The organism is Brevibacterium sp. CBA3109 (assembly GCF_040256645.1).
Lineage (GTDB): Bacteria > Actinomycetota > Actinomycetes > Actinomycetales > Brevibacteriaceae > Brevibacterium > Brevibacterium koreense.
In genome coordinates this window covers 2,579,002-3,040,374 of sequence record NZ_CP158281.1, presented here as the reverse complement: position 1 = coordinate 3,040,374, position 461,373 = coordinate 2,579,002, and the positions used below count along the sequence as shown (strand labels likewise).

Annotated in this window: 426 protein-coding genes, 2 tRNA genes, 1 other RNA gene, 9 pseudogenes, 1 riboswitch and 4 other annotated features (2 of these 443 cut by a window edge); of the genes and pseudogenes, 240 read left to right on the top strand and 198 right to left on the bottom strand. The window is 62.5% G+C overall.

Translation table 11 applies throughout. The annotated features are described in order from the left end of the window. Positions 1-279, top strand: partial view of a LacI family DNA-binding transcriptional regulator gene (locus AAFP32_RS13955; protein WP_350269627.1) — the 3' portion only. The gene continues 795 nt to the left of window position 1, outside the view; 279 of the gene's 1,074 nt are visible here — the last part of the coding sequence; the start codon falls outside the window, past its left edge; the stop codon is at positions 277-279. A 21-nt stretch (positions 280-300) separates the two neighbouring features. Here AAFP32_RS13955 and AAFP32_RS13950 read toward each other — a convergent pair whose 3' ends face one another. Next, positions 301-1,239 carry a trehalose-phosphatase gene (locus AAFP32_RS13950; RefSeq protein WP_350269626.1) on the bottom strand — a complete coding sequence of 313 codons (939 nt, stop codon included), beginning with the start codon at positions 1,237-1,239 and terminating at the stop codon, positions 301-303. Then, positions 1,236-2,798, bottom strand: coding sequence for a trehalose-6-phosphate synthase (locus AAFP32_RS13945; RefSeq protein ID WP_350269625.1), 1,563 nt, complete (start codon positions 2,796-2,798; stop codon positions 1,236-1,238). The genes AAFP32_RS13950 and AAFP32_RS13945 overlap by 4 nt, the downstream gene beginning before the upstream one ends. A gap of 65 nt (positions 2,799-2,863) precedes the next feature. On the opposite strand from AAFP32_RS13945, the gene AAFP32_RS13940 reads away from it, so the two are divergent. The 3 genes from AAFP32_RS13940 (at position 2,864) to AAFP32_RS13930 (ending at position 6,005) form a co-directional block, all read left to right on the top strand. Then, positions 2,864-4,837 carry a serine/threonine-protein kinase gene (locus AAFP32_RS13940; RefSeq protein ID WP_350271504.1) on the top strand — a complete coding sequence of 658 codons (1,974 nt, stop codon included), beginning with the start codon at positions 2,864-2,866 and terminating at the stop codon, positions 4,835-4,837. A 134-nt stretch (positions 4,838-4,971) separates the two neighbouring features. Next, complete coding sequence (locus tag AAFP32_RS13935; RefSeq protein WP_350269624.1) at positions 4,972-5,832, top strand: thioredoxin domain-containing protein; 861 nt, start codon at positions 4,972-4,974, stop codon at positions 5,830-5,832. Between the two features lie 100 nt (positions 5,833-5,932). Further along, positions 5,933-6,005 (top strand) — tRNA-Thr (locus AAFP32_RS13930). Positions 6,006-6,073: 68 nt separating this feature from the next. Here AAFP32_RS13930 and AAFP32_RS13925 read toward each other — a convergent pair. The 5 genes from AAFP32_RS13925 to AAFP32_RS13905 form a co-directional block, all read right to left on the bottom strand. Continuing rightward, on the bottom strand, positions 6,074-6,667 hold the full coding sequence (locus AAFP32_RS13925; protein ID WP_350269623.1) for a hypothetical protein: 594 nt from the start codon (positions 6,665-6,667) through the stop codon (positions 6,074-6,076). Between the two features lie 209 nt (positions 6,668-6,876). Then, positions 6,877-7,188, bottom strand: a complete 312-nt coding sequence (locus AAFP32_RS13920) for a hypothetical protein (RefSeq protein WP_350269622.1) — start codon at positions 7,186-7,188, stop codon at positions 6,877-6,879. 58 nt (positions 7,189-7,246) lie between these two features. Beyond that, entirely contained in the window at positions 7,247-8,488 is a 1,242-nt protein-coding gene (locus AAFP32_RS13915; RefSeq protein ID WP_350269621.1) for an MFS transporter, read from the bottom strand. A gap of 36 nt (positions 8,489-8,524) precedes the next feature. Next, entirely contained in the window at positions 8,525-9,676 is a 1,152-nt protein-coding gene (locus tag AAFP32_RS13910) for a HAMP domain-containing sensor histidine kinase (RefSeq protein ID WP_350269620.1), read from the bottom strand. After that, on the bottom strand, positions 9,676-10,425 hold the full coding sequence (locus AAFP32_RS13905; protein ID WP_350269619.1) for a response regulator transcription factor: 750 nt from the start codon (positions 10,423-10,425) through the stop codon (positions 9,676-9,678). Before AAFP32_RS13905 ends, AAFP32_RS13910 begins: the two co-directional genes overlap by 1 nt. Positions 10,426-10,575: 150 nt before the next feature. Between AAFP32_RS13905 and AAFP32_RS13900 the strand changes: the two are divergent. The 6 genes and pseudogenes from AAFP32_RS13900 to AAFP32_RS13875 form a co-directional block, all read left to right on the top strand. Continuing rightward, positions 10,576-10,827 (top strand): annotated as a pseudogene (locus AAFP32_RS13900) (low temperature requirement protein A); the annotation flags it as partial. Positions 10,828-11,173: 346 nt separating this feature from the next. Next, positions 11,174-12,304, top strand: a complete 1,131-nt coding sequence (locus AAFP32_RS13895; RefSeq protein ID WP_350269618.1) for a M4 family metallopeptidase — start codon at positions 11,174-11,176, stop codon at positions 12,302-12,304. Then, positions 12,301-12,699 carry a hypothetical protein gene (locus AAFP32_RS13890; RefSeq protein WP_350269617.1) on the top strand — a complete coding sequence of 133 codons (399 nt, stop codon included), beginning with the start codon at positions 12,301-12,303 and terminating at the stop codon, positions 12,697-12,699. The genes AAFP32_RS13895 and AAFP32_RS13890 overlap by 4 nt, the downstream gene beginning before the upstream one ends. Positions 12,700-12,783: 84 nt before the next feature. Further along, complete coding sequence (locus tag AAFP32_RS13885) at positions 12,784-13,704, top strand: tryptophan 2,3-dioxygenase (RefSeq protein WP_350269616.1); 921 nt, start codon at positions 12,784-12,786, stop codon at positions 13,702-13,704. Further along, positions 13,689-13,853 (top strand): annotated as a pseudogene (locus tag AAFP32_RS13880) (hypothetical protein); the annotation flags it as partial. The gene AAFP32_RS13885 and the pseudogene AAFP32_RS13880, both read left to right, overlap by 16 nt. Positions 13,854-13,865: 12 nt before the next feature. Then, complete coding sequence (locus AAFP32_RS13875) at positions 13,866-14,627, top strand: PaaX family transcriptional regulator C-terminal domain-containing protein (RefSeq protein ID WP_350269615.1); 762 nt, start codon at positions 13,866-13,868, stop codon at positions 14,625-14,627. Positions 14,628-14,676: 49 nt separating this feature from the next. Here AAFP32_RS13875 and AAFP32_RS13870 read toward each other — a convergent pair whose 3' ends face one another. Both AAFP32_RS13870 and AAFP32_RS13865 read right to left on the bottom strand, forming a co-directional pair. Continuing rightward, complete coding sequence (locus AAFP32_RS13870; RefSeq protein ID WP_350269614.1) at positions 14,677-15,504, bottom strand: alpha/beta hydrolase; 828 nt, start codon at positions 15,502-15,504, stop codon at positions 14,677-14,679. Beyond that, positions 15,501-16,295, bottom strand: coding sequence for an SGNH/GDSL hydrolase family protein (locus AAFP32_RS13865; RefSeq protein WP_350269613.1), 795 nt, complete (start codon positions 16,293-16,295; stop codon positions 15,501-15,503). Before AAFP32_RS13865 ends, AAFP32_RS13870 begins: the two co-directional genes overlap by 4 nt. 178 nt (positions 16,296-16,473) lie before the next feature. Here AAFP32_RS13865 and AAFP32_RS13860 point away from each other — a divergent pair, with 178 nt between their 5' ends. Both AAFP32_RS13860 and AAFP32_RS13855 read left to right on the top strand, forming a co-directional pair. Beyond that, positions 16,474-17,754, top strand: a complete 1,281-nt coding sequence (locus tag AAFP32_RS13860; protein ID WP_350269612.1) for an amidohydrolase — start codon at positions 16,474-16,476, stop codon at positions 17,752-17,754. After that, positions 17,751-19,493: a threonine/serine exporter family protein gene (locus AAFP32_RS13855; protein ID WP_350269611.1), complete on the top strand. Its 1,743-nt coding sequence runs from the start codon at positions 17,751-17,753 to the stop codon at positions 19,491-19,493. Before AAFP32_RS13860 ends, AAFP32_RS13855 begins: the two co-directional genes overlap by 4 nt. Positions 19,494-19,505: 12 nt before the next feature. On the opposite strand, the gene AAFP32_RS13850 is transcribed toward AAFP32_RS13855, so the two are convergent. Next, positions 19,506-20,207, bottom strand: a complete 702-nt coding sequence (locus AAFP32_RS13850; protein WP_350269610.1) for a uracil-DNA glycosylase — start codon at positions 20,205-20,207, stop codon at positions 19,506-19,508. A 243-nt stretch (positions 20,208-20,450) separates the two neighbouring features. On the opposite strand from AAFP32_RS13850, the gene AAFP32_RS13845 reads away from it, so the two are divergent. The 6 genes from AAFP32_RS13845 (at position 20,451) to AAFP32_RS13820 (ending at position 26,563) form a co-directional block, all read left to right on the top strand. Then, the gene (locus AAFP32_RS13845; protein ID WP_350269609.1) at positions 20,451-21,917 is read left to right on the top strand and encodes an aldehyde dehydrogenase family protein; all 1,467 of its coding nucleotides are present in this window, start codon (positions 20,451-20,453) and stop codon (positions 21,915-21,917) included. 270 nt (positions 21,918-22,187) lie between these two features. Beyond that, the gene (locus AAFP32_RS13840) at positions 22,188-22,454 is read left to right on the top strand and encodes a DUF3263 domain-containing protein (protein WP_009881872.1); all 267 of its coding nucleotides are present in this window, start codon (positions 22,188-22,190) and stop codon (positions 22,452-22,454) included. Positions 22,455-22,456: 2 nt separating this feature from the next. Further along, positions 22,457-23,092, top strand: a complete 636-nt coding sequence (locus tag AAFP32_RS13835; protein ID WP_350269608.1) for a LytR C-terminal domain-containing protein — start codon at positions 22,457-22,459, stop codon at positions 23,090-23,092. Positions 23,093-23,440: 348 nt separating this feature from the next. Beyond that, a complete protein-coding gene (locus AAFP32_RS13830) occupies positions 23,441-23,644 on the top strand; it encodes a cold-shock protein (protein ID WP_009881874.1) in 204 nt (67 codons plus the stop codon). Positions 23,645-24,447: 803 nt separating this feature from the next. After that, on the top strand, positions 24,448-26,085 hold the full coding sequence (gene groL, locus AAFP32_RS13825) for a chaperonin GroEL (protein WP_350269607.1): 1,638 nt from the start codon (positions 24,448-24,450) through the stop codon (positions 26,083-26,085). Between the two features lie 166 nt (positions 26,086-26,251). Continuing rightward, positions 26,252-26,563, top strand: a complete 312-nt coding sequence (locus AAFP32_RS13820; RefSeq protein WP_350269606.1) for a hypothetical protein — start codon at positions 26,252-26,254, stop codon at positions 26,561-26,563. A gap of 17 nt (positions 26,564-26,580) precedes the next feature. Here AAFP32_RS13820 and AAFP32_RS13815 read toward each other — a convergent pair whose 3' ends face one another. Beyond that, positions 26,581-27,369, bottom strand: coding sequence for a DUF1707 SHOCT-like domain-containing protein (locus tag AAFP32_RS13815; RefSeq protein WP_350269605.1), 789 nt, complete (start codon positions 27,367-27,369; stop codon positions 26,581-26,583). A gap of 53 nt (positions 27,370-27,422) precedes the next feature. Between AAFP32_RS13815 and AAFP32_RS13810 the strand changes: the two genes are divergently transcribed. The 3 genes from AAFP32_RS13810 to AAFP32_RS13800 all read left to right on the top strand — a co-directional run bounded on the left by AAFP32_RS13810 (position 27,423) and on the right by AAFP32_RS13800 (position 29,392). Continuing rightward, positions 27,423-28,172, top strand: coding sequence for a sulfite exporter TauE/SafE family protein (locus tag AAFP32_RS13810; RefSeq protein ID WP_350269604.1), 750 nt, complete (start codon positions 27,423-27,425; stop codon positions 28,170-28,172). Positions 28,173-28,352: 180 nt separating this feature from the next. Then, positions 28,353-29,180: a hypothetical protein gene (locus AAFP32_RS13805; protein ID WP_350269603.1), complete on the top strand. Its 828-nt coding sequence runs from the start codon at positions 28,353-28,355 to the stop codon at positions 29,178-29,180. Further along, a complete protein-coding gene (locus AAFP32_RS13800) occupies positions 29,180-29,392 on the top strand; it encodes an RNA-binding S4 domain-containing protein (RefSeq protein WP_101620103.1) in 213 nt (70 codons plus the stop codon). The genes AAFP32_RS13805 and AAFP32_RS13800 overlap by 1 nt, the downstream gene beginning before the upstream one ends. A gap of 228 nt (positions 29,393-29,620) precedes the next feature. Here the strand turns inward: AAFP32_RS13800 and pspAB are convergent, their stop codons facing one another. The 9 genes from pspAB to AAFP32_RS13755 form a co-directional block, all read right to left on the bottom strand. Continuing rightward, positions 29,621-30,220, bottom strand: a complete 600-nt coding sequence (gene pspAB / locus AAFP32_RS13795; protein ID WP_350269602.1) for a PspA-associated protein PspAB — start codon at positions 30,218-30,220, stop codon at positions 29,621-29,623. A gap of 51 nt (positions 30,221-30,271) precedes the next feature. Then, on the bottom strand, positions 30,272-31,183 hold the full coding sequence (gene htpX / locus AAFP32_RS13790; RefSeq protein WP_350269601.1) for a zinc metalloprotease HtpX: 912 nt from the start codon (positions 31,181-31,183) through the stop codon (positions 30,272-30,274). Between the two features lie 87 nt (positions 31,184-31,270). After that, positions 31,271-31,555: a PspA-associated protein PspAA gene (gene pspAA / locus AAFP32_RS13785; protein ID WP_350269600.1), complete on the bottom strand. Its 285-nt coding sequence runs from the start codon at positions 31,553-31,555 to the stop codon at positions 31,271-31,273. Beyond that, positions 31,552-32,298: a PspA/IM30 family protein gene (locus tag AAFP32_RS13780; protein WP_350269599.1), complete on the bottom strand. Its 747-nt coding sequence runs from the start codon at positions 32,296-32,298 to the stop codon at positions 31,552-31,554. Before AAFP32_RS13780 ends, pspAA begins: the two co-directional genes overlap by 4 nt. Positions 32,299-32,499: 201 nt before the next feature. Continuing rightward, positions 32,500-32,787 (bottom strand): WXG100 family type VII secretion target, encoded by a 288-nt coding sequence (locus AAFP32_RS13775; RefSeq protein WP_101620108.1) that lies wholly within the window; start codon positions 32,785-32,787, stop codon positions 32,500-32,502. A 181-nt stretch (positions 32,788-32,968) separates the two neighbouring features. After that, entirely contained in the window at positions 32,969-34,516 is a 1,548-nt protein-coding gene (locus AAFP32_RS13770; RefSeq protein ID WP_350269598.1) for a S1C family serine protease, read from the bottom strand. 365 nt (positions 34,517-34,881) lie between these two features. Beyond that, a complete protein-coding gene (locus tag AAFP32_RS13765; protein WP_350269597.1) occupies positions 34,882-36,750 on the bottom strand; it encodes a HAMP domain-containing sensor histidine kinase in 1,869 nt (622 codons plus the stop codon). Positions 36,751-36,780: 30 nt separating this feature from the next. Then, positions 36,781-37,536, bottom strand: a complete 756-nt coding sequence (locus AAFP32_RS13760) for a response regulator transcription factor (protein ID WP_350269596.1) — start codon at positions 37,534-37,536, stop codon at positions 36,781-36,783. 266 nt (positions 37,537-37,802) lie between these two features. Next, a complete protein-coding gene (locus tag AAFP32_RS13755) occupies positions 37,803-38,390 on the bottom strand; it encodes a CGNR zinc finger domain-containing protein (protein WP_350269595.1) in 588 nt (195 codons plus the stop codon). 314 nt (positions 38,391-38,704) lie between these two features. Here AAFP32_RS13755 and AAFP32_RS13750 point away from each other — a divergent pair, with 314 nt between their 5' ends. Then, positions 38,705-39,664: a DMT family transporter gene (locus AAFP32_RS13750; RefSeq protein ID WP_350269594.1), complete on the top strand. Its 960-nt coding sequence runs from the start codon at positions 38,705-38,707 to the stop codon at positions 39,662-39,664. 141 nt (positions 39,665-39,805) lie between these two features. Here AAFP32_RS13750 and AAFP32_RS13745 read toward each other — a convergent pair whose 3' ends face one another. Both AAFP32_RS13745 and AAFP32_RS13740 read right to left on the bottom strand, forming a co-directional pair. Next, positions 39,806-41,440 carry a DNA repair helicase XPB gene (locus tag AAFP32_RS13745; RefSeq protein ID WP_350269593.1) on the bottom strand — a complete coding sequence of 545 codons (1,635 nt, stop codon included), beginning with the start codon at positions 41,438-41,440 and terminating at the stop codon, positions 39,806-39,808. A gap of 58 nt (positions 41,441-41,498) precedes the next feature. Beyond that, positions 41,499-43,586 carry a helicase-associated domain-containing protein gene (locus AAFP32_RS13740; protein WP_350269592.1) on the bottom strand — a complete coding sequence of 696 codons (2,088 nt, stop codon included), beginning with the start codon at positions 43,584-43,586 and terminating at the stop codon, positions 41,499-41,501. A 72-nt stretch (positions 43,587-43,658) separates the two neighbouring features. On the opposite strand from AAFP32_RS13740, the gene AAFP32_RS13735 reads away from it, so the two are divergent. The 5 genes from AAFP32_RS13735 (at position 43,659) to AAFP32_RS13715 (ending at position 47,494) form a co-directional block, all read left to right on the top strand. Further along, positions 43,659-43,889, top strand: coding sequence for a hypothetical protein (locus AAFP32_RS13735; RefSeq protein ID WP_101620114.1), 231 nt, complete (start codon positions 43,659-43,661; stop codon positions 43,887-43,889). Between the two features lie 415 nt (positions 43,890-44,304). Then, positions 44,305-44,685, top strand: coding sequence for a cold-shock protein (locus tag AAFP32_RS13730; protein WP_101620232.1), 381 nt, complete (start codon positions 44,305-44,307; stop codon positions 44,683-44,685). After that, positions 44,685-45,635, top strand: coding sequence for a DUF3027 domain-containing protein (locus AAFP32_RS13725; protein ID WP_350269591.1), 951 nt, complete (start codon positions 44,685-44,687; stop codon positions 45,633-45,635). Before AAFP32_RS13730 ends, AAFP32_RS13725 begins: the two co-directional genes overlap by 1 nt. 8 nt (positions 45,636-45,643) lie before the next feature. After that, positions 45,644-46,903 carry an MFS transporter gene (locus AAFP32_RS13720; RefSeq protein WP_350269590.1) on the top strand — a complete coding sequence of 420 codons (1,260 nt, stop codon included), beginning with the start codon at positions 45,644-45,646 and terminating at the stop codon, positions 46,901-46,903. Positions 46,904-46,996: 93 nt separating this feature from the next. Continuing rightward, positions 46,997-47,494 carry a DUF456 domain-containing protein gene (locus AAFP32_RS13715; RefSeq protein ID WP_350269589.1) on the top strand — a complete coding sequence of 166 codons (498 nt, stop codon included), beginning with the start codon at positions 46,997-46,999 and terminating at the stop codon, positions 47,492-47,494. A gap of 234 nt (positions 47,495-47,728) precedes the next feature. Here AAFP32_RS13715 and serC read toward each other — a convergent pair whose 3' ends face one another. After that, positions 47,729-48,886: a phosphoserine transaminase gene (gene serC / locus AAFP32_RS13710; RefSeq protein WP_350269588.1), complete on the bottom strand. Its 1,158-nt coding sequence runs from the start codon at positions 48,884-48,886 to the stop codon at positions 47,729-47,731. Between the two features lie 175 nt (positions 48,887-49,061). Here serC and pdxH point away from each other — a divergent pair, with 175 nt between their 5' ends. The 6 genes from pdxH to AAFP32_RS13680 all read left to right on the top strand — a co-directional run bounded on the left by pdxH (position 49,062) and on the right by AAFP32_RS13680 (position 55,490). Continuing rightward, complete coding sequence (pdxH, locus tag AAFP32_RS13705) at positions 49,062-49,733, top strand: pyridoxamine 5'-phosphate oxidase (RefSeq protein ID WP_350269587.1); 672 nt, start codon at positions 49,062-49,064, stop codon at positions 49,731-49,733. 318 nt (positions 49,734-50,051) lie between these two features. Next, entirely contained in the window at positions 50,052-50,738 is a 687-nt protein-coding gene (locus tag AAFP32_RS13700) for a metal-dependent transcriptional regulator (RefSeq protein ID WP_350269586.1), read from the top strand. Positions 50,739-50,825: 87 nt separating this feature from the next. Further along, positions 50,826-52,007, top strand: a complete 1,182-nt coding sequence (locus tag AAFP32_RS13695) for an IS30 family transposase (protein ID WP_350269423.1) — start codon at positions 50,826-50,828, stop codon at positions 52,005-52,007. A gap of 424 nt (positions 52,008-52,431) precedes the next feature. Next, positions 52,432-53,307 carry a C40 family peptidase gene (locus tag AAFP32_RS13690; protein WP_350269585.1) on the top strand — a complete coding sequence of 292 codons (876 nt, stop codon included), beginning with the start codon at positions 52,432-52,434 and terminating at the stop codon, positions 53,305-53,307. A gap of 475 nt (positions 53,308-53,782) precedes the next feature. Then, positions 53,783-54,283 (top strand): HNH endonuclease, encoded by a 501-nt coding sequence (locus tag AAFP32_RS13685; protein WP_350269584.1) that lies wholly within the window; start codon positions 53,783-53,785, stop codon positions 54,281-54,283. 142 nt (positions 54,284-54,425) lie between these two features. Next, entirely contained in the window at positions 54,426-55,490 is a 1,065-nt protein-coding gene (locus AAFP32_RS13680) for a universal stress protein (protein ID WP_350269583.1), read from the top strand. Positions 55,491-55,623: 133 nt separating this feature from the next. Here the strand turns inward: AAFP32_RS13680 and AAFP32_RS13675 are convergent. Continuing rightward, positions 55,624-55,696, bottom strand: a tRNA-Arg gene (locus AAFP32_RS13675). A 107-nt stretch (positions 55,697-55,803) separates the two neighbouring features. Between AAFP32_RS13675 and AAFP32_RS13670 the strand changes: the two genes are divergently transcribed. Both AAFP32_RS13670 and AAFP32_RS13665 read left to right on the top strand, forming a co-directional pair. Beyond that, positions 55,804-60,708 carry a DUF4011 domain-containing protein gene (locus AAFP32_RS13670; protein ID WP_350269582.1) on the top strand — a complete coding sequence of 1,635 codons (4,905 nt, stop codon included), beginning with the start codon at positions 55,804-55,806 and terminating at the stop codon, positions 60,706-60,708. Then, the gene (locus AAFP32_RS13665; RefSeq protein WP_101620124.1) at positions 60,701-60,940 is read left to right on the top strand and encodes a hypothetical protein; all 240 of its coding nucleotides are present in this window, start codon (positions 60,701-60,703) and stop codon (positions 60,938-60,940) included. Before AAFP32_RS13670 ends, AAFP32_RS13665 begins: the two co-directional genes overlap by 8 nt. Positions 60,941-61,088: 148 nt before the next feature. Here AAFP32_RS13665 and mscL read toward each other — a convergent pair whose 3' ends face one another. The 4 genes from mscL to AAFP32_RS13645 form a co-directional block, all read right to left on the bottom strand. Further along, the gene (mscL, locus tag AAFP32_RS13660) at positions 61,089-61,565 is read right to left on the bottom strand and encodes a large conductance mechanosensitive channel protein MscL (RefSeq protein ID WP_350269581.1); all 477 of its coding nucleotides are present in this window, start codon (positions 61,563-61,565) and stop codon (positions 61,089-61,091) included. Between the two features lie 205 nt (positions 61,566-61,770). After that, the gene (locus AAFP32_RS13655; RefSeq protein WP_350269580.1) at positions 61,771-62,400 is read right to left on the bottom strand and encodes an SAF domain-containing protein; all 630 of its coding nucleotides are present in this window, start codon (positions 62,398-62,400) and stop codon (positions 61,771-61,773) included. A 243-nt stretch (positions 62,401-62,643) separates the two neighbouring features. Next, positions 62,644-62,994: an FmdB family zinc ribbon protein gene (locus tag AAFP32_RS13650; RefSeq protein WP_101620127.1), complete on the bottom strand. Its 351-nt coding sequence runs from the start codon at positions 62,992-62,994 to the stop codon at positions 62,644-62,646. 204 nt (positions 62,995-63,198) lie between these two features. Further along, positions 63,199-63,858 (bottom strand): 5-formyltetrahydrofolate cyclo-ligase, encoded by a 660-nt coding sequence (locus AAFP32_RS13645; protein ID WP_350269579.1) that lies wholly within the window; start codon positions 63,856-63,858, stop codon positions 63,199-63,201. A 41-nt stretch (positions 63,859-63,899) separates the two neighbouring features. Between AAFP32_RS13645 and galU the strand changes: the two genes are divergently transcribed. From galU to AAFP32_RS13630, 3 genes are all read left to right on the top strand, one after another. Then, a complete protein-coding gene (galU, locus tag AAFP32_RS13640) occupies positions 63,900-64,802 on the top strand; it encodes a UTP--glucose-1-phosphate uridylyltransferase GalU (RefSeq protein ID WP_350269578.1) in 903 nt (300 codons plus the stop codon). Positions 64,803-64,866: 64 nt separating this feature from the next. Next, positions 64,867-65,463: a GNAT family protein gene (locus AAFP32_RS13635; RefSeq protein WP_350269577.1), complete on the top strand. Its 597-nt coding sequence runs from the start codon at positions 64,867-64,869 to the stop codon at positions 65,461-65,463. A 73-nt stretch (positions 65,464-65,536) separates the two neighbouring features. Continuing rightward, positions 65,537-67,438 (top strand): hypothetical protein, encoded by a 1,902-nt coding sequence (locus AAFP32_RS13630; protein ID WP_350269576.1) that lies wholly within the window; start codon positions 65,537-65,539, stop codon positions 67,436-67,438. 39 nt (positions 67,439-67,477) lie between these two features. On the opposite strand, the gene AAFP32_RS13625 is transcribed toward AAFP32_RS13630, so the two are convergent. The 4 genes from AAFP32_RS13625 to AAFP32_RS13610 form a co-directional block, all read right to left on the bottom strand. After that, the gene (locus AAFP32_RS13625) at positions 67,478-67,990 is read right to left on the bottom strand and encodes a putative immunity protein (RefSeq protein ID WP_350269575.1); all 513 of its coding nucleotides are present in this window, start codon (positions 67,988-67,990) and stop codon (positions 67,478-67,480) included. Beyond that, positions 67,987-68,613 (bottom strand): putative immunity protein, encoded by a 627-nt coding sequence (locus AAFP32_RS13620; RefSeq protein WP_350271503.1) that lies wholly within the window; start codon positions 68,611-68,613, stop codon positions 67,987-67,989. Before AAFP32_RS13620 ends, AAFP32_RS13625 begins: the two co-directional genes overlap by 4 nt. 128 nt (positions 68,614-68,741) lie before the next feature. Beyond that, a complete protein-coding gene (locus AAFP32_RS13615; RefSeq protein ID WP_350269574.1) occupies positions 68,742-70,199 on the bottom strand; it encodes an NAD-dependent succinate-semialdehyde dehydrogenase in 1,458 nt (485 codons plus the stop codon). 259 nt (positions 70,200-70,458) lie between these two features. Continuing rightward, the gene (locus tag AAFP32_RS13610; RefSeq protein WP_350269573.1) at positions 70,459-70,785 is read right to left on the bottom strand and encodes a GNAT family N-acetyltransferase; all 327 of its coding nucleotides are present in this window, start codon (positions 70,783-70,785) and stop codon (positions 70,459-70,461) included. Positions 70,786-70,954: 169 nt separating this feature from the next. Here AAFP32_RS13610 and AAFP32_RS13605 point away from each other — a divergent pair, with 169 nt between their 5' ends. After that, on the top strand, positions 70,955-71,542 hold the full coding sequence (locus tag AAFP32_RS13605; RefSeq protein ID WP_350269572.1) for a GNAT family N-acetyltransferase: 588 nt from the start codon (positions 70,955-70,957) through the stop codon (positions 71,540-71,542). Positions 71,543-71,656: 114 nt separating this feature from the next. Here AAFP32_RS13605 and AAFP32_RS13600 read toward each other — a convergent pair whose 3' ends face one another. The 3 genes from AAFP32_RS13600 to AAFP32_RS13590 form a co-directional block, all read right to left on the bottom strand. After that, entirely contained in the window at positions 71,657-72,400 is a 744-nt protein-coding gene (locus tag AAFP32_RS13600; RefSeq protein ID WP_350269571.1) for an SLC13 family permease, read from the bottom strand. Between the two features lie 77 nt (positions 72,401-72,477). Beyond that, positions 72,478-73,839 (bottom strand): FAD-dependent oxidoreductase, encoded by a 1,362-nt coding sequence (locus AAFP32_RS13595; RefSeq protein WP_350269570.1) that lies wholly within the window; start codon positions 73,837-73,839, stop codon positions 72,478-72,480. Positions 73,840-73,962: 123 nt separating this feature from the next. Next, positions 73,963-75,033, bottom strand: a complete 1,071-nt coding sequence (locus AAFP32_RS13590) for a YeiH family protein (protein ID WP_350269569.1) — start codon at positions 75,031-75,033, stop codon at positions 73,963-73,965. A gap of 141 nt (positions 75,034-75,174) precedes the next feature. On the opposite strand from AAFP32_RS13590, the gene AAFP32_RS13585 reads away from it, so the two are divergent. From AAFP32_RS13585 to AAFP32_RS13565, 5 genes are all read left to right on the top strand, one after another. Then, entirely contained in the window at positions 75,175-76,332 is a 1,158-nt protein-coding gene (locus AAFP32_RS13585) for a PLP-dependent aspartate aminotransferase family protein (RefSeq protein WP_350269568.1), read from the top strand. Beyond that, positions 76,332-76,901 carry a GNAT family N-acetyltransferase gene (locus tag AAFP32_RS13580; RefSeq protein ID WP_350269567.1) on the top strand — a complete coding sequence of 190 codons (570 nt, stop codon included), beginning with the start codon at positions 76,332-76,334 and terminating at the stop codon, positions 76,899-76,901. Before AAFP32_RS13585 ends, AAFP32_RS13580 begins: the two co-directional genes overlap by 1 nt. A 130-nt stretch (positions 76,902-77,031) precedes the next feature. Then, entirely contained in the window at positions 77,032-78,030 is a 999-nt protein-coding gene (locus AAFP32_RS13575) for a cytochrome c oxidase assembly protein (protein ID WP_350269566.1), read from the top strand. A gap of 147 nt (positions 78,031-78,177) precedes the next feature. Beyond that, the gene (locus AAFP32_RS13570; protein ID WP_350269565.1) at positions 78,178-78,936 is read left to right on the top strand and encodes an enoyl-CoA hydratase; all 759 of its coding nucleotides are present in this window, start codon (positions 78,178-78,180) and stop codon (positions 78,934-78,936) included. A gap of 252 nt (positions 78,937-79,188) precedes the next feature. Beyond that, complete coding sequence (locus tag AAFP32_RS13565) at positions 79,189-80,820, top strand: long-chain-fatty-acid--CoA ligase (protein WP_350269564.1); 1,632 nt, start codon at positions 79,189-79,191, stop codon at positions 80,818-80,820. 189 nt (positions 80,821-81,009) lie between these two features. Here the strand turns inward: AAFP32_RS13565 and AAFP32_RS13560 are convergent, their stop codons facing one another. Both AAFP32_RS13560 and AAFP32_RS13555 read right to left on the bottom strand, forming a co-directional pair. Continuing rightward, positions 81,010-81,399 carry a VOC family protein gene (locus AAFP32_RS13560; RefSeq protein ID WP_350269563.1) on the bottom strand — a complete coding sequence of 130 codons (390 nt, stop codon included), beginning with the start codon at positions 81,397-81,399 and terminating at the stop codon, positions 81,010-81,012. A 117-nt stretch (positions 81,400-81,516) separates the two neighbouring features. Then, positions 81,517-82,353, bottom strand: coding sequence for a hypothetical protein (locus AAFP32_RS13555; protein ID WP_233430434.1), 837 nt, complete (start codon positions 82,351-82,353; stop codon positions 81,517-81,519). Positions 82,354-82,497: 144 nt separating this feature from the next. Here AAFP32_RS13555 and AAFP32_RS13550 point away from each other — a divergent pair, with 144 nt between their 5' ends. Continuing rightward, positions 82,498-83,433: a 3-hydroxyacyl-CoA dehydrogenase NAD-binding domain-containing protein gene (locus AAFP32_RS13550; RefSeq protein ID WP_350269562.1), complete on the top strand. Its 936-nt coding sequence runs from the start codon at positions 82,498-82,500 to the stop codon at positions 83,431-83,433. Positions 83,434-83,466: 33 nt separating this feature from the next. On the opposite strand, the gene AAFP32_RS13545 is transcribed toward AAFP32_RS13550, so the two are convergent. Next, the gene (locus AAFP32_RS13545; protein WP_350269561.1) at positions 83,467-83,820 is read right to left on the bottom strand and encodes a nuclear transport factor 2 family protein; all 354 of its coding nucleotides are present in this window, start codon (positions 83,818-83,820) and stop codon (positions 83,467-83,469) included. 177 nt (positions 83,821-83,997) lie between these two features. On the opposite strand from AAFP32_RS13545, the gene AAFP32_RS13540 reads away from it, so the two are divergent. The 3 genes from AAFP32_RS13540 (at position 83,998) to betT (ending at position 89,179) form a co-directional block, all read left to right on the top strand. Next, positions 83,998-85,377 (top strand): NAD-dependent succinate-semialdehyde dehydrogenase, encoded by a 1,380-nt coding sequence (locus tag AAFP32_RS13540; RefSeq protein WP_350269560.1) that lies wholly within the window; start codon positions 83,998-84,000, stop codon positions 85,375-85,377. Between the two features lie 115 nt (positions 85,378-85,492). Next, complete coding sequence (locus AAFP32_RS13535) at positions 85,493-86,872, top strand: short-chain fatty acid transporter (RefSeq protein WP_350269559.1); 1,380 nt, start codon at positions 85,493-85,495, stop codon at positions 86,870-86,872. Positions 86,873-87,109: 237 nt separating this feature from the next. Then, positions 87,110-89,179: a choline BCCT transporter BetT gene (betT, locus tag AAFP32_RS13530; RefSeq protein ID WP_350269558.1), complete on the top strand. Its 2,070-nt coding sequence runs from the start codon at positions 87,110-87,112 to the stop codon at positions 89,177-89,179. Positions 89,180-89,300: 121 nt separating this feature from the next. Here betT and AAFP32_RS13525 read toward each other — a convergent pair whose 3' ends face one another. Next, a complete protein-coding gene (locus AAFP32_RS13525; protein WP_350269557.1) occupies positions 89,301-90,185 on the bottom strand; it encodes an aspartate dehydrogenase domain-containing protein in 885 nt (294 codons plus the stop codon). A gap of 104 nt (positions 90,186-90,289) precedes the next feature. Between AAFP32_RS13525 and AAFP32_RS13520 the strand changes: the two genes are divergently transcribed. Then, the gene (locus AAFP32_RS13520; protein WP_420883400.1) at positions 90,290-90,940 is read left to right on the top strand and encodes a DNA-3-methyladenine glycosylase I; all 651 of its coding nucleotides are present in this window, start codon (positions 90,290-90,292) and stop codon (positions 90,938-90,940) included. A 17-nt stretch (positions 90,941-90,957) separates the two neighbouring features. Beyond that, positions 90,958-91,401 (top strand): NUDIX domain-containing protein, encoded by a 444-nt coding sequence (locus tag AAFP32_RS13515; RefSeq protein WP_350269555.1) that lies wholly within the window; start codon positions 90,958-90,960, stop codon positions 91,399-91,401. Positions 91,402-91,716: 315 nt separating this feature from the next. On the opposite strand, the gene AAFP32_RS13510 is transcribed toward AAFP32_RS13515, so the two are convergent. Both AAFP32_RS13510 and AAFP32_RS13505 read right to left on the bottom strand, forming a co-directional pair. Beyond that, a complete protein-coding gene (locus AAFP32_RS13510) occupies positions 91,717-92,445 on the bottom strand; it encodes a TrkA family potassium uptake protein (RefSeq protein WP_350269554.1) in 729 nt (242 codons plus the stop codon). A gap of 87 nt (positions 92,446-92,532) precedes the next feature. Next, a complete protein-coding gene (locus AAFP32_RS13505) occupies positions 92,533-93,867 on the bottom strand; it encodes a TrkH family potassium uptake protein (protein WP_350269553.1) in 1,335 nt (444 codons plus the stop codon). A gap of 242 nt (positions 93,868-94,109) precedes the next feature. Between AAFP32_RS13505 and AAFP32_RS13500 the strand changes: the two genes are divergently transcribed. Further along, positions 94,110-95,051: a YihY/virulence factor BrkB family protein gene (locus tag AAFP32_RS13500; protein ID WP_233430435.1), complete on the top strand. Its 942-nt coding sequence runs from the start codon at positions 94,110-94,112 to the stop codon at positions 95,049-95,051. 47 nt (positions 95,052-95,098) lie between these two features. Then, on the top strand, positions 95,099-96,304 hold the full coding sequence (locus tag AAFP32_RS13495) for an MFS transporter (protein WP_101643063.1): 1,206 nt from the start codon (positions 95,099-95,101) through the stop codon (positions 96,302-96,304). Between the two features lie 161 nt (positions 96,305-96,465). Here AAFP32_RS13495 and AAFP32_RS13490 read toward each other — a convergent pair whose 3' ends face one another. Further along, the gene (locus AAFP32_RS13490) at positions 96,466-97,893 is read right to left on the bottom strand and encodes an MDR family MFS transporter (RefSeq protein WP_101643061.1); all 1,428 of its coding nucleotides are present in this window, start codon (positions 97,891-97,893) and stop codon (positions 96,466-96,468) included. A gap of 198 nt (positions 97,894-98,091) precedes the next feature. Then, a complete protein-coding gene (locus AAFP32_RS13485) occupies positions 98,092-98,220 on the bottom strand; it encodes a hypothetical protein (protein WP_350269552.1) in 129 nt (42 codons plus the stop codon). Between the two features lie 156 nt (positions 98,221-98,376). Here AAFP32_RS13485 and AAFP32_RS13480 point away from each other — a divergent pair, with 156 nt between their 5' ends. Then, positions 98,377-98,727, top strand: a complete 351-nt coding sequence (locus AAFP32_RS13480; RefSeq protein WP_350269551.1) for a hypothetical protein — start codon at positions 98,377-98,379, stop codon at positions 98,725-98,727. A gap of 36 nt (positions 98,728-98,763) precedes the next feature. Here the strand turns inward: AAFP32_RS13480 and AAFP32_RS13475 are convergent, their stop codons facing one another. From AAFP32_RS13475 to AAFP32_RS13460, 4 genes are all read right to left on the bottom strand, one after another. Next, positions 98,764-99,771: an aldo/keto reductase family protein gene (locus AAFP32_RS13475; RefSeq protein ID WP_350269550.1), complete on the bottom strand. Its 1,008-nt coding sequence runs from the start codon at positions 99,769-99,771 to the stop codon at positions 98,764-98,766. A gap of 101 nt (positions 99,772-99,872) precedes the next feature. Further along, on the bottom strand, positions 99,873-100,568 hold the full coding sequence (locus AAFP32_RS13470) for a GntR family transcriptional regulator (RefSeq protein ID WP_350269549.1): 696 nt from the start codon (positions 100,566-100,568) through the stop codon (positions 99,873-99,875). A gap of 48 nt (positions 100,569-100,616) precedes the next feature. After that, the gene (locus AAFP32_RS13465) at positions 100,617-101,912 is read right to left on the bottom strand and encodes an MFS transporter (protein ID WP_350269548.1); all 1,296 of its coding nucleotides are present in this window, start codon (positions 101,910-101,912) and stop codon (positions 100,617-100,619) included. Positions 101,913-101,983: 71 nt separating this feature from the next. Then, on the bottom strand, positions 101,984-102,115 hold the full coding sequence (locus AAFP32_RS13460; RefSeq protein ID WP_350269547.1) for a hypothetical protein: 132 nt from the start codon (positions 102,113-102,115) through the stop codon (positions 101,984-101,986). Positions 102,116-102,165: 50 nt separating this feature from the next. Between AAFP32_RS13460 and AAFP32_RS13455 the strand changes: the two genes are divergently transcribed. Both AAFP32_RS13455 and AAFP32_RS13450 read left to right on the top strand, forming a co-directional pair. Next, on the top strand, positions 102,166-102,732 hold the full coding sequence (locus tag AAFP32_RS13455; RefSeq protein ID WP_350269546.1) for a sulfite exporter TauE/SafE family protein: 567 nt from the start codon (positions 102,166-102,168) through the stop codon (positions 102,730-102,732). After that, positions 102,729-102,995, top strand: coding sequence for a hypothetical protein (locus tag AAFP32_RS13450; protein WP_350269545.1), 267 nt, complete (start codon positions 102,729-102,731; stop codon positions 102,993-102,995). The genes AAFP32_RS13455 and AAFP32_RS13450 overlap by 4 nt, the downstream gene beginning before the upstream one ends. A gap of 231 nt (positions 102,996-103,226) precedes the next feature. Here the strand turns inward: AAFP32_RS13450 and AAFP32_RS13445 are convergent, their stop codons facing one another. Continuing rightward, complete coding sequence (locus AAFP32_RS13445) at positions 103,227-103,934, bottom strand: hypothetical protein (RefSeq protein ID WP_350269544.1); 708 nt, start codon at positions 103,932-103,934, stop codon at positions 103,227-103,229. A gap of 170 nt (positions 103,935-104,104) precedes the next feature. Between AAFP32_RS13445 and AAFP32_RS13440 the strand changes: the two genes are divergently transcribed. Beyond that, positions 104,105-105,199: a GmrSD restriction endonuclease domain-containing protein gene (locus AAFP32_RS13440; RefSeq protein ID WP_350269543.1), complete on the top strand. Its 1,095-nt coding sequence runs from the start codon at positions 104,105-104,107 to the stop codon at positions 105,197-105,199. Between the two features lie 119 nt (positions 105,200-105,318). Then, positions 105,319-106,437: an HNH endonuclease family protein gene (locus AAFP32_RS13435; RefSeq protein WP_350269542.1), complete on the top strand. Its 1,119-nt coding sequence runs from the start codon at positions 105,319-105,321 to the stop codon at positions 106,435-106,437. A gap of 141 nt (positions 106,438-106,578) precedes the next feature. Here AAFP32_RS13435 and AAFP32_RS13430 read toward each other — a convergent pair whose 3' ends face one another. The 4 genes from AAFP32_RS13430 to AAFP32_RS13415 all read right to left on the bottom strand — a co-directional run bounded on the left by AAFP32_RS13430 (position 106,579) and on the right by AAFP32_RS13415 (position 111,070). Further along, positions 106,579-107,778: a calcium:proton antiporter gene (locus AAFP32_RS13430; protein ID WP_350269541.1), complete on the bottom strand. Its 1,200-nt coding sequence runs from the start codon at positions 107,776-107,778 to the stop codon at positions 106,579-106,581. A 152-nt stretch (positions 107,779-107,930) separates the two neighbouring features. Next, positions 107,931-108,482, bottom strand: a complete 552-nt coding sequence (locus tag AAFP32_RS13425; RefSeq protein ID WP_350269540.1) for a hypothetical protein — start codon at positions 108,480-108,482, stop codon at positions 107,931-107,933. 472 nt (positions 108,483-108,954) lie between these two features. Continuing rightward, on the bottom strand, positions 108,955-110,562 hold the full coding sequence (gene mdlC / locus AAFP32_RS13420) for a benzoylformate decarboxylase (protein ID WP_350269539.1): 1,608 nt from the start codon (positions 110,560-110,562) through the stop codon (positions 108,955-108,957). Between the two features lie 157 nt (positions 110,563-110,719). Further along, positions 110,720-111,070, bottom strand: coding sequence for a metalloregulator ArsR/SmtB family transcription factor (locus AAFP32_RS13415; RefSeq protein ID WP_350269538.1), 351 nt, complete (start codon positions 111,068-111,070; stop codon positions 110,720-110,722). Between the two features lie 120 nt (positions 111,071-111,190). On the opposite strand from AAFP32_RS13415, the gene arsB reads away from it, so the two are divergent. From arsB to AAFP32_RS13400, 3 genes are read left to right on the top strand one after another with little or no spacing between them, the layout of a single operon-like run. After that, positions 111,191-112,306, top strand: coding sequence for an ACR3 family arsenite efflux transporter (arsB, locus tag AAFP32_RS13410; protein WP_350269537.1), 1,116 nt, complete (start codon positions 111,191-111,193; stop codon positions 112,304-112,306). Next, positions 112,303-112,758, top strand: a complete 456-nt coding sequence (locus tag AAFP32_RS13405; protein WP_350269536.1) for an arsenate reductase ArsC — start codon at positions 112,303-112,305, stop codon at positions 112,756-112,758. The genes arsB and AAFP32_RS13405 overlap by 4 nt, the downstream gene beginning before the upstream one ends. Continuing rightward, positions 112,755-114,185 carry a flavoprotein gene (locus tag AAFP32_RS13400; protein ID WP_350269535.1) on the top strand — a complete coding sequence of 477 codons (1,431 nt, stop codon included), beginning with the start codon at positions 112,755-112,757 and terminating at the stop codon, positions 114,183-114,185. The genes AAFP32_RS13405 and AAFP32_RS13400 overlap by 4 nt, the downstream gene beginning before the upstream one ends. Before the next feature lie 7 nt (positions 114,186-114,192). Here AAFP32_RS13400 and AAFP32_RS13395 read toward each other — a convergent pair whose 3' ends face one another. After that, positions 114,193-114,831 (bottom strand): isochorismatase family protein, encoded by a 639-nt coding sequence (locus AAFP32_RS13395; RefSeq protein WP_350269534.1) that lies wholly within the window; start codon positions 114,829-114,831, stop codon positions 114,193-114,195. Positions 114,832-114,984: 153 nt separating this feature from the next. Between AAFP32_RS13395 and AAFP32_RS13390 the strand changes: the two genes are divergently transcribed. Then, positions 114,985-115,941, top strand: coding sequence for a GlxA family transcriptional regulator (locus AAFP32_RS13390; RefSeq protein ID WP_350269533.1), 957 nt, complete (start codon positions 114,985-114,987; stop codon positions 115,939-115,941). On the opposite strand, the gene AAFP32_RS13385 is transcribed toward AAFP32_RS13390, so the two are convergent. Beyond that, the gene (locus AAFP32_RS13385) at positions 115,889-116,125 is read right to left on the bottom strand and encodes a DoxX family protein (RefSeq protein WP_350271502.1); all 237 of its coding nucleotides are present in this window, start codon (positions 116,123-116,125) and stop codon (positions 115,889-115,891) included. The genes AAFP32_RS13390 and AAFP32_RS13385 overlap by 53 nt on opposite strands. A 199-nt stretch (positions 116,126-116,324) precedes the next feature. On the opposite strand from AAFP32_RS13385, the gene AAFP32_RS13380 reads away from it, so the two are divergent. Together AAFP32_RS13380 and AAFP32_RS13375 are read left to right on the top strand one after the other, a co-directional pair. Beyond that, a complete protein-coding gene (locus AAFP32_RS13380) occupies positions 116,325-116,873 on the top strand; it encodes a hypothetical protein (RefSeq protein ID WP_350269532.1) in 549 nt (182 codons plus the stop codon). Continuing rightward, positions 116,771-117,704: pseudogene (locus tag AAFP32_RS13375) on the top strand (nucleotidyl transferase AbiEii/AbiGii toxin family protein). The gene AAFP32_RS13380 and the pseudogene AAFP32_RS13375 overlap by 103 nt, the downstream one beginning before the upstream one ends. Positions 117,705-117,867: 163 nt before the next feature. Here the strand turns inward: AAFP32_RS13375 and AAFP32_RS13370 are convergent. The 3 genes from AAFP32_RS13370 to AAFP32_RS13360 all read right to left on the bottom strand — a co-directional run bounded on the left by AAFP32_RS13370 (position 117,868) and on the right by AAFP32_RS13360 (position 120,146). Further along, positions 117,868-118,434 carry an NADPH-dependent FMN reductase gene (locus AAFP32_RS13370; RefSeq protein WP_350269531.1) on the bottom strand — a complete coding sequence of 189 codons (567 nt, stop codon included), beginning with the start codon at positions 118,432-118,434 and terminating at the stop codon, positions 117,868-117,870. Then, entirely contained in the window at positions 118,431-119,603 is a 1,173-nt protein-coding gene (locus AAFP32_RS13365; RefSeq protein ID WP_350269530.1) for an LLM class flavin-dependent oxidoreductase, read from the bottom strand. Before AAFP32_RS13365 ends, AAFP32_RS13370 begins: the two co-directional genes overlap by 4 nt. Positions 119,604-119,696: 93 nt before the next feature. Then, positions 119,697-120,146: a MarR family winged helix-turn-helix transcriptional regulator gene (locus AAFP32_RS13360; protein WP_350269529.1), complete on the bottom strand. Its 450-nt coding sequence runs from the start codon at positions 120,144-120,146 to the stop codon at positions 119,697-119,699. A gap of 139 nt (positions 120,147-120,285) precedes the next feature. Here AAFP32_RS13360 and AAFP32_RS13355 point away from each other — a divergent pair, with 139 nt between their 5' ends. The 4 genes from AAFP32_RS13355 (at position 120,286) to AAFP32_RS13340 (ending at position 124,324) form a co-directional block, all read left to right on the top strand. After that, entirely contained in the window at positions 120,286-120,855 is a 570-nt protein-coding gene (locus tag AAFP32_RS13355; protein WP_350269528.1) for a MogA/MoaB family molybdenum cofactor biosynthesis protein, read from the top strand. 5 nt (positions 120,856-120,860) lie between these two features. Further along, positions 120,861-121,742 carry a formate dehydrogenase accessory sulfurtransferase FdhD gene (gene fdhD / locus AAFP32_RS13350; RefSeq protein ID WP_350269527.1) on the top strand — a complete coding sequence of 294 codons (882 nt, stop codon included), beginning with the start codon at positions 120,861-120,863 and terminating at the stop codon, positions 121,740-121,742. A 109-nt stretch (positions 121,743-121,851) separates the two neighbouring features. Then, on the top strand, positions 121,852-122,886 hold the full coding sequence (locus AAFP32_RS13345; protein WP_350269526.1) for an aminotransferase class V-fold PLP-dependent enzyme: 1,035 nt from the start codon (positions 121,852-121,854) through the stop codon (positions 122,884-122,886). Between the two features lie 166 nt (positions 122,887-123,052). Continuing rightward, complete coding sequence (locus AAFP32_RS13340) at positions 123,053-124,324, top strand: MFS transporter (protein ID WP_350269525.1); 1,272 nt, start codon at positions 123,053-123,055, stop codon at positions 124,322-124,324. 36 nt (positions 124,325-124,360) lie between these two features. Here AAFP32_RS13340 and AAFP32_RS13335 read toward each other — a convergent pair whose 3' ends face one another. The 5 genes from AAFP32_RS13335 to AAFP32_RS13315 all read right to left on the bottom strand — a co-directional run bounded on the left by AAFP32_RS13335 (position 124,361) and on the right by AAFP32_RS13315 (position 129,163). After that, a complete protein-coding gene (locus tag AAFP32_RS13335; RefSeq protein ID WP_350269524.1) occupies positions 124,361-125,518 on the bottom strand; it encodes a PQQ-binding-like beta-propeller repeat protein in 1,158 nt (385 codons plus the stop codon). Then, entirely contained in the window at positions 125,518-126,408 is an 891-nt protein-coding gene (locus AAFP32_RS13330) for a cytochrome c biogenesis CcdA family protein (RefSeq protein WP_350269523.1), read from the bottom strand. The genes AAFP32_RS13335 and AAFP32_RS13330 overlap by 1 nt, the downstream gene beginning before the upstream one ends. Then, positions 126,408-127,151, bottom strand: coding sequence for a DsbA family protein (locus tag AAFP32_RS13325; protein ID WP_350269522.1), 744 nt, complete (start codon positions 127,149-127,151; stop codon positions 126,408-126,410). The genes AAFP32_RS13330 and AAFP32_RS13325 overlap by 1 nt, the downstream gene beginning before the upstream one ends. Positions 127,152-127,219: 68 nt before the next feature. Then, positions 127,220-128,413 (bottom strand): hypothetical protein, encoded by a 1,194-nt coding sequence (locus AAFP32_RS13320; RefSeq protein WP_350269521.1) that lies wholly within the window; start codon positions 128,411-128,413, stop codon positions 127,220-127,222. 6 nt (positions 128,414-128,419) lie between these two features. After that, complete coding sequence (locus AAFP32_RS13315; RefSeq protein ID WP_350269520.1) at positions 128,420-129,163, bottom strand: DsbA family protein; 744 nt, start codon at positions 129,161-129,163, stop codon at positions 128,420-128,422. A 144-nt stretch (positions 129,164-129,307) separates the two neighbouring features. On the opposite strand from AAFP32_RS13315, the gene AAFP32_RS13310 reads away from it, so the two are divergent. The 4 genes from AAFP32_RS13310 to AAFP32_RS13295 all read left to right on the top strand — a co-directional run bounded on the left by AAFP32_RS13310 (position 129,308) and on the right by AAFP32_RS13295 (position 134,342). After that, positions 129,308-129,871 (top strand): hypothetical protein, encoded by a 564-nt coding sequence (locus AAFP32_RS13310; RefSeq protein WP_350269519.1) that lies wholly within the window; start codon positions 129,308-129,310, stop codon positions 129,869-129,871. Positions 129,872-129,876: 5 nt separating this feature from the next. Then, positions 129,877-130,266 carry a BlaI/MecI/CopY family transcriptional regulator gene (locus AAFP32_RS13305; protein WP_350269518.1) on the top strand — a complete coding sequence of 130 codons (390 nt, stop codon included), beginning with the start codon at positions 129,877-129,879 and terminating at the stop codon, positions 130,264-130,266. Continuing rightward, entirely contained in the window at positions 130,263-131,249 is a 987-nt protein-coding gene (locus AAFP32_RS13300) for a M56 family metallopeptidase (RefSeq protein WP_350269517.1), read from the top strand. Before AAFP32_RS13305 ends, AAFP32_RS13300 begins: the two co-directional genes overlap by 4 nt. Positions 131,250-132,185: 936 nt before the next feature. Further along, positions 132,186-134,342: an MMPL family transporter gene (locus AAFP32_RS13295; RefSeq protein WP_350269516.1), complete on the top strand. Its 2,157-nt coding sequence runs from the start codon at positions 132,186-132,188 to the stop codon at positions 134,340-134,342. An 83-nt stretch (positions 134,343-134,425) separates the two neighbouring features. Here AAFP32_RS13295 and AAFP32_RS13290 read toward each other — a convergent pair whose 3' ends face one another. The 4 genes from AAFP32_RS13290 to AAFP32_RS13275 form a co-directional block, all read right to left on the bottom strand. Then, positions 134,426-134,965, bottom strand: coding sequence for a MarR family winged helix-turn-helix transcriptional regulator (locus tag AAFP32_RS13290; protein ID WP_350269515.1), 540 nt, complete (start codon positions 134,963-134,965; stop codon positions 134,426-134,428). A gap of 196 nt (positions 134,966-135,161) precedes the next feature. Then, on the bottom strand, positions 135,162-135,971 hold the full coding sequence (locus AAFP32_RS13285; protein WP_350269514.1) for an ABC transporter permease: 810 nt from the start codon (positions 135,969-135,971) through the stop codon (positions 135,162-135,164). Positions 135,972-136,131: 160 nt separating this feature from the next. Beyond that, the gene (locus AAFP32_RS13280) at positions 136,132-136,836 is read right to left on the bottom strand and encodes an ATP-binding cassette domain-containing protein (RefSeq protein WP_350269513.1); all 705 of its coding nucleotides are present in this window, start codon (positions 136,834-136,836) and stop codon (positions 136,132-136,134) included. 644 nt (positions 136,837-137,480) lie between these two features. Further along, a complete protein-coding gene (locus tag AAFP32_RS13275) occupies positions 137,481-137,954 on the bottom strand; it encodes a DUF2505 family protein (protein ID WP_350269512.1) in 474 nt (157 codons plus the stop codon). Positions 137,955-138,088: 134 nt separating this feature from the next. Here AAFP32_RS13275 and AAFP32_RS13270 point away from each other — a divergent pair, with 134 nt between their 5' ends. The 5 genes from AAFP32_RS13270 to AAFP32_RS13250 all read left to right on the top strand — a co-directional run bounded on the left by AAFP32_RS13270 (position 138,089) and on the right by AAFP32_RS13250 (position 144,310). After that, the gene (locus AAFP32_RS13270) at positions 138,089-139,582 is read left to right on the top strand and encodes a DUF2867 domain-containing protein (protein WP_350269511.1); all 1,494 of its coding nucleotides are present in this window, start codon (positions 138,089-138,091) and stop codon (positions 139,580-139,582) included. Positions 139,583-139,645: 63 nt separating this feature from the next. Further along, the gene (locus AAFP32_RS13265; protein WP_101620186.1) at positions 139,646-140,005 is read left to right on the top strand and encodes a hypothetical protein; all 360 of its coding nucleotides are present in this window, start codon (positions 139,646-139,648) and stop codon (positions 140,003-140,005) included. A gap of 154 nt (positions 140,006-140,159) precedes the next feature. After that, complete coding sequence (locus tag AAFP32_RS13260) at positions 140,160-141,665, top strand: SDR family oxidoreductase (protein WP_350269510.1); 1,506 nt, start codon at positions 140,160-140,162, stop codon at positions 141,663-141,665. A gap of 162 nt (positions 141,666-141,827) precedes the next feature. Continuing rightward, positions 141,828-142,727 (top strand): phytoene/squalene synthase family protein, encoded by a 900-nt coding sequence (locus AAFP32_RS13255; protein ID WP_350269509.1) that lies wholly within the window; start codon positions 141,828-141,830, stop codon positions 142,725-142,727. Continuing rightward, positions 142,724-144,310: a phytoene desaturase gene (locus AAFP32_RS13250; RefSeq protein ID WP_350269508.1), complete on the top strand. Its 1,587-nt coding sequence runs from the start codon at positions 142,724-142,726 to the stop codon at positions 144,308-144,310. Before AAFP32_RS13255 ends, AAFP32_RS13250 begins: the two co-directional genes overlap by 4 nt. A 26-nt stretch (positions 144,311-144,336) precedes the next feature. On the opposite strand, the gene AAFP32_RS13245 is transcribed toward AAFP32_RS13250, so the two are convergent. The 9 genes from AAFP32_RS13245 to idi form a co-directional block, all read right to left on the bottom strand. Further along, a complete protein-coding gene (locus tag AAFP32_RS13245) occupies positions 144,337-145,149 on the bottom strand; it encodes an SDR family oxidoreductase (RefSeq protein ID WP_125240769.1) in 813 nt (270 codons plus the stop codon). 66 nt (positions 145,150-145,215) lie between these two features. After that, on the bottom strand, positions 145,216-146,679 hold the full coding sequence (locus AAFP32_RS13240) for a cryptochrome/photolyase family protein (protein WP_125188180.1): 1,464 nt from the start codon (positions 146,677-146,679) through the stop codon (positions 145,216-145,218). Beyond that, positions 146,679-147,197 (bottom strand): TspO/MBR family protein, encoded by a 519-nt coding sequence (locus tag AAFP32_RS13235; RefSeq protein ID WP_350269507.1) that lies wholly within the window; start codon positions 147,195-147,197, stop codon positions 146,679-146,681. Before AAFP32_RS13235 ends, AAFP32_RS13240 begins: the two co-directional genes overlap by 1 nt. A gap of 46 nt (positions 147,198-147,243) precedes the next feature. Further along, positions 147,244-148,797 (bottom strand): FAD-dependent oxidoreductase, encoded by a 1,554-nt coding sequence (locus AAFP32_RS13230; RefSeq protein WP_350269506.1) that lies wholly within the window; start codon positions 148,795-148,797, stop codon positions 147,244-147,246. Further along, the gene (locus tag AAFP32_RS13225) at positions 148,794-149,117 is read right to left on the bottom strand and encodes a lycopene cyclase domain-containing protein (RefSeq protein ID WP_101642998.1); all 324 of its coding nucleotides are present in this window, start codon (positions 149,115-149,117) and stop codon (positions 148,794-148,796) included. Before AAFP32_RS13225 ends, AAFP32_RS13230 begins: the two co-directional genes overlap by 4 nt. After that, a complete protein-coding gene (locus AAFP32_RS13220) occupies positions 149,107-149,454 on the bottom strand; it encodes a lycopene cyclase domain-containing protein (RefSeq protein WP_101642996.1) in 348 nt (115 codons plus the stop codon). The genes AAFP32_RS13225 and AAFP32_RS13220 overlap by 11 nt, the downstream gene beginning before the upstream one ends. Next, positions 149,451-150,743, bottom strand: a complete 1,293-nt coding sequence (locus AAFP32_RS13215) for a cytochrome P450 (RefSeq protein ID WP_241212347.1) — start codon at positions 150,741-150,743, stop codon at positions 149,451-149,453. The genes AAFP32_RS13220 and AAFP32_RS13215 overlap by 4 nt, the downstream gene beginning before the upstream one ends. Beyond that, positions 150,740-151,804, bottom strand: a complete 1,065-nt coding sequence (locus tag AAFP32_RS13210; RefSeq protein ID WP_350269505.1) for a polyprenyl synthetase family protein — start codon at positions 151,802-151,804, stop codon at positions 150,740-150,742. Before AAFP32_RS13210 ends, AAFP32_RS13215 begins: the two co-directional genes overlap by 4 nt. Continuing rightward, positions 151,797-152,339, bottom strand: a complete 543-nt coding sequence (gene idi, locus AAFP32_RS13205; RefSeq protein WP_101620197.1) for an isopentenyl-diphosphate Delta-isomerase — start codon at positions 152,337-152,339, stop codon at positions 151,797-151,799. The genes AAFP32_RS13210 and idi overlap by 8 nt, the downstream gene beginning before the upstream one ends. Positions 152,340-152,532: 193 nt before the next feature. Between idi and AAFP32_RS13200 the strand changes: the two genes are divergently transcribed. Together AAFP32_RS13200 and AAFP32_RS13195 are read left to right on the top strand one after the other, a co-directional pair. Then, a complete protein-coding gene (locus AAFP32_RS13200; protein ID WP_350269504.1) occupies positions 152,533-153,030 on the top strand; it encodes a MarR family winged helix-turn-helix transcriptional regulator in 498 nt (165 codons plus the stop codon). Between the two features lie 197 nt (positions 153,031-153,227). Further along, positions 153,228-154,514, top strand: a complete 1,287-nt coding sequence (locus tag AAFP32_RS13195) for a dicarboxylate/amino acid:cation symporter (RefSeq protein ID WP_350269503.1) — start codon at positions 153,228-153,230, stop codon at positions 154,512-154,514. Between the two features lie 205 nt (positions 154,515-154,719). Here the strand turns inward: AAFP32_RS13195 and AAFP32_RS13190 are convergent, their stop codons facing one another. Continuing rightward, positions 154,720-155,574 (bottom strand): Ku protein, encoded by an 855-nt coding sequence (locus tag AAFP32_RS13190; RefSeq protein ID WP_350269502.1) that lies wholly within the window; start codon positions 155,572-155,574, stop codon positions 154,720-154,722. Between the two features lie 178 nt (positions 155,575-155,752). Here AAFP32_RS13190 and AAFP32_RS13185 point away from each other — a divergent pair, with 178 nt between their 5' ends. The 3 genes from AAFP32_RS13185 to AAFP32_RS13175 all read left to right on the top strand — a co-directional run bounded on the left by AAFP32_RS13185 (position 155,753) and on the right by AAFP32_RS13175 (position 159,803). Beyond that, positions 155,753-158,275 carry an ATP-dependent DNA ligase gene (locus AAFP32_RS13185; protein WP_350269501.1) on the top strand — a complete coding sequence of 841 codons (2,523 nt, stop codon included), beginning with the start codon at positions 155,753-155,755 and terminating at the stop codon, positions 158,273-158,275. A gap of 211 nt (positions 158,276-158,486) precedes the next feature. After that, positions 158,487-158,756: a hypothetical protein gene (locus AAFP32_RS13180; RefSeq protein ID WP_350269500.1), complete on the top strand. Its 270-nt coding sequence runs from the start codon at positions 158,487-158,489 to the stop codon at positions 158,754-158,756. A 213-nt stretch (positions 158,757-158,969) separates the two neighbouring features. Further along, positions 158,970-159,803, top strand: a complete 834-nt coding sequence (locus AAFP32_RS13175; RefSeq protein WP_350269499.1) for a formate/nitrite transporter family protein — start codon at positions 158,970-158,972, stop codon at positions 159,801-159,803. Between the two features lie 263 nt (positions 159,804-160,066). Here AAFP32_RS13175 and AAFP32_RS13170 read toward each other — a convergent pair whose 3' ends face one another. The 8 genes from AAFP32_RS13170 to AAFP32_RS13140 all read right to left on the bottom strand — a co-directional run bounded on the left by AAFP32_RS13170 (position 160,067) and on the right by AAFP32_RS13140 (position 164,239). Continuing rightward, on the bottom strand, positions 160,067-160,210 hold the full coding sequence (locus AAFP32_RS13170) for a GPGG-motif small membrane protein (protein ID WP_350269498.1): 144 nt from the start codon (positions 160,208-160,210) through the stop codon (positions 160,067-160,069). Between the two features lie 206 nt (positions 160,211-160,416). Beyond that, entirely contained in the window at positions 160,417-160,488 is a 72-nt protein-coding gene (locus tag AAFP32_RS16700) for a hypothetical protein (RefSeq protein ID WP_420883399.1), read from the bottom strand. Between the two features lie 33 nt (positions 160,489-160,521). Then, a complete protein-coding gene (locus tag AAFP32_RS13165; protein WP_350269497.1) occupies positions 160,522-161,319 on the bottom strand; it encodes an MFS transporter in 798 nt (265 codons plus the stop codon). Between the two features lie 2 nt (positions 161,320-161,321). Further along, positions 161,322-161,429 (bottom strand): hypothetical protein, encoded by a 108-nt coding sequence (locus AAFP32_RS13160; RefSeq protein WP_350271501.1) that lies wholly within the window; start codon positions 161,427-161,429, stop codon positions 161,322-161,324. 429 nt (positions 161,430-161,858) lie between these two features. Beyond that, positions 161,859-163,202, bottom strand: coding sequence for a trehalose-6-phosphate synthase (locus AAFP32_RS13155; RefSeq protein WP_350269496.1), 1,344 nt, complete (start codon positions 163,200-163,202; stop codon positions 161,859-161,861). Between the two features lie 143 nt (positions 163,203-163,345). Next, positions 163,346-163,543 carry a CsbD family protein gene (locus AAFP32_RS13150; RefSeq protein ID WP_125240760.1) on the bottom strand — a complete coding sequence of 66 codons (198 nt, stop codon included), beginning with the start codon at positions 163,541-163,543 and terminating at the stop codon, positions 163,346-163,348. Between the two features lie 63 nt (positions 163,544-163,606). Next, a complete protein-coding gene (locus tag AAFP32_RS13145) occupies positions 163,607-163,879 on the bottom strand; it encodes a GlsB/YeaQ/YmgE family stress response membrane protein (protein ID WP_350269495.1) in 273 nt (90 codons plus the stop codon). A 48-nt stretch (positions 163,880-163,927) separates the two neighbouring features. Beyond that, positions 163,928-164,239: a general stress protein gene (locus AAFP32_RS13140; protein ID WP_350269494.1), complete on the bottom strand. Its 312-nt coding sequence runs from the start codon at positions 164,237-164,239 to the stop codon at positions 163,928-163,930. 444 nt (positions 164,240-164,683) lie between these two features. Between AAFP32_RS13140 and AAFP32_RS13135 the strand changes: the two genes are divergently transcribed. The 9 genes and pseudogenes from AAFP32_RS13135 to AAFP32_RS13095 all read left to right on the top strand — a co-directional run bounded on the left by AAFP32_RS13135 (position 164,684) and on the right by AAFP32_RS13095 (position 172,134). After that, positions 164,684-165,181 carry a TetR/AcrR family transcriptional regulator C-terminal domain-containing protein gene (locus tag AAFP32_RS13135; RefSeq protein WP_350269493.1) on the top strand — a complete coding sequence of 166 codons (498 nt, stop codon included), beginning with the start codon at positions 164,684-164,686 and terminating at the stop codon, positions 165,179-165,181. Between the two features lie 48 nt (positions 165,182-165,229). Next, the gene (locus AAFP32_RS13130) at positions 165,230-166,318 is read left to right on the top strand and encodes a hypothetical protein (RefSeq protein WP_350269492.1); all 1,089 of its coding nucleotides are present in this window, start codon (positions 165,230-165,232) and stop codon (positions 166,316-166,318) included. Between the two features lie 65 nt (positions 166,319-166,383). Then, positions 166,384-167,442 carry a hypothetical protein gene (locus tag AAFP32_RS13125; protein WP_350269491.1) on the top strand — a complete coding sequence of 353 codons (1,059 nt, stop codon included), beginning with the start codon at positions 166,384-166,386 and terminating at the stop codon, positions 167,440-167,442. Next, entirely contained in the window at positions 167,387-168,850 is a 1,464-nt protein-coding gene (locus tag AAFP32_RS13120; RefSeq protein ID WP_350271500.1) for a PIG-L family deacetylase, read from the top strand. Before AAFP32_RS13125 ends, AAFP32_RS13120 begins: the two co-directional genes overlap by 56 nt. After that, positions 168,847-169,557: a glycosyltransferase gene (locus AAFP32_RS13115; protein WP_125240756.1), complete on the top strand. Its 711-nt coding sequence runs from the start codon at positions 168,847-168,849 to the stop codon at positions 169,555-169,557. The genes AAFP32_RS13120 and AAFP32_RS13115 overlap by 4 nt, the downstream gene beginning before the upstream one ends. Positions 169,558-169,586: 29 nt before the next feature. Next, positions 169,587-169,932: pseudogene (locus AAFP32_RS13110) on the top strand (transposase); the annotation flags it as partial. A 225-nt stretch (positions 169,933-170,157) separates the two neighbouring features. Further along, the gene (locus tag AAFP32_RS13105; protein WP_350269490.1) at positions 170,158-170,574 is read left to right on the top strand and encodes a ChaB family protein; all 417 of its coding nucleotides are present in this window, start codon (positions 170,158-170,160) and stop codon (positions 170,572-170,574) included. Positions 170,575-170,602: 28 nt separating this feature from the next. After that, positions 170,603-170,791, top strand: coding sequence for a hypothetical protein (locus AAFP32_RS13100; RefSeq protein ID WP_350269489.1), 189 nt, complete (start codon positions 170,603-170,605; stop codon positions 170,789-170,791). 62 nt (positions 170,792-170,853) lie between these two features. Beyond that, a complete protein-coding gene (locus AAFP32_RS13095; RefSeq protein WP_350269488.1) occupies positions 170,854-172,134 on the top strand; it encodes an NAD(P)/FAD-dependent oxidoreductase in 1,281 nt (426 codons plus the stop codon). A gap of 53 nt (positions 172,135-172,187) precedes the next feature. Here AAFP32_RS13095 and AAFP32_RS13090 read toward each other — a convergent pair whose 3' ends face one another. From AAFP32_RS13090 to AAFP32_RS13070, 5 genes are all read right to left on the bottom strand, one after another. Further along, entirely contained in the window at positions 172,188-173,174 is a 987-nt protein-coding gene (locus AAFP32_RS13090; RefSeq protein WP_350269487.1) for a malate dehydrogenase, read from the bottom strand. Then, positions 173,171-173,779, bottom strand: a complete 609-nt coding sequence (locus AAFP32_RS13085; RefSeq protein WP_350269486.1) for an HdeD family acid-resistance protein — start codon at positions 173,777-173,779, stop codon at positions 173,171-173,173. The genes AAFP32_RS13090 and AAFP32_RS13085 overlap by 4 nt, the downstream gene beginning before the upstream one ends. 84 nt (positions 173,780-173,863) lie before the next feature. Continuing rightward, a complete protein-coding gene (locus AAFP32_RS13080) occupies positions 173,864-174,964 on the bottom strand; it encodes a hypothetical protein (protein ID WP_350269485.1) in 1,101 nt (366 codons plus the stop codon). A gap of 199 nt (positions 174,965-175,163) precedes the next feature. Next, entirely contained in the window at positions 175,164-175,925 is a 762-nt protein-coding gene (locus tag AAFP32_RS13075) for a glycerophosphodiester phosphodiesterase (protein WP_350269484.1), read from the bottom strand. A gap of 411 nt (positions 175,926-176,336) precedes the next feature. Next, positions 176,337-177,455 (bottom strand): magnesium and cobalt transport protein CorA, encoded by a 1,119-nt coding sequence (locus AAFP32_RS13070; protein WP_350269483.1) that lies wholly within the window; start codon positions 177,453-177,455, stop codon positions 176,337-176,339. Positions 177,456-177,612: 157 nt separating this feature from the next. Here AAFP32_RS13070 and AAFP32_RS13065 point away from each other — a divergent pair, with 157 nt between their 5' ends. The 7 genes from AAFP32_RS13065 (at position 177,613) to AAFP32_RS13035 (ending at position 188,273) form a co-directional block, all read left to right on the top strand. After that, entirely contained in the window at positions 177,613-178,881 is a 1,269-nt protein-coding gene (locus tag AAFP32_RS13065) for a CDP-glycerol glycerophosphotransferase family protein (protein WP_350269482.1), read from the top strand. Positions 178,882-179,001: 120 nt separating this feature from the next. Further along, positions 179,002-179,391: a glycerol-3-phosphate cytidylyltransferase gene (gene tagD, locus AAFP32_RS13060; RefSeq protein WP_125240745.1), complete on the top strand. Its 390-nt coding sequence runs from the start codon at positions 179,002-179,004 to the stop codon at positions 179,389-179,391. Positions 179,392-179,509: 118 nt separating this feature from the next. Beyond that, complete coding sequence (locus AAFP32_RS13055; RefSeq protein WP_350269481.1) at positions 179,510-180,340, top strand: CDP-alcohol phosphatidyltransferase family protein; 831 nt, start codon at positions 179,510-179,512, stop codon at positions 180,338-180,340. Then, entirely contained in the window at positions 180,337-181,260 is a 924-nt protein-coding gene (locus AAFP32_RS13050) for a glycosyltransferase family 2 protein (RefSeq protein ID WP_350269480.1), read from the top strand. The genes AAFP32_RS13055 and AAFP32_RS13050 overlap by 4 nt, the downstream gene beginning before the upstream one ends. Positions 181,261-181,527: 267 nt before the next feature. After that, on the top strand, positions 181,528-183,552 hold the full coding sequence (locus AAFP32_RS13045; protein ID WP_350269479.1) for an acyltransferase family protein: 2,025 nt from the start codon (positions 181,528-181,530) through the stop codon (positions 183,550-183,552). A 111-nt stretch (positions 183,553-183,663) separates the two neighbouring features. Beyond that, positions 183,664-186,324, top strand: coding sequence for a hypothetical protein (locus AAFP32_RS13040; protein ID WP_350269478.1), 2,661 nt, complete (start codon positions 183,664-183,666; stop codon positions 186,322-186,324). A 53-nt stretch (positions 186,325-186,377) separates the two neighbouring features. Further along, positions 186,378-188,273, top strand: a complete 1,896-nt coding sequence (locus AAFP32_RS13035; protein WP_350269477.1) for a glycosyltransferase — start codon at positions 186,378-186,380, stop codon at positions 188,271-188,273. Positions 188,274-188,288: 15 nt separating this feature from the next. Here the strand turns inward: AAFP32_RS13035 and AAFP32_RS13030 are convergent, their stop codons facing one another. From AAFP32_RS13030 to AAFP32_RS13010, 5 genes are all read right to left on the bottom strand, one after another. Further along, complete coding sequence (locus AAFP32_RS13030; RefSeq protein WP_350269476.1) at positions 188,289-189,569, bottom strand: CDP-glycerol glycerophosphotransferase family protein; 1,281 nt, start codon at positions 189,567-189,569, stop codon at positions 188,289-188,291. A 334-nt stretch (positions 189,570-189,903) separates the two neighbouring features. Next, positions 189,904-191,745: a glycosyltransferase gene (locus AAFP32_RS13025; RefSeq protein ID WP_350269475.1), complete on the bottom strand. Its 1,842-nt coding sequence runs from the start codon at positions 191,743-191,745 to the stop codon at positions 189,904-189,906. Positions 191,746-191,765: 20 nt separating this feature from the next. Beyond that, entirely contained in the window at positions 191,766-195,188 is a 3,423-nt protein-coding gene (locus tag AAFP32_RS13020; protein WP_350269474.1) for a CDP-glycerol glycerophosphotransferase family protein, read from the bottom strand. Positions 195,189-195,874: 686 nt separating this feature from the next. Continuing rightward, entirely contained in the window at positions 195,875-196,744 is an 870-nt protein-coding gene (locus AAFP32_RS13015) for an IS3 family transposase (protein ID WP_101598918.1), read from the bottom strand. Then, positions 196,706-196,834: a sequence feature (AL1L pseudoknot), on the bottom strand. (Overlaps the previous gene by 39 nt.) Further along, positions 196,795-197,106, bottom strand: a complete 312-nt coding sequence (locus AAFP32_RS13010) for a transposase (RefSeq protein ID WP_350269473.1) — start codon at positions 197,104-197,106, stop codon at positions 196,795-196,797. It overlaps the preceding feature by 40 nt. Positions 197,107-197,168: 62 nt before the next feature. Between AAFP32_RS13010 and AAFP32_RS13005 the strand changes: the two genes are divergently transcribed. Then, entirely contained in the window at positions 197,169-198,194 is a 1,026-nt protein-coding gene (locus AAFP32_RS13005; RefSeq protein WP_350269472.1) for a polysaccharide pyruvyl transferase family protein, read from the top strand. A gap of 23 nt (positions 198,195-198,217) precedes the next feature. Here the strand turns inward: AAFP32_RS13005 and AAFP32_RS13000 are convergent, their stop codons facing one another. After that, positions 198,218-199,408 (bottom strand): stealth family protein, encoded by a 1,191-nt coding sequence (locus tag AAFP32_RS13000; RefSeq protein ID WP_350269471.1) that lies wholly within the window; start codon positions 199,406-199,408, stop codon positions 198,218-198,220. Positions 199,409-200,570: 1,162 nt separating this feature from the next. Between AAFP32_RS13000 and AAFP32_RS12995 the strand changes: the two genes are divergently transcribed. The 6 genes from AAFP32_RS12995 to AAFP32_RS12970 all read left to right on the top strand — a co-directional run bounded on the left by AAFP32_RS12995 (position 200,571) and on the right by AAFP32_RS12970 (position 207,772). Beyond that, entirely contained in the window at positions 200,571-201,176 is a 606-nt protein-coding gene (locus tag AAFP32_RS12995) for a TetR/AcrR family transcriptional regulator (protein WP_350269470.1), read from the top strand. Next, complete coding sequence (locus AAFP32_RS12990; RefSeq protein ID WP_350269469.1) at positions 201,173-202,714, top strand: ABC transporter substrate-binding protein; 1,542 nt, start codon at positions 201,173-201,175, stop codon at positions 202,712-202,714. Before AAFP32_RS12995 ends, AAFP32_RS12990 begins: the two co-directional genes overlap by 4 nt. Position 202,715: 1 nt before the next feature. After that, a complete protein-coding gene (locus AAFP32_RS12985) occupies positions 202,716-203,669 on the top strand; it encodes an ABC transporter permease (RefSeq protein ID WP_350269468.1) in 954 nt (317 codons plus the stop codon). Next, entirely contained in the window at positions 203,666-204,583 is a 918-nt protein-coding gene (locus tag AAFP32_RS12980) for an ABC transporter permease (protein ID WP_206430636.1), read from the top strand. The genes AAFP32_RS12985 and AAFP32_RS12980 overlap by 4 nt, the downstream gene beginning before the upstream one ends. Further along, positions 204,583-206,349 carry an ABC transporter ATP-binding protein gene (locus tag AAFP32_RS12975; protein WP_350269467.1) on the top strand — a complete coding sequence of 589 codons (1,767 nt, stop codon included), beginning with the start codon at positions 204,583-204,585 and terminating at the stop codon, positions 206,347-206,349. The genes AAFP32_RS12980 and AAFP32_RS12975 overlap by 1 nt, the downstream gene beginning before the upstream one ends. Positions 206,350-206,494: 145 nt before the next feature. After that, entirely contained in the window at positions 206,495-207,772 is a 1,278-nt protein-coding gene (locus AAFP32_RS12970) for a C45 family peptidase (RefSeq protein WP_350269466.1), read from the top strand. An 84-nt stretch (positions 207,773-207,856) separates the two neighbouring features. Here the strand turns inward: AAFP32_RS12970 and AAFP32_RS12965 are convergent, their stop codons facing one another. Further along, positions 207,857-209,803: a DEAD/DEAH box helicase gene (locus AAFP32_RS12965; protein ID WP_350269465.1), complete on the bottom strand. Its 1,947-nt coding sequence runs from the start codon at positions 209,801-209,803 to the stop codon at positions 207,857-207,859. A 195-nt stretch (positions 209,804-209,998) separates the two neighbouring features. Between AAFP32_RS12965 and madL the strand changes: the two genes are divergently transcribed. The 4 genes from madL to AAFP32_RS12945 all read left to right on the top strand — a co-directional run bounded on the left by madL (position 209,999) and on the right by AAFP32_RS12945 (position 213,171). After that, positions 209,999-210,394 carry a malonate transporter subunit MadL gene (madL, locus tag AAFP32_RS12960; protein WP_101643644.1) on the top strand — a complete coding sequence of 132 codons (396 nt, stop codon included), beginning with the start codon at positions 209,999-210,001 and terminating at the stop codon, positions 210,392-210,394. Beyond that, a complete protein-coding gene (gene madM, locus AAFP32_RS12955; RefSeq protein ID WP_350269464.1) occupies positions 210,394-211,155 on the top strand; it encodes a malonate transporter subunit MadM in 762 nt (253 codons plus the stop codon). The genes madL and madM overlap by 1 nt, the downstream gene beginning before the upstream one ends. Positions 211,156-211,239: 84 nt before the next feature. Next, positions 211,240-212,457, top strand: a complete 1,218-nt coding sequence (locus AAFP32_RS12950; RefSeq protein WP_350269463.1) for a serine hydrolase domain-containing protein — start codon at positions 211,240-211,242, stop codon at positions 212,455-212,457. Positions 212,458-212,481: 24 nt separating this feature from the next. Then, positions 212,482-213,171, top strand: a complete 690-nt coding sequence (locus tag AAFP32_RS12945) for a peptidyl-tRNA hydrolase (RefSeq protein WP_350269462.1) — start codon at positions 212,482-212,484, stop codon at positions 213,169-213,171. 9 nt (positions 213,172-213,180) lie between these two features. On the opposite strand, the gene AAFP32_RS12940 is transcribed toward AAFP32_RS12945, so the two are convergent. Next, positions 213,181-213,357 (bottom strand): hypothetical protein, encoded by a 177-nt coding sequence (locus tag AAFP32_RS12940; protein ID WP_350269461.1) that lies wholly within the window; start codon positions 213,355-213,357, stop codon positions 213,181-213,183. 175 nt (positions 213,358-213,532) lie between these two features. Between AAFP32_RS12940 and AAFP32_RS12935 the strand changes: the two genes are divergently transcribed. Then, entirely contained in the window at positions 213,533-214,198 is a 666-nt protein-coding gene (locus AAFP32_RS12935; protein ID WP_350269460.1) for a hypothetical protein, read from the top strand. A 42-nt stretch (positions 214,199-214,240) separates the two neighbouring features. Here AAFP32_RS12935 and AAFP32_RS12930 read toward each other — a convergent pair whose 3' ends face one another. Then, positions 214,241-214,783, bottom strand: a complete 543-nt coding sequence (locus AAFP32_RS12930) for an STM3941 family protein (RefSeq protein WP_350269459.1) — start codon at positions 214,781-214,783, stop codon at positions 214,241-214,243. 114 nt (positions 214,784-214,897) lie between these two features. Between AAFP32_RS12930 and AAFP32_RS12925 the strand changes: the two genes are divergently transcribed. The 5 genes from AAFP32_RS12925 to AAFP32_RS12905 all read left to right on the top strand — a co-directional run bounded on the left by AAFP32_RS12925 (position 214,898) and on the right by AAFP32_RS12905 (position 222,390). Next, positions 214,898-216,430 (top strand): dGTP triphosphohydrolase, encoded by a 1,533-nt coding sequence (locus AAFP32_RS12925; RefSeq protein WP_350269458.1) that lies wholly within the window; start codon positions 214,898-214,900, stop codon positions 216,428-216,430. Between the two features lie 137 nt (positions 216,431-216,567). Further along, on the top strand, positions 216,568-217,773 hold the full coding sequence (gene lhgO, locus AAFP32_RS12920) for an L-2-hydroxyglutarate oxidase (protein WP_420883373.1): 1,206 nt from the start codon (positions 216,568-216,570) through the stop codon (positions 217,771-217,773). Between the two features lie 247 nt (positions 217,774-218,020). Then, on the top strand, positions 218,021-219,061 hold the full coding sequence (locus tag AAFP32_RS12915; protein WP_350269456.1) for a Vms1/Ankzf1 family peptidyl-tRNA hydrolase: 1,041 nt from the start codon (positions 218,021-218,023) through the stop codon (positions 219,059-219,061). Positions 219,062-219,476: 415 nt separating this feature from the next. Then, positions 219,477-220,466, top strand: a complete 990-nt coding sequence (gene galE, locus AAFP32_RS12910; protein ID WP_350269455.1) for a UDP-glucose 4-epimerase GalE — start codon at positions 219,477-219,479, stop codon at positions 220,464-220,466. A 133-nt stretch (positions 220,467-220,599) separates the two neighbouring features. Continuing rightward, a complete protein-coding gene (locus tag AAFP32_RS12905) occupies positions 220,600-222,390 on the top strand; it encodes a formate--tetrahydrofolate ligase (protein ID WP_350269454.1) in 1,791 nt (596 codons plus the stop codon). Positions 222,391-222,453: 63 nt separating this feature from the next. Here the strand turns inward: AAFP32_RS12905 and AAFP32_RS12900 are convergent, their stop codons facing one another. The 5 genes from AAFP32_RS12900 to AAFP32_RS12880 form a co-directional block, all read right to left on the bottom strand. Next, positions 222,454-223,017, bottom strand: coding sequence for an antibiotic biosynthesis monooxygenase (locus AAFP32_RS12900; protein WP_069600737.1), 564 nt, complete (start codon positions 223,015-223,017; stop codon positions 222,454-222,456). A gap of 82 nt (positions 223,018-223,099) precedes the next feature. After that, positions 223,100-223,873 (bottom strand): NAD(P)-binding domain-containing protein, encoded by a 774-nt coding sequence (locus AAFP32_RS12895; protein WP_125240731.1) that lies wholly within the window; start codon positions 223,871-223,873, stop codon positions 223,100-223,102. Positions 223,874-224,081: 208 nt separating this feature from the next. Next, complete coding sequence (locus AAFP32_RS12890) at positions 224,082-224,918, bottom strand: MetQ/NlpA family ABC transporter substrate-binding protein (RefSeq protein WP_101620865.1); 837 nt, start codon at positions 224,916-224,918, stop codon at positions 224,082-224,084. 91 nt (positions 224,919-225,009) lie between these two features. After that, complete coding sequence (locus tag AAFP32_RS12885) at positions 225,010-225,684, bottom strand: methionine ABC transporter permease (protein ID WP_069600734.1); 675 nt, start codon at positions 225,682-225,684, stop codon at positions 225,010-225,012. Beyond that, positions 225,684-226,652 (bottom strand): methionine ABC transporter ATP-binding protein, encoded by a 969-nt coding sequence (locus tag AAFP32_RS12880; protein WP_350269453.1) that lies wholly within the window; start codon positions 226,650-226,652, stop codon positions 225,684-225,686. The genes AAFP32_RS12885 and AAFP32_RS12880 overlap by 1 nt, the downstream gene beginning before the upstream one ends. A 469-nt stretch (positions 226,653-227,121) precedes the next feature. On the opposite strand from AAFP32_RS12880, the gene AAFP32_RS12875 reads away from it, so the two are divergent. Together AAFP32_RS12875 and AAFP32_RS12870 are read left to right on the top strand one after the other, a co-directional pair. Next, complete coding sequence (locus AAFP32_RS12875) at positions 227,122-228,312, top strand: hypothetical protein (RefSeq protein WP_350269452.1); 1,191 nt, start codon at positions 227,122-227,124, stop codon at positions 228,310-228,312. Positions 228,313-228,394: 82 nt separating this feature from the next. Then, the gene (locus AAFP32_RS12870; protein ID WP_083248804.1) at positions 228,395-228,907 is read left to right on the top strand and encodes a GtrA family protein; all 513 of its coding nucleotides are present in this window, start codon (positions 228,395-228,397) and stop codon (positions 228,905-228,907) included. Positions 228,908-228,934: 27 nt separating this feature from the next. On the opposite strand, the gene AAFP32_RS12865 is transcribed toward AAFP32_RS12870, so the two are convergent. Genes AAFP32_RS12865 through AAFP32_RS12850 form a run of 4 tightly spaced genes read right to left on the bottom strand, consistent with a single transcriptional unit; the run spans position 228,935 to position 233,655 of the window. Beyond that, entirely contained in the window at positions 228,935-230,197 is a 1,263-nt protein-coding gene (locus AAFP32_RS12865) for a DUF6716 putative glycosyltransferase (RefSeq protein WP_350269451.1), read from the bottom strand. Then, positions 230,184-231,179 carry a hypothetical protein gene (locus AAFP32_RS12860; RefSeq protein WP_350269450.1) on the bottom strand — a complete coding sequence of 332 codons (996 nt, stop codon included), beginning with the start codon at positions 231,177-231,179 and terminating at the stop codon, positions 230,184-230,186. The genes AAFP32_RS12865 and AAFP32_RS12860 overlap by 14 nt, the downstream gene beginning before the upstream one ends. Next, positions 231,179-232,684 (bottom strand): polysialyltransferase family glycosyltransferase, encoded by a 1,506-nt coding sequence (locus AAFP32_RS12855; protein WP_350269449.1) that lies wholly within the window; start codon positions 232,682-232,684, stop codon positions 231,179-231,181. Before AAFP32_RS12855 ends, AAFP32_RS12860 begins: the two co-directional genes overlap by 1 nt. Then, positions 232,684-233,655, bottom strand: coding sequence for a glycosyltransferase family 2 protein (locus tag AAFP32_RS12850; protein ID WP_350269448.1), 972 nt, complete (start codon positions 233,653-233,655; stop codon positions 232,684-232,686). Before AAFP32_RS12850 ends, AAFP32_RS12855 begins: the two co-directional genes overlap by 1 nt. Before the next feature lie 204 nt (positions 233,656-233,859). On the opposite strand from AAFP32_RS12850, the gene AAFP32_RS12845 reads away from it, so the two are divergent. Beyond that, complete coding sequence (locus AAFP32_RS12845) at positions 233,860-235,668, top strand: hypothetical protein (protein WP_350269447.1); 1,809 nt, start codon at positions 233,860-233,862, stop codon at positions 235,666-235,668. Between the two features lie 485 nt (positions 235,669-236,153). On the opposite strand, the gene AAFP32_RS12840 is transcribed toward AAFP32_RS12845, so the two are convergent. The 3 genes from AAFP32_RS12840 to AAFP32_RS12830 form a co-directional block, all read right to left on the bottom strand. After that, positions 236,154-237,041: an N-acetylneuraminate synthase family protein gene (locus AAFP32_RS12840; RefSeq protein WP_350269446.1), complete on the bottom strand. Its 888-nt coding sequence runs from the start codon at positions 237,039-237,041 to the stop codon at positions 236,154-236,156. Then, on the bottom strand, positions 237,038-238,357 hold the full coding sequence (locus tag AAFP32_RS12835; RefSeq protein ID WP_420883398.1) for a cytidylyltransferase domain-containing protein: 1,320 nt from the start codon (positions 238,355-238,357) through the stop codon (positions 237,038-237,040). Before AAFP32_RS12835 ends, AAFP32_RS12840 begins: the two co-directional genes overlap by 4 nt. A gap of 238 nt (positions 238,358-238,595) precedes the next feature. Continuing rightward, positions 238,596-240,467: a dolichyl-phosphate-mannose--protein mannosyltransferase gene (locus AAFP32_RS12830; RefSeq protein ID WP_350269444.1), complete on the bottom strand. Its 1,872-nt coding sequence runs from the start codon at positions 240,465-240,467 to the stop codon at positions 238,596-238,598. A 169-nt stretch (positions 240,468-240,636) separates the two neighbouring features. Here AAFP32_RS12830 and AAFP32_RS12825 point away from each other — a divergent pair, with 169 nt between their 5' ends. The 8 genes from AAFP32_RS12825 (at position 240,637) to AAFP32_RS12790 (ending at position 246,620) form a co-directional block, all read left to right on the top strand. Continuing rightward, entirely contained in the window at positions 240,637-241,254 is a 618-nt protein-coding gene (locus tag AAFP32_RS12825) for a DUF4190 domain-containing protein (RefSeq protein ID WP_350269443.1), read from the top strand. A gap of 204 nt (positions 241,255-241,458) precedes the next feature. After that, on the top strand, positions 241,459-241,887 hold the full coding sequence (locus tag AAFP32_RS12820; protein ID WP_350269442.1) for a DUF4190 domain-containing protein: 429 nt from the start codon (positions 241,459-241,461) through the stop codon (positions 241,885-241,887). Between the two features lie 88 nt (positions 241,888-241,975). Continuing rightward, the gene (locus tag AAFP32_RS12815) at positions 241,976-242,446 is read left to right on the top strand and encodes a DUF4190 domain-containing protein (RefSeq protein ID WP_350269441.1); all 471 of its coding nucleotides are present in this window, start codon (positions 241,976-241,978) and stop codon (positions 242,444-242,446) included. Next, the gene (gene rsmI / locus AAFP32_RS12810) at positions 242,446-243,372 is read left to right on the top strand and encodes a 16S rRNA (cytidine(1402)-2'-O)-methyltransferase (protein ID WP_350269440.1); all 927 of its coding nucleotides are present in this window, start codon (positions 242,446-242,448) and stop codon (positions 243,370-243,372) included. Before AAFP32_RS12815 ends, rsmI begins: the two co-directional genes overlap by 1 nt. Positions 243,373-244,159: 787 nt before the next feature. After that, on the top strand, positions 244,160-244,804 hold the full coding sequence (locus AAFP32_RS12805) for a hypothetical protein (protein WP_350269439.1): 645 nt from the start codon (positions 244,160-244,162) through the stop codon (positions 244,802-244,804). 595 nt (positions 244,805-245,399) lie between these two features. Next, the gene (locus AAFP32_RS12800; protein WP_350269438.1) at positions 245,400-245,978 is read left to right on the top strand and encodes a hypothetical protein; all 579 of its coding nucleotides are present in this window, start codon (positions 245,400-245,402) and stop codon (positions 245,976-245,978) included. Positions 245,979-245,987: 9 nt separating this feature from the next. Continuing rightward, on the top strand, positions 245,988-246,266 hold the full coding sequence (locus tag AAFP32_RS12795; protein ID WP_350269437.1) for a hypothetical protein: 279 nt from the start codon (positions 245,988-245,990) through the stop codon (positions 246,264-246,266). A 123-nt stretch (positions 246,267-246,389) separates the two neighbouring features. Then, positions 246,390-246,620 (top strand): hypothetical protein, encoded by a 231-nt coding sequence (locus AAFP32_RS12790; RefSeq protein WP_350269436.1) that lies wholly within the window; start codon positions 246,390-246,392, stop codon positions 246,618-246,620. A gap of 128 nt (positions 246,621-246,748) precedes the next feature. Here AAFP32_RS12790 and AAFP32_RS12785 read toward each other — a convergent pair. Continuing rightward, positions 246,749-248,133 (bottom strand): IS3 family transposase gene (locus tag AAFP32_RS12785; RefSeq protein WP_350269435.1). Its coding sequence is split into 2 segments (ribosomal slippage): positions 246,749-247,815 and positions 247,815-248,133, totalling 1,386 coding nucleotides; the frame shifts between segments, so codons are not numbered across the junction. Between the two features lie 140 nt (positions 248,134-248,273). Between AAFP32_RS12785 and AAFP32_RS12780 the strand changes: the two genes are divergently transcribed. From AAFP32_RS12780 to AAFP32_RS12770, 3 genes are all read left to right on the top strand, one after another. Continuing rightward, on the top strand, positions 248,274-248,525 hold the full coding sequence (locus tag AAFP32_RS12780) for a hypothetical protein (RefSeq protein ID WP_350269434.1): 252 nt from the start codon (positions 248,274-248,276) through the stop codon (positions 248,523-248,525). A gap of 65 nt (positions 248,526-248,590) precedes the next feature. Continuing rightward, positions 248,591-249,079: a hypothetical protein gene (locus AAFP32_RS12775; protein ID WP_350269433.1), complete on the top strand. Its 489-nt coding sequence runs from the start codon at positions 248,591-248,593 to the stop codon at positions 249,077-249,079. Positions 249,080-249,105: 26 nt separating this feature from the next. Continuing rightward, positions 249,106-249,420 carry a hypothetical protein gene (locus AAFP32_RS12770; RefSeq protein WP_350269432.1) on the top strand — a complete coding sequence of 105 codons (315 nt, stop codon included), beginning with the start codon at positions 249,106-249,108 and terminating at the stop codon, positions 249,418-249,420. A 77-nt stretch (positions 249,421-249,497) separates the two neighbouring features. Here AAFP32_RS12770 and AAFP32_RS12765 read toward each other — a convergent pair whose 3' ends face one another. From AAFP32_RS12765 to AAFP32_RS12740, 6 genes are all read right to left on the bottom strand, one after another. Beyond that, entirely contained in the window at positions 249,498-249,734 is a 237-nt protein-coding gene (locus tag AAFP32_RS12765) for a hypothetical protein (protein WP_350269430.1), read from the bottom strand. Positions 249,735-249,822: 88 nt separating this feature from the next. Beyond that, positions 249,823-250,059 (bottom strand): hypothetical protein, encoded by a 237-nt coding sequence (locus tag AAFP32_RS12760; RefSeq protein ID WP_350269428.1) that lies wholly within the window; start codon positions 250,057-250,059, stop codon positions 249,823-249,825. A gap of 3 nt (positions 250,060-250,062) precedes the next feature. Further along, positions 250,063-250,572, bottom strand: coding sequence for a hypothetical protein (locus AAFP32_RS12755; RefSeq protein ID WP_350269427.1), 510 nt, complete (start codon positions 250,570-250,572; stop codon positions 250,063-250,065). 177 nt (positions 250,573-250,749) lie between these two features. Next, entirely contained in the window at positions 250,750-251,619 is an 870-nt protein-coding gene (locus tag AAFP32_RS12750; RefSeq protein WP_350269426.1) for an IS3 family transposase, read from the bottom strand. Beyond that, positions 251,581-251,709: a sequence feature (AL1L pseudoknot), on the bottom strand. Its footprint overlaps the gene before it by 39 nt. Continuing rightward, entirely contained in the window at positions 251,670-251,837 is a 168-nt protein-coding gene (locus AAFP32_RS12745; RefSeq protein ID WP_350269425.1) for a hypothetical protein, read from the bottom strand. It overlaps the preceding feature by 40 nt. A 194-nt stretch (positions 251,838-252,031) precedes the next feature. Further along, positions 252,032-252,325 carry a hypothetical protein gene (locus AAFP32_RS12740; RefSeq protein WP_350269424.1) on the bottom strand — a complete coding sequence of 98 codons (294 nt, stop codon included), beginning with the start codon at positions 252,323-252,325 and terminating at the stop codon, positions 252,032-252,034. A 131-nt stretch (positions 252,326-252,456) separates the two neighbouring features. On the opposite strand from AAFP32_RS12740, the gene AAFP32_RS12735 reads away from it, so the two are divergent. Beyond that, a complete protein-coding gene (locus tag AAFP32_RS12735) occupies positions 252,457-253,638 on the top strand; it encodes an IS30 family transposase (protein WP_350269423.1) in 1,182 nt (393 codons plus the stop codon). Here the strand turns inward: AAFP32_RS12735 and AAFP32_RS12730 are convergent. Then, complete coding sequence (locus AAFP32_RS12730) at positions 253,539-253,919, bottom strand: transposase (protein ID WP_350269422.1); 381 nt, start codon at positions 253,917-253,919, stop codon at positions 253,539-253,541. The genes AAFP32_RS12735 and AAFP32_RS12730 overlap by 100 nt on opposite strands. A gap of 108 nt (positions 253,920-254,027) precedes the next feature. On the opposite strand from AAFP32_RS12730, the gene metG reads away from it, so the two are divergent. The 5 genes from metG to groL (AAFP32_RS12705) all read left to right on the top strand — a co-directional run bounded on the left by metG (position 254,028) and on the right by groL (AAFP32_RS12705) (position 260,504). Next, a complete protein-coding gene (gene metG, locus AAFP32_RS12725) occupies positions 254,028-255,743 on the top strand; it encodes a methionine--tRNA ligase (RefSeq protein ID WP_350269421.1) in 1,716 nt (571 codons plus the stop codon). Next, the gene (locus AAFP32_RS12720; RefSeq protein ID WP_350269420.1) at positions 255,743-256,663 is read left to right on the top strand and encodes a TatD family hydrolase; all 921 of its coding nucleotides are present in this window, start codon (positions 255,743-255,745) and stop codon (positions 256,661-256,663) included. The genes metG and AAFP32_RS12720 overlap by 1 nt, the downstream gene beginning before the upstream one ends. A 340-nt stretch (positions 256,664-257,003) precedes the next feature. After that, the gene (locus tag AAFP32_RS12715; RefSeq protein ID WP_350271499.1) at positions 257,004-258,185 is read left to right on the top strand and encodes a ubiquitin-like domain-containing protein; all 1,182 of its coding nucleotides are present in this window, start codon (positions 257,004-257,006) and stop codon (positions 258,183-258,185) included. Positions 258,186-258,584: 399 nt separating this feature from the next. Then, positions 258,585-258,878, top strand: coding sequence for a co-chaperone GroES (gene groES, locus AAFP32_RS12710; RefSeq protein WP_009883265.1), 294 nt, complete (start codon positions 258,585-258,587; stop codon positions 258,876-258,878). Between the two features lie 36 nt (positions 258,879-258,914). Further along, positions 258,915-260,504: a chaperonin GroEL gene (gene groL, locus AAFP32_RS12705; RefSeq protein ID WP_350269419.1), complete on the top strand. Its 1,590-nt coding sequence runs from the start codon at positions 258,915-258,917 to the stop codon at positions 260,502-260,504. A 173-nt stretch (positions 260,505-260,677) separates the two neighbouring features. Here groL (AAFP32_RS12705) and AAFP32_RS12700 read toward each other — a convergent pair whose 3' ends face one another. The 4 genes from AAFP32_RS12700 to AAFP32_RS12685 form a co-directional block, all read right to left on the bottom strand. Further along, complete coding sequence (locus AAFP32_RS12700) at positions 260,678-263,224, bottom strand: PEP/pyruvate-binding domain-containing protein (RefSeq protein WP_350269418.1); 2,547 nt, start codon at positions 263,222-263,224, stop codon at positions 260,678-260,680. 32 nt (positions 263,225-263,256) lie between these two features. Then, a complete protein-coding gene (locus AAFP32_RS12695; protein WP_350269417.1) occupies positions 263,257-264,450 on the bottom strand; it encodes a hypothetical protein in 1,194 nt (397 codons plus the stop codon). Further along, positions 264,434-264,829 carry an SRPBCC family protein gene (locus AAFP32_RS12690; RefSeq protein ID WP_350269415.1) on the bottom strand — a complete coding sequence of 132 codons (396 nt, stop codon included), beginning with the start codon at positions 264,827-264,829 and terminating at the stop codon, positions 264,434-264,436. The genes AAFP32_RS12695 and AAFP32_RS12690 overlap by 17 nt, the downstream gene beginning before the upstream one ends. A gap of 109 nt (positions 264,830-264,938) precedes the next feature. Beyond that, on the bottom strand, positions 264,939-266,465 hold the full coding sequence (locus tag AAFP32_RS12685; RefSeq protein WP_350269414.1) for a class I adenylate-forming enzyme family protein: 1,527 nt from the start codon (positions 266,463-266,465) through the stop codon (positions 264,939-264,941). Between the two features lie 73 nt (positions 266,466-266,538). Between AAFP32_RS12685 and AAFP32_RS12680 the strand changes: the two genes are divergently transcribed. The 17 genes from AAFP32_RS12680 (at position 266,539) to AAFP32_RS12600 (ending at position 287,111) form a co-directional block, all read left to right on the top strand. Next, positions 266,539-267,162: a TetR/AcrR family transcriptional regulator gene (locus AAFP32_RS12680; protein ID WP_350269413.1), complete on the top strand. Its 624-nt coding sequence runs from the start codon at positions 266,539-266,541 to the stop codon at positions 267,160-267,162. Continuing rightward, entirely contained in the window at positions 267,159-268,835 is a 1,677-nt protein-coding gene (locus tag AAFP32_RS12675) for an acyl-CoA dehydrogenase family protein (RefSeq protein WP_350269412.1), read from the top strand. The genes AAFP32_RS12680 and AAFP32_RS12675 overlap by 4 nt, the downstream gene beginning before the upstream one ends. 380 nt (positions 268,836-269,215) lie before the next feature. Continuing rightward, positions 269,216-269,458, top strand: coding sequence for a hypothetical protein (locus AAFP32_RS12670; RefSeq protein ID WP_350269411.1), 243 nt, complete (start codon positions 269,216-269,218; stop codon positions 269,456-269,458). Between the two features lie 38 nt (positions 269,459-269,496). Next, positions 269,497-270,477 (top strand): pseudouridine synthase, encoded by a 981-nt coding sequence (locus AAFP32_RS12665; protein WP_350269410.1) that lies wholly within the window; start codon positions 269,497-269,499, stop codon positions 270,475-270,477. 89 nt (positions 270,478-270,566) lie between these two features. After that, a complete protein-coding gene (locus tag AAFP32_RS12660; protein WP_101620892.1) occupies positions 270,567-271,229 on the top strand; it encodes a GntR family transcriptional regulator in 663 nt (220 codons plus the stop codon). 166 nt (positions 271,230-271,395) lie between these two features. Then, on the top strand, positions 271,396-272,922 hold the full coding sequence (guaB, locus tag AAFP32_RS12655; RefSeq protein WP_350269409.1) for an IMP dehydrogenase: 1,527 nt from the start codon (positions 271,396-271,398) through the stop codon (positions 272,920-272,922). Positions 272,923-273,270: 348 nt separating this feature from the next. Continuing rightward, a complete protein-coding gene (locus AAFP32_RS12650; protein ID WP_350269408.1) occupies positions 273,271-274,902 on the top strand; it encodes a pyridoxal phosphate-dependent decarboxylase family protein in 1,632 nt (543 codons plus the stop codon). Next, positions 274,899-276,389, top strand: a complete 1,491-nt coding sequence (locus tag AAFP32_RS12645; protein WP_350269407.1) for a lysine N(6)-hydroxylase/L-ornithine N(5)-oxygenase family protein — start codon at positions 274,899-274,901, stop codon at positions 276,387-276,389. Before AAFP32_RS12650 ends, AAFP32_RS12645 begins: the two co-directional genes overlap by 4 nt. Then, on the top strand, positions 276,386-278,911 hold the full coding sequence (locus tag AAFP32_RS12640) for a GNAT family N-acetyltransferase (protein WP_350269406.1): 2,526 nt from the start codon (positions 276,386-276,388) through the stop codon (positions 278,909-278,911). The genes AAFP32_RS12645 and AAFP32_RS12640 overlap by 4 nt, the downstream gene beginning before the upstream one ends. Before the next feature lie 266 nt (positions 278,912-279,177). Continuing rightward, the gene (locus AAFP32_RS12635; protein ID WP_350269405.1) at positions 279,178-280,200 is read left to right on the top strand and encodes a LacI family DNA-binding transcriptional regulator; all 1,023 of its coding nucleotides are present in this window, start codon (positions 279,178-279,180) and stop codon (positions 280,198-280,200) included. A gap of 119 nt (positions 280,201-280,319) precedes the next feature. Beyond that, positions 280,320-281,414 (top strand): substrate-binding domain-containing protein, encoded by a 1,095-nt coding sequence (locus tag AAFP32_RS12630; RefSeq protein WP_350269404.1) that lies wholly within the window; start codon positions 280,320-280,322, stop codon positions 281,412-281,414. Between the two features lie 20 nt (positions 281,415-281,434). Further along, a complete protein-coding gene (locus tag AAFP32_RS12625) occupies positions 281,435-282,259 on the top strand; it encodes an ATP-binding cassette domain-containing protein (RefSeq protein WP_069600707.1) in 825 nt (274 codons plus the stop codon). Next, positions 282,256-283,467 (top strand): sugar ABC transporter permease, encoded by a 1,212-nt coding sequence (locus tag AAFP32_RS12620; RefSeq protein WP_009885003.1) that lies wholly within the window; start codon positions 282,256-282,258, stop codon positions 283,465-283,467. The genes AAFP32_RS12625 and AAFP32_RS12620 overlap by 4 nt, the downstream gene beginning before the upstream one ends. A 266-nt stretch (positions 283,468-283,733) precedes the next feature. Continuing rightward, positions 283,734-283,837, top strand: a riboswitch (TPP riboswitch). Next, the gene (gene thiM, locus AAFP32_RS12615; RefSeq protein ID WP_350269403.1) at positions 283,825-284,706 is read left to right on the top strand and encodes a hydroxyethylthiazole kinase; all 882 of its coding nucleotides are present in this window, start codon (positions 283,825-283,827) and stop codon (positions 284,704-284,706) included. It overlaps the preceding riboswitch by 13 nt. Beyond that, a complete protein-coding gene (gene thiE, locus AAFP32_RS12610; RefSeq protein WP_350269402.1) occupies positions 284,703-285,422 on the top strand; it encodes a thiamine phosphate synthase in 720 nt (239 codons plus the stop codon). The genes thiM and thiE overlap by 4 nt, the downstream gene beginning before the upstream one ends. After that, complete coding sequence (thiD, locus tag AAFP32_RS12605; RefSeq protein ID WP_096157395.1) at positions 285,419-286,285, top strand: bifunctional hydroxymethylpyrimidine kinase/phosphomethylpyrimidine kinase; 867 nt, start codon at positions 285,419-285,421, stop codon at positions 286,283-286,285. Before thiE ends, thiD begins: the two co-directional genes overlap by 4 nt. Before the next feature lie 94 nt (positions 286,286-286,379). Further along, complete coding sequence (locus tag AAFP32_RS12600) at positions 286,380-287,111, top strand: TenA family protein (protein WP_009884999.1); 732 nt, start codon at positions 286,380-286,382, stop codon at positions 287,109-287,111. Positions 287,112-287,114: 3 nt separating this feature from the next. On the opposite strand, the gene AAFP32_RS12595 is transcribed toward AAFP32_RS12600, so the two are convergent. Together AAFP32_RS12595 and AAFP32_RS12590 are read right to left on the bottom strand one after the other, a co-directional pair. Next, on the bottom strand, positions 287,115-287,303 hold the full coding sequence (locus AAFP32_RS12595) for a hypothetical protein (protein WP_350269401.1): 189 nt from the start codon (positions 287,301-287,303) through the stop codon (positions 287,115-287,117). A 57-nt stretch (positions 287,304-287,360) separates the two neighbouring features. Then, positions 287,361-287,453: a DUF1648 domain-containing protein gene (locus AAFP32_RS12590; protein ID WP_350271498.1), complete on the bottom strand. Its 93-nt coding sequence runs from the start codon at positions 287,451-287,453 to the stop codon at positions 287,361-287,363. Positions 287,454-288,258: 805 nt separating this feature from the next. On the opposite strand from AAFP32_RS12590, the gene AAFP32_RS12585 reads away from it, so the two are divergent. From AAFP32_RS12585 to AAFP32_RS12570, 4 genes are all read left to right on the top strand, one after another. Further along, the gene (locus AAFP32_RS12585; protein WP_350269400.1) at positions 288,259-289,857 is read left to right on the top strand and encodes a DUF222 domain-containing protein; all 1,599 of its coding nucleotides are present in this window, start codon (positions 288,259-288,261) and stop codon (positions 289,855-289,857) included. 35 nt (positions 289,858-289,892) lie between these two features. Beyond that, on the top strand, positions 289,893-290,204 hold the full coding sequence (locus tag AAFP32_RS12580) for a transposase (RefSeq protein WP_350269399.1): 312 nt from the start codon (positions 289,893-289,895) through the stop codon (positions 290,202-290,204). Then, positions 290,165-290,293 (top strand) — a sequence feature (AL1L pseudoknot). Its footprint overlaps the gene before it by 40 nt. Next, entirely contained in the window at positions 290,255-291,124 is an 870-nt protein-coding gene (locus AAFP32_RS12575) for an IS3 family transposase (RefSeq protein ID WP_101598918.1), read from the top strand. (Overlaps the previous feature by 39 nt.) Positions 291,125-291,218: 94 nt before the next feature. Further along, the gene (locus AAFP32_RS12570; RefSeq protein ID WP_350271497.1) at positions 291,219-291,440 is read left to right on the top strand and encodes a hypothetical protein; all 222 of its coding nucleotides are present in this window, start codon (positions 291,219-291,221) and stop codon (positions 291,438-291,440) included. Between the two features lie 49 nt (positions 291,441-291,489). On the opposite strand, the gene AAFP32_RS12565 is transcribed toward AAFP32_RS12570, so the two are convergent. From AAFP32_RS12565 to nadA, 4 genes are read right to left on the bottom strand one after another with little or no spacing between them, the layout of a single operon-like run. Next, positions 291,490-292,704: a cysteine desulfurase family protein gene (locus AAFP32_RS12565; RefSeq protein ID WP_350269398.1), complete on the bottom strand. Its 1,215-nt coding sequence runs from the start codon at positions 292,702-292,704 to the stop codon at positions 291,490-291,492. Position 292,705: 1 nt separating this feature from the next. Then, on the bottom strand, positions 292,706-293,629 hold the full coding sequence (nadC, locus tag AAFP32_RS12560; RefSeq protein ID WP_350269397.1) for a carboxylating nicotinate-nucleotide diphosphorylase: 924 nt from the start codon (positions 293,627-293,629) through the stop codon (positions 292,706-292,708). Beyond that, a complete protein-coding gene (gene nadB, locus AAFP32_RS12555) occupies positions 293,623-295,326 on the bottom strand; it encodes an L-aspartate oxidase (protein ID WP_350269396.1) in 1,704 nt (567 codons plus the stop codon). The genes nadC and nadB overlap by 7 nt, the downstream gene beginning before the upstream one ends. Positions 295,327-295,333: 7 nt before the next feature. After that, on the bottom strand, positions 295,334-296,617 hold the full coding sequence (gene nadA, locus AAFP32_RS12550) for a quinolinate synthase NadA (protein WP_350269395.1): 1,284 nt from the start codon (positions 296,615-296,617) through the stop codon (positions 295,334-295,336). 285 nt (positions 296,618-296,902) lie between these two features. On the opposite strand from nadA, the gene panB reads away from it, so the two are divergent. Further along, positions 296,903-297,841: a 3-methyl-2-oxobutanoate hydroxymethyltransferase gene (gene panB, locus AAFP32_RS12545; RefSeq protein ID WP_350269394.1), complete on the top strand. Its 939-nt coding sequence runs from the start codon at positions 296,903-296,905 to the stop codon at positions 297,839-297,841. Continuing rightward, a complete protein-coding gene (gene panC, locus AAFP32_RS12540) occupies positions 297,841-298,692 on the top strand; it encodes a pantoate--beta-alanine ligase (protein ID WP_350271496.1) in 852 nt (283 codons plus the stop codon). Before panB ends, panC begins: the two co-directional genes overlap by 1 nt. 361 nt (positions 298,693-299,053) lie before the next feature. Here panC and AAFP32_RS12535 read toward each other — a convergent pair whose 3' ends face one another. After that, a complete protein-coding gene (locus tag AAFP32_RS12535; protein WP_350269393.1) occupies positions 299,054-299,794 on the bottom strand; it encodes a LysE family translocator in 741 nt (246 codons plus the stop codon). Between the two features lie 226 nt (positions 299,795-300,020). Between AAFP32_RS12535 and AAFP32_RS12530 the strand changes: the two genes are divergently transcribed. From AAFP32_RS12530 to AAFP32_RS12495, 8 genes are all read left to right on the top strand, one after another. Continuing rightward, on the top strand, positions 300,021-300,923 hold the full coding sequence (locus tag AAFP32_RS12530) for a LysR family transcriptional regulator (RefSeq protein WP_350269392.1): 903 nt from the start codon (positions 300,021-300,023) through the stop codon (positions 300,921-300,923). An 83-nt stretch (positions 300,924-301,006) separates the two neighbouring features. Further along, positions 301,007-302,140: a GuaB3 family IMP dehydrogenase-related protein gene (locus tag AAFP32_RS12525; protein WP_350269391.1), complete on the top strand. Its 1,134-nt coding sequence runs from the start codon at positions 301,007-301,009 to the stop codon at positions 302,138-302,140. Next, positions 302,100-303,152 carry an SURF1 family protein gene (locus tag AAFP32_RS12520; RefSeq protein WP_350269390.1) on the top strand — a complete coding sequence of 351 codons (1,053 nt, stop codon included), beginning with the start codon at positions 302,100-302,102 and terminating at the stop codon, positions 303,150-303,152. Before AAFP32_RS12525 ends, AAFP32_RS12520 begins: the two co-directional genes overlap by 41 nt. A gap of 2 nt (positions 303,153-303,154) precedes the next feature. Beyond that, the gene (locus AAFP32_RS12515; protein ID WP_101620777.1) at positions 303,155-303,592 is read left to right on the top strand and encodes a DUF3817 domain-containing protein; all 438 of its coding nucleotides are present in this window, start codon (positions 303,155-303,157) and stop codon (positions 303,590-303,592) included. Positions 303,593-303,636: 44 nt separating this feature from the next. Then, complete coding sequence (guaA, locus tag AAFP32_RS12510) at positions 303,637-305,217, top strand: glutamine-hydrolyzing GMP synthase (RefSeq protein WP_350269389.1); 1,581 nt, start codon at positions 303,637-303,639, stop codon at positions 305,215-305,217. A 92-nt stretch (positions 305,218-305,309) separates the two neighbouring features. Continuing rightward, complete coding sequence (locus AAFP32_RS12505) at positions 305,310-306,014, top strand: biotin transporter BioY (protein WP_350269388.1); 705 nt, start codon at positions 305,310-305,312, stop codon at positions 306,012-306,014. Further along, positions 306,011-306,781, top strand: coding sequence for an ABC transporter ATP-binding protein (locus AAFP32_RS12500; RefSeq protein WP_350269387.1), 771 nt, complete (start codon positions 306,011-306,013; stop codon positions 306,779-306,781). Before AAFP32_RS12505 ends, AAFP32_RS12500 begins: the two co-directional genes overlap by 4 nt. Before the next feature lie 106 nt (positions 306,782-306,887). Further along, positions 306,888-307,430: an energy-coupling factor transporter transmembrane component T gene (locus AAFP32_RS12495; protein WP_350269386.1), complete on the top strand. Its 543-nt coding sequence runs from the start codon at positions 306,888-306,890 to the stop codon at positions 307,428-307,430. A 179-nt stretch (positions 307,431-307,609) separates the two neighbouring features. Here AAFP32_RS12495 and AAFP32_RS12490 read toward each other — a convergent pair whose 3' ends face one another. Next, positions 307,610-308,764, bottom strand: coding sequence for a glycosyltransferase family 1 protein (locus AAFP32_RS12490; RefSeq protein ID WP_350269385.1), 1,155 nt, complete (start codon positions 308,762-308,764; stop codon positions 307,610-307,612). Between the two features lie 270 nt (positions 308,765-309,034). Between AAFP32_RS12490 and AAFP32_RS12485 the strand changes: the two genes are divergently transcribed. The 3 genes from AAFP32_RS12485 to AAFP32_RS12475 all read left to right on the top strand — a co-directional run bounded on the left by AAFP32_RS12485 (position 309,035) and on the right by AAFP32_RS12475 (position 313,296). Continuing rightward, positions 309,035-309,673 carry a LemA family protein gene (locus tag AAFP32_RS12485; protein ID WP_350269384.1) on the top strand — a complete coding sequence of 213 codons (639 nt, stop codon included), beginning with the start codon at positions 309,035-309,037 and terminating at the stop codon, positions 309,671-309,673. Continuing rightward, positions 309,670-310,524 carry a tRNA pseudouridine(38-40) synthase TruA gene (truA, locus tag AAFP32_RS12480; protein ID WP_101620782.1) on the top strand — a complete coding sequence of 285 codons (855 nt, stop codon included), beginning with the start codon at positions 309,670-309,672 and terminating at the stop codon, positions 310,522-310,524. The genes AAFP32_RS12485 and truA overlap by 4 nt, the downstream gene beginning before the upstream one ends. A gap of 204 nt (positions 310,525-310,728) precedes the next feature. Next, a complete protein-coding gene (locus tag AAFP32_RS12475) occupies positions 310,729-313,296 on the top strand; it encodes a bifunctional UDP-sugar hydrolase/5'-nucleotidase (protein ID WP_350269383.1) in 2,568 nt (855 codons plus the stop codon). 57 nt (positions 313,297-313,353) lie between these two features. Here AAFP32_RS12475 and AAFP32_RS12470 read toward each other — a convergent pair whose 3' ends face one another. After that, positions 313,354-315,498 carry a hypothetical protein gene (locus AAFP32_RS12470; RefSeq protein WP_350269382.1) on the bottom strand — a complete coding sequence of 715 codons (2,145 nt, stop codon included), beginning with the start codon at positions 315,496-315,498 and terminating at the stop codon, positions 313,354-313,356. Next, positions 315,495-318,119 (bottom strand): hypothetical protein, encoded by a 2,625-nt coding sequence (locus AAFP32_RS12465; protein WP_350269381.1) that lies wholly within the window; start codon positions 318,117-318,119, stop codon positions 315,495-315,497. The genes AAFP32_RS12470 and AAFP32_RS12465 overlap by 4 nt, the downstream gene beginning before the upstream one ends. A gap of 265 nt (positions 318,120-318,384) precedes the next feature. On the opposite strand from AAFP32_RS12465, the gene rplM reads away from it, so the two are divergent. The 4 genes from rplM to AAFP32_RS12445 all read left to right on the top strand — a co-directional run bounded on the left by rplM (position 318,385) and on the right by AAFP32_RS12445 (position 322,412). Further along, a complete protein-coding gene (rplM, locus tag AAFP32_RS12460) occupies positions 318,385-318,828 on the top strand; it encodes a 50S ribosomal protein L13 (protein WP_009883872.1) in 444 nt (147 codons plus the stop codon). A gap of 34 nt (positions 318,829-318,862) precedes the next feature. Continuing rightward, the gene (gene rpsI, locus AAFP32_RS12455) at positions 318,863-319,378 is read left to right on the top strand and encodes a 30S ribosomal protein S9 (protein WP_101620785.1); all 516 of its coding nucleotides are present in this window, start codon (positions 318,863-318,865) and stop codon (positions 319,376-319,378) included. Between the two features lie 277 nt (positions 319,379-319,655). Beyond that, entirely contained in the window at positions 319,656-321,008 is a 1,353-nt protein-coding gene (glmM, locus tag AAFP32_RS12450) for a phosphoglucosamine mutase (protein WP_350269380.1), read from the top strand. A gap of 462 nt (positions 321,009-321,470) precedes the next feature. Then, positions 321,471-322,412 (top strand): hypothetical protein, encoded by a 942-nt coding sequence (locus AAFP32_RS12445; protein WP_350269379.1) that lies wholly within the window; start codon positions 321,471-321,473, stop codon positions 322,410-322,412. Positions 322,413-322,801: 389 nt separating this feature from the next. Here the strand turns inward: AAFP32_RS12445 and AAFP32_RS12440 are convergent, their stop codons facing one another. Both AAFP32_RS12440 and coaA read right to left on the bottom strand, forming a co-directional pair. Further along, positions 322,802-324,664, bottom strand: coding sequence for an ABC transporter ATP-binding protein (locus tag AAFP32_RS12440; RefSeq protein ID WP_350269378.1), 1,863 nt, complete (start codon positions 324,662-324,664; stop codon positions 322,802-322,804). A gap of 256 nt (positions 324,665-324,920) precedes the next feature. Then, positions 324,921-325,958, bottom strand: a complete 1,038-nt coding sequence (gene coaA / locus AAFP32_RS12435) for a type I pantothenate kinase (protein ID WP_101620789.1) — start codon at positions 325,956-325,958, stop codon at positions 324,921-324,923. Positions 325,959-326,069: 111 nt separating this feature from the next. On the opposite strand from coaA, the gene glmS reads away from it, so the two are divergent. From glmS to AAFP32_RS12420, 3 genes are all read left to right on the top strand, one after another. After that, positions 326,070-327,944, top strand: a complete 1,875-nt coding sequence (gene glmS / locus AAFP32_RS12430) for a glutamine--fructose-6-phosphate transaminase (isomerizing) (RefSeq protein WP_350269377.1) — start codon at positions 326,070-326,072, stop codon at positions 327,942-327,944. A 10-nt stretch (positions 327,945-327,954) separates the two neighbouring features. Beyond that, positions 327,955-328,377 (top strand): holo-ACP synthase, encoded by a 423-nt coding sequence (locus tag AAFP32_RS12425; protein WP_350269376.1) that lies wholly within the window; start codon positions 327,955-327,957, stop codon positions 328,375-328,377. Between the two features lie 366 nt (positions 328,378-328,743). After that, positions 328,744-328,872 (top strand): hypothetical protein, encoded by a 129-nt coding sequence (locus tag AAFP32_RS12420; protein WP_267892181.1) that lies wholly within the window; start codon positions 328,744-328,746, stop codon positions 328,870-328,872. Positions 328,873-328,972: 100 nt separating this feature from the next. On the opposite strand, the gene AAFP32_RS12415 is transcribed toward AAFP32_RS12420, so the two are convergent. The 4 genes from AAFP32_RS12415 to AAFP32_RS12400 form a co-directional block, all read right to left on the bottom strand. Then, the gene (locus AAFP32_RS12415; RefSeq protein ID WP_350269375.1) at positions 328,973-329,500 is read right to left on the bottom strand and encodes a WapI family immunity protein; all 528 of its coding nucleotides are present in this window, start codon (positions 329,498-329,500) and stop codon (positions 328,973-328,975) included. A gap of 85 nt (positions 329,501-329,585) precedes the next feature. Further along, positions 329,586-330,191 carry a GNAT family N-acetyltransferase gene (locus AAFP32_RS12410; RefSeq protein WP_350269374.1) on the bottom strand — a complete coding sequence of 202 codons (606 nt, stop codon included), beginning with the start codon at positions 330,189-330,191 and terminating at the stop codon, positions 329,586-329,588. Continuing rightward, entirely contained in the window at positions 330,172-330,840 is a 669-nt protein-coding gene (locus tag AAFP32_RS12405) for a DUF402 domain-containing protein (RefSeq protein WP_350269373.1), read from the bottom strand. Before AAFP32_RS12405 ends, AAFP32_RS12410 begins: the two co-directional genes overlap by 20 nt. Before the next feature lie 183 nt (positions 330,841-331,023). Beyond that, positions 331,024-331,728 carry an O-methyltransferase gene (locus AAFP32_RS12400; RefSeq protein WP_350269372.1) on the bottom strand — a complete coding sequence of 235 codons (705 nt, stop codon included), beginning with the start codon at positions 331,726-331,728 and terminating at the stop codon, positions 331,024-331,026. Positions 331,729-332,265: 537 nt separating this feature from the next. Here AAFP32_RS12400 and AAFP32_RS12395 point away from each other — a divergent pair. From AAFP32_RS12395 to AAFP32_RS12370, 6 genes are all read left to right on the top strand, one after another. Beyond that, complete coding sequence (locus AAFP32_RS12395) at positions 332,266-333,570, top strand: M20 family metallopeptidase (protein ID WP_350269371.1); 1,305 nt, start codon at positions 332,266-332,268, stop codon at positions 333,568-333,570. A 10-nt stretch (positions 333,571-333,580) separates the two neighbouring features. Further along, a complete protein-coding gene (locus tag AAFP32_RS12390; protein WP_350269370.1) occupies positions 333,581-335,176 on the top strand; it encodes an NAD(P)H-hydrate dehydratase in 1,596 nt (531 codons plus the stop codon). Positions 335,177-335,266: 90 nt separating this feature from the next. Then, entirely contained in the window at positions 335,267-336,484 is a 1,218-nt protein-coding gene (alr, locus tag AAFP32_RS12385; protein ID WP_350269369.1) for an alanine racemase, read from the top strand. After that, positions 336,484-337,128 (top strand): tRNA (adenosine(37)-N6)-threonylcarbamoyltransferase complex ATPase subunit type 1 TsaE, encoded by a 645-nt coding sequence (gene tsaE / locus AAFP32_RS12380; protein WP_350269368.1) that lies wholly within the window; start codon positions 336,484-336,486, stop codon positions 337,126-337,128. The genes alr and tsaE overlap by 1 nt, the downstream gene beginning before the upstream one ends. Further along, the gene (gene tsaB / locus AAFP32_RS12375; protein WP_350269367.1) at positions 337,125-337,853 is read left to right on the top strand and encodes a tRNA (adenosine(37)-N6)-threonylcarbamoyltransferase complex dimerization subunit type 1 TsaB; all 729 of its coding nucleotides are present in this window, start codon (positions 337,125-337,127) and stop codon (positions 337,851-337,853) included. Before tsaE ends, tsaB begins: the two co-directional genes overlap by 4 nt. A gap of 36 nt (positions 337,854-337,889) precedes the next feature. After that, on the top strand, positions 337,890-338,378 hold the full coding sequence (locus AAFP32_RS12370) for a GNAT family N-acetyltransferase (RefSeq protein WP_350269366.1): 489 nt from the start codon (positions 337,890-337,892) through the stop codon (positions 338,376-338,378). A 123-nt stretch (positions 338,379-338,501) separates the two neighbouring features. On the opposite strand, the gene AAFP32_RS12365 is transcribed toward AAFP32_RS12370, so the two are convergent. Both AAFP32_RS12365 and AAFP32_RS12360 read right to left on the bottom strand, forming a co-directional pair. Beyond that, on the bottom strand, positions 338,502-339,125 hold the full coding sequence (locus AAFP32_RS12365; protein ID WP_350269365.1) for a maleylpyruvate isomerase N-terminal domain-containing protein: 624 nt from the start codon (positions 339,123-339,125) through the stop codon (positions 338,502-338,504). 68 nt (positions 339,126-339,193) lie between these two features. Next, on the bottom strand, positions 339,194-339,856 hold the full coding sequence (locus tag AAFP32_RS12360; RefSeq protein WP_350269364.1) for a biliverdin-producing heme oxygenase: 663 nt from the start codon (positions 339,854-339,856) through the stop codon (positions 339,194-339,196). A gap of 143 nt (positions 339,857-339,999) precedes the next feature. On the opposite strand from AAFP32_RS12360, the gene AAFP32_RS12355 reads away from it, so the two are divergent. The 4 genes from AAFP32_RS12355 to AAFP32_RS12340 are packed head-to-tail and all read left to right on the top strand — an operon-like array spanning position 340,000 to position 343,136. Continuing rightward, entirely contained in the window at positions 340,000-340,947 is a 948-nt protein-coding gene (locus AAFP32_RS12355; protein WP_350269363.1) for an aldo/keto reductase, read from the top strand. Continuing rightward, positions 340,944-341,486 carry a hypothetical protein gene (locus AAFP32_RS12350; RefSeq protein WP_350269362.1) on the top strand — a complete coding sequence of 181 codons (543 nt, stop codon included), beginning with the start codon at positions 340,944-340,946 and terminating at the stop codon, positions 341,484-341,486. The genes AAFP32_RS12355 and AAFP32_RS12350 overlap by 4 nt, the downstream gene beginning before the upstream one ends. Continuing rightward, a complete protein-coding gene (tsaD, locus tag AAFP32_RS12345) occupies positions 341,483-342,562 on the top strand; it encodes a tRNA (adenosine(37)-N6)-threonylcarbamoyltransferase complex transferase subunit TsaD (RefSeq protein WP_350269361.1) in 1,080 nt (359 codons plus the stop codon). Before AAFP32_RS12350 ends, tsaD begins: the two co-directional genes overlap by 4 nt. Beyond that, positions 342,549-343,136 (top strand): NUDIX domain-containing protein, encoded by a 588-nt coding sequence (locus tag AAFP32_RS12340; protein ID WP_350269360.1) that lies wholly within the window; start codon positions 342,549-342,551, stop codon positions 343,134-343,136. Before tsaD ends, AAFP32_RS12340 begins: the two co-directional genes overlap by 14 nt. 184 nt (positions 343,137-343,320) lie before the next feature. On the opposite strand, the gene AAFP32_RS12335 is transcribed toward AAFP32_RS12340, so the two are convergent. Continuing rightward, positions 343,321-344,448, bottom strand: a complete 1,128-nt coding sequence (locus tag AAFP32_RS12335; RefSeq protein ID WP_350269359.1) for a glutamate--cysteine ligase — start codon at positions 344,446-344,448, stop codon at positions 343,321-343,323. Positions 344,449-344,510: 62 nt separating this feature from the next. Further along, complete coding sequence (locus tag AAFP32_RS12330; RefSeq protein ID WP_350269358.1) at positions 344,511-344,723, bottom strand: hypothetical protein; 213 nt, start codon at positions 344,721-344,723, stop codon at positions 344,511-344,513. 47 nt (positions 344,724-344,770) lie between these two features. Between AAFP32_RS12330 and AAFP32_RS12325 the strand changes: the two genes are divergently transcribed. Next, positions 344,771-346,411, top strand: a complete 1,641-nt coding sequence (locus AAFP32_RS12325; protein ID WP_350269357.1) for a glycoside hydrolase family 3 N-terminal domain-containing protein — start codon at positions 344,771-344,773, stop codon at positions 346,409-346,411. 79 nt (positions 346,412-346,490) lie between these two features. Here AAFP32_RS12325 and AAFP32_RS12320 read toward each other — a convergent pair whose 3' ends face one another. From AAFP32_RS12320 to AAFP32_RS12310, 3 genes are all read right to left on the bottom strand, one after another. Continuing rightward, entirely contained in the window at positions 346,491-347,399 is a 909-nt protein-coding gene (locus AAFP32_RS12320; RefSeq protein ID WP_350269356.1) for a C40 family peptidase, read from the bottom strand. 608 nt (positions 347,400-348,007) lie between these two features. Continuing rightward, entirely contained in the window at positions 348,008-348,844 is an 837-nt protein-coding gene (locus tag AAFP32_RS12315; protein WP_350269355.1) for a sulfurtransferase, read from the bottom strand. A 70-nt stretch (positions 348,845-348,914) separates the two neighbouring features. Next, positions 348,915-350,174, bottom strand: coding sequence for a class I SAM-dependent methyltransferase (locus AAFP32_RS12310; protein ID WP_350269354.1), 1,260 nt, complete (start codon positions 350,172-350,174; stop codon positions 348,915-348,917). 139 nt (positions 350,175-350,313) lie between these two features. Between AAFP32_RS12310 and rsmA the strand changes: the two genes are divergently transcribed. The 3 genes from rsmA to AAFP32_RS12295 all read left to right on the top strand — a co-directional run bounded on the left by rsmA (position 350,314) and on the right by AAFP32_RS12295 (position 353,512). Next, on the top strand, positions 350,314-351,279 hold the full coding sequence (gene rsmA / locus AAFP32_RS12305; RefSeq protein ID WP_350269353.1) for a 16S rRNA (adenine(1518)-N(6)/adenine(1519)-N(6))-dimethyltransferase RsmA: 966 nt from the start codon (positions 350,314-350,316) through the stop codon (positions 351,277-351,279). Next, on the top strand, positions 351,276-352,226 hold the full coding sequence (locus AAFP32_RS12300; RefSeq protein ID WP_350269352.1) for a 4-(cytidine 5'-diphospho)-2-C-methyl-D-erythritol kinase: 951 nt from the start codon (positions 351,276-351,278) through the stop codon (positions 352,224-352,226). The genes rsmA and AAFP32_RS12300 overlap by 4 nt, the downstream gene beginning before the upstream one ends. Before the next feature lie 143 nt (positions 352,227-352,369). Further along, on the top strand, positions 352,370-353,512 hold the full coding sequence (locus AAFP32_RS12295) for an alanine--glyoxylate aminotransferase family protein (RefSeq protein ID WP_350269351.1): 1,143 nt from the start codon (positions 352,370-352,372) through the stop codon (positions 353,510-353,512). A 418-nt stretch (positions 353,513-353,930) separates the two neighbouring features. Here AAFP32_RS12295 and AAFP32_RS12290 read toward each other — a convergent pair whose 3' ends face one another. The 4 genes from AAFP32_RS12290 to AAFP32_RS12275 all read right to left on the bottom strand — a co-directional run bounded on the left by AAFP32_RS12290 (position 353,931) and on the right by AAFP32_RS12275 (position 358,488). After that, the gene (locus tag AAFP32_RS12290; protein WP_350269350.1) at positions 353,931-354,980 is read right to left on the bottom strand and encodes a homocysteine S-methyltransferase family protein; all 1,050 of its coding nucleotides are present in this window, start codon (positions 354,978-354,980) and stop codon (positions 353,931-353,933) included. A 182-nt stretch (positions 354,981-355,162) separates the two neighbouring features. After that, complete coding sequence (locus tag AAFP32_RS12285; protein WP_350269349.1) at positions 355,163-356,194, bottom strand: acyltransferase family protein; 1,032 nt, start codon at positions 356,192-356,194, stop codon at positions 355,163-355,165. A 97-nt stretch (positions 356,195-356,291) separates the two neighbouring features. Further along, positions 356,292-356,636 carry a TraR/DksA family transcriptional regulator gene (locus tag AAFP32_RS12280; protein ID WP_350269348.1) on the bottom strand — a complete coding sequence of 115 codons (345 nt, stop codon included), beginning with the start codon at positions 356,634-356,636 and terminating at the stop codon, positions 356,292-356,294. A gap of 22 nt (positions 356,637-356,658) precedes the next feature. Beyond that, a complete protein-coding gene (locus AAFP32_RS12275) occupies positions 356,659-358,488 on the bottom strand; it encodes an ABC-F family ATP-binding cassette domain-containing protein (protein ID WP_350269347.1) in 1,830 nt (609 codons plus the stop codon). A gap of 328 nt (positions 358,489-358,816) precedes the next feature. On the opposite strand from AAFP32_RS12275, the gene AAFP32_RS12270 reads away from it, so the two are divergent. The 7 genes from AAFP32_RS12270 to deoC all read left to right on the top strand — a co-directional run bounded on the left by AAFP32_RS12270 (position 358,817) and on the right by deoC (position 366,729). Continuing rightward, positions 358,817-359,887: a BMP family ABC transporter substrate-binding protein gene (locus AAFP32_RS12270; RefSeq protein WP_350269346.1), complete on the top strand. Its 1,071-nt coding sequence runs from the start codon at positions 358,817-358,819 to the stop codon at positions 359,885-359,887. 74 nt (positions 359,888-359,961) lie between these two features. Beyond that, complete coding sequence (locus AAFP32_RS12265) at positions 359,962-361,563, top strand: ABC transporter ATP-binding protein (protein WP_350269345.1); 1,602 nt, start codon at positions 359,962-359,964, stop codon at positions 361,561-361,563. Further along, positions 361,560-362,792 (top strand): ABC transporter permease, encoded by a 1,233-nt coding sequence (locus AAFP32_RS12260; RefSeq protein ID WP_350269344.1) that lies wholly within the window; start codon positions 361,560-361,562, stop codon positions 362,790-362,792. Before AAFP32_RS12265 ends, AAFP32_RS12260 begins: the two co-directional genes overlap by 4 nt. A 1-nt stretch (position 362,793) precedes the next feature. Continuing rightward, positions 362,794-364,092, top strand: coding sequence for an ABC transporter permease (locus AAFP32_RS12255; RefSeq protein WP_350269343.1), 1,299 nt, complete (start codon positions 362,794-362,796; stop codon positions 364,090-364,092). Positions 364,093-364,171: 79 nt separating this feature from the next. Next, the gene (locus tag AAFP32_RS12250; protein ID WP_420883397.1) at positions 364,172-364,615 is read left to right on the top strand and encodes a cytidine deaminase; all 444 of its coding nucleotides are present in this window, start codon (positions 364,172-364,174) and stop codon (positions 364,613-364,615) included. Positions 364,616-364,715: 100 nt separating this feature from the next. Continuing rightward, on the top strand, positions 364,716-366,005 hold the full coding sequence (locus AAFP32_RS12245) for a thymidine phosphorylase (RefSeq protein ID WP_350269342.1): 1,290 nt from the start codon (positions 364,716-364,718) through the stop codon (positions 366,003-366,005). A 70-nt stretch (positions 366,006-366,075) separates the two neighbouring features. Next, positions 366,076-366,729: a deoxyribose-phosphate aldolase gene (deoC, locus tag AAFP32_RS12240; protein ID WP_101620829.1), complete on the top strand. Its 654-nt coding sequence runs from the start codon at positions 366,076-366,078 to the stop codon at positions 366,727-366,729. A gap of 93 nt (positions 366,730-366,822) precedes the next feature. Here the strand turns inward: deoC and AAFP32_RS12235 are convergent, their stop codons facing one another. Further along, a complete protein-coding gene (locus tag AAFP32_RS12235) occupies positions 366,823-368,655 on the bottom strand; it encodes a phospho-sugar mutase (RefSeq protein ID WP_350269341.1) in 1,833 nt (610 codons plus the stop codon). 144 nt (positions 368,656-368,799) lie between these two features. Further along, complete coding sequence (locus AAFP32_RS12230) at positions 368,800-369,609, bottom strand: purine-nucleoside phosphorylase (RefSeq protein WP_101620833.1); 810 nt, start codon at positions 369,607-369,609, stop codon at positions 368,800-368,802. A 46-nt stretch (positions 369,610-369,655) separates the two neighbouring features. On the opposite strand from AAFP32_RS12230, the gene AAFP32_RS12225 reads away from it, so the two are divergent. Beyond that, positions 369,656-370,657 carry a GNAT family N-acetyltransferase gene (locus AAFP32_RS12225; protein ID WP_350269340.1) on the top strand — a complete coding sequence of 334 codons (1,002 nt, stop codon included), beginning with the start codon at positions 369,656-369,658 and terminating at the stop codon, positions 370,655-370,657. Here the strand turns inward: AAFP32_RS12225 and AAFP32_RS12220 are convergent. Beyond that, positions 370,629-373,688, bottom strand: a complete 3,060-nt coding sequence (locus tag AAFP32_RS12220; protein WP_350269339.1) for an FtsK/SpoIIIE domain-containing protein — start codon at positions 373,686-373,688, stop codon at positions 370,629-370,631. The genes AAFP32_RS12225 and AAFP32_RS12220 overlap by 29 nt on opposite strands. A gap of 419 nt (positions 373,689-374,107) precedes the next feature. Between AAFP32_RS12220 and AAFP32_RS12215 the strand changes: the two genes are divergently transcribed. The 4 genes from AAFP32_RS12215 (at position 374,108) to AAFP32_RS12200 (ending at position 376,025) form a co-directional block, all read left to right on the top strand. Further along, on the top strand, positions 374,108-374,485 hold the full coding sequence (locus AAFP32_RS12215) for a hypothetical protein (protein ID WP_350269338.1): 378 nt from the start codon (positions 374,108-374,110) through the stop codon (positions 374,483-374,485). Further along, entirely contained in the window at positions 374,482-374,895 is a 414-nt protein-coding gene (locus tag AAFP32_RS12210; protein WP_350269337.1) for a hypothetical protein, read from the top strand. Before AAFP32_RS12215 ends, AAFP32_RS12210 begins: the two co-directional genes overlap by 4 nt. A gap of 202 nt (positions 374,896-375,097) precedes the next feature. Further along, positions 375,098-375,385, top strand: coding sequence for a hypothetical protein (locus AAFP32_RS12205; protein WP_350269336.1), 288 nt, complete (start codon positions 375,098-375,100; stop codon positions 375,383-375,385). A 40-nt stretch (positions 375,386-375,425) separates the two neighbouring features. Continuing rightward, on the top strand, positions 375,426-376,025 hold the full coding sequence (locus tag AAFP32_RS12200) for a hypothetical protein (RefSeq protein WP_350269335.1): 600 nt from the start codon (positions 375,426-375,428) through the stop codon (positions 376,023-376,025). Between the two features lie 28 nt (positions 376,026-376,053). On the opposite strand, the gene AAFP32_RS12195 is transcribed toward AAFP32_RS12200, so the two are convergent. The 4 genes from AAFP32_RS12195 to AAFP32_RS12180 all read right to left on the bottom strand — a co-directional run bounded on the left by AAFP32_RS12195 (position 376,054) and on the right by AAFP32_RS12180 (position 379,309). After that, positions 376,054-376,776: a hypothetical protein gene (locus AAFP32_RS12195; protein ID WP_350269334.1), complete on the bottom strand. Its 723-nt coding sequence runs from the start codon at positions 376,774-376,776 to the stop codon at positions 376,054-376,056. Positions 376,777-377,084: 308 nt separating this feature from the next. After that, a complete protein-coding gene (locus tag AAFP32_RS12190; protein ID WP_350269333.1) occupies positions 377,085-377,828 on the bottom strand; it encodes a nucleotide-binding protein in 744 nt (247 codons plus the stop codon). Positions 377,829-378,077: 249 nt separating this feature from the next. Further along, complete coding sequence (locus AAFP32_RS12185) at positions 378,078-378,947, bottom strand: IS3 family transposase (protein ID WP_350269332.1); 870 nt, start codon at positions 378,945-378,947, stop codon at positions 378,078-378,080. Beyond that, positions 378,909-379,037 (bottom strand) — a sequence feature (AL1L pseudoknot). Its footprint overlaps the gene before it by 39 nt. Beyond that, complete coding sequence (locus tag AAFP32_RS12180) at positions 378,998-379,309, bottom strand: transposase (RefSeq protein ID WP_350269331.1); 312 nt, start codon at positions 379,307-379,309, stop codon at positions 378,998-379,000. It overlaps the preceding feature by 40 nt. A gap of 66 nt (positions 379,310-379,375) precedes the next feature. Here AAFP32_RS12180 and AAFP32_RS12175 point away from each other — a divergent pair, with 66 nt between their 5' ends. Genes AAFP32_RS12175 through AAFP32_RS12165 form a run of 3 tightly spaced genes read left to right on the top strand, consistent with a single transcriptional unit; the run spans position 379,376 to position 380,336 of the window. Beyond that, positions 379,376-379,783, top strand: a complete 408-nt coding sequence (locus AAFP32_RS12175; protein ID WP_350269330.1) for a hypothetical protein — start codon at positions 379,376-379,378, stop codon at positions 379,781-379,783. A gap of 3 nt (positions 379,784-379,786) precedes the next feature. Further along, positions 379,787-380,140, top strand: coding sequence for a hypothetical protein (locus tag AAFP32_RS12170; protein WP_350269329.1), 354 nt, complete (start codon positions 379,787-379,789; stop codon positions 380,138-380,140). Position 380,141: 1 nt separating this feature from the next. Further along, positions 380,142-380,336, top strand: coding sequence for a hypothetical protein (locus tag AAFP32_RS12165; RefSeq protein ID WP_350269328.1), 195 nt, complete (start codon positions 380,142-380,144; stop codon positions 380,334-380,336). A gap of 64 nt (positions 380,337-380,400) precedes the next feature. Here the strand turns inward: AAFP32_RS12165 and AAFP32_RS12160 are convergent, their stop codons facing one another. Continuing rightward, positions 380,401-382,290, bottom strand: a complete 1,890-nt coding sequence (locus AAFP32_RS12160; RefSeq protein ID WP_350269327.1) for a glycosyltransferase — start codon at positions 382,288-382,290, stop codon at positions 380,401-380,403. 65 nt (positions 382,291-382,355) lie between these two features. On the opposite strand from AAFP32_RS12160, the gene AAFP32_RS12155 reads away from it, so the two are divergent. Next, the gene (locus AAFP32_RS12155) at positions 382,356-382,586 is read left to right on the top strand and encodes a hypothetical protein (protein WP_350269326.1); all 231 of its coding nucleotides are present in this window, start codon (positions 382,356-382,358) and stop codon (positions 382,584-382,586) included. Positions 382,587-382,624: 38 nt separating this feature from the next. On the opposite strand, the gene AAFP32_RS12150 is transcribed toward AAFP32_RS12155, so the two are convergent. From AAFP32_RS12150 to AAFP32_RS12125, 6 genes are all read right to left on the bottom strand, one after another. Then, complete coding sequence (locus AAFP32_RS12150) at positions 382,625-383,254, bottom strand: hypothetical protein (RefSeq protein WP_350269325.1); 630 nt, start codon at positions 383,252-383,254, stop codon at positions 382,625-382,627. Between the two features lie 227 nt (positions 383,255-383,481). After that, on the bottom strand, positions 383,482-383,640 hold the full coding sequence (locus AAFP32_RS12145; protein WP_350269324.1) for a hypothetical protein: 159 nt from the start codon (positions 383,638-383,640) through the stop codon (positions 383,482-383,484). An 84-nt stretch (positions 383,641-383,724) separates the two neighbouring features. Further along, entirely contained in the window at positions 383,725-384,582 is an 858-nt protein-coding gene (locus AAFP32_RS12140) for a type II secretion system F family protein (RefSeq protein WP_350269323.1), read from the bottom strand. Next, positions 384,527-385,624 (bottom strand): type II secretion system F family protein, encoded by a 1,098-nt coding sequence (locus tag AAFP32_RS12135; protein WP_350269322.1) that lies wholly within the window; start codon positions 385,622-385,624, stop codon positions 384,527-384,529. The genes AAFP32_RS12140 and AAFP32_RS12135 overlap by 56 nt, the downstream gene beginning before the upstream one ends. Continuing rightward, positions 385,621-386,844, bottom strand: a complete 1,224-nt coding sequence (locus AAFP32_RS12130; protein WP_350269321.1) for a CpaF family protein — start codon at positions 386,842-386,844, stop codon at positions 385,621-385,623. Before AAFP32_RS12130 ends, AAFP32_RS12135 begins: the two co-directional genes overlap by 4 nt. Positions 386,845-387,160: 316 nt before the next feature. Further along, a complete protein-coding gene (locus AAFP32_RS12125) occupies positions 387,161-387,958 on the bottom strand; it encodes a DUF2249 domain-containing protein (protein WP_350269320.1) in 798 nt (265 codons plus the stop codon). 52 nt (positions 387,959-388,010) lie between these two features. Between AAFP32_RS12125 and AAFP32_RS12120 the strand changes: the two genes are divergently transcribed. From AAFP32_RS12120 to ssrA, 10 genes are all read left to right on the top strand, one after another. Then, a complete protein-coding gene (locus tag AAFP32_RS12120; RefSeq protein WP_350269319.1) occupies positions 388,011-388,856 on the top strand; it encodes a helix-turn-helix transcriptional regulator in 846 nt (281 codons plus the stop codon). Next, entirely contained in the window at positions 388,853-390,019 is a 1,167-nt protein-coding gene (locus AAFP32_RS12115) for a hypothetical protein (RefSeq protein ID WP_350269318.1), read from the top strand. The genes AAFP32_RS12120 and AAFP32_RS12115 overlap by 4 nt, the downstream gene beginning before the upstream one ends. Further along, positions 390,016-392,784: a multicopper oxidase domain-containing protein gene (locus AAFP32_RS12110; protein ID WP_350269317.1), complete on the top strand. Its 2,769-nt coding sequence runs from the start codon at positions 390,016-390,018 to the stop codon at positions 392,782-392,784. The genes AAFP32_RS12115 and AAFP32_RS12110 overlap by 4 nt, the downstream gene beginning before the upstream one ends. A gap of 164 nt (positions 392,785-392,948) precedes the next feature. Further along, on the top strand, positions 392,949-394,175 hold the full coding sequence (locus tag AAFP32_RS12105) for a globin domain-containing protein (protein ID WP_350269316.1): 1,227 nt from the start codon (positions 392,949-392,951) through the stop codon (positions 394,173-394,175). A 161-nt stretch (positions 394,176-394,336) separates the two neighbouring features. Continuing rightward, positions 394,337-395,455 (top strand): peptide chain release factor 2, encoded by a 1,119-nt coding sequence (prfB, locus tag AAFP32_RS12100; protein ID WP_101641736.1) that lies wholly within the window; start codon positions 394,337-394,339, stop codon positions 395,453-395,455. A 225-nt stretch (positions 395,456-395,680) separates the two neighbouring features. Then, complete coding sequence (gene ftsE, locus AAFP32_RS12095; protein ID WP_096145929.1) at positions 395,681-396,370, top strand: cell division ATP-binding protein FtsE; 690 nt, start codon at positions 395,681-395,683, stop codon at positions 396,368-396,370. Then, entirely contained in the window at positions 396,367-397,281 is a 915-nt protein-coding gene (ftsX, locus tag AAFP32_RS12090) for a permease-like cell division protein FtsX (RefSeq protein ID WP_101620987.1), read from the top strand. The genes ftsE and ftsX overlap by 4 nt, the downstream gene beginning before the upstream one ends. A 22-nt stretch (positions 397,282-397,303) precedes the next feature. Continuing rightward, a complete protein-coding gene (locus AAFP32_RS12085) occupies positions 397,304-398,512 on the top strand; it encodes a peptidoglycan DD-metalloendopeptidase family protein (RefSeq protein WP_350269315.1) in 1,209 nt (402 codons plus the stop codon). A gap of 189 nt (positions 398,513-398,701) precedes the next feature. Further along, positions 398,702-399,172: an SsrA-binding protein SmpB gene (gene smpB / locus AAFP32_RS12080; protein ID WP_101573034.1), complete on the top strand. Its 471-nt coding sequence runs from the start codon at positions 398,702-398,704 to the stop codon at positions 399,170-399,172. A gap of 154 nt (positions 399,173-399,326) precedes the next feature. Continuing rightward, positions 399,327-399,703: a transfer-messenger RNA gene (gene ssrA / locus AAFP32_RS12075) on the top strand. Between the two features lie 96 nt (positions 399,704-399,799). Here the strand turns inward: ssrA and AAFP32_RS12070 are convergent. The 5 genes and pseudogenes from AAFP32_RS12070 to AAFP32_RS12050 form a co-directional block, all read right to left on the bottom strand. Beyond that, positions 399,800-400,879 carry a tyrosine-type recombinase/integrase gene (locus AAFP32_RS12070; RefSeq protein WP_350269314.1) on the bottom strand — a complete coding sequence of 360 codons (1,080 nt, stop codon included), beginning with the start codon at positions 400,877-400,879 and terminating at the stop codon, positions 399,800-399,802. Positions 400,880-400,882: 3 nt separating this feature from the next. Beyond that, positions 400,883-401,065, bottom strand: coding sequence for a hypothetical protein (locus AAFP32_RS12065; protein ID WP_350269313.1), 183 nt, complete (start codon positions 401,063-401,065; stop codon positions 400,883-400,885). 269 nt (positions 401,066-401,334) lie between these two features. Continuing rightward, positions 401,335-401,943, bottom strand: coding sequence for a hypothetical protein (locus tag AAFP32_RS12060; RefSeq protein WP_350269312.1), 609 nt, complete (start codon positions 401,941-401,943; stop codon positions 401,335-401,337). Between the two features lie 68 nt (positions 401,944-402,011). Further along, complete coding sequence (locus AAFP32_RS12055) at positions 402,012-402,464, bottom strand: hypothetical protein (RefSeq protein WP_350271519.1); 453 nt, start codon at positions 402,462-402,464, stop codon at positions 402,012-402,014. A gap of 24 nt (positions 402,465-402,488) precedes the next feature. After that, positions 402,489-402,602, bottom strand: a pseudogene (locus AAFP32_RS12050) (hypothetical protein); the annotation flags it as partial. A 175-nt stretch (positions 402,603-402,777) separates the two neighbouring features. On the opposite strand from AAFP32_RS12050, the gene AAFP32_RS12045 reads away from it, so the two are divergent. Genes AAFP32_RS12045 through AAFP32_RS12025 form a run of 5 tightly spaced genes read left to right on the top strand, consistent with a single transcriptional unit; the run spans position 402,778 to position 405,887 of the window. Next, positions 402,778-403,470: a hypothetical protein gene (locus tag AAFP32_RS12045; protein WP_350269311.1), complete on the top strand. Its 693-nt coding sequence runs from the start codon at positions 402,778-402,780 to the stop codon at positions 403,468-403,470. A gap of 49 nt (positions 403,471-403,519) precedes the next feature. Continuing rightward, positions 403,520-403,972, top strand: a complete 453-nt coding sequence (locus tag AAFP32_RS12040; RefSeq protein WP_350269310.1) for a hypothetical protein — start codon at positions 403,520-403,522, stop codon at positions 403,970-403,972. Continuing rightward, positions 403,962-404,312, top strand: a complete 351-nt coding sequence (locus AAFP32_RS12035; protein ID WP_350269309.1) for a hypothetical protein — start codon at positions 403,962-403,964, stop codon at positions 404,310-404,312. The genes AAFP32_RS12040 and AAFP32_RS12035 overlap by 11 nt, the downstream gene beginning before the upstream one ends. A 42-nt stretch (positions 404,313-404,354) precedes the next feature. After that, positions 404,355-405,380 (top strand): N-acetylmuramoyl-L-alanine amidase, encoded by a 1,026-nt coding sequence (locus AAFP32_RS12030; RefSeq protein WP_350269308.1) that lies wholly within the window; start codon positions 404,355-404,357, stop codon positions 405,378-405,380. A 12-nt stretch (positions 405,381-405,392) separates the two neighbouring features. After that, positions 405,393-405,887: a hypothetical protein gene (locus AAFP32_RS12025; protein WP_350269307.1), complete on the top strand. Its 495-nt coding sequence runs from the start codon at positions 405,393-405,395 to the stop codon at positions 405,885-405,887. Positions 405,888-405,947: 60 nt separating this feature from the next. Here AAFP32_RS12025 and AAFP32_RS12020 read toward each other — a convergent pair whose 3' ends face one another. The 3 genes from AAFP32_RS12020 to AAFP32_RS12010 all read right to left on the bottom strand — a co-directional run bounded on the left by AAFP32_RS12020 (position 405,948) and on the right by AAFP32_RS12010 (position 408,824). Beyond that, positions 405,948-407,771 (bottom strand): glycosyltransferase, encoded by a 1,824-nt coding sequence (locus AAFP32_RS12020; RefSeq protein ID WP_350269306.1) that lies wholly within the window; start codon positions 407,769-407,771, stop codon positions 405,948-405,950. A gap of 87 nt (positions 407,772-407,858) precedes the next feature. Further along, positions 407,859-408,299: a helix-turn-helix domain-containing protein gene (locus tag AAFP32_RS12015; RefSeq protein WP_350269305.1), complete on the bottom strand. Its 441-nt coding sequence runs from the start codon at positions 408,297-408,299 to the stop codon at positions 407,859-407,861. 90 nt (positions 408,300-408,389) lie between these two features. Continuing rightward, positions 408,390-408,824, bottom strand: a complete 435-nt coding sequence (locus tag AAFP32_RS12010) for a hypothetical protein (RefSeq protein WP_350269304.1) — start codon at positions 408,822-408,824, stop codon at positions 408,390-408,392. Between the two features lie 193 nt (positions 408,825-409,017). Between AAFP32_RS12010 and AAFP32_RS12005 the strand changes: the two genes are divergently transcribed. From AAFP32_RS12005 to AAFP32_RS11990, 4 genes are all read left to right on the top strand, one after another. Beyond that, positions 409,018-409,416 (top strand): hypothetical protein, encoded by a 399-nt coding sequence (locus AAFP32_RS12005; protein ID WP_350269303.1) that lies wholly within the window; start codon positions 409,018-409,020, stop codon positions 409,414-409,416. A 41-nt stretch (positions 409,417-409,457) separates the two neighbouring features. Then, positions 409,458-409,721 (top strand): hypothetical protein, encoded by a 264-nt coding sequence (locus AAFP32_RS12000; protein ID WP_350269302.1) that lies wholly within the window; start codon positions 409,458-409,460, stop codon positions 409,719-409,721. Positions 409,722-409,945: 224 nt separating this feature from the next. Then, positions 409,946-410,269: a type II toxin-antitoxin system RelE/ParE family toxin gene (locus AAFP32_RS11995; protein ID WP_350269301.1), complete on the top strand. Its 324-nt coding sequence runs from the start codon at positions 409,946-409,948 to the stop codon at positions 410,267-410,269. After that, positions 410,266-410,550 (top strand): helix-turn-helix domain-containing protein, encoded by a 285-nt coding sequence (locus AAFP32_RS11990; RefSeq protein ID WP_180957268.1) that lies wholly within the window; start codon positions 410,266-410,268, stop codon positions 410,548-410,550. Before AAFP32_RS11995 ends, AAFP32_RS11990 begins: the two co-directional genes overlap by 4 nt. 112 nt (positions 410,551-410,662) lie before the next feature. On the opposite strand, the gene AAFP32_RS11985 is transcribed toward AAFP32_RS11990, so the two are convergent. The 4 genes from AAFP32_RS11985 to speB form a co-directional block, all read right to left on the bottom strand. Next, a complete protein-coding gene (locus AAFP32_RS11985; protein WP_350269300.1) occupies positions 410,663-412,315 on the bottom strand; it encodes a thiamine pyrophosphate-binding protein in 1,653 nt (550 codons plus the stop codon). Between the two features lie 353 nt (positions 412,316-412,668). Continuing rightward, positions 412,669-414,207: a sodium:solute symporter gene (locus tag AAFP32_RS11980; RefSeq protein ID WP_350269299.1), complete on the bottom strand. Its 1,539-nt coding sequence runs from the start codon at positions 414,205-414,207 to the stop codon at positions 412,669-412,671. A gap of 49 nt (positions 414,208-414,256) precedes the next feature. Further along, a complete protein-coding gene (locus AAFP32_RS11975) occupies positions 414,257-415,978 on the bottom strand; it encodes a thiamine pyrophosphate-binding protein (protein WP_350269298.1) in 1,722 nt (573 codons plus the stop codon). A gap of 2 nt (positions 415,979-415,980) precedes the next feature. Then, positions 415,981-416,991: an agmatinase gene (gene speB / locus AAFP32_RS11970; RefSeq protein ID WP_350269297.1), complete on the bottom strand. Its 1,011-nt coding sequence runs from the start codon at positions 416,989-416,991 to the stop codon at positions 415,981-415,983. 135 nt (positions 416,992-417,126) lie between these two features. Here speB and AAFP32_RS11965 point away from each other — a divergent pair, with 135 nt between their 5' ends. Further along, complete coding sequence (locus tag AAFP32_RS11965; RefSeq protein ID WP_350269296.1) at positions 417,127-418,590, top strand: PucR family transcriptional regulator; 1,464 nt, start codon at positions 417,127-417,129, stop codon at positions 418,588-418,590. Positions 418,591-418,657: 67 nt separating this feature from the next. Here the strand turns inward: AAFP32_RS11965 and AAFP32_RS11960 are convergent, their stop codons facing one another. From AAFP32_RS11960 to AAFP32_RS11930, 7 genes are read right to left on the bottom strand one after another with little or no spacing between them, the layout of a single operon-like run. Next, complete coding sequence (locus tag AAFP32_RS11960; RefSeq protein WP_350269295.1) at positions 418,658-419,767, bottom strand: histidinol-phosphate transaminase; 1,110 nt, start codon at positions 419,765-419,767, stop codon at positions 418,658-418,660. Between the two features lie 23 nt (positions 419,768-419,790). Further along, positions 419,791-420,570: a hypothetical protein gene (locus AAFP32_RS11955; protein ID WP_350269294.1), complete on the bottom strand. Its 780-nt coding sequence runs from the start codon at positions 420,568-420,570 to the stop codon at positions 419,791-419,793. Then, entirely contained in the window at positions 420,567-421,667 is a 1,101-nt protein-coding gene (locus tag AAFP32_RS11950) for a vWA domain-containing protein (RefSeq protein WP_350269293.1), read from the bottom strand. Before AAFP32_RS11950 ends, AAFP32_RS11955 begins: the two co-directional genes overlap by 4 nt. Beyond that, on the bottom strand, positions 421,664-422,638 hold the full coding sequence (locus tag AAFP32_RS11945) for a vWA domain-containing protein (protein ID WP_350269292.1): 975 nt from the start codon (positions 422,636-422,638) through the stop codon (positions 421,664-421,666). The genes AAFP32_RS11950 and AAFP32_RS11945 overlap by 4 nt, the downstream gene beginning before the upstream one ends. After that, positions 422,629-423,081 (bottom strand): hypothetical protein, encoded by a 453-nt coding sequence (locus AAFP32_RS11940; RefSeq protein ID WP_350269291.1) that lies wholly within the window; start codon positions 423,079-423,081, stop codon positions 422,629-422,631. The genes AAFP32_RS11945 and AAFP32_RS11940 overlap by 10 nt, the downstream gene beginning before the upstream one ends. Beyond that, positions 423,068-423,952 (bottom strand): DUF58 domain-containing protein, encoded by an 885-nt coding sequence (locus AAFP32_RS11935; protein WP_101641753.1) that lies wholly within the window; start codon positions 423,950-423,952, stop codon positions 423,068-423,070. The genes AAFP32_RS11940 and AAFP32_RS11935 overlap by 14 nt, the downstream gene beginning before the upstream one ends. A 12-nt stretch (positions 423,953-423,964) precedes the next feature. Next, positions 423,965-424,960, bottom strand: a complete 996-nt coding sequence (locus AAFP32_RS11930; protein WP_101641755.1) for an AAA family ATPase — start codon at positions 424,958-424,960, stop codon at positions 423,965-423,967. A 568-nt stretch (positions 424,961-425,528) separates the two neighbouring features. Here AAFP32_RS11930 and nrdH point away from each other — a divergent pair. The 6 genes from nrdH to AAFP32_RS11900 all read left to right on the top strand — a co-directional run bounded on the left by nrdH (position 425,529) and on the right by AAFP32_RS11900 (position 431,374). Then, positions 425,529-425,777: a glutaredoxin-like protein NrdH gene (gene nrdH / locus AAFP32_RS11925; RefSeq protein ID WP_092106910.1), complete on the top strand. Its 249-nt coding sequence runs from the start codon at positions 425,529-425,531 to the stop codon at positions 425,775-425,777. Between the two features lies 1 nt (position 425,778). After that, entirely contained in the window at positions 425,779-426,192 is a 414-nt protein-coding gene (nrdI, locus tag AAFP32_RS11920) for a class Ib ribonucleoside-diphosphate reductase assembly flavoprotein NrdI (RefSeq protein ID WP_350269290.1), read from the top strand. 5 nt (positions 426,193-426,197) lie between these two features. Beyond that, a complete protein-coding gene (gene nrdE / locus AAFP32_RS11915) occupies positions 426,198-428,324 on the top strand; it encodes a class 1b ribonucleoside-diphosphate reductase subunit alpha (RefSeq protein WP_101621011.1) in 2,127 nt (708 codons plus the stop codon). 146 nt (positions 428,325-428,470) lie between these two features. Continuing rightward, positions 428,471-429,451 carry a class 1b ribonucleoside-diphosphate reductase subunit beta gene (nrdF, locus tag AAFP32_RS11910; RefSeq protein WP_101621004.1) on the top strand — a complete coding sequence of 327 codons (981 nt, stop codon included), beginning with the start codon at positions 428,471-428,473 and terminating at the stop codon, positions 429,449-429,451. A gap of 365 nt (positions 429,452-429,816) precedes the next feature. Beyond that, positions 429,817-431,133, top strand: coding sequence for a site-specific integrase (locus AAFP32_RS11905; protein ID WP_350269289.1), 1,317 nt, complete (start codon positions 429,817-429,819; stop codon positions 431,131-431,133). Next, positions 431,120-431,374: a helix-turn-helix domain-containing protein gene (locus tag AAFP32_RS11900; protein ID WP_308297939.1), complete on the top strand. Its 255-nt coding sequence runs from the start codon at positions 431,120-431,122 to the stop codon at positions 431,372-431,374. The genes AAFP32_RS11905 and AAFP32_RS11900 overlap by 14 nt, the downstream gene beginning before the upstream one ends. A gap of 56 nt (positions 431,375-431,430) precedes the next feature. Here AAFP32_RS11900 and AAFP32_RS11895 read toward each other — a convergent pair whose 3' ends face one another. Both AAFP32_RS11895 and AAFP32_RS11890 read right to left on the bottom strand, forming a co-directional pair. Beyond that, on the bottom strand, positions 431,431-431,781 hold the full coding sequence (locus tag AAFP32_RS11895) for a hypothetical protein (protein WP_009881985.1): 351 nt from the start codon (positions 431,779-431,781) through the stop codon (positions 431,431-431,433). Positions 431,782-431,791: 10 nt separating this feature from the next. Continuing rightward, positions 431,792-432,184, bottom strand: coding sequence for a sulfate permease (locus AAFP32_RS11890; RefSeq protein WP_350269288.1), 393 nt, complete (start codon positions 432,182-432,184; stop codon positions 431,792-431,794). A 231-nt stretch (positions 432,185-432,415) separates the two neighbouring features. On the opposite strand from AAFP32_RS11890, the gene AAFP32_RS11885 reads away from it, so the two are divergent. Beyond that, the gene (locus AAFP32_RS11885) at positions 432,416-433,150 is read left to right on the top strand and encodes a DUF6349 family protein (protein WP_009881987.1); all 735 of its coding nucleotides are present in this window, start codon (positions 432,416-432,418) and stop codon (positions 433,148-433,150) included. A 65-nt stretch (positions 433,151-433,215) separates the two neighbouring features. Here AAFP32_RS11885 and AAFP32_RS11880 read toward each other — a convergent pair whose 3' ends face one another. From AAFP32_RS11880 to AAFP32_RS11840, 9 genes and pseudogenes are all read right to left on the bottom strand, one after another. Next, positions 433,216-433,812 (bottom strand): hypothetical protein, encoded by a 597-nt coding sequence (locus AAFP32_RS11880; protein ID WP_009881988.1) that lies wholly within the window; start codon positions 433,810-433,812, stop codon positions 433,216-433,218. Positions 433,813-433,823: 11 nt separating this feature from the next. Further along, positions 433,824-434,288, bottom strand: a complete 465-nt coding sequence (locus AAFP32_RS11875; RefSeq protein WP_009881989.1) for a single-stranded DNA-binding protein — start codon at positions 434,286-434,288, stop codon at positions 433,824-433,826. 103 nt (positions 434,289-434,391) lie between these two features. Continuing rightward, positions 434,392-439,374 (bottom strand): helicase-related protein, encoded by a 4,983-nt coding sequence (locus AAFP32_RS11870; RefSeq protein ID WP_350269287.1) that lies wholly within the window; start codon positions 439,372-439,374, stop codon positions 434,392-434,394. 41 nt (positions 439,375-439,415) lie between these two features. Continuing rightward, positions 439,416-439,970 carry a hypothetical protein gene (locus tag AAFP32_RS11865; protein WP_009881992.1) on the bottom strand — a complete coding sequence of 185 codons (555 nt, stop codon included), beginning with the start codon at positions 439,968-439,970 and terminating at the stop codon, positions 439,416-439,418. Between the two features lie 231 nt (positions 439,971-440,201). Then, on the bottom strand, positions 440,202-441,986 hold the full coding sequence (locus AAFP32_RS11860; protein ID WP_350269286.1) for a type IV secretory system conjugative DNA transfer family protein: 1,785 nt from the start codon (positions 441,984-441,986) through the stop codon (positions 440,202-440,204). Further along, the gene (locus tag AAFP32_RS11855; RefSeq protein WP_029416642.1) at positions 441,983-442,561 is read right to left on the bottom strand and encodes a hypothetical protein; all 579 of its coding nucleotides are present in this window, start codon (positions 442,559-442,561) and stop codon (positions 441,983-441,985) included. The genes AAFP32_RS11860 and AAFP32_RS11855 overlap by 4 nt, the downstream gene beginning before the upstream one ends. Before the next feature lie 107 nt (positions 442,562-442,668). Then, positions 442,669-443,085: a hypothetical protein gene (locus AAFP32_RS11850; protein ID WP_350269285.1), complete on the bottom strand. Its 417-nt coding sequence runs from the start codon at positions 443,083-443,085 to the stop codon at positions 442,669-442,671. Positions 443,086-443,359: 274 nt separating this feature from the next. After that, positions 443,360-444,109: pseudogene (locus AAFP32_RS11845) on the bottom strand (class I SAM-dependent methyltransferase). Between the two features lie 8 nt (positions 444,110-444,117). Continuing rightward, positions 444,118-444,597: pseudogene (locus AAFP32_RS11840) on the bottom strand (IS3 family transposase); the annotation flags it as partial. 29 nt (positions 444,598-444,626) lie between these two features. Between AAFP32_RS11840 and AAFP32_RS11835 the strand changes: the two are divergent. From AAFP32_RS11835 to AAFP32_RS11805, 7 genes and pseudogenes are all read left to right on the top strand, one after another. Then, a pseudogene (locus AAFP32_RS11835) lies at positions 444,627-444,728 on the top strand (hypothetical protein); the annotation flags it as partial. Between the two features lie 300 nt (positions 444,729-445,028). Beyond that, complete coding sequence (locus tag AAFP32_RS11830; protein WP_420883396.1) at positions 445,029-446,207, top strand: IS30 family transposase; 1,179 nt, start codon at positions 445,029-445,031, stop codon at positions 446,205-446,207. Positions 446,208-446,244: 37 nt separating this feature from the next. Beyond that, positions 446,245-446,706 (top strand): annotated as a pseudogene (locus tag AAFP32_RS11825) (transposase); the annotation flags it as partial. A gap of 219 nt (positions 446,707-446,925) precedes the next feature. Then, positions 446,926-447,561, top strand: coding sequence for a hypothetical protein (locus AAFP32_RS11820; protein ID WP_009885258.1), 636 nt, complete (start codon positions 446,926-446,928; stop codon positions 447,559-447,561). A gap of 206 nt (positions 447,562-447,767) precedes the next feature. Further along, positions 447,768-451,340 carry a MobF family relaxase gene (gene mobF / locus AAFP32_RS11815; protein ID WP_350269284.1) on the top strand — a complete coding sequence of 1,191 codons (3,573 nt, stop codon included), beginning with the start codon at positions 447,768-447,770 and terminating at the stop codon, positions 451,338-451,340. A 121-nt stretch (positions 451,341-451,461) separates the two neighbouring features. After that, the gene (locus AAFP32_RS11810) at positions 451,462-451,758 is read left to right on the top strand and encodes a DUF6504 family protein (protein WP_009885256.1); all 297 of its coding nucleotides are present in this window, start codon (positions 451,462-451,464) and stop codon (positions 451,756-451,758) included. Positions 451,759-451,765: 7 nt separating this feature from the next. Next, on the top strand, positions 451,766-455,134 hold the full coding sequence (locus AAFP32_RS11805) for a DNA polymerase III subunit alpha (protein ID WP_350269283.1): 3,369 nt from the start codon (positions 451,766-451,768) through the stop codon (positions 455,132-455,134). A 217-nt stretch (positions 455,135-455,351) separates the two neighbouring features. Here AAFP32_RS11805 and AAFP32_RS11800 read toward each other — a convergent pair whose 3' ends face one another. Both AAFP32_RS11800 and lanKC read right to left on the bottom strand, forming a co-directional pair. After that, positions 455,352-455,429, bottom strand: coding sequence for a hypothetical protein (locus tag AAFP32_RS11800; protein ID WP_350271493.1), 78 nt, complete (start codon positions 455,427-455,429; stop codon positions 455,352-455,354). 63 nt (positions 455,430-455,492) lie between these two features. Next, entirely contained in the window at positions 455,493-458,096 is a 2,604-nt protein-coding gene (lanKC, locus tag AAFP32_RS11795) for a class III lanthionine synthetase LanKC (RefSeq protein ID WP_009885252.1), read from the bottom strand. A 162-nt stretch (positions 458,097-458,258) separates the two neighbouring features. On the opposite strand from lanKC, the gene AAFP32_RS11790 reads away from it, so the two are divergent. Continuing rightward, complete coding sequence (locus AAFP32_RS11790) at positions 458,259-459,173, top strand: AvrD family protein (RefSeq protein ID WP_009885251.1); 915 nt, start codon at positions 458,259-458,261, stop codon at positions 459,171-459,173. On the opposite strand, the gene AAFP32_RS11785 is transcribed toward AAFP32_RS11790, so the two are convergent. The 3 genes from AAFP32_RS11785 to AAFP32_RS11775 form a co-directional block, all read right to left on the bottom strand. Then, positions 459,161-459,841, bottom strand: coding sequence for a ScbR family autoregulator-binding transcription factor (locus tag AAFP32_RS11785; protein WP_009885250.1), 681 nt, complete (start codon positions 459,839-459,841; stop codon positions 459,161-459,163). The two genes, AAFP32_RS11790 and AAFP32_RS11785, sit on opposite strands and share 13 nt — an antisense overlap. A 14-nt stretch (positions 459,842-459,855) precedes the next feature. After that, positions 459,856-460,800 carry an NAD-dependent epimerase/dehydratase family protein gene (locus AAFP32_RS11780; RefSeq protein ID WP_009885249.1) on the bottom strand — a complete coding sequence of 315 codons (945 nt, stop codon included), beginning with the start codon at positions 460,798-460,800 and terminating at the stop codon, positions 459,856-459,858. Between the two features lie 73 nt (positions 460,801-460,873). Continuing rightward, positions 460,874-461,373, bottom strand: partial view of a prolyl oligopeptidase family serine peptidase gene (locus AAFP32_RS11775; RefSeq protein ID WP_350269282.1) — the 3' portion only. The gene runs 1,357 nt beyond the window's last position; 500 of the gene's 1,857 nt are visible here — the last part of the coding sequence; the start codon falls outside the window, past its right edge; its stop codon occupies positions 460,874-460,876.

The window sequence follows — 461,373 nt, the reverse complement described above, 5'->3', positions numbered from 1 at the left end:
GCGCCCGCGCTGTCGTTCGGCATTCTCGAAGCCGCAGCCCGGGCTCGCCTCGACGTGCCGCGTGACCTCTCCCTGCTCACGGTCGGTGATATGCCCGATGCCGATGTCATCGCTCCGCCCCTGTCGCAGGTCAGCTATGACTGGGAGGCGATCGCCGTCTCCGCGCTGGGCGAGGTGAGGGCGATGATGGCGAATCCTGTCGAGGCCGTGGCCATCGACTATTCGGTGACTCCGGACCTCGTCCTGCGGGCCAGCGCAGTGCCGCCCCAGCGACGCTGACAAAGGCGTCGCCTAGGCGCCTCAGGACTGTGGCGGCTGTGTGCGGCGTTCGTGCGTGATGCGTGTGAGGAGTTCTGCGACCGCACTGGGGTCCGTGATCCGCCACGGTGCGCGAGTCGGGGCCGGCCCGACCTTGATGCCCAGACCCATGGTCAGGTCTTCGAGTTCGGCGAAGGCATCCTCGTCGGTGACATCGTCGCCGAGGTAGAGGACGGCTGAAGGGGTCCCTGCTGCGATGAGAGCCCGCAGGCCATCGCCCTTCGTTGTCGTCTTGACTGCGAGTTCGGTGATGTCGTGGCCCTCGATGACGCGGATCCCGGGATGCTCGGCCTGCACGGCGATGACATGAGCGTGCAAGGCGGATGCGAATTCCGCGTCGAGGCCGCGCGTGTGCACCGTGCGTGAGAATGGCTTCCGCTCGACCCTGACCTCAGTGACCGAACCCGAGCCAGACTGCGAGCCCAGGCCTGATCCCGACGACAAGTCATGTTCGAAGGAGTCGATGTGGGCGTCGATCGCAGTGAGCATCTGCTGTTCCTCGGTACTGACCTCAGGCTGAGTCATCGTCACTGCGGGTGACGGAGACGATGCCGGCGATGACGCACCCAGGTCCACCTCGGCGCCGTGTGAACCCACCAGCCACACCCCCTCGGGTGGATCGGCCAGATGGCGCAGGGTTGCGATGTCCCGGCCGGAGACCAGAGCCACCCGGGTGTCGGGCAGGATGCTGAGATCAGCGATCGCGCGTTCGGACTTAGGGAGCATCCGGGACAGTTCGGGGTTGTCCTGCAGGGGTGAGAGCACACCGTCGAAGTCGAGGGCGATGAGGACCGAGTCCGCGTCCGTGACCTGCCTGAGGTCAACCTCGGCGGGCACCGAGAAGGCAGGATCCGACAGCGGTGTCGGTGTCGGTCCGGGGCAGGTCTGGGAAGGTGGACTGGCAGCCGGATCCGATGTCACTGATAGTCCTCACTGGGTGCAAGTGTGTCGACGGTGGAGGTGATGCGGTCGGACGCCGTCGTCGACCGGTCCGGGAGGTCGGCGGGACGATCGGGGATGATCGCCTCCGGATTGGTGTGGATGGCTTCGAGCTCGGCGAGGAATCTCTTCGACCAGATGCTCACGGTGTCCGTGGCGATCTTCTTGCGCATCTGCTTCATCCGGCGTGACCGCGTCTTCTGATCCATCTGCACGGCGTCGAGGATGCCGGCCTTGAGGTTGCCGATGTCGTGCGGGTTGACCATCACAGCACCCTTGAGCTGATCGGCGGCACCGGTGAATTCGGAGAGCACGAGGGCGCCGTCGTCGCGTCGTCGACACGCCACGTACTCCTTTGCGACGAGGTTCATTCCGTCGCGCAGGGCGGTCACCAGCATGACGTCGGCGGCGAGGAAGAATGCCGTCATCTCGTCTCGTGGATAGGAATGGTGGAGGTAGTGCACCGCGATGGACCCGACCTCGGCCTGCTCTCCGTTGATCCGACCGACGGCGAGCTCCACATCGTGGCGGATGATCTTGTACTGCTCAAGCCGTTCTCGCGACGGGGTCGCGATCTGGATCAGGACGACGTCTTCGATGTCGAGCTTCCCCTCGGCCAGCAGCTCCCCGAATGCCTTGAGCCGGTGCCGGATGCCCTTCGTGTAATCCATCCGGTCCACCCCGAGCATCACGACCTTCGGATTGCCGACCTCCTCGCGGATCTGCCGGGCGCGCTCGATGATCTTCGGATCACGTGCCAGCTCCTCAAGGTATGGGGTGTCGATGGAGATGGGGAACGCCTCGGCGCGCACAAGGTGGCCCGGCAGGAACTCGCCGGCAGGGACGTTGACCGTTGAACCCTTCGTCGTGAAATTGAGACGTCCGCGAACCGCACGTCGGAAGTTCGCAGCATCGGCCGGACGCTGGAATCCGATGAGATCAGCGCCGAGGAGGCCGCGGAGGATCTCGTCGCGCCAGGGCAGCTGGCCGAAGAGTTCGAACGGTGGGAAGGGGATGTGGTTGAAGAACCCGATCGCCAAGTCGGGACGCATCCGACGCACCAGCTGCGGGACCAGCTGGAGCTGATAGTCATGGACCCAGACGGTCGCACCCTCGGCGGCCACCTCGGCGACCTTGGCCGCGAATCGCTCATTGACACGCACATACGAGTCCCACCACGTGCGGTGGAACTCGGGCGGGACGATCACATCGTGATAGAGGGGCCACAGTGTTGCGTTGGAGAAACCTTCGTAGTACCTGAGGACATCCTCACTCGTGAGGGTGACGGGAACCAGATGCATCCCGTCGATCGTGAATGGGTCGAAATCGACGTCGGCCACCCCGGTCCAGCCGATCCACGCGCCCTCCTGTGACTTCATCACCGGAGCCACTGCAGTGACCAAACCCCCAGGTGAGGTACGCCATCCTTGGCTTCCCTCGGCAGGGTCCCGGTCCACTGGCAGTCTGTTCGCGACGACGACGAAATCGCTGTCGCCATACGCGGATGCTGAAGTGGTCTCGGCAGAGTTGACGGTGTCCATCTGCGCCTCCTCCTGAGTTTGTGCTTGGAATGAACTGTACCCGCTCGACTACGCTTGGACAGGTGATGGTTCAGGATCTGGGAGGCTACCGCCTCATCGAAGAGCTCGGCTCGGGCGGCATGGGTGTCGTCTATCTCGGTGTCGACGGCGGAAACAATCCTGTCGCGGTCAAGGTGCTGCACCCCCACATCGCCAATGACGAGACCGCTCGCCAACGGCTCGGGCGCGAGGTCAGGACACTGCGCCGGATCAAACATCCCAGAATCGCCGAGGTGCTCGACGCCGAACTCGAATCCGCCCAGCCCTTCATCATCACCGAGTTCGTCGACGGACAGACGCTGTCCGATGACGTGCGAGACAACGGCCCCTTCGCCGAGGACGAACTCGTCCACTTCGGCCATGCCCTCCTCGATGCCCTCAATGCTGTGCACGAGTCCGGTGTCATCCACCGGGACCTCAAACCCGCCAACGTCATGATCATGGACGGTGAACCGATGGTCATCGACTTCGGTATCGCACAGGTCGCCGACGAAGTGCGGGTGACTGCGACCGGCCTGGTGATGGGAACACCCGGGTACCTGTCGCCGGAGATCGCCGACGGCAAGACCTCGAGTGAGAAGACCGACTGGTGGGGATGGGCCGCGACCATGGCCTACGCCGCCACCGGCCGCAACCCCTACGGCTCAGGTCCTCTCGAAGCGGTGCTGGGGCGGGTGGCCATGGGCAAGTACGACCTCGACAATGCTCCCCGCAATTTTGTCCCCCTGCTCTCCGCCTGCCTCGACCCGAAACCCGAACGCAGGCCCAGCGGCCAGATGATCCTCGACGCCCTCGTCGACATCGAGTCCGGACGCGAGCCGCAGCTGGGGTCCGGACCGGCAGCCGGGAGCTCAAATCAGGCATCGCCGACGGGGACTGCGCGGATGCCGGCGGTCGACGGCGGTGGGCCAGGCTACGGCGCACCCGCGGCCTATGGCGGAGCCCCCGGCTACGACGCCTCAGGTTATGGTGCGACTGGGCACGGATCGCCGCGCGGAGGCTATCCCGGCTCGGTCCCGAACCCGAACGCGCCCGGAGGCGCAGACCCCGGTGGGACGAACCCGCAGGGATACTCACAACAGGGCTTCACCCCGCAAGGTCAGCGTCTGCAGGGGCAGCCCATGCAGGGCTATCCGCCGCAGGCACGATCTGGGGTTATGCCCGGTGCGCAGGGCCACCCGGCGCCGATGGACCCGGCGCCGATGAACCCGGGTGCGGCACCACCCGTGCTCAACCCCAACGGCAGCATCCAGGCTGCTCCGGGGTCAGCGATGGCCGGGACCAACCTCGGCGGGGCAGGGTATGGACACGGTGGACCACCAGCCGGTCAGGGCATCGTCCGGCCCGAGCTCGACGGCACCGGAGTCCAGCCGGGCCAGCCGGGATACGGCTGGGAGCCGATGACCTACCGGAGAATCCGGACCGGCGGATGGGTGGTGTTCGCCCTTATCCTGTTGGCCATCGCGATCATGCCGATGGGCCCCCTGGTGGTCACGCTCATTGCGTTCCTGTGGTCGATCTTGGCTCGAACCGGTACGCGATTGGACCGCAAGGCCCAGAAGCACCGGTTCGAACGCGGAACGGACAGTTCAGGATTCCTGCGCTCACTTGCCTCGGCGCCGGGTGCGATCCTGGCATCGGTGCTGACCTCGATCATGACATTCATCCTGCCGGCAATCGCGGGGGTCGCGATGCTCGTGCTGACCCGACTCGACATTTCGGGAATCGTGCCCAGCGGATATTCGGAGCAGTGGTCGGTGTGGGCCGCCGGTGCTGCCGGCGCCCTCGTGCTGTGGCTGGGGCCTGGTGCGGGCAGCCTGCGGTTCGGGTCACGGCTCATGGTCTCCGGGGCGACGCGCAACCAGCTGGGCAGACTCATAGCACTGTCCGCAATCGCGCTCCTCACCATCGTCGGGATCATGGTCATCCAGTCCGGGGCAGAGATGTCCTGGTGGCCACTGACAGCCAACCCCTTCTCATATCTTCCTGGCCCGGTGTAGTTGATCCTTGAATTTCACTGGGAATCGCAACACCACCTGTTTGGGTAGGGTGGGACGGTCGGGACTCGTATGTCGACCCGATTCCCCACGGTCCGAGGCCGGGCCGAGGTCAGACGATCGCAACGTGAGGAACAATGGCGAAGAACAACTCCGCTGACAACCGGCGGAACCAAGCACGTGAGAACGCGCGTCAGATCGCAGCGGCTCAGGACAAGAAGGAGAAGACCGCCAAGACGATCCTCTATGTGGGGATCGGCGTTGTCGTGGTCGTCGTGGCCGCAGTCGTCGGTGTTCTCATCTTCCAACAGAGCAAGCCGGGGATGACTCCGGCCAACTACGCAGCAGGTGGTGTCAGCCTCGCCAAAGACGCCGCAGTGGTGCAGCCGAAGCAGATGCCCGAGGGCGAAGAATCGGATCTGCCCACTCCCGCCGAGGCCGGCGCCAAGGACAATGCTGCGACTGTGACCGTCTACCTCGACTTCCAGTGTCCCGGTTGCAAGGCGTTTGAGGACGCCAACACTCCGACCTTGAAGAAGCTCGCTGACGAGGGGTCGATCGTACTCGAATACAAGCCGGTGTCGTTCCTTGACCGCATGTCCAGCGGCAACGAGTACTCCACCAGATCTGCCAACCTGGCCGCCTGCGTGATCGATTCTCAGCCCCAGCTGACCGAAGACATCTTCGCCGCGCTCTACGCTCAGCAGCCCGAAGAGCAGGGCAACGGACGCACCGATGAGGAACTGCTCAAGGTCGCCGAGGATGCGGGTGTCGACACCTCGAAGAAGCTCACTTCAGATCCCGAGCAGACCGTCAAGAGCTGCGTCACCGACCAGTCGTTCAAGGACTACGTCGAGAAGTCCTCACAGGACGCTCTTGACAACGGGGTGAAGGCCACCCCGTGGGTGCTCATCAACGGCGAGCACACCGAGAAGACCAGCGACCCGCAGGCTCTGGCGCTTGAGATTCTCAAGGCCACCGGCGAGGTCAAGGGCTGATCGATGCTGGATAGTTGAGTCTGCCTCGCGTCCGTTTTGTGGCCGCGATGGTGAATGGACTACTATCGTGTAGGCGCCAACGGCATCGTTGCGCCGCCACGCCTCCCTAGCTCAGTTGGTAGAGCACCGCTCTTGTAAAGCGAAGGTCATCGGTTCGAGTCCGATGGGGGGCTCACTGACGACAAGATCCCATCTTCGACAGATCATTGTGGAAGATAGGATCTTGTCGTGTGCGGACTCTTCAGATCAGGCCAGAGGTTTCCTCTTCGAGTTCATGGGTGTGTGAAACCATGAGTCCCAGAAGAGTCAGCACAGCACTCGCGATCACGGTGACGAAGAACGTCGACTGGTCGTTGATGGCATAGCCGTAATAGGTCATCCCCTGACCGTCGGCGGCTTGATTCTGCATCCATCCGGTCAGCCAGCCGCCGCTGAGTCCGCAGACGAGTGACGCCAGTCCGGAGATCGCAATCGTCAGAGGCCAGCGGTTCGACGCGATCGTGTTCGTGCCGGCCGACGCGATGAACGCGGCGTATCCGATGATGAGCGCAAGGAATCCTGCGATCGACAATACGACTCCGAGGCCGTAGACGATGACCGACCATGTCGGCATCGCGGAAGCATCGACGAGGGCCGTCAGGTTCGTGTCGGTGACATGCACCGATTCGGTCACCTGTTCAGGAGGTTCGCTATTCGTCAGGTTCATGGTCAGCTGCTGGTCCTTGAGGAGGGTGAGCAGTGGTCTGAAGATGTCGACGCCGGCCACGGCGACACCCGCGGCGAAGATCCCTCCTGTGAATGTGCTGATCTGCTTCTTCCGGTGTTCGGTGAGCATCGTGCTCCTTCTCGGTCAGTGCCGTCAATCGTCTTTGTCATATCGTTTATCGATGTATCGAAAAACGATTACATGCTGACGTTGTGAGCTGAGAGCGCGGAAGGAGTGACCCTGGTCACAGGTGGGGTCGACGGCGATCGCGGGTGTCGGGTCTGCCGGTCTGTGCCTGGTCTGACCGACACTGCTGACTCTGTGTGTCCGCTCCGGTTCTACCCGTCGACGCCGCGTTTGAATACGAGCATGAGAGCTCGCATGCTCAGGACGAATCCGCCGAAGGGCAGCACGAACCCGAAGAACGCGTAGAGGTGGATGCCCTCGGTCAGCAGCGGCCCCTGCTCGCTGGTGATGAGCATGATCGACCCCAGGACTGCTGCCCCGGCCAGCACGGCGACGATGAGCTGTTGGAACAGGCTGGTGAGGAACCGCCGGTCCGAGGTGTTCTCCAGCACCCGCATGTTCATTGAGAAACGACCCTGCTCGAGGTCCTCGGTGATCTTCGTGGACTTCAGCTTGCTGCGCATGAGTCCCAGGGCCGTCTGCGTACCCGGGTCATCACCAGCCTAGATGCTTCGTGCTGGATCAGTGCCGTCGTCTGCCGGGCAGGCCGATCTTTTGGGACCAGAGAATCACCCACAAGGCGCCGAGGATGGCGAACAGTCCCGGGAACAGGATTCCGAAGCGCAGTGAGGCGATCGTGATGACCAACGAGATCAGCCCCGGGCCGCCCAGTTTGCCGCCGTTGGAGAAGATCGCCCAGACACCTAAGAATCGGGCACGTCCTATCGCGGGTGAGAGATCGGCGCCGATCGTCATATTCACTCCGGCACCCAGCCCGTTTCCCACGGCCATGATCGCGGCGGCTGTGATCATTCCGGCCAAGTCCGGGCGCAGCACCATGACGAAGAAGCCGGAACCGAAGACCGTCAGGCACGTCGCGAGAGTCGTGGTGCGGCCGAGATGGTCCTTGATGTACGCGCCCAGGAACATGAAGAGGAGCTCGAGTCCCGCGCCGAAGGCGATGAGCAGGGAGATCGAGGACTCGTGCAGTCCGATCTCCACACCCCACAGCTGGATCACCACAGGCTGGGCCGACCTGGCCACGGTCAAAGCGATGATCGAGATCCCGACGAGGATCACGGCCTTCCATCTCACCTGGAGGCGTGGGCGTGATGGCTTCGGCGATGTCGGGCAGGCAGAGTCCCGATTCGTCGCACCAGCCCCACCCGTCCCACCAGCCCTGCGGTCCGAGTACCCGGGGATGCGGGCGATGGGCAGAGACATGACGACGACGGCGGCGACGGCGGAGATTCCGGCGAAGACGAAGACCGACCACAGGGGAAAGACGAGCATGAGCCCGGCACCGACGATCGGTCCCACGAGATTGCCCACCCTCTGGCTGCCGCCCAGCGCGGTCATCGCCTTCGCCAGGTCCTTCGGCGGCATCACCTCCGCGACAACAGCCTGACGGGCCAGGCTCCACACATCGGAGACCGGCGCGAAGAGCATGAGCGCCACCATGTAGAGAACGAGTGAGGCCGGCGTCTGCCAGACGAAGACCGTGACGATTGCTCCGAGGACAAGAACCGCGGTGATCGTGGCCACGAGCATCGCTCGAAAATCACCTAAGCGGTCGATGAGGATCCCCGCCGGTACCGTCGCGACGAGGGAGACTGCTCCCATGATGCCGACGACGGCGGCGGCGAAGGAGGTGCTGGAGCCCAGTGACAGCGCACCCAGGACCAGGACCGGGAGGATCGCGCCTAGGCCGACGGCGAAGAGGAGCGACGGCGCGAGGACCGGCCACAGAATGGGTTTGAGCACCCGGCCAGTCTAGATGTGGCTCAGGCCGGCCGACGCTCAAGCAGGGGAGGAGATCGCGGGCAGTCGAACCTCGAAGCACGCGCCCACCTCGGTGTTGGACACGTCGACGGTGCCCGAGTGCGCCTCGACGATTCCGCGGACGATCGCCAGCCCCAGGCCAGCGCCGCCGGTGATCACCTCCTCAGCGGGTGTGCGCGCCGGGGTGCCCCGCCAGCCGGTGACGAAGACCTCGGTCAGAGCCTCGGCCGGGATGCCGCCCCCGGTGTCGCTGAAGGTGAGTACGGCCTGCCCCTCTGGGCCCCGTCCCGTCTCGAGCACCACATCGGTGTTCCCAGGCGAGTGCTGAAGCGCATTCATGAGCAGATTCTCGACTGCCCGGGTCAGCTCCCGGGGATCACCGGCGACCACAACGTCGTTGAGCCCGCGCGCATGAACCCCGACCTTCTTCGCCTCGGCTACGGGGCGCAGATCGGCGACCGCATCGGAGACGAGATCGTAGAGGCTGACCTCGATGTTCTCAAGCTCCAGAGCTCCCGACTGGATCCGGGAGAGGGCGAAGAGATCGTCGACCATCTGAGACAGCCGATCCACCTGGAACCGGATCGTCTCGTAGTAGCGCTGCGGATCGTCGACCATGCCGTCTTCGAGTGCCTCGGCCATGGCCTTGAGCCCCGCCATCGGCGTGCGCAGGTCATGGGCGATCCAGGCGATGAGCTCGCGGCGTGAACGGTCGAGGGCGGATACCTCGTCACGGGAGTCGGCGAGCTTGGCGCTCGTGGCGACGAGTTCGGCCCGTAGGGAAGCGGTCTCCGACATGTCCTTCGGGCCGGTGATGCCACCGAGTCGATGGCCTTCGCCCACTTCTGCCATGAGGATCCGCAGGTCCTCGTACTCACGGGCGATGACTCGGCCGAGGAACCAGGTCACGGCCAGGGTCGAGAGCAGGGAGGCGAAGGCCACGGTGAGGAACACGTAGAGGTCGTGCTCGGACAGGTACATCGCAGCGGAGATCGCGATCATCCCGGTGAGCACGGATATCAGCGTCGTGGCGACGACGATCGACAGGCGCACAGTCAGCGACCGGCGTCGCGCCAGCCACAGTCCACCCACGCCGAGGAGGCCGACAGCGGCCGAACAGAGGCATGCGACGACGAAGATGCGCACCATTTCGGGCAGAGGAAGGAACATCAGCGTGTCCCTTCTTCCGTGGCGGGGAGGTCGCCGCTGCGCTCAACTTCGAAGCGGTAGCCGGCACCCCAGACAGTGGACAGGAATCGCGCATGCGAGGGATCGTCCTCGATCTTCGTCCGCAGTCTGCGCACGGTCACGGTGATCGTCGACAGGTCACCGACCTCCCACCCCCACACGGAGCGCAGGAGGGCCGCACGGTCGAAGACCTGACCCGGGTGTTTGAGGAAGAAGGCAAGCAGATCGAATTCGCGAGCGGTCAGATCCAGGGCGGTCCCGTAGCGGCTGACGCGGCGGGCCGAGGCGTCGAGGTGAAACGGGCCGAGGTCGAAGGGCGCCTCGGGGGTGGAATCGCTGACGGTGCGCCGCAGGATCGATTGCACTCGCAGCACCAGCTCCTTGGGGGAGAAGGGCTTCGTGAGGTAGTCGTCGGCGCCGGCTTCGAGGCCGTCGATGCGGTCCTCGGTCGCGGACGGTGCGGTGAGCATGAGCACGGGAACCGTTGTGAAGACCCGCAGCCGGCGGCACACCTCGACGCCATCGATGCCGGTCAGCTTCCGGTCGAGGACGACGAGATCAGGCACTGCCTCGGTCAGTGCTGCGAGAGCCCGGAACCCGTCGGTGACCTCATCGACGAGGAAACCGGCGGCTCGCAGATAGCTGCGGGCCACCTCCGCGACCGTGGGATCGTCTTCGACTAAGAGGAGGCGTCGGTCGGTGAGATCGGGGTCCACAGCGGGATGGGTCATGGCTTCAGTCTAGGAAGCCGCGTGCGGTTCTGATACCCCAGAGGGCCGATGGCCGGCGCCTAAACTGTCCTCAGCGAAAATCAGCCCCATGCGAAGGTGACCGAAATGAACAGTGCAGCGGCGCAGCGAAGCAGATTCCGACTGGTCCCGATGCGTCCCCGCGATCCTGGGGAGGAGGGACGCGCGGCGAGTTCGCTCGAGCTCTTCTTCGCGATCTGGTGGGCCTGGATGAACTTCACCTGGTTCGGCACGTCGTTTGACAATGACGACTGGCTCTACCGGGTGATGACGATCGTGCAGATGGGCGGCGTACTCGTTCTGGCTGCAGGGATCGGACCTGTCTTCGCCGAGGGCGACTTCACCGTCGCCGTTCTCGGCTACGTCCTCATGCGCATCGTCATCGCAGAGCTGAGCGTGAGGACTCCGTGGCACCCTCATCGTGGCCTCGCCCAAGGCAGGCCAGTCCATAGTCGCCGAGGCGGAGGCCCACTGATCCGTGCCACTGGCCGTGATCAGTGGGCAAGACCGATGAAGTGCTTCTGGTCCCAGGGCTTTCGCCTCGTCGAACCGCATCCGCAGTGGGTGAGCGAGTCACCTGAGCGCCGATGATTCGATTCGGCGTGGGCGATCATGCCGTTGCTCGGGCTTCATGCAAAGAGAACTCTGCAGGGAAGAGTGTGGAAGAGATTCCCTGCTGATTTCACGATGTTCCTGTTCGTTTCCCAGTTGAAGGTGGGACGCTGGTCACATGAGTACTCATCACGTCGTGCCGCCCTACCTTCTCGATGCTCTTGCCGAACGCGGAGGTGAGAGATTCCCTCGCGCTGCCCGGGCCGCACGCAGCTGCCGGAGGTCCGATGAATCGTCTCGCAACCTGCGGGCAGAGGGTCTGCGCTATACGCCGGTGGGCAAAGCCGAGGACGGTGCGGGTGAATCGGGCTCGCCGAGCACGAGACGCTCCGTGGGTGTCGACGCGAAGGCCGGAGTGAACCGCCTCATTCACGACGCACAGGGCACCGAGACCCTGCCGGGAGTCCTCGTTCGCAGTGAGGGTGAGGAGCCGGTGTCCGACGAGGCGGTCAATGAAGCCTATGACGGACTCGGGGCCTCCTACTCGCTCTTCGCCGAGGCCTTTGGGCGCAACTCGCTCGACGGCAATGGGATGCCGCTCATCGCCAGCGTCCACTACGGCCAGGACTACGACAACGCCTTCTTCGATGGGCGGCTGATGGTCTTCGGCGACGGCGACGACGAGGTCTTCACCGGGTTCACCGGATCGCTGTCGATCATCGGCCACGAACTCAGCCACGGCGTCATCAGCCACACCGCCGACCTCGAGTACTTCGGCCAGCCCGGGGCGCTCAACGAACACTGTGCCGACGTCTTCGGAGCCCTGACCGACCAGCACGATTCCGGGCAGGATGCCGGGGATGCCTCCTGGCTCATCGGTGCTGGCATCTTCACCTCCGAGGTCACCGGTAAGGCACTGCGGTCCATGCTCGCGCCCGGCACGGCATACGACGATGATGTGCTTGGCACGGACCCGCAGCCTGACCACATGGACCGCTTCGTCACCACGGAGTCGGACAACGGAGGGGTCCACCTCAACTCGGGAATCCCCAACCGTGCCTTCGCGCTCGCCGCCACCCGCCTCGGCGGACCGGCCTGGGAAACCGTGGGGCAGGTGTGGTTCGCCGTGCTGACCGGATCCGACATCACCACCGGCACCGATTTCGCAGGCTTCGCAGCACTGACCATTGCCGAGGCGGTCGCAGCCTTCGGCGAGGGATCCGACGTTCACGACGCCCTCGTCCAGAGCTGGGATGCGGTCGGAGTCACCCATGCCGCGGGCAGGGGAAACGTGGGGAGCAGCTGGTGAGTGACGAGAGCGCGACCGCCTCCGGCGACGGCGACACTGTATTCGGCCACCTCGTCGTCGAGCGCAGCGGTGGGATCGGCGGGCTGCTGCTCGTGTGGGATGTCGACATCGACTCGAGCGAGCACCGGGAGCAGATCGGGCCCACGGTCGCGCAGCTTCCGTGGCAGGGCGACTCCGCTGCCCAGGCGGCGGCCGCCGTCGGGGATGCGACCGGTGCAGGTACAGGTGCTGGAAGTGGGGTTGGCGTGGGTGCCGACCGCTATGTCTATGTCTTCGAGAGCCGCTTCGGTCTCGTGCGTTTCGGCGAGGCCGAGATGCCGAGGGAGTGGAAGCACCTCGTCGATCAGGTCCGTGAGATCACCGAGCCCGAGCACCGCAGGCCCGGAAGTCGCTGAGGCCGTGGGTGGGCCGCCTCGCGATCAGCGATGGATGTTGCATGACTTGTCCGCTCGGACATAAATTGCAATATAGTGACGGTCATGACTCATGATGACTCCACTGCAGGTAAGAACGAACGGGATCTCGAAGAGGGCATCCACACGGACCTGCGCTCGACGATGACCTATGGCTCCTATCTCAGCCTCGACCGTCTGCTGACGTCCCAGCACCCCGTCAGTGAACCGGTCCACCACGACGAACTGCTGTTCATCATTCAGCACCAGACCACGGAGCTGTGGTTCAAGCTCGTCATCCACGAACTCCTCGATGCCCGCAGCCTCATCGCCGATGACAGGCTCCAGCTGGCGCTCAAACGCATCGCCCGCGTCAAGCACATCCAGAAGACGCTGACCGAGCAATGGTCCGTCCTCGCGACGCTGACCCCGAGCGAATACGTCGGCTTCCGTGATGAGCTCGGCCGGTCATCGGGCTTCCAGTCCTGGCAGTATCGGGCCGTGGAGTTCCTGCTCGGCAACAAGAACGCCGGCATGCTGCAGGTCTTCGACGGTGAGCCCGAGGCTCGCGCGCAGCTCGAGACGTATCTGAATGAGCCCAGCGTGTACGACGAGTTCCTGCGTCTTCTTGCTCGCCGTGGACTCCCGGTTCCGCAGCGCCTGCTCGACCGAGATGTCAGCGTGGCGCACACGTTCGACGAAGAGCTCCTCGACACCTTCCGAATCATCTACGAGGATCCCGAAACGTACTGGCTGGAGTACGAGAGCTGCGAGGAGCTCGTCGATCTTGAGGAGAACTTCCAGTTCTGGCGCTACCGCCACATGCGCACGGTGCTGCGGATCATCGGCATGAAGCGGGGCACCGGCGGCTCGAGCGGCGTCGGATTCCTGCAGAAGGCCCTTGATCTCACGTTCTTCCCCGAACTCTTCGACATCCGAACCGGAATCGAGAATGGTCCGGGAACCGCGACTGGCAAGACCACAGCGGCCGGCTGTCCGGGGCTCTGAGTCCGATCGCCGAGCTCTCACCCCGGCCGGGCAACCCCGCCTCCCTGCTGCGGACCTTCGTCGGGCTCCACCTGCGCGAGCTGGGCGGATGGATCCGGGTCGCGGCTCTGCTCGAGCTCCTCGCCACCGCCGGAATCTCGAACTCCTCGACCCGCAGCGCCGTGTCGAGGCTCAAGGGCAAGGGGCTGCTCATCCCAGACAAGCGGGAAGTCCCGGGCAGCGATGCCGGGGTCGCCGGATATCGTTTGGATCCCGCGGCCGTGACTGACCTCGAACGCGGCGATCGGAGGATCTTCTCCTACCGTGGGCACAGGGATGACGAGCCCTGGTGTCTCGTGTCCTACTCCCTGCCCGAGGTGAACCGCTCCAAGCGAGTCCAGCTGCGCCGAGCGCTGACAGGGTTGGGCTTCGGTGCGATCATCGATGGACTGTGGATCGCTCCCGGGCATCTGCGCGCTGAGGTCGAGGACGTGCTGGAGACCCTCGCTGTCCGCAGCTGCGCGACCATCTTCATCACCCAGACACCACTGACCGCCGGGCCCTTCGCCCAGGCGGCCGCGACCTGGTGGGACCTGGAGAGACTCGCTGCCCGGCACAACGAATTCCTTGACCGGTACGAACAGTACGCGCCGAACGAGCAATTCGCGCCGAGCACGCTGAACACGCCGACCACGCTGAACACGCAGCGCTCACCACAGGCTGCGTCTTCACTGCAGTCGCCTGCCGACCCCAGCGAGGCATTCGTCCTGTGGCTGGCCTGCGTCGACGACTGGAAGGCGATCCCCTACGTTGATCCGGGCCTGCCCGCCAGCGCGCTGCCCGCGGACTGGCCCGGGATGAGGAGCGTCGAACTGTTCGCCGAGCTCCGCGCCAGATTCGCAGACCCTGCCCGTGCTTACGTCCGGGAGATCGCCGCCGTCTGATAGTCCGGCCCCTCGAGCCGCAGTCCAGCGTAGACCAGCTCTGCACTGATCAGCCCAGCAGTGCGTCGATCACAAACGGGAAGTAGGGCGAGTCGGGGTCGACGACATCGGCATGATCGGCGCCCTCGGCGATTGTCAGCTTCGCAGGGAAGGTCCGCGAGAAATTGATGTCGACCGTCTGGTCCCGATCGCCGTGAATCGTGCGCAGATCGACCCGCGCGGGAATGAGCAGCGCCCGCGACCGTGGATCCTCACGCAGGTACGGGGCGAGATCCTCGCTGGGAGCCGCGCCCATGTAGTCGAGGACCGCACTCTCGCCCAGGCCGTCCTCGACCTCGCGGAACAGGTCCGTGATCGGTGCCAAGGGGCGCAGTCGGAACTCGGGGCCGACCTCGCGAAGGTGGCTTGCCCAGGCCAGCACCAGGCACCCTCCAGCGGAATGCCCGGAGACGACGAGATTGTCTCTGGCCCGCGCATTCACGCCCCAGTCCGACAGCGACGCGGACGTGAAGCTGATGGCGGCGGTGACATCGTTGAGGCAGTTGGGCTGCCCGCCTGCCCGCCGGTACTCGACGAGCACGCACAGCACCCCCACCTCGGCGAGGGCAGCGGCCATGGGCCTGGCATGGGTGAGATCCGTGCGCTGCCGGAAGTAGCCGCCGTGGACGAGGACCACCACCGCCGAGGCGGTGACCGGGTCACCGTGGACCTCGAGGAACTGGTCGGGGTCAGTCCCGTACTCGTACCGAGAGAAGCGAGAGGCACAAGCACCCGACGTCCACGCCGACTCCGACAGGATCGGATCCAGTGCTGCACCGGCTGTGCTCAGGGCCGCGAAGCGCTCGCCCTCCCGTGTGGTGGCCTCGTCTTCACTCATTCGGGATTGCGCACCCGTGTCAGTTCGGGAAGCTTCGCATCGAGCTTATCTCCCGAGGACTGCCCGCGCAGGCGGCGACCGACCCAGGGCGCGAAGTGCTCGCGGGCCCATTTCGACTCCTCGCTGACCGCGTCACGGATCGGACGTGTCGGACGTGCCGGCATCGAAAAGCCCGTCACGGGCAAGGAGTGCCCGCTCTCCAGGGTCGCCAACGCCTGATCGGCGACGAGGGCGTGGCCCCGGGGAGAGAGGTGGATCCGGTCATCGGCCCACATGTCGTCGGCATAGAGCTGACGCAGGCCCCAGACATCGATCATGTGACATCCGTGACGCTGCGCGATCGACCACAGATGGGCGTTGTAGACGCCTACCCGCGGTCGCACAGCGCGGATCAGGGGAGAACTGATCTCCGTATCGAATCCGTTGCACATGAGCACCTCGATGCCGGCTTCACGGAAGGCGACGACGGCGCGTTCGAACTGATTGGCCAGGTCATCGATGTCGGCCATCGGGCGCAGACAGTCGTTGCCGCCGGCACAGAAACTGACCAAGTCGGGTTTGAGGGCCAATGCTTTGGGCACCTGCTCATCGATGATCCGATCGAGGAGTCGCCCGCGGATGGCAAGGTTCGCGTAGGTGAGTTCGGGACTGCCCACCGGGGAGTCGACGAGCTTGCCGGCAAGACGATCGGCCCATCCCACATACCGGTCCTCTTGGTTCGGATCATGGTCCATCAGTCCTTCACTGAACGAGTCGCCGATCGCGACATATGACGTGATGGTCTGGAGCATCGCAGGGTCCTTCTCTCATTGGTTCTCTGACTCCGAACTATACTGAACCGGCCTTGTCGGATTCATGTGGGACTGCAGCAGGGTCGGCAGGCCCTGCGTCGTGACCGGCGCTGATCGTCTGGCGTAGACTCGAATCGAGACGGATCTCATCCCTGAAGGCCACTGCAAGAGGAGCACAATGTATCGTTCGGTTCCGGTTCCAGAGATCATCGATTTCGCCATCACCAACGCACGGATTCTGCCCATTGCAGACGCCGACGGCAGACGCGCGGAACCAATCGAATCCGGCACGATCCTGGTGTCGAACGGATCGATCGCCTCGGTGGCGGCCGGGGGTGCCGACGCACAGAATCTGCCTGCCGGCACCGAGATCATTGACGCTGGGGGACGCTGGGTCCTGCCCGGATTCATCGAAGCCCACGGCCACCTCGGCGTCCATGAGGATGGTGAAGGCTGGTCGGGTGACGACACGAACGAGATGACGAACCCCAACGGTGCCGGTGTGCGTGCTCTCGACGGCATCGATCCGAGTGAAATCGGGTTCAAGGACGCGCTGCGTGGAGGCGTCACCTCGGCGCTGATCAAGCCCGGATCCGGCAATCCGATCGGCGGGCGCACCGCCTTCGTCAAAACCTGGGGTCGCATCGTCGACGAAATGCTCGTGACACAGGACCTGTCCGTGAAGTCCGCACTGGGGGAGAACCCGAAACGCGTCTACGGTGAGAAGAATGTCACCCCATCGACGCGCATGGGAACCGCGAAGATCCTTCGTGACGCCTTCGTCGATGCGCAGAACTACCAAGCGAAGCGGGCCCACGCCGAATCCGAAGGCACACCTTTCGAACGTGACCTCGTCAAAGAGACCTTGGCTGATGTCCTCGACGGAAAACTCGCCTTCGACCAGCATTGCCACCGTGCCGATGATATCGCCACGGCCATCCGCCTGTCCGAGGAATTCGGCTACCGCCTGGTCATCAACCACGGCACCGAGGGCCACAAGATCGCCGACTACATCGCCGACAAGGGCATCGACGTCATCCTCGGGCCGCTCATGACCAGTCGCTCGAAGGTCGAGCTGCGCGACCGCACCTTGGCGACCGCGGGTGCACTTGCCAAGGCCGGTGTGCGCATTGCCCTGACCACCGACCACCCCGTCATCCCGATCAACTTCCTCATCCACGAAGCCTCCCTGGCAGTCAAGGAGGGCCTCGATCCCGTCGTTGCGCTCGAGGCGCTGACCATCAACCCTGCCGCGATCTTCGGCCTCGACGACCGCCTGGGCTCACTTGCCCCGGGCCGCGACGCCGACCTCGTCCTCTGGTCAGGTGATCCGCTCGACCTGAACTCCCGCGCCGATCAGGTGTTCGTCTCCGGCCGCAAGGTCTACGATTTCGACGCCGAAGCAGGTTTCGCCGAGGTGGCGGACCCGTTCGGCCCTACCCTCATCAGTGAGCCGTGACGGACGAGAGCACAGAAGAGGCTCCCACCGCAGAGGTGCCGGTCGACGCCCAGTCGTCGACCGAGCCCGGACGCGGTGCGAACCAAGCGGAAGCCGGATCCCAGGCACTGCAGGAACTGCTTGAGCTCTCCCGTCAGCAGCGCCTGCAGGAGCTGCGCGAAGCACCGGTCGGGGAGCTGAAGCCCGACGAGGTCGCTCACTCCGGCGCGAAGTCACCGAAGACGACGGCAGCCAAGTCGAAGCCGAAAGCCGAAGCCCGGGGCGCCTCCCAGCGGATCGCCCAGCGGGTGGCCAGGCGCACCGTGGGTAAGCTCGTCTCCGGAACATCGGTCAACACCCAGCCGGTCCCCATCGTCACCGCACTCAAGGGCTCCCCCTACAAGGATCCGGTGCAGGCGAACGAACCGGGCGAGGACGAGGCCAGGATGGTCCTCGACTTCGCGGCCGACCTCGCTGCGATCATGATGCGTGCCGGCGCAGGGACCTCGGACATCGAGGTCTCCGTCATCGCGGCCTGCGCCGCCTTCGGGCTGACCACCGCGCAGGTGGATCTGACCTCGAACACCCTGACCGTGCACTACTCGACCTCCGATGGCCGCCTCATGACCGTCATGCGCGTCAACCGGGGCGAGTCCATCCACTTCGCGAAGCTGGGCTCCGTGCACAAGCTCGTCACGGAGCTGGTTGCTGGGAACATGGGCTTCAACGATGCTCGCAGCCGCCTCGACGCCATCAGGTCACAGCGACGTCCCTACCAGGAGTGGTTCGTCACAGGCGCGTGGGGGCTGATGGTCGGCAGCCTCGTCGTGCTGCTCGGTGGTGGAGTGGTCGCGACCGTCCTGGGCATCGGCATGTCGATCTTCATCAGCCAAGTCGGCAAGCTCATCGGCCGCACCACCCTGCCAGATTTCTTCACCACCACCTTGCAGGCCGCGATTGCGACAGTGGTGGCGATGGTTGCCGGCAACTTCGGGCTCATCACCTCACCACAGTATCTCGTGGCGGCCGGAATCGTCCTGCTGCTGCCCACTCAGTCGCTGTATTCGTCCGTCCAAGACGCGCTGACGAACTTCCCGCTCACCGCCGCTGGACGGATGGTGGGAGTGGTTCTTGCCCTGGCCGGCATCATTTCGGGACTGGCACTGGGCGTCGTGTTCGGAGAGGCGATCGGGCTCAGACCGATCGAGGTCCTCGTGCCCAAGACCGATGTGCATGTGATCGCGGCGATCCTGTCGATCGCTGCGGCTTCCCTCGTCGCCATGGCCGGCGCCGTGGGTATGCAGGCGACGCGGCGGTTCATCCTGCCCGCGGCCTTCGTCGGCCTTGCCTCCCATATCACGATGATGTCGCTGAGCATCCTCAACATCGACAACGTCCTCGCCAGTCTGCTGGCGGCCACCGTGGCAGGCTTCCTCTCACGCCCGTTGTCCCTGCGCCTGGGTGCGCCGGCCATCGTGCTCATGATTCCCGCGATATACACACTGCTGCAGGGACTGTCGATCTTCACTGCTGTGTATCAGATTGTCGCCGAATCGGCGACGACATCTTTCGCTGTGGGGCTCTCATCCCTGTTCTCAGCGATCCTCGCCAATGCCGCCCTGGCCGTTGGAGCCGTGCTCGGCAGCTATCTGGCCAGGCCGTTGAAGAACCTCAAAGCCGATGCTGTCGAGAAGACCGCCAAATCCGCGCGCTCGACCGAGTCGACGATGACCGTGGATGCGGTCGAGCCCCGCGACTGAGTCTTGGCACGCTCAGCCCTGGGGCGGGAGGCTCCAATCGATGGGCGCCATGCCCTTGTGCACAAGCAGATCGTTGGTGCGGGAGAACGGCTGGGATCCGAAGAAGCCTCTGCTGGCTGACAGCGGCGACGGGTGTGCGGACTCGATGATCGCGACCTCCGAGCGACCCGACCGCAGCATCGGGGCCAGATTCCTCGCCTCTCGGCCCCATAGGATCGCCACCAGCGGTTGATCCCGGTCGACCAGAGCGGCAATCGCCTGTTCCGTGATGGCCTCCCAGCCGCGCTTGCGGTGGGACGCGGGCTCGCCCGGGGCAACAGTGAGCACCCTATTGAGCAGCATGACGCCCTGCCTTGACCACGCCTGCAGATCACCATGGGCGGCAGGTTCGATGCCCAAGTCGGCGGCGAGCTCCTTGTAGATGTTCTTCAGTGACCGGGGAAGCGGACGCACCTCGGGATCGACGGCGAAGGACAGACCGATCGCATGCCCGGGGGTCGGATAGGGATCCTGTCCGACGATGACTACCTTCACCTCGGCGAGTGGCTCAGCAAAGGCACGGAACACCTTGTCTCCGCTGGGCAGATAACTTCGCCCAGCGGAGACCTCCTCCCGCAGGAAATCGCCCACGTCATGGATGCGATCGGCCTGGTCGGACAGTGCCGTGGCCCAGTCGGAGGACATGATCTTCGTCAGCTCGGCTGTGGACGTCATGCCCGCGATTCTACCGATGGGAAGCATCGTCTCCGATCCGTGACCGACCAGGTATGCGATCAGGCGTGCGGTCACGTGTCGGTCTCGGAGAGTGGCCTGGGCCGAGGTTCGGTGCCGATGTGCACATAACGCAGATGAGGTGTGCATCATCGCCTACCGTCCCGGCATTCTTTTCGGACCCAGACGGACGATATGCTTCTTCGAAGGAGTTCATCGCAGAACTGAGTAGGTGAAAGGATCACAATGTCGCAATTTCCCGAGGCCACGAACTGGAAGCTGTTCATCGGCGGAGAATGGGTCGAAGCCGCCGACGGTGACAGGAAAGACGTCATCACCCCCATCGATCGCAACGTTGTGATCGCCACTGTGGCCAATGGCAAGGAAGCGGACGCCGATCGAGCAGTCAAGGCCGCTCGCAAAGCGTTCCCCGAATGGGCTGCGCTTCCGTTCAAGGAACGCCAGAAGATGCTCATCCGCTGCGCGGACGCACTTGAAGCCGGTTCCGAGGAACTGGCCCAGCTGACCGCGATCGACACTGGCAACGCCATCCGGACACAGGCACGCCCGGAGACGATCATCCTGGCCGACTTGTTCCGTTACATGGGCGGAGTAGCCGGCGAGGTCAAGGGCAACACACTGCCTGCCGGTGACGGACAGCTGCAGTACACGAAGCGAATGCCACTTGGCGTCGTCGCGGGAATCCTGCCGTGGAACTCGCCGCTGATGATCGCCGCTTTCAAGACTCCGGCCGCACTGGCCGCCGGCAACACGATCGTCCTCAAATGCGCCGAGGATGCACCGCTGACAATTCTGAAGATGGCTGAACTGCTCGCCGACATTCTTCCGGCTGGCGTCCTCAACGTCGTCACAGGCAAGGGCTCGGTCATCGGTGAGGCCCTCAACGTCCACCCCGACGTCGATAAGGTCTCGTTCACCGGTTCGACGAATGTCGGCCGCCACGTCGCTGAACTGGCAGGCGGACGTCTCGCTCATGCTTCGATGGAACTCGGCGGCAAGAGCCCGAACATCGTCTTCCCCGACTCCAACGACGATGACACTCTCCAGCAGGTGCTGCTGTCGACCCGCTTCGCACGCCAGGGCCAGTCCTGCACGATGGGCTCACGCCTGTTCCTGCACGAGGACATCTACGATGACTTCCTGGGCAAGCTCGTCGACGCCGTGTCGAAGATGAAGGTCGGTGACCCTCGCAACGAAGACTCCGACATCGGCTGCATCATCAACGAGAAGCAGTTCAACCAGGTGTCTGACTACATCGAGATGGGCAAGTCGATGGACGGCGTTGAGATCGCCTACGACGGAACTGATTCACTTGAGGTCGGTGAACCCGGTTTCTACCACGCTCCCGTCATCTTCTCCAAGGCCAAGAACGAATGGCAGACGAGCCAGGAGGAGATCTTCGGCCCCGTCCTCTCGGTCATTCCCTGGAAGGACGTTGACGAGGTCATCGACATGGCCAATGACAGCGAATTCGGCCTCGCCGCATTCGTCTTCACGAAGAACGTCGATGCCGCACTGACCATGGCCAACCGGATCGAATCCGGCTGGGTCCAGGTCAACCAGGGCGGTGGCCAGCTGGCCGGGCAGTCCTACGGCGGCATGAAGACCTCAGGCTTCGGTCGTGAGGCCTCGCTGGAGGGCATGCTCGAAGGCTTCACCCAGATCAAGCAGGTCAACATCCGCATCCGCTGATCGGTTCTCGTTCGACAGCTCGTCCGTGTAGGACCGCCGGCCGGCACTCTCGACCCACTCCGCTGTGGGCGACTCACGCACCGTGGCTACTCAGCCGCCGTGGAGAGTCACCTGGGGCGGGGTGGGTTGTCTGGGTTTCGGTCGGTAGACGGTGCCGGAAGGGTGGCGACGGCGCGCTGGTAGAGGTCCGACGGCGCGCCGCGAATTTCAGTCCTGTCCTCCGGGCGATAATATAGAGGCAACGATTCTTCCCGAAGGAGCACAACGTCTATGCCGCAGAACCAAGGCGCCCCCGAACTGAGCGAGCTCGAGGTGTCCGTTTTGGAGTTCGAGCGGCGGTGGTGGAAGTACGGTGGAGCCAAGGATCATGCGATTCGTGAACGGTTCGACATGTCAGCCACCAGCTACTTCCAGATCCTCAATTCCCTGCTCGACAACCCTGCCGCTCTTGCCAGTGACCCTATGCTGGTCAAACGCTTACGTCGCATCCGCACTACGCGGCAGAGCGAACGTGCACAAGCCCGCGTCTCGAGGTAGATATGACTGACGAATTCGACGAAATCGAAGCTGGACGACGCAGCGGAGCCCATCGTCAGGACTCCTCGGCACAGTCGAATGTCGGTGCCATCGCACTGGTCATCATCCTCGCTCTGGTTGCCGTTCTGCTGGTGGTCGCGGCCATCAACATCATCACCTCGTCGATGAAGGACCCCGAGTCCAACGTCGCCGATTCTGCCTCCGACAAGACCGCCTCGGCGAGTCCATCGCCCAGTGAGAGTGAAGTCAGCGTCGCTGACTCCTCACTCAAGGTCGATGTTCTCAACGGTTCGGGAGTCTCCGGAGTCGCGAAGAAGTTCTCCGAAGCAGTGGAGGAAAAGGGCTGGGGCATCGGCCAGGTCGGTAACTATTCGACCGGGCTGACCGACTCCACCGTCTACTACTCTGATGAAGCGAACGCCTCGCAGGCGAAGCTGGTCGCCGATGCGCTCGGGATCGAGGCCACCGAAGCGTCGACGGACTTCGACGCCGACATCACTGTCGTCATCTGTTCCGACATCGCCGAGCGCGGACCCGAACCCAGCGGAGGTGGCGCAGATGAGGGCGGTTCAGGCGAAAATGGTTCAGCCGCGGACGGCGCAGATTCCGGCTCGGCCGGTGCCACCGACAACAACTGATGAGCCCAGTGCCGTACTCGCCAGCTGAGCACTTTTGGCGCGGCTGGCGAGGCAGCTGGTGAGACGCGTTTCCCACCAGAAGCTAACCCGCCGAATATGTCCATATAACGAATTGGTAACAGTGTTAAGCGGTCGAGGGACCTGTCCGGCGCTGGGGTAGAGTTGCATCAGCTAGGCAAGCACTGCCCTTGTGTTCTATTCGTGCTTCACCGAGATCATTCTCTAGAGGTCAATGAGAGAAATCGCGGGGTCGGTTGAGTTTTACTAGCTTCCGTTGTCCGCTCTGTGGCCAGACTGGTCGCAATCGGGTGATGGAATATCAATGACACTGCACTGTATGGAGAAGTAATGGCACAAGGTACCGTCAAGTGGTTCAACGCCGAAAAGGGCTATGGATTCATTACCCTGGAAGGCAACAACCAGGACGTGTTCGTTCACTGGAGCGCAATCCAGATGGACGGCTACCGCGCTCTCGAAGAGGGCCAGCAGGTTGAGTTCGAAGTTGGAGAAGGACAAAAGGGTCCTCAGGCGGAATCCGTCACCCTCCTCTGAGACTCACGTACGTAAAGTCTTTTGATCCGCTTCGGCGGGATGGCGGCAGAGGCCCGAATCCTTCCGAGCGGGGAAAGCGCCAAGCAGGCAACTGCTTGGCGCTTTTCAGTTTCATGGAGGCGCGTCTCAAGGAGCTGCGCGTCTCAAGGAGCTGCGCGTTTCAGCGTGCTGCGCATTTCAAGGAGAGGCGAGTCTCAAGGAGCTGCGGACCACGCCCCGCGAGGGGAGAATCAGGGGCTGCGAGCCAGAAGTCGGGTAAGGGACCGATCGAAGTTTCAGGGCTCGACTTGCAAGCGGGGCTTTGAAACGTAGGTAGAGCTGTAGACCATGGCCCGGTCGCGCGTATTTCGCGCACACGGCTCGCCTGCCGCGCGCAACCGGCTCGCACGCTGCACGCGCATGCCTCGCGCACATTTCGTTCACACGGCTCGCCCGCCGCGCGCGCCCGGCTCGCTCCCGCTTCGTTCACACGCCTCACGCCTCACACACACGTCTCGCTCCCGCGATGGGACACGTGCCTCATGCGTCCGCTCCGCGGAACCCGCTGGAGTTTCGCGCTGGGCCGAACCGCGCAATCACGGAGGAGACGGCCGATTCGACTGTCGCGAGCGGACTCAATATTTGCACTCGCATGGTGAGAGTGCTAAATCTAGTAGTGGTGAAAACCGTGGGTTTCTCATCAATCGTCTCGAGAGCGTGGTCCATGTGTGGAATGGAACATGCGGACACATTCTCTGCCGTCGCGGGCGTTGACGATTGCTCTGGAATCCCATTCCACTCCATCAGGGAGGATCTAAGCCACTATGGCAAAGATGATTGCATTCGACGAAGAAGCTCGTCGGGGACTCGAAGCAGGTCTCAACCAGCTTGCGGACGCGGTCAAGGTAACCCTTGGACCACGTGGCCGCAATGTCGTGCTCGAAAAGCAGTGGGGCGCACCCACCATCACCAACGATGGTGTCTCCATTGCCAAGGAGATCGAACTCGAGGAACCTTACGAGAAGATCGGCGCCGAGCTCGTCAAGGAAGTCGCCAAGAAGACGGACGACGTTGCCGGCGACGGCACCACCACCGCTACCGTTTTGGCTCAGGCACTCGTTCGCGAAGGCCTGCGCAATGTTGCAGCCGGAGCTGATCCGCTCAGCCTCAAGCGCGGCATCGAGAAGGCTGTTGAAGCCGTCACAGGTGTCCTGCTCGAGAACGCCATCGACATCGAGACCAAGGAACAGATCGCCGCTACTGCCGGTATCTCCGCTGGAGATCCTGCTATCGGTGAACTGATCGCCGAGGCCATCGACAAGGTCGGCAAGGAAGGCGTCGTCACCGTCGAGGAGTCCAACACATTCGGACTCGAACTCGAACTGACCGAGGGTATGCGCTTCGACAAGGGCTACATCTCCGGTTACTTCGTGACCGACACGGATCGCCAGGAAGCTGTCCTTGAGGATCCTTACATCCTCATCGTCAACTCCAAGATCTCGAACGTGAAGGATCTGCTGCCCGTCCTCGAGAAGGTGCAGCAGTCGAACAAGCCGCTGTTCATCATCGCCGAAGACGTTGAGGGCGAAGCCCTCGCCGTTCTCGTGTTGAACAAGATCCGTGGCACCTTCAAGTCTGTGGCCGTCAAGGCTCCTGGCTTCGGAGATCGCCGCAAGGCTCAGCTTGCCGACATCGCCATCCTCACCGGTGGTCAGGTCGTGTCCGAGGAAGTCGGGCTCAAGCTCGACAACGTGACCACCGAACTGCTGGGCACCGCCCGCAAGGTTGTCATCACCAAGGACGAGACCACCATCGTCGAGGGTGCCGGAGACGCCGAGGAGATCGCAGGTCGGGTCGCACAGATCCGTGCCGAGATCGAGAACTCGGACTCGGACTACGACCGTGAGAAGCTGCAGGAACGTCTGGCCAAGCTGGCCGGCGGCGTTGCAGTCATCAAGGCCGGTGCTGCGACCGAGGTCGAGCTCAAGGAAACCAAGCACCGCATCGAAGATGCAGTGCGCAACGCCAAGGCTGCTGTGGAAGAGGGAATCGTCGCCGGTGGCGGCGTCTCGCTCATCCAGGCGGGCAAGACTGCCTTCGCCACCCTCTCACTCGAGGGTGACGAAGCAACCGGTGCCAACATCGTCAAGGTTGCCATCGAAGCTCCGCTCAAGCAGATCGCCACCAACGCCGGCCTCGAAGCCGGTGTGGTTGCCGACAAGGTCGCCAACCTCGAACCCGGTTTCGGCCTCAACGCCGCAACCGGCGAGTACGAGGACCTGTTGGCTGCTGGCATCAACGATCCGGTCAAGGTGACTCGCTCTGCTCTGCAGAACGCAGCTTCGATCGCCGGTCTGTTCCTGACCACCGAGGCGGTTGTCGCCGACAAGCCTGAGAAGGCTGCCGCAGGTGCTGACGCAGCTGCTGCAGGCATGGACGGAATGGGCGGCATGGGCTTCTGATAAGCCTCTACCGCTCGACGAGCCGTGCCGGTGCCCGAAAGGGTGCCGGCACGGCTCTTTTCGACTCGGCGCTCCTCCCGTACCCTGGATGGCATGACGTTCACCGGCACAGAGTCCTGCGGAAACAGCCCCAAGAACATGTTCGTCGCCCGGTTCGAAGAGAACTTTGTTCAACCGAGATAAACAGGCCCTCGACGAGGTGATTGCTAAGGACTGCGTACTCCAGATCATTGGCAGCGGGGGAGTCGAGACCAGCACGGGGTGCGACGAGGTCGTCGACGCTCTGCTGAAAACCTCAGACGAGGATGCAGTGGCCGGCCATCTCGAGGCCGCCATCACCCACGGCAAAGCCGCAGCTGCCTGGGGCCAGTGGGAGAAATCGAGCGATGGCGAGGACATCCGATATTTCTCACATGCCTTCTGGTTCCGCACCAACAAAGCAGAGGAATTCGCTCAGATCCGAGTCTTCCAGCCCTGACGGTTCTGCGTTGCCTATCAGTCCCAGGGGTTTCTGCGCCGTCGACGGCGCTCTTGTCTCCGCCTGCGCATTTCATCGCGCGGAGAATCCAGGCCCGGTGCGAAGGGAGGAGCCAGCGGGTGTGGAGGCTGCAGCCCGTGGCCGAATGACTCCTCGTCGAACTCGTCGTCAGCCTCACCGTGCCAACTGTCGTTCTCGCGCTCCTCGAGCTGCCGCTTCGCCTCCGCATCACCCAGCTGCGCTCGCGCCCGTCGTGTGAGTTCCCGCTTTCGCGCACGAATGATCTCTTCCTTGCGCGCGATGCGGGAGAACGCACCGAAGAGCATTGGAATCATGATGAAGATCGGCCAGAAGAAGATCACGCCGCCGGAGGCGATCGACGTAAAAGCCCAGAACGCGAGAATGAAACCTGCCGGCCCCGCGATCAGCCCCAGCATCGACCGGCGGACGCGGTCCTTGTAGTACTTCTGTGCCGCGGCATCGATCTGGGCGGGGGTGATCGGAACTCGGTCTGCCTCCAGCCGCGCCAGTGCCTGGGCACGAGCGGAATCGGTGAGGTCTGCCGGTTCGACGTCGCCCGCCTCGGCGATGATGAGGTCCTGCACAAGTTCGGGGACCTCACCCAGGGTCTTCAGGTGATTGGCGATCTCGCCGCGTTCGTCGAATTCCTCCGCATCGATCTGTCCGAGTGCGTAGGCCTCGGACAGCACATCTGTCACGACGGCGCGATCGGCATCCGAGGCGCGCACTTGTCCATGAGCGCGGGGATCTGCGCTGAATCGTGACCAGAGCGGACGACTGTTCATGACTCTTACTGTAACCCCGCCCCCTAAGGGTGTGTTGAACTAGACTTGAGCAAATGGAACCCGTCGTCATGCTCATCCTGTTCGCGGTGTTCATCGGGGCAGTCTCACAGCGAGTCACCGGAATGGGATTCGGCCTGGTCAGTGGCCCGTTCCTCGTGCTTCTGCTCGATCCGTTCTCCGGCGTGGTGCTTGTCAACATCTGCGGAATCGCCGCCAGTGGCACCGTCTTCGTCCGAACGTGGCGAGAGGTCGAATGGGGTTCCTTCTGGAAGCTCTCGCTGGGTTCCGTGATCGGCACGATTCCCGGTGCCCTCCTCGCAGCAGCCCTCCCGGCGTCACCGCTGCAGATCGTCATCGGTCTGCTCATCATCGGCTCCCTCATCAGCTCCATGGTCATCGGCCGAATCGGCAAGACGGTGCCCGCGAACTTCGGAACGAAGTTCACGACCGGTCTCCTCTCGGGAACGATGTCGGCCGCTGCAGGTACGGGCGGGCCCGCCGTCAGCGCCTATGCCGTGCTGACGAAGTGGGAACAGCGGACGTTCGCTGCAACCCTGCAGCCGTTCCTCGTCGTCGGAACCACCTCGGCGGTGATCTTCAAAGCCGTGTTCGACAACGGTGCCTGGCCGCAGCTGGCAGCACCCACGTGGATCGGGATCGCGGCGGTCCTCGTCGCCGGGCTCGTCGGCGGAGACTGGCTGTCGAAGAAGATCGAATCTTCGACTGCTCGGATCGCTATGATCATCCTTGCTCTCGGCGGTGGAACCGCGACGCTCATCAAGGGCCTGAGCCACCTGAGCTGAACGCACTTCGTGACCCCTCGGGCTGAGGATTCGGGCATCTGCCGTGAGTGAGCTGGGCGTGCACGGGGAAAGCGGCTTTTGGGCTAGAGGACTGAGCCGACACAAGGGTTCGGTTCAGTCGCCTGTCAGACTCGTCCGGCATACTTATTGATGACTCGTTTTGCTGGGGAGGCATAGATCGTGGGAACAGTATTCCTGTTGATACTCGTGGTGCTCGGGGCCATTTTCTTCATCGGCCACCGCAAGGAGAAGCACCGTCAGAAGGAGCTTGCCGCCACCGAGCTACGGCAGGTGACGAAGACCGCTGAAGAGGACGTGACGTCCTTCGGCGAGGAGGTCGCCGAACTCGATATCCTCACCGCTGGAGTCGAACTCGACACCGGCGGTTCGCAGGATTACAAACAGGCATTGGACTCCTATGACATTGCCAAGGAGACGCTCGACAGTGTCGCCGAACCCTCCGACATCCGCAGTGTCACCGAGGCCCTCGAAGATGGTCGCTACTCCGCCAAGTGCGTGCGCGCCCGCGTTGACGGAAAGCCGCTTCCCGTGCGCCGCCCCCCATGCTTCTTCAACCCGCAGCACGGCCCCTCAGCCGAAGACATCGACTGGGCGCCTGCTGGTGGCCAGCTGCGCCCGGTTCCCGTCTGCGCTGCCGACGCCGAGCGCGTTGCAGTGGGTGCGGAACCGGCCGTCCGCAAGGTCGTGACCGGTGACGGCCACACCCGACGAGCCTATTGGGAAGCCGGACCTGCCTATGCCGAATACAACCGCGGATACTTCAATTCCTACGCCGGTTCGGGACTTCTGCCCGGTGTCCTCATGGGTTCGATGATGTTCGGCGGCATGGGCGGCGGCTGGGACGGCGCCCATGGCGACGACGGCGGCGGTGACGCCGGTGGTGGCGATGCTGGCGGCGACGGCGGCGGATTCTTCGGCGGCGGAGATGGTGGAGACGGCGGCGGCTTCTTCGGCGGCGATGGATTCGATCTTGGAGACCTGTTCTGATGGAGACGATTGAGATCCGCGGCGATTCGATCAAGCTCGGTCAGCTGCTCAAACTCCATGGTGTTGCCGAACACGGCGCGATGGCCAAAGACATGATCGCCGACGGCGAAGTCGTGGTCAATGGCGAGGTCGAGACCCGCCGAGGCGCCACGATTCGTCCAGGAGACACCGTCGAAGCCTTGGGTGAGGTCATCGAGGTCTCAGCCGAATAGGACTTGCGCTCTCGCGCTCTTGCGTCGAGCTGATCGCTGAACACTACACAGGCAGCGCGGACAGAACCAACGCAGACAATGCAAGAAGGGACGTCCCCGCGGGGACGTCCCTTCTTGCATGTTCCGGCTCAGCCGAGGTGGTTCGACCGGATCCTGAGGTTCAGCGGGTGTGGCTCAACGGGTGTGACGCCGCTTAACCAGATGGTGCCGAGAGGGCAGGGCCTGCGCTCAGGGCCGCTGATTGGCCTCAGGCGTGTCGTTGAGTCCGGGTGCGTCCCAGATAGCCGACCAGTTGGATGTGTCCTCTTCGAACGGAAGCTCGTTGGACAGTACGCCGCGCACCTGGATCTCAAGGGGATTGTCGCGCTGCTTCGGGCCCGACTGCGCGAATGGATAGAACGTGCCGCGCTTGTACTGATAGACCAGCGCCAGACGGCGCCCATCAGGGTTGGCAAAGTAGACGGTCGAGCACAGCAGCATGGTGTCGAATCCCTGGCTGACCAATGCCGAGTTCACCGCGTGCAGATTGGTCACGAGGTTGACCACCTCGGCGTCGGTGTCGGAGACCACCTGCCAGGTGTAACCGAACCCGTCGTTGCGCTGTGACACGTTCGCGGCCGGGTCCGAGCTGATGAGGGCAATGCTTTCGGATTCAGCGGTCTGGAACGCCGCCCCCTCGACTTGCCTGAATGCCACGGCTCCGACACCGGTGGGCTTGAAGCCTGTTGCAGCTTCGAGTGTGAGTGCGGCGGGAGGCAGTGCGAAGAGGTCGTCGAGGTTGGCCCGCTTCGGTTTGGAGCGGCCCAGCAGCGCGTCGAAGAAACCCATAAAACTCCTAGCGGATGTCGGTCAGTACGGTGGATGTCAGCAGGTCAGACGTCACTGCGGCTGTGAGAGCTGCCCGGAGATCCTCGCCAGCTGGGCCAGACGCTTGTCGAGCGAGGGATGAGTGGAGAAGAGCTGTCCGAGGGCCGCCTTGCCGCTGACGGCAGGAATGAGCGCCAGATGATTCGCCGAGGCGGAGGCGCGCAGGTCCTTCTCCGGGATTTTGCTCATGTCGCCGCTGAGCTTCGTCAGCGCAGAGGCCAACGTCGAGGGCGCGCCGGTGAGGATGGCTGCTGCTCTGTCTGCGGCGAGCTCACGGTAGCGCGAAAGGCTGCGGATGAGGAGGAAGGAGAGACCGTAGACGATGGCGCCGACGAGGAGGAACAGCAGCTGGATGGGAATGCCGCCGTTGTTGTTGTTCGACCGTCCGAAGCTCATGTAGTAGCCGGCGCGCATCATCAGAGCGGCCAGGACACCGGTGACTCCGGCGACGGTCATGACGGTGACGTCGCGGTGGGCGACGTGGGAGAGTTCATGGGCCAGCACGACCTCGACCTCATCACGGTCGAGTTTCTCGAGCAGGCCGCGTGTCACACACACGACCGAGCGCTCCGGCGAACGGCCGGTGGCGAAGGCGTTGGGAATGGCTGAGTTCGAGATCGCGACGCGCGGCTTGGCCGAATCGGCGAGCTGGCAGAGTCGATCGACCATCGTGTGCAGTTCCGAGGCCTCTTCGGGGGAGACTTCCCGTGCACCCATCGCCTTCATCGCGATCTTGTCGGAGAAGTACCACTGGAAGAAGAAAGCCCCCGCGCTGATGAGCACGGCGAAGATGACGCCGGAGATGCTTTGGCCGAAGATCCACCAGATGGCAAGAATGAGGATGACGTAGATGAGCCCATTGAGGAAGATCGTCCACCCCATGCGCATGGTGAGACCGTTGTCCTTGACGAAGCGATTCTTCATCGTGGTTCCTCTCTGGGAGTGGCAGGTCCGGCCCACAGCCTTGAGCCAAGGCGGTGGGCCGGAGTCATCGATTTCAAGCCATGTGGATCAGGCCGGGTCCGGAATGAAGCCTTCACCGGTGAGGAGCTCCGTGATCTCCTGCAGAGTCGCGTCGACGAACGGCACCACGACATCGCTTGACCCCAGGTAGTCATCTGAGACGGGCTTGCCGTGTCCGACGACATAGTCGTGGAGGGCGAGCAGAGCGTTCTTGGCGGCTTCTTCATTGCCGACGTCGACGGCGTCTTCGACCTGGTTGTCGTATTTCTGCAACAGGTTCTGGTCGACGTCGGCGATGTCGAACTGGCCCTCGCCCATGATGCGGATGATCATTGCTTGTCCTCGCCTTCAAGCGACTGCTGCTGCTTGCTCGACGACGCGGGCAGTGAGTCGCGCATTCGGTTGAGCTCCATTTCGACATCGTTTTCGCTTGAGAGCGCGTCCAGCTGGGAGCTGATGTCGTCCTTCGAGGAACCAGTGACATCTTCCAGAGCGCCCGAAGCGATGAGTTCGTCGACGGCGCCGGCACGTGCCTGGAGCGAAGCGGTCTTGTCCTCGGCGCGCTGGACTGCCATTCCGACGTCACCGAGCTCTTCGGAGATCCCCGAGAAGGCTTCGCCGATCTTCGACTGTGCTTCTGCGGCGTTGTATGTGGCCTTGATCGTCTCCTTCCGCGTGCGGAAGGCATCGACCTTGGCCTGCAGCCGCTGTGATGCCAGAGTGAGCTTCTGCTCTTCGGCCTGCAGCCCCTCGTGCTGGCCCTGCAGGTCAGTGATCTGCTGATCCAGACCTGACTTCCGGGTCAGTGCCTCACGGGCGAGGTCCTCGCGGCCCATTTCCATGGCCTTCTGGGCCTGACCGCTGAGCTTGCTCTGCTGCTGTTCGAGCTGAGTGATCTGCAGTTCGAGTCGCTTGCGGCTGGTGGCGACATCGGCAACACCGCGACGTACCTTCTGCAACAGCTCAAGCTGCTTCTGATATGAATAATCGAGCGTGTCATTGGGGTTCTCGGCTTTGTCCAGTGCCTTGTTGGCCTTGGCGCCAAAGATCGCCGCGATCCTTTGGAAGATGCTCATCCGTAGTAGACTCCTGCATTGGTCTTGACCCGACACTGCTGGCCGATCGTCTCCGAACCTGGAGAAACCTAGCCAGCACCGCCGCGAACTATCGCTATCAGCCTACTAACAAAGGCTGACAATTTGCCAGACGCGGACATAGAAGTCGAACAGATACCCCTGGTGAGATTCGGCAGGAACAACAGGCCGCTTGCTCAACGCTCACGGAGCGAAAAGCCGGGAGTTCGCGGCTTCAACTTCCGAGTACTGCGCGGCGGCCGTGTTGAGGGCCGCGTGGATCGAGTTCAGCGATTCGAACAGCTGCTTCTGTGCGCCTTCCCACTCATTGATGACCGTCTGGAAATTCTGTGCCGCACTTCCCTTCCAGCACTCCTGCAGGGCCAGAAGATTCCTCAGCATCGTGTTGGACTCTGCAACGAGGGTCCGGGAGGTGCCTGCTGTGGCGGCGGCTGCGGATGAGACGCGTTCGGCGTCGACTTCGAAACTCATGACTACTCCTAAAGGCGGGGCACCGGAGCTCGGGACGAGACACCGGGATGCATCCCAGCATCGCGTTTGGCTCGCGCCAGAAGAAGCTCACAAAAAGGGGGCGTGGACAGCGCTCGGCTGTCCACACCCCCTATACGCACGAGTGAGATCGTCATCCACAGTGATCTGCACTCAAGTCCTGCTACTTCAGCACGAGCGTTGTCTTCAACGTCTGCTCCTGGCCGCCGCGGACCACAGTGAAGTCAACGGGAGCGCTTGTCGACTGTGCACGGACGAGTGCACGCAGAGCGATCGCATTGTTCACCTTGGTGCCAGCCACGGACACGATGTCGTCGCCGTCCTTGAAGCCTGCCTTGTCTGCAGGCGACCCGGACTGCACCGACTGCACCTTGGCGCTGCCTCGGGTGGTGCCGCCGCTGTTGATCTGTCCGTCGGTGAGCGTGATCCCGAGGAACGGATGCAGTGCTTTGCCGTTGGCGATGAGCTGGTCGGCGATCATCACGGCTTGCGAGGCGGGGATGGCGAATCCGATGCCGATCGACCCCGACTGACCGCCCTCACCGGCCTGGCTCAACGAGGCCGCAGCGGAGTTCACGCCGATGAAGTTGCCATCGCCGTCCACGAGCGGACCACCGGAGTTGCCGGGGTTGATCGCCGCATCCGTCTGGATGGCGTTCGTGATCGTCATCTCCTTCTCCTGCGAGGATGCGTCCTGACCGATATTCTCTGTGGATACCGGACGGTCGAGGGCTGAGACGATGCCGGTGGTAACCGAGTCCGCGAGGCCGAGGGGGTTGCCCAATGCCATCACCGGATCTCCCACCTTCATCTTCTTCGAGTCACCGACGGGCAGAGGCTCGACACCGTCGGGAACCTGGTCAAGCTTGATGACAGCAATATCGGTCGACGGATCCCGGCCGACGATTTCGGCCTTCGTCGTTTCACCGCTCTTCATCGTCACCGAGATCTCACCGGAGGGTGTGTCCGCCGGGGCTACCACATGGTTGTTCGTGATGATGTGTCCCTGGTCGTCGTAGAGCGAGCCCGAGCCCAGCGCCTGTACCTGGCCATCGGTGCCGACCTGGATCGAGACGACGCTTTGGGACGTCTGTTTCGCGACCTCGGTCCAATCCGGGGTCTCAATGGTCTGTTCGGCGACCTTGCGGGGCTCTTCTCCACCGAGGGCGCTGACCGCATAGCTTCCGCCGAAGGCCGCACCTCCGCCCAGCAGAGCGGCGATCACAGCGATGGCGATAGTCGCTCCCCAGCCCGGTCCTCGCTTCTCTCGCCGAGGTGGGGCTTCGCCTCCGTACGGCCCTGACCACCCGGGCGCGCCAGGCGCACCTGGGCCTCCGGGCGCGGACTGGAATTCTGTGGAATTCGGTGTGGGGTAACCGCCCTGGTTCGGCTGATTGCCGAAGTGAGGGTAGGCGGCTGTGCCGGTGCCAGCACCTGCTGCGGTGCCGACACCTGCTGCAGTGCCGACACCTGCTGCAGCGCCAGCACCTGCAGCAGTCTGACCGGCTCCCTGAGAATACGCAGTGCCATAGGGGTTCGTGTCAGCAGGGGAGTTGGAGCCGGTCTGGGCTGCCCCGCTGGGTGTGTTGGGTCCGGCCTGCGGGCGACTATACCCAGGTTGTCCGGAGTGCCCAGGTTGTACAGATTGTCCAGGGTGTCCGGGGTGCCCTGTCGGCGGATCCACAGGGGGCTGAGCACGAGTCGGCTGCATCTGAGGAGGATTCTGGCCCTGGGGGCCGAAGCCGGTGTCCCGCCTCTGTCCCTGCCTCGGATCCTGTCCTTGCCACGGAGCCTGGTTCTGACTCTGACTCTGACCCTGCGATGGAGTGTTTGGGCGTGCCGGGGGTGCGACCGGCGGACTGACCCGAGCTGGACCATTCGAACCGTTCGGGAAAGTGCGTGGGACCTCTGCAGAACGCCGTGACCCGTCCGTGGGGTCCTGGGACCCTGCAGTCGAGTTGCGGGGGCTATCTGAGGATTCGCGTGAGCCATCGGTGGGGAACGTCCGGTGGTCCTGATCCCCGTGCCGTCCCCTGTTGTTGGAGTTGTTGCCCTGATTGTTAGGGTCGTTGCTGCTCATCGCTCGTCCTTTCGTGCGTCCGGAGCGCTGTCTTCAGTTTCTGAGATGGGCAGATCGATACGGAACGTTGCACCGCCGCCCGGTGTCTGGTGCACTGTGATCGCACCGTGGTGGTTCTCCACGATCGCCTTGACGATGGAGAGCCCGAGGCCAGACCCTCCGGTGTCGCGAGTCCTGGAGACGTCGAGGCGGTAGAACCGTTCGAAGATCCGGGGAACGACCTCGGGGTCGATCCCCTCGCCGTGGTCGCGAACCTCGAATCTGACTCGCCCGTTGGGGAATCCGCGCAGCGATTCGTCGACGGTGATGGACCCGGCTGCTGTCATTTCCGGCACGATCCCGGTGGGCGCCTGAGCGTCGTTCTGATCATTGCCGTTCGAGTCGCCTCGGCGGAAGATGCGGACGCCTCCGGTGACGAATCCGCGTTCGCGGGATTTGTCCTTCGCCGCAGTCTTGTTCGTTGTGGCCTTGTTCGCTCCGGTTTTTGCGCCGGTGTCCTGACCATTCGACGGCTCTGTTGGCTCCGCAGTCGCCTCGGTGCGGCCTCCGACGACGCCGACGGCGAACTCGATGGCTGTGTGCTCGGGAGTGTGCCGAACAGCGTTGCCAGCGAGGTTGACGATGACCTGGCGGATCTTCGACTCCGATCCTCGGATCATCGGTACGGGTTGCGCGTCCTCTCCATCGAGCCCGATGAAGCTGATGTCCCGGTCGGGGGCTTGAGCAGCTGCGTCTGCGGCGGCGTCGCGGGCGATCCGGTGGAGGTCGATGGGACCGATCTCGGCTGGTCGCTGTTCGTCGAGGCGGGCGAGGACGACGAGGTCGTCGACAAGGACGCCCATGCGTTTGGCTTCGGACTCCATGCGCTCCATTGCTGCGCCGATGTCATCTGATTTCGTGATCGCACCCTGTCGGTAGAGCTCGGCGTAGCCGCGAATGGTGACCAGCGGTGTGCGCAGTTCGTGTGAGGCGTCGGAGACGAACTGGCGGATGCGTTTCTCCGACCGCGTCTGTCCGTCGAAGGAATCCTCGATCCGCCCCAGCATCGTATTCAGTGCGCCAGACAGTCGACCGAGTTCGGTGTTGCGGGGGAATGTCGGCACCCTCTGGCTCAGGTCACCGGCGGCGATCCGTGAGGCGGTTTTTTCGATGTCGCGCAGCGGCCGGAACGTGTTGTTGATCGCCCAGTATCCGACGCCAGCGACCATGGCCAGTGCCAGCAGCCCGATTCCGATCATCGTATTGCGGGCGCGCTCGTTGATGTTGTCGATCTCGCGGTCGAAGGGCACCGCGATTGAGACGAGGACGTCCGTGTTCTGGACCTTCATCGCCCGTGCCCGCCATTTCGAGCTGGTGCCTGCGACAGTGAATGGCTCACCGGAGCGCTCGTAGACCTGGGATTCGTCGATCGTCGGCAGGATCGGGCGGTTCTCCGGCTCGGGAGCCACCGGGTCGCTGATCGGCTTGCCATTCGTGTCATAGAACTGGACATAGAAGCCCCCGGGCAGGAGGCCCTTGAGCTCGTCCCACGAGTGCGAATCGATGGTGGTGGGAGTTCCGGGTGAAGAATCCGCCTTGTCGCTGTCCTTGCCCGAGGCCGCTGACTGGTCCTTGCCCGACGGAGCCGACTGCAGCTGGGCAGGCTGGAACACATCCTGATAAGCCTGCTTGGCCAGGGTCTCCGAAGCATTGATGAGTCTCTCATCGGTGCGTTCGACGAGGCTGTCGCGGAGGTTCTCGAGCACCCAGGCACTCGTTCCGGACAGAACGAGCAGCATGAGCAGCATCATGATGGCCAGCAGCTTGGTGGTCAGCGACCATTCTTCCCAGAAGCCGGGTCGGGTGGGACGGGATTCTTTTGCCACGTGAGTAATCTAGCGCCTGAGCTTGTCCGACTACTTGGATTCCGGTGTGCGCAGCATGTAACCCACTCCGCGCTTGGTCTGAATCATCGGCGTCCACTCCATCTCGATGGGGTGTCCGGCGGCGTCTGCCTCCGGCGTGATATCGATCTTGCGGCGTAGGTAGGAGATGTAGGATTCGACGATTCCGGTGTCGCCGCCGAAGTCGTATTCCCAGACATGGTCGAGGATCTGCGACTTCGAGAGCACCCGGTTCGTGTTGAGCATGAGGTAGCGCAGCAGTTTGAACTCGGTGGGGGAGAGGTCGATGAGGATGCCCGAACGGCGCACCTCGTGGGTGTCGTCATCGAGTTCGAGATCGCCGGCCATGATGACGGCGTTCTCTTCGTCTTCGAGACTGCGGGTCCGACGCAGCACGGCGCGGATGCGGGCGACGACCTCTTCGAGGCTGAAGGGCTTCGTCACGTAGTCATCGCCGCCGACGGTGAGGCCGGTGATCTTGTCCGAGGTGTCATCGCGGGCGGTGAGGAACACGACCGGAGCGTTCATGCCGATCTGGCGGAGGCGACGTGTGACGGTGAAGCCGTCCATGTCCGGCAGCATGACGTCGAGGACGAGGAGGTCCGGGGCAGTCTGCTCGGCCAGACGAAGCGCTTCGGCTCCATTGGCGGCCGAGACGACGTCGAAGCCCGCGAAGCGCAGGCTGGTTGAGAGGAGTTCGCGGATATTGGGCTCATCATCGACAACGAGGAGTGTGGCTTCGATGTCGGTATCGTGTGCTGTAGTCATGCATCCAGTCTGAAGCTCGACTCTGATAGTTGCGTGATAGTTCCCTGAATGCGATTGTGATCTACCTCACCAAAAAACTCTCAGAAAAGTCCTGTGAGCGGTGAAGTGCCGCATGGACTCTCAGGAATCGCCTAACAATTTGAGGGATATTTGCGCTTCCACACAGTTCGTTCGCAGGTAGATCGTCCGCCGAGGTGGTCCTGTGATTCCTGAGGTGTGCGCTGCGCTGTACTGCGCTCGGTTCGGGCGGGTGGTTGCTCCGATAGTCAGGAGTCGGCCTGGCGCGCGCGGAATGCGGCCACGTGTGTGCGGTTCGCGCAATTGCCGGTATCACAGAAGCGCTTCGAGCGGTTGCGGCTGAAGTCAGCCAGGTAGGCGTCGCAGTCCTCTGCAGCGCAGCGTCCGAGTCGGTCGAGGTCTCCGCTGCGGATGAGATCGATGAGGACGAGTGCGACGTCGGCTGCTACGCGATCGGCGAGGCTGGCGCCCTGTCCCACGGCGTGCAGGTGCCAGTCCCAGTCTCCGTGCTTGACCAGCTGCGGCAGCGCTCCGGCCTCGCGCAGTGTGAGATTCACCGCTTTCACGACCCCTTCTTCCCTCGCTTCGGCCTCGTTCTCGGTCTGGGCGTCGACGCTGGCGTTGAGTGCGACGGCGAAGCGTTCGCGCAATTCCCGGGTCGATTCGACATCGGGCTTGGTAGCCTCCAGGGGGCCGGAGAAGTCGTGCCGGGCAGCAAATCCGTGGAGTCCGGCGGTTGTCGTCAGCTCATCTCCCGCCTCGGCAATGGTGCCGGAGGTATTGAGGAGATCCACGAGCATGGTGAGATTCGAGCGAATGTCATAGGCAAAAGTCATGGTGTGTGACATTCTGCCACATCACGTAAGGGGCAAAATGCATTTGACTCATTTCTGACGGTGGGAAATACTGACTGAAGTTGTCATTTCGCGTGCGAGGACTCGGCTGCATCTCGGGCCGAATCGCACCACGCAGACGCACCGCGCACTGAGCATCGCACAGACGCAACGTGCACCGCGCACCGCTCAGACGCAACGAGTACCGCGGCCATATCGAACCATCCACAGGTCTGTGGTTCACACCCACACACCACAACCACCTCGGCGAGGGCACGGGCCACCGTCGCATCCGCACACGTTTCAGGAGGTCAAGAATGAATCGCACCGTCATCATGGGGTTTCTGCTGACACTTGCCTCCGCATTCTTTTTCGCCGTCTCCGGACCAATCGCGAAGACGATGTATGAGATCGGGTGGACCCCCGGATCCGTCGTACTCATCCGCTTGGCGGGCTCGGCCGTTCTGCTGCTCATCCCCAGCTTCATCGCTCTGCGCGGGCGCTGGGACGAGGTGCGTCGGAACTGGAAGACCGTGCTCACCTACGGGCTGGTGTCGATGGCTGGCGTGCAGGGCTTCTACTTCGTTGCCGTCGAACACCTCACAGTGGCGGTGGCACTTCTGCTCGAGATGACGGCGCCGATGCTCATCGTGTTCTGGATCTGGGCACGCACTCGGACTCGGCCCGCCACGGTGACCTTCATCGGTGTGGTGGTCTCGATGATCGGGCTCGTGCTCATCCTCAACCTCCGCAATTCCGACATCAGCATCTTCGGTGTCGTCATGGCACTCGCCGCTGCCGTCTGCCTGGCCAGTTACTTCCTTGTCTCCGCGAAGGACTCCATCAACGTCCCACCGGTCGCACTGACCGGGCTGGGCATGGGGGTCGGGGCCTTGGCGATGTCGCTCATCGTGCTGACGGGAGTCATGCCTTCCGGCGCTGTCGCGGCCGACGTCGACTTCGGCGGTTACCAGGTCTCGTGGATTCTGCCCATGGCGATGATCGTCGTCTTCACCGTCGGTGCCTACATCACGGGCATTCTCGGACTGCGCTACATCGGGGCGACGGTCGGCTCCTTCGTCAACCTCGTCGAGGTCCCGTTCTCCGTCATCGTGGCCTGGCTCGTGCTGTTCGAGATGCCGGCACCCATCCAGCTCTTCGGTGGTGTGTTCATCCTCGGCGGCGTCGGCTTCATCAAATGGGGCGAGGCGCGTCTGGCCCGCCGGGTCGCCTCCCGCGAGGTCGTAGTCAGAGCCGAGGAGCTTGCCGAGGTCTGAGACACTCGGAACCACCAACGGCTTGGGCACCCCCTCGGGTGCTTCTCTTTGCCAGGCTGAGCAACCCTTAGCGAGGTTGCCCAGCGCCTGAAAGGTTGCCCAACTGAATTCCCGCCACCGTTCGGCGCCGTCAAGCAGTGGTCAGCGCACCTCGATGTCGTAGCTGTAGCCCTGCTCGGTGAGGAAGCGGCGGCGCTGGGCAGCGAAGTGCTCGTCGACGGTGTCTGCGGCAACGACCGTGTAGAACGTCGCGGAACCGGAGTCCTCCTTCGGCCGCAGGATCCGACCCAGACGCTGGGCCTCCTCTTGCCGGGAGCCGAAGGCGCCGGAGACCTGGATCGCCACCGAGGCGGCTGGCAGGTCGACGGAGAAGTTCGCGACCTTCGACACCACAAGTACGGGGATCTGACCGGAGCGGAAATCACGGAACAGCTCCTGGCGCTGCGATTCAGGTGTCTGCCCGGTCAGCACAGGAGCATTGAGGCCGGCACCGATCTCCTCGAGCTGATCGAGGTACTGCCCGATGACGAGGATCTGTGCAGTGGGGTGGTCGGCGACGAGCTGCCGCACGATCGGCAGCTTCGCATCCGAGGTGGCCGCGAGTCGGTACCGGTCCTCACCGTCGGCGCGGGCATAGGCTGTGCGGGTTCCGCCGTCGAGGCGGACCCGAATCTCGTGGCAGGACGCCGTGGCGATGTAGCCCATGCGTTCGAGTTCCTTCCACGGCACCTCGTATTGTTTGGGCCCGATGAGGGAGAACACTTCGTCCTCGCGCCCGTCCTCGCGGACCAAGGTGGCCGTGAGTCCGAGCCGCCGCCGGGCCTGCAGGCTAGCGGTCAGGCGGAAGATCGGCGCCGGCAGGAGGTGGACCTCGTCGTAGATGACAAGTCCCCAGTCCTTGGCGTCGAGGAGTTCCAAGTGCAGGTAGGAGCCCTTGCGGCGGGTGGTCAGCACCTGATAGGTGGCGATGGTGATCGGTCGGATCTCCTTCATCGACCCCGAGTACTCACCGACCTCGTCTTCGGTCAGCGAGGTGCGGGCAAGGATTTCGTCCTTCCACTGTCTGGCGGCAACGGAGTTCGTCACGAGGATCAGCGTCGTCGTCTGCACCCGCGACATCGTGGCCACTCCGACGATGGTCTTGCCCGCCCCGCAGGGCAGGACAACGACGCCGGACTCACCGCTCAAGGAGTGGTCGATCGCTTCCTTCTGATAGTCGCGCAGATGCCACTGTCCGCCATGGGCATCATCGGACAGAGCGATCTCGTGGGCCTCTCCGTCGACATAGCCGGCATGGTCGGAGACAGGATGACCCAGCTGCAGCAGCGCATGCTTGAGCTCACCGCGCTCCGAAGGATGGACGAGGACGGATTCGGCGTCGAGGGATTTGCCGAACTTGCCCACAAGGTCCGGCTGGCTGATGAGCGAGGCGAGCAGATCGGTGTCCGAGGAGGTCAGGGTCAGTCCGTGAATCGGATTGTCGACGAGGGTGAGGACTCCGAAGCGGTCCATGATGTCGACGATGTCGACGAGCAGTTCGTGGGGCACAGGATATTTCGCGAACTCGAGGAGGACGTCGACGACGGACTCCGCGTCATGTCCGCTGGCACGGGCATTCCACAGCCCCAATGGGGTGATCGTGTACGTGTGGATGTACTCCGGTGTTCGCGAGAGCTGCGCGAACGGCGCGATCGCCACGGCCGCTTCGACGGCCAGGGGGTGCCCCGATTCCAACAGCACAGTCCGATCGGACTGCACGATCAACGGACCGTTCATGTGTGTTCCTGCTTCTTTCCACGCCGAGGTGACTTCGAAGGGGACAACGTCTGTGTCCTCAGGATTGTTCCTCCACCACATCGACGCTGACGATGCGCGCGATCGACAGGGACGCCTCGGCGCCGGTGGTCTTGACCTTGCCGCGCACGCGCCCACCGTTGACGGTGGCCGGGAGCATGTCGATGAGGCGTTCCTTCCCGTGCGAGTCGGCGAGCGTGATCGTGACCTGCTGGCCTGCTCCGGCGGCTTCCCGGAGTCGATCCATGTGTCCCAGGGGCTCGTCCGTGCTCGTGGCTGGGGCCGCGCGGGCTCCGGGGGAGCGGAGGATGCGGATGTAGTCGTCGAGGTGGGCATCGTCGACCCGTGCGCGCTTGCGCAGATGCACCTCCGGCTCGGCCTGAGTGATGACCTTGCGTTTGCGCACCGGCCCGGACGGTGAGTGAAGCATGGCGTGGTGCTCGGCGGACTCGAGCAGGTGCATGGTGCGTTCGGGGCCCAGCTGACCGACCGCCACGGTCGGTGCCAGACGTTCCAGGCCGGCCGGCAGCATGGCCTGGTCGGAGAGGATGACGTCGAGGTCGACGGGATCGTCGACGACGAGGACGGCACGGGCACCGGCAACCTGCACACGGCGCAGCTTCGAGGCCGTGTTCTGCACGAGGAAGCTCAGCGTCGACGGCAGGGCTTCGGCGCTGATCTCAGCGAGCTGAGCCAAGGCGTCTTCGGCGTTGATGCCGGCCTGCATGCTCGCTTCGATCGTGGTGGCGTCGATGCGGTATACGGTGCCCTGCCCGCGCGCCTCGACGACGGCGAACCTGCGCAGGATGTGATGGACTCTGGGCTCGATGGGTCCGGTCGCCACCGCCGTGAGGTCGGATTGGATGAGCACGGTCTCGACCTCATCGACGAGTCCGAGCCGGACCGCGTCGACGACATCGGTGGGCACCTCGAGGCTTTCGAGGCTGAAGTTCACCGGTGCGATCGACGGATCGTGGGCGGCCTGGGCGCTCATCGCAGACCGCAGTCTCCTGGCGAGGAGGACGCCGAACCTGCTGGGCCCGAAGTGTCCGGAATTCTGCAGGGGGGTCGTCGCCAGGCCGAAAGCACCGGTGGTGTGCAGGATCGCTTCGGTCATCGCGAAATCGTGTGCCGGGATGAGGGGGTGGGTGGCAAGGACCTGCGCGTGAATCCATTCGGCGGAGCGCGAGGATCCGTGTCCGATGTCGTGCAGAATCTCCAGGATGGTGAAGCGCAGTAGAGGCATCGTCGGCTGCGACTGACTGAACCCCTTGAACAGGGACTTCTTCGGAGACGCGAGGACGGTGAGGCGTTCGTTGGCACTCGCCCCGGCTGCCAGCTGGGTGACGTCGAGGGGTTCGCGCAGCCAGGAGGTCATCAATGCCGCCCACAGCTGCGCCCTGTCGCCTTCGAGGACATCGGCTGCGTCGTCGCTGGCCGTCCATTGAGGATCCAATGGGTCGTCGAGCACGCCGATGAGGCGCAACGACTTCGCTGCCAGCAGCAGGGTGATCGTCTGTTGGAGTCCCAGGTCGATGGTCTTCCCGATCCGGGTGACGTCTCGTTTGGAGATGCCGCCGCTGGTCAGACGGGAGATCGGTGAGCTCGCCAGCTCATCGACGAGTCCACGCAGGGAGGAGATCACCTCTGCCACGGCGGCTCGTTCGCTGTTGTGGATGAGTGTCGTCGGGATCGCCTCGATACTCGAGTCGAGCTCGGACGCCGCCTGCCACGGATGTGCCCGGGCGGATTCGGCCGCCGAGGTGGGCAGCAGTGTGATGGCCTCCGACTGGATCCGCCAGGTGGTTTCAGACGAGGGCCAGGCCAGACCCAGGTCGCGCAGTCGGGGGAGGACCACCTCGGCGCGGGTGTTGTCGATATGACGATTCTCACCCACGTTGATGTCCGCCGAGGTGCGCGCGGACTTGGCCAAGTCGATGAAGACGTCGAGCTGGGCTGAGGTCAGTGCTTCGATACCCCGGGAGACGCCGATTCGCGAGGAAGCAGCCGCGGCCAGCGAAGGGATCGTCGGGGACTCGGGTTGGAGGAGATCGCGACGGGTCCGGACGAGGGACTCGAAGTCGGTATCGGAACTGTGGGACAGCCATTGGCTGAAGGTCATTGACATCGCTGTTCAGTTTAGCGTGAGGGTTACAATAGATGGGCAGAAGAGCTTTGGAGATCTCGGAAAGGACGAGCATTGTCAGCCCAGCGTGTCGACACCACCATCGTCGTCGTAGCCGTTGCCGCCGCCCTTGTCGGTGCAGTGGCGCTGATCGGCGTACTGAGCCAGGCCTGGATGGGCTACGCCCCCTCGCACCTGCTGACATACCTGCCGATGATCCTCCTCCCGATCGCATTCGCCTTGGTCGCGCTGGCCCTGGTCAGGGCAGCACTGAGACGCAGACAGACTGAGGTGGGCCAGAGCTGAAAGTCGGCCACGGTCGCTGTCATCGGCACACGCACTTCCACCGAGGCGATCGTCTCGCCGCGGTATGGTCGCGAAGTCAGCATCGGGCACACACTCACCAAGACAGCGTCGCGCCGAGGCCGGCCACAGCCAACGTCGGCACTCAGGGCGATTCGAGCGGCCATGATGTGGACGGCGCACCGTTCCGGCTGCAGCCCGGCCGCTGAGAAGGCACACGACCACACCGCCGAATCGAACCTCGGATCGGATTTCGGGCCGCGTCGATGCAGCCGGACGAAAGCGTCGGTGACCGAAACGATGGTCGCTGATCCTGAGGCCATGCACCACCGAGCATCACCGAGTACGAGCATCATCAAATACGAGCATCACCAGTTATCAGCATCACCAACTACGAGCATCACCAGGAAAGGACACCATGCCAACCGGACGCGTGAAATGGTTCGACGTCGATAAGGGCTTCGGCTTCGTCATCGCCGAGGACGGCTCTCAGGCCTTCCTCCACTCCTCAGTCCTGCCCGAGGACGCTGAAGTCACCAAGGGCACCCGCCTCGATTACGACGTGGTCGATTCCCGTCGCGGAGCCCAGGTCCTCAAGGCCAGGCTGCTCTCCGCCCCGGCCAAGATTGCGAAGGTTCGCAGACGTCCGGCCGAAGACATGGCAGTTATGGTTGAAGATGTCATCAAAGTACTCGATGACCTCAACAACGGACTGCAGCACGGCCGCTACCCCGACTCGTCCCACGGGAACAAGGTAGCCTCATTGCTGCGGGCAATTGCCGACGATTTGGAGTCCTGATGTCATCACTCTTCAGTGAATGGTTGGCCGGCCAGAGTGCCGAGCCGAGGAACGACCCTGCGCCCGCAGAGGCGGCGTCGGCTGCTGTGACACCGGTCGAGGCCCAGGCTGAGACACCGACCCAGGCTGAGACACCGGTCCAGGCTGAGTCGGCGGCGCCGGTGAAGCAGGCCAAGGCTTCGCGGGCGAACTCCGAGAAGGTCGTCCTCGACGCACAGCTGGCCGCAGCCATCGACACCGCGCGTTCAGCCATCGCCGAGGTTGCCGGCATTTCTGTGATCGGTGACCACCTGGGCACTCTGGCCGAGGGCACCCGCCTGGTCACCCACTACTTCGCGTGCACCGATCCGATCTACCGCGGTTGGCGCTGGGTCGCAGTCCTCGCTCGTGCTCCTCGGGCGAAGAAGGTCACGGTCTGCGAGACGGCACTGCTGCCCGGCCCCGATTCGCTCGTCGCACCGGAATGGGTTCCCTGGGATCAGCGTGTTGAACCCGGCGATCTGACTCCACGCGACACTCTGCCTAAGGTCGAGGACGATCCGAACCTGCAGCAGGGCTTCGAACAGGTCGAAGAGACCTCGGACGGCAACCTGGACGAGATCCCGAATTTTGAGTTCGGGCTCGGCCGCCGCCGGGTGCTCTCTCCCGAAGGCATCTCTTCGGCGGCCACCAGGTGGGCTGAATCGGAGACCGGTGCGGAAACGGATTTCGCGGCGAAGGCATCGGCCCACTGCTCCAGCTGCGGGTACCTCATGCCGCTGGCCGGATCGCTGCGGCAGAAGTTCGGGGTCTGCGCGAACGGCTGGTCTCCGGCCGACGGCAAGGTCGTCGCACTCGACTTCGGCTGCGGAGCCCACTCGGAGACCGACGTCAGCCGGCAGAGCACTGATCCTGCCGAGGCCGTCGTTGACGACTACTCCGCCGGCGAACTCGAGTTCCAGGAGGGCTGACCCAGTCGATGGCGCACACGTTCCGGTCACTGGCTGAACCGAACTACCGACATTGGTTCGCCGGTGCCCTGATCTCGAACACAGGAACGTGGATGCAGAGGACGGCCCAGGACTGGATCGTCCTCACTTACCTGACGAACAACAACGCTTCGGCGCTGGGCATCACCATGGCGCTGCAGATGGGCCCACAGCTCATCATGTTCCCCTTCGCGGGAGCGATCGCCGACAAGTTCTCCAAGCGCAAACTCCTCATGGTCACCCAAACACTGTTGGGTGCCGTGGGCCTGCTCCTGTTCGTGCTCGTCATCACCGACGTCATCGTCCTCTGGCACGTCTACATGACTGCGTTGGCCTTGGGCATCCTAGCCACCCTCGACAACCCCTCGCGGCAGGCCTTCGTCTCTGAGCTGGTCGGTGAGAAACTGCTTCCCAACGCGGTCAGCCTCAACTCCGCATCATTCAACGGTGCCCGCATGATCGGTCCCGCCGTCGCCGGAATCCTCACCGCACTCATCGGCGCCGGACCGGTGTTCCTGATCAGCGGGCTCGGGTTCGCTGCGACCCTGACGGTGCTCATCCGTTTGGATCAGACCCGGCTGCACCCCTCGGGGCGCCGGGGTACGGGCGGGATTCTGGGCGGATTCAAGTACCTGCGACGACGTCCCGATGTGGCGATCGTGCTGCTCGTCCTGTTCATCGTCGCGACCTTCGGATTCAACTTCAACATCTACACCGCCACCATGGCCAAGATCGAGTTCGGCAAGGATGCCAGCGGCTTCGGTCTGCTCAACTCCGTCATGGCGATCGGTTCAGTCACCGGGGCGCTGATCTCGGCGAAACGGGAGAAGCCGAGGCTGCGTTTCATCTTCGGCGCGGCAGGCGGATTCGGCCTCGCAGTCGGAACAGCATCTCTGATACCCAACTACTATGTCTTCGCGGCCTCGCTGATGCTGGTCGGCTTCGCGTCGCTGACGATGATGACCTCGGCCAATGCCTATGTGCAGACGACGACTCCCGCGCACTATCGGGGTCGGGTCATGGCGATCTACGCGGCCGTCGTCTTGGGCGGGACTCCCATCGGTGCCCCGCTGGCAGGGTGGGTCGCCGATATGTACGGACCGCGGATGGCGATGGGCGTCGGAGCCGCCTCGGGCATCATCGCCTTCGGTGTCGGTCTGGTGTGGATGATCGTGTCGAAGAACCTGCGCTTAAGCTATGACCCCAGATCTCGCATCCGCCTTCACCTGAGCTATCACGGTCGGCCCTGAGAACCGGGCCGGCAGTCGTCTGCCATCCTGAGCGCGGCGCGGAACCTGGTCGCCTAATATCAATAGACCCATGACCAACAGATCGGACAGACAGTGAACGCGGACATTCTCACCTCGGTGCTGGTCGGACTGGTGATCCTCATCGGCTGTCTCGGCATCATCCTGCCCGTGCTGCCGGGATCCATCCTCATCGCGGTGGCCGTGCTGGTGTGGGCGATCGTCATCGGGGGGCCGATGGCTTGGATCGTCTTCTCTATCGTCGCCGTCTTCGTCGCGGGTGGCATGAGCGCCTCCCTGGTGCTCACGGGCAGAAAGCTCAAGGCGATGGAAGTCCCCAACAAGTCTGTGCTGTTGGCCGGTGGCCTCGGCATCATCGGGTTCTTCGTGATTCCCGTCATCGGCCTGCCGATCGGCTTCATCGTCGGCCTCTACCTCGCCGAACACATGCGGCTGCACGAAGCCAAGGAAGCGTGGGACTCCAGCTGGGAATCACTCAAAGCGATCGGCCTCGGCACCGCCATCGAGTTCCTACTCGCCCTGCTGGCCGCGATCACCTTCGGCATCGGAACTCTCATCCACTTCCTCGGCTGAGGGCAAGCGAGCACTGAGGGTGCACCGAGGCTGAGGACAGGCGAGTGCTGAGGGCACGCGAGTGCTGAGGGCCGCATCACGCGCGCAGCACACGCACCGGTACTCGCACGTCCTCCTGTCGGCCGCTTCGCCTACAGACAGTAGTGCACCCCGCGCCGTCCGTTCCGAAAACAACCCCTGCAAAGGGTGGTTTCGGCACTGACGGTGCGGGGTGCTCGAATTGCTGAGGAGGCTTCAGGCCAGGGCGTCGATGACGAAGTCGATGCTCGCCAGCAGCGCTTTGACGTCGTCGGGATCGACGGAGACGAACGTTGCGATGCGCAGTTGGTTGCGGCCCAGCTTGCGGTAGGGCTCAACGTCGACGATGCCGTTGTTGCGCAGCACAGACGCGACGAGGGCCGCATCGACCGAATCGTCGAAGTCGATGGTGGTCACGACTGACGAGCGATCATCAGGGTTCTCGACGAAGGGATGAGCCACCTCGGTGGCATCGGCCCAGTCGTAGACGAAACCGGAGGTCTCACGAGTGCGGGCGGTGGCCCACTCGAGGCCGCCGTTGCCGTTGATCCATTCGATCTGCTCGGCCAGGAGGACCAAGGTCGTCACGGCAGGAGTGTTGTAGGTCTGGTCCTTGCGGGAGTTCTCGATCGCGGTCACAAGATCCAAGGACGCGGGGATCCAGCGTCCGGAATCCTTGATCTCCTGGGCGCGAGCAATGGCCTTCGGAGACATGATCGCCACCCACAGGCCGCCGTCGGAACCCATGTTCTTCTGCGGTGCGAAGTAGTAGACGTCGGTCGCGGTGATGTCGACAGGCAGACCACCGGCACCGGATGTGGCGTCGATGACGACGAGCGCGTCATCGTCGATGCCTTCGGGACGGGTGATCGTGGTTGCGACGCCGGTTGAGGTTTCGTTGTGCGGCCAGGCATAGACATCGGGTGCGCCATCAGAGTTTCCGGTCGCCTCGGCGAAGGATGCGGGGGAGGGGATGGCAGAGGTGCCGGGTTCGGCTGTGAGGATCAGGGAATCCTGCAGGTGTGGGGCCTCATCGGTGGCCTTCGCGAACTTCTGACCGAATTCACCGAAGGTTGCGTGTGCGGCCCGTTCACGCACGAGCCCGAAGGCGGCGACGTCCCAGAAGGCGGTGGATCCGCCGTTGCCCAGGACCACCTCGTAGCCGGAGGGCAGGTCGAAGAGTTCAGCCAGGCTGGTGCGGATGCGAGCGACCAGCTTCTTCACAGGCGCTTGGCGGTGGCTGGTGCCCAGCACATCGGAGGCGGCGGAGTTCAGCGCCTCGATCTGGGCTCTGCGGATGCGGGCCGGACCGGCTCCGAATCGTCCGTCGGCGGGTAGGAGTTCGTCTGGGATCGTTATCTTCGTGGCAGTCACGCTCGACATTCTACGACGCACCCGCCTGTACCCGATGACCGGCATCGTCATGTAGAGACATGTCAGGGTCGGATCGAGTCGTGTCTGGCAGTCACGCGGATGATTCCTCGCACCAGTGATTCCTCGCATCAGCGATGCGGTGACGCGTGCCACCGGCTCACCGTAGAGTGAGGGTATGAGTGAGCCAGTCGACCGATTGCCGCAGACACGGAAGTCCTACGAATCCCCGACCTTCGACCGTCCCGAGGTCTCGCCGCTCGCGCTGTTTCGACAGTGGTACGACGAAGCCGCGGCCCACGTCCGCGAGCCGAACGCGATGACGGTCTCGACCCTCGACGAATGGGGTCCGTCCTCGCGGATCGTCCTGCTCAAGGGCATCGACGAAACCGGGTTCATGTTCTTCACCGACTACGACTCCGCCAAGGGCCGTCAGCTGCGTGCCGACCCTCGGGTGGCCGTGAACTTTCCCTGGCAGGACATGGAACGTCAGGTCCGGATCAGGGGCCTCGCCGAGGTGGTTGCCCCCGAGGACTCGGACGCGTATTTCGCCGTCCGCCCCCATGGATCCCAGATCGCGGCCAGCGTGTCGAAGCAGTCCCAGCCCGTCAGTGGGCGGGAGCAGATGCAGACAGAATACGACGCCGCCCGGGCACAGTACGTGGACAAGGATGTGCCCCGCCCCGAACATTGGGGCGGATTCCGGGTCCGCGTCTTCGAGATCGAGTTCTGGCAGGGACAGAAGAACCGATTCCATGACCGATGGGAGTTCCGTCGTGCCGATGGCAGTCACGAGCCCGCGGATCTGTCGCAGGCAGCCGCGTGGAATCCGGTTCGTCTCTACCCCTGAATGCGGGCTCGTCCGAGTTCAGGACGCGGCGAAATATTCGTCTCACTTCAAGCGTTACGCGGGGCAGGCAGTGGCATGGTCAATGCACCGACTGCGGGAGTCGGGGAACATGAGCCGATGTTCAGGGCGAAATGGGTTGATCTGTGGCGCCCACGAACCCGGATGTGGCGCGTGGGAACTCTTCACTGCGCCCAGGGCGGTAGACGTCAGCGCTGGTTGAACGCACGTGATTGGCTGTACGCGGGATAGGATTGATGCTGAGAACGCCTGAAACGGTCGAATGGGCCTGAAGACGAAGAGTGGAGTGGCTGGTCTGAAGTGAACGACCTCATTGATACAACTGAGATGTACCTCAAGTCGATCATCGAGCTTGAGGAGCAGTCGATCGTGCCGTTGCGCGCTCGGATCGCTGAACGTTTGGATCACTCCGGTCCCACCGTTTCACAGACCGTGGCGCGGATGGAGCGTGACGGACTGCTGCACGTGAGCAACGACCGTCATCTGGAGCTGACAGCCGAGGGGCGTCGGATCGCCACCGAAGTGATGCGCAAGCACCGGCTGGCCGAACGGCTCCTCGCCGATGTCGTCGGACTCGAGTGGGAACTCGTCCACGACGAAGCCTGCCGGTGGGAACACGTGATGAGCGAGCAGGTCGAACGCAAACTCGTCACGCTGCTGCCCGAGACCGCTTCGGGCCCGTACGGTAACCCGATCCCCGGCCTTGACGTGATCGGTGGAAAACTGGCGGCAGGCACCGAAGTCGTCGATCTGGCGACCGCTGTGGCTCGCGACGGGGCGAAGGAGCTGCGGATCGCGTGGTTGGCAGAACCTCTGCAGGTCGACATCCATCTGCTGCAGCAGTTCCAGGTCGCCGGTGTCCTACCCGAGAGTGATGTCGAGATCTCCCGCAACGGTGAGTACATCACGGTCCAGGTCCCCGGTGCGCAGGACGTGCTCGATCTGCCGCTGGACACAGCCTCGCACGTATTCGCCTACAAGAAGTAAGCCTCGTCGAGAGGTGCGCCCCGTCAAGAAGTAAGCCTCCTTAGACTCAAACCGTGAGTGCAACACCCCGTCAGCCAGGAGGCGAACATGGCCAAGATTGGACGACCAGGCCTACCCGAAGAAGAACGCCGAAGAGTCTGGGAGCTGTGGAAGGACGGTCACTCTTTCAGCCACATTTCACGCAGCGTCAAAGTACCGCCGGGATCAGTATTCTCCATCCTGAAACCCCGCGGCGGAATCTACTACCCCACCCCTCGTCCGGGAACGGCATCATTGACGCTGGCCGAACGCGAGGAAATCTCCCGCGGCATCGCAGCCGGCACCTCCATTCGGAGGATCGCATTGGCTTTGGACCGGGCTCCATCGACCATCAGCCGCGAAATCACCCGCAACAAGGGGGTGAATTCCTACCGAGCCGTTGATGCCAATGACCGCGCGCAACGGCGAAGAGGCCGACCCCAGCGGTTGAAATTACAGAGGAATCCAGCCCTGTGTAACTACGTGTCCAAGCGGCTGAAGCACTGGTGGTCGCCCGAACAAATCGCCGGACGCCTTGACCGTGACTACCCCGAGAATCGGCGAATGCACATCAGCGCCGAAGCCATCTATCGCGGCGTCTACCTCAACTCAGGACGTAAAGCCCTGCCGCACAATATCCACCACAATCTGCGCCGTCACCGACCGATACGCCACGGCAAGCATTACACCACGCGCGGGCAGTGGCGGTCTCAGATCAAGAATGCGCGTTCCATCGACGACCGCCCCGAGGCAGCGAAAGACCGCAGCGAAATCGGCCACTGGGAAGGCGATCTCATCCTGGGGCCGAACACCACCCAGGTGGCGACCCTTGTCGACCGAGCCACCCGCGTTCTCGATCTCGTCGCCACGCCCGGTCGCGACGCTGCCTGCGTCAAAGACCAGCTCATCAACCGCCTCAACCATCACAATCAGGTCCGAAGACGAGTCAGGACACTGACGTGGGATCGAGGGATGGAGCTGGCCGAGCACGAGGCCATCAGCCAAAGCACGGGTGTCGAGGTGTTCTTCGCCGACCCGCGCAGCCCCTGGCAACGAGGAACGAACGAAAACACCAACGGGCTGACGCGACAATTCCTGCCGAAGAAGACCGACCTCGGGGCCTACGACCAATCAGCTCTCGACGTCATTGCTCATGAGCTCAACACCCGACCCCGAAAGTGTTTGAGCTTCCGAACACCGCTCGAGGCCCAGCACGACCTCACCACCCGAAAACCAGAGGTGTTGCCTTGACGATTTGAATCTAAGTCGTCAAAAGTAAGCCTCGTCAAAAGTACGCCTCGTCGGCAGAATCGCTGGCAAGACAGTTCGGTCACGACCGATGGTCTCGACCAGCATCGATTTGTTACAAATTGGTATTGAACACGGTCCAGGGAGTGGTAGATCACCCCCTGGACCGTGTTGTATAACGAGCAAATGTTACGAACATTTCGATAAATATAGGGGCCCTGACCTGCATGTTTATGGGAAACCTCCGGGGTGGCCCCCGCCGTTCGTGACAGAAACGTGACAATCGGTCACTGATTGGTTACAGTTGTGGAGGTCGTTCACGAAAGTGACGACTTTGCACCGAGAGCCGCACGCCACGCTCGATGTGAAATCTCTGAGGACCGGAAGTGGCGGTTGGGATTCTTCCAATAGGTGACGAGAGGAAAACGTGGCAATTAAGCAGCATGGCCGCCGCGCCGCTGAAGCCAAGGTCAAGACCCCATTGACCGAACTGACCGAAATCCTGAATGCCAACTCCGCCGTCTTCGGACGCCGTGCAGCCGTTGTTGCTGCCAGCGGTGGTCTGCTCACCGCAGCCGTTCTTCCGGCAGCAGGACAGGGAGCCGACGACAACGTCGCAGTCTCCGCCGAGTCAGAGGCTCAGACACAGGTTGAGTTCGAGAACCAGACGGCGACCGTCACTGCTGGCGACGAATCCAAGGACAAGGACAAGAAGCAGGACTCCTCCTTCAACGCCGACGTTCAGACCGTCACCGCCAAAGCTGCTCCGAAGCCTGCACCCAAGCCGGAACCCGTCGAGACCGCCGAAGACACTTCAGGCGACTCCGCCGGTTCCTCCGATTCCGCAACCGCCGGTTCCTCCGATTCCGCAACCGCCGGTTCCTCGGATTCCGGCGACAAGGGCAAGTCAGACAAGAGCGAGAGCAAAGACTCCGGGTCTGACAATGCCGGTTCGATCGACGGCTCCAAGGCTCAGCAGGTCATCGGCTGGGCTGCCAAGGGCGTCGGCACCCCGTACGTCTACGGTGGAACCTCGCAGGGCGGCTGGGACTGCTCCGGTTACACCTCCTGGGTCTACAGCAAGGTCGGCGTCAACCTGCCTCGCAGCTCGGGTGCACAGAAGGCCTCCGGCACGGTCGTCTCCCAGTCGGAAGCCAAGCCCGGTGACCTCATCTGGCACCCAGGCCACGTCGGCATCTACGCCGGTGGCGGACAGATGTACGATGCCGGCTCCCCAGGTTCAGGCACCTCGAAGCGCAGCTACAGCTGGATGGGCAACGTCACCTTCATCCGCGTTCTCTGATCCAGTTCACACGGAAACTCCCCGCCTGGCTCGACGGTCCTCGAGTCAGACGGGGAGTTTTTGTGTATCCGATTGCCTTAGGCGCACTCCTCCTGTTTGAAATGCCCACCACAGCAGATCGGGCTGGTGACTCGGTACTGCTTGGCTCGCAATCCCGCTGCGGGTGGGCAGGAAGTGATGCGGACCTCGCCGCAGGGTGAACGGCAACGAAAGAATCCGTGACGCGAGCGATATGAATTCGGTCACAGGAGAGAGTCGGCGTTACTCTTATTAGGATTGAGTTGGCGTAAGTGATGGGAAATCAGATGGGCCGCAGTCGGATAGTGCGAATAGCCGCTCCAGCTTCTGGCGCGGAGCACATATCTGTGTCTGCCCCTACTTTCAAGGCGTTGTGCTGCGGCACGGCGCCTTTTGCGTTTCCTGGGCCCGTGTCGATCGGACGGGGTCACACTCACACGAAGATGAGGGGCGGGATATGAAGACTCTCGTGCTGAATGCCGGGTATGAACCACTGTCGATCGTTCCGTTCACCAGGGCCGTGGTCCTGGTGCTCACGGGAAAGGCGACAGTCCTGGCCGCCGAGGATATTCCGGTGAGATCCGAACACCTGAACCTCGACCAACCTTCGGTCATTCTGCTCACACGCTATGTGCGGCCGCCACATGACCGCAGGGTCTCCCTCTCCCGGCGCGGCGTGCTGCGCCGGGACAACCATCGGTGTGCCTATTGTGCGAAACCTGCGACGACGGTCGATCATGTCGTTCCGCGCTCGCGTGGGGGACTCAACAGTTGGGAGAACCTCGTCGCCTGCTGCCGTGAGTGCAACAACCGCAAGGGCAACAGGTCGCTGGCCGAGATCGGGTGGACGCTCAGTGTTCAACCTCAGGAGCCGCGTCCCGGTCAATTTTGGATGCGCGGGATCGACAAACCGGTCGAGCAGTGGCGTCCGTTTCTGGAGCTGTCCAGAGCAGCCTGAAACGGACACCGCTCTTACTCCCTGTCGTGATGTCCATACTGTGGCCCACTTCGGATAACGATGTGACATAGGCTCAGGCCGCCGATCGATTCTGACTTAGGGTGGACACGAGAGAAGTTCGCTTCAAGATGAGGAGCTTGCGATGAGTGAGCAGGACCGAACCCGGAACGCCGATACATCACCCGCAGGGGAACCCGACGCCGTTATCGTAGGCATCGACGGTTCACCGCCCAGTCGCAATGCACTGGCGTGGGCAGTCCAGGAAGCCAGATCTCTGGGCAAGTCGATCCGTCTGGTCGGCGCCTACACGATCCCCAGCGTGGCTGCGGCCGCGATCGACGTCTCCTACGTTCCGATCGATGACACGTCGATCCGTGCGGCAGTGACGAATACACTCAAGGAAGCCGCGGCCGAGGTCAAGGCCGCTGGTGTGCCAGTCGAAGCCGTCATTGAAATCGGTGACGCAGCCGGTGTCCTCATCGACGAATCGAAGTCGGGAAGCCTGGCCGTTGTCGGCTCCCGCGGTCGAGGCGGATTCGCCGGGCGCCTGCTCGGTACCGTTTCCAGCGCCCTGCCAGCCCACTCCGCCTGCCCGACCGTCGTCGTTCCGGCCTCGTGGGAGTCCGACGTGGAGAAGACCGCGCACCCCACCTCCTCACGGCCCATTCGCCAGGACGGCATCGTCGTCGACGAGCCCGATCCGAATGTTGAGGCCATCGAGGGACTGCGCTTCGACGGCAAAGTTGTCGTCGGCGTCGACTCCCTCGGCGCCGAGTCCCCGGCACTGTGGAAGGCCGCTCGGCTGGCCGTGCGCCGGGGATCACCGCTGCACATCGTCGCCGTCATCACCACTACCGTCATCGGGCCGGAATGGCTGCCGAGCACCGCGGACCTCGAACGGCTGGTCAATGAGGGTGCCGATAAACTCGTCGTGGCTAAACAGCACCTGCAGGCCGAGTACCCGAACCTCGATGTCACCTGGACCCTGTTCGACGGCCAGCCTGCCGAGGTGCTCGTTCGTGCCTCTGACACCGCCGAGGTGCTTGTCATCGGCTCTCGCGGTCGTGGAGGCTTTGCCGGGTTGCTCCTTGGTTCGACCTCGCAGTCAGTGCTGCCGTACTCGCAGTGCCCGACCATGGTTGTGCGTGTCACCCGCGACCACAACAAACGTCGACACGAGGGCGAGGTTCCTGAGCCGGGGCTGTGAAGGCCGTGGCGAAGGAACTGTGATCACTCGATGATTCCTACTGGATCCCGCCTGCACGGCCACGAGCCGATGCAGGCGGGATCCGGCATCGCAAAGGTGAGCACGAGAACAAGCTGACGTGTGACTGCTTCTGCGCCCCCGGGCAGATTCGAACTGCCGGCACCCGCTTTAGGAGAGCGGTGCTCTATCCCCTGAGCTACGGGGGCGTTGTGGTCTTCTTCAACCACGACCACCCAGTGTAGCGTAGAAGAAACCTGGATGTTTCACGGTGTGCCAGCAACTATTAAGTGAAATTTCTCGTTAGGGTCGAATTGTGCCAGATTCCGTTGTTGACGATCAGTTCCCAGAACTCGACGATGTCTATGCCGAGTGGAAACAGCAGGCCGCCCAGCTGGGCGGCCGCGACACTATGCTCCATTTCCGGGATTCGCGTGATGGCAGCATCGATCTCTCTGGAGCCCACCCGTCTGGTTTAGCTCAGCTTCTGGCCGGTCGGGCCACCCGACTCTCCAGCCTGGTTCGTGACCACGAGGTCCTCGCTGACGCACGCCGCCGAGCGAGGTCGATCCGGTCGAAGGCCGAACAGCTCGACAATGAACGCGGAATTCAGACGGCGCACCTGGCGATCGGCTTCGCTTCGTGGACGGAAAAAGACTCAAAGTACAAGTTCAATGCCCCCGTCGTGATGCGCCATGTCACGCTCGTTCCCCGCGGCTCCCGTGTCGAGGACTTCGAGATCGTGCTGGGCGACGGGATCATGATCAACCCCGCCTTGGTCCAGCACCTGGCCGAGGTCTACGACCTCGACGTTCCCGTCGACGAATGGGTCGACGCCACGGGAGGCCCACACGGCTTCGACCCGGGGCCGGCCCTGGACCGCCTCCGCGATCTCGCGCAGCCAGTGCCCGGGCTGCGCATCAACCATCGTTTCGTAGTGTCGACGTTCGCGAACATCGCGAACCCGTTCACCACGGACTATCTGCCCACACAGCACCCGATCCTTCGCGCACTCGCCGGCGACGAAGACGTGCGAGGCGCGCTCGGCGGCCCGTCCTACGTTCCGACTCCGCAGCAGGAAGCGCGTCAGGACATCGCGCCGGATGCCGACAAACACCCGACCCCTGGCCCCGGCGCAGCCGATGGCGACGACGACTTCTCTCAACCGACTGTACCGATCACTGACGGCACTCTGCCCGAGGATGCGAAGGACCTGGCCGAAGGCTCAGCGGAATCCGCTTCAGCCACCACCGCATCGGCCCAGGCCTCCTCGGTTGACTCCACGTCCGCCGAGGCCACTTCGACCGATGCGGACAAGAAATCTGCGGCTGCCGACACCGCAGCCGAGAGCATCGCAGAGGAGGACTCCGCAGCGGGTGGTGCTGGGGGCGATGAGAGTGCACAGTCGAATCAGGACACCGATGAGACTGACGCAACTGACCCGAAGTCGACGGACCCGAAATCAACTGAGTCGAAGTCGGCGGACTCGAAGACATCAGGCTCAGCGCCGACGGTCGCTGCTGGCAAAGCAGAGGCGACGACGGGTGCTGCTGCCGGTGAGAAACCTGACGCCGAAGCGTCAGAGGCCGCAGCATCAGAGACCGCGGAAGTCCAGAGCACAGAATCCGAGGCGGACACGAACAGCTCTGCAGGTCCGGGCGCTGCCGAATCCGACAATGATGATGTCGTTCCGGCCGCACTCAAGGAACCCGTCACACCTCTCCCTGATCGCAAACCCCAGGAAGAGTTCCTCGTCATCGATGTCGACGGTGACCAGCAGGCCGTCGTCGACGCCGCAGTCTCCGGGCGCTCCGTCGTCGTTGACACCCCACCCGGGACCGGTGCCACCCAGGTCGCAGTCGCGGTGGCCACAACACTTGCCCACACAGGAAAAAGCGTTCTCTTCCTGGCCCAGACAGCGGACGCGCTCGACGATTTCTCCTCCCGCCTCGGCGAGGTCGGACTCTCAGAATTCGCGGTGGACACCCGCCAGGGCACCGGCGCGATCAGGGACCAGCTCGTCGGCCTCATCGGATCAGCTGAGAAGGCCGAACGCCCCGACCTGAGCGGGCTGCTCAACGAACTCAACGAACAGCGCGAGACACTGAGCGAACATGTCTCCTCACTGCATCGTCGGCGTGAGCCCTGGGACGTGTCCGTCTACGAGACGATGCAGCACCTGGCGGAACTGACCTCCGGCGAGAATTCTCCGCAGACCCCTGTCCGATTCGGTGAAGATCTCCTCGGCGCCAGCGATGACCGTCGCAACGGTCTGCGCGGAAAGCTCAGCGAGCTGGCATCATTGGGCGCCTTCACCCTCGATGTCGAGGACACCGTCTGGTTTGGCGCGGACCTGAAATCAGTCGAAGAAGCCGAAGCCGCACGAACCGTCGCCGAGCGTCTCGGGCGGACCATCCCTGACCTGGTCAAGGCCGTCGAGCCAGTTCTGTCCAAAGCCAAACTGAACCCCCGCCGCAACCTCGCTGACTGGTCACGTGCGATCAAGGTGCTGCTGCGGGTGCGCACGACCCTCGACAACTTCGCCCCCGACATCTACGATCACAGACTCGACGATCTCATCGCCGCGACCGGAACCGCAGAATACCGTTCCGAGGTCGGCGTCGAGATGGGCCTGCTCCAGCGCAAGCGCCAGAAGAAGTCTGCGAACGAGTTCCTGCGCCCCGGCGCCGATGTCAGCGACCTGCATTCGGCGCTGATCGATGTCCGGTCCCAGCGCATCGTGCTCCAAGACCTCGCCGGTCATGACGGTCGCCCGCAGATCCCTCGCGGCGTCGTCGAAGCCGATGAGATCCTGCAGGACGTTGAGGCCGACATTGCCAAGATCGCTCCCATTCTGGAGACCACCCCCGATGGCGGCGACCTGAGTTCAATGCTCATCGAAGAGCTGCAGGCACGAACCGAAGCCATGGGCCGTGACTCGGAGAACCTTGCCGAACTTCCGGAACGATCCCGAATTCAGCGCGAGCTGACGGACGAGGGCCTGTCTGATCTGCTCACTGACCTGCGCCGCCGCAAAGTCGACACCACGCTCGTCGGACAAGAGTTCGATCTGGCCTACTGGGCGTCCGTTCTGCAGAGGATGGCCAGCGAGGATCCGCAGGTGGGACGTCACGATGGTGCCGCATTGCACCAGGTGGCTGAAGGCTTCCGCGAGAACGACCGTGCCTTCGTCGCAGCAGGTGCGGGCCGCCTGCGGTACAACCATGCCCAGGCGTGGAAACGGGGAATCGACAACGACCCGATCTCCGCCGGAGTCATCAAACAGGAGATGCTCTCCCCGCACACCTCTGTGCAGACCATGTCGACACGGGCTCCCGAACTGCTGACGACTCTCGCACCGGTGTGGATGGCCAGCCCGTACTCAGTGCCCGAGCTCTTCTCCGCACTGCCGCTCTTCGACGCAGTGGTCATCGCCGATGCCGGCCGCCTTTCGGTCCCCGACGTGGTGCCTGCCATCACCCGGGCCCGGCAGGTCATCTCACTGGGCGATTCCAGACTGCTGGGACCACGTCCCTTCTCGATCGCGGTTGAGCGCTGGGGAATGGACGAGGGGAATCATCCGAGCTCAGTGCAAGAGCGCCTCGGCGAGTTCCTGCCTCGAATGGAACTGTCGAACTCCTACCGTCAGTCGCCGGTGGGTCTCATCGATTTGGCGAACCGGCACTTCTACGATTCCACGATCACAACGATGCCGACCGCGCACACCGGTGAGGGCACCGGCCTCGAGTTCTCCTACGTCGCAGACGGCAGGGGCCCGACGGACATCGGCACCGGTCGTGTCGAGAGCCCTGACGCCGAGGTCAAGCGGGTCGTCGAGCTCGTGCTCAAGCACGCCCGGAACCGTTCACGTGAGTCACTGGCCGTCGTCGCGCTGACCGCGCATCACGCACAGCGCGTTGCCACCGCGATTTCTCGGGCCATGAAGGATCTGCCCTATGTTGCGGCATTCTTCAGCGATTCGAGCAAGGAACCCTTCGTGGTCACCGATGCCGAACGAGTCCAGGGCATGTCCCGCGATGCAGTGATCTTCAGCTTCGGCTACGGGCGGACCGTCCACGGTCGCGTCATCCACGACTTCGGCGCGCTGTCCGGTCCCGATGGGGAGCGGATCCTTGCGGCCACGATGACCCGGGCGCGCAAACGCCTCACCGTGGTCTCAAGCATCGAAGCCGATGACTTCGATAAGAACAGACTCACCGGGGGAGCGGTTCTGCTCCCACGACTGCTCGACGAGGTGGCCGCCGGTGGCGTCAGACAGCCGGGGCCGCACGGCGAGATCTACGATCCGCTGTTCAACGACATCGCTGATCGTCTGCTGCAGCTCGGCGTGGTCGCTCATGAACATTACAACGGGATCGATCTGGCGGTGGCGAATTCGACCGAGGACGAGCACGGAATGATCATCGCCGTAGCCGGAGACGGACCGGAATACGCCTCCGTCCGCAGCCTGCGCCAGCGCGACCGCGTCGTGCCCGAACAGTTGGCCCGTCGCGGGTGGAAGTTCATGCGCATGTGGTCCACAGATGCCTTCGTCGATCCGCAATCGGAGTCCGAGAAGATCTTCGAGGCGTGGAAGTCCACGGTCGAGAAGATGAGTCCGCAGGCTGTCCTCAACGCGGCTCGTGCCGCCTCGGTCGTCGTGGGCCGGACCGGCAGCCGGCCCAAACTGGTGCCGGGTCTGCCCATGCACAAGTACTCGGACTCTGGCCTTGACGCAATGATCGACTGGGTCCAGTCCGATGCCGTCGTCCGTGGTGACGGTGAGATCAAGGATCTGCTGCGCACGGCTCTGGCTCAGAAAGGCAACTCCGGTCGCGGAGACTCCCAGCTGCAGGCGGCCGTGGATCGCTACCGTCAGCGGCATGCACAAGCCAAACGAGTCACCGGCGCCGAGGTGCTGGTTCCCCAATCGCATCAGCACAGTCCCATGGAGGAAGAGGTCGTTCCCACCTTCGACACTGGGAAGATCAGGGCCGACGAGCTGCGTCAGGCGGGTCTGATCGAGACCGCGAGCAATGACCAGGTGTCGAGCCCCGACGCGCAGGTTGTACCCGGCAGCACACAGGAGAATCCTCGTGGATTCTCCGAGTCCATCACTGGTGTGCAGGAGACTGCTGCCAGTGATGCTGGTGCTGAGGAGGAACGTCCGAGTGCAGCCGATGTCGAGCCGCGCACGGATGGCTTGCAACGAGATGAGTGATGAAACCCTCGGGGCACAATCGCCTGAGGACGAGCATGCACACGCCGCGGAACCTGCCGATCACTGCACTGAACGTGCACCTGAAGAGGAGCAGGAGACGAGCCAGCAGAAGAAGGCGCGACTCGAGGCGGCAGTGCGGAAGTATCGTGCCACGCTGCGCAATGAGGCCGAGACCGGCAACCCGGGCTTCAGCGCCGACTACTACCGGGCACAGAAGCCCCCGCACTGGTGACCTGGCCCGACGTCTCCCCTCTTTGAGGGGTGAGGAGCAACTGAGTCGGAACAAGACCAACTGAACCCGAGCACGACCGATCGAGCCTGACCATGACGATGGCCCGTCTCCCCAAGAGGGAAACGAGCCATCGTTGCCCTGGCACCAATCAGTGGCGCGGGGGCGTCGTCGGTTCGGTATCGTCAAACGGGCCGGCGGTGCCGGCAGGACCTTCGGCAGGACCACCGACGGTGGTGGCCGCCTGGGTGCGAAGGATTTCGCGGATGTCGCCGAGCAGATCCTCGGTGGTCGGAGGAACTTCTTCCTCCGGAGCTCCGCGCTTGCGCAGCTCGTTGAGCTTGTTCATCGGGACGATGATGATGAAGTAGACGATGGCGGCGACGATCAGGAAGTTGATCGCAGCAGTGATCACAGCGCCCAGGTCAATGGTCGTCTCTGGGACGTTCTCCTTGATCTGGAAGGACAGCGCAGGCCCGTCCGCGCCACCGACGGCAGCGATCAGCGGACTGATGATCTTATCGGAGAAGGCCGTCACGATTCCAGTGAAGGCGCCGCCGATGATCACCGCGGTTGCGAGTTCGACGACATTTCCTTGGAGAATGAAGTCTCTGAAGCCTTTAAGCATTAGAGGCACCCTTTCGGCGCATATGTCAACATCAATACGGTGTGAAACACTTCTATTACGACTATATGATACACACAGGTAACTCGACTTTGCGTCGAAGACATGCGAGCTATCTGCCGCGAAAAGACTTGGTTAGTCAGGGGCGAATCGGGGCAGTGAGGGCGGCCGGTGGTCATACGGGTCTCGGCAGCGGTTCAGCGTTGAATCAGCGCGGAAGGATGGCGAAGCTGATTGGCATCCCGGCGAATTCTGCGATCCTTTCGGCATCATCCGAGGACAATATCACCGAGACAAGCTGCCCTGTTTCAGCGGAAATGCCATCGCCTTTGTCGACCAGTCGGGCTATTGTCACTTCCTTCACGACGACATCAGAGCCCCCATCCGGGAGTGAGCTGAACAGGCGGATTCGCTGTCCTGGCTGCAGGAGTGCTGCCGAAGCATCGTCGGCCAAGCGCACTGGCATGAGCAGATCTGTACTGCCTTCCGGCAGCGCCTGCTGGTCGAGAACCGTCGACTGCGTCAGCGGTGAACCCCGAGACAATCCAGCCGAGGTTCGCTGGTGATCGGCGTCTGAGATTGAAGTGAAAGCCTTGTCCGGGACAAGCTGTGTCGGAAATTCGACAACCGTCAGGTCCTGAGATCGAAGTTCAGTTCCTGGAGGCAGATTCCTGTTGGCCACGACGATGGACGTTCCGCCCTGGTCCGGGGTGAGGATCCAGACCACGAGTGCACATGCACATGCGAAGCAGACAGCCGCGGCGATCCGCTGTGGTTTGACCCGTGAGGACTTCGACCAGGTTGACGCTCTGGCTCTGATGCGGTGCATGATTCCCATGTCTTGAGCCTGGTTGTGCGCAGATGCTCGGGGCAAGGGAGCAGGCAATGCCTGTGGACAGCCGTCATGTGTCCACAGGCCAATCGCCCATGAGTGTGCGGTCAGTCCACAGCTGCAGTGCGGGTCGATAACGAGTCTGGGTACAAGCGATGTCGTGCTGCAGGCACAAGCACTGTCGTGAAACCGGACGGCACATGCGTTGCATCGAGAGCCGGTCAAGGTGTCGGCACGATGGCGACGGAGTCAGCTGGCTGGGGTGCTGCTGGCTGCCGGGGTGCTCTTGGCCGGTGAGCTCGATGTCGATGAAGACGAATCCGAAGAGCTCGACGATTCCTTTGACGAGCTGGATGAGTTCGACGAACCAGACGAACTCGAGGAGTCGGCGTTTGCGGAAGAGGAGACTGTGCTCGAATTGCTCGCGCGAGAGTCGGTGGCGTAGAAGCCGGAACCCTTGAAACTGATTCCCACAGTGCCGAAGACCTTTTTCAGGCGTCCCTGGCATTCGGGGCAGACCGTGAGCGAGTCATCGCTGAAGTCTTGGTGGATATCAAAAGCATGACCACAGCTCTTGCAGGCGTAGGAGTAAACGGGCATTCGAGACCTTTCTTCGACGAGAAGATTATAGTCCACTGCGCTTGGCCGCGAGTAACGCTTGGGGTGAGCGGTTCAAACGGCCGTGTCTTGTCCACAGGGTCACGCGCGCGAGTGGGTTCCTGCGGCCCACAATCGAGCATCGGCGACACACAATCATAGGTGGACCCCATTCCAGTCGCTGCTGGAGCCGATCAGCGTCTCGGTTCAGACGAAGGAGTGAACACCGTCATCGGTCACGGCCCGGGAGATCTGCAGGTCCCAGGGTTCAACGGTGAGTCCTGAGAGCCCGATCTCGTTCGAGAAGCAGACTCCGTAGATCAGGCCAGTGTGGTCGTTGCCTGCCAGGGGCACCTCGCCCTGCGGGCCGAACGTGCGGTCGTAGAAACCTCCACCGTTGCCCAAGCGGGCACCCTGGGGCCCGAACCCGAGGGCGGGGACGAACGCAAGGGCAGGGGCCACCTCGGCGGACAGGAGGTCAGGGGCGGTGAGTGTGGGGGAGGGTTCACGAATTCCCCACTTTCCGCGAGGTTCGATGGTGGTCATGGATTCGGTGACGGCACCGAACATGAGGGCATGACCGACCTTGGTGACTACGGGAAGGTAGACGGTTCCGCCGTGGGCAAGGAACCGGTCGATGAACGAATCCATGTCGGGTTCGCCAGCCAGGGCGGCATAGGCGAGCACCGAACGGTCACTCAGGTCCAGGTCCGGCCACAGGCTTTCGACCACTCGCCAGGCAGACTCGGCGACCGACGACTTCGTCGCAGCGGTTGACGATTCAGGGTCCGTGGCAGTCCGAGTTGCACGTTCGGAACGTATGCGTGCACGCAATTGCGCCTTTGAAGTTTCTGCATCCACGCTCATCAGCCTAATCGGAGACGCCGTGATTGGTTAAGATGAACTGCATGAGTGATGAATCGCAGCGCACAGTGCGCAAGGCCGTGATCCCCGTGGCCGGTCTGGGTACCCGTTTCCTCCCCGCCACGAAGGCGACGCCCAAGGAGATGCTGCCTGTCGTCGACAAACCGGCCATCCAATACGTCGTCGAAGAGGCAGCCGATGCCGGACTCCAGGATGTTCTCATGATCACGGGTCGCAACAAGCGACCCCTGGAGGACCACTTCGACCGCGTCGACGGTCTCGAGGCCGCACTGGCGAAGAAGGGCGACACAGAGAAACTCGCCGCTGTTCGTCACGCATCCGAACTCGCCGACATCCACTACGTCCGCCAGGGTGACCCGAAGGGGCTGGGCCACGCCGTGCTCAAGGGCCGCCAGCATGTGGGCCAGGAACCGTTCGCGGTTCTGCTCGGTGACGATCTCATCGACGAACGCAGCCCGATCCTGCCGAAGATGATCGACGTTGCCGAGAAGACCGGCGGCAGCGTTGTCGCGCTCATGGAGGTCCCGCCCGAAGCGATCCACCTCTACGGGTGCGCCGCCGTTGAAGCCACCGACGATGACGAGGTCGTCAGGATCACCGGGCTGGTCGAGAAGCCCGAACAGGGCCAAGCCCCGTCGAATCTTGCGATCATCGGCCGCTACGTCCTCGCACCGGAGATCTTCGACGTCCTCGAGACCACGAAGCCGGGTCGCGGCGACGAAATCCAGCTCACCGACGCCCTCCAGACACTCGCCGAACAGGACGGCGGCAACGGCGTCTACGGAGTCGTGTTCAAGGGTGCCCGCTATGACACGGGCGACAAACTCGACTACCTCAAGGCTGTCGTGCAGATCGCCAGCGCTCGCGAGGACCTGGGAGCTGACCTCAACAGCTGGCTGAAGGATTACGTGGCAACGCTTCCCTGAACGTCGTTGGATCATCGCACCAGTGGGCATCATTGGGTGAGCACCCAAGAGCGGAGGCAGCCGTTTGTGGCCAGTCATCCTGACTGATCAGCAGTCCGACATCGTGCTGCGCCCGCTGCATCGACGCGACGAGGGTCAGTGGCGAGAAGTCCGCCGACACAACCGGAATTGGCTGCGTCCCTGGGACGCGACGCTGCCGATTCCCGGCCAGCAGCTGCCGGGCTTTCGGACCATGGTCCGCATGTACGACAAGCAGGCCAAGCGGGGACAGTCGGTGCCGCTGGCGATCGAGGTCGGCGGCGAATTCCGCGGCCAACTCACCGTTTCGAGCATCAGTTGGGGATCCATCCTCAGCGGACAGATCGGCTACTGGATCGATTCGCGAGTCGCCGGACGCGGCATCACCCCCATCGCCGTTGCCATGGCTGTCGACCACTGCCTCTTCGCCCTGGGGCTGCACCGCATCGAAATCAACATCCGACCCGAGAACACGGCCAGCCTGCGCGTGGTCGAGAAGCTCGGCCTCCGGGACGAGGGACTGCGCGAGAAATACATGCACATCGACGGGCGATGGTGTGACCACCGTACGTTCGCCCTGGTCGCCGAGGAGGTTCCACAGGGAATTCTCGCCGCGTACCGTCACAGCCTGAGAAAGCTGTGAACTTGGCATCTGTTTAACCGACACACCACATCCCTTCACGTCGTTGCCGATCCGGGCACTCTAGGGTTGCAGTGTGGACACCAGCATCATCGTCGTTATCGCCATCATCGTGGTCTTCGTCGTTGTCGTGCCCACAATGATCCGCAAATCAGCCACGGAGCTCTCCCGCGTCGAGGTCGACACCGTCCCGGATCGGGCGCAGGTCGTCGCCGCCGACCCCCAGATCCCCGGCCACGATCACACGGAACGCGCGAGAGTATTCCACTCCTCGGTCAGCATCGAAGCGACCGTTCCACGCCCCGACGTCGCAGCGATGACGGGCGCACCGAAGCTCAGCCTCTCCGCGCGTGCACCGGAGTTCGCCGTCATCGACGGACAGGTTGGCTCGAGTTCGACCACGGACACGAGCTCCACCATCACCGAGGCGAACGAACAGTACCAGCGCAGTTCCCTGCCTGTGGCCGTCGGTGAAACCCGCTCCACTTACCTCGACAGCCACAGCTCACACGAGGCAGCCGCCTCGGCGACGGTCGACAACGTTCGACTGCTGCATCCCGCAGTACACGCCGTGTTCAACCAGTCCCAGCGGGGTTCGAGCGGCCATGGCCCGAACGGACACGGCCTGAACGCCCAGGGTTCGTCGACAAGCCGAGATTCAGGCAGCACCAGCCACATCGGCGAGCACTCCGGGACGATTCCGATCCGCCCGGGAAGGGCTGCGCCACGATCGCCGCACAGTCGATCCAGCGAAGCCGTCACCACTGGCACAGCAGAGACAAGCAGACGAGGTACACAGATTCCCACCCCGACTTTCGGAGCCGATGAGGACCATTCGATGACTGAGAAAGCAACGACACTGCGCGAGTCGATGAAATCGCTGGGTGCGGTGACGCGAGGATTCGCACTGCTCTTCCTGGCCTCTGCCTTGGGCGTTCTGGTGACCGGCGTACTCGCGATGTTCTCGGTCGTCCATGTCGCTCTCACCGGAGTGTTCCTCGGACTCGCGGTCGTCTCCCTGGTCATCGTGCGCACACTCAACCTGCGCAAATATGAGATCAAGGCTCGCCTCCGGGAACTCGACGGCGGGATGGTGAAGACCAAGCGCACCGCGCCGAAGCAGAGAACGGCTGCGAAGCCAGCCGCGGCCTCGGTTCCTGCTGCCCCGACATCTGCTGCGTCGAAGGCCACGGAAGCCCAGCCCGGTGAGGCACGGTCGGCAGGATCGACGAAGGCTGCCCAGGCGCGTGCCGTCATGCAGCGCAATGTGAGCGCCAAGCAGACCAAAGAAGAGGCCGCCACGGGCGAAATTCCAATCGTGCGAATTCGCAATGAAGCCGCAGAAGGTCACACCACCCGTCAGGTGCTGCTCACCGGCCCGATCCCCATCATCGAAGAACCAGCGCCCGACGCAGCGGCAACAGACGCTAAGGCAACAGAGTCCACGGAGACAGACGCTGTGGAGAATGCGGCTGCAGCCGAGTCGGCATCCGCTATCCAGGCGGAGAGCTTCGCGGCGACCGCCGATTCGACCCTCGACGTGGGGTCGGCTTCCGAGACTGAGGCCGTGCCGCAGGCCGAGGCGGTTGCCGAGAGTGACTACGCACAGGACGCCGACGTCGTGGCGGCCGCGTCGAATGTCGATACCGCCAAGGTGAACGATCCGTTCATGCAGCGGCTGCAGGCGCGTGATGCCTGGTCACCGACGCCGCTGCCAGTCCCCAGCTATGTTGAGGCCCCACAGGTTGAGCACCCGATCCCCGAGTCGAAGGCGGCCGATGCGTCTTCCTACGAGACCGAGGCCCGCAGCCGCGAGGACATCGCAGCTCAGTTCGCCGCTGAACTCGGCTACCGCCCAGAACTCAGCGATTCGGCTCGTGAGGACAGCCCACTGGACCACGGTCGCAAGGCGATCCGGACCAACAAGGCTCCCGAGCTGGGCGCCATCGACGACGTTCTCGCTCGCCGCCGCGCCTGAAGCTCTAAGCTTTCAGGTCTTCGGAGCAGGTGAGCAGATTCAGTCGGTGTCGAAGAGGAACCAGCAGATGGAGTTGCGTCGCCTCTGATCCGCAAGGACGAGTTCAAGGACCGGCCCGGGCAGCTGGTCTCTCTGCCAGTCACGTTCGGTCCGTCCCGCCGCAGGATCCTCGGGATTCGCACTGCGGGCGGCTTTGATGGCATAGGCCGCCGCACCAAGATCGTGTTCGGCAACGTGCCCGACACAGGCCGCCTGTCCCGCCGAATAGGCCGCGAACCGAGCTGCACCTCGCAACGGGCGGGCAGCGGCCATAGCGTGTCCTCCGGCGGTGCGCGCCCGCATCATCTCCACGGTGCCTTCCGCCCAGGCACGTGTGGCAGCCACAGCATCATGGGCTCGTGTGTCCTCCGGAGTTTCGCGTTCGAAGAGGGGCAGGACATGCTCGGCGCAGTCGGCTGCCCACAGTGCAAGCAGTCGATGATCGTCATCTGTCAGTGTGCCGCCCCGTCGAATCGTCACCATTGCCGGGTCACGAACCTCGGGCAGAATCATGAGTGCTCCGTGAGGCGGGCGGCCTCAGCCACAGTGGTCGACTGGCTGCGAAACCAGTCATCGATTTCAGACATGAGAACGTTGATCCGATTGATGTGAGCACTGATCCGGCTCGGTGGTGCACCGATGCGCGGATAGCGTCGAAGGACATCGCTGAGTTGGGAAGTGGCATGCGACGCGAAGCCGTCAAGGAGGGTATCAAGGTCTGGATCCTCATCCGGGCTGCCGGTGAGTTCCATGACGCGAACGGCATGTGCGGGTGCGCGCACAATATGTTTGACCTGTATCGAATCGGCCAGAGGATGCAGGTACGCTGATGCGGCCGCATCTCCGGCTGCCATCGCAGCATGGAACGCAACCTCAGAGTCTGCCTCTCGCCCGGCGCGATGGGCGGCCGGAGCACTCACCCGCTGAGCCATGGATCGCGGCTCTCCGTGGACGAATGCGTGTGCGGCGATGAGAGCCTGACGGGGTCTGCCGTCCTCGGGGCACTGCATTTCGAAGTGAGGGAGAACCACCTCGGCGGCGGCAGAGGTGAACGCAACGACCGATCGGAGGTCCTCCATGCTCAATGAGAAGTCAGCCTGTCGAGGTTGACGGTACGTCTTTCGCTCGCGATCCATGCTCACGCTGTCTGATTGTAGCTGCGACGGTCGGAATTCCGGTCTGGGCAGGAACCTGCGCATAGAGAATGCGTATGCCATGCATGATCGCACGACATGCGCATTGTCTGTAGTCGAGTGGGGCGGGATCAGGCGCGGGGCAGTGCCACGTACTTGACCTCGAGGAACTCTTCGATACCCACGCTTCCGCCTTCGCGGCCGAGCCCGGATTTTTTCACACCGCCGAAGGGTGCTGCGGGGTTGGAGACCAGGCCGGTGTTGAGGCCGACCATGCCGACCTGCATCTTGTCGGCCAGGTTCAGCGCACGCTCGACGTTCTCACTGAACAGGTAGCCGGCCAGACCGAATTCGGTCTCATTGGCCAATGCGATGCCCTCTTCGTCGGTGTCGAAGGTGACGATGGGCGCGACGGGTCCGAAGATCTCGGTGGTGCGGATCTCGGAGTCCAGCGGCACATCGGTCATGACGGTCGGGGTGTAGAAGAAGCCCTTGCCCTCGATCTTCGACCCGCCGGTGAGGACCCTCGCGCCCTTGGACACGGCATCGTCGACGAGGCCGGCGACCTTGTCCAAGGAGTCCTGGTCGACCAGCGGTCCCACTTCGGTGCCTTCGTCGAGACCGTTGCCGACCTTCATCGAACCGATGCGTTCGGTCAGCTTCGCCGAGAACTCCTCAGCAACGGAGGAGTGGACGAACAGACGGTTCGCCGAGGTGCAGGCCTCGCCGCCGTTGCGCATCTTCGCCTGGACCGCACCGGTGACGGCCTTGTCGATGTCGGCGTCATCGCAGACGACGAACGGGGCGTTGCCACCCAGTTCCATCGAAGTCTTCATAACGTTGTCGGCGGCCTGCTTGAGCAGACCCACACCCACCTCGGTGGATCCGGTGAACGTGACCTTGCGAGCGATGCCGGATTCCATCCACGGGGTGACGACGCGGCGCGCGGAATCAGAAGTGACGACGTTGAGGACACCGGCGGGCAGGCCGGCCTCGACGAGCACGTCGACGAGCATGAGAGAGGTCAGCGGGGTCAGCTTCGCAGGCTTGAACACCATGGTGCAGCCGGCGGCGATGGCCGGGCCGATCTTGCGGGTGCCCATGGCCAGCGGGAAGTTCCATGGGGTGATGAGGATGCAGGGGCCGACCGGTTCGCGGGAGACCATGACGCGAGTCTTTCCGTCGGTTGATTGGGTGTATTCGCCGCCGACGCGCACAGCCTCCTCGGAGAACCAGCGGAAGAACTCGGCCCCATATGTGACCTCGCCCTTGGACTCGGCGAAGGGCTTGCCCATCTCCGCGGTCATGACCGCGGCGATGTCGTCGGCACGTTCGATGAGGAGTTCGAAGGCGCGGCGGAGGATCTCGGCACGTTCGCGCGGCGGGGTGGCCGCCCACGACTCCTGGGTGTCACCGGCGACCTTGATGGCCTCTTCAGCATCGGCTGCGGATCCGTCGGCGACCGTCGTGATGAGGTCACCGGTCGCGGGATTGGTGACGTCGATGGTCTTTCCACCCTCGGCATCACGCCACTGGCCATTGATGAACAGTCCGGTGTTGAGCTTGTCGATGATCGGCGTGATGTCCACGACAGATCCTCCCTTGGTTGTCGAAAAGGCGTGGCTGCGTCGTGGCCGAAAGACACGGTAGAGCGCAACAGTGAACAGTGTAGTGGTGAGGACCGGTGCGTGTGATGCGGATTTCGTTGGCTGAGGTTCGCTGGAATACGAGCTTCGAGGCATGGCCGACAGAGAGGGATGGATGAGGGCACTGCTCGTCACCAGGACTATGTGGTGCATCGTGATCCCGAGAACTCGGGGGCGGCTACATTCTCACGTTCGTGCCCGCTCAGGCACGCAGCTCTTCGAACTCGGGGTGCTTGCGGAAGAACTCCATGACATATGAACAGGTCGTACGGAACTTCAGATCCGCCTCGGCGCTGGTCTCGAGGGCGAAGCGCACCAAATGCGCCGCGAGCCCACGGCCACCGAACGCAGGGGAGACCTCCGTGTGGGTGAACGTGCGCACTGCGGCCTCGGAAGTGTCGTCCGGGCTGGCCTCGCGGTCGACGTAGTCGACGTGTCCGATGACCTTCTCGTCGTGGCTCACCGTGAAGCGCGATGCCGCGATGTCCTGGGTGAAGGTGTACGTCTCGTCCGAGATCTCGAGGTCCATGTACGCTCCTAAGGGCGAAGGTGTCGGTCATTGCCATGCCGCCATGTCAATGTGTCAGTCCTGATGCATGAAACTATAGTGGTGTTCGCCGCTAAGCGACTAGCCTGTTGAACAACCTGTTCTTTCGGCCGTTCCTGGCGACGGTCAGACATCCTCAAGGAGCCGACCTATGTCCTCTTACGCACCCGCCACCATGGTCGATGCTCACACGCTGATCCTGCACGAAGCAGGTTTCGAAGTCAGCGAACTCTGCCTCGACGACATCGACGACTATGTTGAGCTCGTCGCCTCCGCCTACCGTGGTGAGTTCTCAAAGCAGGGGTGGACGACCGAGGCGGATCTGCTCAGCGGCCAGCGACTTGATGCTGATATGGCCCGCGAGATGCTCGGCGAACCCGATTCGTCGATGATCTTGGTCAGGTCGGCCGAGGGCCAGGCAGTCGGCAGCGTCTACCTGCGGCAACCCGTCGACAACATTGCCTATCTCGGCGTGCTTGCGGTCTCTCCGGTGGGGCAGGGGCAGGGTGTGGGGTCGGCACTGATGAACCTCGCCGAGGCGTGGGTGGTCGAACGTTGGAGCGCCCACTCGCTGCAGATGAGCGTCATCAACAAACGGACCGAGCTCATTGCATACTACGGGCGCCGAGGCTACGAACGCACCGGAGAGGTCGAGCCCTTCCCCTATGGTGACGATCGTTTCGGTGTGCCGCTGGTCGACGACCTCGAGTTCGTCCTTCTGGTCAAGCCCCTGCGCTGAGGCTCAACTGCGAGCCGCCCTCGGCGAGGTGAAAATGGTGCTCAGCGAGATTCGCTGAGCACCATTTTCTGTCGCGCTCAGAGCAGCGGAGCTGCGTGGCTTCGTCGGGGTGCCTCAGAAGATCATGGCCGGGACGACGAGACCACCGACGAGCACGAGGGGTCCGATGATGACCATCGACATGCCGAACTTCACGAGGATGCTTGTGAGCCGCGCCTTGTGATCGCCTGGAGCCGTGGCCACGACCGTGGCGCCCAGTGTTGAGAACGGTGAGACGTCGATGACTGCTGAGCACACGCCGAGTGCCTCGATGAGCGGCGATCCGATCGCCTCGGCGCCCTCACCCAGGAGGTCCACGGCACCCATCGTCTGCAGCACGCCGACGAAGGTGATGATGCCGGCCACGAGCAGAACGGTCGACCAGTCGATCTTGGGCAGCGCGGCCCTGCCGGTCTGGGGATCGGCGAGCGAGAGGATCGCGCCGAACAGGAAGCACAGCAGCCCGATATCGGGTTCCTTGCCGAACGCGGCCAGGATGAGGACTGAGCCGATGAGGCTGACCATGAGGACGACGGTGAGGATCTGCACGAACGAGAAGGGACCTGATTCGGTGCTCGCCGAGGCGGATCCGCGGGAGATCGTCGAACCGGAGCCTTCGCCGGTGGCGAAGCAGATCGCCAAGCCCATCAACGCATAGTCGACTCCGTACTTGCGGGCCACCTGCATGCCCACCGGCATCATGACGAGACCGGCCAGAGGCGCACCCATGGAGGCAATGCCGGCTGCGCCGACGAGCATGAGCACGCCGATCTGCACACCGCGGATCGCACCGATCGCCAACAGAGCGATGAAGATCAACAACGGCAGGGGCGGCTAACGCAAAGCGAAGGGCCGGCATCTCCCGAATACCGGCGCTCGAGTGTGCTGTGCGCAGGTCAGCCCATGACGTTTCCGCTTGTTTGCGCCGGAGACCGCAGGCGGGAGAAGGTTCCCAGATTCAATTCCCCGCCTGTGTGCTCGAGCGCAACCCGGACGGGATCACCGTCGTGGTCATGGCCGTGCTCGACGGCGTCGATGAGTTCTGCCATGAGTTCGCCGACCATCGGCGCATTCTTGAATTGGTTGCCGCTCGTCCCGATCGCCTGATAGAAGCCATCTGTCTCGCAGCGATCATAGATGGGGGTCCAGTCGGTGGAGGCATCGTAGACGCCGACGACTCCGCGGGCCCTGTTCGGGATCGTGATGTCATTGAAGCGTTTGGCCGCTCGCAGTGCCTGCGTCTCGAACTGCTCGGGACGAACGCTCATCGATACGGTGTCTGGGTCCTTGACCCACTCCAACTCGTCGCACTCGGGTTCCGAACCTCCGATGAGCAGCTGGCCTCCCACCTCGGCGCGCATATAGGTGCCGATGCCGGCATCGAGGAGGGCGGGAATGGGAGAGCCGTCGCTGCGGATGACGATTGACTCCGCTGGCAGGGTATGGACCTCTTGGCGCAGGGGAGTCACCGAGATTCCGTGGTCGGATCCGACCTTCGCGAGCTCGTTGAGCCGCGATGACCAGGGCCCGGCCGCGTTCACCACGACCTCAGCATCGAGAACTCGACCGTCGGCGAGTTTGAGCGACCAGGCAGTGGCACCCTCGCCTGTGCTGCCGTCATCACCGGGCGAGCCGGCGATGCTGTGATCTGTATTGATGGTTCGGTGCTGCAGACTGATGACCTCGGCGTTGTAGAGGAACTGGGCATCATGTCGTTTGGCGGCGCGGGCGAAGTTCTCCGTAGCCAGTACAGGATCGGAGATGTACCCGCCGTCCGGTGTGTACAGCGCCGTCGCGGGCTCGTTGCTGTCTTCGAGGAACCCCGGATCATCGGGGCGCACGGGAGGGTAGTGGTTCGAGGTGTCGATGCCGGGCAGCTCACGGGCGAGGTCGGCCGCGTCCCAGTCGGTGTAGGGGATCGAGAGATCCTCGAAGTCTGTGCGGACGGTGGTCGGGAGCAGTCCGGGTACGTCGATGACGGCCATGCCGGTGCGAATGAAGTCCGCGACAGGCTCCGATTCCGGTGCCTGCACATAGTCCCGCAGGTTATCCCACAGGTGCTTCGACTCCCATGCCAGGGCGATTGAGTCCCGCAGAGAATAGGTGAAGCGAACGATCGCGCTGGTGGCTCCGGTCGAGCCCTGCGCCGGCCCGGACTTCTTGTCGACGACGGTGACCGCGTATCCGCGTTTGGCCAAAGAGAACGCGATTGACGCCCCCATCACACCGCTGCCGACGACTATCGCGCTCGCGCTCATTGCTGCACCCTTCGCCTGAATCATGGTTCGTCTTGGCAATCAGCGTAGCGAAGTTGGGCAGTTCGCAGAGGGCTCTTCCAGCATGTGCGCTCTCGGTTCGGCGTTCACTGCTTGGCTCGGCGCTCAGGTCAACAGGAGGGCACCGCCCAGTCCGATCACGGCAATGATGAGAGTCGTCGTCGCGGCCAGGCCGATCGGACCGGCGCCGAGGTCTCGCAGCGAACGCCATCGGACCCCGCGTCCCAGGGCGAACATCGCCATGGCCAGACACATGGTTTGGACCCAGCTCAGACCGGCGACCGCGACGTCCGGCAGCAGACCGAAGGTGCGCAAGCCCGCCATGAGGAGGAAGCCGAGGACGAAGAGGGGGACTATGGGCGGACGCTTTGCGGCGGGTTGGGTGGATGGTGCAGACGACCCAGACCCAGCACCCGACGAGGACTGCGGGGCTGCCTCGGCGGTCGGTGCCACCGATGCTTCCTCCCGACTTTCGTTGCGGCGCATCACCATGCTGAGCACGGCGACAGTCGGGGCGAGCATGATGACACGGGAGAGCTTGACGAGGACGGCGACCTGCAGAGCAGCGGGGCCGATGATGCCGCCGATCGCGACGACCTGCGCGACCTCGTGCGTGGACGCCCCGCCCCACATGCCTGCGGTGTCCTGAGCCAGCCCGAAGGCAAGACTCAGCGAGGGGATCACAGCGATCATCAGCGTGCCGAAGAGGACCACGAGACCAATCGCCGCGGCCACGTCCTCCTTCTTCGCCTTCAGCGTCGACTCGATCCCGGCGACTGCGGCGGCTCCGCAGATGCCGAACCCACAGCCGATGAGCAGAGCGAGATTCGACTCGACGCGGAACGGACGTGCCAGCAGCAGGCTGGAGATGACGCCTGTGGCGACGACGACTGCGGCGAGGACGAGGACCAGCCAGCCGAGTTCGAGGATGTCGCCGAGGACGACCTGCGCGCCGAGGGCGACAATGCCCAAACGCAGGAGTGGCTTAGCCGCGAAATCGAGGCCGGGCCGGAATGTCTGAGGCAGTTCGGGGAGCACGTTTCCGACGATGATTCCCAGGACGATCGCAATGAGGAGTGGGGAGAGGACGGGGGCTGCCATTGAGACGGGCCACGCGATCGCTGTGGCAGCTGCGGCGACTCCCAAACCGGGGAGGAGACGGACAATGCGTTTCATGAGTTCAGTCTGTCAAGCGGTCAGCGGATTCGGTAGTCGGCAGTGTTCGGCCGACCCGGATGGCGCTGCTGGAGCACATGGTGCGCGTGCAGGACTGAGACATCAGTGCGGAGTGGTCGGCACACGACATATATTGGGAAAATGACCTCACGAGAATCGTCCCACGCGCCAGAAACCGTTGTCGTCGAAGCGGGCCGTCCTCAACGCTCGAACGGTTCGTCGGTGAACCCTCCCATCGAACTGTCCTCGACCTTCGTCGGCAGCGGCGAGACCGATCACGGCGACTATGTCTACGGTCGGTTCTCGACTCCGGGGTGGACTCCGTTCGAAGAGGCACTGGCTGAACTCGAACATGCAGCGTTGCCCGGACTGGTCTTCGGCTCGGGACTGGCGGCGATCGCCGCGGCCCTCAGCCTGGTCCCGCGCGGGGGCACTCTGATCATGCCCCGACACAGCTACCAGGGATCATTGGAGGCCGCCGGTGAGGTTGCGCAACGCAGCGGATTCCGCCTCGCCACCGTCGACATCGTTGACACCGCAGTCGTCGTCGACGCACTCGATGACGTTGAAGCAGTCTCGGCGGTGCTGTGGATCGAATCTCCGACCAACCCGATGCTCGAAGTCGCAGACGTACCCGCACTCATCTCCGCGGCGCGGGATCGCGGCATTCTGACCGTCTTCGACAACACCTTTGCGACTCCACTCCTGCAGACGCCGCTCGATCTGGGCGCGGACGTCGTTGTCCACTCCGTCACCAAATACCTGGCCGGGCATTCAGACGTCGTCCTCGGCGCGGCGCTGACCAACAACGAAGAGCTGCACAAACGGCTTCATGACGAACGCTCACTGCGTGGAGCCATCGCTGGCCCCTTCGAAGTCTGGTTGGCGTTGCGAGGCCTGCGAACGCTGTCCGTGCGCATGGAACGAGCCCAGGCCAATGCCGCACTGATCGCCGAACGACTGAGTTCGCATCCCAACGTCACCGAAACCCGCTATCCGGGTCTGTCCGAGGACCCCGGGCATGAGCGTGCGGCAGCGCAGATGTCGGGATTCGGTGCGATGGTCGCCTTCTGCGTGGAGACCGCGCAACAGGCCACAGCCGTCGCCGAGGCGGTTCGGGTGTGGACCCCCGCCACCTCCCTGGGCGGAGTGGAGTCCCTCATCGAACGCCGGCGGCGCAACGCCTCGGAAGCGGAATCGGTCCCCGACGGATTTCTGCGTCTGAGCGTGGGCATCGAACACGCCGATGACCTGTGGAACGACCTCGACGCGGCCATCCGCGCTGCCCACAGCGCTTGATGACTGAGCAGTTCGTTCTTGACCGTCCGGGGCTTCAGCACCTGGACGAGCTGTTCGAGATCTACAGCGACCCCCGCGTGTGGACCCATTTTCCCAGCGGCCGGATGGTCAAGCGGGAAGAAGCCGGGGCGTTCCTGCTGACCCGCATCGCTGATTGGGAGATCGACGGGCTTGGGACATGGATCGTCCGCGAATCGGAGGATGGTCCGGTGTTGGGTACCTGCGGCTGCGGTGTGAGGCGCATGCCCATGGCCGATGAGTGGAACCCGGAGCGGATCGAGGCCTATTGGAATCTGGGCTACCGCTTCCGCCCCGAGGTCCAGGGCCGCGGCTATGCCAGCGAGATCTCTCGTCTGGCTGTTGCGCGGGCCCAGGAGCTCAAGCCCGAACTGCCTGTCATCGCCTACCTGCTCGAACACAATGTGGCCTCGCGGAAAGTGGCGGAGAAGATCGGCCTGAGCCTGCAGCATCGAGCCCTCGACGCCGGCAACCCCGATCCGCAGGCGATGCGCCTGGTCTTCGCCGATCGGACTCTGACCGAGAGTCAGCTGGCGGCCGCGCTGATCTGACCTGACCGCGCTGATCCCGGTGGCGCTGAGGAGGGTGGGGCTGAAGAGGGTGACGTGGCCGGGTATCAGGCGTACGGTGGTGACCGAAACGAATTTCTACGACGCGTAGAAACCGACCGGGGGAATGCTCATGCCTGAGCACGGAATGAGCGGGCTGATGTGGCACCCGACGCTCCCGCCGACGTTCATGCGAGTCATCGACTGGCACCCACAGCCGATCCCCATCATCGTCATTCTCGCTGTGCTCGGTCTGGTGCTGTATGTGTTCTGCGTGTGGCTGCTGCACCGCCGCGGGGTGTCATGGCCGGTGTCGCGTCTCATCTGGTGGACCCTGGGCATCGCGACCGTCGCCCTCGTCGACGGCACGGCCTTGAACGGCTATGGCATGGCGCTGTTCAGCATGCACATGATCCAGCACATGATTCTGTCGATGCTCAGCCCCATTCTGCTGGTCCTGGGGGCGCCGATCACGTTGATGCTGCGCGTTCTGCCGGCCGGTTCGAGCCGGTGGAATGTGCGGCGTGTGATTCTCTCGATCGTCCACAGTCCCTTCATGCGCGTGCTGACCAATCCGATCGTGACCACGGTGCTGTTCCTGATGAGCCTGTACGGGCTGTATTTCACACCTGCCTTCGATTGGCTGATGTCGACGATGTGGGGACACAACCTGATGTTCATCCACTTCGTGGCCATTGGGATGCTCTACTTCTGGAATATCTTCGGAGTCGACCCTTCGCCGAGAACAAGCAGCAAACGGCGAGTGCGCATTGACCCCACAGTCGTGCAGGTCTTCGAGATCGTGGCCACAGTCCCTTTCCACGCATTCTTCGGCATTGTGGTGATGATGTCGACGGCTTTGCTGACAAGCTTCTACCAAATGCCGATGTGGGGCACCGATCCGTTGAAGGACCAGTTCCTCGGAGGCGGTATCGCGTGGGCCTTCACGGAGATTCCGACCCTCATCATGCTCGGGGTTCTGGTGTTGAAGTGGCAGAGGTCGGATCAACGTCTCAGCCGCCGCCTGGATCGCCAGGCAGACAGGGACGGCGATGCCACACTGCAGGCCTACAACCGCTATTTGGCTTCGCTGTCCGACGCAGACCAGGACGACCGACGCCGCCGGGGGTAACCGCCGGATCCGGCACGACTGGTGGCATGCGAAATAAGAGCTGCTCGCTGAATCACTGACTCCGAGGCGTGTGACCCAGATCAACTTATCGTGCGTTAAGGTTGGGGTGAAAGATCAGTCATCCAGCGCCAACCAAAAGGAGTCGCCTTGACCTCGAATGTTCTCACCGACCTGCGAGATGGGGTCGTGACAGTCACGATCAACCGCCCCGAAAGCCTCAACGCGCTGACCAAGGAGACCATGGAGGCGGTCGCGGACGCCGTCGCCAAGGCGGCCACCACAGCCCGTGCAGTCATCATTACCGGCAATGACCGGTCCTTCAGCTCGGGTGCCGACCTGCAGGGATCTGTGCAAGAGGGAGGACTCGGCCTCGATCGCGCCAATGCCATCATCCGATCGATCATCGACCTGCCGATTCCGACCATCGCCGCGGTCTCCGGTCCGGCGGCCGGCATCGGCTGCTCGCTGGCCCTGGCCTGCGATTACACCGTGATGAGCGAAGAGTCATATCTGATGCTGGCCTTCACCAAGATCGGGCTCATGCCCGACGGCGGGGCAACGGCGCTCGTCGCAGCCTCGGCGGGTCGGCATCGAGCCATGAAGATGGCGCTGACGGCCCAGAAGGTCTGGGCGAAGGAAGCCCTCGAATGGGGTCTTGCCAGCGAGGTTACGCCGGCTGGCGAGCAGCTGAACAGGGCACAGGAGATCGCGGCGCAGTGGGCTCAAGGCGCACCGTTGGCCTTCGCCTCCTCGAAGGGAGCCATCAACGCGGCGACGCTGACTGAACTCGATGACGCATTCGACCGGGAGCTCAAGGGCCAGACGGCTCTGCGGGAAAGCAAAGACTTTACCGAAGGAGTCACAGCTTTCATAGAGAAGCGCGGACCGAACTTCTCCGGCGATTAGTCGACGGACGGCAGCCGACGGAGGGCAGTCGACGGACTGCAGCCGACGGGCCCGGAGCTCGGCGTTCGTACGTTTCTAATTGGTAACGCTGCGGCACAAGTTGTGAGCGGCATCACTTGACGGGATAGTCTGGCGATGAAAACGGTGCGGATGCCGACCTGCTCCGACTGCTCGACGTGACCTGCACCGTACAGCCCCGATAGCCGTGCAAACCCTCCACCCCAGCACGACCACAATGACCAAAGGAGTCTCATGCTTACAGGCATTCCATCCACACTTGGTGACAGCTATCAGCTCAACACCACCACCATGATCCGCCATGCCGCGACCTTCTTCGGCGAATCGGAGGTTGTCTACCGGCGGTCCGATGGATCGTGGGGTCGATCGAACTACGCCGACGAGTTCAAGCGCATGGCTCAGCTGGCCCACGGCCTGAGTGAGCTCGGCGTGGGCGCGGGGTCGATGGTCGGAGTCATCGACTGGAACTCCCGTCGCCACCTCGAGCTGTACTTCTCCGTCCCCGGCGTTGCCGCCACCATGCTCCAGCTCAACCTGCGTCTGGCCCCCGAGGACCTTGCCTACGTGGTCAGCCACTCGAAGTCCGACTGGATCTTCGTCGACGAGTCCCTCCTCCACGTCGCCGAGGCGCTGGCCCCGAAGCTCGATGTCAAGGGCTGGGTCGTCATGACCGACAAGCCCTCGTCTGAAATTGAGACGAGCCTCGAGAACGTCGTGTTCTATGAGGACCTCATTGCTGATAAGCCTGAGACCTACGACTGGCCGGTCGTGGATGAGAAGACCGCTGCCTACGCCGGCTACACGACCGGAACCACCGGGCGTCCCAAGGGTGTCTACTACTCCCACCGCTCGATCTATCTGCACACGATGGGCGGACTGGCCGCGCTGAATGCGACTTTCGACGACTGCGTCATGCCCATCACTCCGATGTTCCACGTACTCTCCTGGGGTTTCCCGCAGAACGCGGTGGCCGCGGGTGCGAAGCTCGTTCTGCCGGGCAAGTTCGCCGCTGAGGAGTTCGGAGCCATCGGTCGAGCCTTCATCGAGGAGAAGGTGACGTTGGCAAATGGTGCACCCGCGATCTTCTCCCCGATGCTGGAGATGATGAAGAATATGCCCGAGTCTCCGGACCTGCGCGGTGTGCGCCTGGTCTCAGGATCCTCCGAGCCGCCGTTGTCGATGATGCGCGGGTTCAAGGAGATCACCGGCGCCGAGGTGATCCATGGCTACGGTGCCACCGAAACCACCCCGCTGGCCACGACCAACTGGCGGATCAAGCCCGGAACGAACATGACCGATGAGGAGAAGTGGGACTTCAAGCGCTACCAGGGTCTGCCGATCATCGGCGTTGAACTCAAGATCGTCGACCCCGCCGGTGAGGAGATGCCCCACGACGGCAAATCGATGGGCGAGGTCGTCATGCGCGGTCCGTGGATCACCGAGTCATACTTCCAGCTGCCCGACAACGCGGACCGGTTCCTTGACGGCTGGTGGCGTTCAGGAGACGTCGGCGTCATCTATCCCAACGGCTATCTCAAACTCACCGACCGTCTCAAGGACGTCATCAAGTCCGGTGGCGAGTGGATCTCCTCGATCGACATGGAGAATGCGATGCTCGACAATCCGGACGTAAAGGAGGCCGCGGTCATCGGTGTTCCCGATGAGAAGTGGCAGGAGCGTCCCGTGGCCTACGTCGTGGCCAATGACGGCGCCGAGGTGACCCGTGAGTCCATCGCCGCGACGCTGGGTGAGCGCTTCGCCAAGTGGCAGCTGCCAGATGAAGTCATCGTCACTGATGAGATGCCGCGGACATCTGTCGGCAAGCTCGACAAGAAGATGTTGCGCAAGAACTGGGAAGAGAAGTAGTCGGCGACGACAGTCGTCAGACAGGTGCCCTCGGCCGAATTCCTCTCATAGAAGGAGCGGGCCGAGGGCACCGGTCGCTATGACTGCGCCCACGCGGTGACCTTCCACTGCATTTGGGTACGGAACGAAGGCCTTCGCCTATCGGCAATTTCCGGGCGGGATGCATCGCAGATGCGACAGACCTGCCGGTCAGATCTGGGCGTTGGACTGGGCAACCATGAGCAGGTTCCCATCGATGTCGGCGAAGGTGACGAAACAGAGGCTTCCGATGTCTTCGACGGAGGAGAGCTGCGCGACGTCCATTCGTTCCAGGTGCCGAACGGTCGCGTCCATATCCGCTGTCCAGAAGAAGAAGCGGGCCGGTCCTGAGGCGACGAAGGAGTGGTTTGCGTCGAGGCAGAGCCGCGGACCTGATTCTACGGCGATGTCGACAATCGTGTCTTCAGGGCCCAGGAGGCCGGGCGTGTGGTCGAAGCCCAACAGTTGGGCGTACCAGCTTACAGCGGCCTCCATGTCTCGGACAGGGATGAAGACCTGTCCGATGTCTCTTCTGATCGGGCTGGAGTTGGGGTCTGCCATAAATTCAGCCTATCTGAGCCGAATCAGTCCTGCTGCCCTCAGATTCCTCCGAGAAGCCGGGTCTCTGAGCCTGTCTTCGCCCTGAGACCGGGGCTCACCGACTGGTGTGTGCCGGTCTCAGGGGTGATGGAGTAAGTACGTCCCGCCCTTGAGGCATGTGTCGACGACCCAGCCGTCGCCGACGAGTCCGGTCAGCGAATCGCGCAGAGCCAGGCGCCAGCGACTCGCGAGTTCCGCATCCTGACCCCGCAGGGCCTCGATATCGGAGGGGATGTCGAGCGAGACGAGCGTCGCTTCCTTGGGCACCTCATTGACCAGCGGTTCACCGTGTTCATCGCTGCGCAGACACTTGAACGCGTCGTCGGCCTCGGCGAGGGCGGCAGGGGCAGGCTTGTCGAGCGACCACGACACGACCATGCGGTCGCTGGCCTGCCCGGCATTGACTCCGTCGCGCATCTGCCCGTAGAAGTCCTCGAGATATTCGACCATGCCCACACCCAGGCGCTGGAAGTTGAAGTAGGCATTCCGGGCGACCAGCGGATCGAAGGTCCAGGTCATCTCCGTGATGCCGAGGTTAAGGCACCACAGACGCTGGTGCAGCTTCATCGCCGATCCTGCTCCGCGGCCGATGACCTGATGCCGCACGCCGGCGATGTGCGAATGCATGAGCGTCCCCAGCGGCTGACCGAAGAACCCGATCGTCACGCCGATCATCTCGTCAGGCTCGTCGAGGCTGTAGGCGGCCGAGACATAGTTGCCGGCATGGGCGAAGGCGACGATGAGTCCGGGTTCGAGCACATTGGTGCCAGTCTCGTCGACGCTCCAGACTTCGTCGAGCAGGAGGGCTGCCTCGGCGGCTTCGGCGGCGGTGTGAATCTCACGCACCTCGATCCGAGCGGCGTCGGCGGCGGCCGCGTACTCATCCTCGGCCAGGGCGATGATCTCCGAGTCCACTATTGTCAATCCTTCGCGCGGTGTCATGGTGACATTGTGCCACCGAACTCCCCAGCTGAACGTGCTGAAACGTCTATATCTGAGGCGTCGGTGCAGTTGCAGCTGAAGGACATGAGCTTCTCGGTGCAGGTATAGCCTGGACGGATGAGCTTCTCAGTTGCTGTCATCGGAGCCGGAACGATCGGCCGATCCTTCGCTTGGCTGTTCGCACGTTCGGGCTATTCGGTCCAAGTCTTCGACCCCAGAGGCGATCTCGCCGAGGTGGTCGCCGGGTTGCAAGCCGATGTCAGTGCCGATGCTGCCGCCCACAACATGCTCGCCTCCGAGCTCGGATCCATCAGTCTCGCCGAATCCGTCGAAGCCGCAGTCGCCGAGGCATCCTTCGTGCAGGAATCGGGCCCGGAAGACCCCCAGGCCAAGCCGAAGCTGTTCGCTCAGATCGCCGCGGCCGCCCCGTCGGATGCGGTAATCGCGACCTCCTCGTCGACCATCCCCGCATCACTGATCGCACACCATCTGCCGGCGGAAGCCGCTGCCCGCGTCATCGTCGGTCATCCATTCAACCCGCCTCACCTGATGCCACTCGTCGAGGTGGTTCCGGCCCCGGCGACCAGTCCTGACACGGTCGAACGTGCCCTTGAGTTCTACCGCAGCTGCGGGCGCGAACCTGTTGCACTGAATCGGGAAGTTCGCGGATTCGTCGGCAACCGACTGCAGAACGCGCTGATGAAAGAGGCGATCTCGCTGGTGGCCAACGGTGTCATCTCAGCACCCGACCTCGACGCGGTGATGAAGAACTCCCTGGGGCTGCGGTGGTCTGCGGTCGGGCAGTTCGAGGCGATGCACCTCGGCGGGGGAGACGCGGGAATCCGCGGTTTCATGCACCACATAGGTGCGTCGTTCGCCGAGATCGGGGATCTGCCCCTGGACCTCAGCGACGCTGGAATGGCCGAAGTCTATTCTCAGGTGGAGGAGGCCTACGGTGAGACGCCGAGCCGGGCCGGCGCCGAGACCAGGGACCGGATCCAACGTTCGGTTCTCGAAGTGCGCGGCCAGGGCGGTGCGCACTCGGAGCAGTGACTCAGCAGCAGTTCAGGCCGACCAAGGGTCAGGTCAGACCGCGGCTTGGTAGAAGTAGGTGGTGCGTTCGGCGATGAGACCTTCCGTGTCGAAGAGGAAGAAGTCTGCGAAGCCAACGGAGGTTTCGGTGCCGTCCTTGAGCAGGCCGGTGAAGACCCCACGACTGGAGGCGCGGTCGCCGTCGACGAGGATCTCCGTCAGCGAGTGCGCACCCGATTCGATGACGCGCTCACCATGGTAGAAATCAGTGATCTGCTGCCCGACCATGGTCGGATATCCGGGCCGATCGTAGTGTCCATCGGCTGCGAACAGTGCCGAGGTTGCACCAGCGTTCCCAGCGTCGACGGTGGAGTAATAGCGCTTCACAAGTTCAGTCACACTGTTCATGGCAATACAGTAACAGCGATCACACTCGAGCTCGTGCTCAAGGGGTGGGACGAGGAATTGCCGCCGAGGTGATTGAGTCATAGCGTGGGGCATGGATCCATTCGTCGACCGGTACCCGACTCTCGGCTCCGCGTCGCTGGATCGAGGTCAACAACCCCAGCAGAAATGAGGCTCGAGATGTCAACCATGTATCGCGTGACCAACCCGGCAACCGGTGAGGTGGCCGAAGAATTCGCCACAGCCACCGACTCGGAGATCCTGGCCGCACTCGATCGCTCCGCGACCACGTTCACCGAATGGGGCCAGACGAGTGTGACCGATCGCGCCGCGATCCTCACTCGCGTCTCCGAGATCTACGCTCAGCGAGCAGAGGAGCTGGCAGAGGTCATCCAAGTGGAGATGGGCAAGGCAGTCCCCGAAGGCAAGGGTGAGGTCGGGCTGAGCTCTGCCATCTACCGCTACTTCGCCGACAACGCCGAAGCGTTCATGGCCGACGAGCCCGTGCGCGGACCCGAGGACGGCACCGCGAAGATCCGCCGCAAGCCGGTCGGATCACTGCTGGGCATCATGCCCTGGAACTTCCCGTACTACCAGGTGGCGCGCTTTGCGGCCCCCAACCTGGCACTGGGCAACACGATTCTGCTCAAGCACGCCCCGCAGTGCCCTCGCTCGGCTCAGATCATGGAGGAGATCTTCATCGAGGCAGGGCTGCCCGAAGGTGCCTATATCAACATCTACGCGAGCAATGAGCAGGTCGCCGACCTCATCCTGCCCGACCCACGCAATCACGGAGTGTCTCTGACCGGGTCAGAACGGGCGGGCTCGGCAGTGGCAGCCGAGGCCGGCAAGAACCTCAAGAAGGTCGTTCTCGAGCTCGGTGGATCAGATCCGTACATTCTTCTCGACACCCCCGATGTGGCCAAGAGTGCGGACACCTTCTTCAAGTCCCGCATGGGAAACACCGGCCAGGCCTGCAACTCGCCCAAGCGCATGATCGTCATGGACGATGTCTACGACGAGTTCCTGACCTCGATCACCGAGGCGGCCAAGAAGTTCACGCCAGAAGAGCCAGGTGCCGAGGGCTCACGTCTGTCTCCGCTGTCCTCGACCGCGGCGGCCGATCGCTTCATCGGGCAGGTCCAGGACACGGTCAAGGACGGTGCCACCCTGCTTGCCGGCGGCAAGCGTTATGACGGTGGCGGTGCCTATGTCGAGCCGGTCGTCCTCGCAGACGTGGAGAAGGGCATGCGCGGTTACTACGAGGAGCTCTTCGGCCCCGCCGTCATCGTCTACAAGGTCAGCAGCGAAGAAGAAGCCATCGAATTGGCCAATGACACCCCGTATGGTCTCGGTGCTGCTGTCTTCTCCAACGACCTGGAGCGGGCAGAGCGCGTTGGCTCGCAGATCGACTCCGGCATGGTCTTCCTCAATGTACCCGAGGGATCACGTGAGTACCTGCCCTTCGGCGGCGTCAAGCGCTCCGGCGTCGGCCGTGAACTGGGACCACTGGCGATGGACGAGTTCGTCAACAAGCAGATGGTGTTCACGAAGAACTGATTCACTCACCGGCTAAGACTCAGTCGCTGGCCTTCAGGGCGCTGTCCGCAGAAGCGGGCGGCGCCCTGATTGTATGCTGAAGCTATACACAGCAATTTCTCAGCAGGAGGATCTCATGTCGGCACAGAAGCCGTCGACCCAGGTCAATGCCGCAGCCTCAAAAGGGCTGATGCGTCCCATCAACCGTTTCCTCGAACAGTGGATCCCGTCGGCACTGACGTTCGCCATTGTTCTCACACTCATCGTCGCCGTCCTGGCATTCATCCTCACCGGTGCGAGCCCGGTCGACGTCGTCACCGGTTGGGGTGAGGGACTGGCTGGGCTCCTCGAATTCATGACGCAGATGAGCCTCATCCTGCTCCTCGGACATATCCTTGCCAACACGGGGCCGGTGCAGAAGCTCTTGTCCTGGTTGGCCAGAGTCCCCGGCAGCCCGGCCTTCGCCTATGTCTTCGTGTTCGTCGTCGCAGCGGTTGCCAGCCTCATCACCTGGGGACTCGGGCTCGTCGTCGGTGCCCTCCTGGCCCGCGAGATCGCTGTGCAGGCCCGCAGTCGCGGCCTCAAGGTTCACTTTCCGCTGCTCGTCGCAGCCGGCTACTCCGGTTTCGTCGTCTGGCACATGGGCTACTCCGGTTCAGGACCACTGACCGCGGCCACGCCCGATTCTTTCCTGGCCGAGTCCTTGGGCGGAAAGATCATCCCTGTCACCGAGACCATCTTCTCGACCTGGAACCTGCTCACCATCCTCGCCGTCATCATCGTCTGCGCTCTCATCTTCTTCCTCTTGGCGCCGAAGAAGGATGCTCCCGTCTACGAACTTCCCGAGTCGATCACCTCGGAGTCGAAAGATGCTATCGACGAGGAAGTCGTGACACCTGCCGACCGCATCGACGCCTCCCGGATCCTGACCTTCATCGTCGGCCTGGCGCTTGTGATCTACCTCGTCATCCACTTCGTCCAAGGCGGGGGTTTGACCCTTGACATCGTCAACTGGTCCTTCCTGGCGCTGATCTTCCTGCTGGTGAAGAACCCATTCGAGCTCATACATCTGACGAAGGCGGCAGCGTCCAACGTCGGTGAGATCCTGCTGCAGTTTCCTCTGTACGCCGGCATCTTGGGGATCATGAGCACCACCGGCCTCATCGCAGTGTTCTCTGATGCTCTCGTCTCGATTGCCAATCCGACCTCCTTCGGCGTCCTCGCTCTGCTCTCGGCCGGACTCGTCAACTTCTTCGTCCCCTCGGGTGGTGGGCAGTTCGCAGTGCAGGGCCCGATCATGCTCGATGCTGCCAACCAGCTGGGCGTCGATCCCTCGGTCGCGATCATGGCGGTCTCCTATGGTGATCAGTGGACAAACATGCTGCAGCCGTTCTGGGCGCTGCCGGTGCTGGCTATCGCGGGCCTGAAGATGCGTGACATCCTGGGCTACACCTCGGTGATCTTCATCGGTTCCGGAGTGGTCATGGCTGCCGCATTGCTGCTTGTGTGTCTATGAGGGCAGTCCGCCTCGATCCGCGAAGGAGCGATTTCTGCAGTCTTCGACGGCTTCGAGGGGCTCGCGAGATACTATCGCCGATTGCTCAGCCTCTATTCGACCTCTGACGCTTACGGTATGGTAGCCTCCATGGTTGGTCTCGACCGGTAAGACTGATCGGTCATACCCCGAGAGGCCGATGCGCAGGAACGAACAAGCTGAGGAGTATGCAATTCCGTCCGACGAAGGAGCGAGCAGATGACAGCCACAGATGACAGACAAGCAGAGAAGCCGAGTGGCGGTGTGAAGAAGGTGCTGCCGCCCGTGAATAAGCGGGTCTTCATCGCTGCAGCGATCGGTACCCTGGCCATCACGGTCTGGGCATTCTTCGCCCCGGAGAACGCTGAGGGAGTGCTCGGTGCCGTCGTCGGCTGGACCTCGGACTGGTTCGGATGGTTCTACGTCCTCCTCGTTGCCATTGTGCTTGTCTTCGTCATCTACCTCGCGGCGTCGAGGTACGGATCGACGAAACTGGGCCCCGAACACTCAAAGCCCGAGTATGGGCTTCTGGCTTGGGCATCGATGCTCTTCGCTGCCGGGATCAGCACCGATCTCATGTTCTTCGCAGTCGCCGAGCCTGTCACCCAGTACCTCGCACCACCGAGCACCCAGCCGGAGACCGTTGAAGCGGCACGGGAAGCAACCGTGTGGACTCTGTTCCACTACGGCCTCAGCGGATGGGGCCTCTACGCACTCATGGGAATCGCGCTGGCGTACTTCGCCTATCGGATGAACATGCCTCTGGCCATCCGTTCTGCGCTGGCTCCGATCTTCGGCAAACGCGTACACGGAACCTTAGGTGACTCGGTCGATTTCGCGGCGCTGCTGGGAACCATCTTCGGTGTCGCCACCTCGCTGGGAATCGGTGTGGTCATGGTCAACGTGGGCCTCAACTCCATCTTCGGCCTCCCGATCAATCCCACGTCCCAGATCGGCATCGTCTTGGTCGGAATCGCTGTGGCGACGCTGTCGGCGGTTTCCGGCGTCGACAAGGGCATCAAATTCCTATCGATCCTCAATGTGTTCTTCGCAATCGCGCTGAGTATTTGGGTGCTCATTGCCGGCAACACCCAGTTCCTTCTCAACGCTTTCGTCCTCAACATCAGCGATTTCGTGCGTCTGTTCCCGAACATGGTCGGCCAGACATTCGCCTTCGAGGACACCGGAACATGGATGACCGACTGGACTCTGTTCTTCTGGGCCTGGTGGATCGCCTGGGCGTCGTTCGTCGGCCTCTTCCTCGCCCGCATCTCGCGTGGCCGCACGATCCGCCAGTTCGTCCTCGGTACCCTCACGATTCCCTTCGTCTACATCTTCATGTGGATATCGATCTACGGGAACTCCGCGCTGGATCTCATCCGGAACGGCGACAAGGCGTTCGGCGAGGCGACGATGCTCAATCCCGAAGGCGGCTTCTACGAACTGCTGGCAAACTACCCGGCCTTCACCGTCGTGGCAGCGCTGGCGACGATCACCGCGCTGTTGTTCTACGTCACCTCGGCAGACTCGGCTGCGCTGGTCATGGCGAATCTGTCCTCACACCTTCCTACACCACAGGACGACGGTCGCGCCGGTCTGCGCATCTTCTGGGCTGTCGCCACTGGAGCCCTGACGATCGCTATGCTCATCGTCGGGGGGATCGGGGCATTGCAGAACGCCACTGTCATCATGGGTCTGCCATTCGCGTTCGTCGTCATTCTCGTCATGATCGGACTCTACAAAGCACTGCGAGTCGAAGCGCACCGAGTCGACAGCGTCGATCAGAGCCTGCCCGCATCATTGGCGCGACGCTCCCGTGCAGAGGCGGGGCAAGAGTCATGGCAGCATCAGCTCGGCCGTGTGCTCTCATTCCCCAGTGGAAACAAGGCACGCGACTTCGAGCGCGAGGTCCTCATCCCCACCCTGGAAGAGGTCGCCGTAGAGCTGGGCGAACGCGGTGTTTCCGCCCGTTGCGGTCGAACCGACTCGGAGGGACACTTCGTTCAGGACGGTGAACTCATCCAGCTCGAGGTCGACGGTCAGGGAGAATACCCCTTCCGCTACCAGATCTGGCCGCACAAGGTCAGTGTCCCTTCTTTCGGTGGGCATGTTCCGCGCGGGACCGAGGACTACTACCGGATGGAGGTCTACCTTGATGGAGGCACCGGACAGGGCTACGACATCATGGGCTATTCGAAGGAGCAGCTCATCGACGATGTCCTCGACAAGTATGGTCGCCATGTGGAGTTCCTGCAGCTGCAGGAGAACATCGCCCACAACGATGAGTGACGAGATCGAACTGATCGCCGGCGTGGTCTGATGCCTGTTCGCGTCTGACTTTCGCCTCGCAGAGTCCCTGGTCTGCCATGCTGAGCCCGGCGTCTGTCCCCGTTGGGGGCAGGTGCCGGGCTCAGTCTCGTCTGAGACTCGCCATGCATGTCCGCAGGGTCCGAGCGACCGATAGGGCGGTAAGACCACTGGTGGCCGGGTTCTCCGGGCTCGGCGTCGATGAGATTGAGAAGGCGAAGTCACCGGCCGGTCCGGTGGCGGTGATTTCATGGTGTGAGTCCTCTTGGCGAGGATCCGCACGGATCTCGACGCCTGTCCGGTGCAGGGCCGCTTCCATGAGTTCGTCGTCTGCGACCGCACCGAATCCGAGTCCACGCGTCGCCCACGCGAGCGCCACGGTGATGTTGACGTTGGCGGGGAACTTCACGATTGCCTCGGCGGGGGTGCCAGTGAAGATCGTCAGCGGACCTGTAGCCGGAGTCAGCTGATTCAGCCGGCGGATCTCCTCGGCGTTCATCCAAGGCTGCACAAGGCCGCGAGGAGCCTTCGCCGTGGTGATGGATACCTCGTCGAGTGCCTGTGCTTGAGTCGCAGCCTCGAGAACATCCAGTCCGCCGATTGCGCCATTCGTCACGTGGAGGTCACCTGGGCCTGCCAGGAGTGCCCGTCGGGTCGACCGATCCGCAAGGGCCCCGACGCTCGTGAGGACGAAGGGGATGCCGGCGGCCACAGCCGCCGGTCCAAAGCTCTTGGCAGCCGGACCCCCTGCACATTCGACGACGACGTCGGCCGTGAGCCCAGACCAGCGCGAGTCCTCGGGGGAGTCGACCTGGATGAGCTCGGCTCCCAGACCATGGTGCTCGGTGTGTTTGCTCAGGTCGCGGACCAGCGCTGTCATAGTCAGCCGACCAATCGAGATCTCCGGGCGCAACAGGCGAGCGACATGTCGACCGATCGCCCCGAACCCGATCATCAGCACTGATTGCACTTCACCGACTGGCCTCATGAGGTCAGGGTACACAGTGGCACGGACACGGTGATGTCAGTGCCGCAGAGTAGCGTTGCGGTGTGGATGACAGAGGCAGGGGAGAGGCGCAGGTGACAGAGGCAATGGGTGATGAAGGCAAGGCCGTCGACGGGGAGAAGGCCACTGACGGGGAGAAATTCGGCGAGGGGGCGATCGTGGGTGAAGATGGCCTGGCGCGCACGCCGTGGGCCTATGGCGACCCGCTTCTGCTCAGCTACTACGACACCGAATGGGGAATGCCCGTCCGGGACGAGTCCGGGATGTTCGAGCGTCTGAGCCTCGAAGGTTTTCAGGCTGGACTGTCGTGGTTGACGATTCTGAAGAAGCGCGAGCGTTTCCGTGAGGTCTTCAAAGGCTTCGACGCCGAAACGGTCGCCGGATTCGGTGAGCCCGAGATCGAATCCCTGCTCGATGATCCCGGAATCATTCGTCATCGGGGAAAGATCGAGGCCTGCATCGGCAACGCGAGAGCAACTCTGGCGATGCGCGAAGAGGGCGGAATCGGCGATTTCATCTGGAACTTCCGACCGGAGGCGACTCCGCGCCCGCGCACGCTCGGCGAGGCGCCCACGAAGTCTCCTGAATCGCTGGCGCTGTCGAAGGCGCTGAAGAAGAAGGGATTCCGGTTCGTCGGACCGACCACCATGTACGCGCTCATGGAAGCCGTCGGTATGGTTGATACCCACGTCCTCGGATCCCATCGCCGAGGTACGTCCGGAGTCTGGAACGACTGACCTGAGGAAAGGCTGGAATGAACGATATCCGAGTCAGCGCACTTGTCCTGCGCCACCCCGAGGAACCCCTCCTGCTCATGGTGCGCAAGGCAGGCACGACGTCGTTCATGCTCCCCGGGGGCAAGCCCGAAACCGGTGAGACCGCGGAGGCGACGATCATCAGGGAGATCAGCGAAGAACTTGGCCTCACACTCGATGCTGATCGGCTCTCGCCGTTGGGCACTTTCGCCGCAGATGCGGCCAATGAAGCCGACCACCGAGTGATCGGCGAGGTGTTCTGCTATGAGGGTCTGCCCGCTGAACTCAATGTCGAACGCATCAACCATCAGGCCGAGATCGCTGAAGCCGGGTGGTTTCCCTACGCTCCGATGCCAGCCGACACCTCGGAGCGTCAGTTTGCTCCACTGACCCGTTTGCAGGTCATTCCGGCCATGGAGGAGCGAGGTCTCCTCACCCGATGACTTTGCAGTAAGTTGTCCTGCTGCAAAATCACCGTTGATCTGACCTGCCGACCGACATGCGTTACAACGACAAGGTGTCGGCCCGCGCCTGCGGCGCACCCGTATGAGCACGGAATGTTGCGCTGGCGGAGGTTCACCGGGGTCAGAGGCGACGACCATCGCTGAGGATGTCGGTGTCCAGCCAGGCCGTCCTTGAGCCCCGGCAGAGTCGGATTGTCAGAAGAGCGTCTTGGAAGATGGCTATGGGATTGTGTGCACTGATGGAAGAGATCGACAGGACGGTGGCGACCCAGCGCTCATCTGGCGACGCGGTCTTCAGTCATCCTTGTCGATGGCGCTGAAGTCCTCGACATTGCGTGGTGTGCCGGCGATGAGCATCTCGTCATCGGCGTACAGCGTCACCTCCTGATCCGCGATGTCCCAGTGCCCGTCACCGTTACGCCGAAACGCCACGACTGTCACACCGTAGGTGCCGCGCAGATCGAAGGAGCTCAAAGGCGAGTCCGAGATACGCGTCGGCGGAGTCGTGCGGGCCAGAACGAAGTCCTCACTGATCGGCAGGAAGTCCGACATGTGTCCGCGGATCAGATGAGCCAGGCGACGGCCCATGTCGGTCTCCGGGCTGATCACATTCTCAATGCCGAGCTGATCGAGTATCTCCGCATGCGTCTGGCTGATCGCCTTGGCCCAGATGTGTCCGTTCCCGATCTTCAGGATCTTCGAGGCGGTGAGGATGCTCGCCTCGAGATCGCTGCCGATGGCAATCACCACTCGGCTGACCTCCTCGATGCCGAGCTGTCGCAGAACCGCCTCGTCGGTGGAGTCAGCCCGCGACACGAAGGCCAGCGTCTCCGAGTACTGGGCCACGACCGCATCATCGATATCGATGCCGATGACGTCGACGCCATGTGCAGCGAGTTCGGAGGCCAGCGACCCGCCGAAGCGTCCCAGGCCGATGACAGCGACTGCACCATGCCGCGCCAGCGGGCCGGGATCGCCCAGGAAGAACGCGGCTGGCCTCGCTCGCCAGGATTTCGTTGTCATATCAGTGTCCTTCCTCAATGCGTCGTGGATGCCGTTGCTGTGGAGATCCGGGGTGGTTGCGGCGGCGCAGTCTCGCCGAGTCAGTGCTCAGCCGATCAGCGGCCGTTCGACGGGCAGCTCGTAGCGAATGGTCCTGGCCCTCAGTGCCAGGGCCGAGGCGACCGTCACGGGGCCGAGGCGCCCGAGGATCATGGCAAGTATGAGTACACCCTGGCTCAGTCCGGGCAGCCCAGAGGTGATGCCGGTCGTCAAGCCCACGTTCGCGAAGGCAGAGATGACCTCGAAGAGTATCCGGTCCAGCCCGAGACCGGGGTTGTCGAGCATGATCAGCGACGTGGACAGGGCAACCATGCTCAGGGCGAGGACGATCACGGTCGTTGCCTGCCGATGCGCTGACTCGGCCACGCGGGCTCCGAACAGGTTTACTCTCGGTCCGCCGGTGACTTCGGCCCAGGTGATCGCCATCAGGACCATCACGGTCGTGATCTTCACACCGCCGGCAGTCCCCGCTGGACCACCGCCGACGAACATCAGGATGTCCATGCCGAACCAGGTCGCGGGATGCAGCTGCGAGATGTCGACGGAGTTGAAGCCCGCGGTCCGTGACGTCGTCGATTGGAACGCAGCGGTCTGCAGCTTGTCCCACCAATCAAGGTGGCCGAGTGTGCCGGGGTTGTTCCACTCAACGGCGGCGATGAATGCGGTGCCGCCGAGGAGCAGAACAGGCGCGACGACGAAGACGGCGCGAGTGGTCATGGACCATCGCAGAGGAGTTCTGTAGTGCCTGAAGAGTTCGATGAGCACCGGGTATCCCAGACCGCCCAGGATGATTCCCACAGCGATTGGTCCGCACACGAAGGGGTCCGTGGCGTAGGCCGTGAGACTGTCGTCCTTCAGTCCGAAGCCGGCGTTGTTGAAGGCGGAGACGGCGTGGAAGACCGCATCCCAGAGTGCATCGGCCGCAGGTTGCCCGTAGTAGAGCCAGAAACGCAGCAGCAGCGCCGAGGCGATCGCGAGTTCCGTGGCCACCGTGAGACCCAGGATCCGCAGCACCATCGGTTTGATACCGCCGATGTGGGAGCTCTTCGCCTCGGCCGCGACCGACTGCCGGAGGCGAAGCCCGACCTTGCCGGCCACGAGCATGGCCAGCAGGGTGGTGAGCAGAAGGATTCCGAGTCCACCGGCCTGGATCAGACCGAGAATCACGGCCTGGCCGAAGAATGTGAAATCGCCGCCGACGGAGAGGACTTCCAGCCCGGTCACGCTGATCGCCGAGGTGGAGGTGAAGAGCGCGGACAGAAGCGAGATTCCGCCGGGGGCCGTGGTGGCGGCTGGTGTCATCAGCAACCCTGTGCCGATGACCAACGCAGCTAGGTACGTCACGACCACTCGGTCGATGGCGCTGCGATGAGGGTTGTGCACGTTCGGGTACCTAGTCACGACTCGTCAGCACGGCTTCCGCTGTTGTCACCATGGATCCACAGTACAACTATCGGATCGCTTTCCAGCGGCACTGGCATGGGAGAACCCTGTGGCGGTGTCACCGGGCCAGACGAACCCCGTGAACGGTTACGATGTGCACGTACTGCACTATCCCCAGCAGCTCAGCAGCCCAGCAGCCCAGCAGCCCAGAGCAGCCGAGCAGACTATCCAGGAGAACAGTGATGGCAGAGAATATCCCCGCTCGCGCCGAACCACTCACCGACGTCGACGCGTCGTCGACCCGCGACCAAATGCTGGGCGAGCGTATGCGAGCTCCGGGACGGACGAAGCAGCGAGGCAAAGGGCGCATCCTGGCCAACACAATCCGTCACGTGGTCAATGACGAGGGGCTTGATCTGGCCGCGGGCCTGGCGTTCTACGCGCTTCTGTCGATGGCACCGGCAACCCTGGCCCTCGTGTCGATGCTCGGTGTGATCGGGGAGGCGAAGTCCACCACCGAGGCGGTCCTGGCTCTGGCCTCGGACCTGTCCTCCGAGGCATCCGAGGCGATTCGTCCGATCGTGACCGAGCTGGTGTCGACGCCGGCGGCTGGTCTCACGCTCATCGTCGGCGTCATCATCGCGATCTGGTCGTCGTCGAAGTACGTCGGTGCCTTCGGGCGGGCGGCGAACAGAGCCTATGCGGTGCAGGAGAGCCGACCCTTCTGGAAGCTCAAACCGATGATGCTGCTCATCACCCTGGTGCTGCTGCTCCTCATGGCGGCACTCGGTCTGCTGCTCGTGGTCTCCGGCCCCATCGCGGAGTCGCTCGGCCGTCTGGTCGGACTGGGGCCGGTGGCAGTGATGATCTGGAGTGTGGCCAGGTGGCCGGTGGTGATCGTCTTCGTCATGCTGATGATCGCCCTTCTCTACTTCGCGACCCCGAACGTGAAGAAGGCGAAGTTCCGCTGGTCGAGCATCGGAGCGTTCGTTGCGCTCATCATGCTGGTCATCGTCTCTTTGGGATTCGTCGTCTACATCAACAACTTCGACAACTACAACGCAGCCTATGGCGCTATCGGCGGTGTGATCGTCGGGTTCGTCTGGCTGTGGATGGTGAATCTGGCTCTCATCTTCGGTGCAGAGCTCGACGCTGAGATCGAAAGATCCCAGACTTCGGACTGAGATGGCAGGACTTCGGACTGGGCCGCTGAGTGTCGTAAGGTCACATCATGAGCTCCGATAGGTCCGAAACAACGACGTTCACGCCGGCGCTGCTGGGACTTGTGTGGACGGCGATGTTCGGATTCTCGGCGTTCTTCTTCAGCTATTCGACAATGGTCTCGATCGCCGCTGTCCACGGACTCTCCGCAGTCACTGGCGGATCGGTGCTGACGACCATGATGGTCGGCGTCATTGCAGCCCAGCCCTTCGCTCCATGGGTCGGCCAGGCGCTCGGGCTCAAGGGGGCTCTGTTCTTCGCCCTCGGGCTGCAGCTGTCGGGCCAGATCCTCGGTCTGGTTGTGCCTGCCCCGCTGCTTGGTCTTGTGCTGGCTGGGCTGTGTGGGGGAGTGGGCTTCGGGCTCTTCGTCGTGCTGGCCAATGCCGCTGTGCCGGCTACGACCTCCCCGGGCCGAATCGGCAAGGCGTTGGGGGTCTTTGGTGGGATCACCTCCTTGGCGGCCGCGGTCGGCGCGCCGCTTGGACTGTGGCTGGTCGGCACGGTTCCCGTGTGGACCTTCCGGACGATCGTGTGCGTCTCACTGCTCCTGGCAGTGCCGACCGTTGTGAAGTATCTTCCTGGGCGAGAGAGCATGCCTGAGCACGACCCCGCTGACGATTCGGGGGCTGTCGTCCGCACGGGTGGAACCGAACGCCGGTCCCGGGGCCGGACAGGCCGGACGATCGGAGAGGTGCTGAGCCTGATCGTCATGCTCTCTCCATTCCTCGTCGGCATGATCGTCTTCGGCCTCATTGTCGGGTTCGGGCCGGGCGAAGACGTCGCCGGTGCCGCACTGTTCATCGGCACGATGCAGGTCTCGGCCGTGATCGGCCGGTTCGTTGCCGGTGCCATCGCCGACCGTTTCTCGCCCTTCGCACTCAATCTTCTGGGCATCGTTCTGGCCGTCTCCGGATTGGTCGTCACTGTCGTCGTCGACGACGGACTGCTCTTCCTCGCGATGACGATCATCGGACTCGGGCTGGGCACGTTGCAGTCGGCGAGCCTGGTGATGGCCTTCTCCAACGTCAGCACACCGGCGAAGGCCAGCGTGGCCTGGAACATGAATTTCGATATCGGACTGGCCATCGCAGGAGTCCTCGGCGGACTCGGCTTCACCTATCTCGGCGACTCCGCAACATTCCTCGTCTGCGCCATTCTGCTGCTGTCAGCCGGAGTCTTCTCCTGGATGCTGCGAATCCTGCGGCGCTCGCGCTAGGCGCTGCGGCGCTTGCGATGAGTTCGTGGGCTGGTCTCGTCCAGTCCGGTCAGCACCCCACAGCTGCTAGACCTGTCCGTCACGATCATGGGGGTGTTTCTGAACGACGCGCTGAAGATGCGTCATCGGCCCGGAGGTCATGTGGCGGAGCGTGGTCAGGTTCAGCCAGGAGTGTTCTGTCCGTGCGAGTTCTTGATGAAGAAGGACCCGATGACACCGAATATGCCGATGACCGCGGCAACGAAGAAGGCGATGTTGGCGCCGTGGACCAGCCCTTCGACTCCGTAGACTTCGGGGTCGCGTGTTGTGGAGACCATGATGGTGACCAGGACAGCGGTACCCACCGAGGCAGCGATCTGCCGGAAGGTGTTGTTGAGTGCTGTGCCGTGGGGGATGAGGCGCTGCGGCAGCTGATTGAGTGCTGCCGTCGTGACTGGCATCATCACCATGGCCACACCGAACATGCGGATCGTATTGATGATCGCGAGGTAGTGGAACGTGGTGTCTGACTTCAATCCGGCGAACAGGAACGTGGTGACGGTGAGCAGAGTGAACCCGGCGACCGCGAGCCACCTGGCGCCGACGGCGTCGAAGATTCGCCCGGTGACCGGTGACATCAGTCCCATGACTGCCGCACCGGGCAGAAGCACGAGACCGGATTCCATGGCGGAGAAGTCATTCATGTTCTGCATGTAGAGCGGCAGGATCATCATGCCGCCGATCATGACGATGAACACGCACATGCCCAGGGCAGTGTTGAGGGTGAACATGCGGTAGCGGAGCACCCGGAACTCGAGCATCGGCTGCTCCAACCTGAGCTGGCGCGGTACGAAGATGGCCAGTGAGACCACGCCGACGACCAGCGGAATGAGGACCTCGAGACTCAGCCAGCCTGCATCGCCGGCGGTGCCGAAGCCGAAGAGCAGCCCGCCGAAGCCGAATGTCGAGAGGATGATCGAGAGAACGTCGAGCTTGGGGTAGGTGCGTTCGGTGACGTTCTTGAGGATGAAGTAGGCGAAGATGAAGTCGATGATCGCGATCGGCAGCATCATGTAGAAGAGGGTCTCCCACGGCAGATGATCGACGATCCAGCCGGAGAGGCTCGGGCCGATAGCCGGGGCGAAGGCGATGACGAGACCGAACGTGCCCATCGCAGTACCGCGCTTCTCCACCGGGAAGATCGCGAAGAGAATGGTCTGCATCAGCGGCATGATGATGCCGCCGCTCGACGCTTGGATCACTCGTCCCAGGAGAAGGACCGGATAGGTAGGTGCCAGCGCACAGACGAGTGTGCCGACGATGAAGAGCACCATCGCGGTGAGGAACAGCCCTCGCGTCGTGAACTTCTGGATCAGGAAGGCCGTGATCGGAATCATGATGCCGTTGACCAGCATGAAGCTCGTCGTCACCCACTGCGCAGCGCTCGCCGAGATGTCGAAGGACTGCATGAATGCGGGCAGTGCAGTATTGAGCAGAGTCTGGTTGAGGATGATGACGAAGGCACCGGAGACGAGGACCGCAAGAACCACATTCCGGTTGATCGGCTTGCCGTCGCCCGTTGTGTACTGCTCACTGTCCTCTTGTGTCACTGAAATGCCTTCTTTCTCCTCAACTTCTGCTCACACCGGCACAGTCGGCGGCAGTGCATATCCGTCAGTCCGCACTGTGTGTGGGCTCAACCGCGCCGTGCGAGTCTACTCTCCGTCGGATCGGACTCTAGGGTCAGGGTATCGGCAGAGGGCAAGACCGGGGTGTCAGGGAGAGGTCGCGGAGAGGATCGGTTGGCCTCAGTTGCCGGGTGAGACACGGATGTGGTTGCTGTCGGGGTCGGCGATGACGGTGACGCTCTCGTCCATCCACTCGGCAAAGAGGGTGTTCCCCGTCGAGGTGGCCGACAGCTGCAGTTGGCTGACCACATCGAAATCCTGGCTCCCGCCCGGGCTCGGGAGCTTGCACCTGAGCGGGCCGAGCACAGGGCTGGGATGCACCAATCGTAGTAACAGGGTAGGTTGCAGATGTCGAAAGGGTGAAGGGGGTGACCTTAGGCCGATGGGGCTCGTTCTGGGTTCGTGGTGCTGACTGGCTTCGACTATTCGCTGTTCTTCGCGTTGCCTGGTGCCCTGTTGGGCCTGGTCATCGGTCTACCGGCCGATGCCGTATTTCGTCTCTGCCTTCGCGCATTGTTCGGGCGAGTGAGCGCAACTGCCTTCTTCTTCGCCCTCGGTGCCGTCTCCGCACTTCTCGGATTCGTCGTCTTCGTCATGGTGGTCGGCGGACCATCATCGTATACCTATGACTCAGCGTCGAGTGTTGCAGCGACGCTTGCGGGTCCCGTCCTGGTGGCGGGAGTGTTGAGCGCTGTTGCGTCGTTGCGCATCGTCGAACCGGCCGAAGCCGTCACCGTGACCAGCCTCGGCGACTAGCAGCTGAAGCAACCAGCGGCCGAGGCACCTATCCGATCACACGACCCGGGTCGGTGGGGATTTCGTCTTCGACGGATCCGTTTCGGGCAGATCACCGAGGGCATCATCGATGCGGGCGAGCACCTCGGCGTCGAGCTTCACACCGGACGCGGCGACGTTCGACTCCACCTGCTCTGGGCGCGATGCCCCGACGAGCGCGGTGGCCACATTGTCGTTGGCAAGCACCCAGGCGATTGCGAGCTGGGCCATCGTCAGTCCGAGGTCTGCTGCGATCGGTTCGAGCTTGGCGACGGCGTTGAGCGTCTCATCGTCGAGATAGCGGCCGGTGATCATGTCCTTGCCGCCCTTCTCATCGGTGGCACGTGATCCGGCGGGGGCAGGCTGACCGGGCTTGTATTTGCCGGTGAGCACACCTTGGGCGATCGGGGACCACACGACCTGGGAGATCCCGAGCTCTTTGGAGGCCGGGACGACCTCGGATTCGATGACGCGCCAGAGCATGTTGTACTGGGGCTGGTTCGACACGAGCTGGATGCCCAGGTCGCGGGCCAGATAGTGCGCGGCACGCAGCTGATCGGCGTTCCATTCGCTGACTCCGATGTAGAGGGCCTTGCCGGCGCGGACGAGATCCGCGAACGCCTGCATGGTCTCTTCCAGTGGGGTCTCGTAGTCGTAGCGATGCGCCTGATAGAGGTCGACGTAGTCGGTGCCCAACCGGGACAGGGAGCCGTTGATCGACTCCATGATGTGTTTGCGGGACAGACCCGTGTCGTTGTGACCCTTGGGGCCGGTCGGGAAATAGACCTTGGTGAAGATCTCCAGGGATTCGCGCCGCTGTCCCTTGAGCGCATCGCCGAGGACCTGCTCGGCCACGGTGTTCGCGTACACGTCCGCGGTGTCGAAGGTCGAGATGCCGGCATCGAGAGCCGCATGAACGCACTTCGTCGCGGTCTCGTTCTCTACCTGGGAACCGTGCGTGAGCCAGTTTCCGTAGGTGATCTCCGAGATCTTCAGGCCGCTGTTTCCAAGATATCTGTGTTCCATGGACCCAGCCTACTCGCGTGGCTGTGCTTGGGAAGGGGAATCGGCGAATTGCGTGAAAAGACGATGATTGTGCATCCGGGCGCTCACGAGGTGATCGAGCCTTACCCCCGCCGGAGCAGCGTCGATTCGAATGCTGCCGATGCCCTCGCCGAGGTTGCTGTCGGCGGTGCGTTCTCCGCGAGGTGTCCGCGCAGGATGTCTGCGAATCCGGCGGAGTCGCCCGTGCGCAGGTGCTTGACCAGCAAGGCGTGCTCGGCGATGATCTCTTCGCACCGGTCGAGGAGCCGCTCACCCGAAGCGAAGAGGATGAAACGGTGCCGGTCGGAGAGCTGCGAATAGAGTTCCAGCATCACCTGGTTGTCGCCGGCCTCGACGAAGCCGCGATGGAACTCAAGCGTCAGGTCGATGAACCCGGCGACGTCTCCTGAATCGAAGGCCTCTCGCTGCGCCGCGATCGAGCGCTCGAGGGCGTCGGCCAGTTTCTGCCGCGGCGCATCCGGGGCCCGGTCGACCGCTGTCGTCTCCAACACGAAGCGGGCGTCGGCGAGTTCGGCGACGGTGCGCACATCGACTCCCTGGACGATGGCTCCTCGCTTGGGGTAGATGAGAATCCACCCCTCGTCCTGCAGGCGAGCAAGAGCCACCCGCACCGGTGTACGGCTGACCGCGAGATCGGCCGCCAGACCGGTTTCGCCCAGCATGGTTCCCGGTTGGTGGGTGCCGTTGAGGATCTGGGTGCGGATGAGCTGATAGGCGCGCTCGGCTGCGCTGGTGCTGCCGCTGCTGCTCGTCGCCACCGTCTTCTCCTCATCTGCCGTGCAGAAGGTGTCCTTCTGTTCTGATCTTCACCGTACTTGAGATGTCTCTGAAGTGCGCTCTGCTGAGCCGACCGGATCTCGTCGGCCAGGCCAGCGCATCAGGGGAACGGCTCGAATCGAGAATGCCAGGGCGATGAGGAGAACGATGGTGGCCATCATGTTGATCCACAGGAATCCTCCCGCCTCGAGCACGGTTCCGGCCATCGCTGCCATGAGGGCACCGCCGAGGTTCATCGCCGAGTCCGATGCACCCTGCAAGGTGACCTTCGCATGCTGTGGCACCGAGGCTGTCAGCAGTGCCGACCCGCCGATGAGGAACATCGACCAGCCCACACCAAGGAGGATGAGCGCCGTGCTCAACAGGACCATAGACGAGACTTCGGCCGCGGCATCGATGATGCCGAGGGTGATCGAGGTGGCGAAGACGATGACTCCACCGGCGATCACCGTTCCCGGCCCAAAACGATCGGCCATCCACCCGAACACGGGGGAGAGCGCGTACATGCCTGCGATGTGCACGCTGACGACGATGCCGATCGCGCCGAGGGAGAACGACTGATGGTCCATGTGCACAGGGGTCATGACCATGACGTTGGTCATCATCATCTGGCCGGCGATGATCGTGATCATCGCAAACAGCGGCACCGGGCGGGCCAGTGCGAAACGCAGTGCCGGAACCAGCTTCATCGTCGGTGGTTCGTCCCTCGGCTCGCTGGACTCAGCGGTCGCCTCGGCGGCACCTGGCTTGATCTTCCTGGTCAGCGTCGACGCGACCAGGGTCGCCAGGCCGAAGGCGGTCATCGAGATCAGGTAGGGCCCGGCCAGTTCGTTCATGCCCAGTGCCGCGCCGAGGTGTGCGCCCGGCGCCGTGAAGCTGGGCCCGAGGACGGAGCCGATCGTCGTCGCCCACACCACCAGTGACATGGCCCGCCCGGCATTTGCGGGATCGACGAGGTCGACCGCGGCATAGCGGGCCTGCAGGCCGGAGGCCGTCGCGGAGCCGCACATCATCATGCCCACCATGAACAGGGGCAGGAACTGGAGCGCAACGCCGAGGAGGACGACCGTCGCACCCAGGGCGCCGATGCCGAATCCCAGGGTCAGCGCGGTGCGTCGACCGGCCTTGCCCGCCAGCACTGCCAGGGGGTAGGCGATGAGACCTGCGCCGAGGATGACGCTCATCTGGGCGATGCCCGCCATCGAGGTCTTGCCCGTGATCTCTTCGGCCAGCAGACCGCCGACCGCGTAGCCGGATGCGATTCCGGCTCCGGACAGCAGCTGCGCGGTGATCAGTTTGGCCTGTGCGCGCGTGCGGGTCTTCATCGACGCCTTCCAAGGTCTGCGAAATATACCCACACAACGTATCTTGGATCCATCTTGGATACAAGATGGTCTCATGGTCGCCGAGGTGGGTCGTCATCGCTGCCGGCAATCGACTGAGCACCGAGGATAGGGACAAATGCGGACTTCTCAACGCCGTCGGCGACGATTCCGATGTTGAGGACCGGACGCTGGAGTGCGTTCATGCCGAGAACAAGGCTTGCCCGCCGAGGTGTCTGTGGGGTGAGATGGACAAGTGGAATTTCTGGGGTTGGTGCTCGTCGGCGTTCTGGTCGGACTGGCCACAGTGCTGTTCGGATTCGGCGGCGGCTTCGTCACCGTCCCGATCATCACCCTCGTCCACGCCGATCTCGGCAGTGACACGGCACGGGTGGCCGCAGCCACCTCGGCGCTGGTCATGCTCGTCAACGCCGTCGTCTCTACGGTCTCGACCAAGCGCGAAACACTGGCGCATCTCACCGGGAAATGGAGGCTGTTCATCGTCCTGGCGGCAGGTGGAGCCTTCGGCGCATTCTGCGCGAAATTCGCCCCCGAAGCGCTGCTGAAATGGGGGTTCGTCATCTACATCGCCGTGACCGCCATCGACCTGCTGGCCCGACCCGGATTCTTCCGCCGAGGTGGACCGAAGATCCGCTCAAGGGTCCCAAGCGGTGCTGCGGTCGGGGCCGATGACAATCTCAGAGATGTCGGTAGTGGCATCGCGGCCCTGTTCGGATTTCCCATCGGTGGCCTGGCGTCGTTCCTCGGCGTCGGCGGCAGCGTGATGACGGTGCCGATGATGCGCCGGTCCGGGCGACGATGACCGTGGCGACCACGCTGGCCAACCCGCTGACCTTGGTGATCATGCTCCCTGCGGTCCTTGTCACGATCACCACCCATGCTTCCATCGCGGTGCCGGGGATGGTGGGCTCGGTGGACCTGCGCTCGGCGCTCGCCCTGCTCATCGGTGCGATCCCACTGATCGTGCTGCTGCGTCGCCGCGTGCCCAGGATCCCGGAGATCATCCACGCGTGGGGTTACTTCATCCTGCTCATCACCGCCGGGGCCGTCGTCGCCCTGTCCTAAGGCGGGTGCCGCCCAGCGAACCCTGGCCGCGGCGCGGCGTCGAGGCCTGAGCTTGCGCCGGGGCGCGGCGCCGAAGCCTGAGCTTGCGCTGGGGCGCGGCGCCGAGGGGACCACTTATCATCGACGGGCTACTCTATACCCTGCTCCCGCGACGGTAAGTGGGCCGCTCGATGCTGCAGAGTCTGACCTACGTGATGAGACTGTCTGTCCTCAGGTGGCCGGCTCCGGGCTCTACCCGTTCCGGCGGCGATCGCGCAGCACGGTGGGCAAGCCGAAGTAGATGGGTGGCCGCGTGGCGACGTCCGGCGGGCGGGCAGAGTTTCCGCTGCCATCAGATCCTGCGCCACTAGACCCTGTGCCACCAGATCCTGTGTCATCAGACCCTGTGTCACTCGTATCGCTGAGCGCCCAGGCGCTCTCCCAGCTGATGAGTTCCCCGGCATGGCAGACGGGATCCCCGCCTCCATAGGGTGGTTCGGCCCATAGCCACAGGTTGACTCCGTATTCGATGAGGGTGAACTTCGCATCCCGGCCCCGGGCCGTGTTCTCCTTGACCAGTCCAGATCGTACCCGCGCCGAGGCGGTCTCGAGTTGCGTCCACCCGTCCTGTCGGTGAGGGAGGAAGATCCACGTCCCCGCGGGGACCTGTTCGGGCACAACCGCCTCGGCGGTGATGATCTCGATGAACTCATCTCCAGCACCGGAATCGGCCACTGTGAACGCGCCGTCACTGTCGAGGAGGTCGGGGAAGCAAGCCAGGGCCACCTCAGCGGTGGGGGAGACGATGAGGATATGGGCAGCCTCAGCGCGAAAGTCGTCGAGGCTCAAGCAGGTGAACGAGTCTGCGCGCATCGTGGCGAGTACCTGGAGCCAGTGACCGGGAACCGGGACCTCTGTGACCAGGCGCGAGGTCTGTGGTCGCTCGGAATCGTGTCGCATGACTGGCCATCCCTTCTGTCGCCGCTGATAACGAATTCGTCTCTATCTCCCCGCAAGTCCTGCTACGGGCACGATTCAGTCATATCATTTCCGTAGTGGATCGGGGGCCGGCAGCATTGCCGGTCACGGTCCACGACCACGTTCTCACCCTTGTTCACGACTGGACACCCATGCGCTTCTCCTCCTTCCTCAACCATGCCACGAATCGCCTGTGGGCAGGCGTGGTCTTCGCTCTCATCACGGTCCTCAGCCTCGCTCTGCTCTCCGCCTGCGCCGACGGTGGCGACGTCGAGGTCAGCGCCGATGATGCATCCTGGACCTTGGAATCAAGCCCACCGACTGCAGCGACGGCCGAATCCGAGGCCGAGACTGAGGCCACGACACCCAATGAGTCCAGCGAGGAGGAGGATATGTCAGAGGAGACCGAACAAGGCCGGGCCGGCGGATCGACTCCGGGCACAGCTCTGGCGATGCTGGACGAACTGGCGGTCAAGGGCCGGGCTCCGAAGACCGGCTACGACGCAGACCTCTTCTCATGGCGTTCGGACGCGGACCACAATGGCTGCGACACCCGCAACGACGTGCTGCGCCGCGACCTGCGCGGCATCACCCTCAAGGCGGGGTCGAAGGGCTGCGTCGTCATCGCCGGTGACCTCAGTGATCAGTACAAGGGTGAGACTTACGCCTTCGACCGGAGTCCGAACAACATCGACATCGACCACATCGTCGCCCGGTCCAACGCCTGGCAGACCGGTGCCGCGACGTTCGACGAGGACACTCTCAAAGATCTCGGCAACGACCCGCTCAACCTGTTGGCCGTGAGCTCGAGCCTCAACCGGCAGAAGGGCGATGGCGACGCCGCGACCTGGTTGCCACCGGCCAAGAGCTACCGATGCGAATACGTCTCCCGTCAGATCGCGATCAAGCACAAGTACGACCTGTGGGTGGTCAAGGCGGAGAAGACCGCGATGAAGCGAGTGCTCGGCGCGTGCAATGACCAGCCCGCGTTCACGAAGAATGTCGCCTGGCCGGACCCGGGCGAGGGCGACAACGTGACGACGGCGAAGGAGCAGCCGAGTTCGAAGAAGAAGACCAACTCCGGGTCGGGGCCGAAGTCGTCAGAGTCGGGGACGGGATCGTCCGGTTCCGTCTTCTACAAGAACTGCACCGCGGCCCGTGACGCCGGTGCTGCACCCGTTCGCCGAGGTGACCCGGGGTATGCGTCTCATCTCGACCGTGACGGCGATGGCGTCGGCTGCGAATAGTCGCCGAGGCGGCTGATCTCCCATGTTTGAGGGCCGTTTCATTTTCAACAGATAACGAATCGATGAACGAATGGGTGGAAGTGACCATTATTGGGACAACCTGCCCTAACATTTCAAGCGTGCCCATTTCGATGATCTCCGCAGTCGCTGCTCGCAGCACTCGAATTCGGGCAGTGTCCCTTCCTGTCATAATTGTCTTCACGTTGCTCTCCGGGTGCGCGGGCGGCAGCGTGACCCAGGTCGCCGGAAGCGAAGTCGCGTGGTCGACCGGCGGGGGAGGCTCCGCGGATTCCGACCCGGTGCCCTCACGACCTGCAGCCTCGGCAGCGCCTGCCTCCCGACCTCGACCGCACGATGCCCCGGAGGCGCCCGCGAATTCGGGCCCTGACGTCTCGGCACAGAACGAGGCGAAGCCTGCAGCCGACGGCGAAGACGGCAGCGATTCTTCACAGCGCAGCGTCAGCACCGCGGACCTGGGCGCGGCACGGTCGATGCTCGAAGAGCTTGCGGTCAAGGTCAAAGAGCACAGGACCGGTTACGACTCGGATCTCTTCGACTGGGCTTCAGATGTCGATGACAACGGCTGCGATACTCACAACGATGCGCTCAGGCGCGACCTCAAGGATCTTGAGATCGAGGCGGGGACGAATGGGTGTGTTGTTGCAGCCGGTGATCTCGACGACGACTACCTTGGTGAGTCGTCTGCCTTCGAGCGCGGATCCGCCAATCTCGGCATCGATCTCATCGTCTCCGGTTCCAACGCCCGGCAGACCGGAGCCTCGTCCATGTCCGTTGATGAACTTAAGGAGTTCGGCAACGACCCGCTCAATCTGCTGACAGTCAGCGCGAAAGTCATTCGGCAGAAGGGCAGTGGGGACGCAGCCGCCTGGCTGCCGCCGAACGAGGACTTCCACTGCGAATACGTATCCAGGCAGATCGCGGTCAAGCACAAGTACGGACTGTGGGTGGCCGCTGCTGAGAAGGATGGCATGGAGGCCGCGCTCGACACGTGTGCGGATCAGCCTGCCTTCACCAAGGCAGTGGCCTGGCCGGAACCGGGCGAGGGTGAGAGCGTGAAGGCCGAGTCCGCCTCGACTGAATCAGCTGCCGAGGACGTCCCTGCGGAGTCTTCGGAGAAGACCGCGGAGGCCCACTCAGCGGAGTCCGCAACGACTCCGGCTGACGGCGATGCAGATCGCTCGACCGCAGACTCGGCGACCACTGCACCGAAGGATTAGGCCGCGAACAGTCGCCGAGGCGGCCGCTGAGCGGGCTGCGGCCCCTGAGCCGAGCAGGTTGCAGACCATGCCGATCGGATTTCCACCCGAGCGTCGACGACGGGCGCACGGCCAGCTGCACATCGCCAGTTCCGGGCCGTGTCAGGAGAAGAGCGTGATCCCGAAGATCGCGAAGACGACGAGGTGGGCCGCACCGTGAACAGCAGTCACCCGCTTTGCTGCGAAGGTCGTCACCGACAGCAGCAGGGTGAGGGCGAACAGGAGCAGGTTCGCAGGGGATTCGGCGAGCACGATCGGCTGTTCGGTGAGCAACCCGATGAGCAGCACGGTCGGAATGGTCAGCCCCACAGTTGACACCTGCGCACCGTGGCACAGATTGCTCACTCGCTGGATCTCGCCCTGCCACGCCGCTCTCACCGAGGTGATCGTCTCCGGGAGGAAGACGATGAGCGCGATGACGACCCCGGATAGAGCCACAGGAGCGCCGAGGCGACCCAAGCCGTCATCGAGCAGCGACGCCATATCGTGGGAGAGCAGGACGATGGGCGTAACTGTGGCGATGAGAAGTGCCAGGCGAACAATGATCTCGGTGCGGTGGGTGGAGATGACCTCGCCGATGCTCTGCCTGGCAGGTTCGTCCTCGACGGCTGTGGTCGTTGCCTCACCCATCTCGGTGCCGGCCGTGGCCCCACCGCCTACCTCAGCGGGCTGCGTCAGTCGCGGATCGACCTCGTGGAAGTCGGCGGCCTGAGCACCCATCTGACGAAAAAGGAAGAAGATGTAGATGCCGATCGTGATGACGATGATCGGGATCTCCTGCCATTGTTCGTAGCTGCCGTTCGTGCCGATGAGTGCGGGCAGGGCGAAGGCGAGAGCGGCGAGGACGATGATGAGCGACAGATACGTCGAGACCCCCGTGCGGTTATGGGCGAGGCTGCCGTGTTTGAGCCCGGCCACCAGGAGGCACAGTCCGATGACGCCGCCCAGGATGATCATCGACACGGCCATAACCGAGTCTCGGGCGATGGTGGCATGCTCGCCGGGTCCCAGAAGGACTGCGGCGATGAGCACCACTTCGATGAGCACGATCGAGAGGGTGAGGACGAGGGAACCATAGGGATCGCCGAGGCGGCGGGCCAGGTGCTCGGCCTCGTGGACGACGCCGAAGGCACAGATGAGGATGACGCCGACGATGATGATCAGTGCGGTGACGAGAAGTGGGCCCGGAACAGGTGGAGCCAGCAGTGGGCCTACGAAAAGGAGCGCGACGAAGGCGCCCCAGCCGAGGATGAGGCGAAGGATGGCAGCAGGAGTGAGGATGTTGCGAATTGCTGCAGTCATGACGGGCGTTCCTATTCTTCGAGGCCGTCCTCATCGTGACTGAATGCGTTCGGGTCGTCCCGACCGTTTCTTGCCTGTGGTGCTCAGTTCCCAGGATATCGAGACTTCAGTGGCTAGAACAAACCTGGCAATTGCGATAGGTGCGAAAAACTTCACGGCATAGCGGCAAGGGTTTGCGAAGCTTTCGACGTGCGCAGAACATGAGCGTAAACATCTGGCGAGAGCAGTCGGAGGCAGTCCAGCATGTCCGCGTGAGTGGTCTCAGGGTCAATGGTTGGTGTAAAGAGTGGCTCGTGATGTGCGATTCGATTGCGCAGAGCATTCACTGCTGAGATCTGAGCGTCGATGATGCTACGGGATGTGCCGTGGGGAAAAGCCGTATGAAGATAAGGAACCCAGACGCTCTTCTCCATTGCTTTCGTCGTGAGCTGGCGCCAGAACCCAAATGTTAATTCGGCAATGACTTTCCCGGGGTCTGCATTCCCATATCCACATTTTCTGATCGCGTCATCAACATTCTTTCGTGTCCGAAAGTTGACGTCCGAGCCGCGCTTGATCCCATTGACAAGTTTCGTGCGCCAGATTGGCATCACAGCGGGGGATTCTGCGTGCAGTAACCAGTGCGGACTGTGTGGCCAAGCGGTGGAGATGGCTATGTCGTAGGCGTTGCGGAGTGCGACCTCGAAGTGCGCAATATCGTGCATGAGGTCCTGGCCGAGTTCGACGTTCCACTCGTATAGTGCCAGCGCTCGCGAGCGGTCGCCGTTGCATTCGTCAATGTATCGCTAGAAGCGCGCAGCTCCGAGCCAGGAGTCTATCCACTGGTCAGACATGAAAAAAGTATCTCAAAAAATCAGTGCCCCGGCGACATGGTCGAAACCAGCGGTCCACACGGGGCTTACGCCTCTGAGTATACTGCGCAGTGCATTCTCGCTGCAACTCCACGACGAGACTCAGATAAGCAGCCCGGATGCCACGCTCGGTGCCTCATATACTTTTGCCCGCGAAATGGTGGACCCTCGGAAGCTATGGGGAGTGAACTGTCGATGGCGTCGCTCACGCGATCCGCGCCCTGCTCGCACGAGAGTCGCGAACCTTGCTCCCTGGCCCCGCCTTCAGTCGGGTCCCACGGGCAGGACCCCTTACCTCGCAATCACGACACGACTTACGCCGCGATCACGAGACGATCGTGGCGTCGATGAGCACCGGGCCAGAGGCGTCGAGTGCCTCCCGATAGGCGGAGGCGAACTCGGCACGGTTCGACGTCTGCTTGGCGGGAACCCCGTAGCCGCGGGCCAGCGAGACGAAGTCGATGCCGCCCAGAGCCAGCCCGGGAACCTTGGGCACACCCATGTGCTGGGCAAAACCTGCCAGGGCGCCGTAGCCGGAGTTGTTGACGATGACGAACACCGTCCGCGTCTGCAGTTGAGCCGCCGTATACAGCGCGGTGATGCCGTAGTTCGCCGAGCCGTCACCGACGGTCGCCACGATCGTCTTCTCTGGTGCCCCGATTGCCATCCCGACGGCAACGGGAAGACCGAAGCCCAGACCACCTGAGGCCGGGAAGGCGTACATTCCGGGCCTGTCGATGGCGACTCGCTCGAGGTAGTCGAGATCCAAGGTGGTGGTCTCATTGACGTAGGACACCGAGTCATCGACGTGCTCGTTGAGCACCTCGAGAACTTCTCCGCCGGTCATTCCCTCCGCCGAGGTGGGGGCCGGGCTCATGATCCGGCAGCCGCGCTCGCCGCGACGCGTACCGCGATCGGTGATCTGTGCCGCAAGGGTCACAGCGGTGCTGGCGACATCGGTGATGACGGCCTTGCCGAACGGTGCCCGAGTGGCCTCGCGCGGGTCCTGGGTGATCTGGATGACCTCGGTGCCAGGGCTCAGATAGTTCGAGGGCTCCCAACGGTGATATCTGAACACGGCGGCCCCCAGCACCAGGACGACATCATGGTCGGCCAGTTGGTCACGCACGGACTGGATCCCGGGGACCAGGACTCCCTCGAAGTTCGGATGGGTCGTCGGGAAGGGACAGCGGGTGGGGGAGGGCGCAATATATACAGAGGCGTCGAGCTTCTCCGCCAGCGACGTCACTGCCTCCATGACGTTCGGATCTATGACAGCGGCAGCATCGACCTGGGGGCCAACGACGAGGGCGGGACGCTTCGCCCCATCAAGCGAGGCGAGCAGCTCCCGTTCAAGATCTGGATCGAGACCCCGCCCGGTCGAGACCGATCGTGCCGCCAGCAGGTCATCATCGGCGAGCGCCGGTTCGTCCCAATCGTCCAAGGGAACCGACACATAGACGGGCCCACTTGGCTGGGTGACTGCCTCGAAGGCGGCCTGGGACAGGGTCCGCGGGACGTCAGCGGCCGACAACGGCTCATGGGAGTACTTCACCAGCGGCATCGGCAGAGTGGCGGCATCCGCGCTGGCCAGCATGGTCTCCTGGCCGACCGTCCGGCGGACCTGTTGGCCGGCGAGGATGACCAGCGGAACGTGGCCGTAATGGGCGTTGGTCAGCGCCCCCATCCCGTTGCCGGACCCGGATGCCGCATGCAGGTTGACCAGAACCGGACGTCCTGTGACGCGTGAGAAACCTTCGGCCATGCCGACGACGACCTGTTCATGGAGGCCGAGGATGAAGCGGAAGTCATCGCCGAGTCCGGCGAGGAATGGCAGTTCGTTCGATCCGGGGTTGCCGAAGATCGTCGTCATTCCGTGGGCGCGGAAGACATCCAGGCTTGCCTGAAGGACAGTCGTGCCAGTCGTGGTCATTGACCTCTCTGCTTTCGTCCGGGGAGGGGTGAGTGCGATGACGCTCAGGACCGAAGCGATCCTATTTCGGAGCGTACCCCGGTCCGGTGCGGGTCGGCGAAGTCCTCCATCACCCGGGCGAAGACTGCAGGTCGGTCACAGCCTCATGCCGGCCGCCTCAGGCAGGGGAGAGGAACGCGGCGATGCGCTCCAGGGTCTGGTCCGCCAGCGAGTAGTAGGACCAGATGCCTCGCTTCTCCCGGTGGAGGACGCCTGCGTCGACGAGGATCTTCAGGTGGTGTGAGACCGTGGGCTGGCCCAGTCCGACCGGATCGATGAGGTCGCACGCGCAGGCTTCATTGCCCTCATGGGCGGCGACCAGGGAGACCAGGCGCAGACGCGTCGGGTCGGCGAGTGCCTTGAGTATCCGAGCGAAGTCCTGCGCCTGCCCCTGGTCCAGGGGTTCGCCAGTCAGTGTTGTGCAGCAGGTCGCCGAGGCGGGTGCGGGCAAAATCTGTTCAGTGGTCACTTCTCCATTATGCCCATACATTGACAGTTGTCGATATGTGATGCTTAGATTCATATCGATACCCATCGATGTTTATGGCCGGATGTCTCCAGCCATGAGCAGATTCGTCCCAGGAGCACGATGAGCACACCAGCGACCGCCACCACCAACGAGCCGGCCCAGGCCAAGCTGTCCACGCTCGACCGATTTCTGCCGGTGTGGATCATCGCAGCGATGATCATCGGGTTGTTGCTGGGCCGCCTCGTGCCAGGACTCGCAGTCGCTCTCGACTCGGTGAAGGTCGCCGATGTGTCATTGCCGATTGCTCTGGGGCTGCTGGTGATGATGTATCCGGTGCTGGCCAAGGTCCGCTACAACGAGACCGGGCGCGTGCTCGCCGATAAGAAGCTGATGATCACGTCTCTGCTCATCAACTGGCTGGCCGCCCCTGCCTTCATGTTCGCCCTCGCCTGGATCTTCCTCCCCGATCTCCCCGAGTATCGGACGGGACTGATCATCGTCGGCCTTGCTCGCTGCATTGCCATGGTCCTGATCTGGAACGATCTCGCCTGCGGTGACCGCGAGGCCGCTGCCGTCCTCGTTGCGATCAACTCTGTCTTCCAGGTCCTCGCCTTCGGTCTCCTCGGCTGGTTCTACCTGCAGTGGCTGCCGAACCTCCTCGGACTGCCGACGACGAGTGGCGAATTCTCCTTCTGGGCGATCACGCTGAGCGTCCTCGTCTTCCTCGGCATCCCTTTGTTGGCAGGTTTCCTTACTCGCACCATCGGTGAGAAGACCAAGGGGCGGACCTGGTACGAAGACCGGTTCCTGCCGAAGATCGGACCCTTTGCACTCTACGGGCTGCTGTTCACCATCGTCTTGCTCTTCGCACTCCAGGGCGATGAGATCACCTCGAATCCTTTGAACGTCGCCCGCATCGCCCTGCCGCTGCTCATCTACTTCATCGTCGTCTTCGCCGTCGGCATGATTGTGGGACGTGGGCTGAAGCTGGGATATGAGAAGACGACCACCCTGGCCTTCACCGCCGCCGGCAACAACTTCGAACTCGCGATCGCCGTGGCCATCGGCACCTACGGTGTTGCCTCCGGACAGGCCCTGGCCGGAGTTGTCGGCCCACTCATCGAGGTCCCCATCCTCGTCGCCCTCGTCTACGTGGCCCTGTGGTCACGACGCCGCTTCTTCCCCGAGTACGCCTGGCATCCGACGCATGCGAAACGACAGGAGCCGCAGACATGACAACAGTCGAACACAGGCCCACCGTCCTCTTCGTCTGCGTCCACAATGCCGGCCGCTCGCAGATGGCAGCCGGGTTCCTCCGTGAGCTCGGAGGTGGGAGAGTCGAGGTCCGCTCTGCCGGCAGCGCACCGGGGAACATGCTCAACCCCACCGCCGCCGAGGCGATGGCCGAGGTCGGTATCGACATCACCGACCAGCATCCGACGATTCTCACCCCGGACACGGTCGAGACCTCGGATGTGGTGATCACCATGGGCTGCGGCGATGCCTGCCCCATCTTCCCCGGCAAGCGCTACGAAGACTGGGCGCTTGAGGACCCCGCGGGGCAGGGCATTGATGCGGTGCGTGCCATCCGCGACGATATCCGCGCCCGCATCCACGAGCTGCTCACCAGTTTGTCCGTTGCCACCAATCCCAACGCCTCCACAACTTCCGCAGAGGATGCTTCATGACTGAGTCCACACCACTGTCCGAACTTCCGGTTGCCATCATCGGTGCCGGCCCGGTCGGTCTGGCTGCCGCCGCACACGTCATCGCTCGCGACATGGTACCGCTCGTCTTCGAATCAGGCACGACACCAGCTGCAGCTGTCAGCGCGTGGGGCCACATCGGTCTCTTCTCGCCGTGGAAGTACAACATCGACCACGCTGCACGAACGCTGCTCGAGCCGACAGGCTGGGTGGAACCCGAAGCAGACCACCTGCCCACCGGGGTCGAACTCGTCGCAGAGTATCTTGCCCCATTGGCTGCGACGCCGCAGCTGAGCAACGCGATTCACACGCAGACACGGGTCATCGCCGTCAGCCGCGTCGGCAAAGACCGCACGCGCACCCCAGGCCGCGGCGACACCCCATTCCTCGTCCGCACCCGGAACGAGCGCGGAGAGATTGAGGATCACTTCGTTCGTGCCGTCATCGACACCTCAGGCACCTGGGAGACCCCGAACCCGCTGGGTCAGGCAGGGCTGCCGGCCATCGGTGAACCCGCAGCCCGAGAGGCAGGGCTCGTGACCTCACCGTTGCCCGACGTCCTCGGCCGGGACCGGGCACAGTTCGCAGGCCGCCACACGCTTGTCGTGGGAGCCGGTCACTCGGCGGCCAACACTCTGCTGGCTTTGGGAGATCTGTGCGAGGCCGAACCGGGTACCCGCATCAGCTGGGCCATCCGCGGTTCCGATCCCGGAAGTGTCTACGGTGGTGGCGACCAGGACGGACTCCCAGCGCGCGGCGCACTCGGCACCCGACTGCGCCACCTCGTCGAGGCCGGACACATAGAGGTGCACACCTCGGTGACGATCACGAACGTCGCCATTACGAACGTGGCCAGCGCCACCCCGACCGGCACCTCGGCGACTCACACCACGAGCGAACTCACGGTCACTGGCACCACCCCCGCGGGGACAGTCTCCCTCGACGTTGACCGGGTTGTTCCGACCACAGGGTTCCGGCCCAACCTCAGCTTCCTCCGCGAAATCCGACTCGACCTCGATCCGATCGTCGAGGCGCCCACCGGACTGGGACCACTCATCGATCCGGAATACCACAGCTGCGGCACCGTCGAACCCCACGGAGCCCGCCTCCTGGCCCACCCGGAGACGGACTTCTACATCGCCGGCATGAAATCCTACGGTCGCGCACCCACGTTCCTCATGGCCACCGGCTACGAGCAGGTTCGCTCGATCGTCGCCGCCATCGCCGGCGACCAGGAAGCGGCCGACTCGGTCGAACTCGCGCTTCCCGAAACCGGAGTGTGCTCGGCCGACATCGGCTCATCGTGTGATGCGCCGTCGGTCGTCACGGTGACTGCCGACAGCGGGTGCTGTGCGCCTGCGCCCACGGATGAGGCCGAGAGCTGCTGCGAGCCAGCGCCCGCAGGCTGAGGACGGCTCAGTTCTGCCCAGCCTTCTGTGCACCGGTGACCGCGGAGCTGCCCAGGTCTCCCTTCGGCAGCGACTCCTGGGATGTCAGCGCCTGGGTCCAAGCGTCTGTCGAGGAGACTGCCGCCCAGTTCGAATGCAGAACGGCCATCAGTGTCGTGTGCACGGTCTTCGCATCGGCGAAGCCGGCATCGTTGGCGATGTTGATGGCACCGGTCGCATCGGAGAGGACCTCCGTGGTGAAGCCGAGAACCTCGGCGCCCGCCGCCGAGGCCAGGATGCAGTTATTGGTCATAAAGCCGACCAGCGTCACGGTGTCGACGTCCTTCTCGCGCAGCCATGCTTCCAGATCGGTGTCCGCGTAAACGGAACCGTACTCTTTGACGACTGACTTCCAGGGCTCTCTCCGGCGGCTTTCGACCTCGGGGTGGAGTGCGAATCCGGGCTGATCGGGGTTGAAGACGGGGGCGGCGGTGCCCATGGTGTGCTGGAAGACGGCGATCGGGATGTCGGCGGCGGCCGCAGCGTCGATGGCCGCAGTGATCTTCGGCAGTGACTGGTCATGGCTCGGGTACTGGATCTCCAGCGGGCCGTCGAAGTACTGCTGCTGCACATCGACGAGGACGAGGGCACGGCGGGCGGTAGTCATAGCGAATCTCCAAGGTGTCGTGAGTAAGCGTGCGGCGCGTGTCTGCGGCACATCTCCAGTCTGCGAGCTGCAGCTGGGCACTACCAGTAGCACAAATGCTCATCTACGATGGAATTACGCCAAACTGAATGACGCCAATCGGAGGAACCCGCCGTGCGCATCGCCATCTACGCTTTCACCGGCATCACCATGTTCCACCTGTCCGTTCCGCAGATGGTCTTCGATGAGGTCACCCGCCAGGGCCTCGCTGAGTGGGAAACCGTCCTGTTCGCCGACGACACCGACCCGCTCACGACGGCAGAGGGATATCAGATCACCGGAGTGAGCGGACCGGAAGCCGCAGCCGACGCCGAGGTGGTCGTTGTTCCGTCCTGGTACGACGATGGTCGCCCGGCTGACCGTCCTCTGCGCCGACTGCTCGTTGAGAGCCATGACCGGGGTGCGACCATCGCCGGACTCTGCCTGGGCACATTCCCCATCGCAGACTCGGGTCTGCTTGCCGACCGTAAGGCAGTGACGCACTGGCAGGGGTTCGCCCAGCTCACCCAGAGGCACCCGGATCTGGAGATCGACGATTCGGTCCTCTACATCGATCACGGCGATGTCATCACCTCCGCCGGCACCGCCTCGGCGCTGGATGCCTGTCTCCACATGGTGCGCACTCGGCTGGGGTCTGACGCTGCTAACCAGGTCGCCCGGTCTCTGGTGATCGCGCCCCACCGCGCTGGTGGCCAGGCACAGTACATTCAGCGCCCGCTGCCGGAGCGTGCCGAGGACGATCCGATCTCCGAAGTTCTCGATTGGGCTGTCAACCACCTCGACGAAACGCTGTCGGTCGAGCGTCTGGCTGCGGTCGCGCATATGAGTATGCGAACCTTCATCCGCACCTTTCGGTCCTCGACGGGGGCCACCCCTGCATCTTGGGTGCGCATGCGTCGCCTCGACGAGGCCAGGCGGTCATTGGAAACCACGGACAGTTCCATCGATCAGATCGCTGCCGACTGTGGCTTCGGCAGTGTGGTCACCCTGCGGCAGAACTTCGCCGCGGCCTTCAGGATCACACCATCGGAGTATCGACGCCGCTTCGAAGCGCAGCCTTCTTCCCCTTGAACCGGAACCGGTCGACGCTGAAGCGGCCCGGCCCCATGGCGGCCAACAGCAGTGCTCCGCCGATGAGTTCGATAAAGGTCGCGAACGGTGCCGCGATGTCCGGCAGCGGCACCCCCATCTGCGCGAAGCGCTGCGTGGTGCCCGAAACGGTCCACTTGTTGAACTTCTCCCAGCCGTGGGCGATGAAGATGGCACCGAGGGCGATCCGAACGATGACGGTGATGATGTCGCGGGCGCCACCACGGTCGGGGCCCCGAGCGGGACTCCGACCATCTACCGCGCCATCGGGTGCTGATGAATACTCCGGCAGGAGAATTACCTCGCGAAACGAAACGTAATCAGATAGTGTTATCTGTATACGAAACGTATCAGAGGGTGATCATGTGAAGGCTCTGAGGCCAAAGGCCGCAGCCGAGAAGCGGAGTGCACTGTACCGGGGACATGCAGACGGGCGTTGGGAACGCATCGGCCGAGGTGTCTATCTACCTGCTGATGCGCCCGCAATGGACTGGGATCAGATCGAAGCGGCCGCCCGAAGGCCTGAAGCCACCATCTGTTTGATTTCAGCACTAGCGCACTACGACCTGACCGATGAGATCCCGGATGCGTTGAGCGTCTCAATACCGCGCGGAATGCGTGCACCGGCTACTGAAGGCGCGATTCGCTGGCATCGATTCGATGCCACGACTTTCGATCTCGGGCGGGGCCAGATCTTGATTCAAGGTAGCTCGCAGCCTATCGGTTTATACAGCGCGGAACGAACGATTGTGGACTGCTTCCGTCTTCGATCCGTGGTCGGTTACGAAGTGGCTCGCGACGCCACCAAAGAATGGCTTGGCCGTGGTGGCAAACCCGCCGAGCTCATGAGCATTGCATCGTTGCTCCCACGAGCCAAAGCTCCGCTTCTACAAGCCCTGGAGGTACTCGCATGACTGGTAGCGATGTGTATCGTCAGCTTCAATCTGCGGCTCGATCGGTCTCGGCAAAACGAGGTGTTCTTGCGCCGACGGAGGCGTATTTGGTTCGACACGCGCTCGAATCATTTCTTGACCGACTGAACCGCACGCCCCATGCGCGCGACTTCGTGCTGAAGGGTGGGATTCTGCTCGGCGCGTACGGCGTGCGTCGACCGACGAAGGATGTTGATTCGAACGCAGTAGGTGCTGAAGTCTCGCCTGAATACCTTGTTGCCGTTGTTCGGGATGTTGCGGCGGTCGAATCTGATGATGGGGTCGAGTTTGACCTAGGCGCGCTCACGGTCCAGGAAATCCGCGATGGTGCCGAGTACCCAGGTATACGTCTCCGCGTGAAAGCCACAATCAGTCATTGGTGCGGGGCAGTTGCGTGGGACGTATCCACCGGCGACCCAATCGTGCCGGCGCCACGTGAAGTGAGAATCGACAGGATCCTCGGTGAGCCCATCACTCTCGCCGGAATCGACGGTTGCCGAGAAAGGCGTGACAATCCTCGAACGCGGGATTACGAGCACCCGGTGGAGGGATTTCGTCGACATTGTGGCGCTGGGCGGAACTGGACTCGATGTCGAGGCGCTGTTGGAGGCATCCCGTGCTGTAGCTGACTATCGGGGTATCGAACTGCAGGCGATCAAACCGCTACTTGAAGGTTACGGCGAAGTGGGCCAGGCGAAGTGGGCCGCTTGGCGACGTAAGGAAAAGCTTGAAGCCGTCTGCGAAGAAGATCTGGACGAGCAGATCATTCGAGTAGCGGCAATACTTGATCCGGTGTTCAGCCAAGGCGTGTGATGCGCAATATGAGTCAACTTCGCGGTTTTCGAATGAAGCATCGGCCAACGGCGTCTTGGTCCTGCCGAAATTGCGAGCCGCGAACACTTTGGAATAGTGAACCTGCTTAAGTTCGAGGCGAGGGAAGCTTCGAGCGGGGCGAACCGTCACCCCGCCTACGGGTTTAGAACCCGTAGGCGGCGTCCTTCGCTTCGCGGATCGAGGCGTAGGTCTGCGTGAGGATGAGGGTGTCCTCGACTAGCCTGTCGAGGCGGGCGATGACGTCGTTGTTGACGATCTGATTGCGCAGCAGGTCCTTCTCCTCGATGAACACATAGGGCTGCACGACCTGGGCCTTCATGTAGGTCAGGATCGGCTGGAGCTGCTGTTGGGGGATGAGGTAGTGCTTGGCTGAGCCTGCGGTCGCGACCATTGCCACGATCTTGTCGCGGAACGCATTGACTGGCAGCAGGTCGAAGATGTTCTTCAGCGCCGCCGGAATTGAGGCCTGGAAGATCGGAGTGCCGATGATGATCGCGTCGGCGTCCATGAGGGCACGGGTGACACGACCGGTGTCGCCGGTGTACTCGGTGAAATTGCGGCCGTCGCTGAAGACCATGTCGACCTCGGCGAGGTCGATGAGCGTGGCCTCGATGTCCGGGTCCTGGGCCATCACCGTCTGCGTGACGTGTTCCATGACGGTTCGAGTCTTCGTACCGACGTTCGAGCCGGAGATGGCGACGAGCTTCATCGAGCGACCTCCTCGGCGATGCGCTGATTCGAATGCTCGCTCAACGCGGTGTACTTCTTCACGGCCGGGATGATCTCGGAGCCGATGGTCTCGATCTGCTTCATCACCTGCTCATAGGGCATGCCGCCGAAGTCCATCTGTCCTAAGTAGCGCTGATGGCCGAAGACCTCGTGCTGATGAAGGATCTTCTCGACGATCTGCTGCGGGCTGCCGAGGTTGACGATGCTGTGGGGATCCACGGCCTGAGCGAAGAGCTGCTTGGGCATTCCCTGCCCATTCGTGTGCTTCATCCCTTCATTGATGTATGGGTAGAGCCCGCGCAGCGCCTCCTGCGAGGTTGCGGCGACGTGGAAGAAGCCTGCAGTTGCAATCGGCAGTGTTGCGGGATCGGTGCCCCGGTGTCGTGCCGCTTCACGGTAGGCGTCAACCGTTGGCTTGAACGACGAGGTGGTCCCACCCAGGTGCGCCATGACCATGGGCACCCCGGCCAAACCCGCCTTGATCGCACTCGTCGGGGCACCGCCCACAGCTCGCCAGATCGGAAGCGGGTCCTGTGCGGGGCGGGGCAACACCTCGGCGTCATTCAGCGGTGCACGGAACTGTCCTCTCCAAGTGACCTTCTGCTCCCGATTGATCCGGTTGAGCAGCTCGAACTTCTCCTCGAACAGCTCCTCGTAATCGCGCAGGTCATAGCCAAGCAGCTCGAACAGGCCGATCCGTGAGGCGCGGCCGGCGACGAGTTCGGCACGGCCTTCGGAGATGTGATCGATCGTGGAGAAGTTCTCGAACACCCGCACCGGGTCCGAGGTGCTCAGGATCGTCGAGGTGCTGCCGATGCGAATCGTGTTCGTCGCCTGGGCGATCGCACCGAGGATGACGGCGTGAGCCTGCGAGGCGAAGTACTCCTGGTGGCTTTCGCCGACGCTGAAGAAGTCGAAGCCGGCCTCCTCGGCTGCCTGCGCATAGCCGATGAACTCGCGGATGCGCTCGCCCGCGCCGACCCGAGAGCCATCGGCTGGGTTGGGCAGATGATCGCCGAGGCTGTACATCCCGAACTGCAGTCCCTGGCCGGGCGTGAACCCGTAGTGCTCCATCAAGTTCATGGGATCGGCCTGGCCGTCGGATTCGGTCGTGCTGCTCGGTTCGGGCAGGCCGGTGGATGTGCGCATGTTCTCTCCTCAGTCACGGGCTGTCGACGTGATGACGGCGACTCCGAAAAGTATCGTTTGCCATGTTAACTGATGGGGGTGAAGAAATATTCCCTAGGGCTTTTCTTCCTCTCCTCGGCGCTGGACGCTGTGGTTGTAGAGCTTCTTCATCAGCGCATGCAGCAGTTTTTTCTCATCCTCGTCGAGGGCTTCGTCGAAGAGCGCAGACTGGAACTCGAGCTGGGCCGGATAGGCCTTGTCGAGCTGCCGCCTGCCGGTGTCTGTCAGGGAAATGAACTTCGTCTTCCAGTCCTGCTCGCGTGAGATCAGGCCATCGCGTTCGAGGCGGGAGACCATGCGGGACACGCCTCCTCCGCTGACCGTCAACCCCTTCGCGAGATCAGACTGGGTGACCGGTTCGTAGGCGCGAATGTGGCTGAGCATTTCGAACTGGGCGATGGTGAGGTCGAAGCGGTGCAGGTGAGTGTTGGACATCTGGTTGCTGTTCTGGACGAAGCGCACCATGCGCAGCCAGATCAGCGTGCTCAGCGACAGATCCTCCATCGCGCCTCCTTTGACGGTTGCCATCGACATCGACGATTCGCGCTCTGTCGATTCACTGCATGATATTCACTCTACTGATCCTGCGGCAGCAATCGTTGCACAGGTGTGAGCGAGGGGCCCGGCGACGTACGATGGCATCGTGAGTACTGAAACGAACGTGACAACGGGCACCCAGGCGAGGCCCCAGGAGGGAGACCGGCTGGGCGCGGGACGGACTGCCGCAGTCATCATCGCCTCCACCTCGGCAGCCAGGGGAGAAGCGGCCGATACCACCGGTCCGATCCTCGTCGACTGGCTGCGCACGCGCGGCTATGAGACGCCTGAGGCCATCGTCGTCCGCGACGGTGAACCCGTCGGTCAAGCACTGCACTCCCTCCTCATCGACACCCCTGAGGGTGAACGCCCACGCATCATCGTCACCAGCGGCGGCACTGGCCTGGCCCCGGACGACCGCACTCCGGAATTCACGGCAGAGCTCCTCGAACGCCAGTCACCGGGACTCATCTACGCGATGTGGCGCAAGGGACTGGAGACGACGGCCTCGGCGGTGATGAGCCGCGGAGTCGCCGGCGTGCGCGGACGCAGCTTCGTCATCAACTTCCCCGGCTCGAAGGGCGGAGTCAAGGACGGAATCACGGTCATCGACGAACTCCTCGAACACATCCAGACCTCGATCGAGGACACCACAGACCACGGACCACGGGTCTGATCAGCATGGTCCAGCGCCGAGCCGTCCGGGCCCGAGTCCACAAATTCGACGCCACCGGTGAGATCTCCGCCGGCCCCGATTCGCTGGCGGGTGAGGAGCCGCTCGAGGTCCGTCTCAACGGTCAGCAGTTCTCCGTCACGATGCGCACCCCCGGCAACGACGTCGATCTCATCGCCGGCTATCTTCTGTCCGAGGCGGTCATCACCTCGATGGACGAGATCGACGAGATCGACTTCTCCGCCGGGCTCGCCCCCGACGGGTCGCGGAACTACAACGTCGCGGCTGTGCGACTACGACCAGGGACCTGGAGCGCAGAGGCGGCCCCCGCCCGATCCGTCTACACCTCGTCCTCGTGTGGGATCTGTGGAACCGCGGCGATCGACGCCGTGACGAAGACCTCCGCCTACCCTCTGATTCCGGCATCCTTCCCCGTCGACCTGGACGAAGAGTTCCGGTTCCCGCCGCTGCTCTCCGCTGCCCGGATCGGTGAACTCCCCGACCGGCTGCGCACCCAGCAGGACGTCTTCGACAAGACCGGGGGAGTCCACGCGGCAGCGCTCTTCGCAGTCGGCGATGACCCGAACGTCGAACCCGAGCTGCTCATCGGACGTGAAGACGTGGGCCGCCACAACGCCGTCGACAAGGTCATCGGCTGGGCCATGGCCAACAGGGGGCTGCCGCTGACCCGCACGGTCCTCCAAGTCTCGGCACGGGCTTCGTTCGAACTCGTGCAGAAGTCCGCGATGGCAGGCATCCCGATGATGTCGGCCGTCAGCGCACCCTCGGCGCTCGCCGTCGACCATGGCAAGAGCCTGGGTGTCAGCGTCATCGGCTTCAACCGCAGGGGCCGTTTCAACGCGTACTCCTACCCGGAGCGCATCGCCTAACAGCACCGACCCAGCAGTACCGACCCAGCAGCATCGACCCGCGAGGCTGATCGGTCTGCAGACCGGTCGCTCTGCTCCCACGTCCCACCTCGGTGCTAGATTCGGTGGAATGGGAATCGATGACGATCGCAGCGCGCACACCTCCGGACTCTCGCTTGCCCAGGCGCAGGCGGAATGGGACGTCGACCGCACCTTCCTCGACTCCTGCTCATACGGGCCACCTCCTCGGCGTGGGTGGGACACGATGCAAGCATCGTTCGAACAATGGCGACGCGGCAGCCGATCCTGGCAGACCTGGGCGGAATCCGTCCAGACCTCCCGCGAGCTCTTCGCGCAGTTGGTCGGTGCCGATGCGGACTGGGTGTCCACGGGGGCGGCCGTCTCCCAACTGCTCGCCCCGATCGCTGCGGCCCTTCCCGACGGCGCCGAGGTCCTCGTCCCCGACATCGAGTTCACCTCCGGGGTCTACCCGTTCGCCGTCCACGCGGACCGCGGGGTGCGCGTTCGCACCGCACCGCTGCACTCCCTCGCCGAGTCCATTGATGAGTCAACAGCACTCGTGTCGTTCTCGGCTGCCCAGTCGGCAACCGGGGAAGTGGCCGACATCCCGGCGATCACGGCACGTGCGCACGAGGTGGGAGCACTGACCGTCCTCGATGGCACGCAGGCCGCCGGGTGGCTGCCGCTGAATGCTGCCGAGGTCGATTTCCTCGCCGTCGCCGCCTACAAATGGCTGTGCGCTCCACGTGGCTCGGCCTTCCTCACGATGCGCCCTCTGACTTGTCGAGGCACTGGCGAGGCGCGCACGCAGCGGCAGGCCGAGTTCGCCGCGCGACTGAAACCACTCGCCGCAGGCTGGTTCGCGGGTGGGAGCGGAGCGAGTTTCGGCATGCCGATGCGCCTTGCTGACAGCGCCCGCGCCTTCGACATCTCCCCGGCCTGGCACAGCTGGGTGGGGACGGCGCCCGCGCTCCAGCTTCTCCTTGCCGTCGGTGTCGATCGGATCCATGGCCACGACGTGGCCTTGGCCAATGCCTTCCGTGCAGGGCTGGGGCTTGAAGCGTCGAACTCTGCGATTGTGTCGATCGGGTTTCTGATGCGGCTCCGTCACGACTCGAAGAGGCCGGGATCAGATTCTCCATGACCGATGGGCGGGCACGGTTCGGCTTCCACATCTACAACGACGAGGACGATGTCACGGCAACGCTCGAAGCACTGCACGGACTGACCTGAGCGAATCCAGGTCGGCAGGAGGAGGACACCACACGGTGGAGAGTGAGAGACGACGGCTGCAAGGCGAGGGCCACGGAATGGAGAATCGATCTCAGCGGGAGCCGGGACGCGGGCTGCTGAGCGTCCTCATCGGTGCCGTCGGTGCTGGGCCGCTGCTGCTCTACGGGCTGAGTGCGACGAGCGATCGGATCATCTCCGACCTCGGCATCTCTGAAGCACATTTCGGGCTGCTCGCCACCGTCTGCTTCGGGTGCGCCGCGATCGGCAATGCGACCTTGGGCCGTGTCGCCGACCGTCGGTCCGACCTGCTGCTGGTGATGGCGGTCTTCGGGCTCGCAGCTGCGAGTTTCGTGCTGGTGACGGTGCCGGCCGGGTTCGGGATGCTGCTCGTCGCCGCCAGCGTCGCCGGAGTCGCTCAGTCCTTCCCGAACGGTGTGACGAACCGGATTCTGCTCGAACGCGTTCCTGAATCGAAGCGGATCGGCTGGGTCGGCATCAAACAGTCCGGAGTCCAAGTCAGTCAGCTGGTCTCCAGTCTTGCCTTCCCAGTCCTCGCGGTGGCCATGGGGTGGAGGGGTGCGGCCCTGCTCATCACCATCATCCCGCTCGTCCTCATGGCGATGGCCTGGCATTCCCTGCGATCCACCCCGCTGCTGGTGTCTGCTGCCGTGTCGGATTCCGATAGCGTCGATGCAGGAACCGCTAGCGCCGAGGTGGCTGCTGGCACAGGTGTGCGACCTCTGCAAACCCCGAAAGCCGCAGGGCATCCGGGCATCGTGTGGGCATTGGCGGCGTTCGGTCTGCTCAACGGGATCGGCGTTCAGGCCACGAACGTCTACATGCCGCTCTTCGCCGTGCGTGAGCTGGACTTCTCGCTCGTTCTCGGCGGTGTCACTGCGGCCTTGGCCGGTGTCATCGGTGTGATCGCCCGTGTGAGCTGGGCGAGGCTGATGGCCCGTGGCGCCTCGGGGCTGCGGGTGCTGCTCGTTCTGGCACTCATCGCACTGGCCGGAGCGGCATTGTTCTTCGCTTCAGTTGTCAGCAGCTGGTCATGGCTGCTCTGGGTTGCGGTCGCGCTGCACGGAATCTCGGCACTCGGCGTCTCCGTGGTGCTCATGAGCGTCCTCATGCGATCGATCCCGCCTGCCTCAATGGCCTCAGCAAGCGGAATGGTCACGGCGGGCATGTTCGCCGGATTCGCTCTGGGGCCCTTGGGCATGGGCCTGCTCATCGGCTCAGACGGCGGGTTCGCTGCCGGGTGGATTGCTGTCGGAGTGGTGTATCTGCTGTGTGCCCTCTTGGCCGCCGTGCTCATCCGGATGACGCGCAGGCGGACGCGGGCCTCGTAGCGGTGGTGCTGCAGCCGCCTCTGAGGGCCGGGAGCCTCAGCGTTGCCCTTCCGCTGATTCCTCGACCACCCGATCCGTGGCCAGCAGGGTCCGGTCACCGGCGCGCAGAGTCCCCAGACCTTTCGAGGTGAAGGCATCTGGAACCGCTACGACACCCGAACCTTCTGCAGGGTAGCCTCGGGCGATGCTGCCGGTGGCTGCGTTGTGGACCCGCAGCGTCTCGCCCTCGCGCAGGTAGATGAGGCCGCCGACGGCGGCTTCCAAGACCACGGACTTCGGCAGAGACACGGGCAGTTCGTTCGTTCCTGCTGCGTCGATGACCGTCAGGCCCTGCGGGTCCCTGGTGATGATCATCTCCGAGTTCGCGTCTCGGGCGATCTCACTGGCGGAGTCATCGAGAATATCGCCCGATTCTGCATCGATGACGGGCCCGGAACCGTCCTTCGCATCGAGGTGGATCAGCCCTTCGGTCTGGTCAGGAAATGCGGTGAGCCCGTCGGCGTTCCAATCGTGGTCCGACAGCGGAATCTTCCAAGTGGTCTTTCCCTCATCTGACGCGGAGAGCGTGTCCTCGTCGACGCTGAGGATAGTTCCCTGGAACTCGCCGAGGACGCGGGAGGTCGAAGACTCCTCCGCAGTTTCACCGGTATCAGGATCGAGAGCCACCGCCTCGTCGCCGTCATCGGAGGAGAATACCGCCCCAGGTCCCTGCATCGGACCGGGCACCTCTGTCGGGCCCCACCGCTGTTCACCCGATTCGAGGTCATAGGCGCTGGCCGTCACCTCGGTAGTGCAGGTTTCATCGGAAGCCGAGTCGGTGAGCACCGCCAAGGGTTGCCCCTCGCTGTCGAGCGTCATAGTGAATCCCGTGCACCCGGTGGGCCGCTGAGCCTGCCACAGGGTGGTGCCGTTGCTGTCAACGGCGCTGAAGTCCAGACGTTCGTCACCGCTGCGCGCAGACAGGAAGACATCGCCGAGGTGCTTGACGTCGAGGTCCCAACCCGGTTCCACGAGCTCGAGGGGCTCCACGATCAGAGGCAGCTGCAGATCGGAGGCGTCGATGGCATCGAGTTCCGCGCTGGCCTGCTTCGGTTCGCGTTCCAAGTCGGGCGGCTCTTCAGTCGTCGTGCAGCCGAGGAGGGCCAGCGTTGTGCTCAGGCCAGCGGCCAGTGTCAGAATGCGTCTCCTGCCCATCAGTGCCTCGACTCGTTCCCGCTGCGTTCGTTCCCGCCGTGTTCGTTCTCACCGCGTTCGTTCCTGTTGCGGCGGCGTTCATGACGGAACCACAGGATGATCGCGATGACCGCCAACAGGCAGACGACGAGGATGTCGAGCGTGGTCGAGGTCCACGTTCCCGCCCATTCCTGAATCTGGGCAAGGGTGGACGTCGAGACCAGGGACGGTGCCGAGACAAGGCCGTTCGTCATCCAGAACACGATGCCGATGAGGACCATCAGCGCTCCGGTGATCATCGAGACGACGGGCAGCCTGCGACCGAACAGTGTGAGAGAGCCCCCGCGCATGAGCGCGCGGGCTCGCGGTCCCATCCGCGACCACAGGGCTGCGATGATGAACAGTGGAACGACCATGCCGGCTCCGTAGACCGCCAGCATCACGCCGCCGAGGAATACGCTGCCTTTCGTCGATGCCAGGGTGAGGACTGCGCCGAGGATCGGCCCGGAGCAGACACCGGCGATCCCGCTCGTGGCGCCGAGGAGGAACGTCTTCGTGCCTCCCGTCGCCATTGCGGACTTGGACCTCATGGCGTCGGCACCAGGCAGAACCCTTGCGGGGTCGAATCCGACACCGCAGAACTGGACGATGCCGAGGATGATGAGGATCACCGAGGCGACGAGGACGATCGTGCCGCGATAGGCGGTGAAGATCGCACCCAGGGTTCCTGCTCCCATGCCCAGGGGAATGAGGACGAGCAGCATGCCCACGTAGAAGATTCCACCGTGCAGGAGCAGTCGTGACCCGACCCCTACCGTGGAGCCGAAGAAGGCCGGCAGCAGCAGTGCCGCGCAGGGGCTGAGCAGTGCGAGGACTCCGCCGATGAAGGCGCTGAGCAATCCGATGTCCATCAGTTCTGCCCTTCCAGGTTCTGTTCGATGGCGTCGACGAAGACGCTGGTGGGTTGGGCGCCGACGTAGGGCTGTCCGTCGAGGATGAACGTCGGAGTCGAGAAGGCACCGAGTTCGGTGCCCATTGCTGCGTTCTCGTCGACAGCCTCGGCGGTCTTTGGTGAGTTCATGTCTGCCTCGAACTGATCCATGTCGAGTCCGATGTCGGCAGCCGCGGATGTCAGAGCTTCGGGGGAGAGGTCCTCCGGTGCGCGTGGTTTGCCCCCGGCGAACAGCTTCTCGTGGAACTCCCAGTGCTTGTCCTGCAGGGCGGCCGCATAGGCTGCCTTGGCCGCCTGTTCGGAGGCGCGGCCGAAGACGTTGACCTCACGCCATTCGATGCGCAGATCACCGGAGTCGACGTAGTCGAGCATCGTCGGCAGAGTGTCCTGAGACCAGGCCGCACAGTAGGGGCACTGGTAGTCGGAGAAGACGACGAGCGTGACTGGGGCATCCACCGGACCGTCGGCCAAGGGATCCTCATCGTCGCTGTCGAAGTCGCTGAGATCCTTCTGCTCGGGATCTTCGACCTCGGTGACGACGACATCCGGCTCTTGCTGCCCGCCGTCGGTGTTCCGAGCAGAGTCATCGTTCTGCCCGCGATCTACGAAGAGGATCATGAGCACGAGCGCCAGGGCCGCGGCGACGACCGTGAGGGGTATCCACCATCGGTATTGGGGCCTGACCGCTTCGTGTCTGGGCATATCACCACTCCTGAATTACTATGCAGCTTAGTAAAGTGTAGGTCATGGCACTCCCGTGGTGCCAACATTCAGCCCTGACTCGTGACCAGCAGCGGTGTCTGTGGGTCGCCGATGAGCGCGGCACCGGATTCGGAGATGAGGTGAGGTGCTCCGAGCCGGGCGATCGTCATGAGCAGGGGAGTCTCGCCCTCGATCGCACTTCCGTCGCGAGCGGATCTGGCTGTAGGCGAGGACTCTGCGTGATCGGAGTCGCGCCCGCTCTCGGAGTCGAAGGCGATGAGGCCTGCGCCCACGGCTGCGACCTCAGCGTTCTCGGGTAGGGGTGTGCTCCAACGTTGCGTCCCATCAGCGTCGAGTCCGCGCAGATGGGACCCGACCGAAACCAGGGTGTCACTCGATGAGTCGAACCAAGCCTCAGCGATCTCGGCATCGACGGTGGCCCCCGAGCGCAGGTCGATCAGGGTTCGCGCCTGACTCCCCGCCTCGCCCAGCAGCGCATGAGAGTCACCGATCAACTCCCAGGGAACCTCCCGGGCCTCGGATGCGGACATGCCGAAGTCCTCGGCTGCCCGGGTCCAGAGTCTGCGGCCATCGAGATCCTCCCCGAGGATGTCGCTGCCCTGACTGCGCACCAGGTGCTCACCGAACAGTGCGATCACCCGGGAGGACTCGCCCTCACCTTCGGCGGCGACCACGTCTCCGGTAGACGGGTCGAGTGCGGTGCGCGGGCCGCCGGTTCCGATGAAATCCTTCGGCGCTCCCGCGAAGACGAGGCCGTTGCCCAGTAGTGGCCCAGGCGTCTCCACGGGCCCCCACAGTGTCTCTCCGGTCGTGAGGTCATAGCCGCTCGCGGTGGGTGTCAGCGAGTCGCCGGTAGGGGAGTCCTGATCCATGAGGACTGCGATGGGGCCGTCGCGGGTGGTGGTGACAAGGTAGGTGGAACAGGCTCGCGGACGCTGCGTGGTCCACAGGATCTGACCCGTCGAATCGACGGCGCGATGGTCGAGGCTGCCATCGTTCTCGTGCATCGACAGGAAGATCCCGTCCTCCTCCTGCGCCGGCGCGTCCCAGCTGGGGTCGACGGTGGGTGCCGCCGCGGAATCGCTGTCCGGCTCACCAGAATCGACGCTTGGGGCCTGTTCTCCCACAGAGCTCGGCTCTGACGACGAGGAGTCCGAGCCGAGCCCAGAGCAGGCGCCCAGCCCAAGGGTGAGTGCGAGGCTGAGAGGCAGGACCGCCGAGGCGGCCGACCGTGGTCTCACGCGTGCTCAGCCTTGCGCCTCGGTGAGGGCGCCGTCGACGGCGCCGACGAATTCCTTGGTCGGCTGCGCACCCACGAGGGGTTTGCCGCCGATGACGAACGTCGGTGTGCTGGCCACGCCCAGAGACTGGCCTTCTTGGGCGATGGCCTCGAACTCATCGTGGGCCTGAACCGAATTCATGTCTGCCTTGAATTGTGCCGGATCGAGCCCGAGGCCCTTGGCCTCTGCCACCAGTGAGTCGTCGTCGAGTTCGGATGACGGGGGATGCTCGCCGCCGTCGAACATGGCGTTGTGGAACGCCCAGTACTTGCCCTGGAGGCCGGCGGCATAGGCTGCTCGGGCCGCCCTCTCGGACTCCTCACCGAAGATGGCGAGGTCGCGCATCTCGATCCGCAGATCACCTTTGTCCACATAGTCCATCATGGTCGGCAGCGTCTCCTCGTTCCAGGTCGCGCAGTAGGGGCACTGGTAGTCGGAGAACATCACCAGAGTCACCGGCGCATCGACATCGCCGAGCGCGCGACTGTCGTCTTCGACCCTGTGTTCGACGAAGGACAGATCGATCTCTTCGCCGCCGGACCCGGACTCGCCGCCGGATCCCGATTCGCTCTGCGAGTCAGAATGCTCGGCGTCGGCACTGTCGTCAGAGGGGCCTTGGTTGGCGATGATCACACCGATGAGTACCGCAGCGAGGATGATGACGGCTAGGGGCACAAGCCAGACCATGGGGCCGCGAGTGGAACGGAGCACGGGAGCCTCCTTGAAGAGGAGAGGGTGGGAAAGTCGGATCGGCATGCGCTCGAGGGAACGCACCATAGAACTTTACTATCTGGCATAGTATACTAACGCCCATAGTAGACACTCTGTCCGAAGCCGCGCAACGAAGGGACGCCCGTGCTGTTCTCCTATCCCGCCGAGGCGGTCCGGTCGCTTCGGATGTGGGGCATCCGCCGCATCGTCATCGCCATCGCGGCCGCCGGTGCTTGTGCGGTCATCATCGGATTGTCCACGGTGCTCATCCCCAACTCCTTCTTCTCCAGAGACATCTCTGCCGAGTGGTGGGACTACCCGGTCTGGATTCTCATGTCGATCCTCCTGGGCCTGCTCATCGCCACCTATGTCCGCGAGCCCGGCGCTGAGGTGAGGAGTTCGCGTGGGGTCAAGGGCGTTGCCGATGAGGCCGCCGAGGCGGTCGGCGCTGAGCGCTCCGATGACAGTTCCGAACGCCGCGGGGGTGCCTTCGGCACCGTGGGCGGGATGCTCGGGTGGTTCGCCGTGGGGTGTCCGGTGTGCAATAAGATCGCGCTCGCCGTGCTCGGTTACACTGGGGCTCTCACGTACTTCGCGCCGCTGCAGCCCGTGCTGGCGGTGTTCTCGGTCGTCCTGCTGCTGGTCGCAGTGGTCGTCCGTCTCAAGGGGCAGCTCTCCTGCCCGGTGCCCACTCGCGAAAGGATCTGACTGCCATGACTTCGGAGTCGGTCTCGACCGAGAATTCATCGCCGATCCGCCTCGGCGCTCTCGAACAGCAGGTCATGGACCTGTTGTGGGATGAGGGTGCGTTGACGGTCAGGCAGATCATCGAGGCATCGGATGCCGATCCCGCCTATACGACGATCGCGACGGTCCTGACCAATCTCGAACGCAAGCACCTGGTCCAACGCGAACGTCAGGGTCGATCGGTCTTCCATACCCCGAGCATCAGCCGCGAAGAGCATGCCGCCACCCTCATGCAGAAGGCACTGGTCAACGGGGGAGACCGGGCGGCCTCGATCCTGCACTTCGTCGAAGGCATCGGTGCCGCCGACGTCGAGCTCCTGCGCGGCTATCTCAACTCCAAGGATGGGCGCGGATGAGTCTGCTGCCCATCGGCGTGGGCGCGGCCGCACTGTTCGCCCTCGTCGCCTGGATCGGTCCCTTCCTCGTGCGGACGGCCGCGCCCGTTCTCATGCGAGCCCCGCGCCTCGCTGTGTTCGGGCTCCTGTCCGTGCCTCTGATGTGGTGGGCGGTCGTGGCAGCTTTGAGCCTGATGGCCGCCTCACTGTTCAAGGGCCCCGACGTGCTGCCGGTTCCCCTCGCCGAGGTCTGTCAGCGATGCCTGATCGCGGCCAGCCCGTTCCCTGGTCTCGCGCAGGTCGATACTCTGGTCCCGGTGGTCCTCTTCCTCCTCTTCCCCCTGATGCTCTCCCTCGTCTCTGCCGTCTGGGGGCTGTACCAGCAGGCTCGGCGCAGGAAGGCGAACTCTGCCGCTGCCCTGCGTCTGCGCCAGGACACGGCGGTCGCCGATATCGACGGTCGGTCCCTGAGCATCATCGACCGTCAGGCTCCCTTCGCCTTCTCCCTGCCACAGAAGTACGGCGGAGTGATCGTCTCCCAGGGGCTGTGGGCGAGCTTGGAGCAGAACGAACTCACTGCCGTACTCGAACATGAGAGGGCGCATGTCGACGAAGGGCATCATCGGATCATGGCGGTGGTCGACACATTCGTTCGACCGCTGTCGTTCATTCCGCTGTTCGCCGAAGTGGCAGCGTCCATTCCCCACTATCTCGAGATCGCTGCCGACGACCGTGCGCGCAAAACCGCCGGAACGCCCGCCTTGGCCAGCGCCCTGCTCAAGATCGGACAGACCTCGAGCGTGACCGATCGCCTCAGCGGGCCCTACGCACTCAACATCGCCGGACCTGACCGGATCCGCCAGCTTGTCTCACCGGCCAGCATGACGTCCGGGGTTCTGCCGGTCGTGGCACTGGCCAGTGTGCTCGCCGCTTTCGTGACCGTCTTCTCCTCGGTGTTCTACTCCTATGCCACGGTGCTGGTCACCGGCTGCGTCATGCCCTGACAGCGGTCTCCTTCGCTGGTGACCAGGCCGTCTCCATTCCGTGGTGCGCGAAGCCATCAAGCAGGGACACATCAGGCGCAAGTGTCGCGGCAGGCTGGAGACAGTCGCCCGATGAGACGAGGCGTGGACACTGCCCCGCCGCCCCACAGTAGAATCAGGAGTATGCGCAAACGTGTGTTCATCATAGTCTTGGCCGTCGTCGCCGTGCTCGGCCTGGTCGCCAGTATGCTCAGCGGCGCTCCCCAGTGAACGCTGTGGCCGCGTTCGCCTGACTGGGCACGACAGGCATTTTCAGCGAGGCGTGATCGCGGTCGCCGGAGTCGCCGCCGATTCGGTCGTCACCCGGTGAGAACCTCTGACAGCCTCAGTGAGGTGACAGGCAGCCGGTCGACGCAGTTGAGTGCTGCTGCATGAGAGGGGCGGCATGGGCTCTTGCACGCTTGTCCTTGACATCGAGTGGTCCTCGGATGTCGACGTACAGGCCGATCTGAAACGTCGGGTCGTTCGCATCGGGTGGGGGAGCACTGCGTCGGCAGTTGCTGGAACTGCCCGATGTTGATGGAGCCGATTTGGTTCACCAGATCCCCGAGATTGATGAGCGGACCGTCGATCTGTGAGCCGAAGGTGTCGGTTGAGGCGACCAGTGGTTCCTCGGTGGCAGAGGCCGCCCCGGGGCGGAGAGGAACCCGACGGTCGCTGTCGGTGCGGCGATTGTGGCTCCGACGATGGTTCGTGTGCAGCTCGCTTCAGACGTTCGTGTATGCCATGGGTTTTGAGACTGAGAGGTTTCAGGGCACTTCTGCTGCATCAACACAGAACCGATGTCAGAGTCATTGCCCCATTGGCCCAGAGCTCCGACCTGCTGCCGCTGCCGAGTGATTTCTCTATGATCGCAAGCCCTTGGCATTTAAGTTCACTAGGTGAAATACTAGCCAGATGAAAGAAACCCTCCAGTCTGCGCATCATCCCAGCCGGGTCGTGCGCATCCTTGTCCCTGCCGTGCTCATTCTCGTCTGGTTGACGGTTTTCGGGTTTGGTGGGATGAGCTTCGGATCGATTGACGAAGTCGCGAACGATGAGAGATCGTCTTTCTTGCCCTCGAGCGCAGAATCGACGAAGGTTCAGAATGAAATCGCGAAGTTCAACGGATCAGACGCAATCCCCGCGATCATCGTCGCCGAACGCTCAGGGGGACTCACCGACGCCGACCGGGATGGACTCGATCGTCTTGCTGATCGATCGACCGAGGTCATCCCTGGTGCGCAGTCCTCGCCGGTCATCCCTTCAGAGGACGAGGAGGCAGCGGAACTGATCGTTTCGATTCCCTCCGACGCCGAGATCGGCGATGTTGTCACCCAGTTAGAGGAAGAAGCCGGGCAGGAGCTCTCTGACCTCGATTTCTGGGTCAGTGGTCCCGCAGGTTTCACAGCCGATCTGCAGGAGGCCTTCGGCGGGATCGACGGAATCCTGCTCCTCGTCGCTCTCGGCGTCGTCTTCGTCATCCTCGTCATCGTCTACCGATCACCCCTGTTGCCGATTCTTGTGCTCATCAGCTCACTCACGGCTCTTTGCGCAGCGGTGCTCATCAATGTCGCCTTGGCTCGTGAAGGGATCGTGACACTCAATGGGCAGGTGCAAGGCATCCTCTTCATCCTGGTCATCGGTGCCGCCACCGACTATTCGCTGCTTTATATCGCCCGCTATCGAGAAGAGCTGCGGGAAAGTGCGACCCCTTTCCTCGCTGCCTGGAAGGCGGTGCGCGGTGTGCTCGAACCTATTCTGGCTTCGGGTGGAACCGTCATTGTGGGGCTCTTGTGCCTTCTCCTGTCCGACCTTGGATCCAACTCTGCACTGGGGCCGGTTGCGGCCGTGGGAATCGCTTGTGCCGTGCTCGCCACGTTGACTTTCCTCCCCGCGTTGCTCGCCGCTTTCGGGCGCGTGGCGTTCTGGCCGCGGGGACCCAAATACGGAACTGAACACCCGGCGCTCACCGGTCCGGATGCCACCGGGCTCTGGCCGAGGGTGGGTCGTTTCGTCGCCAAAGGACCCCGTCGAGTTGTCACTGGGGTCACCGTGGTCCTTGTCATCGGGTGCGCGGGCTTGGCATTCCTCGATGCCAATGGGGTTCCTCAGAGCGAATTTGTTCTCGGTGACAGTCAGGCGCGCGACGGCCAGGCGGTCATCGATCGTCACTTCTCTGGCGGCTCGGGTAATCCCGCCTATGTGCTTGCACCCAGTGACGAACGTCAGGAGGTCGCTGAGGCAATTTCGTCGACAGACGGTATCGACAACCTCGCTCTGGTCGCCCAGGACTCCTCGTCTGGCACGACGCCTATTGACGACAATGGCCAGGCAAGCACGAACTCGCGACCGGGCCCCCCGGCGGCAGAACCGACGGAAATCAGCGGCGAGATCATGTTCTCCCTGACGCTGTCCGCTCCTGCCGACTCACTCGAAGCAGAAGGCACCGTCGAGGATCTGCGGGACAATTTGTCCTCTACCCAGGCACTGGTTGGTGGCAGTACAGCTGTTGATCTCGATACGAACAATACGTCGTCACGAGACAGAGTGGTGATCATCCCCATCGTTCTTGTGGTCATCACCATCATGCTCGCCCTCTTACTGAGGTCCTTGGTCGCTCCAGTGGTGTTGTTGGCGACGACGGTTGTCAGTTTCGGCACGGCTTTGGGAGTCAGTGCTGTCATCTTCGAACTTATCGGACAGCCGCAATCAGATCCTTCGGTACCGCTCTATGCCTTCGTCTTCCTCGTGGCGTTGGGAATCGATTACAACATCTTCTTGATGACTCGGGTTCGCGAGGAAACCATCACGCACGGAACCAGGGAGGGCACTCTTCGGGGGCTGTCGGTGACTGGGGGAGTGATCACAAGTGCAGGAATCGTGCTCGCCGCGACCTTCATGGCCCTCCTCGTCCTTCCCATCCAGTTCCTCCTCCAGCTGTCGATCATCGTCTCCCTGGGTGTCCTCCTCGACGCCTTGATCGTGCGGACGCTGTTGGTGCCGGCCCTGTCGCTGTGGATCGGGGATCGTCTATGGTGGCCGTCTCGCCTGGCCAAACCCAGTAAGCACTGAGCAAAAGCACGACTGATCGGGCATGTCGATGAAGGGGCGGAGCAGTGGAAATTGATCCTCCCCTTCATCGCCGATGGTGCGGTTTAGTCTGATGCAGAGGAGGTGATGTCATCTCTGGTTTCACGCAGGAAACGGATGACCACTTCGCGTTCGGCGGATGTCAACCGGGCTGCGGCATGGAAGCGTCTGGACTGTTGGCGTCCAACATTTTCGATCGCCGCAGTATAGGTCCCAGGTGTGATGCTGATCGCTTGGGCTCGCCGGTCACTCGGATGAGGTGCTCGGGTGAGGTGCGCTCCGTGCTCCAGCCGATCGAGTAGTTTCGTGGTCGCAGAGGCAGAGATGCCCAGATGCTCGGCGATACCCCCGGGTGTGCCGATGGCATCTCGGTGCTTGCAGATGATGAGGTAATGGATTGCCTTCATGTCTGTGGCATTGAGTTTCATGTACCGTTGCGAGGCCTCTGACATCGCCTCTTCGGCTTCGCGCAACTGTCCGAAAGCGGACATGAGTTCCCCGATTTGAGCAACAGCTTCGGGTGACATGTTCGATCGGTCGATGAGCTTCTGCTGTGGGTCACTCGAGTCGACGTCGTAGACCGCCGACTTCTCGATGCTCGACACGCACACCTCGCTGTTGTCTCTTGCTTGTTTTATCGTCGGGCCGGGTGGGCTCGTCGTGGATCGCCTGTACCCAGTCTAGTCAATGGGATTGAGAGACACCGAGTGAATGGTGGGACGTGAACTCTGAGAGTTGAATTCAACGGCGAAGCCCCATGCGCCTACTTCTCCAACGGCCTGTCGGGCCATGGGCGGACGATCATGCTCGGGAGACACGGCCGCGTAGGGCGGAGAAGGCGAGAGTGAAACTCACCGTACCGACCCCGACGATGGCCACCAGGCCGGGCCAGATGTCGGCCCATATCCAGCCGTCGCTGAGCAGTGATCGAAGGGTGCTGAGCAGGTAGGTGATGGGGTTGTAGTCGGCGACGACGGACAACCAGCCGGAAAGTGCTTCCTGCGGCAAGAATGCGGTGGTCAGAAAGGCGAAGGGGAAGAAGAACAAGAACGAGGAGTTCACTGCCCCAGGGGTCCCGGTGCGCAGCGCAATCGCATAGGGGAATCCGGTGAAGGCAATTCCCCAGAGACCGGCAATGGCGATGAAGACGATGGCACCGGCGATGCCGGTGGTGAAGTCGACGCCAACTGCGAACCCCAATATCAGTACCGGCACGCAGAGCGCCATGACCAGCACCAGATCAGCGACCATCAGCCCCAGGAGGAGTGCCGACCTGCGCATCGGAGTCAGCAGTAGCCGATCGAAGTAACCGCTGCTGATATCGGTGACAAGTCCGCTGGCTCGAGAAACACCGGTGACGGCAAAGATGATGGCTACCGGCAGTTGGAAAGCCCGGAAGTCCTCCACTCCACTGGCCTCCGCCAGAGGTTCCAATGCACCGATGTTCACCGCGAAGAAGAAGACCGGGATGATCAATGCGGGAATGACCTCAGCCGGCCCGCGAGGGATCGACCGCAGAGCTCGAGTAGCCACGGAGAACAAGTCACGGACGAATCCCGCGCGGTGCGCCTCGGTATCGGCGCGGTCCATTGTGCTGGGCGTGGTTGTCATGTGGTTCTCGTCTCCGTTTGGCCGACTGTGCTTCCGGGGCCGATGTTGCTGTTATCTGATCTGCGGATGTGTTCACCGGTGACTGAAAGGAACACATCATCGAGTGAGGGCTGGCGCAGTGTCAGCTCTTGGACATCTGCGTTCGGGACGCTGGCCAAGGTCACTGCGACGGGGCTGATCGAACCGGGTTCGTCGGTGACGCTGGGGTCAGAGTAGTTCCACTGATATCGATGCGCTGGACATGCTCAAGCTTCTCCAATGCCGTCTGTGCATCGTTGACTGCGCTGCCGAGTTTCACGATGATGACATCGGAGCCGATGGTGCGCTTGAGTTCGGAGGGTGTGCCTTCGGCCACCAGTTTCCCCTTGTTGATGATGCCGATTCGCTCAGCCAGTTCGTCGGCTTCCTCCAAATACTGGGTAGTGAGAAAGACTGTCATGCCTAACTCGACATTCAGGCGACGCACCTCCTGCCACACCCGTGCTCGGCTGACTGGATCAAGGCCGGTCGTAGGTTCGTCCAAAAACAGCACTTCCGGATCATGAACCAGAGCCAGAGCCAGAGCCAGAGCAAGGTCGAGGCGACGTTTCATCCCGCCGGAATAGGTGCCGATCCGCTGCCCCAATGCATCACCGATATCAATCAGATCCGTCAATTCGGCGACTCTGGTTCGGGTAGCGACTGCAGACAGGCCGTAGAACCGGCCCTGCAAAGCGAGCATTTCGGTCCCGCTCTGTCTGTCGTCCAGGGCCGCGTCCTGCAATGCGACGCCGATGCGTAGCCGAACCTTGTCCGGTTCTCTGGCGACATCGTATCCGGCCACCTGAGCCTGACCCGCGGAAGGAGTGATCAGAGTGCACAGCACACGCGTCAGGGTCGTCTTCCCAGCCCGTTGGGTCCGAGGAATCCGTAGACTTCGCCGCGGGCCACCGACAGACTCACCCCGTCAACGGCAGTATTGGAGCCAAAGCTTCGAACGAGGCCGTCGGCAGAAATGGCCGTTTCCAATTCCTCCATGCGAGCCTCCCGTGCGTTATTTCACTCAACATAAAGTTCACCAGGTGAACAGTTATATACTCTAAACAATAGGAGTCTCAGCAAGGCATCACAAGACTTTGGGCCACAAAGATGAACTCGATGGTCTGCTTCAGCTTCTCGCCGCGGCTTCGGAGGATCTCTGCCGGGTCTTTGTGGAGCTGATGGAGCCCGCTCCGATGAGCAGGCTCCTGACGGCCGGACAGCTTCGCGACCTTCTCAATCTGTCCCCCTTGTCGGTCACTGGCCTCGTCGATCGGAAGCTTGTTGCCGGTTGCGTTCGGCGGGAAACGAATTCACGAGATCGCCGTCGGGTTCTGTCAATGGTAGAACCGGCGGCCGTACAGTCTTCCACGGGCTCAACGCATCGTCGAGGTGGTGGCCGAGGCTGCTGATGTGCGCGGGTTCAGTGAGCAAGAGTCCGCCGGCCTGGCCGAGGGCACTGCTGGGCGGGGTACCGATATGCGGACGAGACTAGGGGTCAGTAAGTCTGTCGAGGCTCGCGGCGATCATGTCCTCGATATGCGGGTGGGCCCCGGACTCGATCGCTCTGCCCACGAACGGCAGCGAACAGGCGGTCTCGATCACCGCCTGAATGTCAGTGAGGTCATCGTCCTGACGCAGCAGGGAGATCTCTACGTGGACGTCGAGAGGGACGCCGGGGATCTCTGCGTCGATATTCATACCCGCAGCCGCAGCGGTCTCTGCAACAGGGGCGGATCTGATGTGTTGGATGATTCTGGGATCAGCACCCAGAAACCTCTGTGCTGCAGGCGGCACTTGGTTGCCGGACAGAGGCATCGATGCGCTCAGGTTCAGCCCCTCGGCGCGGCCCGAGTGGATCGATACGGTCGCTCCGTCTGCACGCCACATCTGTTCATCGGCGAAGCGGTCGAGAATCTCTGCCGGCCACATCGCCGTTCGACGTTTCAGAGTGCCACGTTGCATGAAGGCAAGTATGTCATGGTGCAGTACCATCGGGACATGCCGACGGCCGCTGTCGATGTCAGCCGATCACCTCGGCCACCGGCCAGCTGCGCCCTCGGGCGGGCTCATTGGAGGCAGAGGCCTATACTCTCAGTATGAGCCAGGCAACGAAGCACCCACGCCGGGTTCTGGTTCTGGGCGCAACCGGGTATGTTGGTGGGCGCTTGGTCCCAAGACTCCTGCGGGCCGGTCATGCCGTCAGTGTTGCCGTGCGCTCGCCCGAGAAGCTCGCCGAGGTGCCATGGTCGACCGACGTAACGGTCTTCACAGTCGATCTCGACGATGGTGATGGTCTGGTCGAAGCGATGTCAGGTGTCGACGTCGTCTTCTACTTGGTTCATTCGATGAATTCTGGAATCGTCTTCGAGTCTCGTGAAACGCGCTCCGCCTCTCGTGTCGCTTCCGCTGCAGAATTCGCTCACGTCAATCGGATCATCTATCTCGGGGGACTCCACCCTGACTCTGGTGAACTCTCAGCACACATGCGCTCACGAGCGCATGTGGGGCAGATATTCATCGAGGCCCCCGTCGATGCGATCGTGCTCCAAGCCGGAATCATCATAGGGGCAGGATCGGCATCATTCGAGATGATTCGACATTTGGCAACAGAATTGCGCTGGATGCCGGCACCGAACTGGGTGTCGAATCGGGTTGAGCCTCTGGCAATCCGTGATGTCCTCTACTACCTGGTGTCAGCTGTTGAAGTCCCGGGTCGTGTGAATAGGTCCTTTGATATCGGATCAGGTGACGTTCTGACCTACGCAGAGGTCATGAAGTCCTACAGCCGAATCGCGGGTCTCAAGCCACGGCACGTGTTCAATCTGCCGATTCCTGCACCCACTCTGTCGGGGCTGTGGGTGGGGCTGGTCACTCCTCTGCCCTTCACGCTCACGCTGCCGCTTGTGCAGTCTTTGCAGGAAGACGCGGTTGCCGACGAACACGCCTTTGACTCCCTCATTCCCCCTCCTGCTGCCGGTCTCCTCACCTTTGAACAAGCAGTCGAACTGGCGCTCTTCCGGGCAGCGGAGGCGGAAGGAGCAGCCGGTGCGAACCGGGACGCTGACGCCGATGAACTGAGCGAAGCCGCTGATTTTCTGCCCAATGATCCGCACTGGGCGGGGAGTCAGCTGATCGAAGATGACCGCACCTTTGTCTTTCCCGATCTTCGTGCCCAGCAGCTGTGGACGATCGTTGCCAGCATCGGTGGCGAGCATCGGTGGAATTCACAGCCACCGGCATCAAAGCTGAGACGACTGCATGAGGGTATCTTCGGGAGTGCGGGTCCCAACAGTGGTCCTCGTTTTCTCAGTGGTGGGAGAGAAGCCGATCCCATCGCCGGTTGGACGATTGTGGAGACGGAGCCACCTTTTCGGCTGCTGCTGCGTGCAGAGATGGAAGTCGCGGGGGATATCTGGCTCGAATTCACCATGACAGACCAAGCAGACGGTTGCTCGTTTCGGCAGCGAGCCATGTTCAACCCGTCAGGGGTGCGAAGCCGAATCTACTGGGCAGCTGTTTCGCCGTTGCGCAGGAAGATCTTTCCCCATATGGCCCAGAATATCGCGAAGGCGGCGAGAAGATTCGCATGACCGGCAGCGAGCAATCCACGATCAGATTCACAATCACCTCGCCACAGGTGCATAATAGAACGTATGACCGAATACAGTCGACCGGAATGGCTCTCCCGCTATCAGGACTTCAAGTCGCTGTGCTCAGATGTCTGCGGTGAGTTCATTCGCTTCTACCTCACGACCGGCTGCGATCAGATCAGCTATACGCATTCGCAGAACACCGACGGGCTGCCGAGCTACTCATGTCGGCTCACGGCAGACGACGGCGCGGTGCTCCTACTTGCCCTCGACGACTGGCGGAACCGAATGGAGGACGTTCCCGGTCTGGTGCGCACTTGGCTGGGGGAGCATTCGGCTCTCAAGGGATGCAAACCCTCCAAGTCTCATTATCAAGGTGACGGATACTGGTTCGAGAAATGGCAGTTGGCGAACCCGTGGTGACGCATCCGCGTCTGATTGTCTCGCTGGACGCTCGTCTCGCCGGACACTCTGTCGACCTCAGTCGAGGAAGATTCGAGTTCAAGTCCCTATTGCCGCAGTGGGCTAGTCTTGCATCACTGAAGTTCCGAGTATGATGACTCCTAAGGATTTGCGCATGGCACAATCTCATCCCGAAACCATCGTTCCTTCCCCGCATCCTCGAACTGTGCTCGTGCTGGGGGCCACCGGTTACATCGGGGGACGGCTCGTCCCTCGACTGCTCCAGGCCGGTCACCGAGTCCGTGTTGCAGTGAGGTCACCACAGAAGCTCGAGCAAGTGCCGTGGGTGGATCAGGTCGATGTCCATCGCGTCGACCTCGACGATGGGCACGGCCTCGCCGAAGCCGCCACCGGAGTCGAAGTCATCCATCATCTCGTTCACTCGATGGGCTCCGGGCACGACTTCGAAAAGAAGGAAGCGGCGACAGCCCATCGGGTCGCCGAGGTGGCCGAGGCTGCCGGGGTTCGACGCATCGTCTACCTCGGCGGGCTCCATCCCGATAAGGCGGACCTGTCCATGCACATGCGTTCTCGGGCTCAGGTCGGGCGTATTCTCCTCGACTCGCCAGTGCCGACCATCGCGTTTCAAGCGGGCATCATCATCGGGTCGGGATCGGCTTCCTTTGAAATGGTTCGTCACCTCGCCATGACGCTGAGGCTGATGCCTGCACCGAATTGGGTCAACAACCGTGTCGAACCCCTGGCCGTGCGTGATGTCCTCTACTACCTTCTCAAGGCCGTCGACCTCGATGAAGACGTCAACCGCGCCTTCGACATCGGATCACACGATGTCCACAAATATGCCGACATCATGAAGAGATTCGGTGCAATCGCTGGCCTCAAACCCAGGCATGTCCTCGTCCTGCCATTGCCGGCTCCGACATTGTCAGGCATCTGGGTCGGTCTCGTCACCCCACTGCCATTCACGTTGACACTGCCGCTCGTCCAGTCGCTGCAGGAGAACGCTGTGACCAAGGACAGCGATATCGACGAGGTCATTCCCCCGCCCCCCGATGGCCTGCTCAGCTACGAACAGTCCGTGCGCCTGGCCCTCCAGCGCGAAGCCGAGGGTGCTGTCGACACGAATTGGGCTGCCGTGGCCGGCGGACTCGATCAGGCGGCGAAGCCCTTGCCCAATGATCCCGAATGGGCAGGAGAACGCGTTTACACCGATGACCGTACTCTGCGCTTTCCTGACCTGACTCCCGAGCAGCTCTGGCCGGTCGTCGAAGGCATTGGTGGGCAGCATGGCTGGTACTCGTGGCCGTTGGCGTGGCGGGTGCGAGGTGTGTGGGACAAGATCGTCGGCGGTGCCGGCCTCAACCGTGGACGGCGACTACCGGACCGTCTTCGAGTCGGCGACCCAGTTGACTGGTGGCGAGTCGAAGAGCTTGAACCGGGGCATCGACTGCTGCTGAGAGCAGAAATGCGGGTATCCGGAAGGGCATGGCTCGAATTCACCACCAGCAAGGCCGGCCGTGGCAGCGACTTGAGGCAAAGGGCGATCTTCATCCCCAAGGGCATCCGCGGCCAGCTGTACTGGGCATTTGTCTCGCCCTTCCACCGGTTCATCTTTCCAGCCATGGCGAAGAACATCGCTCGCGCGGCAGAAAAGCCCTGACCAATCAAGCTCGCAAGCTATTTCGTTAGCTAAGCTAGCAGTTATGTTCTTCACACACAGACGCTGCAGTGCCAGTGGTGTCAATGATGTCTCGACTCGCAGTGCCCACATTCGCCTCAACGCCGCCATGGCAGGACCCGTGACGGTCGGAGGTGCTGCGCGGTGAGCAGCTCACCTACCTACGACGTCTTCAGCCGTACGGCGCAACAGGCAGCCAAAGCCGTCATCTCGAACTATTCGACATCGTTCGGACTGGCTACCCGGCTGCTCGGACCTGCTCACCGTCATCACATCCGCAACATCTATGCTCTCGTCCGAATCGCCGATGAGATCGTTGACGGTCTTGCCTCCGATGCGGGCCTCGACACGGGCGAGCAGCATGAGATGCTGGAGAACTTCGTCGCCGCGACTCGCGCTGGACTCAGGCATGGCGTCAGCGACAACCTCATCATCCACGCCTTCGCTCAGACCGCGAACGCGACGGGGATCACCGTCGATCTCATCGAACCGTTCTTCGCCTCGATGAGAGCGGATCTGGAAACACCCAGTGAGCCTTTCGCCCCGGTCCGCGGGTTCGATCAGGACGAACACCGGGCCTACGTCTACGGCTCCGCCGAGGTTGTCGGTCTCATGTGCCTCAAGGTCTTCCTGTGTGGTCAATCCCGAACCCCGGCCCAGACCGAGAAGCTCGAATACGGTGCCCGTCAGCTTGGAGCCGCATTCCAGAACATCAACTTCCTCCGCGACTTAGCCGACGACAGTCTGCGACTTGGCCGCAGCTACCTCACCGCTGAAACCCGACTCACCCAGACCGAGAAAAGCGCATGGGTGACAACGATTCGCCAGCAGCTGACCAACGCCGACGACACGATCGCACTGCTGCCAAAAGATGCCAGAGCCGCGGTGAGAAGTGCTGCGGCGCTCTTCACCGCCCTCAACGACAAGATCGCAGACATCCCCGTCGACCGTCTCTATCGGGAGCGTGTGCGCATCCCCAACGCCCTCAAAGCTCAACTCACGGCGAAAGCGCTGCTGGCCACGGCAAAGGAGAACAGAGCATGACTGAGCGCATCGGCGTCATCGGTGGAGGTGCGGCAGGACTGGCCACGGCAGCACTGTTGGCACGTGAGGGCTACAGCGTCGATCTCTTTGAACAGAACTCAACTCTGGGCGGGCGGATCGGTTCGATCGAAGAAGACGGCTATCGATTCGACACAGGGCCATCGTGGTATCTGATGCCGGAGGTCTACGAACACTTCTTCAACCTTCTCGGTACGACGGCGGCCAACGAACTCGACCTGCGCACACTCGATCCTGCCTACACCGTGTTCAGTCCCGCTTCGCAGGCTCGGCGGGAGCAGTCGGTCATGATTCCTCACGGCACTGCCGAGGTCCTCGACACCTTCGAACGAATCGAACGCGGCAGCGGGGCCACCTTGGCCAAATATCTGGACTCGGCCAAGGCCACCAAAGACTTAGCGATCGACTACTTCCTGTACAACCCCTTCACCTCCCCGAAATCGATTCTCAGGGCAGAGCTGCTCACCGCGCTCCCCGCGCTGGCTCGGCTGTTGACCACCTCTCTGGAACGCCACGCCTCTCGATCGTTCCACCATCCGGTGCTGCGGCAGATCCTCCAGTACCCGGCCATCTTCCTTGGCACCGACCCGAGGAAAGCGCCGGCCCTCTATCACTTGATGAGTGCCCTCGACCTCAGCGACGGAGTGCTGTACCCGATGGGAGGGTTCAGAACCATCGTCGATGCTCTGACCCGACTTGTCGAGGAATCAGGGGTGCGAGTGCACACCGATTCCACCGTCACACACATATCCACCGTGTCAGAAAGTGGCCGCCGACGGTCTGCCAACAGCATCGCATGGGAGGATCAAGACGGTCGCGAACACGAGCACGACTGTGACATCGTCGTCTCCGCCGCTGACCTCCACCACACAGAGACACAGCTCTTGGACGAGGGTGATCGCAGCTACCCTGAGAGCTGGTGGCAGAAGGTGACAAGCGGGCCAGGCGCCGTCCTGGTCTTTCTCGGAGTCGAAGGCGAAGTCCCACAGCTTCCCCACCACTCACTGTTCTTCACCGAGGACTGGTCGACGAACTTCGACGACATCTTCGGGCCGCAGCAGAAGATCTCCTCTCCGGCGTCGGCATATGTGTGCAAACCCAGTCACACCGATCCGAACGTGGCACCCTTCGACTGCGAGAATCTCTTCATCCTCATCCCGGTGCCAGCAGATGCAGGACTCGGGGCGGGGGGAGACGACGGGCGGGGAGATCCGCGCATCGAGCGTGCAGCCGACCGGGCCATCGACCAGATCGCTGAATGGGCCGACATCCCCGATCTGAGAGATCGGATCAGTTTTCGCCGGACATTGGGGCCGACGGATTTCTCCAGCAACTACAATTCGTGGCTGGGAGGGATGCTCGGGCCAGCTCACACGTTGCGCCAGAGCGCAATGTTCCGGCAGCAGAATGCCTCCAAGAAGGTGGATGGACTCTACTACGCAGGTGCGACAACGGCGCCAGGGGTAGGTGTGCCGATGTGTCTGATCAGCGCTGAGCTGGTCCTCAAACACATTCGTGGGGATTCGAGTCCGGGACCGCTGCCTGTCGCCGACACACAGGGGTAAAGACCGACTGTCGGTCGGTGACCGGCTTATGCTCCGGTGCGCAGCTGATGAGAGTATCCCTCTCGGTACGTCGGAAATTCCAAGGACCCGAGGAACTCGTGGAATCGGGTGTTGTCGAGTCTCTTTCCCTCTGCAGGTTCCGCAGAGAGGTCTGGCGGAGGCGAGACGTTGAGCTCGGATGCCAGAAATTCGACGACCTCCCCCAGCTGCACGGGGCACGAGTCCACTGCGTGCATCAGCCGTGGAGCATCAGAGCTGAAGAGAAGAGCCTCGAGCGCCCGGACCAGATCAGCATGATGGATGCGGTTGGTCCACCGTCGGTAGTTCACGGGCCGACCCGAACGGACCCCCTCGATGAGTCGAGAATTCTCCCGCCCGTAGATGCCTGCTGCCCGAATGATCGACGCGGAAGCGAAAGTGTTCCTGATGAGATTCTCGGTCTCCCAGAGAGTCCGGGCGGGACTCGAGTCAGGGTGGGGTTGGGAGTCTTCATTCGCAACAGCACCCGGCGATGAACTCCCGAGGACTCGAGTCGAGGACAGGAGGATCACACGCTCAGGCGTGGATTCCAGGACACCGATCAGGCCCTGAACCCCGCGCAGATACGTCTGTTCATAACCGTCATCGGTGTACTCATCGGGGGTGAGAGTGATCACCACTGCATCGATGTCATCGATTTTGGCCGTGCCGGGACTGGTGAGATCGACTGCGAAGGGAGCGAACGAGGCGGGAAGTGATTCAGTGTGTCGCCGCAGTCCGATGACCTCATGGCCCTTGCGCACCAGATTCAGGCCCAAACGGGTTCCGAGATCTCCGCATCCTGCCAGTAGTACTCTCATGCTCGACCTGCCATCCTGTCGTCGTCGTCTGTGAGCCGGGGATCCTGTGTCGTGTGGTCCACCATGTCAGGACCCGCCGGAGTTGTCGCGGGTTGTGGACCTGTTCTTCATGTGGTCGTAGGCACTCAGGGCGGCCTGCCGTGATTGCCTGAGATCGACGAGGGGAGGCGGAGCTGCCTCTGAAGTGTAGGGAAGCCAGTCGTCGATGTAGGCGTCGTCGGGGTCGAAGCGTTCGCGTTGTCGCTCCGGGTTGAAGACTCGGAAATACGGCGCGGCATCGGCACCGCTTCCGGCGACCCACTGCCATGAGACTGGGTTGTTGGCTTCATCGGCGTCGACGAGGGTGTCCCAGAACCACTGCTCTCCGTGCCACCAGTGCTGAAGGAGGTTCTTGGTCAGGAAGCTTGCCGTGACCATGCGGATCCGGTTGTGCATCCACCCGGTCTGCCACAGCTGTGCCATTCCCGCATCGATGAGCGGGTACCCGGTGGTCCCTGATCTCCAGTGGGAGAGAGCATCGTCATCATCTTCGTAGGGAAAGTTCTGGAACTCGGGTCTGATCGGCGCAGAGTCGATCTGGGGATAGTGGTAGGTCAGGTGCCAGGAGAACTCTCGCCAGTAGAGCTGACGGATCCATGCCGCGCGGTCGTCCTGGGTGAGCGAGCTGGTCGTCCGAGCGGCCTGGAGCAGCTGTCGCGGGGACAGTTCTCCGTGCCGCAGCCTGGGCGAGAGCCGCGAGGTACTCGCCGCGTCAGAGGGCACATCCTTGCTGGTGGTGTAGCCGTCGATGCTCGCGGACAGGTCATCGAGCTGGTCTGCGGCGGCGCGCAGGCCCGGCGACCAGTGGCCGGCGATGGTGTCCTGCCACCACCGGGGGCCTGAGGCTGCGGCGGCTTCACCCGCTCCTGTCTCTGTGCCGTCGAGGAGCCCCAGCCCGTCGAGTTCCATCACCGCCGGGCACTCACGTGCCCTGCTGAGCAGTGTCTGGCTCAGCGGTGATTGCCCGTGCGGCTTCGGCAGCACGTCACCGACATCGCGTCCGGCAACGGCCTTCCAGAACGGGGTGAAGACCTTGTAGTGGTCACTGCTCTGAGGGGCAGCCGTCCACGGTTCGACGAGGAGGGACCCGGTGTGGGAATGGACCGCGAACCCCTGATCGCTCAGCACGGTCTTGATCTGGCCGTCGAGAGCCCGGGAAGCGGATGCGTAGCGGCGCGTCCAGCGAACAGCGGTGACGCCGAGGCTGCTGGCCAGCTGCACAATGATCGCTTCCGCCCGGCCCGCGGCGAAGAGCAGAGGAATGCCGAGGTCGGCGAGCTCCTCGTGGAGCACGGTCAGCGATTCGTGTGCCCACCACCGGCAAGCCCCGCCCAAGGGCCTGGGCCCCAGACCCTCCTCGTCGCGGGTCTCACGGATCCAGACGGCGATGACACGTCCATCGGCACGCGCCGCGGTGAGGGCCTCATGGTCGGCCACGCGCAGGTCGTCACGAAACCACACCAGAGTGAGGTCCTCACGGCTTGTGCTCATCAGCGACCTTCTGTCCGGGTGCAACTCAGAGATCGAGGCATCTCATCGGGATTGAGTCTGAGGATCTCTCCATTGAGGACAGTCGCGAACCCCACCCAGGCTGCATAGGGGGTGAGCATGAGCGCTGCAGTCTTGTCGACGGCAGCTGCCTTCCTCAGCAGCCTCAGCGTCGAGGCCTCTAGGATCAGGGAGTCGACCAGCGACGCATCCGGGCGACGGGCGGAGAAGAACAGCCAGCTCCATGCGACATTGACCGCCATGTTCGCGGCTAACTCACCCAGGTAGGCGCGGCGGTCCCGGCTGTCGGGCAGGCGTGTGAGCACCCGCCCGGAGGCGACCGCCGTCAACGTGTACAGGGTCGACCATGCGGGTCCGAAGACCCAGCCCGGGGGCTGCCACGCTGGTTTGGTGACATTTTTGTACCAGTCGGAGTCGACTTTCGTCCCGAATGACCCGATTCCTGCTGCTGCAGCGCACATGGCGGCCGGAAGGAGATAGCGTTTCCACGGAGCTTTCATGAGATCCTCTCGATGATTCGCAGTGATGGTCTTCGACGGGACATGGTCATCGACGACTCCTGATGCGCCCGAGCACTCCACGCCGAAGCAGGCCTCGAGTCGGTGGTGACCACAGGTCCGTCCCCTCGACCCTCCAGGTCGAGAGCAGGTGGTTGGCCGCCAGATAGCCGGTCGTGGCGGCGCGCTCCATCAAGGCCACAGGGGTGTTGCAGCGCACATAGTCTCCGGCGACCACCAGCCCGGGGATCGGGGTGGACGGCTCGGGCCTGTCCTCCCACGGGCGGGTGTCAGAGAGCCCGCAGTCCGCTTCGATGAGCAGCTCCTGGTCCACAATGGTCAGGGCTGCGGTCTCGGGGTAGACGTGATGCAGATCCGACAGCAGCCGCGCAACGATGTCCGCCCTCCCGCTCTCGGTCTCGTGTGATTCGCCTTCGAGGGCATAGGCGTGGAGTTCGAGGACCGAGCCGTGGTGGGATTCGGACCACGCTGTGGCTCCGGCCTCGAAGCGCTCAAGCACGGACACGTTGTCGAGGAGGTCGTACCCGCTTGTCCCCAGGAAGGCCGGTCGGTGGTCGGCCACGGGCGCACCGAGCCACAGTCGCAGCACTGCGAACGCGGGAGCGTTGGTCTGTGAGCCGATCGTCTCCATCCACCGTTGGGCCGCAGGCGCGCTGTCCACGAGCGAGTCATGGCTTGCGCTGAGCAGATCACGGGCCGCGGCGGGATCGACTGCGAGCACGACGGCATCACTTTCCAGGTTCGCTTCCCCTGTTGTGGTCGTCCATCCGGACTCGGTGGCTGCAATCGAGGTGACGGTCGTCCCGGTCTCGATCGTGACTCCCAGTGACCTGAGGTAGTCGCCCAGCGGAGCCCAGAGTGCTGTGTCGTAGTCATCGACAGGGACGTCGAAGAGCAGCCCTTCCGCTGAACCGGTGAAGTAGGTGTGGAACATGGCCACGAGCTCACCCGCAGAGAACTCTGTCGGGTCGGCGAAGAAGGAGCGGGCGAAGACTTCGAGCGCCAGATGGCGGGCTTCGTCGGGAAAGCGCAACCGGTCGAGGAAGTCGGCGGCAGATTCGCCGTCATAGTAGCTGTAGGTTGCGGGGAACTCGACGTCGATGAGTTCGACTGCGGCAGCGATATCGACGTCACGGAGTCCTCCGATCGGGAAGGTGGGGCTCTGCCAGACGAAACCGAGGAGATTGAACGGCGGGGTGCGGGGGATTGAGGCGAACGTGTCCATCGAGCCTCGGCGATGGATGAGTGGGTAGTCGTCGACGGGTCGCAGGCTCTCAAGGTCTGGGTCCGCCCGGCTGAGCAGGTCGCGCAGGTTGTAGTACTGCCGGAAGAAGGCGTGGAATCCTCGGCTCATGGTCCGTTCGTCGTCGACCGGCCAAGCGCCCACGCGGCCGCCGAGGTAGTCGTTCTTCTCGATGACCGTGACCTCGGCGCCGGCTTCGGCCAGGATCGCGGCTGCAGCCAGTCCGGCGATGCCGGCGCCGATGATGGTGACTCGTTTGGGGCGCAGCAGTCGCGGCCGTCCCTGCGGGCCCTGGATTCTCTCGGCGAAGCGATCTCTGGGCCGGTGTTTCGGTGTCATGGGGTGTCCTTGCGCGATCGGTTGAGTTGCCACTGCCACAGCATGAGCACGGATGTGATCATGGCGAACCCGAAACCGAAGTCTTCGATCGGGATGTCCCAGGGGAAACGCAGGTTCAGGAACTGCGACGGGTTGTACCTGACGATGGGGTCACTGAGTTTGGTCAGCCACCCATCGACCAGGCACTGGAAGGCCAGACAGATGGCCAGCGCGGCCCAGTACTGCGTCCGTCGGAAGATGCCGCTGCGGAAGACGAACACCTCGAGACCGATGACGACGATCATTCCGAGGATCGTCATGATTGTGTACTCAGGCATCATCTGCTGCGGCCTTTCTGCTCTTTTTGGCAAAGAACCTGAGCACGGTGCCCACTGCCTCGTAGCTGAGCAGGGCGCAGACCGGGATGACGATGAAGAAGACGAGCTCCTCCAGCGGCAGGTTGCCGAGGTGGATGCCGGTGACGAACTGCGGATTGTATGTCCAGTGGTCCCGGCCGATGGCGACGATGTCCCAGAGCGAGAAGACGATGACGACTGGGATGAGGGATCCGAGGAGGAGCTTCGGGCGACGATAGATCCGGGCGGAGAACAGCAGTTCGAGGGGAAGCGTGATCAGCAGACACGCGCCCATCAGCAGAAGGTATTCGAAGGAGCTCATATCGTCATTCTCATCGATGGGTGCGAATCGGCAGTCTGCAGCCGTGATCGGGTGGGTGAGGGATTCTGCCTGCTGACGCTCGCTGGCCGTGATGGGGCCATCAGGCTCAGGTCCAGGCCGCGCAGCCGGTAGCCTTCGATGACGTTGTCCCAGCTGATGGTGGGCTCTTTGAGGATGCGAGGTCGATGGGCAAGGAGCTTGTGCACCAGGGCATCGGTCTCGTAGAGAGCCAATGCCTGGCCGGGGCATTTGTGTGCTCCGTCGCTGAAGCTCATTCCTGCTGCAGGCGTTGCCCGGTTCAGGCCGCGACCGGGGCAGATCGTCTCCGGGTCCGGCCCCATCACCTGAGGGTCAGTATTGGTCTGCCGGACGCAGACGTCGATCAAGTCACCGTCGGAGATGGTGAACGAGCCGCTGTTGTCCGAGATGTCGATGTCGGCTTGGGCCCGACGGTAGAGATGGCCGACGACCGGGTCGAGTCGGATGATCTCCTCGAGTATCTCCAGCCTGGCCGGCAGTGCGGCCTCGACGTACTCGCGACCCAACTCGGCGTTCGTCAGCAGATGCCAACATGCCATGGTGATGAATTCGCGGGTGGTGACCATGCCCGCTGTGCCATAGGTGACGCATTCGACGAGGATGTCGGCGGTGCCGTAACCGGCCGTCAGCAGATGGGACAGGACGTCATTGCGTTCTCGTCTGCGGCGGGACCGAATCGCAGGCCGCACATCTGCACAGTAGAAGGAGACGATGGGAATGAGGCCGTTGATCGCCGCCTGCATCCATTGTCGGCGCGTACGTCCCATTGCCGGGGCGGCAAGGTCGACAGGGGGCTGTCTGAAGAACCCGACCAGACGTTTGGCCATGCCCTCGATGGAGGATTCGGTCAGACCCACCACCGTGGCTGTGACGTCGACCGAATAGTGCAGTGCCACCTCGTCAAGGCGGCATCTGCCGTCCATGACCGCGTTGTCAACGACCGCTTGAGCGCGGTCGTTGATGAAATCTCCATATTTTTCCGCGACCACAGAGGGGGCGAAGAACCGAGCGACTTCTCGGCGCTGGGCATCGTGATCTTCACCGTCAGAGATCAGGATCGGGTGATGGCGAAAGTAGCCTCGTGGAATCTTCTCGGCGGTGAATCCGGCTTGGGTGGTCTGATCGCGTGCGCGCAACACTGCCCTGGCCGCATCAAAGGAGCGGATTCTCCACATCTGTCCGTCATAGTCGACAGGTGGTCCGGTGTTCTCGTCATCTCTGATTGCTCTGCGCTTGGACAATGGCTTCATGCACTTCGGGAGTTGCACTCGGCGGTGAGCTGGGTGAGGTGATTGCTCAATGCTGTCGGCAGAGCAGCCTCGCGGATGAGTCGGTGCAGGTTCTCAATGCGTTGTGTGATCATCGACTCCACGAGCATGAGTGCGCCTGATTCCTCGATGACACTGCGCAGCCGATTACCGTCGGCAATGCTCAACATCGCGTCTCCGAAGAGGTGCCGGACCTCGGCCCAGGCCGGATCGGAGCGAGCAAACGTGACCAGAAGAGTCTCCTTGCCTTCACGGAGGTCGCTGAGATTGGACTTTCCCGTCTTTCGTTCGTCACCGAAGAGGCCGAGGACGTCGTCGCGCAGCTGGTAGATCACACCGATCTGCCTGGAGATGGCGGCCAGTTCGTCGATGAGGCTCCTGTCGGCTCCGGCCAGAACGGCGGCGATGAGCAGTGGTGCCTGAAACGAGTATACGGCGGTCTTCTGGTCGATCATGGCCAGAACATCATGTGATCTCGCTTCTTCGAGATGCATGCTCAGCCACACGTCTGCGTGTTCGCCGGCGGCGCTCTCGAACACCGTGTCGTCGAAGATGTCGAGGACGGCTCGGCGTTTGGTCTCGTCGACATCGAGTCGGGCGAGGAGGGAGTGGGCGAGTGTGATCATGAGGTCACCGGCGAGAATCGATGTTGTGTCTCCCCAGGCATCGGCCTCGCTGGCCACAGCCCCGCGAGCTATGGCCTCAGAGGCGAACTCTCCGGAGATGTTGGCCTCACCACGACGAATGGTGTCGTTGTCGATCACATCATCGTGGATGACCAGGGCGATGTGGAGCATCTGCATGGCGCAGGCCGCGTCAACGGCTGCTCGCTCGTCGGTGCCGCCCAGCGCGCGGTGTGCTTCGATGAGCAGTCGCGGGCGGATCATCTTTCCGCCCGTGGTCATGTGCGCCAGTGACTCCCAGAGCTGGGCGTATTGTGAGGAGAAGGCGCGAGAGCGCTTCTGCCCGTCTGCCAGGACCTGGGTGAGCCTGTCCTCGAATGAGAAGGCGATGTCATCGATGGGGTTGGCCGAGTCAGTCATCGTCTCCTGCTTCGACGATGTGGCCGGCGAGGTGCGGCGCCAGCTGGGGGAAGTGCTCGACCAGCCAGGGGCTGAATGCCCAGGGGGCCGCGTCGATCGCTGACCGCAGCTCTGAGGCGCTCGTCCACTGAGTCTGGGCCACCTCGGCGGGGTTCGGCGTCAAGTCCGATACGGCTCGGGCGATGAAGACAGGACAGTGCTCGTTCTCCTGGATTCCCGTAGCATCACGGGCAACGTAGCCGAAGTCGGCAATCGCGCAGGTGATGTCATCGACAGTCAGTCCGAGTTCGAAGCCGGCGCGACGACGGACCGCGTCTTCGAGGCTCTCACCGGGTCCGGGATGGCCGCAGAATGAGTTCGTCCAGACTCCCGGCCACGTCTTCTTCGTCAGCGCACGCCGGGTGACCAGGAGGCGACCGCGCTCGTCGACGACATGGCAAGAGAAGGCCAGGTGACGAGGGGTGGACTGACCATGGACGTCTGCCTTGCTCTGGACACCGATGGGATCTCCGAGGTGGTCGACGAGAACAACCATTTCCACTGTTGGAACTCACTTTCGTTAGCCAGGCGAGCGTTAAACCCAGCATAGCAACGCTATGCTGTTTTTTGTGGCGACCATCAAGACAGGAATCGCATCTGATTCAGATATCGAGCATGTTGTGAACGATTCGGAATTCTCTGAGCGTTCTCATCTGTCGCAGGCTGAGATCGATCAGTGTCAGAAGGTCATGGAGTCTTTGCGTCGATGGCGTGAGGCGGACCGTGCACTCTCCGAGGTCTCCCGCCGCTACATGCGGCTCAATGAAAGTGACATGCGCACGATTAGGATGCTCATCCGCGCCCAGCAAAGGGGTCGTGTCGTCACACCGAAGGACATTGCCCGCGAGGTCGGGATCTCCAGTGCCTCCACGACGAAGCTGGTCCGACGCCTCGAAGTCAACGGCCACCTGGTCCGCGTGGCGCACCCCAGCGACCGGCGCACAATATGCCTCGAGGTGACAGCGGCGACAGCCCGCGTTGCCCGTGAGACGATCGGTCGCCAGCACTCCCGCAGGTTCGATGCCGCCGCCGCACTTGACGGTGTCGAACGAGAGACCGTCATCCGGTTTCTCACGGCCCTGGCAGAGGCCGACTCGCCGCAGGGTTATCTGGCTGACGCAAGCGACTCAGCGAAGCAGGAGACCGTTGAGACGGAACAGGAGTCCGATACATGTGCGTTAGAGTGAGCGCCGACCAGTATCAGTGCGGGCCGCAATGCCACCATCTCCAGCTGCGAGGTGAGCACTCATCTTCGAAGGAGCATCGAATGGGCGTGACTGCAGAAGCGGCACCGACGTCCCTTTCGGTGCCGAGCGTTTCACGATTCTGCTGCGAAGCTGTGCGACACCTCGGTGCTGGAACTCCGAGTACGGAGCTTTAGAATATGTCACAGATCCTCAAGCGCATCTGGCACCGTTACCGGGATACATCACTCTTTGTGAAGATGACGATCGGCTTCGTCCTTGGGCTGATCGTTGCGCTGCTGTTCGGGCAGCAGGCGCAAGTGCTCTCACCAATTGGTGACATCCTGCTGAACCTCCTGCAGCTGGTCGTCATCCCCATCATCATGTTGACGCTGATCGACGCGGTCAACAGCACACAGTCGGGAAGGCTTGTCAGGGTCGCCTCCAAAACCTTCGTCTTCTATCTGGTGACCACCATTGCCGCCGTCGTCATCAGCTTGGCTCTCGCGCTCCTGGTGAACCCTGGGACTGGACTGCAAAGCTCCGAGAGCGGTGGCGAGACGCCCGACCCGCCGTCGTTCATCGACCAGCTCGTCGGAATATTTCCTGAGAACATCTTCCAGGCCTTGGCCGACGGCAATATTCTCGCGCTGATCTTCGTGTCAATGGTCGTTGGCCTCACGTTGGTGGGTATGCGCCGCTCCTCCGATTCGACGATCTCGGGCTTCGGAACTCTGCTGTACAAAATCGTGCTGGGCGGCAAGGAAATGACCTTCCGCATCCTCGGCGGAATACTCCAGTACGCGCCGGTCGGTGTCTTTGCTCTTGTTGCAAGCGATATCGGCAGCCAAGGTTTTGATGCACTTGCCGCGCTGGGAAAACTGACCGGGGTCGTCTATGCAGGCCTGGCTGCACAGATTCTCCTGATCTACATTCCCTTGCTGCTCATCTATCGAGTTCCGATCGGCGGTTTCTTCCGCACCGCCCGTGAGCCAATGCTCACTGCCTTCACCACTCAGAGCAGTTCGGGCACTATCCCGGTATCGCTGAAGGCGACGAAGAGTGCAGGCATCCTGGACGAGGTCGCGAGTTTCGTGGTCCCACTGGGAGCGACCATCAACATGGATGGTGCAGTCATCCGCCTGGGAGCTTCGGTGGTGCTGGCGGCCAATATCGTTGGACGCGACATGTCCATGCTTGAACTTGGTGTCATTGTCCTCACCGCCACATTTGTCTCAATCGGCACAGCGGGAGTTCCCGGCGCCGGACTCATCGGATTGACGATCCTGCTGAAGCAAGCTGGGTTGCCGATGGAAACTGTGGCCTTGGTTGCCGGCGTCGACGTGATACTGGGAATGGGAGCGACGGGGCTCAATATCACCGGCGACCTCGTCGGCACCCATCTGATCGACAAGAGCGAGAAGCGGTTCAGCCGGAAGCGAGCACTCTCGAAGACCGAGGACAGATCTACCTCGCAGTCTGACTGAACTTGGTGCCAAGGCGATGTTTTGCGGCTCCGGCGTGCCATCGCCGTTCAGGCTGCAGAGGCCCTCGGTCGGCTCCTCACTGCCTCTGCTGAGGTCAACCCGCTGCAGATTGATCTAGTTGCCGGAGTGAACTCGGCGAAGTAAGAAACCGGTGAGTCGAAGCCATAGGGTTGAGGCAGGATTCTCTCATGTTCTAGTGAGGGGGTCATCCAGTGTTCGTTTTCTTCGAGGTGGCCTTCTTGCCAGTCTTTTTCGCGGTCTTCTTCTTCGACGAGCGTGAGTGATCAACCGATTTCTGCAGTGCTTCCATCAGGTCGATGACATCACCGCTTGGCTCTTCCTCGTCTTCTTCGTCGCCGAAGGCTTTCGCCACGTCGAGGGTCTCGCCTGATTCGATCTTCGCATCGATGAGCTTGGCCAACTCTTGCTGGTAGTCGTCGGTGAATTCCTCAGGGGTGAAGTCCTCCGAGTAGGACTCGACGAGCTTGGCCGACATCTCCAGTTCCTTGTCGGAGATCTTTGCACGGGAGCTCACACCTTTGAAGTCCACGTCCCTGATCTCGTCGGCCCAGCGCAGCGTCTGGATCATCAGGACCTTTCCGCTGACTCGCAGAACAGCCAGTCGCGTGCGAGTGCGTAGAGTCAGTTTGACGATGGCAGTGCGGTCCGTGTCCTCGAGTGTCTTGCGCAGCAGCAGGTAGGCCTTGGGAGTCTTCGATGTGGGTTCGAGAAAATATGACTTCTCCAACATGATCGGGTCGATCTGATCATTTGGAACGAACTGCAGGACGTCAAGGTCATCATTCTCGCCCGCAGGCAGAGCCTCGAAGTCCTCGTCTGTGAGAATCACCCGATGGTCGCCATCATCATAGGCTTTGACGATGTCGTCATACTCGACGACTTTCCCGCATTCCTGACACCGATGCTGATTGCGGATGCGCCCGCCATCCTTCTCATGTACTTGGTGCATGCTGACGTCATGGTTCTCGGTGGCCGAGTACAGCTTCACCGGCACGTTGACGAGACCAAATGCAATCGATCCGGTCCAGATAGCTCTCATCCTCCCATTGAAGCCCAGTCCCGCAACCTTGGCTACCCCGTTACCTTTTAAGTAGCCCCGGAATCCGTCAGGATGGAAGGGGTCGCTGGCCGATGAAGTACGCCCGCCGAGGTTGTTCTCCCATTGCTCTCGTCCCCGACGCTGCAGACGAGTAGCGTGGGCACGACAGGAGGTGCCTATGTCACGCCATGAGCAGAAGGTCACCGTCGAGGGGCATCGGTTGACCCTGACCAACCTCGACAAGGTCTACTACCCCGAGTCGGGAACGACCAAGGGTGAGGTGCTTGACTACTTTGCTCGCATCAGCCCTCACCTGATCAGGCATTCCCGTGATCGCATCGCGACTCGCAAACGGTGGGTCGACGGCGTCGGCACTCCGAAGGACCCTGGGGACGTGTTCTTTGAGAAGGATCTGCCCGCCTCCGCCCCCTCCTGGATTCTCTCCCGGTCCATCCGTCACTCGACCGGTTCGAAAAGGTACCCCCTGCTGCAGGACCGGGCGACATTGACCTATCTCGCTCAGATTGCCTCACTAGAGCTGCACGTTCCGCAATGGCAGGTCGGTGCAGAATCGTTGGACCCCCGCACCATCGAATCGAGGACGCGGAAACCGGACCGGATGGTATTCGACCTAGATCCCGGTCCAGGACGCGAACTGTCCGACTGTGTTGAGGTCGCCCAGTTGGTGCGAGAGCTGCTCAGCGGAATGGGACTCGATGCCTACCCGGTGACCAGCGGCTCCAAGGGAATCCATCTCTACGCCCCTCTCGACGGATCGGCCACCTGTCAGCAGATCTCTGACGTCGCCCATGAGTTGGCGCGTAGCCTCGAATCCGACCATAAAAGGTTGATCGTCTCGGCGATGAAGAAGAAGCTGCGGGAGAACAAGGTGCTCATCGACTGGTCGCAGAACTCGGCGGCGAAGACAACTGTCGCGCCCTATTCGCTGCGGGGAAAGTTCACCCCGACCGTGGCCGCACCACGTACGTGGAAGGAATTCGAGGCACCTGCAGCCGTTGGACAGCTGAGATTCGAAGAAGTCCTCGACCGGATCGAGGACCTCGGGGATCTGCTCGAACCGTTGACAAAGTCCGCCGGTGACACTCGCACCGACAAATCGCTTGGTGAAACCAGCCCCGGTGATCCCGTGGAAGGAGCAGGCACCTCAGCCTCGGCGACAGTCCCTCGTGATCGATTGGACGTCTACCGATCCAAGCGCGATGCCAAACACACCTGCGAGCCGGTACCCGAGAGCCACGGGGCCAGCGGGAATGAGCTCTCATTCGTCATCCAAGAGCACCATGCCAGCTCCCTGCACTGGGACTTTCGACTCGAGCACGATGGTGTGCTGGTCTCCTGGGCGCTGCCGAAGGGACCGCCGACGGATCCGAAGAGTAACCATCTTGCTGTCCAGACCGAAGACCACCCACTGGAATACGCAAGCTTCGAAGGCACCATCCCGAAGGGCCAGTACGGTGCCGGTGAAGTCACGATTTGGGACTCTGGGACTTTTGAACTCGAGAAGTGGCGGGAAGGCAGAGAGATTATCGCAGTCCTCCACGGAGGTGACGACGGCGGCTTGGGCGGAGTTCGCCGATTCGCACTGTTCAACACCGGTGACCACGGACCGAACAAGGAACCCGAGAAGAACTGGATGATCCACCTGATTAAAGACTCGCCCGCTCCATCCGAGGCACCCGGCCCGGTGGTTCGTAGACCCGCAGATGTCGAAGCCACCCACATATCACCGATGCTGGCCAGCATCGGTGATCTCCCCTCGATTCGACGTGAGGCAGGGGAGTGGGCGTTCGAGATGAAGTGGGACGGAATCCGTGCGCTCGCCACCGTCCGGGCCGCGACTGAAACTTCTGAGGGAGAGGTGAGGTTGAGCAGTCGAAACGGCCACGATTTGGCCAACATCTACCCTGAACTTGCTGAACTCGCCACGTGCGTCGACGTCGACTGCATCCTGGACGGGGAGATCGTGGCTTTGGGCCCCGGCGGCCGTCCGGACTTCGGTCGACTCCAGCGCAGGATGGGTCTGAGCCACGACCGCGACATCGACCATGAGCGGGGCCGGACTCCGGTGCACGTGATGATCTTCGACGTGCTCAGTGCCGACGGCGATTCCCTGCTGAAGACCCCTTATCTGACACGACGTGAACAACTGACGAAAATGGTCGCCGAAGGTGAGTCCGTTCATGTGCCGATTGCCTTCGAGGGAAGCGTTGATGAGGCGATGGATGCCAGCCGAGAGCTCAAACTCGAAGGAGTCATGGCGAAGCGAACCGGCAGCACCTACCTGCCGGGCCGACGAACCCATACCTGGGTCAAGCTCAAAGATGTCTCGACTCGCGATGTGATCATCGTCGGCTGGCGCACCGGTCGAGGCGAGCGTTCCGAGACTTTTGCCTCCCTGTTGCTTGCCGCGCATGGCAAGGACGATCTGGTCTACCTGGGTCGCGTCGGTACCGGTTTCGATGAGACTCAGCTGCAAGCGCTGCGCAGCAAGCTCGATAGACTGGCCAGGAAGACAGCGCCGTTGGAGGTGCCTGCCGCTGAGTCACGTGATGCGAACTGGGTGCGACCCCGCCTCGTCGGTGAGGTCCGATTCGCCGCTTTCACTGATGCGGGGCGCCTGCGTCATCCGGTGTGGCGTGGACTGCGCGACGACGTGGATCCAGACGACGTCGTCGCGTGAGCTGAGGACTCAAGACCTCGCGGCGCCAACAGGAACGATGCTAGGTAGAGTTGCTCGGTCTTCCTGCTCGAAAGAACCTGCAACCGGCCCTGGACCCTGGCACTCTCATCAACGATTTTCGCCGGGTTGAGACTGTTCCGTTACGCTGTCATTGCCTTCGCCTGCTTCGGGAACTGGACTCCGGCGTCGGGGAGCCTGTCGAACGGTGTTTGTGGCCCTTCACACCTTCACAACCATCGAGCAGCTTGATTGCGTTGAACTCGGCAACGAGAAGAGGAACCTGCCAAACGGTGTAATAGGACAGGAGCATGGAGCTGAGGAAGAACTCGAGCGCATTGCCGCAAAGCATCGTGTTTCGATAGAGAAGGACCCGAAGGCTGCCTGGGCTGCAGCCGACGCCTCCTCGCCCGACAGCGAGCGCGACTTCCGCGGGGGAGATAGGAAGCAGGAACAGGACACCGCGTTGGAACCACCGGACTGAGCATGCGCTTTACAGGTAGCTGAGTCGTCAAGCGCAGATTTCAACCGGGTACATCGCCGTGACTGGTTGGCCTGATCGCTGGCTAGTCCGTCGTCGTTGTTCCTGCCAGTTGGCCGGACAATCTCTCTGCAACGGGTCGAGAATTTCTTGCCGCACGCATTACGATGGTGCTAGATCGCGACGACAGCCGCGGCAATTCGAGAGTGAACACCTATGAATGCCGACCAACGCCGACGACAACTGGGTGAAAGCAATGCCCCAGTCGAGGATGAAATTGCCGTATCTTATGATCGAATCGTCGCCGAAGGGGCAGGCCGTTTAGCTCGCTCGTGGACGATCATCTTAATCACCGGAACCTTCGGAGGATTCGAAGTCGCCACGGGGGTCATGGCCTATCTGGCGGTGATGCACGCCACGCAGAGCCATCTGCTGGCGGGAGTGGCATTTGGTATCGGCTTAGTGGCATTGCTGTTGGCCAAAAGCGAATTATTCACCGAAGGCTTCCTCGTACCTATTACTGCCTTCGCCGCAAAGCAGGCCAGCTTCGCAAGCCTGCTGAAACTCTGGTCGGGGACATTGGTGATGAACCTCGTGGGCGGATGGGTCTTCATGTGGCTGGTAGCCCGGGCCTTCCCCGAATTCCGTCCCGAACTCGAGACAGCGGCCCACCACTTTGTCGACGCCGGATTCGGATGGCAATCGATATGCCTGGCTATTCTGGGTGGTAGCACCATCACTTTGATGACTCGCATGCAGCACGGGACCCGATCGGATATGGCCAAAATCGTGGCCGCAGTCGCCGGTGGCTTCCTGCTGGCAGGGTTACAGATGTTCCATTCCATTCTTGACTCGTTGATCATCTTTGGTGCCATCCACGCGGGTGTTGCCGTCACTTACGGCGACTGGCTGGGGTGGTTTGGCTACACGGTGCTATTCAATATCCTCGGCGGCCTGCTGCTGGTGACCGCCTTACGCCTGCTGCGCAACAAGGATCTGATCGTCGAGAGTAGGCGCGGGGCCCCTAATGACCCCGATTCCCCGCGATAGACGTTGCGGAGGTGACACCATTCGAAGTCTTCCCGACTCTTCGCGGTCGGGCCCTCGTTGAGGAGCGTAAGTTGACCGAGACACCCCAGTCTCCTCGCAGCCAGCAAGGCTAAACATCCCATGCTGATGTGACTGGATTCTGCCCGTTGCTGTAGCTGACAAAGCAGAGGAAGACTCGAAACATTCTTGAACCACGCAGAGATAACGTACTGCGGCGCCCCAACCCAGAGTGGGTGAGGGCGCCGCAATAGAGTCTGAGCAGGTCAGGTGAAGATGCTCACCCCACCTGGGCCAACTAGGCAACCGACGACGATGAGGACAACTCCCCAGAGAATCTGCTTGCGTAAGATCGCGAAGATGCCCGAAATGACGAGCAGTGCTGCAATGATCCAGAGAATTATAGCCATAGTCTTACCTGTTCCTTATCATTTTCACTGTTGGTGTCACGCCCACAGAGTTGTGGCCCGGGGAGGGATCTGGTGATCCCTCAGCGCTGCGAAGCAGCCCGGGCAGAGAATCTACTCTACTCTAGACAGGATGTCATCACCCTTTTTCTTGGACATCAAAGAGTGTCGAATCTACCGACCAGTTGCGTATTGAGATTCTTCGATACTCAGCCGGCTTGGGAGTAGGCGTCCTCGATAGCCTGTGGGTTACGTCTACGGTCAGAGACTTCGTATCCCACTTCGCGAGCCCATCGCCTGCTGGCGTCGAGTGACTACCCATCCCGGCGAGGCCACTGGGACCGCGACTCTCTCAATGAGACATCGGACATCCAGTGGTCTCGTTGAAGAAATGGATTCCGACGAGCCCAGCCAATCCTCGCACCCATGAGGTAGACGGCTGGGGAGGGCTCGGAGTCGGTGGACTTGACGACGAAGGTGTTGATCGCGGCCGTGGTTTCACCGAAGATTGCGGTCGAAGCATCGTAGTCGATGGCAAATCCTAAGAAATGGACCTGGCTGCGAAAGATCGCCGGCAGAGTCGCCGAGACACACGATTGCATCATCACCTGCAACAAAGCGATGATCCCCAGACCCAGAAACTGTAGATCACGGGCCTCTGCCTGCATGAGCATGAAGGCAGGGACAGACAACACTGCGAAGCCGGTCGTCGAGGTGTAGAGGAACGGCTTGCGCTCGATCGTATCTGTCAACCAGCCCAAGGGGCTGACGACGATGATCATCGCCAGAAGCAGGGCGACGAGCATCAATTTGTTCTCGATCTGGGAATGGCCCAACGTTTCGGCAAAGTCTGTCGGCCAATAGGTGAGGGCCACGTGCTGACCGATATTGAGCAGGACGACAAGGGCAATGAGTATGACGATGTGCTTCTTGAACCCGGTGGACGGCTTCCCGAAAGGTTGACGATTCTTCTGCTGTTGTGTGGTCGCCTTGGAAAAGGCCTCTGGCTCATCGAGTTTCATCCGCAGCCATAGGGCAGCGCCTCCCAGCGGAAGTGTGAGGAGGAACGGCAGGCGCCACCGACCGGCATCCACTCCGTCCGTGCCCACCATGATTAGCAAGATGCGCAAACCAACGCCGCCGAGGCGGTACCTGTCAGGGTACCCATCTCGAGGAACGAGCCCCAGTAACCCCGACGTTTGTCTGGTGCCAATTCCGCCATATAGACGGCGGCACCACCATATTCGCCACCCGTGGAGAAGCCGTGGACCATGACACGCTGGCGGTCGACCTTGTCTCCCAGGGGGGCCGAGGACGAATCCGCCCACAGGTCGAAAGACGAAGAGCCGGGCGCGGAAAGCGAAGATGAGCGCGAGGACTCGGTTCGCCGGAGAAGAACGCGCGGGCGATATAGACGGGCACGTAGGATTAGACCCCGTAGTCGAACCATTCCACAGCATTGCCGAGGGCGGATCCTGAGATTGTTCGATTGAGGGTCAGCTTACCCTCTGGGGGCATCGACTTCAGGTCGATGCCATTCGGTGTAGGGATATCGTCCTGCGGTGTTGACCCATCACGATCGCGCCTATTGCTGCTCACTTGGTCACTCTTCACACAGATTTCCTGCAGTTCACGTCGCGCTGAGTTCTCGTCAGCAATCTGCTGGAGCCGTGGCTGGCTGCAGGTCGTCGAGAAAATCTCGTGCCCACTGGTGGACGTCATAATCCCCCACAGTGGCCGCCATCGTAGCGATGCGTGCTCGGGCGTCCTCCGGCCTTATGATTGCTGCCTGATGAATGGCGTGTTTGAGACCAGTGATGTCATGGGGGTTGACCAGCACGGCCTGACGAAGCTCATCGGCCGCGCCGGCGAACTCGGACAAAACCAGAGCGCCAGCACGTCCCTGGCGTGCGGTGACGAATTCTTTGGCCACGAGATTCATCCCGTCGCGCAGGGAAGTGACGAGGAGAACGTCAGCGGCCAGGTACAAGGCGATGGTGGAATCGGCGGAATAGGACCGGTGGAAATAGTGGACAACGCTGCGGTCTAAGGTGCCGAAGCGACCATTGATATGGCCGACCAATCGTTCGACTTCATCACGCAGATCCTGATACGCGTCGATCCCCTCACGCGAGGGAACCGCGATCTGGACGAAGCACGTTTCCTTGGGGTCGAGGAGCCCGTCTTCGAGGAGCTCCTCAAAAGCGTGGAGGCGATGGAGAATGCCCTTCGTGTAATCGAGACGGTCAACTCCGAGAATGAGCGTAGCGGGATCACCCAAATCACTCCGGAACCTTCGCGCCACCTCGTTGACTGCCTCGGATTCGGTGGCCCTAAGGACCTCGTCGACGTCAATCGATATCGGGTAGACGCCGATCTTGGTCCGTCTGTGTTCGCAGCTTGTGCCCAACAGTCTGAGGCAGGACTGTTGGAAGTTGGTGGCATCGGACTCACGTTGGAAACCGATGACATCGGCAGACAACAATCCATTCAGGATCGAATCTCGCCATGGCAACTGTGCAAATTGTTCGACCGGAGGAAACGGAATGTGATTGAAGAATCCGATCTGCACGTCGGGGCGTTGGGCGCGGATCATGTCGGGGACGAGCTGAAGATGGTAGTCATGAACCCACACCGTGGCTCCGTGGGCTGCGACGGCGATTACAGCCTCCGCGAACCTGGAGTTGACAGCGTAGTAGGCCTTCCACCACGGGCGGTGATATTGAGGTGCGACGATGAGATCATGGTAGAGGGGCCACAGTGTGGCGTTGGAGAACCCCTCGTAATATTGGTGGTGCTCGTCGTGGCTTAGAGCGACGGGGAATAGACTCATACCGTCGAATTCGAAAGGTTCGACGTCCTCATCGTGTATTCCGGCCCACCCTATCCAGGCTCCGCGGTGAGCCGAGACCACTGGTGCTAAGGCCGAGACGAGACCACCTGGGGAGGGCTCCCAACTGCCCTCGCGTCGATCAACGGGCAGACGATTGGCCATCACGATAAAGGAATGACGCCCGGGCTCTTCCATATTTGTTCCGCCTCCGTTGGCATTGGATCGTGAGGATCCCGCGATGCGGGCGAAGTAGATAGCAGGATGGGAGCAACGAAGACGTTGCTCCCATCCTCACGCGCGACTACTCAGTCGTCGGACGAATCCTTGACGGAGTCCTTGATGCCGTGGACGGTGTCTTTTACCTTGTCGCCGGCTTGTTTGCCTTCAGCTTGGACCTGATCGGCCTTGCCTTCGGCTTCTAGGCCCGTGTCTCCAGTGGCCTTACCGGCCACTGTCTTCGCTTTGCCCTTGAGCTCTTCGCCTTTGTGGGAATTTTCGTTCATTGTGCTTCCTTTCGATCTTGCAGCGCCGAATGACGCAGCTCGGACGCTGCTGCCAACTATCGGCTATGGTTTCGCGGTACGGTGACGGCCCGCCAGCAGTCCCCACGCAAAGAGGACGATGATGGATCCGCCGATGGCACACAGCCATGTCGAGGGCGAGAAGAATGATCCGACTTCTACGCCGAAGAGCAGTCCTCCCAGCCAGCCGCCAACAAGAGCACCGATGACGCCGAGGACCAACGTAGCGATCAAACCACCGCCCTGCCGGCCGGGCAGGATCGCTTTGGCGATAGCACCGGCTATCAGACCGAGTACCAGATAAGCAATAGAGCCCATGCAATTCTTCCTAGTCAGGTATCACGCTTAGCCACCGCTGGTCGCCCATTAGCTATTGATGAGGAGCAGGATTTTTCCGTGGTCGAGCTTCTCTTCGAGGTCGTTGGACTCACTGGGGGTGAAATCGAACTCTTCGAAAATCGCTCGGAGTTCGTCGCCCTTCTTGTCGTAGCGTGTCCCCACTAATTCGCTGAGGTCGTCGGGCTCATTCGCGTTGACTTCGTCTGCCACACGATCGGTGCGGTCATCGTCATGCGAGAGGACATAGAGTTTGTTCTTGGGTACCCCGTTCGATGCCTGGCGTTTCACCTCGGCCATGAGTTCGGTGTCGTCCTGAAATTCTTTGATTGCAGGTTTCATAACGCTCCTTTCGTGTTTACACTGTAATCACGCTAGCAGATTATCGTTTCCGCGTCGAGCATGCAATGTGGTACCTATTTTTTGTCGGCTTTCGACACGGGACTCTTGGTGATATTCTACATAATCATGGCATGTTTACAGGTTAAACTCTTTGGGGGGGGGGAACCCTTCGCTGTTAGACGTTAGAGGGGATAGACTGTGGGCATCTGTCCAGCTCTTGGGGGCGGGGGTAGTGGTACCGTCCTTATTTCGGTTGATTCGGTTGAGGAGGAATGTTTGGCTCGGCAGCGCCTTTCCAGAGACGACACTGTGCGTGCGGCTATTGCATTCGTCGACGCACACGGTCTCGAGTCACTCACCATGCGTCGCCTCGGCGACGCCCTCGAAGTAGAGGCAATGGCACTGTACCGACACGTCTCTGGGCGAGGAGATCTTCTCGAAGCCATGGTCACGGACCTCATCGCCGGGCTCTTCCAGAACGAACTCATGACCGAGACTCCGACATCGTGGGAAGACTATCTCCAACGTGTTGCCAACGCCACGCGCGACTTGGCCAGCGACCACCCGGAAATCTTCCCTCTAATTGCCACTCAACCCTCGGAAGCACCGTGGCTACGACCTCCACTGCGCAGCTTGCGGTGGGTCGAAGACTTCCTTTCCACACTGCAAGGATTCGGTTTCTCCGACATAGCCGCGGTCAGCGCTTACAAGGCCTTCACAAGCTTCCTCATCGGCGATTTGCTCCTGCACGTCCATTCCAATTCCTTCGACGCCATTATTGGAAGACAGGACGGCGATACCTCGGGCGAAAAATCAGCTCTGTCTGGCTATCCCACTGTCGACAGACTCAGTGCGCTTCTGAGCCAAGATCATCGACAGCGCGAGTTCGACGATGCCCTCGATGAGATCATCGAGCGAATCCGCACCACTTTAACCAACTAGCTAGACAACATGCCGGCGCCACCCACGAGACCAGAAAGACCGCTGCCTATGCTTGACACGACTTCGAAGGCGCTAAAGATCCTGCTCGTCGCCGATCCTGGACTGCCCAGCCGACGAGCTGCCTCCATCCACAAACGCCTCGAGAAGCTTCTTCAAGAGGCGTATGGGGTCACCACCACACTCCACACGGTGACCGACACTATTCGTCTGACCCCCGAGCGCGAATTGGCTCTCGACGCTGTGGACGATCTTCGCTCCGATTATCCCGACGTCAACGTCGTCCTCATCCTGACGGAGATTCCCCGGCACACCCAGGGGGATCCTCTGGTGGCAGAAGTTCATTCCGATCGCAATCTTGCAGTAGTCTCGTGCCCCACACTAGGTGTCTGGGCGACAAAACGCCGGATCATCAAGGTAATGATGAGTTCTGTCAACAAACTCATCCCCTGGGACCCCGACGAGTACACCCGACGATTCCTGCTCCGGTGGAGCAATTGGTCGAACAACGAAAACTCTGACCATCAGTCTCTCCATGCCCACACCGTCACAGGTGGCCCGCGACTGATTTTGGGAATGACGATGGCTAACGAGCCATGGCGCACGGCACCGAAGCTCTCTGGTGCGCTCGCGGCAGCCTCAGCCACAGGAGCGTTCGGCATCTTTTACAGCTCGATTTGGCAGATGTCGACCTATCTGTCAACACTTCGGTTACTGTCGATCGGCGCTGTCGCCATCATCGTCATGGTCTCCTGGTTACTCGTCAGCCACAAACTCTGGGACTCACCACGCAAAGAGAGACTTGCGACAGTTGTCATGTACTACAACCTCTCCACGGTGTTGACACTGCTCGTCAGTGTCGTCGCTCTCTACGCCATCCTGGTCGTCCTTATTCTCTTCGGCAGCCTCGTTGTGATCGATCCAGAATTCATGGGCCACCAGATTCAGCAAAAGGCCGCATTTGCCAACTATCTCGACATCGCGTGGCTCAGCGCAGCAATGGGAGTCGTCGCCGGTGGAATTGGCGCCAGCTTTGACTCTGACGTCGACGTCCAGCGGCTGACCCACGGTCAGAGAATGAGGCAAAGAGTCTACACTGACAACTCTGAAAAGTCCGAGGATGTCGACAAGACGAGCTAGCTGATGAGCACCTTTGCCCGCGACACTCGCAGTGGCTCAGACAGATACCCTCAGAAGGATGCACAATGATTGCACAATTCGACAGACCTCTAGCAGGCATCATCACATCGCCCCGAGAACCTTGGTATGCCGAAGCTGCCTTCCATGACGATCTCGCCAAGCTCGTCACGAGCAATGCGCCCACTGCTCAGAAGATCACCGGACTTGCCCGGTTTCTCCATCTGTCAGGACAATCAACGCAGACCGACCAATGGGAGGCGCTGGTCGAGATTGCGGCCATCGACGTCGCAGTGGCTCGCATGCTCGAACCGCACGTCGATGCGCTCGGCATTCTCGCTGAAGCTGGTCACGAATCACCCGATGCACACTCGACTTGGGGTGTATACGCGGCCGATGTTCCCGAATTCGCGGTCGCTGCCGACGATGAAGGCGGCCAGACTCTTCTCACTGGGGAGAAAGCATGGTGCTCGCTGGCCGCTGAGCTGACTCACGCAATCGTCATCGTCGAGGGCATCGACGGCAGTCGCGCATGTGCGGTGGATCTGACAAATTCGCGCGTGCAGGCACAGACAGTCTCATGGCCCAGTCTAGGACTCAAGGAGATTCCGAGCGGATCTGTGATGTTCGATCATGCGCCCGCCACAACCGTTGGTCCTCCGAACTGGTACCTCGACCGGCCGTCGTTCGCTTGGGGCGGTATCCGGGTCGCAGCATGTTGGTTCGGGGGAGCCGTGGGGATGGCAAGAAATGCCGCCCACCGCCATCTCAGAAGGCCGACCCCGTCTCCGATGGGTGAGCTTCAGCTCGGTCAGCTCGATGCTGAGATCTCCGCGGTCCGTGCAGTTATGGATCAGGCCGCCGCAGCGGCGGACGGAGAAGACGAATTCTCGCGCGCTGAAGCCTGGACATTGGCGCTGCGAGTTCGCAACATCGTATATCGCAGCGTCCAACGAGTTCAGCATCTGAGTAGGGAACTCGCCGGGCCCGCAGCTTTGACGGGCGACGCAGGCTTTGCCAAGGCCGATGCCGACCTCACCGTGTACCTGAGTCAACATCACGGGCTTCGTGATGAAGCAGCTCTGGGTGGGGACCTCTACAAGCAATCCCACGGCGATGAGCTTTAGCCATCGAGATCAGAGCACTGCCGAAGATGCGTGGATGCAGGCTGGTGCTCTGGACCTGCCGATCATTCCAGACGATGTCATCGCCAAGCATCGGCCCCTCATTGTTCTGGCCGCGCACCCTGACGACGAAGCTCTCGGTGCAGCGTCGCTGCTAGCCCGTGCAGGCGAGTGGAATTGCCAGGTGACTATCTTGCTTTTCACCGCGGGTGAGAACTCCCATCCGTACTCTCGCACACATTCTCGACTGCAACTGGGACAAAGTCGACTGCGGGAGTTCGAACTCGCGCTCGCCACATTGGGTGGTGAGCTGTCGAGTCGATTCCTCGCATTGCCTGACGGGGCTCTGCCCGAGTTCAGAGATCAGATCGTGGACGAAATCATGAGAGAGGTTGCCCGGTCTGCCGGACCTGTCACTCTCGTTGCGCCCTACAGTCAGGATGGGCATGGTGATCACGAGGCTGTGGGGTCGGCCGCCCTGGAAGCCGGGCGGAGAAGTCGCACAGTGGTGCTGGAATATCCGATCTGGTTCTGGCACTGGGCCGCTTCCACCGATCCTCGATGGCGCTCTTGGAGATTTCTCCCCGATCCGGTGTGCTTTGACAGACAGGCGTTATTCGCCTGCTATCAATCACAGATAGCTTCGTTATCCGATCGCCCTGGAGACGAGGCAGTTCTTGGCACATCGCACCTGAAGCATTTTGACCGTGGCGGAGACACTTTCGCGATTTCAGATTTTCGCCCAAGAACAGCAACGAAGGCAGATAAGTCTGCGTTCGAAGAACGCCGACATTTGTACGACGCGCACACAGCTTCTGCAGTGTTCGATGGAGTACATGAGGCCCGCGCGGACCCTTGGTCCGTGTGGAACTCCGAATACGAGCTTGCCAAGCGTGAGAATCTGCTCGGCCACCTTCCATCTCACTCATTCGATCATATCCTTGAGATCGGATGTTCGATCGGCGCATTGAGCCACGATCTCGCCGAGTGCAGCGCCAAAGTGACAGCTATTGATGCCAGTCGTGAAGCCTTGAAGAAGGCAGAGCGCCTGCGGCTGAGAGCCTCTGAGAAGATCGACTTTGTTTATGCCACTGTCCCCTTCGACTGGCCTGAAGGGCGCTTTGACTGTGTTGTACTGTCTGAGACCGGCTTCTACCTCACTCGTTCACAACTCCTACGCACAATGGAGAGGATCGATGAGACCACTTCTTCGCGATTCGTGCTCGTCCTCTGCCATTGGAAGGGGGAGATCAGCGACTGGCCTCTTGACGCCGATGAAGTCCACGACACTTGTCTCCGCTTCTGGCCTCGAAAGGAGCTTGAGTTTCATACCGACGCGGGCAGCTACCGGTTGGATATCGTGACTGTGGAGAAGAACATCGATCCGGACTCTGCGAGAGGTCTCGGGTGATCACGCATCTGGGTGTCATTATTCCAGCCCATAACGAAGAAGACGAGATCCTGGGATGTCTCGACTCAGTGTTGCAGTCGTTTGCTCATGTCCCCGAGGCGTCGGTACCCGGCGGCTTCCAGATTGTTGTCGTCGTCGATGCCTGTACTGACGCCACCTTGGGCCTCGTCCTGGAGTTCGCCAGGCATTGTCGACTGGCTAAGGTGCTGACCACGAGTTCAAATAGTGTCGGCAGCGCGCGAGATGTCGGGTGCAGCTATTTTATGCGTTCCGTTGGTGGAGTCAGCGGTGCTGACTTCGACACTGCCTGGGTCGCGTTCACAGACGCCGACAGTCGGGTGCCCCTGCATTGGATCTCCTCGCATCTTGAGGTTGCGGCTGAAGGAGTGGACTGTTTGGTAGGAACCGTTGCACCACGGCCCGAATCAGGATCCGCGGAACTGATCGCCAAATGGCATGCCAATCATGAACTAGGCGAGAACCATTCGTATGTGTTTGGGGCGAACCTTGGACTGCGCGGGTCCTGCCTCGCTGCCATAGGAGGGGTACCTCGGTTGACGTGCGGTGAGGACGCCGCAATTGTCGCTGCAGTTCGCACCGTCGGGGGACAGCTAAGACGCACCGATTCATGCAGGGTTTTGACCTCAGCGCGTCTGACCGGGCGCACCCAGGGAGGCTTCAGCGGTTACCTGCAACAACTGGCATGAAAATTTCACTTTGCTGGCGGCGGTTTCAAGCTGTTGTGGTCATTTCCCAGCGGCCGGCCGAGGCCGCTGACAGGGCTGTGCCTGGACATTGGGAGGGTGATCTCGAACCGTTCGGCCATCGGTACGCCCGTCGAGTGCAAGTCGCGCTCGACGCTGCTGGTGCACCTACCTAGGCTCGACGGGTAGGGACAGCAACCACAGATCAAGAACGGGCCGGCACTAGCCGGGTATGGGGCCCAAGCGATGGCGACAGCGTTGACGAAGTCGATGACGTGCCTGCCGCAGCAGTTGCGGAAGACGATCACGTGGGACCGGGGCAAGGAGCTATCAGACCATGCTCGTTTTGCGGTCGATACCGGCACGAAAGTGTTCTTCGTCGGTGGGACCCGAGTCGCCGGGCTCACTGACGCGGGGTGCCTACGCCATCCGGTGTGGCGTGGCTTGGGGGATGATACCGACCCCGGTGATGTGAGGGTGTGAGCTAGGTGCAACAACCTTGGCGGGGATCGAGTGAGACCGGTGCTGCTCCTGACATGGTGTGGTGATCTGCGTTACCGTCAAGATAACCGTGACTTCGACACTCGAGGAGAAGTGGTCAACATGCCGAAACTCAGCAGTTCGGGCAAGCCGAAGAAGTCGGAGCTCCCCGCGACTTTGAAACGGTCCAATGGGAAGGCGCAGCGAACCTTCGCCAAGGCCTATGACTCCGCGATGAGCGAATACAACGACGAAGAGCGCGCCCACCGGGTGGCCTATGACGCGCTGAAACACACCTTTGAGAAAGTCGGCGACCGGTGGGAGCCGAAGTCCTCCCCGGGGCCTTCCGATGCGCAGTCAGAGGGAGGGAAGAGCACCGCTCGCAGGACCGCGGGTGGCGTGGACGCCAACGCGACGAAGGACCACCTGTACAAGCAGGCGGCTCGGTTGCAGATTCCCGGACGTTCGTCGATGAACAAGAACGAACTCGTCGATGCCCTGGAGCGAGAAAGCAACCGGGTGACGAAGAAGAACGCCTGAGCACGAGTCAGATTCTGATTCCCGACCTGTGAAGAACGGTGACCCGAGCAGGGAGATTCCCGCGAGCTCTGTCAAGAAGTCTTTGAAGATGTCGCAGGATAGGGTCAGGGTGAAAGGGAGTATTCTGCACACGATCGAACTCGACTGTGACAGCGACAACGGGCCCGAAACGAGGGTCACCGTCAACGTAGAATCCAAGAAGATGGCCGTCGACTGACGACCACACCCTCGCCGAGGGGCGATCCCAGGGATCCCTCGACGACTGAAGATCGGAGAGTCATGGACACCGATGTCGTGGTGATCGGGGCCGGGCTGGCCGGCCTGCAGTGTGCCCGGCGCCTGCAGCGCAGCGGACTGACGGTGCAGGTGTTGGAGAAGAACGATGCAGTCGGCGGGCGCGTGCGCACCGATCGCATCGACGGGTTCCTCTGCGATCGAGGCTTCCAGGTGCTCAATCCCTCCTATCCAGCGGTACGCAAGTTCATCGACGTGGCTGCTCTGGGACTGCAGAGGTTCGGTGCCGGCGTCGTGGTTCGGAACTCTGAGGGTCTGATGAGCCTGACCCAGCCTCTGCGACGTCCCAGTGCCAATGTCACTGCCGTGCGCAACGGACTGTTAGATCTTCGTGATCTGCGCGCGCTTGCGCGGTGGTTGGGCCCGACCCTCCTGCGGGCAACATCGGCCTCACGAGCGACACGGGATACGACGCTGGCAGCATCTCTCGATGAGGCGGGCGCCACTGGTCGACTGCGACGCGAGGTGATTGACACGTTCCTGGCCGGAGTCCTCGCCGACAGCTCGGGACAGAGTTCAGCGAACTACACCCGGCTCTTAGTCCGATCGTTCGCCCTGGCGATTCCCGGTCTGCCGCAGGCAGGAATGGGCGCACTTCCCACGCAGATGGCTGCGAGCCTCGAGCAGCCCCCACAACTTGAGACTCCCGCGCAGAACCTGCAAGAGACCACCTCCGGCGTGGAAATCGACACCGATCACGGTCGACTGCTCGCACGGACTGCTGTCGTCGCCGTCGGACCCGAAAGCCTCAACGACTTCACCGAGGAGCAGAACCCCGCCACCCACGGACTAACGACGTGGTGGTTCAGCGCACCGGAACCGCCGCTGCGTGAGCCCTACCTGGTCGTGGATGCCTCGAAACCCGGCGGCGGTCCGGCAGGACCGGTGTGGAACACAGCAGTGATCTCGAACATTGCGCCATCGTATGCCCCCGCTAGTGGACACCTCATCGAAGCGACAACACTGTTGGATCGACCCGACGGACGAGCAGACGAGACCGCAGTGCGTCGTCACCTGGAGCAGATCTATGGAACCTCGACGAGTCGTTGGCAGGTGCTTGCCCACCACGTCATCGCCCACACCCTGCCCGCAACTCCACCGCCACTGGTCGACCGGTCTCCACAGCGGATCTCGGATCGTGTCTTCGTGTGCGGGGACCATCGTGACACCGGATCGATTCAGGGTGCGCTGGTGTCTGGGGATCGAGCCGCCCACGCGATCGTCGGGGTCCTCGGAAGTGCTGATCCACAGCCCGAGGACGCCTGAGGAGAAGGCCGATGCCGGTGCGGTCTCACCACTGTGAGGCCGCGGGCACGATCTCAGATCAGGCCGAGGCTGGTCACGGCCTCTCGCTCCTCGGCAAGCTCGGCGGTGGTGGCATCGATCATCCGGCGGCTGAAATCGTTGATCTCCAAGCCCTGAACGATCTCCCAATTTCCTCGTGTAGTTGTCACGGGGTAGGAGCAGACAAGCCCCTCGGGCACCCCGTAGGAGCCATCGGAGACGACGGCCATCGAGGCCCAATCGCCCTCGGGTGTGCCGTGCAGCCAGTCACGGGCGGCATCGACCGTTGCCGACGCGGCTGAGGCAGCTGAAGAGGAGCCTCGTGCTTCGATGATTGCGCCACCGCGCTGAGAAACTGTTGGGATCAGATCGTTCTCGATCCAGGCCTGGTCGTCGATGACCTCGGCGGCGTTCCTCCCGCCGATTTCGGCGTGATAGATGTCAGGATACTGCGTGGCCGAGTGGTTGCCCCAGATCGTCATCCTGGAGATGTCGCTGACCGAAACTTCGGCCTTCTTAGCAAGTTGCGCCAAGGCGCGGTTGTGGTCCAAGCGGGTCAGAGCGCTGAAGCGTTCGGCAGGGATGTCGGGGGCATTGCTCATGGCGATGAGCGCATTGGTGTTGGCCGGATTCCCGGTGACGCCGATGCGGACGTCGTCGGCGGCGACTTTGCCCAGCGCCTTGCCCTGGGCGGTGAAGATCGCTCCATTTGCTTCGAGGAGATCGCTGCGCTCCATTCCCTGAGACCTGGGCCGAGCGCCGATGAGGAGGGCGAGGTTGGCGCCGTCGAAGATGTGCTCGGCCTCATCGCCTATCTCGACCGAGTCGAGGGTGGGAAACGCACAGTCCTCAAGTTCCATGACGACCCCCTCGAGGGCGTCCAACGCAGGTGTGATTTCGAGAAGTCGCAGTTGGACCGGGGTTTCGGGGCCGAAGAGGGCACCGCTGGCGATGCGGAAGAGGAGACTGTAGCCGATCTGGCCGGCCGCGCCGGTCACTGCGACCTTGATGGGGGTGCTCATAGTTTGTGTTCCTTACCGTGGGTGATGGTCTTCTTCGTCTGCGAACGTGCCAGGAACGCCATGGTGATGAGGAGGATTCCGAGCACGATGGTGTAGACGGCAACGATCCACACCAGGGCGGCAAGAGCCGCTCCGGGATTGGTGAACAGAACAATGACCACGATGATTGCGAAGACGATGTCGAGGACGCCGAGCAGCTTCGACCAGCCTTGGAACGACTTGGAGGCAAGAGTGAGGATACCGCGGACGAGCATCCCGCCGGCCAGCATCCATAGAATGAATCCTCCGGTGATGACAGCAAACGACAGGGGTATGACGGCGATGACGAGTCCTGCGACGATGTAGGCGATGCCCGCGGCCAGCTCCCACCCCCATGCTTGATTCGTCTTACGCGCGTTCATCGCGTTGATGATCGTCAGCACACCATCGACAAGCAGCCATGCACCGACATAGATGCCTAATGCGATCGCCACGGCGGCAGGTGCTGCGAGGATGAGGATGCCGAAGAGGATGGCGAGGACACCGCGGAGAATGACGACCCAGAACACACCCTTGCCGAGGTTCGTCAGGAGAGATCGTGTGGCATCGGCGGGATTGGCAGACATTGGAACTCCTCACTTCGATGGGCATCCTCGAGGTACTCGTGCTCAATGAGCACAGGTTGTTCTCCGACGGGTCGTGTCAGTGAATCAGTACCTGAACGTTGCGATCACTTCGGCGCCCCCACCACCGAGTGTGCGCAGAGTGCCGGACGTTCGGATGGTGGCGAGAGCGGCGAGGTTGACCTGTCGGCGGGCATCTGAGGCAAGCAGCTGCTCTCCGTCGCGCGGCAGATAGAGTGTGTCGACGCGGCCCTGTTCGGCTGCGTGGGCGATCTCGCCGACGTCGACAGCACCCTTGCCGTTGTGGACCAGAGACAGCGCCCGCTCGCGTTCCGCGGACTCACGCGCGGCCTCGCTGTCGTGGAGGAGCTTCCAAGCGGCCGAGCGCAGATCATCCGGCTGTGAATGTTCAGGGCTTCCGGGGATGACCCGGTCGTGGATCACCGGGTAGGCGCTGGCCTTGCGGAAGATCGGCAGGTACTCCGCCACCGAGGCGAGCACCAGTGGTTGCGATCGAGCCGTGCCCAGCTCATCCCCGACAGCCTTGCCCACAGCACGAATGAACTTCTCAGTCAGCATGGTCTCGGTCTCACCGGTTCCGCCTTGGCCATAGTAGGCTGCCTCGCCACCGCCTGTGGCTCGAAACTGCAGTGATTGCTCGGGAAGGTCGCCGATGACCTCGTCGAAGGATCCGGGGATGGTCCCGAGCGGAAGCTCTTCGATGGAGTTGCGGGCCGCCTCGAACAGGCGCAGTGAGTTCTTGGCCAAGGCGAGGATGTAGCACCTGCCGCTGGTCTCCAGGACTGGGGCAAGTGGCAGAACGTCGAACTGCTCGTCGACAGTGACCGATTCGATGACGTCGATCGGGACCCTCACGGCCCGATGGTAGCCGGGTTCGACGAAGACGACGAGTCCTCGGCTCTGGAGCCGCCAGTAAGAGGAATCCGCTATCAGTTCGGCGATCGGGGCGAATGCTGATTCGGCAGCTGAGCTGCTCATCCCGAGTTCTTCGAATCGTGCCGTCGCATGCTTGACCTGATTCTTCAGGATCTTCGCGGATCTGTCGGCCTGTGTCCCGGTCACATCGGTGGGGACGTAAAGGCTGGCCTTCGGTCCGCTCGTATCTCCGCGTTCGAGTACGTCGGTGAAATCGAGGGAATCTACTGTTCCTTGGGGATTGGCAGTCATGAGCAGGACCTCCTAGGGCGGCTCTCGTGGCGTCCGTATCCGATTCTGATCCTACATGACCTGGACCACATTTGGTCTGCGCGCCCTCACATCCACTTCTTCACCTTGAACACGGTGTAGAGGACCACGGCCAGGCCCTCCACGTTGAACTCGTGCGCAAACTCTAATGCTTCGTCGACTGCTCGTGTCGAGTGGCCGGTTACTTCGTCCAGGGGTCATCGGTGAAAAATCCGCCGATGCCGTGGGGCAACTGGCGCCCGTCCTCCGCAGACGCCATCGTGTACGGGGCGACGTGCAAGCCCGCTTCGATGAGTGTGCGCAGGTCACTGTTGGGCAGTTTCGCGCTGGGGCCGACCCATTCGATGCCGGCACCGGCGATCTGCGCGGCGGACTCGGACGGCAGCATCGTGCCGAACAGGTAGAGCGAGGTGTAGCCGCGTTCGGCGATCGACTTCGCCGTTGCGAAGTCGAAAGACTGGACGATGAGCGAGTCTTCGAGCCCGCGTTCGTCGAATTCGTCGAGCACCTGATCGACCTCCGCCGAGGTGGCTTCTGGTTTGATCTCGGGCACCATGACGACTTTGCCGCCGAGTTCATCGAGTGCCTCGTTGAGGGTGACCGTCTCTGCTGTAGGCCCGCCGGTGGGATGTTTGATCTTCGCGGAGTCCCACTCCTCGAGGCTGAGGTCGCTGACCTCGCCGCTGACGCCGTCGAGCGTGCGATCAACGGTGTCGTCATGGATGAGCACAGGAGTGCCGTCGGCGAGGAACTGGATATCCATCTCGGGCAGGAACCCGTCCCTTGCTGAGGTGGTGAACCCTTCCATGGATTCCTCCGGGTAGACGTCGGCGCCGCCGCGGTGGGAGATTGTGACGGGAAGTTCGAGTTGGCTGACCCGATCAGGGGTCTCGGGGTAGGCCGGCCCGAGGGACGCCAGCGTGATTGCAGCGCCGATAAACACCAGGATCGTGAGTACTGCCGCGAGAATGATAGTGGTAGGACGTTGGAGTGAAGATCTCCGATTGAGTCTATTCACCCTCACAATGTATCGGCTGTGAACACATTTGTCTGGGATCGAAAGTGAACGTTAAGTTGACGACAGAGAAGGACTGACTTCAAGTCTGAAGTTGCGCTCGTCGGTCTGGCCTTTAGTGGCCTCCGACTGCGATAGCCAGCTCCGTGAACGACTTTTGGCTGAGCGGGCACTTCAGGAGAAAATTCCCGCGAATCTCAGTCACACTCTGACGGCCAGGTGGCTAACCTGAGCAGGAAGTCTCCGGCCACCTCGGCCTGGTCTCCGGCCGGAGAGCGGTTCAAGAGTTCTCGAATCAACTGCGCGAAGTCGAGCATCGTAAACCTCGTGATCAGCTGCTCACATCCACTTCTTTGCCTTGAACACGGTGTAGAGGACCACGCCGAGCCCCGCCATCAGCCCGAGGGCCATCGGGTAGCCAAGGGCCCAGTGCAGTTCGGGCATGTCATCGAAGTTCATTCCGTAGATCGCTCCGATGAGGGTGGGTGCGAAGAGGATTGCGGCCCAGCCGGAGATCTTCTTCATGTCCTCGTTCTGGCGTTGGGCGACCAAAGTGGAGTTGACGTTGAGGATCTGTGATAGGGCTTCGCGCAGCTCGGCGGCCTCGGCGAGAACTCGGGTCAGGTGGTCGGTGACGTCGTCGAGATAGGCCTGCAGCTCGGTCGGAATAGAATACTTCGCGGCGCCATTGCCCAGTCTCTGGGTGAGTCGGTTGAGATGGGTGGTGGTGTGGAGAACATCGATGACCTCCTGACTGAGCAGGTAGATCCGCTCTGCGGCCGCAGTATCTCCGCTGAAGACCTGTCGTTCGATGCCGTCCTTGTCATCTTGCAGACCGTCCAGAACAGGGAAATACGTATCGACCGCAGTGTCGAGGAGCCGGTAGATGAGCGCCTCGGGGCCCAAAGAGAGCAATTCCCGGTCAGAGGTCCCGAGTCGCTCCTCATCGCTGAAGTAGGCGTCCATGTCCTCAGCGCGTTGGGGAATAGGGGTCCCGTCGATGAACCGATCGTCCTGGCAGATGATGACGAGAACGTCGTTCTTCATCAGAAGATGGAATTCCTTGAATTCGACCTCTTCAGCAGAGTCGATGTAGACCGCCGATTTCAAAACGACGAACAGCACATCGTCGTAGCGGTCGATCTTGGGGCGTTGCTGCGCGTGGAACAGATCCTCGACGAGAACAGGGTGGAGCTCCCACGCCGAGGCGATCTCAGCCAGAAGCTCGGGCGTGGACTGTGGGATGACGACCTGGGTGAACGATCCCGAGCTGGGGGCATCATTCATCGGTTGGCGAGCCAGAGCCTCGGCGAATGTTGATGAGACAGAGAGGTCAAGAGGCTCACTGCCGACGATCTGGCGACTGAGCAGAATCGGCTGCGCGGGTTCTGGCAGGGCCCCGGTGCTGCGCTTGCGTTTGGGGATCGGCTCGGATTTGTGCCTGCGTGCTCGTGCCATCGTGATTCTTTCGTTCGACTAAGACTCAAACGTAGCCGAGGAAGAGGCCATGAGCACAGCTCAACTCTCGCTTCGGTGGATTATCATGCCAGGTCATGTTGCTCATAAGAGGAAAGTGTATTCAGGGTCCTCGAATCTGCACATGCACAATAGTCCTATGAGCAATCTTCCGGGAGACCTGTCGCAGCAAGCGGTCAAGGGCGCCCAATTCGTCCAGTCGGCTGCCAAGCTTGGAGCACAAAAGTTCCGCGACCGCATTCACGAGTCGAGGCTCTCGGCTGACTACTATCCCCAAGCCACCGACGCGTTCGTGGCCGCTGCGTACTTCGGTGTTGGAATGGACTCGGTCTATCAGCTTGAGCAGTGGGTCTGGCCGTTCGAGCAGCTGGACGCAGAGCTGAAAAGGCAGGGCTATGGTGAGCACCCATTTGGGATCATTGTTCGCAGTCCGATAGTTGCGGAACACATGAGGACGGTCACCAATCTCCCGGTGAGGTTCTCTCGTCTGACACTGGGTCTGGATGCGTTCATGACCTCGACGCATATGAGGGCCGTCTTCTATGTCAATCAGGCGACCCCGAATTTTCAAGCGTTGCGATATCCGGATCCTGCTCATGTGCATCTCAGCCATGGGGAGAGTGAAAAAATCTCGATGATCTCCAACCAGCTCAAAGCCTACGATTATGTTTTCACCGCGGGTGAAGCGGCGCGGGACCGCATCGCTCGGACGCTCTATGGGATGAGCGACGAGCACATGCTTGATGTCGGTCGGCCGCAGTTGGACCGGCCACGCTCGATTCCAGACGTCTGGGGTGACTTCGTGTCAGCCGAGTCGAATGGGGCAGTGGTGTTCTATGCGCCTACGTGGGAAGGCGACTCGCACTCGATGGCTTATGGTGCGATTGCAGACAACGGTGAGTCCATTGTCACTGGCCTGCTCGATGCAGGATATCGAGTGATCTTTCGACCTCACCCCCGTATTGGGGTGATGAGAAGCGATTTCGCCAAGGCGGTGGAAGACGTCAAGGACATCATCGATTCTGATCCACGCGCCTTCATGGATGAGACTGCCGACGTTTCGTGGCAGTTCGACGTTGCTGACGTTGCGGTAGCAGAGATGTCATCGGTGGCATACGACTGGCTCTCGTCAAAGAAGCCTCTCGTCATGATCGAACCACCTAGCTCTGGCGCCGAGGTGCTCCCTGGAGGACTATTCGACCGCTGCCCGGTCCTTCGCGCAGATGACAACTTGAATATCGATGAACTGGTTGCGCAGGCGGAGTCGGATGAAGTCGCCTACACGGGATTGAGTCAGCATTATCTGGGCGATACTTCGCCGGGCGCCCAGATCGAGCGGTTCATCGACGCTGGCAAGTTCGTCATTGAGCGACGCAATGAGGAACGTCAGCAGAAAACTGACGTGTGAGCCGAGCAACGCTTGTGTGTTCCAAAGTAACAAAATGGTAAAATGACGATGAAATTCTACGGACGCCTGTGTCCAGACACGCTTGGACCAAGCTCCCCTGAACATGTGAAATGAGGACTGATGCGCCGAGTCATTACCTACGGCACCTTCGACTTGCTCCACTACGGTCACATCCGTTTGCTGCAACGGTGCAAGGAACAAGGTGATTACTTGGTCGTGGCGCTTTCCAGCGACGAGTTCAACGCGGGTAAGGACAAGAAGTCTTACTTCTCCTACGCGGAGCGCAAGCACATGCTCGAGGCGATCCGCTACGTTGATCTCGTCATCCCCGAAGATAACTGGGAACAGAAGGTCACCGATGTGGAGAAATACCATATCGACACCTTCGTGATGGGCGATGACTGGGAAGGCGAGTTCGACTTCCTCAAAGACAAATGCGAGGTCGTGTATCTGCCTCGTACTCCCGAGATCTCGACGACGCGGATCAAAACGGAACTCGGCAAGCCCTGACCACCCGATTGCCATCGATCCTCGTTTGATCCCTGCGCGTTCTCAGGGGCACCCGATGTGGTGAAAGTAGAATGCCCCATAACACCAAACACTTGCCTTGAAGCAGAGAGGAGCGGGTGTGTCTACACGGGAACCGCAGAGCCACCCGACCTTGTCTGAGCTTCGAGCTAAGGCTCAGCCAATCGAGGTCCGCAGTCGGAAAAACGCCGAGCACTGGAGCGCACAGCTCTATCTCAGACACTTGTCGATCTACTTCACCATGCTCCTTGTGCGAACGAGGATCAGCGCAAACGGGGTCACCGGTCTGATGATCCTGGCCGGCTGGTGCATCGCCGGCAGCCTGCTGATCCCCGGAATCTGGGGAGCAATCCTGGCAGTAATCTTCTCCCAGGTCCAGATGTACATCGACTGCTGCGACGGCGAAGTGGCCAGGTGGCGTGGGACCAGTGGAGCCAAGGGCGTCTTCCTCGACAAGGTCGGGCATTACACCACGGAAGGCTTGGTCGCTGTGGCTCTTGGTGTGCGGGCTGTGGGGGAGTGGAAGAACCTCAGTGACGACCCCGCCGGAACCTACCCTTATCTGCTGGCCGGAACGGTTCTGGCTGGGTTCGTTCTGCTGAACAAGGCGCTCAATGACATGGTGCATGTCTCGAGGGCGTTCAACGGTCTGGACAAACTCGCGGACTCACAAGCGGCGACCGCTCTGAATCCAGGGTTTGTTGCGAAGCTCAAAAGAGCAGCTCGTTTCGTACCGTTCCATCGCATCTACCATTCCGTGGAGATGTCGCTCCTCGCCTTGGCCGCGAGCATCGTCACCGTTATTGCAAACTCGGCTGATGCAGCTCCTCTTTTCGGTGAACGTTGGCTTGTCGTGATTCTGGCGCCTTTGTGCCTCCTGTCGGTCATCGGACACTTCATGTCGATCATGGCCTCGAGGCGATTGTCATGACCGATACTTCCCGCATTCTGTCCCAGCGTTTCGAAGAGAGTCGCAAATACTCGTTCGGTGTTGTCGTCCTCTCTCAAGGGAAGCGACTGGACGACCTCAACCGCGGGTTTGAATCCCTGCTGGCGCAGAAGGGCGTTGAGCTTGACGTTGTCTGCGTGGGCAATGGCTGGGACCCCGAGGGGATTCCGGCTGAGGTCAAAGCCTTGGGACTACCGGAGAATCTGGGGATCCCCGCCGGGCGAAACGCTGGAGTTCCACACGTCAAAGGCGAATTCCTGTTCTTCCTCGACGACGATGCATGGTTGCCGGACGACACCACACTGATGCGCATGGCTCAACTGATGCGCACGAAGCCGAAAATTGGCCTGATTCAACCCCGTGTCGAAGAGCCCGGCGGGCCGGATTCTCCGAAACGATGGATCCCGCGTTTGAAGAAGGGCGAAGCCGAGCACTCCTCCAACGTCTTCTCAGTGTGGGAAGGTGCCGTCTGCATGCAGCGGAAGGCATTCGACGAATGCGGCGGGTGGCCCGGACCATTCTGGTACGCACACGAGGGCATCGAACTCGCCTGGAGAGTGTGGGACGCGGGGTACACGGTCTGGTACATGGGCGACCTGGCCGTCGCTCACCCTGTGATCGATCCCAGACGCCATGATGAGTACTTCTACATGAATGCCAGGAACCGCGTCTGGCTGGCTCGCCGTAACCTGCCATGGCCCTTTAGCTGGGCCTATGTCGGTTCGTGGACGCTGATGCAGTGTCTGAAATGGGCGAACAAGCCCCACCAGCTCCGGGCCTGGATGGAAGGGTGGCGTGCGGGTTGGAAGCTCGACCCGTGGGCAGACGACGAGGACCGCCGGAAACTCTCGAAACGGGGCGTGTTGAGAATGTCTCGACACGGGCGCCCTCCCATCATCTGAGCCGAACAAGCACGCGCATTGAGTTACCCCGCACGGGGTTCTGCAGAAATTTTCATCTCGCTCGATCAGAATCGGTACGCAGCCCCTTATAACGCTCTGCGGGCACGAGGACCGACAGCGAGCGCAGCCGGGTCCGATCCAACCGACTGAGAATTGTTTTGGAAGCGATATATGCAGTTGACATCCACAGACGCGGCAAGACCGCCGAGCTCGCACACTGAGCCGAGCAGGTCAGGATTTCGCGCCGATATTCAAGGGCTGCGGGCTTTGGCCGTCGGCGTCGTCCTGCTTTACCATCTGTGGCCGAATCGCTTCGTCGGCGGATTCATCGGCGTCGACGTCTTCTTCGTCATCTCCGGTTTCCTCATCACCAGCCACCTGATCAAATCTCCGCCGAAGAACTGGCGAGATGTCACAGACTTCTGGGCCCGACGGATCCGGCGGCTGCTCCCGGCTTCTCTGCTCGTGCTCTTCGTTGTTGGAGTCTCTACCTTCTTAGTGGCTCCACAGTCGATCTGGGTCGATACCGGACGACAGATCCTCGCTGCCGCGCTGTACGTGGTCAACTGGGACTTCGCGAGTTCAAGCATTGACTATCTCGCTGCGGACAATGCTCCATCTCCGGTGCAGCACTTCTGGTCGCTGTCGGTCGAAGAACAGTTCTACTTCCTCTGGCCCGTGATCATCGGCCTTGCGTTCCTGATCGGCACGAAGGTGAAACGCCTCAAACAGGTCGTGGGCTACACCATCGTCGGCATCTTCGTCGCTTCGCTCACCTTCTCGGTCTGGTACACGATCGTGCAGCCGGCCATGGCCTACTTCATCACTCCAACTCGTATGTGGGAGCTGGCAGCCGGCGGACTTGTCGCGGTCTTCGTCATGTACGTACGCCCGAAGCGGGTACCGTTCAGCTCGCTGATCGGGTGGGTCGGACTGGCAGGGATCGTCGCAGGCACATTCCTCATCCGTGCAGACATGCCGTTCCCTGGCTACATCGCCCTCGTTCCAGTACTCTCAACAGCGCTCGTCATCCTGGCAGACTCACGCGGACGTTTCTCCGTTCTCCTTCTGTTGTCATTGCGCCCAGCGCGGTTCCTGGGCGATATCTCGTATTCCGTTTACCTTTGGCATTGGCCGCTCATCGTCCTCGTCCCTTATCTCTCGGAGAAGATGGGGGCGGGGGAGAGTCTGGGAGAACTGGACAAGGTCGCGATCATTGTGGTTTCGCTCGTCGCAGCATGGGCATCCACGATCTGGGTTGAGAACCGTTTCCGAAAAACCTCGCTCCTGCGCAGCCCGAAAAGGACCTTCGGGTTCGCGATCGTGGCCATGGCTCTTGTCAGCGCGCTTGGTCTGAGCCAGATGTGGGTCTCGGACCGGATCGTCGAGCAGAATAGGGACAATCTCGAAATCGCACTGTCTGACCCCAACTCCTGCCTGGGGGCAGCAGCATTGCTGCCCAGCGCGAAGAACAACCCGAAATGCGCTAGTCCGGATTCTCTGCTGATGGAGCCGGCTGCGGCTAAGAACGACAAATCAAAGGCGTACGCAGATGGATGCTGGTCGAGCGAACCCTACACGGATCGACCCGAATGCACGTATGGCGATGGGGAGAAACAAGTCGCGTTAGTCGGCAATTCCCATGCAGGCCACTGGCTGCCAGCCCTTGAACGACTGGCTGAAAAAAATGACTGGACGATCACCACCTTCCTGGCCTCGAACTGCAGCATCTCCACTCTTCCGCAGGACCTGAGCACCCCAGAGGGAGTCAAAGGCTGCCAAGACTATTCTGACTGGGTCGTCGATCGCACAACATCGGGCGGATTCGACGCAGTGATCACCTCAGAACGTCAGTCGACGCCGCTGGATGGAATGTCGTGGGAGGAGACTGAGAAGAAGGCCCCAGAGGGACACCAGGACATACTCACCAGCTGGGTCGAGGCGAAGTTGGACGTTGTTGTCATCAGAGACACTCCCTATCCAGGAGGGGACGATATCCAGGTGCCCGACTGCGTTGCCAAACACGAAGACGAGCTCGAAGAATGCTCGGGTACCCCGAAATCATGGCACTGGATGGATCCTCTTGCCGCGTCAGCCAGGACGATTGATTCGAAGCATCTGTCAATCATCTATCCCGAAGATTGGTTCTGTCCCGACGGACGATGTGAACCGGTCATCGGGGGAGTCATCACCTATTTCGACACGGCGCACATCACGGCCACTTATGCGAAGACCCTTGCGCCACAGCTTAATGACAGGCTGGGCCAGACTGGCTTGGATACCTTCGACTGAGTCATCAGCAAAGAACGTCTCGCTGATTCATCAGGCAAGTTGGATACTGTAGCAACCGATTGATCGTGACAACCGGACGGATCACCGAAATCTCTGCAAAGGACTAGGCGAGTGAGCAATCAACGAAAAGCGACCAACCGTTTCATCAGCAAAGGAAGAGAGCTGGTCAAACCCGTGGTCCACGGCATCGCTCGCCGTGCTCTTCCCGTTGTGGAACGCGCCTCCGGAACCAAGTACGTTCGAGAACGCGGCCAAGCAGGCGAAAAAGGAACCTCGAAATCAGTTGGCGGCTCGAAGAAGATCGCGGCCGACACGGCTCGTTCCTATCGGAATCTGGCAACCGGTCTCAAGGGGCGCACCTCCCCTGACATCGACGGTTGGACTGTCGCACCGACGAAGAAGGAAGTCGACGCCAAACTCCGTGAGCTCGCGCGACTGCAGGCGGACTCAGTTCTGACTGAAGCTTTGATCGGTGGGTCATCACTGGGTGGATCGATGGTCGAGGAGGGCAGAGCGCTCATCGACGCCGGTCACCACGGAGAGGTTGTGTCCATCGGCTTGAACCTGCGTCGCCGTCCCGAACACGATCAGATCGGCCGCGTCCTCTTGGGCATGGCCTACCACCGCTCATCTGACGCGGATGTTGCTTGGGCCGAATTCGAACGCGTTGATGATCGGGAACTCATCACCTCCGCGGCCACAGAGTACTATCCAACCGCCATTGACACACTTGGCACACAAGCACTTCCGCTCATCGAACGCTCAAATCAGACGGGAGACACGCAGCGATGGAGCTCCAAGGCTGTGCTGCGCACGGCTGAATCCGCTTTCTGCATCGATGCCTTCGAGCATGTCCGCACCCTGATCGAGAATCGCCTTGCATGGGGAGCTGACAACCTTGAGCCCTCCATCCATTACGAACTCATGAGGATGCGAGACTGGCTCCCCGGAGGAGTGCACCTGCAGCCTCTTCCGACGACGCCCGGCAAGCGCAACTTCGGTGTGCTCAGCTACGACCAGCCCGGTATTCGCTCGCGCAACATCGGCGACTATATTCAGACAGTGGCATCACTTGGGCACCTGCTGAGATATGAGAATCTGAGCTTCACAGGAGACAGCGGTCTGACGGAGCTCTTTTCGAAGCTACGGGAATCAGTCAAAGCGGAGAGGAAATACTCGGGGCCCGAGGCTGAGCTCAACCTGGTCGAGGTCTACCGTGACGGCAATATCTATCAAGACATCCCAGAGGACACGTGGTACATCGCCTTCGGGTGGTATATGCATGACATCTTCGGTAAATCGTTCAATATTCCATTCCATCCCAATCTCCGCCCGATTCTGCTGTCGGTGTTCATCCGGTATCCCGAGATGCTCACCCCTGATGCCATCGCCTACCTGAAGAAATATGGGCCAGTCGGTTGCCGAGATTGGCAGTCGGTGGCTGTGCTGCGGGCCGTCGGCGTCCCTGCCTTCTTCTCAGGTTGTCTGACCACCACCATCGATACGGTGTTTCCGGCTCCCGAACCCGACCGTCGTTCCGGCACACTGCAGATCGACTGGATGAAGGGTGGCAAGGGGCCGAAGAAGAAGCAGACTGTGACGGCAATCCGTGACAAGACATTCCCGGAGAACCTCGAACTGGCACGGAGCTGGGTTGGCGATTACGCCTACAAGTACAAACGTGTGCTGACCTCGCGTCTGCACGCCAATCTTCCCGCACGATCGGTGGGCGCCGAGGTCGAATTCGAACCCAAGAATAAGTCGGACTCCCGGTTCGGCGGACTCTACGGAATCAATGACGCCGAGTTCGATGCGATCCGTACCGGAATCCTGGACAAACTGTCCGTGATCATCCCACTCATCGCTTCCGGCGCCTCGGAGAGCGAGGTCTATGCCAAGTGGTCTGAAATCACCGAAGCCGATATGGCCATTGCAGACGAATACCTCGCCACGGCACATCTGCCCGACGTTACGAACGCAGAAATCGCCACGGCGGTGGGCGGAGCCGAAGGTCCTCAGCCCGAAGCCGGGACGACTGACGTCTATCTGTCGGTGAACAAGGGCGAAGAGCACCTGGTCGGTGCTGCTGCACAGTCTGTAGACGATCATGCCTCCGGTCCCTACCGGCTGTGGTTGGCATGGGGTGCTCTGGCTGCGGATCGGATCGAGGATATCCGGTCCAGGCTGGCCAAAGGAACGATCAAAGTGCTCGACTCTGTGTCCATTCCTGGTATCAGCGATTCAGAAGAATTGATCCAGGCACTTCTTCCTGCACTGTTTGCCGACCATGAGGAGCTTGTCGTCATTCCAGCCGCGGCTGAGGTGACCGCAGACATCACAGAACTCTCGAACATGGACCTGGGTTCGTCTCTCCTCACCGCGAAGAGAGACGTGAGGAAGACTCGGACCAGCGGCCTCACCCTCATGCGACGGGTAGCCAGCTCGTTCAAAGATGACTACGAAGGGGCACTGGACTTCGTCTTCGCCAGCCACAGGACACTGAGTGAAGATTTCGTACTATTCGATCCGCAGGTCGCCGTGCTCAATCTTGCCCGACTCCGCAGCGAGGGCGTAGTGGAACGAGTCATCGGACTTCTCAAGACTGTCGGTACCAGCTACGTTGACTCGCTTCAGATTGCCGTCGGCGGGCGCTATACCGAGCTCGACACCGACTGGAATGTTCGCGCTCACTGGGAGACTTCAGACAGCCCTAAGATCGTGAACTGGCGACGACAGATTCGTCATCACGGTCATATGGCCCTGCCGGCTTGATACTAGCTGCGGTGAGGTAAGACGCACGTGGGAACTGAGGAAGGAAGCAAACAGTGAGCTTGATTACTCGGCTGTTTCATGGAGCTCCTGAAGTCACTCGGGAGACGGTCGACCGCGAGGTTCCCGTTGGGACCGACGCAGTGCATGTCTACAATGCCATTTGGGGCATCCCAGAATCCATCGGAGGGATGACGACGGCGGCGCTGCGTCGGATCCGCAGTTTTCAGAAGTTTGGTCATCCTCTGTCGCAGACGTTGCTGACCTTCAGTCCGCGAATGGATGTAGATGCGACGCGAGCCCGGCTCCTCTTCGAAGGACGTCTGAACAACGACGTCGAACTGGTCAACATCTGGCAAGACTTGCGCAGCAGATCCGACTCTGAGCTTGCCTCGTTGAGGGGGAAGACGCCAACAGGCCCCGTGCCCCAGGCAGACGGCGAAGTTGAGAGCATCACCGAGTTCTACGATGTCTTCCGTACATCGAGCACCAGTGGAATCGTCCGTCGAGACTATCTGCGGGCCGATAACAGCTTGTTGCTCACCGATGTGCAGGATCCGAAGATCGGTCGCCGCTTCATTCTCCACTCCACAGCGGGAGACCCGGTCGCGGAATGGAATCGGCCACGAGATTTTTACAACGCCTGGATCACAGCCGTTATCGCTGAGGAACCTGCTGTCCTCATCGTCGATGACAAGAAGATCAGTGAATTCGTCCATGAGATCTCAGAACGGGCGTTCGCGCTCATCCTGTTCATGCACGGCACTCATCTTCGTTATCCCTGGAACGGGCCGCATGGGGAGATACTTCCCCGTCGGGTGGAGACCATGCGCAACTTTGATCGCTTTGACGCTGTAGGGGTTCAGACGCAGCAGCAGGCGGAGGCGATCACGGCCACGGGAATCTCGGGCACGAACGTCAAATTCCTGACAGGCGAGTTGCCGTCCGGGGCGGTTCTGTCCGAAGCACCGACGAACCGTCTGGCGAACAGTGCTGTGATGATCGCCAACCTCATTCCGCTCAAACGGGTGGATCATGCGATCAGAGCCGTGGCGCTGCTGAAGGACAGGGGGGTGGACATCACACTTACCGTTCTTGGAGAGGGCGCCGAACGTCAGAAGCTCGAGCAGCTTATCGTGGACCTCAACGTCAGCGACCGAGTCGAACTGCCGGGATACGTCAACGACGTTCCGGCACGGCTGCAGTCCGCATCCTTCTCCACGCTGACAAGCACCAGCGAAGGCCTGCCGCTGGCGATGATGGAATCAATGGGCGCTGGATGTGTGCCCATCGTCTACGACATCACCTACGGCCCCAGAAATCTGGTGGAGCAGGGACAGAACGGCTTCATCACTCCGATGGGTGACATCGGGGCATTGGCAGATCAGATTGAGGTGTTTCTGGGACTCGGTCCAGACCGCATCGCCTCGATGCGGACGGCCGCCATGACGACGGTCGAAGCGTATCTTCCAGAGGCCGGCTACCAGCGTTGGAAAACAGTTCTTGAAGAGCTGAAACCGGTGCCACTTCCGAACGTCGACCCTCGAGAACCCGGTCAAGCGATCAGTGCGAAATCGCTGAAAGTCATCTCTCATGCTCACGGGTCGCGGATCGAACTCGAGTTCAGCCAAATTCAGGATTCGGCGGCGGGTCCCCTGCAGCTCGTTCTGACAGGGCGGAGACGGAACATCTACTTCCTCTGTGCCGATCCGATTGTCGAACGTCGGGCGTTTGGGCGTGGAACGAAAATCACTTTCGACATCGACGCTGACAAATTCTCCGAATCGAAGGACGAGACCTTTGATGTGAGCCTGCGGCGCCCATACGACCCGTGGAATGCTCAGCGAAGAATCCGCCCCCCGAAGAACTATAAGCCGGAGACCGTTGGCGCCCGAGAGTGGTACTCGACGAATCGCGGCAACTTCTCCGTACGTCCCCGGCCAATGGGCTGAGACCAGTGGCCACTGTTACTCGTCGCTAGCTTCGGCGTTGGTGCTTTCGAAGTGATATTTCGACATATCAGACGTTCTGTTGGCGATCAGCGTACTGATGGCCTCGGCGAAGAGTTTGGTCGACGTGCCCTTCTTTCCTTCGCCGAAATAGTGCCGGCGCAGTTCCTGTCGAGCCTCGGCCGACTTATCGTTCGTCAGCAGATCGCGTAGCAGCGCATCTGTTCGCCCTACTGTCGAGCCGTCGATAATGGGCGTCGCTCGACTTACTGGTGCCTCATCGTTGAGCTTCGCCGTATCGTCGCGGCGATCTGTCAGCACCAGGGGCTTCTCCGGCCGCATATAGAGGTAGTCGAGACCGACACTGGAGATGTCGGTGACGAGCAGGTCCACGGCGTCGAACATCGCAAGGATGTCACCCTCCATCAGAATCTGATGCTGCAGGGACTCATCGGTGATGGATTCGTTAGCGCGTTCAATGAGTTCGATGATGCGCGCATTGGCCTCCGCCATGGCAGTCTCATTGGAGGCTGCTACTCGGGGGTGCGGCTTGTAGATGACACGAGTATCGTCGAGGCCCAGCGCGGCCTCGACGATCTGGGGACCGAACAGATCGACCGATGTGTAGTTGTTCGCATCGTTCTCCCCCTCCCACGTCGGTGCGTACATGATCGTCCTCACCGTTGAGGCTCCCAACTCTGGAGCCCTGTCGATGTCCAGCTGGGGCCTTCCGATCTTGACGAGGGCAGACTCATCGAAATCGACGAGTGATTTGCGGTACCGGTTGATTGCGGCATCACCGGCCACAAAAACCTTGTCATACGACTTCGCTTGGTTGGAGACCATGCTGAGCTTGTCGGATTCGCCATGGTTGACGTGAACGTGGACCATGGGCGCAAACCCGAGCGACTGGAAGTTCGACATTCCGTTGTTCACATAGAGTGCAAGCTTGAAATCGTTGGCATGGTAAAAGGTGTGGAGCGGGTCGAATCTGCGTTTGAGAACCATGGGCAGGCGTGTGATCTCACGCGCCTGTAGCAGTGCGGATGGCTTGCGGAGCACGAGGACAACTCGGTGAGTTCGATGGAGCTCTTCAAGAACCGGGATCCACTGACTGAGCTGATAGAACTTGGGCACACGATCACCGAAGTAGACAACGACCTCGGCTTTGACGTAGCTGCCGTCGTAATCATCTTCTAGCTGATTCCAGCGCTCGGTTCCCCTGATCCATCTGCTGGTCTGCTTCCATGCAGTCGACCGGATCGCCGCCAACGCTGCCTTACGAACCAGATTTTTCACAGTGGACCTTCCTAAATTCAGAGCCTGCTAGTTTGGCTGACCGTGCGCCGGTGCCAACGGTGCCAACGGTGTCACCGAACACGGATCGGGCAAAACTCAATAGACTACGTGCGGAGGACTGCTCGACCACTAGAGCCAAATTCGGTTTATCAATTACGAATCGACATCGATACCGTTGATCGTACTTGCATCGCTCGCTATATCCAGTTCTGGCTGTCAGGCTTGCCGTCACTAGCTCGAGGCAGCGACGCCATTTACGCGAATGAGTGTTCTCGATCGAACTCATTCTGTTTTCACGAGCGTCGCGAATAACCAGCACCAAATTGGTCTGTGCTCAAACGGTGGCGGATTCAGGATTTGACGATTCGTATCGAATGCTCAGGCTGCCAAATTTTGTCGAATAAAGTTCCGCCTGTGCAAACGCGGTGGGCTCGAGTTCTTGAGCTCCTTTGATTCGCAAACGGCACGGTTGCCCATCTACGCGCAGATCGATCCAGAAGTCGATGAAGCCGCGGTCTATAGAGGCGAAATCGTCTGTGTGGGCTGAGGCAGTCACCAGAAACTGTCCTGCCGTCTGCTCGCCGTGCGCGGGCAGACGACCGAATCGTTTGCCATTCCTTTCGGTCCATCTCAGCAATGCCCACGTTGGATTCGTCGCGGCTTCTCCAGTGATTTTCACTCTTAGACGCATTTCATTTCCATCAACGAAATGTTCGACAAGATTCGCTTTGCCTTCGATGTCCCTTGGTGGGAGTTTGTTGGCCATTACCTGTGTCAGCGTTTTGCCCCACATGCTGGTGATCTTCCCCGGCGAGAAGTCTTGAGCTCGCTTGATGGCCGCTTTGCGGATTTGAAGGAGTTCTCGCTCGCCCATGGAATGAAGGTCCGCGATGCACTTGGCCATAGCGTCGATATCGCTGGGTGGCACGAGGAATCCGTTGACACCGTGGGTGATGATGTCTGCTGGCCCGTATTTGATGTTGTAAGCGATCGGAATGCAGCCAACCGCCATGCTTTCCAAGAGGACAAGCGGCTGTCCTTCATATTCGCTGGTGAGCAGGGTGAATGATGATTCTTCGAATTTCCTCTTCGCTCTCGGATCAAACCCGCGAAGTCGGATGGTGTCGTCCGCACCGATCTCGCCGATGAGAGATTCCAGGGATTCCTGCGCTTCGTCAGCTACACCATAGATGTCGAATGTGGTTTCGATACCGGCCTGTTGTGCCCGGTGGACAGCGGTGATGGCGTGATCGATGCGTTTGAGGAATGTTGTGCGTGCGAGCATGACTCCGGCACCTGTGCGGCGCGGTTTGATCTTTCGGGTCGGCTCAGCGGTGGTCATGTTGGGCAGGACCGACACGTTGTCCATCACGTAATTGAGAGCGGTGAGGTCGGATCGTTGTGACTCGGTGAGTACTGCCAGATGGTCGAATCGATCGACATGCTGCAGTGCAGGGGTATAGGTCCACCCCAATCGCTGTGAGCGCTTGGTGGGATCTGCCGAGTGCTTGCTGTGGATGGTTTGGACGAGAGCGACGTTTTTGCGCTGGTATTTGTGGAGATAGCGTGCCAGCGGGGGACCGTCGTTGATGATGATAGCGGGATCGGTGCCGATCACCCAGTCCATCCAGGCGAAATAGAGCTCGTATTGTTCGGTCCATTGCGCAATAGGGCGGCCTCGCAAGTCAAAGAGCACGGAACTCTTCTCGATACCCCTGCCGCCGCGTCGATAGCTGTTGTATCGTGAGCCGTCCTCCCTGAAACGGTCTGCTTTGAGCGTCTTTCCTGCAGAACCGACCTCTTTGGCCTCCATCGATCCGTCATATTCAGGTGGCTGTGTTGGATCGATGGTGATCGACTGGGAGCTGTGTCCGGCGATCTGAGCCAAGTCGTGTGAGTCAGCACGACGGAGATCTGACCACACATTTCTGATCGTTACTCGATTTCCGATACGGCCTTCCTCGCGCAGCCGTTCCGTCAGCCCTTCGGTGTCCACACCGTTGTTCGGAGAGAGCGTGAGGATTTCGATGTGCCTGTCGTCGAGTTCGGCAATCGCATTTGCTCGTTGCAGGCACACACTCGTTCTGCCTCCGAAAGCCTCCGGGATTCCTCCGATGAGTCCGTAGATAGAAGCTTCGGGGAAGTGTTGGTCTCGTTTGAACACGCGTTCCTCCAATGCGGAAACCAGCGGCATGATTAGTCTGCGAGCAGTCTGTCGATGACTCGGGCCGCTGCCTGACCGTCATCATTGGGAGCGTATAACCGTGCGAACAATCTGAGGCGTTCCCGGTCTGCGTCCGTAGCCGAGGTCGCTTTGTCGATTTCGGCGAAGAGCTCGTCCGAGGTTGTCGTCACTGGTCCGGGAAGATCCGTTTCGTAGTTGAGGTAGAAACCGCGAAGATTGTCGCGGTAGTTCTCCAGATCATATGCGAAAAAGATGATTGGTCGTTCAAGGACCGAGTAGTCGAAGAATGACGATGAGTAATCTGTGACGAGCATGTCGCTGGCCAAGAAGAGTTCATTGATGTCTGGAAGTCCGCTGACATCGATGATGTTTGCTTTGAGAGCTTCCGGGATGTCGAGCTTGGTGTTGACTAGGAAGTGAGTACGCAACAGAAGTGTGACGTCGTCGCCGAAACGTTGGACGAATTCTTCAGGATCGAATGGCCAGTCGAAGGCGAATCTTCCCTTGGTTGTCGGCTGATCGTCGCGGAAGGTCGGGGCATAGAGCACGACCGTCTGATCACGCGGAATCGAGAGCCGGTGCCGAAGATCGTCGCGAATCTTTTGTGTGTTCGGGCCGCGTAGCTCGTCGTTTCGCGGGTAGCCCAGCTCATAAACCGGTCCCGTATAAGCGTAGGACGATTTCATCGCTTCCGTCGCGTACGGCGAAGGAGAAATCAACGCATTCCATTGGGCCGAAGCCTCCTTGACCCGGTCGATGTAGCCCGGATCGCGTCCGTAGAAGTTGTCTTGATCGAGGAACATGCGCTTGAGCGGTGTCCCATGCCACGTCTGGATATACAGGCCCTGTTGACGACGGTGGATGTAATTGGGGAAATTATGATTGTTGATCCAGTATTTCGCCGTCGCGAGGTACCAAAAGAACGCTGGCGAATGTCGTTTGACAACGGTGGTGTACTTGTCCGTCACAGGAAGTCGCTTGTGATAGATCCACACCTTTCGCCGAGTATCCCCACGCCGGACCAGCTCCTCGTGAATTGCCCGAGGGCTGTCGGCGTATTGCTTCCCCTGTCCTGTTTCGAAGACGACTGTTCCGGAATCGAGGGGAGCCCATCGCATCAGCTTGTACAGCCTCTTCATCACGGGAAGATAATATCTATTCCGCCGCGCGAGTCTGTATGCGGCCTGGGCTGGCTCGCTCTGGACCAGGTCCGTCGCAGTAGGGCGAGGTCTGACTGCGTTTTGAATTGCTTGGTAGATGCGTTCACGACTGTCTGTGTCACGATGAGCGAGGAAGTGGTCGGCACGAGCCAGATATTTCTGATCCATTACTCCTCCCGCGGCATATGCAGTTTCGATGGCGTCCAGAAGCTGGTCTTCATCCGCGACGACAGGTCCAGGAAATTCCTTTTCCGGATCGGCGTGTGGCTGAGCAAATCGACGAGTATCGAACTGATAGTAGGCAACGGGTTTGTGTAGGAACGCAAAATCGAAAGCAACGCTCGAGTAGTCGGTTATGAGCATCGAGCTCTGTTTGAGAAGCAACTGGACATCGGTTTCGCCCTGGACGACCACGCGAATGCCGGCATCGCGGAAGTGTGAACTGTACTGCTGCATATTAGGGTGAAGGCAGAAGATCGGCTCAAGTTGGTATTTCTCCATCAGTGATTGCAATCGATCACTGGTGAGAAGTGAATTCCAGTGCTGAAAATACTCCGATTCAGCGAAGTAGTCGGGATCTTGCAACCACGGTCGCCACGTAGGCATGATCATAAGTTGGCCCGGACGGACGTCGACATCGTCGGCAAGAAGAGCGTCGAATCGGGCGAAGCCCGTCACTGCTACCTGTTCGGGGGGATAACCAAAGTCCTTGACGAAGAACTCTTTCTCGCGTTCAGAGGAGACGGTGATGAGGTCCACGTCGAACCCACTAATGAACTTGCCGTAATTGGGCACCATCCATTTGGCGGCAGTGACACCATGCTGGAGGAAGACTGATTCGGCGTGCAGAGCCTTTTGGAAGCGCGGCTCCCGTGTGGGGTAGAGGAAATCCGGGTGGTGGGTTCCGATGATCTTGTCAGCTGCAAGCGCCACCTGGACGTGGTCATGCGATCGGAAGTCTATGACGTGGTCGTAGCCGTTGAGATTAGATCTCTCGGGCGAGTTCGGTTCGATGACATAGTAAGCGTCGATTTCGGGATGTTCGTCACGCATGAACTTGAAGAATTGGAGTCCATTGTCCTGCGCCTTATAGGGCAGTTCGCCGATCAACCATACAGGACGACGCTCCGAGGCGCGGGGCGGTTTCCAGAAATGTCGGTTCGACACCAGAGTCTGCATGTATTCGTAATCCGCTGTGCGGAAGACTTCTAAGTGCAGAGAGGGATACTTTGCCTTGAATGTGTAGTAGGGGACAAGTGAGACGGTCCGGTCTCCAGACGACACTGTGCTGCCAGTCGTGCCGACGCGAACGAGGTATCGGGTTTTCCCGATTCGCGCGCGCTTAGGCTGGTCTGCCAGCACGGGATCCAGATCCAAATACAAGTCCGCGTTGTCATTGCTGATCTCATCGCCAAGTTCGTTGAAATCGAGTTCTGACGCAAAGACATAGTGGTTGAGTCCAAACCGTTTCGATGAGAGCTCTTCGTTGAGCTTGAGGTCGACCTCGGCAGTTGCTCGGAACCCGGAGGTTCTGCCACGCACTACGAGTTTGGCTCTCACATATGCGGTGCCTCGTGCGCTGATTCTTCCCTGGATATTGAGCTTGCCATTCTCGATGGTCAGACTGTCGTTGCGGACCTGGGCATATGGCCGGTGAAGGCGATCCACTTCGATGGCCAGATGACCATTGCGGTTGATCAGGGGATAGTAGAAGTGGTCTTTCACTTGACGGTAGGTGAAATTAGACGTTTGCGTATGTTTGGCACGACCGAGTCGGACTAATGCCACCGGCATGCCGTTGTGGGTTGTTTCGAGACGGGAGCCGGGGAGGGGTTCCGCGTCGAGACCGTCGAATTCGAGATACAGGCGGAGTACGATCCCTTCGGTGTCGTTCGCATCATTTGCTTCAGCAGGCGGAATCGAGGTCCAGTCCGCGAGGTGTTCGATGACAGTGTCGAGGTTGACGCTGATCGAACAAACCAAGTCAGACTCTGAACCAGCGTCCCGAGATTCGGATATCTCGAGTGAGCCGAGACGATGCAGGTCACCTTCGTGCTCAGTCCAGAGCCCGGTGGGGATAACGTCGGAGGCCAGCGTGAGATCGAGATGGAGAAGGTTCTGAGCGTGATGAATCTTGAGCGACGTCAAACGAGAGGACCGCGGAGGAGAGGTCTGCGAACGACGCGACGCATCTCTGGTGGTCTTCCTTATCGTCTTCCGCGCACTGCCCATGGCGCTGATTGCGCTGCGGGTGATGAGATTCCGAATCTCCAAGGGGGTTCCTCCAATGTGTCGTCGTCTGGTTGTAGACCTCAATGAGCTAAGTCTATGACTACATATTGAGCTCCAGAAGGAGGCGTTGCCGCAGTCTGGCAAGATAGTAAGGTCATTGCTGAGGTGCCTCGACCGTGGCCACGCGACTTCGGCATGGGCTAAGGTGGGCAAGATCGTGCAGCGATCCCCGAAAAATACGATGAATGGTGACGAACAAATGGGCAAGCGGTATTTGATGAGGCTTGGTAAAACACCGTTTGAGCCTTACGACGGTTTCGATACTCTCGATCGCAACACGATTGGTCGGAACAACGGTAACCTGATCTTCGGCACTGCCTCTCATAAGCTCTTTTCTGCGGCTGACACGGTGGTCGACGCGAACCGTTACCAAATCAACAAATCGATGGCGCCGAAGGTCAACGATGAGTATGACGGGTTCATTCTTCCTTTGGCCAATGCCTTTCGGCCGGGGTTCGAAGCAGAACTCGCTCGTACCACAGAGTTCGTCGAAAACCTGAAGATTCCATTCCTCATGCTCTCGGGTGGTGCGCAACTGCCGTTGGACGGTAATCCGGCGGGTCTGAAGAAGATGGAACCGACGGTGAGACGATTCGCAAAGGCGGTTCTGGAGAAGTCCAGCGCACTGTCAAGCACCGGGTTTCATAGAGGCTGTTTTTCCTGGTTTTCTATGCAGCTACGCTCGCGGTCGCACCCTGGTTGGTCCATTCAGCTTGGACCTCGAACGGAGGTCGATATCCGATCGCCGAATGCAGTCGTTGCCGGTTGTACCACCCGATCCATTTCGATGTCGCTGCCATCACCTCGATCAACCCCGACCATTCGCGACGGTCGATCAGTTCCGCTTTGTAGACTGAATTCAGTGCTTCAGCCATGGCATTATCGTATGAGTCCCCGCGTGACCCCACCGACGCCACGATCTCGGATTCTGCCAGAGTCTCGCCATAGCGAATCGACCTGAATTGGACTCCGCGATCCGAGTGGTGGACAAGCCCGGACACGTCTTCGCCGGCCCGGAACTTCGCTGCCAGAGCCATCGTCAACGCGTCCCTGGCCAGCGACTCACGCATATGATTCGTCACCTGCCAACCCACGATCTCGCGGTGGAAGACGTCGAGAATGAACGTTGTGTATACCCACCCAGCCTGGGTCGGAATATAGGTGATGTCGGCGACCCAGAGACAGTTCGGACCCTCAGCTGTGAACTCACGTTCGACGAGATCCTCCGGGCACTCCTCGGCCCTGGCCGAGGCCGTCTTCGGACGCTTCCGCCGACGACGAACCCCGTCAATGCCCAGCTGGCGCATCAACCGCTCGACCGTGCACCGAGCGATATTCCCGAACCGGTCCGCATACTCGCGGTTGATCGCCTTCCACATCTTCCGCACCCCGTAACAGGAATAGTTCGCCTCGTAGACGTCCCGGATGGCGGTCTTGAGCTCCCGGTCCCGGACAGCACGGGCTGAAGGCTGGCGTAATTTGTACGCGTAATACGAGCTCACAGCAATCCGTGCAGCAGTCCCTGAAAGGGCGCGCACGATTGGCTCGACTCCGAACTCGTCGCGGTTGTTGTCGATGAAATCGACGATTACTTGGATGGGCGGTCGAGCTCCGCCGCGAAGAAAGCCGACGCCCGGCGAAGTATCTCGTTTGCCCGTTTCGCTTCGGTCAACTCGGCGCGCAGTCGACGGTTTTCGGCCTCAAGGTCGACCGACTCCGTCGGTGTAGCGTTGCCAGAGTCTTTGTGCTTACGCACCCAGACTCGCAGGGTTTCTTTGCTCAGGCCGAGTTCGTTCGCGATGCGGGTGATTGCCCTGCTCGCGGTCTCAGGATCGGCCTGGGCATGCATGACGAGCTCGACGGCACGAGCTTTGAGCTCATCGGTGTATTTCACTGGCATGAGAGAATCTCCTTCTTCCAATCTCCCTGCCTCTATTATCCCCGGGGCGATCCACACTGACCGTGAGAGGCGAACTAACTGCTGAGTATCTGACCTCTCTCGGCTTTAAGGATGTGATCGTGGTGGGATGCCCGTCGATGACGATGAATGGGCGAGGACATCGCGTCGATAGAGCCGACGCGCTCACCCCAGGCTCATCAATTGCCTACAACCTGCAGACAAACAATCCGTTTGGCATCGACCTCATCACTGATGCTGAAGCTAATTTCGATGCGACGTACATGCCACAGGACCTTGCCACCTTGGAAATGATGTTGTGGGGGACGACTCCCTACAGCGGCCACGACGAACGGTTGCCGCTCTCACGCAGTCACTCACAGTTCAGCGAGGCGAAGGCGCAGTTTCAACTAGATGCGCCGGTGTGGATTCAGCGCATGAGAGACATGAGCTTCTCTTTCGGCCCGCGCATTCACGGCAATGTAGCGGCGATCCTTGCCGGCACGCCGGGACTCGTATTGGCCCATGACGGGCGAACGCTCGAACTGTCGCGATATCACGGGGTACCAACTATCGACCTCACAGTTGAGGAATGCCCGAGAACTGTTGCCGAACTTTATTCGCGAGCAGATTACACCGAGTTCAATCGTGGACATTCCGAACGCTTCGACCGCCTCAGCGATTTCATTCACGATAACGGCTTCACGCACATTTACGATCCCGGACAAGAACGCGCGTTGGCAGATTACGAGGATCGTTTGGCGTCGACCAACTACCCGGACCCGCAGACAAGTCTGTGGCACGATGTGCCGCCCGAATATGTCCGTATGGCCTCGAAGCTCCAGGATCGCTACCTCGCTCTCAAGAAGGCACAGAAGGCGATCAAGGCAAATGGTGCTGCAAAACTACCCGAGAACAAGCTACGCGAAGTCGAAAGTCGTTTGGACAAGGCGGAAGCCGCACTCGGGAGAACGCAAAGTTCAGTGAAGTCCGTCCGGGTCACCGCGGATCGTGCTGACAGGCGAGTCGACAAGATGATGAAGGTCCCACTGGGACTGAAGAAGATGCTCCGCAGCCGAAGGAGCGAGTGATTCCCTTCACCGCTCGGGACAGCCTAATGCGGTGATTTCGACGAGCGAAAGCCCACCTCGAAACTGGATGGCACAGGGAAGCGGGCGTTGAAGAAGCGGGCCACTAGGTGATCTACCGACTCTTCCGATTCCTCCCTGAGCGTGGTCTCGTTAAGGCAGAACACATCCAAATCGGTGCGACGCGCTACCCGGAGCAATCGTAGTTCCAAATCAGCTGCACTGAGGTCGACGAACTGATAGCCGATCTGTCCTTCGACTGATTGTCCCCTTGCAAAAGCATCGAAGTGATGGAGTGAGGAAGGGATGGACACATCCTCCGGCGAGCGGAACGGTGAAGCTGCGACCCGTGCGAAAAGCTCTGGCTCCTCGGACTCCATTGTCTCGAGCACGGAGCGAAGTTGGGAGTGAGGAGTGTGCTTGAACCGGTGGGTGACCGTGCGGCCGTACCTACTGAGAAGATGATGTCTCCCTTGCTTGGCCGCGGAGATGATCGGAAGATCCCGCGGGCCCCAACCCTCGACATCGATAGGCACGATCGATCGAAAGTGCTTTGAAAGGCCATTCGCTGTGAAGAACAGCTCAGGCCTAGTGGGTCTGAGGAAGAAACAATCGTCATTGAGATAGAGATAGTGCTCCGCTAGCCCGGGAATATGGTGCAGTTGAGATTCGATGGCGTGCGAGTTGAAGACGGGTAGCACCCCGGTGTCCGAGAAGATGTCGCGGTGATCGACCACGGTGATCTTTGGGTGATCTGTGTTCAGCCACTCGGGAATCTGCTGATCGGTCACAATGAAGATTCGCCGAACCCACGATGCATAGTATTCGAGGGAGCGCAGCGAAAATTTTAGTTCTTCGCGCGAAGTGAATCGGGATTCCGAGACCGAGCTGGGCTCGGTGGTTCCTTGGTCGACTTTGTCACGAGTATTGTTCATTCGTGCTCGCCACTTTGGGTCGGAACCGTCGACCCACGTATAGACGATGTCGATTGGTTCCTGCAGCTCTCGCAGGTGAGGTGCAGGAAGGGCAAGGCGAGAACTGTTCCTCAGCGCGCTGTCCCACGTATTTGGCTCCATATAATCGACGGCCAGGCCGTGATCAGAATTTCGACGGCGCAGGGTTCCGGGCAAATGAAGACCGCCATCGACGCGTTGGACGTTGGAACCTAGCTCTTCCCACAGTTCGATGGACAATGTCTGGTTGGGAGTGCTCAGCACTCTTCCGTTCGGTGCGACAATTCGTCTCAAGCAGTCGACTCGGCCGACCTTTGACGGTCGTCGATGGGCGCCTCGGCGACTCATCTCGGCGCCGCGGACATCGTAGAAGCGCACAGACCAGGTTTCGTCTGCGAGGTGTGCAGTTCGGGTTTTTCCGCCGCGTCCACGTGCCTGGGCCAAGGTGTGTATTACCGATGAGAGTAGGTTCTTCGTCTCCCTGGCATTGAGGACCAGGACGGGCATGAAAACGCTCAGACTAGGCAGTTCGACGAACTCGATGTCAGCTGCGTGCAGCAAACGGCGCACCTCGGTGAGGGACGCCTCTTGCTCTGCTCGCGCGTCATAGCCGGCTCTTCTGATTGTAGGGCTACAGCGGCTAGCAGTGTCGAATCGTTGCCAGGAATGTTCACCATGGCGCAATTTTGAGGCCCATGCTTTGCGTTCGGGGGTCAGTGATTTGACCAATTGGGAACGCATCGTCGATGGCAGTGACCGCACGGTCGCAGCGCCTCCTCGTATCTGTCGCGGACCTAGATGGCGTGGAAGATCTTCATCGAGAAGTTTCGCCAAACTACTTCGAAATAGAACTCTATCGCTAATGTCGTTTTGATCCATATCAACGCACCGACGAACCTCAGTGCCGATGCCGGCGAAAACGACGCCCGCAGTGGAGGTCGGCTAGCCACCAGGTCACGAAAAACTAACAAACCACCTAGTAACTACTGCCAAAATCGCAACACTTGTGCAGAATGTAGAAGTGGTCAAGACGAGCGAAGGTGCAGGCAGCAGCCAGGATTCTCTGGTGAGTCGTGTTCGTGACGCGATCAAAACCGCCGGGATCAATCACAGTGAAGTTGCTCGAAGCATCGGTATCGAACCGAGCAAACTCTCCAAATCTTTGGCTGGAATACGGAACTTCCGGGTTGAGGAGATCTCAGGGATCGCCTCCCTGACCAACGTCAGCACAGACTGGCTCACAACAGGACGGCCGTCCGGACCACCTCGGCGACGGGCTGTTGAACACTTCCAACTTGAGCCTGGGGGAGTGCCAGCTGTGAGTCAGTTGGGATCGCTTGAACGGGTGAAGGCTGGCGGGGGTGTCGCGACGTTGGATCACTCAAGTTCGTTGCCAGATCCGGCGGCGGCTGGCACCGGCGCTTGGATGTCGAAGGGCACACGCAACCGTCAGAAGATCATCGCCGCTGCGTGGGAGCTCTACGCCGATCTGGGCATCGACAACGTGCGCACCGAAGACGTCGCGAACGCATGCGGTCTCAGCGCCTCGGCGATCAACTATCATTTCCGGACGAAGACCCAGCTGCTGCAGGCAGCGCTGCGGTACTCACTCGACATCATCGCCAGCGCCCGAGACCTCACGGAAACCGCCGATCCCGTCGCCACATTGCGGCACTTCGCCCGTATCCACGCCGGCGTCGACGTCAAGGTCCGGCGAGTGTGGTCGATCTGGATCCAAAGCTGGGCCCACGCCGCCGCTGATGAGCACGCCCGGCTCAACCTCACCGCCGTCTACACCGAATGGCTTGACATGATCACCGGTGTCATCCTCGCCGGTCAGCGCGCGGGAACCATTCGCACCGGCAATACCGTGCTCATGGTCAAGGCCCTGAGCATCTTCATTGACGGTCTCGGTGTCGCCCGCAGCACCCAGCAGATGACCGTCACCGACGAGGAGGCTCTGAGCATGCTTGAGGAGTACCTCGGCGCCCATATCCTCACCAGTACGCACCCGCAGGAAGAAGGCACATGAACACACCGAATCGAAGACAAGCGCTGGGGGCTGGACTGTCGATCTCCGCAATCGCGGGCCTGAGCGCCTGTGGTGGAGGCGCTGTGACTGCCATAGACGCGGGTGACCCGGTCAAGGGCGGAAGCCTGCGTGTGGGGATCACGGGCGGCAACGCGGCCGATACCGTCGACGCCCACATTCCCGTCAACAACGGCGACGTATGCCGGTCAGTGAATCTCTACAACGCACTCTACGGCTGGGACGATGACTCAAAGGTCGTGCCGCTGCTCGCCGAGTCGTTTGAGTCCAATGCCGACGCGACCGTGTGGACCTGCACCCTGAAGGAGGGCGTGAAGTTCTCCGACGGCAGAGACATCACACCGGAGGACGTGAAGTTCTCCTTCGAGCGCATCACCGACCCCGACGATCCGAAGACCGCTGCCGCGAACTTCACCATGCTTGACAAGGTCGTGCCCACGGGCAAGAGGTCCATGGAGTTCCGGCTGTCCGAACCCAATGGCCTGTTCAACGATGCCGTGGCCGAATACACCGCCGGAATCGTCCCAGCCGACTACGACCCCGAGAATCCGGTATGTTCGGGCCCGTTCAAACTCAAGTCCTTCACCCCAGCCCAGTCAACGGTGTTGGAGCCCAACGAATACTACTTCGACAAGTCCTACCTCGACGAGGTTCAGCTGCTGAACTTCAACGACTCGGATGCCCTCATCAACGCTCTGCTGTCGACGCAGGTCGACGCGATCGCCGGCATTCCCCTCGCGCTGGTCGAGGTCATCGCCGCCGATGAGCGGATGGCGATTCTCAACTCTGAAACCGGCATGTGGCTGCCCTTCACAATGCGCGTGGACAAGAAGCCCTTCGACGATGTGAAGGTGCGACAGGCATTCCGACTCGTCGTGGACCGCGAGCAGATGATCGAGCAGGTCCTCTCCGGATTCGGCACCGTCGGCAACGACATGTTCGGTCCGCTGAGCGAGAACTACCCCGACTTCCCACAGCGCAAGCAGGACATCGACAAGGCCAAGAAGCTCCTCGCCGAGGCGGGATACCCCGACGGCATCGACGTCGAGTTGGTCACCGCGCCCATTCAGTCCGGTGCCGTCGAATCCGCGCAGGTCTTCGCCCAGCAGGCCGCCGAGGCCGGAATTCGAGTGAAGATCCGACGGGTCGACTCCACGACGTTCTTCGGAGACGAATACCTCAAATGGGATTTCGCACAGGACTTCTGGTACACCCGTGACTTCATGCCGCAGGTGATCTCCTCCTGTATCTCCGAATCGCCGTTCAACGAAACCCATTGGGACGACCCGGCATTCAACAAGGTCTTCGACAAGGCGCGGGCCATCCCCTCACCGGCTAAGAGACGTGACCTCGAACATGAGCTGCAGAAGATGCTCTACGACGAGGGCGGCTACATCGTCTGGGGGTTCGCCAACCAGGTCGACGCCTTCCAGAAGTACGTGGGCGGTCTGGTCAAGAACTCCACGGGCCGGCCGCTGAGCGGATGGCGATTCGACCGCGTATGGATTGGAAAGGTCTGACATGTTCGGAAAAGTCATCGGGCGCAGGCTGATCTTCTCAGCCTTCATCCTCCTCGCCGTTTCACTCCTCGTCTTCGGCGCCACCCTCCTTCTGCCCGGAGACGCTGCACGTGCCATCCTCGGCCAGCAGGCCACCCCGGAGCGCATCGCGGCACTCAATGAGCAGCTGGGTCTCAATCAGCCCGCCTGGCAGCGCTACTTCACGTGGCTGGGAGGGCTCTTCGTCGGCGACTTCGGCACCTCGACGGCCAGCGGCACTTCCGTTGCGGCACTCCTCGGTGACCGGGTCTGGGCCTCCTTCATCCTTATGGGTGTAGCAGCACTCATCTCTGTGCCGCTGGGCATCGGCCTCGGCGTCTACTCTGCACTGCACCGCGGCGGCAGGCGCGACCAGACGATGACCGGATTCACCCTCGTCCTGGCGGCGATGCCCGAGTTCGTCATCGGCATCGCGCTCATCGCCATCTTCGCCACCTCGGTGTTCCAGATCCTGCCCGCAGTGACCCTGGCGCCGCCGGGAGACCCTGTGTGGAAGAGGCCTGAGCAGCTCATCCTGCCGATTCTCACCCTCGTCCTCGTCGTCACCCCCTACATTGTGCGGATGATGCGGGCCACGATGATCGAAGTCCTCGACTCCGGCTTTGTCGAGATGGCCCGACTCAAAGGTGTTCCCGAGACCCGGGTGATCTTCCGCCACGCGGTGCCACACGCTCTGGGTCCAGTTGCTCAGGTCGTGGCGATCCAGTTGGCCTGGTTGGCCGGCGGCGTGGTCGTCGTCGAGTTCCTGTTCCGCTATCCCGGTCTGGGCCAAGCCCTCATCGATGCGGTGACCTACCGGGACGTGCAGGTCGTGCAGGCGATCTCCATGCTCGTCGCCGCTGTCTACGTCGTGGTGAACTTGGCGGCCGATGTCGTCGGCATCCTCACCAACCCGAAGCTGAGGAGTGCAGCATGAGCACGGACGCGAACAGACTCGACGACCTCAAATCCACCGCTGTCGACGGGGGAGAGATCCCACAGGAGTCGCAGACCACGTACACCCCGTTCGTCAAACGTGTGCTCGCGCAGAAACAGGGCAAGATCGGGCTGACGATCACGATCATCGTGCTGCTGCTGGCCTTCTGCGGACCCCTGCTGCTGCCCTGGGCAACCGGCAACACCGCGACCGAGTTCGTCGCGAAGCCATTCAGCGCCTACGGGCTCTTCGGCTCCGACAACCTGGGCCGCGATGTGCTCTCCCGATTCCTGGCCGGTGGCCTCACGCTCGTCGTGTACTCGGTGCTGGCCACAGCCCTGGGCATGATCGTGGGCGCGATCGTCGGGATGCTCGCCGCCTATGTCGGTGGAACCTTCGACGCGATCATCATGCGCCTCAACGATGTGCTTCTGGCCATCCCGCAGCTGGTGTTCGCGCTGCTGGCGATCACAGTGCTGGGACCGCAGGGGTGGGTACTCGTGACCGTCATCGGCATCACCCACGCCCCGCGCATCGCACGAGTCGCCCGGTCGGCGACCCTGGGTGTCATCACCGAGGACTACATCCTCGCCGCGGAGATGTATGCGATGCCGCGGTGGAAGGTCCTTGCTCGGGAGCTGCTGCCCAATATCACCGGTCCGCTGAGCGTCGAGGCGGGACTGCGTCTGACCTACTCGATCGGCTACATCGCCTCACTGTCGTTCCTGGGACTCGGCCTGCAGCCGCCCGCGGCTGACTGGGGCCTGATGATCAATGAGAACCGGATCGCGTTGAGCATCCAACCCTGGGGTGTGCTGCTGCCGGTGATCACCATTGCACTGCTCACCATCGGAACCAACCTGCTTGCGGACTCCTTCGCCAGGGCCACCGCATCGACTTCAGTGGAGGCATGATGACCACGCCGAACGACAACGCCTACCACCATGATGCCCACGGTGTCCCCTACGAGTCGATCGTGCTGCGGGTCAGCGACCTGCGCATCGCCACGAACGCTGGCCATGAGATCCTCCACAGAGTGAACTTCGCCCTGAGCCGAGGTGAGATCCTCGGACTCGTGGGGGAGTCGGGTTCGGGTAAGACCACGGCAGGCCTGGCCTGCATGGGCCACTTCCGGGAAGGACTGAAGTTCGCGTCAGGATCTGTGAGCCTGTGGCCGCGTGGTGCTGACACCGCCGTCGAGGTGGTCGAACTCGACGAGACGGCCGTTCGCGACCTGCGGGGATCCCGGATCGCCTACATTCCCCAGGACCCTGCGCTCTCGCTCAACCCGGCGATGCGGGTGGGCGAGCAGATCAGCGAGGTCCTCGACATCCACGGCTTCGGCAGCTCCGATGCCGAACGCGTCGAACGTGTGGCAGCGGTGCTCGTCGACGTCGGCCTGCCCGGTGACAAGACCTACCAGAAACGCTGGCCGCATCAGCTCTCCGGCGGTCAGCAGCAGCGCATCGGCATCGCCATGGCCTTTGCGATGTACCCGGATGTGCTCATCCTCGACGAACCCACCACCGGCCTCGACGTGTCCACCCAGGCGGTCGTCCTCGACACCATCCGGCAGATGACGGTCGCGAACAACGTCGCCGGTCTCTACATCACCCACGATCTCGCGGTGATCAAGGACATCTCCGACAGGGTGGCCGTGATGCTGCGCGGCGACCTGGTCGAAGAGGGCCCGGTGGCCGCTGTGCTCCAGGACCCTCAGCACGAGTACACGAAGCTGCTCATGTCCGCCGTCCCGGACCTCGCTGGTCGCAAGACCATCGGCGAAGGTGCGGTGGCAGAGCCAATACCCGAACCCAAAGCCACACACATTCTCGTATCGGCAGGGGAGTCACAGCCTGAGGGGTCGACCGAATCTGCGGCAGCGCAGGGTCCGGCAGATTCAGCACACGATTCAGCCACCTCGGCGACTGCACCGTTGCTGCAGGTCACGGATGTCGCACTGGCCTACGGGAAGGCGCAGATCCTCGACGGCATCAACCTCACCCTGGAACCAGGCGACTGCACGCTGCTGCTGGGCGAATCGGGATCGGGCAAGACGACGCTGTCCCGGTGCGTGGCCGGCCTCAACGACGACTACTCCGGTGTCGTGGCACTGCGCGGCACGGAGCTGGCCAAGTCGACGCGGAAGCGGACGAATGGGCAGCGAGTCGGCATTCAGTACGTGTTCCAGTCCCCGTTCTCCTCGCTCAACCCCCGGCGGTCGATCGGTCAGTCGCTGACCGTTCCCCTGGAGATGAGCGGCGAGGGCACCGCTGCGAGCCGGAAGGCGAAGGTTGAAGAAGCTTTGGACTCTGTGCGTCTGGGCCGCAGCTTCTATCACCGTCGGCCCGGTGACCTCTCCGGTGGTGAGCGGCAGAGGGCCGCGATCGCCAGAGCATTGGTCAACGAGCCCTCGGTGCTGGTCTGCGATGAGATCACCTCAGCGCTCGACGTGAGTGTGCAGGCCTCGATCATCGGGTTGCTGCGCGCGCTGCGAAAGGAACATCAGTTGGCAATGCTGTTCGTCACCCACAACATTGCGCTCTCACGCCATATCGCGGACAACCTCGCTGTGCTCAACAAGGGCAAGATCGTCGACTACGGGCCGACTGCCCAGGTTTTGGAGAACCCGCAGCACGAGTACACGCGCACGCTGATCGCGGACGTGCCGAAGTTCTGAGGACGGATCGTTCGTTCTCGTCGAGCGTCGAACCGGCTCAAGAGCAACTCGACGTAGCCGGACTGGCGCCCTGGCGCCCAAGCGCACCGAGGTCCGTGTCAAGTTTTCATTGACAAATGAAAAAGTGTCAACGTAACCTTGACGCATGACTTCATTCAATTTCTACGCAATCACTGAAGACCGTCCCTCGACTCGTTGGAAGGAACTGTTCGACACCGTTTGGCCGGGCTACCGCGCGTGGTATCTGCGCGACGGTGATTGGGCCCGTCCGGACCTTGCGACCGCGGAGGGCAAGCTGTGCCACTACATGCCCGAGCTCGTCCCCACCTGGCGGCGGCTGGTCGAACTCGCTGATGGCGATGAGACTGCCGCCAGAATGCTCACCCTGTGGAACCCACCCAAGTTTCTGCCTGGTTGTTCCCAGGTTGCTCTGCGCTCGCCGGAGCCGGCGCTTCTGCGCAACTACGACTATGGGCTCGAACTGTTCGAACAGGTCCACAGTTCAACCCGCTACGGCTCGCGCCGGGTGATCGGGACCTCGGACTGTCTCTGGGGACTGCTCGACGGGATGAATGAGGACGGTTTGGCCGTCTCACTGGCCTTCGGCGGGCGTCCGGGCGACGGCGACGGATTCGCCGCTCCCTTGGTCGTGCGCTTCCTCCTCGAAGTCGCAGGTGACGTGCCCGAAGCACTCCGTCGGCTCGAAGGCATACCGGTTTCGATGTACTACAACCTCACCCTGCTCGACACCAAAGGGAATGCTGTGACGGCCTACGTCGGTCCCGGGATGGCCCCGGAAGTCACCCAGGATCCAGTCGCGACGAACCATCGAGGGCACAGTCCGGAATATCCCGAGCACGCACGTCGCTTCCGCAGCGTCGAGCGCAAGAATATACTCAGCGAGGCAGTAGAGGACGGGTGCGACGTCGAGGAGATGGCCGACGCGATGCTCGGTCCGGGAGTCTTCAGCAACGACTACGACAACGCATTCGGAACCCTGTACACTGCCGTGTATCGGCCCCTGCGCGGCGAGGTCGAATACCGCTGGCACTCCCGAAGCTGGACCCGCAGCCTCACCTCTACAGAGGAGATGATCATCGTGGCACTCGACGAAGGCACCCCGGACCCCATCGGCGTGAGCAGGCCCGAAGGCTCGGCCTCCGACGCAGATGGCACGGGGTCCGACCCGATCGAAGCCGTCGCCGGCACCGTGGCGGAACTCAGCGCCACCGCAAGCCAGGCGATCCACGATCTTGCCCACTCGCACGACCCGGCCGCATTCTCGGCGCTCATCGGACTCTCCGCCGAGGTCGGAGAGGCACTCGGCACAAGCGCACGGATACTCGCCGAGCACAATTCCTGGGCACGAGTGGCCGAGATCGCCGATGTCAGCCGGCAGGCTGCCTGGCAGCGTTGGCGCTGAAGCACGCCCAGGCTCTATGAGTTCCCGGCAGGCGAGGCCAAACCGTCGGTGCGGTCTGTTCCTCGCCTGCCGAGCTCGCTCAGATCAGCTGTTGCTTGAGTAGACCGTACGCGAACCGGCCGAACTGCCTTGGCTGCGGCGGCGATTGCGAGTCTCGGCGCTCGTGCCCCGTCCGTCGGATCCGCGTCGGTTGCCACTGCTGACGCGAGTGCCTTCGCTGCGGCGGTTGCCCCCAGCGCCTGCACCTGAACGGCCGCCTCGGCCGTTCGCAGATGGGCGTCCCTCTTGGCCGTTCCCGGCCGAGCGACCGCCCGGAGCGCTCCTGGCGGTGCGGCTGCCTGATTGGCCGGACCGGGTCTTCTCTCCACCGCGACTGTTGACTCCACCGCGGCTGCTTTCACCACCGCGTCGGTTCTCTCCGCCGCGGCCTCCCCGGCGTCCTCCGCTGCGTCGCCCGGAGGATGAGCGTTTCTGTCCCTGTGCCGGCTCTGTCGTCTCTTTGGGCTGCGGGGCCACGTAGTCAGCGATCTCGCCGACAAGTTCGGCCACCGCGGGGGAATCGGCCGTGACCTTCTGCGGAGTCACCTTGATGGCGGCCTTGCGCAGCAGCACCCTCGTGTCCTTGCTCTCGCTCGGCAGCATGATCGTCACCACGTCGCCGGAGCTGCCGGCGCGTGCTGTGCGGCCCGAGCGGTGCAGGTAGGCCTTGTGCTCGGTGGGCGGATCCACGTGGACCACAAGTTCGACGGAGTCGACGTGCACCCCGCGGGCGGCGACGTCTGTGGCGACGAGCACACGCACATTCCCATCGCTGAATGCTGCGAGGTTGCGATCTCGTGCCCCCTGAGACAGGTTGCCGTGAAGATCCACGGCGGGAATGCCCTGAGCCGTGAGCTGCCGGGCGAATTTCTTCGCTCGGTGCTTGGTGCGCGTGAAGAGGATGCGGCGCCCGGTGCCGGAGGCGAGTCGCTGGATGAGATCGTTCTTGTCCTCATCGGCGACCTCGAAGACGTGGTGCGTCATGGCTGAGACGTGCGAATTGGGATCGTCCACGGAGTGGTGGACCTCGTTGTGGAGGAACCGGCGCACCAGTTTGTCCACGCCGTTGTCCAAGGTGGCGGAGAAGAACATCCTCTGGCCGTTTTCCGGAGTCCGTGCCAGGATGCGGGTGACACCGGGCAGGAAGCCCAGGTCAGCCATGTGGTCGGCCTCGTCGAGGACTGTGACTTCGATGCTGTCCAGGGAGACCAGGCCCTGCTGGAGCAGGTCCTCTAACCGTCCCGGGCAGGCGACGACGATGTCGACGCCTGCATTGAGGGCGATCTCCTGGCGCTTCTGCTTCACTCCGCCGAAGATGGTTGTGGTCGACATTCCGTAGGCCTGGGCCAGAGGTTCGACCACGTTGGTGATCTGAGTTGCGAGTTCACGTGTGGGTGCCAGGATGAGGCCCCGGGGAAGGCGGCCCTTCTTCCTGCCAGCCGATTCGGACTCTGACAGACGCGTCACCATAGGAATGGCGAAGGCGAGTGTTTTGCCGGAGCCGGTCTTGCCTCTGCCCAGCACGTCCCGGCCGGAAAGTGTGTCCGGAAGAGTGTCCTGCTGGATGGGGAAGGCCTCGGTCTTGCCCTCCGCACGAAGGCGATCGGTCAAAGCAGAGGGAACACCGAGCTCAGTGAAGGTGACGGGAGCGGCATCTGTCTTGTCCGCGACGGCATTCCTCGGCTCGGGGCTCGTGGCCTTCGGCGTGGATGGTCGTCTCTGCCTCGTGGAGGAGGAGACGTGATTGGTGCTGGAGTCATGTGGGGGAGTAATGGAATAGCCCTTCGACATGCCGGAGAACTCACCGATGCCACCAAATGGTGACGGGAGCCGCTTCCGGTCAAGGTGTGGGAACGCCGTTTGGCGCTCTCGATCGCCGAGAGGAAACGGCTTCGGAATCATGCGCCGGAAATCATTCACGGCCGCAGAGACGAGGCGTACTGTCGACGCAGGGAACCCGAGGACGGGTTCGCAGGTAATACCAGCATACATGCCTCAGAGGTGCCGGTTCGACGTGGCCGGTTCTGCGTGGGCATTCGGGCCTCGACGACGGGCCAGCTGCCCATTCTGGCGTTCGTATTTACCACGGTGTGACTGTTCTGCAAGTAGGCTTCCCTCGTCGTATAGGATTTCACAGGTCTGCGTCCGGACGGATGTGGCACATAGTCGAACAGTAAGGTCGTTACCGTGATTATCCTGGGCGTAGCCCTGTTGTCCGGAAGCCTGTTGATCGGTACATGGATCGGCACGCTGCTGGGTGACCTACTCGGAGTTGAAGCAAACGTCGGCGGCGTCGGCATCGCTATGCTTCTGCTCATCCTGTGCACGAATTTCCTTGCGCGCCGAGGCAGGCTCAAGCCCGAAACCTCAGCCGGAATCTCGTTCTGGTCGGGGATGTATATCCCGATCGTCGTCGCCATGGCCGCGACACAGAACGTCGTCGGTGCCGTGACTGCCGGGCCGGTGGCGCTCGTGGCAGGAGCCGTTGCTGTGATCGCCAGCTTCGCCCTGGTGCCCGTGCTCAGTCGAATCAAGACACCGGGAATCGATGAGCCGGTCGCAGAACTCTCGGAGGTCAACTGATGGACGCACTGGTATCGACAATGCAGGACAACGACCTCATCGTTGCCTTCGCCCTGGTCGGGCTCGTCATGGCCGTGGCTGTGCTCATCTCCAAGGTGCTCACCCGAGGGAAGTTCCAAGCATCGGCAATCGCAATCATCCTGGGCCTCGTCCTCGCATATATCGGCGGCGTGGTCACAGGAGGTGAAGACGGTATTGCCGACCTCAGCCTCTTCTCCGGAATCGGGCTCATGGGCGGGGGCATGCTCGTCAATCTGGCGATCGTGGCCACCGGCTTCGGGGCCAGCTTCGAGGAGATGAAGAAGTCCGGCATGGGCGGCATCATCGCACTCGTGCTCGGTGTGGTCCTGTCGTTTGGCATCGGAGCCGTCGTCGCCTGGTTCTTCGGTTACCGCGATCCCGTCGACCTCACGACGATCGGCGCGGGTGCGGCCACCTACATCGTGGGGCCCGTCACCGGCGCAGCACTCGGCGCCGGCAGCGGGGTCATCGCACTGAGCGTCGGGGCCGGACTCGTCAAATCGGTGCTGACGATGGTCGCCACACCGTTCGTGGCGAAATACATTGGTCTGAACAACCCTCGTTCGGCCATCGTCTTCGGTGGCCTGGTGGGCACGACCAGCGGCGTGACTGCAGGATTGGCAGCCACAGACAAGCGACTGGTCCCCTACGGAGCCATGACCTCGACGTTCTACACAGGCCTCGGGCTGCTGCTGGCGCCCTCGGTGCTGTACTTTGCGGTCAGGGCCATTGCCGGTTGAGTGAATGGCAGCGGTCCCCGCGCCGTTGACAAGACACGGACTCTGACCGGTCGCAGCTTCTGATAAGGAAGAGCCGAAGACACGATGACTGAGCACCATGACAACACACTCCCTAAACTATCCAGCACTGACGCGGACGAGGTACTCGGCTTGGCGGTACGCAAACGCCTCACCGAGGTCTTTGCCCGGCACGCTTCGCAGTGCCAGGGCGGGATGCAGTTCAGCGTCTACCGTGCCGGGCAACCGGTGATCCAACTCAAAGCCGGTGTCGCCGGCAAGCGCGGAGACACCTCGGCGAGGGCATGGGACGAACGGACACTGACGGTGTTCTTCTCTGGCACAAAGGGCCTGGTGGCGATGATTGCGGCCAAAGCAGCAGGGGAGGGGCTGCTGAATGTCGAGGCTCCTGTTGCCGACTACTGGCCGGAGTTCGCGGCCGCAGGCAAGGAAGCGGTGACCGTCGGGCAGGTGCTCTCACACACGGTCGGTCTTCCCTACGTGGATCCCGACCCCTCCCTCGATGCCCAGGAACACCCGCGTGCAGGCGAGGCACAGTGGCAGTTCCTCGATTCGAGGAAGATGGCGGACATCCTGGCCCAGCAGGCTCCGCTCTGGGTGCCGGGGGCGAAGGTCGCCTATCACGCGGTGACCTACGGGTACATGATGTCGGAGATCATCCTCCGCGCCACCGGCCGCAACGTCGCCCAATGGCTGCACGAGGACCTCGCTGTGCCCTATGGACTCGACCTGCACTTGGGACTGCCCGCAGGGGACGAGGATCGTGTGGCACCGATCTTCCAGGCACCCGGCTACTCAATCTCGACCTATTTGAAGGACGATCCGAAGCGTCGAGCGATCATCGACCGCATGTACGCCTCGCTGCTGGCACCGACCCTGCCGATGAACACCCGTGTCTTCCATGCTGCGGAGGTCTCGGCCGGGGGCGGAATGGGCACTGCCGATGCGATGGCGAAACTCTACTCATTGCTGGTCACCCCCGGCCGCCTCGGCGGGGGAATCGTCACACCCGAAGCCATGGAAGATGCGCTGCGGACACGATCGGCAGGACTCGACGCACTCAACGATCGGCCCCTACGCTTCGGTCTCGGATTCGAACTCAACGACCCGATCGGAACGTATGGGCCCGTCGACCGGGCCTTCGGACACTCGGGTGCCGGCGGGAGTCTGCATGGGGCATGGATCGACGAAGGACTCGGGTTCTCGTTCCTGTCCAACGAGATGCTCACGGAGAACGTCGACAGTCGGGCCAAGGATCTGCTGGAGGCACTCGCCGGGAGGTGAGTGGGCCTGGCTAGGATGATTCCTATGACCGTCCACATGCGCAGACACGAGTATGACCATGAAGTTCCGTGGTCCCTGCCGATCGTGGTTCGACGGTCGAAGACGAACATCGCCCGCCACATCGACGTCCTCGAAGCCACCGCCCGAGCCGTAGTCGCCTTCCTCGACGACCCTCGCTCGCAGCCGGAGGGCCAGTGGTATGAGGCGGTCGAGTACTGGCGCGACGGAGCGATCCGCAAGGTCGTTCGCCGCGGAGACGGTCAGAAGCTCGAGGATGCACGGGCTCTTGGCTGCGTGTCGGTGACTTTCGGAGGCACAGAGGAATTCGGTCCGGCGGAGGCGCTCGTGTTGCCTCCCGGACCGGTCGACCCCCTGCCGAAGGAGCTGAAGAAGCTGCAGGTGGGCGGCACCGAGTTCCCCGATGAGGGCGGCACGTCAGTCACCGCCGATCAGGCCATTGTGACGATCGAGCTCTCACCGCTGGTGGCGCTGACGACGGGGAAGGCTGCGGCACAGTGCGGTCACGGCGCACAGCTGGCCTACGAGCAGATGCCCGCCGAGATTCGCCAACGGTGGCGCGAAGCAGGATTCGATCTGCGCGTGGTCACACCGACGAAGGCGGAGTGGGCGAAGACGAATCGACCCGTGAGCGTCGTAGACGCGGGTTTCACCGAGGTCGACGGTCCCACCGAGACCGTTCGTGCGTGGTGGTGAAGGTCCCGGTTACTCCGTGACTTCCTCTTTCTCGTCCTCGTAGAGGGGACGAGTCTTGGTACCGTTTCCGAACTCGTCGAGGATGATCATGTGCTTGACCATCTCGCCGGCTTCCTCATCCCAGACGTCGATGATGTCGCCTGGATGGGTCCCCGGCTGATAGAAATCTTCGTTGACTCCAGTCATCGGACTCACCTCCTGTAGTGCTTATGACCGTACGCCACTGTGATGCAAGTCTCAAGGATGCGGTTCGGCGCTTTGCCGCAGTGCGCCAGTTCTGCGGTGAGGTCGGCAGCGCGGTTAACATTGTGCGAGGTTGATCGACAGAGGGACACAGTACCGAAGGGATCGTGGTGGACGGGTGACGTTCAAGGGGCAACTGGTGTGCATGTTCTTCCCCGGTGGGCTGCTGATCATCATCGGCGGAGCAATGATCGACTATCTCCACGGTTTCGGTGTTGCTCTGGGCAGCGTCGGATTCCTGCTTCTCATTGCGTGGCCGATCTTCACGATCACCGTCCACATCAGGCACGAACGCAGACTCAAGCGGGCCGAGCGGCAGCGGGACGCAGAACCCGTGAGCATCACCCAGGTCGGGGCCCCGGTCGAGGAAGTCATCGTCCACGACCCGCTGCATACCTTCGTCACCACCGTCGAAAATCTGACGTTCCTCATCGGTCTTCCAGTGACGCTGCTCGGAGGTCTGGGCGTCTTCTGTCTGGTTACCGCGTCCAGTGATCCCAGCAAAGAGACCTTCAAGGTCGTAGCCGGCATCGGGTCACTGGGCCTTCTCGGCGCTTACCTGCTCCTCATCGTGCGAGGGCGAAGTGCCTTCACACTCAAGGTCATAGGAGCCGCTGTGACCGTGTTCGGAATTGCCGGTGCGCTCGCCGTTGGTCTTGTGCTGAAGGAAGACGGGATCACCAGTGTCAGCGATATCGTCATGGCGGTCGCCAGTGTGGTCATGATCGCAGGCGGCCTGTGGTTGGCGTTCACCGGGCGCAATACCTTCAAACGCGTGGACTGACGTCATCATGCTCGCCGTTCTGTCATGTCATTCGATGGTGTCTCACACGCTGGCGCGTGTGGAGTGTTCTTGTTCGAGCCAGTAGCACAGCTCTGGTTTGCCTACAGCGAATCCATTTGGTGCCCAGAGCACCAATTTCGAGTTGCCGTCTTCGGTCGGGAGCTCCGCGACGCCGAGACCTGCAGCCGCCTGTCGCTCAGCCTCGTCGGTGGTGATGACCATCTCGATGAACACATTCGAGTTCTGCTTCACCGGGTGGATGTCGAGGATCTCTGACCATGGGACGACCCCTGCCTTGGCGGTCTTCATGGCGATTCCCTCGGGGGAGACCGTCAGACCAGGAACGCGGGTGAAGAGCCTGCGCACGAGAACGACGCACCCGAGCAGGAAGAAGACGACGGCGACCCAGCCGATGATCATCCACAGTAAGCTGCCGCCGAGGCCCATGAGGAGGCCGATGAATACGAAGATCAGGGAGACGATGATGAGCCCCACTGTCTTACCGCGGGAGAACAGGAAGGGAACGGACTGTCCCTGGGCGAGAGTTGCTGCCCATGCGTCGACGTCCTTTTTCGGTGTTGCCATGCGGAGAGTCTCCTGAATAGTCAGTGGTTCCGGAGAAGGCGGAACACTCCATGATAGCCAAAGGCCGCTTGCTATGCCGCGTAGGGTCGGCGATTCTGTAGGCTGGAGGCCATCATGACGGAGAGACTGAAACTTCACAACGACGGTGGACGCACCCGTGACGTCGCCGAGGCGGGTCAACCCGGCGAGGACGAGTTCCGTGTCGATATCGAGCGGATCCGATTCTCCCCCTTCTTCTCACGGTTGGCCGCAGTGACTCAGGTCATCCCGCAGGTGGGTTCGGGCACCGTCATCCATAACCGGTTGACGCATTCGCTCAAGGTCTCTGCCGTGGCCCGTTCGATCGCCATCACCTTGAACAACTCCGACGAACGCACCCGTTCACTGCTTGGGGAACTCGGAGGGTGCGACCCGGTCGTGGTCCAGGCTGCCGCCGCAGCCCACGATATGGGCCATCCTCCGTTCGGCCACCTCGGCGAGAAGGAACTCGATCGTGTCTCGCGGTCGGTGCTGCGCCTGCCCGACGGATTCGAGGGAAATGCGCAGACGTTCCGCATCCTCACCGCTCTGGACAGCTGTGACGCCACGGCGCGTGGGCTCAATCTCACCCGGGCGGTCAAGGCCGCGGTGCTGAAGTACCCGTGGGCGCGTAGCGATTGGATCCAGCATCAGCGACTGAGCTCGGCCGAGATGCCCAGGGGAGTCGGTGACGAGGTGTCGCAGGGGGCGATGAAGTTCTCTGCCTACATGACCGAGACCGCCGAGATGCACGATGCGCTGTCGGTGTTCCCGCGCATGGGCCGGCACCAGCAGACGCTGGAGTGCGCGGTGATGGACGTCGCTGATGACATCGCCTATGCGGTCCATGACCTCGACGATTTCTACCGGTCGAACATTCTTCAGTACACCAGCGTCTCCGCCGAGATGACCCGGTGGCTCAGCGATTGCCGCGAGCTTGGCGGGCTGCACGACACGGAGTTGGACCGTCGCAGGCCGGGCCATGCGCTCGAGTCGATGTGGCGCCACGTTCAGGAGAAGGACCCGTGGATTGCCGACGAAGATGCGTTCCGGCAGTCGGTGCAGCGGGTCAACCGGGATCTTGTCGAGGGTCTGCTGGCCGTGCCCTATGACGGGGGACTGGAGGCCGACCGGGCCGTGACGGCGTTCACCAGGAGGTGGATCGATCGGCTCAAGGCCTCCATCGTCGTCGACTCCGAACCGCATATCCGCAGCGGGCATGTGCGTCTGTCAGACACCGCCTGGCACGACGTGGTGGTGCTGAAGTTCGTCCACTCGAGGTTCGTGCTCGAACGCTCTGACCTGGCCGTCTACCAGCGTGGGCAGACGAGGATCATCGCCTCGCTCGTGGAGGGCTTCCACGAATGGCTGCGAGACCCTGAGGAGGCGACCACGATCCCTCGCCGCCTGCTCGATTCGGTCGAAGCCGCCACCGAGGAGTACCAGGAGCTCTACGACAGGGATCCGGCCAGCCTCGGCGAAGAGGGAGCCAGTGCCATCGTCCGACTGGGGCGGGCTCGGGCGGTCGTGGACTACATCGCCTCGTTCACCGATGCGCAGGCCATGTCCGTCAACGCGTTGATCACCGGTTCCTCGGAAGAGCCGTGGGAGGCCGGACGGGGACTGTGACCGTGCGAGCAGGCGGACAGTCCCCGACAGGATGTTTGTCCGCTGACTGCTGCCAACGAGACCTTTATGCAGGTTGTGCAAAAGTGCAATAGTCTCGGATCATCCGCAGCAGCAGACTAAGGGGTTGAAGTGTGGGCGTGAAGAAGCGTTTCGCCGTCATCGGCGCGGGAATTATCGGATCCGCCGTGGCTCGAGGGCTGATCCAGAAGCACGACGGTGCAGACGTGACTTTGTATGAGAAGGAGGACCGGCCCGCAGCGCATCAGACCGGCCACAATTCTGGGGTCGTTCATGCAGGTCTCTACTATGAGCCCGGAAGTCTCAAAGCACTGCTCTGCCGCCGTGGTGTCTCACTGCTGCTTGACTTCGCGCGCGAACACGATGTCGCGTTCGAAGAGTGTGGAAAGGTCGTCGTCGCGACCAATGATGTCGAAGTGGAGCGGCTAGACGGGATCCATGCTCGCGCACGAGCGAACGGTGTCCCCGATGTCGAACTTCTGGACCGCGAGGGACTGCTCGAGGTGGAGCCGAATGCCGAAGGCGTGGCAGCACTGCACTCACCACACACCGGAATCATCGACTACCAGGGCCTGACCGAAGCCCTCGTCGCAGACTTCCGCCGCGGCGGTGGCCGGGTCCGATTCTCCACAGAGGTGAAGAGGATCGAGGCGCGCAGTGGGAGCGCCGGCAGCACTGCGATCGTCCATTCGAACTTCGACTCTCAGGAATACGACCAGGTCATCACCTGCGCCGGACTGCAAGCGGACCGACTGGCCGCACGCTCAGGCGAGGGCAGGAACCCAAGTGTCGTGCCGTTCTTCGGCCAATACTTCATCCTCGAGCCGAGCTTCAGCGACGTCGTCAACGGCCTCATCTACCCCGTCCCAGATCCGAAATACCCCTTCCTCGGCGTCCACGTGACCCGCCGCATCGATGGCGGACTGATGATCGGCCCCAATGCTTTCCTGTCCTTCTCCAGGGAAGGATACAAGGGACTCGGTCTCAACGTGCCCGACTCCCTCGCCGTCGCGACTGACCCGGGATTCTGGAAATTCGCAGCCGGCAACATGGCAACGGCCGCCCGGGAGATAGGCGGTGTGTTCTCGATCGAAAAATTCGTCGCCGAAGCCGCTCGCTACGTGCCCGCACTCGACGGAGCCGGCGGGCACCGAGCCACCCGCGGTATCCGGGCTCAGGCGATGAACCGGGATGGAACCCTGGTCGATGACTTCGTCATCGATCGCGCGGGAGCCACGATGTTCGTCCGGAATGCGCCCTCGCCCGGGGCCACCTCGGCGCTGGCGATCGCCGAACATCTCATCGACACCGCCACCCTCAACTGAGCGGACGAGGACGACGACCTTCCCCCCGGGCAACTGACGGTACCCGTGGGATGGCTGTTTACAAGCACCGGTGATAGGTGCAAGCCTGGAGTAGACCGCGCATATGTGGCACTGATGACGAACGGAGCTGATCGAGTCACCGTGAGCCGCTGAGGTCACGCTCGACTATGCTTCCGGGCTGCCCAGTCGTCTTCGAACTTTCCACGATCGTCGGCAGATGTCGACGAGAACAGTTGAGGAGCTGATGATGAACCTCGAAACTCTACGCACCGTCTATGACCAACAGGGACCTTTCGCCACCGTCTACATGGAAGGACGCTCTCCCGCCGCTGATGCCGAGAAGCAGGTGCGTCTCAGATGGGACGAGCTCCGTGAGAACCTGGCGAGCGCCGGGGCAGCGGAGGAGATTCTTGCCCACCTCGACGACACATTGATCGTCGAAGACATCACGGAAGTTCAGACCGACGGGCGAATCGTCGTTGCCAATGCCGGCGGGATCGTCCTCGACGAACATTGGGATGCTGCACTCGGCACCGGTGACGTCGCACATTATGGCCAATTCCCTGAGCTGGGTGCCTACGTCCGTGAAGGATCTCGTTTGGTCGACCTGGTCCTCATCATCGCCGACCAGGAAGGCGCAACCATCCGTGAGCTGCGTGTATCCCCTCAGCATGAGGCGACGCAGCACGATGAGTCACTTGTCAGCGGCGACAGCGACGAGGACATTCACGCACCACGTGAAGGAGCCCTGTCGCACAATCAGATTCGGCGTCGTGCCGATGAGATCGTCAAAGACAACGCTCGCGCGGTTGCCGACCATGTCGATGAGATCGTTCGTGTTCGCGCCCCGGAACTCGTCGTCGTTGCCGGTGAGGTTCAGGGCAGGACTGCAGTGAAGGCCGAACTCTCGACCAGAGCCGGCGAACTCCTGGAGGAGGTTTCGCAGGGAGGCACGGATGACGATGCTGCCGAAGAGGCGCTCTACAGTGCTTTGAAGTCGCTGGCTTCCGACCGCGTCCAGGCGAAGCAGCGCGAACACACTGAGAACCTGTCCTACAGCAAGGCGCACGACCTGGCTGTGGAAGGGCAGGAGAAGGTCTCTCAAGCTGTTCAGCGTGGGGCCGTCGCGACCGTACTCCTCAACTACGACGTCAGATCTGAAGGCGAGGGTCCGATCCTGGCTGACGCTGTTCTCTCCTCAGCCGAGGTTGGCCTCATCGACGGTGACGTCGCCGACGGAATGGCGGCGATACTGCGCTATGACGTTGCAACGGCCTTGGCAGACTGACGGCAGCAGACTGACCGCAAGAGACTGCGTTCCCGCATTCGACGGTGCCCATCGGCGTCGTCGGGTGCGGGAATTCGCGTTGTTGCGGTCTATCGCAGCAGGGCCGAACGACGGGCAGTCCCCGAACGGTCAGCCGCTGTCTGCGACGTAGACGCGTGAGCGAAGTCGCTGAGAGTGAGTCATGTTCTTGCGGCACCCGAATGATCTCGGAGCACGTGTCGACGTGGACGTCGGCATTTCCACTCTTGCAGTGATGCGAGAGTTTGCACAGAGGTCGTCCCGACTCCGGGCAACTCCACACCGGTCACTCAGCGTGCCTTGATGTCTGGGAAGCTGGGCTGGTCACGTATTCTGTTGTGAGTACGGCGGCGCGCATCGACCGCTGTGAGTCAGCTAGTGAAAGAGAGATCGGCACATGAGTGTTCTGGTGACCGGAGGTGCCGGATACATCGGCTCCCACGTAGTGCGGCTGCTGTCGGAGCGCGGCGATGACGTGCTCGTCGTCGACGACCTCTCCACCGGGATCGAAAGTCGAGTCACCGGTCTGCCGATCGTCAACCTCGACCTTGCCGCCTCCGACGCCGAAGACCGCCTCGTTGCCGCAATCGAAGAGCACTCGGTGGACTCGATCATCCACTTCGCCGCGAAGAAGCAGGTGGGCGAATCGGTCGAAGAACCGATCATGTACTACCGCCAGAACGTCGGTGGACTGACGAATGTTCTGGCAGCCGCCGAACGCTCCGGCATCGAATCCCTGGTCTTCTCATCATCGGCCGCGACCTATGGCATGCCCGATGTCGACATGGTCGGCGAGGATCTCGACTGCCGACCGATCAACCCTTACGGCCAGACGAAGCTCATCGGCGAGTGGATGATCGACAATGCGATCACCTCGGCGACAATGCGCGGTCAGAAGTTCAACGCTGTGAAGCTGCGTTACTTCAACGTCGCCGGTGCCGGCTGGTCAGACCTCGCCGACACCGCCGTCATGAACCTCATCCCGATCGTCCTCGGCCGTATCGCCGACGGCAAGGCCCCCATCATCTTCGGCGACGACTATGACACCGCCGACGGCACCTGCATCCGCGACTACGTCCACGTCAAGGACCTCGCCGAGGCCCACATCGCCGCGCTCGACTACATGAAGTCCGGGGCCACCTCGGAGACGGTGTTCAATGTGGGCACCGGAACGGGAGCGTCCGTCAAGGAAGTCATCGACGCCATCGCCGAGGCGACCGGACGTGAGATCGTGCCCGAGATGGGTGAGCGTCGTGCAGGAGATCCTCCCGCACTCGTCGCCGACGTGTCCCGGATCTCCGCGCTGCTGAGCTGGAAGGCCGAGTTCGACCTCGACGAGATCGTGGCCAGCGCCGTCGAAGCAGCCGGAATGCTGCCGGAGGAGTAGGTCGAGGGTTGCGCTGGTTTCTCGCGAAATGACCAGCCGGTCGCTGTTGCGAGTCGTGGAACTCGGTGCAGATGGTGCGAATTCACTCTCGATTGGTGGTCACAAACCAGCTGGGAAGCGGCATGATGGCACTATGACCATAGATCTCGATATTGCGCTCAACGCCGAGCTCGATCCCATCGTCGATGTCGCCGCTGGACTGGGCTTGGCACAAGAGGACATCGTCCCCTACGGATGGACCAAGGCCAAGGTCCCCATCGACGTTCTCGACAGAGCAGCCGAATCCAACACCGACGGCAAACTCATCCTCGTCACCGCCATGAGCCCAACACCGGCGGGCGAGGGCAAGACCACGACGAGCATCGGACTGGCCGATGGGCTCAACGAACTCGCACGCTCGAAACCCGAAGTCGGCAAGGCCATCCTCGCCCTGCGTGAGCCCAGCATGGGGCCGGTCTTCGGGATGAAGGGCGGAGCAGCCGGCGGCGGATACGCCCAGGTGGTGCCGATGGAGGACATCAACCTCCACTTCACCGGCGACTTCGCGGCCATCGCCGCGGCGAACAACCTGGCCGTGACCATGCTCGACAACCACATCCACCACGGCAACGAACTCGACGTCGACGTCAGGCGCATCCACATCCGCCGCGTCGTCGACCTCAACGATCGGGAGCTGCGCGGAGTCGTCGTCGGACTCGGCGGTATCAACGGGGGAGTGCCCCGCGAGGATGCCTTCGACATCGTCGTCGCCAGCGAGGTCATGGCGGTCTTCTGCCTGTCCACCTCGTTGACCGACCTCAAGGAGCGCCTGGGTCGAATCGTCCTCGCCCACAGCCGGACACGTGAACCCATCACGGTCTCCGACATCGGTGCTGCCGGGGCAATGACCGCACTGCTGCGCAATGCGCTCTCGCCCAATCTGGTCCAGAGCCTGGAGCATTCGCCGGCGTTCATCCACGGCGGTCCCTTCGCCAACATCGCCCACGGCTGCAACAGCCTGCTGGCGACGAGGGCGGCGATGACGTTGGGCGACTGGACCGTGACCGAGGCCGGCTTCGGTGCCGACCTGGGTGCCGAGAAATTCCTCGACATCAAGTGCCGCACCGCAGGCATCTGGCCCTCGGCTGTGGTCGTCGTGGCCACCTTGCGTGCGCTGAAGTACCACGGTGGTGTCGAGGTCAAGGACGTGCAGACGCCCAACACCGAGGCGATCCTCGGCGGTATGGTCAACCTCGAGCACCACTGCGACAATCTGCTCAATATCTATGGGCTGACCCCGGTCGTGTGCTTCAACCGGTTCCCCACAGACACCGACGAGGAGATGGCCGCTGCGATCAGCCATCTGCGCTCGAAGGGCATCTCAGCTGTCGAGTCGACCCACTGGGCCGATGGCGGCAAGGGTGCGTTGGCACTGGCCGAGGCGGTCGTCGAAGCTGCCGGAGGTGCGGGGAATGCAGGGGCGGCTGTCGATGACGGTTCGTTCTTCGTCGGAGGCGTTGCATCCGGAGACGCCGAGGCCCCCGCGGCGGGTTCCTCGGCACCAGGACCACAGGGGCAGTACAGCTACGAATTGGACCGTCCGCTGGAGGAGAAGATCCGCACGATCGCACAGCGAATCTACAGTGCCGCCGACGTCGACCTGCCGACCAAGGTCAAACGTAAGCTCAAGCAGTTCACGGACGAAGGCTATGGCGATGCGCCGATCTGCATCGCCAAGACCCAGTACTCACTGAGCACCGATGCCAGCCTGCGGGGAGCACCGAAGGATCACATCATCGCGGTCAAAGACGTGCGACTCTCTGCCGGTGCCGGCTTCGTGGTCGTCATCGCCGGTGACATCATGACGATGCCCGGCCTGCCCAAGGTGCCCTCGGCGCTGACAATCGACGTCACCGAGGACGGCAACATCACCGGACTGTTCTGAGCCTGCGACCGGGACTGAGCGTTCGACGCTGAGCGCGGGCAACCTCGGCGATGGGCAGCTGCTTCACTGGCGGGGCTTGTTCAGCCAGGGTCGCAGCAATCGGGTGCTCGCCGGCAGGAAGATGTAGGTCATCAGGGGTGTGAGGATGCAGATGTTGAGCAGGACGGCCAGCACTGTCGGCCAGCTCTCCAGCTGCGGCATGAGGAGGAGCGTCGAGAGCAGACTCAGTGGGAAGAACGGCAGGAAGATGCTCACTGCCTGCTTCCACCGCGGAGGCACGACCGTTTCGGGGATCGTCAGACTCTCCTCACCCTGCGGCTCGAACCAGCCCTCGATGCCCGTCCGATGTTCGACCCGGGTGGTCTCGACGAGTTCGGATGCGCTCTCGATCCACCACCGCCTGTCCTCGGACTCGTCCCAGGAGCGCAGCGATTTCGCATCGGCGAACCGATAGAGCACGTGCCATTCGTCCGAATCAGGGGATGTTCTCACCCACCCGGATCCCAGATACCCGTCGCGCTCGCGGGCCAGTTCCTGTCCCGCCTGCACCCACGCATTGAACCGGCGGTGGTGCTCGGGCAAGACGGTGCGAGAGATCGACACGGTGATCGGAGAGTGCTGAGGCATAGGTGCGATCCTAACGAATCCCACGACCGTCTATGTGCTGGGGGCGGGTGTGGTCTCGAGAGCCTCGGGCAGTCCGCCTGCGTCACTCGGCGCCGGTCACCCGCGCGAAGACGCGGTCGAGTGATGCCGCCAGCGCATCACGATTGTCCTCATCCAGCCACTCGCGGTGGAGCATCTCGTTGAGCCCACCTGGAGTTTCGTGGCCGGCGACCAGGGCGGAGAACGAGGCGTCGGTGGTTGCCAGGGTGTTGCCCAGGCCGGCGAACTGTCCGCGGACGATGCGCTCGGCGTCGTTCCGGTCCCATCCCTGTCCCACGAGCCAATCGGCGATCGTCTGGAGATAGGCATAGTAGGCCGACATCGTCGCGGTCGTGGCCGAGAGGGTGCTGAAGAGTTCCTCGGTCTCTGCGACCACGCTCCCGCCGAGGGTATCGAAGAAGTCTTCGACCTCGGCGTGAGCGGGAAAGACCGCGGTGACGCCGCGGCGCTCGCGCACTGGCGGCAGCGGGATGATCCGAACGATGGTCGGGTTCTGGGGCAGGAGCGGGGACAGTGTCTGAGTTGAGACTCCCGCGATCGCGCTGATCACTGTGCGATCAGAGGGAATGTCGAGTTCGGCGAGCACAGCCTCGGTCTGCTGGGGGAGGACGGAGAGGATGATGTGTTCACTGCGATCAATGACGTCCTGATTGCTCTCGCAGACCTCGACCCGGTCGAAGTCACTCGCCAGTCGGGCCGAGCGTTCGGCATTGCGCGGAGAGAGGAGGAAGTCCGGGTGGTCGGCACCGGCACACGATCCTTCCACAATCGCCGAGGCGATCTCTCCGACTCCGATGATTCCGATTGTTCTGCTCATGCTGCGCTCCCAACGACACTGATGCGTTCGCGAATGAGGGAAATCCCCCTTTCAGCATTGTGCCATCGGAACTCGGAATAGCGAGGGAATCGGACCGTCGTGGCCTCACCGCCTCAGAAAGCTCAACAGCGGCGGCGATGATAGTGGGCCCGCGTGCGATTTCTGCAACAGAATCGCACGCGGGCCCACTATGACGAGTGCCGGGAACTCAGAAGCTAGGCAGCACCGATCCGTCTGACCACTTGTCTTCGATGAACTTCTTCACCTCGGGGGAGTGGAGCAGCTCGTCGAGCTTCTTGATGTTCTCATCGTCCTTGTTCGCGGTGCGCGCGGCGAGGAAGTTGCCGTAGGGGTTGTCCTTGGCGTCCTCGAGGACGATTCCGTCCTTGGCAGGGCTGAGTCCGGCTTCCAGAGCGTTGTTGCCGTTGATGACCGAGGCGTCGACGTCATCGAGGGTGCGAGCCAGCTGTGCGGCATCGGCCTCGACGAACTCGACGTCCTTCGGGTTGTCCTCGACGTCGGAGAGCTTCGCATCGACCGCGTCGACGCCATCTTTGAGGGTGATGACCTTGGCCTCTTCGAGCATCTTCAGCGCACGACCCTGGTTGGCAGGATCGTTGTTGATGCCGACCTTTGCGCCCTTGGGCAGGTCGTCCACGTCCTTGATGGACTTCGAGAACAGTGCGAAGGGTTCGAGGTTGATCGGGTCGAACGCGGTGAGTTCGTAGCCTTGGCCCTCGACCTCTGAATCGAGGTAGGGCTTGTGCTGGAAGTAGTTGGCGTCGATGTCACCGTCGGACAGGGCCTTGTTCGGCAGGGTGTAATCCGTGTACTCGGTGACTTCGAGATCGAGACCGGCATCCTCAGCGAGATTCTCGTCGACGAAGCGCAGGACATCGCCCTGGGGCACCGGTGTGGCGCCGATCGTGAGCTTGGTGATGCCGCCGTCCTCCTCGCCCACGGAATCGGTGTCGCCGCCGACGAGGCCGCAGCCTGTGAGCAGCAGGGTCGCGCTCGCGGCGAGGGCGGTGAGCTTGATCTTCATGGTTCTCCTTGTGTGATGTGTGTCGTTGGTGTGACGAGAATTTCGATGCGGTGAGTCTTCATCGATGAGGCCGTGTGCTGTCGGGCCGGCCTCAGCGGTGGTCGACGACGCGAGCGAGCCGGTCGCCGATGAACTGGATGAGCGCGACGATGATGACGAGGACGATGATGCACGCGAGCATCGTGTCTGCCTGATACCGCTGGTAGCCGTACGAGATCGCCAGCGCTCCCAGACCGCCGCCGCCCACGGCGCCTGCCATGGCCGTGTAGGACACCAAGGTCACCGAGGTCACCGTTGCGGCCCCGATGAGCCCGGGCTTCGCTTCGGGGACGAAGACCTGCCGGATCACCTGACCGTTCGAGGCGCCCATCATCAGGGCAGCTTCGACCTTGCCTTCGGAGACCTCACGCAGCGAGTTCTCGACGAGGCGGGCGTAGAAGGGGATCGCACCGATGGTCAGGGACACCACGGTCGCCTGCCAGCCCAGGGCCGAACCGACCACGAAACGGGCGAAGGGGATGAGGGCGATGATGAGGATGATGAACGGGATCGAGCGCGTGATGTCGACGATGAGCGAGAGCATCCGGTGGAGCGCGGGCCGAGCCTTGAGCCCGCCCTTCGATGTGGTGAACAGCCAGATCCCCAGGGGCAGCCCGATGAGGACGGCCAGGCCGGTCGACCACAGGGTCATCAGCAGGGTCTCGATAGTGGCGGGCAGCATCTGCTGCGTGATCGCCGGGTTGTCGAACCATGTGGGGTCGTTCATCAGGCCGCCTCCTCCGCGTAGATTCCGTCCGCGTCCAGTGCGGCGATGAGCTCCTGCGACTGGGCCGGCCCTGCGACCGTGAAGCGGATCCGACCGACCTGCCTGCCCTCTATGGTTTCGACGGCACCGGCGAGGATCGCCTCGGCGCCGACCCCAACCGACTGTGCACTGGTCAGGACCTTGGGCAGGCTGGTACCGGCCAGCGACACCTCGACGAGGGCGGTGTCCGCCTCGTCCAAAGTGATGGGTGGAAGGGGCACAAGATCCTTGGACAGGTCCGATCCGGGCTCGGAGATGACCTCGGCGAGGGTGCCTGTCTTGGCCACCCGACCATCGGCCAACAGGGTCACCGAATCGCAGATCTCGCGGATGACGGACATCTCGTGGGTGATGATGAGGACGGTGATGCCCAGGCGATCACGAAGGGAGCGGATGAGGCCCAGGATCTGGTCCGTGGTGGTGGCATCCAGCGCCGAGGTGGGCTCATCACACAGCAGCACCTTGGGTTCGGCGGCCAGCGCCCGGGCAATGCCCACGCGTTGTTTCTGACCGCCGGATAGCTGGGCGGGATAGTTGTCGACACGATCACCGAGGCCGACTATCTCCAGCAGCTCGCGCGCCTTGGACAGGCGTTCGGACTTGGAGACCCCAGCGATCTGCAGCGGGTGGGCCACGTTGTGCAGGGCGGTACGGGAATCGAGGAGATTCACGTGCTGGAAGACCATGCCGATGCTGCGACGGGCCTGACGCAGACCGGAGCCGGACTGATCTGTGAGGTCGACGCCGTCGATGGCGACCGTGCCCGACGTCGGCGAATCGAGTCCGGTCAGGCAGCGGATGAGTGTGGACTTGCCGGCGCCGGAGCGGCCGACGATGCCGTGGATCTCTCCGGCAGGGACCGACAGGTCGATCTCCTCCAGAGCGACGGTGCCCGAGAACACCTTCCGCAGACTGCGCAGTTCGATCACAGGCGCCTCCTCGTGTGGGTGGGATGGGGACGGACGGCATGAGACCACAGAGCAGCAAGCCGACGATTCAGCATCCCAATATGGCGGCGCCTGACTTTATGCGGGTGTCATAAAGGGACGCACAACTGGGCGTTCGTGACCAAGGACACGAGGGTTCGCTGCGAACGTCATCTACCTCGTTGCGGAAGCGGTGCTCGAGTCGTCCGTCGAGTTGAGGAAGTTTTGGGCCGATTCTCGTGTCCTGAAGCGGACCGAAGTTTCCGCAACTCGGAGCTGCCGACGAACGCACCACCTCGTTGAAAAGGTGACGAACGGGCGAACTCTGTCAGAAGCCGTGGGGTCGGAGCATCGCAGTTCGCATTCTCGTCACTTCGTTGTCATGTCGCACCCGTATCACTGAGTAGCTAAGGTCCTGACCATTCGTGATTTCGGCGCGGTGGTCGGGCGAGAACGACGATGGGAACACCGTATGTTCGAGGACACCATCAGGATCGCTGCGATCGTTCCCTGCCACAACGAGGAGATCACGGTGGCGACGGTGGTCGGCGACCTCAAGGCGGCCGTCCCCCTGCTGGCCGTGGTCCTCCTCATCATCACCCGCTTCGTCCCGAAGACGTGGCCGCTCTGGATCCCGGCCCTGGGGCTGCTCGTGTATGCGTTCGGGCTGCGGAAGAACGCCATCTTCGCCATCGTCCCGATCGCGGTCTATATCGGATACTTGTTGGTCAAACGGCTGCGCAGCAGTCGACGCTTCTCCACGATCGCGGGACGGTTCGGCACGCGGGTGGGCGCTCGGTTCGCCGCTCGGCAAGCGATTGCGACGGCTATGGCCTCTCTGCTCGTTCTCGTCGTCCTGGGTGCGGGCCTCAAAGCCACGGATGCGGCCATCGAATCGCAGGAGGACGTGGCGGCCACCGGTCAGATCTCGCAGATCTTCCTCGACGACGTCATGTTCTCCGTGCCCAACGGCGCTCTCCAGGCCTCGGATGCCCCGGCCGAGCTCAAGGACAAGATCAGCACAGCTCGCGACAAATGCCTGGAGAAAGGCGAGATCTGGGACGCCTACTGGAACTGCTACGGCAAGGGCGCGACTGGGGAGCCGTTCTCGCCGATGGCCCAGCAGGAGGCGCTGAAGGACCTGTGGCTGAGCGAGGTGATCACCCATCCGCTCCGCTATGCAGAGTACCGGGCGGCAGTGTTCTCCTTCTACTTCTTCACCTCGGCCGTGGAGTACTGGCCGGCTGGTTGGCACCATGCCGCTGCACGGGTCGGCTTCGAGCAGGGCAATGACAAGGCCGACTACATCGTCAAGCCCTATGTTGAGGACTTCGCGCTCGACACGTTCCCGATGCTCTTCAAACCGTGGTTCTGGACCCTTCTGGCAGGTGTCCTTCTGGCCTTCCGATACCGCGCGCGACATCGCGACACGAGCGCTGCTGAACGGACGGCGACTGCGAGAACCTTCTGGCCCGAGATCACGATGCTGGCCACCTCGGCGCTGTTCTATGTGTTCGGATACTTACCCATCGTCCCGTCGAACCATTTCCGGTACACGTTCTGGCCAGCGCTCGCCGTCACCACCGCACTGCTGTTCGTCCTGGCAATGCGGCACACCCAGCGAGCCCCGACAGCCATGGATGTTTCGGAGCCGGGGCCCTGAGAGACCTCGTGATCGCCGGGCACGCCGCGTTCGGGGGCATTCAGCGAGTCCGAAACCTGGCCGATTAGACTCGATGCCTGTAATGGAAGAGTCATTGTCGGCCCGGTTGCGGCGCCTCGCGGCGGAAGCGTTCAAATTCCTCACTGTCGGTGGTCTGGGATACATCGTCGACGTGGGGCTTTCCAACGTCCTCGCCTACGGCTTGGGCTCGATCCCTCCGCTGCTCGAGGGCAGTCCGATCAAAGCCAAGATCGTCTCCACCATCATCGCCATGGTCGTTGTGTGGATCGGCAATAAGCTCTGGACCTACGGGGATCGGACGACCGATTCGAACCTGCGCGGCATCCTGCTCTTCGTCGCCGTCAACATGGCCGGAATGGTCATCTCCGTCATCCCGCTGGGCGTGACCTGGTACCTGCTCGATATGCGTGACCAGCTGACCTACAACATCTCGACGAACATCATCGGCGTCGGACTGGCGATGTTCTTCCGCTTCTACGCCTACCGGACGTGGGTATTCAAGGAAGCATCACCGGCCGCCGAGGTCGTTGTCGAGATGGACGAGCCCCGCAGGGTTCCCGACGACCGGAACTGAAAAAGGCAGCCGGCGGGCCAGCCTCATTTACCTCGCGTAGCGCAGTTTTCGGTAGGCGCGAACGACCGGAGCCGGGGCCATGGTGCGCAGCTCGGCGCGGATGAGCAGACGCTTCTGCTTCCACACGGCGCTGCGCCGGTTCGGCAGCTGACCTGCCCTGGCACGTGTGGCCAGGAGCTCCAGATGGTGACGAAGTCTGCCGTCGTCGGAGTGGAAGTAATTCTCGGCCAGCCACGCCGAGGTGGGAAATCCGATGGTCCCGGCCGTCACCTCGGCGAGGCTGCCGGTGGCACCGGAATCGGCGAAGGCCTCATTGAGCAGGTTCCTGTCGAAGCCGAAGTCCGAGATCAGCAGGGTGGGGATGCCGCGGTCGAAGGCCTCCAACGCCGCCGTCGATGACACAGTCACCAGCGCGGCACCGGGCACGAGGAAGTCGTCCAGTGGACCATAGCCGAGCTCGATACGCTCAGTACCAGGAACACCCAGATCACGCAGGCCTTTGCGGATATCGACGTACGAGTGCTGTTCGTGATGCGTTTCGTGCTCACCGGGCCGCGAACGCATCTTGATGACCGCGTTCGAGTCTGCGTGACGTGAGGCGAACTCGGCGAGCGCGGCCACGATTGCTTCTCGATCACCGAGCGCCTCGGGCACCTTGGCCTGCGGAGCGAACACAAGTGTTCGGGGGACTTCGGTCTGCATAGGCTTGGATGCTTCACCAGCGTCGGGCTGGAATGCACTCGCAGGAGTGACAAGCTGGGGGATCCCCGTCGAGCGCAGCATGGGCAGGCGGGTCAGGTAGATCTCACAGGGCACCTGCGTGAGTGCACTGACCTCGGTGTACTGGGCCACCTCGGCGAAGGAATGGGTGATGAACGCATCCATCAGGCGGCGATAGTTCATGCCCTTCTTGCTGGCGGGCAGCCCCATTCCGGGTAGGCCGGAGACCAGGGCTGGGCGGTGATCGAGCAGGTGCGCGGTGAGGAAGAGCTGGGCGACGATCGGCCCGGTGGCGGCCCCGAGCACAATGTCGGCGTGATGGTCGGTGATGATGTGGGCCAGGTCGGTGCGGGTGACAACGGGGATGGTGCGGCCGGCCCAGGCGGTGCCGGCGATAGCGTGGGTGATCTGCTCTGCGGTGGGCAGAATCGGGCTGTCGATGAGGTAGACGTGGGCTTCGACGCCGGGCAGGGAACTCAGCAGCTGGGTCGCCCATTTGAGGTAGGACTCGGAGTCGGAGACGGAGACGATCCGGATCGGCTCGACCGAATGTGCATCAGGTATCGACATCTGCCTTGACCGATTGGGTATTGAGGGACTTACGCAGACTATCGGCTGAGGCGCCGGTCCACCATTCGGCCGGAATCTTGGTGACGGCGATCGTCACGTCCGGGTTCAGTGTTGCCAAGGAGATCGCCGCGGTGCTGGGCAGGCTGCGGATGGTGGAATTCGGCGGCAGATTGACCAGGCGCAGTTCGATCGGCAGGCCGACGTGTTTGATGCGCACACGCTCGTCACGGCTGAGCTCGGCGAGGAACTCGTCGGTCTCTCGGCGGTGCGGGTAATAGGTGATCGGACCGTCGGCCATGAGTTCCTCGAGCCAGGTGCGGTAGGAGTCTGCGTGGATGAGCCCGTCGGCGACGAGGGCCGAGCCGATGACCGGGTTGTCTCTTGGGTGGCTGCCGCCGGTGGGCAGGGTCTGCAGGTGTTCGAACTTATGGCGGGTGATCTCCGCGCCTGTTTTGAGGAAGGCCTTGCGCATGGTCTTCGACACCGGCAATGCGGTGTGCCAGCGCAGCCTCCCTGCCGGTGCCAGCCCACGCAGACGGTCTGCGACGTGTGCGGACATGACCGCACGTGAAGCCTTGAGCTTCTGCCGCGGACGCACGAGGGGTCCGCGCTTGGCCGTGAGGATCTCGATGGTCGAATAGGTGGCCAGACCGTCGTCGAGGATCACGACCTCCGGCATGCGACGCTCCAGGTAGGCCAGTGCGAGTGCCTTGTGGACCTGCCCGGAGCAGGCATCGCCGATGTAGATGCGATCGAAGTTCTGTTTGCGCAGGACTCCGGGCTTGGCCCCGACGCGTTCGAGGGTGATGTTCTTCGGCAGCCATGCGGAGTCGAAGGCATCGAGGAACGACGTCATGCCCTTCGCATTGGCGCGGGCCCGTATCAGCAGCTCCTCAGCAGGTTCGTGGGCTTCGAGTGCGGAGAGGAACTGCAGGGGCGACTCGACGAAGGCGATCGAGGTGAGTTGAGTCTTCTTGGCCATCATCGGTCTCTTCCGCCTCCAAGCCTCGAGCTCAGTGTCGACTTCACCTTCGGGACCAGCTTCGGGCCGTCGATGGAGATCCCGTAGGTCTTCAGGATGTGCTGAGCGTGCTTCGCCTGCGTGCGCAGACGTCGCTTGGCTGAGCTGAGCCCCTTGCGATGCGATGGAATCTCCAGGCGTCCGGGCAGATCCAGCTTCGTCAGACGCTTGCGTTTGAAGTACTTCATGTCCTGACCGCCGACGGCCGATTCGAGGAAGTCGCTCGCGTTGCCCCGTAGGTGGGAGGCCGTCTCGGACTGCATGCAGTAGGTGACGGCGTCGATGAGCGGACCCAGGTCCTTCGTGCCGGTGGGCTTTGTGCGGGCGGGCTTCGTGCCGGACTCCGCGTTCACGGGGGTGGTCGCTGGCGGCCCAGGTGTCACCTCGGCGAGCTCGCCGGGCAGGACGTATCCGCCCGTGTGCAGGGCATCGACGATGGTCAGCGGGATCCGGTTGCTGTTCTGGTACGGCGCTAGGACCTGCAGCATCATCGAGGTGCCGATCGCGGCCGTGTCGGTCCCGAACAGGGCTCGTGCGGTCGCGAGCCCGGTGGAATAGCAGGACACGACGAGGCATGGTCGGGTGGTGGCGATGACGATCTCGGCCAGCAGCGGCACATCGGCGAGCACGAATTCCAGTCCCAGTTCCAGGCTGCGCTGACGCAATGGTTCGGTCGTCGTCCGCGCCGAGGTGGGGTGTGGTTTGAAGATGACAGCCGACAGTCCGCGAGCCTTGACCTCATCGATCATCTGCAGGTGCAGATCCAGCTCCTCCTCGGCGGTGATGAGGTCGATCTGGGCGAGGTACTGGCCCAGGACCATTCCAGCCTCGGGGATCGGATCGCAGAGTTTCGCCGCCGCCAACTCCGGGGCCACCTCGGCGGCCATGTCCTCGATGACCGACTTCAGGTCCGCGGCCGGCAGCACCACACGCTCGGGGGAGTGCTCGACCAGCTGACGTGGGGTGATGCCCGGCAGGAGGTCCGTGTAGTAGATCGCCTGGAGGCGCTGGTATTGCGGCAGGGACAGCGGATTGCGGATCGGGCCGTAGCTCATCAGCCCATCGGAGTGCACCGAAATTCTCGCGGTGGTGAAGATCTGGGTGAGCACACCGGCCGGGTGGCCGGGCAGGGACTCGACGATGAGATCGATGGGTTCGTTCTCCGCGATCGCCCATTCCGAGCGCAGCGATCTCGCCATGATGGGGGCGCGTTCGCCGGAGATCCCGAAGGTCTTCGGGTGGTTGGGCCAGATGGTGGCATTCCAGTCGACGATGAGATCGAAGCAGGTCAGCAGGCTGGCCGATCCGGGCATGTCATCCGCGGCGGGAGTCAGCTCTGGGGCGAAGGAGTTGTTGGCGATGACGAGGATCCGGCGCATCTCGGTGCCACCGAGGTGTCCGGCGCGGATCAGGGCGACGATGTTCGCGAGCTGGTACTGGGTGGAGACCTGGATGATCTGGGTCATCAGCGTGCCCTCCTGACGATCGACTCGATCACGGGCAGCCGGTGCTCCCCGAAGTTGTGCAGGGCAGCGTCGATGATGTCGTCATCGACGCCCTTGAGCGTGTTCACCGCTCCCAGGTTGAGCTGCGACCTGACCTGGTGGTTCATTGAGGCGCCGCGGTTGTGAACCTGGAAGTAGAGGATGGAGAGGAAGTTGCGCACGGCCTTGCGTTCGAAGCGGCGGAACTCCGGGTTGGCCTCGAGCATCGCGAACACGGAACGGAAGGCGGGGATGAAGTCGAGCTGGCGTTCGTCGAAGATCGCCGTCAACGAGGTGGGGCTGCCCTTGCGATAGCAGAGGCCAGCGGTGTCGACGACGGCGAAGCTGTCGGTCTCAAAGTGGTGGCGCCACGTCCAGGGACGATCCTCACAGGTGCGCAGTTCCGGGTTGAACTCGAGCAGGCCACGCTGAGCCATGGACCGGGAGTAGATGCCGGTCCAGCACTCGGGGAAGTCGACCATGGTCGAGGCGTCGTGGGGGAGGATGTAGTCGCGGGGGTTGAGCGCCGTGTTGTGGGTGAAGCAGGGGGCGTTGCGCAGTTTGCGGTTGAAGCCGTTGACGATGAGGTAGTTGGTCTTGACGAAGTCCACGCCCAGACCGGTGATCGAGTCCGTCAGGGACCGCAGATGGCCAGGCGCGTACCAGTCGTCACCGTCGAGGTAGGTGATCGTGTCACCGGTGGCAGCTTCCAGCGCGGTGTTGCGTGCCGTGGAGACGCCGCGCGATTCCGCGTTGTGGATGGTCACCAGGTTGAGCCGGTCGCCGAATTCGGCAATGACTTCCGCGGTGTCATCGGTGGACCCGTCGTTGACAACGATGACTTCCAATTCGTCACGTCCGAAGCGCTGGTTGACCAGGCTCTGCAGGCTCCCGCCGATCGTTTCCTCGGCGTTCTTCGCTGCGATGATGACACTGACGACTGGCGCTGTCATTGGGTCCTTTCGCGGTGGTGCTGTTCACTCGTGGAGTTTATGTCGTGCGCTGGTGCGTGCACGGTGTCTCCTGGGCGGACGGTCTGTGTGGTTTGCTTTCGATTGATCGTAGAATTCTTAAGCGAACGGTGGGTTGCGCCGAGGTTGACGCCCTGGACAGGTGAAGTTCACCTACTGTTCGCCCACCGCCCATAGCCTTGTGCAATGCCGGACTTGAAGCTGTTCCACTTCGACATCCCAACCTGGGGAAACTACGGCGACAAGGCCCTGTTCCCTGTGGTCAGGGACGCTTTCCGAATGCTGGGGTCCGGTGGCGCAGACGGCGTCAGCAGCACCTCTGGTCGGGCGGGCGGCGGCATGTGGCAGTCGGGTAATGAGGTGGATTTCACATCGGCGGCGGCCCTGCGCCGCGAGGTGGATTTAGCTCTCGTCGAGCGAATCAATTCAGCGGCCGATGCTGTCGTCATCGGCGGTGGCGGGCTGTTTCCGCAGGACACGAACCCGAACCGGCTGTCGGGGTGGCAGTGGAAGATCTCCGCCGAGGCGCTCGCCGCCATCGAAGTCCCGCTCATTATCTATGCCCTCGGTGACAACCGGTTCCCCGGCCAGCCCGAATTCGACGAGCGCATGCACTCCCATGTCAGCCGGGTCCTCGACCAATCAGTGTTCTTCGGCCTGCGCAACACCGGCAGCATGCGCACGATGTCCCGGTTCCTCGGTGTGGACGGCAGTTACGATCGGCGACTGCCGAATCAGGCACTGGCCGCGGGCCAAGCGTCGGAATCCCAGGTGGGGACGATCTCTCGCTCGGAAGCGATCCGCTTCCAGCCGTGTCCGACGACCATCGCGGGTCTGCTCTACGAGCCCTTGATCGACCGCCGCCCCGATCCGAGCCAGAAGGTCCTGGCGATCCAGATGCTCGTTCATCCGCGCCAACAGGCTGCCGGCTTCGACGCCGAGGTGATCCACCAGGCCACGATCGAAGCCGCCCGCATGCTTGTGGCCAAGGACTGGACCATCCTCAGCGTTCCCTTCCACCCCGATGACGCCGAGGTGTCACGGCAGTTGCTCGCCGAGGTGCCTGAAGTCGAAGAGGTCAGGCTGCATGGACCGAACGTCGGGTTCTTCGCCGGCTTCGATCTGTTCGCCTCCATTCCCTATGTGCTGGGTGGTCGCGGGCACGCGCAGATGATTCCCTTCGGAGTCGGTTCGATCCCGATTTCCTTGGACCTGCATGCGAAATTGGGGTATTTCGCCGAGGACATCGGGCATCCCGAATTCGTTGTGCCTGTGGCGCCGGAGGGCATGGCGGATGAGAGTGACATTGGCAGCGAAACTGGCTGCGAAACTGCTCGGCGGGCGCTGACCTTGGCGCAGCGGATCGTCGACACGGTCGAGCGGGCCTACGCACAGGGCAATGATCTGCAATGCGAACTTCTGTCTACTCGGCAGGATCTGTTCGACCTCACTCGAGACAACCATGAAGTGATCCACGATCTGCTGCGACCTGGGTCCCGCCCCGCTTCGACGGAAACGACTGCTGGGCAGTTACCTGGTTCTGAGAAGCTGCGCACCTCTGTCGATATCCGAGCCGAGGAATTCCACCTCGCGGCTGTGGCTGAAGCTGAGGAATTCAGTGCCGCGCAGACGCGAGACCTCACAAAAGTCCGCCGCGAGCACAAGAAGAAGCTCGAAAGCTTAGCCACGCACAGCAAGGGCCTCGAGACGGAACGCGAGAACCTTCGAGCGGAGCTCAACCACAAGGAGTCTCAGCTCGAGCGACAGTCTGCGGAGCTTGATGCCCGGACCACGGAACTTGACGCTCAGACCGCGGAGAGGAACCGCCACGCCGTAGCTGCCGCCGGACTGGGGAAACAGCTCGACGAAACCAAGGCCCTGCTCAGGTCGGTCAACGACCGCACTGCCACCGCCGAAGCGAAGGTTCTCATCGACAAGACTGCACATGGGCTGACGTGGAGAGCACGAAGAATCAAGCGCGCATTCAAACGCTGAATAGAAGCGCATGCAGTGGAGAATGGGGAGTCGCGTGGGCTGTTACGGTGAGAGCAAGGTGCCTGGTCTGAGTCGCTGTGTTTGATGCGCTGAACGGTACGAATGTTGGCAAATGCCTAGCGCAACTGTGAGGAGCCCATTGCGTAAACATATCGTTTTGATACTGCTAATGGTCGCGGCGTTTTTGCCTGTCGTCGGAACCAGTCCGTGGTTTGCACCCTATGCTGTGTGGCTGTGGTGCGCGGGATTGCTGCTAGCTGCCATCGCTATTGTGGTCGCTATTGGTCGTGAGAGACGGCGAAGGCGGACGACCACTGCCAGTTCCTAATTTCGTAATCCGAACATAGAGCGGCCCAGTAATTACGCAATGAGGCGATCATCTCGGAACTGTCCCACCACCTCGGCGTGCGACCACGACAACGGCCCCACCACCTCGGCGAGGTGATGGGGCCGTGATCAGCTGTTCAGGTCAAAGCGCGATCAGGTCAGACGCTGACCTTGCGGAGCGAATCGATCTTCGACTCTTCGCCTGGCATGACGCGTTTTTCGCCGTCGCCGAAGGCGGTTTCGAGGACGCGTACACCCTTGACGAGTGAGGTGAACTCGCGTGGCTCCATCGATGCGGACTGGTCCGAGCCCCACATGGAGGAGTCCAGGGTGATGTGGCGTTCGATGGTCACTGCGCCCAGTGCTGCGGCGGCGAAGGAGATCTCGAGGCCCAGCTCGTGGCCGGAGTAGCCCACGTTCACGCCGTAACGCTCGCGCATGGTGGTGATGGCCTTGAGGTTGACCTCTTCGGGAGGCAGCGGGTAGGTCGAGGTGGCGTGCATGAGAACCAGCTTGTCGCGATCGAAGACCTCGACGGCTGCATCCAGCGTGGCCCAGTCGGACATGCCCGAGGAGCACAGGACCGGTTTGCCGGTCGCGGCGATGGCCCGGAGGAGTTCGAAGTCCGTCAGCGAGGCCGAGGCGACCTTGTAGGTCAGCGCATCGAACTCGTTTTCGAGGAAGTCCACGGAGTCAGTGTCCCAGGGGGAGGCGAACCACTGCAGACCGACTTCCTTGGCGTAGCGGTCGATCTCGGCATATTCGTCCTTGCCGAATTCGACGCGCCACTTGTAGTCGAGGTAGGTCATCTCGCCCCATGGGGTCGAGCGCATCTTGGACTTCTGGTGTTCGGGCACAGCCACATCGGGGTTGCGCTTCTGGAACTTCACAGCCTGGGCACCGGCGGTGACGGCGACATCCATGAGCTGCTTCGCGATCTCGACGTCGCCGTTGTGGTTGATGCCGATTTCGCCGATCATGTACACGGGCTGATTCGGGCCGACGAGGTGGTTGCCGATGGCCACAGGGGCGAGTAGATCAGTCATGAAACCTGCTTTCGATTGGTACGCAAACCTTCTGCGTGATTCGTGAGCAACGGCTGTTGCTGCGGGATGGATGGTCGGTAAGTGGGTGTCTGGTGTGCGTCTGCTGCTGCGCCTTCGTTGTGGCCAGCGGAGCCGAACGGATCGGAGCCCAGCACCGATGCCAGTGCTCGCGTCGGCAGCTGCTGCGTTGCCTGGTTCGACACGGGAATGAGGTCGCAGACTTCGCGGACCGCTCCCTTTCCTCCGGGCCGATCGAGGACGACTCGAGCCGCTGCGAGCACCTTGGGATGGGCGTCGGCAACCGCGATGGGCCAGCCGACGACGTCGAAGGCTTCGAGGTCGTTGATGTCGTTTCCGACGTAGGCCACTCGGGCTGGGTCAAGGCCCTGGTCATCGATCCACGACCGCAGGACCTGGGATTTATTGTCGGCGCCCTGAGTGACGTCCACATGAAGTTTCTCCGCCCTGCGAGTGACAACTGGGTTGCGTTCCTTCGACAGGATCATGACAGGCAGCCCTGATCTCACGAGGCGTGAGACTCCCATGCCGTCGCCGCGGTGGATCCGGACCTGTTCGTTGCCGTCCTCGTCGACGTAGGCACCGTCGTCGGTGTGGACTCCGTCGAAGTCGGTGACGAGGGCGTCGACGTCGATGACCTGCGCGGTTTCCTGTGTGGAGGCGATCGCGCGGACCAGTGACAGGTCGGACATGTCGTCGATTTCACGGGCGTGTTCGGGTGGGACCTCTTCGATTGCGACACGACCGAAGAAACGGTGTTCATGTTCGAGGAGACCGTCGGTGCGCATGACGTAGAACGCACCGGTCTCGTTGTAGTGCTTGGCCCGGTCCTGGCGGCGGGGCCGGAAGCTGGCTTCGTGACCGACGGCCACTGCCGTAGCGCCATCATCGAGGCGCCACAGGAACGAATGGTCCTCGACGGCGGAGAACACGACATCGGCATCACCGTCACGGACGGTTGCGACCGCGTTGTCGATCGAGGCCGAGTCGATGAACGGTGAGGTGCACTGCATGAACACGGTGGTGTCGAATTCCTCGCCGAGGCTGGCCAGCGTGTAGATCAGCGCCGACTCACTGGTCGCGGTGTCACCGGCGATGTCTGCGGGACGGTGGGACACCTCGGCGCCGGATCGGATCGCCTCAGCCGCGATGCCCTCGTGGTCGGTCGAGACGACAACGCGGTCGATGCTCGGGGTCGACCTGGCCGCGTTGATCGCGCGTGCCAGAAGAGAGATGCCGGCGACCTTCTGCAGGTTCTTCAGCGGAATTCCCTTGGAGCCGCCCCGGGCGGGAATGATGGCCACCGCCCGATGCGGCCGTGCTGCGCTCTCGGCGGGGGCTGGGGGAGTCAGAATCGATTGGTCATTCACAATGATTCGACGCTAACGACGGCATGTGGCCCCCAGATGAACGAGCAATGTCGCCGAGGCGACGGCTTCGTGGCGGGTGTATGTCGAGGTGCCGTGGGGCGGGGGTGGTCACCCGTGATGGAGCTGAATGGTCAGCGTCAGGTGAGGTCGGTGTGCCTGTGGGTGGTCAGCGCCAGGTGACGTTCCACATGCGGTTGTTCCAGGCATCGAACGGGATGACAGCGCCTGTGTAGATCGGCCAGAAGTAGGCGAAGGCCATGATCGCGGCCACGAGGATGAGCCCGACGGTCATCCGACGGCCGAACAGGGACCAGGGGATTCGAGTGCCGCGGCCGGCGAATATTGGGCCACGGGAGTTGGGGACTCGGCCCCAGATGAGTGTGAGGCAGTAGGTGAATGCGAGGACGACGAAGGGCACCATGACGATCGTGTAGAAGGTGAAGATGGTGCGTTCCTGGTAGGCGAACCACGGCAGCCAGGTGGCGGCGAGTCCGGCCAGGATGACACCGGCGCGGACGTCGCGGCGGATGATCCAAGCAACCAGTGCGACGAGGATGGCGATGGGTGCCAGCCCCCAGATCACGGGATTGCCGACCGAGGTGATCGCTGCGGAGCAGTGCTCCACGGCGCAGCCCATGCTTCCCTGATCAGGGGATTCGTAGTAGAACGAGGTCGGGCGCCACTGGAGAATCCAACCCCACGGGTTCGACATGTAGGGGTGTTCCGAATCGAGGCCGACATGGAACGAATACGCCGTGTAGTGATAGTGGGCCAGAGACGGCAGCCACAGCAGCCAGTCAGGTAGGGCGCTCCACCAGCCGGCGTTGTCGAAGGCCCATTGCCGGTCCCAGGCATCGTCGGAGCGGATCCACCCGGTCCAGGTGACGAGGTAGGTCAGCAGGGCCACGGGCACCAACTTGATGAACGCAGGAATGCTGTCGCGGATGAGCATGCCGAGCCAGGGGTGGACGATGCCTGCACGGTGGCGTGAATGCACGTCCCAGGCGACGACGAGGATCCCGAATGCGGCGAGGGCATAGAGTCCCGACCACTTCACTCCCATCGCCAAACCCAGGCTGATGCCTGCGGCGATGAGCCAGGGACGCACGCCGAGGCGGGGCCCGAAGTTGATCAGATCCTTGCTGCGCGATGGGCGACGATCGCGAATCCGTTCTGGTGCTCCGGGTGCGGGCGCGTCGGCTGCCGACTCAGCAGTCGAGGCGGCGACCGCCTCGGCGGGGGGACCGTTGGCGGGTGGTGGGGCCTTCGCCCATTTCTCCAGTCGCTTCGTCACGAACTCCCGGTCGAGGACGATGAAGGTGAAGGCGAGGAGGACGAAGGCCATGAGGACGATGTCGAGCAGACTCGTGCGCGAATGCACGAAGTGCTCACCGTCGATCGAGAGCAGACCGGCTGCGACGCAGGCGAAGAACGCGGAGCGGAAGAGCTTCCACGCGACGAAGCCCATGAGGAAGATCGTCAGCGTTCCCACGATCGCCACAGAGAACCGCCAGCCGAAGGAGTCATCGGCACCGAAGAGGTGGACTCCGGCGCCGATGATCCATTTGCCCAACGGCGGGTGGACGACATATTCGGGGGTCGACTCGATGACGCTCGGGTCACCGGCGTTGAAGGAGTCGTCGGCGTTCTCCGGCCAGGAGCGTTCGTAGCCGAACTTGAAGACCGAGTAGGCGTCCTTGACGTAATAGGTTTCGTCGAAGATCAGGCGGTGGGGGAAGCCCAAGTTGAAGAGTCGGAGGACGCCGCCGATCGCCGTGATGATCAGCAGGGCAGGCCACATCCAGACCGGTGCGCGAGTCGCCCACATTCCGGCGGTGAAGGAGCGCCTCCGGATGTCAGCGGCTTTGGCACGGATCGATTCGCGCCGGTGAGCGCGACGTTCCCGAGCGATGAGTTTGGTGGGTGCCGCGGTCGTCGTTGGCGAGGGGCGGTCGGTTCGGGAGTGTGTGGGGTCGGTCGACTCATCCGTGTGGTCGGTGGACCGCCTCGGCGCCTGGGGATCTTCGGGTTGAGTCATTATCGTCAAGTTTAAGGTCGAACGAGACGCTTGTTCCCATCTGATCCTCAGGGTGAGTCGTTTGCATGCGAAGGGAGATCGGCGAGTGATGAGACGTCGGCGTATTGTCCTTCGGGCCTTCTGGACGACTAGGGTAGTCCTCAACAGGCGGCAAACGAATGAAACGGTGATGAGCGTGTCCTATAACCCGAACTATCGCCCGAGCGATCCACCGCAGGTCGGATCCCAGCAGTTCAACAATGGATACGGCGGGTCGCAGCCTCAGCCGGGATACGGCTCGGGCCAGTATCAGGACCAGGGCCAGTATTCGAATCCGAACCAGTATCAGCAGACCCAGCCCGGCCCCGCGATCTATAGTCAGCCGGACGCGTACAGCCAGCCGGGCGCATATGGCTACAGTCAGCCGGGCGCATACAGCCAGCCTGTGACCTACGGTGCGCCGACGATGATGGTGCGGCCAGCAGTGAACTCCCTGTCGGGCTGGGCGATGTGGATGGGCATCATCGGGCTCGCCGGAGGCTTGGTCTGCAGCCTCCTCTCACTGGTCCCCATCATCGGCATACTGTTCTCAATCGTGGCGATGTTTCTATGGATCGCCCCGATCCTCGCGGTCATCTTCGGCCACGTGTCACGCGGCCAGATCAGAAAGACCGGCGAAGACGGTCGAGGCCAGGCGACCGCCGGGTTGGTCATGGGCTATATCGGCATCGGCTTTGCTTTGCTGATGATCGTCATCGTCATCGGCGTTCTAGGACTCGGATTCCTCGCTGCGGGGATGAGCTACTGAGAGATCGACTCCTGCAGGACAGGCTTGTGAGGTTTCATTTTCTGACCTGACACCGGTGGCGTCCTGACACCGGTGGTGCAGGATTGCAACACGATCGTCCCTTTCGGAGCTGGGCGGCTCGATAGCGTTGTGGCAGACGCAGGGGAACGTCCCTTCACCAGGGACCACCCCCTGAACAGCCGCAGCAACAGGAGCAAGCCAGACATGTACACTCGGGACCTTCCCTCCACCGGCGGCAACGGCCCTTCGCGCCACTCGGCTTGCGGCGGCTACTCAGGTTATTCCGCCAATCCCAGGGCTATCGCAGATGGAGCCAAACCTGCCCTCGCTGGCCCAGTGCCGTGCATCTACCAGCCGCTTGCACCGACCAACACCGTGGCGATCATCGGCATGGTGCTTTCGTTTGCCGGGTTTATGACATCATTTGTTCCCGTTGGCATCGCTGGGATCGTCATGGGCCACATTGCCCGCAGACAGATCCGTCAGCGGGGCGAACGCGGAGACCCGATGGCACTGACAGCGCTCTGGGTCGGGTACCTCGGTGTCGGATTCTGGCTCCTCTTCTGGGGTCTTTATCTCGCGATCGCGGTGTTCGCCATCATGATGGTTGCAGCTGCGGAAGCGGCCACCTGACTGAACTGAGACACATCTGTAACAACCTCACCTTTTGTCATAGAGAACGACTCGGTACCGTGGTAGGCATACGCAAGGAGATCGCGCCATGAGCAGTCAGAACAACTGGAACAATCCAGACATGTATTATCAGCAGCCGCAGTCAGGCCCCGCGACTGGCAGCGAATACAACCCCGCGCAAGCCAACTACGGTGCCGCGAGCTACCCAGCCAACTCTGCATACGGCTCCAGCACCCAATATGCCGGCGGAGGCCCCGGAACGGCGTACAGCTACCAGCCGTTGCCGCCCACGAACACACTGTCGATCATTGCCCTCGTCGCCTCGATCTTCGGTGTGATGAGCAGCATCTTCCTCGCAGGCATCGCCGGAATCATCATGGGCCATATTGCCCGCAAACAGATTCGGCAGTCTGGAGAACGCGGAGATGGCTTGGCCGTAGCCGCACTGTGGGTCGGCTACGGCGGCACTGCACTGTGGATCCTCTTCTGGGTTGGCTATGTCGGCATCATGGTTCTCATCTTCGGAGTCGCCATGGTCGGTGCGGGGTCAGCCGGTTGATGTCCGGAAGCCCGGACGACGATGGCAACGATGACTTCCTTGCCGATGATGTGGCCTCGTCACCGGTCGCATCGGGCTCCGACCCGGCCACGGTCTCAACCGGGGGCCAACTCATTCTGGTTGGGACTCCGATCGGCAACCTCGGCGATGCCAGTGAGCGCATGCAGCGTGCCATCGCTTCAGCCGATGTCATCGCAGCCGAGGACACTCGCCGTTTCCTGTCGCTGACCCAGCGCCTGGAACTGACACATACCAAACGTGTCATCAGCGTCTTCGACCACAACGAACAGTCTCGGGCGCCTGAGCTCGTCGAACTCATCCGCTCCGGTCAGACGGTTGTCCTCCTCAGCGATGCGGGTATGCCGGCGGTTTCGGACCCCGGGTATCGCGTTGTCAAGGCTTGCGCTGAGGCAGGCCTACCGATCACCTCCACGCCTGGGCCCTCTGCCGTGCTCATGGCGCTCGCGGTCTCGGGACTGCCCAGCGACCGGTTCAGCTTCGAAGGCTTCCTGCCGCGCAAGTCCGGGGCACGAAAGAACCTCCTCGAAGAGCTGCGCAGTGAGAAGCGGACCATGGTGTTCTTCGAAAGCCCGCACCGCATCGCCTCCACCATGGACGACTTCCTCGCCGTGATCGGACCCGACCGGCCCATGGCCATCAGCCGCGAACTCACAAAGACGTATGAGGAGACCCTGCGGGGGACCGTGTCCTCGTTGCGCGACCGTGCTGCTGACGGTCTGCGAGGGGAGTTGACCCTCGTGCTCGCCGGAGCGACTGCGGTCGAGACTGCCCCTGAGGATCACCTCGACGCCGTCGGTGAACTCGTGGAGTCTGGAGTGCGTGCGAAAGACGCTGCCGGGCAGGTCGCGAAGCAGTTCGGGCTGTCCAAGCGTGAGGTCTACGAGGCCTGGTTGCACCGGGAATGAGAACTCAGCCCATCGCCGAGTTGAGCGTATGAGGGTGTGGACAGTTTGGGGACCGATCGAAGTCTCAAGGCTCCCCTTTGAAGCGGGGCTCTGAAACTTCGATCGGTCCTTTTCTCCCTGTGTGCCTATGCACTTCGGTGCAGTCCACTCGACGCTGCGTGCCGGGGCCGCGCGAGACCAGCACAGAGAAACACCGGTGCTGCACAGAGCGAGCCTGGTTCACTTGTCTGAAGCCGAGGCCCACTTGGTCACGGTCTGCTGTGGGTTCTGCGCAGACTCACGCGTAATGCGATTGGGGACAGACCCGCGTGATCCACAAGTGCCTCTTGCTCGCTGGCCACCAGTGCTCTTGGCCCTTCACCGTGTGGGCATGTACAACATCGTCTACTTCCAGGACCTCAGGGCAGCCGGTGCGGCCACCCCGGAAATCAGAAGTGCATTGGGCTGCTGCCTGTTGAAGCTTGATCGCGGTGTCTATTCGGTCATACGCAGGTGCCGGGTCTCATCGCACCGGCGATTCACCAGATTTGCGCTCGACAAGGCGTGGATGGATTACCACGAGGCCGGACGTCACAGAGAGCGCTCCCAACAGAGGAAGTACCGCGAACATCTCGATCGGCTTCGGATTCTCCACTATCCCCACTATCGGCCTGATGACGTGGTGTGGGGAGTATCGGCGGCGAAGCTTCACAAATTGGGGACCTTCGACGTGCCGACTCAGCCGGTCAACGTCGCCCATCCTGTGTCCAGCTGCCGCACCGCTTCGCTGATCAGGCGGCGCATATCGGTGCGCACCGAGGATGTCAGCGAAGTCGCCGGAATCAGGGTCACTACGCCCGCGAAGACCGCGCTGGCACTGAAGACAGCGCTGGGTCCGGCAGCCGCATTCGCCGCGATCGAGCAAGTGCTGCGTTGGTCGTTGCTCGGCACGGATGAAGAGGCAATCTTCAAAACCGGCTATCCGCCCCAGGTCATGTCGCTGGTACCCGATGCGGTCGACGGGCTCTTCGGCCCGCCGATAGCCCGAATGCCCCGGGGAAAGAAGAGCGCGCGGACACTTGCTGCACTGATCACTCCACTCTCGGAAAGCTATGCCGTGAGCCGAGCGTCCTTTAATCTGCACCTGCTGGGTCTGCACGATTTCGTTCAGCAGGTCGACGTCAAAGAGGGCCATCGGACCTTGACGCGGCTGGATTTTCTTTTCGAAGACGGTGGTGTTGCCCTGTACGTCGACGGAACTCAGAAGTATGTGGATGGAGGAATCACCGTCATGAACAAGGAGAGCTGGCAGCACAATCGGCTGCTGTCGATGGGATACAAGGTGATCCGGTTCAAGTTCAAGGAAGTCATGAATGTGGCGACGTTCTCCCGGAAGCTGTTCGACCAGGCGCCTGAACTCAAGGCGCGGTGCCGGAAGAAGCTGGTGCTGTGAAGCATGCTCAGCCCGCGGTGGGCAGAAATCAGCAGCTGCACCGGATCGGCGTGGAGAAGCCAGGGTGGAGGGGCCAGCACGCGCTGCATGTTGAGTCACGATGCGTTGGGGATCGATCGAAGTTTCAGGGCCCACATTGTGATGTCTAGCGACTTATCTGACAGGTTGTCTCGGGGCTTGTCGGACAATGTTCTGACTGACTTATCGGACACTCCCGAGGGCCATTTCAACGACGGGACTGATGCAGGTTCGGGTGACACCCGAGCTGGCTCACCGAAGTGAAGGCCTACACGACCTGCGAGGTGTGTGGCGTCTCCAACTCGACCGTCACTACCGCAGGGGACAGATACTCGGTGAAGACACTCTGCGCGGTCCACAGATAATGTCAGCTGATTCAACCCACCGTAATTACCAGTGAAGAAGAACGTCCTATCTCACGTTCCCGAAAAGCCTGACCTGGAACTTGATCGCATCGTAGCTAATATATGCATTTGCTGTAATTGTTTATAACCGCCTGTTTTCCTTGTACAGCAAGCCTGGTAGCGTGATGTACATTACATAGTTTATGCAGATTTTTCAGCTAGAGGAGACAATCATGTTGGCTATACGACCAAGCATGAAAAGGACGGCCACCGCGGGGGTTGCTGCGATATCAGCAACCTTGCTGGTGACATTGAATCCAGGGATCGCGACAGGCAGCGAAGTAACGAGCACAGTGGCTTCCCAACAGTTCGCAACCAGCCAATCCCGTGTCGAACTCGCGGGCGTCATCAGCGGAGAGGGACAGAACGATTCCGCTTCGTATACTCTCGCTTTAGAGGCCGGAGATAGACTCGTGGACTCGGGTAAGGGAGACACGATTGTCGACGAATCTGGAGAGACCAAGTTCGCAGTCTCAGTAGCCAGGGCGACAGATGCGAGCGGGGAAAAGGTGCAAACTGAGTTCCAGATACACGATGGAACACTGGCGCAAACTATCAGTGAGGAAGAAGCGGGGGAAGTCGACTATCCGGTCTCCGTGGAAACACACGCACTGCCGTATTTCATCGTCAAATGTTTGGTTGGATTGGGTCTGAGCACACCGGATATCGCCCGAATCGCGTCGATGGGCACCTGGGCTTCGATTGCCGGTGCGTTTGGTCGAGCTGCCGCTGCGTGTGTCTTCGGAAAGTAGGATACGTTGATGTTCAAAAATCCTTCTCAGTCTGATTTGGAGAATCAACTGAAAGATATAGACGAAGAACTGTCTTCCCATCCTTTTTCGAACACACGAGTCGAAGAAGCTAACTCTTTAGTTGAATCGATGAAGGGAAAGGATAAAGAGGAAATCGACAGGACCCTGAAGGATCGAGATATACCTGGCCTCGAAGAACTGGGGAAGGTCACGGCCACGGGAACTTACAGCTGGTGGAAGCTACATAGATCCCGAGCGAAAATATTGAAGAAACTAGAATATATTTGAATATCTTCACTTGCGAGCTGTCGAGCAGTCCCTGAGTACACGCCGGGGGAACTCGAACTTGTCGACAGTCCGCTTCACACCGCATGAGCATGTCACCGAGTCGGTACTGCTGAAGGAAAGATCATGCCTGGAGCTTTCCAACGCTTCTTCACAGAGAAGCCTGAATCAAAACTGGACTATTTGCTCGTCTGGATTTCGATATCGGTTGTGCCGTTTGTAGTCATACCGATAGTCGGTGCCGTAAAAGGCGACGTTGGACAGACAATGGTCGACAATTGGGCGATGTTCATCGTTGTCCCGATGGCGGCAGCAGCCGTGCTGTTTGGTGCTGAGCGAGCTCAAAAGAAGCGTTAGCCGTCCGAACAAGGAGGGGACTGGCAGGTGCCGGTGGCAGTGTCACCAAACGCTGCATCAGTCCCAACGTTCAACGAGGCCTTCGGAATTTTTCAAGTCAAGCGGTACCAGGGTGAGTGAGGCAGTGGTTAGGCTGCCTCTGTTTCGGTGCCCTCCTTTGGTTGGTTGATCCATGCCGGTCCGGGTAGGGCCAGGATCTTGGGATCGGTGGCCTTGCTGAACCTTTGGGGGTGTTTGGCCCGCGCGGCAGCCAAGGTCTGTGAGCGTTTCACGGCGACGCTATCGGCGAAGCCATAGTGGACGTTGGCTGGAGTATGGAACCCGATGCCAGAATGCTGATGAGCGTGCTTGTACCAATCCACGAATTCACTGATGAAGGCCCGCGCGTCGCTCAGGGACGCGAAGCGATCGGGGAAGGTTGGCCCGTACTTCATGGTTTTGAAGAGACTTTCGCTGTACGGGTTGTCGTTGCTCACCCGGGGCCTGGAATGGGATCGGGTGACCTCCAGATCCGAGAGCAGTCCGGCAACGGTCTTCGACGTCATCGAGGTCCCGCGGTCGGCGTGGACGATTTCGGGGATGCCGTGGATGCCGAAGATCTCCTTCATCATCTCCATCGCCAGGACCCCTGATTCGGTGGCGTGCACGTGCGCGCCGACGATGAACCTCGAATGGATGTCCACCATCAGGTAACAATCGAAGTACTTGCCCTTCACCGGGCCAGCCAGCTTCGTAATATCCCAGCTGAGCACCTGACCAGGTGCGGTAGCGACCAGCTCCGGGATGGCCCGGGCCGGGTGCTTGGCCAGCCGGCGGCGCTCCTTGACCTGCTCGTTCTCCTGCAGGACCCGGTAGAACGTGGAGACCGAGCCCAGGTAGATGCCCTCATCGAGTAGCTTCGCGTAGACCTGCAGGGGCGCCAGGTCCACGAACTCCGGGGAGTTCAGTGCCGCCAGGATCTCGGCCCGCTCCGCGGCACACAGCTTGTTTGGCGGCACCACCGGCTCGTGGTCCACCGGGGCGGCAGGTTGACGGTAGATCGTGGTGCGTGAGAGGCCGAGCAGGGCCGCGGCCTGCCGCGTCGGAACAGCCGCCTCCACCAAATGCCGGTAGGCGCTGGTCATTTCTTTCTGGACTTCGGCTCGTCCGGTGATTCCTTGATGGCGTTCTCGAAGAACGCCGAGAGTTTTTCCATGATTCCCAAGGCAGCCTCGGTTCGTTCCAACCGGCCCTCACTCACCTCCAGCTGGCGGCGCAAACGCGCGATCTCGACCTGTTCTGCAGAGAGCTTGCCAATGGTTTCCCCGGGCTTCTTTCCGGTGAGAGCACCGGCATCACGAAGCTTTCGCCATTCAGCGATCTGCGAGGAATACAAACCCTGTTCCCGCAGAAAAGCACCGCCCTCCTTGCCGGTGCAGGCGTCCTCGTACTGGGTCAACAACTCAAGCTTCTGCGCGGGAGTGAACGACCTTCGACGGGACGGTCCACCGGCACGCGGTCCGGAACTACTCATGGACCCATTTTGGCCTACTTCGGCCACAACGAGACTCGACATATTGATTGGCTTCCTGGTTCTCGCCCTACGTGGTCGGACTGATTTGCTCTGTCACCGTGGTCCTGCTCCAGCCTGACACGTAGGGGGACGGGCAGCTCATGGACGTTCTCGTCCTCCCCCTCGACAATGGCCCCACCCTCCGGTGGGAATGCCCTGCCTGTGGTGAAACCGGGTCACCCGTCACCTCGGAAAAGCTCGCCCTCACCGCTGGTCGAGGGCACATGAACATCCACGTCACACCCGAAGACATCCAGGAGCTTGAGGATATGAAGGTGTTGCGGATGCCGTCTGAACTGCTCTCCCCGTTCCAGCGCCGTCACCGCGACGAACTCGAAGCACGCGACCAATGACCACGACAAGCTCGCCACGGCCGTCCTGGAGCATCCAGCAGGCCGCACGGGAGTGTGGGGTGTCAGTGGCCACGATCCGCCGCCGCATCAAGAACGGTTCATTACCGAATGCCGCCCAGGGTGCCCGTGGTGCCTGGACGATTCCGGTCACGGACTTGATCGCAGCTGGCCTCAACCCTGGTCAGCCCTCCCCTCCTGACCATAGTCAGAGGGTAGTCACCGACCTTACTCACAACAATTTTGACCATAGTCATGACCATGGTCAAAACCCATCACCCCAGGTGAAAACCCTTCACGACCTTGAGCAGAAGTTGCTCACTGAGCAACGTGAGGTTGAGCATCTGCGTACCCAAGTGAGCACCCTGCAGAACAACCTCGATGACCTCCGTACGGCTATGAGGATGTTCGAAGCCGGGTCTCGTGACCAGGATGACCACGACGGTATGACCGTGACCGGGCCTGACCGGACCGATTCGACCGCGGTCGAATCGGTCCGGTCAGAGCCAACGGCCGGCGGTTCGTTCTTGCGCCGGCTGTTTCGTAGAAGCAAGTGATCGGAAGACTGATGAATGAAGACCAGATGGGTCAATTCTATGAACGCCGAAGGGCCTACCCGGAGTGCCAGGCAGGCTGGTACCAGCTCATTCTCGATCTCGATAACAAGATCGGCAGCATCGAACCGGGATACAAAGTCGATCAGGTCAATGAAAAGTTCGGGGGCCTACGGTTCTACTACGACCAGATGAGCATCAACGACGACAACCGAGAACGTGTGGACAAACTCGTCGATGCAGCCGAAGCGAAGGCTTACACGATCTCAACTGTCATCACGATCGGCCCCTACTGGGTCAATACTCTCCGCGCAGAACATAGAGAGAAACGAACGGGAAGTTGACATAGCAACAGCCCGTCACCACGAAAGTGACGGGCTGTTGCTATGTCATGTCGTTGTGAAAACGCACTCACGGACGCTCAGCCGTGCGCGGTGCGTTTCTCTGTCCTGTGTCTCAAGACGCCGTCGATGACGAGGATGACGACCCCGCCGACGAGGATGATGACGGGTACGGCAGCGCCCATGGGACTGTTCATCCCGAGCAGCCATCCGAGCAAGGCGGTGGGGATCAGCACGAGCGCCTTGAGCCCAAACTTCTTGAGGCGCTGATTCTTGAGATCGCCCATCGTCTGGGATTCCTCCCGGTCGAGAGTCATACGCACTTCATCTCCTTGACCGCGTCACCACCGGGAGTGCCGGTGATGCGAAGCGATTTACTGCTCTTGCAGATTCCGTTGCTTCCGATTACTGCCAGTCTGCGCGCGGGCTCGCTGGACGTTCCTTACGGTGGTCTTCCTTGTCACGGGTGGACCGCGCTCGTGTGTGCCACGTGTATTCGACGATTCCAGTTATGAGCGCCGTGTTCAGGATCCAGGTCAGGACGAGTGACAGGTCGATCTGCTTGTGCGTGAGTACGGCTGTTGCGGCCGCGATCAGAAAGGTGGTGGCCGCAGCAGCGAGTACGAGAATGAAGTGTCTCATCTCTTAGTCACAGACCTTGTCCCAGGGGACGAAGGAGGAGACGCCACTTCCGGCGGCTCCGCACATGAATCCGCCGACGCCTCCGGTAGCGAGCCCGAATGGGACGCACACCATGCCGTCCCACAGGATCGTCCAACCCCAATTGATAGCGGAGGCCTTTGGACAACCTTGTGCGGAGACGACAGGGGTGCCATCCGCATTGGCTGCCTCAGCTGTGAGGACGTCGTCATCATAGAGGAAGATAGCGTGCTCTGAGCCTTCGACCTTCGGGCTATCGAACCGCACGAGCTCTGTCCCATCGGCGGCGATAACGGTCGCGAGTTGCTTGTTGTCGGAGATCTTAATCTCGTCGCCTGGCTGCAGGTCGAAGCGGATTCCAAGACCACCCTTAGCCTCGGCCATGCCACGTTCGAGGCCGTCTGGCCCCTGGAACATTCCCGGGTCGTCCGAGGAGTCGGTCGTGGTCGCGGTGGCGGGCTGTCCGGCGAACATCGCGAGCGTGAGTGCCAGCACGACGGTGAGAACACCAATCGAGGGCCTCGCTCGCCATTGGGTGCGAAGTGTTCGAGTGCATGGTAATGCCTCATTTCGTTGGAGCTAAATGTGCTTTTACTTGCCAGTTTCAGCCTTGTGCCTTGCTCCGGAGTCTGTCAAGCACCGGGTTTCATAGAGGCTGTTTTTCCTGGTTTTCTATGCAGCTACGCTCGCGGTCGCACCCTGGTTGGTCCACTCAGCTTGGACCTCGAACGGAGGTCGATATCCGATCGCCGAATGCAGTCGTTGCCGGTTGTACCACCCGGTCCATTTCGATGTCGCTGCCATCACCTCGATCAACCCCGACCATTCGCGACGGTCGATCAGTTCCGCTTTGTAGACTGAATTCAGTGCTTCAGCCATGGCATTATCGTATGAATCCCCACGAGAGCCCACCGATGCCACGACCTCGGAGTCAGCCAGGGTCTCACCGTAGCGAATCGACCTGAATTGGACTCCGCGATCCGAGTGGTGCACGAGCCCGGACGCATCCTCGCCGGCCCTGAACTTCGCGGCCAGAGCCATCGTCAACGCGTCCCTGGCCAGAGACTCACGCATATGGTTCGTCACCTGCCAGCCCACGATCTCGCGGTGGAAGACGTCGAGAATGAACGTTGTGTATACCCACCCAGCCTGGGTCGGAATATAGGTGATGTCGGCGACCCAGAGACAGTTCGGACCCTCAGCTGTGAACTCACGTTCGACGAGATCCTCCGGGCACTCCTCGGCCCTGGCCGAGGCTGTCTTCGGACGCTTCCGCCTCCGCCGGACACCATCGATGCCCAGCTGGTGCATCAACCGCTTGATCGTGCACCGAGCGATATTCCCGAACCGGTCCGCATACTCGCGGTTGATCGCCTTCCACATTTTCCGCACCCCATAACAGGAATAGTTCGCCTCGTACACGTTCCCAATGAGGGTCATGAGTTCCCGATCACGAAGGGCACGTGCCGAGGGTTCACGCTTCTCGAAGGCGTAGTACGAGCTCACAGCAATCCGTGCAGCAGTCCCTGAAAGGGCGCGCACGATTGGCTCGACTCCGAACTCGTCACGATTATCGTCGATGAAATCGACGATTACTTGGATGGGCGGTCGAGCTCCGCCGCGAAGAAAGCCGACGCCCGGCGAAGCATCTCGTTTGCCCGTTTCGCTTCGGTCAACTCGGCGCGCAGTCGACGGTTTTCGGCCTCAAGGTCGACCGACTCCGTCGGCGTGGCTCTGCCGGAGTCCTTGTGCTTGCGCACCCAAACTCGCAGGGTCTCCTTGCTCAGGCCGAGTTCGTTCGCGACGCGGGTGATTGCCTGCTCGCGGTCTCAGGATCGGCCTGGGCATGCATGACGAGCTCGACGGCACGAGCTTTGAGCTCATCGGTGTATTTCACTGGCATGAGAGAATCTCCTTCTTCCAATCTCCCTGCCTCTATTATCCCCGGAGCGATTCAGGCGACGTTGGCCTGGGGATCCTGGACGGTCGTGGTCTTCCATGCCCGGGCCCTGACTGCGCGCAGACTGATCTCGCGCATAATCGCCCCGACCGTTGACTCCGATACCGCGATGCCATCGGCGTTGAGTAGCCGGGCCAGTTGGTCCCGGCCTGCGCGACCGGCACACTCGTTATATTTCGTTGTGACCTTGTCGACGAGCATCGCGTGACGGGCAGCTCGCGGTGAAGGTTCTGCTGGGGTCCGCCACCGGTAGAACGAGGCCCGGGAGACTCTGAGGACCCTGCACATCGTGGCGATCGAATAGGTGGCCTTCTCTGCTTCGATGAACTCGTAGAGGTCGTCTACTGTTGCTTCGCGGCAAAGAAGGCGCTCTTAGACTCAAACCGTGAGTGCAACACCCCGTCAGCCAGGAGGCGAACATGGCCAAGATTGGACGACCAGGCCTACCCGAAGAAGAACGCCGAAGAGTCTGGGAGCTGTGGAAGGACGGTCACTCTTTCAGCCACATTTCACGCAGCGTCAAAGTACCGCCGGGATCAGTATTCTCCATCCTGAAACCCCGCGGCGGAATCTACTACCCCACCCCTCGTCCGGGAACGGCATCATTGACGCTGGCCGAACGCGAGGAAATCTCCCGCGGCATCGCAGCCGGCACCTCCATTCGGAGGATCGCATTGGCTTTGGACCGGGCTCCATCGACCATCAGCCGCGAAATCACCCGCAACAAGGGGGTGAATTCCTACCGAGCCGTTGATGCCAATGACCGCGCGCAACGGCGAAGAGGCCGACCCCAGCGGTTGAAATTACAGAGGAATCCAGCCCTGTGTAACTACGTGTCCAAGCGGCTGAAGCACTGGTGGTCGCCCGAACAAATCGCCGGACGCCTTGACCGTGACTACCCCGAGAATCGGCGAATGCACATCAGCGCCGAAGCCATCTATCGCGGCGTCTACCTCAACTCAGGACGTAAAGCCCTGCCGCACAATATCCACCACAATCTGCGCCGTCACCGACCGATACGCCACGGCAAGCATTACACCACGCGCGGGCAGTGGCGGTCTCAGATCAAGAATGCGCGTTCCATCGACGACCGCCCCGAGGCAGCGAAAGACCGCAGCGAAATCGGCCACTGGGAAGGCGATCTCATCCTGGGGCCGAACACCACCCAGGTGGCGACCCTTGTCGACCGAGCCACCCGCGTTCTCGATCTCGTCGCCACGCCCGGTCGCGACGCTGCCTGCGTCAAAGACCAGCTCATCAACCGCCTCAACCATCACAATCAGGTCCGAAGACGAGTCAGGACACTGACGTGGGATCGAGGGATGGAGCTGGCCGAGCACGAGGCCATCAGCCAAAGCACGGGTGTCGAGGTGTTCTTCGCCGACCCGCGCAGCCCCTGGCAACGAGGAACGAACGAAAACACCAACGGGCTGACGCGACAATTCCTGCCGAAGAAGACCGACCTCGGGGCCTACGACCAATCAGCTCTCGACGTCATTGCTCATGAGCTCAACACCCGACCCCGAAAGTGTTTGAGCTTCCGAACACCGCTCGAGGCCCAGCACGACCTCACCACCCGAAAACCAGAGGTGTTGCCTTGACGATTTGAATCTAAGCTGACTTTTCCCAGAAACTCGATCTCCTGTTTGAGCTTTGCGTTCTCGGCTACGACCTTCTGGTGTTCGGCAAACGACACCGATTCCTGTTCGCCGGTATCGAACTTCTCCGGGTTGGCTTCTCGGTATCTTTTGATCCAGTTGCCCAGAGTCCCGGCCTTCACCCCGACCTTCGTAGCCACTTGGGTGATCGGGAGATCGGAGGCGAGGAAGAGTTCAACAGCCTCGTCCTTGAACTTCCGGGTGTACTTCTTCCTGGTGGTCATGTTTGTGAGTGCTCCTTAAAACCTGTCTCACAAAACCATACGGCCGCACACCCCGCCGCACGGGGCTTTGCACGGTGGGGTCCCGGCGTCCCTTAGACTGTGGAACCTATGGGTTACTACTTGACGACAGCTATCGCTTACCCCAATGGGGCCATCCACATCGGGCACGCATATGAGTACATTGCGGCCGATACGATCGCGCGGTTCAAGCGCCTCGACAATCACGAGGTGTTCTTTGCAACCGGCACCGATGAGCACGGTCTCAAGATGCTGCAGGCGGCGAACAAGCTGGGCATCTCGCCCAAGCAGCTCGCCGACGACAACGCGAAGAACTTCCGCGACACCCAACTCGCGCTCGGCTCGACGTTTGACCGCTTCATCCGCACCACCGACGAAGACCACTACGAGGCGTCGAAGGCGATCTGGCGCAAGCTCGAAGAGGCTGGCGACATCTACCTCGACACCTACGCCGGCTGGTACTCGGTCCGTGATGAGGCCTTCTACACGCAGGACGAGACCGAAGTCGTCGACGGTGTTCGCCTGTCGGCGGAGACTCGCACCGAGGTGACCTGGACGGAGGAGGAGTCTTACTTCTTCCGTCTCTCGAAGTACCAGGACAAGCTGCTCGAACTGTATAAGACTCACCCTGAATTCCTCGGCCCCGATTCGCGTCGCAACGAGGTCGCCTCCTTCGTCGCCTCGGGTCTGAAGGACCTCTCGGTTTCGCGCACCACCTTCGACTGGGGTGTGCCGGTGCCCGGCAACGAGAAACACGTCATGTATGTGTGGATCGACGCTCTGACGAACTACCTCACCGCAGCCGGATACCCCGATGATCAGGAGCGCCTCAACAAGTGGTGGCCCGCCGACGTCCACATCATCGGCAAGGACATCATCCGCTTCCACAGCGTCTACTGGCCTGCGTTCCTGATGAGCGCCGGCATCGAGCTGCCGGGGCGCGTCCACGCCCATGGCTTCCTCTTCAACGCCGGTGAGAAGATGTCGAAGTCCGTCGGCAACGTTGTCGATCCCATCGACCTCGTCGACGCATTCGGTCTTGACACCCTGCGTTTCTTCCTCTTCCGCGAGTTCTCCTATGGCAATGACGGGTCCTACACGAAGGACTCGATCATCACCCGTAAGAACTCCGACCTCGCCAACGAGTACGGCAACCTCGCCCAGCGCTCGCTGTCGATGATCGCGAAGAACTGCGAGGCACAGGTTCCGCAGCCCGGTGAACTCACCGAGGACGACGAAACCCTCCTGGCCTTGGCCCGCGCGGTCCCCGACACCGCTCGTCGCCACGTCGACACCCAGGCCCTCCACCTCTACGTCGAGGCCTGCTGGAAGGTCCTGTCCGAGGCCAACCGCTACTTCTCCGCCCAAGAACCCTGGAAGCTGAAGAAGACCGATACCGACCGCATGGCCACCGTACTGTGGGTCACGATCGAGGTTGTGCGCATCATCTCGATCCTCATCCAGCCCGTGATGCCCGAATCCGCGGGCAAGATCCTCAACTCTCTCGGCGTGCCCGAGGGCGTCGGTGAAGCCGGTGCGAAGGTGCTGCCGACGGCGACTGACAGTGGCGCCGGCGCCGAGGCGATGGCTCCCGTGACCGTGAGCGCCGGAGTCGGCGTCGCCGCAGGTGCGGCTTCCGCCGCTGCGGGAATCTCATCGATGGCAGCGGAATCGGCCGAAAGCGGTGTCAATGCCGCCGAGGTGGATCCTCGTTCATTCGCCGCGATCGATTTTCCGTTGGAGCCAGGCATCCCGCTGCCGAAGCCGGTCCCGGTGTTCCCCAAGTTCGTGGAGGAGACCGAATAATGGCCTCTCGCGCCGCCGGAACCTATCCTCCGGTGCCTGAGCCGCTTGCCCATCCGGTTGTCGACACCCACACGCATCTCGATATCTGCACGGGTGTGCGACTGCCGTTGGGTGCCGGCGAGCCCGAGCCTGAGGTGAGACCTGACGCGGATGAGGAGTTCCCGAGCCTCGACTACTTCCTCGACACCGCCCAGTCGGCCGGGGTGCAGCGCATCGTGCAGATCGGCTGCCACCTGCCGGCAGCACGGTGGACGACCCAGCTGGTCAGACAACAGTCAGAACAGGGCCGCTCCTGGATGCTCGGCGGTGCGGCACTGCATCCGAACGAAGCACCGAGGTTGGCCCAACGCGGCATGCTCGACGATGCGCTCACGGAGATCGAGTCGCTCGTGGCTTCCAATGACCGCATGCGCGTGGTGGGGGAGACCGGACTCGACTACTTCCGCACCGGCGAGGAAGGTATTGCGGAACAGCAGCGGTCCTTCCGGGCTCATATCGAGATCGCCAAACGCACCGGCAAGGCCCTGCAGATCCACGACCGTGAGGCCCACTCCGACGTGCTGCGCATCCTCCGGGAGGAGGGCGCCCCCGAGGTCACGATCTTCCACTGCTATTCCGGGGACGAGGCGATGGCCCGCGAGTGCGCAGATCACGGGTACTACATGTCCTTCGCCGGCAACCTCACGTTCAAGAACGCGGATGAACTCCGACGTGCGGCGGCAGCGGCTCCACTGGATCGGCTGCTGACCGAGACCGACGCTCCGTTCCTCACTCCGCACCCGCACCGCGGCAAGCCGGGCGGTCCCTATCTGACCGCGATCACGGCACGCATGCTCGCCGAAGTGCGTGGGATGAACGAAGAGGACCTCTGCGCCGCTGTGTGGAAGAACGCGGAGACCGCGCTCGGAAGCTGGGACTGAAAGACCGCCGAAGCTGGGACTGAACGACCGCCTTCGCGAGGGTGCGGATGACGCACGATCAGCGGCCTCGGCGGGCAAATGTCACGACTGTGACGAAGCCCGGAAACATAGGGAAGTCCTGGTCAGAGCGCCAACTCTGGCAGCCTAGCTGTTACATGTTCGTGATATTTTGCGAACCGTGTAACGAATCGGTTACAGTAGACGAGTTGATGACCTCTGCCCCAGGGATATTTTTGTGATTGATTTTCTCAAGAACCGCAAAGTGCAAATTGCTGCACAGGCGGTTGTGATTACCGGACTCGTGGGTGGCACGGGTGCCGTTGTATCCATGAACAAGCCTGTGACATTGGATGTCAATGGTCAGTCCGAAGAGGTTCGGACCTTCGGTGGCACAGTGGGGGACGTCCTCGACAGCCGCGACCTCGACATCGAGAAGCGGGACCAGATCAAGCCAGGCGTAGACAAGAAGATCTCGCGGGATATGACGATCACCGTCAATACCGCGAAGGAGCTTTCACTGTCCGTTGATGGCAAGAAGAGCGATGAGTGGACCAACGCGAACACCGTCGGTCAGGCACTGGCCGACCTCGGTGTGGACGCGAAGGGCGCCGACCTCAGCACTGAGCCGAATCAGAAGCTCAAAGAAGAGGGCAACGACATCGATGTGACGACCGCCAAGGATCTCACCATCGTTGCCGATGGCAAGGATCACAAGGTCTCGGCCGCAGCGGGCACCGCCAAGGAAGCCCTCGGCGAGACCAAGCTGAAACTCGATAAGGACGACTTCCTCTCCGTCCCCCTCAGCTCGAAGGTCTCCGATGGCCAGGTCCTCACCGTGAACCGCGTGAAGAACGACATGGTCACGGAGAAGGAGGCCATCAAGGCCAAGGTCGAGAAGAAGAAGTCTGACTCCCTGTACCAGGGCGAGACCAAGGTCGAAGCTAAGGGCAAGGACGGTCAGAAGGAGATCTCGTACAAGGTCAAGACCGTCAACGGCGAACAGGTGAAGAAGGAGAAGAAGGACGAGAAGGTCCTCTCCGAGCCCAAGGCCAAGGTCATCATCGAGGGCACCAAGACCAAGGAAGCTCCCGCGAAGGACCCAGGCGGCTCTGACAACGGAACCGGCGGCTCTGATGACAAGAGCACCGGCGGCTCCGACAAAGGTGACAAGTCCACAGGCGGCGGCTCTGATAAGGGTTCGGGCGGCTCCGGCTCTGATGATAAGTCCACCGGCGGCGGCTCCGGCTCCAGCGGTGGCGACATGAGCACCCAGGAAATCAAGAACATGCTCGGTGGACCGGGATCCAAGTGGTACCAGGTCGCTAAGTGCGAGTCGAACTTCAACCCGCGCGCAGTGAACCAGTCGAACCGCGCTCACTTCGGTCTCTTCCAGTTCAAGATCGCCACGTGGCAGTCCATGGGTGGCAGCGGCAATCCGATAGATGCCAGCCCGCAGGAGCAGTTTGACCGTGCCAAGAAGTTGAAGGCTGCGGCCGGCTGGGGACAGTGGGCCTGTGCCTGATGGAAACTGACGTATGAGCTGACCTGATCAGCTAATTGTGCGGACCCGGGGAGCACCCCGGGTCCGCACTTGTATTCACTCGGGCGAGGGGCAGGTTCCAACCGTTTGCGCGCAGCGTGCACGCGGAGTGCAGGCCCCGGAGTGACCGCTCGCGGACCCTTCTGCACCCATGCATGAGTCGATCTTTCTGGGGTTTCGCCCAGAGCGTGGACAATCCTTGGCACTCGAGTTGACCGAGTGCTAAGAGCGTTCTAAAGTCGAATTAGCACTAGCACTCATTGAGTGCCAGTTTTATGAGACGGTCGATCCGCTCGGCACCCGCGACGACGAGGGGATCATGGCATACGCCGCCGTCTGACTCAAAGAAGAATTGAACCCAGCGAAGGGAGAGGGCCCGATATGTCGGTCTCCATCAAGCCACTCGAAGATCGGATTGTCATCCGTCAGGTCGAAGCAGAGCAGACTACCGCCAGTGGTCTGGTCATCCCCGAAACCGCCAAGGAAAAGCCTCAGGAAGGCGAAGTTGTCGCAGTGGGCCCAGGCCGCGTTGCTGACAACGGAAACCGCGTCCCAGTCGACGTGGCCATCGGCGACAAGGTCATCTACTCCAAGTTCGGCGGCACCGAAGTCAAGTACGCAGGAGAAGAGTTCCTCGTGCTCTCGGCTCGTGACGTGCTCGCCGTCATCGGCTGAATCCCCTGACCAACTACTTCACAGACAGGAGGACGAATGCCTAAGAATCTGGAATTCAACGACGAGGCCCGTCGTGCACTCGAAAAGGGTGTGAACATCCTCGCGGACACCGTCAAGGTGACGCTGGGACCCAAGGGTCGCAACGTTGTTCTCGACAAGAAGTGGGGCGCACCCACGATCACCAACGATGGTGTGACCATCGCTCGTGAGGTCGAGGTCGACGACCCATACGAAAACCTTGGCGCTCAGCTGGCCAAGGAAGTTGCCACCAAGACCAACGACATCGCCGGTGACGGAACCACCACCGCGACGGTCCTGGCCCAGGCCTTCGTCAACGAAGGTCTGCGCAACGTTGCCGCCGGCGCCGCACCAGGCGCCCTCAAGCGCGGAATCGAAGCTGCTGTCGAGACTGTCTCCACCGAACTCGGAACCATCGCTCGCGATGTCGCCGACTCCTCGGAGATCGCACACGTCGCCGGTCTGTCCGCTCAGTCAGAAGAGATCGGCAAGCTCATTGCCGATGCCTTCGACAAGGTGGGCAAGGACGGCGTCATCACGATCGACGAATCCCAGGCCGCTTCTGTGGAACTCGAAATCACCGAGGGAATGCAGTTCGACAAGGGATACCTCTCGCCGCACTTCGTCACCGATGCTGACCGCCAGGAAGCCGTGCTCTCCGACGCGCTCATCCTCATCAACCAGGGCAAGATCTCCAACATCCAGGAGCTCCTCCCTGTGCTGGAGAAGGTGCAGCAGGCCGGAAAGCCACTGTTCATTGTGGCCGAGGACATCGAAGGCGAAGCTCTGTCGACGCTGGTCGTCAACAAGCTGCGCGGCATCGTCAACGTTGCCGCCGTCAAGGCACCCGGATTCGGAGACCGCCGCAAGGCGATCCTCGAGGACCTCGCCGTCCTCACCGGCGGCCAGGTCGTAACCCCCGATATGGGCATGAAGCTCGACCAGGTCACTCTGGAAGAGCTCGGCAACGCCCGCACCATCACCGTCACGAAGGACAACACCACCATCATTGATGGTGCTGGCTCCGACGAGGACGTCAACGGTCGTGTCGCCCAGATCCGCAGCGAAGTGGAGAACACCGACTCCGATTGGGACCGCGAGAAGCTGCAGGAGCGCTTGGCTAAGCTCTCCGGTGGTGTCGCAGTCATCAAGGTCGGCGCCGCCACCGAGGTGGAGCTCAAGGAACGCAAGCACCGCGTCGAAGACGCAGTGTCGGCTACCCGTGCAGCCATCGAAGAGGGCGTCGTGGCAGGCGGTGGATCAGCACTGATCCACGCAGCCAAGGTTCTGGCCGGAAACGACCTGAGCCTGACCGGCGATGCGGCCACAGGTGCCGACATCGTCAAGCGCGGCGTCGTCCAGCCATTGCGCTGGATCGCCGAAAACGCGGGCCAGGACGGCTACGTCGTCGTGTCCAAGGTTGAGGACCTCGAGTCCGGCCAGGGATACAACGCAGCCACCAATTCCTACGGCGACCTCATCGCCGCCGGAATCATCGACCCGGTCAAGGTCACCCGCTCGGCACTGCGCAACGCCGCTTCGATCGCCGCACTGGTTCTCACCACTGAGACACTGGTCGTGGAGAAGAAGGAAGAAGAAGAGGACTGATTCCTCATCTGATTCGCATCGGCGCGCTGTGACTGCGCTGATCTGATACTCGTGTGGCCCGGAACATCACGTTCCGGGCCACACGTGTCTCTCGCCTCATCAGAGTGAAGTGTTCACGCAGTGTGGTGCCGAGCTGCGCCGGGAGAGGTGGTCATCCCTCGCCGAGGCGGTTCTCAGACCGGCGCCACCGTTCCGTTGCTGCCATTGACCGTCACCCTCTGTCCCGAGGTGAATCGACTGGTGGCGTCGCGGACGGCCATGACCGCCGGCAGGCCGAGCTCACGGGCCGTGACCGCGCCGTGGGAGAGTGCGCCGCCGCTTTCCGTGATGACGCCGCTGGCCTGGTAGAACAGGGCCGTCCAGGCAGGATTCGTGGTCCGGGCGACGAGGATGGCTCCGTCGGGGAAGGACGAGAAGTCCTCGGGGCTGTGGACGACGAAGACCTCGCCCTCGACCTCGCCGGGGCTTCCGGCGGTTCCCTTGATGAAGTCACCATCGGCTTCCTCGCCGGCCTCAGGAGTGCGGCCGTGCTCCCACTCGGGCGTGCGCACGACAGCCGCCTGGTACCCGGCCTTGTTCTGCTCAGCGATCGCAGTCAGGACTGACAGCGCCTCGGCGGGGGAGTGCTGCCCGTTGGCAGCGCGGATCGCTTCGTCGAGGGGCTCATAGTTGATGAAGTAGACATCCATCGGGTCCGTAAGAACGCCCTGGTCGACGAGTCGCTGGCCCAGCTCCCGCAGAGCACGGCGCATCGGCAGCGTCAGTCGTGTGGTCTGATAGTGCTCCAGATCATCCAGCGCCGTGTACGCCCGGGCCAGGCGGATGACCTCTTGGACCAGATAGCGCAGCTTCTCGGGAGCCGCGTTGACCACGGCCAGCTCGGTCTCGGCCTGCACGACCTTGCGCTCTAGGTCGGAATCGACCGAGGCGTTCTCGGCCCGGTCCGCCAACAGCCGGATCTGATCGAGGACGATGTGCGGTGCTTCGACCCACGTCGGGTGGTAGGCGTCGAAGTCGAGTTCGCGGTGACCGTGCTTGGCCAGGAACGACTCGAAGTCCCGAGCGAAATCGGGAAAACCGCTAAGCACCTCCACTCCGTCGTGACCTGTGCGGGCCCGCAGCGCGGACAGCAGCTCAGGATGCTTGCGCACACTGCGTGAGAGTTCCCAGAGTTCGGCGTTGACCTGGGAGGTCTTCGTCTCCGTGGAGGCCAGCAGCCGTTCGAACACGAGCTGTGCCGCCTCCTTGTCCAGCGCCATTTCGAGCATGTGCGACAGCGCCCCGTAGAGCGTGCGCTGAGTCAGGGAGATCGCGATGTTGGGGCGGAAGTACTCCGTACCCAGGTCGCTGATGGCGATCACGTGTTCCCACACCTCGGCCAGGGTCTTGTCCTGGAGCGGCTCATGCGAGAGTTTGCCGATCCCGATGAGATACGTGTCGAGATCGCGCATCCACTGCACCGGCAGCTCCTGCACCCAGCCGAACTGAGAAGCGATCTCCGGCAACGATTCGGTGATGGTCTCGACGCTGGAGAGCATATTCGTCGGCAGCCTGCCGGCGTAGAGATCGACAGCCGTCTGATTGCCGTAGATATAGAAGTCGCGCATGGCGAACCACTTGTCGCCAAACGGCGGCAGGCCCATGAGATCGAAGCTGTGGTTGAGCGAGGTATGGAAGCCTGCTTCGACGAGATCCCAGGTCAGAGGTGTCACCGGTGTGGGGAACCGCTCGGCGGATTCGTCCCGGGTCCACCGTGGTGCGACCCGAGTGATGGGCCTGGACTGCAGGAGGAAGAGGTCATCACCGCAAAAGGCCCACTCGATGTCCTGGGGGAAACCGAAATGGTCCTCTGCCCGTACTGCGAGTTCGGCAACCGCTCGGGCCTGCTCGGCGTTCAGTGCGGGACGCGTGCGCTGATCCTCGCCGAGGTGGACCTCCCTCGTCCGCGCATCGCCGTGATCGTCGCCGCCGACATTTTCGTCTCCGGAGGGCTCATGCATGATGAGTGCCCTCGGCTTGTCCGCGATCTCGGCCGCGACCTGGGTGCCGTCGGCTCGGGCGATCCGGAATTCGTCGACTGGCTCCTCCCCGCCGACGACGGTCTCCCCGAGGCCAAACGCGGCGTTGATGAGGACCTCGTCGGTGTTGCCGCGCACCGGGTCGACGGAGAACGCGACCCCGGCGGCTTCCTCAGCACCGACTGAGACCATGAGCTGGACGACGACGGCCATCTTCGCGTCGAGTTGGTCGACGCCGAGCTGCTGACGGTACCGAAAAGCGTGCGGATTCCACAGGGAGGCATAGCAGTCGCGCACCGCCTCGGCGATTGCCTCGGTTCCGCGAACACCCAGGTAGGTGTCGTGCTGCCCGGCGAAGGCCGCACCGGGCAGATCCTCCATGGTGCCGGAGGAGCGGACCGCCACCGCCTGGTCGCTCAGTCCAGCGGCCTTGGCCGCCGCCTCGAATTCGGCGAGCCAGGTGCCGGGGATGGCAGCGCTGCGGATGAGGTCGCCGATCGCCTCGGCGGGTCTGTCGCTGCTCATGAGCTCGGTGATCTGAGCCTGCAGAGGGTCGACGAACTGCGTGTAGGCGTCGGCGGTGACGATGAAGCCGCCGGGTACGGGCAGGTCCTGCGCTGACTTCGCGAGGCTGGCGCCCTTGCCTCCGCTGGTGGCCAGTTCGATGGCGAGAGGATCGGTGAAGCCGAGGGTGAGTGTCACGAATGCTCCTAGGGATGTCTCAGGTGGGGCGATCACAGGCGGAAGCGGTTCAGGCCGAGGAGCAGCCAGCCGCAGACAGCGCTGACGATGCCGATTCCGATGACCAGGGGCCAGAAGAATGCGGCAACGACGAGTACCGGTACCCAGACCATAACCGCTGCGAAGCCGCCGAGGAGTCGGAAGAATGTGACAGTATTGCGACCGTCCGCGCGTGATCCGGCAAAGGCACCTGCCGCGAGGACCGGGGCGAAGAGCCACATGAGGGCGAACCCGATTCCGCGCAGGACCGGGAATCGGCGCGCAGTCACCTCCACCTCCGCGGAGTCCACCCGCGTGGGCGGAGCATCCCGTCCCTGGGCGACCTGCTCCGGCCGCTCGCCTTGGCACACGACCTTCTGCCGGTGGAGGAAAGCGCTCGCGAACGATGCCGGTGCGCTAGCCGAGGAGCGAGCGTCCTCGAGTGCCTCGGCTTGGATCCGTTCGAAGGACTGCTCGTCGGGACAATTGACCGAAACCTCGTCGAGACCAGATCCTATCGCCGAGGCGACCTCCGCCTCCCACGTAGACCGATCCTTGCCATTGCGAGCCGGAATCGTCACAGCGGTTCCGCAGACCACCTCGGCGCGGGAACGGAACCGGTCCGGGGTCGAATAGAACAGGCCCACCGGGATCACCTCGAGGTCGATGCCCTCGTCGATCAGGGTGCAGGCGATGCGTGCTGCACCAGGTTTGTAGGGCTGAGGCCGGTGGCCCCACTCGCTGCTGGCTTCAGGGAAGATCCCGAGGTCACCGCCTCGACGCAGGTGGGCACAGCCGGCTTCGACCGGGCTGGCCACCGAAGCAGGATCAAGGTTGTAGCGCTCAACGTCCTTGGGGCGGACGACGGGGATGCCGGCGATGAAGAGGCGCAGGAACCAGCTGCGCACGAGCTGGATCGAGATGAGGAACTGCGCCTGCGGAAATGCGGCGAGCACCTGATGCCCGTCGATCGCCCCGTTGCGGTGGCTGGAGACGATGAGGCGCGGGCGAGGGCGGAGGACACGGTGGGCAGATCTGTCGCGGCTGGCAGAGCCCTCCCGCAGTGCGTGCCCTGCTTCACCGAGATCGAGGACGGGAATACGGCCGAAGTACAGGGTGCGCATGGCGGCGTTGACGAACCGGTGTCCCCACCCCAGAGAGCCACCAGCTCCCCGGACGTCACCTGGTCGATCAACCTTCGAGGACATCGCGCAGTCGTTCCAGATCCATCCGTACAGCCTCGGTGTCGCGCGCGAATTCCTCCTCGCTGACATGCGGGAGGCGGTAGACGGTGAAGACGACCTCACTGACATCGTCGTTGTGGAGCACACGCAGCGGATTGTGCACGGTGGTGCCGTCGGGGAAGATCACGTCATGGTCGAGGATCCCGAATTCGATGCCCGGCCGGAAACTGACCTCGACCTCTCCCCGCGGTGAGTCGGTGATCCAGCGACCGGCCTCGTTGCAGATGCCCGCGCTGAGGCCGACCGCCCATTGTGGCAGGTTCGCCGGGTTGCCTGCGAAGACCGCGATATCGGAAGGGTCACAACGGATCGTCTGCGAAATGTGCTGTGCGTCGAAGCTCATGGCCCAAGTCCACCACAGGGGCCGCGATTGGGCCAGAGGCAAGGCCGACCGCCCAGTGAGGTCCGCCGCCCAGTGAGGTCCACGGCTGGTGACTGTGATCTGACTGGCCCTATCCGGCAGCCACCTCGCCGCGCAGTTTGTGTTTGAGCAGCTTTCCGGACGGGTTGCGGGGCAGCTCTTCCGTGATGATGACCTCGCGAGGCAGCTTGTACCTGGCGAGCTTGTCGGAGAGGTAGTCGCGCAGCTCGTCGACGTCGAAGGGCAGAGAGTCCGCGGTGGTGATGACGGCGACGACCTTCTCGCCCCATTCCGCGTCGGGTCTGGCCACGACCGCCACATCGGCGACCCTCTCATGAGCGATGATGGCCTCCTCCACCTCAAGCGAATAGACGTTCTCACCGCCGACGATGATGACGTCCTTGGTGCGGTCGACGATGTAGAGGTAACCGTCCTCGTCGAGCCTGGCAATGTCGCCGCTCTTGTACCAATCGCCCTCGAACGCTGCCCTGGTCGCCTCGGGGTTGTTGAGGTACTCGCGCATGCGAGTGTCACCGGAGAACCAGATCTCCCCGGTCTCTCCCGGACCGGCAGCTGTGCCGTCGGCTTTGACGACGCGCATCGCATTGCCGACCATCGCGGTCCGGCCCACAGATCCGGCCTTGCGCAGCTGATCCTCTGGCCTGAGCATGCAGCCGGTGGGCCCCATTTCGCTCATTCCGAACAGATTGAAGAACTGGTCCGTCCCATAGGCTTCGATGAGCATGGCCGCGGTCGACCGGTCGATCGGAGCCCCACCGTAGTTCCAGCGCCTGATGGTGGAGAAGTCGTAGTCGGAGAATTCGGTGCCGAGCTTCTTGGCGGTCATGATCGGAGCGACGTAGGCGACGGTCGGACCGAAGAAGGTCGTGATCTTCTCTTCGGCGATGATCGTCATCGACTCCACGGGGTGGTACTGGCGTTGGAGGACGATAGTGCCGCCGGTCAGCACGGTGGGCATGAGGCTGATGTTGAGTGGTGCAGAATGCCAGATCGGCATGCAGATGAGATAGCGGTCGTCACTGGCATATCCCATATTCAGGCTGATGAGGGTCGCGACCTGGGAGATATTGCGATGGGAGTGCACACACCCCTTGGGCGAGCTCGTGGTTCCCGAGGTGTAGAGGATCTGAGCGACGTGTTCGTCGGTGAAGTGGCCTGGTTCGCTGAAGTCGTCCGCTTCCGCCTCTTCCAGCTGAGTGTCGAAGCTGCCCGGTGCATCGGATTCGGTCTCCAGCCACGTGATGTCCGGAGCGCCCTTGCGTGCAGTCTCGGCCAGCTCGGAGCTGACGATCCCCAGCTTCGCGCCGGAATGCTCGATCGTGTACCGGACCTCGGGTGCCTGCATCTTGTGATTGACAGGAACGACGGTGGCTCCCAGGTACCAGGCACCGAATGCGGCGAAGACGAACCCCGGGACGTTGAACGTCATGATTCCGACGACGTCTCCGGATGCGATCCCATTCTGCGCCAGCACACTGGCGGCTCTGAGTGCGCGGTCCCGGACCTCGGCGTAGGTGTACCGGTCGTCCCCGTAGACCAAGGCCTCCTTGTCCGGATTGCGTTGAACAGTCGAATCGAGCATAGTGCCGAGCTTCATTGCTTCTCCTTGTGACGGATGTCATAATCAATAACAATTGAACCATGATTCACTTCTTTGGGAAAGAGCAGACGTGGCTTACCGGGAAACATCCAGGACCCGTGCCAAGGCGCAGCGCCGGCGCGCCCGGATAGAAGAGGCAACCCGCCATGTCATCGTCCGGGGTGGATTCGCCTCGGCGAGCGTTGCCGCTGTCGCTCGCGAAGCCGAGTGCAGCACCGGGCTCATCTACACCTACTACTCCAACCGTGACGAACTGCTTGGGACCGTGTTCGCTCATGCCTCACGACATGAGCTTGCCGTCGTGACGACGGCTATCGAGTCGTCGACGAGCGCGGTCGAGATCGTGGACGCACTCCTGGATGTCTTCATCCGACGCGCCGTCGCCGGGCGCACTCTCGCCCATGCACTCCTGTTCGAAGAGGTTCCGGACACCGTGCAGATCGAACGCCGAGCATTCCGGCGCGGATACGTCGCCGCAATCGCGACGGGGCTCACTGGGCGCTATGCCGTCGACATCCCCGCCGAGGTGGTGGCTCGGTCGCTGGTCGGATCCATCGTGGAGAATCTCGTCGATGTTCTCGATCCCGCCAGAGAGCGACCGAGTGCCCCGCAGGTCGAAGCCCTCACCGCCGCACTGTCCACATTCGCGCGCACTGCAATAGGGCAACCGCGCACAGCAAGAGGAGAACAATGAGCACCGAAACATCGACTCAACCGGCACCATTCGCCACGCACACGGTGATCAACCAGGCACCGCCTCGGCGGGATATCAACGAATTCACCCTCAACACCGCACTCCTCGACGCCGTGGACAGGTACGCGCCCCAAGCGTCGAGATCCGAGCTCAGTCGAATCGGGGACCTGGTCGGCAGTGCGGACTTCATCAACGACGCCCGTCTGGCCAATGAGCACGGGCCGAAGCTTGCGACTCACGACGAGTGGGGCAACCGAGTCGACTCGATCGAGTTCCATCCCGCCTACCACCGGATCATCGGCGAAGCACTGCGCAGCGGCGCCCACTCACATGCCTGGACCAATCCGGGCCCGGGCGCGAACCCGGAACGCGCCGCCAGGTTCATGCTCTTCTCCCAGATCGAACCCGGCCACGCCTGCCCGGTGTCGATGACGCATGCCGTCGTGCCGTCCCTGCGTGCCGATGTGAAGCTCGCCGATTTCTGGATCCCGAAAGCCACCGCAACCGACTACGATCCGCGCCGGATCGACCCGGCGAAGAAGACCGCTGTCACCTTCGGCATGGCGATGACCGAGAAGCAGGGCGGCTCCGACGTGCGGGCGAACACCACCCGCGCGATCCCGTCCGGCGACCACTACCTCATCACCGGTCACAAGTGGTTCTGTTCGGCACCTCAGTCTGATGCGTTCCTCGTTCTCGCACAGCTCGACGAGGGGGTGAGCTGTTTCGTCGTTCCACGCATCCTGCCTGGTGGTGGACTCAACAGTGTGCGGATTCAGCGACTTAAGGACAAGCTTGGCAACAAGTCCAACGCTTCGTCCGAGGTCGAATTCGACTCGACCGTCGGCTGGCTGCTGGGAGGACCGGGCAAGGGAGTGCGGACGATCATCGAGATGGTGTCGCAGACCCGCCTCGACTGCATCCTCGGGTCCACCGCAGGAATGCGTCAGTCGGTGGCGGAAGCCGCGTGGCATGCGCGTGGCCGGGCGGCGTTCGGGTCCACACTCATCGACCAGCCGCTCATGCGCGCGGTCATCGCCGATCTGCAGCTCGAATCCGAGGCCGCGACCTTCACCGCTATGCATCTGGCTGCCGCTCATGACGACGAGGGTGCCGATGCCGCGGACTTTCGGCGTCTGGCCACGGCTGTGGGCAAATACTGGATCTGCAAGCGCGGACCCGGACATGCCTACGAGGCGCTCGAATGCCTGGGCGGCAACGGTTACACGGAGGCCTTCCCGCTGGCTCGCCGGTACCGCGAACAGCCTGTCATGGCGGTCTGGGAAGGGTCGGGAAACGTCATCGTCCTCGACGTGCTTCGTGCCCTCGGGCGTGAACCTGCCACGGCGAAGGCGTTCCTCGGCTTCCTCGAGACCGGGCTGGGCCGGCACCCGGACTTCGATGCTGCCTTCGAATCGCTGGCAGGGTCGCTGCAGACTGCGGCCAGAGACCTGGCCGGCGGCGAACCGGATGCACTTGCCGGTCTGTCGGCCAAGGGGCGGGGACTGGTGGAGAGGATGGCGCTGCTCATGCAGGCGGCGATCCTATTGGAGTCCGCCCCTGCGGAGGTGGCCGCAAGTTTTGTGCAGGCACGGCTGGGTCCCGACCGCGGCTGGGAATACGGCGCGCTGCCCGAGGGCGTCGACATCGATTTCCTCGTCGATCGAGCCTGAGTTTCCCAGCGCTGCGTTCTGATATATGTGCCTAATGACACGTCCGATCAAAGCAGTTTTCTGCCTCGGGCAGGGAACCTTCGCACCATAATGGCTGTATGCGCTCCAGACTGATCTCACCCCTTGCCATCATCGGTCTTCTCTGCCTAGGTGGCTGATCTTCCCCGACCGACGAGGCGCAGTCTGACACCTCCGAAGCCTCGGAATCGGCAGCGCAGACCTCGGCTCCGACAGACGACGCTGCCGGCGAATCCTCCGCACCGGAGGACGGCGGCAGTCAGGCTCCGGCGAGCACGGACGCGGCGGACACGACCGCAGAGGGCAAACAGAAGCTGACGGTCACAGTCGATTCGAAGAAGACCACGATCTCACCGACCGACGTGTACTGCTCTGGAGAGCCGGGAAACATCCACCACATCATCGGCAAGACGAACAACCAGCCGCCCCTGGTCAAGGCCGAGAACTCGGACTTCGCGATGGTCAAGACCGGGCACGGGAAACCCTTCAAGGCGAATCAGCCCAAGGGTGTCAGCTACACGGACGACGGTGTGTCCTTCGACGAGACTGCGTTGGGCTCCGCGGTGCTCAACGGAACGATGACCTGCACCCAGTGGGAAGACTGAACCGGCTCCGGCCGCTGTGAACCCGCTAGACTGAACTGATGCCACGCAGTCCGCTGCCTCCGCGCGAGGGAATCTCCGCGAGTTCGCTGCGTGCCCCGGGCGGGCAGGAGACGCATCGCAAAGCCAACCTGGCCGTCCCCGATTCGATCGGACGGTGGCTGAGCGGAGAGTTCCCCACGGCCGCCGAGGCTGAGCTGCGCAGCCTCCTGACCGTCGGTGACATGCGAGACGTGGAGGGAACCCCGGTCGCATGGGGCGATCCTGTCATTCCCGGTGGCTTCTACTTCTTCCACCGTCCGGTCCCGGCGGAGGCGCGAATTCCCTTCGAGATCAGCATCGTGTTCGAAGACGATGAGCTGCTCATCGTCGACAAGCCGCACTTTCTCGCCAGCACTCCCAACGGCCGCTTCGTGCGTGAATGCGTCGTGACTCGGGCACGCATCGACTTCGATCAGCCCGATCTCGTCGCGATCCATCGTCTCGATCGGATCACCGCCGGACTGCTCATCCTCTCCAAACGACCAGAGACCCGCGGTCGATACCAGCGGCTGTTCCAGGACCGCAAGGTCGCCAAAACCTACCGGGCCCTGGCACCCTTGGCGTCTGCGGACATAGAGCTGCCTCTCATCAGGCAGTCGAGGCTGATCAAGCCGCGCGGTGGCAGACAGGTTCTCGAAGTCGCAGGGGAGCCGAATGCGATCAGCCGGATCCGTCTCCTCCGCGAACTCGCCCCGGCTTCGGCGAGACAGTCCGATGGCCACGGGCGAGAACCGGTGCCAACAGTCGGAGAGTACGAACTCGAACCTATGACCGGCAAGACCCACCAATTGCGGGTGCACATGAACGCGCTGGGGGTGCCGATCCTCGGCGATCCGGTCTATCCCGTCGACCTCTCACCGGACCCCTACGACTTCAGCTCGCCGCTGCAGCTGCTGGCGGCATCGATCGGCTTCGACGATCCGCTGACGGGACTCGAACGTCGCTTCGAGTCGGCATTGTCCCTGGGGGAGACGTATTAGAGCGGCAGCGCCCCTCGGCGCATCAGAAACGCGCCATGGCCGCACGACAACAGTGCCCACGATTCGCGAGGACACGGTAGCCTGGTGATATGAGCCCACACGCACCCGGATGTACCTCAGAGGCGATCGTCGCCCTGGTCCGGTCCCGAATCACGACCGGTGAATACCCTGCCGGCTCCCCGGTCCGGGACGGTGCGCTGGCGAAGGAATTCAACGTCTCGCGCAACACTGCACGTGAATCCCTGAGCCTGCTCCGTCACGCCGGTCTGCTGACCCAGGAGACGAATCGCGGCTTCTTTGTCCGCACCTTCGACCTCGACGAGCTCAAGGACCTCTACCAAGCGCGACGCGTCTTCGAGATCCGCGCCGTCCAGGAATCACAGGATGCCTCCGAGGAGGCAATGGATCGTGTCGAAGCATCCGTTGTTCGCGCCGAGACCGCGCCGAGCAATGAGAGCTGGACCGATGCGCAGGAACATTCCGCGTCCTTCCACCGGGCCATCGTTGGTCTGCTCGGTTCGCCGCTGCTCGACGAGTTCTACGTCAACCTCATGGCCCGCCTCTCAACGACATTCGCCCGTTCGAAAGAGCCCGGCAACTATCACTCTCATTGGGCGAATCCGCACCGCGACATCCTCGAGAAGATGCGCTCGGGAGACCGGCACGGAGCCGAAGGCCTTCTGCGCATCCATCTCGATGACTCGGAAGCCTCGACACTCGACCTGGCGCGCTCGGTCGGCGAAGGCCGCTGACTACGGCGATGACACCTTCGCTGGAAGGCCGCGACCGCCTCGGCGAGCATTCCTGACTGCTGATGTCGGCAGTCTCACAGTGCTCGGTATTTGAAATGCTGGATAAGCGTTGTATGTCTTCGATAGCATTGACCCACCGTACTCATCGCGTCGAAAGGCTGTACCCATGGGGATTCCCGAGCAGGAAACACAGGCCGCAAACGATCCGTTCTCGCTGACGGGGCTCACGTATGACGATGTCCTCCTCCTGCCCGGTGACACCGATGTCATCCCCTCAGAAGCCGCCACCACCACTCGTCTGACCAAAGAGATCGAGCTCAACATCCCTCTGGTCTCGGCCGCCATGGACACCGTGACCGAGTCGCGGATGGCCATCGCCATGGCCCGCATCGGCGGTCTTGGCATCATCCACCGCAACCTGTCGATGAAGGATCAGGCTGCCCAGGTCGACTATGTCAAGCGTTCCGAGTCCGGAATGATCAACGACCCGCTGACGATCACCCCGGAGAAGACCCTCGAGGAGCTCGACGAGATCTGCGGAAAGTACCGGATCTCCGGCCTGCCCGTCGTTGACGAGAACAACGTGCTGTTGGGCATCGTGACCAACCGTGACCTGCGCTTCGTCACCCGCAGTGAGTTCCCGACCCGCACCGTGGCCGACACCATGACCCGGATGCCGCTGATCACCGCCCCGGACGGGGTGTCCCCGGAGGAAGCCTTCGAGCTGCTCGCCGAACACAAGGTCGAAAAGCTGCCTTTGGTCGATGAGAACAACGTCATCAAGGGCCTCATCACCGTCAAGGACTTCGTCAAGACCGAGGAATACCCGCTGGCCACGAAGGATGACGAGGGGCGCCTGCGTGTGGGTGCGGCCGTGGGATTCCACGGTGATGCCTATGAGCGCGCGAAGCTCCTCGCCGAGGCGGGCGTCGACGTCCTCGTCGTCGACACCGCCAACGGACACGCTCGCGGCGTGACCGACATGATCAGGGCGATCAAGGCTGACCCGGTATTCGCGAACGTCCAGATCATCGGCGGAAATGTCGCCACGAAGGAGGGTGCACAAGCACTCATCGACGCCGGTGCCGACGCTATCAAGGTCGGTGTGGGGCCAGGTTCGATCTGCACCACCCGTGTGGTGGCAGGCGTTGGTGTCCCGCAGGTCACCGCCATCTACCTTGCCGCTCAGGCAGCCCGTGCGGCCGGTGTGCCGGTCATCGCCGACGGTGGACTTCAGCATTCGGGCGACATTGCCAAGGCCATGGTTGCCGGTGCGGACACCGTGATGCTCGGCTCCCTGTTGGCCGGCTGCAGCGAATCGCCCGGCGAGCTCATCTTCGTCAACGGTAAGCAGTACAAGGCCTATCGCGGCATGGGGTCACTGGGCGCCATGGCTCCACGCCAGGGCAAGTCCTACTCGAAGGACCGCTACTTCCAGGACGATATCGACACCGACACTGACCTCATCCCGGAAGGCATCGAGGGCCGCGTCGCCTACCGGGGGCCACTCAAGCAGGTCGCACACCAGCTCACCGGTGGTCTGCGCCAGTCGATGTTCTACGTCGGCGCCCCCACCATCGACGACCTCAAGGCCAAGGGCAAGTTCGTTCGCCTGACCACTGCGGGCCTCAAGGAGAGCCACCCGCACGACATTCAGATGACCGTCGAAGCCCCGAACTACGTTGTGAAGTAAGAGTTCTCGACCGACCGTCTCGGACGGTGCCGCGTGACCGTCAACGGCCGTGGTTCCTGCCTCCTGTGCAGGGACTACGGCCGTTTTCGCTGTCTCAGGATGTCAGACGAATCGCCCGTATGTGACGAAGGCCACGTGCGAGTTTCCTGGGCGGTATACGCCTGTCGTTGATCGTGGGCTTGGCCGCGCGAGAGCTGACGAGGGCGACTCTGGGTCGCGGCCGAGGTTACTCATGTAGTCGACGATCGGTGGCACCACTCGCCTTGCTTCTACGTTTACTTAGGGTAGGTTTCCCTAATGTAGTCCGGCCTTACCGGACCGTGAACCGAAGGAGGCAACCGTACCGCTATGACTTCACTGCTCTCTGACACCCCAACTCCGCTGACCGACGCGGCCTCTGTGCGCACTGGTGACGCACTGCTGGGGGCCCACAGTGCCGATGCCTACGCCGAGCTCATGCACGAGGTCGTCGACGCACTCGCCCAGCGCTTCACCGATGTCGACGCACCCACCTCGGCGAATGACCGCACCAGCCTCGAGGCACGGGTCGCAGGCTTCGACCTCGACGGTCAGGGCATCGGCAACCTCGCCGCCCTGCGTGAGGCCGATGACCTCTACGCCCGCAACGCCGTCTGGTTCCACCACCCCAGCTACGTCGCCCATCTCAACTGCCCTGTCGCCGTTCCCGCCGTCGCGGCCGAGGCGATGCTCGCAGCGATCAACACATCCGTCGACACCTACGATCAATCCGAGGTCGCCACGCTCATGGAGCGCCGTCTGGTGCAGTGGGCCAGCCGGCACGTCGGGTTCGACTCCGGTGACGGAATCTTCACCTCGGGCGGCACCCAGTCCAACCTCCAGGCACTGTTCCTGGCCAGGGAGAACGTGCTGCGCGACCAGCAGGCACAGACGGTCGGCAAGGCCGAGGCTGGACGTGGTGAGGCATCACGCCGCGAAATCATGTCCCGGCTGCGGATCCTCACGACGAGCCAGACTCACTTCTCGATCTCCCGCGCAGCGCACCTCCTCGGACTCGACGCCGAGGCGGTCGTGTGCGTGGACACCGACGCCGCCGGACGCATGGACGCCGAGGCTCTGGCCGAGCTGATGCGAGACATCAACGACACTGGCGGCATCGTCATGGCCGTCGTCGCCACGGCCGGCACCACCGACCTCGGCGTCATCGATCCGCTGGCCGCCATCGCCGAGATCTGCGAGAACGCGAACGTGTGGATGCACGTCGACGCCGCATACGGCGGGGGACTGCTGTGGGCACCACGCCGCAAACACCTGCTTGCAGGAATCGGCCGGGCCACCTCGGTGACGATCGACTTCCACAAGACCTTCTTCCAGCCCGTGTCCTCGAGCGCACTGCTCGTGCGCGACATCAGATTGTTCGACCCGACGCTGCACCACAACGACTACCTCAACCCGGAAGCCGAAGCTTTGAGCGCCGAGGCAGAACCGAACCAGGTCGACAAATCACTGCAGACCACCCGCCGCTTCGACGCCCTGAAACTCTGGACGACACTGCGCGCCCGCGGCGCCGGTGAGATCGGTGACCTGCTCGATGTCGTGTGCGATCTGGCCGCCGAGGTCCGTGAACTCCTCGACGACCAGCCTGACTTCGAAGTGCTGGGCGCCTCCGATCTCAGCACGGTCCTCTTCCGGTTCTCGCCGGTTGCTGCCGATACGAGCACCGCCGATGAGCTGGTGCCGATGATCCGTCGCGTCCTCTTCCGCTCCGGACGCGCAGCCATCGCCCGCACCACCATCGACGGCACACCCTGGCTCAAACTCACCCTGCTCAACCCCGACACCACGGTCGCTGACATCACCGCCGTACTCGACCTCGTCCGCGCCACCGGCCACGGCATCCTCGCCGGCCGGCACCTGGAGAGCACGACGCCTGACCAGGAACAGAAGTCGACGCTGGGCCAAGGGCAGACATTCACCACGATCGAAGGAGGTGCGGCATGAGCACACCCGAGACACACATCCACGACATCGTCGGCATCGGCATCGGACCCTTCGGCCTAGGGCTTGCGGCCCTATCCGATCCGCTGCCCGACGTCGACGGGGTATTCCTCGACCAGCGCAAGGAATTCCGCTGGCACCCGGGCATGATGATCGAAGGCGCGACGGTCCAGGTTCCGTTCCTCGCCGACCTCGTGACCATGGCCGACCCCACCTCCCGCTTCTCCTTCCTCCAGTTCCTCAAGGACAGCGGCCGCCTCTATCCCTTCTACATCCGCGAATCCTTCTACCCCCTGCGCGCCGAATTCGACGAGTACTGCCGCTGGGTCGCCGCGCAGTTAGACACCCTGCGCTGGAACCGCACAGTCACCTCGGTGACCAGGGACAATGACATCTATACCGTCACCGCCGAGGTGGCCGATCAGTCCGGTCAGGCGCTGAGGACCGAGTCCTACCGCGCCCGCCACCTGGTCCTCGGCGTCGGCACCTCACCGGTGCTGCCGCCGGCTCTGCAGGGTTTGGAGGCCGAGAGTGCCGGCCCGGTCATCCACACCTCTCAGTACCTCGACCATCGAAAGGCTCTGCTGGAGAGCGGATCGATCACGATCGTCGGCAGCGGACAGTCCGCTGCCGAGATCTACCGCGATCTCATCGACGAGGCCGAAGCTCGCAAGGTGCGACTGGACTGGGTGACGCGCTCGCCGCGCTTCTTCCCGATGGAGTACACGAAGCTGACCCTGGAGATGACGTCTCCGGAGTACACGGACCACTTCCGTGCCCTGCCCGATGACCTGCGCGAACAGCTGGGCCGCGAGCAGCGAACCCTGTACAAGGGCATCAGCGCCGAGCTCGTCGATGACATTCACGACACCCTCTACCGTCTCAGCCGCTGCGGTCGGAAGCTGCGCACCAACCTGCTGGCCGAATCCGAACTGATCTCCGCCGAACGGGATGTGAGCACCGGCGACTATGCTCTGCGCTTCCGCAACACGTCACTGGACAAGTGCTTCGACCGCCGCAGCGGATCGGTCGTCTCTGCCACCGGCTACAAGTCCCAGGTCCCGGAATTCCTCTCCCCGCTGGGCGACGAGATCCGGCTGGATGCCAAGGGCCGCCTCGACGTCAGCCGCCACTACACGGTCAACGACGCAGGCACCATCCACGTCCTCAACGGCGAAGAGCACACCCACGGCGTCACCGCACCCGACCTCGGCTTCGGGCCCTGGCGCGCATCGGTCGTGCTCTCACATGTGACCGGACGCGAACCATACCCGATCGAAAAGACCATCGCGTTCCAGACCTTCGGCATTCCGGACGACGGGGCAGATGATGACGGGGTGCTCGACGATGGGGCACTCGAGAGCGCCGCTGAAGAAGGCACCGCACCTTTGAGCACTCGGGACGACTTCGAATCGCACTTTGACTTCGCCGACACCGATTCCCATTCCGATTCCCAGCCCGCAGAAGACAGGGAGATGACACACGTATGACCACCGAACTCATGACAGACGCAGCCGCCACCGCGGCATCAACAACGACCGCAGTATCAGCAGAATCTCGCACCGTCGACATCCGAGCCTTGGATCTCGACCGGGATGCCAAGAACATCCACGTGTGGCTGACCCACCCGCGCGCCCACTACTGGCAGATGACCGGACTCGACGAGTCCGGAGTCTGCGAGTACCTCGGCGGCGTGCAGAACTCCGCCGATGATAACGGATGGGTGGGCTCGGTCGACGGCATCGACTGCTTCTACGTCGAAACGTACCTGCCCTCCACTCTGATTCCAGGCGACGTCGTCCCCACCGGACCCGAGGACATCGGAATGCACCTGCTCGTCGCCCCACCCGACGGTGACGGGGTGCGCGGACTCACGAACCGGATCATGGCCGAGGTCATCGACTTCTGCCTCCGCCCGATCGAACACGGTGGCCGAGGCGGGCGCCGAGTCATCGTCGAACCCGACGTGCGCAACACCGCCATCCTCGAGAAGAACCGGGCGGCAGGTTTCAATCCGGTGAGTGAGGCGACCATCATGATGGGGGAGGAGCGGAAGCGGGCCCTGATCAGCATCTGCACTCACGAGGACTTCGAATCCAGTGAGCTTGTTGGACTTCTCAACCGCGAGGATGTCGAAGCCGGCGTTCCCGCCACAGGGGGAGTGCCGATCGCTGCTGACGAACGACCATCGCCAGACCTCGCGGTTCCCGAAACCTACTCCCATCTCAACCCCGACACCTTCGCGGTCGCCCAACGCCACCTCGTGGCCAAGGCGCTGTCCGAATTCGCCCACGAACGACTCATCGCCCCGGTCCGCGCCACCGGCCCGAATGCTGGGTCCGATGATTGGGAGCTGAAGGTCGGCGAGGTTGCTTCGAAGGACGCTGCCGACACTGTCACGTACACGTTCTCCGCCCGAGTCCTGCCGCTCGAGCACTGGGTCATCGACGAGGCCAGCATCACCCGCCGCCGAGGTGACACGCAGTTGGACCTCGACGCGCAGGAACTCGTCGTCGAGCTTCAGGATGCCCTCGGCATCCCGGAGAACCTCATGTCGACCTACCTCGAGGAACTCGCGTCGACCCTGGCCAGCAGCGCCTTCAAACTCGCCGGGGAGGTCAAGGGCCACCGTCCGGACTCCACCGATCTCCTGACTGCCGACTTCCAGACCACCGAGGCGGCCATGACCGAGGGCCACCCCGGGTTCATCGCGAACAACGGACGCATCGGATTCTCCCTCTCCGACTACCGGAAATGGGCACCGGAGAACGGTCAGACCACTCGGATCGAATGGGTGGCAGCGAGCCGCAAGCACAGCCACCTCTCGGTCGGCGTCGGACTCGATGAAGCCGCACACTGCGAGTGGGCGCTGAGTGCCGAGGAGCGTGAACTCTTCGACTCGCGAATCCGGTCAGCCGGCCGCAATCCGGAGGACTTCCATCTCCTCCCGGTCCACCCGTGGCAGGCCGACCACCGGCTCGCGATCACCTTCGCCGCCGACATCGCACGCGGCGACTTGCTGCCCTTGGGTGCCGGCCTCGACGAGCATCAGCCGCAGCAGTCGCTGCGCACCTTCTTCAATCACTCACGGGCAGACGCCCCGTATGTGAAGGTCGCGCTCGCCGTGCAGAACATGGGCTTCCTGCGCGGACTGTCCCCGAAGTACATGCGCGATACACCGGCCATCAACGACTGGATCGCGGAGCTCGTCGGAACCGATCCCGCCTTCGGGGATGCCGGATTCCGAGTCCTGCGGGAACGCACCGCGTTGGGCTACACGGGAGACGTCTACCACCGCACCCAGGAAACGAATCCGCACCGGAAGATGCTCGCCGCACTCTGGCGCGAGAACCCGCTGGGCGTCATCGAACCTGGTCAGAAGGCCGTCACCATGGCGGCACTGCTGCACCGCGATCATAGGGGAGTCGCCTTCGCCAGCGAACTCATCCGCGCCTCGGGTCTCAGTCCTGAGGACTGGGTGCGCTCCTATCTGCGGGCCTATCTGCAACCGCTCGTCCACGCATTGTTGGCCCACGATCTCGTGTTCATGCCGCACGGTGAGAACCTCATCCTCATCCTGGATAACCACGTCGTGACCGGTGCCTTCATGAAGGACATCGGCGAAGAAGTCGCCGTCCTCGGTCACCGTGAACTGCCTGACGATGTCGAGCGGATCCGGGCGTTGGTTCCCGGTGACGAGAAGGCCCTGTCTGTGTTCACGGACATGTTCGACGGGGTGCTGCGCCACCTCGGCGGGATCCTCGATTCCGATGGTGTGCTGGGTGCACAGAAATTCTGGGCCCTGGTCGCCGAGGTGCTCGATCGTTACGAAACCGAGCATCCCGAACTCGCCCGTGGGCTCGCAGGCGACGTGGATCTGCGGGCAGAACGTTTCGCCCATTCCTGCCTCAACCGGCTGCAGCTGCGCAACACCGTGCAGATGGTCGACATCGGCAACCAGGCCGAATCGCTGCTCTACGCCGGAACGATGAGGAACCCCGTGGCGCGTTGATCTGATCGACCGATCGCGCTGACCCCACCGACCGATCGCGCAGCTCATCGCCCGATCGCACCGTGCACCGCCCGATTGCGAAGTGCACAGCATCTACCGAGGTGGCCGCTGGAACCCAGCGGCCACCTCGGCGCGGGTGTGGGGTGAAGGCGGAATCGCCGGATGGTCTGCGATCATGTGAGCACCAGCGGCTATCATCATTCCTATCGGTCGCCTGCACGCTGACCGCAAGCGGTCCGTAGGATTCCCGACTCAAAGGTGTGGTCATGGCGAAGCAGAACGATCGGCCGACTCTGGCCACGGTCGCTTCGCGCGCAGGAGTCAGCATCAAGACCGCATCCCGGGTGCTCAACGGCGAAAAGCATGTGGCCGCGCGGACCGCCGAGAAGGTCGAAGACGCCGCCGCCGAGCTCGGATTCCGCCTCAATTCCACGGCCAGGCGCCTGCGCGCCGGTGGCAGATCTCCCTACATCGGCGTGGTCATGAGCGACGGGGACGACCCGTTCCAGGCTCGTCTCTTCACCCTGTTGGAGGCCGAGCTGAGCAGGATCGGACTGCGCCCGGTCGTGACGGTCACCGCCGACGACCCCGACCGTGAACGCGGCTTCCTCGACGAATGCCTGGCCAATGACATGACCGGCATCTGCGTCATCCGATCGCACCCGGACGCCGCTCGGTTCTACGCTGATGCGGCAAGCGCTGACGTGCAGATCGTGTCCTTCGATCCGTCGACGGCAGGACCCGGAGTCGACCTCATCGCCGGTGATGAGGAGCTTGCCGGGCGACTGGCCGCGACTCAACTCCTCAACCACGGGCACATCAGCCTCGGCGTCATCGGCGATCACTCGACGAGCCCCATCACCACCGCCAGACTCGCCGGAATCCAATCGGCCTTCGCCGGGCGCTCGGACGTCGGATGGCGAGCTTACATGCGCGAAGACGCCCACGACCTGGCCAGCGCGAAGAACGTCGTCGCCGCCTGGCTCGGATCGCGCAGCGCCCCCAGCGCGCTCATCACCCTGTCCGCGACCCTGACGCAGGGGGCCATCGATGCCTGTCGCCGGCTCGATGAGTGGCCGGCGCTGGTGAGCATTGACGATTTTCCCGCCGCGGAGCTCTTGGACGTGACCGTCATCGACCGTGATGTGCAGTCCATGGCCGCCGAGGCGGTCCGACGTCTGCAGGATCCGCCCGGTTCCGGGGCGGGAGGGGGTCCTCGCCGAGGTTCGGCTCGGGTTCCAGTCCATGTGATCGCCCGTGGAAGCGGTGAGGAATCTCCGGACAAGTGACGCTGTTCGGAGAGAGACTCCGATCACAATTTTTCGCCGAAACAGTTGACACCGGCCCCCGATCGGCGCATTATTTTGAACAGCCTGACAACGTTGTCAGAAAAATTGAAAGGTTCACAATGAGGCACAACCTGCAGTACCGGAAGAAGCTCGCCGTCCTCGGCGCCTCGGTTGCTATCGGCGCTCTTGCGCTCAGCGGCTGTGGGAGTCAGAAGGGCCAAGGCAATGAGGAATCCGGTGGCGGTTCGGGTGGAGACGGTGAAGTCACCATCGCCCTGCTCCTCCCGGAGTCCAAGACCACCCGCTACGAATCGCTGGACAAGCCGAACTTCGAGAAGTACGTCGCCGAAGCCAACCCTGATGCGAAGGTCGAATACCGCAACGCCAACCAGGACGCGACCCAACAGCAGCAGCAGTTCGAAGCAGCAGTGACCGAAGGCGTCGACGCCATCGTGCTCGACCCGGTCGATGCCTCGGCAGTGTCTTCGGCCCTGTCGAAGGCTCAAGCCAAGAAGATCCCGGTCATCGCCTATGACCGCTTCTTCGAGGGCGCGGACTACTACACCTCGTTCGACAACAAGAAGATCGGCAACCTGCAGGGCCAGGCCGTCCTCGACGGACTCAAAGCCGAGGACAAGGACCCGAAGTCGGGACCGGTGTGGATGGTCAACGGTGATCCGAAGGACCCGAACGCCGCTGATTTCAAGGCCGGCGCCGAGGAGACCCTGAAGAAGGCCGGTGTCGACATCACCGAAAGCCACGACACCCTCGACTGGAACCCGGACGACGCCCGCCAGTGGGTCGAAGGCCAGCTGCAGAGTGCGGACAAAGAGCCGATCGCCATCTACTCAGCCAATGATGGAACTGCCGGTGGTGTCCTCGCCGCCACCAAGAAGGCCAAGGTGAAGCCGGTCGTCACCGGACAGGATGCTGAGGTCGATGGTCTGCAGAACATTCTCCGGGGTGATCAGTACGCCACGATCTACAAGTCGATCCCACCGCAGGCGGAGTTCGCTGCGAAGGCAGCCGTCGCCCTGGCCGGAGGCGAGGAGCCGAAGGCTGGAACAACCTACAAGGACACTCCGACGGACTTCGTCGAAGCCAAGGTCGTCACAACGGACACCGTCAAGGACATCGTCGGTGATCAGATCAAGGCGGAAGACATCTGCACCAAAGACGTGAAGAAGCTCTGCGAAGACGCCGGCGTCAAGTAGAAATCGGCGAGTAGGAACATATGAATTCTCAACCCACTGATCCGGCGCCCGCGAACTCGCGGGTGCCGGAGACCGGAGCCGAACCAGTCCTCGAGCTGCGCGGGATCAACAAACGATTCGGTGCGGTCCAGGCACTGACCGATATCAACCTGACCATCGGCCGCGGCGAAGTCGTCGGACTCGTCGGCGACAACGGCGCGGGCAAATCCACCCTGGTCAAGGTCATCGCCGGAGTCCACGGCGCCGACGAAGGTGAGATCATCCTGGGCGGGCGGTCCCAGAAATTCGCGGCGCCGAAGGACGCGCAGAAGGCGGGAGTCGCGACAGTCTTCCAGGACCTCTCGCTGTGCGAGAACCTCGACGTCGTCGCCAACCTGTTCCTCGGCCACGAGAAGACCCGCGGCGGTGTTCTCGACGAGGTCACCATGGAGGCCAAATCCTGGGAGCTGCTGCGCAGCCTCTCGGCCAAGATCCCCAGCGTGAGGGTGCCGATCGCGGCTCTCTCCGGCGGACAACGTCAGACGGTCGCGATTGCCAGGTCCCTCCTCGGCGAACCATCGATCGTGATGTTGGACGAGCCGACGGCGGCGCTCGGTGTGGCACAGACCGCCGAGGTGCTCAACCTCATCGAGCGCCTGCGCGAACGCGACCTCGGAGTGCTTTTGGTCAGCCACAACATGGCCGATGTGCAGGCCGTGTGCGACCGCGTCCACGTTCTGCGCTTGGGCAAGGATGCCGGTGACTTCCCCGGTGACGAGCGCACGGACGTTCTGGTCGCCGCGATCACGGGAGCCAACGACAATGTCGTGACTCAGCGAGCGACCCGGAGGGGTGAGCGCCGATGACCCGCAACTCGTTCATCACCGACGAACGCATTTCGAGCGAGGGGTTCTTCGCGACATTCGTGCGTCGAGTCAAGGAGGGCCAGCTCGGCTCATTTCCGGTGATTCTGGCGCTCATCGTCATCGTCATCGTCTTCCAATCGGCGAACAGCAAGTTCATCTCACCGGCCAACCTGGTCAACCTGTCCACGCAGGTCGCGTTCCTCGCGATCCTGGCGTTGGGCATCAACCTGATCCTGCTCCTCGGCGAGATCGACCTGTCGCTGGCGCAATTGGGTGGGCTCTCCGCCTCACTGCTGGGTGTGTTGGTGGTCAGGCAAGGGGTTCCGCCTCTGATCGCACTGGTCATCATGCTGGTATTGGGTCTCGTCGTCGGCGCGATCCAGGGCTGGTTCTTCGCGGTGGTCGGGATACCGGCCTTCGTGGTCACTTTGGCAGGGTTGCTGGCGTTCACCGGGCTGACGTTGACCACTCTGGGCGTGCAGAAGAACCTGTCGATGGCCGACACCTTCGCCTTCGACTTTGCGAGCTTCTACTTCCCGGCGATCTGGGCCTACGTATTCGGGGCAGTCGCCGTCATCGGCTTCGGTGCGGGGATCATCTACTCGAAGCTGCGCCGTCACAACGAGGGACTCGACAGTCCCAGCTGGACCTCGGTGATCGTGCGCATTGCCATCCTCACCGTCGTCGTGTTCGGGTTCCTCATCCTGGTCAACCAGGACTTCGGTCTGGCGATGCCGTTCTTCCTCATGATCGTCATCGCGATCGTCATCGATCTGGTGCTGCGCAAGACCAAGTACGGGCGCTCGATCTACGCGGTCGGCGGCAAGGTCGAAGCCGCCAGACGTGCGGGCATTCGGGTGACTTGGGTGCGCATCAGCGTGTTCATGGCCGCCGGTGTGCTGGCAGCCCTGTTCGGCTTCATCAAGACCGGTGTGACGACCAACGCGGGATCGACGCTGGTGAGCACACAGGACCTGCTCAACGCGATCGCCGCAGCGGTCATCGGGGGCACCTCGCTCTTCGGTGGTCGCGGTACAGCCTGGGCAGCCGTACTCGGTGCCCTGGTCGTCGGTGCGATCAACAACGGTCTCTACCTCATCGGCTTCAACTCCGATGCACAGCAGATCATCACCGCGCTCGTCCTGCTCACGGCCGTCGTCATCGACGCACTGAGCCGCCGCGGACAAAGGTACGTCGGACGGGGTTAGCGAACGTCGGGGTTAGCGAGGGTCACGGTTAGTGCCGGTCGCGGTTAGCGCCGGTCGCCCTCTCGCCAAGCAAGCTCATCGAGCGGACCACTGAGCGTCGAAAGTACCAGTTGCAACTGGTGCCCTCGATGATCAGTGGTCCGCTCGATGTGTTGGCATATAGGCGCCGAGGTGGGCCCGGGTTCCGGTTTGCTCTTCTCAGGTTTCCGCTCGCGCTCCTCAGCGTTGCCGCTTCGCCCAACTTCAGACGTGCTGATACAGTCGTGGGCAATGACATGGGGTGCCTGACGTTGATCGCGTGAGGCTGAGAGAACACCCATCGAACCTGATCTGGGCCATACTAGCGAAGGGATCGTCATGGTTGACTTCGACCTGCGTTCTGCCAATGCACGACTGCGTGCGAGCAATCCACTCATCCAATGCATCACGAACACCGTTGTGCAGCAATTCAGCGCCAACGTGCTCCTGGCCGTCGGTGCCGCCCCGGCGATGCTCGACCACGAGGCCGATGCCGCACAGTTCACGCGCATCTCCAGCGGACTGCTGGTCAACTTCGGCACCGCCACGAATCAGCAGTTCCTTGCCGCTGACGCCGCCATCGACGCAGCCAATGAAGACTCCAAGCCGTGGGTCCTCGACCCGGTGAGCATTGGGGCGGTCGACTTCCGGACCACACGAATCCGTCGCGCGGCGAACTCTTCACCCACTGCCATCCGTGGCAACGCCTCCGAGATCGCGGCACTGGCCGGAGTGGGCCTGGGTGGTCGGGGAGTGGACTCCACCGACGAGGTTGATGCGGTGATTCCGGCCGCGGCCGAACTGGCCAAGTCCACCGGAGCAATCGTTGCCGTCTCAGGTCCCAAGGACGCGATCGTCGCTCATATCGACGGGGTCGACCATGTCGCCCGCCTCAGCGGGGGACACTCCTTTATGCCGCTTGTCATCGGCGCCGGATGCTCTCTCGGCGCAGTCACCGCCGCGTACCTCGTTGGCGCAACGACCGCCTCGGCGAGGTTCGAGGCCGTGGTCGCAGCCCACGCTCACTTCAAGGTCGCCGGTGAGACCGCCGCCGAGGGAGCACGCGGACCCGGCAGCTTCTCCGTGAACTTCCTCGACGCGCTGCACACGATCACGGGTGATGATCTGGCTGGGGTCCACGTCGAATCAGACAGGGTCGAATCAAGTGCGATCGACGCCGAGGCGATCGAAACCGATCCGATCGACGGAGCACAGTCATGAGCGCCTCGACTCCCGAGGTGAACTCCCGCCTGGCCGGAATCGATGCCCGGCTCTACCTCGTCACCGATTCGGCACAGTGCCGCGAAGCCGGACGCAGCGTCGTCGATACCGTCCGCGAGGCTGTGGGCGGGGGAGTGGGGATCGTGCAAGTCCGCGACAAGGACATCGACGACGATGCGTTCTACACGTTGACTCGTGAGGTCATCGCAGCCGTCGACAGCGTTCTGGTCGACACGAACCGTCGTGTCCCCATCGTCCTCAACGACCGAGTCGCGGTCGCCCAGCGACTCCTCGCCGAGGGAGAAGAAGTCCACATTCACGTCGGACAATCCGACACCCCGGTCGAAGAAGTACGCGAACTCATCGGCCCCGAACCGCTGCTCGGGCTGTCGGCGGCCAACAGCACCGAATTCGCAGCCGCCCGGGAATCCGGCGTCGTCGACCTCGTCGGCATCGGGCCCGTCTACGACACCACGACGAAAACCGACGCACCCGACGGGATCGGGCCCGACCGCCTCGGCGAGCTTGTGGGTGAAGCGGGACTTCCCGCGGTTGCCATCGGAGGGATCAGCACCGATCGTGCCGCCGAACTGAGGGGCCGCGGTCTGCTCGGGATCTGTGTGGTCTCTGCCATCTGCCGCGCCGAGGATCCGCGTGCCGCAGCCGAAGAACTGCTCGCGGAATTCGGCGACGGACTCGCGGAGGCAGCTCAGTGACCACACGGCCACCCATCGCACTGTCCATCGCAGGCACCGACCCCAGTGGGGGAGCCGGCATCCACGCCGACCTCAAGACCTTCACGGCCCGCGGGGTGCTGGGCACCACGGCCATCACCGCTCTGGTCGCGCAGAACACGCACGGCGTTTCGCGGGTCTATGGAATCGACGATGACTTCGTCTCCGACCAGCTCGACAGTGTGCTCAACGATATGCCCGTCGATGCCACGAAATCGGGGATGCTCGGCTCACGCTCCCTCGTCGAACTCGTCGTCGCACGAGCGGCCCAGGGCCAGCTGGGCTTCTACACCGTGGACCCGGTCATGGTCGCGACGTCCGGGCACCGCCTCCTCGAGGTCGATGCCGTGACCGCCGTCCGCGATCACCTGCTCCCGGTTTCCGACCTCATCACCCCGAACCTGCCCGAAGCTGCGCTGCTGATCGGCGACGACGAGCCCGTGGCGAAGAACCCGCAGGAGATGTTGGTCCAGGCCAGACAGCTCGTCCACCGCGGACCGCGCGCGGTGCTGCTCAAGGGTGGGCACGCGATCGAGGGCGATGTCGCCGACGTTCTCGTCACCGCAGAAGGCACGGTCACTGAGTTCACCCACCCACGAGTGGAGACACCGAATACGCACGGAACCGGGTGCACATTGTCGGCCGCGATCACCGCCGAGGTGGCCGTGCTCAAGCGTGCACGTGCAGTTGACGATGTGAGCTCGGATCTCCTCCACGAAGCCGTCGACAATGCCCTGAACTATCTGGCTCGGGCGCTGAAGTCCGCCGCGAACTGGCAGGTCAGCTTCGATCCGAAGGGCGCTCACGGACCCGTCGACCACCAGGTCGACATCGTCCGCCGTTAGAACAACCAGTCACACACCCGGATGGGCTTGCCATCCGAATACCGCTCAAAGACGCTGTGGGACCGCCGAGGTCCCCTGAACAAGGGAGATATCAATGACGACAGACTTTTCCGCAGGCCCCCAGACCACTCAGCTGTGGGACCGTGTCCGCCCGATCGTCGAACAGATCGAGCGCCTGCCCTTCCTCGGCCAGCTCGCCGAGGGCAGCCTCGATGTGAAGGCCTTCACGAACTACATCATCCAAGACGGCATCTACCTCACCGGTTACGCGAAGGCGATGTCCTTCCTCGCCGCCGGAGCCAACGACCGGGACGAAGCACGATTCTGGGCCAGTTCGGCAGCCGAGGCCATCAGTGTGGAAGAGGAGATGCACGGTGAGCTGCTCGCCGATTCTCGCCTGGCCGCGTCCCACGATGAACTCGTCAGCAGCGGAGCCGGTTTCAAGGCCTCACCCACCACCTTGGGCTACGTGTCCTACCTCGTGGCCACCGCTGCCAGCCGCTCCTATGGCGAAGGCGTGGCCGGAGTGCTGCCGTGCTTCTGGGTCTACGCACACATGGGCAAGGTCCTCGTCGAACGGGCCGGCCAGATGAGTGCTGACCACCCCTACCGCACCTGGGTCCAGACCTACGACTCACCTGAATTCGATGAGTCGACCCGGCAGGCCGTACAGCTGCTTGAACAGGAACTCACCAATGCCCCCGCCGAGGTGGCCGCAAGAATGCGTGCCACGTTCGAGCAGGCCTGTGTGTACGAACTCCACTTCTGGGCCTCTGCCCATGCGCTCCAAGGCTGGGATGCAGGAGTGTTCGTGCCGCAGAGCTGAGCACTAGTCGTTGGTGACGTCTGGTTTGAGACGGCGGAAGAGATTCCACAGTGCGATTGCGACGATGGCAAGGAAGATGCCGGTCGGGAGGAAGACAAGGGATTCCGGCCACGATCTGCCTAACCCGACGCTGAGCGTCTGCACAAGAGACAAGGCGAACAGCAGAGCGCAGGCACCAGCGGTGATTCGCATGAACTCCATCAGACAGTCGAAGAGATAGACGCGTTCGCCGCGCTGTATCCAGTACTCCTATCCCACTCCCAAGGGAACGAGCCACGCGAATACCTCACCCTTCGACGCCCAGTCGTCGGGTTGACCGTTTGCCCCGAAATGGCTCGGCACCTGGTCGGGTGCGTTTAACCAAACCCAGAACGCGGTAGAGATGAGCACCGCCAGGGACGCCGCTGCGAAGATCAACGCAGCGGTTCCAGGGCGCCGGCTCAGATTCGGTCTCGTTGAGGAAGGCACATTGCCAGGCTATCCGGTGCCCGGTGCCAAGTGTCGGGTGCCCGATAGCCTGGTGCCCGGTGTCGGGAGAGATCAGGCCGGATGGCTCCCTGATGGACCGCTTCTGCCCGGAGGCGTGGGGCCCAATGAGCCCATCGCATGCCAACCGCGACGCAGGGTGGTCCACAGGAGCACATGGTCGACTTCTATCAGGGGGACTCGGTCGTGTCGCGGACAGGCAAAACGTCCGACGAAGAACACGACGGTAGCGAAACACATACCCATGATGAATAGAATCAGCAGATCCATGACGGCCTCCTCACACCCGTATCGAATGCATGTCTCCATTTTCCTCCCGGCTCGAAAAGAAAGATAGGGCCACCTGGCAACAAGTGGCCTGCATGCCATTTACGCTTCCGCGCGTGTGAATGCTCGCGAGTGAATGCCTGTGAGGGGACGGAGCCGCAACCGTCTCTGCCCGACTATGCCGGAGGCGACCTTGGGGTATTGGTAGTGCCGCGTTCGATCGGAGGGATGCTGACCTGGGGCGTTGCAAACATCTCAAGATTTATGGGCCATCAATAGGTACAAGAATCAAATCATGATCGAACAAGATTCGAAAAAGAGGGTGCAAATGATCGAAATGAATGTATAATTGAAAGAAGAGCAACGACGATGTTGGCGAATGGACTTCGGTACCATGACTCTCACCCCCGACCGCACCCCAGGAAACCCGGAAAAGCGTGACCCACGCTCCGATTCCAGTGATGCCGCCACGGGTCCAGACGCAGCTGATGTGTCTTCTGCTGATGATGCAGTTTCTTCTGATGATGAGTTGACGTTGTTTGACCAGCTCAAAGACTCCAACCTCGACCTCACCGGCCACCCCCTCGCGAAAACCTTCGAAGCACTCGCGCCTGTACCTACTGGTGAACCAGCTGTGGCGAACGAGGTACCGAGCGAGGACGTGGAGCCGGCAGCCGAGGGTGCGGAATCTACTGACGGCAATGGGACCGACGAGACCGATAGTGCCAACAAAGCGGTGCCCGGCGATGACTCCGCCGTGGCCGGTACCGCACCGGCAACCGATGGTTCAGGTCAGTCGGACCCCACCGAAACTGGTTCCAACACTTCGAGTCCGCACCCTCTGCTCTCGAGCGAGGAATGGACAGACCTCTCACGCTTCGCTCCCGAAGTCACGACCAGCCTCACCGCACTCAGTGGACTCAAGGACGGGCTGCGGACCTTCGACCGATTGATGGGTCCTGATGATGCGATCACACTCATCGACGGACTCGAAGCCCTCCACCGAGTCAACGAAGCACTATCCACCCTGGCATTGGCAGTATGTGAACGAGTGGGAACACCGACTGACTATGGTGCTAAAACAACGAAGGCCCTCATCCAAGACAGGTTGAACATCACCAGCCGCGAAGCCAACCGCCGCACCGACATGGCCAAAAACCTCGGCGGACGGGTGACTCTGACCGGGCAGCCACAAGCACCACTGTTTCCCACGGTCGCTGATGCCTTCAACGAAGGCCGACTCTCCGCCGATCAGGCCACGGTCATCAAGGACTGCTTGAAGAAACTACCCACCTGGACCACCCAAGCCAATCGCGACTATGCCGAAACAACACTCGTGGAAAAAGCACCAAGTGTGCGGGTCCATGACCTGCGAGCGATCTTCGCTCGGATCCTGGCCCATATTGATCCCGATGGGCAAGAACCCATCAATGCCACGGACCGGTCCATGTACAAGGTCACGATGCATGCCCGTGACAACGGTGACTGGGAACTTGCCGGTCTCCTTGACCCCGTCACGGGCGGGCAACTCAACGGGCTGCTGACAGCACGAACCAAAATCGCAAACAACACCAGCAACAGCAGCGACAACAGCGCATCGGATGTGAGCGAGTCCGGTGTCTTAGAAGACGGCACCCTCGTCGACATGACCGGGCAGAGGTTGAGTGCTCAGGAGTGGATCTACGAACGCTTCGCGACACTCATCGGCAGAATAGACATGACACGCACCGGCCAAGGCGCACAATACGCGTTAGTCGTCACCGCGAAGGCCGAAGACCTCGCGAACGGAACCGGTACCGGCACCACAGGTACTGAGAACCCGGTCCCGATCAGCGAACTGGCTCGCAATGGCCTCAACGGGGCGGTGTTCTTCGAACTCATTTCGGAGAAGGCGAAGACGATGCAGGTCGTGACGGAGAATCGGTTCGCGAATGCGAAACAGATCGCGGTCCTGACTGCACGAGATCAGGGGTGTGAATCGCTCCGGGGATAATAGAGGCAGGGAGATTGGAAGAAGGAGATTGTCTCATGCCAGTGAAATACACCGATGAGCTCAAAGCTCGTGCCGTCGAGCTCGTCATGCATGCCCAGGCCGATCCTGAGACCGCGAGCAGGGCAATCACCCGCGTCGCGAACGAACTCGGCCTGAGCAAGGAGACCCTGCGAGTTTGGGTGCGCAAGCACAAGGACTCCGGCAGAGCCACGCCGACGGAGTCGGTCGACCTTGAGGCCGAAAACCGTCGACTGCGCGCCGAGTTGACCGAAGCGAAACGGGCAAACGAGATACTTCGCCGGGCGTCGGCTTTCTTCGCGGCGGAGCTCGACCGCCCATCCAAGTAATCGTCGATTTCATCGACAACAACCGCGACGAGTTCGGAGTCGAGCCAATCGTGCGCGCCCTTTCAGGGACTGCTGCACGGATTGCTGTGAGCTCGTATTACGCGTACAAATTACGCCAGCCTTCAGCCCGTGCTGTCCGGGACCGGGAGCTCAAGACCGCCATCCGGGACGTCTACGAGGCGAACTATTCCTGTTACGGGGTGCGGAAGATGTGGAAGGCGATCAACCGCGAGTATGCGGACCGGTTCGGGAATATCGCTCGGTGCACGGTCGAGCGGTTGATGCGCCAGCTGGGCATTGACGGGGTTCGTCGTCGGCGGAAGCGTCCGAAGACGGCCTCGGCCAGGGCCGAGGAGTGCCCGGAGGATCTCGTCGAACGTGAGTTCACAGCTGAGGGTCCGAACTGTCTCTGGGTCGCCGACATCACCTATATTCCGACCCAGGCTGGGTGGGTATACACAACGTTCATTCTCGACGTCTTCCACCGCGAGATCGTGGGTTGGCAGGTGACGAATCATATGCGTGAGTCGCTGGCCAGGGACGCGTTGACGATGGCTCTGGCAGCGAAGTTCCGGGCCGGCGAAGACGTGTCCGGGCTTGTCCACCACTCGGATCGCGGAGTCCAATTCAGGTCGATTCGCTATGGCGAGACTCTGGCAGAATCCGAGATCGTGGCGTCGGTGGGGTCACGCGGGGACTCATACGATAATGCCATGGCTGAAGCACTGAATTCAGTCTACAAAGCGGAACTGATCGACCGTCGCGAATGGTCGGGGTTGATCGAGGTGATGGCAGCGACATCGAAATGGATCGGGTGGTACAACCGGCAACGACTGCATTCGGCGATCGGATATCGACCTCCGTTCGAGGTCCAAGCTGAGTGGACCAACCAGGGTGCGACCGCGAGCGTAGCTGCATAGAAAACCAGGAAAAACAGCCTCTATGAAACCCGGTGCTTGACAGTGTACGTTCCCGGGATGTGATGCACCGCCGGGATGGTGCGATGCTCACCATATTGTTGAGTGGGCACAAGAAGGTCGGACGGATGTCAATAATATGACGTTGAGTTGTTCTGCCCATCACCACCTTCTGGACAGATCGGACTGGGAGACAGTGATGCTCAAAGACGGGCGTCCTGCGTGGGTTCCGCCGGCATCGATTGATCCGGCGAGGCGGCCGATATTGCATGCGAGGTTCGTGGCTCAAGAAGTCATCGACACACTCTTCGACGAATGACCGCTCAGGCCGCTCAGTCTGCTCAGACCGCTGGGGACGCTCAGGACGCTCAGGTGTAACTGAGAGCCAAATTCTTCACCGCAGCAGATACGGAATGCGCTGCCCGACGCCCCTCCTCGGCGGTGAAGCCTGCTGGGAAAGTAAAGCGCACACTCGTCTTCGCGACATCATCAGCAATACCTAGCGCGGTGAGCACATGCGATGGCTCATCTGACCCGACGGCGCAGGCGGAACCACTCGAAGCAGTGACGCCCAGGCGTTCAAGTTCGAGCAGTACGGCCTCACCACTGGTGCCTGAGAAACAGAACGAAGCATGATTCGGAGTTCGCGAGCAGTCACTGCCTGTGAGGAACGCTCCGGAGACCGTGGTCAGCACCTCTGCGATGAAATCATCCCGGATGGCCAGGACACGGTCAGCGATCTCAACTCGCTCCGCCTCGGCGAGTTCCAGCGCGGTGGCAAACGCGACGGCAAGGGCAACGTTCTCCGTCCCCGATCGACGCCCAGACTCCTGACCGCCACCGTGGATAAGCGGTTCAAGAGGGATCCGTGCGCGAATTGCAGCGACTCCGATACCTTTCGGCGCACCAACCTTGTGCCCGGCCAGGCTCATGGCATCGACGCCGAGTCCGCTCAGCGGGAGCCAACCCGCAGCCTGCACGGCATCGGTGTGGAACAGTGCGCCAGCATCGTGAGCAACCTTGGCCAGGGCTGCGATATCGGCGACCGTGCCGATCTCGTTGTTCACATACCCCAGGCTGACCAGGAGCGTGTCCTCGCGCAGTGCCGAACGGAGTGCCTCAACCGCGATCGTGCCATCGGGTCCGACGGGCACCACTGTGATCTCGAACCCGTGCCGACGAGCCAGGAAATCCGTCGCGGCGAGCACCGCCTCATGCTCCAGAGCAGAGGTCACGATATGTCGCCGAGGTGGCGGAGCGTCCGGTCCTGCACCGGGGTCAGCATCGCCATCGGCTAGAGCCCCGAGAGCGATACCGATGATCGCAAGATTGTCGGATTCGGTACCGCCGCTGGTGAAGACGATGTCAGTGCTGCGCACGCCGAGCACCTTCGCCACTCGTCTACGCGCGTCCTTGAGCGCGTCTGCCGAGGTGCGGCCGACCTCATGATGGCTCGAAGGATTGCCGAACGCACCAGTCAGATATGGCCAGGCCGCCTCGAGTGCCTCCCTGCGCACGGGTGCCGCCGAAGCAGTGTCGAGGTAGAGCGGTGCCTTCGCCTCTGGCTCCTGTTCGAGTCCCATCTCAGCTCAGCCCCACACTGCTGTCGGACTCAACTCCGCCGACCTCGGCTGTCAGGTCCAGGTCGAGTCCCAGGTCGATCGCGCGGACACTGTGAGTCAGTGCCCCGGAGGAGATGACGTCGACTCCGGTGGCGGCGATATCACCGACGGTCTCGAGAGAGACATTTCCGCTGGCCTCGACGATCGCTCGTCCGGCGATGAGCTCCACGCCGGCACGCAGATCTGCCAGGGAGAAATTGTCGAGCATGATGATGTCGGCGCCGCCGTCGAGTACCGCCTGGATCTGCGCGAGGCGATCGACCTCAACCTCAATCGTCGTCGTATGCGACAGTCGGTCCCGAGCCGAGCGGATCGCGGCCGCTACATCTGCCCCCTCACCTGCGAGGACGGCCAGGTGATTGTCCTTGACCATGACCGCGTCCGAGAGTCCGAACCGGTGGTTGTGCCCACCGCCGCAGACCACCGCGTGCTTCTCAAAGGCCCGCAGGCCTGGTGTGGTCTTCCGGGTGTCGACGATGCGCACACCACGACCGTCCGTGTTCGTGCCTGCGGAATTCGACGATGCTGCATCGACGAAGGCTCTGGTCTGAGTCGCGATTCCGCTCATCCGCTGGCAGAAGTTCAGTGCGATCCGCTCGGCTCGCAGGACTGCTCGGGCGGGGCCCGACACTGTCGCCAACGTGTCACCAGCTGCGAAGGCATTGCCATCGGCGCTGGTCAGATCCACATCGGCGCTCGGGTCGACAAGGGTGAAGGCACGAGCGAACACATCGATTCCAGCAAGGACTCCGGCCTCGCGTGCGCTCAGCTTCGCCGTCGCCGAGGCGGTGGCCGGGATGAACGTCTCACCGGTGATGTCGCCCCACGGTGCGTCCTCGTCGAGAGCGAGACGGAGAGCGGAGTCGATGGTCGTGGCGCTCAGCATGAGGCGGCCTCCTGAAGCAGGGAAGAGGTGGACATGAGGTCGACGGATTCGGGCCGTCGCGTCGACAGTGCGCCGGACGTGGGGAAGTCGGTGCGGGTGTGGGCACCTCGACTCTCCTGCCTGGCGAGGGCCTGAGCCGCGATGTATCGCGCAATATGCGCAAGATTCGCAGTCTCGAATCCTTCGCGGAATTCGGCAGGTTCAACATCAGTGACGAGCGGCCTACCCTCGCCGAGGCGGTCGAGCACGGTGCGCAGTCCGTGTCCCTCTCGTTCCACGCCGAGGTGGGTCCACGCGAGTTCTTGGAGTTCCTCACGGGAGATCCGGTTGGAGGACGAACCGAGTTTCGTCGACAACGACAACGACGCTGCCGTCGCCGAATGCGATGCTCGGCTCGGTTCCGGTATCGGCCCCGTTCGCGTTTCGAACTCCGTCGCAATCGCCTCGGCCGCGCGGGCTCCGAAGACGGCTCCCTCGAGCAGGGAGTTCGAGGCCAGACGGTTGGCACCGTGCACACCGCTGCAGGCGACCTCGCCGACGGCGAAGAGTCCTGCGATGTTGGTGCGTCCGTCCAGGTCAGTGTTGATGCCGCCCATGAAGTAGTGGGCGGCCGGTGTGACCGGGATGAGATCGGCGGCCAGATCGAAACCATGAGCAGCCAGGCCGCGGGCGATGCTGGGAAAGTGAGTCACGACTTCGGGAACAGATCGGGCATCGAGATAGCAGGGGAGACCATTCTGTTCGGCCATTCTCCGGTGGATCGCCAAGGCCACGACATCACGGGGCGCCAGCTCACCTCGGCGATCGATGTCTGGCATGAACCGGTGACCGTTCGCGTCGAGGAGGAGAGCTCCGGCGCCACGGACCGCCTCGGAGATGAGGAACCCGGATCCGGCCAACGCGGTGGGATGGAATTGGTAGAACTCCATGTCGGACACGGCGGCGCCTGCACGGATCGCGGCGGCCAGTCCATCGCCGGTTGCGCCTTCAGGATTCGTCGTGTGGGCGTAGAGCTGACCCGCCCCACCTGTCGCCAGGATCACTGCATCGGCCGCGAGGAATTCGTGGACTCCGTTGCGCAGCAGCGACACTCCGGTGCACCTGCTCGTGTGTCTCGCTGGAGACCCCGCCGGCCCCGTAGGAACCACAGACCCCGCCGGCCCCGTAGGAACCGCAGAACCTGCAGGACCCGTAGCCTCCGAAGGCCCCGTAGGTGCGGTGACCAGGTCGAGAAGCATCGTGTGCTCGAGCAATCGGACCCTGCCGGCAGCGACTGCGGCACGAAGTGCGTTCGTCAGCGCCTCGATGATCGCTTTGCCGGTGGCGTCGCCTCCGGCATGGAGGATGCGCGGAATCGAATGCGCGCCCTCCAGGCCGCGCGACCATTCACCGGTCCTGTCGCGGTCGAAGTCGACACCTGCGGCCGCAAGCTCGAGGATTCGGTCAGGGCCCTCGGTACACAGCACGCGGACGGCGGCCTCATCGCCGAGCCCGGTACCGGCGACCAGGGTGTCGGCGACGTGGGCTTCGACGGTGTCATCGGCTGCGAGCACTCCGGCGATTCCGCCCTGGGCCATGGCCGTATTCGACTCGCCCACACCGTCTTTGGTCACCACGGTGACCTCGTGTCTGCCGGCCAGCCGCAGAGCGGTGGTCAGCCCGGCGATGCCGGAGCCGATGATGAGTACGTGACTCACGAGCCGCTCAGATCCGCGGCTTCGCGGCGAGCATCCGCTCCAGGGATACACGGGCCGGATCGGCCACCTCGGCGTCGACGGAGATCTGATTGATCACGGTGCCGTCGAGCAGCGATTCGAGGACCCAGGCGATGTAGCCGGGGTGGATCCGGTACATCGTCGAGCACGGGCACACGACGGGATCGAGGCAGAAGATGGTGTGCTCGGGATGCTCGGCCGCCAGCCGCTGAACGAGGTTGATCTCGGTGCCGATGGCGAACGTGGTCGGTTCGGTCGCCTCGGCGATGGCCTTCGTGATGTAGGCCGTCGACCCGGACTCATCGGCGGCGGCCACGGTTTCCTGTGGGCACTCGGGGTGGACGATGACGCGCACATCGGGGTGATCGACGCGTGCCTTGTCGATCTGTGCGGGGGTGAAGCGCTTGTGCACCGAGCAGAATCCCTGCCACAGGATGACCTTCGAGTCCTCGATGGTGCTGGGGGAGTTGTTGCCCAGGGGTCGAGCCGGGTTCCACAGTGGCATGGCCTCGATGTCGATGCCCATGTTCAGAGCGGTGTTGCGGCCCAGGTGCTGGTCGGGGAAGAAGAGCACACGCTGACCGCGCTCGAAGGCCCACTCAAGGACCACCTCGGCGTTGGAAGAGGTGCACACGATGCCGCCGTTGCGGCCGCAGAATCCCTTGATCGCGGCCGAGGAATTCATGTAGGTCACCGGGATGACGGGCACCTTGCCGTCAGCATCAGACTCGTCACCCAACAGATCGGTCAGCTGTTCCCAGCAGTCCTCGACCTGGTCGATGTCGGCCATATCAGCCATCGAGCAACCGGCCGCGAGGTTGGGCAGGATGACCGACTGTTCGGGTGTGGAGAGCAGGTCAGCGGTCTCGGCCATGAAATGGACGCCGCAGAAGACGATCGCCTCGGCCTCGGGATGATTCTGGGCAGCCTTGGCGAGCATGAACGAGTCGCCGATGTAATCCGCGTGCTCGACGACCTCGACGCGCTGATAGTGGTGGCCGAGGATGACGACCCGGTCGCCGAGCTTCTCCTTGGCGCGGATGATCCGGTCATTGAGCTCGTCCGCCGAGGCATCCCGGTACTCAGCGGGGATCTCACCCTGGCGTGGGGCTGCGACGGGAATCGAATCGTCCATCGAAGCGCCGGGCCCATAGCCAGGCTTGGCGTCGACGTCCCACGGGGCATCGATGAGGTCGGTCGAACACATTTCGTCGTTCTTGCCCTTCGCGGAGATGTCCTTGAGGGTGAGCTCGATCGAGGCTGTTGTGGTCATCATCGTCCTTCGCAGAGTGGAGCGGCGCGCCCGTGGAACAGGTCAGCGCGCTCCCGGAAAAGTTTTGCGCAGATTTGAGCTTAATCATCATTGCTCGTAATGTAAAACACCACCGTGCGGCGGACCAGGGTCGATGATCTAGTCTGGAAACTGGCTCGCAACCCGAGTCGACCCGAACGTGAACTCGCGCGATTCGGCCGGCACTACAGCCTGCCGCCGACTTGCGCATATGCGGCGCTGTCGCAGCGTTGCCAACCAGACGAAGGCCGACCGAAGAGGATGCCCATGCCCCTGCCCGATAGTCCGACACCAGATCGACCCGCACCTGCACAGCCTGAGAACTCCACATCCGACCAGCCCGAGATGACTCCGCCCTATGGGAGCGGCCCCGCATCCACTGCTGCTGCCGGTGCGGCTGCGGCACCACCTCGGCGGGTGCGGACTCTGGACCTCATCAAAGCCAAGACACAGGGCCGGCGCTGGGCGATGCTGACCAGCTACGACCAGTACACGGCCGCACTGTTCGAGCAGGCCGGCGTCGAGGTGCTGCTGGTCGGCGATTCCGCGGCGAACAATGTCTACGGCCACGAGACCACACTGCCTGTCACCGTCGATGAGCTCATTCCCCTGGCCCGAGCCGTTTCCGGTGCGACCTCCCGGGCGCTGATCGTCGCGGATCTGCCGTTCGGCAGCTATGAGATCTCCGACGAGCAGGCGGTCGCGACGGCCGTGCGCTTCATGAAGGAAGCCGGTGTCCACGCGGTCAAGCTCGAGGGAGGAGTGGCTGTGGCTTCTCGGATCCGGGCGATCACGACCGCTGGCATACCGGTGATGGCCCACATCGGATTCACACCTCAAGCCGAGCACAACCTCGGCGGGTACAAGGTCCAGGGGCGTGGGGATGCCGGTGATGCGCTCTTGGCCGATGCCCGTGCCGTCGCCGAGGCGGGGGCGTTCTCCGTGGTCATGGAGATGGTTCCGGCCGGGTTGGCCGCGCAGGTCACGGCGGAGATGACGATTCCGACCGTGGGAATCGGTGCCGGTGCCGACTGCGATGCCCAGGTGCTCGTCTGGCAGGACATGGCAGGACTGAGGACCGGCAAAACTCCACAGTTCGTCAAACGCTACGCCGACCTGCATTCGGTGCTCTCCGATGCCGTCGGTCGCTATGTCGATGAGGTCAGGAGTGGCGAATTCCCCGAGCCGGAGAGGAGCTTCCAGTGATGGAGGTCGGTGGGATTCAGGCTCTGCGTGCCTGGCGGAAACGGCAGTCGGGCACCGTGTCTCTGGTGCCGACGATGGGTGCCCTGCATTCCGGCCACCGGGCACTGATGGATCGGGCCCGAGAATCCGGAGACTCGGTCGTGACCAGCATCTTCGTCAACCCGCTGCAGTTCGGCGCCGACGAAGACTTCGGCAGATACCCGCGGCCCTTCCAGGCTGACTTGGAAATCTGCGAGGCGGCAGGAGTCGACTTCGTGTTCGCTCCGGCGTTGGGGGAGATGTACCCCGCAGCACCGGAGGTCACGGTGTCGTCCGGGCGGATGGGCACGGTGTACGAAGGCGCGGCACGACCAGGTCATTTCGACGGGGTCCTGACCGTGGTGGCCAAGCTCTTCACCCTGGCGGCACCGGACTCGGCGATCTTCGGCCTCAAGGACATCCAGCAGTTCTGCCTGGTCAAACGCATGATCGCTGACCTCAACTTCGACATCGAGCTGATCGGCCTGCCGGTGGTCCGCGACGGAGACGGCCTCGCCATGTCGAGCCGCAACGAATACCTGGCGACCGCTGACCGTGCAGTCGCGCTGGCGATCCCTCGCGCCTTGGACGTCGCAGCCCAAGCGGCCTCCGATGGATCGCCGGTCGGTGTTGAGGCTGCAGCGCAGGCCGTGCTTGATGCAGCTGCTGAGCGGGGAGACCTCAGCCTCGGCTATCTCGGCCTCGTTGACTCGACGACCTTTCAGCCGTGTGCACAGGACTTCGCGGGGCAGGCGCTGCTGCTCGTCTCAGTGACCGTTGGGGGAACTCACCTCATCGATAATGTGCCCCTCGAATTCCACCGTTCTGTGTGATCCATTTCCACCGGTCTGCGAAAACAATTTCCACCAGTCTGCGAAAACGATATCGACTGCTGCGCGTGATTCTTCGCGCGATTCATCCTGTGGGAACATCGACAGTTGTGTGCTGACTGACTCAGCAAGGTCGCTGTCGAGGCCGCTGTCGACGTCGCTGTCGAAGCCAACGGTGAAGCTGACAGTGACGCCGACAGTGTCAACAGTGAAATCAGAACCGTCCGAGTCGGCAGCACCGGTTACGGCGGAGACTGCGCCGGGGCATTGCCCTCGGCCCGCACCTTCTTGCCTCCCAATCTGCTGTCGGCACCTGCTGTCGGCACCTGGCCGACAACACGCTCGCCGCTGGCGTGGGCTGGCGCTACACCGGGATAGCGATGACGACGATGCCCATGATCACAAGGACCGCGGAGGAGACGGCTTCGATGTAGAAGTCGGTGCTCCTCCTCTGCAGGGCAGCCGCGGCCATACCGGCGATGAAGGCGAGAAGGATCTGGTAGGCCAACATCAGTCCGATCACGACCGAGATCAGCAGCAGGTAGTCGACACCCGCGGCGGAGGATGGCACCAGGGTCGGCATGACGGCGAGGAAGAACAGTCCCGCCTTCGGGTTGCTCAACGAAGAGATCAGGCCCCGACGATACGAGATGACCGACCGCAGCTGCCCCCAGGACTTCTTCGCACCGGAGTCAGTGCTCGCATCAGCAGGAGAGCCGGCACCCGCCTCGGAGGCCACAAGCTCGTCGAGATCATCGGTGGCCGCCACGATCTCGCTGACCTGTCCGCGCGGAGGCTCCCCGCGCAGTTCGGAGCGGATCCGCAGGGCCTGCCGGGCGGCCAGCACACCGAGCAGGCACAGGTAGAGTCCTCCGACGACCTTGAGTACGTGCAGGGCCGAAGGGAAAGTTGTGAGGAGGGCGGAGATGCCGGTCAGAGCCGCGATCATCCAGATCGTCATTCCGGTGGCGGAGCCCAGCGAATAGATCAGCCCGGCCTTGCGGCGCAGGGCCGAGAGGCGAACGGTGAGGATCGTCTCGGGGCCGGGAGTGACGGCCAGGACGGTCGCGGCTCCGGCGATGGTGATGAGCTCGGGTCCGGTCATGGTGCTCCTTCAAGGACAGCGGCCAGGCGGGTGACCTGGTCGGGGTGGCAAATGCGACGCTGCACGATGACGGCCCGAGGTGATGCGCACGAATCGATACGACACAGACGCGACGAGCTCTGTCTTAATTCTGCCGCAGGTCAGCCCGATACAACAGATCGGGAAAAGCAATCATTTGCTAACAACCATTCGGCATCACCGAACAGTCATCGGCTAGTCTGAGCGCATGTGGGATCTCAACCGACTGCGTATCTGGCGGGCCGTCGTGGCCACCGGCTCCGTCGTCGACGCCGCCAGAAGCCTCAACTACACATCGGCCACGGTCAGCCAGCACATCACCACCCTGCAGAAGTCCGTCGGCGTCCCCCTCTATCGCAGGTCCGGCCGCGGCATCGAGATCACGGACCTGGGCAAACGCCTGGCCGAGGAATCTGCGGACGTCTTCACCGGCCTGAGCCGGCTCGACACCCTGGTGGAGAGCTTCCGCACCGTGAACCGACCCCGCATGCGCATCGCAGCATTCACGTCCTTCAACGCCGGACTGCTGCCGGGGATCATCGAGCCGGTCGCCCGCGAACACCCAGATATGCGCTTCGACATCCAACTCAATGAACCGGCCAAGGTCCGCCGCAGCCACTGCACGATCGAGATCCGCAGCGAAGTTCCACAGGATGACGAGGTCCACCTGCCCGGAATGACGCGCACGGTCCTCTTCGATGACGACTACCGAGTCGTGGTCTCGGACAGGCACCGGTTCGCGAGGCTCGAGTCCGTCCCGTTCAAAGACCTCGAGGACCAGCGGTGGGTCGACTACGATCTGTGGGCGGGACCGACGAGCCGGGTCGTCGACCTCGCGTGCGCCGCCGCCGGATTCGAACCCCGGACCTTCGCCGCCTCGGAAGACGAGTTCGCCGCGCTCGCCCTCGTCGCCTCGAACCTGGCCATCACCGTCTTGCCCCGCCTGTCTTCTGCCCAGCTGCGGCCGGGTCTGACCGCCGTCGGCCTCACCGACCCCACGCCCATGCGCCGTGTGGTCATGCATGTGCGTGAGCGCGAGGCTCACCTGCCGCACGTGCGGTCCTTCGTCACCGCCGCCGAGGCAGTTGTGGCCGACTATCTGGCCCGCTGAGAGACCGTTCTGCCCAGGGAGACGCACCGTTCCTCATAGTGAGCTGAGTCCCCGGCGTCAGAGCGGTGGGATAGGCTGTTCGGGTGAGTTCTGAAATCGAAATCGGCAAAGGCAAGCGCGGTCGTCGCGGCTATTCACTCGACGATATCGCCGTCATCCCTGCTCGGCGGACCAGAGATCCCGAGGACGTATCGCTGGACTGGCAGATCGACGCCTACAGGTTCGCTCTCCCATTCATCGGTGCCCCCATGGACTCCGCCATGTCCCCGGAGACCGTGATCGCTCTGGGCCAGCACGGTGGTCTGGGCGTTCTCGACCTTGAGGGCCTGTGGACCCGCTATGAGGACCCCGCCCCACTGCTGGCCGAAATCGCCCAGCTGCCTGCAGAGATGGCGACGGCGCGGATGCAGGAGCTCTACTCCGCACCCATCCAGGCCGAGCTCATCACGGCCCGACTCGAACAGATCCGCGAAGCAGGAGTCACCGTCGCCGGTGCACTGACACCGCAGCGGACCCAGCAGTTCTACAAGACCGTCGTCGATGCCGGTGTCGACATCTTCGTCATCCGCGGCACCACGGTCTCTGCCGAGCACGTGTCCGCAAATGCGGAGCCGCTCAATCTCAAGCAGTTCATCTACGAACTCGACGTTCCCGTCATCGTCGGTGGCGCTGCCACCTACACCGCGGCCCTGCATCTCATGCGCACCGGTGCCGCCGGCGTTCTCGTCGGCTTCGGTGGGGGAGCGGCGGCGACGACACGCAAGACCCTGGGTCTCCACGCTCCGATGGCCACCGCGATCGCCGATGTCCACGCTGCCCGGCGTGATTACATGGACGAATCCGGCGGTCGCTATGTCCATGTCATCGCCGATGGCGGGCTGGGCACCAGCGGTGAGATCGTCAAGGCCTTCGGCGTCGGTGCCGATGCTGTCATGCTCGGTACCGCGCTGGCCCGGTCGACCGAGGCCCCCGGCCGCGGAATGCATTGGGGCGCCGAGGCCCACCACCCTGAACTTCCCCGCGGGCACCGCGTGGAATTGGGAACCGTGGGCAGTCTCGAGCAGGTTCTGTTCGGACCAGGACGAACCGCTATCGGCGAACTCAATCTCGCCGGTGCCCTGCGTCGTGCACTCGCGACCACAGGCTATGTCGATCTGAAGGAATTCCAGCGCGTAGATGTCACCGTCTCGCCCTATCAGCCTGGATCGGTGGTGTGATCTGTTCCGCCTGGCGCTGACCCCCAAATGGTTGGGGGCTCTGCTTTTCGTGCTGATCATGGTCACCTGCTTCGTCGGACTCTCGGCATGGCAGGTCGACCGCGCTCAGCACAAGAACGATGCTGTCGAATCGGCCGATGTCGGGCAGATCGAACCGTTCAATGACGTTATGGAAGCCCAGGCCCCGATGCCGGGCATCCTCGCCGACCAGCGTGTGAGCCTGTCCGGACACTGGCTCCCGGACGATCAGGTCGTCGTCCCCGGGCGCGTCCTTGATGGGGACAAAGGCTACTGGGTCGTGACGATGTTCGCGCCCGATGGCGCTCGCCTCGGCGATTCGGCCGGTGCCGCCGCTGACAAGACCATCGCGATTCCGGTTCTGCGCGGTTTCACCACCGATGAGGAAACCGCCATGGAATCCCGTGCGGCCGAGGGCCCGGTCACGATGAAGGCACAGATCGGCCCGGTTGAGGGTCCGATGCCCGGTAACTCTCTTCCCGAGGGGCAGGTGCGCAGCGTCTCAACAGCACAGCTGATCAACCTGTTCCCCGACCTGCTGACCTATTCGGGGTTCCTCATCCCCGAGGAGGCCACCGGTGACGCCGCCTCCATCGCGACGGACGGACTCTCCTTCGTGCCCCCGACGACGACGCGGGACGAGGGCGGATTCGATCTGCAGTCCGCGGGCTACGCGATCGAATGGCTGATCTTCGCCGTCATGGCCCTGTATATGTGGTGGCAGCTTCTACGCGATGACTTCGTCCGGCGCCGACTCGGCAGCGATCCTGATACTCAGGATCTGACTAGCCGAGTCGAGTATGTTGTCGTCAAGTCCGCAGGGCAGTCCTCGATCGATCCCGAGGTGATGTCAGGACTGACCGGACTTCCCACCCGCAAGCATGGGGCGAAGAAGCCTCGCACCCGCCGCGGCAGACGCGCTGCCGGTGGCAGCGCCGACTCGACTGACGCCACTGCCGATTCGACCAACACCACCCCGACCGGAGGAAACTGAGCGTGAGCGAAGAACCCGAGTCCCAGGATTCCCGCCCCGACTTCGATGACAGCGATGTGTGGAGCGTCAAGCGCTTCACCTCGGCGCGCAATGCGTGCAAGTTCTATCGTGTGATGGCCATCATCACCGGAACGATGCTCCTCATCCTCACCGTCGAGATGGTCTACAAGTATCTCCTCGCGGCTGATTCCTCGACGGCACTGAACTTCGGCGGCTTCAACCTGGCGGCCGCGATCGCGATCTGCCACGGCTGGTGCTACGTCGTCTACCTCATCGGCTGTTTCTGGCTCAACCAGCAGATGCGCTGGACGCTGGGCCGCTACATCGTGTTGGCCCTGGCAGGCGTGGTTCCTGTGATGTCGTTCATCCTCGAACGTAGAATCCACCGCCAGGTCGAAGCGGAGCTGGCAGCGGCCGTGGTGGTCGCTCCCAAGAGCTGAGACCAGTAGTTGGGCACTGGGTGCCCGGTGTTTAGAATTGGGTCATGACGCAAACCCAGAGCACACAGGTGCCTCCTGTCCTCGTGGTCGATTTCGGTGCGCAGTACGCGCAGCTCATCGCCCGACGGATCCGCGAGGCGGGACTGTATTCCGAGATCATCGCCCATGACGCACCGGCCGCAGAGTTCGCGGCCAAGAATCCAGTCGCCATCGTGCTCTCGGGCGGACCCTCGAGCGTCAACGATGAGGGCGCCCCCGGATTCGACACTGCTGTCTTCGACCTCGGCGTGCCCACCATGGGCATCTGCTACGGCTTCCAGCTCATGTCGACCACACTCGGCGGGCGAGTCGCCGAAACCGATAAGCGCGAGTACGGCTCGACCCCGGTCACGGTCGCCAGCACCGGCGCACTGCTGGCTGAGACCCCGAACAGCTACAAGGTGTGGATGTCCCACGGAGACTCCGTCGCCGAGGCGCCCGCTGACTTCGACGTGCTCGCATCGACCCCGGACACCCCGGTCGCCGCCTTCGAGTGTGCGGCACGCAAGTTCGCCGGTGTGCAGTGGCACCCCGAGGTCCTTCACTCCGAGCATGGGCAGCAGATCCTCGAGAACTTCCTCTTCAAGGTCGCCGGTCTCACGGCCGACTGGACCAACGCCTCGGTCATCGACGAGCAGATCGAACTGATCCAGCAGCGTGCCGGATCGAAGAAGGTCATCTGCGCCCTGTCCGGCGGAGTCGACTCCTCCGTGGCTGCGGCACTGGTCCACAAGGCCATCGGTGACCAGCTCACCTGCGTCTTCGTCGACCACGGTCTCCTGCGTGAGAACGAACGCGAACAGGTTGAGAACGACTACGTGAACTCCATCGGTGTCCGTCTGGTCACCATCGATGCGCGTGAGCAGTTCCTGTCCGAACTCGCCGGCGTCACCGATCCGGAGACCAAGCGCAAGATCATCGGCCGCGAGTTCATCCGCACCTTCGAGAAGGCCGCAGCCGACCTCGTCCTTGAGGCCAAGGGTGAAGGCGAAGAGATCGGATTCCTCGTCCAGGGCACTCTCTACCCCGACGTCGTCGAATCCGGCGGCGGATCGGGCACCGCGAACATCAAGAGCCACCACAATGTGGGCGGGCTGCCCGATGACATCACCTTCGAACTCATCGAACCCCTGCGCGCCCTGTTCAAGGACGAGGTCCGCGCCATCGGTCGTGAGCTCGGAGTCCCCGATGCCATCGTCTCCCGCCAGCCGTTCCCCGGCCCTGGGCTGGGAATCCGCATCATCGGCGAAGTCACGGAGGACCGCCTGTCGATCCTGCGCCGAGCCGATGCCATCGCCCGCGAAGAGCTGACCAAGGCAGGCCTCGATTCAGAGATCTGGCAGTGCCCGGTCGTCCTCCTGGCCGACGTTCGCTCCGTGGGTGTCCAGGGCGACGGGCGCACCTACGGCCATCCGGTCGTGCTGCGTCCGGTCTCCAGCGAAGACGCGATGACCGCCGATTGGACACGGGTTCCCTACGACGTCCTCTCGGTCATCTCGAACCGCATCACGAACGAGGTCGACGACATCAACAGAGTCGTCCTCGACGTCACCTCTAAGCCTCCGGGCACCATCGAATGGGAATGATTCTGTTGACCGACTACAACTCCTGAACAGTGTTCAGTTAGGGTTGGGGATGCCCGAGTGAGTCTCGGGTCCATCTAGCCATCGGAGAACTCATGTCACATGCGCACACCGCCAGTCCCACCTCGGCTAAGGCCTCCCGGTCGAATTCAGCCGGCAGAGCCGGAGATATCGCCCTGATCGCGGTCTTCGCCGCTCTGCTGGCGGCGTTCGCGATGATGCCGCCGATCCCTGTGGGCCCGGCCGGTGTGCCGATCACGCTGCAGACCTTCGCCGTCGCGCTGTGCGGTTTGGTGTTGGGTCCGTGGCGCGGAGGGGCCGCCGTCCTGCTCTACGTCGTCCTGGGACTGTTGGGCCTGCCGATCTTCTCCGGCATGAGCGGCGGCATCGGCATACTCGCCGGACCCAGCGCCGGCTACATCACCTCGTTCACGCTCTACGCTCTGGCCGTCGGATTCGTCGCCCGCTGGGCCATTCGCCGCTTCCGCGGATCGAAGCTGTGGATCGCCCTGTTCGTCGGCGGGCTGGGCTCGAGCCTGCTGCTCAACCATCCGCTTGGGATCCTCGGGATGTCGATCAATGCCGACCTGCCCCTGGGGGTGGCTGCGGTCGCCGACCTCGCGTACTGGCCCGGGGACATCATCAAGAACGTCCTCGCCGTCTCCGTCGCACTACTCATCCACCGGGCATTCCCCGATGTCCTCCGCCGCCGAGGTGTCTCGACGCCGGTGCCGAACGCGGGTGCCGACTCCGAAGGTGCTGGCGTTGAGGGCGCTGCAGAAGGCTCTGCGGCACAGTGATCTTCGGAGACAGGTTCGCTCCTGATTCCGCGGGGGAGGGGGCACCGGAGATCTCGTTCGCCGAGGTCTCGGTCGGGGTCCTCGACGACACTCCGACTGGCGATGTCTACCGCCCGATCCTCACCGACGTCAACGTCACTTTGGACGAGCCGATGATTGCGATCATCGGCGCCAACGGATCAGGGAAGTCCACGCTGCTGCAGCTCTTCAACGGACTGGTCACAGCCAATTCCGGCCGGGTGCTCATCGACGGCCTCGACCCGGTCGAGCAGGCGAAGCAGGTCCGCTCGCGTGTGGGCTTCGTCTTCACCGATCCCGCAGCGCAGCTGGTGATGCCGACTCCCCTCGAAGACATCGAACTTTCCCTGCGCAAACGTGTTCCGAGGGCGCAGCGCGGCGCTGCCGCACTGGCAGTGCTCGAGGAACTGGGCATCGCTGACCTTGCCGATCGCAGCGTCTATGAGCTGTCCGGCGGTCAGCGCCAGCTCGTGGCTCTGGCCGCAGTGCTGGCTGTTGACCCGCAGATCCTCGTCCTCGACGAACCGACCACACTGTTGGACCTGCGCAACAAGGAGAAGCTGCGGAAACTCCTGGCAGACCTTGTCGTCAGCCGGGGCGTGCGCGTGATCTTCTCGACCCACGACCTCGACTTCGCCGGGCTGGCCGACCGTGCCCTCGTCGTCGATTCCGGACGCGTCGTCCACGACTCGGCCCCTGCGGAGGCGACTCGGATGTACCGTGAGCTGATCATGAGCGACTCCTCATGAGCGTCGTCCGTTGAGCCGCCGATCCCGCGCGGGTATCCGACCTCGACCGCAGCTGTTCGGGAAGGTTGCGCACAATCCCGGTTGGCTGCATCGAACAGCACCAGAGGTGAAGCTTGCTGTCATCGCCCTGATCGGAGTCGTGGCACTGATCTTCCGGGACCCGGTCATCAACTGGTCGATGTTCGCCGCTCTTGTCGTCCTCGGCTTCACCGCCAGACTGAGACTGCATCACTTCCTTAGGACCTGGATCTATGCGGCGGTGCTGATCCTCATCGTCGTGGCCATGCAGTACTTCTTCGGATCGCTGCGAGCCGGCCTCACAGTCGGCGGCACCGTGTTCGCCTGTGTGCAGGCCGCGATGCTGCTGACACTGACCACCACCGTGGCACAGCTGCTCGACACCTTCACCCTCATCGTCTCACCACTGCGCTTCCTCGGTGCCAGTCCCGACACGATCGCCCTGACCGCAAGTCTCATGGTTCGTGCCATCTCGCACATCTCCGGCCTGCTGGGGGAGGCCGACCGTGCTGCCCGAGCTCGCGGCCTCGACTCGAGCATCAAGGCCAGGGTCGTCCCCGCGATCCTCCGCTCGGTCAAATACGCCCAGGACACAGGCCGGGCACTCGACGCCCGTGGAATCGTGGACTGACCACCCTCCGGGCATCGAGACCACCCCGGAGCATCGAGAGCAGACCGGAGCGTTGAGAGCACACCGGAGCGTTGAGAGCACACCGGAGCATTGAGAGGCGACTCCCTGCTCTCTGCTTTGGGCGCGGCGGTCGGCGCTCGACGTTCTGACCTGCGCTCGGCTCAGCGTGGGGCGCAGGCTCAGCCTGTCTGGACGGTGAAGCCGCGGCCCAGTACCTGCGGGTGCGGGTTCTCGATCGCCCGCGAATAGTGGCCGATGAGCTGTGAGCACACGCTCTTCCAGCTGCGGCTTAGCACCTGCTGGCGTCCGGCGACACCGAACGCCCGACGCTTCGCCTCATCGCCGAGGAGGTCGGTGACATGTCCGCGCATCGCCGCCAGATCCTTCGGTGCGTAGAGCCACCCGGTATGTGAGGAGTCGACGAGATCAAGCGGGCCGCCGCGCGCGGGAGCGATGACGGGCACCTCAGAGGCCATTGCCTCCTGGATCGTCTGGCAGAAGGTCTCGAGCTCGCCGGGGGCGACCATGACATCGAAGCTCGCCACTGCCTGAGCCAGGGCCTCGCCGCCCAGGAAACCGGTGAAATGCGCATTCGGCAGGGATCGTTCGAGGCGCGCCCGCCACGGACCGTCGCCGACGATGACGAGCTTCGAGCCGGGCACATCCTCCAGAATAGCCAGGTCCTCCACCTGCTTCTCGGCGGCGAGCCGACCGACGTAGCCGATGATCTTCTCCCCATTCGGTGCCACCGACCGGCGCCAGGCCTCTGATCTGTGACTGGGGTCGAAGCGGGAGGAGTCGACCCCACGTGCCCACAGATCCACCTCGGCGACTCCGAGCCCGGACAGCTGCTCGAGGGTGTACGACGATGGGGCCAGAGTCAGGGAGGCGTGCTGATGGATGTTGCGCACGTGCGACCACAGCATGGCCTCGATGCCGTGCATGCCGTACCGAGCGGCGTAGGCGGGAACCTCGGTCTGATAGATCGCCACTGTGGGCAGGTCGAGGCTCTGGGCAGCCAGGACCCCGCGCCAGCCGAGCACGAAGGGGCTGGCCAGATGGACGACATCGGGGTCGAAAGTCTCCAACAGCCGTTTGATGCGGCTGACACCGCCGGGAGCCACACGGACCCGGCGATACTTCGGCAGGGCGATCGAAGGAACACGGATGATGCGGGCTCCGGCGACCTCCTTGGGGCCGTCGCGGCGTGTGCCTGGTGCGATGATGAGGACCTCGTCTCCGCGGTCGGCCAGATGGTCCAGGACACGGAGGAGTGAGTGGGTGACCCCATTCATGTTGGGGAGGAAGGACTCTGCAATGATCGCTACTCTCACACAACTCAGTTCACGCCCTCAGGGTGACGGACGGGCGACATTGAGACGACCGTCCGACGACGAAATGCTGAAATCGCCGCGCACAATCCCAACTGTCACCGCACTGTGGTGCTGCCAGCGACGCGTGGCTGGCCCATCAGCGACGCGTGGCTGGCCCATCAGCGACGAGGGGATGACGCATGTGTCACGAGCCGGTGGCTAGTTCGCGGCGAGTCTGAACCCCGCGTAAACTGAAGTGTCGGCAATGCGAGTGAGTGGGGAGAGGCGAGAATGGTCTGGTTCATTGTCGGAGCATGTGTGCTCGCCCTCGTCGTCCTCGCACTGGTCCTGACGCTCTTGCGGTTCAACCAGCTGTCGATGGCTCGTTCACTCTGCGATGAGGCCAAACGTCAGCTGCTCGTCGAACTCCGCGGTCGGCACGCGCTCGTGCCCGCCTACATCGGGACCCTGCAGCAGGTCACCACGCAAGATCTCAGCTCTGTCGAACTCGCGCTCGCCTCGGCCGAGCGTGCACCGTTCGGCCCTCGCGGTGCTGCCGCGGAGAGTGCGCTGACTCGTGCCGTCGACGATGCGGCACAGATTCCCAGCCAGATCGGCGACAGGGCCATTGCCACCGATTCTTCCCTGGCGATGCAGGCGAGTCCCCGGGACGAGCTCGACACCACGATCGCGCTTCTGCACGGTCAGCTGAACGTGTTGACCGAGCGCATCCTGTCCGGGGCCCGCATCTACAACACGAACGTCGATCTCTACCACCGGCAGCGAGAACGAGTCGTGTCACGGCTGTTTCAGAATGTGTTCAAGGCCCGCGAGCCCTTCACCGAGGTCCAGCCGCAGCAGACTTTCACCGAGGCGCAGCCGCAGCAGCAGTCTGGAGCCCAGGACCAATCAGGACCGGCCGGATCATGACGCGCTTCCGCATCGACCTCGGCTATCGCGGCACCGACTTCCACGGTTGGGCGAAGCAGCCTGGCCTGCGCACCGTGCAGGCATCGCTCGAGGCTGGACTGTCCCGGATCACCGGCGACGAGGTGGCCACCGTCGTTGCCGGGCGGACCGATGCGGGAGTCCATGCGAGACGACAGACAGTCCACATCGACCTGCCCACGGCCGGCATCGAAAAGCTCATCGGCAAGTCCTCCCGATCCGCCGAGGCGGCACTGCTCTCGCGTCTGCGCGGAGTCCTCACGGTCGATGACACCGATGACATCATCATCCACGCCGTATCCGAGGTCCCAGAGGACTTCGATGCCCGGTTCTCCGCACTGTGGCGGACCTACCAGTACAGACTCGCCGACCGTCGGTCCTTCATCGACCCGCTGCTGACTCCCGTGACACTGCGGCACAAAGGTGAACTCGACGCCGAGGCCATGGCCGAAGCCGCACGCGAGGCCCAGGGCCTTCACGATTTCCTTCCCTTCTGCAAACCACGGGCAGGTGCGACAACGATCCGCACCCTCTACGAGCTCGAGATCACCCGGGACCAGGACGCCGTGATCAGGATCGATCTGCGTGCCGATGCCTTCTGCCACCACATGGTTCGTGCCCTGGTGGGCGGGCTGATCAAGGTCGGATCCGGCACCTGGCCGGTGACTCGCCCGGCGGAACTCCTCGCCGAGGCGGACGCCGGCATCGACCCCGAAGTTCCAATGTTCGTCACGCCCGCACACGGGCTCGTCCTCACCGGGGTGGGATATCCCGAGGCCGAGTTCTATGCCTCCCGGGCAGCCCAGACGATGGCTCGGCGCACTCAGGACTAGCTGTCGTCCTCGGACATTGATCACCGTTGACTGGGCACCTTGTCGTCTTTTTGTGAGAAAACCTCTATCCAGATGTGAGAATCCTGTGTACATTCACATGTAGGTAACTTCCCGTTCTCTTCGGCACTGCAGGATGAGTCTGCTTGATCCTCGCGAGGCACAGTGGTTGTGCAGTGGATGAAATGACCAAAGGAAATCACATACATGTCGAAATTGATGACGAAGATGCTGGCAACAGGAGCGGCAGTGTCAATGCTGACTCTGCCTGGCATCGCCCCCGCCGTTGCCGCGTCGCTCGGAGGTGATTCCGTCAAGGAAGCACCCGCCGAGAGCAACAACCCCGAACCACCGCAAAGCAACTCATCACCAAGCAACTCATCCCCAAGGGACTCATCCGGCGCAGACTCGTCCTCTGTCGGAGGCGACGACACCGAGGATTCGGACAATTCGGCTCAGGCTGCAGCCGAGGGCACACAGGTCCAGCTGCTCAACATCACCGACTTCCACGGACGCATCGCCGAGGCTGGCACACAGGTCGCCTCGGTCGTCGAGGAAGAGCGCGCGAAGTATGCGGCTCAGCAGGGCACCGCCGGAACCGGGTTCCTCTCCGCCGGCGATAACATCGGAGCCTCCACCTACGTCTCCTCCTCTCAGCAGGACACCCCGACTCTTGACGTCCTCAACGCAATCGGCCTCCAGGCTTCGACCGTGGGCAACCACGAGTTCGACCAGGGCATCGACGACCTCACCGGCAGAGTCTCTTCCGAAGCGGACTTCCCCTACGCCGCCGCCAACGTCTATGACAAGGGCACCACCGAGGTCGTCGACGGGCTCGAGGACTACACGACGATCGATGTGGGTGGCGTGAAGATCGCTGTCATCGGTGTCGTCACCAAGGACACCAAGTCGCTGGTCTCACCCACCGGCATCGCTGATCTCGATTTCGGTGACCCCACCGACGCCGTCAACCGTGTTGCCGGTGAGATCGAGGCTCTGCCCGAAGGCGAGCAGCCGGATATGACGGTCGTCGAGGCCCACCTCGGCGCTTCGAACACGAAGAGCCTCGGTGACGCTCAGGCCTCGAACGCTGAGTTCAAGAAGCTCGTGACAGAATCAGATGCTTCCGTCGATGTGCTCTTCACCGGCCACACCCACCTGCCGTCCTCGTTCGAGGCCCCTGTACCCGGTGAACCCGACCGGACCCGCCCCGTCGTCCAGGCCGGCAACTACGGAAAATACGTCGGCCAGGTCCAACTCGAAGCCGATGAGAACGGAAACTGGACCACCGCGGACTCCGATCTCATTGCGACGGAGGATAAGAGCTACGATTCGCCTGTCGTCGACGAAGTCACCCAGATCATCGCAGACGCCGACGAAAAGGCGAAGGTCCCGGGCTCTGTCGTCGCAGGTGAGATCAGCGAAGACATCACCCGCGCCACGAAGGGCGGCGAGGAGGACCGCGGTGCGGAGAGCACTCTGGGCAACCTCGTCGCTGACGCCCTCAAGGACGGAGTCGAGGGCACACAGCTCGACGACGCCGACTTCGGCATCACGAACCCGGGCGGATTGCGCACGGACCTGACATGTGACGACATCTACAACACCGAAGGCAAGTGTGAAGTCACGGCCGCTGAGCTCAGCGCGGTCCTGCCCTTCGCCAATGACCATGGGGTCGTGACAATGCAGGGCTCCGACGTCATCGGGCTGTTCGAGGAGCAGTGGCAGCCAGCAGATGCCTCGCGCCCGTTCCTCCACCTCGGCATTTCCGACGAGCTCGAAGTCGTCTACGACTCCGACGCCGCTGAGGGTGAGCATGTGGAGTCGGTCGAGGTCGATGGCAAGAAGCTCGACCCGAACAAGGAATACAGGGTCGCGACGCTGAGCTTCCTCGCCTCCGGGGGAGACAACTTCTTCTCCTTCGCCAAGGGTGACTTCGAACTCTCCGGGCTCACGGACTTCGAGACCTGGGTCGACTACTTCGAGAAGCGCACGGAAGGCAACGAGAAGGTCTCACCAGATGACGACGAACGTCAGGCCGACCTGACCAAGGACGTCATCGACAACGGTGACCTCACGGTCGATCTCGCCGCCCCCGACGAGGGCATCGAGCCCGGTGAGAGCAAGAGCTTCGTCCTCAACACCACCGCCGAGGAAGAGGTTCCGGGACCTGTCGACGTGAGTGTTGACCTGCCCGAGGGCTACACCGTCAGCGCCGCTGATTCCGGATCGACGGGAGCCCAGAAGGCTGCGAAGACAATCACCTTGGATTCGATCCCAGCCGGTGCCAGTGACGTCTCCATCAACGTCACCGCACCCGAGGATGCCTCCGGAGAGGTCACCGTGGAGGTGGGCATGAAGGCCGGCGACGGGCAATGGTGGGATGACAACCCGCTGCCGGTCAGTCACGAGTTCGAGGCCACGGCACAGGTCGGCGATGAGGCGAATGCGGCGGCTGGTGATGACGGCGGTGCCGATGGCACGTCCGACGGCGCCGGATCGGATGCCAACGCCAACGGCGGTGCCGATGGTGATGACGGATCCGCAGACGCGTCGGGATCGGATGTGAACGCCAACGGCGCGAACGCGAATGCCTCCGGGGCCACCTCGGCGAATGCGGATGGCAGTGGAGCCGACGCCGATGGTTCGAAGGACGGCGGGGACCTGCCTCGCACCGGCTTCGAAGCCATGAACCTGGTGGCTGCGGCACTTGCGCTCATCGTCGCAGGCAGTATGGCCGTGACCGTGGTGCGCCGGCGCAAGACCACCGTGTGAGGCAGAGGATCAGCACGGGCTGAGACGCGTCACGAAGTGACGTTGAGCAGGCGGCGGTCAGACGGGACCAGACAGTTTCGTCTGACCGCCGCTGTCTTCTGTCTGCTTCGTCTGGAAGGTTTCGAGGTGGACGAGGACAGGGACGAGGAAGAGGATGCCCACGGCGGGGACGACGATTCCCGAGTCGTTGATGATTGTGCCGACGCCCAGCAGGATGGCCAGGCTGATCATGCCCGCCCGCAGCAGTGGGATCCGATTGTAGGCGTCGGTTATTCCCGGCAGTGAGAAACGCTGGGGTGCCAGTGCCAGCCAGAACACCCCGATGATGATGAGGGGCAGGACCAGCGTCATCCATGACTGGGTCAGGATGTCGATATTCATGCCGATCTTGCGGGTCAGAACACTCAGGGCCTCACCGCTGATGATGGAGTCGAAGAAGCGGCCGAAGTGGGTGCGCTGATCGGCGGGACGCAGCCAGTCGATGAACAGGACCGCCAGCATGACGAAGCCCGCGATTCCCACCGTCAGACCCATGCGTTTGAGCGAGAATCTGATCCCTGCGGCCGCGAGCACGAGGTAGGCGACGCCGATGATCAGCGTCGGTACGGACCCGAACTTCGTGCCCAGCCCCGGTGCGGCCAGGATGACGCTGGACACGAGGATGGGCACGGTGACGATGAGGATGCGCACGATCGGTCGTGTCGTCAGCGACGCGAACCCGGCCACGGCCAGCAGCAGGGCGCAGCAGTAGAGCGCGAGTGCGGAGTTGCCGATGCCGTAGAACCTTGATGCGATGAGCAGCGGTTCTCCCAGCAGTGTCGACATCTGGAGCGCAGAACCGGTGATCACGTCGTAGGCGAGGACGAGGACCGTGACGACGCAGACGAAGAGCACCGGTCCGAACTTGTACCCGCGCCACGGGCCCAGCAGGGCGATGACGCCGAGGATCAGTGACCAGCCGGCCAAGGCTCCCAGCATCGCAATATCCGGGTTGGTCGCTCTCTCCCACGGCACGGTGTTGACCAGATAGGTCGAGACCGGCATTGCGGCGAAGACTATGCCCAGCCGGTAGGCGCCGGTTTGGACGAGGGCACGATGATTCTTGCGCAGGAACCATGCCAGAACCAGCAGGCCGACCATGAGTGAGGCGATGACGGGGAAGAACCAGGTGGACAGTTCGTTCTGGGTCTTCACCGCCACCTGACGGTCGAGAACCGCCTGGAAGCGAGACTCCCAACTTCCGCCGGTGTTGTCATGGGTCATCGGAGCACCGGCCACATTCGCCATGGGCTCGCCGCCGCTGAGTTCGACGAGCGTCGGTGCGATGTCGGGGACCTGCACCAGACCTGGCTGCCGTGTCGACGAGGACGTCAGCAGTCCCGCAGCGCTACCGGGTTCGAGTGCCATCGTCGCCTGCATCGAGGAACCGTCGTTGTCTCCGTCAGCGATAGAGGAGAAGATCACCGGCGAGTTCCCTTGAGACAGCCCCTGCGAGGCGTCGCCATCGCTCCATCCGTTGGCGTGGAGGATCGTGCCGACCCGCCGGTCGAGGCTCTTGAGGGAGTATCCGTCCGAGGTGGTGTTGCCGAGGTCGATCAGCGACAGTTCGCCGTTTTCCGAGGCCTGTGTGGCCTTGTCCGCGAGATCATCGCCGACTGGAGACCAGCCTTTCACATGTCCGTTGGGAGCGGCTGCGGCAATGGCTGCACCGGGGCCGAAGGCCTTGATCGTCGGCACCGACTCGGAGAGTCCGCCCAATAGGGCGTCGTAGTTGTCCCCACGCGCCACTTGGCTGTAGACATCCCAGTCCGCAACCCAGCCATCCAGCGGCGGGGCCGGCTGACGGCATTCTTCGCGGGGCTCGTCGGCGGCGCGACGTCCCGACCCCACGGCCAACCAGCCGTCGACCGGGCAGCTGCTGGCTCGCACGCTGCGAGGAGTGATGGTGCCGATCTGTGCGGACTTCATCATCTTCCACAGGTTCGGGGTGGTGCGCGGATCGAGGTCTTCGAAGCTGAAGCCGGAGACCCCAATGAAGATCGGCGCATTCTCCGCCGCTGATTTGGTGGTGTCCGTCGTCGCGGCCGAGCCTGCGGTGTCCGCGGTCGTGCCCGCCTGGGACGCCGGCGGGAGCCCGAGGATGAGCAGAGCGATGACGAAGACGCCCAGCAGCACCCGCAGCGGGAACATCTTCGCCCTCATGTCCGATCCTTCCTGGCTTCAGGCGAACTTTCAGAGGAGCCGCCAGCGGGGGGCTCGGCGGCAGAGGTCTCGGCAGTCGTGAGGATGGTCCGTTGGCTGTTCCGGCGTGGCCAACGGCTGGTGACCTTCTCATCGGCGTGCTCGGCGCTCAGCGCCAGCAGATAGGGCAGCAGCACCATGGCACCAGTCGAGGGCACGGCGATGCCGGAGTCGGTGATTACCAGCCCCACCGCCATGCCTGTGGCCGCGGCGAGGAATCCGAAGTGGATGTCCTGGTCCGCGAACACCTGTGGCAGGCGTCCCCGCCATGTGTTCGTCAGACGACCGGTGCGACTGGTGGAGGCAATGTTGGGGAAGTGGAGCAGATAACGGAGGAAGAACAGGATGGCGATGATCGCGAGGGGAGTGACGATCGCCAGCGCCGGGTTGATCTGCATGATGTGGAGATTGGCGCTGAGCTTCCGAGCGACCACCTGCAGGGCTTCACCGGTGACGATCTGGTCGAAGAAGTTCCCGAAGTGCGATCGTGCCCCCGGCTCACGCAGCCAGTCGAGGAACGCGATGCCCAAGAGCACGGCCAAGGAGGCGAGGCCGATGAGTGCAAGGCGGAAGACGGAGAGGCGGATACGACTGACGAGTGCCAGCAGCACGAGAAGACCGGCCAAGGTGGCGATCGTGCCCCCGAACTTCGCTCCCCAGGACGGATTTCCGGACACGAGCACCGCAAACAGCCCGAGGGTGAGGGGAAGGATGAAGACCATCCGACGATGCCCATTCGCCCGCAGCCAGGAGATCGCAAGACCCAGGAAGTTGAAGAGGCTGACGATGAAGATTGCCGCACCCTGATTGCCCAGACCGTAGTAACGGCCGCCGACGATCGGGTTATAGCCCAGCAGTGAATTGCCCTGCAGATGCGAACCGGTGATGAGGTCTGCGGAGAGGATGAGGAAGCTCAACAGCGAGAGTGCTGCCACACGACCGCGCCAGGTTCGCCCCCACGGTGGAAGCAGAGAGGCACCGAAGAGGAGCGCGGCCGAGACTGCGACCGAAACGCTGAGACCGAACCCGGGATGCGGCAGTCTGGCCCACGGGAACAGCCCGGCCAGGAACGCGCTCATCGGCAGAGTCGCCACGGCCAAGGAGACCCAGCCGAGGAACCTGTGCACGGTCGGGGCGATCGTCGCACCGCCTCGGCGACCGAGGAAGCTCCGGCTCAGGAGCAGGCCGCACAAGATGAACAGGAGATAGAAGGTGGTATCGAGAAGCAGGGAGAACGTCGACAGATGCTGGTAGATCGACGTCGCCTTCTGCGATTCCGAGACGAGGTCGTCGATGCGCTTCTGTGGCTCATCATCGCTCGGTGTGCTGTCGAAGGAGATGCCGCTGGGGGAGGAGATGCCGACCTGGTCGAGGATTCCCGGAGCGATGTCCGTGAGCTGCAGGAGGCCGGGGGTGCGGGTGCTTGCCGAGGACAGACTGCCTGGTTCGTAGCCGGGGCCGGAAGCGATGAACGCGCGCAGCTGCGGCAGACTCGAGCTGTCGCCGAGGCCGGCCACAATGATCGTGGGCTCTCCACTTCCCGGCGTCGCGGAATCACGTGCTTCCGCCAGTTTGGTACCCAAACGTTTGTCGGCCTCGGCAACGCGTTTCTCACGGTCGAAGAAGGCAGGCACAGTGTAGGAGTAGTTGGGGATCGGATCGTAGAGCCAGGCCGAGGAGCCGATCGAGCCCAGGTCGACGAGATCGAGCCGGCAGTCCGTGGCGGCCGCGTCGTCGGTGTAGTTGGCCACGATGCCGTTCTCGTCAGCCACAGCATAGGCCGCGCCGGGACCCTCGGCGGCGACGCAGGGCTTCAACTGTGCTTCGTCTCCCGCCGGGCCAGTCTCTGATGAGGCGGCCTTCCCCTGCTCGCGGATGAGGCGGGCGAGCATCCCGTAGTCCACCGAGTATCCGGAGTCGATGTTCGGTTCCTTGATGGACTCGAAGTCGTCGATCGTCGCGGTGGTCGTGCCATCTGCGGAGCTCTGGGCGAGATCTTCGTCACTCGATGCGTCTGTGCCGACACCCGACTTCGTGGCGTCATCCACGCCGTCGAGCGTCTTCGCCACAGCATCGTTGGCGGTCGAAGGTGCACTCAACGGTGGGCAGGTGGCCTTGTTGTCTTCGTGCTCTGGATCAGCGGGCGGTCCTGCCTGTGCCCGTGCACCGGCACCCATGGACAGCCAGCCCGAGCCGGGGCAGGTGGCCGAGCCGATGGTGCGCACATTCAGGTTGGCCGCCGAGCCGCTGGAGAAGAGCGCATAGAGGTTGGGCGTGCGCACGCGGTCGATATCACTGATGGTCAGACCGGGTATGCCGTAGACGATTGTCTTGCCGGCGGGGTCGTGCGAGCCGGTGGAATCCTCACCTGATGCTCCGGTCATCGACGATGGTGCGGTGGTCGACGCTGCTGTGGTGCTGGCAGGTGAGGTTGAGGGTGATCCGGTGGCCGCTGACTCGTCTGCCGCGGTGGCCGGTGACTGTGCCGGGCCGAGCGCGAGCACCAGAAGCCCGAGGACTAATCCCAGCACCAGGAGTCTGTATGCGGGAAGGCGCGTGGGCAGGAAGGATGTAGGCGGCACAGGTCAATAGTATCGGCTCGGCTTTCCGCCCGCTCTGGCACTGGCCTGAGCGTTTGCTCCGCGAGCGAGCTTGCATGTATATTTGATTGTCGTTGTGTGTGTCCGTCGTGCTCCCTTACATAGCCTCATGCGTTGCAGGCCCGTAGGTGAGGGGACGATTTCGATGGGCAGACCCGATTCAAGACAACGAGTGCCTTGATTCATCAGACTCACGACCCGATGAATCATCAGCACTACACCAAGAGATACGAAAAGAAGGCTACTTTTGCGTACGTTCACACCCAAGCCCGGCGATATTGAGCGCCAGTGGCACGTCATTGACGCCACTGACCAGGTGCTCGGTCGTCTTGCTGCCCAGGTTGCACGCCTGTTGCGCGGCAAGCACAAGACCACCTTTGCTCCTCATATCGACACCGGTGACTTCGTCATCATCATCAATGCAGACAAAGTCGCATTGACCGGTGCGAAGCTCGATCAGAAGCGCGCTTACCACCACTCGGGTTACCCGGGTGGTCTGAAGAGCGTCAACTACGCCGAGCTTCTCGCCACCAATCCCGAGCGCGCAGTCGAAAAGGCTGTCGGCGGTATGGTTCCGAAGACTCGTCTCGGACGTGCCCAGATGCAGAAGCTGAAGGTGTACCAGGGTGGAGAGCACCCACACGCCGCTCAGAATCCGCAGCCGTACGAACTCAGCCAGGTCGCGCAGTAAGCGCGCCTGAGCTCTAGACATACCGAGGAGAACCGTGGCTGAAGAAACCACCACTGCGACAGACGCTGTCGAAGAACCAACCGCAACCGAATACACGTCGGAGACCCCCGACTCCGCAGGCCTGGGCGAACAGACCGCCGGCGGACGTGGTCAGTCCCTGACCGCTCCCGGCAGTGGAGTCGGCCGCCGCAAGCAGGCAATTGCTCGCGTCCGCCTGATCCCCGGATCCGGTGAGTGGACCATCAACGGACGCACTCTCGAAGAGTACTTCCCGAACAAGCTGCACCAGCAGCTCGTCAACGAGCCCTTCCGTCTCCTGGACCTCGAAGGGCGCTTCGACGTCGTCGTGCGCATCTCCGGTGGCGGACCTTCCGGCCAGGCCGGAGCCGTTCGTCTGGGCATTGCCCGTTCGCTCAACCAGATCGACGAAGAGTCGAACCGTGCTGAGCTGAAGAAGGCAGGCTACCTGCGCCGCGACGCACGCGTCCCCGAGCGCAAGAAGGCCGGTCTCAAGAAGGCCCGTAAGGCACCTCAGTTCTCGAAGCGCTGATTCTGCTGTCAGGACTGCGCCTGGTCTGCCGCTGAAGCGCAGTCCCCGACAGTTCAGCTCGATGAACACCGCAGTGCGGCCCCGAACCGGATTCGGGGCCGCATTTCGTGCATTCACCTGCTTTTCGCCCCTCTCTCGCCTCGACGCAGGCGGTGTCGTCCCGCACCGACATGGGCGACACATCTCAAACCAATTTCGGGCGTCGTACGGTCTGCTCACCACCGCCTCGGCGGCGTTATGGACTAAAATCGACGAGAAATTGAGGAAAGGACTTTCCATGTCACGACTCTTCGGCACCGACGGTGTCCGTGGACTCGCCAATCGCGACATCTCCGCACGGCTGGCGCTCCAACTCTCCGTTGCAGGTTCGCGGGTTCTCACCCGCGGTTGGCCGGAAGGCAAGCGTCCCTTCGCCGTTGTCGGCCGCGATACTCGAATCTCCGGTGAGTTCCTCTCCGCCGCGATCTCCGCGGGCATCGCCTCCGCGGGAGTCGACGTGCTCGATGCGGGAATGCTGCCCACCCCTGGCATCGCCAGCGTCGTTGCGGACACGGGTGCCGCCTTCGGGGTCGTCATCTCCGCCTCCCACAATCCGATGCCGGACAACGGCATCAAATTCTTCGCGGCAGGTGGGACGAAGCTCGATGACTCCGTCGAGGATTCGATCCTTGCGGTCCTCGACGAGGACTGGGAACGTCCCACCGGCGCCGAGGTGGGTCGCATCTCTCGTTATCCCGCCGCTGCCGACGAATATACGGAGAAGCTCGTGCGGTCCCTCGATGCTGAGGGTACACGCCCCCTGTCCGGTCTCAAGGTCGTCGTCGACTGCGCTCACGGAGCTGCGTCCATCGTCGGACCCGCTGCCCTGCGCCAGGCCGGTGCCGAAGTCATCGTTTCCGCCGCTGAGCCCGATGGCTTCAACATCAATGACGGTGTCGGTTCCACACACCTCGAACCACTCCAGCGTCTCGTCGTCGAAACTCAGTCCGATCTGGGTGTGGCCTTCGACGGCGACGCCGACCGCTGCCTGGCCGTTGACTCCCTGGGCCGTGTCATCAACGGTGACCAACTCATGGGCATCCTGGCGATCGGCCTCAAGGAGCTCGGCGAGCTCACCGGCAATACGCTCGTCACGACCGTGATGTCGAACATCGGCCTGCGCCACGCCATGGACAAGTACTCAATCAATACGGTCCAGACCGCTGTGGGTGACCGGTACGTCCTCGAGCGCATGCTGGCAGACGGCTACGTCCTCGGTGGCGAGCAGTCCGGGCATGTGCTCATGCTCGACCATGGTTCGACCGGCGACGGCGTGCAGACGGCCCTGCACCTGATGAAGCGCATGGCCGATTCGAAGCGTACGTTGGCTGACCTGGCTGCCGAGATTCCTCAGCTGCCCCAGGCTCTCGTCAACGTCAAGGATGTTGACAAATACAGTGTCGACCACCCCAAGGTTGCGGCCGAGGTGAACGCCGTCGAGGCTGAGCTCGAAGGCTCGGGTCGCGTCCTGCTGCGGGCCTCGGGCACCGAGGCCCTGATCCGTGTCATGGTCGAGGCGGAGACCGAAGACATTGCCCAGGCCCAGGCCGAGCGTCTGGCTGCCAATGTCAAGGAACACCTGGGACTGTGAGCTTCCTGATCCGGTAAGCATCCCTACCCGATGCAGAGGCCGCAGTCGCATAGTGCGCTGCGGCCTCTGATGTCGCCCAGCTTCGTTCGCTGCTCTGTTCGCTCGATCCACGGCTAGTCTGATTTTGTCGTCGCCGGAGACGACTTTTCCGTACGCCACGTTGATCGGGTCCCGAATGCACAGTCCCGAATGTATCGTCAGCGCGTCGAGCTTCTGCATCCAGTTTGATCGGCGGAGTCGGGTTCACTCTGCGTGGGGGCCGTCGACGGGGGCCTTGCTGAGAGATAGTTCCGACATCAATGGTGTGAGCGAGCGGTGGTGCGACGGGACCTTGCACGGTCTGTGCGCTCGAGTCACGGTTCATCCACAGCCGGAATTCAGAACGTTGTCTCGACATCACCGTTCGACGATGCTTGCCTCATGTTCGCGTGCATATCTGCTTTGGAGCTCAGGAACGCCGGGTTGTCTGTTTACCAGATCACTCTTGCCGAACGATGCTGTCTGCGACGAGTTCGCCGCGGTATCTACGTTGTGGCCCGTGCCTGCGCCGAGCCTGCTCACCATTTTGTGGCGACGATCGCAGAAGCTGCGAGCACCAGCCTGCCACAGGAGTCGAAGGGAATGCTCAAGCGCGGTGAGGATCTGCGCATCATGGTGAGATCATATGTCGGTGACCTGCCGCCGGGCGCCGTATTCTCGCATCGAAGTGCTCTGATCATTCATGGACTGCCTGTTCCGTACTTCGCCCAGAACGAAGCCCCGTGTGTGGAGTCGGTACATCCGAAATTCGGTGTGAGGCGAACCTCTATCCTGATCCGAAAGAGAGAGATCAGCGACGACGATTTGGTGATTGTCAACGGTATTCGCACCACCTCGGTCTTGCGTACACTGTTCGACGTCGCCCGTGACTTCCCACTGGCATTCGCCGTTGCTGTGATCGATGCGGCCGTTCGCCAATCACGCGTTTCAGCGAATGAGATCGAAAGCTATTGTGTCAGCCGTCCGCCGAGAACGCATCAGGCGCGGATCGCCTCGGTGCTCGAGAATATCGACCCGCGCCGAGAATCGGTCGCAGAGTCGATCACCGCTGTGCGCTTCGTCGAGTACTCGGTACCCGGATTCGAACCGCAGGTTGTGATCCGCGATGAGCGCGGCGACTTCGTCGCGAGGACGGACTTCACGAACGAGCAGGCCGGAGTCATTGCCGAGTTCGACGGTGCAGGAAAGTACTATCTGAAGAGTTCAGGGCCGAAGTCGGAATTCGAGCTCGAGAGGCGTCGAGAGTATCGCCTCCGCAATCTCGGGTACGTGGTCTTTCGTCTGACTTGGTCGCAGATCTTCTCCGCCGAGCTGTTCATTCGCATCAGAGCTGCTGTCGAACAGAGGACGAAGAGATGTCCATGAGGCACTGTGGGCCCGTAAGAACGCCTTCGGTCGCGAGCTCTCGGCAGCGCGATGACACTCGATCAACGGTCGGTCCGAATATGTCGACGCAGGCGACGACATATTCAAGCTTGGCGTTGATCGAGGGCGTTGATCGAGGCCGTTGACCGAGGGCGTGGCCCAAAACCCGGACAGAACCGCTTGGTGCAGAGTTGGCTATCGCCGCGATCTGAATTCAGCACGGGTCACTCACCCGTCGACGCGGTTTGTGGCAGAGGCCGCAGTCGCATGGAGCGCTGTCCCTCAGCTCGCGGCGTCTGCCCCGCAGTCGCATAGAGCGCTGCCCCTCAGTTCTCGGCGTCTGCACCTCAATTCGCGGCGTCTGCCCCTCAATTCGCGGCGTCTGCCCCTCAGCTCGAGGCGAACTGTGTTTCGTAGAGTTCCGCGTAGCGTCCGCTGTGAGCCAGCAGCTCGTCGTGCGAACCCGACTCGACAATGCGGCCGGCCTCGACGACGAGGATCGTATCGGCCTGCCGGATCGTGGAGAGCCGGTGGGCGATGACCATCGCGGTGCGTCCACTCATCGCCTGGGCCAGCGCCTGTTGTACGGCTGCCTCGTTCGTCGAATCCAGGGCCGAAGTCGCCTCATCGAGGACGACGACCTCAGGAGCGGCCAGGAGCATTCGCGCGATGGTCAGCCGCTGGCGTTCACCACCGGAGAGCCGATAGCCGCGTTCACCGATGACCGTGTCCAAACCGTCGGGCAGGGCCGCGATGACGTTGTGGAGCTGGGCCCGATCGATGGCCTGGTGCAGCTGCGCATCGGTGGCTTCGGGTTTGACCAGGGTCAGGTTGGAGCGGATCGACTCGTGGAAGACATGACCGTCCTGAGTCACCACTCCGACCGACTTGCGCAGAGACTCGTAGGACAGCTCGCGCACGTCCACGCCACCGATGGTGATCGACCCTGAGGTCACGTCGTAGAGGCGGGGCAGGAGCGAGGCGATCGTGGACTTGCCCGCGCCGGAGGAGCCGACCAGAGCGACGGTCTGGCCGGCGGGGATTGTGAAGTCGAGTGAGTGCAGGACCTCCTCCCCGCCACGGGTGTCGAGCACGGAGACGTCCTCGAGGCTGGCGAGGCTGACCTGATCCGCACTGGGATAGGCGAAGTCGACGTTCGAGAATGTCACGTCCAGCCCGCCCTTCGGCAGGGCCTTCGGTGTCGCAGGTTCCTTGATCAGGGGCACAAGGTCGAGGATCTCGAAGACGCGCTGGAAGCTGACGACGGCGCTCATGATGTCTAGACGCGCATTGGCGAGCATGGTCAGGGGAGTGTAGAGCCTGGTCAACAGGAGTGCGAGTGTGACGACCTGGCCGGCGTTGAGGTGGCCGAGGACGGCCTGGGCGCCGCCGATGCCGTAGACAAGGGCCAGTGCCAGGGCCGAGACCAGCGTCAGTGAGGACACGAACGTCGACTGCAGCATGGCCACCTTGATGCCGATGTCCCTGACCTGGCCGGCACGGTCGGAGAACTCCTCGGACTCGGTCTTCGGGTTGCCGAAGAGCTTGACCAGCGTCGCGCCTCCTGCGGAGAACCTCTCCGTCATCCGCGTCGACATGTCGGCACTGTTCTCCGCGGCCTGGAACTGCAGAGAGGCGAGCTTTCCACTGAGCAGCCTGGTGGGGATGATGAACAGCGGCAGCAGCAGGATCGAGAGCACCGTGACCTGCCAGGAGATGGTCACCATCACGGCGACGGTCAGCACCAGGGAGACGAAGTTCGACACGATGCCTGACAGCGTGTTCGAGAACGCACGCTGGGCCCCGATGACATCGGTGTTCAGGCGGGAGACCAGAGCGCCCGTGCGGGTGCGATTGAAGAAAGCGATCGGCATTCTCTGCACATGGTCGTAGACCGCGGAGCGCAGATCGAAGATGAGCCCCTCGCCGATCTGCGAGGAGAGGTACCTGTTGAAGATCGAGATCGCGGCGTCCGCGATCGCCAGACCTCCGATCGCCACGGCCAGCCAGACGACGGTCTCGACGGGCCCGCCTCCGGTGATCGCGTTGACGACCTTGCCGGCGAGAACCGGGTTGAGGACACCGATGACGGCTGTGCCGACGGAGAGTGTGAGGAAGACGATGAGCTTCTTCTTGTGCCTGGTCGCGAACGAGGCGATGCGGCGGTAGGTGCCCGGTTTGATCGAGGTCTTCGGGGTCTTCTTGCTCGACACGGAGCTGTACATCACCCTGTGTGCTGACTGCAGACTCATATCGGCCTCATTTCTTTGTGGCGTTCCGCCTGCGTCTGGGGCGAACGGACGCAAGCGGACACAGCTGTCCTTGGGTTCGAGCCCACCACGCATGGTTCGCGCAGGATTCAAACCGTGCACTCAGTGCAACTATCGCAGGTCGGAATCTATTTCATCATCGGTGCAGATCCACGCCCCACGTGAGAGACCTCACGGCCCGGCCACGCCTGGGACCAGGAACCGCCGCGCCCGAGCGCACACGGTCAAGCGCCTGAGGTCAGAGCTTGCGCAGCTGGACCTTGCGGATCGTGTGGTCGTCCGACTTGTGCAGCACGAGGTCGGCACGGCCGCGGCTGGGCTGGACGTTTTTGCGCAGGTTGGGGAAGTTGATCGAATCCCAGATCTCCGTGGCCAGGGTGATCGCCTCGTCGTCGTCGAGCTTCGAATAACGGTGGAAGTAGGAGTCCGTGTCCTGGAAGGCACCGTGCTTGAGCTTGAGGAACCGGGAGATATACCACTGTCGGATGTCCCGGGAACGGGCATCGACGTAGACGGAGAAATCGAAGTAGTCGCTGATCGACAGGCCCAGGGTTCCGTCGCTGCGGGGCCGGGCAGGCTGGAGGACGTTGAGGCCTTCGACGATGAGGACATCGGGGGAGCGGACGACCACCTCGGCGCCGGGGACGATGTCGTAGGTGTGATGCGAGTACACGGGGGCACGGACCTCGGGGGAGCCGGACTTCACAGCGGAGATGAACCGCAGCAGTTTGCGCCGGTCGTAGGACTCAGGAAATCCCTTGCGCCCGACCAGGCGTCTGCGCTGGAGCTCGGCGTTGGAGTAGAGGAAGCCATCGGTGGTGATGAGCTCGACGCGGGGGGTGTCGGGCCATCTGGCTAAGAGTTCGCGCAGAACACGCGCGGTGGTGGACTTGCCGACGGCGACGGAGCCGGCCACACCGATGACGAAGGGCGTGCGCTTGGCCTCCTGCGGTTCAAGACCCAGTTCGTGCAGAGGGGAGAAGAACTCACGAGTCATCTCATGCGTGCTGCGGCGGGCAGAGACATAGAGGTTGAGCAGGCGGGACAGAGGCAGGTAAACCTGAGCCACCTCGTCGAGGTTGATCCGGTCGCCCAGACCGCGCAGACGTTCGATGTCGCGCTGCTTCAGCGGCAGGGGCGTGGCCTGCGCCAGAGTGCCCCAGACGTCACGGTCGAACTCCCAGAACGGTGATGTCGGTTCGGCCTCGGGCTTGCGTCCGATGTTGAGGCCGGCCAGGCGCCGCGCGCGGTCAAGGATGGGATCGACGTGAGACATGGGAGCAATTGTGTCATGCGTCATGCCTGCTCGGATCGCCGAGGTGATAATGAAAGATCGCCGAGGTGGTCGATGCAACGATATTTGACTTGATTGCGTAAAATTCCACTCATGTGTGGAATCGTTGGTTATGTATCCAAAGCAGACGTGGACAATGCTGATCACTCAGCGCTCGATGTAGTGCTCAGCGGCCTGAAACGGCTCGAATACCGGGGCTATGACTCTGCGGGAGTCGCCCTAGTCACTCCTGCTGGTGTTCTGGAGACCGCGAAGAAGGCCGGCAAGCTCTCGGCGCTGACCGATGAGCTCGAGGTCAACCCGCTCCCGAAGGCGCAGACGGGCATCGGACACACCAGGTGGGCCACCCACGGTGGACCGACCGACCTCAACGCCCACCCGCATGTGGCCGACGGCGGAAAACTGGCGCTGATCCACAACGGCATCATCGAGAACTTCGCCCAGCTGAAGAAGAACCTCGTCGCCGAGGGTGTCGAATTCGAGTCCGAGACCGACACCGAGGTTGCGGCCGCCCAGCTGGCCAAGAATTACCAGGACACCGGTGACCTGACGAAGGCCATGCGCGTGACCGCCACACAGCTCGAAGGTGCCTTCACCCTGCTGGCCGTCCACGCCGATGCTCCCGGTCAGGTCGTCGCCGCACGTCGCAACTCGCCCCTGGTCATCGGACTGGGCGAAGGAGAGAACTTCCTCGGCTCCGACGTCGCCGCCTTCATCGACTACACCCGCACCGCTGTGGAGATCGGTCAGGACCAGGTCGTGACCATCACCCCGGAGACCGTGGTCATCACGGACACCGACGGCAACGAGGTCGAAGGCGTTGAGTATAAGGTCGACTGGGACGCCGCCGCTGCTGAGAAGGGCGGATTCCCTTCGTTCATGGACAAGGAGATCCACGACCAACCACAGGCCATCGCGGACACACTGCTGGGACGCCTCGACATCGACGGCAAACTCACCCTCGACGAGATGCACATCGACGAGACCGTGCTCAAGACCATCGACAAGATCATCGTCATCGCCTGCGGCACCGCAGCCTACGCCGGCCAGGTCGCCAAGTATGCGATCGAACATTGGTGCCGCGTGCCCGTCGAGGTCGAACTCGCCCACGAATTCCGCTACCGCGATCCCGTGGTCAACGAGAAGACCCTCGTCGTCGCGATCTCCCAGTCAGGCGAGACCATGGACACGACCATGGCTGTGCGCCACGCTCGTCAGCAGGGCGCGAAGGTCATCGCGATCTGCAACACCTTCGGATCGACCATTCCCCGCGAATCCGACGCCGCACTGTACACGCACGCAGGCCCGGAGATCGCCGTCGCCTCGACCAAGGCCTTCCTCTCACAGGTCGTGGCCTGCTATCTGTTGGGCCTTTACCTGGCGCAGCTGCGCGGCAACAAGTTCCGTGACGAGATCGAAGTCATCCTCGACGAGCTCCAGACCATCCCGGAGAAGGTCCAGAGCCTCCTCGACAATGACAAGGAACAGGTCCAGGCACTGGCCCGCCGCAACCAGGACGTCGACTCCGTGCTGTTCCTGGGTCGCCACGTCGGCTACCCGGTGGCCATGGAGGGTGCGCTCAAACTCAAGGAGCTCGCCTACATCCACGCCGAGGGTTTCGCCGCCGGTGAGCTCAAGCACGGACCGATCGCACTCATCGACGACGGTCAGCTCGTCATCATCGTCGTGCCGTCCAAGCGCGGCCGCGACTCCCTGCACGCCAAGGTCATCTCGAACATCCAGGAAGTCCGGGCCCGCGGGGCGAATACCGTGGTCATCGCCGAAGAGGGCGACGAGGAAGTTCAGGAGTTCGCGTCCGAGGTCATCTACGTTCCCCAGACGACGACGCTCATGGCACCGCTGCTGACCACGGTTCCGCTGCAGATCTTCGCCATGGAACTGGCCACGGCGAAGGGCCTCGACGTGGATCAGCCGCGCAACCTCGCCAAGTCCGTGACAGTGGAATAAGGACAGCGACATGGCGATTCTGGGAATCGGAACCGACATCGCCGATGTGCCTCGGTTCGCCGAACACATCGAACGCGTGCCCGAACTCCTCGATCGTCTGCTGACTCCGGCCGAGCAGCTCAAACGCAACGGCAAACGCCGGACCGATGCTTCCTTGGCGGCGAGGTTCTCCGCCAAGGAGGCGCTGAAGAAGGCGATCGGCTTCCCCGGATGGCTGCCCTGGCAGTCCGCCGAGGTGGTGCCCGCCAGGTCCGGTGCTCCCTCGTTCCGTCTGCGGGGGCTGGTGCTCGAGCACTTCCACCGCATCGGCGCAACGAACATCCACCTCTCGATCACCCATGATGCTGACCTCACGATGACCTTCGTCATCGTCGAGGGCGAAGGGCCTTCGCTGAGCCCTGACGTGGAATGGGCCGCGGACCACTTCGGCTGAGATTCTCAGCGGGTGCCGCGTAAGTGCCTCGTCCCCGGTTGGGCGTGAGCCCAATCAGATATGCGGTCTGGCTTCCCCGAACGCACCGCAGAATGGGGGCCGCCGTGGGGAAGACACTGAGAATGTCTCGGTAAGCGCGACAGATGGTTCCGAAGATTCGGACAACTCGGCCGACTCACAAAGCTTCGTTATGGTCTGATATTCACCATCCTCTGAATTAATGCCCTCGCCCACGCGCTGTCTTGCAAGGCATGGGAGGCAAGACGCATATAGGTCTTAAGTCTTTCGGCAAGTCGCTCGTGCATGGGGACAGGCTCCGTCGTGAGGTGGATGCGCCGGGGCAACACCCCACGTAGAGTCGACGATATGGACGTTACATCGATGATCATGGGCGCCTCGATCGCGTCCATCGCGTGGATAGCCTTCTTCCCTTGGGCAAAACTCAAGCGGCTGAAGGAACTTGACGAAGGTGAGAAGGGAATCACGCCGCGATAGGTTGTGGTGCTGGCCGGAGCGCCGTCGTGGCAGTTACCTGTGCATCAGTTCCACTCGCCACAAAAGGAAGACGACTTGAACCCAACCGTTCGCGAATACTTCAGCGGGCGGGGTAGGCAGCCAGCTGATTCCGCAGGGAGACCGCTGCGTCTTGAATCTGTTGCCTGCTAGTCACAATTGCGACCTGAGTGCGCTTGGGCGACTCCGGGTCGATGGAAGGTGCCGCGGCCTCATGACTCAGCCCAATCAACAGCTCTACTTGTGACTCTGACTGCTTGCCGACCGCGAAGCTCAGGTTCGGCTCAGTAAACGTCAGCCATTTGGGTGCACGTTCATCGACGTCAGGACTTTCAGCTGCTGAAGCCTCCTCGACGGGAGCAGTCGCCGTGGTGGCTACCTCGGCGATCTGCTGTAGCCAATCTGACAGTCTGCCGACCTCCCAGGTGGTCAGGGACGGGTCCTGGAAAGACCATCGCCTGCCATCGCTCGCTTGCACTGCCCCTTCAATAACTAACCAATTGGAATCCCAGGAGGCGGCGTCTGCCGGTTGGTCTGCAGTCTCTTGATTCGGCCACTGGTAGCCAGCGATTTGTAGTTCCAGCTTCGTGTTCTCGTCGTAAAGTCGCACGCGACCAGGATACGGCCTCTTGCTTTGCCAGCGCGGTGAGCCGGATGGGTCTCCTGCTTCGCTTGAAGCAGCGCGAGCCCCGGAACTATGGGTGACGAAGCAGGTGGTGAGTTTCCGTTTCCCCGACCTCAGCGAAGCCTTCACGTTCATACAATCGCTTTGCTCTGGCATTCACTTTGTGAACCTGAAGCATCGTTCCACGGCCAGCCTTTGCAGACTGTTCAACCACCCAACTGAGGATGGCGGCACCGACGCCTTGGCCCTGACTATCCGGAGCAACTTCCATGAGCTCTAGCCACGTGTCTTCCGCGCGCCTTCCCAGATACAGCGCGCCGACGTCCACACCGTCTAACCCAAGCACGAACACCAGGGGTACCAAGCTCATCGGCACGATCGCCGCTTCTTCCTCAAGTTCGCGGCGAGCTGTGTCCATCGGCTCTTCGCCATCTTCGGCCCCACCCGCGGGCAGATCGAAGATCCAGCGATCAATCGGGTAGCGGTATTGTCGAATGACCAATACGTGATCGCCGCTGACGAGGAGTGTCGCGGCTGCAAATGGAATGCTCTCGTCGACTTCGTAGTGAGTTTGCGAGCCGTTAGGGAGAGTAACCGTGTGGTCGAAAAGCACCACACGGCCTTCGTGAACCAAGAGCCGATCGACGGTCTCCCACTTACTCTCTTCCTGCGACATCTTCAAACTCCCAGTCGGCATCGACAGGCAAAGCAGGCACCGTCCATTCCGGGTCCGGTTGAAAGTCCTCGTATCCGGCGTTGAACGGGAATTGCCAGTGCTCAACATCTTCCACGGCTTGCTGTGCCACTTGTCTGATCTGCTCCACCTTGGCTGTCGAGAACACCCCGGCGCGGTGGGCGAGGTCAAGTTCATCTTCGTCTTTGAAAGTGCAGGTCCGATCAGGGCCAACGAGAACGTCGAGCACGAGGTCTGAAGTCTCAATGCCGGAATCTGACCGTGCGAATTCTTCTTCGATGTTTACGTAATAGGAGTTACGGACCCCCGGTTGGGTCTCGAAGAACCAGACGGAATACATGGTGTTTGGTTGAAAGACAGCAAGTATCCCGGAACCCACCCAGCTTCTGACTGCTTGGGCCCGCGGGGCGGTGAAACGATCTGCCCCGCTGAGAGAGCGCAGGTCCTGCCCATCAGCACTGACCTGATAGAGCATTCGAGTCCCCGCGGCCATCCACACTGCAAGGTGCTGATCATCATCAGCGATCACAGTTACCGGCCGTTGATCCACGAGGTCAGGGAAGTCTGGGTCGCGATAAGTCCAGAAGATCCTGTCGCCTCGTTGCCAACGCTGATGCTGCCGATTGCCCATGCTCGCAACCTATCAGGGCAAACCGAGCCTATAAAGCATCTGGACCACCACTGTGCAATGGAAAGGCACCGCCTCGTTAAAACTCACAAATCGCAACTCATTAGACAGGATGGAGCGCACATTCGCGGAGTATCCATTTGGGTAGACCATGTTGAGCATTTCTGCGATTGGGCTACGGCTGGTTTAGCGTCGCCGGGCGATGATGAGTCCGTCCCATCCCTTTTCGCCTACTGTCTGGATTGCCGTGCCGTCCAGGTCGGGATGGGCTGCAATATCTTTCGCGACAGCACGTACCCCTTGAACTCTAGGGTCAGCGCTGGCAGCGTCAGCGACAGCTCCGTTACGAACGACGTTGTCGATGACGATGACTGCACCGGAACGTGTGAGCTTTAGTGCAGCCGCGAGGTAGGCAGGGTTGTTCGGCTTGTCGGCATCGATGAATACGAAGTCGAACGGTTCGGCACCATCGTGGATCAGTCGCTCTGCCGATTCCGTTGCTGGTCCGACGATCGTCTCGATTCGATGTGAAACTCCAGCGACATGAAAATTTGCCTCAGCGACCGCAGCGTTCTGTGGTTCAAGTTCGAGCGTGATCACATGTCCCTGCTCGCCGACTGCTCGTGCGAGCCAGATCGTTGAGTATCCCGCTAGCGTGCCAAACTCAAGTACACGTCGAGCACCAGCGATCTGGGCCAGCAATTCTAGGAACGCACCCTGATTAGCTGCGACTTCGGCATTCGGCATTGTGGTCTTGTCGCCCGAATCACGCGCCACGACTAGGGCACTGTCTTCCCCGACAAGAGTTGACGTGAAGTACCTATCGACCGTGCGCCAAGCGTCACTCGCTTCATAACAGTTAACCGGTGCAGATGGTTCGAATTCGTTCATGGGCCCATTTTTCCGCATTGAGAACCATCGACCATAGCGGGTACTCATTGGAAGTTTCGGCTTGCGTATAGAGAAGTGGACGACCGTCACAGAGCGCTGAAAGAACACCGCCATTTATCGCTGAAGCTCACAACGCATCTTCCTGATCTCCCGGCCCTGTCGGCGAGGCGCCGGATTCTTATAACTATGTATTGCAACCTGATGAGCGAATCGGTGTACCCACTATTAGTTATGAGACACATTTGAATCCTGCCTTGGCGAAACTGATCATTGCTCTCGCGTATTGGCCAGCGACCAATGCGCAAACCCGCAACGAGTCGATTTCGTCGCGATGGGAGTAAGTCGAGATAACCTCGACGACGTTGACGGCAGGAACCTCTCTCCCTGCATTCGTCAACACGCTCATTGACGATGATGCGAGCACCTGACGGTGATGCGGCCACGATCGAACAACCAGAAAACCCCACGATCCACCGGTGCGGCTCACGAGAATGGACCCACCTCACACCTCGGCGCGGTCGGCAATAGACTCAGACCATGAGCACTCCTTCTGACACCGCCCCTGCCGATGCCGCCTCCACCGACACTGTCTCGGCGCAGACGGCGACTGCCCTCGACATTCACCTCCCCACCGCCGAGGATGCCGCGGACATCGCGGACGGACTGGTCACTCTGCGTCGCGCATTGCATGAGCACGTCGAGGTCGGTCTCGACCTGCCCGTCACACAGAAACTCGTCCTCGATGCCATCGAAGGCCTCGACATCGAGGTGACGAAGGGCAACGGACTCTCCTCGCTCGTCGTCGTGCTGCGCGGTGGGGCACGGAAGAACGACTCGACCGGCGTCGTGCCCGCAGTGCTGCTGCGCGGTGACATGGACGGACTGCCCATCCAGGAGGCGACCGGCTTCGACTTCGCAGCCACGACCGGCCGCATGCACGCCTGCGGCCACGACCTGCATACGACCGGCCTGGTGGGAGCCCTCAAACTGCTCCACCGCGACAGGGACTCCCTCCCCGGTGACGTGGTGTTCATGTTCCAGCCCGGTGAGGAAGGCTATGACGGGGCCGGAAAGATGATCGACGAAGGCGTCCTCGACGCGGCCGGCCCCCGTGTGAAGGCTGCCTTCGGCATCCACGTCTCCGCAGACCAGGACCTCGGCTACGCCTACTGCCGTCGCGGCTCGTACATGGCCGCCTTCTCGAAGATGTCCATCACGGTCCGCGGCAAGGGCACCCACGCCTCCCGCCCGGCGACCGGCAGAGACCCGATCCAGGTCGGCGCCATGCTCGTCGGCCAGCTTCAGGAATACGTGACCAGGCGCTTCGACATCTTCGACCCCCTCGTCATCACGGTCGGTCAGTTCAACGGCGGCACCGCACCGAACGTCATCCCCGATTTCGCGGAGCTCGTCGTCAGCATCCGCACCTTCTCCGACGACGTCACGGCCCGAGCCGAAGCGGAGCTGCCTCAGCTCGTGGCCGAACTGGTGTCCGCCCACGGCCTCGAGGCCGAGATCGCCTACGAGCGTGTGCTGCCGCCGACGATCAACGACGACGCCGAGGCGGACTTCTTCCTCGACACCTTCGCCGACCTCTTCGGCGCTGATCGTGCCGTCGTCCGACCGAATCCGATTCCCGGTTCCGAGGACTTCTCCCGCGTCCTCGAACAGGTTCCCGGCGCCTACGGACACTTCGGTGCGGCACTGCCGAACCTGCCGCTCGAAGAACGAGAAGCCAACCATTCGCCGCGAGCTCGCCACAGCGACGAGGGACTGGCCGATCAGGCACTGTTCCTGGCCCATCTGGCCGGTCGGAAGCTCGCCCGATTGGCCCAGGAATGAGGAGGCGCTGATGTCAGTCTTCGCTTACCCCAGCGCAGTCATCCGCGAGGCCGAACGTCCGCTGCTCGATGCGGGCGTCGACCTCATGTCACGAGCGTCCCGAGCACTGGCGCGGTTCTCCGCCGAGGTGCTGCAGGAATCACGTGGACAGGTGTCAGGATCGCGCGTCACGGTGCTCGCTGGGCCCGGCAACAATGCCGGAGACGGCCTCTTCGCCGCTGCCGCGCTGGCCCGGCGAGGTGCCCATATCACCGTCGTCACACTCTTCGCGGCCACCCATGATGGGGGCCTGGACGCCGCACGTCGAGCCGGGGCCGGTGTCATCGGCTTCCCCGAGACAGATGCGGACATCAGCGCCGAAGTTCTGCGTGAGCTCACTCGCTCCGACCTCGTCTTCGACAGCATCCTCGGCACCGGCGCCAGACGCGGGCTTCCGACCCACATCGCCTCCCTCATCAACGACTGGCAACGCTCGAGCAGCGTCAACGGCACACGGGGCAGGAACAGCGCCACGGGCACGCACGGCTCGAAACGTGCCGCCGCGACCGTCATCGCCGTCGACGTCCCCTCCGACCTGTCCCCGGACGAAAAGGGTTCGACGGACCGGATCCACGCCGATCACACAGTGACCTTCGGCGGGCTCAAGACCGATTTGACCGATCCTCGTGTCAGGGCCTTCACCGGAACGGTCACCGTCATCGAAATCGGGCTCGAGCTCGATGCGAAGCTGGCCACCGCCGAGGTGGTCTACACCGGCGATCTCAACGCCGACTTCCCCCGCCCGGGGCCCGAAGAATACAAATACTCCCGCGGAATCGTCGGGATCCTCGCTGGATCCGAGGAATACCCCGGGGCAGGGGTCCTCACATCCACCTCGGCGGTCAACTGCGGAGTCGGCATGGTCCGATACCTGGGATCCCAACTGGTCGCCGAGTTCGTCATCGGCCTCCACGCTGAGGTGGTCACCGCCCCCGGTCGCATGGACGCCGTCGTCATGGGCCCCGGCGACCCCGAAACCGAACACGTCCATGACGCTGTGGACTCCCTGTCCGAGACGAACGTTCCCGTGGTCCTCGACGCCGGTGGCCTCGACATGGTCGGTCGCGCCGAATCCGTCAAGGGCACGTGGCTGGCCGAACGTCCCGTTGTCCTGACACCGCACGCCGGTGAGCTGGCACGACTGCTCAGCCGAATCCTCGGCGAGATCATCACCGCAAGCAGAATCAACTCCGAGCCCATCGGCTGGGCACAGAAGGCAGCACGCCTGAGCGGCTGCATCGTCCTGCTCAAGGGGCACCAGACCGTCATCGCCGCCCCCGACGGGTTCTGCGTGCTCCCCGAGACCGGACCGGCCAGCCTGGCCACGGCCGGATCTGGGGATGTGCTCGCTGGGATCATCGGCGCCATGGTCGCGATCGCCCACGCCAAGAACCAGCATTCCTCGGCAGAGCATCCGCTGCTCGAACGGGAACTGGCCCACACCGTCGGCCTCGGCGTGCTCGTGCACAATGCCGCCGGACGTCGGGCCGTCAACGCCGGGGCCCTGGTCGATGCCGTCGCCGAGGTGACCGGTGAACTCATCCACGGCGGATACCTCATCGAGTGACCCGGTCCCCGTATGAGTGAAACGGGCTCTGTTCGCTCTGACACGATCCCTGTTCAAGCCGGCAGCGAGGGCGCACGGTATTCTTATCCAGTGACATCAACCGATTCCTCAGGGGCACTGGTGAAGGCCGAGATCGACGTGGCCGCGCTGCAGGCCAATGCCGCGGCGCTGGCCGAGCGGCTCGCACCGGCCCGCCTCAAGTGCGTCCTCAAGGCCAATGCCTATGGGCACGGCGTCGACATCGTCGCCCGCGGTCTCTTCGCCGCAGGCTGGCGCGACTTCTGCGTGGCCACGATCGGTGAGGCCCTGCACCTGCGTGAGATCTTGGGCAGCGGTGTCACGATCATTGCGTGGCTGTACGGGCCCACCACCGACCTCGACGCGGCCCTCGCCGCCCACATCGAACTCGGCGTATCCACCGTTGCCAGCATCGACAGGCTCCGGCAGGCCGCCGAACGCACGCACACCACGGCCCGCCTCCACCTCAAGGCCGACACTGGGCTGGGCCGCAACGGACTCGCTCCGGCCGATTGGGCATTGGCGTTGGACCAGCTGCGGACCCTGGGCGACGAACCCGATCCGTGCATCGAGATCGTGGGAATCATGAGCCACTATGCGGTCGCGGACGAACCGGAACGGGGCGAGACCGCGCAGCAGACGCACATCTTCGACTCGGCCCATCGGGAACTGAACGCGGTTCTCGATGACGCGGAGGGCCGCCTCGGCGAATCGGATCGACTCGACGTCCATATCGCGAACTCACCGGCCGCACTCACTCTCTCACCGTTCCCCGGCACCTGCGCGAGGGTCGGCCTGTCGCTCTACGGGCTCTCCCCGCTCGAGGACCAGGACTCCACCGATCTGGGGCTGACGCCGGTGCTGAGGCTGGTCTCTCAGGTGGTCAATCTCAAGGACATTCCGGCAGGTCATGGCGCTTCCTATGGGCTGACGTTCACGGCGGCGGCGAACACGCGTTTCGCCCTGGTCCCGGGCGGCTACGGCGACGGGATTCCCCGGACGGCCTCGAATCGGGCCGAGGTCAGCATCCGCGGCACACGGTATCCCGTGGTCGGTCGGATCGCGATGGACCAGATGATCGTCGAGGTCGGTGCGGGCGAAGTCGCCATCGGTGACGAAGTCGTCCTCCTCGGACCCGACGGACCCAGCGCAGCTGAATGGGGCGACTGGGCAGACACCATCAACTACGAGATCGTCACCCGCATCAGCGAGCGCGTCGAGCGCGTGGAAGCCGGCGGGACGGTCGGCGGCGACGGCGGACCCCAGCACGGTGCGGGCGCGGTGTCGTGATGAAGTTCGAACTGTCGTCATTGGCCCAGATGAGAACCTTCGCGAAGGTGCTTGCCAAGCACTTGCGCGCCGGTGATCTCCTCATCCTCAGCGGCAACCTCGGTGCCGGGAAGACGACCTTCACCCAGTCCCTGGGGCGCGCGTTGGGGGTGGCAGGGCGCATCACCTCCCCGACGTTCGTCATTGCACGTGAGCATCCTTCGCGCAGTCACGGTCCTGCACTGGTCCATGTCGACGCCTACCGGCTCTCCGATGCCGAGGAGCTCGGGGACCTCGACCTCGACTCGGAGCTCGAGGAATCGATCACCGTCGTCGAATGGGGTGAGGGTGTGGCTGAGCAGCTCAGCTCGGACTATCTGGGTCTGACGATCACCCCGATGTTCAGCCTCGGCGAGGAGTCCGACAGGGATGCCTCTGCCGGGACCGATGCCGACAACCAGGGCCAGGACTTAGGCGAAGACGAGGACGCGATCGAGGACGAACGGCGGATTGTCGAACTGCACGGGCACGGCGCCACATGGGACGAGCGATGGCCGCGCCTGAGCGATTCGATTCGCACCGAGGCGGTTGTGGGGCCGAACGTCGCTGGCGCCGCAGGTGACGTCGACGCGGCCGTGGCTGCGGACGAAAGGGACAACACATGATCATTCTCAGCATCGACACCTCACAGTCAGCCTCTGTAGCCTTGGTCGACACCGCATCCGGTGCTGTTCTGGCCGTCGAACAGGCCGATGACCAGCGCAGACACGTCGAATTCATCGGACCCGCCCTGGTGCGGGTGCTGGCGCATGAGGTGCAGCCCGAGCTTGTCGTCACCGGAATCGGTCCGGGGCCTTTCACCGGTCTGCGGGTCGGGATCGCGGCCGGCATCGCGGTCTCTCAGGCTCGTGGCATCCCGGTCAGGGGAGTCCTGTCCCAGGCCGCGCTGGCCGAGGAGTTCTGCCGCAGGTCCGAGGGTGGGGGAGGGCCCGTGCTCATCGCCGGTGATGCTCGGCGTAAGGAAGTGTATTTCAGCGTCTACGAGGCCTCGGACGCTTCTCTGAAGTCCGGGCCGTTCGTGGCCAAGCCTGCCGAGGTCGCAGACGTGCTCGCCGACCACGGGTACCGACTCGAGGTGCCGGGGGCCGAAGTCGGGCAGAGCTGCGATCGTGTCGACATCACCGAACGGATCGGCCGCGGCTTCGTCCTCTACGACGATGTCATCGGAGCATCGGGGCATCCCGAGCTCGTCGATCCGCGCGCAGAGTTCCTCGCGTTCTTCGCTGCTCGCTCGATCGCGGCAGGCGAGGAGCTGGGCGAACCGGTCCCGGAGTATCTGCGCGAGCCCGATGCCAAGTCGGCCCCGGTGCGCAAGAGTCACTTGAAGTGAGTCAAGGCAGCCAGAAGTGAGCGAAGGCAACCAGAAGTGAGCGATGCGACGGAGCAAGACGACGTGGTCATCAGCGACGTGCACTGGTGGGATCTCGCGGAAATCGCGGACAACGACTCCCGGGTCTTCGGGGCCACCGCGTGGACCGTGCACTACTACTGGGCGGTCATGGCGCAGCCGGGAACGGTCATGCTCATGGCCAGAACCGCCTCGGCGGGTCAGCGTTCTTCTGATTCGGCGGGGGAGCTGGCCGGATGGATCGTCATGTCTGTCGGTGGCAGCGAAGGCGACGTGATGACGATCGCCACGACTGCCGCGGCCCGCGGCCATGGCATCGGTCGGTCCCTGCTGACGAGCGGGATAGGCTGGGCCCGGCAGCAGGGGGCCCACGTCGTCCATCTCGAAGTCGACGAGCACAATGAATCGGCGCTGGGCCTCTATCGGACATTCGGATTCGCCGAGTGGGGCAGACGCCCCGACTATTACCCGGGAGCCGACGCGATCCTCATGCAGCTCCGCCCCTAGGGGTGGCCGGGCTGCGTCGATCGCACTGCGCACAACAGGCTCCGAGGCACAACAGGCTCTGAGGCACCACAGGCGCTGCCGCCCGGCCGCGGCAGTGCTCGCGTTGTCCGAGTCCTCCTTACTTCAGATGACGGTGAAGTCTGGGGGCAGCTGATCTCGGCCGGTGATCCCACGAAGAAGCTGCACGGCTTGCTTCGCAGTCGCGATCTGAGAGCACAGGGTGATGGCATTGCCGATGTTCTGCTGCAGGCGCTCGGGAATCGGCTGTCCAGTGGCCAGTGCGAGATCAAGGCCGTGCACGGTGAGTTCGAAAGCGCGCGAGGGCAGGTAGTCGTCGAGTCTCATCGCCCCGACTGGAGTGAGGACGATCGCATGCGCAGGTGTGCGAGCAACCAGATCGCATACCCGTTGGGCGATGGCCTCGGCGGCTGCGGCGGGATCATCTCCGAGTTCTCGACCGGCATCCTTGCCTCGCAGCTCAACCTGCTGGGGGACGGCCAGCATGGCAGACGCGCCACGGTAGTAGTCCGCAGGCGAATCGACGTCGGGCTGCCTCGTCGGCGATTCGGCGCCAGCGCTCAGATACCTCTCCACCGTGGTGAATGCGCGGCACGTGTGCCCGAGCAGAGATCGCACATCCCACTCACCGAGCCCGGGAGCGTCCAGCTGGTTTCGGGTGGCCGGGAGCAGGGCTGTCAGTGCCGACGCCGATGAGTCGAACCATTCGCGACCAGTCATCTTCTGCATACAACTCCGCTTCTCATCTCCGGTCAAGTGTGATTCGGCTCGCTGCAGAGTCGAATCGCGAATGGTGCCTAGGCGATGGTGGCTGCAGACCGCTGCGACATGGCGGTCAGCTCTGCGAGGAGTTCCCCGTTGAGCCTGAACGCGGTCATCGTCTCATCGATGACGGTCTGTTCGTCCCCGCCGGTGCCTGCGATGTCGTTGAGTCGCAGACGGTAGGCATCCTTATACGGTTTCGTCTTGCCGAGTTCGGCGAAGTCCCACATCGTCAGCGCGCTGGTGGGCAGAGCGTAGTGCCTGGCCATAAGCGCTCCGATGGCCTGCCCGCCGGACAGATCGCCGAGGTAGCGCGTGTAGTGATGGGCGATGAGCTGCTCCGGACTCTCGATCCCAGCGAGGTGGGCTGCGTAGACTTCGGCACTGCGGGTCAAGGGCAGGTCGACATCGCTGAGCCTGAACTGGTCAGAGCTGGTCAGTTCCTGCAGGTCCCAGACGATGCGCTCATGTCGGAACAGATTCGCGTCGTAGAACCCTGCGAAGATCGTGTCTTCGGCGAACTCCCGGGACCTCTGCTCGAGGACGCCATAGATGACCTCGTACTGCTTGAGCAGAAGCGCATAGGCGCGTGAGTCGAGCCTGCCCTCCATGAGATCGACCATGAAATCGGTGTGCTCGACCTCGTCATGGATCGTGGCTGTGCTGGCCTTGAGCCGAGCTGAGAATGGTTCAGTCATGATGTTTCCTCATTGAGAGATCGATGATCCGGAAGTGTCTCGATGATCCGGACGACTACAGTACTCGTTTTCATCTTAGCCTAGCCTGCCCTAACATCTGACTCATTCCTTCGTCGACCGCTGCCAAAGGGTAGGCTGGAGTCATGGAAAGAGTGCAATTGGCTGACACGAATCTGATGGTCCACCCCCTGCATCTGGGAGGCAATCCCTTCGGATGGGGTGCGGACCGGGACCAGAGCTTCGCAGTCCTCGACGCCTACGCCGAGGCGGGTGGAAACTTCATCGACACGGCGGACGCCTATTCTGTGTGGGTCGACGGCAACTCCGGCGGTGAGTCGGAGACCATCATCGGCGAATGGATGGCCTCGCGTGGCAACCGCGATGACATGGTCATCGCCACGAAGGTGGGAATGCACCCGAAGCACAAGGGCCTTGACCCAGCCAATATTCGCGACTGCATCGACGCCTCCCTGCGTCGTCTCGGCACAGACCACGTCGACGTCTATTACGCCCACGCCGACGATGAGGACGTTGATCAGGTGGCTGTGGCGGAGACCTTCGACGCGTTGGTGCGCTCCGGGAAGGTCAGCTACCTCGGCGCTTCGAACTTCACCTTGAATCGTCTGCAGTCGGCAATGAAGATCAGTGCGAAGTACTCGCTGGCGTGCTACCGCGTCGTCCAGGATCGGTACAATCTCGTGGCCCGCAGCGCGGTGGACCCACAGAAGCAGGCCTACCTGCGCTCCAACGGCATCGCTGAACTTCCCTTCCACTCCTTGGCCTCGGGATTCCTGACGGGAAAGCACACCGGCGGAGACGCCACCGGCAGCGTGCGCGGTGAACGCGTGGCCGACCTCCTCGAGAACCAAGAGGCGCTTCGCGCTCTCGAAATCCTCGACGACGTGGCTTCGGCACACAACGCCACCATGACCGCAACCACCCTGGCCTGGCAGCTGTCACACGATTTCATTCCCTCCACCATCGCCCCGGCGCGGGTGCCCGAGCAGCTGACGGAACTGCTCGCGGGAACCGAACTGCAGCTGGCCGATGACGAGATCACGGCCCTCAACGAGGCATGGGTGGAAGCATGACGAGCACCAGCCCACGCCTTGTGAATTGGGAGAACGGCACCGACCTGGTCATCGAACTGCCCTTGGCCCTCGACGTTGCGACCGTCTGGTCCAAGCTCGTCGACAGTGAGACCGCCAGGGCCTGGTTCGCGTCCTTCACCGTCGACGACAGTGCTGAGGGGGATTCCAATCCTGCGATCACCTTCGACCTCGGTGAGACCAAGCTGCACGGTGAGATCCTCAGCTGCGAGGTCGAGGACCATGTCCTCGTCGAGCTCGACGATTTCGGCGTGCTGGGCATGGCGCTGCTCGCGCTCGAACTCACAGATGGGGACGCGACCCTTCTGATCTTCACCCAATCTGCAGCCGACGTCGAGAGTGCACGTCTCAAAGCCGCGGACTTCGGACCGATGTGGGACACTCACCTGCGCCTGTTCGCTCGGGTCCTGGGGCTCGACGTCGCCGAAGCCGGTGAGGAAGAGCTGCTCGCGCTCTACGCGGACCTCGAAATTGAGGACAGCGAATCACACGACAGTGAGGACGGGGCGACCGACGCATGAGCGAACCGCTGGTGCTGGGCATCGAATCCTCGTGTGACGAAACCGGAGTCGGGATCGTTCGGGGCCGGACCCTGCTGACCAACACGGTCTCATCCTCGATGGATGAACACGTTCGCTTCGGCGGTGTGGTCCCCGAGGTCGCCTCACGCGCACATGTCCAGGCCATCGGTCCGGCCATCGCCTCGGCCTGCGACCAGGCAGGCATCGCGCTGGGTGACCTCGACGCAATCTCCGTGACCGCAGGCCCGGGACTCAGCGGTGCGCTGATGGTCGGAGTCGGTGCTGCCAAGGGCCTCGCCGCGGCACTCAACCTGCCGCTCTACGGGGTCAACCACCTCGCCGCACATGTGGCGGTGGACCTCATCGCCACCGACGTCGACGGTCTGACCACGCCGACCATCGCACTCCTCGTCTCCGGCGGGCACACCGAGATCCTGCGCATCGGCGACGTCGTCGATGACATCGAACTCATCGGCGCCACGATCGATGATGCTGCCGGCGAAGCCTTCGACAAGACCGCACGGCTGCTGGGGCTCAACTACCCAGGCGGACCGAACATCTCCAAGGCCGCTCTCGGGCAGCTCGACGGCACCGGAATCCCGGGCGATCGCACCGCCGTGAAGTTCCCCCGCGGACTGGCCAAGAAGCAGGACCTGCGCGACCCCGAACGTCGCTTCAACTTCTCGTTCTCCGGGCTCAAGACCGCCGCACTGCGGGAGGTTACGAAGGCCGAGACGCTGGGAACCCACCTGCGGGTCGCCGACATCGCAGCGGGGTTCGAGGACGCCGTCGTCGACGTCCTCGTGACGAAGACTCTGCTGGCGGCGGCCGACACCGGAATCAACCACGTCGTCCTCGGCGGGGGAGTCGCCGCGAACTCCCACCTGCGCGAGGTTCTTGGAACCAGATGCGCCGAGGCGGGGGTGAGGTTGCGCGTGCCGTCTTTGAGCTTGTGCACGGACAACGGAGCCATGGTCGCAGCCCTCGGTGCCGAACTCGTCCGCCGTGGAATCGGACCCAGCGACCTGTCATTTGCCGCAGTCTCTTCATTGGATGTCGATCATGTCCTCGTCTGACCCGAACGCAGGCGACCAGAACGCCTACACACACGACCGAAGCGGTGCCTCACGCGATGAGACCGCTTATGGCCCGAACTCGAAGGATCTGCCCGACTATCTGCCGCCTCGGCGATCGGGCGACGGATGGACTCTCGGCTCGGACGGACAGAAGCATTGGGGACTCAATGGGGCAGCGGGATTGATGCTGCTTGACCCCGCGCAGGGGATCCTCATGCAGCACCGCGCTCTGTGGTCGGTCGAAGGAGGGACCTGGGGTTTCCCCGGTGGTGCCCGTGACCTGGGCGAATCCGCCATCGAAGCGGCCGTTCGCGAGTCCTGGGAAGAAGCCGGTGTCCCCGACCGTGAGGCCGAGGGCATCGAAGTCCTCGAGACCCATGTCCTCGATCTCGGCGACTGGTCGTACACGACGGTCATCGCCCGGACTCTGCATCATTTCGACCCGGTCATCAGCGATCCGGAGAGCATCGAGCTCGCCTGGGTGCCGATTGAACAGCTCACGGATCTCAAGCTGCACTCCGGGGTCGCCGCGTCGTTGCCGGTCCTACTGGAGCTCCTCCGCCCCCACCTGTGAGCATTGCAGACCAGCTGCTGGGCTCCGTGCGGAGTGTCGCCTTGGCTCCGTGCGGAGCGTCGTCGAGATTCGGGTGTTGTACCGCGGCACTGGTGTGCGCCTGCAATTCTCGGTGCAGCACACGTGTTTCGGCGAATGTGGGCGGGGCAGCGGCTGGTGGAACTCTCAGGTGTATGAGGAACCCTCAGGTGTATGAGGTGCGCAGGTCGCTGATCAGCGATCGAGTCACCTCGGTCAGCGATTCGGTGTCCTTGAACACGTTCTGCAGCCGCTGATAGGGCACGCCGCGGTCGATGATCGAGGTGATGGAGTTCAGTTCGTCGGTGCAGCCCAGACGCTGTGCCACCGGGGCCAGGCGCGCGATCTCATCGGCCAGGCATTCGGTGACCAGACGCTCATCGGCCTCGGCATTCTCGATGATGATGGCGTCCATGCCGTAGCGTGCGGCACGCCACTTGTTCTCGTCGTGGAACCAATCCGGCATCCTCGGCAGGGCCTCACCGGCATCAAGACGGGCGGAGAAGTCGTCGACGAGGCACTGGATGAGGGCCGTGATCGCCGTGATCTCCTCGAGCGTGGGCAGCCCATCGCAGACTCTGACCTCGACGGTTCCCCAGTTCGGGGCGGGCCGGATGTCCCAGCGGATCTCATTGATGTTGTCGATGATGCCAGTGGTGAGCATGTCGGCCACGTACTTCTCGTAGTCCGACCACTCGTCAAACTGGAAGGGCAGTCCAGCGGTCGGCAGCTGCTGGAACATCATCGCCCGGTTCGAGGCATAGCCGGTGTCGGTCCCGCCCCAGAACGGTGATGATGCGCTCAGGGCCTGAAGGTGGGGGACATAGGCGAGGAGGGCGTTGACGATCGGCAGCACCTTGTCCCGGGAGTCGATGCCCACGTGGACGTGGACGCCGAAGATGAGCATGTTCCGGCCCCACCACTGGGTGCGATCGACGAGCTCGAGGTAGCGGTCCTTGGCACGGACCTCCTGAGACTGCCACTGCGCGAAGGGATGCGTCCCGGCAGACATGAGTTCGATCCCACGGTCCTCGGTCAGGGTGCGCAGGGCGCCCATGGACGTGGCCAGGTCCTCGGCGATTCCGGACACCTGCTTGTGGACGCCGGTGACGAGCTCGATCGTGTTCGTGAGCATTTCGCCCACAATCTGCTTCTCGAATTCGGGTGCACGTTCGGCGACATCGGCGAGGAGGATCTCGGCGGCGGGAGTCAGATCAAGGCTGTCCCCGTCCAACAGAGCCAGTTCCCATTCGACTCCAAGCGTGGAGCGGGGTGAGCGTGCGAAATCGACCATGGATCGATCATAGTATTCCGCGCCTGATTTTCTTGCCTCCGCCCGCTTATCGGGCGTCACATTCAGGCCGCGTGCTCGGTCTCATCCGATAGCCGCGCACCGGATTGCGAATCGAAGAGGTGCAGGCAGGAGAACTCCGGGACGACTCTGACCACGTCACCTCTGGCCACGCGCGTGCGCCCGCTGACTCTGCTGACGATCGGCATGTCGCCGGTGCCGGTCGTCGCCCGACCGTGCACATAGGCATCGGCACCGAGCTCCTCGACCAGGTCCACACTGACCTCCAGGCCACCGGTACAGCTTCGGCGATTAGCATGGTGATATGCGCCCCAGACTTGGCATCATCGCCGCGACCGCTGTGCTCGCCCTGACCGGTTGCTCCGGTGGACCCTCCGATCCGCAACCGGAGAAGACTGGGGGAGCGGGAGCACCGCAATCGGCTCAGAGGGCCGACCCCGAAAAGGCTGCCGATCCCGCGGACATCGGCCCCGCTGACTTCGCCGCCGAGGCGAAGAAGATCGTGGATTCGTTCTCCGCCGCTGAGCTGGCTGGGTCCCTCATCATCGGCACCTGGTCAGGTGCCGATACGCAGACCGGGGTGAAACTGCTGAAGAACAATAACCTCGGCGGGGTCATCATCATGGCCGACAATCTGCCCAAGAATCCGACGCCTGACCAGGTCAAGGGCGTTACAGAAGCAATCAGCGGGGCCCGCTCCAAGGGCCAGCCCGTGTCGATCGGCGTCGATCAGGAGGGTGGTCCGGTGTCGCGGCTGAGCACCGGGGCGCTGCCGTTTCCACCACTGATGGCGCTTTCGGCCACCCAGGACCCCGAACTGACGCAGACCGCGACCAAGGTGCAGGGGCAGAACCTCACCGACCTGGGCTTCACCATCGATTTCGCCCCGGACGCTGATGTCACGACCGGTGAGAAGGACGTGGCCATCAACGTGCGTTCGGCCGGGGACGATCACAAGGCCGTCGCCGAAGTGGTCGCCCAAGCCGCGACCGGATACCACCTCGGCGGCGTCGCCAGTTCCGCGAAGCACTTCCCCGGCCACGGTCGTCTTCACGTCGACTCGCACGAGAGCCTGCCGGTGTCGAAGAAGAGCATCGAGGAACTCGAGGACACGGACCTGCTGCCGTTCAAGTCCGCGGTCAAGGCCGGCATCCCGATGGTGATGATGGGACACATCGGCCTGCCGGATGCGAAGACGACGCCGGCGACGCTGAACAAAAAGGCCTACCAGTCTCTGAGGGACACGCTCGACTTCGACGGAGTCATCATCACCGATGCTCTCAATATGAAGGCTGTAGACCAGAACCAAGGCGGGGGAGAAACCGTCAGAGCGCTGTCTGCCGGCGCCGATCTCGCGCTCATGCCACCGAATTCCGCAGCCGCACAGCAGGCAGTGGTCAAGGCGATGAAGAACGGCGACCTGAAGAAGGCCGATCTGCAGAAGAAGGCCGAGCGTGTGGTGGCGATGCAGCTGGCCACGGCCGAGACCCAGAAGGCGATCACCGAAGCCGAGGATGTTGGAGGAAGCGACTCCGGGCCAGCCGGTTCGAAGGATCCGCAGGAGGTACTGACCGAGGTGGCCGAGCAGTCACTGACGGTCCTCAAGGGCGAGTGCGCATTTGAGGGCACCGACTCGATCTCCATCGTCGGTGGCGGTGAGAAGGAGAAGACCGCACTGGCCGCGGCGGCGAAGACTGCGGGACTTGACGTCGGTTCCGGTGGCACAACCGTGAGCCTGAGCCCGGACACCTCCGCTGAGGTGGCGGTCGGCACCGCTGCACCGTGGACGATGCGCAATACCTCGGCAAAGTCGGCGATCACTGCCTATGACAGCAACTCCAATGCGTTGAAGGCCGTGGCGAAATGGCTCAAGGGCGATCTCAACGCCTCAGGCAAGCTGCCTGTGGACTACGACGGAAGCGACAAGGCTCCGGACTGCAGCTGAGGCGAGAGCAGACACACAGAAACTCCCCGTCTGACTCGAGGACCGTCGAGTCAGACGGGGAGTTTCTGTGTGAACTGGATCAGAGAACGCGGATGAAGGTGACGTTGCCCATCCAGCTGTAGCTGCGCTTCGAGGTGCCTGAACCTGGGGAGCCGGCATCGTACATCTGTCCGCCACCGGCGTAGATGCCGACGTGGCCTGGGTGCCAGATGAGGTCACCGGGCTTGGCTTCCGACTGGGAGACGACCGTGCCGGAGGCCTTCTGTGCACTCGAGCTGCGAGGCAGGTTGACGCCGACCTTGCTGTAGACCCAGGAGGTGTAACCGGAGCAGTCCCAGCCGCTCTGCGAGGTTCCACCGTAGACGTATGGGGTGCCGACGCCCTTGGCAGCCCAGCCGATGACCTGCTGAGCCTTGGAGCCGTCGATCGAACCGGCGCTGTCAGACCCGGAGTCTTTGCTCTCGCTCTTGTCCGACTTGTCTGACTTGTCCTTGTCGCCGGAATCCGAGGAACCGGTGTTGGCGGAATCGGAGGAATCGCTCGCCTTGTCCTCGGCGGGCGCTGGGCTCGGAGCCGCCTCGTCGGCAGCCTCGTCCTCGGCAGTCTCGACGGGTTGTGGCTTCGGCTTAGGTTTGGGTTTAGGAGCGGCCTCAGCGGTGACGTTCTGGACGTCGGCACCGAAGGAGGAGTCCCCCTTCTTGTCCTTGTCCTTCGACGATGAGCCTTCGCCAGCAGTGACGGTCGCCGACTGGTTCTTGAACTCGACCTGTGTCTGAGCTTGTGACTCGGCGGAGACTGCGACGTCATCGTCGGCTCCCTGACCTGCTGCCGGAAGAACGGCTGCAGCGAGCAGACCACCGCTGGCAGCAACAACGGCTGCACGACGCCCGAAGACGGCGGAGTTGGCATTCAGGATTTCGGTCAGTTCGGTCAATGGGGTCTTGACCTTGGCTTCTGCGGCCCGGCGGCCATGCTGCTTAATTGCCACGTTTTCCTCTCGTCACCTATTGGAAGAATCCCAACCGCCACTTCCGGTCCTTGAAGATTTCACATCGAGCGTGGCGTCCGGCTCTCGCTGTGAAGTCGTCACTTTCGTGTACGACCCTCACAACTGTAACCAATCAGTGACCCAATGTCACGTTTTTGTTATAAACGAGCATCCTTTCGAGATGATTCTGTAAAAGACCAGGTCAGAGGGCTGATCATTGTCTAGCTTTTTGTAACATTTGATCACTGGTGCGTATATGTCAGAGGTGAAATGCCGCACTTGTGGCGGTGTTCGAGAATTTTATGTAACAAATCGGCTTACATGGCAACCGTGTGCGGACGGATCACGGACCACATCCGGCTGCCGCCGCCCAAAGCCGGTTGGTGGCCGCTGGTCAGGCGGTGCCGCACCTTGAACGACCAGCGCCGCACCGTGAACGACAAACGGTTGGTATGGTCTCTTCGAATTCAGCGCTGAGTTCGAAGAGACCATACCCACCGTTGCGCGGTTCGGGTGCGGACGCGGTTCGGGTGCGGACGCGGTTCGGGTGCAGACGAGTTTGGAGACTGCGGCTCGGGTGAGACTGCAGCTACGTCGGCCCCGTCGGTTCAGGCTCCCGTGGCGACCGGACGGGCGGGATCGGAGGACCATCCCGACCAGCTGGCCGGGTAGAGGCTCGCCTCGACACCGAGGCTCGCCAGAGCCAGCGCATTGTGGCAGGCGCTGACGCCTGAACCGCAGTAGACGCCGACGGGCTGGTCGAGAGCGCCGAGGGCCGAGAAGCGCGAGCGCAGAGATTCCTCGTCAAGGAACTTGCCATCGGCGGTGTTCTCGCTGGCGGGCGCGTTCGTGGCGCCGGGAATGTGGCCGGCCTGTGAGTCGAGCGGTTCGCTGTCTCCACGGAAACGCTCGCCGGCCCGCGCATCGAGCAGGACTCCTGTCCAGGCCGACGCAGCATCGGCGTCGATGACGGGCATCGAATCGGGGGAGATCGTCACGGTGCTCGGCTGCACGGGGGCGCCGACTCCGGTAGCCAATTCCCCTCCGGCCGCAACAAATGCGTTCAGGCCGCCGTCGAGGACCCGGGCCTTCATTCCCGCCCACTGCAGCAGCCACCATGCACGGGCGGCTCCCTGACCCGAATTGTCGTCATAGACGACGACCTCGGTGAGCTGGTCGATGCCCCAGGCCCGGACCTGGTCCTGGAATGCTTCGGCAGATGGCAGCGGGTGACGTCCCGCGGTGGGGTCGTGGTCGGAGTGTGCGGCGAGTTCCGTGTCCAGGTCGACGTAGATGGCTCCGGGGATGTGCCCGGCGGTGAAGTCGTCGCGGCCGTCGGGCTTCTGCAGTGTCCAGCGGACGTCGAGCAGCCTCGGCGTGGATCCATCGTCGGCGAGGCGAGCGAGGAGTTCGTCGGCGGTGATGAGAACGTCGGAGCGGTTCATGGGGACTCTCCTGGTGGGGTGGGACTAAGGGCGTAGAGCAGCGGTGGATCAATTGAGCAGGGTAAGCGGTTCAGCAGGGTTGGGTCAGGAGGACGACATGACGGTCACCCAGGCGGGTGAATACCAGTGTCGCCTTGTCTCCTGCCGGCAGTTTGAGCTGACGCCTGACCTGGTCAGGAACAATATCAGCTCCGCGTTTTTTGATCACGACCGAACCGATGCCACGGCTGACGAGGGCCTTGCGCAGGCTCGGGATCTTCGCGGGCAGCACATCGGTGACCTGATAGGAGGTGACCCCGGCCGCGGCCGGCCCGGTGGGTTCGACGTCGGTGGTCAGATAGGCGATCTTCGGGTGGACGCGGCGAGCCTGCAGCGGTCCGCACAGAGCGGTGACGAGCCCGGCGCGCACGATCGCTCCGTCGGGTTCGAGGAGGTAGTGGCCGACTTCGCCGAGGTCGTCCTCATCGTCGTCGGGCAGATCGTCTTCGTGGACGAGGAGCGTGCGGTCGCCCATGATGAGGGCGCTGCGTCCGGGACGCTGCCGGGCGGCACCGAAGTAGAGGCAGACCTCGACGACTTCGCCCAGGTGGGAGACCCATTGCGCCTCGGCCTCATCGGGGATGAGGCTGTGGTCGAGTGCTGGTCCGAGTTTGACCCCCGCGGCCTTCGCCGCGATCGCCTTGTCGATGACCCATGACAGGGAGGGGGAGAAGTCTTCGGGGTCGAAGATGCGTGCGGTGGACCCGCCTTTGGTGCCTTTCCCGACCGTGCGGCGGGCCGGGTCGAACCACAGGGCGTCGAATGCGGACGTGTCGATGTCTTCGGCGCGGGCATGGTCGACGCTGGCATTGGTCAGGTGGCGGAGGTTGAAGCTGGCGATGGCCGCGGTGACCTCGTCCGCGTCGACGGCGGTGACCTGGGCGCCCATCCCGGCGAAGGCGAAGGAGTCGACGCCGATCCCACACCCCAGATCGGCGATCGTGGGTGGGGGGTCTGCCGAATCAGGACTGCTGTCGGTGCCCTTGTCGCCACCGGTGTCCATGCCCTCGCCGAGGAGGCGGCGGGCGTGGTGGGCGGCCACGGGCAGTCGTGTGGCTTGGGCCAGACCGTCGCGAGTGAACAGCATGTCGTCGGCGAAAGGGCCGAGCTTCTTCACAGCGTCTTTGCGCAGCTGAGCCTGTGTGAGCAGGCCGGCGGTCACCTCGGCGGAATAGCCTTCCTTGCGCAGCGCCGAGGATCGGGCGAGCTCATCCGCAGGGAGGTCTTCGATCCGGTCGAGCCGGTCGAGGACGGAGACGTCGAGGAGTTCGGTGAGTGTCTGCGGGTCCATACGTTCACCCTATCGTCCTGACGTCAGTCCTCTGACTGCGATCATCAGTCCTGTGACTGCGATGGTTCAGAGTACAAGGAAATGGCGACAGGATCCTTCGGTGATTGAGCCTGTCAACGAGTGCTGTAAGTTGTTGGCTGTGACGTTATTGACCGCACGCGACATTCGCGAAATCGCCGCCGACATCGGTCTGCGCCCGACTAAGCAGAAGGGGCAGAACTTCGTCATCGACCCCAATACCGTGCGCTCGATCGTTGCGTCCGCGAAGCTTGCCGATCACAGCAGCGTCGTCGAGATCGGTCCCGGCCTGGGATCGCTGACGTTGGGTCTGCTGGAAGCTGGACACCATGTCACCGCCGTTGAGATCGACGATGTCCTGGCCGCACGCCTGCCTGCGACGGTTGAGAAGTATGGGCAGACTGCAGCCGCTGCCGACGAGACCGCGAACTTCGAGCTCATCAACGCCGATGCGCTCAAGGTCACCGAGTTGCCGACGGCCCCCGACGCGCTGGTCGCGAACCTGCCCTATAACGTTGCGGTCCCAGTGCTCCTGCATTTCCTCGAGGTCTTCCCGAGCCTCACGTCAGTCCTCGTCATGGTCCAGCTCGAGGTCGCCGAACGCCTCGCCGCGGGCCCTGGATCGCGCACCTATGGTGTGCCCAGCGTCAAGGCTCAGTGGTATGGCGACGTCACTCTGGCCGGACGCATCGGCAAGAACGTGTTCTGGCCGGCCCCGAACATCGACTCCGGACTCGTCCACATCGACGTGACCCGCACCCACCGTGACCCGGATCAGCGACGTCGCCTGTTCAGTGTCGTCGACGCAGCCTTCGCCCAGCGTCGCAAGACCCTGCGCGCGGCCCTGGCAACCTGGGCCGGGGGTCCCCAGCGGGCAGAAGAGCTCCTGCGCGCTGCAGGCATCGACCCGAAAACGCGCGGCGAAGCCCTCGGCGTCGATGACTTCGAACGACTCGCCGCAGCGGGCGCAGCATCGGAGCGCGGCGCGACGTCGATGAATGCCGCCGCGGGTGCGACTTCGGGCAACACCCTCACACCGGACGACGAGGACACACCCGAAAACCCACAGGAAAGCGCACAGTCATGAGCGCGCAGCTGCACTCGAGCCCCACGACCCTGACGCCGGTGAAGGTGCGGGCACCGGGCAAAATCAACGTCCACCTCGGTGTGGGCACAGCTGGCGACGACGGCTACCACGAACTCGCGACGGTGTTCCAAGCGCTCAACCTCAATGAGACCCTGACCCTCGTCCCCGGCGGCAGCGCCTCGATCGTCGTCGGCGGCCGATACGCAGACGCCGAGGTGCCCCAGGACGAGTCGAACTTCGCCCGCAAGGCCATCAACCTCCTCATCAGCGCCCTCGAAGACGAACGCGATGTCGACGTCCTGCGCGACCTCGACATCGTCATCGACAAACAGGTGCCCGTCGCCGGTGGCATGGGCGGCGGATCGGCCGACGCGGCCGCAGCACTGTGCGGTGGGGCCCACCTCATCGGGGGAGTCGACGAGTCGATCCTCCATGACTGCGCGGTCGCCGTCGGCGCCGATGTCGCCTTCCTCCTCCACGGGGGAACGGCCATCGGCCATGGCCGCGGGGAGAAACTCACCCCCGTCCTGACCCGCGGATCATTCCACTGGGTCATGGCCACCTCGTCGAGGCAGCTGTCCACGCCGGCGATCTACTCACGTTTCGACGAACTCACACCCGACCCCGAACCGGCTGTCGTGCCCGCCGATGTCCTCGCGGCGCTCGCCGCCGGCGATCCGGACATCTTGGCGACGGCGGCAGCCAACGATCTGACTGATGCCGCGATATCGGCGATGCCCGAGCTCGCTGAGGTGATGGAGGCCGGGCGCGACGCCGGTGCGCTCCTGCCCCTGCTCAGCGGCTCGGGTCCAACGATCGGCTTCCTCGCCCGCGACGCCCATCACGCACTTGAACTTGCGGTCCTGCTCCAGGCCACGCGCGGAGTCAAGGAAGCGCTGCGAACCACGGGCCCGGCCCCCGGCGCTCATGTCATCGACCACCTGTGAGCCATCCGTCATCGACCACTTCTGAGCCATCGACCGTTCCCGAAAGCTGCGTGTCGGTGAACTCGGACCACAGGCAAACCAGCTGGTGGGATTCACTGCCCGGATAGTGGCCCAAACTTAGTGAACGTGGCAATGTGGGAGACATGACTTTGCCACATGAAGATGTTGACCCAGACGGCCTGCTCGAATACTCGGTGGTCTTCACCGACCGATCGCTGAACCACATGTCGGGGCGATTCGTCTCCGTGATGCAGGACATCAATCGCGTTCTGCGCGAGGCATACGACGCCCATAGCGTGGCCATCGTCCCTGGTGGCGGCAGCTACGCCATGGAATCCGTGGCCAGGCAGCTCGCGGCGGGCAAGAAGTGCCTCGTCGTCCGCAACGGACTGTTCTCCTTCCGCTGGTCACAGATCCTCGACGCCGGCTCCATTGCCAGCGAGACGACCGTGCTCAAGGCCTCACCGCTCAGCGACGAGCACCAGTCGGCCTGGGCTCCGGCCCCCATCGCCGAGGTGGTCGCCGCCATCGAGCGCGAACGACCAGCCGTCGTGTTCGCACCCCACGTCGAAACCGCGTCTGGGATGCTCCTGCCCGATGATTACGTCCGCCAGGTCGCCGACGCGGTTCACGGTGTCGGTGGAGTCTTCGTCCTCGACTGCATCGCCTCGGGTGCCGTGTGGGCCTCTCAGACCGATCTGGGCGTCGACGTCCTGATCAGCGCACCACAGAAGGGGTGGAGTGGTTCACCCTGCGCCGGCTACGTCATGCTCAGCGAAACCGGGCGTGCCGCGGTTCAGGAGTCCACCTCCTCGAGCTTCGCCATGGATCTGAAGAAGTGGCTGTTCATCGCCGACGAGTACGAAGAGGGTCGGGCGCCGTATCACGCGACGATGCCGACCGATTCGCTGGCGCACAACGCCAAGCTCATGCTCGAGACCGAGGAGCGCGGCTTCGACAAGCTCTCAGCCGCCCAGTTCGAGCTCGGCGACCGGGTCCGCACAGTCTTCGCCGATCGTGGACTGCCTTCTGTCGCGGCTCCGGAATTCGCCTCGCCCAGCGTGGTCGTCGTCCACACAGACAACCCGAAGCTGGCCACCGGCGCGAGCTTCAAGGAAGCCGGAGTCCAGATCGCTGCCGGAGTTCCTCTGCAGTGCGACGAGCCGGAGGACTTCTCGACCTTCAGAATCGGTCTCTTCGGTCTCGACAAGCTCGGCGACATCGACGGTTCGATCTCCCGTCTCGAGGCCGCACTCGATTCGATCGGCGTGACGCCGCAGGGCTGATGCTGCTTGCTTCGTCGCGGAGGCGCGGGTAGCACCACCGTAGGCAAGCGCGACGCCATGTGACTCACTCCGCACACCAAGAGCGCCAGAACACCCCGTTGCACGGGGAGGTTTTGGCACTCTTAGTGTGTGATGATCGCCGGGCAGCTTGGTCGCCGCAGCGGGGAAGAGGTTGTCCCTCACTGCAGGCACTATTCCTACCCGCAGTTCCGCTGCACACACTCAGCGCCAAAACGTCCCGTTGCACTGGGGTCTTTTGGTCCCGTTGGTGCGTGGTGTCGAGTGGTGCGTGGTGTCGAGTGATGCGGGGTGTCGAGGAGGAGATGCTCGGTTGCCCAGGTGTTCGCGACTCGGGCGAAGGCTGACTGTACTCGGGCGGAGGCAAACTGTGCTCAGGCGGTGCTGCCGGATGCTGCGCTCAGGCGGTGGAGCCGAGGGCGACGACGTTGTCGGCGAGGCGTTCGTTGTCGCCGTACATGAAGTGGTTCTTCATGTTTTCCGAGAACCGGCTGGCATCGGTGGTCAGGCCGACCGCCTCGGCGACCTCACGGATGTGCATCGGCGTTGCGCCGCAGCACACGCCGATGTAGTTGGTGCCCAGGTCGTAGACTTCCTTCGCGAAGGAGCCGATCTCGTAGCGGTTCGTCTGCAGCGGATCGAGAGCCGTGGGGAAGGTGCGACCATGCGGCGAGTGCACTGCGGCATGAGGGTCGGAGAGATTGAAGAAGGTGGGCTCATCTGCCGTCGTGCGGTAGGGGATGGGCAGGGCACCGACGTGACAGGACACGGCCGCGCGGATCTCCTTCAGCCATGGCAGCATCGTCGCGGGTCCACGGAAGCAGTTGAGGCCGACGACGTCGACGCCCAGCTGCTCGAGCTTCTGTGCCGTCTCCACGATGCCCACACCGTCGGCCATCTGCTGAAAGGCCATGGGCGCGAGGGTGAGGACGACGGGCAGCCCGCTGGCCTTGGCGATTTCCGCCGCAGCGATGGCCTCACCGGCGAAGTAGAACGTCTCACCGATGATGAGGTCGGCGCCTTCGTCCACGGCCCAGCCCACCATCTCGGTGAACATGGCACGAACCTCGGCCTGGCGATCTGCGTTCTCGGGATCCCAGATGTTGGAGTTCGAGATGTTTCCGGCCATGAAATTGCCGGGCTTTGCGTCGGCAACGCTGCGGGCGATCTGCAGGGCGGAGCGATTGAGAGGTTCGAGCAGGTCTTCCTTGCCGATGACCCGCATCTTCTCGCGGTGGCCGTTGTAGGTGAAGGCTTCGACGATGTCCGAGCCTGCGCGCTGGAAGTCCACGTGCAGGGACCGCAGAGCGTCAGGGAATTCGAGTGCGACCTCAGGCACGAATTCTCCGGCGGACAGATAGCCGCGCTTTTCGAGTTCGAACAGGAATCCTTCGGCGCAGATCACTGGTCCGGCGTCGAGGCGTTCGGTCAACGGGTTGGGCTGAGTCATGGGTGCTCTCCGTAAGGAAGGTCGAGGACAGGCGATTGAACTCGCTCAGGCGCAACGCCCGAACTCTTCGCATACAACCATCTTCGGCGGAGTTGCCGACGTCACATCGACATAATGGAGTCATATGACGGTCGAAGTCGTCTTCTAGTGACTCCGAAGCTTCATATTGCTAGGGGAGGGGCCTACGAAGAAGTCTTCTCCGAGTGTCTGCCGGGCTTCGGACGCAATAGCGCAAACGGGGCGAGCAGCAGTCGGGTCACGGTCGAGGAATACCAGCGCAGGGCTCTCTCGATCGGGCCCCAGGACAGTACATATGTGATGAGCAGTGCCAGGACGAGACAGATGATGAGGATCAGGGGGGTGCTGAGCACGTCCTGGGTGTCATCGAGGAGAGGCTGGAGACCGCGGACGACGAACCCGTGGACGACGTAGATCGCCAGGCTGTGGCGGCCGATCTTGGCAATGTACGTGTCCTTGTCGCCCACCCACATGAGCAGCATCAGAGTCATCAGAACAGAGCCGATGTCGATGATGAGTCGGAGGCCGACGCCTTCCGGAATGCTGACGTCGAAGTGAGCGAAGTTGAGGCTGCCGTAGAACCAGTAGTAATCGACGTTGTCGAGATAGAAGTAGCCGATCGTGCCCAGTGCGGCGGCCGTGAAGAACAGCTTCTGCCAGATGCGCAGGCTGCCGGCCCAATCGAGGATCTGTTTGCCGTAGAGCTTGCCGATGACGAAGAAGGGCCAGAAGATCATGGACCGCGAGGCCGAGAGCTCCATGTCGAGGATCGGCAGAATTCCGCCGAAGAGCCCCACCACCACCGAGGTGACGAGGACCGTTCGCGGGAATCGTTCGATGAACGGCACGGTGATGATCCAGTACGCCATGGACAGCAGGAACCACGAGTACCAGAACGGAGTCAGGAAGCTGTAGTCGGGATCCAGATCGAAGATCCACATCCACCCCCACAGCAGGGGCAGCACGGTGAACAGCAGGACCAGGAAGGTCAGGACGCGTTCGGGCAGCCTCGTCGACTTCGCCGTGATCCCTGCCAGGAAGACGAAGGCTGGCATGTGGAACGAATAGATGAGGTACATCGGCGCACGGAGGACGTCGTCATCCCAGGGTCCGGTCCTGGCCAGCAGGTGGCCGAGGACGACGGTGAAGATGAGGATGCCTTTGGCGCGGTCCAGTCTGTGATCTCGTGTGGGCACCACGCCACGATAGCGTGCTGGGCCTGCGAAACATAAAGATTTCACACTGCTCCAAGGCAGAGGTCAGGTGCCAATCAGCGTGGAAGCCGCCGTACTCTCAGCTCGCGCAGGCGACGCAGGTCGGGGCGTAGGGGCGGATCTCCAGCCGCACCTCGGGAATGGGTTTCCCGCAATTGGTGCAGATTCCGAAGGAGCCGTCATCAAGTCTCTGCAACGCCTGCGCGATGGCGCTCAGACGCTCCTCGGACTGGCGCAGCAGAGTGTCTGCCTGAGACCGTTCGAAGGCGAGGGTCGCCCCTTCAGGGTCATGCTCATCGTCGCTGTTGTCACCCTCGCGTGCGGCCGAGAGATCCTTGATGTCCGAGGATAGGGCGGCGATGAGCCGTCTGGTCTCGGAGTCTTCGGCATGCAGGAGCTCCCGCATCCGATCCGAGTCGACCATCACCCCTCGTCCCCGTTCTCCATCAGGCGTCGAGGGTCTCGTTGGCTTCGAGCCAGCGCTCTTCCAGCTCGGTCATTTCGCCCTTGAGCTCCTGCAGGGATGAGGTGAGTTTCTGCAGTCCCTCGAAGTCGGTCTGGTCATGGTCGGCCATCTCATCGTGGGCTCGCGCGATCCGTTTACTCAGCTTGTCCATGCGGCGTTCGATCGAGGAGACCTCTTTCTTCGCCGCCCTGGCCTCGGCCCCGGAGAGCGTGTCCGCCCCTGTGCCGGCGGACGCACTCGCACCGCCAGGATTGGAGCTTGCTGCGCCTCTGCCGGAGACGGTTCCCTTCGATCCACCGGATTTGGCGCTGTCGGCGCGCAGCTGAAGGTATTCGTCGACGCCTCCTGGCACGTGCCGCAGGCCATGATCGAGGATCGCGTACTGCTGATCGGTGACTCGTTCGAGCAGGTACCTATCGTGAGAGACGACGATCAGAGTAGCCGGCCAGGAGTCGAGGAGGTCTTCCATCGCCGCCAACATATCGGAGTCGACGTCATTGGTCGGCTCATCGAGGATGATGACATTGGGTTCGGACATGAGCAGCAGCAGCAGCTGCAGCCGGCGCTTCTGTCCTCCGGAGAGCTCTTTGACACGCGCTGAGAGGTGCTCCTTGGCGAAGCCGAGGCGTTCCAGGAGCTGTGCCGGGGTGTAGTCCTTGCCCTCGATGGTGAAGCTCGTCTTCGATTCCGACAGAACTTCACGCACCTTCTGCCCGGCGATTGCGTCCAGTTCCTTGAACTGCTGGTCGAGGACTCCGACCTTCACGGTCTTCCCGCGCTTGACTCTGCCCTCATCCGGTTCGAGCTCACCCGAGATGAGACTGAGCAGGGTCGACTTTCCAGCACCGTTGGGCCCCAGGATTCCGGTGCGTTCGCCAGGACCGATGCGCCAGGTGACGTTGTCGAGGATCTGCTGGTTTCCGAAGCTCAGGGACACATCGAGGAGGTCGACGACGTCCTTGCCCAAACGGGCGGTCGCCATCTTCTTCAGTTCGATCGGGTTGCGCACCTCCGGGACATCGGCGATGAGCTGGTTTGCTGCTTCGATTCGGAACTTCGGTTTCGAGGTGCGGGCAGGGGCACCTCGGCGCAGCCATGCCAGTTCCTTGCGCATGAGGTTCTGGCGCTTCTGCTCAGTCGCGGATGCGATCCGGTCACGTTCGACACGTTGGAGGACATAGGCGGCGTATCCGCCCTCGAAGGGTTCGACGATCTGGTCGTGGACCTCCCACGTCTTGTTGCAGACCTCATCGAGGAACCACCGGTCGTGAGTCACCAGCAGCAGAGCTCCGGAGTTCTTCGCCCATCGGTTCTTGACGTGCTTGGCCAACCACGAGATGCCATCGACGTCGAGGTGGTTGGTCGGCTCATCGAGAATGAGCAGGTCCCAGTCTTCGATGAGCAGTGCCGCCAGAGCCACACGTCGGCGCTGACCGCCGGAGAGGCTGCCGATAGTGGCATTCCAATCGAGGTCGGCGATGAGGCCTGCGATGATGTCGCGTGCTGCGGCGTCGCGGGCCCATTCGTGGTCGTCCATGTTCCCGACAACGGAATAGCCGACGGTCGCTTCGGAGTCCATGGTGTCGCGCTGGCTGAGCATGCCCAGACGCATTCCGCCGCGGTAGGTCACTCGCCCGGAATCGGGCGCGATGGTGCCGGCGAGCATGCCCAGCAGGCTCGACTTGCCGTCGCCGTTGCGGCCGACGATGCCGATCATGTCCCCGGCGTCGACGCCGAGCGTGACGGAGTCGAAGACGATGCGGGTGGGGTATTCGAGGTGCAGGGCTTCAGCCCCGAGAAGATGTGCCATAACGCCCTCTAGCCTAGAGCACGAGCCGTCTGGGACCAGCATGCGCGGGTAGTCGGCGGGTAGTCCGGGGACCAGAGCCAGAGTCGGTGTCCGGGGTGGGGCGAATGCAGGGGCGGAGCCGAGTGAACATGAAGTTATGTTGCGTTTTCATATCGGTGTCGAGGAATCCGATGCTATTGGCCCCTGATTAGGGCCTGAGTTGCATTAGACTGACGGGAAATTCATTGAAATATGAGTGATCATCCAGTGGTTTCACAAATTCGGCGGAGGACTCCGTGCCTCGATCGACGCCATTGTTGGTCGTGAGAAACTTGAGAAAAGAGTAAAAGTGAAGAAGCTTGTATCTGCGGTGTCGATTGCCGCCGCATCTGCCCTCGTGCTCTCCGCCTGTGGCTCAGGAGACAGCGGCGATTCGAAGGCCGAAGATTTCCTCGGCTGCATGGTCTCGGACTCCGGTGGCTGGGACGACCAATCGTTCAACCAGTCGGGCCGTGAGGGACTGCAGGCTGCGGTGGACAACCTCGGCATTGAGGAATCACTGGCCGAGTCGCAGGGCGACGCGGACTTCAAGCCCAACGTCGACAACATGATCCAGCAGGGCTGCAACCTCACATTCGGTGTCGGGTTCCTGCTCGAGGACGCGATCCAGGAGGCTGCTGAGGCCAACACGGACCTCAACTTCGCACTCATCGACTCCACCTTCTCCGACGCTGACGGCAAGCCTGTCACCCTCGACAACGCGAAACCCGTCGTCTTCAATACCGCCGAAGCCGCCTACCTGGCAGGCTACGTGGCAGCGGCATCGTCCGAATCCGGCAAGGTCGGCACCTTCGGCGGCATCCAGATCCCCTCGGTGACCATCTTCATGGACGGATTCGCCGACGGTGTCAAGAAGTTCAACGAAGAGAACAAGAAGGACGTCAAGCTCCTCGGCTGGAACAAGGAGAAGCAGGACGGATCGTTCTCCGGTGACTTCGAGAACCAGGGCCAGGGTCAGGCACTGACCAAGCAGCTCATCTCGCAGGGCGCCGACGTCATCATGCCCGTCGCCGGTCCTGTCGGACTGGGTGCAGCCGCTGCTGCGAAGGATGCCAAGGACGTCAAGCTCATCTGGGTCGACTCCGACGGATACGAGTCCACCGAATACGGTGACATCATCCTCACCTCGGTGGTCAAGCAGATCGCCAATGCCGTCGAGGACACCGTCGCCGAAGCCCAGGAAGACAAGTTCACCTCCGAGCCCTACGTCGGCACTCTCGAGAACGAAGGCGTCGGACTTGCTCCCTACCACGACTTCGACGACAAGGTTCCCGAGGACGTGAAGAAGAAGGTCGAAGAGCTCAAGAAGCAGATCATCGACGGATCGCTGACCGTGGATTCCGAGAGCACACCCAAATAAGCGAATAGGTTAAACTGCAGGGCCGAGTTCTTTCGGCCCTGCAGTTTTCGAATTTTTGAGGAGTACCGGAAGCAGTGAAACTCGAGCTTCGCGGGATGACTAAGGTGTTCGGATCGTTCGTGGCCAACGACCACATCGATCTCACCATCGAACCGGGCGAGATCCATGCCCTGTTGGGTGAGAACGGCGCCGGAAAATCCACCATGATGAACGTCCTCTATGGACTCTACGACGCCGACGGGGGAGAGATCCTCCTCGACGACACGCCTGTGACCTTTGCCGGTCCGGGGGACGCTGTGGCCGCCGGCATCGGCATGGTCCACCAGCACTTCATGCTTGTGCCCGTGTTCACCGTCGCCGAATCGGTCGCGTTGGGCTATGAGCCGACGAAGTCCCTCGGACTCATCGACCTCGCGGAGGCGCGAAAGAAGGTCAGGGAGATCTCGTCGAGATTCAACTTCAACATCGACCCTGACGCCCTCATCGAGGACCTGCCGGTCGGTGCCCAGCAGCGCGTGGAGATCATCAAGGCTCTGTCCCGGGATGCGAAGATCCTCATCCTCGATGAGCCCACCGCGGTGCTCACGCCACAGGAAACCGATGAACTCATCTCGATCATGCGTCAGCTTAAGGAGCAGGGCACCTCGATCGTGTTCATCACCCACAAGCTGCGTGAGGTGCGGGCAATCGCGGACTCCATCACCGTCATCCGCCGCGGCAAGATCGTCGGAGAGGCCTCCCCCGAGTCCACCGAGGCGGAGCTGGCCAGCCAGATGGTCGGTCGTGCAGTGTCCCTGACCACGGAAAAGGAAGTCGCCGTCCCCGGAGACGCCACCTTCGAAGTCCGTGGCCTCACCGTCGTCGACAAGGCAGAGAACATCGTCGTCGACGACGTCAGCTTCGATGTTCGCCGAGGTGAGATCCTCGCGGTCGCCGGCGTGCAGGGCAATGGTCAGACGGAATTGGCTGAAACCATTATCGGCCTGACCGAACCGCGGCTGGGCACGATCACGCTCGACGGGAAGAACCTCGTCGGACAATCCGTCAAGGACCGGTTGGGATCGGGCATCGGCTTCGTCCCCGAGGACCGGTCCACCGACGGCATCATCGCCGAGTTCACGATCCGCGAGAACATGATCCTCGACGTCTACGACCGAGCTCCGTACGCGAAGGGCCTCAACCTCAAGTCCGCGGTCATCAATGAGGAGGCGAAGAAGAAGGTCGAAGAGTTCGACATCCGCCTCGGCAGCGTCGTCGACCCGATCGCGACACTCTCCGGCGGAAACCAGCAGAAGGTCGTCCTCTCCCGTGAGCTCGGCCGTGACCTGCGCCTCTTCATCGCCAGCCAGCCCACCCGCGGCCTCGACGTCGGTTCGATCGAGTTCGTCCACAAGCGCGTCATCGCCGAACGTGATGCTGGCACACCATGCCTCATCGTCTCGACAGAACTCGACGAGGTCTACGGGATCGCCGATCGGATCGCCGTTATGTACTCGGGTCGCATCGTCGGCGTCGTCGGTGCCGACACCTCGCGCGAAGCGCTGGGTCTGATGATGGCAGGAGTGCCGGCCGAAGAGGCATTCGCGGCCACATCCGGCAGCACCGCCTCTGACACAGCCGCCACCGCGGCACCTGACGAGAACTGCGCCACCACCTCGGCGGAGGAGACCAAATGACAACTGACATGTCCCCGGCAGCACCATCGCCGGCTCCACCATCGACAGCTGAGCCGGGAGAGGGCAAACAGCAGAACCTGCTCCAGGAGATCCTGTCCGGGTCGTGGTTGGTTTCGGCGCTGTCGATCGTGGTCGCACTCCTCCTCGGCGGTGTGCTCATCGCCGTGTCCAATTCCGAGGTCATTGAGGCAGGGAAGAACCTATTCGCTGCCCCAGGCGCCTTTTTCTCGACCCTGTTCTCCACAGTCGGCGACGCGTATTCGGCGCTGTTCCGCGGAGCTGTCTTCGATTGGAACGCCCGCACCACAGAGCGTGCGATCCGTCCCCTGACGGAATCCATGGTCAGCGCCACCCCGCTCATCCTCACCGGGCTGGGCATCGCCATGGCCTTCCGTTCGGGCCTGTTCAACATCGGCGGCCAGGGGCAGGTCATCCTCGGCGCGACCATCGCCGGCTACCTCGGATATGCCCTCCATCTGCCGCCTGTCGTGCATATGCTCATCGCCGCGATCGGCGGCATCATCGGCGGCGCAGTCTGGGCCGGCATCGCCGGTGTGCTCAAGGCGCGGACCGGAGCCAACGAGGTGATCGTGACGATCATGCTCAACTCCATCGCGGGCTACCTGCTGGGCTACCTGCTCAAGCAGAGCTGGTTCACACACACCAACTCGGCGAACCCACAGTCACGCACGCTCGACGATTCTTCGCAGATGTTCCTGCTGCTGCCGGCACCGTTCCGTCTGCACTTCGGGTTCATCATCGCCATCCTCGCAACGATCTTCGTCTGGTGGCTGCTGGAACGCTCGACGATCGGCTTCGAGTTCAAGGCAGTCGGTGCCAACCCGCACGCGGCCCGGACCGCAGGCATCTCGGTGTCGAAGGTGACGATCCTCGTCATGATCGTCGCCGGAGCACTCGCCGGACTCGGAGGAGCAGCTCAGGTGCTGGGCACCGAATACAAACTCACCGGCGGAATCAGCGGATCGATCGGCTTCGACGCCATCACCGTTGCCCTGCTGGGACGATCCAAACCCTTGGGGACGTTCTTCGCGGGTCTGCTGTTCGGCGCGTTCAAGGCCGGCGGCTACCTCATGCAATCGCAGACCGGGACCCCCATCGACATCGTTCTCGTCGTCCAGTCTGTCATCGTCCTGCTCATCGCGGCCCCGCCACTTGTGAGGTCGATCTTCCGGTTGCCCGCACCGGTGCTCAAGCGGAAGGAGGCCTGACATGAGCGCTCAGAACACGAACGCTGCGACGCCGGCTGCGAAGTCCTCGGCACAGTCCAAGGCGCTGACCCCGATCGCATGGAAATTCCCGATCACCTACTCGATACTGGCCCTCGTCTCGCTCATCTTCTTCGGCCTCATCGGCCGTGACGGTGAGACGACCTTCAGGATCGCGACCAGCGGAGACCTCTTCGCCATTCCCGATGTCGTTGTGTCCTCGACCGTGGCCGGACTGGTCCTCTCGCTCATCCTTGTGGTCATGGCCGCAGCCTCGATCTACTTCGCGTTGAAGCGGGTCACCCTTGCCGGATGGTTCCCGATGGTCTTCGGCATCCTCTTCGTCGTCTCCTTCCTCGCCTGGGCCGGTGGCGGCAGCGGCGGAGTGATCCCGCTGACCACGCTGCTGGCCGGTGCCCTGGCACTGTCCGTGCCGCTGATCTTCGGCGCCATGTGCGGACTCGTCGGGGAACGCTCCGGCATCATCAACATCGCCATCGAGGGCCAGCTGCTGGCTGGTGCCTTCCTCGCCGCGGTCGTCGCCTCTGTGGCCAAGAACCCATATGCGGGACTCCTGGCCGCACCTGTCGCGGGTGCGCTCGTGGCTGTGGTGCTCACCTTCTTCGCAGTGAAGTACTGGGTCAACCAGATCATCATCGGCGTGGTTCTCAACGTCCTCGTCGTCGGTGTCACGAGCTTCCTCTACTCGACTGTGCTCACCGCAAACCCAGAGCTGTGGAACGCCAGGCAGAAGCTTCCGAATCTGCCGATTCCGCTGCTCTCGGACATCCCCATCCTGGGACGGGTGCTCTTTGACCAGAACATCCTCGTCTACATCATGTATGTCGTCGTCATCGTCCTCCAGGTCTTCGTCTTCCGGTCGAAGTGGGGCCTGCGGATGCGGGCAGTGGGCGAACACCCGAAGGCAGCCGACACCGTCGGCATCAAGGTCAACTTCACCCGAGTGCGCAACACCCTCTTGGCGGGTGCCATCGCGGGCCTTGGCGGTGCCTTCTTCACCGTCGGGTCCGGCCTGGCATTCGGCAAGGAGATGTCGGCCGGACAGGGATACATCGCCCTGGCGGCGATGATCCTGGGCAAATGGAACCCGAAGGGCGCCCTGCTAGCTGCCCTGCTGTTCGGCTTCTCCAAGAGTTTGGGCAACACTCTGCAGTCCATCGGAACTCCGGTGGCTAACGAGCTGCTGCTCATGCTTCCCTACATCGTCACGGTCCTCGCCGTCGCCGGTTTCGTCGGCCGGGTCCGCCCACCGGCGGCCGCAGGCGTGCCGTATGTGAAATAGTTCAACCCTGAAGAGAGAGGTATCCCCTATGACTTCTGCAGATGTCGAAGCCTCTGAACACGTGTGGGATGGAGAGCCGATGCTCGTTTCGGTCGAGGACCTGAGCGAGGACACCTGGTCGTTTCTGCGCGATGAGGCGAGGAGAGCGATGCACTATGCCTATGTGCCGTATTCGTCCTATCCCGTGGGCGCGGCCGCACTCGTCGACGACGGTCGAATCGTCAGCGGCGCCAATATCGAGAATGCCTCGTTCGGGGTGACGTTGTGTGCCGAATGCTCACTCGTCTCCGACCTGTTCATGTCCGGCGGCGGCCGGCTCGTGGCCTTCGACTGCGTCGATGGTGCGGGGCAGACCCTGGTCCCGTGCGGACGCTGCCGCCAACTCCTGTTCGAACACGGCGGCAACGACCTCATGCTCAACATGCCCAGCGGCAAGGTACCCATGTCGGTTGTGCTGCCCGAAGCCTTTGGACCAGATCATCTGAGCTCCGATGCGCAGGGCGCCGGCCCAGCCAAGCACTGAACCCGATATCGCCGAGGTGGCACCGCGATCCCAGCGCCACCTCGGCGATCACCTGTGACCACCAGATCGGTCACCTCCCCGAGAACGAAGGACTGACACCGTGAGAGTAGAGGCATTCGATGCCGTCGACGTCATCGCAAGCAAACGCGATGGCCGCACCCTGAGCAAAGAGCAGATCGGCTGGGTGATCGATGCCTACACCCGCGGTGTCGTCGCCGATGAGCAGATGGCAGCCCTGGCCATGGCCATCTTCATCAACGACATGGAACCGGGCGAGATCGCGGACTGGACGCAGGCGATGATCGCCTCGGGCGAACGGATGGACTTCTCGTCCCTGTCACGGCCGACCTCGGACAAGCATTCGACCGGGGGAGTCGGGGACAAGATCACCCTGCCTCTGGCACCACTCGTCGCAGTCTTCGACGTCGCCGTCCCGCAGCTCTCGGGTCGCGGCCTGGGCCACACCGGGGGGACGCTGGACAAACTCGAATCCATTCCCGGGTGGCAGGCAGGCCTGAGCAACGAGGCAATTCTCAACCAGCTCGAGGACATCGGTGCGGTCATCTGCGCCGCCGGATCCGGTCTGGCACCGGCGGACAAGAAGCTCTACGCACTGCGCGACACCACCTCGACGGTCGACTGCATTCCCCTCATCGCCTCATCGATCATGTCGAAGAAGATCGCCGAGGGCACTCAGGGCCTCGTCCTCGACGTCAAGGTCGGGTCCGGGGCCTTCATGAAAGACCTGGCCAAGGCCCAGAAGCTGGCGCGGACCATGGTCGATCTGGGCAAGACCGCCGGGGTCAAGACCTCCGCTCTGCTCACCGACATGTCCACCCCGCTGGGTCTGACGGTCGGCAACGCCCTCGAAGTTCGCGAATCCGTGGAAGTCCTGGCCGGTGGCGGTCCCTCCGACGTCGTGGAGCTGACTGTCGCGCTGGCCGAGGAGATGCTGCGTCTGGCCGGCAAGACCGACATCGATGTGCGCGCTGCGCTCAGCGATGGCCGCGCCATGGACGTATGGAAGAAGATGATTCGTGCCCAGAACGGTGACCCCGACGCCGCGCTGCCCGTCGCCGAGCACACCGAGGTCGTCACGGCCCCGACGTCCGGCGTGCTCAGCCGCCTCGACGCGCTGTCCGTCGGCGTCGCCTCCTGGCGACTGGGCGCCGGACGTGCACGTAAGGAGGACCCGGTCCAGGACGTGGCCGGAATCGAACTTCATGCCAAACCCGGCGACACGGTGACCGCGGGCCAGCCGCTGATGACACTGCACACGGCCACTCCCGAACGCTTCGCCCGCGCGGTCGAATCCCTCGATGATGCCGTCGAGATCGGTGGCGACCTCAGCGCGGTCTCCGACTCGATCGTGCTCGAGAAGATCACCTGAGCCTCAGGTCATGCCCAGCGCATCACCCCACCACGAACGCAAGCACCACGAACCACCTTGGAGGACAATCATGACCAGCAGAGCCGAAGTCGCCGTACTCATCGACCACACACTGCTCAAGCCCGAAGCTACCCCGGCCTCTGTTGAGGCTCTCGTGACGGAGGCTAAGGACCTCGGCGTGCTCGCGATCTGCGTTTCGCCGTCTATGCTTCCCATTGCCGATACCGCCGAGCTTCTCATTGCCACGGTCGTCGGCTTCCCCAGCGGTCAGGTCAAGCCCGAGATCAAAGCCGCCGAGGCTGCGCAGGCAGTTGCCGACGGAGCCGATGAGGTCGACATGGTCATCAACATCGGTCAGGCCATTGCCGGTGACTTCGACGCCGTGGAGGCCGACATCCGCGGAGTCGTCGAGGCAAGTGGCACCGCCCTGGTCAAGGTCATCATCGAGTCGGCAGCGCTCAACGACGAACAGATCGTCGAAGCCTGCCGTCGTGCCGAGGCCGCTGGAGCAGGCTTCGTCAAGACCTCCACCGGTTTCCACCCCGCGGGCGGAGCCAGTGCACACGCTGTCTCACTGATGCGTGAAACCGTAGGCGATCGCCTCGGCGTCAAGGCCTCCGGCGGAATCCGCACTGTGGAAGCTGCGGAGGAGATGATCGCCGCGGGAGCCTCACGTCTCGGGCTGTCCGGATCCGCAGGGATCCTCGGAGGGCTCTCCGACTGAGCCTAGTTCTCTGCAGTCGAAGTCAGGGTGAGCTGGTTGCAACCAGCTCACCCTGACTTCAACTGTATGGACTCCGGTTCCCGGCGCCGAATCTCAGAGCCCGAAGAAGGCCTTGAGTTCGGTGCTGATGGACTTCAGGCGCTCATTGAGTGCCGGCTTCAGGGCCGCACTCGCCGAGGCGGTCGAGACCCTCAGCCCGGCGGCAGCCACTGCCCGTTGATCGGCGGCCGCAGCAGCGGCGAGTCCCTCAGGATCGGCGACGACCTCGAGGTAGCACTTGAGCTTCGGCTCGGTCCCCGAAGGGCGCACGATCACGCGTGAGTTCGCCTCGGAGAGCAGCAGAATGCCATCCGTGGGAGGCAGACCTTCATAGCCCTGCGACAAATCGTGAACCTCGGTGACAGGAGACCCGGCCAGCGTCACCGGCGGGTTCTCCCGCAGCTTCGACATGGCTGCAGCGATGCGGGTGACGTCGTCGAGGCGGAAGCTCAGCGGAGCTGTTGCGAAGTATCCATCGCGGTTGCGGATCCGGTCGAGTTCGGCATCGATGCTCGAACCCGATTCCTTGAGCCGTGAGGCCAGGGCTGCGAAGGTCACGGCAGTGGAGATTCCGTCCTTGTCCCGAACTGCGCTCGGATCGACGCAGTAGCCCAGAGCCTCCTCGTAGCCGAAGATCAGGTCGGGGACACGGGAGATCCACTTGAAACCCGTGAGTGTGTTGGTCGCGGTGAATCCGTGGCTTGCAGCGGCGGCAACCAGCCCCCGGGAGGAGACGATCGAATTTGCGAACACCGGTGACGCGGTGTCTTCGCGCTTCGAGTGATGGGTGCCCTCGGCCAGACGGGTCGCGATATCCTCACCGAGGAGGAGACCCACCTCGTCACCGGACAGCTGCCGGTAACCGGCAGCCAGCGAGGCATCCGGGATGGCCGCGGAGAACCTGTCGGCGTCCGGGTCGTTGGCGATGATCAACTCCGCACCGACTTCTTTGGCCAGGGCGTATGACTCGTCCAGGGCACCAGCCTCTTCGGGATTGGGGAATGCCACCGTCGGGAAATCCGGATCCGGTGCCTGCTGGGAGGGAACCGGATGCACATTCGTGAACCCGGTGCGGGCCAGGGCAGCCTCGGCGACGGAAGCTCCGACACCGTGCAGGGAGGTGTGCACGATGGTCAGATCGGCACTCGAGCGCACACCGAGGGCATCGATGCGAGCCAGGTAGGTTTCAACGATCGTCTCATCGAGATGCTCCCAGCCGGATTCGGCACGAGGCACGGAGGCCACGGACTCGACCTCGCCGATCTGCTCGGCAATGAGTGCATCGGCTGGGCTGACGATCTGAGCACCGGCACCAGCCTCGGCAGCACCGGTGTCGGATTCGATGGCGAGCAGCGGACGCTGACCGAGGTAGACCTTGTATCCGTTGTCCGCGGGCGGGTTGTGGCTGGCGGTGACCATGACTCCGGCATCGGCTTGCAGATGTGACAGCGCGAACGCAAGCAGCGGGGTCGGCAGCTGATCGGGCAGCTGGATGGCCGTTCCGCCAGCGGCCGTAACGACAGCAGCGGTGTCGGCCGCGAAGTCTGAGGACTTGTAGCGGGCATCGCAGCCGATGACGACCGTGAAACCCTCACCCACCGTGTTCAACAGGAAGCGGGAGAGCCCGGCCGCGGCGCGGATGACGACAGCACGGTTCATCCGGTTGGGTCCCGCCGCGATCTCTCCGCGCAGGCCCGCGGTGCCGAAGGCCAGGGGGCCAGCGAAACGATCCTCGAGGTCGGCCAGCGCCGCCTCATCTCCGGCCTTCGCCGAGGTGAGGATGTTGCTCAGCGTCGTCGCGGTCTGCTCATCGGGGTCATCGGCGATCCACGCCTCGACGATGTCGGCGTCGAATCCGGTGGTGAAGCGATCGGCTACTTCGGTCATATCTGTCCTTGTCCAATGCGGTCGGAACGGGCAGCGCCCGTGGGGTAGATAATGCTGCTCAGGTCAGAGGAACGCTGGTCGTGCAGGGGAGTGCTGTCGGGCCAGGGGAGTGCTCGCGGGCTACTGCCGAGTGGCAGGCCTTCGTCAGAGTTTGGCGACGATGTCGGCGAGCAGCCCGGAGATGCGCGGGGCTGCCGCGACTCCGGCCTCGATGACCTCGGCATGGGAAAGCGGGGTCTCCTGGATGCCGGCGGCGAGGTTCGTCACCAAGGAGATGCCCATCAGCTCCATACCGGCCTGACGTGCGGCGATGGCCTCCAAAGAGGTGGACATTCCGACGAGGTCTGCGCCGAGGATCCCGGCCATGCGCACCTCGGCTGGAGTTTCATAGTGAGGTCCGCGGAACTGGGCATAGACGCCTTCGTCGAGGCTCGGATCGACCTCTTTGGCGATGGCCCGCATCCGGGGGGAATAGAGGTCGGTGAGGTCAACGAAGTTCGCGCCCTCGATGGGGGAGGTGCCGGTGAGGTTGAGGTGGTCGGAGATGAGGACCGGGGTGCCAGCGGCCCAATTGCGGTTGAGTCCTCCGCAGCCGTTGGTGAGCACGAGGCTCTCACATCCGGCGGCAGCGGCGGTGCGGACCCCGTGGGCCACGGCGCGCACTCCCTTGCCCTCGTAGTAGTGGGTGCGAGATCCCAGGACGAGGGCGTGCTTGCCGTTGGCCTCGATCCGGATCGTGCGCAGGGTGGCGCCATGGCCTTCGACGGCGGGAGCATGGAACCCGGGAACCTCGGCGGCGGAGATTTCGCTGATCGTCTCGCCGAGGAGCTCCGCTGCTCCACCCCAGCCCGAGCCGAGGACGAGAGCAATGTCATGGGATTCGATGCCGGCTTTGGAGTTGATGGTCGTGGCCGCGGCGCGGGCGGCGGCGGTAGGATCGCTTAAGTCAGTCATGACGCCAAGATTATCAAGTTCTCGACCCGTTCAAGGAGCGCACACAATGCCGATCAGAGACCTGACCGATGGTGACGACCTGCGGTTGAACGAGGTGTTCGCCGACGCCGATACGCCGGCCGCCCACATGGCCAGGTCACTTTTCCGTCCGTCCTCGGACTCGCCCCTGCTGCGATCCGTCATCGCCGAGGTGGTCCCTGGGGTTCCTGTCGGTGCCGCCGCGATCGCGCAGTCCCCACTCCACCCCTACCGGGCGTGGGTCCACGTCGAAGTTGCGAGCGAGGAACAAGGACATGGTCAGGGACGGGAACTCTTCGAAGCCGTGTGCGCTGAGACCGTCGGAACCACCCTGGAAGGACTTGACCTGCGCACACGTGTGCAGGCCGGCAGCCCGGGCGCCGGCTTCGCGCAGGCGCTCGGGTTCGCACCGCTGACGACGACCAGGGTGATCAAGGTCGCAGCCGGTGCGTTGCCACCCAGCGGTGGCGGACGAGCCGAGGACCTTGAGATCGTGGCGACCGGATCGGTGAAGCTGACGAAGGCGTTCCTGGCCTGGTACACGGCCGTGAACAAGGACGACGCGGTGGGACCGCTGACGATCGGTCAGGTCAACAACGCGTTTCTCTCCGAAGCCGCCGGCGCCCATGGTGCCGCGCTGCTCAACGGTGAAGCCGGTGCCGCCGCCGATGCCGGACTGAGCGCCTTCGCCGTCTCCTACGCGCGGGAGGCCGAGCAGACGGGCGTCGATATCACGGATGCGATGCCCGCCCCAGGTGATGACGAGGAAGCACCCACCGAACTCATCATCGGGTCGATGTTCGAAACCCGTGACGAGGCCGCCGACACCACGAGCGAGCTGTTCACAGCAGCGATCGCCGATGCCGAACTCCTCCTCGCCCGGCTCTCCGTCGATGCCGACGTGGTGCTTGAGGTCACGAGCGGCATGCCAGTTGTTTCGGCACTGGCCGACCGGCTCGTGGAAGCGGGCCAGGCGAGCGAACTCTACCGTTATGAAACGCTCACGGGACCGCCTGCCCAGACGCACTGAACCTCGGACCGCTGCTGAGGAGAGCGGAGCGTTGCGGTGAGAAGAGCCTCACTGCCTGAGTTCTCTGCTCGGTGACGAACCATGCGGTCCCCGGATCCCCATCGAGTGGTGGCAGTCTGAGCAGACCCAGATTGCTGAGATCCTGCCGACTGTGGGCGCCGATGATCAGCATCGGGCCCAGGCCCTGTGCCTTGGCCAAAGGGGAGCCGTAGCCGGGAGTGAACCGCACCGGCATCGTCACCACATGCAGTCCGCCATCGAGGAGATCGAAGGCATCCGGGTTCGTGTCCAGATGTGCATCGTCGTCGATCGCGAGGCCGTGGATGGTATTCATTGCTGCTGCTGAGGACGTCTCCTGCAGCATGGTTGCGGTCTGACTCTTCCCACTCTGCGGTGATCCACGGACACTGAGAACCTGTCCGTCACGGGCCGGATCCCAGACGACGAGTTCGCCGAAGGGGTCGATTCCGAGCGGGATCGACGTGCTCGTCGGATCCGACTGGGCGTGCCCCGGCACAGCCTTAAGTCCACGCCACCGTGGTTCGAAGCCGCCCTGCCTGTCATCGCCGCCGGCCTCACCAGCGCAGCTCTGTCGGTGCGGCACCAACTGCACATCGGCACCGTCACCACCGGCCTCCTGCGCACTGGGGCCGACGAGCACTGCTCTGTACTCCGGCCACACCCCGACGAACCGCTGCCTGGACAGTCCGACGCTGAGCCCATCACCTCCCGCGCCAGGCGGGAATATCACCTGTGATGTGAAATTGGCGCTTGTGCTCGTGGCTGCTCGGCACCCGGCCAGCAGAAACGTCAGCCCCAATCCGGACCCGTGCTTGAGCAGCCGCTCCGCCTCAGCGGCCATTTGGTGGTCCATGGAGTCGATGAACTCGTTCCAATTGCTGCACACGACGATCGTGGCCGGCTGGTTTCCTGCGGCAGGTCCTCGATGCAGATGGTCGAGAATCGTGTGGAATCGCCACCCGGTGTCCATTCCGCACGTGACCTCGGCCCACTCCAAGGACTCTGCGATGCGCCCCAGAGCCACGACCCGGTGAGTCGAAGTGGCACTGGCCGCCATTCGCCTCAACACTGACGAGACGACAATCGGATCGGTCCCGACGACGATGGTCGAGCCATCAACGTCCGGGGAGTACGTCCATTCGCTCTGCCTCTGATGACTGGGAATGTCGACAAGCCCAGTGACTGTGGGGACACCGTCGCCGGTTCGCGATGACAGTTGCGCGGGGATCTTCTCGACGTCGGGAAGGGGCGGGAGAACCACCCGACGACGTGGATGAGGCGAGCGCTGAGACCGGTCGCAGGTCTCAGAATCTGCTTGCTGGAGATTGCCGACACGGATGCCGTTGACACTGTGTTGGGTGGGAAGACCACGACCGGGTTCCCATGGTCGCAGACGAGGTCGATGGCGCACCGCGGTGGAGGCGGAAGCAGAGGTTGGGGCTGCAACCCGAAACTCCACCATCGACGAACCCGAATCGAGGCAGGCTGCACCGGGTCTGTCGGGCGGCAGATGTGCAGCATCGTTGACTCCGATGACGTCGAATGAGTCGGCCTCCTCGCGCACGCGCAGACACACCCTGATATTGATGTTGGCTTTAATCTGCCCGGTGACGACGCCGAGCGGGCGCTGCGTGGCGAGTATCAGATGCACGCCCAAGGATCGACCCAGCGCTGTCAGGTGCTCCAGCAGATCAGCTGCCTTCGGATGGGTGGCCATGAGTGCGTGGAATTCGTCGATGACGACGACCAGCCTCGGCGGGGGATCGTCGAGTTCGAGGACATCGGAGCATCCGTGGTCGGCCAGGAGCCGTTCGCGTCGGGTGATCTCGGCACGGATGGAGACCAATGCGCGGAAGGCGCCGGCCGAATCGAAATCATCAAGGACGCTGTCCGTGTGCGGCAGATCCTCCAGTGAGGCAAATGTCGCCCCGCCTTTGAAGTCGATGAGGACGAATGCCAACCGCCGAGGTGGGTGTTCCAGGGCCAGTGCGAGCAGCCAGGTCTGGAGCAGAATGGATTTCCCGCTGCCGGTCGTTCCCGCCACGAGGGCGTGGGGGCCGTCGTTGAAGAGGTCGAGGGCGATGTCCCCGTCTTTTCCGCGCCCAATCGTCACCGGCCCGGAAGCATGTCGCGCCCAGCGGTTGCCAATGGCCTGTGGCGCGTCATCATAGAGGTCGCCCAGACCGTGGTTCGGCAGATGCTCGCCTCCTGTTCTGCCCTCCTGGCGGTGTTCGAGAGTGAGGAACCGGCCAGGCGGCATCAGAGCGGCTACGAAGGTTCTGCCCGGCGCCGGGTCGTCGGCTGCCGATGAGTCGACGGTGCGCGCCTGGGCCAGAGCGCCCAATGACAGCGAGATCGATGTGGTGGGTGCAGGTGCGTGCACATGCAGCGTCGTCGCCGAACTCTGGCCGGACATGCTCACCCCAATCATCGACTCAGTCGGGCCTTCGTGGTCGAAGCGCCTTCCCTGCAGTTCCGGAAGCCGGAGCAGGTCGGGACAAGGACGCCAGTCGTAGGTGGGGTCGGCCAGCCAGGACAGGGCCATGCGGCGCAGCTGCTCGTAGTCGCCGGTGACCGTCACCGAGGTTGTGCTCGGGTCGATGCGAAGCGGCACATCGTCGATGATGACCGTTCCCTCGAGGTGATCGGTGCCCTCGCAGAGTTCATCGGCGATCGTGATGGGGCTGCGAACAGATCCGAAGCCCAGGCATAGACCCGAACCGATCTGCAGCCGGCGCCTGTGCTCGGCGACCAGAGTGGCCAGCCGTCGCCGCGCTGTCTCAATCGCTGCCCGGCGGTCGATGACGCATTGGGCGCAATCGCGTGCGTACCGACGCTTCTCCATGACATGGGAGACATATCCGGAGATGGGCGCGGACACGCTGAAGAGGAGGAACCACCACATCCCAGTGACGACTGCGAGTACTCCTCCGATGGCGATGGGGATGAGGAACGCCCACCATTGGGGAGGTTTCGCCGGGCGAGGATCGTCGATGGGTGCAGGCGCCACATGTGTGGATTCTCGCCCGGGGCTGGTGGACGTTTGAGGCAGGTGAGGGCGCGAGCGGGCTTCACTGGGACGGGTCCCGGTCGGAGAGCTGGGTGAGAAGATCGTCGTGCCCACCGTTGAGAACGTCTGCTCTCTGGCAGGCCCCAGCTCCAGTCGCGCCCAGGAGATTGAAGCAAAACGCCAGGTCAGAGCTGATGCAGGGCGAAAAGGTGGACTGAAAGCGAAGCAAAATGCCAAGCGGGAGCCAAGCAAAAAGCTCAAGCAAACAGTCAAGCAATTTGCTAAGCAAAAACGTAGCAGAGATGGAGGTAGAGACAGAGGTAGAGACAGAGGTAGAGACAGAGGTAAGTAAACCCTCTTCGTCGCAAGTCGCAAGCGACTCCCGACCCGATGAGCCCGCACCCGAACCTCGCCAAGATGTGGATGAACTCCTCGACCTCCTCGACGCCGGGATCGAAGCCAACGGCAACAAGACCCCGACCCGGACTAAGACCAACCACGACTCGATCCGACTACTCATCGACCGCGACGGATACACGCTCGATCAGATCCGCTACGTCATCAGCTGGTGCCAACAGGACAACTTCTGGAAAGCCAACATTCTGTCCCCGAAGAAGCTGCGCGAAAAGTTCCCACAACTCGTCGCACGCATCAAGTCCGAAGCCGAACGACCAACGGGGCGGGACCAACCTCGCAACCGAGCCGATGAACGCATGGACCAGAACCGAGCCGTCATCGAAGAACTCCGCCATATCGAAGAAGAACAAGCCGACACCATCCAGGGAGAACTGTTGTGAAACTCAGCGAAGCCGGCGAACTCCTCGCCCTCATCAGCGCCTACGACAACCGGAATTTCAACAAAGAGACGACTGCAGCTTGGTATGACCTACTCGGGCCGTTCACCCTCGCCGAGGCGAAGCAGGCAGTGAAAAAGCACTACGCGGAGAATCCCGACTGGCTCATGCCATCGCATGTGCGCTCCGCGATCAAGGCCGACCGAAAAGCCCGGCTGGCGAAGCTCGGCCCGATCAACCCGAACCGCGCAGACATGACCGACGTGGCAACCGAACTCACGACCGCACGGGAACTCACTCAGGCCATCGCATCCGGTGCGCTGACCCCCGAGCAGTACGACGATTACTTGCGCGGCGACACACCGTGGACGGAATACCGACGCGGGATCCTCGCGCTCCGGGGTGCAGCATGATTCCTCTCATCGTCACCGTCGCACTCGTTCCTGCCGCTGTCTGGGCCGCAATCATCCTCGAACCACACATGGAGTCACGGGTGACACGAAAACGGCTCAGCGAGGCGCACAGGGCCGCAACCTCACCAAGCGTTGACCACGAAACCGAACCTCATTAACCGCGTGTCCGGGCTTCTAAAAGTCCCGTGAGTGGAAAGAAGCTATGAGCATGAGGGAGCAGGCGCACCGCGACATCGACACCAGCACTCCAACCGTGGAGGAAGCTGCGCTGTACTGGCAGTGGGGCGGGCACATGTGGCAAGCACCAGAGCGGTTCGACCGTTTCATCGCCAAGGTCAAGGCTGATGCGCTGAGGGAAGCGGCAAGCAAGATGCGCGGCCACGTCAATCGGGCGCGAGAAGGCGAGCGGTTCACTGAGCATGAGCTGGTCGAGCACGATGTCGAGCATGTGCTCAACGAGTACGCCGACCGGATCGAGGAGGAAGCATGAGCGTAGTGGAACTCCATGATCCAATGGAACAATCAGTTCCATGATCGTCATCGAAGCTGCACAAGGTGCTACCATCATTGACTTAATTATCGGGATCGGTGGATCAATTCTAGTCGGACTAGCGTCGTATCTCGCGATCGCCTCGTCGAATCGCAACGCCAGAACGATGAAGAAGGACGACTTTCGAAGGGAAGAACTCAACCGCGTGGCGGAAGCAATGTCGAACACGCGAAAAACTCTTGGCCACCTCGCTGTAACGGTTGATCAAATCGGAGCTCTTGACGTGAAGCTCAGAGAAGGATCAGCGATCAACTTGGACCCGATCGAAGCGCATATTCTCGCACTGAACGAAGAAATTCGAGAGGCAGAAGCTGCCCTGGTGCATGTGGCTTTCACCAATCCGCAGGAGAGCGTTAGGGAAAACGCCGGGCTCACCATCAAGGCAATGACTGAAGCATCCAGCGTAGGTTTGCACGAACTGCTCGGCGTCCGTGGAGCTAATCCTAAATACTCGGAAGCTGTGCACATCGGCAAGCAGGCGCGGAAACAGCTTGAGCGGCTACAGGCAATAGTTACTGAGGCCTACTATGGAGATGCGAAGCCGAAGAAGCGAGCCGCGAAATCGAAGTACACCACGTGACAGCTGTGCTCTTTTGGCGCCGGATGGACTAGTCGCTGGAGGTATCCCCAGGCTCTTCATGATCGTCGTCGTCAGCCCAATCTACAACCTTGTCTGCCCAATCCTTGAAGGAATATACTCCCCACGCTTCCAAAACCGCGGCCACCCATTTGTAAAACTCAGCGAGATCGCTATCTAGCGAACCTGTCCCAATGTAGGTAGTAGTTGTAAGGAGGATAAAAATAAGAGTGCGGAGCGTTCGTCGAAGGTTCCTTCGTTGCGACTCTGTTAGTGAGCTGAGCGAGCTCTGTGGTAGATGCGCGAGCTCATCATCTACGAAATGTTCAATGAGAGCTTCGCTCTTGTCGTCGAGCGGGAAGTCGCTATCTTCGTCCAACGGCCCGGACTGAATACCCGCCATAATGTTTCGGATGGCTGAGAGATCAAATCGCATGCCCAGCGACGTATTGTCTTTTATCAGCTGTGCATAGTGTTTGGATAGATCGTCCAAGGCCGGAACGTCCGGCACGTGAACTCTTATTCTAGGAAGCTGGTCTATTGCTAGCCTAACCGCACGAGCTGCGGTCTCCTGTAGCTCCGTCGAAGCAGTGAACGCCTTCGCGCTCCGGGCGAGTTCAGCCGCAGAAGGCGCCACCATCTTCGACGCGATTTTCCTCATCTCTGCGATTGTCTCAGCGGAATATGATGTCGAAATATCTCGAGCCATTTTTTGGAAGCGTCGGATGTCGTCTGGTGACCATTCAGCTGTCATTTAGAAATGCTACCCACCCAAGGTCCTGGAGACGGCGTCTAGTTGATCACAAATCAGCAACAACTGAAGACTCGTCAATTGATTTTGAACCGGGCGGGTAAGGCTTCGAGCTATCCTAGACAAGTCGAGTTACAGGTGGATGGTTGCCTGCCCAGGAGGCTAGGCAGAGTAGCATTGCTCCGAGGTCCAGAAGCCCAGGGGCGAGACCGAGGTGCAGCGGCCCGACAAGGCGCTCTGGGAGATGCCCGGTTTAAGCACCGCTTCATCCTCGCACCTGCCGCACGGTAGGTGCGAGGATGAAGCGAAACCTAGAACGGTGATTCAGACTCCGGAGCAGTCAAGACGCTGTCAAGGCGAAGTCCATGTGCCTTAAGCTCACTCGCGAATTTTCGAAGCTTCGTCCTCGTCTTGCCTGCTGACCCTTTCTTCATGGTGTGAGTCGATTTGTGTGGTGAGACTAGGCGCAGAGTTGTGTCGCTATCGGACTTAACGCTCCATCCTTGGCTCAGGGCGCTCCGTATGAGCAGACTCTTTTCTGCCTGCAGGGCGGCCGATGAGCTGTCACGAGCAACCCGTCGAATGCCTGACTCGCGTTTGCCCATCGCATCCACTCGCTCCTTGATATCGAGAGCCGCCCCAGTAACAGCGGCACGCTCATTGCCGTCTGACCGCGGTGCATAAGACAACCTGGTCAGCCCCTGCAAATCTGATGGCAGCTTAGGGGTTCCCGGTGCAAGAAGGTACGTACGATCCAACCCCAATGCTCCAGTGAATAGACCGAACTCGAAGATAATGTTGTCGCGGACCGAAGCACCTTCGACGCCTCGACTGGAAGTTACGTCGTCTGGGGTGGCGACCAGCACCGCGAAATCAGAGGATTCAGCTTTGTCGATCAGTGATTGGAGAGTAATCCCAGAAGCGCTGAATGTCCTTTGGTCCCAACGTTCGACCAAACAGAATCGTTCTGCCTCGAGCTGAAGGGCAGCTGCAATGTCGAGTCCTTCTTTAGTCGATCCGATGAATAGATAAGGCTTATCGTCCATTTCTCCCATGTCTACCAAGAGTAGTTGACTTCTCTCGCGTGTCGGACCTTCTAACTTTCCCGTGTCCGGTCGCATGCTCCGTGCATGATAGTTCGCAACCTCAGTGCAGACGCCCTCGGGAAGACAATCATCCTCCCGACGCTTGCCCACCTCGGCCGCTGCGCCCGAGGCACCCTCCACACCATCACCCTCCACGCCACCAGTGACACCAGCACCTGTCAAGCACCGGGTTTCATAGAGGCTGTTTTTCCTGGTTTTCTATGCAGCTACGCTCGCGGTCGCACCCTGGTTGGTCCACTCAGCTTGGACCTCGAACGGAGGTCGATATCCGATCGCCGAATGCAGTCGTTGCCGGTTGTACCACCCGGTCCATTTCGATGTCGCTGCCATCACCTCGATCAACCCCGACCATTCGCGACGGTCGATCAGTTCCGCTTTGTAGACTGAATTCAGTGCTTCAGCCATGGCATTATCGTATGAATCCCCACGAGAGCCCACCGATGCCACGACCTCGGAGTCAGCCAGGGTCTCACCGTAGCGAATCGACCTGAATTGGACTCCGCGATCCGAGTGGTGCACGAGCCCGGACACGTCTTCGCCGGCCCTGAACTTCGCGGCTAGAGCCATCGTCAACGCGTCCCTGGCCAGAGACTCACGCATATGGTTCGTCACCTGCCAGCCCACGATCTCGCGGTGGAAGACGTCGAGAATGAACGTTGTGTATACCCACCCAGCCTGGGTTGGAATATAGGTGATGTCGGCGACCCAGAGACAGTTCGGACCCTCAGCTGTGAACTCGCGTTCGACGAGATCCTCCGGGCACTCCTCGGCCCTGGCCGAGGCTGTCTTCGGACGCTTCCGCCTCCGCCGGACACCATCGATGCCCAGCTGGTGCATCAACCGCTCGATCGTGCACCGAGCGATATTCCCGAACCGGTCCGCATACTCGCGGTTGATCGCCTTCCACATTTTCCGCACCCCATAACAGGAATAGTTCGCCTCGTACACGTTCCCAATGAGGGTCATGAGTTCCCGATCACGAAGGGCACGTGCCGAGGGTTCACGCTTCTTGAAGGCGTAGTACGAGCTCACAGCAATCCGTGCAGCAGTCCCTGAAAGGGCGCGCACGATTGGCTCGACTCCGAACTCGTCGCGGTTGTTGTCGATGAAGTCGACGATTACTTGGATGGGCGGTCGAGCTCCGCCGCGAAGAAAGCCGACGCCCGGCGAAGCATCTCGTTTGCCCGTTTCGCTTCGGTCAACTCGGCGCGCAGTCGACGGTTTTCGGCCTCAAGGTCGACCGACTCCGTCGGCGTGGCTCTGCCGGAGTCCTTGTGCTTGCGCACCCAGACTCGCAGGGTCTCCTTGCTCAGGCCGAGTTCGTTCGCGACGCGGGTGATTGCCCTGCTCGCGGTCTCAGGATCGGCCTGGGCATGCATGACGAGCTCGACGGCACGAGCTTTGAGCTCATCGGTGTATTTCACTGGCATGAGAGAATCTCCTTCTTCCAATCTCCCTGCCTCTATTATCCCCGGAGCGATCCAGGAATCCTCGGCATGTCCAAATACATCTACTCCAAGCCCTACAAGGCAGTGCAGAAACTCATCAAGCACAAATGGAAGACCCTCTTGGTGGGCAAAGGTGCCACGTCGATTCTCACTTTCGACGGATCCACGTTCCTGTCCGAGGTTTCACTGACGGTTACCGGCCTCAAACCAAACGAGACCATGCAGCTGCGTTACTTCATCGCCTCATACGAGAAGGGCACGAAGACAAAGGCAGCCGGCTACTACTCCAAACAGGAATTCGTTGGCACCACCGGCGGCACATACGTCGTTGCCTCACAGATCGGCAAGCGCAGCCAGGGCACCAAGGGCCGTTCAGAACGCCTCCGCATCCAAGTGTGGACGAACTCGAAGACCGCAAAAATCACGTCCGTCACCACCCGCACACTGAAAGGCTGAACCATGTCCCTCAACGACATCATTCCCGCCGCCTGGCGCAAACCCACTTACGTTGTATACGCGCTCGTCGGAGTAGCCCTCGGCGCGATCGCCACAGCCTACGGGCCAGACAACATCCCGGAATGGCACGCCGTGACCACCAACGTCGTTCTCTACATCGGTGGCGCGTTCGGCCTCACCGCGGCTGCGAACACCATCGTGTCCCGGTCCGCCGACTCTGATGATGCAGAAGAGGTCGACGTCGACGACACCGATGATGTTCCCCTCGACGAAGGCGGATACTATGAGGACGAAGACCTCGCCGAAGCTGAGCTCGACCTGACTCCACCTGCCGACGACTACGAACCGAGGCACTGACATGAGCGCACCGATCATGCGCTACTTCGAATTTGCCCATCTCAGAGACGGACCACTCCGCGACACCTCGTCGATGTTCTACGAGCTTGCCGTCGAACTGGACAGCTCTTTGCCTGACGGGGCAGAGAAATCCACTGCGTTGAGGAAACTCCTCGAGGCGAAGGACGCCGCTGTCAGAGGTGCGCTCGACGTCTAGTCTGGTCACCACCCGGCCCCCACTGCTTTCGAGCGGTGGGGGCCATTCTGCGCTCTTGGCAGGCTTACGTTGATTCGGCGGACATGTCAGCTGGATCAAGCACTGTTGCCAGCCGCAAACTGAGATTGCCGTATGTGGTCGCATAGCCTTCGAAGTTTCCGAAAGGATGCACCGCGCCATCCGCAGGTACCCGATGACTCAGGCGTCCTGCCGCATCATGGAGTTCGAAACTCACGTCGAGCACTCCCTCGGTGAACCACGCGAGGCGATCAACAGGGATTTGCTTCGTAGCGGTAACTTGAGGTTCGTCGTATGTGAGCTCACATTCGAAGCGCATGATCGCCGGAACTTTACGTCCATTGAGCACGAAGTGGGCTCGCGGTTGGAGCATCGGCCGGCTCGGCGTGAACGTGAATGAAATCGTCATGGTTTCCTGTGTGCACGAGACCACCGCTGATCGGCCGCTTGCTTTGAGCTGCTTGGGACTCTGCTTAGCTGCAATAGTTGTTGTCAGCAATTCAGACCACTTTGACAACACCTCAGCGTCGGAAAAGTCTTTAGCCCGTTTACGGGCGTTCCTTCTCATGCGAGAGATTTCACGTTTGCTCATACTTTGTACGGTCACGAGAGCTGCTGCCAATCCTCGGACATCATCGGGTTCGACGAGAAACCCGTTGACACCGTTGGTGATAATTTCGCTGGGACCGTAACGCACGTCGTAGGCGATCGGGACGCATCCTCGAGCCATACTCTCGACAAGAACGAGCGGCAATGCCTCGGAGCGGCTAGGCAAAATTGAAAATGAGGCCGTGGCAAACTTCTCTGGTGCGGTTGGGTCATAACCTCGGAGGACCACTGCGTCCGTGTCGTTGGCCGCAATGACGTCTTCCAAGCGTTCACGGTCATCCCCTTCACCATAAACGTCGAGGGTGATCGGCTCAATGAGGCGTGTGTTCGCCTGAGCGACTGCTTCGATCGCGTGGTCGATTTGCTTGGGCAGGGTGAGCCTGCCCAGCATCACGCCAGCTGTTCGTTCGGGGTCAGCGCGGGGAGTTTCGAAATCTACTCGCCGGGAGTTGTGAATGACCCATCGGTGCGGCGCAGGGCCCATAAGTTGATCGATATCCGCCAGCTGGCGATCTGACAAGTGAACGGTCGCGTCGAACGCATCAATATTAGACAGAAATGGGATGAAGGCGTTTTTGGTATATCCAAGCGGGCCGGCTGAATCTTCGTGAAGATGATTGTTGTGGAAAGTTTGCACAACGGTCACGTTCGGGCGCCTGTAACCGTGGGTAGTAGCAGCGACTCGGAATGAGTCGGAGAACACGACCGACGTTTCTTTACCGATTACTCGGTCCAACCAGAAAAATCTGAGCGCGTCGAGGGTATCGAACTCGCGCACTGGCCGGCTGGCTTTGTCGCAGAGAATCAGAGAATGACTTCCGCGCTTCCCGGTTGGTTCGGCGTCTCGACGGTCGGAGACGATGATCGTTCCATCTGCACGCAACATGTCGACCTGAAGTGTGCGACCCTTCTCGTTCTTTCGGAAGCGCTGAATGGCCACACCTTCGCCTAATAAATCGTCAACCGCGTACTCGGGTCCGAGTGGATTGAACGCTTCGAATTCCGCGTTACTAGCTTCGAGGTCGGCCACAGCGAGTTCGGACCACATGCTTCGGAAGTGAACGCCCTCTGCGAGTTGACCAGTCGCGTGCATCTTACGGTCTATTTCTTCATAGTCACGGCGGGGGCCAAATACGAGAACATCGATTGGATGCCCGGTGTGCTGGTAAATGGCGTTGCTTCGGTGGAAAAGGACGCTGGTCGTCCCACCAAATTCCTCTGCCAGCTCGCCCAGCGTGGCGTAGTACTTTGCCTGCGGAAACTGTGGTATCTGCCTCGGTCCAGGGAGTATTTTTGATAACAAAGAGGAAGCGCCGTCACTATTCATGTGATGATCTTATGGCAGATTGGAGCGGTCCCCACGACACCGCGCCGAGCAGCATAATAGAACGCATGACCGAATATAGCCTGCACGGGACAGCTACCTGGAAGTACTGGCAGGGGATCCTCAACGGTCTGCCCGCTCGTGATAGCCCCGAACGCTCACCGGTGCCTGTTCGTGCTCGCGTCGTCTTCGCCGGCGACGGCGAGGAGTGGCTCGACGGGGAAGCGGAACGACTCGATCCGGGCGTCGCGATCTACGTGCGTTTGCACGATCGGAGGGTCAACACGCTGGGCGTGTGATTGCACCCGGATGATGTGTGGTGGGAGGGGAAAATTGGTTAACCCTCCTGGTCTGAATCATTCGCGCTATCGCCTTCTTTGGAAAGGTCGCGAGAATTCATCTCATGCATCTTCTTCTTCTCGCGAAGGCTTCTCCCGCTTGACGCAGTGCTTACATTTTTGGACCGCAGTATTCGACGAAGCAGGAGAACAGGCCGGGTAAACAACGACTTGCGATTGAGGTCTAGATCATGCTGCATGTCGAGTAGCAGGTCGTTGTGCATGCCCCGTAGGGTCTGAAGCTGCGTGAAATCACCTTCCATTGCAGCCTGCATAACACTGAACTGGCTAATAGCGTCGTTTCTGATGTCTAACGGAGCCACAACCTGAAGATCGAAATAGGCTTTTGCAACTGTTCGGGGTACATCAGGGTTCTGCATGGGACCGAAGACGTCAGGATTCTCATCTTCGTGCATCTCCGTGATCGCACTAATGATTTCGTTTGCGGCGTTCGAGTAGGCATCGTAGCGTCCAAGCTTCACCTCGAAACCACGATCGTATCGACTCAGCTTCCGGTCGTGCGAACGCTGAAAAATTCCACCTGCGAAAGCAAGAATTGCTGTGATGAGACCTCCAGCCAATCCTCCTAAAACAGGGGACGAGGTTAGTACTTCTTGAATTTCATTCAAGGCTTCTACTTTCCGTCGAGCTCGGATCGCTTGGGCATGATCAGATCTTATGCTGATCAGCGCGGAAAGCTCCAACCTCGGGGTAACGGGCTCCCGGGAGAAGGACGAGAATGTCCACCCAGGCCTTCACAGAGGTGATGACCGTCGCATATCCAGGCGAGGTTGCAGGTGGTTGTAGACCCTATTGACGAACGTGACCATCCGAGCGCACACCCAAGGCTCAAGTGTCAGGTGATTCTGCGGTCAGTCATGAGCGTGATGAGGACCCAGCCGGGAACGTCACCGCGGTCCGGTCGGTCACCTCGGCGCTCGCCTCGGCGGTGGGATTCGTCGGTTGAGAGGCCGATGACGAACACAGCGAATCGGTTCATCAGGTGGTGGAACATGGTGTCTCCTTCTTCCAGGGCGATCAGTTGGCGCGTCGATCAGTTGGTGGAGTGGGCCGGGCCGACAATGTGCGTTGGCTCAGGTCATGGGCTCAGGTCGAGGACGGTGAGTGAGGGGAAGACTGCGAAGATGACGGTCACCGGAAGTACAAATACGACAACTGGGACCAACATTCCGATCTCCTTCTTTCCCGACAGCTCGAGCAGACGTCGCCGCGACTGTTCCCGCACATCGGCGGCCTGGGCGCGCAGGACCTCCGCCAGCGGGGTTCCGCGGGTCATCGACACGGCCAGGCCGTCGACGAACTGCACGATCTCGGGGATGGCGATCCTGGTGGCCATCGAATCGAGCGCGTCGACGAGCGGTGTTCCGGTTCTCGTCGTTGCCAGGGCCGTGCGCAGCTCATCGATCAGGTCGCCCGAGCATGTGCGGCACACTCGTTCGAGTGCTTCGACGATGCCCTCGCCGGCGATGATCGATAAGGCGAGCAGTTCGGCGACCGTGGGGAATTCTGCGAGGACGCGTGACTCGTGACGGGCGATGGCTTGGCTCAGGCGCCAGTCGTTGGCGATGTGTCCGGCGATGCCACCGCTGATGATGAGGACGAGGGTGACCACGGGAGAGAAGCCGCGTTGTGCTGAGAGCAGCCCGGCCACGCACCCAGCGGCGATCATGCCTGCCAGAATGCTCAGAATCTGATTGATTCGGAAGCGTTCCAAAGACGCACCCCCGCCGAGGCGGTTGATCCGCAGATTCAAGGTGGCGTCGGTGGTGATCCGGGACGTCACCCACATGGTGGCGCCGAACGTGGCGGACTTGAGCAATCCCAGCAGGCCCTCCGTGCGGGGCGTCGGCGGAGCGTAGATGTCGACCAGAGATTCCTGATCACGCAGATACGGAGCGATGCGAGACGACAGCGTTGGTCGGCGCAGCGGTGGCAAGGCGAGTACGAAGACGCAGAGCGCGAACCCGTTGAACGCTCCGAGGGCAAGGATCGTGAGCGGATCGGCCAGCGCGCTCACGGTACCTCACTGCCTTCGGCCGAACGGTGGAAGACGGTACCTCACTGCCTTCGGCCGAACGGTGGAAGGACGAGGATGACAGGGACGATCCTTCAATGACACGAGGTTCGTTCGGGAGTCTGCCGATCCGCTTCATCGCCCGATACGCCAGCAGCGAGACGACGAATCCAGAGGCCAGGAGTAGCAGCCCGGTTTGGGAGTTATACGCAGCCGCTGTCTCTGGCCGGGTCGACAGGAACGCGAGCACCACCCAGGGAGCCGCGACAGCCAGCCGAGCGCCGTTGACAGTCCACTGCTGCCGGGCGGAGAGTTCGTTGCGGGTGCGTGCATCGTCGCGGACGAACTGGGCCAGGGCCCGCAGCATAGTGCCGAGGTCACTTCCACCGACCTGCCTGGTCACGCTGAGGGCGACAACGATCCGGTCGGCCACCGGGTCGGCGCTGACCTGGCGGAAGCGTTCGAGGGCGATGGCGAATGAGCCGCTGGCCCGGTACTCCTCGGCAAAGACTTCGAACAGCGGACGCAGCGGCTCGGGCCCACGATGGGCCAGCGAACTCAGAGCTTCGGGCAGCGATAGGCCGGCACGGACGCCGGAGTTGAGGTGGTCGAGGGTTTCGGGCCACAGCTCGCGACGCATGACCTGTTTGCTGCGAGCCCGATGTTGGAGCAGCCGGTGCGGCAGCCATGAGGCGAAGAGGCCGAAGCACAGGGCGATCGCCCAGGAGCCAGTGAGGACGGTGGCGACGACGCTGACGAGGATGAAGACGGTGATCGAGATGAGGATCAGGTGGCTCGGGTGCATCCGTGGGAACCCGGCTCCTGTGAGCATGTCGTCGAGTTCGCGGACCCATCGTTTCTGCACGCGCTTCTTCGATCGCTTCTGCCACAGTGACATCCACAGCAGGAACAGGCCCGCGCCGAAGCAGGCACCGATGAGAAGACTGGATTGGGAGTAGCTCATGCGGTTTCCAGAATGGAATGGAGATCTTTGCCGATGGCGGAGAATCGATCGCCGAGGTGGCCGAACCCCTGTCCGCGAACCAGTTGTCCCTGCGGCGAATGGAAGATGGTGTCGAGTTCGACGACGTCACCTTCGACGCCACCGGGGACGGCACTGATCTCACTGACGAGGCGGGTCCCGTTCGGATCACGTCGCAGATGGATGACCACGTCGATGCTCACCGCCACGGTGGGGACGACGAAGGAGGAGGAGATGTTCGCCCCGGCCAGAAGCGGCAGGGTGCAGATCTTGGTGATCGCGGCACGGGCAGAGTTTGCGTGGATTGTGCCCATGCCGGGCAGACCCGAATTCAAGGCCACGAGCAGGTCGAGGCTCTCGGCCTCACGGACCTCCCCGACGATCATGCGGGTTGGTCGCATGCGCAGAGCTTCCTTGACCAGAGAGCGGAGGGTGACCTCGCCGGTGCCTTCCAGAGAAGGCTGGCGACATTGCATGGGAACCCAGTCTCGGCTGGGCAGGTTGAGTTCGAAGACCTCTTCGCAGGAAATGATTCGTTCACGGGCAGGAATGGAACCGGCCAGAGCATTGAGCATGGTGGTCTTGCCGGCCTGAGTTGCCCCGGAGACTAAAATGTTTGCACCGCTGGCGACTGCTGCATCGAGGAATCTGGCGGCCGCCGGAGTCAGGGACCCCTGGGCAACGAGGCCGGCGAGGTTCCGCGGACGCTGAATGAATTTGCGAATGTTGACAGCAGGGAAGGAACGGGTGATATCGGGCAGGACGACATGAAGTCGGGAGCCGTCGGGAAGCATGGCGTCGACAAAAGGTTGAGACAAGTCGACCCGTCGTCCTGAGGTGCGCAGCATTCTCTCGATGAGATCATCGAGTTCACCTGCAGTGAGTTTCGTCGTCGTCAGCTGGTGGAGTCCGTCGATGGCGATGAAGACTTCGCTGGGGGAGTTGACCCAGATCTCTTCGACCCGGGGGTCATCGAAATAGTCCTGCAGCGCACCGAAGCCCGAGAGCTGATTGTCAATGGAGCGAAACGTTGCTTCCTTGTCTTCCAGGGGCGGAAGATCCGCGACGAGGCTGCGTTCGTCGTACTCAGAGATGACCGTGCGAATGACCTCGCGTGAGCGTTGCATATCGGCGCGAGGGTCCACATCGAGGTCTCTGATCCTCTTGTGCACTTCGCTCTTGATGACCTCGGTGGCTTCCACGTTGAACCCCTGGCGGACAGAATACGAATCATATTTCTCACAGCTGGATTTGTTTTTAACCTATCTGTAGTCGAATGAAGAATCCAGTGAATTTTCGAATCTGTGGATAACTCTGCACACGAAGATCGAATGCCATCCGTGTAGTTTCGGAGTCATGCGCGCGAGTCGCACTGTTTGCAGTTCCACGCCGGGCGGTATAGATTTTCATCACTGCTGCGCAGAACTTCTGCTGAGGTCTCGCGCCCCATAGACCGCGCCACCGGCGGGATGACTTGATCTCCCGCCGGTGGCGCTAAATTCTTCTCCTCCCTCGCCTTCAGGCGCGGACGAACTTGAGGCGCCAAGCCTCGGGGCCGCGCTGAAGGTAGTCGACTGAGAAGCCGCCCGAATAGCGCTGGTCGATCTGAGTCAGGAGTGGCAGGGGATCATGAGGAGCGAAGAGAACCATCCCATTGCCGGCTGACACCGAGTCAAGGGCGCCGAAGACGGTTGCGTGGCGAATGGCGTGCGGAACGGTCCGCACATCCAGTTCCGGGTATTCAGGACCAGCGGATTCTCCGCAGGTGCAGCTGTGTGCGCAGTCGCCGGTCTGCTCAGAAGCGGCGGAGTCGGCATCGGCGTCCTTGCCGCCGGCACCAGTGTCGGCCGATGTCTGGGTCCAGAGCTTGGCCAGAGACACACTTGATTCACCTGCCAGCAGTGGGACGAGGCGTGTGGTCACATTGTCGGCGTGCAGGTCGAACACCGACCGAGCGGCCTGGGCGCTCCCTGCGGCACGAACGGCATCCGCGGCGCCTGCGAGGTCTGCGAAGAGGGAAGCGAGGACATCGGATCCGGCGTCGATCGCCTCGGCGAGTGCGCGAGATTTCTCGAGCTGCTTAGCCGCGGTGAGGATATGGGCGGCCTCCGCCCGCAGTGCGCTCGTCACTGAGGCTTGCGCCCAGGAATTCAGGTCCTCGCGAGCAGTCACCCAGGACTCGTCTTGGCGGGAGACGGCAGCGACGAGAGCTTCGACCTTCGCCGCCATGGCGCCGCAGCGTTCGGCGTAGTTCTGCTCGATCTCTGCGGCGACCTCGGCCTCGGCCTCATTGGAGGTGAACATGACATTGCTCATGGAGTTCTCTCTTTCTCTGCAGACTTGGCCATAGTTTATTACAATTAAAACCGTGAAAATAAATCGCGCCTCCGCCGGGGCTGAGAGCTCCGCGCTGGGACCCAGTCCCGCCGTTCAGGCAACAGGACTCTCACCTGCCGTCGCGGCCGTGCTCGAGCACCTCAGTGCCCAAGCCGAGCCCGTCACGATCGGTGCACTGTCAGCGATGACTGGGCTGCATGGGAATACGGTGCGCGAACATCTGGAGGAGCTCATCACCGCGGGCTGCGCAGCCAAGGAACGAGCACTCTCACAAGGAAGGGGCAGGCCCGCATGGCTCTACTTCGCCACGGACACAGCCGCTGCGGCCGGCGCTGCCGAATACGCGGGCCTGGCGTCGGCGCTGGCCGCGCACATCCACCGCACCAGTGACTCGCCACGTCTCGACGGCATCGCCGCCGGTGTCGACTGGGGCCGCCAGCTGGCCGCGGACTTCGCCGGCGACGAGCCGAGCAGCCAAGAGCCGAGCAACCACGAACGCACCACCAGCACGGCCCGCAGCCAGACGATTGCCCTGCTTGAGAACCTGGGGTTCGCGCCAGCGGTGGGCGCTGACTGCGCAACGAAGTCTGAGTCCGAGGCGAGCGCTGGTGCGGGTGCAAACACAGTCACCGGCGACGCCGACGCTGCGGTCGGAGGTGCAGGGGATGCCGAGGACTCCATCCACGTGAGGCTGACCCGCTGCCCGCTGCTCAGCGCCGCCCATCAGTACCCCGACATCGTCTGCGGCGTTCATCTCGGTCTGGTTCGCGGCGCCTTGGACGTCTTCGGGGATCCGAATTCCAGCAGCGAGCTCGAGCCCTTCGCCGAACCCGGAGCCTGCCGACTGCATCTGCAACCACGGAAGGAGTCCCAGTGATCCGCCGTCTTGCCTTCCTCGTCCCGGCCGGCCTGTCGCTGCTAGCCGGACTCGACGCGGCACTCATGTTGCTGGGGCTGTGGGCCCCGGTGGCGGGGGAGAGGTTGCCGGGCACCCACGGAATCGTCATGGTCTTCGGTTTCGTCGCCACTCTGATCTCTTTGGAACGCGCCGTGGCACTCGCCCGAGCGGCCGGGTTCCTTGCGCCCGCGCTGCTCGGACTCGGTTCACTGGCAGTGCTGTCCCCACTGCCGCTGGTCATCGGGCAGCTCGGGCTCCTGGCAGGCAGTCTTGCCCTGGCCGTGCTCTACATTCCTCTCTACCGGCGGAACTTCGACGAGGCCATCCTGGTCCAGGCCCTCGGTGCGGTACTGGCCGCGGGTGCGGCCCTCATGTGGCTCGGCGGTGCCACCGTGCCGACATTGATCCCCTGGTTGGCCGGATTCGTCATCGTCACCATCGCGGCCGAACGCCTCGAGCTCGCACGGATCGCCATCGCCTCCACCGCCGTCCGCGGGTTCTTGGCACTCATCGCGGCAACGGCCCTCGGCGTGCTCTCCTCCCTGCTGTGGCCCACCATCGGCTACCCGCTGTTGGGCGTCACTCTCCTCGGACTGGTCTCCTGGCTCCTCGTCCACGACGTGGCCTCGAAGACGGTCACCGCCACCGGTCAGACCCGGTTCATGGGCATCTGCCTCCTCGCCGGCTATGTGTGGCTGGTCGTCGCCGGTCTGGTCTGGCTCCTTGCCGGGCCCACCGACGGGGCCAGGTCCTATGATGCGGTGGTCCACTCGGTCTTCCTGGGGTTCGCGATCTCGATGATCATCGCCCACGCCTCCGTGATCCTGCCTGCGGTGCTCCGGATCCGTCTGCCCTACAGTCGCGGCTTCTACCTTCCGGTCCTCCTCCTCCACACGTCGCTGGTTCTACGGATCGGCCTCGGCGACGGCCTCGATCTGCACTGGGCCTGGCAGCTCGGCGGGGTCCTCAACATCGTCGCCCTTCTGGGATTCGCGATCCTGGCCGCCACCTCCGCGATCACCGCCTCCCATGCTGCTCGCACCACCAGCAGCCACCAGCGTGGCGAACGCAAGAACCGCGAATCCAGGGCTGAACATGACAACAACCTCAGTTCGTCGGCGCAACCGGACACAACGCCATGAGCCCTCAGATCTCGTCACCCGATCCGCAGAACAGGCCTCGGACAGGACCGCTGGAGCCGCCTGCGGCCCGCGGACGGTGGCTCATCCGTGACCTCCCCGTCATCGTCTGGCTCGTCTTCCTCCTCGTCGTCATCGCCGCCCACCCGGGACTGCCCGTTGCCAGATGGCTGATGATCCACCTACTGGTCCTCGGAGCGGCCAGCCACTCCATCTTCGTGTGGTCCAAGCACTTCGCCGAGGCGCTCCTGCACACGCCGTCGACAGAAGCCGACAGAAGAGGTCAGAGCCGACGTCTGATTCTGCTCAACGGCGGCACCCTCATCGTCATCATCGGCATGATCGCCAGCGTCTGGGCGTTCGTCCTCGTCGGTGCGGCCGCGGTGGCGGGTGCGGTGATCTGGCACGGGCTCAGCCTCTGGGCTCAGGCACGCACCGCACTGGCCTCACGGTTCGCCTCGACCCTTCACTACTACCTGGCCGCCGCGGCCATGCTCCCGATCGGAGTGGCCCTCGGCGTCATTCTGGCCTTCGGAGTCGGTGATTCCTGGCATTCCCGCCTCGTCGCCGCCCACGCCCTGATCAACCTGCTCGGCTGGATCGGGCTCACCGTTCTCGGCACCCTTGTGACCCTTTGGCCGACGATGCTGCGCACAAAGATCGTGCCCGGCGCCGAGGTGGCCGCCAGGCGAGCTCTGCCGATCCTGTCCATCGGACTGGCAGTGACACTCGCCGCCGCACTGTTGAGCCAACCCTGGGCTGCGGGCATCGGGCTCATCGCCTACCTCAGCGGGATAGCGCTCATCGGTCGTCCCTTCTTCCTCGCCGCGCTGGCCAAACCTCCACGCGAATATCCGACATTCTCGGCAGCCGCGGCCATGGTCTGGCTCGTCATCTGCCTGATTGCGCCCACATGGGTGTTCTTCACCTCTGAGACCTGGACGGAGGCCACCCAGGGATTCACCTGGCTGGTGCCGGCCCTGGCAGCGGGATTTGCAGCCCAGATCCTGTTCGGGGCACTGTCCTATCTCCTGCCGGTCGTCCTCGGTGGGGGACCGAATGCCGTACGCGCGGCCACCATGGAATTCGCTCGCTTCGGGACCCTGCGGATCACCATCATCAACGTGGGCCTGGCGATCTGCCTGCTGCCGGTCCCCAGTTGGGTGAGAGTGCTGTGTTCCGGACTGGTGGCATTGGGGCTGGCCGCGTTCCTGCCGCTGGTGTTCCGTGGCATCAGTGCCTCCCGCCGGGCGAAGAAGAACCCGCCGGAGCCGGTGACTGGCGACCGCAGGGCTCAGGTCAGGGCGTTGAAAGAGGAACGTGCGGCCGAGCAGAAGCAGGTCAGTCGAAACAACCTGGCTCTGGCAGCGGCGGGCCTGTCGGCGGTGCTTCTCGCCGTTGCCGGCGGTGTCGCCATCGATCCAGCTTCGACGGCTGCGATCAACGAAACGACCACCTCGGCGGGGGCGGCACCCACAGGTGAGACGACCCGTGTGCGCGTCGAAGCCAAGGACATGCGATTCACACCGGCGACGGTCGACGTGCCCGCCGGCGATCGCCTGATCATCGATCTCAAGAACCTCGATGACGAGGATGTCCACGATCTCGTGTTGGCCACTGGTCAGGACAGCGGCAGACTCGCTCCAGGCGAATCCACGAGTCTTGACGTCGGCATCGTCGGTGAGGACATCGACGGGTGGTGCTCGATCGCCGGTCACAGGCAGATGGGAATGGTCTTCGGCATCAACGTCACCGGGGGTTCGTCCCCAGCAGGGGCCGACAGCTCGAGATCCAACAGCTCGGACGCGATGCCGGGAATGGATCACGGCGGTGACGCGGGCGGAGATTCCACGCCTCGAAACGGCACAGACGACACAGGTTCGGCCGCTGCGGATTTGGACTTCCTGGCAGATCCCGGCGCAGACTTCAGCGCCAGGGACGCCGAACTGCGGCCTGCTTCCCGAGGGACGACTCACAAGGAGACCTTCACCGTCAGTGAGATCGCACGGACCGTGGCCGCTGACATCCGACAGAAGCTGTGGCTGTTCAACTCCACGATGCCCGGACCCACACTGCGCGGCGATGTCGGCGACGTCTTCGTCATCACGCTGGTCAACGACGGATCGGTGGGACATTCGATCGACTTCCACGCCGGCGAGTTGGCTCCGGACAAGCCGATGCGCACGATCCCTCCTGGTGAGTCGCTGACCTACACCTTCAAGGCGACCCACAGCGGCATCTGGATGTATCACTGCGCGACCATGCCGATGTCATCACACATCGCCAACGGAATGTTCGGCGCCGTGATCATCGATCCGCCCGACCTGCCGGCAGTCGACAAGGAATTCGTCCTCGTCCAGTCGGAGCTGTACCTGGGCCCGCAAGGCGGAGTCGTCGACTCCCAGAAGGTCCGGCGTGAGGAGCCCGACGCCGTGGTCTTCAACGGCGTCGCCAACCAGTACGACCACGATCCGCTCACCGCCCGTGCCGGGGAGCGGGTGAGGTTCTGGATCCTCAACGTCGGCCCGAACAGATCGAGTGCCTTCCACATCATCGGCGGACAGTTCGACACGGTCTACAAGGAGGGCACGTATCTCATCCGCCCGGACAATCCGGAGAAGGGTGCGAGTCAGGTTCTCGACCTCGAGACGGCACAGGGCGGGTTCGTCGAACTCGAATTCGCCGAGGAGGGGCACTACCCGTTCGTCTCCCATAAGATGGTCGACGCTGAGCGCGGAGCCCACGGGATCGTCGACATCACTGGGTGAGGCATCCTCTGGCGTCCGCATTTCGGATGCAGAATTCTCACTTCTACGCTATGTAGAACGTAGTTCTACCTAGCGTAGTAATGTCGAAGACAGCCAATCAACCAGACGACCTGGAAGGGCCGTTGCAGCCACGTGATGCATAGGCATCACACAAGGGGGCAGATGTGATTTCCCAATCCGCACTTTCCGTCATCCGTGAGACTCTGCCGGTGGTAGGAGCCTCGATCGGTGAGATCACACCGATCTTCTATCGGCGCATGTTCACGGCCCGCCCGGACCTGGAACGCGATCTGTTCAACCGGGGCAATCAGGCGCAGGGAGAGCAGCAGAAGGCACTGGCCGGCGCGATCGCCGCATACGCGACTCTGCTCGTCTCCGACGATGCTCCGAACATCGATGCGATGATGAGCCGGATCTCGAACAAGCACGCCTCTCTGGGGATCACCGAGGACCAGTACGCCATCGTCTACGAACATCTCTTCGCCGCCATCGCCGAGGTCCTCGGCGACGCCGCGACCCCGGAGGTCGTCGACGCCTGGTCGGAGGTCTACTGGGATATGGCCGACGCCCTTATCAGAGCGGAGAACAGCCTCTACTCTCGCTTCGAGGTGGCACCCGGTGATGTGTGGAGACAGCTTGTCGTCACCTCCCGTACCCAGGAATCACCGACCACCATCAGTCTCGAACTCGCCCGCGAAGACGGTGCGGCACTGCCCGAGGCCAGGCCTGGCCAATACCTCTCCATTCAGGTGACGCTTCCCGACGGCGCCCAGCAGATCCGCCAGTACTCCCTGACCTGTGCCTCGAACCGTGCCTCTTGGAGTGTGACCATCAAGGCCGAACCAGGCCGCGCCGATTTCGGTGTCCCCGCCGGCGAAGTGTCCAACTTCATCCATGACAATATCTTTGAAAACGACACGTTGCGCTGCTCACTGCCCTACGGCGACCTCGTCGTCGAAGAGTCCGAGGATCCACTGCTCCTGGTGTCGGCGGGAATCGGGTGCACGCCGATCATCGGAGCACTCAACCACCTGGTCCAGGCTGAAGCGACCCGACCGGTCACGGTCCTGCACGCCGACCAGTCGATGGCTTCCCACGCACATCGCCGGGAGATGGCCGAACTGGTGAAGCAGCTGCCGGGGGCGCAGATGCATCACTGGTATGAGCAGTTGGGCTCCCGAGCGGTCACTGAGACCATCCACGAAGGCTTCATCGACCTCGGTGAGGTGTCTGTGAACCCGAACGCACAGGTCTATCTGTGCGGTCCGCCACCGTTCATGAACGCCGTGCGGCGCGGTCTGGCGGGACTCGACGTTCCCGCAGACAATGTCCATTTCGAGGTCTTCGGCCCCGATACGTGGACCGCTGCCGCGGAGCCGGTACCAGCCTGAGTCCCAACCGGGGGCCCAGGCTGATTCCCGGGCTCTGAGTTCACCCGATCCGGCGCTGAGGTGGTTCGCAAATGTCGTACCACCTCGGCGCCGGTCGTCTGTGCGGAGTGAGGGGTGATGATTCAGGTCTGGGGGCCGCGATGCACTAGGCTGGCATCATTATGGCCATTGATTATTCTGCTGAAATCGCCAACCTCCGGGCAACCTACAAAGCGATCCTCGACGTGTCCGATCTGGACAATCTGCGCTCCGAGGTCGCTGAACTGACGGAGGAGGCGTCCTCGCCTTCCTTCTGGGACGATCCGGACTCGGCGCAGAAGACCTCGGCCACGCTCGCGCACAAGCAGGGGACACTGGAAAAGCTCGAACGGTTCGGTGAACGCATCGACGATTCCGAACTCCTCATCGAAATGTCCGAGGATGAGGGCGACGAGGATTCGAAGGCCGAAGCCGAGCGCGACATCAAGAAGCTGCACGACCAGCTGGCCGAGCTCGAGATCTCGACCCTGCTCAACCACGAATACGATGAGCGTTCAGCCGTCGTGACCGTGCGCTCCGGGGCCGGTGGCGACGACGCGACCGATTGGGCGCAGATGCTCATCCGCATGTACATCCGCTGGGGCGAGAACCGTGGGTACAACGTGGCGCAGCTCGACACCTCCTACGCTGAGGGCGCGGGCATTAAGTCTGCAACGATCCAGGTCAACGCCCCCTACGCGTACGGAACGCTGTCCGTGGAGGCCGGTACTCACCGACTCGTGCGCATCAGCCCCTTCGACAATCAGGGGCGTCGCCAGACCTCCTTCGCCGCCGTCGAGGTTGTGCCGCTCATCGAATCTACCGACCACGTCGAAATCGATGAGAACGATCTGCGCATCGACGTGTACCGGTCATCGGGCCCCGGTGGTCAGTCGGTGAACACGACCGACTCGGCCGTGCGCATCACGCACGAGCCCACCGGCGTTGTTGTCAGCATGCAGAACGAGAAGTCGCAGATCCAGAACCGCGAAGCCGCGATGCGCGTGCTGCAGTCACGCCTCCTCGATCTCAAGCGCAAGGAAGAAGCAGCGCAGAAGAAGGAGCTGGCCGGCGACATCAAGGCCAGCTGGGGCGACCAGATGCGCTCCTACGTCACCCACCCGTACCAGATGGTCAAGGACCTGCGGACCGGCTACGAAGTCAACAACCCCTCTGCGGTCTTCGACGGCGACCTCGATGGACTCATCGAAGCCGGCATCCGTTGGCGCAAAGAGCAGGAGATGGCCGAAGAGGCATCCTGACCTCCAGCCGCAACTGTCGGATTTCAAGCCCCGGCAGGCGGATTTCAGTGATGACTGCGTGAGTGACAGCTTCGAATGTGGGCTTCCTCTGCCGTCGGCCACCGCCTCGGCGGCTGTGAACTTCCTCCAATGCGCAACACACGCCCTTAAGCCTCCCGGAACATTGTGGAGCTGTTCCGTACAGTGGAAGCGGCCGAGCCATCCGCGACATGATTGAAGACCCTCTTGATCAAATTCGACTCCGTTTCGAAATCCTACGACGCACGCTCCCGCAGAGCGCTCGACGATATCTCGTTCGAGGCCGAGCGCGGAGAATTCGTGTTCCTCGTCGGTTCTTCGGGCTCGGGCAAGTCCACGGTCATCCGCCTCATTCTGCGCGAAGAGGTTCCCAGCGCCGGACGGATCCACATTGCCGGAAAATCGGTCGTGAAGATGCCCAGCTGGAAGGTGCCCTACCTGCGGCGGGGGATCGGCACCGTGTTCCAGGACTTTCGCCTGCTGCCGAACAAGACCGTTTTCGCCAACGTCGCCTTCGCCCTCCAGGTCATCGGCAAATCCCGGGCGGCTATGTCGACCCTGGTCCCAGATGTGCTCGAGACTGTGGGACTGGCCGGCAAAGAGAAGCGCTACCCCAACGAACTCTCCGGTGGTGAGCAGCAGCGTGTGGCCATTGCCCGTGCCGTCGTCAACAAGCCGGGGATCCTGCTCGCTGATGAGCCCACAGGCAATCTCGACCCAACCACCAGCGCCGACATCATGTCGGTCCTTGAGAAGATCAACCGCAACGGAACCACGGTGCTCATGGCCACTCACGACGGAGAGATCGTCAATCGGATGCGCAAGAGAGTCATCGAAATCTCCGACGGCGTCATCGTTCGCGATGTCGAAGAGGGCACCTACGGAGTCGCCTCATGAGGTCCGGATTCATCCTCTCCGAGGTCTGGTCAGGACTGCGCAAGAACGTCTCCATGGTCCTGTCCGTGGTGCTCGTGACCTTCGTGTCCCTGCTGTTCGTCGGCGCCGCAATCCTGCTGCAGATGCAGGTCGGGCAGATGAAGGACTACTGGTACGACCGCGTCCAGGTCTCCGTATTCCTGTGCCCACCTGACTCCGAGGCCACCAACTGCGTCGAGGGTGAAGTCACCGATGCGCAGAAGAAGAACATCGAAGATCAGCTGGGCAGTTCAGAACTGGCTCCCTATGTCGATGAGGTCTACTTCGAAGACAAAGGTGAGGCCTTCGAACACTTCCAAGACCAGTTCAAGGGCACCAGCCTCGAAGGCACCGTTCCCGAAGAAGAGATGAACGAGTCGTTCAGGGTCAAACTCAAGGACGCCGAGAAGTACGACATCATCAAGGAATCGTTCTCCTCGACCCAGGGTGTCGAGGAGGTCGTTGACCAGAACCAACTCCTCGATCGCCTATTCGGAGTCCTCAACATCGCCACTGTCGTCGCGGTCGCGATCGCCGGGATCATGCTGCTGTGTGCCATGCTGCTCATCGCCACGACCATCCGACTCTCCGCGTTCTCAAGGCGGCGCGAGACGGGAATCATGCGTCTGGTGGGTGCGTCCAACTCCTTCATCCAACTTCCTTTCCTGCTCGAGGGCGTCATCGCCGCAGCGATCGGTGCGACCCTGTCCGCCGGTGCACTGGGACTTCTCGTCCACTTCGGTGTCAGCGGCTGGCTGCAGGGGCAGGCGACGGGCTTCAGCCTGATCTCCGGAGTCAACGTCCTCATCGTGGCCCCGATTCTCATCGCCATCGGTGTGATCATGGCCGGTGCATCGTCCCTGATCACCTTGAACAAGTACACGAAGGTCTGAGATGAAGCGCAGACTTGGTTTAGTGGTTACCGCAGCGGTGCTGGCCATCATCCTTCCCGTCAGCTCGGCCGGAGCCAACCCCCGCGATGACAAGAGCAAGGTCGATGACCGGGTCAAGGAACTCCAACAGGAATTCGAGGGGCTCGACGAGGACCTGGCCCGAGTCATCGCCGAACGCGACGCTGCGGAGGAGAAGCTGCCCGACGCTGAAGCCGCGTCGAAGAAGGCCGACGATGCTCTGAGCGAGGCCATCGAGAAGGATGATGCAATGGCCGCTCGCCTGGCCTCGGCGGAGAATGCGCAGTCGGACCTCAAGACGTCGATCGAGGACGGCGCAGAGGAGATCGACAAGCACAAGACGTCAGCCGCGCGCATCGGACGTCAGGCGTATCAGAACTCGGGCATCACCTCCGACCTGGCGATGCTGCTGCAGATGGCCGAGGGCACAAGCGCCGATGGCGGAATCGGGCGTGTGGACTCCGCCGTGCGGTCCCAGCAGCGCACGATTGACAATCTCTCCGAGCAGCGGGCAGTCAACGAGAACAATGAAGAGCGACTCTCGGGCGTGACGGATGAGATCTCCGACCTGAAGGACGAAGCCGCAGAGGCTGTCCTGGCTAAGGAAGCCGCGCAGGTCGACGCGAAGAAGAAGTCCGACAGCCTCAACGACATCATCTCGGCGAAGGACGATGCGGAGAAGACCATTTCCGACAACAAGGCCGAGACTGAGGAGCAGCTGCAGAAAGAGCAGGACGAGCAGGACCGGTTGGCGAAGAAGGTCCGCGAATGGGAGAAGGAACAGGAGAAGAAGGGCAAATTCGTCTTTGGTGACGGTGAGCTGGCCAACCCGGCCGAAGGTTACCCCATCACCTCGCCCTTCGGCTACCGCATCCACCCGATCACCGGGGCGAAGAAGCTGCACTCGGGCACCGACTTCGGTGTTCCCTGCGGCACCCCGATCCGTGCCGCGGGCGACGGCATCGTCGTCGGCGCTGGCTGGACCGGCGGCTACGGCAACCGCGTCGTGATCTCCCACGGCAAGATCAAGAGCGACTCAATCGCCTCAACCTACAATCACAATACGAAGGTCAAGGTCCACGCCGGACAGAAGGTGAAGACGGGCGATGTCATATCGATCTCGGGTACGACTGGTGCCTCCACCGGCTGTCACCTGCACTTCGAGATCATGAAGAACGGCGGATACGTCGATCCGATGCCCTACATCTCCTGACGGTGCTCATCTTCTGTTGGGATATCACCGCGCCGAGGTGGCCCTGCGCTGGTCATCAGCGTGGCCTTTCGTACGCGATACCATTGAGCTAGAGTAGTTGATCTGCGTGTCTACGCGATCGAGCAGTCTTTTCGGGGCTGACAATCGCAGTCGGACACACTGATCCGACACACAGGAAGGAGGCCGGACATGCCGAAGGAAACTGGCAAGAAAGTCATCGCGAGAAACCGCAAGGCGCGCCACGACTATCTCATCGAAGATACGTGGGAGGCCGGTCTCGTGCTGAGCGGAACCGAAGTGAAGTCACTGCGAGAGGGCAGGGCGTCGCTGACAGATGGGTTCGCGCTGATCTTCCAGAACGAAGCGTGGCTCGAGGGCGTCTACATTCCCGAATACGCGCAGGGGACGTGGACGAACCACACCGCTCGTCGACGCCGGAAGCTGTTGCTGCACCGCGAGGAGATTCTCCGGCTGTCGCAGAAGGTCAAGGAGTCGGGACGCACACTCGTCCCGCTGGAGCTGTACTTCGACGGATCGCGGGTCAAGGTCGAGATCGCTCTGGCTAAGGGCAAGCGCGAATGGGACAAGCGTCAGGCCCTGCGTGAAGCGCAGGACAAGCGCGAGGCAGAGCGGGCGATCAAGTCCAAGCAGTTCCTCTGAGCCTGTTGCTCTGCCACCATAGATCCGACTGAGCCCCTGTCCTCGGGAATGCAATTGGGTCGTGCGGTGTTGTGGGAGTATGCTGGTTATTCTGGTCGGTACATGAGCCTGTCTGTGCAGGTGAATGAGCTGGGCAGATTTGGTAACAGAATATGGGGATGATCGGTTTCGACGTCGGACACTGCGACGGGAGAAGCGGGCCGAGAATGTAGAGTCATCTCGTTAATGTCCTCTGCAAAACAATAGGTGCTAAGTCTAATAACCGCACCGATTTCGCCCTCGCTGCCTGATTGGGCCGAGCTGCGAATCCGTCAGTCTAGAGTTGCTTCCACTCTAGGTCCTGGCGTCGCTTAGGAAGCCACTGCTTCAGATATTCGTTGAGGGTATCTGAGGGACTTTTACTCAACTCCGTTCGTTGGTCCACATGTTCGTGTGAGGGCCAGAACCTAAGAAACTACTTCACGAACTGCGCCCGGAGAAGTCCTGACAATCTGCCGACGGACGCGGGTTCGATTCCCGCCATCTCCACAGATAGTCAAGCCCCGCTTGCCCTTATAACCACTGGGCGAGCGGGGCTTTTCTTGTGCCCGAAATCTGCCGCTGCCCAAGTTTTGCCCACACTTCATTTCAGCGGGATGCCGTCCGAGCCGCGTCCAGGGCCACGGCCACCACGTCCAGGTCCGTGTCGAACAAGGCTGAATACGTGTCTAGGGTCATTGCGGCAGAGGCGTGGCCCAGCATCCGTTGCACCGCCTTCACGTGAGCTCCCGACTGGATCGCCAGGCTCGCCGCGGTGTGGCGCATGTCGTGAGGCACCATGGCGTCGGGAACACCCGCCGCGGCTTTCGCTTCCTTCCACCACCCGATCTGTTTCTTCGGTCGCATCAGATACCCTGAGTTCGTACCGGGGAAAATCAGAGCGTCCCCAATCCGATCCTTCACCTGATCCTGCAACTCGGTCACAAGGAAAGCCGGCACCGCAACCGTCCTCTGCTCGTGCGTCTTCGGCGTGCCCGGATAGAACTTCGACCCCACCCGCACAACATTCTGCGCGACCGTCAGACGATTCTTCTCCGCGTCGAAGTCCTTCGCCCTCAGTCCGGTAATCTCGCCCCACCGCAGCCCCATGTAGCAGCCGACGAGGACGATACGCCGGTACTCCCCAGACGCCTCAGACAGCGCCCCCACCTGATTGTGGGTGAGGTAGATGTGTTCCTTCTTGCCCTTGCGGGGCAGGTTCGTCAGTTCAACGGCAGGGTTGCGGCCGATCAGTCGATCCTTCACCGCCCCGTCGAGGATCCCCTTGAGCACGCCGAGCGCCCGCAGCGTCACTGTGGCCGATCGTCTCCGGCTGAGCTCGGCCACCCATCCTTCGACTTCGGTCTGCGTGATGTCGCGGATCTTCCAATGCCCCCACTTGGGCTGAATGTGGGTGTGCCACGCACCGCGAATGACCGTGTATGTGGACGGCTTCAGATGGGACTGTCGGTCAAGCCACGGCTTCCCGAGGTCGGCAATCGTGACGGCGCCGGCAGATGGGTCGATGTAGGTGCCCTGGGCTTTGTCGACCTCCGTCGTGTTGAGGAACAGTGTGGCTTCGCGTTTCGTGCGGAAGCCGCGCCGGTCAGTGTGCCGGCCGTCCGGGCGACGGTACCTGACTCGATACCGCCGGCCCTTTGCCGTCTCATAGGGTTCAATGCTGGCCATTCTCTATCCGTTCCGTGCCTGCCCGATCAGTCGCAGCAGCACCTTCTCGTGCGGATGCAGGAACCGTAGTCGGTCCTCGAGTACCTCGGGGATGACGTTGAGTTCGTCGGCCGCTTCGTGGGCTGTGTGGGCCCATCGGAAGACGTCGACGAGGTCATCCCAGTCAATGAGTTTCTTGGCGGTCAATCGCCGCGCTGATTGTTCTTCTTTCGGCTCGTCACAGTTCGTATGCCCGAGATCAATGTGAGCTTGCTCGTGCTGGATGGCGCAGCGTCTCTCGACCTGCAGTAGATCGGCATCGAGCCAGATGGCGTTATTGCCATTCGTGGCGGCTATTCGAGTGTCGTTGAACTTGGTGCGGTGCAGGACAACGCCGTCCCCGCGCTCACGTAGTTCTCTCCATGGATGGTGCATGACAGTGACCATATCGAGGACCGCTGACACGACAGAAGTGGTCAGTCGTCTGGCCTACTGCGGATCGACGAAGCCACCTTGGCCACTCCGACCAAACCTACGGTCACGAGCGAGCCAATGACACCCGATTCAATACCAAGGATTCCGAATGCGACTGCGGAGGCCAACCCGCCGATGCCCATGATGGCCGTGGTCCAAGCAATGATGCGCACCCCGGAGGCTTCTGCAGAAGCTAATTTCTTAACGACTTCGTGCCGACCGATTGAGTTGACTCTCGCCATCTCAATGATGGTGGGGAGGAGCGTGGGGTCTATGTCCTGATACTCGCGGAGCATGTCAGGAGGAGGCAGAGGCCCCTGATGATATGAGGCCTCTTGTGTTATTTCCTGGTATTCGGCGTGCGTGATGAAAGTGAGCTGCCCGTCGTCCGGGGCGGCATTTGCCCCATCGCTTCGTACATCGCCTGGCCCACTTCGTCCCACGACTCCGCTGCCAGGTCGCGATTCTGGATTTCCTTGCGCATCTTCCGGACGCTCGACATGTCTCCGGATTGCATCATCATTCCGCGCCGAATTCCCCGGCGCATTGCGCGGCTCATTGCTGACGTGCTCATGATCGTTGTCTCCTGTGGCATGGGATGGTGATTCCATACTAGTCATCCTTAGTTGGAATTAGGTGGGAACGTGAGCAACTAGCCAGAAAAACTTGTAGACAACGGTCAATCTTCATCGTGCGAACCGTCGTCCGGATCCTGTGACCCTTCGGCGTCGTCGTCCTGCTTGTCTTTCTGCTTCTTGCCCCGATTGGGTGCACGGTACGCAGCGGTGTCGCTTGCCGGCGGGGGAGGTACGAGCGAGTAGACGTTGTCGCCGTTTCCGTCATTGAGGTCTTCGTGGTCGAGGTCTCCACGAGCTCGGCCGCCGAATGCACCGAGCCCGTCATCCTCGCCTGTTGCCGGACTCACTCCGGCTCGTTTATTGGGGGTGGCTTCTGCATCGCCATCACCTGCCTTCTCGACTGGATACTCTGTGAACGCCAGGATCAGCTCATTCAACGCTTGGCGCTGACGAGTGTTCAGCTTCTCTGTGCCGCTGGGCGGCGACCAGGGGGAGAGTTCGCGTCCAACCATGCTGTAGAGATCGGTGGGCGACACTTCGAGTGCGTCCGCCATCTTCTGCACATTGGCCGGTCGGCTCTTCCTGCCAGTCAAGAAGCTGCTGATCGTTGACGTGTGAACCCCGGACTCCTTCGACCACTGATTGAGAGATAGGTTATCCGACCTCGGGTCAACAAGGCCAGCGTTTCTCATTGCTCGTTCGAGCGACTTCGGGAGTTCGATGCTCACGGTCCACTACGTCACCACCGACGCCTACGGTTCGAAAGCGTCACAGTTTTGGATCTACGACTGGCAGTCAGTGACGAGAGGAGCACCCCAACTTCTCGCGACGATCCCGATCTCAAACCCCGGCAAGACACCGATGAAAATGCAGGGAGTAGCAACCACAGGCTCGCACTTCTACCTCGTCGGTGGAGACCCCGCCCAGGACCCCACCGTCGCCATCTACGACAACCAAGGGCAGCTCGTTTCAGTCAGGTCGTGGACGAGAGCAGAGTTCATGCAGGCCGTGAACACGTCAGCTCCCGGGACTCTCACGATCTCGGACTTCGAGTGGGAGTCAGAGGGTGCAACGAACGTCGACGGTCGCCTCTACACGGGGCACGTGGTATCGAACAAGGAACCCCGAGGTGCCGGCTACCAACGTTACGTGGTGATTCTCCAGCACGGCGACGCGATCGCTCCCCGCATGTCTCCAACACCGTTGACGAACTACTCCGCTGATTCAGGGTGGATTGATCTGCCCATCGACACGACCACATACGTGACGAAAACATCCGGGCGGAAAGCAATGTACAGGATGCGAGGCGGCGAGCTCATGTTCTACGGCATCGTCGAACGCAAGGATCAGGCAAAGATGCCGGCGAACACTTACCTGCCGATCACCTCGGGGCCGCTACCGGACGACATTCTTCCCGACCAGGCATTGCGTTCAGTCTGCGCCGGAGACGGACCGACCACTGTGGTCGCCCTGGTCGAACGCGGGCAGCCGGTGAAGGTGAATCTGTCGGCTCAGTCCTTGTCCGTGTTCCTCGAAAACTCCCGCTTCACCCTCTACTAAAAGGACACCACCATGAAGCAAACACAAGGATCGGAGAAGGTGACCGATAATGCCTGACCGGATCATCCACTGGGCCACACACGGACACTTCGACCCAGGCGTGAAACGCGTTGTCCTCGCCGCTGTCGGAGTCCTCGCCATCATCCGGGGACTGTCCTACATCAACCCACCACCAGTACCGGCAGGGCTGCGCACACTCTCCCAGCTCATTCCCCTCGAATACTGGGGATGGGCCTGGGTAATCATCGGTGCCCTGTCCGTCATCGGAGCCTTCACAGCCCACTACCGAGCACCCTTCGTGCCCCTACTCGTCATTACCACCCTGTGGGGGTTCTCCTACCTCGCCGAATGGGGCATGGACTACTTCAACCGCGGCGTCGACTCACGCGACTACGTATCCGCAGTCTCCTACGCCGTGCAAGCCTTACTGATCCTCGCCGTCATCCGTTTGATCGACCCCGCTGAGGTGACCCCGACGCGGGAGGTCGAGGATGTGGACTGACTGGATACCAGCAGGCGTAGCCGTCGCCTTCATCACCGGCATCATCTCCATCTACGGTGTCCGCCAGAACCGGAAGACCGCCACTGAGACGAACAAACTCAACGAATCCGATGCCCTCATCAAGAACCTCTCCGCCGAGGTGAAACGCCAAGATGGCCGCCTCGACAAACTCGAGGAAACCATCCTCCGGCAAGGGGAAACGATCGACGATCAAGGCGAACAGATCCGCCGCCTTCAAACGAGGGAATGGTCCCTGCGCCGCTACATCTACCGCCTCATCGACTGGGGGCGAGCCCTCGGCGGCGAACCACCCGAACCACCCACAGACCTCAACCTCTAACCCCCGCACCCCGCGGGGGTTTCCTCATTCAAGGAGACAGTTATGGCATACGCGCTCGCCTCTCGCATCGAGAGGGCGGTGAAGAAGTCTGGCCTGAAAGTGGTGTGGGTCGCGGGGTGGAAGTCCCGGGGCCGCGCCACCATGGGCACCATCCAAACGATCACTCTCCACCACACAGCAACACCGCGCAGCTTCAAAAAGAGCACCGAGTACCCAACACTCAACGTGATCAAGAACGGCCGCACTGGCCTGCCTGGGCCACTTGCGCAGCTGGGTCTTGGCCGAACCGGTGTCGTCTACGTCGTCGCCGCCGGCAGAGCCAACCACGCGGGTGTATCGCGGGCAACGTCGATGACGAACTCGCATGCGATCGGTATCGAAGCAGAAGGCGCGATGGAGGCATGGCCGACCGCGCAATACCAGGCATACCTCAGACTCGTGCGCGCCCTGATCGACGAGTTTGACCTCGGTACGTCCCGGGCCCTGCGCCACGGCGAAACTTGCTCCCCACCCGGGCGGAAGACAGACGCCTCGTTCTCCGGCCCAGCATTCCGCAACGCCCTGGCCACCATCAAGACCGGCAGCAAACCGGCAAACACCCAGCCGGATACCCCGGCAAAACCGAAAGGACTGTTCGGCATGGCACTCAAAACAGCAGATTCGCGCACCGAGAAGCAGAAGATCGGAAAGGGCAAGGAGATCACCCTCCGCACCCGGGAGAAGAACACAAACAAGTTCCTCTGCTCGGTGAAGAAGGGCGAGCTCATCCTCGTCGACGAACACCTCCGAATCTCGGGCCTTCGAGAAGGACAGATTGCCGAGGTGTGGTTGCGCATTGGCGAGTACGTCGCGAAGACGAAGAAGGGCTACACCCGGTACAACTACCCTCGCGTCACCGCTCACGGACGCGCCGGTGGCGGTGACGCCCACGTGGCCATACCACTCGTGGACAAGGTCGGCATCGGCCCGAAGCACGGCGGCGATCTACGCATATATGTCGTCGTGAAGAACGTCTCCGGTGACGAATGCGTCGTCGAATACACCAAACACCACGTTCTCGCAGACTGAAAGGCACACATCATGAAGGTCATCACCACCGACAACGCGGCGGCCACCCAGACTGAACACCCATGGCGGTCAGCACTGCGCACAGTCCTGCAGGTCGCACTACTCGCCTACCCGGTGTTCCTCACACTCCCCGAGATCCTCACAATCATCGACGACAGCCTCGGAGAGTACCTCCCAGACGAGGCCCGAACCAAGCTGCTCCTCGTAGCCACGGTCATCACCGCCGGCGCCGGAGCGATCGCACGCATCATGGTGATCCCCGCCATTGAGAAGGCACTACGCACCATCGGCGCCGGCGCAGCCCCCACCGAACTCACGTTCGGCAACTGGGCCGGAGCTGACTCCGACTTGGTCATCCCTATCGAAGAACCCGCCGCGGACGATGTCGACGACGGAGACGACGCTGAACCGGAAGGAACCGCTGACGACGAACACGACCTCGCCGCGCTCGCCGCCATCGAGGTCGATAACACTCCACCGCCTGAGGACTACCGTCCCCGGCACTGAACCTCAGCAATGAAAGACCCCCACCGCTCGACAACTGCCGCGGTGGGGGTCTTTCATTGTCTAGACGGTGCCGGCATTAATCACGCGCAGGCTGAGACTCTTGTGCTTAGTGGCGTAGAGCTCGAAGCGGCCCTCCCGGACAGGTAGACGATCGCCTGCCTTCTTGATTCGCATCCGGAGTGGATTGCCTTCGACCTTCACATCAATCCAGAAATCTATAGTCCCATTTTCCAGCGGGGCAAAAGTTGCCAGTGGAAGAGTCGCCGATATCTGATAGGCACCGTCATCTTGGTGAACTCGCGCAGGCACCCTCCCGTACCCAGTCCCGTTGCGTTGAGTCCAAACGAGCTTCGCCCAATCAGGCCAGGACCCGTTGCCTTTGAAATCGACACGGACCTCAACTGACTCATCCTTTAGGGCGCAAGTGACCACCTCGACCGTACCGCGCACCGTGCGAACAGGCTGCTTGGCTTCGAGTGCTTCCTTCAGCACTTCGCCCCACAGTTTCGTAATGGAGCGAGGAAGGAATGCGCGAGAACGCTTAACAGCAGCCTTCCGCATCTTCATCAGTTCCGCCGAGTCCATAAGCGCTACACGTTGAATGGTCGCAGCGAGCTGCCCGACGTCGCCATCCGGCACGAGGAACCCGTCCACGCCATGAGTAATCACATCGGAGGGGCCATACCTGATGTCGTACGAAATAGGAATACACCCGTTCGCCATGCTTTCAAGAAGCACCAGTCCCTGCCCTTCGTAGAGACTACTCAGTACACTGAACGACGCCTCACCGAATTTCTCTCGAGCAGAAGGTGCATAGCCCTTAAGCCGAACGTGATCATCAAGGTTCAATTCGGAGATCTGAGATTCCAGGGCTGGACGGAGTTCACCCTCGCCGTAAATGTCCAATGTGATGGGATCAAGGGATTCGCGGTTTGCCAGCCCCACGGCCTCTATCGCGTGATCAATACGTTTCTGGTCAGCAAGCCGTGCCAGCATGACTCCCGAGGTCCGGCGCCGAGGCTCGATCTTCTTCACCGGTTCCGATGCCGACATATTCGATAGGCTGACGAGATTGTCCGAGGCTATCCCCTCCGCCCGCAATTCCGAAGCATGCGATTCGGTAAGCGCAGTCACCAGATCGAAGGAATCCAGCTTCGAGTATTTTGGGTAGGTGCTTTTCGACAGCGTGAAACCAGGAGGTTCAGATCCCACAGTATGGCCAGTGTGCAGAGGGTGAACAACCACAGCGTGACTGCGGCGGTACTCAATCATGGGGACTGCAACGTTTGCCGAATCGACGATGAAGATCGAGGTCTCGCCCTGCGTCAGCCAATCAAGCCACGCGTGATAAACGAACCGAGTCCCAGTCCACTGCTGTGCAACTGACCCGTCTCGGCGAAAGGCAGTCACCAACCGACCCCCGAGAACACCTGGTATCCGCGCATCTCGGCGGTCTGAGATAAACCGGGACCCGTCCGCACGGAACCGGTCGACCTGCAGTATCTTTCCCTCATCGTTGGTTCGGACAGCTTCCGCTTCGTCCTCGTACGGAAGCAGATTGGGGACTTCCGATTCTGGGTCTTCGACACCGCTGCTCAGTGCTGACAAGTCGTCGTCAGGCATTGAAGCTAGGTCGTTCCAGGCATTCCGGATGTAGACATTCTCCGCGAGTCTCCCTTCGGCCTTGAGCTCGCGTGCACGGCCACTCGGGTCAGCAGCATGATTGGCCGAAGTGGTGAGGAAACCGATTGGCCGATCGTCCAGCTCCGCGAAGACACTGCTTCTGTGCAGCGCCACACTGGTGACACCGCCGAAGTTTTCCCCCACACCACCCATCATGATGTAGATGGGTACTTCCGGGAGCAGCTTCTTCCGCTTGAACATTGAGTCTCCAATCACCGTAGCCTTCTAGGCTAGTCACTGATCAGCAGAAACTAGGGGTGCCACACTCGAGCCATACGGAATCGTGGTTCACAAGTGATCGCCTTGGCGACGGTTCTTCCGCAGGCACTCCTCGATACTCGCCACCGACCGCCCCAACGCCGCGGCACGTTCCGAGACTGTGAGGTCGGTACGCCCGACAGCGAAGTCGATGTCGTCGCGAGCCCATGGCCGCCACAGGTTCGCAGCTCTAGAGTCTTTACGAGGCCCGACCTTCATATCCCATTCACGGAGCCACCTGCTCGCCGTCGACGTGTTCACCCCGATGGCGGCCGCAATGTCGCCAATGCTCTGCCCAGCCTGACGGCGCAGGGTAATCTCGTCGCGCAGGCGCGCCTTGTCTTCGGCTACCGCATAGCTACGAGCGGGCGTGGCAGTGCTGATCCCCTTCCGGAGCCGGTCGTAGCAGCTGAGGCACAGGCCTCGGGCCACGGCGGGACGATCACACCAGATTGTGACGCAGGTGCTCATGCTGGACTCATCGTCGAGTGCATGGCACTAGAGTAGCGGCAAACACGGCCCCGGCCTCACCTCACGGTGGGGCGGGGCCATTCGTCGTTCCTAGCTACCCGCGAGAGGGATTTGAGAGATGAAGGAGCCCGCGGCGCCGATGATCACAAGTCCCCACCCCAGAGCCGTCCAGAGGTCCCTTATCTGCTCCCTTAGCTGCAGTTCTTCAAGGGCCTGCTTGGAAGTCGCCACTTCACCAGTCTGCATTTTCAGCGCTTTCTCCTTAGCAGGAGTTGGAAAGGTGCTGGATGCACCAAATGCGCCCGCGCAGGCCCCGAGGAATGCAATAGCCAGACACGCCTTACCCAGGGACTCCATGTCGAGGGTGATGCCCGGAAGAGTTGAAACGCCACGTAAGGCCAACCCCGCGATTGCGCCGATAGCGGCAATGACGAGAGGTTGCCATAGTGTTTTCCACCCCGGTCCAGTCAGCATTATATTCAAAGCCCTCGGGATCATCTTCAAGGCATTCAGGAGAGTCTTCATTGAAGAATGATATCTGCGCCGTCCGGAAGTGTACGGAAGCTACCCGTGTTTCCGCAGGCACTCATCACCGCAGTATATGAGACCGAGTCGTGACCCGGTAGAGCATCAGTTGCGGGAGACTACAGATACGATTCGATGAGCGATGCCTTCTCGTTGGCGTTCGCAGTGCCATTGGAACGCAGAAAGGTGCTTCATGTCGAACAACCCCCAGGGTCATAACCAGAACTGGAACCAGCAGAACCCCCAGGGCCAGCAGAATCAGTACTACCCTCAACAACCCCAAGCGGACTCGTTCCCGAACGACCCCCATGCTGTGCGCGGAGTGCCGCCGTACCATCCGGGCGGCGTCATCCTGACACCGGAGGGATACGTCATCACGAGGGCCATCAAATACAAAACACTGGCGAAGCGTGGCTGGTCTACTGCCATGTTTGTGCTCGTAGCGCTGAGTGCGCTCGGTACTCTAATCATACTCGCGCTCGATCCTTACTACCTGGGACTGGCACTGATTTCGACGTTCATGCTAGCGGTGGGCGCAGGTGTCATCCACATGCTCGAGAGCATCGTCGCGGAGCTTCGCCGCTTAGGCTAGCTGACGCCCGTCATGTCAGGTCCAGGGTCGACAATGAGGTCATGACCGACGACTACGGCACAGCCACGTGGCGCTACTGGCAGAAGATCCTAAACGACGCCGGCGCCCGCGGTTCCTATCGTGATCGCCCGCCGCTACCGGTGCGTGCCCGTGTGGTGTTCGAGCGTGACGGTGAGGTGTGGCTCGACGGGACTGCCACGCGCCTCGGGTTCGATGGTGCGATCTTCGTTGAGTCCAAGGACCGTCGAGTCCATACGATCGGAGTGTGGTTGCTGCCAGATGATGTGTGGTGGCCGGGGAAGTGAGTGCCCAGAACCTGCCCAAATTTTGCCCACGAATCACCCAATTCCACTCCCGGTAGCCCCCGGTAGGCGCCACCCAAGAACGCCTAGAAGTCAACGGCCGCCCACCTCACCAGGACCGTTACGCGGGTTCGATTCCCGCCATCTCCACACTAAAGCCCTGGGTTCCTTGAGAATCCGGGGCTTTTTCGTGGCCTTCGATATATCACCAATGATATAATCGATGCATGCCGAAGTGGACAATCGAGGTGTCAGCAGAGGTGGAGAAGTGGTTGGGTTCTTTGAACGACAGCGACTTCCGAATCGCAGATCGACATCTGCAGAATCTCGCCGAACATGGAGTCGACCTCGGTATGCCACGTTCGAAGAATCTCGGGCAAGGACTCTATGAATTGAGATTTCAGTGCGAGCGAGTCGAACGACGTATCACCTACACTTTCGATCCTGGCCGGCAGGTGATTACCTTGACCACCTTCCGCAAACAGCGAAACAACGAGCGGAAGCAGATTTCGAGAGCACGACAGCAACTGAGGAAATGGAGGACGAAATGAAGTCTTTGGACGTGATCAGAGCTGAACGGCTCAGCAAGATGGATGAAACTGCGCGTGCTGAGTATGAGGCCGGATATGTTGATATTGACGAGGGCATTCGCATTTCGCAGATTTTCTATGACGAACGTAAGAACCTCGGATTGACTCAGGCTGAGCTGGCTCGTCGCATGCGCACCTCACAATCCGCTATCGCCCGCATTGAGAATGGAGCAGTGACCCCCTCAACCGGCATGCTGGAGAGGCTGGCCAGGGTTGCGCACAAGAGGGTGGCGTTGGTGTGACAGGTGACAAATGACAGTAGAAATGATGTTTGGTGGCTCAGTCATCGCGATGAAAATTGCCCGGTAGCTCAGACTATGAGCAGCCGGGCAATTTCGCGCCTGCAGCCAAATCCTACGAATTCACGCGGATGACTTCCTCTTGGTACGGCGCAATGACTGTACCCGAGATCCGCAGATCGAGCAGCAAGAACTTCCGCTCATCGACCGGCGTCGCCTTCCAGTCATTGACCACCTCGAGGTCAGCCAGCGAGCGAACAGCAACACCGTGCCCGCCGGCGGCAGTGGCCAGGGCCGCGAAGTCGATCTCATCGATGAGCATCGGCGACTTATCCAGTCCCTTGAGGCCGTACAGATTCACCTCTGCACCATAGGCGGCATCGTTGAAGACCACGGCCATGCCCCGTCCACCTGCCGACCGAATAGCGGTGTCGAGATCGGACAGTGCCATGGCACCGCCCCCGTCGCCAGTGGTGAGAACGATCGTTGAATCCTGATTGGCACGTGCAGCTCCTGCAACGCTGTGCCAGCCGAGTCCGATCGATTGGAACGCAGTGCCGACCATCGCCAGACGGTCGGGTGCGCTGGGCTCCCAGAACATATTCGCCCACGCGATGAAGTGACCGCCGTCGGAGACCACAACGCGGTCTGCTGGCATCAGTTCACCGAGTCGGGCAGCGGCAGCACGTGGGTCCAGGCGACCATCCTCGGCGAATTCCGTACCCATTTCGTAGGACCGATCGGCAGCCGTATCCACAGTCTCGCGCCACCCGCTCGCACCCGCGCCAGAGGCTTCCAGACGCGAAACCAGCTCTTCAGCAGCAAGCTTCACATCGCTGCGGATGAAACCGCCGACCCGGGCATTCGTTGCCCGATCATCGGTGTCGATCTGCCAGACGGACGTCGATGAATGGAACAGCTCACCGAAGCGCATGGTGAATTGATTGAGCGAAGCCCCGAAGACGACGGCGACGTCCGCCTCACGTATTCGCTCCATGGCTTCAGGGGCGCCGAATCCTCCCGCCACGCCGAGGTCGTGATCGGCATCTGGGAAGATGTTGCGGCCCAGCGCGGTGGTTGCCGTCAGTGCTCCGGTAGCCTCTGCCAGGGCGCCCAGCTCGGCCTCTGCGCTTGCCAGCCACGCACCTCGACCGGCCAGCAGGATCGGTCGTTCCGCCCCGGCGAGGGCAGTCGCCAGACGATCGAGCGAGGACTGTGAGAAGTCGGATGCCGGAGCCGGGGGACTGGGGCGTCCGGGTCCAGGAACTGAGGGAATCTCACCGATGTCGAGGGTTGCGACATCGTAGGGGATTGCCAGGACAACGGGCACTCGGTACGTCAGTGCGTGCTCGATGGCGGTGACCGTCGCCGCTGCTGCATCGACGCGACCCACGGTATAGGTGCGCACACCCAGCGCGGAGGCCATCGCGATCTGGTCGACGTCCCAGGGGCGCGGACCCGACGTCGGTTCGTCACCGACGACGAGGACGAGTGGAACCTTGGCCTGCGCAGCTTCGGCCAGCGCGGTGAGTGTGTTCGTGAACCCGGCGCCGTAGGTTGTGGTGGCCGCGGCGATCCTGCCGGAGGTGCGGAAGTGTGCGTCGGCTGCGACGACAGCGCCAGCTTCGTGCCGGACCGCAGTGTAGGTCGCCGAGGTGGAGGTGAGCAGAGCGTCGAGGAAGTAGGCATTTCCGTTGCCCATGAGACCGAAGACTTCATCGATATGGTGGGCCAGAGTGTGTGCGACGTGCGCCGATGTGTGAGCCATGAGGGACCTTTCGCGGATGACAGATATGGAAAGAGCGATCCATATATGTCTCACACGCGGGTTCCGCGGCTTCGCACTCCTTTTTCGAGCGCAGGCCCTTCGGCAGCAACCGGATTCGACGTTGGTACCAGCCTGACACTACGAATATAGGTGACATCAGGTGAGTCTTCCAAGTTCAGGCGGCAGCGGTCACGACACCACCCCGGTCTTCGCCCCGCACTGTGGCCTAAGCATCGAACCTCGCAGCAACCACATCGAAAAACGGCGGTTGTACCAATGAACGGGGGTTCACGCCCGATCATCAACACAACCGCCGTATCTCGACGACCTTCCTCGACCTGCCTGAGGCCGAGCTACCGGTTCAGGCGCTCCTTCCAGGCCGCCATGACCTCCGGCGGTGTCGGTTTTGAGACCAGGGAGCCGATGACGTAGCCGAGCAGCGACGCGATGAGACCCAGATAGATGGCTTCGCTGGAGTAGATGCCCATCGTGATCATGATGACAATCGTGGTGAGCGATCCCAGGACCATGCCGGCCATGACGCCGACGATCGTGCCGCGCTTGAAGATCAGGCCGCCGAGGATGGGAATGAACAGTCCGGCAACGAGCAGGTTGTAGGCGACTGTCAGCGCCTCGACGACGCTGGGCATGATCATGGCGAGGATCAGGGTGACGACGCCGAGGCCGATGAGGTAGATGCGTGAATCGCGAACCTCATCGCCGGTCTCCCGAACCAGGGACTTCACCAGAGTCGACTTCGTGCTGCCCGAGCCGTAGGTCGGCACGCTGCCGGTCTTAGTCGCGCCCGTGCCACCCGCCGCAGCGCTATCGACCTCGACCGTGCCCTCCGTCACCGGCACGATGTCCTTGCGCGCCAGCAGGGGCTCGACGATGTCCTGACGGCACACTGTTGCTGCGGCCATGAGCGAGCCCGAGGCTGTGGACATCATCGCAGCCAGGGCCGCGGCGAGGACGAGTCCGCCTATCAGTGGCGACATCGCGGCATCGACGACGGCGACGAACACATCGTCTTGGACCTCGATGCCTGGCACGATCTTGGTCGCGGCCATGCCGATGAGAGCTCCTGCCACGGCGTAGAGCAGGCAGTAGATGCCCGCGGTGAGTCCGCCCCACCTGGCCACACTCGGGCTGCGAGCGGTGAACACTCGCTGCCAGATGTCCTGGCCGATGAGCAGCCCCAGAGTGTAGATGAGGATGTAGCCCAGTATCGCCTGCCAGCCGATGCCCACTGGACTGGTCTGCTCGGCAGGCAGCGATGCGAACAGTTCGGTGATGCCACCGGACTTCGACAGCACGATCGGCAACATGATGAGGAAGATGCCGATGGTCTGGATGAAGAACTGCACGAAGTCGGTCAGCGTGATCGACCACATTCCGCCCAGCATCGAATAGAGGATGACGATTCCGCCGCCGATGAGCACCGACCAGGCCTTATTGAGGTCGAACAGGGCATGGAAGATCGTCGCATAGGCGACCGTCGACGTCGTCGAGATCATCAGCCCGTAGGCAGTCATGATCGCGCCCGACACAAAGCGGGAGCCCTTCCCGTACCGCAGCTCCAGCATCTGCGAGACCGTGTAGATCTCCAGTTTCTGGATTCTCGGGGCGAAGAAGAGTGAGAGCAAGATGATGCCCAGACCGATGCTGAAGACGAGCCACATCCCGGACAGACCCGAGGTGTAGCCGAGACCGACACCACCGATCGTCGAGGCCCCGCCGAGGACGACAGCGGACATCGTGCCCGTGTACAGCCAGCCACCCAGGCGCCGGCCTGCGACGAGAAAATCGTCCTGATTCTTCGCCTTGTACCGGCCCCAGATTCCGAATCCCACCATGGCGGCGAGATAGATGATGACGACTAGAGAGTCCACGTCGACCCTTTCCTTGATTACTGTGTGAGCAAGCGGCTAAGTGGGTGCCTCAGCACCCGATGGTGATGTGAATGGTGGTGGGAACGTCCAGGTCGAGTGCCTCGGCGACGGCACCCGGAAGCAGTTCGTCGATATCCGACTCAGCAATCGTGACCCCCGCCCCGCCCATGGACTGGCCCAGGGCTGCGAAGTCGGGACGAGCGAGTTTGACCGCGAACGGTTCCATGCTCCGGTCGACCATCTGAGCTTCGATCTCGGCGTACCCGCCGTTGTCGACGATGACGAAGGGAATCCCCAACCCCAGTTCGCTGGCCGTCATCAGCTCCTGGATGGAGAACATGGCTGCCCCGTCTCCGAGGATGCAGGCGACGGGGCGAGCATTGTCGGCCAGTTTCGCCCCGATGGCTGCAGGAATCCCGTAGCCCAAGGTCGCAAAGCCGGGCATGTAGAGCAGCTGATCGGGCGTGCTGGCCGTGAGTGCATGCACCGATCCGTCGTAGGTGACCTGGGACGAGTCCCCGGCGACCACCACGGATGGCCCCGCGCCTTGTTCGACGAGGCGAGTGACACGAGCGCCGATGGACTCGAAGTCGAAGTCCGAACCCCAGGATTCTCGGATCCCTGTGACCCTGTCAGCTCCGCTTCGCTCTGTCTTCCGTCTCCGCGCCGAGGTGGCACTGCCAGTGGAATCGTTCGATCCCGTCGAAACGGTCCTGGGTGCGTCCTGGTTCAGCTCGGACATCAGCGCGGTGAGGAATTCCCCCGCATCGGCGCAGGCGAGGACGTCCCCGCCGAGGTTCTTGCCCAATTGGTCGGGGTCGATATCGCAGCGGATGACGACCTGTTTGGAGGCTTCGTCGCGGATGCCGGCCGAAGTCTGGGCTCCGATGAGCCCTCCCCAGAGGTCGGAGTCGGCGAGTTCGGAGCCGAGGACGATGAGCACATCGGCCGCCGCGGACTCGGCCTGGACGCTGGGGAAGCGAACGTTGGAGCCCAACGACAGGGGATGGTCCTCGGAGATGATGCCCTTGCCGTTGGCGGTTGTGGCCACAGGTGCATCGAGGAGCTCCGCGAAGGCCCTGACCTCGGTACTCGCTCTGCGAGCCCCGCCACCGGCGACGATGAACGGACGAGTTGCACCGCCCACCGACTCGGCGGCACGGGAGACGACTCGCGGATCCAGACCCGGACGACGGCCGGGGATCTGTCTCGGCACACTGCCGTTCCAGGCACCCTCGAGCACGTCAAGGGGAACCTCGATGTGAACGGGGCCAGGGCGGGACGAGGAGAACATGGCGAACGCCTCGGCGACGGCCTGTGCAGCGCCCTCGGCTGTGCGGGTGCGCTGGGAGGAGACGAGCAGGTGGGCCAGAGCGCCAGAGGAGTCCTTCGTCTCATGCAGCATTCCGAGGTCGGCGCGCTCAAGCCCGGTGGGAACACCGGGGGAGAGGATGAGCATCGGGCGTGACTCCGCATAGGCGGTCGCCGCGGCCGTGATGACATTCGTCAGACCTGGACCCGAGGTGGTGATGATGACCCCGGGTTTGCCGGAGACGAGGAAATACCCGTCGGCACCGTAGCCGGCACCCTGCTCGTGGCGCGGTGTGATGGCACGGATGCCGAATTCGCTCAGATGTCGGTAGAACTCGAGGTTGTGCGTGCCGGGGATCCCGAAGATCGTGTCGACGCCGTGCGCAGCCAGGGTCGCGATGACGGCCCGACCGCCGTTGCGGAACTCTTCGCCAGCGCCGGTGTTGTTGTCGTCTGCCATGGTCAGGCTCCCAACGCTTCGCCGCTGGGACCCGAAGGACCGGTGAGACCGTTGCGCTCGGCGGCCCACAGGGAGAGCATTTCGTAACCGACGTGGGCGGCGGCGAGTCCGGTGATCTCGGCGTGGTCGTAGGCGGGTGCCACTTCGACGATCTCGGCTCCGACGACGTTGAGTCCCTGCAGTCCGCGAATTGAGTTGAGCAGTTCGCGGCTCGTCATGCCGCCGGCCTCGGGGGTGCCGGTGCCGGGCGCAGCAGCAGGGTCGAGGACGTCGATGTCGACGGACAGGTAGACGGGTGCATCGCCGAGTCGTTTGCGCATACGGGCCACGACCTCTTGGACAGATGTGAACTGGTAGTCGTCGCTGCGGATGATCTGGAATCCGAGCACAGCATCGTCTTCCAGGTCCTTTTCACCGTAGAGCGGACCGCGGATGCCGACATGCATGCAGGACTCGAGGTCGAGCAGACCTTCCTCGCTGGCGCGGCGGAACGGGGTGCCGTGCGTGTACGGAGCGCCGAAGTAGGTGTCCCAAGTGTCGAGGTGGGCGTCGAAGTGCAGGACCGCGATCTTGCCGTGCGTCTTGTGCAGGGAGCGCAGGTTCGGCAGGGCCAGTGTGTGGTCGCCGCCGAGCGTGAGCAGCTTCGCCCCATCGGCGCGCATCTCATCGGCGGTCCGTTCGACTTCGGTGATGGCCTCTTCGATATCGAAGGGGTTGACGCCCAGGTCACCGCAGTCGGCGACCTGCTGCCAGGTGAACGCGTGAACGTTCGTCGCCTGGTTGTAGGGGCGCAGCAGCTTGGAGGACTGGCGAATATGGGCGGGGCCGAAACGTGCGCCCGGGCGGTAGCTGACACCGGCGTCGAAGGGGACGCCGAGGATCTTCACATCGATCTTCTCGCCCGGCCGCTGCGCTTCGACCTCGTCGATGCGTGGGAGCAGACCGAAGGTCGGCGGTCCCGCGAAACGTGGTGTTTGGCTGTAGTCGGCTGGCCCCAGGGGTTGAGACGGCATTGACTCTCCTTCGACATCGTGATTGCTCTCGGTGGTGCGTGATTGCCATCAGTTTAGGACGTGGCTCACACCACGCCGATATCCACGATGGATGATTTGGTGAAGCGAATATCCAGTACGGATAGTATGGTCTTTATGGTCACTTTGGGTCAGCTCTGGGCACGTCAGGAGCTCGCTCTCGACGTCGTCGTCGATTCGCCGAACGCCAGAGCCGAAGATGTCACGATCGTGCACTCCTCGGAGCTGCCCGCAGTCGACGAATGGCTGGCCGGGGGAGAGGTCCTGCTGACGATCGGTGTCGGCCAGGACCTCGGTGGCGAAGATGTGGGCGATTTCGTTGATCGTCTCAAGCGTGTGGGCGTCCATGCACTTGGCATCGGCCTCGGTTCCGCTCTGCCGTGGCAGGCGATCCCACCGACGCTGATCGAGCACGCGCAGGCTCAGGGTCTTGCGCTGTTCGGGGTCCCAGAACCTGTTCCGTTTGTGGCCGTCGTCGATGCCTTCACCAGAATGCGTGAGGATGAGACGACCCGAGAGCTCACCCGGGCCAGCAGTGCGGGCCGGCGGTTCGCCACCGACCTCGCGCACCAGGGCCCCGCTGCGCTGGTCGATGATCTGGCCGGCACTCTGGGTACGGACGTTCGGTTCGTCTCGCCTACAGGCAGGGGACTGACCGGTACTGATGCCGAGGACCTGGTGCGTCATGAGCTGATTGCCGAAGCTCTCAAGCCCTCCATGGCGCCACGTCTTCTGCGCACTGAGGCAGGAATCGTCGAGGCCGTTCCGGTCGGAGACGAACAGGTTCGGGGCTGGATCCTCGCCTCCGCCGAGGTGAGCGGCAATCCGCGCACCCGCGCCCTGCTGCTCTCCACTGCAGCGGCACTGCTGAGTCTGAGCATCACAGAGGTGGGGCCCAGGCGATCGGAATCACAGCTTTTCACCACGCCTCTGACAGCCGCGCAGGCCCGTGCCAAGTGGGTGGCGCAGACCGGCCTGGCTCCGGTCTCGCGAGTGAAGTTCACGGTCTTCGGCACCGTGCGCGGTGAGATCCCAGAGACGCTGATGGGGGACCTGGGTGCCGAAACGCTCCTGGTCCGTGCCGGTTCGATGCTCGGCGTCATCGAAACCGGCACTGAGTCTGCGGACCCCTGCCGTCTCGATGCCGCCGAAGGGGCAGCAGTTCATGCGAGTGCGGTTGACCGGGTTGCAGAAGTCACCGGACTCGACAGGCTGTTTGCGAAGATGATCCCACTGACCCAGGTCCACCACACCTGGACCGTGTGGCGAACGCAGCACGAGAGTGCGACCTCGGATGTGCGGGCACTGCTGTCGTCGATCGATGAGTCAGCGGCGCAGAGATTCGTCGACCGAGTTCTGGGCACGCTCCTTGCTTCGCGTGACGAGCAGGATCTGCTGCTGACGCTGCGATCCTTCATCGCTGCAGGGGGAGTGCGGGATGCGATTGCGGCTGAGCTCGGCATTCACCGGCACACAGTGCGGGCACGAATGGTGAAGATCGAGACGTTGTTGGGTCGCGACCTCACACGGGCGGAATCGGTCCAAGCAGTGGCTTTGGCCCTTGAGCTTGCAGAGCTCTGAGCGGCACTCCAGCTCAGTTGGCTCAGCCAGCTCAACCGGCTCAGGCGGTCCAGCTAGCCCAATGTGTTCAGCCGAAATGCTCGGAGTAGAAGGCGGCGGCGACCGCAAGAACCCGGTCGAGGCCCTCTTGTGCTCCGATGCTGATACGCACCCCATCGCCGAGGTTGCGCACCGCAACAGCCTGCTCGACGCAGGCATCTTCAAAGGCTGAGGACAGCGGGCCAAGCGGCAGCCACACGAAATTTCCCTGCGCCTCGGGGACATCCCAGCCTTGGTCGCGCAGCGCGTGGGCGAAGTCGTCGCGAACGGCCGCGATCTCCTTCGCCCGGACGTCGACCTCATTGCTGTGGCGCAGCGATTCCAGTGCAGCCGCCTGGCTCATATCGGTGACTCCGAAGGGGATGACAGCCTTCAGCAGCCCCTGGATCACAGCTGTGTGAGCGAGTGCATATCCGACTCGCAAGCCTGCCAGGGCGTGAGCCTTGGAGAAGGTCCTGACCAGGACGACATTGGGATGATCGGCCACAAGGTCGACGCCATTGACGACTCCATCGGCGGTGGCGAACTCCCAATAGGCCTCGTCGAGGGCGACGAGCACATGGTCCGGCACCTGTGTGAGGAACTGGCGGACCTCATCATCGCGCAGAGCCGGTCCCGTCGGATTGTTCGGGGAGCAGAGAATGATGAGACTGGTCCGATCGGTGATCGCCGCTGCCATGCCGTCCAGGTCGTGTCGACCGTCGTCGCGCACCGGCACCTCGACCCGTTTCGATCCGGCCAACCCAGTGGTCTGGGGATACATTTCGAACGACGGCCAGGGATAGATCGCTTCCGTGGTGGCGTCAGAGGTGATCTGGGTCAGTGCCACGAGCAGTTCGCTGGCACCGGTGGTCACGACGAGTTCATCGATGCTCGCACCGAGGCGGCCGGCCAGTTCCGTGCGCAGAGCCAGTGCTCCATCATCGGGGTACAAGGCGGGGTTCTTCGCGTGAGCGAGCATGGCATCGGTGACCGCTGGCAGCGGCTCGAGGTAGTTCTCGTTCGAGGACAGTTTGAACGGGGCGAGGCCGTCGATTCGCTTGGGCGCCTTCCCCGGAACATACGGCGGGAATGTCTCCAGCGAGGCGCGCAGCCGCGGGGTCGAAGTGCTGCCAGCTGAGGTGTCCGGAGAGTTCATGGACTCATGATTTCACAGTTGTCTCACCACGGCTTGTCCGGGGTGGAACGGCCTCCGTTGCCGCCGGGACCCTGCTGGCGCTGCTGACGCTCCGAGTCCTCGCCCCGCTCCTTCAGCTTGTCGCGCTTCTTCTCCTCCTCAGACTTCCCTTCTGAGTCATCTGACTTCTCATCGCCTTCGCCCGAGTCCTGCCCCTTGTCCTTCTTCTTCGAATCGCCTCCGGAGTCGCCGTTCTGCGCATCGTCGCCCTCGGAGCTGTCGGAGCCTTCCTGCTTCGACTTCTCTCCCGCCTTCTTGTCCTCGACGCGCTTCGTCGCTTCGTCGCTCTTGTTCTTCTCTTCGCTCTTCTTGGGCTGGCACTCCTCGGGGGCGTCCTCCAAGGTCTGCAGAGATTGGTCGTAGAGCTCGTCGGACTGATCAGGGTCCTGGTCCGCGACTTCGTCGGCGAGCTTCTCATACACGTATGACAGGTTGATCCGCACGGCACACTCATCACGAACGGGGGTGATCTCGAGGGCGGATTCGAGGTCGGCCTGAGCCGGTTCGAAGTCGCCGACGGCCGCCTCTGCGGTGCCGCGATTGTAGTAGCCGATATGGCGTTGGATCGGGCTGAGTGTGAGGAAAGCGGTCGAGGCCTTCTTTGCTCCCGGGAAATCGTTCGACGCATAGCGCACCTGCGAAGCCGCACCGAAGTAGAGAGTCACTGCCACATAGCCGAAGACGAGCAGGAGGGCGGATCCGATGATGAGGTTGATGTGAGAAAGGCGGCGCATCCTCGACCAACTGCGCGTGATCCGATTCATGTCCGACCTCCTTGCGGCTTGGGCACAATGGTGCGCAGTCGCAGCAGCTCGCGGACGCCGAACACCATTTCAACTGCGATCCATGCGAACACGAGGATCAGTGGGACCCAGAAGTACTCGTCGACGGTGACCCGCCCATCCTTCTTGACCAGCGTCTGATCGTACTTCGGTGCTGTGTATACGCTCGACATCGAGGCTGCGCCGTCACGGTGATGGTATTTCACGCCGAGGTCGGTCGCGAGCTGTTTGAGGTTCGTCTCGTCGATCGTTGAGATCCCAGGATTGCCCTGTCCGTCGAGGATGTACTCCTCCTTCGTTCCTCCGGACCCGTCACCATCCCCGGTTCCATCAGCTCCACCAGGTTCGTCGGGATCGTTGGGATCGCCGAGGCCGGGGCCAGCGCCTGGACCCGCCCCGTAGCCGAAAGGCTGGGGCTCCTTCATCTTCCCGCCCTGAGAAGTTCCGTATCCGAACACCGCGCCGCTGTCGATGCGGGAGGCGAAAGGCGACCACGAGTCGATAGAGGACTGGGCGGTCTGCTCACCGTCTCCGAAGTAGAAGACGAGGTTCTTGTTCTCTGGACGATCCTCCTGATTGGACTTCATACGCTTGTCCAGCTCAGCGCCCGCCTCGGTGATGGTGGAGCCATTCGAGTTCAGCGACATCTCCGGACTGAGGACATCGACGGCGGAAGCGAAGGCCGCGTGGTCGGTCGTCAAAGGCATGACCGTCGATGCGGTCGAGGCGAAGGAGATGATGCTCAGCCTGGTGCCGGGGAACTGCTCTGCCAACTCCAACATGTCCTTCTTCACCCCTTCCAGGCGGGTCTTGGCGCCGTCATAGTCCTCGGCGGCCATCGAGGTCGTCGTATCGACGAGGAAGTACACATCTGCCGCTGCCTCGTATTCCTCGGTCGAGGATTTGATGGGAATACCCGGTCGAGCCAGGGCGAGTGCGAGCACGGCGACGATGCCCATGCGTGCGAACCATTTCCAGCGGGGCCCATCCCCGCGCACAGCTGGAATGGTGCACACGGTCAGCAGGGCGAGGACGAGGAAACCCCATCCGAACCACGTGAAGACGGGATCAAAGATCATGATTTCGTCCTCCACGCCAAAACGAAGACACCGGCAAGGCCGACGACCGCGATCCCGAGGGGAACGGCGGGCATGTCATGGACGATGGTGTAGGAGCGGCCCGGAGTATTCTCGGCCTCCTGGCTCTGGATCTCTGCGACGATGCGATCGATCGTCGACGCCGAACCCATGTCGAACTGTTTGCCTCCGGTGCGATCGGAGACCGATTTCAGCTCCTTGGTCTGCGTATTCGTGAGTACAGATGGGGGAGACAGGCTGTAGACCCTGACTTTGGAGTCCACTGCGATGTCGGTGGCTTCATCGAGGTCGAACAGCGGTTCACCGGCGAGCATGTTGTCGGTGGCGAAGATGATCGAACGAGAGCGATCCTCGTCCTGACGGTCGAAGTTGTCCACGCAGGAGACGAGTCCGTCTCCGATGAGGGAAGAACCGCCGATGTTGGGTGGCGAGGTCGACCATGAGTAGTCGGTGCCTTCAGAACCCCATGTGCGAAACCCCTCCTCGGCTTCCTCGAGATAGTTCTGGACCATGTCGTAGTCATCGGTGAGCGGGAACGCGGAGACAGCAGTCGAGTTGAATACGGTCATTCCGATGCGTTCACCATCGAACCGGTCGACGAGCTCCTGGTAGGCCTCAAGGAGGTCGGCGTCATAGCCGAGCATCGAACCGGACACGTCCAGACAGAGCATGACGTCACGCAGCTTCTTCTCCGGATTGACGGTCTCGACCCATGCGGGCCGGGAGATCCCGGCGAGGGTGGAGAGACCGGTGAGGGCGATGACCGCGAGGAAGGCGACCGTTGTGATCAGACGGGTCCGCATGGCTCTGCGGAAACTGGGCAGGCTCGTCATACGACCGCTGTGAGCCACGGCCAGTGACGACCCGGTGGCCTTGGGCCTGCGGAAGAAGAAGACTGCGGCCGCGGCAAGAGCAAGGAGGATGAGCGCCAGCCACCAGAGCATCAGGACCATCGAGTCACCAGCTTTCTGGCGCCGGCGATCTGGGATCCCAGATCATTGGCATCGTCCTGCGCAAACTCTGCCTCGTAGAGGCCTGACAGAGACTCGGCAAGGTCGTCGAGACCGGCCACAGCCGCATCCCGGTAGGTGAGGTGTTCGGCCTTGACGCCCCATGCATCACGAGCGAACTCACGCACGATCTTCGCCAGCTCTCGAGCCGAATCCCGGACATCGGCTTCGCCCGCACCCAGTTTCGACTCGACCGCGGCGATTCGAGACATGTAGGTGCTGCGGACAGGGATGGGAATCCGTGGTCTGGACTTCATCCCTGATCCGGCCGCCGCGCGCAGCAGCGGAGCGAACAGGTTGAGGACGGCAGCCAGCAGAACCACAGCGGCGGCGGCATACCACCAGACCGAGATCTGCAGGGGCCCGACGAGTTCAGCGGGGCCCACGGCGGTGCCTCAGCAGCAGAGTGTGAAGAGTGCCCAGGGCCTGGTCTGGGTGTGCGATTTCCGTGTGTGCGATTCCCAGCTTCGAGAGCAGATCGATCCGGTGCTGCCTGCGGCTTGTTTCGGCGGCGAGGAATTCGCTGCGCACGTGTGGGTTGGCCATCACGGATGTGGGCAGACCGACATCAGGTCGGGAAACGTCGAACGGCGCCGAGGCGTCCGGCAGCTGTGCAAGGTCCGCGTCGGTGATCGTGATCCATAGGACCTCGTGCTGTGCACGCAGACGTTTGATTGTGGCTTCCTCCTTCGACCCGAGCGGCGCCTGGTCGGAGATGACGACCACGAGCATCCGATGGTTGATGTGAGAGGCGATCCACTGCAGCTGCTCATCGATCGAACCGTCACCGTCGGTGCCCGCCTCGGCGAGGATCTGCTGCAGAAGGTTCTCCAAATGGGCTTCGCTGCCTTTGCGCGGGGACGCGGTGGTGCGCTGCGCGCTGCCGTGGATGAGCATCACGTCATCACCATGGCGCACGGCGAGGTATCCGGTCATGCCGGCCATGAGGATGGCGAGTTGGCGCTTGTCGACCCCGGCCGAGGTGACGGCGTCGAAGTTCCGGGACGAGTCGACGACGAGCGCGAGAATGTGCCTGCGGTGGGCGACATAGCGTTTGACCAGTGGGTTCGAATGTCGGGCCGTGGCTTTCCAATCGATGTCGCGGATCTCGTCGCCGGGTATGTAGTCGCGCAGGTCGTCGAAGTCGAGGCTGTGTCCGTGGAAGACAGATGAGTAGTCCCCGTCGAGGATCCGGCGGGTCCTACGGTGCGCGTGGATGGTCATCCGCGCCTTGATCCGATTGAGCAGAGCAGTCATCGATGCACCCGATCAGGGAGTGGGGACGGCCATGAGAAGTGCATCGACGATTTGTGCACTCGTGATGTTCTCCGCTGCGGCTTCGAAGTTGAGTTGGATGCGGTGAGCGAGGATTCGGTGGGCGAGATCCTTGATGTCTTCGGGGATGACGTAGTTGCGGCCGCGGATCATCGCCAGGGCCCGCCCCGCGTTGGTGAAGGCGATCGAAGCGCGAGGGCTGGCCCCATATTCGATGAAGGGGGCCAGGCGACCCAGATACTTTGCGGTGTTCCTGGTCGCATGGACGAGTTCGATGAGGTATCGGGTGATCGAAGGGTCGATGTAGATGGTGCGCGCATAACTCTGCAGCGTCTCCACATCCTCGAGGGTGCAGGAGGGTTTCGGTACCGAGTCGCGATCGAAGACACCCGAGTCCAGACGGGACAGGATCTCCATCTCCTCATTTGGATTCGGATGGGTGAGTAGGTCTTTGATCATGAACCGGTCGAGTTGAGCTTCGGGAAGCTGATAGGTGCCCTCCTGTTCGATCGGGTTCTGCGTGGCCATGACGAGGAATGGACGGGGAAGTTCGAACCGCTGGCCACCGATCGTCGTCTGCTTCTCTTGCATCGCCTCGAGCATGGCGCTCTGCGTCTTCGCCGACGAGCGATTGATCTCATCGAGGAGGACGATGTTGGCGTGCACCGGACCCAGGACTGTGTTGAAAGAGCCTTCCTGGGCGTTGTAGATCTGTGATCCGATGATATCGGCGGGCAGCAGATCGGGTGTGCACTGGATGCGGGAGAACTTTCCGTCCACAGCATTGGCCAGTGCTGCCGCCGCGGTTGTCTTTGCCAGCCCGGGAACACTCTCCAGGAGGAGATGGCCGCTGGAGAGGAGACCGATGAGCAGACTCTCGCGCAGGCGCTGCTGTCCGACGACGAAATGGTCCAGATAGGATTCCAGACCGTTGAGGATCGACTGAGCGTGTGCGATCTCTTCAGTGTTGGCGGGTGCCGTTGCCGTCATAGTGGGGCCTCTCGAATCTCAACTGGCTGACAGAACAAGCATATGGGCTGACCCTGACACGGGACTGGACTCTTTCGTGTCAGTACCGACACATACCCTTGGAAGACCGACACACAGTTGTGGAAGACAGGGCGAAATCGAAGCGCGGAAGGAGGTGGAAGCGACCGTGGAAACGGATCTCGGGCACGCGGAAGCGGAGTCGAATGTGACACGCCGAAGAAGTGCCCACAGGTGGAAATTTTATCTGTGGACAGGTGTGGAAAACGCTGCCGGGCGAGGTGCCCGGATAGGGCGTTTCGGCGCCGTTGCCCAGTGTCCTCGCAGGTGATCGAACTACGTCGGTGTCGTTCACGACCTGTGGATGACTGTGGACGGTTTGAACACAGGGTGTGGACGATCGAAACAACAGTGGTGTAACACTGGATATAGGGGTAGAGTCGAACCCGAACACAACATCTAGTGGTCGCACTCGGGCCTGACCAGCGTGATATTCATCATTGTCAAGGTCATGAATCCGACGTGGACATGCCGTGAAATCTAAGCCGAAGTGCAGAAATGAGGAGTCGCGATGATCACCGTGTACACCAAGCCAGCTTGCGTCCAGTGCAACGCCACGTACCGTGCGCTCGATGCCAAAGGGCTGAAGTACAAATCGGTCGATCTCAGTGTCGATGAGAACGCCTTGGACGTCGTCAAGGCCATGGGCTACATGCAGGCTCCCGTCGTAGTCACCGACAACGACCACTGGTCAGGTTTCCGCCCGGACAAGATCGCCACCCTGGCCGGAGAGCAGACGTCGGTTTCAGTCGTGGCCTGACATGCTCCTGGTCTACTACTCGAGCAGCTCTGAGTACACCGACCGCTTCGTCAGCAAGCTGCGGCACCCCTCACGCCGGCTTCCCCTGCTGACAAAGGATGAGACGCTGACGATCGACGAACCGTTCGTTCTTGTGACTCCCACCTACGGGGCCGGCCCCAATAGAGGCGCTGTGCCCAAGCAAGTGATTAAGTTCCTCAATATCGAATCGAATCGCCGCCACCTCGTCGGCGTCATCGGCGCCGGAAATACGAACTTCGGCGAAGAATACTGTCGCGCGGCACGCAAAGTGGCCGCGAAATGCAATGTACCCGTGCTGTACCGTGTCGAACTCCTCGGAACCCCAGAGGACGTCGAAGCAGTGAATTTAGGATTGGACAAACTGTGCGCGAGCTCGCTGAAGACCGCAATGTAGAAGACATCATCCGCGAAGAGACGGATCTTGACTACCATGCGCTCAACGCCATGCTGAATCTGTACGACCAAGACGGTCGGATCCAGTTCGAGCGTGACAAACAGGCTGCCAGGCAGTACTTCCTGCAGCATGTCAACAACAACACCGTCTTCTTCCATGACCTCAAGGAGAAGCTCGACTACCTCGTCGAGAAGGAATACTACGAGCCCGAGGTCCTCGACCAGTACTCCTTCGGCTTCATCGAAGAGCTCTCGAAGCACGCCTATGGGCAGAAGTTCCGGTTCCAGACCTTCCTCGGTGCCTTCAAGTTCTACACCTCTTATACGCTGAAGACCTTCGACGGAAAGCGCTACCTCGAACGGTTTGAGGACCGTGTCGTCATGGTCGCCCTGTTCCTGGCTCGCGGCGACGAGAAGCTGGCCACCCAGCTCGTCGACGAGATCATCACCGGCCGTTTCCAGCCGGCCACGCCGACCTTCCTCAACGCGGGCAAGAAGCAGCGCGGTGAGCTCGTCTCCTGCTTCCTGCTGCGCATCGAAGACAACATGGAATCGATCGGCCGCTCCATCAACTCCGCACTGCAGCTGTCCAAGCGCGGCGGCGGTGTGGCCTTCGCTCTGACCAACATCCGTGAGTCCGGTGCCCCGATCAAGAAGATCGAAAACCAGTCCTCAGGTGTCATCCCAGTCATGAAGCTGCTTGAAGACTCCTTCTCCTACGCCAACCAGCTCGGTGCGCGTCAGGGTGCCGGAGCCGTCTACCTGCACGCCCACCACCCCGACATCTACAAGTTCCTCGACACCAAGCGTGAGAACGCCGATGAGAAGATCCGGATCAAGACCCTGTCGCTGGGCGTCGTCATCCCGGACATCACCTTCGAGTTGGCCAAGCGCAATGAGGACATGTACCTCTTCAGCCCCTACGACGTCGAACGCGTCTACGGTGTGCCCTTCTCCGACATCGACGTCTCAGAGAAGTACGAAGAGATGGTCGACAACGCCGCCATCAAGAAGAAGAAGATCAGCGCACGCGAGTTCTTCCAGACCTTGGCAGAGATCCAGTTCGAGTCCGGTTATCCGTATGTCATGTTCGAAGACACGGTCAACCGGGCCAATCCGATCGACGGCAAGATCATCATGTCGAACCTGTGCTCTGAGATCCTCCAGGTCTCCGAGCCCAGCGTGTACGACTCCGATCTCGGATACGACGTCATCGGCAAGGACATCTCCTGCAACCTCGGTTCTCTCAACATTGCACTGACGATGGATTCCGAGAACTTCGGGCAGACCATCGAGACTGCGATCCGCGGATTGACCGCTGTCGCGGAGACTTCCGACATCCAGTCGGTTCCCTCGATCGCCCGCGGCAACGACATGTCGCACGCCATCGGGCTCGGTCAGATGAACCTCCACGGCTACCTCGCCCGTGAGCACGTCTACTACGGTTCAGACGAGGGCCTGGACTTCACGAACATGTACTTCTACACCGTCGCCTACCACTGTGTGCGGGCATCGATGGAAATCGCGAAGGAACGCCAGACCACCTTCGCCGGCTTCGAGAGGTCGAAGTACGCAACCGGTGAATACTTCGACAAGTACACCGATGAAGTGTGGGAACCGCGCACCCAGCGTGTGACCGATCTGTTCGCCGAGGCCGGCGTGCAGATTCCGACGCAGGATGACTGGCGTGAGCTCAAGGCGGCTGTTGCCGAGCACGGCATCTACAACCAGAACCTGCAGGCAGTTCCGCCCACCGGTTCGATCTCCTACATCAACAACTCGACCTCGTCGATCCACCCGGTGGCCTCGAAGATCGAGATCCGCAAGGAGGGCAAGATCGGGCGTGTGTACTACCCGGCTCCCTTCATGGACAACGACAACCTCGAGTACTACCAGGATGCCTACGAGATCGGCTACGAGAAGATCATCGACACCTACGCCGAGGCCACGAAGCACGTCGACCAGGGGCTGTCGCTGACCTTGTTCTTCATGGACACCGCCACGACTCGTGACATCAACAAGGCGCAGATCTACGCATGGCGCAAGGGCATCAAGACCATCTACTACATCCGGTTGCGGCAGCTCGCGCTGCAGGGCACCGAGGTCGATGGCTGCGTTTCCTGCATGCTGTGACCGATGGGTTCAGCGGGCCGGTGTGAACCGGTCCGCTGAACCCATGACCCGGGGTCTGCACATCCCACAGGCTCCGGGCGCTCAACATTCTGCGTCTGCTGGGCAGACCACACGTACGTACGACGTACCTGCAACTTGGAAGAGAGATGGAAACGTTGGAGAATCTGACTTTGGCGTCGCACGTCGATGCCATCAACTGGAACCGTGTCATCGATCCGATCGACGACGATGTCTGGGACCGTCTGACCGGAAACTTCTGGCTGCCCGAGAAGGTGCCGCTGAGCAACGACATCCCGTCATGGGCGACACTCACTGAGGAGGAGAAGACGCTGACGATGCGCGTCTTCACCGGTCTGACATTGCTCGATACGATTCAGGGCACCGTGGGTGCGATCTCCCTGATTCCGGATGCGGTTACTCCGCACGAGGAAGCAGTGATGACGAACATTGCGTTCATGGAGAGCGTGCATGCGAAGTCATATTCATCGATCTTCTCGACCCTGTGCTCGACGAAGGAGATCGACGAGGCGTTCCGTTGGTCGCGCGAGAACACCTACCTGCAGTCCAAGGCCGACATCATCCTCAGCTACTACCGAGGTGATGACCCGCTCAAGCGCAAGGTTGCTTCCACACTGCTGGAATCATTCCTCTTCTACTCGGGCTTCTACCTGCCCATGTACTGGTCTGCACATGCGAAGCTGACGAACACTGCAGACCTCATCCGCCTCATCATCCGCGACGAGGCGGTCCACGGCTACTACATCGGATACAAGTACCAGAAGGGCCTGGAATCACAGTCCGAAGAGCGTAAGCAGGAGCTCAAGGACTACACGATGAACCTCATGTTCGAGCTCTACGAGAACGAGGTTGCCTACACCCACGACCTCTACGACTCAGTAGGTCTGGCCGAGGACTGCAAGATGTTCCTCCATTACAACGCCAACAAGGCCCTGATGAACCTCGGGTACGAAGCGATGTTCCCGAAGGAGGTCACCGAGGTCAACCCGGCGATCCTCGCGGCTCTCTCACCCAACAGCGACGAGAACCACGACTTCTTCTCCGGCTCCGGTTCCTCCTACGTCATCGGCAAGGCAGAACAGACTGAAGACGACGACTGGGACTTCTGAGACCCCGTAGCTTGCTCGAGGCCCGAAAGGGCTGATGGGAGGCCCGGACCTGCAGGTTTCTGCAGGTCCGGGCCTTTTTTCGTGCCTCCATCCGAAGGACAGAGGAGAGCACAGATGAACATCAGTACCCGTTCGGCATGGCACACGGGTGGCACGGACACACCTTCCACCCGAGAGCGGACGCCTTCACACACGCGATTTTGGTGGAGGAGCACCCACAATGTCGTGCCACTTCGTGCCACTGACGACCACCGCGAGGCGGCAAAACCCGAGGCCAGAAGCGGTTTCGAGGAGGCAAGAAGATCTAGTGGCACGAAGTGGCACGACCGTCCGCTCCAGTCCGTTCGAGGCGACTGGAGGACACGATGAGCGCGACGACGAAGGAGAAGAAGGCGTCTCCACGAGAGGCCTGGGGGAGCCTGCGCAAGCTCCCATCCGGTCGATGGCAGGCGCGCTACCCCGGCCCGGACAGTGAGACCCATACGGCGCGAACCGAAGACGACAAGGCCCTGACGTTCCAGACCAAGACGGACGCCCGAACCTGGCTGTCTAGTGTGCACACGAAGATCGCGCTCGGGACGTGGGAGATACCAGAGGTCCAGGCCACACGCCGACGTGCCGAAGCCGAGGCAGAAGCTGCTCGCACGATCGGCTTCACCGAGTACGCCGACCGCTGGATCGAGATGATCCGCACCCAGCCAAATCGCAGCGGCAAGATGCGCTCCGAAGGAACAATCCGTTCCTACAAGGGCAAGGTCAACGGCTACCTCATTCCCGAGTTCGATGACACCCCCATTCGAGACATCGACAAAGAGCGGATCCGGCTCATGACCGACAAGCTGGACAAGATCCCTTCCCCACTCAATCCCAAATCGAAGTTCAACGGAGTCACACGCCCGGTGCTCATCGTTCTCATGATGATCCTGCGGCAGGCCGCCAGAGACGGCATCATCGCCAAGGAACCGGACGTGCCCATGCCTCGGCAGAAGCCTGTTCGCCATGATGCCGACCACGACCCCGGTGAAGACGTGGCGACCCCGGCACAGGTCGAGGCTCTCTACGATGCCATGCCCAAGCGGTGGGCCATCGCGGTCTTGCTGGCCGCTTGGTGCCAGCTGCGACGCGGGGAGTGCCTGGGCTTGCAGCGTCGCGACATCGAATGGCGCCCCGATGGCAGTGCCATCCTCCACGTACGCAGGCAGCTCAACGCGAACACCGGGGACTTTACCGATCCGAAGAGTGAAGCGGGCAAGCGGTCTCTGAGCGTGCCACGGATCATGCGTGATCGCCTCTGGGAACACCTGCGCGACTACGTAGCGAAGGAGGCCAAGGCTCCAGTGATCGCGGCCAGCGTTCAAGGCAGCGTGCCGCTGTCGAACACCCGCTGGTGGAACGTCTGGAGCGAGGCGAAAGACGCCGTGGACGTCATCGACTCAGGGTTCCGATTCCACGACCTACGGCACACCGGCCTCACGATCTTCGCGCAGGAGGGAGCAACGCTCGCCGAGCTGATGAGACGGGGAGGCCATTCGGACATGCGCGTCGTGCTTCGATACCAGCACGCCACGATGGCCCGCGACCGTGAACTCGCAGACCGGATGAGCGATCGCGTGGAGGCTCATCTCCGCAAGAAGGAAAACGGTGAAGCCGCGTCATCTCCGGACGGCGATGGACACCTGTGAGGGGAAAGGACCCTGCTCGCTGGAAGGAACCATCATGGACCAACGTAAACGACCCGATGAGTCCGCGCAGACCCTGGTATCGCTCGCCAACGCGGCGGACCAACTAGGGATCTCCGTCAAGACACTACGACGGCGGATCTCCGATGGAACTATCCATGGGTATCGAGTCGGACGCTTGATCCGGGTGGACCCGGAAGAGCTTCGGCGAAGTCTGATCATCGAGATGCCATCGGTTAGATGATGCACAGAGACGGGGTGAGCGTACATGCTCACCCCGTCTTCGCTGCCACGATCTGGTTATTCCACGTCTGATGCGGTATCGACGTCGGCCGCGATCGCGGCGAGAAAGGTGGAGGCCTGCTTGGCTAAGGCGATCTCACGCTCGCGGGAGACTCCCGCAGTTTCGAGGTCGGCGGGAAGCTGATTCTCGTCGACCAGTCGGGGAAGCTTTGCGCAGAGGACCGCCGCCCGGTGGAGCACGCCGACCGGGGAACCGGCTTGTTCCCAGGCACGGACGATGCTCTGCCGGAGCACATCCGCACCTTCGGTATCGAGAGCCCCGATGCTGTCGAACCCCACGTGCCGGGAGAACGCCCTGCTGGCGAGATTACGTGCGACTTCCTCGTCTCGGGCCGTTGCGAAGTCCATGCCTCCGACTCTAGGGCACCCACCGCTCACCGGGTAGTGTTCCGCTCCGATCCCCGGCAGCGCGAGGGGCTGAGCGTTCTACATCGTCGCGCCGACCACGGGCGCGTTCCTTTGCTCGCACCACGATCAGCGTGACCAGGCTGATCGGTCCCATGATGAGGAACTTCAACGCCGACCACACGCACACGAGGAAGACCAGGTGCAGGAAGCCGGGGCCGCCGTGCTCGATGGTGGTGGTGGCCCACTGCGCGATGGCGAGATAGGGAGCTGCGATGAGCATGGCCGGCACGCCCCACTTCAAACCCGCACGGGTGCGGATCAGGTCGAGCACGATGTTGCTGGGCAACCAGGCCCGCAGGATGCCGCGGGTACGGATGCTGGTGACGAGTATGGCGCGGAGCATGGCTCAGTCCTCCCAGGAGGCGACTCATCTTCGGGAGGGACGTGCCGGGGGCCGGTTCCCCTGGACTGTCAACCACCGCATCCAGCTGGTGCGGCAGCGTAGCTAACTTGTATCGCCTAGATCACATCCTACCAATCCGGGCTGACACAGGGAAGTGCGACTGCGGCCAACCGGCTTATCGGTGCGCCGACCCCTTGCTGCGTACCTGCCCTCGAGAGGGAGGTCAGGATCATGCCAGAACACATCGAGGGACAGTTCGCGTTCGACTTCGACGAGATGGCCCGCGAGGAAGCACGTGCACGCCTGGACGAATGGGGCGGTGCACCGCTGGGGTTCACGCGGGACTACTTCCCGCCCGCGCAGCTTGATGAGGCGTTCGAGCACTGGAAGTTCCTCAACGGCTCCATGGGCTCGTGGAAGCGCAGCCACATGTGGCACCGGGAAGGCTGGAACGGGACCGGCACCGAGTTCGGCGGGCACCGCGGCGAGATCTTCGAAGCCGAGCTCGGCCCCGAGGACGGTCACGAAGGCCCCGGCGGAATGCTGGAGCAGATGATCTGCGAGCCGTGCGAGTGGCACGTGATCGGCGACGAGAACTCCGTCATCGAGCAGTGGCACGATCACGCGGTGCCCGGTTGGCGTGACCTGCCTGTTCTACCGGCGACGATCCGTGTCCGAGATGGCGGCTCGAGCCTGTCGAAGCTGGCCATGAAGTGGATCACCGAGCGCTACCCGCAGCACATGCAGGTTCCCGGCGCGCCGATCATCACCGAGCGCGGGCCCTACGGCACCCGGCATGTGCACCATTACTCGCCGTGGGGCGGCTACGACCTCTCCCACACCGCACTCGAACGCCCCGCCGCACCTCAGGTGCCCTCACGGGCACCGCGACGTGAGCTGCCGCCGTTCGTACCGGCCTCGCAGCCCGGGCAGTCCAGCCCGGCAGGCCGTGCCCTGTCCCAGTGAGACGAGCATACGAGGAGGGCCGGAACCGAGATCGGTTCCGGCCCCCAGACTGTGCGGCGGGTGGGTCAGGTCAGTTCACCGGTCTCGGGGTCCAGCCGAGCGTAGAAGTCCTCCTCAGCCTGTTCCCGGCGGGCGACGTCGGAGACGACGAAGGCCACGAAGTCGGCGTCCCGGTCGGTGATCGCGGCGTCCTCGATCGGCTCGGCCTGTTCCTCGCCGGGCCAGATCGTCTGCCGGGTCGGACGGTCTCGATCCAGCCGGGTTCCGGACGCGGCGACCCAGTCGCGCAGCCGCTGCCGGGAGTCCGCGAAATCGCGTAGCCAGCCGATCGGTGCCGATCCGTTTTGCTGCGGGTCGTAGGCGCAGAGCCAGTGGATGTGCAAGGCGCTCAGCTCCCAGACCAACTCGGGGTGACGATGCCAGTGCGGCGGGATCACCGCGGCCGGGAGCCCGAAGGCGTGGCGCAGCCAGTCCACCCACCGGTTGAGCTCCAGCCAGGCCTCCTCGGCCTGCTCGGCGGTCAGCAGGTTCCAGTTCACCGGCCCCGGCGGCTCGTCCAGGGCCGCGGGCCCGTCACTGGGCGGGGTGGGCAGGTCCTCGGGTTCGGGCTCGTCCAGCTCGGGGACTTCTTCCGGGCCGGGGGTGATGTCGTCGTCATCCATGAGGGTTCCTCCTACTGGCCCATCGCGACGGTCTCGGGCTGCTGGGCTGGGCGCTCGGGGGCCTCGAAGGCCTGCGCCCGCTGGGCGGTGACTTGCTCCTGGGTCAGGCCCTCATCCCGTGGGGTCCGGTCGACGGTGTACGTCGAGCGGGCGGCGTCGTGGCCGATCTTGCGGGCGACGAATTCTTCGCCACCGACCTGGCGTCCCTCACGCTCGTAGGTATAGGGGCGTACGTATCCGTCGGCGACGAAGCGGTCGCCCTTGGCGAAGGCTTCTGCGGCGTGTTCGGCGCTCTTGCGGTAGACGACGAGATCGTGAAACGACGGCTCGAGCTGTGTGAACGTGCCGTCTTCCTCGCGTCGGTAGTGTTCGATTCCCATCCGGGCGTAGAACCGGGCGACGCCTTGCTGCCCATAGGTCAGTTTGGGGTCCGTGGCGATGAACCCCGAGACCGATGTGCCGGTCTTCATGGCCATGATCCGGCCTCCTTCCTGTGTGCCTGGCGATCAGAACCTCTGCTCGCTGCTGGCAGACAGGTGCACGCCCCGTCCGGTAGTCCTCGGAGGCCAGCGGGGCCGGCTACAGGCGACGGTCGAACCCGCCTGCGGCACTTGAGCGCGATGCCTCCGGTATCGGGTCCGGGGTCCGGGACGGATCGGCTTTGACCCCGAGTGCGGGCCGATGAGCGCGCACTGCCTCGACCGTCAGTTCCCGGCCGCGATCCTGCCCGGTCTGTGGCTGCCCGGGCTGTTGCTCGGGGTTGTTCTTCCGGGTGGCGGCCAGCTTCTTCTCGACCTGTGCGAGGTTCTGCTCCGCCTCGGCCAGGGCCTCGGTGTGCCGGAAGGGCTTGCCGATGCGCTCTTGGGCCTCGGCCAGGGACTGCTCGGCCTCGGCCAGGTCGGATCGGGCGCGCTCCAACAGGGTGGGGATGCCGGAGACTCGGTTCTCGATGCGCTGGATCACTCCCGCCCCGCCGGCCAGGAACGTCTCTCGTCCGACCACGGTGGCGCTGCGTGGGACATCGGCCAGGGCGATTTCGACCGAGGGCTCATCCCCCAAAGACGGGACCGTGGCCACGGTGATGTCGAAGCCGCTGATCTGCCCGAGGGTTCCGTAGTCGCGGCCGATGTGCTTCGGCGCCCACGTCACACCTTCCCGGTGCGCCCACTGGGCGAGGGCATGGCCGGCGTCGGTGCGCGAGTCGTAGCTGTGTCCGGCCAGCGTGATGCGGAAATTCTCTCCCGAGGTGTCGGTGACCTGGCCTGCGGCCTGTTCGAGACCGGTGATCTCCTCCTCGTGCCGGGTGATGTCCTCGCGGGCGCGGAGGCGGGTGTGTTCGAGCATGGACTCGTTTCGGGAGTGGGCGCGCTCGAGGCGGTGCAGCTTGGCGACCTCGGCCTGGATCGTGGAGTGTTCCAGCAGTAAGGGGTTGCCGGAGCTGATCGCTTTGGCCTCGGCGGCTGAGAGCTCGGCGGAGTCGATTTCTTCGACCTCGCGGACATCGAGGGACCCGCGCATGATCTGGGAGATGAACTTCGCTTTGCGCTCCACGGCCTGCCACATGTACGCGTCGAAGCTCTTCTCGGTGACCAGGCGCACCACCCCGACTTCCGGGTTCTGGTTGCCCTGGCGCAGGATGCGGCCCTCGCGTTGGGCGATATCGGAGGGCCGCCAGGGGCAGTCCATGTGATACAGCGCCACCGCGCGTGCTTGGATGTTCGTGCCGACCCCCATTTTCTGGGTCGATCCGATGAGCACCGCGACGTGCCCGGCCCGGGCTGCGGCGAAGAGTCGGGCCTTGTCGATATCAGACTTGGCTTCGTGGATGAAGCGAATCGACTCGCCGGGCATCCCGCGCAGCACCAGTTGAGCGGCCAGCTCGTCGTAGGCGTTCCACTGATCGGGGTTCGGGGTGCCGATATCGGCGAAGACCAGCTGCAGCGCCCCACGGGCCGCGGCCGGCTGCCCGGTGGCCGGGTCGAGGTATTCGTTGTCGCGGGTCTGCTCCCAGACGCGGGCGATCGTATCGGCGGCCACATCGACTTTCGTCGGCCCGGTGGGCTGATCGTCGAGGACCAGGCGGATGTCCAAGGCTGCCTTGCGGCCATCGGTGCTGATGGTCAGCATGTTGTCCTCACGCGGCGTCACCAAGCGGGCGGCGACTTTCTCGGCCCGGTCACCTAGGTCGGCGACGAAGTCTTCGAGCTCGGCGGTGGGCTGGACGACCTCCGTGGACGGGGCGCGGGAGCCGTCGTCGCGCTCAGCGATATCGGGCACCGGAAGCTGGAGGTCCTCGGCGGTTTTCACATCGGCGAAGGTGGACCACATGCGCAGCATCTCCGGGACGTTGGTGAACCGGGAGAACCTGGTTTTGAGCCGGAAGCTGCCGGTCGGGGACATCTCCATGTCCGTGCTGGTCTCACCGAAGGTGGCCGCCCACGCATCGAAGGCCTGCACACCGGCCGTGTCGAGCAGGTCCGGACGCAGGTACTTCTGCATTACGAAGGCCTCGGTGATGCTGTTCGAGATCGGGGTGGCCGTCATCCCGGTCACCACCCGGTCCTTGCCCTGGTCGCGCAGATAGGTCAGCTTCATGTCCAGGTCACTGGCGCGCCCGGAGCCCTCGATCGCGGCATCGGAGATGTTGGACTCCGTGGCCAGGTTCTTGTACATGTGCAGTTCGTCGATGACGAGGTAATCGATGCCTGTGTCCTCGAAGCACACTCCCACGTCGCGGCTGGTGTCCAGGCGTTCCTTGAGCTTGTTCTCCAGGTTGACCAGCTTGCGCTGGATGCGTTTGACGCTCATCGCATCACCGGCCTCGGCGTTTTCCAGCACGCGCCGGAGGTCGACCACCTGTCCGCGGATGTAGTCCTGCTGAGTGCTCTGACGCAAGGGGATCTTTGAAAACGCCGATTGCGTGAGCAGGATGCCGTCCCAGTCGTTGGCCGCGGCGCGAGCAACGAAGGAGCGACGCTTATCGGCGGTGACGTCCTTGCTCGACGCAGCGAGAATCCGGGCCTGCGGGTAGATCTGCAGCCACTCGGAGCTGAACTGGGCGAGCATGTGGTTCGGGATGACGATCAGCGGCTTGCTGATCAGTCCCATCCGGCGCATCTCCATCGCGCCCATGATCGCCTCGGCCGTCTTCCCGGCTCCGACCTCGTGGAACAGGCCGGTGGAGGGTTCGGCGATCATCCGCGCGACCGCGGCCCGCTGATGCGGGCGCGGGGTGAACGTCTCCGCCATCCCCGGCAAGCTCAGGTATTCCCCGGCCATGGAGTAGTCGCGTAGCACGATGTTGTTGAACCGGGTGTTGTACTCATCGACCAGGCCCTTGGCCCGCTCGGGGTCTTCCCACACCCATTCGGCGAACCGGGCCTGCATCGTCTCGGCCTTCTCCTGAGCCGCGGTGGTCTCGGTGGCGTTGAGGACCATCTGGGGTTTGCCGTCAGGGCCTTCGATCTCGTCTTTGACGATGATGGCCTTCTGTTCCATCAGCGCTTGGGCGATGGCTGGGGCCGGACGGCGTTCGGTGCCCCATTCGCTGGTCGCCTGCAGCCCGGACCGGCCCCCGCGGACGTCCCACATGCCCGGCAGCGGATTCTCGACCCGGACCTGCTCGGTGCGCAGGATCTCTGCGAGGAACTGCTGGTGAATGGCGGGACTGATCCACACGGCCCCGAACCGGGCCGTGATGTCCTCGACGCCGAGGTCCTCGGGCTGCACGTCGGTCAGCGCCTCGACGTTAGTCTGGAAGTCCGGGTCCTCGGCGGCGCGGTCCTTGGCCTGGGCGAGTTTCGTGCGCACATCGCCGCTGAGGTATTCCGGGGCATGGACGAGGGCGTCGGTGACTGGGTCGGTGTAGACCAGCCCGGTCAGCGCCTGCCGGGTCTCGGTCTCGTCCATGCCGAGCATGTCCGCGATCAGCGGCAGGTCGATGCCACCGGTGCGATCCAGACTCAGAGCGACCGCGTCGGCCGGGGTGTCGGCACCTTGGACCTCCGCGCGTGGGGCGACGACCCGGCGGGAGAGGATCGTCGCGGGGCTCGCGGTCTGGGTGGAGTCGTCGAATTCCTCCAGCGCGGTCACCAGTGCGCCGAAGGGATCTGAGCGCAGCAGCCGCAGCGGGGTGGGCATGATGCGGGCGTGGGTCTCCTCACCGGCGTCGTTGGTGCGTCCGGTCCGCCGCCAGGAGAAGCGGTTCAAGGGCCCAAAGGTGCCGAGGTATTTCTGGTAGTCCCGTCGCAGGCTCTCCCGGGCCGTGGTGATCTCCTCGGTGTCATCGGCGGTGGCGGCTTCGAGCTTGAGCAGATGCGTGGCCGAGTCCCGCAGTCCCAGCAGGGCGGTCATCTCCCGGGTCGCGTTCTTCGGCACCTTCAACGGCTCCAGGGAACCACCGTTGATCGTGGCGAATCCTCCGTCGTCGGTGGCCAGAATGGTTCCGTCCCACGTCCGCGGTGCGCTGCCGGTGGCGGCCACCGCCGGTGCCTGCCCGACCGGGGTGGTGCGCGCGGTCATCGTCTGGCCTTTACGGCGGGCGGTGAAGGTGATCTGCTCCAAGGTCGTGCGCAGATCCTCGGCGACATGGTCGAGGTCGCCGTCGGCCCGAAGGCTCTCGGCGCCATACATGCCCTGGCTGATGCTCATCGTGCCCAGCACGTGCTCGGGGTGGGTGTCGAAGTAGCCGTTAATCTTGATCTCTTGCCCGTCGAGAGTCACGGGAGTGACGGTCTCCCAGAGGTCATCGGCCGGCGGCTGGTCTTCGTCACGGCGGCGGAAGATCAACACGTCGGTGATCGCCTCCGTCCCGGCGGTGCGCTGATGGGTGCCGGTGGGCAGGCGCACAGCGCCGACGAGGTCGGCCAGCAAGGCCATCTCCCGCCGCGCGCCTGGGTTCTGGGCATCGAGGGTGTAGCGCGAGGACAACACCGTGACGAGCCCGCCGGGGCGGGTCGCGCGTAGGGACTTGAGGATGAAGTGGTTGTGGATCGACTGCCGGGTGGGGTTATCGACCGGATCGTGGAGGACGATCTTGCCGAAGGGGACGTTGCCGATCACCGCATCGAACTGCCCGTGGGCGGGGCGGGTCTCGGCGAAAGACTCCGCTCGAATGTCCGCGTGCGGGTAGAGGTGGCGGCTGATGCTGGCGGTGACCGGGTCCAGTTCCACGCCGGTCATGCGTGCATCCGGTGGGGCCAGGCCGATGAATGTGCCGGAGCCGGAGCCGGGTTCGAGGACCTCTCCGCCGGTGAAGCCCAGCGAGGTCATGGCCCGCCAGAGCTCGGGGGCGACCAACGGAGACGTGTAGTGGGCGTTGAGGGTCGTGCGGGCCGCATCGTCCCACTCCTGCTCCGAGAGCAGAGCGCGCAGTTCCTCGCGCTGCTCGGCCCACTGGTCGTTGCGCGGATCGAAAACTTCCGGGAGGGCACCCCAGCTGGACCAGCCGGCCAGCACGGCCTGTTCCTGTTCGGTGGCCGGGCGCTGCTCCTCGTCCAGGACGCGGGCCAGTCCCAGGGCATCGAGGTTGGCGCTGTAACGTGCCCGGGCACCGGAGGGCACGCCAGGATGGGTGCGCGGGTCGAACCGCGGCGCGGTGGGAGTTAGTGGACTTCGCGCAGGAACCGCACGCTCGCGGCCTCCGTCAGTACCTTCTCGTGCTCCTGGGCGTACTGGCCCGGGATCTCCGCTGCGATCAGGCCCTCGAGGAACCACACCGGCAGGGCCCAGTCCTTGGCTTTCTCCTCCAGCTCGGCTGTCGGCGGGGCCAGGTCCGGGGAGTCCTGAATCCTCTCGGCCCAGCTGACCAGATTCGAATCTGCTGGCCGGGTCTGCTCCCACTCCTCGCGGGCTTCGTCGATCGACAGGCTCGGATCCTGCATCCAGACCAGCTCGTCCATCACGACCTCCTCCGCGATCCGTCGTGCCGTTATTCGGCGCGAGACCTCCTGTAGGTACCTCCCATTCTCTCGCGAAGAGCCCGCCATCGCCAGAGGGGCGAAGCGACCGGTCTCGATCTGGATCGTCAGTTCCACGATCTGGGTCGCGATCTGCTCGCCCAGCTCGGTGAAGAACGTCTCCTGATCCTGGATCTCCTCCAGCCGGTGCGGGGCGTGGCGACGCCAGTGCTCCAGGGCTTTCGTTCCGTAGTGGTTCATCGGTGGCCTCGGCTTCCTGTTCGTCGGTCTCAGCCGGTGTGTTGGTCTCCGGGCTGGTGCGGTCGTTCTCGATCTGTTTTGCCGCCTCGGTCTCCGAGGTGCCCCACAGGTCGAACTCCAGCTGTCCCGGGGCGGGCTGGCGGCTACGCCGTGCCATCGCGGTCTCCTTCCAGCACACCCGCCGGTATCTCGCGCCCGTTCAGGCACAAACGCATCGGGGGTGGGTGCATCTCAGGTGTCAGGGGTGGTCTCGAGCAGGGCCTCGATCTCGGCCCGATCCGTCTTCAGCTGCGCCCCGTCGGTGCGGTCGGGCCAGCGGCGCAGGTCCGTGATGATCGGCGGGGCCGAGCGCAGCAGCGTCACCGCGGTCCCGAAGGGCAGCAGGCGGATCCGCTCGGGCGGCAACACCGCGACCCGGCGGATGGAGCGCTGGGAGGATCGAGATCCGTGATCGCCGAGGGTGACACTGTCGGTGAACTCATCCCGCTCGCCGATCAGGTTGGACAGGTCTTGGAGGTCCTTGCTGTTCGACGCCCCGCCCAACAGGAGTTTGACGATCGCGGCGTCCCAGATGGCGTTGGCCTGATGCTCGTTCCACTTATCCCGAGCCTGGGCCAGGGACTGCAGGACCGGCATCGTGGTGATCCCGGTACCTCCGCCCTCAGCCATGAGCGTGGGCAGCGAGGGCAACGGCGCCAAGTTCGCGATCTCGTCCAGGGCCAGCAGCATCGGCGGGTCCAGCCGGGCTCCGGGAGCCCGTGCTGCCATCCGCCGGGCGGTCTCGATGAGGTCTTCGACCAGTGCTGCCACCAGTGCGGCACTGGCCCCGGCTCCGGCGCCGGTGGCCAGCAGGTAGAGGGTGCCGGACTCGCGGAGGAACGCCTCCGGGTCGAAGTCCTCCCCGTCCCGGGGTGAGACGGCATCGAGGACCCGCGGATCGGCCAGGGCACTCAGCGACAGGCTCACGCCCTGCCAGATGGAGTCGCGGGTGCGCGGGTCGGCATCGATCATCGACTGCAAGGAATCCGCCCACCCTCCGGCAGCCTGCGGCGAGTTGGTCAGGATCGCCACCGCGTCGCTGGCGGCACTGGGATCCAGGGTCCAGCGGAACAGTTCCTCCGGTGGCCGGGCGTCGATGGCGGCGGCGTGCAGCAGGGCCTGCAGGGCCGAGCGGGTCTTGCCCTCCCAGAATCCTCCGCCTTCCACACCGCCCGAGCTCAGCCCGGTCGCTGCGGCCAGCCCGTTGGCGCGGATCATCGCCGTCAGCGGGTCCGCGCAGCCGCGAATCGGCGACCACCGCAACCCGGCCGGTAGGCTCTCGGCGAGGTGCTGGGGGTCGAAGACCGCGACCGGGCCGATGCGCTTGCGCGCCCGCAGGGTCGCGGTGAGGTTGTCCGGGCGGGTGCTGGTGGTCACCACCGCGCCCGGGGCATCGAGGATCGTGTTGATGACCACGTGCAGGCCCTTGCCGGACCGGGGCGGGCCGATGAGCAGGAGGGAGTCTTCGACCGAGGCCCAGACCTGCTTGCCGTGCGAGGTGCCCAGCAGGTAGCCCACATCCTTCGGGGCCGGGTTCTCCAAGGACGGGCGCAGGTTCCCAGCCCGGCCCAGCAGAGCCTTCGGCGAGGTCGCCTGGGCCAGATCCTGGCGGGTGGCGACCCCGGCCAGACGCCTCGGCTCCTTCTCGACCTGCTGGGTGCGACGGCGGATCAGCGACCACACCCAGGTGATCGCCGCCGCGACCGTGGAGAGCAGTAGGGCCGCGACCAGCCAGTACACGATCGCGTTGAGGTCCTCGGCCTGCAAGGCGACACCGGGATTGGTGGGGTGGATGAGGACCAGCGCCCCGGCGGCCGGTCCTGCTTCCGGTGCAGGGCTGCCGGTCAGCAGTGCGGTCAGGGAGCCGGCCAGGCGCAGGACCAGGGCCACGGCGAACAGGCCGATGAGCCCGATGATCGCGAAGGTCGTCAGCTCATCGCCCATGGAGCCGGTCTGGCGTCCGGCCGGGGAGCTCACGAGATCTCCCGCACGACCAGCGCCTTCGAGGTGCGCCCGAGCAAGATGACCTCGCTGATGCCCAGGCCCTCGATGAGGTCGCGGTCGAGCTGGACCCGAGCGTCCCCGGTCTCGGTGGCCTCGACCTGGCCGGTGACCACGGCCACGGCGAGGGCCTCACCGGGTGCGAATCCCATCCGCGTCGCCGTGACCTCCACCGTCTCGGCCTGCCCGACATGGGCCGGTGCCGCGACCTCCTGCCCGTCGTCCTCGCGGGTGGTCTCCACGGCGGGGTCGGCCTCGGCGTCGGGGTCGAGGGGGTCCGGGGCGGGGGTGCGGCGGATGATGGCCGGGACGATGTCGGTGAAGGCGGTCCCGTCGTTCTCATGGACTTCGACCCGCACCGGGAACGCGCGGTCGTTCGAGGCGAGGTCGATGATCTGCGGGAACGCACCGCGTCGCCACACTCCGGGATCGGGTGGGGGCGGCAGGGGCGTCTCGTCGACCGTGACGGTGATCGTCCCGTCATCGTTGACGTTCAGCATGACGGTGGGCATGGACACCGGGGGCAGGCTGGGGCTGGGATTCTTGCTCATGCAGGCAGGTGCACGCCGGCGCGACCAGGGCCCCACCGAAGCCGCATTCGGAACCGTGGCGGGCAGCAATCAGGCCCGCCAGGAAGAGTCCTGACGGGCCTGCGCGGTTAGAGGCGGTGGCTGGGCGGGGCGGGGCCGGGTCCGGCGCGGCCAGTGGCATCGAAGGATTCCGTCCGGAGGGTCTGGGCCCGCACCGACTGCGCCCAAGCGCGGGCGTGGTCGATAAGCTGGTCGACGTCGGCGGCTTGGACCCTGCCGCTGGCATGCGTGCTCCACTGATAATCACCGGCCGGCTGGCGGGTTCTTTCTTCGGCCTTCCAGGACCAGGAGGTCGGCAGCCGGTCGGGATCGGACCAGTCCGTGCCGGTGTAGTGCTCCTCGATGGCGAAGCGGGCATGACTCTCGCCATCTGGGTAGAGGACGAAATGCCCGGCTCCGAACGTCTCGGGGTCTTCGTCTTCGAGGTCGATGAACCGGGAGTAGTCGCATTCGATCTGCTCCAGTCCCGTACTGAGCCGTTTCATGTATCCGGTCAGGCGTTCCCGGTCTGCATCGTAGGTCGGGCTTGGGATGGCCTCATCTGAGGGGGCGGAGCTAGGGTTGATTATCTCTAGGGGCACATCTTCTTGACTGAAGTTCATGCCTCTCAGGTGCGTCCGCCCGCCTTGTCCGCTGGGGTCCACTGTTGTTAGGAATCCTGGCAGATCGTCGCGACTCCTGAAGTCGCGGGGCGATACTGCTCACCGCGGTTGAGGGTGCCCTGGAACTGCCCGGTCCTGGCGAACCCGCGCCTGTGTCCTACGCCGCTGGCCGTCTGGCTTCGATGAGGTGGCGGGTGGAGTGGGCGATGAACGGGCCGTCCTGCTGGATCAGGTCGTGGAGGTCGCAGAGACGATCGTGGTACTTCTCCACGGTGAAGCCGGGCACCCACCAGATCACCTTGCGCAGCAGATACACCATGGACGCGACATCATGGATCTCGATGCGCAGCCTCGACGTCTTCACGTCGACGATCTCCAGGCCCGCGGCCTGGGCTGCGGCGGTCTCGTCGTCGGGGTGGCGTCCTCGCCGCGCAGCCGGTTGCGGGCCGAGGAAGAACTCGAACAGCTCGAACACGCTCGCCGGCCCGACGTGCTGGGCGAAGTAGGTGCCACCGGGGCGGAGGATCTGGGCGATCTCCTCCCACCAGATCGTGGCCGGGTGCCTGCTGGTGACCAGGTCGAACGCCTCGTCTGCGAACGGTAGCGGGGGTTCGTCCGGATCGGCCACCACGACCACACCGCGGGGATGTAGCAGGCGGGTGGCTTTCGCGACGTTTGGCAACCAGGATTCGGTCGCGACCGCAGTGGTGGGAAACGTCTTGGCTTCGGCGAGGACTTCACCGCCGCCGGTCTGGATATCCAGCGACGCCGTGGCCCTGCTGAGCCGGTCGGCAAGCTGCCGTGCATAGCCCCAGGGCGGGCGCTCCTCAGCGGCCCGCCCCTCCAGCCAGGAGAAATCCTACCCAGACACGTCGGCGCAGGGGACTGGTGCAGAGAGAGGTGACAATCGGGGTGTCACGCTGCGACTGCAGGTGACTCAATAATTGTTTCGTACTCAACAGGTGTCAAACGACCCAACCGAGCTTGCCGCCGACGTCGGTGATACGTCCGCTCAATCCACGTCACGATCGCGAGCCTCAACTGCTCTCGGCTCGCCCACCGGCGACGGTCGAGGACATTCCTCTGCAACAGAGCGAAGAAGCTCTCCATAGCCGCATTATCGCCAGCCGCGCCGACGCGGCCCATTGACCCGACGATGCCGTGGCAGGCCAATGCGCGGGTGAATTTCTTCGACCGGAATTGGCTGCCGCGATCGCTATGGACCACGCATCCGGCCACGTCACCACCGCGACGGGCCACAGCCATCTCGAGGGCATCAACGGCCAAGCGCGCCTTCATTCGGGCCCCGATGGAGTAGCCGACGATCCGCGAGGAGTAGATATCCTTGATCGCGCACATGTACAGCTTGCCCTCATCGGCTTGGATTCTAGTCATCGTTGCAACACCCCTGATCATGGGAGTGTGTGGTGGCTCGACCACGAGGCAAAGACAACATCCAGTACAAAGCGAAGGAACGCGAGGAATTCTTCCGCCTCCTCGATCGTGGAGGTACGATCCGTGCAGTCGCCGCCGAGCTCGGTGTCAGCGTGGATTCGTGTTACCGATGGCGTCGCGAAGCGGGAGTGTCGACGCCGCGAGGTAAGAGCCGTTCCTACACGGCTGAAGACAAAGCAGAGTTCTTCAAACGGTTGAAGGCATCGGGCAATGTCGCGCAAGTCGCGAAAGAACTCGGGTTCGTGAGGGTCACTTGTTACAAATGGGCCCATCAGGCCGGTATTTTCACCGGCACTGATACACGAGCCAAGCGCGCACAGTTCAAAGCTCTTAGAGCCGCTGGCGTCCCTCGCGGCAAGGCCGCCAAGCAGATCGGTGTCGATCAGCGCTCAGCCCAGGACTGGGACAAAGACATTAAGCAGTTCACTGGTGGGCGCATCTATCCTGATGGTCGGATCATTCGCTACCGGCAATCGGCGATACTGAAAACTGTGAAGAATCCGCGCAATGCCTATACACGAGGTGCTCCCGTCGATGTCGAGCGCCTCGAAATATCGATCGATTCTCGTTTTCTGAGCCTGATTGAACGAGAGAAAATCCACGATCTTGCCAAGAGTGGAGAATCGATGCGCACCATCGGAGAGAGGTTAAGGCGAAGCCCCTCGACGATCAGCCGGGAACTGGCGCGCAATGCCACCAACACGTTGGGGTATCTTCCATATACCGCGCACCGAATGGCGGCGTCTCGTCGCCCGCGGCCACGAGTGCGTAAACTCGAAGGTGAAAGTGGGCTACGTGCCTACGTCCAGACCAAGCTGCAGCAGAAATGGTCACCGGAACAGATCAGCCACCGGCTGGTCAAGGACTTCCCCGATGACAGACAAATGCGGGTGTGTACGGAAACGATCTACCAGTCGATCTACGTTCAGGGCCGTGGTGGACTCAAGCGTGAGATCGCAGCACTGATGCGTCGCGGACGGGTAGTACGCAAACCCCGACGAGATCCAGCACGCAGGACGAAACGGTTTGTCGATGAGATGGTCTCGATCGCTGACCGACCACCTGAGGCCGATGACCGTGCCATACCAGGACATTGGGAAGGCGATCTCATCATCGGAACGAAGTCCAGGTCCGCGATCGCCACACTCGTCGAGCGATCCAGTCGGTTCGTCACCCTTGTCCATCTCGACGCCGATCATACTGCCGAGACGGTCCGAGACGGTCTCGTCAAGACCGTCAGTGAGCTCCCACAGGCTCTGCGGCGATCATTAACGTGGGACCAGGGCGCGGAGATGTCGGGACACGTCGCGTTTCGTACAGCAACCAACATGGACGTCTACTTCTGCGACCCGGGCAGCCCCTGGCAACGTGGGAGCAACGAGAACACCAACGGACTCTTGCGCCAGTACTTTCCCAAAGGCACCGACTTGTCCCGGCACGCTCCCGAGGAGCTCGAGGATGTGGCTGCAGAACTCAATGCTCGACCACGAAAAACTTTGAACTGGGACACACCGGCAGAACGACTCCATGCTTTACTGGAACCTCAGTAGAAAGTTTGGTGTTGCAACGACTACTGGAATCCAAGCCGATGAGGGCAAGCTGTACCTCTGTGCGACCAAGGACGTCTACTCGGGCCGGATCGTCGGCTACTCGATGAGTGCGCGGATGAAGGCCCGGTTGGCTGTTGACGCTCTCGAGATGGCGGTGGCCCGCAGGGGTGGTGATGTGGGCGGATGCACGGTACACAGCGACCGTGGCAGTCAGTTTCGATCAAGGAAATTCACTCAGAGTCTGGCTTGCCACGGCCTTGTTGGGTCGATGGGCCGGGTCGGTGCTGCTGGCGACAACGCGGCCATGGAGTCATTCTTCGCCCTGCTGCAGAAGAACGTTCTCGACCGTCGCCGGTGGGTGAGTCGGGAGCAGTTGAGAATCGCGATCGTGACGTGGATCGAGCAGACGTATCACCGTCGTCGGCGGCAAGCCCGGTTGGGTCGTTTGACACCTGTCGAGTACGAAGCAATTATTGAGTCACCTGCAGTCGCAGCGTGACACCCGAATTGTCACCTCTCCTTGCATCAGTCCCGTACCTAGATGTTCAGGCTTGTTGTCCATCGAGTCACCGCTATGTGCAGTGGTGGCTTGCGAGCGAAGCCTGTCACTCACAGGGTGTGGTTGGCCTCCTCCGGTGATGTTGCGATAGTTTCATCGCCGAACGCGCCAACGACTGGCCGTCAATTCTGGTCCCGCGTTTGGTGAGGAGAGGGACTTATGTGTCGAGCCAAGTCTGACCCGAACTACTATCGCTGTGAATGGCGTTCTCTGACGACGGGCAAGTTCCTCGACAGGCTCTCAAATGCAGCTGCGGACGTGGGCGTCGCATTCGCAGCGGGCGAGCTCGATCCCAAGAGCACCGAGGACTGGAGTGAGGTCGCAGCACGCGCACGAACATCAGTTGCAGAAGGCGTCGCAGACGTGCTCGGAGCGAGGTCCAAGGCGAGGCGTCGTCGTGAGGCTGCCGCCGGATTCCGACGCTCCGAGAGCCATCTGCTTTGCGCCGTAGCCGCGGCCATCGGCGAAGCATGTGCAACCCTCACCAGCGTTCCAGGGGACATCGCCACCGCCGTCGGCAAAGAGGTTCAGAGCGCCACAGGCAGCGCAATCGCAGGCAAACTGGCGGCAGCCGCTACACGACGGCTACTCAACGATGTCTCGGCGGCCCTCAACCCCGTGGCGAAGGTCGGGCTCCTTGCGGACCTCGCCGCTACTGGATTCTGCCCATCGCAGCAGGACGGCGGAATCCCGGGGGATCATTCGGAGGTTGTCAAGTGCGCAGCCCGAGTCGAGCGGACGATCCTCGCGGGCGTCGTTGACGACTTGTTGACCCCAGCCGGGTCAGTCACCTAAGCCGTTCGCCTCACGAGCTTCTCGCTCACAGTCCTGCCTCCGGACGCCCCCATAGACCCATTGGATCATCCGATGCTTCTGAGGTCCCCAGGCCTTTGAGAACCACTCACACGGTTGGCACCAGGGTGCGACTCGGCGCGCTGCGCGCACCTGCCCGCTGAGGCGGCCCCTTCCTGAGCCCGTCTCGGGAGGGGGCCATCGTGGTGATGACGATCCGCCCTATGTCCGCCGGCCGCGGCTACGAATACCTCCTGAAAACCGTCGCCGTCGCCGCCGGCGACGGCGACCGCGACCTGGGCACCCCGTTGACCCGCTACTACACCGAGTCCGGCAGCCCACCGGGGACCTGGCTCGGCACCGGCCTGGCATCCCTGGACGACGGCACCGGCACCGGAGTCGATGAGGGGTCGACCGTGACGGAGGAGCACCTGGCCCGGTTGCTCGGGCAGGGCGTGCACCCGGTCACCGGCGCGAAACTCGGCCACGCCTACCCGAGCCTGCGCCCACCGCGTGAGCGGATTGCCGACCGGGTTGCAAAGCTCGCCCCGGACATGCCGGCGGCGCAACGTGAGGTCATGATCCAGGACATCCGCGACGAAGAGGCTGCACGGAAGCCCAAGAGCGCCATTGCAGGTTTCGACCTGACGTTCTCCCCGCCGAAGTCCCTGAGCACCCTCTGGGGTGTTGCGGATGCACCGATGCAAGAGCTGCTGGCACAGGCCCATCACGCCGCGATGCGCGACACCGTCGCGATGCTGGAAGAGCGGGTGGCCTCGACCCGGGTCGGCAAGGGTGGGATCGCGCGGATGCCGATCACCGGCGTCATCGCCACCGCCTTCGACCACTACGACTCGAGAGCCGCCGACCCGCAGCTGCACACGCATCTGGTGGTCTCGAACAAGGTCCAAGGCGAGGACGGGAAGTGGAGGAGCCTGGACTCGCGGCGGCTGCACAAGGCCACCGTCGCTCTCTCGGCCAGCTACAACGCCTACCTCATCGACCACACCGCCGACCTGCTCGGCCTGACCTGGGAGCCCGTCGACCGAGGCAAGGACAGGAACACCGGCTGGGAAATCACCGGCATCCCTGCCGAGTTGATCGCGGAGTTCTCCCGACGCTCCACCGGCAGCAGTGGGGGAGTGGAGGGTATCGAGCAGGCGAAGAACCGGCTCATCCGTGACTACCGGGACGCTCACGGGCACGCGCCCAGCCCGGACACCATCGCACGATTGCGCCAGCAAGCAACCCTGGAAACTCGGCCCGAAAAAGAGCTGCATTCGCTGGCTGAGCTCACCGCAGACTGGCGGGAGCGTGCAACCCGGCTGCTGGGCACCGATGCAACCACCTGGGCGCAAGACGTGCTCACCCGCACACCCGATGCGTCCCGGTTGCGTGCCGAGGACCTCGGCGCGCAACAGGTCGAGGACCTGGCAGCGGTGGTGGTGATGACGGTCGCGGATCGGCGCTCGACCTGGACGCGGTGGAATCTGCACGCTGAAGCCATGCGTCAGCTCATGTCCACCCGCTTCACCACCCCGGCCGAGCGCACCGCAGTGCTGGATCAGATCGTGGCCGGGGCGGAAGCCCAGTCGCTGCGCCTGACACCCGAATATGACCGTGCGGTGCCGGGGCACTACGTCGACGGGAGTGGGAACCGCTTCCAGTCCAGCGACCAGGTCGCCTATTCCAGTCAGGAGATCCTCGACGCCGAACACCGCCTGCCGAAACACGCCGATGACACATCCGCGCCGCGACTGCCATCCCGGATGGTTGCCCGGCACGTCTCCCGGAAGATCCAGGGCGTGAGGCTGGCCGATGATCAGGCCGCCGCCGTGACTCGCATCGCTTGTTCGGGGCGGAGCCTGGACCTGTTGGTCGGCCCCGCCGGTGCGGGGAAGACCACCGCGCTGCGCGGGCTGCACCGTGCCTGGACTGCCCGCCATGGGCAGGGCTCCGTGATCGGTTTGGCTCCCTCGGCGGCCGCGGCGGAAGTCCTCGGGGAATCGTTGGGCGTGCAGGCCGAGAACACCGCCAAGTTCCTCTACGAGCACGAGAGAGGCCGGTGGGACTTCCAGCCCGGCCAGCTGATCCTGCTCGATGAGGCCAGTCTCGCCGGGACGCTGACCTTGGATCGGATCGCTGAACACGCGGGGCAGGCCGGGGCGAAGCTGGTGCTCGTCGGTGATCCGGCTCAGCTCAGTTCCGTAGAAACCGGCGGGGCGTTCGGGATGCTCGTGCGCCACCGTCCCGGCCCACCGACGCTGACCGACGCGCGCCGGTTCGTCCACGAGTGGGAGAAGACCGCCAGCCTCGACCTGCGCCGCGGCAAGACCGCCGTGCTCGAGGACTACGAGAACCACGGCCGGCTGGTCGACGGGAGCATCGAGCGGATGCTTGATGCCGCCTACACTGCCTGGCAGCAGGACCGCGATGAAGGCCTGGCGACGCTGATGATCGCGGGCAACGCCGAGATGGTCGCCGAGCTGAACACCCGCGCCCGCGAGGACCTCATCGCGGACGGGCGCGTCGAGCGCGACGGGATCGGGCTGCATGATGGCACCACTGCCGGGGTAGGGGACTTGGTGGTGACACGGCGCAACGACCGCCAGCTGAGTCTCGGCCGGTCCTGGGTGAAGAACGGCGACCGCTGGTCCGTCGCCCGCAGGCTCGAGAACGGGGCGCTGGCCGTGCGCCGCCTCGGCCCCGGAGACCAGCCTGCTGGGGCTGAGCTGGTCCTGCCAGCGGAGTATGTCGCCGAGGACGTCGAGCTCGGCTATGCCACCACGGTGCACCGGGCGCAGGGTGCCAGCGTGGACACCGTCCACGCCCTCGTCGATCCCGAGACCGCGTCCCGCGAGCTGTTCTACGTGGCAATGACCCGCGGCAAGCAGAACAACACCGCCTACATCATCCAGCCCGACCCCCACGAGATCGAACCCCACCTGGAGACGGCGGAACCGCTGACTCGAATCGAGCAACTGCACCGCGTGCTGGCCCGCAGTGATGCTGACCTCTCGGCCACCGAAACCCTGAAGCACGAAGTCGATCGGCACGCATCTCTGGCCACGCTGGTGCACGAGTACGACGTGCTCGCCCGGGAAGCACAGGTCGAGCGGAGCGCCGCCTATCTGGACGTCGCACCCTTCCCTGAAGCCGTTGCGGACGATGTGTTCACCAGCCCGCACTACGAACAACTTGAAGCCGCCATCACCCGCCACGAGGCAACAGGCCATTCGCCCACCCGCGTCCTGACCGCGCTGGCTCCACGCCTTCAACCGACCAGCGACGAAGCCGACCCCGCCGCACACCTGGCGTCGATGATCGATACCGCCACGGCCCAGATGACCCACGGCAGAACCTCGACGCCGGGACGAGTCGGAGGCCTCATCGCCCGCCCCGCTGAGCCCTTGGACGAGGACATGCGCACCGCATTACGCCAACGTGAAGCTCTCATCGACGCGGCGGCCGGTGCCGCTCTCGACGAGGCGGTGGACCATAAGGTCGGCTGGGCGACGCAGCTCGGAGCACCGGGGCCCAGCACCCGAGAGCGGGAGTGGTGGCGGGCCCATGCAGTGACGATCGCCTTGTATCGACAGCGCTACGACATCCAAAGCGCGGCGCCGCTCGGGTCAGACAAAGATGTGGAGTCCCCGCAGCAGGCAGACGAACGGCGAACCGCGCAGGTCGCCTACTCGCGGCTGCGGACGCAGCACTCCTCGAGCTCGCTCCCACGGCCAGAGCGCACCTCTGCGCGACGGACTTCCGAGCGTGGACTGTAGAACGGTCGCAGCAGATCAGAGGCGTGGGTCAGCCGATCACAACGGTGGTGCCCTTGGCTATGTCGGTGCATGGATCTACACTGAATCATCGAACATTTGTTCGATTTGGAGGGAGTGGGCCATGGACACGATGCACCGCGAGGAAGTCGCGACCGTCTGGACGACCTCCTCTGGCGCCCCGGAGCGGTTCATCTGGCACCGTCGCCGTTTCATTGTCTGCGCCCGCCCCATCCCGTGGATGTCCCGGGTCCGCTGGTGGAAGGACAACACGGACCTCGTGGGCACGAAGAACGCCCTCATGGTCGAGCGGCCGATGTGGCAGGTGCAAGCCAAGGCGCTCGATGACGGTGAGATGCTCATCTTCGACCTCGCGGTTGGTGCAGGGCCGCAATGGTCGATCCGGGTCGTCTCCGACTAGAGCGTCCGTGCCCTCCTTCACCCATCTCCATGTTGCCTCGGCGTTCACCGCTCACCACGGCACCGCCCACCCCGAGACTCTCGTCGCTGCAGCTGTCGTCGCCGGCGCTGATGCGGCAGCGATCACCGATCATGACGGCATCTTCGGGGCGATCCGCCACGTCCGCGCGTGCCTCGCCGCCGGGATCGACCCGATCGTCGGCGCGAACCTCCAAACCCGCGACGATAACGGTCAGCTCTCTACGGTCACGGTGCTCGCGCACGGCCACAACCATGGTGCCGGATGGGCCGGCCTGGTCCGGCTCATCTCGGCCGCCCACTCGCCGCGTCGCCGCCAGCACACCCTCCACGGCACCGCCCACCGCAGCGCCTGGATCACCCCCGACCAAGCACCCGCATTCCTGAGCGGCGAAACCGGTCCCGTCGCCACGGTGCTCCTCGGCCCCGGCTCCGATGTCGGCCGCGCCGTCCTCAACGGCGACCGCCCGCGTGCCCGGGCCCTGCTCGAGGCGTGGGAGCGGAGGCTGCCCGGCGGTATCGCCGTGGAGATCGTCTGCCACCACACTCGCCCCGGTACGGCGGCGAGCCTGCAGCAAGCCGCCGACATGCTCCAACTGGCCCGTGTCCAGGGGGTGCCGGTGGTGCTCACCAACGTGGTCCGATTTCTCCGCCCGGACGACGCGATCACCGGCGATGTCCTCGACTCAGCCGCGTTCCTCCTGCCCCTTGGCGCGTTCGAACCTCACTCTGCTCAGGCGTGGTTGAAGCCGGCCTCGGTCATGCACGATCTGGCGTACCGCATCTGCGATTACGCGGGGCTGCGCCGCGATGACGCCATCGATCTGCTTGCTCACACCGAGCGGGTCGCCGACTGGTGTCGTCTCGGCCCGGAGACGGATCTGCGATGGCGACACCCGAAAGTGCCTGAGCTGGAGGCGATCGGACTCGCGGGGGCTGATCCGGTGCGGGTGCTGCGGCAGCGCTGCGAGGCCGCGATCACCGACAGGTACCCGCACGCGTACGGCACCGGCTTGCGCCGGGTGCGGGACCGGCTCAGTGATGAGCTCGCCACCATCGGCGGGTTCGGGTTCGAGAGTTACTTCCTCACCGTCGCCGATGTCGTCGACCTCATCCGAGACATGGGGGTCCGGGTACAGGCGCGCGGGTCCGGCGCCGGCAGTCTCGTCAACCACTTGCTGCGCATCTCCGCCGTCGACCCGATCGAACACAGCCTGCTCTCCGAGAGGTTCCTCGGCAACGCCCGTTCCACGCTGCCGGATATCGATATCGACGTCGAGTCCGCGCGCCGCCACGACATCTATCGGGCCGTGTTCGACCGGTACGGCCACCACCGGGTGACGCTGCTGTCGATGCAGTCGACGTACCGTGCCCGCGGAGCTGTTCGCGACGCCGGCGCCGCCCTCGGTCTCGACCTCGCACAGATCGACCGGATCGCGAAGAACATCTGGCGCTTTAACCCGGCGGACTTCCGACAAGCACTGGAGACGAAACCAGAGCTGCGGGATGTCGCCGCCCAGGTGAAGACTGATGCGCAGCTCGATCTGCTCGTCGACCTCACTGCGCGTCTCGATCGGCTCCCGCGGCACATCTCGATGCACCCCTGTGGAGTGATCCTCGGCGACAGCGACCTCCTCTCGCTGACCGCGACCCAGCCGTCCGGGATGGGGCTGCCCATGTCGCAGTTCGACAAGGACGACATCGACGACGCCGGACTCCTCAAACTCGATATCCTCGGCGTCCGGATGCAATCGTCCATCGCTCACACCCTCACCGAGATCGCTCGCGTCAACGGAGCGACCGCCGCGGTCGAAGGCAGGCTGCCCGTCGATGCTCCGTATGTTGCCGCCGATGGTCGAGTCGACCTCGAGCAGATCCCGCACGACGACGAGCCCACGTTCGAGCTCATCAGGTCCACGCACACGCTCGGGTGCTTCCAGATCGAATCACCCGGGCAGCGGGAACTCCTCGGCAAGATGCAGCCCGATCAATATGAGGACCTCGTCGCCGATATCTCCTTGTTCCGGCCTGGCCCAATTCAGGCGAACATGGTCGCTCCGTTCATTAACGCCAAACTCGGCTACGCCCCGATCATCTACCTGCACCCCAGGTTCCGGCCGTTTCTCGCCGAGACGTACGGGGTGCTGATCTACCACGAACAGCTGATGCGGGTTCTCGCTGACTGCATGGACATCAGTCTCGCCGAAGCTGACGAGATCCGCCGTGCTCTCGCCACCGACTCCGCCGCCATCGAAGCTCGCTTCCGCGCCCGGACCGCAGGCCGCGTCGATGAGAGGGGGCGGCGGTTGTTTCGGGATCGCGAGATCGACCGCATCTGGACCAACGTGGCCGCGTTCGGATCGTTCGGGTTCTGCAAAGCACACGGGGCCAGCTTTGCGCTGCCGACCTACCAGAGCGCCTGGTTGAAGCAGCACTATCCGGTCGAGTTCCTCACCGGCATCCTCGAACACGACCCGGGCATGTACCCGCGCCGGCTCCTCGTCGCAGAGGCCCGTCGCCTCGGGATCACGCTGCTGCCAATTGACATCAACGCATCCTCCGACCAATACCGGGTGGAACAGGTCTCGCCCGGGATCAAGGCGATCCGGTTCTCCTTCCGAGACATCTCCGGCATCACCGATGTCGAGCTCACCCGAATCCTGGACGGCCAGCCGTACACCTCCATCACAGACCTCTATGAACGTGCCCGCCCGTCGCGGCCACTGATGATGCGCCTGGCCCGCATCGGCGCGTTCGACAGCCTCACCCGCGACGAACACGGGCAAGCCCACCGCGGCGGCATCATCGCTTACGTCCGCCAACTCACGGCCCGCACCCATAAGAAGGCCGTAATGCCGCAGCCGAATCAGGTTCCGCTCTTCGGTGACGAGGTGCTCGTGGACGCGGCCGTTCCCGACCCGAGCGCTGAGGAGCGCATCGCCACTGACCTCGAGGTGCTCTCCACCGAAGTCGATGGCCACGTGATGGACCTGTACCGGCCGATGCTCGACGGCCTCGGCCTCACCCACGCATCCGAGCTGCTGGGCCTTCGCTCAGGGACGGAGGTGCTCGTCGCTGGAGTCCGAGTCGCCACTCAGACACCTCCCATGCGCAGCGGGAGGCGAACGGTGTTCATCAGCCTCGACGATGGCACCGGATGCATCGACGTAACGTTCTTCCAAGAAGCCCAACAGGAGGCGGCCTCGGGCCTCTTCACTGCGCGCATGATGACAATTCGAGGTCGCACCCGACGCACAGGGGAACGAGGAATATCCATCCAAGCCGAGGAGGCATTTGATCTCATGAAACTTTGGAGAGATTGGAACCAATCGCGATCTCGCCCCGAGATGCAAGAGTAAATTCTTACGACCCCAAGGTGTGCCGAGTCATCCGCCTACTCGGTGTCTAGGTGCCGGATCATCTTGCCGTCGGTCGCGGGCAGCGCCAGGCTGTTCACGTCGACGGCCTGCCGGAGGGCCTCGTAGCCGTCCCGGGTAGCCTCCACGCCACCCCGCGAGTGTGGCGATGCCCTCTCGAACTATTGAACGGGAGGGCATCGCCACGCCTTGTGCTTACTCAGCCGCAATTGAGGAAGCTAATCGTGCTTTCAGTGCAGCTGAAGAGACTCGACGTCGAGATCGGATGTGCGGCCATGGCATGATCCTTCAGCTCCAACTTCTGGAGTTCGAGCACATTGTTCACCTTTCTCACCTCCTCTCATTCCGTTCGCTGTGGTTGATGGCCTGGAACTGCGGTGATCAAGGTTTCACCGCACAGCACTGGGAGCCAGCTGAGACGACGAGTTCCGATGTCATTGAGGACGCAGATCAACCCGCTGGCCCCGGTCGCGAGGTCGCACGACCGGCGGAGCATGAAGTCGCCGGGAGTCGCTATGCCGCTCTTGTCGTCGATAAGGTAGAGATCGAGCTCGTCGGCGAGGATTGACGTCAGATTCTCATCGCTGTTCGTCGCGCCAGTTGCCTCCAGCCAATTGGTAGCCCACTGCAGCCCCACGAATCCGCGGAAGAGCCCGAAGTTGGCGCAGGGCCGAGTTGTAGAGGCGTGCATGATGCCTGCGACCTCGTCAGCCCAGCGTTGATCGAACGCATCCGGTTCCAGCGCTGCCATCGGCAGGAGCAGTCCGGCGCTGCCCAAGGAGAGATATGACATCAGCCGCCCGTCGGGCGCTCTGATCAAGCGCGTCTCGTGATGGGCGTCTAGTCGGTCGAGTTCCTTGTCGAGGAACGACTCCGCTGCCTCTCGATGCTTCGTTGACCCGGTTTTACGTGACAGGCAGGAGAGGAACAGCGATGGGCCAGCCCACCCGTAGAACAGTCCTGTGGGAGTCACGTCAGTCTCGTCAAGTCGAAGCGCATCCTCTTCGGTTCCCTTCGCCATGATGAGGTCCGCCGTCTGGCAAGCGGCTTCGAGGTACGCCTCGGACGAGAAGTGCTCGGAAGCGCCGAGGAGACCGAGGCCGATTCCGGACAGCCCGGAGTCCAGATCGATGCCCAGCGATTGCGAGTCGCCGTGGCGCAGGCTGTCGAAAACCACCTTGGCCCGCTCCTCGTCGCCGACTTCGGCTAGAACGCATGCAATCCCCGCTCGACCGGCAAGCAGGCCAGGCGCTGTGTCCAGCAGATCCTCGACCGCCAAGTGCTCTGCCCATTGCTGGGGAAGGCGGGAGGAGAGCCCGCTGCGCCACAGGGCCATCGCGATGCCCGCACCGCCGTAGGCCACGCTGAGGTCCCCGCCGGCCCGCGTCCACTGCCTGACATCTCCGGGCGCAAGGCGCGTCGTCGTCGGATCGCAGTGGTCGATGACCATTCCTCCGAGCTGGTCTAGGAGGCTTGCCTGACGATCAGCATTCTGGGCGTCTCGGTTCCAGGCTCGGGGTTCGGTCTCCGGAAGATCCGTGATCGAGTAGCCCTCGTGCAGTGCGGCGTCGATCACCTGCTGCAAGCAGTCGTCGGCTGTTGCACCGAGATTTGCGCGTATCCAAGCGCGCATCGCCGGCAGTTTCTCGGGGGCCATGAATTCCATGGTGGCCATGGGCAGCAGCGCCATTCGGATCACGCGCAGCAGCCCGACCCAGTCCCTGTGCCCTAACGGGTCATCGAACCTGGCGAAATACCCCGGAGTGGCGAGGGCTTTCGAGCCCGGGCTGGAAGGGTTGCCGGCCGCCTCCAGGTCAATGAAGCACACGCGAGTCTCACTCTCGTCTTCGCGGATGATGATGTTTGTCGGCTGGACATCACCGAGAGCGACGCCGCGGGAGTGGATTGAGGTGAGACCCGCGACCGCATCTGCCACGATCTCCGTGATCGATTCGACGTAGTCACAGGGGTCCAGAGACCGCTGGAACGGGTAGTTCTCAGCAATGTACCTGCCCATGTGTGTGCCCTCGACGTGCGACATCACGAGGAATCGGTGCTCCCACTCCACGAAATCGTCGATGTTCCGCGGCACGTATGCGCAGGCTCCGAGCCGGTGAAACATGCGAGCCTCGTGCCCGATTCTGTCGAATGCGTCGACGAGGGTGCCGTCCAGACCCGCCCGTGGTCGGCCCTCCTTTAGCACCACGGATTCATCGGTCCTCTGGTCGCGGCCCGAGTACACGCCACCACCGTTACTGAAGTGCAGTGCCGATTCGATGCCATAGTTGATCAATCGCCCAGAGCCTTCTTCCTGGTCGCGGAATTGCTCCTCCTCGCGGACTTTGGCGGGGACGTTCACCCAGTCGGGGACGCTGTACCCGGGAACTCTCTGGTCCTCGACCATCTGGCCGGACTCGTCGGCGATGCCGAGAAGGGTCTTCCCTTCGTGTTCGAACTCCTGCCTGACGAATGCACCGTATCGGTAATAGACGTTCGAGTCTCTCCAACGACGGTCGGTGAGTATGTACGGACCGGGTCTGAAGTTCCTTGTGGACGCCTCGAGCAAATCGAGGTAAGCAACAAACTGGTTGTCGTCCGCCGGGTACACCGTGATGAGTTTGCCGGACCCCGCTCGGTTTCCGTACTTCGAATTCGACCGCACGTAGCGTTGCCGTGTGCGGCAAACCTTGAAGGGGGTTTCCTTGTCGAACAGGACGTCCGCGACCTGCTTGATGCAGGCAGCCGCGTCGTCCACGGTCGCCGTGACATGGATCTTCCAGCCCTGCCTCGGGCCCTCATGCCCGGCCGGCGCGAAGGCCAGCCAGTCGGACGACGCTCGCGACACCCAACCTGGCGGCATCGGCACGCCGAATGCATCGTCGGGTTCGGGCAGGGGTGCATAGAACTGCGGATCCCCAAGATGGAGGTAGTAGCTCTGGTCCATTGCCCTCCTATAACCTGCGCCATTGCATGGAAGCCCTCACTGCTCGAGCCACCGAGAGGTTCAGCTAGACTAACATGGGCACCTTAGTTAATCTAGAGATTGCGGCTTCGCGTGACCTGGCCAGCACCCGCTGGCGCTGCGAATCCGCAGAGGGGAGGAGTCGTGAGCCGTGCTTCGTTCGACGACATCCTTGGTGACCCAACCAAGCGGTACCTGTCGCATCGGTACAGACTGGTCACCCACACGATCCTCGCCGGCTCTTCAGCTGTCGACAGCCTGGCTGCCTCAGAGCGCCGCAATGTGATCGGCTCGGTGGCCTATCCAGACAACTGGTCGGAAAAACCTGGTGGCTCGATGCCTCCGCATCTCTCGTCGCTGGACGGTTTGACGCTCGGCGCCATGCTCACGTGTCTCCGTTCCCGGGCGGGCGCGCCTACTGATGATCCGGCCGGCCCGCCGGTCCTGACCGCGATCCGGATCAGGGCGGGAGCGTTGCCGGAGACCGACCTCGAAGCCGTTCCGGTCAAGTGGAATGAAGCCATCGGCTCCGGCAAGCGGCTCACCAACATGCGATTCGGACGTATGTCGGTGAGCACCGGTGTCGAGGCCGCTTCTGCGCTTCCTTCGCTGACTGACGCGGCCGTCGAGAGGATCGGCGTTCAGCGATGGTCCAATCCGTCGTGCAGCGAGGCGCGAGCAACAGAGATCAAATCGGAAATCGTCGGCCTCGACCCTGCGCAGGGCACGCTCACCTCTGAGCACAAGGCGGCCGAATCGAGCAACGAGCTCGCACTCGGGTATGACGACTTTCTTCGCCTCTCCGCCCAGGCGGCCCAGATCCTCATCTACTCATTCGACGGGGTCGATCGGGACGTGTCAACTAACGTTTGGATGAGGAGCGCCGACTTCGCGCTCAATCCCTTGGCCGAATTTCACGACGGACCCGCGCGCATGCGGTCGCGCATCGCCGGTTCCAGGTCGCTCGCCCGCGGCGACACGAGGTTCCGAACGTTCGACATGGAGTTCGAGCTCGACGGCCTCTTCGCCTGTACCGCATCACTCGCCTACTCCGCCTGAGCGAATCCGCCGAACATCGAGTCGAGCTCCGCTTTGTACCGCTCCCGGTGTGCCTCGGCGATAGCAGCGTTGATGAATACTCTCCACATGGTGCTGATGTAGTCGGTCATGTCAGCTCTCTGAGTCATCGCCTGGGACATGAGGTTCCCGCCGGTGAAATGGCTAACTAGCGAAGCACTTAGCCTGTCGACCGGGATGTCCGAGTTCAGCATGCCGTCCCGGTCGAGTTTGCCTAAAAGCTGACCGACGCCATCGACCCAGGTCGCGTACGAGCGCGCGCTGGCTTCCCGCAGTGAGCCTTGGCCGAGGGCGAGATTGATGCCCGCGCGCACGACGGAGTCCGTACGCAGTTGCTCACAGATCATCTTGGAGATCGCCATTAAACGGATGAGCGGATCGGCATGGTCGGCGATCGCCGGGTCCACGCCGGCGTAGATGCGATTGTGCTGCTCCTGGATGATCGCTAGAGCGATCTGTTCCTTGCTCTTGAAGTGGAAGTACATTGACCCCTGGGACACGCCAGAGGCCTCCTTGATATCCTCGAGACTCGCCGCCGAGTACTCCTGCTCCTCGAAGACTGCGGACGCTCCTTCGATGATCTGCGACTGCGTCTTGCGCCCGCGGTCCTGGCTCGCCGTGCGGCGTGTCGTCTGTCGTGCCTTCACCATTCGATCTCCTCTTGTCAGTTCGTGATGCCGAGCCACCGGCGATACCATGCGATGTCATTGGCGGAGAGAATCTGTGCCGGCCGCGACGTCTCCGGGAACTCCGTCCACAATCTCGAACAGTCGAGTACTGACTCTTCCAGTGCCAGGGCGACCGCGCGCCGCGGGACACCAATCTTGTCGGCTGCAATCAGGACTTCGTCGACGGAGACTCGACGTGGGGCCTCGCGAAACTCTCCTGTGCCTGTGAGAACCTGTTCTACCAGGTCACCCATCGACACCGGAACCGCAGTTCCGACGTTGTAGATCTGGTGCCGAGCAGACCCCGCGGCGACAATGCCGACGACGCTTGCCAGGCTAGACCGCCCGATTACCGAGGCGTGTGCCCCGCTCGCGACGCCTTGAGCACCGCATGCCCTAATCAGAGCGCTGAGCCGACTGAGGACCCAAGTGTCGCCGGCTCCGAGAACGAATTGCGGGCGCAGTGCGATGCCGCCGGCATCGATGACGATCCGCTCTGCCTCCAGGCGGAACTGGCTCAGCATTGAACGAGGAACAGGTGGCGTTGACTCATCGACCCCCGGCGCGAAGGCCGTTCCATAGACGCCAGCCGTACTGATGTGGACTATGCGCCTGATCGAGTGCTCAGCGGCTTGCTCGCACAGCGTGCGCGTGCCCGATATGTTCGTCGTTCGCTGGAGCTCCTCGTCCTCGCCCGTGTAACTGACGGCGTGAACGAGGACATCGCTGTCCGTGAGGAGCCGGTCGAGCGCCCGAAGGTCGGCGACGCCGTCCTGCGCGACGATCTCTTCGACCCCAGGGCTTGCCTTGCTACTGTGCCTGCGCAGTGCTCGAACCCGATGTCCCACTCGGACGAGTTCGTCAACAACGGCGCTGCCGATGAAGCCCGTCGATCCCGCAACCGCAACCGTCATCGGAACCTGACCGATTGTTGCGTTCATGATCGTTGCCCTCCTGGACCGTTTCTGGCTGTCATGACTAAGTGGTGCGCCTAACTCATCATCCCATGCTCGACTAATCGATGACAGCTGTTGGAGAGCTCGGGCCGGCCAGCAGCTCACGCTTGAGCCAGGCCATGGCGACCACATTTGCCTCGGAGGCGTCGTCGGCATTGGCATGCCCTCGGTGTCCATGGTCACCAATCTGCAGCACTGCATCCGACGTCCGATCCGGTTGTCGACCACGAAGTCGGTTCGCGTAGACGTCGAGCCAAAGCCTGATCTCATTGAGAGGAGCCCGATCGTCGTGGCTTCCTGCCCGGATCCAGAGCGGAGGCGTTGCCATTCCGGTTGCGGAACTACTCTCCAGCATAGCCAGTGGCGAGATGGACTCGACTCCAGCGCGATTCTTCGTCGGGTCGCCGAACTCCATCCAGTCGCTTGCGGCCAAAGGCGCGTGTGTATCGGCGAGTATTCGCTCCGGCGTCAGGAAAGGGTGGACGAGTTGAAGGACTGAGACCAGTCCGGGCTGCCGCAGGACGGCGCTAGTGGCGATGAGTGCGCCCGCGCTCGAGG

Excerpts from the sequence above, each read along its gene's own strand:
- AAFP32_RS13575 (WP_350269566.1), top strand. The coding sequence starts at position 77,032 with ATGCCTGAGCACGGAATGAGCGGGCTGATGTGGCACCCGACGCTCCCG.
- AAFP32_RS12250 (WP_420883397.1), top strand. The coding sequence starts at position 364,172 with ATGCTCGTTTCGGTCGAGGACCTGAGCGAGGACACCTGGTCGTTTCTG.
- AAFP32_RS11885 (WP_009881987.1), top strand. The coding sequence starts at position 432,416 with ATGCCAGAACACATCGAGGGACAGTTCGCGTTCGACTTCGACGAGATG.
- AAFP32_RS11785 (WP_009885250.1), bottom strand. The coding sequence starts at position 459,841 with ATGGTGAAGGCACGACAGACGACACGCCGCACGGCGAGCCAGGACCGC.
- AAFP32_RS12425 (WP_350269376.1), top strand. The coding sequence starts at position 327,955 with ATGGCGATTCTGGGAATCGGAACCGACATCGCCGATGTGCCTCGGTTC.
- AAFP32_RS13860 (WP_350269612.1), top strand. The coding sequence starts at position 16,474 with ATGTATCGTTCGGTTCCGGTTCCAGAGATCATCGATTTCGCCATCACC.
- nrdH (WP_092106910.1), top strand. The coding sequence starts at position 425,529 with ATGATCACCGTGTACACCAAGCCAGCTTGCGTCCAGTGCAACGCCACG.
- AAFP32_RS12780 (WP_350269434.1), top strand. The coding sequence starts at position 248,274 with ATGGACGTTCTCGTCCTCCCCCTCGACAATGGCCCCACCCTCCGGTGG.
- AAFP32_RS12335 (WP_350269359.1), bottom strand. The coding sequence starts at position 344,448 with ATGGTCGATTTCGCACGCTCACCCCGCTCCACGCTTGGAGTCGAATGG.
- AAFP32_RS12770 (WP_350269432.1), top strand. The coding sequence starts at position 249,106 with ATGGGTCAATTCTATGAACGCCGAAGGGCCTACCCGGAGTGCCAGGCA.
- thiE (WP_350269402.1), top strand. The coding sequence starts at position 284,703 with ATGAGCGCCTCGACTCCCGAGGTGAACTCCCGCCTGGCCGGAATCGAT.
- AAFP32_RS13605 (WP_350269572.1), top strand. The coding sequence starts at position 70,955 with ATGTCCTCTTACGCACCCGCCACCATGGTCGATGCTCACACGCTGATC.
- AAFP32_RS12650 (WP_350269408.1), top strand. The coding sequence starts at position 273,271 with ATGACTTCACTGCTCTCTGACACCCCAACTCCGCTGACCGACGCGGCC.
- AAFP32_RS11780 (WP_009885249.1), bottom strand. The coding sequence starts at position 460,800 with ATGAACGCAACAATCGGTCAGGTTCCGATGACGGTTGCGGTTGCGGGA.
- AAFP32_RS13755 (WP_350269595.1), bottom strand. The coding sequence starts at position 38,390 with ATGACTTTTGCCTATGACATTCGCTCGAATCTCACCATGCTCGTGGAT.
- speB (WP_350269297.1), bottom strand. The coding sequence starts at position 416,991 with ATGCCGTCTCAACCCCTGGGGCCAGCCGACTACAGCCAAACACCACGT.
- AAFP32_RS12070 (WP_350269314.1), bottom strand. The coding sequence starts at position 400,879 with ATGGCCAGCATTGAACCCTATGAGACGGCAAAGGGCCGGCGGTATCGA.
- AAFP32_RS13800 (WP_101620103.1), top strand. The coding sequence starts at position 29,180 with ATGGAGACGATTGAGATCCGCGGCGATTCGATCAAGCTCGGTCAGCTG.
- AAFP32_RS12900 (WP_069600737.1), bottom strand. The coding sequence starts at position 223,017 with ATGCCTCAGCACTCTCCGATCACCGTGTCGATCTCTCGCACCGTCTTG.
- tagD (WP_125240745.1), top strand. The coding sequence starts at position 179,002 with ATGCGCCGAGTCATTACCTACGGCACCTTCGACTTGCTCCACTACGGT.
- AAFP32_RS13650 (WP_101620127.1), bottom strand. The coding sequence starts at position 62,994 with ATGCCCGTTTACTCCTACGCCTGCAAGAGCTGTGGTCATGCTTTTGAT.
- AAFP32_RS13620 (WP_350271503.1), bottom strand. The coding sequence starts at position 68,613 with ATGGATCGCGAGCGAAAGACGTACCGTCAACCTCGACAGGCTGACTTC.
- AAFP32_RS12620 (WP_009885003.1), top strand. The coding sequence starts at position 282,256 with ATGACCCGCAACTCGTTCATCACCGACGAACGCATTTCGAGCGAGGGG.
- AAFP32_RS11890 (WP_350269288.1), bottom strand. The coding sequence starts at position 432,184 with ATGCTCCGCGCCATACTCGTCACCAGCATCCGTACCCGCGGCATCCTG.
- AAFP32_RS13235 (WP_350269507.1), bottom strand. The coding sequence starts at position 147,197 with ATGAAAGCTCCGTGGAAACGCTATCTCCTTCCGGCCGCCATGTGCGCT.
- AAFP32_RS13330 (WP_350269523.1), bottom strand. The coding sequence starts at position 126,408 with ATGGACATCGGATTGCTCAGCGCCTTCATCGGCGGAGTCCTCGCACTG.
- AAFP32_RS12640 (WP_350269406.1), top strand. The coding sequence starts at position 276,386 with ATGACCACCGAACTCATGACAGACGCAGCCGCCACCGCGGCATCAACA.
- AAFP32_RS13945 (WP_350269625.1), bottom strand. The coding sequence starts at position 2,798 with ATGGACACCGTCAACTCTGCCGAGACCACTTCAGCATCCGCGTATGGC.
- pdxH (WP_350269587.1), top strand. The coding sequence starts at position 49,062 with ATGAGTGAGCCAGTCGACCGATTGCCGCAGACACGGAAGTCCTACGAA.
- AAFP32_RS12035 (WP_350269309.1), top strand. The coding sequence starts at position 403,962 with ATGTGGACTGACTGGATACCAGCAGGCGTAGCCGTCGCCTTCATCACC.
- AAFP32_RS12300 (WP_350269352.1), top strand. The coding sequence starts at position 351,276 with ATGAGCGCGCAGCTGCACTCGAGCCCCACGACCCTGACGCCGGTGAAG.
- AAFP32_RS11995 (WP_350269301.1), top strand. The coding sequence starts at position 409,946 with ATGCCGAAGTGGACAATCGAGGTGTCAGCAGAGGTGGAGAAGTGGTTG.
- AAFP32_RS13095 (WP_350269488.1), top strand. The coding sequence starts at position 170,854 with ATGGACACCGATGTCGTGGTGATCGGGGCCGGGCTGGCCGGCCTGCAG.
- AAFP32_RS12180 (WP_350269331.1), bottom strand. The coding sequence starts at position 379,309 with ATGCCAGTGAAATACACCGATGAGCTCAAAGCTCGTGCCGTCGAGCTC.
- AAFP32_RS13175 (WP_350269499.1), top strand. The coding sequence starts at position 158,970 with ATGAATGCCGACCAACGCCGACGACAACTGGGTGAAAGCAATGCCCCA.
- AAFP32_RS12875 (WP_350269452.1), top strand. The coding sequence starts at position 227,122 with ATGTTCGAGGACACCATCAGGATCGCTGCGATCGTTCCCTGCCACAAC.
- truA (WP_101620782.1), top strand. The coding sequence starts at position 309,670 with ATGACGCGCTTCCGCATCGACCTCGGCTATCGCGGCACCGACTTCCAC.
- AAFP32_RS13655 (WP_350269580.1), bottom strand. The coding sequence starts at position 62,400 with ATGGGAATCATGCACCGCATCAGAGCCAGAGCGTCAACCTGGTCGAAG.
- panB (WP_350269394.1), top strand. The coding sequence starts at position 296,903 with ATGCCCCTGCCCGATAGTCCGACACCAGATCGACCCGCACCTGCACAG.
- ftsX (WP_101620987.1), top strand. The coding sequence starts at position 396,367 with ATGAGGTCCGGATTCATCCTCTCCGAGGTCTGGTCAGGACTGCGCAAG.
- AAFP32_RS13585 (WP_350269568.1), top strand. The coding sequence starts at position 75,175 with ATGACCTCACGAGAATCGTCCCACGCGCCAGAAACCGTTGTCGTCGAA.
- AAFP32_RS12470 (WP_350269382.1), bottom strand. The coding sequence starts at position 315,498 with ATGAGGGCGAAGATGTTCCCGCTGCGGGTGCTGCTGGGCGTCTTCGTC.
- AAFP32_RS13515 (WP_350269555.1), top strand. The coding sequence starts at position 90,958 with ATGAACGATATCCGAGTCAGCGCACTTGTCCTGCGCCACCCCGAGGAA.
- AAFP32_RS13230 (WP_350269506.1), bottom strand. The coding sequence starts at position 148,797 with ATGACACCGAAACACCGGCCCAGAGATCGCTTCGCCGAGAGAATCCAG.
- AAFP32_RS13185 (WP_350269501.1), top strand. The coding sequence starts at position 155,753 with ATGTCACGCCATGAGCAGAAGGTCACCGTCGAGGGGCATCGGTTGACC.
- AAFP32_RS12390 (WP_350269370.1), top strand. The coding sequence starts at position 333,581 with ATGTCAGTCTTCGCTTACCCCAGCGCAGTCATCCGCGAGGCCGAACGT.
- AAFP32_RS13405 (WP_350269536.1), top strand. The coding sequence starts at position 112,303 with ATGACAACAGTCGAACACAGGCCCACCGTCCTCTTCGTCTGCGTCCAC.
- AAFP32_RS12015 (WP_350269305.1), bottom strand. The coding sequence starts at position 408,299 with ATGAGCACCTGCGTCACAATCTGGTGTGATCGTCCCGCCGTGGCCCGA.
- AAFP32_RS13145 (WP_350269495.1), bottom strand. The coding sequence starts at position 163,879 with ATGGGCTCTATTGCTTATCTGGTACTCGGTCTGATAGCCGGTGCTATC.
- AAFP32_RS12735 (WP_350269423.1), top strand. The coding sequence starts at position 252,457 with ATGGCCAAGATTGGACGACCAGGCCTACCCGAAGAAGAACGCCGAAGA.
- AAFP32_RS13195 (WP_350269503.1), top strand. The coding sequence starts at position 153,228 with ATGTCACAGATCCTCAAGCGCATCTGGCACCGTTACCGGGATACATCA.
- AAFP32_RS12365 (WP_350269365.1), bottom strand. The coding sequence starts at position 339,125 with ATGCAGAAGATGACTGGTCGCGAATGGTTCGACTCATCGGCGTCGGCA.
- AAFP32_RS13225 (WP_101642998.1), bottom strand. The coding sequence starts at position 149,117 with ATGATGCCTGAGTACACAATCATGACGATCCTCGGAATGATCGTCGTC.
- AAFP32_RS12595 (WP_350269401.1), bottom strand. The coding sequence starts at position 287,303 with ATGCGAATCACCGCTGGTGCCTGCGCTCTGCTGTTCGCCTTGTCTCTT.
- AAFP32_RS12135 (WP_350269322.1), bottom strand. The coding sequence starts at position 385,624 with ATGAGCTACTCCCAATCCAGTCTTCTCATCGGTGCCTGCTTCGGCGCG.
- AAFP32_RS13740 (WP_350269592.1), bottom strand. The coding sequence starts at position 43,586 with ATGTCAATGACCTTCAGCCAATGGCTGTCCCACAGTTCCGATACCGAC.
- AAFP32_RS11950 (WP_350269293.1), bottom strand. The coding sequence starts at position 421,667 with ATGATCTTTGATCCCGTCTTCACGTGGTTCGGATGGGGTTTCCTCGTC.
- AAFP32_RS12645 (WP_350269407.1), top strand. The coding sequence starts at position 274,899 with ATGAGCACACCCGAGACACACATCCACGACATCGTCGGCATCGGCATC.
- AAFP32_RS13065 (WP_350269482.1), top strand. The coding sequence starts at position 177,613 with ATGAGCAATCTTCCGGGAGACCTGTCGCAGCAAGCGGTCAAGGGCGCC.
- guaA (WP_350269389.1), top strand. The coding sequence starts at position 303,637 with ATGACGCAAACCCAGAGCACACAGGTGCCTCCTGTCCTCGTGGTCGAT.
- AAFP32_RS11810 (WP_009885256.1), top strand. The coding sequence starts at position 451,462 with ATGGACACGATGCACCGCGAGGAAGTCGCGACCGTCTGGACGACCTCC.
- AAFP32_RS12145 (WP_350269324.1), bottom strand. The coding sequence starts at position 383,640 with ATGTTCCACCACCTGATGAACCGATTCGCTGTGTTCGTCATCGGCCTC.
- AAFP32_RS12970 (WP_350269466.1), top strand. The coding sequence starts at position 206,495 with ATGACTTCATTCAATTTCTACGCAATCACTGAAGACCGTCCCTCGACT.
- AAFP32_RS13720 (WP_350269590.1), top strand. The coding sequence starts at position 45,644 with ATGGCGCACACGTTCCGGTCACTGGCTGAACCGAACTACCGACATTGG.
- AAFP32_RS13645 (WP_350269579.1), bottom strand. The coding sequence starts at position 63,858 with ATGAGCGTGGATGCAGAAACTTCAAAGGCGCAATTGCGTGCACGCATA.
- AAFP32_RS13370 (WP_350269531.1), bottom strand. The coding sequence starts at position 118,434 with ATGAAGCTCGTCGCCATCTCCGGCTCGAACGTCGGTACGAAGACTCGA.
- AAFP32_RS12995 (WP_350269470.1), top strand. The coding sequence starts at position 200,571 with ATGTCGAAGGGCACACGCAACCGTCAGAAGATCATCGCCGCTGCGTGG.
- AAFP32_RS13730 (WP_101620232.1), top strand. The coding sequence starts at position 44,305 with ATGCCAACCGGACGCGTGAAATGGTTCGACGTCGATAAGGGCTTCGGC.
- AAFP32_RS12310 (WP_350269354.1), bottom strand. The coding sequence starts at position 350,174 with ATGGACCCGCAGACACTCACCGAACTCCTCGACGTCTCCGTCCTCGAC.
- AAFP32_RS13360 (WP_350269529.1), bottom strand. The coding sequence starts at position 120,146 with ATGGAGGATCTGTCGCTGAGCACGCTGATCTGGCTGCGCATGGTGCGC.
- AAFP32_RS12235 (WP_350269341.1), bottom strand. The coding sequence starts at position 368,655 with ATGACCGAAGTAGCCGATCGCTTCACCACCGGATTCGACGCCGACATC.
- AAFP32_RS13905 (WP_350269619.1), bottom strand. The coding sequence starts at position 10,425 with ATGACCCATCCCGCTGTGGACCCCGATCTCACCGACCGACGCCTCCTC.
- AAFP32_RS13200 (WP_350269504.1), top strand. The coding sequence starts at position 152,533 with ATGGAGTCTTTGCGTCGATGGCGTGAGGCGGACCGTGCACTCTCCGAG.
- AAFP32_RS12155 (WP_350269326.1), top strand. The coding sequence starts at position 382,356 with ATGACCGAATATAGCCTGCACGGGACAGCTACCTGGAAGTACTGGCAG.
- AAFP32_RS12800 (WP_350269438.1), top strand. The coding sequence starts at position 245,400 with ATGTTGGCTATACGACCAAGCATGAAAAGGACGGCCACCGCGGGGGTT.
- rsmI (WP_350269440.1), top strand. The coding sequence starts at position 242,446 with ATGTCCGGAAGCCCGGACGACGATGGCAACGATGACTTCCTTGCCGAT.
- AAFP32_RS12830 (WP_350269444.1), bottom strand. The coding sequence starts at position 240,467 with ATGACTCAACCCGAAGATCCCCAGGCGCCGAGGCGGTCCACCGACCAC.
- AAFP32_RS12260 (WP_350269344.1), top strand. The coding sequence starts at position 361,560 with ATGACAACTGACATGTCCCCGGCAGCACCATCGCCGGCTCCACCATCG.
- AAFP32_RS13925 (WP_350269623.1), bottom strand. The coding sequence starts at position 6,667 with ATGCTCACCGAACACCGGAAGAAGCAGATCAGCACATTCACAGGAGGG.
- AAFP32_RS12585 (WP_350269400.1), top strand. The coding sequence starts at position 288,259 with ATGACTCTCACCCCCGACCGCACCCCAGGAAACCCGGAAAAGCGTGAC.
- AAFP32_RS12295 (WP_350269351.1), top strand. The coding sequence starts at position 352,370 with ATGACTTTGCCACATGAAGATGTTGACCCAGACGGCCTGCTCGAATAC.
- AAFP32_RS13835 (WP_350269608.1), top strand. The coding sequence starts at position 22,457 with ATGACTGACGAATTCGACGAAATCGAAGCTGGACGACGCAGCGGAGCC.
- AAFP32_RS12420 (WP_267892181.1), top strand. The coding sequence starts at position 328,744 with ATGGACGTTACATCGATGATCATGGGCGCCTCGATCGCGTCCATCGCG.
- AAFP32_RS11975 (WP_350269298.1), bottom strand. The coding sequence starts at position 415,978 with ATGGCAGACGACAACAACACCGGCGCTGGCGAAGAGTTCCGCAACGGC.
- AAFP32_RS12205 (WP_350269336.1), top strand. The coding sequence starts at position 375,098 with ATGAGCATGAGGGAGCAGGCGCACCGCGACATCGACACCAGCACTCCA.
- tsaD (WP_350269361.1), top strand. The coding sequence starts at position 341,483 with ATGAGCGAACCGCTGGTGCTGGGCATCGAATCCTCGTGTGACGAAACC.
- AAFP32_RS11875 (WP_009881989.1), bottom strand. The coding sequence starts at position 434,288 with ATGGCCATGAAGACCGGCACATCGGTCTCGGGGTTCATCGCCACGGAC.
- AAFP32_RS13845 (WP_350269609.1), top strand. The coding sequence starts at position 20,451 with ATGTCGCAATTTCCCGAGGCCACGAACTGGAAGCTGTTCATCGGCGGA.
- AAFP32_RS12355 (WP_350269363.1), top strand. The coding sequence starts at position 340,000 with ATGGAAAGAGTGCAATTGGCTGACACGAATCTGATGGTCCACCCCCTG.
- AAFP32_RS13680 (WP_350269583.1), top strand. The coding sequence starts at position 54,426 with ATGAGTGAGCAGGACCGAACCCGGAACGCCGATACATCACCCGCAGGG.
- AAFP32_RS13770 (WP_350269598.1), bottom strand. The coding sequence starts at position 34,516 with ATGCAGCCGACTCGTGCTCAGCCCCCTGTGGATCCGCCGACAGGGCAC.
- AAFP32_RS13135 (WP_350269493.1), top strand. The coding sequence starts at position 164,684 with ATGGTCACGGACCTCATCGCCGGGCTCTTCCAGAACGAACTCATGACC.
- AAFP32_RS12505 (WP_350269388.1), top strand. The coding sequence starts at position 305,310 with ATGTCACATGCGCACACCGCCAGTCCCACCTCGGCTAAGGCCTCCCGG.
- AAFP32_RS12845 (WP_350269447.1), top strand. The coding sequence starts at position 233,860 with ATGCCGGACTTGAAGCTGTTCCACTTCGACATCCCAACCTGGGGAAAC.
- AAFP32_RS11955 (WP_350269294.1), bottom strand. The coding sequence starts at position 420,570 with ATGAATCGGATCACGCGCAGTTGGTCGAGGATGCGCCGCCTTTCTCAC.
- AAFP32_RS13550 (WP_350269562.1), top strand. The coding sequence starts at position 82,498 with ATGAGCTTCTCAGTTGCTGTCATCGGAGCCGGAACGATCGGCCGATCC.
- AAFP32_RS12290 (WP_350269350.1), bottom strand. The coding sequence starts at position 354,980 with ATGACTCAGCCCAACCCGTTGACCGAACGCCTCGACGCCGGACCAGTG.
- AAFP32_RS13210 (WP_350269505.1), bottom strand. The coding sequence starts at position 151,804 with ATGACTGACTCGGCCAACCCCATCGATGACATCGCCTTCTCATTCGAG.
- AAFP32_RS12000 (WP_350269302.1), top strand. The coding sequence starts at position 409,458 with ATGACCGACGACTACGGCACAGCCACGTGGCGCTACTGGCAGAAGATC.
- AAFP32_RS12060 (WP_350269312.1), bottom strand. The coding sequence starts at position 401,943 with ATGGAATCACCATCCCATGCCACAGGAGACAACGATCATGAGCACGTC.
- AAFP32_RS13090 (WP_350269487.1), bottom strand. The coding sequence starts at position 173,174 with ATGAGCACCCCCATCAAGGTCGCAGTGACCGGCGCGGCCGGCCAGATC.
- AAFP32_RS13240 (WP_125188180.1), bottom strand. The coding sequence starts at position 146,679 with ATGAGCACAAGCCGTGAGGACCTCACTCTGGTGTGGTTTCGTGACGAC.
- AAFP32_RS12175 (WP_350269330.1), top strand. The coding sequence starts at position 379,376 with ATGTCCAAATACATCTACTCCAAGCCCTACAAGGCAGTGCAGAAACTC.
- AAFP32_RS12360 (WP_350269364.1), bottom strand. The coding sequence starts at position 339,856 with ATGACTGAACCATTCTCAGCTCGGCTCAAGGCCAGCACAGCCACGATC.
- AAFP32_RS12915 (WP_350269456.1), top strand. The coding sequence starts at position 218,021 with ATGAACCTCGAAACTCTACGCACCGTCTATGACCAACAGGGACCTTTC.
- AAFP32_RS13150 (WP_125240760.1), bottom strand. The coding sequence starts at position 163,543 with ATGAACGAAAATTCCCACAAAGGCGAAGAGCTCAAGGGCAAAGCGAAG.
- AAFP32_RS12200 (WP_350269335.1), top strand. The coding sequence starts at position 375,426 with ATGATCGTCATCGAAGCTGCACAAGGTGCTACCATCATTGACTTAATT.
- AAFP32_RS12895 (WP_125240731.1), bottom strand. The coding sequence starts at position 223,873 with ATGAGCAGAACAATCGGAATCATCGGAGTCGGAGAGATCGCCTCGGCG.
- AAFP32_RS13465 (WP_350269548.1), bottom strand. The coding sequence starts at position 101,912 with ATGAAGACCCGCACGCGCGCACAGGCCAAACTGATCACCGCGCAGCTG.
- AAFP32_RS13165 (WP_350269497.1), bottom strand. The coding sequence starts at position 161,319 with ATGGTGGGCACGGACGGAGTGGATGCCGGTCGGTGGCGCCTGCCGTTC.
- AAFP32_RS12665 (WP_350269410.1), top strand. The coding sequence starts at position 269,497 with ATGCCACGCAGTCCGCTGCCTCCGCGCGAGGGAATCTCCGCGAGTTCG.
- AAFP32_RS13695 (WP_350269423.1), top strand. The coding sequence starts at position 50,826 with ATGGCCAAGATTGGACGACCAGGCCTACCCGAAGAAGAACGCCGAAGA.
- AAFP32_RS12625 (WP_069600707.1), top strand. The coding sequence starts at position 281,435 with ATGAATTCTCAACCCACTGATCCGGCGCCCGCGAACTCGCGGGTGCCG.
- AAFP32_RS12790 (WP_350269436.1), top strand. The coding sequence starts at position 246,390 with ATGCCTGGAGCTTTCCAACGCTTCTTCACAGAGAAGCCTGAATCAAAA.
- idi (WP_101620197.1), bottom strand. The coding sequence starts at position 152,339 with ATGGTTGTTCTCGTCGACCACCTCGGAGATCCCATCGGTGTCCAGAGC.
- AAFP32_RS12225 (WP_350269340.1), top strand. The coding sequence starts at position 369,656 with ATGCCGATCAGAGACCTGACCGATGGTGACGACCTGCGGTTGAACGAG.
- deoC (WP_101620829.1), top strand. The coding sequence starts at position 366,076 with ATGACCAGCAGAGCCGAAGTCGCCGTACTCATCGACCACACACTGCTC.
- AAFP32_RS12925 (WP_350269458.1), top strand. The coding sequence starts at position 214,898 with ATGACGGAGAGACTGAAACTTCACAACGACGGTGGACGCACCCGTGAC.
- AAFP32_RS13745 (WP_350269593.1), bottom strand. The coding sequence starts at position 41,440 with ATGAACGGTCCGTTGATCGTGCAGTCCGATCGGACTGTGCTGTTGGAA.
- AAFP32_RS12230 (WP_101620833.1), bottom strand. The coding sequence starts at position 369,609 with ATGACTGACTTAAGCGATCCTACCGCCGCCGCCCGCGCCGCGGCCACG.
- AAFP32_RS13595 (WP_350269570.1), bottom strand. The coding sequence starts at position 73,839 with ATGAGCGCGAGCGCGATAGTCGTCGGCAGCGGTGTGATGGGGGCGTCA.
- AAFP32_RS13300 (WP_350269517.1), top strand. The coding sequence starts at position 130,263 with ATGAGTCTGCTGCCCATCGGCGTGGGCGCGGCCGCACTGTTCGCCCTC.
- AAFP32_RS12675 (WP_350269412.1), top strand. The coding sequence starts at position 267,159 with ATGAGCACCGAAACATCGACTCAACCGGCACCATTCGCCACGCACACG.
- AAFP32_RS12040 (WP_350269310.1), top strand. The coding sequence starts at position 403,520 with ATGCCTGACCGGATCATCCACTGGGCCACACACGGACACTTCGACCCA.
- AAFP32_RS13070 (WP_350269483.1), bottom strand. The coding sequence starts at position 177,455 with ATGGCACGAGCACGCAGGCACAAATCCGAGCCGATCCCCAAACGCAAG.
- pspAA (WP_350269600.1), bottom strand. The coding sequence starts at position 31,555 with ATGATCATCCGCATCATGGGCGAGGGCCAGTTCGACATCGCCGACGTC.
- AAFP32_RS13500 (WP_233430435.1), top strand. The coding sequence starts at position 94,110 with ATGGCAGAGAATATCCCCGCTCGCGCCGAACCACTCACCGACGTCGAC.
- AAFP32_RS12850 (WP_350269448.1), bottom strand. The coding sequence starts at position 233,655 with ATGACAGCGCCAGTCGTCAGTGTCATCATCGCAGCGAAGAACGCCGAG.
- groES (WP_009883265.1), top strand. The coding sequence starts at position 258,585 with ATGTCGGTCTCCATCAAGCCACTCGAAGATCGGATTGTCATCCGTCAG.
- AAFP32_RS12930 (WP_350269459.1), bottom strand. The coding sequence starts at position 214,783 with ATGGCAACACCGAAAAAGGACGTCGACGCATGGGCAGCAACTCTCGCC.
- AAFP32_RS13840 (WP_009881872.1), top strand. The coding sequence starts at position 22,188 with ATGCCGCAGAACCAAGGCGCCCCCGAACTGAGCGAGCTCGAGGTGTCC.
- AAFP32_RS12630 (WP_350269404.1), top strand. The coding sequence starts at position 280,320 with ATGAGGCACAACCTGCAGTACCGGAAGAAGCTCGCCGTCCTCGGCGCC.
- AAFP32_RS12730 (WP_350269422.1), bottom strand. The coding sequence starts at position 253,919 with ATGACCACCAGGAAGAAGTACACCCGGAAGTTCAAGGACGAGGCTGTT.
- groL (WP_350269419.1), top strand. The coding sequence starts at position 258,915 with ATGCCTAAGAATCTGGAATTCAACGACGAGGCCCGTCGTGCACTCGAA.
- AAFP32_RS13910 (WP_350269620.1), bottom strand. The coding sequence starts at position 9,676 with ATGTTCCTTCCTCTGCCCGAAATGGTGCGCATCTTCGTCGTCGCATGC.
- AAFP32_RS11820 (WP_009885258.1), top strand. The coding sequence starts at position 446,926 with ATGTGTCGAGCCAAGTCTGACCCGAACTACTATCGCTGTGAATGGCGT.
- AAFP32_RS12855 (WP_350269449.1), bottom strand. The coding sequence starts at position 232,684 with ATGACCCAGATCATCCAGGTCTCCACCCAGTACCAGCTCGCGAACATC.
- AAFP32_RS12400 (WP_350269372.1), bottom strand. The coding sequence starts at position 331,728 with ATGAACGAATTCGAACCATCTGCACCGGTTAACTGTTATGAAGCGAGT.
- AAFP32_RS12325 (WP_350269357.1), top strand. The coding sequence starts at position 344,771 with ATGCGCCCCAGACTTGGCATCATCGCCGCGACCGCTGTGCTCGCCCTG.
- AAFP32_RS12985 (WP_350269468.1), top strand. The coding sequence starts at position 202,716 with ATGTTCGGAAAAGTCATCGGGCGCAGGCTGATCTTCTCAGCCTTCATC.
- AAFP32_RS13940 (WP_350271504.1), top strand. The coding sequence starts at position 2,864 with ATGGTTCAGGATCTGGGAGGCTACCGCCTCATCGAAGAGCTCGGCTCG.
- AAFP32_RS12340 (WP_350269360.1), top strand. The coding sequence starts at position 342,549 with ATGTCCTCGTCTGACCCGAACGCAGGCGACCAGAACGCCTACACACAC.
- AAFP32_RS13190 (WP_350269502.1), bottom strand. The coding sequence starts at position 155,574 with ATGAGAGCTATCTGGACCGGATCGATTGCATTTGGTCTCGTCAACGTG.
- AAFP32_RS12190 (WP_350269333.1), bottom strand. The coding sequence starts at position 377,828 with ATGGGAGAAATGGACGATAAGCCTTATCTATTCATCGGATCGACTAAA.
- AAFP32_RS13545 (WP_350269561.1), bottom strand. The coding sequence starts at position 83,820 with ATGAACAGTGTGACTGAACTTGTGAAGCGCTATTACTCCACCGTCGAC.
- AAFP32_RS12980 (WP_206430636.1), top strand. The coding sequence starts at position 203,666 with ATGAGCACGGACGCGAACAGACTCGACGACCTCAAATCCACCGCTGTC.
- AAFP32_RS12350 (WP_350269362.1), top strand. The coding sequence starts at position 340,944 with ATGACGAGCACCAGCCCACGCCTTGTGAATTGGGAGAACGGCACCGAC.
- AAFP32_RS13565 (WP_350269564.1), top strand. The coding sequence starts at position 79,189 with ATGCTTACAGGCATTCCATCCACACTTGGTGACAGCTATCAGCTCAAC.
- AAFP32_RS12005 (WP_350269303.1), top strand. The coding sequence starts at position 409,018 with ATGTCGAACAACCCCCAGGGTCATAACCAGAACTGGAACCAGCAGAAC.
- AAFP32_RS13295 (WP_350269516.1), top strand. The coding sequence starts at position 132,186 with ATGAAAGAAACCCTCCAGTCTGCGCATCATCCCAGCCGGGTCGTGCGC.
- AAFP32_RS13895 (WP_350269618.1), top strand. The coding sequence starts at position 11,174 with ATGAGTACTCATCACGTCGTGCCGCCCTACCTTCTCGATGCTCTTGCC.
- arsB (WP_350269537.1), top strand. The coding sequence starts at position 111,191 with ATGAGCACACCAGCGACCGCCACCACCAACGAGCCGGCCCAGGCCAAG.
- AAFP32_RS13265 (WP_101620186.1), top strand. The coding sequence starts at position 139,646 with ATGACCGAATACAGTCGACCGGAATGGCTCTCCCGCTATCAGGACTTC.
- AAFP32_RS12275 (WP_350269347.1), bottom strand. The coding sequence starts at position 358,488 with ATGGCACATCTTCTCGGGGCTGAAGCCCTGCACCTCGAATACCCCACC.
- AAFP32_RS12950 (WP_350269463.1), top strand. The coding sequence starts at position 211,240 with ATGACTGAGCACCATGACAACACACTCCCTAAACTATCCAGCACTGAC.
- AAFP32_RS12315 (WP_350269355.1), bottom strand. The coding sequence starts at position 348,844 with ATGAACCGCTCCGACGTTCTCATCACCGCCGACGAACTCCTCGCTCGC.
- AAFP32_RS12565 (WP_350269398.1), bottom strand. The coding sequence starts at position 292,704 with ATGGGACTCGAACAGGAGCCAGAGGCGAAGGCACCGCTCTACCTCGAC.
- AAFP32_RS13780 (WP_350269599.1), bottom strand. The coding sequence starts at position 32,298 with ATGAGCATCTTCCAAAGGATCGCGGCGATCTTTGGCGCCAAGGCCAAC.
- AAFP32_RS13450 (WP_350269545.1), top strand. The coding sequence starts at position 102,729 with ATGACCGTGGCGACCACGCTGGCCAACCCGCTGACCTTGGTGATCATG.
- AAFP32_RS13495 (WP_101643063.1), top strand. The coding sequence starts at position 95,099 with ATGAGCTCCGATAGGTCCGAAACAACGACGTTCACGCCGGCGCTGCTG.
- AAFP32_RS12020 (WP_350269306.1), bottom strand. The coding sequence starts at position 407,771 with ATGTTCAAGCGGAAGAAGCTGCTCCCGGAAGTACCCATCTACATCATG.
- thiM (WP_350269403.1), top strand. The coding sequence starts at position 283,825 with ATGGTTGACTTCGACCTGCGTTCTGCCAATGCACGACTGCGTGCGAGC.
- AAFP32_RS13810 (WP_350269604.1), top strand. The coding sequence starts at position 27,423 with ATGGAACCCGTCGTCATGCTCATCCTGTTCGCGGTGTTCATCGGGGCA.
- AAFP32_RS13170 (WP_350269498.1), bottom strand. The coding sequence starts at position 160,210 with ATGGCTATAATTCTCTGGATCATTGCAGCACTGCTCGTCATTTCGGGC.
- AAFP32_RS13345 (WP_350269526.1), top strand. The coding sequence starts at position 121,852 with ATGGGAATCGATGACGATCGCAGCGCGCACACCTCCGGACTCTCGCTT.
- AAFP32_RS12720 (WP_350269420.1), top strand. The coding sequence starts at position 255,743 with ATGGCCTCTCGCGCCGCCGGAACCTATCCTCCGGTGCCTGAGCCGCTT.
- AAFP32_RS13365 (WP_350269530.1), bottom strand. The coding sequence starts at position 119,603 with ATGCGCACATCCACCGGCCTGCCCGAACCGAGCAGCACGACCGAATCC.
- AAFP32_RS13010 (WP_350269473.1), bottom strand. The coding sequence starts at position 197,106 with ATGCCAGTGAAATACACCGATGAGCTCAAAGCTCGTGCCGTCGAGCTC.
- AAFP32_RS12765 (WP_350269430.1), bottom strand. The coding sequence starts at position 249,734 with ATGACTCTCGACCGGGAGGAATCCCAGACGATGGGCGATCTCAAGAAT.
- AAFP32_RS12865 (WP_350269451.1), bottom strand. The coding sequence starts at position 230,197 with ATGTCGATACCTGATGCACATTCGGTCGAGCCGATCCGGATCGTCTCC.
- madM (WP_350269464.1), top strand. The coding sequence starts at position 210,394 with ATGGACGCACTGGTATCGACAATGCAGGACAACGACCTCATCGTTGCC.
- AAFP32_RS11800 (WP_350271493.1), bottom strand. The coding sequence starts at position 455,429 with ATGGCCGCACATCCGATCTCGACGTCGAGTCTCTTCAGCTGCACTGAA.
- AAFP32_RS12010 (WP_350269304.1), bottom strand. The coding sequence starts at position 408,824 with ATGAAGACTCTCCTGAATGCCTTGAAGATGATCCCGAGGGCTTTGAAT.
- AAFP32_RS12485 (WP_350269384.1), top strand. The coding sequence starts at position 309,035 with ATGGTCTGGTTCATTGTCGGAGCATGTGTGCTCGCCCTCGTCGTCCTC.
- AAFP32_RS12685 (WP_350269414.1), bottom strand. The coding sequence starts at position 266,465 with ATGAAGCTCGGCACTATGCTCGATTCGACTGTTCAACGCAATCCGGAC.
- AAFP32_RS13050 (WP_350269480.1), top strand. The coding sequence starts at position 180,337 with ATGACCGATACTTCCCGCATTCTGTCCCAGCGTTTCGAAGAGAGTCGC.
- AAFP32_RS12110 (WP_350269317.1), top strand. The coding sequence starts at position 390,016 with ATGAGCCCTCAGATCTCGTCACCCGATCCGCAGAACAGGCCTCGGACA.
- AAFP32_RS12635 (WP_350269405.1), top strand. The coding sequence starts at position 279,178 with ATGGCGAAGCAGAACGATCGGCCGACTCTGGCCACGGTCGCTTCGCGC.
- guaB (WP_350269409.1), top strand. The coding sequence starts at position 271,396 with ATGGGGATTCCCGAGCAGGAAACACAGGCCGCAAACGATCCGTTCTCG.
- AAFP32_RS13870 (WP_350269614.1), bottom strand. The coding sequence starts at position 15,504 with ATGAGTGAAGACGAGGCCACCACACGGGAGGGCGAGCGCTTCGCGGCC.
- AAFP32_RS13460 (WP_350269547.1), bottom strand. The coding sequence starts at position 102,115 with ATGAACGCACTCCAGCGTCCGGTCCTCAACATCGGAATCGTCGCCGAC.
- AAFP32_RS13885 (WP_350269616.1), top strand. The coding sequence starts at position 12,784 with ATGACTCATGATGACTCCACTGCAGGTAAGAACGAACGGGATCTCGAA.
- AAFP32_RS12045 (WP_350269311.1), top strand. The coding sequence starts at position 402,778 with ATGCAGGGAGTAGCAACCACAGGCTCGCACTTCTACCTCGTCGGTGGA.
- AAFP32_RS12840 (WP_350269446.1), bottom strand. The coding sequence starts at position 237,041 with ATGACTGATCTACTCGCCCCTGTGGCCATCGGCAACCACCTCGTCGGC.
- galE (WP_350269455.1), top strand. The coding sequence starts at position 219,477 with ATGAGTGTTCTGGTGACCGGAGGTGCCGGATACATCGGCTCCCACGTA.
- AAFP32_RS12740 (WP_350269424.1), bottom strand. The coding sequence starts at position 252,325 with ATGTGCAGGGTCCTCAGAGTCTCCCGGGCCTCGTTCTACCGGTGGCGG.
- AAFP32_RS12945 (WP_350269462.1), top strand. The coding sequence starts at position 212,482 with ATGACCGTCCACATGCGCAGACACGAGTATGACCATGAAGTTCCGTGG.
- AAFP32_RS13625 (WP_350269575.1), bottom strand. The coding sequence starts at position 67,990 with ATGATTCTGCCCGAGGTTCGTGACCCGGCAATGGTGACGATTCGACGG.
- AAFP32_RS13245 (WP_125240769.1), bottom strand. The coding sequence starts at position 145,149 with ATGAGAGTACTACTGGCAGGATGCGGAGATCTCGGAACCCGTTTGGGC.
- AAFP32_RS12405 (WP_350269373.1), bottom strand. The coding sequence starts at position 330,840 with ATGGGCAATCGGCAGCATCAGCGTTGGCAACGAGGCGACAGGATCTTC.
- glmM (WP_350269380.1), top strand. The coding sequence starts at position 319,656 with ATGTCACGACTCTTCGGCACCGACGGTGTCCGTGGACTCGCCAATCGC.
- AAFP32_RS13400 (WP_350269535.1), top strand. The coding sequence starts at position 112,755 with ATGACTGAGTCCACACCACTGTCCGAACTTCCGGTTGCCATCATCGGT.
- AAFP32_RS11850 (WP_350269285.1), bottom strand. The coding sequence starts at position 443,085 with ATGAAACGGCTCAGTACGGGACTGGAGCAGATCGAATGCGACTACTCC.
- AAFP32_RS11935 (WP_101641753.1), bottom strand. The coding sequence starts at position 423,952 with ATGACTGCTCTGCTCAATCGGATCAAGGCGCGGATGACCATCCACGCG.
- fdhD (WP_350269527.1), top strand. The coding sequence starts at position 120,861 with ATGGTCCAGCGCCGAGCCGTCCGGGCCCGAGTCCACAAATTCGACGCC.
- AAFP32_RS13865 (WP_350269613.1), bottom strand. The coding sequence starts at position 16,295 with ATGCTCCAGACCATCACGTCATATGTCGCGATCGGCGACTCGTTCAGT.
- AAFP32_RS13525 (WP_350269557.1), bottom strand. The coding sequence starts at position 90,185 with ATGAGGCCAGTCGGTGAAGTGCAATCAGTGCTGATGATCGGGTTCGGG.
- AAFP32_RS13130 (WP_350269492.1), top strand. The coding sequence starts at position 165,230 with ATGCTTGACACGACTTCGAAGGCGCTAAAGATCCTGCTCGTCGCCGAT.
- AAFP32_RS12815 (WP_350269441.1), top strand. The coding sequence starts at position 241,976 with ATGAGCAGTCAGAACAACTGGAACAATCCAGACATGTATTATCAGCAG.
- AAFP32_RS12520 (WP_350269390.1), top strand. The coding sequence starts at position 302,100 with ATGTCACCGTCTCGCCCTATCAGCCTGGATCGGTGGTGTGATCTGTTC.
- AAFP32_RS13540 (WP_350269560.1), top strand. The coding sequence starts at position 83,998 with ATGTCAACCATGTATCGCGTGACCAACCCGGCAACCGGTGAGGTGGCC.
- AAFP32_RS12165 (WP_350269328.1), top strand. The coding sequence starts at position 380,142 with ATGAGCGCACCGATCATGCGCTACTTCGAATTTGCCCATCTCAGAGAC.
- AAFP32_RS12440 (WP_350269378.1), bottom strand. The coding sequence starts at position 324,664 with ATGAGTCTGCAGTCAGCACACAGGGTGATGTACAGCTCCGTGTCGAGC.
- AAFP32_RS12170 (WP_350269329.1), top strand. The coding sequence starts at position 379,787 with ATGTCCCTCAACGACATCATTCCCGCCGCCTGGCGCAAACCCACTTAC.
- AAFP32_RS13760 (WP_350269596.1), bottom strand. The coding sequence starts at position 37,536 with ATGACTACAGCACACGATACCGACATCGAAGCCACACTCCTCGTTGTC.
- AAFP32_RS13335 (WP_350269524.1), bottom strand. The coding sequence starts at position 125,518 with ATGGGCAGGAGACGCATTCTGACACTGGCCGCTGGCCTGAGCACAACG.
- AAFP32_RS12475 (WP_350269383.1), top strand. The coding sequence starts at position 310,729 with ATGTCGAAATTGATGACGAAGATGCTGGCAACAGGAGCGGCAGTGTCA.
- AAFP32_RS12905 (WP_350269454.1), top strand. The coding sequence starts at position 220,600 with ATGACCATAGATCTCGATATTGCGCTCAACGCCGAGCTCGATCCCATC.
- AAFP32_RS13580 (WP_350269567.1), top strand. The coding sequence starts at position 76,332 with ATGACTGAGCAGTTCGTTCTTGACCGTCCGGGGCTTCAGCACCTGGAC.
- AAFP32_RS12965 (WP_350269465.1), bottom strand. The coding sequence starts at position 209,803 with ATGTATGCTGGTATTACCTGCGAACCCGTCCTCGGGTTCCCTGCGTCG.
- AAFP32_RS12760 (WP_350269428.1), bottom strand. The coding sequence starts at position 250,059 with ATGAGACACTTCATTCTCGTACTCGCTGCTGCGGCCACCACCTTTCTG.
- AAFP32_RS11990 (WP_180957268.1), top strand. The coding sequence starts at position 410,266 with ATGAAGTCTTTGGACGTGATCAGAGCTGAACGGCTCAGCAAGATGGAT.
- AAFP32_RS13725 (WP_350269591.1), top strand. The coding sequence starts at position 44,685 with ATGTCATCACTCTTCAGTGAATGGTTGGCCGGCCAGAGTGCCGAGCCG.
- AAFP32_RS13775 (WP_101620108.1), bottom strand. The coding sequence starts at position 32,787 with ATGAGTTTCGAAGTCGACGCCGAACGCGTCTCATCCGCAGCCGCCGCC.
- AAFP32_RS11895 (WP_009881985.1), bottom strand. The coding sequence starts at position 431,781 with ATGGACTTCGCAACGGCCCGAGACGAGGAAGTCGCACGTAATCTCGCC.
- AAFP32_RS11855 (WP_029416642.1), bottom strand. The coding sequence starts at position 442,561 with ATGAGCAAGAATCCCAGCCCCAGCCTGCCCCCGGTGTCCATGCCCACC.
- AAFP32_RS12195 (WP_350269334.1), bottom strand. The coding sequence starts at position 376,776 with ATGACAGCTGAATGGTCACCAGACGACATCCGACGCTTCCAAAAAATG.
- AAFP32_RS12990 (WP_350269469.1), top strand. The coding sequence starts at position 201,173 with ATGAACACACCGAATCGAAGACAAGCGCTGGGGGCTGGACTGTCGATC.
- mdlC (WP_350269539.1), bottom strand. The coding sequence starts at position 110,562 with ATGACCACGACTGGCACGACTGTCCTTCAGGCAAGCCTGGATGTCTTC.
- AAFP32_RS13430 (WP_350269541.1), bottom strand. The coding sequence starts at position 107,778 with ATGACTGCAGCAATTCGCAACATCCTCACTCCTGCTGCCATCCTTCGC.
- AAFP32_RS13340 (WP_350269525.1), top strand. The coding sequence starts at position 123,053 with ATGGAGAATCGATCTCAGCGGGAGCCGGGACGCGGGCTGCTGAGCGTC.
- nrdF (WP_101621004.1), top strand. The coding sequence starts at position 428,471 with ATGGAAACGTTGGAGAATCTGACTTTGGCGTCGCACGTCGATGCCATC.
- AAFP32_RS13120 (WP_350271500.1), top strand. The coding sequence starts at position 167,387 with ATGAAGCAGCTCTGGGTGGGGACCTCTACAAGCAATCCCACGGCGATG.
- AAFP32_RS13750 (WP_350269594.1), top strand. The coding sequence starts at position 38,705 with ATGAATCGCACCGTCATCATGGGGTTTCTGCTGACACTTGCCTCCGCA.
- AAFP32_RS12890 (WP_101620865.1), bottom strand. The coding sequence starts at position 224,918 with ATGAAGATCAAGCTCACCGCCCTCGCCGCGAGCGCGACCCTGCTGCTC.
- AAFP32_RS13085 (WP_350269486.1), bottom strand. The coding sequence starts at position 173,779 with ATGTCTGCCAATCCCGCCGATGCCACACGATCTCTCCTGACGAACCTC.
- AAFP32_RS11900 (WP_308297939.1), top strand. The coding sequence starts at position 431,120 with ATGGACACCTGTGAGGGGAAAGGACCCTGCTCGCTGGAAGGAACCATC.
- htpX (WP_350269601.1), bottom strand. The coding sequence starts at position 31,183 with ATGAAGAATCGCTTCGTCAAGGACAACGGTCTCACCATGCGCATGGGG.
- AAFP32_RS12160 (WP_350269327.1), bottom strand. The coding sequence starts at position 382,290 with ATGAATAGTGACGGCGCTTCCTCTTTGTTATCAAAAATACTCCCTGGA.
- metG (WP_350269421.1), top strand. The coding sequence starts at position 254,028 with ATGGGTTACTACTTGACGACAGCTATCGCTTACCCCAATGGGGCCATC.
- AAFP32_RS12690 (WP_350269415.1), bottom strand. The coding sequence starts at position 264,829 with ATGAGCTTCGACGCACAGCACATTTCGCAGACGATCCGTTGTGACCCT.
- groL (WP_350269607.1), top strand. The coding sequence starts at position 24,448 with ATGGCAAAGATGATTGCATTCGACGAAGAAGCTCGTCGGGGACTCGAA.
- AAFP32_RS13665 (WP_101620124.1), top strand. The coding sequence starts at position 60,701 with ATGAGTGATGAAACCCTCGGGGCACAATCGCCTGAGGACGAGCATGCA.
- AAFP32_RS13830 (WP_009881874.1), top strand. The coding sequence starts at position 23,441 with ATGGCACAAGGTACCGTCAAGTGGTTCAACGCCGAAAAGGGCTATGGA.
- AAFP32_RS11865 (WP_009881992.1), bottom strand. The coding sequence starts at position 439,970 with ATGAACCACTACGGAACGAAAGCCCTGGAGCACTGGCGTCGCCACGCC.
- nrdI (WP_350269290.1), top strand. The coding sequence starts at position 425,779 with ATGCTCCTGGTCTACTACTCGAGCAGCTCTGAGTACACCGACCGCTTC.
- AAFP32_RS12255 (WP_350269343.1), top strand. The coding sequence starts at position 362,794 with ATGAGCGCTCAGAACACGAACGCTGCGACGCCGGCTGCGAAGTCCTCG.
- AAFP32_RS11945 (WP_350269292.1), bottom strand. The coding sequence starts at position 422,638 with ATGGTCCTGATGCTCTGGTGGCTGGCGCTCATCCTCCTTGCTCTTGCC.
- AAFP32_RS13685 (WP_350269584.1), top strand. The coding sequence starts at position 53,783 with ATGAAGACTCTCGTGCTGAATGCCGGGTATGAACCACTGTCGATCGTT.
- AAFP32_RS11960 (WP_350269295.1), bottom strand. The coding sequence starts at position 419,767 with ATGAACTCTCCGGACACCTCAGCTGGCAGCACTTCGACCCCGCGGCTG.
- AAFP32_RS13920 (WP_350269622.1), bottom strand. The coding sequence starts at position 7,188 with ATGCGCAGCAAGCTGAAGTCCACGAAGATCACCGAGGACCTCGAGCAG.
- AAFP32_RS12885 (WP_069600734.1), bottom strand. The coding sequence starts at position 225,684 with ATGAACGACCCCACATGGTTCGACAACCCGGCGATCACGCAGCAGATG.
- AAFP32_RS12820 (WP_350269442.1), top strand. The coding sequence starts at position 241,459 with ATGTACACTCGGGACCTTCCCTCCACCGGCGGCAACGGCCCTTCGCGC.
- mscL (WP_350269581.1), bottom strand. The coding sequence starts at position 61,565 with ATGCTTAAAGGCTTCAGAGACTTCATTCTCCAAGGAAATGTCGTCGAA.
- AAFP32_RS13850 (WP_350269610.1), bottom strand. The coding sequence starts at position 20,207 with ATGACGTCCACAGCCGAGCTGACGAAGATCATGTCCTCCGACTGGGCC.
- AAFP32_RS13325 (WP_350269522.1), bottom strand. The coding sequence starts at position 127,151 with ATGCCCAGACACGAAGCGGTCAGGCCCCAATACCGATGGTGGATACCC.
- AAFP32_RS12530 (WP_350269392.1), top strand. The coding sequence starts at position 300,021 with ATGTGGGATCTCAACCGACTGCGTATCTGGCGGGCCGTCGTGGCCACC.
- AAFP32_RS11905 (WP_350269289.1), top strand. The coding sequence starts at position 429,817 with ATGAGCGCGACGACGAAGGAGAAGAAGGCGTCTCCACGAGAGGCCTGG.
- AAFP32_RS12580 (WP_350269399.1), top strand. The coding sequence starts at position 289,893 with ATGCCAGTGAAATACACCGATGAGCTCAAAGCTCGTGCCGTCGAGCTC.
- coaA (WP_101620789.1), bottom strand. The coding sequence starts at position 325,958 with ATGTCTCACGTCGATCCCATCCTTGACCGCGCGCGGCGCCTGGCCGGC.
- tsaE (WP_350269368.1), top strand. The coding sequence starts at position 336,484 with ATGAAGTTCGAACTGTCGTCATTGGCCCAGATGAGAACCTTCGCGAAG.
- AAFP32_RS12600 (WP_009884999.1), top strand. The coding sequence starts at position 286,380 with ATGACGACAGACTTTTCCGCAGGCCCCCAGACCACTCAGCTGTGGGAC.
- AAFP32_RS12125 (WP_350269320.1), bottom strand. The coding sequence starts at position 387,958 with ATGAGCAATGTCATGTTCACCTCCAATGAGGCCGAGGCCGAGGTCGCC.
- AAFP32_RS11965 (WP_350269296.1), top strand. The coding sequence starts at position 417,127 with ATGGTCACTTTGGGTCAGCTCTGGGCACGTCAGGAGCTCGCTCTCGAC.
- pspAB (WP_350269602.1), bottom strand. The coding sequence starts at position 30,220 with ATGGGTTTCTTCGACGCGCTGCTGGGCCGCTCCAAACCGAAGCGGGCC.
- AAFP32_RS13220 (WP_101642996.1), bottom strand. The coding sequence starts at position 149,454 with ATGAGCTCCTTCGAATACCTTCTGCTGATGGGCGCGTGTCTGCTGATC.
- AAFP32_RS12940 (WP_350269461.1), bottom strand. The coding sequence starts at position 213,357 with ATGACTGGAGTCAACGAAGATTTCTATCAGCCGGGGACCCATCCAGGC.
- AAFP32_RS13590 (WP_350269569.1), bottom strand. The coding sequence starts at position 75,033 with ATGAAACGCATTGTCCGTCTCCTCCCCGGTTTGGGAGTCGCCGCAGCT.
- AAFP32_RS12795 (WP_350269437.1), top strand. The coding sequence starts at position 245,988 with ATGTTCAAAAATCCTTCTCAGTCTGATTTGGAGAATCAACTGAAAGAT.
- AAFP32_RS13275 (WP_350269512.1), bottom strand. The coding sequence starts at position 137,954 with ATGCAACGTGGCACTCTGAAACGTCGAACGGCGATGTGGCCGGCAGAG.
- tsaB (WP_350269367.1), top strand. The coding sequence starts at position 337,125 with ATGATCATTCTCAGCATCGACACCTCACAGTCAGCCTCTGTAGCCTTG.
- AAFP32_RS13260 (WP_350269510.1), top strand. The coding sequence starts at position 140,160 with ATGGCACAATCTCATCCCGAAACCATCGTTCCTTCCCCGCATCCTCGA.
- AAFP32_RS13395 (WP_350269534.1), bottom strand. The coding sequence starts at position 114,831 with ATGACTACCGCCCGCCGTGCCCTCGTCCTCGTCGATGTGCAGCAGCAG.
- AAFP32_RS11930 (WP_101641755.1), bottom strand. The coding sequence starts at position 424,960 with ATGACGGCAACGGCACCCGCCAACACTGAAGAGATCGCACACGCTCAG.
- lanKC (WP_009885252.1), bottom strand. The coding sequence starts at position 458,096 with ATGGACCAGAGCTACTACCTCCATCTTGGGGATCCGCAGTTCTATGCA.
- AAFP32_RS12695 (WP_350269417.1), bottom strand. The coding sequence starts at position 264,450 with ATGTCCTCGAAGGTTGATCGACCAGGTGACGTCCGGGGAGCTGGTGGC.
- betT (WP_350269558.1), top strand. The coding sequence starts at position 87,110 with ATGACAGCCACAGATGACAGACAAGCAGAGAAGCCGAGTGGCGGTGTG.
- AAFP32_RS13105 (WP_350269490.1), top strand. The coding sequence starts at position 170,158 with ATGCCGAAACTCAGCAGTTCGGGCAAGCCGAAGAAGTCGGAGCTCCCC.
- galU (WP_350269578.1), top strand. The coding sequence starts at position 63,900 with ATGAGTGATGAATCGCAGCGCACAGTGCGCAAGGCCGTGATCCCCGTG.
- AAFP32_RS13610 (WP_350269573.1), bottom strand. The coding sequence starts at position 70,785 with ATGGACCTCGAGATCTCGGACGAGACGTACACCTTCACCCAGGACATC.
- AAFP32_RS12025 (WP_350269307.1), top strand. The coding sequence starts at position 405,393 with ATGAAGGTCATCACCACCGACAACGCGGCGGCCACCCAGACTGAACAC.
- AAFP32_RS12410 (WP_350269374.1), bottom strand. The coding sequence starts at position 330,191 with ATGTCGCAGGAAGAGAGTAAGTGGGAGACCGTCGATCGGCTCTTGGTT.
- AAFP32_RS13155 (WP_350269496.1), bottom strand. The coding sequence starts at position 163,202 with ATGGCCAATCGTCTGCCCGTTGATCGACGCGAGGGCAGTTGGGAGCCC.
- AAFP32_RS13935 (WP_350269624.1), top strand. The coding sequence starts at position 4,972 with ATGGCGAAGAACAACTCCGCTGACAACCGGCGGAACCAAGCACGTGAG.
- nadA (WP_350269395.1), bottom strand. The coding sequence starts at position 296,617 with ATGACCACAACAGCCTCGATCGAGCTCACCCTCAAGGACATCTCCGCG.
- AAFP32_RS13815 (WP_350269605.1), bottom strand. The coding sequence starts at position 27,369 with ATGAACAGTCGTCCGCTCTGGTCACGATTCAGCGCAGATCCCCGCGCT.
- AAFP32_RS13475 (WP_350269550.1), bottom strand. The coding sequence starts at position 99,771 with ATGGAACACAGATATCTTGGAAACAGCGGCCTGAAGATCTCGGAGATC.
- AAFP32_RS13305 (WP_350269518.1), top strand. The coding sequence starts at position 129,877 with ATGACTTCGGAGTCGGTCTCGACCGAGAATTCATCGCCGATCCGCCTC.
- AAFP32_RS12280 (WP_350269348.1), bottom strand. The coding sequence starts at position 356,636 with ATGGTCGACTCGGATCGGATGCGGGAGCTCCTGCATGCCGAAGACTCC.
- AAFP32_RS12870 (WP_083248804.1), top strand. The coding sequence starts at position 228,395 with ATGGAAGAGTCATTGTCGGCCCGGTTGCGGCGCCTCGCGGCGGAAGCG.
- AAFP32_RS13160 (WP_350271501.1), bottom strand. The coding sequence starts at position 161,429 with ATGGCGGAATTGGCACCAGACAAACGTCGGGGTTACTGGGGCTCGTTC.
- AAFP32_RS12825 (WP_350269443.1), top strand. The coding sequence starts at position 240,637 with ATGAGCGTGTCCTATAACCCGAACTATCGCCCGAGCGATCCACCGCAG.
- AAFP32_RS12975 (WP_350269467.1), top strand. The coding sequence starts at position 204,583 with ATGACCACGCCGAACGACAACGCCTACCACCATGATGCCCACGGTGTC.
- AAFP32_RS13125 (WP_350269491.1), top strand. The coding sequence starts at position 166,384 with ATGATTGCACAATTCGACAGACCTCTAGCAGGCATCATCACATCGCCC.
- AAFP32_RS11985 (WP_350269300.1), bottom strand. The coding sequence starts at position 412,315 with ATGGCTCACACATCGGCGCACGTCGCACACACTCTGGCCCACCATATC.
- prfB (WP_101641736.1), top strand. The coding sequence starts at position 394,337 with ATGGCCATTGATTATTCTGCTGAAATCGCCAACCTCCGGGCAACCTAC.
- AAFP32_RS13440 (WP_350269543.1), top strand. The coding sequence starts at position 104,105 with ATGCGCTTCTCCTCCTTCCTCAACCATGCCACGAATCGCCTGTGGGCA.
- AAFP32_RS12030 (WP_350269308.1), top strand. The coding sequence starts at position 404,355 with ATGGCATACGCGCTCGCCTCTCGCATCGAGAGGGCGGTGAAGAAGTCT.
- AAFP32_RS13520 (WP_420883400.1), top strand. The coding sequence starts at position 90,290 with ATGGGTGATGAAGGCAAGGCCGTCGACGGGGAGAAGGCCACTGACGGG.
- nadC (WP_350269397.1), bottom strand. The coding sequence starts at position 293,629 with ATGCTGAGCGCCACGACCATCGACTCCGCTCTCCGTCTCGCTCTCGAC.
- AAFP32_RS13140 (WP_350269494.1), bottom strand. The coding sequence starts at position 164,239 with ATGAAACCTGCAATCAAAGAATTTCAGGACGACACCGAACTCATGGCC.
- glmS (WP_350269377.1), top strand. The coding sequence starts at position 326,070 with ATGTGTGGAATCGTTGGTTATGTATCCAAAGCAGACGTGGACAATGCT.
- AAFP32_RS12860 (WP_350269450.1), bottom strand. The coding sequence starts at position 231,179 with ATGGCCAAGAAGACTCAACTCACCTCGATCGCCTTCGTCGAGTCGCCC.
- AAFP32_RS13080 (WP_350269485.1), bottom strand. The coding sequence starts at position 174,964 with ATGACTGCCAATCCCCAAGGAACAGTAGATTCCCTCGATTTCACCGAC.
- smpB (WP_101573034.1), top strand. The coding sequence starts at position 398,702 with ATGCCGAAGGAAACTGGCAAGAAAGTCATCGCGAGAAACCGCAAGGCG.
- AAFP32_RS13510 (WP_350269554.1), bottom strand. The coding sequence starts at position 92,445 with ATGACAACGAAATCCTGGCGAGCGAGGCCAGCCGCGTTCTTCCTGGGC.
- AAFP32_RS13445 (WP_350269544.1), bottom strand. The coding sequence starts at position 103,934 with ATGCGACACGATTCCGAGCGACCACAGACCTCGCGCCTGGTCACAGAG.
- AAFP32_RS13535 (WP_350269559.1), top strand. The coding sequence starts at position 85,493 with ATGTCGGCACAGAAGCCGTCGACCCAGGTCAATGCCGCAGCCTCAAAA.
- AAFP32_RS12395 (WP_350269371.1), top strand. The coding sequence starts at position 332,266 with ATGAGCACTCCTTCTGACACCGCCCCTGCCGATGCCGCCTCCACCGAC.
- AAFP32_RS13215 (WP_241212347.1), bottom strand. The coding sequence starts at position 150,743 with ATGAAGCCATTGTCCAAGCGCAGAGCAATCAGAGATGACGAGAACACC.
- AAFP32_RS13285 (WP_350269514.1), bottom strand. The coding sequence starts at position 135,971 with ATGACAACCACGCCCAGCACAATGGACCGCGCCGATACCGAGGCGCAC.
- mobF (WP_350269284.1), top strand. The coding sequence starts at position 447,768 with ATGACGATCCGCCCTATGTCCGCCGGCCGCGGCTACGAATACCTCCTG.
- panC (WP_350271496.1), top strand. The coding sequence starts at position 297,841 with ATGGAGGTCGGTGGGATTCAGGCTCTGCGTGCCTGGCGGAAACGGCAG.
- AAFP32_RS13250 (WP_350269508.1), top strand. The coding sequence starts at position 142,724 with ATGACTGAGCGCATCGGCGTCATCGGTGGAGGTGCGGCAGGACTGGCC.
- AAFP32_RS13560 (WP_350269563.1), bottom strand. The coding sequence starts at position 81,399 with ATGGCAGACCCCAACTCCAGCCCGATCAGAAGAGACATCGGACAGGTC.
- AAFP32_RS12055 (WP_350271519.1), bottom strand. The coding sequence starts at position 402,464 with ATGGCGGACGCACTCGAAGTGTCGCCCACCGATCTCTACAGCATGGTT.
- AAFP32_RS11880 (WP_009881988.1), bottom strand. The coding sequence starts at position 433,812 with ATGGATGACGACGACATCACCCCCGGCCCGGAAGAAGTCCCCGAGCTG.
- AAFP32_RS13425 (WP_350269540.1), bottom strand. The coding sequence starts at position 108,482 with ATGCACGATATTGCGCACTTCGAGGTCGCACTCCGCAACGCCTACGAC.
- AAFP32_RS12660 (WP_101620892.1), top strand. The coding sequence starts at position 270,567 with ATGAGCCCACACGCACCCGGATGTACCTCAGAGGCGATCGTCGCCCTG.
- AAFP32_RS13270 (WP_350269511.1), top strand. The coding sequence starts at position 138,089 with ATGAGCCAGGCAACGAAGCACCCACGCCGGGTTCTGGTTCTGGGCGCA.
- AAFP32_RS12535 (WP_350269393.1), bottom strand. The coding sequence starts at position 299,794 with ATGACCGGACCCGAGCTCATCACCATCGCCGGAGCCGCGACCGTCCTG.